479 protein-coding genes, 9 tRNA genes, 1 other RNA gene, 2 pseudogenes, 5 riboswitches and 6 other annotated features (2 of these 502 cut by a window edge) are annotated in these 461,373 nt (G+C 39.4%); of the genes and pseudogenes, 412 read left to right on the top strand and 79 right to left on the bottom strand.

Annotation, left to right across the window (positions count from 1 at the left end; all coding sequences use genetic code 11):
• From JI666_RS07255 to JI666_RS07180, 16 genes are all read left to right on the top strand, one after another.
• Nucleotides 1-1,018: the 3' portion of an AMP-binding protein gene (locus JI666_RS07255; RefSeq protein WP_206890209.1), read on the top strand. Its footprint begins 677 nt before the window's first position; the window shows 1,018 of its 1,695 coding nt (coding positions 678-1,695); its start codon lies off the left edge, out of view; its stop codon occupies nt 1,016-1,018.
• A 232-nt stretch (nt 1,019-1,250) separates the two neighbouring features.
• Nucleotides 1,251-1,844, top strand: coding sequence for a fatty acid metabolism transcriptional regulator FadR (fadR, locus tag JI666_RS07250; protein WP_240688100.1), 594 nt, complete (start codon nt 1,251-1,253; stop codon nt 1,842-1,844).
• A 49-nt stretch (nt 1,845-1,893) separates the two neighbouring features.
• Nucleotides 1,894-2,667 (top strand): enoyl-CoA hydratase, encoded by a 774-nt coding sequence (locus JI666_RS07245; protein ID WP_206890207.1) that lies wholly within the window; start codon nt 1,894-1,896, stop codon nt 2,665-2,667.
• Between the two features lie 29 nt (nt 2,668-2,696).
• Nucleotides 2,697-3,467 (top strand): electron transfer flavoprotein subunit beta/FixA family protein, encoded by a 771-nt coding sequence (locus JI666_RS07240; RefSeq protein WP_206890205.1) that lies wholly within the window; start codon nt 2,697-2,699, stop codon nt 3,465-3,467.
• 12 nt (nt 3,468-3,479) lie between these two features.
• Nucleotides 3,480-4,457 carry an electron transfer flavoprotein subunit alpha/FixB family protein gene (locus JI666_RS07235; protein WP_206890204.1) on the top strand — a complete coding sequence of 326 codons (978 nt, stop codon included), beginning with the start codon at nt 3,480-3,482 and terminating at the stop codon, nt 4,455-4,457.
• Between the two features lie 445 nt (nt 4,458-4,902).
• Nucleotides 4,903-5,214, top strand: a complete 312-nt coding sequence (gene trxA / locus JI666_RS07230; protein WP_136947760.1) for a thioredoxin — start codon at nt 4,903-4,905, stop codon at nt 5,212-5,214.
• A gap of 152 nt (nt 5,215-5,366) precedes the next feature.
• The gene (locus JI666_RS07225) at nt 5,367-6,572 is read left to right on the top strand and encodes a hypothetical protein (RefSeq protein ID WP_206890203.1); all 1,206 of its coding nucleotides are present in this window, start codon (nt 5,367-5,369) and stop codon (nt 6,570-6,572) included.
• A 75-nt stretch (nt 6,573-6,647) separates the two neighbouring features.
• Complete coding sequence (locus JI666_RS07220) at nt 6,648-7,589, top strand: NAD-dependent epimerase/dehydratase family protein (RefSeq protein ID WP_206890202.1); 942 nt, start codon at nt 6,648-6,650, stop codon at nt 7,587-7,589.
• Nucleotides 7,565-8,509, top strand: a complete 945-nt coding sequence (locus JI666_RS07215) for a lysylphosphatidylglycerol synthase transmembrane domain-containing protein (RefSeq protein ID WP_206890200.1) — start codon at nt 7,565-7,567, stop codon at nt 8,507-8,509. The genes JI666_RS07220 and JI666_RS07215 overlap by 25 nt, the downstream gene beginning before the upstream one ends.
• Nucleotides 8,506-9,966, top strand: a complete 1,461-nt coding sequence (locus tag JI666_RS07210; RefSeq protein WP_206890198.1) for an alkaline phosphatase family protein — start codon at nt 8,506-8,508, stop codon at nt 9,964-9,966. Before JI666_RS07215 ends, JI666_RS07210 begins: the two co-directional genes overlap by 4 nt.
• Nucleotides 9,966-10,739, top strand: a complete 774-nt coding sequence (locus tag JI666_RS07205) for a glycosyltransferase family 2 protein (protein WP_206890197.1) — start codon at nt 9,966-9,968, stop codon at nt 10,737-10,739. The genes JI666_RS07210 and JI666_RS07205 overlap by 1 nt, the downstream gene beginning before the upstream one ends.
• A 64-nt stretch (nt 10,740-10,803) precedes the next feature.
• A complete protein-coding gene (locus JI666_RS07200; protein WP_206890195.1) occupies nt 10,804-11,568 on the top strand; it encodes a hypothetical protein in 765 nt (254 codons plus the stop codon).
• Between the two features lie 28 nt (nt 11,569-11,596).
• Entirely contained in the window at nt 11,597-12,535 is a 939-nt protein-coding gene (locus JI666_RS07195) for an FTR1 family iron permease (RefSeq protein WP_206890192.1), read from the top strand.
• Nucleotides 12,536-12,611: 76 nt separating this feature from the next.
• Nucleotides 12,612-14,108, top strand: a complete 1,497-nt coding sequence (locus JI666_RS07190) for a glycosyltransferase family 39 protein (RefSeq protein WP_206890189.1) — start codon at nt 12,612-12,614, stop codon at nt 14,106-14,108.
• Between the two features lie 76 nt (nt 14,109-14,184).
• Nucleotides 14,185-15,966: an excinuclease ABC subunit UvrC gene (gene uvrC / locus JI666_RS07185; RefSeq protein WP_206890187.1), complete on the top strand. Its 1,782-nt coding sequence runs from the start codon at nt 14,185-14,187 to the stop codon at nt 15,964-15,966.
• 79 nt (nt 15,967-16,045) lie between these two features.
• Nucleotides 16,046-16,234: riboswitch (Lysine riboswitch) on the top strand.
• A 244-nt stretch (nt 16,235-16,478) separates the two neighbouring features.
• Complete coding sequence (locus JI666_RS07180) at nt 16,479-17,714, top strand: aspartate kinase (protein WP_206890185.1); 1,236 nt, start codon at nt 16,479-16,481, stop codon at nt 17,712-17,714.
• A gap of 33 nt (nt 17,715-17,747) precedes the next feature.
• Here JI666_RS07180 and JI666_RS07175 read toward each other — a convergent pair whose 3' ends face one another.
• Entirely contained in the window at nt 17,748-18,191 is a 444-nt protein-coding gene (locus JI666_RS07175) for a YslB family protein (RefSeq protein ID WP_206890182.1), read from the bottom strand.
• 303 nt (nt 18,192-18,494) lie between these two features.
• On the opposite strand from JI666_RS07175, the gene JI666_RS07170 reads away from it, so the two are divergent.
• The 24 genes from JI666_RS07170 to JI666_RS07055 all read left to right on the top strand — a co-directional run bounded on the left by JI666_RS07170 (nt 18,495) and on the right by JI666_RS07055 (nt 44,618).
• Nucleotides 18,495-19,103 carry a succinate dehydrogenase cytochrome b558 subunit gene (locus JI666_RS07170; RefSeq protein ID WP_206890180.1) on the top strand — a complete coding sequence of 203 codons (609 nt, stop codon included), beginning with the start codon at nt 18,495-18,497 and terminating at the stop codon, nt 19,101-19,103.
• A 79-nt stretch (nt 19,104-19,182) separates the two neighbouring features.
• Entirely contained in the window at nt 19,183-20,946 is a 1,764-nt protein-coding gene (sdhA, locus tag JI666_RS07165; protein WP_206890178.1) for a succinate dehydrogenase flavoprotein subunit, read from the top strand.
• Nucleotides 20,946-21,704: a succinate dehydrogenase iron-sulfur subunit gene (sdhB, locus tag JI666_RS07160; protein ID WP_206890176.1), complete on the top strand. Its 759-nt coding sequence runs from the start codon at nt 20,946-20,948 to the stop codon at nt 21,702-21,704. Before sdhA ends, sdhB begins: the two co-directional genes overlap by 1 nt.
• A 227-nt stretch (nt 21,705-21,931) precedes the next feature.
• On the top strand, nt 21,932-22,159 hold the full coding sequence (locus JI666_RS07155) for a helix-turn-helix domain-containing protein (protein ID WP_369810531.1): 228 nt from the start codon (nt 21,932-21,934) through the stop codon (nt 22,157-22,159).
• 436 nt (nt 22,160-22,595) lie between these two features.
• Entirely contained in the window at nt 22,596-23,435 is an 840-nt protein-coding gene (glcT, locus tag JI666_RS07150; protein ID WP_206890173.1) for a glucose PTS transporter transcription antiterminator GlcT, read from the top strand.
• A gap of 167 nt (nt 23,436-23,602) precedes the next feature.
• Nucleotides 23,603-25,639: a glucose-specific PTS transporter subunit IIBC gene (ptsG, locus tag JI666_RS07145; RefSeq protein WP_206890171.1), complete on the top strand. Its 2,037-nt coding sequence runs from the start codon at nt 23,603-23,605 to the stop codon at nt 25,637-25,639.
• A 30-nt stretch (nt 25,640-25,669) separates the two neighbouring features.
• On the top strand, nt 25,670-25,936 hold the full coding sequence (locus JI666_RS07140; RefSeq protein WP_136947743.1) for a phosphocarrier protein HPr: 267 nt from the start codon (nt 25,670-25,672) through the stop codon (nt 25,934-25,936).
• A complete protein-coding gene (gene ptsP, locus JI666_RS07135; protein ID WP_206890169.1) occupies nt 25,936-27,663 on the top strand; it encodes a phosphoenolpyruvate--protein phosphotransferase in 1,728 nt (575 codons plus the stop codon). Before JI666_RS07140 ends, ptsP begins: the two co-directional genes overlap by 1 nt.
• Nucleotides 27,664-27,921: 258 nt before the next feature.
• Complete coding sequence (locus JI666_RS07130) at nt 27,922-28,371, top strand: MarR family winged helix-turn-helix transcriptional regulator (protein WP_206890167.1); 450 nt, start codon at nt 27,922-27,924, stop codon at nt 28,369-28,371.
• Nucleotides 28,372-28,401: 30 nt separating this feature from the next.
• Nucleotides 28,402-29,199 carry a glutamate racemase gene (gene racE / locus JI666_RS07125; protein ID WP_206890166.1) on the top strand — a complete coding sequence of 266 codons (798 nt, stop codon included), beginning with the start codon at nt 28,402-28,404 and terminating at the stop codon, nt 29,197-29,199.
• Nucleotides 29,200-29,423: 224 nt separating this feature from the next.
• The gene (locus JI666_RS07120) at nt 29,424-30,512 is read left to right on the top strand and encodes a GerMN domain-containing protein (protein ID WP_206890165.1); all 1,089 of its coding nucleotides are present in this window, start codon (nt 29,424-29,426) and stop codon (nt 30,510-30,512) included.
• A gap of 133 nt (nt 30,513-30,645) precedes the next feature.
• Entirely contained in the window at nt 30,646-31,404 is a 759-nt protein-coding gene (gene rph / locus JI666_RS07115; RefSeq protein WP_206890163.1) for a ribonuclease PH, read from the top strand.
• Nucleotides 31,397-31,990 carry an XTP/dITP diphosphatase gene (locus tag JI666_RS07110; RefSeq protein WP_206890160.1) on the top strand — a complete coding sequence of 198 codons (594 nt, stop codon included), beginning with the start codon at nt 31,397-31,399 and terminating at the stop codon, nt 31,988-31,990. Before rph ends, JI666_RS07110 begins: the two co-directional genes overlap by 8 nt.
• A gap of 19 nt (nt 31,991-32,009) precedes the next feature.
• Nucleotides 32,010-32,525: a metallophosphoesterase gene (locus JI666_RS07105; RefSeq protein ID WP_206890158.1), complete on the top strand. Its 516-nt coding sequence runs from the start codon at nt 32,010-32,012 to the stop codon at nt 32,523-32,525.
• 131 nt (nt 32,526-32,656) lie between these two features.
• A tRNA-Arg gene (locus JI666_RS07100) sits at nt 32,657-32,733 on the top strand.
• A 242-nt stretch (nt 32,734-32,975) separates the two neighbouring features.
• Nucleotides 32,976-34,004 (top strand): tetratricopeptide repeat protein, encoded by a 1,029-nt coding sequence (locus tag JI666_RS07095; protein WP_206890156.1) that lies wholly within the window; start codon nt 32,976-32,978, stop codon nt 34,002-34,004.
• Between the two features lie 259 nt (nt 34,005-34,263).
• Entirely contained in the window at nt 34,264-35,556 is a 1,293-nt protein-coding gene (tig, locus tag JI666_RS07090; protein WP_136947734.1) for a trigger factor, read from the top strand.
• A 326-nt stretch (nt 35,557-35,882) separates the two neighbouring features.
• On the top strand, nt 35,883-37,157 hold the full coding sequence (gene clpX / locus JI666_RS07085) for an ATP-dependent protease ATP-binding subunit ClpX (protein WP_136947733.1): 1,275 nt from the start codon (nt 35,883-35,885) through the stop codon (nt 37,155-37,157).
• 136 nt (nt 37,158-37,293) lie between these two features.
• Nucleotides 37,294-38,955, top strand: coding sequence for an ATP-dependent protease LonB (lonB, locus tag JI666_RS07080; RefSeq protein ID WP_206890155.1), 1,662 nt, complete (start codon nt 37,294-37,296; stop codon nt 38,953-38,955).
• A 171-nt stretch (nt 38,956-39,126) separates the two neighbouring features.
• Entirely contained in the window at nt 39,127-41,448 is a 2,322-nt protein-coding gene (lon, locus tag JI666_RS07075) for an endopeptidase La (RefSeq protein ID WP_206890153.1), read from the top strand.
• A complete protein-coding gene (yihA, locus tag JI666_RS07070) occupies nt 41,445-42,026 on the top strand; it encodes a ribosome biogenesis GTP-binding protein YihA/YsxC (RefSeq protein WP_206890150.1) in 582 nt (193 codons plus the stop codon). Before lon ends, yihA begins: the two co-directional genes overlap by 4 nt.
• Nucleotides 42,027-42,313: 287 nt before the next feature.
• Nucleotides 42,314-43,123 (top strand): transporter substrate-binding domain-containing protein, encoded by an 810-nt coding sequence (locus JI666_RS07065; RefSeq protein ID WP_206890149.1) that lies wholly within the window; start codon nt 42,314-42,316, stop codon nt 43,121-43,123.
• A gap of 73 nt (nt 43,124-43,196) precedes the next feature.
• The gene (locus JI666_RS07060; RefSeq protein WP_136947728.1) at nt 43,197-43,856 is read left to right on the top strand and encodes an amino acid ABC transporter permease; all 660 of its coding nucleotides are present in this window, start codon (nt 43,197-43,199) and stop codon (nt 43,854-43,856) included.
• A 21-nt stretch (nt 43,857-43,877) separates the two neighbouring features.
• Nucleotides 43,878-44,618, top strand: coding sequence for an amino acid ABC transporter ATP-binding protein (locus tag JI666_RS07055; RefSeq protein WP_286170643.1), 741 nt, complete (start codon nt 43,878-43,880; stop codon nt 44,616-44,618).
• A gap of 23 nt (nt 44,619-44,641) precedes the next feature.
• Here the strand turns inward: JI666_RS07055 and JI666_RS07050 are convergent, their stop codons facing one another.
• Complete coding sequence (locus tag JI666_RS07050) at nt 44,642-45,118, bottom strand: LiaI-LiaF-like domain-containing protein (protein ID WP_206890148.1); 477 nt, start codon at nt 45,116-45,118, stop codon at nt 44,642-44,644.
• Between the two features lie 235 nt (nt 45,119-45,353).
• Between JI666_RS07050 and hemA the strand changes: the two genes are divergently transcribed.
• From hemA to JI666_RS07005, 9 genes are all read left to right on the top strand, one after another.
• Nucleotides 45,354-46,727: a glutamyl-tRNA reductase gene (hemA, locus tag JI666_RS07045; RefSeq protein WP_206890147.1), complete on the top strand. Its 1,374-nt coding sequence runs from the start codon at nt 45,354-45,356 to the stop codon at nt 46,725-46,727.
• A 17-nt stretch (nt 46,728-46,744) separates the two neighbouring features.
• Nucleotides 46,745-47,572, top strand: coding sequence for a cytochrome C assembly family protein (locus JI666_RS07040; RefSeq protein ID WP_206890144.1), 828 nt, complete (start codon nt 46,745-46,747; stop codon nt 47,570-47,572).
• A gap of 28 nt (nt 47,573-47,600) precedes the next feature.
• Nucleotides 47,601-48,533 (top strand): hydroxymethylbilane synthase, encoded by a 933-nt coding sequence (hemC, locus tag JI666_RS07035; protein ID WP_206890132.1) that lies wholly within the window; start codon nt 47,601-47,603, stop codon nt 48,531-48,533.
• On the top strand, nt 48,530-49,285 hold the full coding sequence (locus JI666_RS07030) for a uroporphyrinogen-III synthase (RefSeq protein ID WP_206890130.1): 756 nt from the start codon (nt 48,530-48,532) through the stop codon (nt 49,283-49,285). Before hemC ends, JI666_RS07030 begins: the two co-directional genes overlap by 4 nt.
• Before the next feature lie 4 nt (nt 49,286-49,289).
• A complete protein-coding gene (hemB, locus tag JI666_RS07025) occupies nt 49,290-50,267 on the top strand; it encodes a porphobilinogen synthase (RefSeq protein WP_206890127.1) in 978 nt (325 codons plus the stop codon).
• A gap of 24 nt (nt 50,268-50,291) precedes the next feature.
• Entirely contained in the window at nt 50,292-51,578 is a 1,287-nt protein-coding gene (gene hemL / locus JI666_RS07020; RefSeq protein ID WP_206890125.1) for a glutamate-1-semialdehyde 2,1-aminomutase, read from the top strand.
• Nucleotides 51,579-51,734: 156 nt separating this feature from the next.
• A complete protein-coding gene (gene spoVID, locus JI666_RS07015) occupies nt 51,735-52,763 on the top strand; it encodes a stage VI sporulation protein D (RefSeq protein ID WP_206890123.1) in 1,029 nt (342 codons plus the stop codon).
• A 60-nt stretch (nt 52,764-52,823) separates the two neighbouring features.
• Nucleotides 52,824-53,705 carry a hypothetical protein gene (locus JI666_RS07010; RefSeq protein WP_206890121.1) on the top strand — a complete coding sequence of 294 codons (882 nt, stop codon included), beginning with the start codon at nt 52,824-52,826 and terminating at the stop codon, nt 53,703-53,705.
• Nucleotides 53,702-54,667 carry a phosphotransferase gene (locus tag JI666_RS07005; RefSeq protein ID WP_206890120.1) on the top strand — a complete coding sequence of 322 codons (966 nt, stop codon included), beginning with the start codon at nt 53,702-53,704 and terminating at the stop codon, nt 54,665-54,667. Before JI666_RS07010 ends, JI666_RS07005 begins: the two co-directional genes overlap by 4 nt.
• Here JI666_RS07005 and JI666_RS07000 read toward each other — a convergent pair.
• Nucleotides 54,664-54,864, bottom strand: coding sequence for a YszA family small membrane protein (locus JI666_RS07000; RefSeq protein ID WP_206890118.1), 201 nt, complete (start codon nt 54,862-54,864; stop codon nt 54,664-54,666). The genes JI666_RS07005 and JI666_RS07000 overlap by 4 nt on opposite strands.
• 164 nt (nt 54,865-55,028) lie before the next feature.
• Nucleotides 55,029-55,254 (top strand) — a binding site (T-box leader).
• Between the two features lie 109 nt (nt 55,255-55,363).
• Here JI666_RS07000 and JI666_RS06995 point away from each other — a divergent pair.
• The 3 genes from JI666_RS06995 (at nt 55,364) to JI666_RS06985 (ending at nt 61,187) form a co-directional block, all read left to right on the top strand.
• A complete protein-coding gene (locus JI666_RS06995; protein ID WP_206890117.1) occupies nt 55,364-58,006 on the top strand; it encodes a valine--tRNA ligase in 2,643 nt (880 codons plus the stop codon).
• Nucleotides 58,007-58,065: 59 nt separating this feature from the next.
• Complete coding sequence (locus tag JI666_RS06990; RefSeq protein WP_206890104.1) at nt 58,066-59,361, top strand: bifunctional folylpolyglutamate synthase/dihydrofolate synthase; 1,296 nt, start codon at nt 58,066-58,068, stop codon at nt 59,359-59,361.
• A 110-nt stretch (nt 59,362-59,471) separates the two neighbouring features.
• A complete protein-coding gene (locus JI666_RS06985; protein WP_206890101.1) occupies nt 59,472-61,187 on the top strand; it encodes a sensor domain-containing diguanylate cyclase in 1,716 nt (571 codons plus the stop codon).
• 56 nt (nt 61,188-61,243) lie between these two features.
• On the opposite strand, the gene JI666_RS06980 is transcribed toward JI666_RS06985, so the two are convergent.
• Genes JI666_RS06980 through JI666_RS06970 form a run of 3 tightly spaced genes read right to left on the bottom strand, consistent with a single transcriptional unit; the run spans nt 61,244 to nt 63,966 of the window.
• On the bottom strand, nt 61,244-63,061 hold the full coding sequence (locus tag JI666_RS06980; protein WP_206890099.1) for a hypothetical protein: 1,818 nt from the start codon (nt 63,059-63,061) through the stop codon (nt 61,244-61,246).
• Nucleotides 63,051-63,539, bottom strand: a complete 489-nt coding sequence (locus JI666_RS06975) for a PulJ/GspJ family protein (protein WP_206890096.1) — start codon at nt 63,537-63,539, stop codon at nt 63,051-63,053. Before JI666_RS06975 ends, JI666_RS06980 begins: the two co-directional genes overlap by 11 nt.
• Entirely contained in the window at nt 63,520-63,966 is a 447-nt protein-coding gene (locus JI666_RS06970) for a type IV pilus modification PilV family protein (RefSeq protein ID WP_206890094.1), read from the bottom strand. Before JI666_RS06970 ends, JI666_RS06975 begins: the two co-directional genes overlap by 20 nt.
• A 148-nt stretch (nt 63,967-64,114) precedes the next feature.
• Between JI666_RS06970 and JI666_RS06965 the strand changes: the two genes are divergently transcribed.
• The 29 genes from JI666_RS06965 (at nt 64,115) to pheA (ending at nt 89,881) form a co-directional block, all read left to right on the top strand.
• Nucleotides 64,115-65,488, top strand: coding sequence for a hypothetical protein (locus JI666_RS06965; RefSeq protein WP_206890091.1), 1,374 nt, complete (start codon nt 64,115-64,117; stop codon nt 65,486-65,488).
• A 14-nt stretch (nt 65,489-65,502) separates the two neighbouring features.
• On the top strand, nt 65,503-66,312 hold the full coding sequence (locus tag JI666_RS06960) for a PRC-barrel domain-containing protein (protein WP_206890089.1): 810 nt from the start codon (nt 65,503-65,505) through the stop codon (nt 66,310-66,312).
• A 14-nt stretch (nt 66,313-66,326) separates the two neighbouring features.
• Nucleotides 66,327-67,700 carry a VanW family protein gene (locus JI666_RS06955; protein ID WP_206890087.1) on the top strand — a complete coding sequence of 458 codons (1,374 nt, stop codon included), beginning with the start codon at nt 66,327-66,329 and terminating at the stop codon, nt 67,698-67,700.
• The gene (locus JI666_RS06950; protein WP_206890086.1) at nt 67,700-69,364 is read left to right on the top strand and encodes a GspE/PulE family protein; all 1,665 of its coding nucleotides are present in this window, start codon (nt 67,700-67,702) and stop codon (nt 69,362-69,364) included. Before JI666_RS06955 ends, JI666_RS06950 begins: the two co-directional genes overlap by 1 nt.
• Before the next feature lie 8 nt (nt 69,365-69,372).
• Nucleotides 69,373-70,407 carry a type IV pilus twitching motility protein PilT gene (locus JI666_RS06945; RefSeq protein WP_206890085.1) on the top strand — a complete coding sequence of 345 codons (1,035 nt, stop codon included), beginning with the start codon at nt 69,373-69,375 and terminating at the stop codon, nt 70,405-70,407.
• 3 nt (nt 70,408-70,410) lie between these two features.
• The gene (locus tag JI666_RS06940; protein WP_206890084.1) at nt 70,411-71,619 is read left to right on the top strand and encodes a type II secretion system F family protein; all 1,209 of its coding nucleotides are present in this window, start codon (nt 70,411-70,413) and stop codon (nt 71,617-71,619) included.
• Between the two features lie 69 nt (nt 71,620-71,688).
• Nucleotides 71,689-72,105, top strand: coding sequence for a prepilin-type N-terminal cleavage/methylation domain-containing protein (locus JI666_RS06935; RefSeq protein ID WP_206890083.1), 417 nt, complete (start codon nt 71,689-71,691; stop codon nt 72,103-72,105).
• A gap of 92 nt (nt 72,106-72,197) precedes the next feature.
• The gene (locus tag JI666_RS06930; protein WP_206890082.1) at nt 72,198-72,953 is read left to right on the top strand and encodes a prepilin peptidase; all 756 of its coding nucleotides are present in this window, start codon (nt 72,198-72,200) and stop codon (nt 72,951-72,953) included.
• 12 nt (nt 72,954-72,965) lie between these two features.
• On the top strand, nt 72,966-73,970 hold the full coding sequence (gene pilM / locus JI666_RS06925; protein ID WP_206890081.1) for a type IV pilus biogenesis protein PilM: 1,005 nt from the start codon (nt 72,966-72,968) through the stop codon (nt 73,968-73,970).
• A complete protein-coding gene (locus tag JI666_RS06920; RefSeq protein WP_206890080.1) occupies nt 73,960-74,559 on the top strand; it encodes a PilN domain-containing protein in 600 nt (199 codons plus the stop codon). Before pilM ends, JI666_RS06920 begins: the two co-directional genes overlap by 11 nt.
• Nucleotides 74,552-75,346, top strand: coding sequence for a hypothetical protein (locus JI666_RS06915; protein ID WP_206890078.1), 795 nt, complete (start codon nt 74,552-74,554; stop codon nt 75,344-75,346). The genes JI666_RS06920 and JI666_RS06915 overlap by 8 nt, the downstream gene beginning before the upstream one ends.
• Before the next feature lie 157 nt (nt 75,347-75,503).
• Nucleotides 75,504-76,511 carry a hypothetical protein gene (locus JI666_RS06910; protein WP_206890076.1) on the top strand — a complete coding sequence of 336 codons (1,008 nt, stop codon included), beginning with the start codon at nt 75,504-75,506 and terminating at the stop codon, nt 76,509-76,511.
• 263 nt (nt 76,512-76,774) lie between these two features.
• Nucleotides 76,775-77,353 carry a Maf family protein gene (locus tag JI666_RS06905; protein ID WP_206890075.1) on the top strand — a complete coding sequence of 193 codons (579 nt, stop codon included), beginning with the start codon at nt 76,775-76,777 and terminating at the stop codon, nt 77,351-77,353.
• Nucleotides 77,354-77,405: 52 nt separating this feature from the next.
• Nucleotides 77,406-78,077: a RadC family protein gene (gene radC / locus JI666_RS06900; protein ID WP_206890407.1), complete on the top strand. Its 672-nt coding sequence runs from the start codon at nt 77,406-77,408 to the stop codon at nt 78,075-78,077.
• A 102-nt stretch (nt 78,078-78,179) separates the two neighbouring features.
• Nucleotides 78,180-79,217: a rod shape-determining protein gene (locus JI666_RS06895; RefSeq protein ID WP_048312584.1), complete on the top strand. Its 1,038-nt coding sequence runs from the start codon at nt 78,180-78,182 to the stop codon at nt 79,215-79,217.
• A 16-nt stretch (nt 79,218-79,233) separates the two neighbouring features.
• Entirely contained in the window at nt 79,234-80,112 is an 879-nt protein-coding gene (mreC, locus tag JI666_RS06890; RefSeq protein WP_206890074.1) for a rod shape-determining protein MreC, read from the top strand.
• Complete coding sequence (gene mreD / locus JI666_RS06885) at nt 80,109-80,654, top strand: rod shape-determining protein MreD (protein WP_206890073.1); 546 nt, start codon at nt 80,109-80,111, stop codon at nt 80,652-80,654. Before mreC ends, mreD begins: the two co-directional genes overlap by 4 nt.
• A 41-nt stretch (nt 80,655-80,695) precedes the next feature.
• Entirely contained in the window at nt 80,696-81,373 is a 678-nt protein-coding gene (gene minC / locus JI666_RS06880; protein ID WP_206890405.1) for a septum site-determining protein MinC, read from the top strand.
• Nucleotides 81,374-81,392: 19 nt separating this feature from the next.
• Complete coding sequence (gene minD / locus JI666_RS06875; protein WP_206890072.1) at nt 81,393-82,193, top strand: septum site-determining protein MinD; 801 nt, start codon at nt 81,393-81,395, stop codon at nt 82,191-82,193.
• A gap of 140 nt (nt 82,194-82,333) precedes the next feature.
• Nucleotides 82,334-83,077: a M23 family metallopeptidase gene (locus JI666_RS06870; protein WP_206890071.1), complete on the top strand. Its 744-nt coding sequence runs from the start codon at nt 82,334-82,336 to the stop codon at nt 83,075-83,077.
• Nucleotides 83,077-83,901, top strand: a complete 825-nt coding sequence (locus tag JI666_RS06865) for a M50 family metallopeptidase (RefSeq protein ID WP_206890070.1) — start codon at nt 83,077-83,079, stop codon at nt 83,899-83,901. Before JI666_RS06870 ends, JI666_RS06865 begins: the two co-directional genes overlap by 1 nt.
• 32 nt (nt 83,902-83,933) lie before the next feature.
• The gene (locus tag JI666_RS06860; RefSeq protein ID WP_206890069.1) at nt 83,934-85,082 is read left to right on the top strand and encodes a ribonuclease E/G; all 1,149 of its coding nucleotides are present in this window, start codon (nt 83,934-83,936) and stop codon (nt 85,080-85,082) included.
• A gap of 88 nt (nt 85,083-85,170) precedes the next feature.
• Nucleotides 85,171-85,245: a sequence feature (ribosomal protein L21 leader region), on the top strand.
• Nucleotides 85,246-85,258: 13 nt separating this feature from the next.
• Complete coding sequence (rplU, locus tag JI666_RS06855) at nt 85,259-85,567, top strand: 50S ribosomal protein L21 (RefSeq protein WP_206890068.1); 309 nt, start codon at nt 85,259-85,261, stop codon at nt 85,565-85,567.
• An 11-nt stretch (nt 85,568-85,578) separates the two neighbouring features.
• Nucleotides 85,579-85,911, top strand: a complete 333-nt coding sequence (locus JI666_RS06850) for a ribosomal-processing cysteine protease Prp (RefSeq protein WP_098444404.1) — start codon at nt 85,579-85,581, stop codon at nt 85,909-85,911.
• A 13-nt stretch (nt 85,912-85,924) separates the two neighbouring features.
• The gene (gene rpmA, locus JI666_RS06845) at nt 85,925-86,215 is read left to right on the top strand and encodes a 50S ribosomal protein L27 (protein ID WP_048312611.1); all 291 of its coding nucleotides are present in this window, start codon (nt 85,925-85,927) and stop codon (nt 86,213-86,215) included.
• 386 nt (nt 86,216-86,601) lie between these two features.
• Complete coding sequence (locus JI666_RS06840) at nt 86,602-87,135, top strand: Spo0B C-terminal domain-containing protein (RefSeq protein ID WP_206890066.1); 534 nt, start codon at nt 86,602-86,604, stop codon at nt 87,133-87,135.
• A gap of 9 nt (nt 87,136-87,144) precedes the next feature.
• Entirely contained in the window at nt 87,145-88,428 is a 1,284-nt protein-coding gene (obgE, locus tag JI666_RS06835; protein ID WP_136947687.1) for a GTPase ObgE, read from the top strand.
• 121 nt (nt 88,429-88,549) lie between these two features.
• Entirely contained in the window at nt 88,550-88,999 is a 450-nt protein-coding gene (gene thrR / locus JI666_RS06830) for a transcriptional regulator ThrR (RefSeq protein ID WP_206890064.1), read from the top strand.
• A gap of 9 nt (nt 89,000-89,008) precedes the next feature.
• Complete coding sequence (pheA, locus tag JI666_RS06825; protein ID WP_206890062.1) at nt 89,009-89,881, top strand: prephenate dehydratase; 873 nt, start codon at nt 89,009-89,011, stop codon at nt 89,879-89,881.
• A 49-nt stretch (nt 89,882-89,930) separates the two neighbouring features.
• Here the strand turns inward: pheA and JI666_RS06820 are convergent, their stop codons facing one another.
• Nucleotides 89,931-90,476 (bottom strand): transcription repressor NadR, encoded by a 546-nt coding sequence (locus tag JI666_RS06820; RefSeq protein ID WP_206890060.1) that lies wholly within the window; start codon nt 90,474-90,476, stop codon nt 89,931-89,933.
• Nucleotides 90,477-90,516: 40 nt separating this feature from the next.
• A complete protein-coding gene (locus JI666_RS06815) occupies nt 90,517-91,647 on the bottom strand; it encodes an IscS subfamily cysteine desulfurase (RefSeq protein WP_206890058.1) in 1,131 nt (376 codons plus the stop codon).
• 123 nt (nt 91,648-91,770) lie between these two features.
• Here JI666_RS06815 and nadB point away from each other — a divergent pair, with 123 nt between their 5' ends.
• The 14 genes from nadB (at nt 91,771) to yajC (ending at nt 105,093) form a co-directional block, all read left to right on the top strand.
• Nucleotides 91,771-93,309, top strand: a complete 1,539-nt coding sequence (nadB, locus tag JI666_RS06810) for an L-aspartate oxidase (protein ID WP_349769307.1) — start codon at nt 91,771-91,773, stop codon at nt 93,307-93,309.
• Nucleotides 93,263-94,105 carry a carboxylating nicotinate-nucleotide diphosphorylase gene (nadC, locus tag JI666_RS06805; protein WP_206890057.1) on the top strand — a complete coding sequence of 281 codons (843 nt, stop codon included), beginning with the start codon at nt 93,263-93,265 and terminating at the stop codon, nt 94,103-94,105. Before nadB ends, nadC begins: the two co-directional genes overlap by 47 nt.
• Nucleotides 94,102-95,205 carry a quinolinate synthase NadA gene (gene nadA / locus JI666_RS06800; protein ID WP_206890056.1) on the top strand — a complete coding sequence of 368 codons (1,104 nt, stop codon included), beginning with the start codon at nt 94,102-94,104 and terminating at the stop codon, nt 95,203-95,205. The genes nadC and nadA overlap by 4 nt, the downstream gene beginning before the upstream one ends.
• A 193-nt stretch (nt 95,206-95,398) precedes the next feature.
• Entirely contained in the window at nt 95,399-97,201 is a 1,803-nt protein-coding gene (gene safA, locus JI666_RS06795) for a SafA/ExsA family spore coat assembly protein (RefSeq protein WP_206890055.1), read from the top strand.
• Entirely contained in the window at nt 97,185-98,093 is a 909-nt protein-coding gene (locus tag JI666_RS06790; RefSeq protein ID WP_206890054.1) for a phosphotransferase, read from the top strand. The genes safA and JI666_RS06790 overlap by 17 nt, the downstream gene beginning before the upstream one ends.
• Nucleotides 98,094-98,171: 78 nt before the next feature.
• On the top strand, nt 98,172-98,798 hold the full coding sequence (locus JI666_RS06785) for a YhcN/YlaJ family sporulation lipoprotein (RefSeq protein ID WP_206890053.1): 627 nt from the start codon (nt 98,172-98,174) through the stop codon (nt 98,796-98,798).
• 116 nt (nt 98,799-98,914) lie between these two features.
• Entirely contained in the window at nt 98,915-99,664 is a 750-nt protein-coding gene (locus tag JI666_RS06780; protein ID WP_206890052.1) for a YebC/PmpR family DNA-binding transcriptional regulator, read from the top strand.
• Between the two features lie 92 nt (nt 99,665-99,756).
• Entirely contained in the window at nt 99,757-100,302 is a 546-nt protein-coding gene (locus tag JI666_RS06775) for a BofC C-terminal domain-containing protein (RefSeq protein WP_211201447.1), read from the top strand.
• 381 nt (nt 100,303-100,683) lie between these two features.
• Nucleotides 100,684-101,286 carry a Holliday junction branch migration protein RuvA gene (gene ruvA, locus JI666_RS06770; RefSeq protein ID WP_206890050.1) on the top strand — a complete coding sequence of 201 codons (603 nt, stop codon included), beginning with the start codon at nt 100,684-100,686 and terminating at the stop codon, nt 101,284-101,286.
• A 12-nt stretch (nt 101,287-101,298) separates the two neighbouring features.
• The gene (gene ruvB / locus JI666_RS06765) at nt 101,299-102,297 is read left to right on the top strand and encodes a Holliday junction branch migration DNA helicase RuvB (protein ID WP_206890049.1); all 999 of its coding nucleotides are present in this window, start codon (nt 101,299-101,301) and stop codon (nt 102,295-102,297) included.
• Between the two features lie 8 nt (nt 102,298-102,305).
• The gene (locus tag JI666_RS06760) at nt 102,306-102,497 is read left to right on the top strand and encodes a DUF2905 domain-containing protein (protein WP_206890402.1); all 192 of its coding nucleotides are present in this window, start codon (nt 102,306-102,308) and stop codon (nt 102,495-102,497) included.
• Nucleotides 102,498-102,595: 98 nt separating this feature from the next.
• Nucleotides 102,596-103,642, top strand: coding sequence for a tRNA preQ1(34) S-adenosylmethionine ribosyltransferase-isomerase QueA (gene queA / locus JI666_RS06755; protein ID WP_206890401.1), 1,047 nt, complete (start codon nt 102,596-102,598; stop codon nt 103,640-103,642).
• Complete coding sequence (gene tgt / locus JI666_RS06750; protein WP_206890048.1) at nt 103,639-104,781, top strand: tRNA guanosine(34) transglycosylase Tgt; 1,143 nt, start codon at nt 103,639-103,641, stop codon at nt 104,779-104,781. Before queA ends, tgt begins: the two co-directional genes overlap by 4 nt.
• A 39-nt stretch (nt 104,782-104,820) precedes the next feature.
• Nucleotides 104,821-105,093 carry a preprotein translocase subunit YajC gene (yajC, locus tag JI666_RS06745; protein ID WP_048312648.1) on the top strand — a complete coding sequence of 91 codons (273 nt, stop codon included), beginning with the start codon at nt 104,821-104,823 and terminating at the stop codon, nt 105,091-105,093.
• 44 nt (nt 105,094-105,137) lie between these two features.
• On the opposite strand, the gene JI666_RS06740 is transcribed toward yajC, so the two are convergent.
• Nucleotides 105,138-105,527 (bottom strand): TIGR04086 family membrane protein, encoded by a 390-nt coding sequence (locus JI666_RS06740; RefSeq protein ID WP_206890047.1) that lies wholly within the window; start codon nt 105,525-105,527, stop codon nt 105,138-105,140.
• 133 nt (nt 105,528-105,660) lie between these two features.
• Here JI666_RS06740 and JI666_RS06735 point away from each other — a divergent pair, with 133 nt between their 5' ends.
• Nucleotides 105,661-106,944, top strand: coding sequence for an ArsB/NhaD family transporter (locus JI666_RS06735; RefSeq protein ID WP_349769311.1), 1,284 nt, complete (start codon nt 105,661-105,663; stop codon nt 106,942-106,944).
• Between the two features lie 100 nt (nt 106,945-107,044).
• The gene (locus JI666_RS06730) at nt 107,045-107,710 is read left to right on the top strand and encodes a DUF421 domain-containing protein (protein ID WP_206890044.1); all 666 of its coding nucleotides are present in this window, start codon (nt 107,045-107,047) and stop codon (nt 107,708-107,710) included.
• A 282-nt stretch (nt 107,711-107,992) separates the two neighbouring features.
• Here JI666_RS06730 and spoVB read toward each other — a convergent pair whose 3' ends face one another.
• Nucleotides 107,993-109,543 (bottom strand): stage V sporulation protein B, encoded by a 1,551-nt coding sequence (gene spoVB / locus JI666_RS06725; protein WP_206890400.1) that lies wholly within the window; start codon nt 109,541-109,543, stop codon nt 107,993-107,995.
• Between the two features lie 120 nt (nt 109,544-109,663).
• Between spoVB and JI666_RS06720 the strand changes: the two genes are divergently transcribed.
• From JI666_RS06720 to dtd, 9 genes and pseudogenes are all read left to right on the top strand, one after another.
• Nucleotides 109,664-110,149 carry a COG2426 family protein gene (locus JI666_RS06720; RefSeq protein ID WP_206890043.1) on the top strand — a complete coding sequence of 162 codons (486 nt, stop codon included), beginning with the start codon at nt 109,664-109,666 and terminating at the stop codon, nt 110,147-110,149.
• A 17-nt stretch (nt 110,150-110,166) separates the two neighbouring features.
• Nucleotides 110,167-110,430: a post-transcriptional regulator gene (locus tag JI666_RS06715; protein ID WP_286170633.1), complete on the top strand. Its 264-nt coding sequence runs from the start codon at nt 110,167-110,169 to the stop codon at nt 110,428-110,430.
• Between the two features lie 110 nt (nt 110,431-110,540).
• A pseudogene (gene secDF / locus JI666_RS21895) lies at nt 110,541-112,755 on the top strand (protein translocase subunit SecDF).
• Between the two features lie 108 nt (nt 112,756-112,863).
• The gene (locus JI666_RS06705) at nt 112,864-113,763 is read left to right on the top strand and encodes a cation diffusion facilitator family transporter (RefSeq protein ID WP_206890041.1); all 900 of its coding nucleotides are present in this window, start codon (nt 112,864-112,866) and stop codon (nt 113,761-113,763) included.
• Nucleotides 113,764-113,810: 47 nt separating this feature from the next.
• Nucleotides 113,811-114,137, top strand: a complete 327-nt coding sequence (locus JI666_RS06700) for a LapA family protein (protein WP_136947666.1) — start codon at nt 113,811-113,813, stop codon at nt 114,135-114,137.
• A gap of 162 nt (nt 114,138-114,299) precedes the next feature.
• Nucleotides 114,300-116,654, top strand: coding sequence for a single-stranded-DNA-specific exonuclease RecJ (recJ, locus tag JI666_RS06695; RefSeq protein WP_206890038.1), 2,355 nt, complete (start codon nt 114,300-114,302; stop codon nt 116,652-116,654).
• A complete protein-coding gene (locus JI666_RS06690) occupies nt 116,655-117,167 on the top strand; it encodes an adenine phosphoribosyltransferase (protein ID WP_206890036.1) in 513 nt (170 codons plus the stop codon).
• A gap of 187 nt (nt 117,168-117,354) precedes the next feature.
• On the top strand, nt 117,355-119,520 hold the full coding sequence (locus tag JI666_RS06685; RefSeq protein WP_414635131.1) for a RelA/SpoT family protein: 2,166 nt from the start codon (nt 117,355-117,357) through the stop codon (nt 119,518-119,520).
• 18 nt (nt 119,521-119,538) lie between these two features.
• Nucleotides 119,539-119,982, top strand: coding sequence for a D-aminoacyl-tRNA deacylase (dtd, locus tag JI666_RS06680; protein WP_206890032.1), 444 nt, complete (start codon nt 119,539-119,541; stop codon nt 119,980-119,982).
• A 40-nt stretch (nt 119,983-120,022) separates the two neighbouring features.
• Here the strand turns inward: dtd and JI666_RS06675 are convergent, their stop codons facing one another.
• A complete protein-coding gene (locus tag JI666_RS06675; RefSeq protein WP_206890030.1) occupies nt 120,023-121,456 on the bottom strand; it encodes an N-acetylmuramoyl-L-alanine amidase family protein in 1,434 nt (477 codons plus the stop codon).
• Nucleotides 121,457-121,600: 144 nt separating this feature from the next.
• Between JI666_RS06675 and JI666_RS06670 the strand changes: the two genes are divergently transcribed.
• The 4 genes from JI666_RS06670 (at nt 121,601) to ssrS (ending at nt 125,534) form a co-directional block, all read left to right on the top strand.
• Nucleotides 121,601-121,774 (top strand): RNA polymerase subunit sigma-70, encoded by a 174-nt coding sequence (locus JI666_RS06670; RefSeq protein ID WP_240688095.1) that lies wholly within the window; start codon nt 121,601-121,603, stop codon nt 121,772-121,774.
• Between the two features lie 80 nt (nt 121,775-121,854).
• Nucleotides 121,855-122,077: a binding site (T-box leader), on the top strand.
• 106 nt (nt 122,078-122,183) lie between these two features.
• On the top strand, nt 122,184-123,470 hold the full coding sequence (gene hisS / locus JI666_RS06665; RefSeq protein ID WP_206890028.1) for a histidine--tRNA ligase: 1,287 nt from the start codon (nt 122,184-122,186) through the stop codon (nt 123,468-123,470).
• Nucleotides 123,467-125,254 (top strand): aspartate--tRNA ligase, encoded by a 1,788-nt coding sequence (gene aspS / locus JI666_RS06660; RefSeq protein ID WP_206890026.1) that lies wholly within the window; start codon nt 123,467-123,469, stop codon nt 125,252-125,254. The genes hisS and aspS overlap by 4 nt, the downstream gene beginning before the upstream one ends.
• A 96-nt stretch (nt 125,255-125,350) precedes the next feature.
• A non-coding RNA gene (ssrS, locus tag JI666_RS06655) (6S RNA) lies at nt 125,351-125,534 on the top strand.
• Between the two features lie 576 nt (nt 125,535-126,110).
• On the opposite strand, the gene JI666_RS06650 is transcribed toward ssrS, so the two are convergent.
• Nucleotides 126,111-126,779 carry an RsfA family transcriptional regulator gene (locus JI666_RS06650; RefSeq protein WP_206890024.1) on the bottom strand — a complete coding sequence of 223 codons (669 nt, stop codon included), beginning with the start codon at nt 126,777-126,779 and terminating at the stop codon, nt 126,111-126,113.
• 149 nt (nt 126,780-126,928) lie between these two features.
• Nucleotides 126,929-128,272 carry an AAA family ATPase gene (locus JI666_RS06645; protein ID WP_206890022.1) on the bottom strand — a complete coding sequence of 448 codons (1,344 nt, stop codon included), beginning with the start codon at nt 128,270-128,272 and terminating at the stop codon, nt 126,929-126,931.
• A 146-nt stretch (nt 128,273-128,418) separates the two neighbouring features.
• On the opposite strand from JI666_RS06645, the gene JI666_RS06640 reads away from it, so the two are divergent.
• The 18 genes from JI666_RS06640 (at nt 128,419) to JI666_RS06555 (ending at nt 146,559) form a co-directional block, all read left to right on the top strand.
• On the top strand, nt 128,419-129,123 hold the full coding sequence (locus JI666_RS06640; protein WP_206890020.1) for a YczE/YyaS/YitT family protein: 705 nt from the start codon (nt 128,419-128,421) through the stop codon (nt 129,121-129,123).
• Nucleotides 129,056-129,475, top strand: coding sequence for a cysteine metabolism transcriptional regulator CymR (gene cymR / locus JI666_RS06635; RefSeq protein WP_136947656.1), 420 nt, complete (start codon nt 129,056-129,058; stop codon nt 129,473-129,475). The genes JI666_RS06640 and cymR overlap by 68 nt, the downstream gene beginning before the upstream one ends.
• Nucleotides 129,476-129,514: 39 nt before the next feature.
• Nucleotides 129,515-130,657 carry a cysteine desulfurase family protein gene (locus JI666_RS06630; RefSeq protein ID WP_206890018.1) on the top strand — a complete coding sequence of 381 codons (1,143 nt, stop codon included), beginning with the start codon at nt 129,515-129,517 and terminating at the stop codon, nt 130,655-130,657.
• A gap of 43 nt (nt 130,658-130,700) precedes the next feature.
• On the top strand, nt 130,701-131,816 hold the full coding sequence (gene mnmA / locus JI666_RS06625) for a tRNA 2-thiouridine(34) synthase MnmA (RefSeq protein WP_206890016.1): 1,116 nt from the start codon (nt 130,701-130,703) through the stop codon (nt 131,814-131,816).
• A gap of 109 nt (nt 131,817-131,925) precedes the next feature.
• Nucleotides 131,926-132,594, top strand: coding sequence for a tetratricopeptide repeat protein (locus JI666_RS06620; protein ID WP_206890014.1), 669 nt, complete (start codon nt 131,926-131,928; stop codon nt 132,592-132,594).
• Nucleotides 132,595-132,621: 27 nt separating this feature from the next.
• Nucleotides 132,622-134,892 carry an SF1B family DNA helicase RecD2 gene (recD2, locus tag JI666_RS06615; protein WP_206890011.1) on the top strand — a complete coding sequence of 757 codons (2,271 nt, stop codon included), beginning with the start codon at nt 132,622-132,624 and terminating at the stop codon, nt 134,890-134,892.
• Between the two features lie 319 nt (nt 134,893-135,211).
• Complete coding sequence (locus JI666_RS06610) at nt 135,212-135,400, top strand: YrzR-like zinc ribbon domain (protein WP_048312679.1); 189 nt, start codon at nt 135,212-135,214, stop codon at nt 135,398-135,400.
• Between the two features lie 25 nt (nt 135,401-135,425).
• Nucleotides 135,426-136,490 carry an AI-2E family transporter gene (locus JI666_RS06605; protein WP_211201446.1) on the top strand — a complete coding sequence of 355 codons (1,065 nt, stop codon included), beginning with the start codon at nt 135,426-135,428 and terminating at the stop codon, nt 136,488-136,490.
• Between the two features lie 367 nt (nt 136,491-136,857).
• Nucleotides 136,858-139,491, top strand: a complete 2,634-nt coding sequence (gene alaS, locus JI666_RS06600) for an alanine--tRNA ligase (RefSeq protein WP_206890009.1) — start codon at nt 136,858-136,860, stop codon at nt 139,489-139,491.
• A gap of 78 nt (nt 139,492-139,569) precedes the next feature.
• Nucleotides 139,570-139,833, top strand: a complete 264-nt coding sequence (locus tag JI666_RS06595) for an IreB family regulatory phosphoprotein (RefSeq protein ID WP_048312684.1) — start codon at nt 139,570-139,572, stop codon at nt 139,831-139,833.
• Nucleotides 139,834-139,842: 9 nt separating this feature from the next.
• Nucleotides 139,843-140,262 (top strand): Holliday junction resolvase RuvX, encoded by a 420-nt coding sequence (ruvX, locus tag JI666_RS06590; protein WP_206890007.1) that lies wholly within the window; start codon nt 139,843-139,845, stop codon nt 140,260-140,262.
• Nucleotides 140,258-140,566 carry a DUF1292 domain-containing protein gene (locus tag JI666_RS06585; RefSeq protein ID WP_349769310.1) on the top strand — a complete coding sequence of 103 codons (309 nt, stop codon included), beginning with the start codon at nt 140,258-140,260 and terminating at the stop codon, nt 140,564-140,566. Before ruvX ends, JI666_RS06585 begins: the two co-directional genes overlap by 5 nt.
• Nucleotides 140,567-140,873: 307 nt before the next feature.
• Nucleotides 140,874-142,028, top strand: coding sequence for an endolytic transglycosylase MltG (gene mltG / locus JI666_RS06580; RefSeq protein WP_206890003.1), 1,155 nt, complete (start codon nt 140,874-140,876; stop codon nt 142,026-142,028).
• Nucleotides 142,029-142,113: 85 nt separating this feature from the next.
• Entirely contained in the window at nt 142,114-142,758 is a 645-nt protein-coding gene (locus JI666_RS06575; RefSeq protein ID WP_206890001.1) for an O-methyltransferase, read from the top strand.
• Nucleotides 142,759-142,815: 57 nt separating this feature from the next.
• Nucleotides 142,816-143,454, top strand: a complete 639-nt coding sequence (gene udk, locus JI666_RS06570) for a uridine kinase (RefSeq protein ID WP_169525481.1) — start codon at nt 142,816-142,818, stop codon at nt 143,452-143,454.
• 81 nt (nt 143,455-143,535) lie between these two features.
• Nucleotides 143,536-144,012: a transcription elongation factor GreA gene (gene greA, locus JI666_RS06565; protein WP_136947645.1), complete on the top strand. Its 477-nt coding sequence runs from the start codon at nt 143,536-143,538 to the stop codon at nt 144,010-144,012.
• Nucleotides 144,013-144,121: 109 nt separating this feature from the next.
• Nucleotides 144,122-145,834, top strand: coding sequence for a peptidoglycan D,D-transpeptidase FtsI family protein (locus JI666_RS06560; protein WP_206889999.1), 1,713 nt, complete (start codon nt 144,122-144,124; stop codon nt 145,832-145,834).
• A gap of 83 nt (nt 145,835-145,917) precedes the next feature.
• On the top strand, nt 145,918-146,559 hold the full coding sequence (locus tag JI666_RS06555) for a YrrS family protein (RefSeq protein ID WP_206889997.1): 642 nt from the start codon (nt 145,918-145,920) through the stop codon (nt 146,557-146,559).
• A 43-nt stretch (nt 146,560-146,602) separates the two neighbouring features.
• Here JI666_RS06555 and JI666_RS06550 read toward each other — a convergent pair whose 3' ends face one another.
• Nucleotides 146,603-146,809: a YrzA family protein gene (locus JI666_RS06550; protein WP_206889994.1), complete on the bottom strand. Its 207-nt coding sequence runs from the start codon at nt 146,807-146,809 to the stop codon at nt 146,603-146,605.
• A gap of 159 nt (nt 146,810-146,968) precedes the next feature.
• On the opposite strand from JI666_RS06550, the gene JI666_RS06545 reads away from it, so the two are divergent.
• The 6 genes from JI666_RS06545 (at nt 146,969) to JI666_RS06520 (ending at nt 151,215) form a co-directional block, all read left to right on the top strand.
• The gene (locus tag JI666_RS06545) at nt 146,969-147,607 is read left to right on the top strand and encodes a class I SAM-dependent DNA methyltransferase (protein WP_206889993.1); all 639 of its coding nucleotides are present in this window, start codon (nt 146,969-146,971) and stop codon (nt 147,605-147,607) included.
• A gap of 19 nt (nt 147,608-147,626) precedes the next feature.
• On the top strand, nt 147,627-148,331 hold the full coding sequence (gene mtnN, locus JI666_RS06540; protein WP_206889992.1) for a 5'-methylthioadenosine/S-adenosylhomocysteine nucleosidase: 705 nt from the start codon (nt 147,627-147,629) through the stop codon (nt 148,329-148,331).
• Complete coding sequence (locus tag JI666_RS06535; protein ID WP_206889991.1) at nt 148,324-148,791, top strand: S-ribosylhomocysteine lyase; 468 nt, start codon at nt 148,324-148,326, stop codon at nt 148,789-148,791. The genes mtnN and JI666_RS06535 overlap by 8 nt, the downstream gene beginning before the upstream one ends.
• 14 nt (nt 148,792-148,805) lie before the next feature.
• Nucleotides 148,806-149,729, top strand: a complete 924-nt coding sequence (locus tag JI666_RS06530) for a PLP-dependent cysteine synthase family protein (RefSeq protein WP_206889990.1) — start codon at nt 148,806-148,808, stop codon at nt 149,727-149,729.
• A gap of 3 nt (nt 149,730-149,732) precedes the next feature.
• Complete coding sequence (locus tag JI666_RS06525) at nt 149,733-150,866, top strand: bifunctional cystathionine gamma-lyase/homocysteine desulfhydrase (protein ID WP_206889989.1); 1,134 nt, start codon at nt 149,733-149,735, stop codon at nt 150,864-150,866.
• A 118-nt stretch (nt 150,867-150,984) separates the two neighbouring features.
• Nucleotides 150,985-151,215 (top strand): YrhC family protein, encoded by a 231-nt coding sequence (locus JI666_RS06520; protein WP_206889988.1) that lies wholly within the window; start codon nt 150,985-150,987, stop codon nt 151,213-151,215.
• 77 nt (nt 151,216-151,292) lie between these two features.
• Here the strand turns inward: JI666_RS06520 and JI666_RS06515 are convergent, their stop codons facing one another.
• Both JI666_RS06515 and JI666_RS06510 read right to left on the bottom strand, forming a co-directional pair.
• Entirely contained in the window at nt 151,293-151,982 is a 690-nt protein-coding gene (locus JI666_RS06515) for an OmpA/MotB family protein (RefSeq protein WP_206889986.1), read from the bottom strand.
• Complete coding sequence (locus JI666_RS06510) at nt 151,979-153,517, bottom strand: hypothetical protein (protein ID WP_206889984.1); 1,539 nt, start codon at nt 153,515-153,517, stop codon at nt 151,979-151,981. The genes JI666_RS06515 and JI666_RS06510 overlap by 4 nt, the downstream gene beginning before the upstream one ends.
• 519 nt (nt 153,518-154,036) lie before the next feature.
• Between JI666_RS06510 and JI666_RS06505 the strand changes: the two genes are divergently transcribed.
• From JI666_RS06505 to JI666_RS06480, 6 genes are all read left to right on the top strand, one after another.
• Nucleotides 154,037-154,183, top strand: coding sequence for a hypothetical protein (locus tag JI666_RS06505; protein ID WP_206889982.1), 147 nt, complete (start codon nt 154,037-154,039; stop codon nt 154,181-154,183).
• 23 nt (nt 154,184-154,206) lie between these two features.
• Entirely contained in the window at nt 154,207-154,353 is a 147-nt protein-coding gene (locus JI666_RS06500) for a hypothetical protein (protein ID WP_206889980.1), read from the top strand.
• 119 nt (nt 154,354-154,472) lie between these two features.
• Entirely contained in the window at nt 154,473-154,616 is a 144-nt protein-coding gene (locus JI666_RS06495; protein ID WP_206889977.1) for a hypothetical protein, read from the top strand.
• Between the two features lie 144 nt (nt 154,617-154,760).
• Nucleotides 154,761-155,582 carry an NAD(+) synthase gene (gene nadE / locus JI666_RS06490; protein WP_206889976.1) on the top strand — a complete coding sequence of 274 codons (822 nt, stop codon included), beginning with the start codon at nt 154,761-154,763 and terminating at the stop codon, nt 155,580-155,582.
• 92 nt (nt 155,583-155,674) lie between these two features.
• Nucleotides 155,675-156,121, top strand: coding sequence for a hypothetical protein (locus tag JI666_RS06485; RefSeq protein ID WP_206889975.1), 447 nt, complete (start codon nt 155,675-155,677; stop codon nt 156,119-156,121).
• Nucleotides 156,122-156,214: 93 nt separating this feature from the next.
• Nucleotides 156,215-156,661 (top strand): hypothetical protein, encoded by a 447-nt coding sequence (locus JI666_RS06480; protein WP_206889974.1) that lies wholly within the window; start codon nt 156,215-156,217, stop codon nt 156,659-156,661.
• Nucleotides 156,662-156,711: 50 nt separating this feature from the next.
• Here JI666_RS06480 and hmpA read toward each other — a convergent pair whose 3' ends face one another.
• Nucleotides 156,712-157,926 carry an NO-inducible flavohemoprotein gene (gene hmpA / locus JI666_RS06475; RefSeq protein ID WP_206889973.1) on the bottom strand — a complete coding sequence of 405 codons (1,215 nt, stop codon included), beginning with the start codon at nt 157,924-157,926 and terminating at the stop codon, nt 156,712-156,714.
• Between the two features lie 194 nt (nt 157,927-158,120).
• On the opposite strand from hmpA, the gene JI666_RS06470 reads away from it, so the two are divergent.
• The 4 genes from JI666_RS06470 (at nt 158,121) to JI666_RS06455 (ending at nt 159,967) form a co-directional block, all read left to right on the top strand.
• The gene (locus tag JI666_RS06470; RefSeq protein ID WP_206890397.1) at nt 158,121-158,564 is read left to right on the top strand and encodes an Rrf2 family transcriptional regulator; all 444 of its coding nucleotides are present in this window, start codon (nt 158,121-158,123) and stop codon (nt 158,562-158,564) included.
• Nucleotides 158,565-158,612: 48 nt separating this feature from the next.
• Complete coding sequence (locus JI666_RS06465) at nt 158,613-158,768, top strand: hypothetical protein (protein WP_206889972.1); 156 nt, start codon at nt 158,613-158,615, stop codon at nt 158,766-158,768.
• 130 nt (nt 158,769-158,898) lie between these two features.
• The gene (gene sigK, locus JI666_RS06460; protein WP_136947627.1) at nt 158,899-159,612 is read left to right on the top strand and encodes an RNA polymerase sporulation sigma factor SigK; all 714 of its coding nucleotides are present in this window, start codon (nt 158,899-158,901) and stop codon (nt 159,610-159,612) included.
• Between the two features lie 124 nt (nt 159,613-159,736).
• Nucleotides 159,737-159,967 carry a WYL domain-containing protein gene (locus JI666_RS06455; protein ID WP_206889971.1) on the top strand — a complete coding sequence of 77 codons (231 nt, stop codon included), beginning with the start codon at nt 159,737-159,739 and terminating at the stop codon, nt 159,965-159,967.
• A gap of 138 nt (nt 159,968-160,105) precedes the next feature.
• Here the strand turns inward: JI666_RS06455 and JI666_RS06450 are convergent, their stop codons facing one another.
• Nucleotides 160,106-160,852, bottom strand: a complete 747-nt coding sequence (locus JI666_RS06450) for a GDSL-type esterase/lipase family protein (RefSeq protein WP_206889969.1) — start codon at nt 160,850-160,852, stop codon at nt 160,106-160,108.
• Nucleotides 160,853-160,968: 116 nt separating this feature from the next.
• On the bottom strand, nt 160,969-162,090 hold the full coding sequence (yfkAB, locus tag JI666_RS06445) for a radical SAM/CxCxxxxC motif protein YfkAB (RefSeq protein WP_206889967.1): 1,122 nt from the start codon (nt 162,088-162,090) through the stop codon (nt 160,969-160,971).
• 186 nt (nt 162,091-162,276) lie between these two features.
• On the opposite strand from yfkAB, the gene JI666_RS06440 reads away from it, so the two are divergent.
• A complete protein-coding gene (locus JI666_RS06440) occupies nt 162,277-162,453 on the top strand; it encodes a hypothetical protein (protein ID WP_169525442.1) in 177 nt (58 codons plus the stop codon).
• Between the two features lie 111 nt (nt 162,454-162,564).
• Here JI666_RS06440 and mnhG read toward each other — a convergent pair whose 3' ends face one another.
• The 6 genes from mnhG to JI666_RS06410 are packed head-to-tail and all read right to left on the bottom strand — an operon-like array spanning nt 162,565 to nt 167,822.
• On the bottom strand, nt 162,565-162,927 hold the full coding sequence (gene mnhG / locus JI666_RS06435; RefSeq protein ID WP_169525440.1) for a monovalent cation/H(+) antiporter subunit G: 363 nt from the start codon (nt 162,925-162,927) through the stop codon (nt 162,565-162,567).
• Nucleotides 162,899-163,189, bottom strand: coding sequence for a Na(+)/H(+) antiporter subunit F1 (locus JI666_RS06430; protein ID WP_206889965.1), 291 nt, complete (start codon nt 163,187-163,189; stop codon nt 162,899-162,901). The genes mnhG and JI666_RS06430 overlap by 29 nt, the downstream gene beginning before the upstream one ends.
• Nucleotides 163,186-163,662 (bottom strand): Na+/H+ antiporter subunit E, encoded by a 477-nt coding sequence (locus JI666_RS06425; protein WP_206889962.1) that lies wholly within the window; start codon nt 163,660-163,662, stop codon nt 163,186-163,188. The genes JI666_RS06430 and JI666_RS06425 overlap by 4 nt, the downstream gene beginning before the upstream one ends.
• A 5-nt stretch (nt 163,663-163,667) precedes the next feature.
• The gene (locus tag JI666_RS06420; RefSeq protein ID WP_206889960.1) at nt 163,668-165,149 is read right to left on the bottom strand and encodes a Na+/H+ antiporter subunit D; all 1,482 of its coding nucleotides are present in this window, start codon (nt 165,147-165,149) and stop codon (nt 163,668-163,670) included.
• The gene (locus tag JI666_RS06415) at nt 165,142-165,480 is read right to left on the bottom strand and encodes a Na(+)/H(+) antiporter subunit C (protein ID WP_206889958.1); all 339 of its coding nucleotides are present in this window, start codon (nt 165,478-165,480) and stop codon (nt 165,142-165,144) included. Before JI666_RS06415 ends, JI666_RS06420 begins: the two co-directional genes overlap by 8 nt.
• Nucleotides 165,480-167,822 (bottom strand): Na+/H+ antiporter subunit A, encoded by a 2,343-nt coding sequence (locus tag JI666_RS06410; protein ID WP_206889956.1) that lies wholly within the window; start codon nt 167,820-167,822, stop codon nt 165,480-165,482. Before JI666_RS06410 ends, JI666_RS06415 begins: the two co-directional genes overlap by 1 nt.
• Nucleotides 167,823-168,000: 178 nt before the next feature.
• On the opposite strand from JI666_RS06410, the gene JI666_RS06405 reads away from it, so the two are divergent.
• Nucleotides 168,001-168,453 (top strand): hypothetical protein, encoded by a 453-nt coding sequence (locus tag JI666_RS06405; protein WP_206889954.1) that lies wholly within the window; start codon nt 168,001-168,003, stop codon nt 168,451-168,453.
• A 46-nt stretch (nt 168,454-168,499) separates the two neighbouring features.
• Here the strand turns inward: JI666_RS06405 and JI666_RS06400 are convergent, their stop codons facing one another.
• Nucleotides 168,500-168,643 (bottom strand): sporulation histidine kinase inhibitor Sda, encoded by a 144-nt coding sequence (locus JI666_RS06400; RefSeq protein WP_206889951.1) that lies wholly within the window; start codon nt 168,641-168,643, stop codon nt 168,500-168,502.
• 354 nt (nt 168,644-168,997) lie between these two features.
• Here JI666_RS06400 and JI666_RS06395 point away from each other — a divergent pair, with 354 nt between their 5' ends.
• Genes JI666_RS06395 through JI666_RS06360 form a run of 8 tightly spaced genes read left to right on the top strand, consistent with a single transcriptional unit; the run spans nt 168,998 to nt 174,027 of the window.
• Nucleotides 168,998-169,513, top strand: coding sequence for a YqeG family HAD IIIA-type phosphatase (locus JI666_RS06395; protein ID WP_206889949.1), 516 nt, complete (start codon nt 168,998-169,000; stop codon nt 169,511-169,513).
• 2 nt (nt 169,514-169,515) lie between these two features.
• A complete protein-coding gene (gene yqeH / locus JI666_RS06390; RefSeq protein WP_206889946.1) occupies nt 169,516-170,625 on the top strand; it encodes a ribosome biogenesis GTPase YqeH in 1,110 nt (369 codons plus the stop codon).
• Between the two features lie 12 nt (nt 170,626-170,637).
• Entirely contained in the window at nt 170,638-171,480 is an 843-nt protein-coding gene (gene aroE / locus JI666_RS06385; RefSeq protein ID WP_206889945.1) for a shikimate dehydrogenase, read from the top strand.
• A complete protein-coding gene (gene yhbY / locus JI666_RS06380) occupies nt 171,481-171,771 on the top strand; it encodes a ribosome assembly RNA-binding protein YhbY (protein ID WP_136947612.1) in 291 nt (96 codons plus the stop codon).
• A complete protein-coding gene (locus tag JI666_RS06375) occupies nt 171,771-172,361 on the top strand; it encodes a nicotinate-nucleotide adenylyltransferase (protein ID WP_286170619.1) in 591 nt (196 codons plus the stop codon). The genes yhbY and JI666_RS06375 overlap by 1 nt, the downstream gene beginning before the upstream one ends.
• Complete coding sequence (gene yqeK, locus JI666_RS06370; RefSeq protein ID WP_206889943.1) at nt 172,348-172,914, top strand: bis(5'-nucleosyl)-tetraphosphatase (symmetrical) YqeK; 567 nt, start codon at nt 172,348-172,350, stop codon at nt 172,912-172,914. Before JI666_RS06375 ends, yqeK begins: the two co-directional genes overlap by 14 nt.
• A 20-nt stretch (nt 172,915-172,934) precedes the next feature.
• Nucleotides 172,935-173,288 carry a ribosome silencing factor gene (gene rsfS, locus JI666_RS06365; protein ID WP_206889941.1) on the top strand — a complete coding sequence of 118 codons (354 nt, stop codon included), beginning with the start codon at nt 172,935-172,937 and terminating at the stop codon, nt 173,286-173,288.
• A 1-nt stretch (nt 173,289) separates the two neighbouring features.
• Nucleotides 173,290-174,027, top strand: a complete 738-nt coding sequence (locus tag JI666_RS06360) for a class I SAM-dependent DNA methyltransferase (RefSeq protein ID WP_206889939.1) — start codon at nt 173,290-173,292, stop codon at nt 174,025-174,027.
• Nucleotides 174,028-174,103: 76 nt separating this feature from the next.
• Here the strand turns inward: JI666_RS06360 and comER are convergent, their stop codons facing one another.
• Nucleotides 174,104-174,940 (bottom strand): late competence protein ComER, encoded by an 837-nt coding sequence (gene comER, locus JI666_RS06355; protein WP_206889937.1) that lies wholly within the window; start codon nt 174,938-174,940, stop codon nt 174,104-174,106.
• Nucleotides 174,941-175,041: 101 nt separating this feature from the next.
• On the opposite strand from comER, the gene JI666_RS06350 reads away from it, so the two are divergent.
• The 3 genes from JI666_RS06350 (at nt 175,042) to JI666_RS06340 (ending at nt 178,577) form a co-directional block, all read left to right on the top strand.
• A complete protein-coding gene (locus tag JI666_RS06350) occupies nt 175,042-175,668 on the top strand; it encodes a helix-hairpin-helix domain-containing protein (protein WP_206889935.1) in 627 nt (208 codons plus the stop codon).
• 63 nt (nt 175,669-175,731) lie between these two features.
• Nucleotides 175,732-176,298, top strand: a complete 567-nt coding sequence (locus tag JI666_RS06345) for a ComE operon protein 2 (protein ID WP_206889932.1) — start codon at nt 175,732-175,734, stop codon at nt 176,296-176,298.
• Nucleotides 176,298-178,577: a DNA internalization-related competence protein ComEC/Rec2 gene (locus JI666_RS06340; RefSeq protein WP_206889930.1), complete on the top strand. Its 2,280-nt coding sequence runs from the start codon at nt 176,298-176,300 to the stop codon at nt 178,575-178,577. Before JI666_RS06345 ends, JI666_RS06340 begins: the two co-directional genes overlap by 1 nt.
• 27 nt (nt 178,578-178,604) lie before the next feature.
• On the opposite strand, the gene JI666_RS06335 is transcribed toward JI666_RS06340, so the two are convergent.
• Entirely contained in the window at nt 178,605-178,736 is a 132-nt protein-coding gene (locus JI666_RS06335; RefSeq protein ID WP_136947605.1) for a YqzM family protein, read from the bottom strand.
• 400 nt (nt 178,737-179,136) lie between these two features.
• Between JI666_RS06335 and holA the strand changes: the two genes are divergently transcribed.
• On the top strand, nt 179,137-180,159 hold the full coding sequence (gene holA, locus JI666_RS06330) for a DNA polymerase III subunit delta (protein WP_206889928.1): 1,023 nt from the start codon (nt 179,137-179,139) through the stop codon (nt 180,157-180,159).
• Nucleotides 180,160-180,204: 45 nt separating this feature from the next.
• On the opposite strand, the gene rpsT is transcribed toward holA, so the two are convergent.
• Nucleotides 180,205-180,471 (bottom strand): 30S ribosomal protein S20, encoded by a 267-nt coding sequence (gene rpsT / locus JI666_RS06325; RefSeq protein ID WP_206889926.1) that lies wholly within the window; start codon nt 180,469-180,471, stop codon nt 180,205-180,207.
• A 156-nt stretch (nt 180,472-180,627) separates the two neighbouring features.
• Between rpsT and gpr the strand changes: the two genes are divergently transcribed.
• The 12 genes from gpr to deoC all read left to right on the top strand — a co-directional run bounded on the left by gpr (nt 180,628) and on the right by deoC (nt 194,533).
• On the top strand, nt 180,628-181,746 hold the full coding sequence (gene gpr, locus JI666_RS06320) for a GPR endopeptidase (RefSeq protein ID WP_206889924.1): 1,119 nt from the start codon (nt 180,628-180,630) through the stop codon (nt 181,744-181,746).
• A 71-nt stretch (nt 181,747-181,817) separates the two neighbouring features.
• Nucleotides 181,818-182,168, top strand: coding sequence for a DUF3679 domain-containing protein (locus JI666_RS06315; protein ID WP_206889921.1), 351 nt, complete (start codon nt 181,818-181,820; stop codon nt 182,166-182,168).
• Nucleotides 182,169-182,335: 167 nt separating this feature from the next.
• Complete coding sequence (lepA, locus tag JI666_RS06310; RefSeq protein WP_206889919.1) at nt 182,336-184,168, top strand: translation elongation factor 4; 1,833 nt, start codon at nt 182,336-182,338, stop codon at nt 184,166-184,168.
• A gap of 103 nt (nt 184,169-184,271) precedes the next feature.
• Entirely contained in the window at nt 184,272-185,417 is a 1,146-nt protein-coding gene (gene hemW / locus JI666_RS06305) for a radical SAM family heme chaperone HemW (RefSeq protein ID WP_206889917.1), read from the top strand.
• 150 nt (nt 185,418-185,567) lie between these two features.
• Entirely contained in the window at nt 185,568-186,608 is a 1,041-nt protein-coding gene (hrcA, locus tag JI666_RS06300) for a heat-inducible transcriptional repressor HrcA (protein WP_206889915.1), read from the top strand.
• Nucleotides 186,609-186,700: 92 nt separating this feature from the next.
• Nucleotides 186,701-187,273 carry a nucleotide exchange factor GrpE gene (grpE, locus tag JI666_RS06295; protein ID WP_136947598.1) on the top strand — a complete coding sequence of 191 codons (573 nt, stop codon included), beginning with the start codon at nt 186,701-186,703 and terminating at the stop codon, nt 187,271-187,273.
• A gap of 31 nt (nt 187,274-187,304) precedes the next feature.
• Entirely contained in the window at nt 187,305-189,140 is a 1,836-nt protein-coding gene (dnaK, locus tag JI666_RS06290) for a molecular chaperone DnaK (protein ID WP_136947597.1), read from the top strand.
• A gap of 393 nt (nt 189,141-189,533) precedes the next feature.
• A complete protein-coding gene (dnaJ, locus tag JI666_RS06285; RefSeq protein WP_206889913.1) occupies nt 189,534-190,643 on the top strand; it encodes a molecular chaperone DnaJ in 1,110 nt (369 codons plus the stop codon).
• 85 nt (nt 190,644-190,728) lie between these two features.
• Nucleotides 190,729-191,673: a 50S ribosomal protein L11 methyltransferase gene (gene prmA / locus JI666_RS06280; RefSeq protein ID WP_206889911.1), complete on the top strand. Its 945-nt coding sequence runs from the start codon at nt 190,729-190,731 to the stop codon at nt 191,671-191,673.
• Between the two features lie 12 nt (nt 191,674-191,685).
• Nucleotides 191,686-192,438 (top strand): 16S rRNA (uracil(1498)-N(3))-methyltransferase, encoded by a 753-nt coding sequence (locus JI666_RS06275; RefSeq protein WP_206889909.1) that lies wholly within the window; start codon nt 191,686-191,688, stop codon nt 192,436-192,438.
• A gap of 4 nt (nt 192,439-192,442) precedes the next feature.
• On the top strand, nt 192,443-193,798 hold the full coding sequence (gene mtaB / locus JI666_RS06270) for a tRNA (N(6)-L-threonylcarbamoyladenosine(37)-C(2))-methylthiotransferase MtaB (protein ID WP_206889907.1): 1,356 nt from the start codon (nt 192,443-192,445) through the stop codon (nt 193,796-193,798).
• Nucleotides 193,799-193,861: 63 nt separating this feature from the next.
• The gene (deoC, locus tag JI666_RS06265; protein WP_206889906.1) at nt 193,862-194,533 is read left to right on the top strand and encodes a deoxyribose-phosphate aldolase; all 672 of its coding nucleotides are present in this window, start codon (nt 193,862-193,864) and stop codon (nt 194,531-194,533) included.
• 35 nt (nt 194,534-194,568) lie between these two features.
• Here the strand turns inward: deoC and JI666_RS06260 are convergent, their stop codons facing one another.
• Complete coding sequence (locus tag JI666_RS06260) at nt 194,569-195,504, bottom strand: Na/Pi symporter (RefSeq protein ID WP_206889904.1); 936 nt, start codon at nt 195,502-195,504, stop codon at nt 194,569-194,571.
• A gap of 192 nt (nt 195,505-195,696) precedes the next feature.
• On the opposite strand from JI666_RS06260, the gene rpsU reads away from it, so the two are divergent.
• From rpsU to JI666_RS06135, 25 genes are all read left to right on the top strand, one after another.
• The gene (gene rpsU / locus JI666_RS06255; RefSeq protein ID WP_048312787.1) at nt 195,697-195,873 is read left to right on the top strand and encodes a 30S ribosomal protein S21; all 177 of its coding nucleotides are present in this window, start codon (nt 195,697-195,699) and stop codon (nt 195,871-195,873) included.
• A gap of 17 nt (nt 195,874-195,890) precedes the next feature.
• Entirely contained in the window at nt 195,891-196,334 is a 444-nt protein-coding gene (locus JI666_RS06250) for a GatB/YqeY domain-containing protein (protein ID WP_206889903.1), read from the top strand.
• Between the two features lie 529 nt (nt 196,335-196,863).
• Nucleotides 196,864-198,144, top strand: a complete 1,281-nt coding sequence (locus JI666_RS06245) for an NfeD family protein (protein ID WP_206889902.1) — start codon at nt 196,864-196,866, stop codon at nt 198,142-198,144.
• A gap of 20 nt (nt 198,145-198,164) precedes the next feature.
• The gene (gene floA / locus JI666_RS06240; protein WP_206889901.1) at nt 198,165-199,154 is read left to right on the top strand and encodes a flotillin-like protein FloA; all 990 of its coding nucleotides are present in this window, start codon (nt 198,165-198,167) and stop codon (nt 199,152-199,154) included.
• 35 nt (nt 199,155-199,189) lie between these two features.
• Nucleotides 199,190-199,621 (top strand): YqfB family membrane protein, encoded by a 432-nt coding sequence (locus tag JI666_RS06235; protein ID WP_206889900.1) that lies wholly within the window; start codon nt 199,190-199,192, stop codon nt 199,619-199,621.
• Between the two features lie 138 nt (nt 199,622-199,759).
• Entirely contained in the window at nt 199,760-200,050 is a 291-nt protein-coding gene (gene yqfC / locus JI666_RS06230) for a sporulation protein YqfC (RefSeq protein ID WP_048312793.1), read from the top strand.
• A gap of 44 nt (nt 200,051-200,094) precedes the next feature.
• Nucleotides 200,095-201,282 (top strand): sporulation protein YqfD, encoded by a 1,188-nt coding sequence (gene yqfD / locus JI666_RS06225; RefSeq protein WP_206889899.1) that lies wholly within the window; start codon nt 200,095-200,097, stop codon nt 201,280-201,282.
• A gap of 6 nt (nt 201,283-201,288) precedes the next feature.
• Nucleotides 201,289-202,251: a PhoH family protein gene (locus tag JI666_RS06220; protein ID WP_206889897.1), complete on the top strand. Its 963-nt coding sequence runs from the start codon at nt 201,289-201,291 to the stop codon at nt 202,249-202,251.
• A gap of 138 nt (nt 202,252-202,389) precedes the next feature.
• Complete coding sequence (locus JI666_RS06215) at nt 202,390-204,519, top strand: HD family phosphohydrolase (RefSeq protein WP_349769306.1); 2,130 nt, start codon at nt 202,390-202,392, stop codon at nt 204,517-204,519.
• Nucleotides 204,516-204,989: an rRNA maturation RNase YbeY gene (gene ybeY / locus JI666_RS06210; protein ID WP_206889895.1), complete on the top strand. Its 474-nt coding sequence runs from the start codon at nt 204,516-204,518 to the stop codon at nt 204,987-204,989. The genes JI666_RS06215 and ybeY overlap by 4 nt, the downstream gene beginning before the upstream one ends.
• A complete protein-coding gene (locus JI666_RS06205) occupies nt 204,922-205,362 on the top strand; it encodes a diacylglycerol kinase family protein (RefSeq protein WP_349769305.1) in 441 nt (146 codons plus the stop codon). Before ybeY ends, JI666_RS06205 begins: the two co-directional genes overlap by 68 nt.
• Before the next feature lie 11 nt (nt 205,363-205,373).
• Nucleotides 205,374-205,772 carry a cytidine deaminase gene (locus JI666_RS06200; protein WP_206889893.1) on the top strand — a complete coding sequence of 133 codons (399 nt, stop codon included), beginning with the start codon at nt 205,374-205,376 and terminating at the stop codon, nt 205,770-205,772.
• Nucleotides 205,765-206,673 carry a GTPase Era gene (era, locus tag JI666_RS06195; RefSeq protein WP_206889892.1) on the top strand — a complete coding sequence of 303 codons (909 nt, stop codon included), beginning with the start codon at nt 205,765-205,767 and terminating at the stop codon, nt 206,671-206,673. Before JI666_RS06200 ends, era begins: the two co-directional genes overlap by 8 nt.
• 100 nt (nt 206,674-206,773) lie before the next feature.
• On the top strand, nt 206,774-206,911 hold the full coding sequence (locus JI666_RS06190; RefSeq protein WP_136947581.1) for a YqzL family protein: 138 nt from the start codon (nt 206,774-206,776) through the stop codon (nt 206,909-206,911).
• Nucleotides 206,912-206,953: 42 nt separating this feature from the next.
• Nucleotides 206,954-207,703, top strand: a complete 750-nt coding sequence (gene recO, locus JI666_RS06185; protein ID WP_206889891.1) for a DNA repair protein RecO — start codon at nt 206,954-206,956, stop codon at nt 207,701-207,703.
• A 155-nt stretch (nt 207,704-207,858) separates the two neighbouring features.
• Nucleotides 207,859-208,500, top strand: coding sequence for a transcriptional regulator CcpN (ccpN, locus tag JI666_RS06180; RefSeq protein WP_414635129.1), 642 nt, complete (start codon nt 207,859-207,861; stop codon nt 208,498-208,500).
• Between the two features lie 14 nt (nt 208,501-208,514).
• On the top strand, nt 208,515-209,339 hold the full coding sequence (locus JI666_RS06175) for a pyruvate, water dikinase regulatory protein (protein ID WP_206889889.1): 825 nt from the start codon (nt 208,515-208,517) through the stop codon (nt 209,337-209,339).
• 256 nt (nt 209,340-209,595) lie between these two features.
• Nucleotides 209,596-210,087 carry a YaiI/YqxD family protein gene (locus JI666_RS06170; RefSeq protein WP_206889887.1) on the top strand — a complete coding sequence of 164 codons (492 nt, stop codon included), beginning with the start codon at nt 209,596-209,598 and terminating at the stop codon, nt 210,085-210,087.
• Between the two features lie 19 nt (nt 210,088-210,106).
• Nucleotides 210,107-211,924 (top strand): DNA primase, encoded by a 1,818-nt coding sequence (dnaG, locus tag JI666_RS06165; protein WP_206889885.1) that lies wholly within the window; start codon nt 210,107-210,109, stop codon nt 211,922-211,924.
• Nucleotides 211,925-211,971: 47 nt separating this feature from the next.
• Complete coding sequence (rpoD, locus tag JI666_RS06160; protein ID WP_048308854.1) at nt 211,972-213,087, top strand: RNA polymerase sigma factor RpoD; 1,116 nt, start codon at nt 211,972-211,974, stop codon at nt 213,085-213,087.
• Between the two features lie 324 nt (nt 213,088-213,411).
• On the top strand, nt 213,412-214,551 hold the full coding sequence (locus tag JI666_RS06155; RefSeq protein WP_206889883.1) for an acyl-CoA dehydrogenase family protein: 1,140 nt from the start codon (nt 213,412-213,414) through the stop codon (nt 214,549-214,551).
• A gap of 49 nt (nt 214,552-214,600) precedes the next feature.
• A complete protein-coding gene (locus JI666_RS06150) occupies nt 214,601-216,253 on the top strand; it encodes an AMP-binding protein (protein WP_206889882.1) in 1,653 nt (550 codons plus the stop codon).
• Between the two features lie 217 nt (nt 216,254-216,470).
• Nucleotides 216,471-216,842 carry a cytochrome c550 gene (gene cccA / locus JI666_RS06145; protein WP_206889879.1) on the top strand — a complete coding sequence of 124 codons (372 nt, stop codon included), beginning with the start codon at nt 216,471-216,473 and terminating at the stop codon, nt 216,840-216,842.
• Nucleotides 216,843-216,982: 140 nt separating this feature from the next.
• Nucleotides 216,983-217,693, top strand: a complete 711-nt coding sequence (locus tag JI666_RS06140) for a tRNA (adenine(22)-N(1))-methyltransferase (protein ID WP_206889877.1) — start codon at nt 216,983-216,985, stop codon at nt 217,691-217,693.
• Nucleotides 217,690-218,811 carry a Nif3-like dinuclear metal center hexameric protein gene (locus tag JI666_RS06135; RefSeq protein WP_206889875.1) on the top strand — a complete coding sequence of 374 codons (1,122 nt, stop codon included), beginning with the start codon at nt 217,690-217,692 and terminating at the stop codon, nt 218,809-218,811. The genes JI666_RS06140 and JI666_RS06135 overlap by 4 nt, the downstream gene beginning before the upstream one ends.
• Before the next feature lie 42 nt (nt 218,812-218,853).
• On the opposite strand, the gene JI666_RS06130 is transcribed toward JI666_RS06135, so the two are convergent.
• Both JI666_RS06130 and vrrA read right to left on the bottom strand, forming a co-directional pair.
• On the bottom strand, nt 218,854-219,798 hold the full coding sequence (locus JI666_RS06130) for a 4-hydroxy-3-methylbut-2-enyl diphosphate reductase (protein ID WP_206889868.1): 945 nt from the start codon (nt 219,796-219,798) through the stop codon (nt 218,854-218,856).
• 94 nt (nt 219,799-219,892) lie between these two features.
• Nucleotides 219,893-220,507, bottom strand: coding sequence for a VrrA/YqfQ family protein (vrrA, locus tag JI666_RS06125; RefSeq protein WP_206889866.1), 615 nt, complete (start codon nt 220,505-220,507; stop codon nt 219,893-219,895).
• Between the two features lie 193 nt (nt 220,508-220,700).
• Here vrrA and JI666_RS06120 point away from each other — a divergent pair, with 193 nt between their 5' ends.
• Together JI666_RS06120 and JI666_RS06115 are read left to right on the top strand one after the other, a co-directional pair.
• Nucleotides 220,701-221,978, top strand: coding sequence for a DEAD/DEAH box helicase (locus tag JI666_RS06120; protein WP_206889864.1), 1,278 nt, complete (start codon nt 220,701-220,703; stop codon nt 221,976-221,978).
• A 98-nt stretch (nt 221,979-222,076) separates the two neighbouring features.
• On the top strand, nt 222,077-222,970 hold the full coding sequence (locus tag JI666_RS06115; RefSeq protein ID WP_206889862.1) for a deoxyribonuclease IV: 894 nt from the start codon (nt 222,077-222,079) through the stop codon (nt 222,968-222,970).
• A gap of 26 nt (nt 222,971-222,996) precedes the next feature.
• On the opposite strand, the gene JI666_RS06110 is transcribed toward JI666_RS06115, so the two are convergent.
• Nucleotides 222,997-223,257, bottom strand: coding sequence for a DUF2624 family protein (locus tag JI666_RS06110; RefSeq protein WP_206889861.1), 261 nt, complete (start codon nt 223,255-223,257; stop codon nt 222,997-222,999).
• A 147-nt stretch (nt 223,258-223,404) separates the two neighbouring features.
• On the opposite strand from JI666_RS06110, the gene JI666_RS06105 reads away from it, so the two are divergent.
• From JI666_RS06105 to JI666_RS06085, 5 genes are all read left to right on the top strand, one after another.
• On the top strand, nt 223,405-224,271 hold the full coding sequence (locus JI666_RS06105) for a YitT family protein (RefSeq protein WP_206889860.1): 867 nt from the start codon (nt 223,405-223,407) through the stop codon (nt 224,269-224,271).
• Between the two features lie 189 nt (nt 224,272-224,460).
• Complete coding sequence (locus JI666_RS06100) at nt 224,461-225,153, top strand: lytic transglycosylase domain-containing protein (protein WP_286170617.1); 693 nt, start codon at nt 224,461-224,463, stop codon at nt 225,151-225,153.
• A 221-nt stretch (nt 225,154-225,374) separates the two neighbouring features.
• Nucleotides 225,375-226,151: a metal ABC transporter ATP-binding protein gene (locus JI666_RS06095; protein ID WP_206889859.1), complete on the top strand. Its 777-nt coding sequence runs from the start codon at nt 225,375-225,377 to the stop codon at nt 226,149-226,151.
• Nucleotides 226,152-226,991 carry a metal ABC transporter permease gene (locus tag JI666_RS06090; RefSeq protein WP_206889858.1) on the top strand — a complete coding sequence of 280 codons (840 nt, stop codon included), beginning with the start codon at nt 226,152-226,154 and terminating at the stop codon, nt 226,989-226,991. It begins immediately after the preceding gene.
• An 18-nt stretch (nt 226,992-227,009) separates the two neighbouring features.
• On the top strand, nt 227,010-227,426 hold the full coding sequence (locus tag JI666_RS06085; protein WP_206889855.1) for a Fur family transcriptional regulator: 417 nt from the start codon (nt 227,010-227,012) through the stop codon (nt 227,424-227,426).
• Between the two features lie 15 nt (nt 227,427-227,441).
• Here JI666_RS06085 and JI666_RS06080 read toward each other — a convergent pair whose 3' ends face one another.
• Entirely contained in the window at nt 227,442-228,020 is a 579-nt protein-coding gene (locus JI666_RS06080; protein ID WP_206889852.1) for a hypothetical protein, read from the bottom strand.
• 159 nt (nt 228,021-228,179) lie between these two features.
• Here JI666_RS06080 and JI666_RS06075 point away from each other — a divergent pair, with 159 nt between their 5' ends.
• Nucleotides 228,180-228,587 carry a DUF4190 domain-containing protein gene (locus JI666_RS06075; protein ID WP_286170616.1) on the top strand — a complete coding sequence of 136 codons (408 nt, stop codon included), beginning with the start codon at nt 228,180-228,182 and terminating at the stop codon, nt 228,585-228,587.
• A 71-nt stretch (nt 228,588-228,658) separates the two neighbouring features.
• On the opposite strand, the gene ispG is transcribed toward JI666_RS06075, so the two are convergent.
• Nucleotides 228,659-229,777 (bottom strand): flavodoxin-dependent (E)-4-hydroxy-3-methylbut-2-enyl-diphosphate synthase, encoded by a 1,119-nt coding sequence (gene ispG / locus JI666_RS06070; protein ID WP_206889850.1) that lies wholly within the window; start codon nt 229,775-229,777, stop codon nt 228,659-228,661.
• Between the two features lie 158 nt (nt 229,778-229,935).
• The gene (gene yqfZ, locus JI666_RS06065; protein WP_206889848.1) at nt 229,936-230,241 is read right to left on the bottom strand and encodes a protein YqfZ; all 306 of its coding nucleotides are present in this window, start codon (nt 230,239-230,241) and stop codon (nt 229,936-229,938) included.
• A 184-nt stretch (nt 230,242-230,425) separates the two neighbouring features.
• Here yqfZ and JI666_RS06060 point away from each other — a divergent pair, with 184 nt between their 5' ends.
• Nucleotides 230,426-231,301 (top strand): DUF1002 domain-containing protein, encoded by an 876-nt coding sequence (locus JI666_RS06060; RefSeq protein ID WP_206889846.1) that lies wholly within the window; start codon nt 230,426-230,428, stop codon nt 231,299-231,301.
• Between the two features lie 79 nt (nt 231,302-231,380).
• The gene (locus JI666_RS06055; RefSeq protein WP_206889845.1) at nt 231,381-232,037 is read left to right on the top strand and encodes an NfeD family protein; all 657 of its coding nucleotides are present in this window, start codon (nt 231,381-231,383) and stop codon (nt 232,035-232,037) included.
• Nucleotides 232,038-232,139: 102 nt separating this feature from the next.
• Here the strand turns inward: JI666_RS06055 and JI666_RS06050 are convergent, their stop codons facing one another.
• Nucleotides 232,140-232,931 (bottom strand): DUF1189 domain-containing protein, encoded by a 792-nt coding sequence (locus JI666_RS06050; protein WP_206889842.1) that lies wholly within the window; start codon nt 232,929-232,931, stop codon nt 232,140-232,142.
• Between the two features lie 233 nt (nt 232,932-233,164).
• On the opposite strand from JI666_RS06050, the gene JI666_RS06045 reads away from it, so the two are divergent.
• The 10 genes from JI666_RS06045 (at nt 233,165) to JI666_RS06000 (ending at nt 237,436) form a co-directional block, all read left to right on the top strand.
• Entirely contained in the window at nt 233,165-234,793 is a 1,629-nt protein-coding gene (locus tag JI666_RS06045; RefSeq protein ID WP_206890390.1) for a Na/Pi cotransporter family protein, read from the top strand.
• 113 nt (nt 234,794-234,906) lie between these two features.
• Nucleotides 234,907-235,389 carry a DUF456 domain-containing protein gene (locus tag JI666_RS06040; protein WP_206889840.1) on the top strand — a complete coding sequence of 161 codons (483 nt, stop codon included), beginning with the start codon at nt 234,907-234,909 and terminating at the stop codon, nt 235,387-235,389.
• A gap of 139 nt (nt 235,390-235,528) precedes the next feature.
• Nucleotides 235,529-235,603, top strand: a tRNA-Asn gene (locus tag JI666_RS06035).
• A 3-nt stretch (nt 235,604-235,606) separates the two neighbouring features.
• Nucleotides 235,607-235,683: transfer RNA gene (locus tag JI666_RS06030), tRNA-Met, on the top strand.
• A 24-nt stretch (nt 235,684-235,707) separates the two neighbouring features.
• A tRNA-His gene (locus JI666_RS06025) sits at nt 235,708-235,783 on the top strand.
• A 13-nt stretch (nt 235,784-235,796) separates the two neighbouring features.
• Nucleotides 235,797-235,873, top strand: a tRNA-Ile gene (locus JI666_RS06020).
• Nucleotides 235,874-235,883: 10 nt separating this feature from the next.
• Nucleotides 235,884-235,976, top strand: a tRNA-Ser gene (locus JI666_RS06015).
• Nucleotides 235,977-236,161: 185 nt separating this feature from the next.
• Nucleotides 236,162-236,238 (top strand) — tRNA-Met (locus JI666_RS06010).
• Between the two features lie 276 nt (nt 236,239-236,514).
• Nucleotides 236,515-236,590, top strand: a tRNA-Phe gene (locus tag JI666_RS06005).
• A gap of 234 nt (nt 236,591-236,824) precedes the next feature.
• On the top strand, nt 236,825-237,436 hold the full coding sequence (locus JI666_RS06000; protein WP_136947550.1) for a superoxide dismutase: 612 nt from the start codon (nt 236,825-236,827) through the stop codon (nt 237,434-237,436).
• A gap of 44 nt (nt 237,437-237,480) precedes the next feature.
• On the opposite strand, the gene JI666_RS05995 is transcribed toward JI666_RS06000, so the two are convergent.
• Entirely contained in the window at nt 237,481-237,771 is a 291-nt protein-coding gene (locus JI666_RS05995) for a hypothetical protein (protein ID WP_206889837.1), read from the bottom strand.
• Between the two features lie 101 nt (nt 237,772-237,872).
• Between JI666_RS05995 and JI666_RS05990 the strand changes: the two genes are divergently transcribed.
• The 16 genes from JI666_RS05990 to JI666_RS05915 all read left to right on the top strand — a co-directional run bounded on the left by JI666_RS05990 (nt 237,873) and on the right by JI666_RS05915 (nt 254,399).
• A complete protein-coding gene (locus tag JI666_RS05990) occupies nt 237,873-239,123 on the top strand; it encodes an MFS transporter (RefSeq protein ID WP_206889835.1) in 1,251 nt (416 codons plus the stop codon).
• A 110-nt stretch (nt 239,124-239,233) separates the two neighbouring features.
• Nucleotides 239,234-241,276 (top strand): peptidoglycan D,D-transpeptidase FtsI family protein, encoded by a 2,043-nt coding sequence (locus JI666_RS05985; RefSeq protein WP_211201443.1) that lies wholly within the window; start codon nt 239,234-239,236, stop codon nt 241,274-241,276.
• 279 nt (nt 241,277-241,555) lie between these two features.
• Nucleotides 241,556-242,521 carry a PstS family phosphate ABC transporter substrate-binding protein gene (locus JI666_RS05980; protein ID WP_206889832.1) on the top strand — a complete coding sequence of 322 codons (966 nt, stop codon included), beginning with the start codon at nt 241,556-241,558 and terminating at the stop codon, nt 242,519-242,521.
• Between the two features lie 80 nt (nt 242,522-242,601).
• Nucleotides 242,602-243,534 (top strand): phosphate ABC transporter permease subunit PstC, encoded by a 933-nt coding sequence (pstC, locus tag JI666_RS05975; protein WP_206889830.1) that lies wholly within the window; start codon nt 242,602-242,604, stop codon nt 243,532-243,534.
• Nucleotides 243,534-244,412 carry a phosphate ABC transporter permease PstA gene (gene pstA, locus JI666_RS05970; protein WP_206889827.1) on the top strand — a complete coding sequence of 293 codons (879 nt, stop codon included), beginning with the start codon at nt 243,534-243,536 and terminating at the stop codon, nt 244,410-244,412. The genes pstC and pstA overlap by 1 nt, the downstream gene beginning before the upstream one ends.
• A gap of 54 nt (nt 244,413-244,466) precedes the next feature.
• Nucleotides 244,467-245,276, top strand: a complete 810-nt coding sequence (gene pstB, locus JI666_RS05965; RefSeq protein WP_206890388.1) for a phosphate ABC transporter ATP-binding protein PstB — start codon at nt 244,467-244,469, stop codon at nt 245,274-245,276.
• Between the two features lie 22 nt (nt 245,277-245,298).
• A complete protein-coding gene (gene phoU, locus JI666_RS05960; protein ID WP_206889825.1) occupies nt 245,299-245,958 on the top strand; it encodes a phosphate signaling complex protein PhoU in 660 nt (219 codons plus the stop codon).
• A 127-nt stretch (nt 245,959-246,085) separates the two neighbouring features.
• Entirely contained in the window at nt 246,086-248,065 is a 1,980-nt protein-coding gene (locus JI666_RS05955; RefSeq protein ID WP_206889823.1) for a glycoside hydrolase family 15 protein, read from the top strand.
• Between the two features lie 76 nt (nt 248,066-248,141).
• Entirely contained in the window at nt 248,142-248,291 is a 150-nt protein-coding gene (gene rpmG, locus JI666_RS05950) for a 50S ribosomal protein L33 (RefSeq protein WP_136947542.1), read from the top strand.
• 78 nt (nt 248,292-248,369) lie between these two features.
• Nucleotides 248,370-248,936, top strand: coding sequence for a 5-formyltetrahydrofolate cyclo-ligase (locus JI666_RS05945; RefSeq protein ID WP_206889821.1), 567 nt, complete (start codon nt 248,370-248,372; stop codon nt 248,934-248,936).
• Entirely contained in the window at nt 248,933-249,706 is a 774-nt protein-coding gene (locus JI666_RS05940) for a DUF92 domain-containing protein (protein WP_206889819.1), read from the top strand. Before JI666_RS05945 ends, JI666_RS05940 begins: the two co-directional genes overlap by 4 nt.
• Nucleotides 249,703-250,302, top strand: coding sequence for a molybdenum cofactor guanylyltransferase (gene mobA, locus JI666_RS05935; RefSeq protein ID WP_206889817.1), 600 nt, complete (start codon nt 249,703-249,705; stop codon nt 250,300-250,302). Before JI666_RS05940 ends, mobA begins: the two co-directional genes overlap by 4 nt.
• Nucleotides 250,303-251,322, top strand: coding sequence for a ThiF family adenylyltransferase (locus tag JI666_RS05930; RefSeq protein WP_206889816.1), 1,020 nt, complete (start codon nt 250,303-250,305; stop codon nt 251,320-251,322).
• A 376-nt stretch (nt 251,323-251,698) separates the two neighbouring features.
• Nucleotides 251,699-251,893, top strand: a binding site (T-box leader).
• Nucleotides 251,894-251,978: 85 nt separating this feature from the next.
• A complete protein-coding gene (gene nhaC, locus JI666_RS05925; RefSeq protein WP_286170614.1) occupies nt 251,979-253,352 on the top strand; it encodes a Na+/H+ antiporter NhaC in 1,374 nt (457 codons plus the stop codon).
• A gap of 65 nt (nt 253,353-253,417) precedes the next feature.
• Complete coding sequence (yqgO, locus tag JI666_RS05920) at nt 253,418-253,591, top strand: protein YqgO (RefSeq protein WP_206889815.1); 174 nt, start codon at nt 253,418-253,420, stop codon at nt 253,589-253,591.
• Between the two features lie 103 nt (nt 253,592-253,694).
• Nucleotides 253,695-254,399 (top strand): HAD family hydrolase, encoded by a 705-nt coding sequence (locus JI666_RS05915; protein ID WP_206889814.1) that lies wholly within the window; start codon nt 253,695-253,697, stop codon nt 254,397-254,399.
• A gap of 303 nt (nt 254,400-254,702) precedes the next feature.
• Here JI666_RS05915 and JI666_RS05910 read toward each other — a convergent pair whose 3' ends face one another.
• A complete protein-coding gene (locus JI666_RS05910; protein ID WP_206889813.1) occupies nt 254,703-255,593 on the bottom strand; it encodes a hypothetical protein in 891 nt (296 codons plus the stop codon).
• Between the two features lie 110 nt (nt 255,594-255,703).
• Here JI666_RS05910 and JI666_RS05905 point away from each other — a divergent pair, with 110 nt between their 5' ends.
• The 15 genes from JI666_RS05905 (at nt 255,704) to JI666_RS05835 (ending at nt 269,666) form a co-directional block, all read left to right on the top strand.
• Nucleotides 255,704-256,756 carry a M42 family metallopeptidase gene (locus tag JI666_RS05905; protein WP_206889812.1) on the top strand — a complete coding sequence of 351 codons (1,053 nt, stop codon included), beginning with the start codon at nt 255,704-255,706 and terminating at the stop codon, nt 256,754-256,756.
• 106 nt (nt 256,757-256,862) lie between these two features.
• Nucleotides 256,863-258,326 carry a spore germination protein gene (locus JI666_RS05900; RefSeq protein ID WP_206889811.1) on the top strand — a complete coding sequence of 488 codons (1,464 nt, stop codon included), beginning with the start codon at nt 256,863-256,865 and terminating at the stop codon, nt 258,324-258,326.
• 99 nt (nt 258,327-258,425) lie between these two features.
• On the top strand, nt 258,426-258,638 hold the full coding sequence (locus JI666_RS05895; RefSeq protein ID WP_206889809.1) for a YqgQ family protein: 213 nt from the start codon (nt 258,426-258,428) through the stop codon (nt 258,636-258,638).
• Nucleotides 258,622-259,371, top strand: coding sequence for an oxygen-insensitive NADPH nitroreductase (gene nfsA, locus JI666_RS05890; RefSeq protein WP_206889808.1), 750 nt, complete (start codon nt 258,622-258,624; stop codon nt 259,369-259,371). Before JI666_RS05895 ends, nfsA begins: the two co-directional genes overlap by 17 nt.
• A 24-nt stretch (nt 259,372-259,395) precedes the next feature.
• Nucleotides 259,396-260,373 (top strand): ROK family glucokinase, encoded by a 978-nt coding sequence (locus JI666_RS05885; RefSeq protein WP_206889807.1) that lies wholly within the window; start codon nt 259,396-259,398, stop codon nt 260,371-260,373.
• A 294-nt stretch (nt 260,374-260,667) separates the two neighbouring features.
• The gene (locus tag JI666_RS05880; RefSeq protein WP_206889806.1) at nt 260,668-262,539 is read left to right on the top strand and encodes an LTA synthase family protein; all 1,872 of its coding nucleotides are present in this window, start codon (nt 260,668-260,670) and stop codon (nt 262,537-262,539) included.
• Nucleotides 262,540-262,655: 116 nt separating this feature from the next.
• Nucleotides 262,656-263,843 (top strand): M14 family zinc carboxypeptidase, encoded by a 1,188-nt coding sequence (locus JI666_RS05875; RefSeq protein WP_206889805.1) that lies wholly within the window; start codon nt 262,656-262,658, stop codon nt 263,841-263,843.
• A gap of 55 nt (nt 263,844-263,898) precedes the next feature.
• A riboswitch (TPP riboswitch) is annotated at nt 263,899-264,014 on the top strand.
• Between the two features lie 71 nt (nt 264,015-264,085).
• A complete protein-coding gene (gene thiE / locus JI666_RS05870; RefSeq protein ID WP_206889804.1) occupies nt 264,086-264,721 on the top strand; it encodes a thiamine phosphate synthase in 636 nt (211 codons plus the stop codon).
• Nucleotides 264,718-264,915 carry a sulfur carrier protein ThiS gene (gene thiS, locus JI666_RS05865; RefSeq protein ID WP_206889803.1) on the top strand — a complete coding sequence of 66 codons (198 nt, stop codon included), beginning with the start codon at nt 264,718-264,720 and terminating at the stop codon, nt 264,913-264,915. The genes thiE and thiS overlap by 4 nt, the downstream gene beginning before the upstream one ends.
• Nucleotides 264,916-264,920: 5 nt before the next feature.
• On the top strand, nt 264,921-265,682 hold the full coding sequence (locus JI666_RS05860) for a thiazole synthase (protein WP_206889801.1): 762 nt from the start codon (nt 264,921-264,923) through the stop codon (nt 265,680-265,682).
• Between the two features lie 21 nt (nt 265,683-265,703).
• Complete coding sequence (gene thiO, locus JI666_RS05855; protein WP_206889799.1) at nt 265,704-266,798, top strand: glycine oxidase ThiO; 1,095 nt, start codon at nt 265,704-265,706, stop codon at nt 266,796-266,798.
• 10 nt (nt 266,799-266,808) lie between these two features.
• A complete protein-coding gene (gene thiD, locus JI666_RS05850; RefSeq protein WP_206889798.1) occupies nt 266,809-267,627 on the top strand; it encodes a bifunctional hydroxymethylpyrimidine kinase/phosphomethylpyrimidine kinase in 819 nt (272 codons plus the stop codon).
• A 261-nt stretch (nt 267,628-267,888) separates the two neighbouring features.
• The gene (locus tag JI666_RS05845) at nt 267,889-268,584 is read left to right on the top strand and encodes an ABC transporter ATP-binding protein (protein ID WP_206889797.1); all 696 of its coding nucleotides are present in this window, start codon (nt 267,889-267,891) and stop codon (nt 268,582-268,584) included.
• A gap of 3 nt (nt 268,585-268,587) precedes the next feature.
• Nucleotides 268,588-269,361 (top strand): ABC transporter permease, encoded by a 774-nt coding sequence (locus JI666_RS05840; protein ID WP_206889796.1) that lies wholly within the window; start codon nt 268,588-268,590, stop codon nt 269,359-269,361.
• Nucleotides 269,361-269,666: an MTH1187 family thiamine-binding protein gene (locus JI666_RS05835; protein WP_206889795.1), complete on the top strand. Its 306-nt coding sequence runs from the start codon at nt 269,361-269,363 to the stop codon at nt 269,664-269,666. Before JI666_RS05840 ends, JI666_RS05835 begins: the two co-directional genes overlap by 1 nt.
• 25 nt (nt 269,667-269,691) lie before the next feature.
• Here the strand turns inward: JI666_RS05835 and JI666_RS05830 are convergent, their stop codons facing one another.
• The gene (locus JI666_RS05830; protein WP_206889792.1) at nt 269,692-269,877 is read right to left on the bottom strand and encodes a DUF2759 domain-containing protein; all 186 of its coding nucleotides are present in this window, start codon (nt 269,875-269,877) and stop codon (nt 269,692-269,694) included.
• Nucleotides 269,878-270,024: 147 nt separating this feature from the next.
• The gene (locus tag JI666_RS05825) at nt 270,025-270,501 is read right to left on the bottom strand and encodes a hypothetical protein (protein ID WP_206889790.1); all 477 of its coding nucleotides are present in this window, start codon (nt 270,499-270,501) and stop codon (nt 270,025-270,027) included.
• Between the two features lie 76 nt (nt 270,502-270,577).
• On the opposite strand from JI666_RS05825, the gene JI666_RS05820 reads away from it, so the two are divergent.
• Complete coding sequence (locus tag JI666_RS05820; protein WP_206889789.1) at nt 270,578-271,219, top strand: MBL fold metallo-hydrolase; 642 nt, start codon at nt 270,578-270,580, stop codon at nt 271,217-271,219.
• 18 nt (nt 271,220-271,237) lie between these two features.
• The gene (locus tag JI666_RS05815; protein WP_206889788.1) at nt 271,238-272,302 is read left to right on the top strand and encodes an SAM-dependent methyltransferase; all 1,065 of its coding nucleotides are present in this window, start codon (nt 271,238-271,240) and stop codon (nt 272,300-272,302) included.
• A gap of 40 nt (nt 272,303-272,342) precedes the next feature.
• On the opposite strand, the gene JI666_RS05810 is transcribed toward JI666_RS05815, so the two are convergent.
• Entirely contained in the window at nt 272,343-272,588 is a 246-nt protein-coding gene (locus JI666_RS05810; protein WP_098444207.1) for a DUF2626 domain-containing protein, read from the bottom strand.
• A gap of 249 nt (nt 272,589-272,837) precedes the next feature.
• Between JI666_RS05810 and JI666_RS05805 the strand changes: the two genes are divergently transcribed.
• Nucleotides 272,838-273,221 (top strand): Spx/MgsR family RNA polymerase-binding regulatory protein, encoded by a 384-nt coding sequence (locus JI666_RS05805; RefSeq protein WP_206889787.1) that lies wholly within the window; start codon nt 272,838-272,840, stop codon nt 273,219-273,221.
• A gap of 6 nt (nt 273,222-273,227) precedes the next feature.
• On the opposite strand, the gene JI666_RS05800 is transcribed toward JI666_RS05805, so the two are convergent.
• Nucleotides 273,228-273,302: transfer RNA gene (locus JI666_RS05800), tRNA-Gln, on the bottom strand.
• A gap of 338 nt (nt 273,303-273,640) precedes the next feature.
• On the opposite strand from JI666_RS05800, the gene JI666_RS05795 reads away from it, so the two are divergent.
• From JI666_RS05795 to JI666_RS05750, 10 genes are all read left to right on the top strand, one after another.
• On the top strand, nt 273,641-274,498 hold the full coding sequence (locus JI666_RS05795) for an alpha/beta fold hydrolase (protein WP_206889786.1): 858 nt from the start codon (nt 273,641-273,643) through the stop codon (nt 274,496-274,498).
• Between the two features lie 120 nt (nt 274,499-274,618).
• Nucleotides 274,619-275,701 (top strand): competence type IV pilus ATPase ComGA, encoded by a 1,083-nt coding sequence (gene comGA, locus JI666_RS05790; RefSeq protein ID WP_206889785.1) that lies wholly within the window; start codon nt 274,619-274,621, stop codon nt 275,699-275,701.
• On the top strand, nt 275,676-276,704 hold the full coding sequence (gene comGB / locus JI666_RS05785) for a competence type IV pilus assembly protein ComGB (RefSeq protein ID WP_206889784.1): 1,029 nt from the start codon (nt 275,676-275,678) through the stop codon (nt 276,702-276,704). Before comGA ends, comGB begins: the two co-directional genes overlap by 26 nt.
• A 14-nt stretch (nt 276,705-276,718) precedes the next feature.
• Nucleotides 276,719-277,054 carry a competence type IV pilus major pilin ComGC gene (comGC, locus tag JI666_RS05780; RefSeq protein ID WP_414635128.1) on the top strand — a complete coding sequence of 112 codons (336 nt, stop codon included), beginning with the start codon at nt 276,719-276,721 and terminating at the stop codon, nt 277,052-277,054.
• Nucleotides 277,035-277,490, top strand: coding sequence for a competence type IV pilus minor pilin ComGD (gene comGD / locus JI666_RS05775; protein WP_206889780.1), 456 nt, complete (start codon nt 277,035-277,037; stop codon nt 277,488-277,490). The genes comGC and comGD overlap by 20 nt, the downstream gene beginning before the upstream one ends.
• Nucleotides 277,477-277,797, top strand: a complete 321-nt coding sequence (locus tag JI666_RS05770) for a type II secretion system protein (protein ID WP_206889778.1) — start codon at nt 277,477-277,479, stop codon at nt 277,795-277,797. The genes comGD and JI666_RS05770 overlap by 14 nt, the downstream gene beginning before the upstream one ends.
• Nucleotides 277,787-278,212, top strand: coding sequence for a competence type IV pilus minor pilin ComGF (locus tag JI666_RS05765; protein ID WP_206890385.1), 426 nt, complete (start codon nt 277,787-277,789; stop codon nt 278,210-278,212). Before JI666_RS05770 ends, JI666_RS05765 begins: the two co-directional genes overlap by 11 nt.
• On the top strand, nt 278,163-278,588 hold the full coding sequence (comGG, locus tag JI666_RS05760; RefSeq protein ID WP_206889777.1) for a competence type IV pilus minor pilin ComGG: 426 nt from the start codon (nt 278,163-278,165) through the stop codon (nt 278,586-278,588). The genes JI666_RS05765 and comGG overlap by 50 nt, the downstream gene beginning before the upstream one ends.
• Entirely contained in the window at nt 278,585-279,082 is a 498-nt protein-coding gene (locus JI666_RS05755; RefSeq protein WP_206889775.1) for a shikimate kinase, read from the top strand. Before comGG ends, JI666_RS05755 begins: the two co-directional genes overlap by 4 nt.
• A 57-nt stretch (nt 279,083-279,139) precedes the next feature.
• Nucleotides 279,140-279,322 (top strand): YqzE family protein, encoded by a 183-nt coding sequence (locus tag JI666_RS05750; protein ID WP_206889773.1) that lies wholly within the window; start codon nt 279,140-279,142, stop codon nt 279,320-279,322.
• 33 nt (nt 279,323-279,355) lie between these two features.
• Here the strand turns inward: JI666_RS05750 and JI666_RS05745 are convergent, their stop codons facing one another.
• Complete coding sequence (locus JI666_RS05745) at nt 279,356-280,147, bottom strand: YqhG family protein (protein ID WP_206889771.1); 792 nt, start codon at nt 280,145-280,147, stop codon at nt 279,356-279,358.
• Nucleotides 280,125-281,804, bottom strand: coding sequence for a DEAD/DEAH box helicase (locus JI666_RS05740; protein WP_206889769.1), 1,680 nt, complete (start codon nt 281,802-281,804; stop codon nt 280,125-280,127). The genes JI666_RS05745 and JI666_RS05740 overlap by 23 nt, the downstream gene beginning before the upstream one ends.
• A gap of 209 nt (nt 281,805-282,013) precedes the next feature.
• Nucleotides 282,014-282,102: riboswitch (glycine riboswitch) on the top strand.
• Nucleotides 282,103-282,256: 154 nt separating this feature from the next.
• On the opposite strand from JI666_RS05740, the gene gcvT reads away from it, so the two are divergent.
• Genes gcvT through gcvPB form a run of 3 tightly spaced genes read left to right on the top strand, consistent with a single transcriptional unit; the run spans nt 282,257 to nt 286,186 of the window.
• Nucleotides 282,257-283,357, top strand: coding sequence for a glycine cleavage system aminomethyltransferase GcvT (gene gcvT, locus JI666_RS05735; protein WP_206889767.1), 1,101 nt, complete (start codon nt 282,257-282,259; stop codon nt 283,355-283,357).
• A gap of 25 nt (nt 283,358-283,382) precedes the next feature.
• Nucleotides 283,383-284,726 carry an aminomethyl-transferring glycine dehydrogenase subunit GcvPA gene (gene gcvPA, locus JI666_RS05730; RefSeq protein ID WP_206889765.1) on the top strand — a complete coding sequence of 448 codons (1,344 nt, stop codon included), beginning with the start codon at nt 283,383-283,385 and terminating at the stop codon, nt 284,724-284,726.
• On the top strand, nt 284,723-286,186 hold the full coding sequence (gcvPB, locus tag JI666_RS05725) for an aminomethyl-transferring glycine dehydrogenase subunit GcvPB (protein WP_206889763.1): 1,464 nt from the start codon (nt 284,723-284,725) through the stop codon (nt 286,184-286,186). Before gcvPA ends, gcvPB begins: the two co-directional genes overlap by 4 nt.
• A gap of 94 nt (nt 286,187-286,280) precedes the next feature.
• Here gcvPB and JI666_RS05720 read toward each other — a convergent pair whose 3' ends face one another.
• A complete protein-coding gene (locus JI666_RS05720) occupies nt 286,281-286,658 on the bottom strand; it encodes a rhodanese-like domain-containing protein (protein ID WP_206889761.1) in 378 nt (125 codons plus the stop codon).
• A 240-nt stretch (nt 286,659-286,898) separates the two neighbouring features.
• On the opposite strand from JI666_RS05720, the gene lipM reads away from it, so the two are divergent.
• From lipM to JI666_RS05700, 4 genes are all read left to right on the top strand, one after another.
• Entirely contained in the window at nt 286,899-287,729 is an 831-nt protein-coding gene (gene lipM / locus JI666_RS05715) for an octanoyltransferase LipM (protein WP_206889759.1), read from the top strand.
• 414 nt (nt 287,730-288,143) lie between these two features.
• Entirely contained in the window at nt 288,144-290,708 is a 2,565-nt protein-coding gene (locus tag JI666_RS05710) for a vitamin B12-dependent ribonucleotide reductase (protein WP_206889757.1), read from the top strand.
• Between the two features lie 239 nt (nt 290,709-290,947).
• Entirely contained in the window at nt 290,948-291,379 is a 432-nt protein-coding gene (gene mntR, locus JI666_RS05705) for a transcriptional regulator MntR (RefSeq protein WP_206889755.1), read from the top strand.
• Between the two features lie 79 nt (nt 291,380-291,458).
• Nucleotides 291,459-292,361 (top strand): patatin-like phospholipase family protein, encoded by a 903-nt coding sequence (locus JI666_RS05700; protein ID WP_206889754.1) that lies wholly within the window; start codon nt 291,459-291,461, stop codon nt 292,359-292,361.
• Between the two features lie 36 nt (nt 292,362-292,397).
• On the opposite strand, the gene JI666_RS05695 is transcribed toward JI666_RS05700, so the two are convergent.
• Together JI666_RS05695 and JI666_RS05690 are read right to left on the bottom strand one after the other, a co-directional pair.
• A complete protein-coding gene (locus tag JI666_RS05695) occupies nt 292,398-292,787 on the bottom strand; it encodes an SA1362 family protein (RefSeq protein WP_206889753.1) in 390 nt (129 codons plus the stop codon).
• Between the two features lie 22 nt (nt 292,788-292,809).
• A complete protein-coding gene (locus JI666_RS05690; RefSeq protein ID WP_206889752.1) occupies nt 292,810-293,757 on the bottom strand; it encodes a DUF1385 domain-containing protein in 948 nt (315 codons plus the stop codon).
• Between the two features lie 237 nt (nt 293,758-293,994).
• On the opposite strand from JI666_RS05690, the gene JI666_RS05685 reads away from it, so the two are divergent.
• From JI666_RS05685 to spo0A, 30 genes are all read left to right on the top strand, one after another.
• Nucleotides 293,995-294,525, top strand: coding sequence for a YqhR family membrane protein (locus JI666_RS05685; RefSeq protein ID WP_206889749.1), 531 nt, complete (start codon nt 293,995-293,997; stop codon nt 294,523-294,525).
• 103 nt (nt 294,526-294,628) lie between these two features.
• A complete protein-coding gene (gene aroQ / locus JI666_RS05680; RefSeq protein WP_206889747.1) occupies nt 294,629-295,054 on the top strand; it encodes a type II 3-dehydroquinate dehydratase in 426 nt (141 codons plus the stop codon).
• Nucleotides 295,055-295,068: 14 nt separating this feature from the next.
• Nucleotides 295,069-296,136, top strand: coding sequence for a M24 family metallopeptidase (locus JI666_RS05675; protein ID WP_206889746.1), 1,068 nt, complete (start codon nt 295,069-295,071; stop codon nt 296,134-296,136).
• 18 nt (nt 296,137-296,154) lie between these two features.
• Complete coding sequence (gene efp / locus JI666_RS05670; protein ID WP_136947491.1) at nt 296,155-296,712, top strand: elongation factor P; 558 nt, start codon at nt 296,155-296,157, stop codon at nt 296,710-296,712.
• A gap of 132 nt (nt 296,713-296,844) precedes the next feature.
• Nucleotides 296,845-297,567 carry an ABC transporter ATP-binding protein gene (locus JI666_RS05665; protein WP_206889745.1) on the top strand — a complete coding sequence of 241 codons (723 nt, stop codon included), beginning with the start codon at nt 296,845-296,847 and terminating at the stop codon, nt 297,565-297,567.
• Nucleotides 297,564-298,583 carry an ABC transporter permease gene (locus JI666_RS05660; RefSeq protein WP_206889744.1) on the top strand — a complete coding sequence of 340 codons (1,020 nt, stop codon included), beginning with the start codon at nt 297,564-297,566 and terminating at the stop codon, nt 298,581-298,583. Before JI666_RS05665 ends, JI666_RS05660 begins: the two co-directional genes overlap by 4 nt.
• Before the next feature lie 15 nt (nt 298,584-298,598).
• The gene (locus JI666_RS05655; RefSeq protein WP_414635127.1) at nt 298,599-299,252 is read left to right on the top strand and encodes a TetR/AcrR family transcriptional regulator; all 654 of its coding nucleotides are present in this window, start codon (nt 298,599-298,601) and stop codon (nt 299,250-299,252) included.
• A gap of 101 nt (nt 299,253-299,353) precedes the next feature.
• Nucleotides 299,354-299,614 carry a DUF2619 domain-containing protein gene (locus JI666_RS05650; protein ID WP_136947488.1) on the top strand — a complete coding sequence of 87 codons (261 nt, stop codon included), beginning with the start codon at nt 299,354-299,356 and terminating at the stop codon, nt 299,612-299,614.
• Between the two features lie 75 nt (nt 299,615-299,689).
• Complete coding sequence (spoIIIAA, locus tag JI666_RS05645; RefSeq protein ID WP_206889743.1) at nt 299,690-300,625, top strand: stage III sporulation protein AA; 936 nt, start codon at nt 299,690-299,692, stop codon at nt 300,623-300,625.
• 1 nt (nt 300,626) lies between these two features.
• Nucleotides 300,627-301,139, top strand: a complete 513-nt coding sequence (spoIIIAB, locus tag JI666_RS05640; protein ID WP_206889741.1) for a stage III sporulation protein SpoIIIAB — start codon at nt 300,627-300,629, stop codon at nt 301,137-301,139.
• Between the two features lie 19 nt (nt 301,140-301,158).
• On the top strand, nt 301,159-301,365 hold the full coding sequence (gene spoIIIAC, locus JI666_RS05635) for a stage III sporulation protein AC (RefSeq protein ID WP_048308951.1): 207 nt from the start codon (nt 301,159-301,161) through the stop codon (nt 301,363-301,365).
• Nucleotides 301,366-301,377: 12 nt separating this feature from the next.
• Complete coding sequence (spoIIIAD, locus tag JI666_RS05630; RefSeq protein WP_136947800.1) at nt 301,378-301,767, top strand: stage III sporulation protein AD; 390 nt, start codon at nt 301,378-301,380, stop codon at nt 301,765-301,767.
• Between the two features lie 33 nt (nt 301,768-301,800).
• Nucleotides 301,801-302,973, top strand: coding sequence for a stage III sporulation protein AE (gene spoIIIAE / locus JI666_RS05625; protein ID WP_206890383.1), 1,173 nt, complete (start codon nt 301,801-301,803; stop codon nt 302,971-302,973).
• Between the two features lie 10 nt (nt 302,974-302,983).
• Nucleotides 302,984-303,598 (top strand): stage III sporulation protein AF, encoded by a 615-nt coding sequence (spoIIIAF, locus tag JI666_RS05620; RefSeq protein WP_206889739.1) that lies wholly within the window; start codon nt 302,984-302,986, stop codon nt 303,596-303,598.
• Between the two features lie 5 nt (nt 303,599-303,603).
• Nucleotides 303,604-304,242: a stage III sporulation protein AG gene (spoIIIAG, locus tag JI666_RS05615; protein ID WP_206889737.1), complete on the top strand. Its 639-nt coding sequence runs from the start codon at nt 303,604-303,606 to the stop codon at nt 304,240-304,242.
• A 1-nt stretch (nt 304,243) separates the two neighbouring features.
• Nucleotides 304,244-304,798, top strand: coding sequence for a SpoIIIAH-like family protein (locus JI666_RS05610; RefSeq protein WP_206889735.1), 555 nt, complete (start codon nt 304,244-304,246; stop codon nt 304,796-304,798).
• Between the two features lie 391 nt (nt 304,799-305,189).
• Nucleotides 305,190-305,675 carry an acetyl-CoA carboxylase biotin carboxyl carrier protein gene (accB, locus tag JI666_RS05605; RefSeq protein WP_206889733.1) on the top strand — a complete coding sequence of 162 codons (486 nt, stop codon included), beginning with the start codon at nt 305,190-305,192 and terminating at the stop codon, nt 305,673-305,675.
• An 11-nt stretch (nt 305,676-305,686) separates the two neighbouring features.
• On the top strand, nt 305,687-307,054 hold the full coding sequence (gene accC / locus JI666_RS05600) for an acetyl-CoA carboxylase biotin carboxylase subunit (RefSeq protein ID WP_206889731.1): 1,368 nt from the start codon (nt 305,687-305,689) through the stop codon (nt 307,052-307,054).
• A 10-nt stretch (nt 307,055-307,064) separates the two neighbouring features.
• Nucleotides 307,065-307,460: a lipid-modulating alkaline shock protein YqhY gene (yqhY, locus tag JI666_RS05595; RefSeq protein ID WP_206889729.1), complete on the top strand. Its 396-nt coding sequence runs from the start codon at nt 307,065-307,067 to the stop codon at nt 307,458-307,460.
• A gap of 127 nt (nt 307,461-307,587) precedes the next feature.
• Nucleotides 307,588-307,974, top strand: a complete 387-nt coding sequence (gene nusB / locus JI666_RS05590) for a transcription antitermination factor NusB (RefSeq protein ID WP_206889728.1) — start codon at nt 307,588-307,590, stop codon at nt 307,972-307,974.
• 20 nt (nt 307,975-307,994) lie between these two features.
• The gene (gene xseA, locus JI666_RS05585) at nt 307,995-309,353 is read left to right on the top strand and encodes an exodeoxyribonuclease VII large subunit (RefSeq protein WP_206889727.1); all 1,359 of its coding nucleotides are present in this window, start codon (nt 307,995-307,997) and stop codon (nt 309,351-309,353) included.
• Nucleotides 309,340-309,576: an exodeoxyribonuclease VII small subunit gene (locus JI666_RS05580; RefSeq protein WP_206889726.1), complete on the top strand. Its 237-nt coding sequence runs from the start codon at nt 309,340-309,342 to the stop codon at nt 309,574-309,576. Before xseA ends, JI666_RS05580 begins: the two co-directional genes overlap by 14 nt.
• A gap of 20 nt (nt 309,577-309,596) precedes the next feature.
• On the top strand, nt 309,597-310,454 hold the full coding sequence (locus JI666_RS05575; RefSeq protein ID WP_206890380.1) for a polyprenyl synthetase family protein: 858 nt from the start codon (nt 309,597-309,599) through the stop codon (nt 310,452-310,454).
• 768 nt (nt 310,455-311,222) lie between these two features.
• Entirely contained in the window at nt 311,223-311,831 is a 609-nt protein-coding gene (locus JI666_RS05570) for a hypothetical protein (RefSeq protein WP_136947476.1), read from the top strand.
• 19 nt (nt 311,832-311,850) lie between these two features.
• Nucleotides 311,851-313,743, top strand: a complete 1,893-nt coding sequence (gene dxs, locus JI666_RS05565; RefSeq protein ID WP_206889724.1) for a 1-deoxy-D-xylulose-5-phosphate synthase — start codon at nt 311,851-311,853, stop codon at nt 313,741-313,743.
• 6 nt (nt 313,744-313,749) lie between these two features.
• Nucleotides 313,750-314,556, top strand: coding sequence for a TlyA family RNA methyltransferase (locus tag JI666_RS05560; protein ID WP_206889723.1), 807 nt, complete (start codon nt 313,750-313,752; stop codon nt 314,554-314,556).
• Nucleotides 314,557-314,740: 184 nt separating this feature from the next.
• Complete coding sequence (gene ahrC, locus JI666_RS05555) at nt 314,741-315,190, top strand: transcriptional regulator AhrC/ArgR (protein WP_136947473.1); 450 nt, start codon at nt 314,741-314,743, stop codon at nt 315,188-315,190.
• A 32-nt stretch (nt 315,191-315,222) separates the two neighbouring features.
• Nucleotides 315,223-316,917: a DNA repair protein RecN gene (gene recN / locus JI666_RS05550; RefSeq protein WP_206889722.1), complete on the top strand. Its 1,695-nt coding sequence runs from the start codon at nt 315,223-315,225 to the stop codon at nt 316,915-316,917.
• 124 nt (nt 316,918-317,041) lie between these two features.
• Nucleotides 317,042-318,337, top strand: coding sequence for a SpoIVB peptidase (gene spoIVB / locus JI666_RS05545; RefSeq protein WP_206889721.1), 1,296 nt, complete (start codon nt 317,042-317,044; stop codon nt 318,335-318,337).
• 244 nt (nt 318,338-318,581) lie between these two features.
• Nucleotides 318,582-319,385, top strand: a complete 804-nt coding sequence (gene spo0A, locus JI666_RS05540; protein WP_206889720.1) for a sporulation transcription factor Spo0A — start codon at nt 318,582-318,584, stop codon at nt 319,383-319,385.
• A 94-nt stretch (nt 319,386-319,479) separates the two neighbouring features.
• Here the strand turns inward: spo0A and JI666_RS05535 are convergent, their stop codons facing one another.
• Nucleotides 319,480-319,737, bottom strand: coding sequence for a DUF2627 domain-containing protein (locus JI666_RS05535; RefSeq protein ID WP_206889719.1), 258 nt, complete (start codon nt 319,735-319,737; stop codon nt 319,480-319,482).
• Between the two features lie 187 nt (nt 319,738-319,924).
• Here JI666_RS05535 and JI666_RS05530 point away from each other — a divergent pair, with 187 nt between their 5' ends.
• The 14 genes from JI666_RS05530 (at nt 319,925) to JI666_RS05465 (ending at nt 334,743) form a co-directional block, all read left to right on the top strand.
• A complete protein-coding gene (locus JI666_RS05530; protein ID WP_206889717.1) occupies nt 319,925-321,991 on the top strand; it encodes a sigma 54-interacting transcriptional regulator in 2,067 nt (688 codons plus the stop codon).
• A 117-nt stretch (nt 321,992-322,108) separates the two neighbouring features.
• Nucleotides 322,109-323,005 carry a phosphate butyryltransferase gene (gene yqiS, locus JI666_RS05525; RefSeq protein WP_206889715.1) on the top strand — a complete coding sequence of 299 codons (897 nt, stop codon included), beginning with the start codon at nt 322,109-322,111 and terminating at the stop codon, nt 323,003-323,005.
• Between the two features lie 31 nt (nt 323,006-323,036).
• Nucleotides 323,037-324,134 (top strand): branched-chain amino acid dehydrogenase, encoded by a 1,098-nt coding sequence (gene bcd / locus JI666_RS05520; RefSeq protein WP_136947466.1) that lies wholly within the window; start codon nt 323,037-323,039, stop codon nt 324,132-324,134.
• A 14-nt stretch (nt 324,135-324,148) separates the two neighbouring features.
• A complete protein-coding gene (gene buk, locus JI666_RS05515) occupies nt 324,149-325,255 on the top strand; it encodes a butyrate kinase (RefSeq protein WP_206889714.1) in 1,107 nt (368 codons plus the stop codon).
• Between the two features lie 24 nt (nt 325,256-325,279).
• Entirely contained in the window at nt 325,280-326,701 is a 1,422-nt protein-coding gene (gene lpdA / locus JI666_RS05510; RefSeq protein ID WP_206889713.1) for a dihydrolipoyl dehydrogenase, read from the top strand.
• 28 nt (nt 326,702-326,729) lie between these two features.
• Nucleotides 326,730-327,722 (top strand): thiamine pyrophosphate-dependent dehydrogenase E1 component subunit alpha, encoded by a 993-nt coding sequence (locus JI666_RS05505; RefSeq protein WP_206889712.1) that lies wholly within the window; start codon nt 326,730-326,732, stop codon nt 327,720-327,722.
• A gap of 12 nt (nt 327,723-327,734) precedes the next feature.
• The gene (locus JI666_RS05500) at nt 327,735-328,718 is read left to right on the top strand and encodes an alpha-ketoacid dehydrogenase subunit beta (RefSeq protein ID WP_206889711.1); all 984 of its coding nucleotides are present in this window, start codon (nt 327,735-327,737) and stop codon (nt 328,716-328,718) included.
• A 27-nt stretch (nt 328,719-328,745) separates the two neighbouring features.
• On the top strand, nt 328,746-330,059 hold the full coding sequence (locus tag JI666_RS05495; protein WP_206889710.1) for a dihydrolipoamide acetyltransferase family protein: 1,314 nt from the start codon (nt 328,746-328,748) through the stop codon (nt 330,057-330,059).
• A gap of 129 nt (nt 330,060-330,188) precedes the next feature.
• Nucleotides 330,189-330,617, top strand: a complete 429-nt coding sequence (locus tag JI666_RS05490; protein WP_206889708.1) for a BrxA/BrxB family bacilliredoxin — start codon at nt 330,189-330,191, stop codon at nt 330,615-330,617.
• Between the two features lie 228 nt (nt 330,618-330,845).
• Nucleotides 330,846-331,646, top strand: coding sequence for a transporter substrate-binding domain-containing protein (locus tag JI666_RS05485; RefSeq protein ID WP_206890379.1), 801 nt, complete (start codon nt 330,846-330,848; stop codon nt 331,644-331,646).
• Nucleotides 331,647-331,675: 29 nt separating this feature from the next.
• Complete coding sequence (locus JI666_RS05480; RefSeq protein ID WP_206889706.1) at nt 331,676-332,335, top strand: amino acid ABC transporter permease; 660 nt, start codon at nt 331,676-331,678, stop codon at nt 332,333-332,335.
• Complete coding sequence (locus JI666_RS05475) at nt 332,328-333,050, top strand: amino acid ABC transporter ATP-binding protein (RefSeq protein WP_206889704.1); 723 nt, start codon at nt 332,328-332,330, stop codon at nt 333,048-333,050. Before JI666_RS05480 ends, JI666_RS05475 begins: the two co-directional genes overlap by 8 nt.
• Nucleotides 333,051-333,206: 156 nt before the next feature.
• Nucleotides 333,207-334,172 (top strand): aromatic acid exporter family protein, encoded by a 966-nt coding sequence (locus tag JI666_RS05470; RefSeq protein ID WP_206889703.1) that lies wholly within the window; start codon nt 333,207-333,209, stop codon nt 334,170-334,172.
• 55 nt (nt 334,173-334,227) lie between these two features.
• The gene (locus JI666_RS05465) at nt 334,228-334,743 is read left to right on the top strand and encodes a L,D-transpeptidase (RefSeq protein WP_414635130.1); all 516 of its coding nucleotides are present in this window, start codon (nt 334,228-334,230) and stop codon (nt 334,741-334,743) included.
• 80 nt (nt 334,744-334,823) lie between these two features.
• Here the strand turns inward: JI666_RS05465 and prli42 are convergent, their stop codons facing one another.
• Entirely contained in the window at nt 334,824-334,916 is a 93-nt protein-coding gene (prli42, locus tag JI666_RS05460; RefSeq protein WP_136947454.1) for a stressosome-associated protein Prli42, read from the bottom strand.
• A 220-nt stretch (nt 334,917-335,136) separates the two neighbouring features.
• On the opposite strand from prli42, the gene JI666_RS05455 reads away from it, so the two are divergent.
• The 6 genes from JI666_RS05455 (at nt 335,137) to JI666_RS05430 (ending at nt 342,321) form a co-directional block, all read left to right on the top strand.
• Nucleotides 335,137-336,795 carry an acyl-CoA mutase large subunit family protein gene (locus JI666_RS05455; RefSeq protein ID WP_206889699.1) on the top strand — a complete coding sequence of 553 codons (1,659 nt, stop codon included), beginning with the start codon at nt 335,137-335,139 and terminating at the stop codon, nt 336,793-336,795.
• Between the two features lie 21 nt (nt 336,796-336,816).
• Entirely contained in the window at nt 336,817-337,653 is an 837-nt protein-coding gene (gene mce, locus JI666_RS05450; protein WP_206889697.1) for a methylmalonyl-CoA epimerase, read from the top strand.
• Nucleotides 337,653-339,200 (top strand): acyl-CoA carboxylase subunit beta, encoded by a 1,548-nt coding sequence (locus tag JI666_RS05445; RefSeq protein WP_206889695.1) that lies wholly within the window; start codon nt 337,653-337,655, stop codon nt 339,198-339,200. The genes mce and JI666_RS05445 overlap by 1 nt, the downstream gene beginning before the upstream one ends.
• Before the next feature lie 25 nt (nt 339,201-339,225).
• Nucleotides 339,226-340,347: a M20/M25/M40 family metallo-hydrolase gene (locus JI666_RS05440; protein ID WP_206889693.1), complete on the top strand. Its 1,122-nt coding sequence runs from the start codon at nt 339,226-339,228 to the stop codon at nt 340,345-340,347.
• A 131-nt stretch (nt 340,348-340,478) separates the two neighbouring features.
• Nucleotides 340,479-340,967 carry a BlaI/MecI/CopY family transcriptional regulator gene (locus tag JI666_RS05435; protein ID WP_206889691.1) on the top strand — a complete coding sequence of 163 codons (489 nt, stop codon included), beginning with the start codon at nt 340,479-340,481 and terminating at the stop codon, nt 340,965-340,967.
• Nucleotides 340,968-341,040: 73 nt separating this feature from the next.
• The gene (locus JI666_RS05430; RefSeq protein WP_206889689.1) at nt 341,041-342,321 is read left to right on the top strand and encodes a DNA polymerase IV; all 1,281 of its coding nucleotides are present in this window, start codon (nt 341,041-341,043) and stop codon (nt 342,319-342,321) included.
• A gap of 21 nt (nt 342,322-342,342) precedes the next feature.
• Here JI666_RS05430 and JI666_RS21890 read toward each other — a convergent pair whose 3' ends face one another.
• Entirely contained in the window at nt 342,343-342,936 is a 594-nt protein-coding gene (locus JI666_RS21890; RefSeq protein WP_206889687.1) for a CPBP family intramembrane glutamic endopeptidase, read from the bottom strand.
• Nucleotides 342,937-343,027: 91 nt separating this feature from the next.
• Between JI666_RS21890 and rnz the strand changes: the two genes are divergently transcribed.
• Entirely contained in the window at nt 343,028-343,960 is a 933-nt protein-coding gene (gene rnz / locus JI666_RS05420) for a ribonuclease Z (protein WP_206889685.1), read from the top strand.
• A gap of 25 nt (nt 343,961-343,985) precedes the next feature.
• On the opposite strand, the gene namA is transcribed toward rnz, so the two are convergent.
• Both namA and JI666_RS05410 read right to left on the bottom strand, forming a co-directional pair.
• Nucleotides 343,986-345,005 carry an NADPH dehydrogenase NamA gene (gene namA / locus JI666_RS05415; RefSeq protein WP_206889683.1) on the bottom strand — a complete coding sequence of 340 codons (1,020 nt, stop codon included), beginning with the start codon at nt 345,003-345,005 and terminating at the stop codon, nt 343,986-343,988.
• Between the two features lie 76 nt (nt 345,006-345,081).
• Entirely contained in the window at nt 345,082-345,867 is a 786-nt protein-coding gene (locus tag JI666_RS05410; RefSeq protein WP_206889681.1) for a glycerophosphodiester phosphodiesterase, read from the bottom strand.
• Between the two features lie 153 nt (nt 345,868-346,020).
• Between JI666_RS05410 and JI666_RS05405 the strand changes: the two genes are divergently transcribed.
• The 3 genes from JI666_RS05405 (at nt 346,021) to copZ (ending at nt 348,524) form a co-directional block, all read left to right on the top strand.
• Nucleotides 346,021-347,637 carry a M20/M25/M40 family metallo-hydrolase gene (locus JI666_RS05405; protein ID WP_206889679.1) on the top strand — a complete coding sequence of 539 codons (1,617 nt, stop codon included), beginning with the start codon at nt 346,021-346,023 and terminating at the stop codon, nt 347,635-347,637.
• Nucleotides 347,638-347,705: 68 nt separating this feature from the next.
• The gene (locus JI666_RS05400; protein WP_206889677.1) at nt 347,706-348,092 is read left to right on the top strand and encodes a DoxX family protein; all 387 of its coding nucleotides are present in this window, start codon (nt 347,706-347,708) and stop codon (nt 348,090-348,092) included.
• Nucleotides 348,093-348,317: 225 nt separating this feature from the next.
• On the top strand, nt 348,318-348,524 hold the full coding sequence (gene copZ / locus JI666_RS05395; RefSeq protein WP_206889675.1) for a copper chaperone CopZ: 207 nt from the start codon (nt 348,318-348,320) through the stop codon (nt 348,522-348,524).
• Nucleotides 348,525-348,587: 63 nt separating this feature from the next.
• Here the strand turns inward: copZ and JI666_RS05390 are convergent, their stop codons facing one another.
• Both JI666_RS05390 and JI666_RS05385 read right to left on the bottom strand, forming a co-directional pair.
• Nucleotides 348,588-349,223, bottom strand: coding sequence for an FMN-dependent NADH-azoreductase (locus JI666_RS05390; protein WP_206889673.1), 636 nt, complete (start codon nt 349,221-349,223; stop codon nt 348,588-348,590).
• A 199-nt stretch (nt 349,224-349,422) separates the two neighbouring features.
• Nucleotides 349,423-349,566 (bottom strand): hypothetical protein, encoded by a 144-nt coding sequence (locus tag JI666_RS05385; protein ID WP_206889672.1) that lies wholly within the window; start codon nt 349,564-349,566, stop codon nt 349,423-349,425.
• Nucleotides 349,567-349,789: 223 nt separating this feature from the next.
• Between JI666_RS05385 and cls the strand changes: the two genes are divergently transcribed.
• Together cls and JI666_RS05375 are read left to right on the top strand one after the other, a co-directional pair.
• Nucleotides 349,790-351,235 carry a cardiolipin synthase gene (cls, locus tag JI666_RS05380; protein WP_206889671.1) on the top strand — a complete coding sequence of 482 codons (1,446 nt, stop codon included), beginning with the start codon at nt 349,790-349,792 and terminating at the stop codon, nt 351,233-351,235.
• 211 nt (nt 351,236-351,446) lie between these two features.
• Nucleotides 351,447-353,483 (top strand): peptidoglycan D,D-transpeptidase FtsI family protein, encoded by a 2,037-nt coding sequence (locus tag JI666_RS05375; RefSeq protein WP_206889670.1) that lies wholly within the window; start codon nt 351,447-351,449, stop codon nt 353,481-353,483.
• 61 nt (nt 353,484-353,544) lie between these two features.
• Here the strand turns inward: JI666_RS05375 and JI666_RS05370 are convergent, their stop codons facing one another.
• Complete coding sequence (locus JI666_RS05370; RefSeq protein ID WP_206889669.1) at nt 353,545-354,888, bottom strand: sodium-dependent transporter; 1,344 nt, start codon at nt 354,886-354,888, stop codon at nt 353,545-353,547.
• A 73-nt stretch (nt 354,889-354,961) separates the two neighbouring features.
• Nucleotides 354,962-355,166, bottom strand: a binding site (T-box leader).
• A 126-nt stretch (nt 355,167-355,292) separates the two neighbouring features.
• Complete coding sequence (locus tag JI666_RS05365; protein ID WP_206889668.1) at nt 355,293-356,945, bottom strand: BCCT family transporter; 1,653 nt, start codon at nt 356,943-356,945, stop codon at nt 355,293-355,295.
• A gap of 154 nt (nt 356,946-357,099) precedes the next feature.
• Between JI666_RS05365 and JI666_RS05360 the strand changes: the two genes are divergently transcribed.
• Nucleotides 357,100-357,432 carry an MGMT family protein gene (locus JI666_RS05360; RefSeq protein ID WP_206889666.1) on the top strand — a complete coding sequence of 111 codons (333 nt, stop codon included), beginning with the start codon at nt 357,100-357,102 and terminating at the stop codon, nt 357,430-357,432.
• Nucleotides 357,433-357,605: 173 nt separating this feature from the next.
• Here JI666_RS05360 and JI666_RS05355 read toward each other — a convergent pair whose 3' ends face one another.
• Nucleotides 357,606-357,992: a DUF302 domain-containing protein gene (locus JI666_RS05355; RefSeq protein WP_206889664.1), complete on the bottom strand. Its 387-nt coding sequence runs from the start codon at nt 357,990-357,992 to the stop codon at nt 357,606-357,608.
• Nucleotides 357,993-358,093: 101 nt separating this feature from the next.
• Nucleotides 358,094-358,402 carry a MerR family transcriptional regulator gene (locus JI666_RS05350; protein ID WP_206889663.1) on the bottom strand — a complete coding sequence of 103 codons (309 nt, stop codon included), beginning with the start codon at nt 358,400-358,402 and terminating at the stop codon, nt 358,094-358,096.
• Between the two features lie 265 nt (nt 358,403-358,667).
• Between JI666_RS05350 and JI666_RS05345 the strand changes: the two genes are divergently transcribed.
• On the top strand, nt 358,668-358,931 hold the full coding sequence (locus JI666_RS05345) for an HPr family phosphocarrier protein (protein WP_206889662.1): 264 nt from the start codon (nt 358,668-358,670) through the stop codon (nt 358,929-358,931).
• A gap of 86 nt (nt 358,932-359,017) precedes the next feature.
• Here JI666_RS05345 and proC read toward each other — a convergent pair whose 3' ends face one another.
• Nucleotides 359,018-359,854 carry a pyrroline-5-carboxylate reductase gene (gene proC / locus JI666_RS05340; protein WP_349769302.1) on the bottom strand — a complete coding sequence of 279 codons (837 nt, stop codon included), beginning with the start codon at nt 359,852-359,854 and terminating at the stop codon, nt 359,018-359,020.
• 370 nt (nt 359,855-360,224) lie between these two features.
• On the opposite strand from proC, the gene JI666_RS05335 reads away from it, so the two are divergent.
• From JI666_RS05335 to JI666_RS05305, 7 genes are all read left to right on the top strand, one after another.
• Nucleotides 360,225-361,235: an MBL fold metallo-hydrolase gene (locus JI666_RS05335; protein ID WP_206889660.1), complete on the top strand. Its 1,011-nt coding sequence runs from the start codon at nt 360,225-360,227 to the stop codon at nt 361,233-361,235.
• 12 nt (nt 361,236-361,247) lie between these two features.
• On the top strand, nt 361,248-362,042 hold the full coding sequence (locus JI666_RS05330; protein ID WP_206889658.1) for an SDR family NAD(P)-dependent oxidoreductase: 795 nt from the start codon (nt 361,248-361,250) through the stop codon (nt 362,040-362,042).
• Between the two features lie 128 nt (nt 362,043-362,170).
• The gene (locus tag JI666_RS05325; protein ID WP_206889656.1) at nt 362,171-362,620 is read left to right on the top strand and encodes a GNAT family N-acetyltransferase; all 450 of its coding nucleotides are present in this window, start codon (nt 362,171-362,173) and stop codon (nt 362,618-362,620) included.
• A gap of 98 nt (nt 362,621-362,718) precedes the next feature.
• On the top strand, nt 362,719-363,345 hold the full coding sequence (locus JI666_RS05320) for an NUDIX hydrolase (protein WP_206889654.1): 627 nt from the start codon (nt 362,719-362,721) through the stop codon (nt 363,343-363,345).
• Nucleotides 363,346-363,389: 44 nt separating this feature from the next.
• Nucleotides 363,390-363,746, top strand: coding sequence for a VOC family protein (locus JI666_RS05315; protein WP_206889653.1), 357 nt, complete (start codon nt 363,390-363,392; stop codon nt 363,744-363,746).
• A gap of 93 nt (nt 363,747-363,839) precedes the next feature.
• Nucleotides 363,840-364,199: a DUF805 domain-containing protein gene (locus tag JI666_RS05310; protein WP_206889651.1), complete on the top strand. Its 360-nt coding sequence runs from the start codon at nt 363,840-363,842 to the stop codon at nt 364,197-364,199.
• Between the two features lie 128 nt (nt 364,200-364,327).
• Nucleotides 364,328-364,569, top strand: a binding site (T-box leader).
• A gap of 58 nt (nt 364,570-364,627) precedes the next feature.
• Nucleotides 364,628-365,185 (top strand): GNAT family N-acetyltransferase, encoded by a 558-nt coding sequence (locus JI666_RS05305; RefSeq protein WP_206889649.1) that lies wholly within the window; start codon nt 364,628-364,630, stop codon nt 365,183-365,185.
• A 22-nt stretch (nt 365,186-365,207) separates the two neighbouring features.
• Here JI666_RS05305 and JI666_RS05300 read toward each other — a convergent pair whose 3' ends face one another.
• From JI666_RS05300 to JI666_RS05290, 3 genes and pseudogenes are all read right to left on the bottom strand, one after another.
• Nucleotides 365,208-366,050, bottom strand: a complete 843-nt coding sequence (locus tag JI666_RS05300) for an STAS domain-containing protein (protein WP_206889647.1) — start codon at nt 366,048-366,050, stop codon at nt 365,208-365,210.
• Nucleotides 366,051-366,229: 179 nt separating this feature from the next.
• Nucleotides 366,230-367,036: an SDR family NAD(P)-dependent oxidoreductase gene (locus JI666_RS05295; RefSeq protein WP_349769301.1), complete on the bottom strand. Its 807-nt coding sequence runs from the start codon at nt 367,034-367,036 to the stop codon at nt 366,230-366,232.
• 110 nt (nt 367,037-367,146) lie between these two features.
• Nucleotides 367,147-368,792: pseudogene (locus JI666_RS05290) on the bottom strand (M4 family metallopeptidase).
• Nucleotides 368,793-369,159: 367 nt separating this feature from the next.
• On the opposite strand from JI666_RS05290, the gene JI666_RS05280 reads away from it, so the two are divergent.
• The 5 genes from JI666_RS05280 to JI666_RS05260 all read left to right on the top strand — a co-directional run bounded on the left by JI666_RS05280 (nt 369,160) and on the right by JI666_RS05260 (nt 373,521).
• Nucleotides 369,160-370,371, top strand: coding sequence for a Y-family DNA polymerase (locus JI666_RS05280; protein ID WP_206890372.1), 1,212 nt, complete (start codon nt 369,160-369,162; stop codon nt 370,369-370,371).
• A gap of 17 nt (nt 370,372-370,388) precedes the next feature.
• Nucleotides 370,389-370,718 (top strand): YolD-like family protein, encoded by a 330-nt coding sequence (locus JI666_RS05275; protein WP_206889641.1) that lies wholly within the window; start codon nt 370,389-370,391, stop codon nt 370,716-370,718.
• A 157-nt stretch (nt 370,719-370,875) separates the two neighbouring features.
• Complete coding sequence (locus tag JI666_RS05270; RefSeq protein WP_206889640.1) at nt 370,876-371,715, top strand: alpha/beta fold hydrolase; 840 nt, start codon at nt 370,876-370,878, stop codon at nt 371,713-371,715.
• Nucleotides 371,716-371,755: 40 nt separating this feature from the next.
• Complete coding sequence (locus JI666_RS05265) at nt 371,756-371,908, top strand: hypothetical protein (RefSeq protein ID WP_206889639.1); 153 nt, start codon at nt 371,756-371,758, stop codon at nt 371,906-371,908.
• Nucleotides 371,909-372,045: 137 nt separating this feature from the next.
• Nucleotides 372,046-372,149, top strand: a riboswitch (SAM riboswitch).
• A gap of 67 nt (nt 372,150-372,216) precedes the next feature.
• Entirely contained in the window at nt 372,217-373,521 is a 1,305-nt protein-coding gene (locus JI666_RS05260; protein ID WP_206889638.1) for a Na+/H+ antiporter NhaC family protein, read from the top strand.
• Between the two features lie 49 nt (nt 373,522-373,570).
• On the opposite strand, the gene JI666_RS05255 is transcribed toward JI666_RS05260, so the two are convergent.
• Nucleotides 373,571-374,248: a hypothetical protein gene (locus JI666_RS05255; RefSeq protein WP_206889637.1), complete on the bottom strand. Its 678-nt coding sequence runs from the start codon at nt 374,246-374,248 to the stop codon at nt 373,571-373,573.
• A 295-nt stretch (nt 374,249-374,543) separates the two neighbouring features.
• Here JI666_RS05255 and JI666_RS05250 point away from each other — a divergent pair, with 295 nt between their 5' ends.
• From JI666_RS05250 to JI666_RS05240, 3 genes are read left to right on the top strand one after another with little or no spacing between them, the layout of a single operon-like run.
• Nucleotides 374,544-376,166 carry an SLC13 family permease gene (locus tag JI666_RS05250; protein WP_206889636.1) on the top strand — a complete coding sequence of 541 codons (1,623 nt, stop codon included), beginning with the start codon at nt 374,544-374,546 and terminating at the stop codon, nt 376,164-376,166.
• A gap of 31 nt (nt 376,167-376,197) precedes the next feature.
• Complete coding sequence (locus JI666_RS05245) at nt 376,198-377,430, top strand: MFS transporter (RefSeq protein ID WP_206889635.1); 1,233 nt, start codon at nt 376,198-376,200, stop codon at nt 377,428-377,430.
• Complete coding sequence (locus JI666_RS05240; protein WP_206889633.1) at nt 377,427-377,858, top strand: GNAT family N-acetyltransferase; 432 nt, start codon at nt 377,427-377,429, stop codon at nt 377,856-377,858. Before JI666_RS05245 ends, JI666_RS05240 begins: the two co-directional genes overlap by 4 nt.
• Nucleotides 377,859-377,905: 47 nt before the next feature.
• Here the strand turns inward: JI666_RS05240 and JI666_RS05235 are convergent, their stop codons facing one another.
• Both JI666_RS05235 and JI666_RS05230 read right to left on the bottom strand, forming a co-directional pair.
• Nucleotides 377,906-378,367: a hypothetical protein gene (locus JI666_RS05235; RefSeq protein ID WP_206889631.1), complete on the bottom strand. Its 462-nt coding sequence runs from the start codon at nt 378,365-378,367 to the stop codon at nt 377,906-377,908.
• Between the two features lie 91 nt (nt 378,368-378,458).
• The gene (locus JI666_RS05230) at nt 378,459-378,995 is read right to left on the bottom strand and encodes a P-loop NTPase family protein (protein WP_206889629.1); all 537 of its coding nucleotides are present in this window, start codon (nt 378,993-378,995) and stop codon (nt 378,459-378,461) included.
• A 143-nt stretch (nt 378,996-379,138) separates the two neighbouring features.
• Between JI666_RS05230 and JI666_RS05225 the strand changes: the two genes are divergently transcribed.
• From JI666_RS05225 to JI666_RS05195, 7 genes are all read left to right on the top strand, one after another.
• Nucleotides 379,139-379,849, top strand: coding sequence for a nucleotidyltransferase domain-containing protein (locus tag JI666_RS05225; RefSeq protein ID WP_206889627.1), 711 nt, complete (start codon nt 379,139-379,141; stop codon nt 379,847-379,849).
• Nucleotides 379,850-379,974: 125 nt separating this feature from the next.
• Nucleotides 379,975-380,544: a M15 family metallopeptidase gene (locus JI666_RS05220; protein ID WP_286170603.1), complete on the top strand. Its 570-nt coding sequence runs from the start codon at nt 379,975-379,977 to the stop codon at nt 380,542-380,544.
• A 214-nt stretch (nt 380,545-380,758) separates the two neighbouring features.
• Nucleotides 380,759-381,340 (top strand): cell wall hydrolase, encoded by a 582-nt coding sequence (locus tag JI666_RS05215; protein ID WP_206889625.1) that lies wholly within the window; start codon nt 380,759-380,761, stop codon nt 381,338-381,340.
• A gap of 447 nt (nt 381,341-381,787) precedes the next feature.
• A complete protein-coding gene (locus tag JI666_RS05210) occupies nt 381,788-382,741 on the top strand; it encodes a heme-dependent oxidative N-demethylase family protein (protein ID WP_206889623.1) in 954 nt (317 codons plus the stop codon).
• A 465-nt stretch (nt 382,742-383,206) separates the two neighbouring features.
• Nucleotides 383,207-384,148: a PDR/VanB family oxidoreductase gene (locus tag JI666_RS05205; protein WP_206889621.1), complete on the top strand. Its 942-nt coding sequence runs from the start codon at nt 383,207-383,209 to the stop codon at nt 384,146-384,148.
• A gap of 188 nt (nt 384,149-384,336) precedes the next feature.
• Entirely contained in the window at nt 384,337-384,516 is a 180-nt protein-coding gene (locus tag JI666_RS05200) for a hypothetical protein (RefSeq protein ID WP_206889619.1), read from the top strand.
• A gap of 221 nt (nt 384,517-384,737) precedes the next feature.
• Complete coding sequence (locus JI666_RS05195) at nt 384,738-385,085, top strand: DUF4260 domain-containing protein (protein WP_206889617.1); 348 nt, start codon at nt 384,738-384,740, stop codon at nt 385,083-385,085.
• A 456-nt stretch (nt 385,086-385,541) separates the two neighbouring features.
• Here JI666_RS05195 and JI666_RS05190 read toward each other — a convergent pair whose 3' ends face one another.
• Complete coding sequence (locus tag JI666_RS05190) at nt 385,542-385,832, bottom strand: DUF6958 family protein (RefSeq protein ID WP_206889615.1); 291 nt, start codon at nt 385,830-385,832, stop codon at nt 385,542-385,544.
• A gap of 306 nt (nt 385,833-386,138) precedes the next feature.
• Here JI666_RS05190 and JI666_RS05185 point away from each other — a divergent pair, with 306 nt between their 5' ends.
• From JI666_RS05185 to JI666_RS05170, 4 genes are all read left to right on the top strand, one after another.
• Nucleotides 386,139-386,711: a TetR/AcrR family transcriptional regulator gene (locus JI666_RS05185; protein WP_286170602.1), complete on the top strand. Its 573-nt coding sequence runs from the start codon at nt 386,139-386,141 to the stop codon at nt 386,709-386,711.
• 75 nt (nt 386,712-386,786) lie between these two features.
• Entirely contained in the window at nt 386,787-389,954 is a 3,168-nt protein-coding gene (locus JI666_RS05180) for a bifunctional cytochrome P450/NADPH--P450 reductase (protein WP_206889612.1), read from the top strand.
• Nucleotides 389,955-390,500: 546 nt separating this feature from the next.
• Nucleotides 390,501-391,043, top strand: a complete 543-nt coding sequence (locus JI666_RS05175) for a GNAT family N-acetyltransferase (RefSeq protein ID WP_206889610.1) — start codon at nt 390,501-390,503, stop codon at nt 391,041-391,043.
• 43 nt (nt 391,044-391,086) lie between these two features.
• Entirely contained in the window at nt 391,087-392,085 is a 999-nt protein-coding gene (locus JI666_RS05170; RefSeq protein WP_206889607.1) for an LCP family protein, read from the top strand.
• Nucleotides 392,086-392,205: 120 nt separating this feature from the next.
• Here the strand turns inward: JI666_RS05170 and ltaE are convergent, their stop codons facing one another.
• Together ltaE and JI666_RS05160 are read right to left on the bottom strand one after the other, a co-directional pair.
• Nucleotides 392,206-393,231: a low-specificity L-threonine aldolase gene (gene ltaE / locus JI666_RS05165; RefSeq protein WP_206889605.1), complete on the bottom strand. Its 1,026-nt coding sequence runs from the start codon at nt 393,229-393,231 to the stop codon at nt 392,206-392,208.
• 286 nt (nt 393,232-393,517) lie between these two features.
• On the bottom strand, nt 393,518-395,683 hold the full coding sequence (locus JI666_RS05160) for a GDYXXLXY domain-containing protein (RefSeq protein ID WP_206889603.1): 2,166 nt from the start codon (nt 395,681-395,683) through the stop codon (nt 393,518-393,520).
• 242 nt (nt 395,684-395,925) lie between these two features.
• On the opposite strand from JI666_RS05160, the gene JI666_RS05155 reads away from it, so the two are divergent.
• The 5 genes from JI666_RS05155 to JI666_RS05135 all read left to right on the top strand — a co-directional run bounded on the left by JI666_RS05155 (nt 395,926) and on the right by JI666_RS05135 (nt 398,361).
• A complete protein-coding gene (locus JI666_RS05155; protein WP_206889601.1) occupies nt 395,926-396,411 on the top strand; it encodes a GNAT family N-acetyltransferase in 486 nt (161 codons plus the stop codon).
• Between the two features lie 71 nt (nt 396,412-396,482).
• Entirely contained in the window at nt 396,483-396,983 is a 501-nt protein-coding gene (locus tag JI666_RS05150) for a GNAT family N-acetyltransferase (protein WP_206889600.1), read from the top strand.
• Between the two features lie 168 nt (nt 396,984-397,151).
• Nucleotides 397,152-397,328, top strand: a complete 177-nt coding sequence (locus JI666_RS05145) for a hypothetical protein (RefSeq protein ID WP_206889599.1) — start codon at nt 397,152-397,154, stop codon at nt 397,326-397,328.
• A gap of 33 nt (nt 397,329-397,361) precedes the next feature.
• Nucleotides 397,362-397,871 (top strand): GNAT family N-acetyltransferase, encoded by a 510-nt coding sequence (locus tag JI666_RS05140; protein WP_206889598.1) that lies wholly within the window; start codon nt 397,362-397,364, stop codon nt 397,869-397,871.
• Nucleotides 397,872-397,989: 118 nt separating this feature from the next.
• Nucleotides 397,990-398,361, top strand: a complete 372-nt coding sequence (locus tag JI666_RS05135; RefSeq protein ID WP_206889597.1) for a VOC family protein — start codon at nt 397,990-397,992, stop codon at nt 398,359-398,361.
• Nucleotides 398,362-398,474: 113 nt separating this feature from the next.
• On the opposite strand, the gene JI666_RS05130 is transcribed toward JI666_RS05135, so the two are convergent.
• A complete protein-coding gene (locus tag JI666_RS05130) occupies nt 398,475-399,374 on the bottom strand; it encodes an ArsR/SmtB family transcription factor (protein ID WP_206889596.1) in 900 nt (299 codons plus the stop codon).
• Between the two features lie 141 nt (nt 399,375-399,515).
• On the opposite strand from JI666_RS05130, the gene JI666_RS05125 reads away from it, so the two are divergent.
• From JI666_RS05125 to JI666_RS05090, 8 genes are all read left to right on the top strand, one after another.
• Nucleotides 399,516-400,481: an alpha/beta hydrolase gene (locus JI666_RS05125; protein WP_206889595.1), complete on the top strand. Its 966-nt coding sequence runs from the start codon at nt 399,516-399,518 to the stop codon at nt 400,479-400,481.
• Nucleotides 400,482-400,751: 270 nt separating this feature from the next.
• Nucleotides 400,752-400,865: a VOC family protein gene (locus JI666_RS21885; protein ID WP_349769300.1), complete on the top strand. Its 114-nt coding sequence runs from the start codon at nt 400,752-400,754 to the stop codon at nt 400,863-400,865.
• A 159-nt stretch (nt 400,866-401,024) separates the two neighbouring features.
• Nucleotides 401,025-401,582 (top strand): PadR family transcriptional regulator, encoded by a 558-nt coding sequence (locus JI666_RS05115; RefSeq protein ID WP_206889593.1) that lies wholly within the window; start codon nt 401,025-401,027, stop codon nt 401,580-401,582.
• Between the two features lie 2 nt (nt 401,583-401,584).
• Nucleotides 401,585-402,052, top strand: a complete 468-nt coding sequence (locus tag JI666_RS05110) for a DUF4188 domain-containing protein (protein WP_206889591.1) — start codon at nt 401,585-401,587, stop codon at nt 402,050-402,052.
• A 329-nt stretch (nt 402,053-402,381) separates the two neighbouring features.
• Entirely contained in the window at nt 402,382-402,759 is a 378-nt protein-coding gene (locus JI666_RS05105) for a GntR family transcriptional regulator (protein ID WP_206889589.1), read from the top strand.
• Nucleotides 402,752-403,651, top strand: coding sequence for an ABC transporter ATP-binding protein (locus tag JI666_RS05100; RefSeq protein ID WP_206889587.1), 900 nt, complete (start codon nt 402,752-402,754; stop codon nt 403,649-403,651). Before JI666_RS05105 ends, JI666_RS05100 begins: the two co-directional genes overlap by 8 nt.
• Complete coding sequence (locus JI666_RS05095; RefSeq protein WP_206889585.1) at nt 403,626-405,650, top strand: DUF6449 domain-containing protein; 2,025 nt, start codon at nt 403,626-403,628, stop codon at nt 405,648-405,650. Before JI666_RS05100 ends, JI666_RS05095 begins: the two co-directional genes overlap by 26 nt.
• Before the next feature lie 11 nt (nt 405,651-405,661).
• Nucleotides 405,662-406,183: an RNA polymerase sigma factor gene (locus JI666_RS05090; protein WP_206889583.1), complete on the top strand. Its 522-nt coding sequence runs from the start codon at nt 405,662-405,664 to the stop codon at nt 406,181-406,183.
• Between the two features lie 57 nt (nt 406,184-406,240).
• Here the strand turns inward: JI666_RS05090 and JI666_RS05085 are convergent, their stop codons facing one another.
• Complete coding sequence (locus JI666_RS05085) at nt 406,241-408,871, bottom strand: MMPL family transporter (protein WP_206889581.1); 2,631 nt, start codon at nt 408,869-408,871, stop codon at nt 406,241-406,243.
• Entirely contained in the window at nt 408,868-409,320 is a 453-nt protein-coding gene (locus tag JI666_RS05080) for a MarR family winged helix-turn-helix transcriptional regulator (protein WP_206889579.1), read from the bottom strand. The genes JI666_RS05085 and JI666_RS05080 overlap by 4 nt, the downstream gene beginning before the upstream one ends.
• 345 nt (nt 409,321-409,665) lie before the next feature.
• On the opposite strand from JI666_RS05080, the gene JI666_RS05075 reads away from it, so the two are divergent.
• Nucleotides 409,666-409,971, top strand: coding sequence for an AbrB/MazE/SpoVT family DNA-binding domain-containing protein (locus tag JI666_RS05075; protein WP_206889577.1), 306 nt, complete (start codon nt 409,666-409,668; stop codon nt 409,969-409,971).
• Between the two features lie 147 nt (nt 409,972-410,118).
• On the opposite strand, the gene JI666_RS05070 is transcribed toward JI666_RS05075, so the two are convergent.
• Complete coding sequence (locus JI666_RS05070) at nt 410,119-410,877, bottom strand: TrmB family transcriptional regulator (protein WP_206889575.1); 759 nt, start codon at nt 410,875-410,877, stop codon at nt 410,119-410,121.
• A 147-nt stretch (nt 410,878-411,024) separates the two neighbouring features.
• Here JI666_RS05070 and JI666_RS05065 point away from each other — a divergent pair, with 147 nt between their 5' ends.
• From JI666_RS05065 to JI666_RS05055, 3 genes are all read left to right on the top strand, one after another.
• Nucleotides 411,025-412,200, top strand: a complete 1,176-nt coding sequence (locus JI666_RS05065; protein ID WP_206889573.1) for an MFS transporter — start codon at nt 411,025-411,027, stop codon at nt 412,198-412,200.
• 61 nt (nt 412,201-412,261) lie between these two features.
• A complete protein-coding gene (locus JI666_RS05060) occupies nt 412,262-412,906 on the top strand; it encodes an SDR family oxidoreductase (RefSeq protein WP_206889570.1) in 645 nt (214 codons plus the stop codon).
• A gap of 145 nt (nt 412,907-413,051) precedes the next feature.
• Entirely contained in the window at nt 413,052-413,981 is a 930-nt protein-coding gene (locus tag JI666_RS05055; RefSeq protein ID WP_206889568.1) for a manganese-dependent inorganic pyrophosphatase, read from the top strand.
• A 109-nt stretch (nt 413,982-414,090) separates the two neighbouring features.
• Here JI666_RS05055 and fabL read toward each other — a convergent pair whose 3' ends face one another.
• Nucleotides 414,091-414,846: an enoyl-[acyl-carrier-protein] reductase FabL gene (gene fabL / locus JI666_RS05050; RefSeq protein WP_206889566.1), complete on the bottom strand. Its 756-nt coding sequence runs from the start codon at nt 414,844-414,846 to the stop codon at nt 414,091-414,093.
• A gap of 336 nt (nt 414,847-415,182) precedes the next feature.
• Here fabL and JI666_RS05045 point away from each other — a divergent pair, with 336 nt between their 5' ends.
• The 5 genes from JI666_RS05045 (at nt 415,183) to JI666_RS05025 (ending at nt 421,554) form a co-directional block, all read left to right on the top strand.
• A complete protein-coding gene (locus tag JI666_RS05045) occupies nt 415,183-415,755 on the top strand; it encodes an RNA polymerase sigma factor (protein ID WP_206889564.1) in 573 nt (190 codons plus the stop codon).
• A complete protein-coding gene (locus JI666_RS05040; RefSeq protein ID WP_206890370.1) occupies nt 415,739-416,494 on the top strand; it encodes an anti-sigma factor in 756 nt (251 codons plus the stop codon). The genes JI666_RS05045 and JI666_RS05040 overlap by 17 nt, the downstream gene beginning before the upstream one ends.
• A gap of 196 nt (nt 416,495-416,690) precedes the next feature.
• Entirely contained in the window at nt 416,691-418,220 is a 1,530-nt protein-coding gene (locus tag JI666_RS05035; protein ID WP_206889562.1) for a glycine betaine uptake BCCT transporter, read from the top strand.
• A gap of 126 nt (nt 418,221-418,346) precedes the next feature.
• A complete protein-coding gene (locus JI666_RS05030) occupies nt 418,347-420,596 on the top strand; it encodes an FUSC family protein (RefSeq protein WP_206889560.1) in 2,250 nt (749 codons plus the stop codon).
• 181 nt (nt 420,597-420,777) lie between these two features.
• Nucleotides 420,778-421,554, top strand: a complete 777-nt coding sequence (locus JI666_RS05025) for a 3-hydroxybutyrate dehydrogenase (RefSeq protein WP_206889558.1) — start codon at nt 420,778-420,780, stop codon at nt 421,552-421,554.
• 49 nt (nt 421,555-421,603) lie between these two features.
• Here JI666_RS05025 and JI666_RS05020 read toward each other — a convergent pair whose 3' ends face one another.
• A complete protein-coding gene (locus JI666_RS05020) occupies nt 421,604-422,227 on the bottom strand; it encodes a LysE family translocator (RefSeq protein ID WP_206889556.1) in 624 nt (207 codons plus the stop codon).
• Nucleotides 422,228-422,451: 224 nt separating this feature from the next.
• Here JI666_RS05020 and JI666_RS05015 point away from each other — a divergent pair, with 224 nt between their 5' ends.
• The 12 genes from JI666_RS05015 to JI666_RS04960 all read left to right on the top strand — a co-directional run bounded on the left by JI666_RS05015 (nt 422,452) and on the right by JI666_RS04960 (nt 433,801).
• Complete coding sequence (locus tag JI666_RS05015) at nt 422,452-423,015, top strand: GNAT family N-acetyltransferase (protein ID WP_206889554.1); 564 nt, start codon at nt 422,452-422,454, stop codon at nt 423,013-423,015.
• 120 nt (nt 423,016-423,135) lie between these two features.
• Complete coding sequence (locus JI666_RS05010) at nt 423,136-423,567, top strand: GNAT family N-acetyltransferase (RefSeq protein ID WP_048309142.1); 432 nt, start codon at nt 423,136-423,138, stop codon at nt 423,565-423,567.
• A gap of 202 nt (nt 423,568-423,769) precedes the next feature.
• A complete protein-coding gene (locus JI666_RS05005; RefSeq protein ID WP_206889552.1) occupies nt 423,770-424,249 on the top strand; it encodes a GNAT family N-acetyltransferase in 480 nt (159 codons plus the stop codon).
• Between the two features lie 209 nt (nt 424,250-424,458).
• Nucleotides 424,459-425,841, top strand: coding sequence for a copper amine oxidase (locus tag JI666_RS05000; protein WP_286170653.1), 1,383 nt, complete (start codon nt 424,459-424,461; stop codon nt 425,839-425,841).
• Nucleotides 425,842-426,086: 245 nt separating this feature from the next.
• The gene (locus JI666_RS04995) at nt 426,087-427,325 is read left to right on the top strand and encodes an ABC transporter substrate-binding protein (protein ID WP_206889550.1); all 1,239 of its coding nucleotides are present in this window, start codon (nt 426,087-426,089) and stop codon (nt 427,323-427,325) included.
• The gene (locus tag JI666_RS04990) at nt 427,294-428,178 is read left to right on the top strand and encodes an ABC transporter permease subunit (protein WP_211201441.1); all 885 of its coding nucleotides are present in this window, start codon (nt 427,294-427,296) and stop codon (nt 428,176-428,178) included. Before JI666_RS04995 ends, JI666_RS04990 begins: the two co-directional genes overlap by 32 nt.
• Nucleotides 428,178-428,993, top strand: coding sequence for an ABC transporter permease (locus JI666_RS04985; protein WP_286170600.1), 816 nt, complete (start codon nt 428,178-428,180; stop codon nt 428,991-428,993). Before JI666_RS04990 ends, JI666_RS04985 begins: the two co-directional genes overlap by 1 nt.
• A gap of 13 nt (nt 428,994-429,006) precedes the next feature.
• The gene (locus JI666_RS04980) at nt 429,007-429,996 is read left to right on the top strand and encodes an ABC transporter ATP-binding protein (protein ID WP_206889548.1); all 990 of its coding nucleotides are present in this window, start codon (nt 429,007-429,009) and stop codon (nt 429,994-429,996) included.
• Entirely contained in the window at nt 429,993-430,649 is a 657-nt protein-coding gene (locus JI666_RS04975) for a TVP38/TMEM64 family protein (RefSeq protein WP_206889546.1), read from the top strand. Before JI666_RS04980 ends, JI666_RS04975 begins: the two co-directional genes overlap by 4 nt.
• A gap of 17 nt (nt 430,650-430,666) precedes the next feature.
• Complete coding sequence (locus JI666_RS04970) at nt 430,667-431,248, top strand: CDP-alcohol phosphatidyltransferase family protein (RefSeq protein WP_206889544.1); 582 nt, start codon at nt 430,667-430,669, stop codon at nt 431,246-431,248.
• A gap of 15 nt (nt 431,249-431,263) precedes the next feature.
• Complete coding sequence (locus JI666_RS04965; protein WP_206889542.1) at nt 431,264-432,691, top strand: dihydrolipoyl dehydrogenase family protein; 1,428 nt, start codon at nt 431,264-431,266, stop codon at nt 432,689-432,691.
• Nucleotides 432,692-432,709: 18 nt separating this feature from the next.
• Nucleotides 432,710-433,801: an FAD-dependent oxidoreductase gene (locus JI666_RS04960; protein ID WP_206889540.1), complete on the top strand. Its 1,092-nt coding sequence runs from the start codon at nt 432,710-432,712 to the stop codon at nt 433,799-433,801.
• 67 nt (nt 433,802-433,868) lie between these two features.
• Here JI666_RS04960 and JI666_RS04955 read toward each other — a convergent pair whose 3' ends face one another.
• A complete protein-coding gene (locus tag JI666_RS04955; protein WP_206889538.1) occupies nt 433,869-436,958 on the bottom strand; it encodes an efflux RND transporter permease subunit in 3,090 nt (1,029 codons plus the stop codon).
• Between the two features lie 146 nt (nt 436,959-437,104).
• Between JI666_RS04955 and JI666_RS04950 the strand changes: the two genes are divergently transcribed.
• From JI666_RS04950 to JI666_RS04940, 3 genes are read left to right on the top strand one after another with little or no spacing between them, the layout of a single operon-like run.
• On the top strand, nt 437,105-437,665 hold the full coding sequence (locus JI666_RS04950; RefSeq protein ID WP_206889536.1) for a PadR family transcriptional regulator: 561 nt from the start codon (nt 437,105-437,107) through the stop codon (nt 437,663-437,665).
• A 1-nt stretch (nt 437,666) separates the two neighbouring features.
• Complete coding sequence (locus JI666_RS04945; RefSeq protein WP_206889534.1) at nt 437,667-437,981, top strand: iron-sulfur cluster biosynthesis family protein; 315 nt, start codon at nt 437,667-437,669, stop codon at nt 437,979-437,981.
• A 20-nt stretch (nt 437,982-438,001) separates the two neighbouring features.
• Nucleotides 438,002-438,163 carry a hypothetical protein gene (locus JI666_RS04940; RefSeq protein WP_206889532.1) on the top strand — a complete coding sequence of 54 codons (162 nt, stop codon included), beginning with the start codon at nt 438,002-438,004 and terminating at the stop codon, nt 438,161-438,163.
• 57 nt (nt 438,164-438,220) lie between these two features.
• On the opposite strand, the gene JI666_RS04935 is transcribed toward JI666_RS04940, so the two are convergent.
• The gene (locus tag JI666_RS04935; RefSeq protein WP_206889530.1) at nt 438,221-439,138 is read right to left on the bottom strand and encodes a hydroxymethylglutaryl-CoA lyase; all 918 of its coding nucleotides are present in this window, start codon (nt 439,136-439,138) and stop codon (nt 438,221-438,223) included.
• 163 nt (nt 439,139-439,301) lie between these two features.
• Between JI666_RS04935 and JI666_RS04930 the strand changes: the two genes are divergently transcribed.
• The 3 genes from JI666_RS04930 to JI666_RS04920 are packed head-to-tail and all read left to right on the top strand — an operon-like array spanning nt 439,302 to nt 441,877.
• Nucleotides 439,302-440,486 (top strand): acetyl-CoA C-acetyltransferase, encoded by a 1,185-nt coding sequence (locus JI666_RS04930; RefSeq protein WP_206889527.1) that lies wholly within the window; start codon nt 439,302-439,304, stop codon nt 440,484-440,486.
• Between the two features lie 25 nt (nt 440,487-440,511).
• Nucleotides 440,512-441,198: a CoA transferase subunit A gene (locus JI666_RS04925; RefSeq protein ID WP_206889525.1), complete on the top strand. Its 687-nt coding sequence runs from the start codon at nt 440,512-440,514 to the stop codon at nt 441,196-441,198.
• 10 nt (nt 441,199-441,208) lie between these two features.
• Nucleotides 441,209-441,877 (top strand): CoA transferase subunit B, encoded by a 669-nt coding sequence (locus JI666_RS04920; RefSeq protein ID WP_206890366.1) that lies wholly within the window; start codon nt 441,209-441,211, stop codon nt 441,875-441,877.
• Nucleotides 441,878-442,084: 207 nt separating this feature from the next.
• On the opposite strand, the gene JI666_RS04915 is transcribed toward JI666_RS04920, so the two are convergent.
• Nucleotides 442,085-442,996, bottom strand: a complete 912-nt coding sequence (locus JI666_RS04915) for an aldo/keto reductase (protein ID WP_206889523.1) — start codon at nt 442,994-442,996, stop codon at nt 442,085-442,087.
• Nucleotides 442,997-443,142: 146 nt separating this feature from the next.
• On the opposite strand from JI666_RS04915, the gene JI666_RS04910 reads away from it, so the two are divergent.
• Nucleotides 443,143-443,682, top strand: a complete 540-nt coding sequence (locus tag JI666_RS04910; protein WP_206889521.1) for a cysteine hydrolase family protein — start codon at nt 443,143-443,145, stop codon at nt 443,680-443,682.
• Between the two features lie 73 nt (nt 443,683-443,755).
• On the opposite strand, the gene mciZ is transcribed toward JI666_RS04910, so the two are convergent.
• Nucleotides 443,756-443,914: a Z-ring formation inhibitor MciZ gene (gene mciZ / locus JI666_RS04905; RefSeq protein ID WP_206889520.1), complete on the bottom strand. Its 159-nt coding sequence runs from the start codon at nt 443,912-443,914 to the stop codon at nt 443,756-443,758.
• Between the two features lie 118 nt (nt 443,915-444,032).
• On the opposite strand from mciZ, the gene JI666_RS04900 reads away from it, so the two are divergent.
• From JI666_RS04900 to lysA, 21 genes are all read left to right on the top strand, one after another.
• The gene (locus JI666_RS04900) at nt 444,033-444,566 is read left to right on the top strand and encodes an NUDIX hydrolase (RefSeq protein WP_206889519.1); all 534 of its coding nucleotides are present in this window, start codon (nt 444,033-444,035) and stop codon (nt 444,564-444,566) included.
• Between the two features lie 11 nt (nt 444,567-444,577).
• Nucleotides 444,578-445,738 carry an endonuclease Q family protein gene (locus JI666_RS04895; protein ID WP_206889518.1) on the top strand — a complete coding sequence of 387 codons (1,161 nt, stop codon included), beginning with the start codon at nt 444,578-444,580 and terminating at the stop codon, nt 445,736-445,738.
• 82 nt (nt 445,739-445,820) lie between these two features.
• Nucleotides 445,821-446,462, top strand: a complete 642-nt coding sequence (spoIIM, locus tag JI666_RS04890) for a stage II sporulation protein M (RefSeq protein WP_206889517.1) — start codon at nt 445,821-445,823, stop codon at nt 446,460-446,462.
• A 120-nt stretch (nt 446,463-446,582) separates the two neighbouring features.
• On the top strand, nt 446,583-447,062 hold the full coding sequence (fur, locus tag JI666_RS04885; protein ID WP_206889516.1) for a ferric iron uptake transcriptional regulator: 480 nt from the start codon (nt 446,583-446,585) through the stop codon (nt 447,060-447,062).
• Between the two features lie 96 nt (nt 447,063-447,158).
• On the top strand, nt 447,159-447,386 hold the full coding sequence (locus JI666_RS04880; protein WP_286170598.1) for a YqzK family protein: 228 nt from the start codon (nt 447,159-447,161) through the stop codon (nt 447,384-447,386).
• A 12-nt stretch (nt 447,387-447,398) separates the two neighbouring features.
• Nucleotides 447,399-448,289 (top strand): site-specific tyrosine recombinase XerD, encoded by an 891-nt coding sequence (gene xerD / locus JI666_RS04875; protein ID WP_206889514.1) that lies wholly within the window; start codon nt 447,399-447,401, stop codon nt 448,287-448,289.
• Between the two features lie 142 nt (nt 448,290-448,431).
• Nucleotides 448,432-449,610, top strand: a complete 1,179-nt coding sequence (gene deoB, locus JI666_RS04870) for a phosphopentomutase (RefSeq protein WP_206889512.1) — start codon at nt 448,432-448,434, stop codon at nt 449,608-449,610.
• A gap of 19 nt (nt 449,611-449,629) precedes the next feature.
• A complete protein-coding gene (locus tag JI666_RS04865) occupies nt 449,630-450,460 on the top strand; it encodes a purine-nucleoside phosphorylase (protein WP_414635126.1) in 831 nt (276 codons plus the stop codon).
• A gap of 22 nt (nt 450,461-450,482) precedes the next feature.
• The gene (locus JI666_RS04860; RefSeq protein ID WP_206889510.1) at nt 450,483-451,784 is read left to right on the top strand and encodes a pyrimidine-nucleoside phosphorylase; all 1,302 of its coding nucleotides are present in this window, start codon (nt 450,483-450,485) and stop codon (nt 451,782-451,784) included.
• Nucleotides 451,785-451,980: 196 nt separating this feature from the next.
• On the top strand, nt 451,981-453,159 hold the full coding sequence (locus JI666_RS04855) for a D-alanyl-D-alanine carboxypeptidase family protein (RefSeq protein ID WP_206889507.1): 1,179 nt from the start codon (nt 451,981-451,983) through the stop codon (nt 453,157-453,159).
• A gap of 100 nt (nt 453,160-453,259) precedes the next feature.
• Complete coding sequence (gene spoIIAA / locus JI666_RS04850; RefSeq protein WP_136947338.1) at nt 453,260-453,610, top strand: anti-sigma F factor antagonist; 351 nt, start codon at nt 453,260-453,262, stop codon at nt 453,608-453,610.
• Complete coding sequence (gene spoIIAB / locus JI666_RS04845) at nt 453,610-454,050, top strand: anti-sigma F factor (RefSeq protein WP_206889505.1); 441 nt, start codon at nt 453,610-453,612, stop codon at nt 454,048-454,050. The genes spoIIAA and spoIIAB overlap by 1 nt, the downstream gene beginning before the upstream one ends.
• A gap of 12 nt (nt 454,051-454,062) precedes the next feature.
• Nucleotides 454,063-454,818 (top strand): RNA polymerase sporulation sigma factor SigF, encoded by a 756-nt coding sequence (gene sigF, locus JI666_RS04840; protein WP_206889503.1) that lies wholly within the window; start codon nt 454,063-454,065, stop codon nt 454,816-454,818.
• Between the two features lie 162 nt (nt 454,819-454,980).
• Complete coding sequence (locus JI666_RS04835; protein WP_206889501.1) at nt 454,981-455,598, top strand: stage V sporulation protein AA; 618 nt, start codon at nt 454,981-454,983, stop codon at nt 455,596-455,598.
• Entirely contained in the window at nt 455,595-456,026 is a 432-nt protein-coding gene (locus tag JI666_RS04830; protein WP_206889499.1) for a stage V sporulation protein AB, read from the top strand. The genes JI666_RS04835 and JI666_RS04830 overlap by 4 nt, the downstream gene beginning before the upstream one ends.
• Nucleotides 456,026-456,484, top strand: a complete 459-nt coding sequence (gene spoVAC / locus JI666_RS04825) for a stage V sporulation protein AC (RefSeq protein WP_206889497.1) — start codon at nt 456,026-456,028, stop codon at nt 456,482-456,484. Before JI666_RS04830 ends, spoVAC begins: the two co-directional genes overlap by 1 nt.
• Nucleotides 456,485-456,497: 13 nt before the next feature.
• Nucleotides 456,498-457,511: a stage V sporulation protein AD gene (gene spoVAD, locus JI666_RS04820; protein WP_206889495.1), complete on the top strand. Its 1,014-nt coding sequence runs from the start codon at nt 456,498-456,500 to the stop codon at nt 457,509-457,511.
• Nucleotides 457,511-457,861 carry a stage V sporulation protein AE gene (gene spoVAE / locus JI666_RS04815; protein ID WP_206889493.1) on the top strand — a complete coding sequence of 117 codons (351 nt, stop codon included), beginning with the start codon at nt 457,511-457,513 and terminating at the stop codon, nt 457,859-457,861. The genes spoVAD and spoVAE overlap by 1 nt, the downstream gene beginning before the upstream one ends.
• Nucleotides 457,862-457,866: 5 nt before the next feature.
• Entirely contained in the window at nt 457,867-458,448 is a 582-nt protein-coding gene (gene spoVAEA, locus JI666_RS04810; RefSeq protein WP_206889491.1) for a stage V sporulation protein SpoVABEA, read from the top strand.
• The gene (locus tag JI666_RS04805) at nt 458,429-459,922 is read left to right on the top strand and encodes a spore germination protein (RefSeq protein WP_206889489.1); all 1,494 of its coding nucleotides are present in this window, start codon (nt 458,429-458,431) and stop codon (nt 459,920-459,922) included. Before spoVAEA ends, JI666_RS04805 begins: the two co-directional genes overlap by 20 nt.
• Nucleotides 459,923-459,968: 46 nt before the next feature.
• Nucleotides 459,969-460,157: riboswitch (Lysine riboswitch) on the top strand.
• Between the two features lie 101 nt (nt 460,158-460,258).
• On the top strand, nt 460,259-461,373 hold the 5' portion of the coding sequence (lysA, locus tag JI666_RS04800) for a diaminopimelate decarboxylase (protein WP_206889487.1). The gene runs 205 nt beyond the window's last position; 1,115 of the gene's 1,320 nt are visible here — the first part of the coding sequence; its start codon is at nt 460,259-460,261; the stop codon falls past the right edge of the window.

Genomic DNA, 461,373 nt, shown 5'->3' with positions numbered 1-461,373 from the left:
AGGGGTTATGCTCACCCATTTCAATCTTGTAGTTAATACGATGCAATGTAAAAACTGGATTCCTGATGCGAAGTACGGTGAGGAAAGCGTAATGGGTATTCTGCCGTTCTTCCATGTTTACGGTATGACATGTGTGATGAACCTTTCGATTATGTATGCTGCCAAAATGATTATCCTTCCTAAGTTTGAACCAAAAGATACGTTAAAGGCTATCCAGAAGCAGAGACCTACACTATTTCCAGGGGCACCAACCATCTACATTTCATTGTTAAATGAACCTGATTTTGATCAATACGATTTATCATCAATTAAAGCATGTATAAGCGGTTCGGCTCCCCTTCCGATTGAAGTACAACAAAAGTTTCAAGAGAAAATTACGGGGAGACTTGTAGAAGGGTATGGCTTAACAGAATCCTCTCCTGTAACACACTCGAACCCTCTATCTGGAGGGACAGTAGTTGGAAGTATAGGTCTCCCTTGGCCAGACACAGATGCTAAAATTGTGTCACCACTAGGAGAAGAAGCAGATCTTAAAGAAATTGGAGAGCTGATTGTAAAAGGACCTCAAGTTATGAAAGGGTATTGGAATAAACCTGATGAGACAGATGCGGTGTTAAAAGATGGATGGCTTTATACAGGTGACATGGCATACCGTGATGAAAAAGGTTATTTCTATGTGGTCGATCGTAAGAAAGATATGATTATTGCTGGTGGCTATAATATATATCCACGTGAAGTGGAAGAAGTGTTGTATGAACACCCAGCAGTACAAGAAGCTGTTGTTATAGGCATTCCAGATGCTTATAGGGGTGAAACGGTTAAGGCATTTGTCGTTCTGAAGCAGAACGAAAATACAACTGAAGAAGAAATGAATCAACATTGTCGTAAACTCCTTGCTGCCTATAAAGTGCCCCGACTTTATGAATTTCGAGAGGAACTCCCGAAAACAACGGTCGGAAAGATTCTCCGTCGTGTTCTAGTGGATGAAGAAAAAGTGAAAAAGGACCAATCGCTGTAGCGATTGGTTTTCTTTATAAATTCAAAAAATAATAATTAATATTCTGGAAAGATTCGCACATTTCTGCTTATTGTGGTATGATTACTTTGTGAAAAATCTCCTGATTCCAAACGAGCGCTCGCTCAGAAATCTTATGTTGACAGTAGATGGACTGTATCGCTACAATAAGATTATGAATGAATGCTCATTCATTTTAGGTGAGCGACGGATAAAGAATAAAGGAGAAAATACTATGGTTGAAAAGGGGAAGAAAAGGGGACCAAAGTACGATAAAATCATAGATGCAGCGGTAGTTGTCATTGCACAAAATGGTTATCATCAAGCACAGGTTTCTAAGATTGCTAGAGAAGCAGGAGTTGCGGATGGTACAATTTATCTTTACTTTAAGAACAAAGAAGATCTTCTAATCTCACTGTTCCAGAAAAAAATGGGTAGCTTTATCGACAAAACAGAAGAGCAAATCGCTCGCAAAGACAACGCAATGGATAAGCTGTTTACGCTAATTGATATGCATTTTAAACACCTTGGTTCAGATTATGAGCTTGCTATCGTTACGCAACTAGAACTCAGACAAACTAACAAAGCGCTTCGTGCTCAAATCGGCGAGGTACTTAAGAAATACCTCACCCTTGTTGATCATATTCTCGATGAAGGTATTAAATCAGGTTTGTTTATAGAGGAGTTAGACATTCGACTAGCTAGACAAATGATTTTTGGCACGTTGGATGAAACTGTAACGAACTGGGTAATGAAAGATCACAAATTCGAACTAGAGGCACTCGCAAAGCCGCTTCATAATTTATTGATAAACGGCTTGAGTAAATAAAAAGATGTCCCGGCTTAGACCGGGGCCAATATGTGAAAGGAGTGGAGAAGTGGAATTTATTAGACTGACGAATGAAAACAAGGTTGCACATGTAACATTAAATCGCCCGCCAGCTAATGCTGTGGCATCAGATGTATTAAAAGAACTGTCCGAAGTTCTTAGCAATATTGAAGAAGATCCTGAGACAAAAGTTGTCCTTATTTCAGGGGAAGGTAAGTTTTTCTCAGCTGGAGCTGATATTAAGGAATTTACTACAGTTAGTAGTGAAGAGGGATTTGCAGAGTTAGGCGGTTTTGGACAGCAGTTATTTGATAAAATGGAAGCGTTCCCAAAACCGATCGTAGCAGCTATTCATGGCGCTGCGCTTGGAGGAGGTTTGGAGCTTGCGATGGCCTGTCACATTCGACTAGTTACTGAAAAGGCCAAACTTGGACTTCCTGAGCTTCAACTCGGTCTGGTTCCTGGATTTGCAGGAACTCAAAGACTACCAGCACTTGTTGGGAAAGCGAAAGCAACTGAAATGCTTTTAACAAGTGAGCCAATTACAGGCAATGAAGCTGTGGCGCTAGGGCTAGCGAATCAAGTATATAGCGAAGAAGATCTACTTCCAAAAGCTAAGGAACTAGCTGAGAAGATCGCTATGAAGAGTGCTGTAGCAGTTAACTATGCTCTTAAACTTCTAACATATTCTAAATCAGAGCAATTTGATGAAGGTGTTCAAAAGGAAAGAGAGTATTTTGGGAAAGCTTTTGCCTCAGAAGATGGACAGGAAGGTATTCGCGCATTTATTGAGAAACGTAAGCCTCATTTTCAGGATAAATAAAGTGAACTATTTCAGGGAGGGATAAAGATATGAACATTTATGTAATCATGAAAAGAACTTTTGATACTGAGGAAAAAATCGTTATCGAAAACGGGAAAATTAGTGAAGAAGGTGTTGAATTCATTATCAACCCTTATGATGAATATGCCATTGAAGAGGCTATTCAACTTCGTGATGACCACGGGGGTGAAGTAACAGTTGTTAGTATCGGTGATGAAGATGTAGAAAAAGAGCTTAGAACAGCCCTTGCAATGGGAGCTGATAAAGCCGTTCTTATCAATAATGAAGATATTGATGATAGTGATCAATACACAACTACAGCCCTTCTTGCAGCATACTTCGATGATAAGGAATTCGATATTATTCTAGGAGGAAACGTATCCAACGATAACAGCACTGGGCAAGTTGGACCACGTCTTGCTGAGAAACTTGGAATCGCTTACGTAACCACAATTACTAAACTTGATATTGATGGAACAACGGCTACAATGGAGCGAGACGTTGAAGGGGACATGGAGGTTGTAGAAGCACAACTTCCATTACTAGTGACGGCTCAACAGGGACTTAACGAGCCACGCTATCCTTCACTTCCGGGAATTATGAAGGCAAAGAAAAAGCCATTGGAAGAGATCGATTATGATGATCTTGATGTAGAAGATGATGAAATCGAAGCAAAAACAGAAACCATTGAGCGTTATCTTCCGCCGAAAAAGGAAGCAGGTAAGGTTCTCGAAGGTGAGTTAGGTGACCAAGTAGAAGAACTAGTGAAACTACTTCGCCAGGAAGCGAAAGTTATATAGGAGGGGACAATTATGGCTAAAAAAGTACTCGTATTTGCAGAAGCTCGTGATAATGAATTACGTAACGTATCGTTTGAGGCGATTGGTGCAGGGAAAGAAATCGCAGCTGGCGGTGAAGTCATTGCAGTAGTAGTGGGAGAAAATGTAAGTTCTTTAACAGATCCTCTTTTCCATTATGGAGCAGATCGTGTCATTAAAGTAGAAGATGAGAAGCTTAAAAACTATACGAGTGATGGGTATGGACAAGCTTTCTTACAAATCGTTGATTCCGTTGATCCTGATGCTATTTTAATGCCGCACACTTCTATAGGGAAAGACTTAGCTCCTCGACTGGCAAGTAAGCTTGATGCAGGTCTTGTATCAGATGCTACAGGCATTGAACTTGACGGAGAAGAAGTCATCTTTACTCGTCCGATCTATTCAGGTAAAGCTTTCGAAAAGAAAAAAGTTAAAGAAGGCATTATTCTTGCAACGATTCGACCGAACAATATTGCTGCACTTGAAATAGATGAGACTCGTTCAGGTGAGGTTTTTGAAGAAAGTGTAAACATTAAAGACCTACGTACGATTGTGAAAGAAGTTGTTCGCAAATCAACTTCAGGTGTGGATCTTTCTGAAGCAAAAGTTATTGTGGCTGGTGGCCGTGGTGTTAAGAGTGAGGAAGGGTTTGAACCTCTTCAGGAGCTAGCAGATCTTCTAGGGGCAGCAGTAGGAGCTTCTCGTGGTGCATGTGATGCCGATTACTGTGATTATTCCCTTCAGATTGGACAAACAGGTAAAGTTGTAACGCCAGATCTTTACATTGCATGCGGTATTTCCGGTGCAATTCAGCACTTAGCTGGTATGTCTAATTCGAAAGTAATTGTTGCGATCAATAAAGATCCTGAAGCAAGCATCTTCAGTGTTGCTGATTATGGCATTGTAGGCGATCTTTTCGAAGTCGTACCATTGCTTACAGCAGAATTTAAGAAAGTACTTCAAACAAACTAAGATGAAAGCGAGCTATATAGCTCGCTTTTTCTTATGAGTCGTAGAAGTTTCTGAAAGATTGTTTTTTATTGAATAAATATTTTATTAAAGGCTCTTTTCTAAATGATAGTTGTTTTAAAGGATTTTCCTATAGAGAACAACACTGCTTAGTTGATTGGAGCGGAAATCAACTACTACTCTTATCACATAGCAACAAAGTTTACGAAAACAGACATTTTAAAAGAAGATCTTCCAGAAAAGTTTAGATTATTATATCCTGACTCGTTTTATTAGAAGTAAGATGGGGAACAATGAATGTGAGTCAAAAAAATGGAATCATGTAGAGTATTAATGATATACTCATTTTGTGCCAGTTGATAATTGTCAACCTGGCAGAGCACACTGAGGCAACCGGCCTTAACCTGGTATACTCAAGTGATAAATGTTTTAAGGAGGAAGATATAGAATGGCTATTGTACACGCAACAGATCAAAGTTTCACAGAAGAAACAAGTGAAGGTCTTGTACTAGCAGACTTTTGGGCACCATGGTGTGGCCCTTGTAAAATGATTGCACCAGTTCTTGAAGAGCTTGATGCTGAAATGACTGACGTGAAAGTTGTTAAACTTGACGTTGATGAAAATCAGGAAACAGCAAGCAAGTTCGGTGTAATGAGCATCCCAACGCTTCTAGTATTCAAAAATGGTGAGGTAGTTGACCAAGTTGTTGGCTTCCAACCAAAAGAAGCTCTTGCGCAAACTCTTTCTAAACATCAATAATGGAAGAAATGTAAAAAGCCCTGATCTGTTTATACAGATCAGGGTTTTTTTGTTTAGTTATACTCACTAATAGGTAAACGGTATTGACACTGATAATCGTTCTCGATATAATCGTCATGGATAAATGCCCCTACAAAAAGGAGTTATACATAATGAAAAAGTCTATGATGTTATTCGCTTCCATCACACTAGCAGGTACAGTTCTAGTCGCTTGTGGTAATGATACTGAAAACGCTACAAATACAGAGAACAAATCACAACAAGAAGAAGCTACAAATTCTCAATCTTCAGATCAAAATTCAGAAATGTCAATTGACCAATCGGCAACTGCAAAGCAAGTCGATGCATATAAAGCAATTAACGATGAATTAAATAAGATGAAAGAAGATCAAGAAGTTGATTGGGAACTTGTCGAATCGACTTATACTAGTGACTTGAAAAGCGCAGTGAATGAAATCGATAACGAATTCGACCAATTTATTTCAACGGGTATTCAGGCTGGGAAATCAGGAGAGCTTGATGAGAATGTTGCACGACAGATGATAGATAAAGGCACTCAATCTTATTTCTATCAGAAACAAAAGTCATTGCAGCAAGCGGTAATCGATGCAAAAGACGCTGATAAGAGTGATGAAGCAATGCTTCATTTCAATGAAATTAAGTTACTTGCTGAAGACATCTTTGTTCCAACCGCTGAAAAACGTGATTCTTATTATGAGCTTGCAGGAGAGTCTAGTCTCGTTGAGAACATAAACAGCGGATTGGCTGCACAAGAAGAAGCTCTTACTAGCGAAGAAGGTATGGAAGACTTTGCAGTAGCCAAGCAAATAACGGATAAATCGGTTTATAGAAGTTATTATCTTGCTTCAAATTCTTATGCGGAAAAAATTGAAGAAGCTGTAAATTCAGGCGATTCCGAAGAATTGAAAATTATGCAAACTGAAGCATTAGGATTCTATCAGGCAATTAAAGGTTCACTAGCTGGTGGTGATGAAGAAGCTGCTGCTAAGCTAAGCGAATTATTCGATCTAAGTAATGATTCTGCTTCTATTAAAGCAGACGAAGTTTCCAATTTATTTGTAAAAGCTTTTGTAGGCAAAATCAAAGGATATCATGAAGAAGTTGCTGAAATGGCAGAAGAAGGAAGCGTTAGTGAAGCAAAAGAAGATGCTATGGAAGCTAATGTCTTTTTGAAAGCAATCGAAATGGAAGTATTTGATGCAATCGGCCAAGAGAAAGCAGATGCGCTTTACGCAGATGCAAAAAGTTGGTTTGAAGCAATTGCTGACGATAATGCTGAAGAAGCGAACAAACTAAGTGAGCAAATTTTGTCCGAGTTACAAAGTGTAGTAGAATAATGATAGATCGTAACGGCCGCTATTTGCGGCCGTTTCTCTTGTATAAAGGTTATATGAGGTTTAGGGGTGCACTATATGAACATATTGATTACAGGCGGGGCTGGTTTTATTGGAAGTAGCCTGGCAACGTCACTACTAAAAGCAAAGCATGATGTGTCGATTATCGATCGCTTTTCAACATTCTACCATGTTGAAAGGAAAAAGGAGCAGGTGGATCAAATTAAAAAGATCGGCCCTGTTAAAGTACACGAGTTTGATTTATTAGATGAAGAGAAAACAATAGCTCATTTTAAAGATCACATATATGATGCAGTTATTCATCTGGCTGCTCTACCTGGCGTTCAGCCTTCCTTAACGAATCCTCATGATTATATTGATCAAGATATTAAGGTTACCGTGAACGTGTTGAGAGCTGCTGGAATATCAGGGGTGCCACATGTGTTATTTGGTTCTTCTTCTTCTGTATACGGAAATCAAGATGGTCCGTTATCGGAATCCAAAGCCAATGGCAAAGTAAAGTCGCCCTATGCAGCTGCAAAAGCGGGAGCAGAATCATTTTGTCATGCCTATCAGTCACTTTATGGGTTCAAATTAACAATCCTTCGTTTCTTTACAGTGTATGGTCCTTGGGGGAGACCTGATATGGCCATCCCTCTCTTTCTAACTAAACTTCTAAAAGGTGAGCCAATCACTATATACGGCCGTCATCAGTCCAGAGATTTTACATACATAGATGATATTGTAAACGGTATATCTCTAGCACTTAATCAAACAGGTCAGTCTGAGATTTATAATCTTGGTTCTGGAAAACCGGTTCGCCTTGAAGATTTAATTCGTTTATTAATGAACTATTTTCCTGATGCCAATGTGCTGGATGAAACGTTTCGTGCTGGTGATGTGAGACATACGTGGAGTAACATCGAAAAGGCTGAGGGAGATCTTGGGTATGTTCCTGAAATAGGATTTGAGGAAGGGTTGCGGAGAACAGTCGAATGGGCAAAAAAATACCACAACTAGTTAAGTGGACTGTAGGTTTGCTTCTAGTCATTCTGTTTATTATTCTTCTATTCAATAAGTTTAGTTTATCTGTTGTAATATCTTTCAGCCTTAGCTTACTTGATCATCCCTTGTGGCTTCTCATCATGATTGTTGGGTATACAGCCTCTTTCTTGTTGCGTGGCTGGTGCTGGCAACTGCTTGTTGATCACCAGATTAAATTTAGAGTGTACATGTCTGGTATTTTCTACAGCTTGTTTTTTAATCATCTTCTTCCATTTAAAGGTGGCGAAGCAGTTCGGATGGGAGTTCTTGCACAGGAACAACAAGGGAAATGGGGGACTGCCATTCAATCGGTTGTTCTTTTACGCATCGTTGACCTTTTCTGGTTAGGTCTATTTGCCATTGTTGGTGCTGCATTAATTCGAATTAACGTTCATCTACATTTTCTAATTGGATCGGTGTTTGCTTTAGTTGCTTTAGGTCTCCTTGTTATTCTATTTCTTAAAAAAAGTAAGTTTCGATCTTTTACAAGGTCACAGTTGCTCATATTGAGAGACCTCATGACCTCACCATATTTCCCTGTTGTTTTAGTGCTATCGTGTGCTAGTTGGATTGCTGAAGGGGTTGTGGTGTTCGGAGTTGCAAGGCTAACAGAAACCACGTTTACTTATTTAAATGCGATGTGGGTAACGGCATTATCTGTGGGGGCAGGGGTGTTTCAGCTTGCACCAGGAGGATTTGCAACCTATGAGAGTGTGATGAGCTTCTCTCTTAATCAGATCGGTTTTGGATGGGAAGAAGCTCTTTCAATCGCGCTAGTCACACATGCATTTAAGTACCTCTATTCTTTTGCTGCCGGTCTAGTGGCGTATTATCTTTATCCCCTTCAATTTCGTAAGTTGAAGACGTTTCTAAAAAAGAAAGGAGAAACATCATGAAACAAGCATCAGGATTTGAGAAAATAGCAGCGAGGTGCTGGAATCTTCTTAATGAGGGTAAACCATTCACCCCAATCTTTGTAACAGGTACTATTTTGTTATTGTATATAACTCAATGGTCTGAAGTCGAGTTCTGGGGAGCCTTTTTCCTTGGGCTTGGTGCCATTCTTCCCCTTCTTGTTATCTATTACTTATACGATTTTCCACTTTTCTTAAGGAATTATTTATGGATACCGTTAATCGCCTATTTATTACTATTTGATACGTACTCCCTCTCAGCAGCAATGCTTGGAATTGGTTTGTATTTCTTCTTTACCGTTTTCTTCTGGGGTACGTTCTATTATCATCTTCGAATTGGGACAAGCTGGCTTAACTTTACACGATTCTGGAAGTTAGTACTTAAGAATAGTGATTCAACGAGCGGGAATGCTCAAGAACAATTGCCTAAATTCCTATTACTTTTACCAATATGGTCAATGGTCATTAACGCATCAATGGGTACAGGTCCATCATTCGACTGGGCAAATCTTCTATACTTATATGCTGGGATCTGGTTGTTTAGCTTTATTTTGCATCGTAACTTATTTGATTGGAAACCAGAGGTCAAACCCGATTATACGATGGACATACCAGCTACCTTAACAAATGAACGCGTTATGATGATCGTTATTGACGGAATGCGCAAAGAACGTTTTCAAGAGGCGAATACACCTTTCCTCGACTCATTAAAGAAAAATGGGACAGAATACAGTCAGATGGAAACTGTTTATCCAGCACGAACAGTTGTGTGTTTTTCTTCAATGATGACAGGCACATACCCTATTGAACATGGTATTAAATCTAATATGGTCTGGAAGCTTGGAGTAAAGGTAGAGACAATATTTGATTCTCTACGTAAAGTCGGGAAAAGCGGTCGTCTTCTTGGGATTGCTCATCTTGTTGATGCGATGGGTGAAGATGTTGATACAGTAACAGCAGTAATGAACAATGATGTAGCTGATACGAAAATCATGGAAGGTGCACGCCAAATTATGTTGGATAAGAATCCCGATTTCTTCGCAGTACAGTTAATCGGTACCGATCAAACTGGCCACGCTCGAGGTGTGTTGTATGATGATTACATTCAAAAAATTGAAGAAGCAGATAAATTAGTTGAAGAGTATGTAGGATGGCTAGAGCAGCAAGGATTCATGGAGAATACAACATTAATTGTTTGTGCTGACCATGGTCAAGCAGATGGAATTGGTGGACATGGCCACCTTGATGAAGGGGAACGATACGTACCGTTCTTTATGAATGGCCCTTCAATAGCAAAAGGGAAGATTATTGAGGACAAGCATAGCCTTACATCTGTAGCCCCAACTGTTGCTCATCTTTTAGGAGCTCCAATACCATCTCATAGTAGAGGAGCTATTCTTAAAGATGCTTTTCAAGATAGGAAGGAAGAAATGATCTAATGAAACAACATGTAATTGTATTTTTACCTGCCCATAATGAAGAAAATGCGATCGGAGAAGTTATTAAGCAAATTCCTCGTGATTTTCACTCTAGTGTTCATGTGAGTGTACTCGTCATTGATGATGGATCGACTGATCGAACGGTGGAAGTAGCGAAGAATGCTGGCGCAGATTATATTTTTTCTTTTGATACAAACCAAGGGTTAGGTGCAGCTGTTCGTAAAGGTTTATCTTATTCACTAGAACTTGGCGCGGATATTGGTGTCATGCTTGATGCTGATAATGAGTATCCTGCATGGGAACTACCTGAACTGTTAGAGCCATTATTATGTGGCGAAGCTGATTATGTAATGGGTTCACGTTTTAAAGGAACGATTGACGGAATGCGCCTTCATCGTCGATTAGGAAATTATTGTTTTACTTTCTTACAATCTCTTTTATTACAGAAGTGGATCTATGATGGTCAGTCGGGAATGAGGGTGTTCTCGAAACAGGCAATGGAGCATGGTGAAATTATTCATGACTACAACTATGCTCAGGTCCTAACATTAAATCTTGTTAGAAAAGGGTTTAGAGTTAAAGAAGTGCCGATCACGTATCAGGTGCGTTCTACAGGTGAGTCTTATATTAAATTCAAAGCCTATATGACATCGGTTCTACCTGCAATTTTTAAAGAGATAACGCGCCCGGTTAAACAGGTAGAGATCAATGATGAAGCTCATGTCGTAGCCGAAAGATCTATCCCTACATTCGTGGCAGAAAAGTCACAATAATTGCAGATCAGTTATTGACTTAAGTGCTGATAATCATTATCATTATCAATGAGGAGGATTTTCAATGAAAAAACGCATTCTGTCAACGGCATTCATTATCATATTGATCAGTACACTTACAGTGCCTGATCTAGCTCAGGCCTATTCTTATGGTGATCCAACTGAAGAAAAGGTCGCCGAAGCGTATACTGAGATGTCTGCTAAATTAAACGAGTCTCCTCCAAAATACGATGAAGCGAATAAAATATTTGCTTCTGTAAGAGATGAAATACAATTACATATGGGTGAAGATGCTGTTCAAGCCGTTCAAAACGAGCTTGATAACGAGGATAAAGAAGCTATTATAAAAAATATGCAGCAGATTCTTGTTCTCAATATTTCACGTCGACTCGAGGGCGTTGAACAGGATTTTGAAGAGTATGATACAACTAGAAAACTGGTAGGCAAAGCGGATGCAACATACAAAAAGCTTTCACCTGTCGTTAAACAAAAGAATGCAGATCTTGATGAAACAATGAAAGCTGAATTTGAAACACTTCTTAATTCTTTAGGAAACCCTGGTTTATTCGGGGTTGGTGAGAAAGAATCAGATAAAGAACAATATATCAAAAGCAAAGAGATTATCCTTGAAGGATTAAAAGCTCAATTCGATATGACATCTGTTGAAATTGGGCATTTTGGTGAAAGTGCCACAGATGAAGAAGCTGCAAGCAACGGTAAAACTGACTGGACTGACCTTGGTCAATTATCCAATTGGTTACCGATTGTCTTGCTGGTTGTCGTGATTTCGAGCGTAGTAATATATACAAGAAAACGTCGTCGCTCGTAACATTTGTTTGCAGAAAGGGGAAAGCATAATGGAAATTCAGGCATTACTGATTATGTTCAGAGAAGTACTTGAAGCACTTCTCATCATTGGAATCATAACTACGTACATGAAGAGAATGGGACAGTGCCAGTATAATAAATTTGTCTGGCTTGGTGCAGGTCTTGCAGTAGTAGCAAGCGTTGGTGTCGCGATGTTGTTCCAAGTTGTCTTCACAGGGTTCGCTGCAATGGGAAGTGAGATCTACCTGAAGATTTCCATTATGCTAATCTCTGCTGTTCTGCTTACTCAGATGGTTTTCTGGATGGCTTCACATAGTCGAAATCTTAAAGGTAAGACAGAAGGTAAAATGACTCAGTATATTACCACAGGTAATGTGGTTGGAATGGTTATTCATTCATTTCTCGTCGTTCTTCGTGAAGGTGTTGAGACGGTCTTCTTCTTCGCTGCCATTACTGGTGGAGATATTGGCAAAGGATTTCAAGGATGGGGAGCGCTTACAGGAATTGTAATTGCTTCCGCTGTATCCTACTTTTTCTTTAAGGGAACAATGCGTATCCCACTTAAATCTTTCTTTAAAATTACCGGTATCTTCATTGTATTAATTGCAGGTGGATTGTTTGTTCAAGGCATTTCAATGATGCAGGATATTAAAATGATCGGAAGCGTTATGCCTCACGTTTACGATTTAACTTGGTTCATGCCGGAGCATCCGATTGATTATGCTCACTACCTTCGTGATCATGGTGTAGCTCCATTGCTTTCCGGAGATGTAGGCATTTTCTTTAAAGCATTGTTTGGTTATTCTTCTATGCCATCTATTGAAGAAATTGTTGCTTATATCGGATATTTTGCAGTCATTTACCTACTAGTTAATTCGAAAAAAGAACCTGTGAAAGCTAGTGTTAAAGAACCAAAATCATCAGTATTTAAAGCAACAAACAAGATGAATGAATCAGCGGTTAAATAATTGATTAAGTGCAAGGCGAAGCATATCGTCTTGTGCTTTTTCTTTATTATTACGAGTCTGTGAAGGGTGATGAGGGTTGAATCGTTTAAAGAAGCATTTCGTATGGAATAAGTTTTTGATACGTGCACTATGGACTGTTTCCGTAAGCAGTATATTTCTTATCATATGGTGGAGACTCGTCTATGCAATTGATGTGCCGCGTTCATGGGATCAGGTTGACTTCTCTTTAGCATTAAATAGATTTGACCTATTTGCTATGCAGCCACATTTCCCAGGGTATCCTTATTTCATCCTAGGTGGGATGTTTATAAATAAGTGGATTGTAAATCCTGCTCAAGCCCTTTCCATTTGGAATTCTATCTTATTACTTACAACAATTTATCCAGTTTATGCCCTAAGTCGCTCCTATCTCTCAAAGACTAGTAGTGTAGTGGCGGTAGCAATTATTCAATCGATGGTATTTCTAAATGTCATGACAATTCAACCAATGAGTGAAGCATCTGCAGTGGCTATTCTCTGGTGGTATATTTGGGTACTAAATATCGCCTTTCAGCGAACATCAACTGGATTTGTTGTTTTGTCATCTTTATTATTTAGTTTCCTACTAGGCATTCGGCTATCGTACTTGCCGTTTGGCATTGGACTTCTGTTCCTTTTACTATCACGAAGAAAGCAATACAAAATGCGTGAATACCTCTCGTTTTTAGTCATTCAAATTGGTATCGCGTTATTGTTTCAGTTGATTTGGGTGGCTGGCCTTGCTGTATCAGAAGGAGGAGTAGCAGCATTCGTTCAACTAGCACTAGGATTCTCAACTGGTCATTTTCAAGATTGGGGTGGAACTGCGGTATCAGCTTCTTCAACTTTATATGAAAGAGTTCTCGATTTATTCATTCATAATATCATGTGGACTGGTAGTAGCGGTCAGAGCATTTTATTGATAGTTCTATTGGGGTTATTGACACTAGTTGGGGCTAACAACTTATCGAACAAAACAAATATCTCCTACCGATCTCCTTTTGGTTGGGCGTATGTATTGATGTTTATTAGCTATTTACTCTGGGCTTTATTTGCACAAAACATTGATAAACCTAGACATATTCTTCCTCTACCAACGATGATGATGTTTAGTCTTGTTTATCTAGTTTGTATAAATCATAATTTTCTACGTAATAGCGTGATAATTCTTCTGATCGGCATAGTGTTAACACAAACTGTATTGTCATACAACGTTATGAAAGAGGGGACGAAGCCAGCAGCTGTCCATCAACTCATTGACTTTCTAGAAGATATAGAGGAACCGGTTATTGTGTATACATGGGAAGAAACAAGGGTAATGGAATACGTAGATACCGATTTTGAACACGAACAGATCTATACGTACTCTACTTTTCAATCTGATAAAAGTTATTACGAAAACCATCGGATTTTCTTAACAGGGGAAGTTGTAGATGGATTTAAAGAACAAGGCAGTCCCATTGTAAATGCCATTAAGAAAGTGAAAGACTTTCATTCATCCTCCATATATGATCCGGTTTATGACGACATTGTCTTATACGAGTATCGAGAATAAAGAATATGGCGGAAATGTGATACAATGAGAGGCGAACATAGATACGCCTTTAAAGGAAATAGTGAGGTGAGTCAGCATGGAGCAACAACTTAAAAACAAGCTAGCCATCCTTCCTGACCAGCCCGGGTGCTACTTAATGAAAGATCGCCAGGGAACGATTATTTACGTTGGGAAAGCAAAGGTTCTTAAAAATAGAGTGCGTTCTTATTTTAGTGGATCCCATGATGGAAAGACACAGCGTCTAGTGAGTGAAATTCGCGATCTGGAATATATTGTTACATCCACGGATCTTGAAGCACTGATTCTTGAGCTAAATTTAATTAAAAAGCATGACCCTAAATATAATGTCATGTTAAAAGACGATAAAAGCTATCCGTACATTAAAATTACATCTGAAGAGCAACCACGTTTAATTACCACGAGGAAGATAAAGAAAGATAAAGGAAAATATTTTGGTCCATATCCAAATGCATATGCAGCAAGTGCAACAAAGAAGCTGCTGGATCGTCTTTATCCGCTAAGGAAATGTAGAAAAATGCCTGACCGTGTTTGCCTTTATTATCATATTGGTCAGTGTCTTGCACCTTGTGTGAAAGATGTTACCAAAGAACAAAATAAGGAAATGATCGATGGTATTACCCGCTTTTTAAATGGTGGCCATCAAGAGGTCAAGGAGGACATCGAGCGGAAAATGGGTCTTGCCGCTGAAAATATGGATTTCGAGAGAGCAAAAGAGTATCGCGATCTCATGTATCATATTGATAAAGTAATGGAAGTGCAAAAGATTCAATCCAATGATGGAATTGATAGGGATATTTTTGGTTACAGCTACGATAAAGGGTGGATGTGTGTTCAAGTCTTTTTTGTACGTCAGGGAAAGCTTATTGAAAGAGATGTTTCATTGTTTCCATTCTATAATGAGGCGGAAGAGGACTTTTTAACGTACCTTGGACAGTTTTATCTACAAAAAAATCACCCTAAACCAAAAGAATTGCTATTGCCCCAGCAAGTGAATGCAGAGATTGCACAAGAGTTGCTTGATATTCCTGTTCATCAACCGAAGCGTGGCAAGAAAAAAGAACTCGTTGAGCTGACGGTGAAAAATGCTACGATTGCTCTGAATGAGAAATTCTCACTAATTGAGCGTGACGAGAAGAGAACAATTGATGCAGTTGAGAATTTAGGAAATCAACTTGGTATAGATGCCCCGCTCCGAATAGAAGCATTTGATAATTCTAATATACAAGGTACAAATCCTGTATCTGCCATGGTTGTTTTTTTGGATGGCAAACCTAAGAAAAATGAGTATCGGAAATACAAAATTAAAACGGTTGAAGGGCCTAATGACGTCGGATCAATGAAAGAAGTTGTTCGTAGACGATACTCAAGAATGCTCAAAGAGAGTGGACCACTACCAGACTTAATAATTATTGATGGTGGAATTGCTCAGATTCAAGCTGCAAAAGATGTTCTTGAGAATGAACTTGGCCTTGATATACCTGTTTGTTCTTTAACAAAAGATGAGAAACATAAAACGTCTCATTTGCTCATTGGCGATCCTCCTGTTGGTGTCTATTTACCTAGAAACAGTCAAGAATTTTACCTTTTGCAACGAATTCAAGATGAAGTCCATCGTTTTGCGATTACATTCCATCGTCAGCTTCGAGGGAAATCCATGCTTAAGTCAAGTCTTGATGATATACCAGGCATTGGAGAGAAGCGTAAAAAAATGCTTTTAAAACATTTTGGATCAATTAAAAAAATGAAAGAAGCAAGTATAGATGAACTGCAAGAAGCCGGTTTACCTCACAATGTTGCAAAGGAATTACTAGCAAGATTCGAGAATCAAGCGAATTAATTTACTGCAACCTGTTGCGGCTTTGTGCTAAGTCCGTTATAATGAATGAAATTTAATAGTTCCACACTTCGAAAGTTGAAGTGATGGTAGAGGCGCAAAAACCATTAGTAAGCTCACTTAAGAGTGATAAGACTCGTCGACAGGAGCTGAAAGGGGAATTTGCCGAAGTGGAAAGACGCTTATCTGTCTGAAGCTGGATCTGCATTGAATAAATGTAGGGCTGTCATCCAATACCTGCCCTGGAATTGGATGGAGAACTATCTCACAAAGGGACGTTTTCTTGGATTTGTTATGAAAACAACAGTGAGGTTTTTCTCATTGTTGTTTTTTTTATACTTTATTACCTTTTTTATAAAAGAATAAAGTGTAACAAAACAGAGACTTTTGCCAATAAGAATTAGGCGATTATCTCTGTTTATCGAATATCCATATAACTCTTGTTTAGTGAGGCGTGTACTATAAACGCATAAATAGAGTGAGAAACCAGTTACATGAGAGAAAGGATGGAGAGAGTGGGACTACGCGTATTAAAGTTTGGAGGCACATCTGTAGGCGATGTAGAAAAGATTAAAAATGTCTCAAGAAGACTCATTGAGGCAGTGGATGCAGGAGACGAAGTTGTAGCTGTCGTATCTGCTATGGGGAAAACAACCGATGAACTTGTGGGATTAACTAAGGGAATTACAACAAAACCGTCCGCTAGGGAGCTAGACATGCTTCTAACAACTGGTGAGCAAGTGACAACTGCGCTACTTTCAATGGCAATACAAGAAGCAGGATACGATTCGGTATCACTAACTGGCTGGCAGGCTGGAATAAAGACAGAAACGTTTCATGGCAATGCGAGAATACTTGATATCGATGCAAAAAGAATGAACCAGCACCTTGCAGAAGGGAAAATTGTAATCGTTGCAGGATTCCAGGGCCTTACTGATACTAACGATATTGCTACGCTTGGTAGGGGTGGGTCTGACACAACAGCAGTTGCTATTGCTGCAGCTCTTAAGGCAGATCGTTGTGAAATTTATACAGATGTAGATGGTGTTTATACGACCGATCCTCGTTATGTAAAGGCAGCAAGGAAATTGTCTACCATTTCTTATGATGAAATGCTTGAACTAGCCAATCTGGGGGCAGGAGTTCTGCATCCAAGAGCGGTTGAGTTCGCTAAAAATTACAATATATTGCTTGAGGTCCGCTCAAGCTTTACGAATGAACCTGGAACGTTAATTGAGGAGGTAGCATCAATGGAGCAAAATCTAGTCGTCAGGGGTCTGGCATTTGAAAGTAACGTAACAAAAGTAACAATTTCTGGATTACCAAATGAGATTACAACACTACCATCTCTTTTCTCATCACTAGCGTCTAATGGGATTAATGTCGATGTTATTATCCAGAGTACAAGTGAAAAGAATACGACAAGCATTTCATTTTCGATTGAAACTGCCTCTCTTGAGTTAACATTGGATGTCCTACATCGAATTAAAGTTAAACTGCCATATGAGAATATTTTCCATGAGTCTGATTTAGCTAAAGTATCAATTGTAGGATCAGGAATGATCTCAAACCCTGGTGTCGCTGCCCAGATGTTTGAAGTACTGTCTGAACAAGGTATTGAAATTAAGATGGTCAGTACGTCTGAAATTAAAGTCTCGACAATTGTGCCACAAGATAAGATGATTTACGCAATTGAATCACTTCATGATAAATTCCAATTAGACGAAAGAAAGCCAGTTCAACAAGTTTAACGAACAAAAGGGAGACCACATTGGGTCTCCCTTTTATTCTATTTTGTCTTTTGGATCCCATTTAACTGTGAACTGAATCTCATTTTTTTTGTCAGTTTCATAGGCTTCTGTTATACATTTAAGCATGTTTTGATACTGCTCAGATATAAATCCAGCTTCTAGCTGATAACAGGAGATGCGGGTCGTATTCTTTCGTTCAGTAATTAATGGTGATTGGAGCAAGAAGGTGATTTCATTCTTTTTTTCCTGTTGAACTAAGAGCGTGCCCCAACTTGCATTCTTAAAGAAATCCATTATTTCTTCTTTAGAAGAGAGAGGAAATTGTCTTGCCATCTCTTTGCCTGTCCAGTAAAGGACGGCTGGCTGTTCATTCCCTAAAAGCTCAGGAAGAAGAATCTCCCTGAAGAATTCATACCCAAAAGCTGTTGTTTCTACTTCATGACTATAGTCGATCGTGTTTGTACGCTTCTTAAACATAAATTCCTCCTAGCTTGTCTGCTATAATTATAACGTTTAGAAGCGGAATCCTCCATAGCACGATAGATAGAAATTGAAGAAATTAAAGCGCATTCAATTGTGACAAATTGAAGTCTTGTAAAGAGTTTTTGAAAAATCTGAATGTACGCGTTTTCTTGACGGTCCTAAATGATGGGAGTACAATGGTTATGTCACAATTTAATCGACAGAAAGCGATGATTTCTGTGCATGCAAAGACTTCTATTGTAGAAAAATGCACTGACAGATGGTAGCTTAACAACTTAAAAGGGGGACACACAAAACATGGCCGCAAGTCGAGACTTTGTAAGCCGAAAATTGCATTCGCTTCTAGGGGTTATTCCACTCGGACTCTATGTTACGCAACATCTAACTGTAAACTACTTCGCAACAAGAGGGCCAGAGGACTTTAATGCAGCAGCGCATTTCATGGAAAGCCTACCTTATCGTTATCTATTAGAAATTTTCGTTATTTTCTTACCGCTCTTATTCCATGCGATATATGGTGTTTTTATCGCATTTCAATCCAAAAATAACGTAAGTACTTATGGCTATTTACGCAATTGGATGTTTTATTTGCAGCGGATATCTGGTGTGATCGTTCTTATTTTTGTAACATGGCACGTTTGGCAAACTAGAATACAAGCTGCTATGGGAGCCGAAGTTAACTACCAAATGATGGCTGATATTCTATCAAACCCAGGCATGATGATCTTTTACATCGTTGGTGTTGTAGGTACTGTATTCCACTTTGCGAATGGTTTATGGTCATTCTTCGTAAGCTGGGGCTTAACAGTAACACCGAAATCACAACGTGCAATGACATATGTGACAATGATTATTTTCCTTGCACTATCAGTCGTTGGAATTCGCGCATTATTTGCATTCGTATAAGAAACCGAACAGTCTTCACCACCAAGTCTGGATACATAATACTCCAGACAGAGCCAGCATTTAAGGGGGAACCGTTCTTATGAGTAAAGGTAAATTAGTAATCGTTGGAGGCGGTCTTGCCGGGTTAATGGCAACGATCAAAGCGGCAGAAGCCGGAATGAATGTAGACTTGCTTTCCATCGTACCAGTTAAACGATCTCACTCTGTTTGTGCACAGGGGGGAATTAATGGAGCTGTTAATACCAAAGGTGAAGGGGATTCTCCCTGGGAACACTTTGATGATACAGTTTATGGAGGAGACTTTCTTGCTAACCAACCTCCAGTAAAAGCTATGTGTGATGCCGCACCTGGTATCATTCATTTGATGGACCGTATGGGGGTTATGTTCAATAGAACGCCTGAAGGCCTACTAGACTTCCGACGCTTTGGTGGTACACAGCACCACCGTACTGCATTTGCAGGGGCAACAACAGGACAGCAGTTACTTTATGCATTAGATGAACAGGTACGTAGACATGAAGTCGCTGGACTTGTAACGAAATATGAAGGATGGGAATTCCTATCCGCAATTCTTGATGATGATGGCGTATGTCGCGGTGTTGTAGGTGAAAATCTTACGACATCTGAAATTCGTAGCTTTGAAGCAGACGCTGTTATTATGGCAACTGGCGGCCCTGGAATCATCTTTGGTAAAAGCACGAATTCTGTTATTAATACTGGTTCAGCAGCTGGTGCACTGTATAAGCAGGGAGCGATATACTCGAATGGTGAGTTCATTCAAATCCACCCTACTGCTATTCCTGGGGATGATAAGCTACGTCTTATGAGTGAATCTGCGCGTGGGGAAGGCGGACGTGTTTGGACTTACAAAGACGGTAAACCATGGTATTTCCTTGAAGAAAAATATCCTGCATACGGTAACCTCGTTCCACGAGATATTGCAACGAGAGAGATTTTTGATGTTTGTGTACGTCAAAAGCTTGGAATCAATGGCGAAAATATGGTTTACCTTGATCTTTCCCATAAAGACTCTAAAGAGCTTGATGTTAAACTTGGCGGAATCATTGAAATTTATGAGAAATTCATGGGAGATGATCCTCGTAAAGTACCGATGAAAATCTTCCCTGCTGTTCACTATTCTATGGGTGGTCTATGGGTTGACTTCAACCAGCAAACGAATATTCCAGGATTGTTTGCAGCTGGTGAATGTGATTATTCTCAACATGGTGGAAATCGTCTTGGAGCAAACTCGCTACTTTCTTCTATTTATGGAGGAATGGTCGCTGGCCCGAACGCGGTTGAATATATTAACGGTCTTGAAGAAACTGTTGAAGATTTATCATCAACACTATTTGAGAAGCATCAGCAGGAAGAGCAGTCCAAACAAGATGCGATAATGAAAATGGATGGAACAGAAAACGCATACCAGATTCATAAAGAACTTGGTGAGTGGATGACTGCAAATGTTACTGTTGTAAGAGATAACGAGAAGCTTCGAGAAACCGATGAAAAAATTCAAGAGTTAATGGAGCGTTACGAGAATATCAATATTAATGATACGTCTAAATGGAGTAATCAGGGAGCGTCATTTACTCGACAGCTTTCAAACATGCTTCAGCTCGCAAGAGTCATTACAATTGGTGCTCTTAATCGAAATGAAAGCCGTGGAGCTCATTACAAACCTGAATTCCCAGATCGTAATGATGAAGATTGGCTTAAAACGACTATGGCGAAATACGATGCAGTTAACAACAAACCAGAGTTTTACTATGAAGAAGTAGATACATCATTAATTACACCTCGTAAACGCGATTATTCGAAGAAGAAAGCGGGGAAAAAGTAATGAGTGAAGAACGTACAGTAACGCTGAAGATTAAAAGACAGGATGGACCTGAATCTGCCCCATATGAAGAAACATTCACAATTCCATACCGCCAAAATATGAATGTCATTTCTGCACTAATGGAAATACGACGCAATCCTGTAAATGCAAAAGGTGAGAAAACATCACCGGTTGTGTGGGAAATGGGTTGCCTAGAAGAAGTATGCGGTGCTTGTTCAATGGTTATTAACGGCAAGCCTCGTCAATCATGTACAGCGCTTGTCGATCAACTTGAGCAGCCTATTCGCCTAGAGCCAATGACAACATTTCCTGTCGTTCGTGACCTTGCAGTAGATCGAAGCAGAATGTTCGACGCTCTTAAAAAGGTGAAAGCTTGGATCCCAATTGATGGTACTTATGATCTTGGTCCGGGACCAAGAATGCCTGAAAATAAGCGACAGTGGGCATATGAACTTTCAAAATGTATGACTTGCGGTGTTTGTTTGGAAGCATGTCCTAATGTAAATAGCCGATCTGAGTTTATTGGACCTGCAGCTGTATCACAAGTTCGCTTGTTTAACGCACATCCTACAGGTGCAATGAATAAAGAAGAACGACTTGAAGGTTTAATGGATGAGGGAGGACTTGCCAACTGCGGTAACTCACAGAACTGTGTGCAGTCATGTCCAAAAGGAATTCCATTGACTACATCAATTGCTGCTATGAATCGTGCAACATCTCTTCAAACATTTAAGAACTTCTTTGGAAGTGACCGCTAGATAAGAAGATCCCCCATACGGGGGTCTTTTTTTTGTACATAATAGCTAGCATTCTTGGTTATTTCTCAGGAAATGATGAAAGAACACGAAGCCTGTCATCATTGGTTGCTTCAAACGTTTTAAAAGACTTTGCTATATACTGTAACACGTATGCTTAAGAATCATATATTGTATGGACTATATAATTTCAGCTGAAGTTGCTTTGTTGCCCTATCGAGGAGGGTGGAATGTTGAAAGGGAACCACTACCGACCAAAGCCACTATTAACAAAACGAGAAAGAGAAGTTTTCGAATTGCTAGTTCAAGATAAAACAACAAGAGAAATAGCGGAAGAACTGTTTATCAGCGAAAAAACAGTTCGTAACCATATTTCCAATACGATGCAAAAGCTGGGGGTAAAGGGGCGTTCCCAGGCTGTTGTTGAATTGCTTCGTCTGGGAGAGTTAGAAATATAGAAGTGCCGGCTGATTTTAAGCCGGTCTTTTTATTTTATTGGCTCTTTTCTAAAAGATTGTTGTTTTGAAAGGATATTCTTAAAAGAACCTGACTACGCTAATTGGAGCGGAAGAATGCTCGCCCGCCCCGCGGAAAGCGAGCATCCTGTAGCGGAAATTAACCACTACCTTTATAGCTTTACGAAAAGTTTAAATATTTTATAATGAAGAAATCAAAGCATATACCTATCTATATTTCAAAGTTGATAGTAAACTATTTACCATATAATCAACGTCTTAAATGATCGGAATATAACATTGTTGGAAAATAAAAACTTTAAATCTCTTGTTTTCCAAACAGGTGGAACCTTTTCTCATTGACGTTCCATTTTTTATTTACTATTATTAATACGTTCGTAATCATAAATGAAACCGGTTTAATGAGGGGAACTTGTAAATGAATGCTTCATTTAAAATAAAAAAAATTCTAAATAATAACGTCGTTATCGCCTTAACAGAGCAAGATAATGAAGTGGTGCTCACGGGGAAAGGCATAGGCTTCAATCAAAAGCAGGGCGAAACATTGGATGATACTAAGGTAGATAAGTATTTTGTTCTTGTAGACAAGTCTGAACAGGAACAGTACAAGCTTCTAGTGCCTCATGTGTCTGAGTCTTTTATTGGTGTCATGAATGAAGTGATCTATGTAATCAGCGAAAAGTTGGATGCTGATTTTGACGAACATATTCATATTGCTTTAACTGATCATCTATCGTTTGCAATTAAACGTCTTCAACAGGGTCTTGGAGTAAAGAACCCATTCCTTATTGAAACACAGACCATGTATCCGAAAGAATACACCATTGCTGAAGAAGTGATTCAATTATTGAATCATAAACTAGATGTCGAACTTCCCGAGGGGGAGATCGGTTTTGTAGCGTTGCATATCCATAGCGCTGTTACGAATCGAAGCATTACTGAACTGAGTAAATATTCGGCATTAATTAATCGTCTGGTATCTGTTATCGAAGAGTCTTTAAAGGTTAAAGTCAGCCGTACTGGCATTGATTATTTACGTCTTGTTCGGCATTTACGACATGCGATTGAAAGAAGTGAGCTTAACCAACCTGTAGAGGCACATGAAAGGTTAGAAAAAGTCTTGAAAGAAGAATATCCCTTGTGCTATAATCTGTCATGGAAGTTGATTAAAATTATGCAAAAGGAGCTTCAGACGAAGTTTCCAGATGCAGAAGCAGTTTACTTAACAATGCACTTGCAAAGGCTTTCTCCTAATTAATATAATAATTTACGGTAACGTGTTACTGATACGATCAGGCATGAGTGAAACCGGAATGACAATCCTGTGTTGGGGTATAGTATATCCTAATTGTATTGTCATACCGTCCACTCATGCCTTTTTTATATGGAGAATGATTTTGGGGGAAAATAAAAGGAGGAAAAGACATGTTTAAAAACGCTTTTGGGGTTTTACAAAGAGTTGGTAAAGCACTAATGCTTCCAGTAGCAATTTTGCCAGCAGCAGGATTGTTACTAGGTTTTGGTAATGCTTTTCAAAACCCAACTTTACTTGAGAAATTACCATTCATGTCAGCTGAATGGTTCCAGCTTCTTGCTACCGTTATGGAGGAATCTGGAGGAATTGTATTTGCTAACCTTGCTCTATTATTCGCAGTTGGTGTAGCAATTGGCTTGTCAGACGGAGACGGAGTTGCAGGTCTAGCAGCCATTGTAGGATTCTTGGTCATGAATATTACGATGGGTGTGCTTCAAGGAGTATCTGCTGATCAAGTAGCTGAAAGCGCATCATATGCAAATGTACTCGGTATTCCTACGCTTCAAACGGGAGTGTTCGGAGGAATTATAGTCGGTATTCTTGCCTCGTACATGTATAAACGGTATTATAATATTCAACTTCCTCAATACCTAGGTTTCTTTGCTGGTAAGCGCTTTGTACCAATCGCGACAGCGGTTTCAGCTTTAATTCTAGGTGTGATTATGATTTTTGTATGGCCACCTATTCAAGCCGGCTTAAATGCATTCTCACATAATATGCTTGATGCAAACCCAGCACTTGCTGCATTTGTATTTGGTGTTATTGAACGTTCACTAATTCCATTTGGTCTTCACCACATTTTCTATTCACCATTCTGGTTTGAATTTGGTCAATATACAAATGCCGCTGGTGAAATTATTCGAGGAGATCAGAAGATATTCTTTGAACAGTTAAAAGATGGTGCTGAGCTTACTGCAGGTACATTCATGACTGGTAAATTCCCATTCATGATGTTCGGTCTTCCAGCTGCAGCTCTTGCGATTTATCACGAAGCACGTCCTGAGAAAAAAGCTGTTGTAGCAGGTATCATGGGATCGGCTGCACTTACATCATTCTTAACAGGTATTACAGAACCAATTGAGTTTTCGTTCCTATTCGTAGCACCAGTACTTTTCGGTATCCATGCGATCTTTGCAGGTCTTTCATTTATGACAATGGCTTTGCTTGACGTTAAAATTGGTATGACATTCTCTGGTGGGGTAATTGATTTCCTTCTCTTCGGAGTTCTACAAGGAAGAACAGCATGGTGGCTCGTTATTCCAGTAGGATTAGCATTTGCTGTTATTTATTACTTCGGTTTCAGATTTGCGATCCGTAAGTTTAACTTGATGACACCTGGTCGTGAAGAAGACGAAGAAGACGAAATTGCTGATGATGGACAAGAAAACACTGCTTTAGCTTATAACGTTCTTCAAGCACTTGGTGGCGAAAGTAATATCACGAATCTAGATGCATGTATTACTCGTCTTCGTGTTTCAGTTGCTGATAAAGGTGAAGTAGATAAGAAGCGCTTACAACGTCTTGGTGCAGCGGGTGTTATGGAAGTTGGGAATAACATTCAAGCAATTTTCGGTACCCAGTCTGATGGTTTGAAAGGACAAATTGCTGATATCATTAGTGGCAAAACACCAAAACCTCTTCAAGATCAGCAAAAAGAAGAGAAGCCTGATCAATCAGCAGGTACTAAAGGTGAGGACCACCTCATTGCTCCAATCGAAGGTAAAATCATGTCTATTACAGAAGTGCCGGATCAAGTCTTCTCTGGTAAAATGATGGGTGACGGTTTTGCGATTGAGCCAACTGATGGCTTGATTGTCGCACCGGTTGATGGCAAAATAATGAATGTGTTCCCAACTAAGCACGCAATTGGTATTGAGTCTGTCAATGGCCGTGAGATTCTAATACATGTTGGAATCGATACGGTTAACCTCAAAGGTGAAGGCTTCGAGGTGTTCATTAGCGAAGGCGATGAAATTAAGCAAGGACAAAAGCTTATGAAAGTTGATTTAGCCTTTATTAAAGAAAATGCAACATCGACCATTACCCCGATCGTGTTTACGAACCTTGAAGATGGAGAAACAATTGATCTTGCTAAAGAAGGTAACGTTTCTCGGGAAGACAAAGATATTATTACGATATCAAAATAAAAATATAAAATTTGAAAGAGGGAATTAAAAATGGCAGAGAAAAATTTCACAGTAACAAGCGAATCAGGAATTCATGCACGTCCAGCAACAGCTCTAGTAAACAAAGCAGGTCAATATAGCTCTGATGTAACGCTTGATTATAATGGAAAGTCTGTAAACCTTAAATCAATCATGGGTGTTATGAGCCTTGGTATCCAACAAAACTCTGAAATCACAATCAAAGCAGAAGGATCAGATGCTGACGATGCGATTGCAGGACTAACTGAAGTAATGGAAAACGAAGGTCTAGGCAAGTAATGTCTAACCAACTGACTGGAATTGGCGCTTCTGCCGGAATCGCGATCGCTAAAGCATTCGTTCTCGAAAACCCAGCACTTGAAATTGAACAAAAGACAATTACCGATGCTGGTGCAGAAATCGAACGTTTTGAAGCGGCTGTACACACTGCAAAAGAAGAACTTGAAGTTATTAAGAATCACGCCAATGAACAGCTCGGAGAAGATAAAGCAGCGATTTTCGCTGCTCATCTTCTCGTTTTATCTGATCCAGAGTTGTTAAATGCGGTTAAAGACAAAGTGAATAATGAAAAAGTGAATGCTGAGAGCGCAATGAGCGACGTTTCCAATATGTTTATTAGCATGTTTGAAAATATGGATAACGAATACATGAAGGAACGTGCGGCAGATATCCGTGATGTTTCTAAACGTGTTCTAGCTCATTTACTTGGCGTGACATTTACTTCTCCTGGAGCAATTACGGATGAAGTAATCGTGCTTGCTGAAGATTTAACACCTTCTGATACTGCTCAGCTTAACAAGCAGTTTGTTAAAGGATTTGCAACAGACATTGGTGGCAGAACGTCTCACTCTGCAATCATGGCTAGATCTATGGAAATTCCTGCAGTGGTAGGAACAAAGACCATTACTTCTGAAGATGTTGAAGGAAAAATAATTATCATTGATGGTATCGATGGTAACGTCATTGTTGATCCTTCTGAAGAAGAAATCGCTCAATACACTAAGAAAAAAGAACACTTCCAAGCCAAAAAGCAAGAGTGGGCGAAGCTTGTTAATGAGCCAACAACCACTAAAGACGAGAAGCACGTTGAACTTGCTGCAAACATTGGTACTCCTGAAGACGTAAAAGGTGTTCTTGAGAATGGTGGCGAAGGTGTAGGCCTTTACCGTACAGAATTCCTTTATATGGGTAGAAATGAATTGCCTACAGAAGAAGAGCAATTTAATTCATATAAAGAAGTACTACAAAAGATGGACGGTAAACCAGTCGTTATCAGAACTCTTGATATTGGTGGAGATAAAGAACTTCCTTACTTAAACCTTCCAAAAGAAATGAATCCATTCCTTGGATTTAGAGCCATTCGTCTTTGCTTGGAAGAAACTGAAATTTTCCGCACTCAGTTGCGTGCACTGCTTCGTGCAAGTGTGTATGGTAACTTGAAAGTCATGTTCCCTATGATTGCGACTGTTGGAGAATTCCGTCAGGCGAAAGAAATGCTTCTTTCGGTTAAGGAAGAGCTTATTGGGGAAGGTATTGAAGTTTCAGAAGACATTGAAGTAGGAATGATGGTTGAAATTCCAGCTACGGCTGCAATGGCCGATGTTTTTGCTAAAGAAGTTGATTTCTTTAGTGTTGGAACAAATGACCTTATTCAGTACACAATGGCGGCTGATCGTATGAACCAAAAAGTTTCATACTTATATCAACCATATAACCCTGCGATCTTGCGTCTTGTAAAGATGGTTATTGATGCAGCTCATAAAGAAGGCAAATGGGCTGGTATGTGTGGAGAAATGGCTGGGGATCAAATCGCCATTCCAATCCTACTTGGACTAGGTCTTGATGAGTTCAGTATGAGTGCAACTTCTATTCTGCCTGCAAGAAGCCAAATGACAAAGTTATCTAAAGAAGAAATCTCTTCTCACATCGATCATATTCTTTCGTTCGCAACGAACGAAGAAGTGATTGCTTATGTAACAGAGCATTTCGCAACGGAAGAGCTATAGGAAACTATAGCTCTTTTTTTTGATAACTGCGTTAAAGATTTAAGGTTTTTTGTTTAAAACTTACTTCATAGTTGATTGGAGCGGAAATCAACTACTACTTTTATCACAAAATATTTACGAAAACAGACCATGCTCAACATGTTTTATAAGAGGTAACAGGTATCCATATCTGACATCTTTTTAGTGAAGTGTATACTCTTGCATTTCGAGTCACTTACAATCAAAATAGATAGTAAGACATAATAAGGGGGAGACTAGATGCCTGAAGAATTAACAAGAGAACCAGCATCCATCGTTGATATAGAGAAATCACTGCGGATGGTCGCAGGTATTATTAAGCAGAATGGACGTGAACTTCTGAGTGAATTCTCAATTACACCTCCTCAATTTCTTGCACTTCAATGGCTTTCAGAATATGGTGATTTAACCATTGGCGAGCTTTCTAATAAAATGTACTTAGCATGTAGTACAACGACCGATCTTGTTGACAGAATGGAAAAAACAGAATTAGTTAAAAGAGTGAAAGACCCAAACGACAGACGAGTCGTTCGAATTCATATATTAGATAAGGGAAATGAGATCATTAAGAAAGTTATTCACAAAAGACAGGTCTATTTGGATAAGATCACACAGAAATTTTCAGGTGATCAAGTAAAGGCTCTTGAAGAGAGTTTACATTTGCTTTATGAAGAGATGCAAAAGAACTAACTGGACCCGTAATTAGAGAGGCGAAATGTTTTGAAGAAACCAATAGGGGTTATTGATTCAGGTGTTGGTGGATTAACTGTAGCAAGAGAGATCATGAGACAGCTACCAAAAGAAGAAATTGTATACATTGGTGATACAGCGAGATGTCCATATGGACCAAGAACTTCTTCAGAAGTTAGTCAGTATACATGGGAAATGACGAATTACCTCCTTGAACAATACCAAATTAAAATGTTAATTATTGCGTGCAATACGGCTACGGCAGTGGTTTTGAATGAAATTCAAGAACAGCTCGACATTCCCGTCCGTGGTGTTATACATCCTGGTGCAAGGAGTGCTTTAAAAGAAACGACAAATCGATATATAGGTGTCATAGGAACTTCAGGCACAATTAAAAGTGGTGCATATGAGAAATCTCTAAAAGCCATTAATAATGATATTCGAGTAGAAAGTTTAGCCTGTCCACCATTTGTTCCACTTGTTGAAACAGGAAATCTTGACAGCATAGAAACATACGAAACTGTTAAAACAACTCTTGCTCCTTTGGTCAACAAAGGCATTGATACACTAATACTTGGGTGCACTCATTATCCTTTATTAGAACCCGTTATCCAATGCGTTATGGGAGAAAGCACTTCTATTATCTGTTCAGGCGATGAAACCGCATATGAGGTAAGTGGAATCTTAGAATATAGCTCTCTTTTGTATACAGGTGATGAAAAGCCTTCCCATACGTTTTTAACGACCGGATCCATTGATAATTTCACGAGAATTGCAACCCACTGGCTTGATTATCCAGTAGTAAAAGTTGAACAAATAAAGCTCTAGTCCATGGACTAGAGCTTTTTTTGTTAGGCACTATTCAAATAAAATATTGTTTTTGAAAGAGTGTTTGTATAATAAAATCATTTTTAAATTGAGCGAAACCTCTCACTAATCTCTCTAAGACTCACACTTAAGTAATGATAAGCCAAGTTATTCTCATTCCTCTGGTATAAATTCTTATATAACTCGTATAAATGGTAGTACAAACCATCCGGGGAGGGATAGCTATGCGTTTACGTGGAATTGGATTTATCATAATGGTGCTTTCATTCTTATTAACAATATCAGGATGTGGATTTGGATTTGAAAAGACGCTTAAAGAAATTGATCCACCTAAAGTCGATTATGTAGATCAAGGAAAGCAGCTTGATGATAAGGATACTGGGGCAGTGAAAGAAGAGAGCAGTGCAGAAGATGCAGAGGGAGAGGAAGCAACTGATGAGACAACGGGTATGACAACTCGTCAGCTTTATCTTCTTGATGCAAATGGAATGGTCGTTCCACAAACGGTTCAATTACCTGCAGTAGAAGGTGCAGCGAAACAGGCTCTTGAGTACCTGGTTGTTGATGGACCAGTTACCGAAATGCTTCCTAATGGATTCCAAGCTGTTTTGCCAGCTGGAACTGTCGTACAAGGAATTGATCAAATGGATCATACTCTTGTCGTTGACTTCTCCAAAGAGTTTAAAGACTATGCAGCTGAGAATGAAAAGCAAATCTTAGAAGCTGTAACTTGGACGCTTACGCAGTTTGAAGGAGTAGAAAAGGTGAAAATTCAAATAAATGGGTACGATCAAACAGAAATGCCTGTTAACGGTACACCAATTGGCGAAAGCTTCAGCCGAGCGAATGGGATAAACCATGAGATGGGTAATGTCGTTGATGTTTCAAATAGTGAAGATGTAACAGTATATTTCATGGCACAAAGTGATGATTACTCCTATTATGTACCTGTTACGAAGCGAATGGAAGGCGTATCAAATGATGTGAAAGGTGTACTTAAAGGGTTGATGGAAGGTCCTCCTGTTCATTCAGGACTCTTCACACAATTTTCTAAAGATGTGAAGCTGCTTAATGCTAAGGAGGAAGATGGGCTGTTAACGCTAGATTTTAATGATGCGATATTAACTGGAGCAGAAGATAAAGTACTTGAGAAAGAACTTTTAAATACACTTGTTCTTTCACTAACAGAGCAAACAAATGTTGAAGAAGTATCCATCACAGTAGATGGTAATGCTGAAGTAGTAGACGAATCAGGAAAAAGTCTTTCCGAGCCAGTAACTAGACCTGTAGACGTTAACAAAGTAGGTTTTTAAAAAAGAATATGATAGGATGAAGAGGCAGGAGTTCTGCCTCTTTTCTTTGTTTAGAATGGAATGTTTAGTGTTGTTAAAACCCTTCTAACCATGAGTGCAGCCTGTGAACGAAATGGTGAACAGGAGGACAATTATGAGAGTTGACGAACGTAAACCTAATGAGTTACGTGAAATACATATTGAAAAAGATTATATTAAACACCCTGAAGGTTCTGTATTAATATCAGTGGGTGATACGAAAGTGATATGTTCTGCATCTATAGAAGATCGTGTTCCTCCTTTCTTGAGAGGACAGGGGAAAGGATGGATAGCAGCAGAATATGCTATGCTTCCAAGAGCAACGGAACAACGTAATATTCGTGAATCAAGTAAAGGGAAAGTTGCTGGGCGAACAATGGAAATTCAGCGTTTAATTGGAAGAGCGCTTCGCACGGTTGTTGACCTTGAAGCACTAGGCGAACGAACTGTATGGATCGATTGTGATGTAATCCAAGCAGATGGAGGAACGCGCACTGCTTCAATAACTGGCGCATTTGTTGCCTTATCTATTGCTATTGAAAAAGGACTTGCAAGAAAGCAGTTCAAAAAAATGCCGTTGACCGATTTCCTTGCTGCTACTTCTGTGGGTATTAATGGAAATGGAGAGGCTATTCTTGATTTATGCTACAAAGAAGATTCTTCTGCTCAGGTTGATATGAACATTGTTATGACAGGGAGCGGGGAATTTGTTGAACTTCAAGGTACAGGTGAAGAAGCTACGTTCAATATGAACCAACTGAATGAGATGCTCTCTCTTGGCAAAGAAGGTATTGAACAATTAATAGAAAAACAAGCCGATGTGATTGGTGAATTTGCTTCCAAGATTAAGGGGGAACATTCTAATCATGCGTAAACTTCTCATTGCAACAAAGAACGAGGGAAAAGTAAAAGAATTCAAGCGACGTTTTGAATCAGAGGACATAACTGTGATTTCTTTGTTGGATCTTGAAGAGGCACCAGATGTAGCAGAAACAGGAAGTACATTTGCTGAGAATGCCGTTTTAAAAGCTGAGGCGATTATGCGCTTAACTAATCAACCAGTTATCGCAGATGATTCAGGGCTTGTTGTTGATGCTCTCGATGGAGATCCAGGGGTCTATTCAGCTAGGTATGCTGGTTTGGACAAAGATGACGAAGCAAATATTGATAAAGTATTGAAAGAAATGAAGGACATTCCTGAAGGAAAACGTACAGCATCTTTTCAGTGCGTTTTAGCAGTCGCTATACCAGATAAAAAGACAGAAGTATTTTCAGGAGCATGCAATGGAACAATTGCATTTGAGCGTTCTGGAAACTATGGTTTTGGTTATGACCCAATCTTCTATGTCCCTTCATACGGTAAGACTATGGCAGAACTATCTCCAGATGAGAAAAATGCTATCTCACACCGTGGAAAAGCACTTGATCGTCTTGAGGAAAGTTTTGAAGAATTAATCTAGTTGAAAGGAGTGGGGTGAATTGAAAGTACTAGTCGTAAGTGATAATCATAGTTCAGCTGAAGAACTTGATCAATTAGTTGAAAGGCATCAAGGAGATGTCCAATGTATGATTCATTGTGGAGACTCTGAGTTTGATTATGATGCTGAAGAGATGACTCCATTCCAATTAAGAGTGAGAGGGAATTGTGATTTTGATAATCGCTATCCTAATGAAATGGCTGAAACAGTCGGTGGTAAAACGATCTTTACTACACACGGGCATTTATACAATGTAAAGATGACGCTAATGAAGCTCGCATATAAAGCTGAAGAAACAAATGCAGATCTTGTTTGTTTTGGTCATTCACATGAAGCTCTCGCTGTTTATGAAGATGGTACTCTCTTTCTTAATCCAGGAAGTGTTAGACTTCCAAGGCAACCTGCAATTAAAACATATGCCATTGTTGAATGGTCAGATAGCAAAGTTACCGTTACGTTTCATGATGAAGAGGGTACTATTGTAAATGAACTATCTAGAAGTTTCACTTTGACTTAAAGTTTTTACAAAAACACAGCTATGCTGTGTTTTTTTTGGTTGTAAACCTATTGACTTTGCCCGTGCCTTTCGATATATTTATATTTGTCGCTGAATGACAGTAATACATACATAGCCTTAACATTAGTATTGTCCCAGTAGCTCAGCAGGATAGAGCAACAGCCTTCTAAGCTGTGGGTCGGGAGTTCGAATCTCTCCTGGGACACCATAGTATATCAATCCAAAGACATTTATCTTCTTGATAGATGTCTTTTTTAGTTTTTCTTTGTACTTTACGAGATAACGGATTTAATTAAAATTACGGTCCAGGTGATATGATAAATATAAGAGGGGCATGCTTCAGCTTGAGTTTACATGTGGATACTGATAAACTGATAGCTAATCGTAGCTGCGCCTTTCCTGCTGTAAACTCTTTTAATAGAGAATATAAGAGAGTGGAGCGATTACGTCATGGATAAAGAAAAGCATGAGCGGAAAATAGTTTATTTCCCGAACGTGGCAGGCAAGCTTGTCGAAAAAGGAATGGCAGCACTAAAAGCTAAGCAAATAAAAGAGGCACATGAACATTTCAGTCAGCTTCTTGAAATCGAACCGGATCACCCACAGGGGCATTTTGGGATGGTGCTCAGTCTGGTTGAAATGGGAGATTTAATGGAAGCATCTGAACGCTGTGAAACAATGATGCAGCAGGGTATCGGGGACTATTATGACATTTTTCAAGTATACATATCAATATTAGTTCAGCTTGGAAAGTATCAGAAAGTGGTTACGATGATTGAAGCAGTATTACAAGAAAATCAGCTTCCGTCGAACATTGCGGAATCGCTCTACCAGCTGCTGCATTTCAGCAGACAAATGACAAATTATGACCTTGATTCCCATGATGAGTATGACGCTGTTCAAGAGGAAGATACTGACAAGCTGATTGCTTATCTAGAAAGCGATAAGACGGAGAAACAGTGGCTGGCAATTCAAAAGTTAAGCACTGCAGATGAGGAAAAGTCAATCCCCGTTTACCTTACATATTTAAATGAAACAAACAAAGATCCACTTCTGAAAAGCCTTGTATTGCAGGTTCTAAGAGAAAAAGAGTTGGATCAAGAAGTCGTCGTACATAAATTTGGTAGAGAGATCACAGTTAACCCTTCCCACTTAAAAGATATTTTTTTACAAAACTTCTCTTTAAGTGTAAAGTCAAAACTCTCAGACGTAGTAGAACAGAAAAACCCAGCTCTTTTTGAGATGTGCATGCAAATTTGGTGGCATTACCTTTTTGCCATTTCTCCATTTGAAGCTGAACCTTCGAATAGTTCCGTCTGGGCTGCAGCTGTTCATAAAGTGGCTTCCGATATGAATGGTGAAGAGATTACAAACGATGAACTGCGTGAGCATTACGAAGTTAAATCTTCGGAGTTCGAAGTGGCTGCAAATCGCATCATGAACATAGAGAATCAGCCTTTTTACCGTCCCTTTGAGTAGAAATAAATGGAAAGTAAATGTTTTTGCTTGCGATTAAGAGAAATCATCGATAAGCTGTACTATGGCTAAACGGTTTGCAATCATGCCGTATGTGTTGAAAACCGGCTGTTCTATGTTATAATACAATAGTTGCAAACCCATATTTACTAGTAAAAGAGACCGTTTGAAAGAAAGTAGACGCTTTTATACTCCAAAAAGTGTCATCTTATTTAAACGCTCGATTAGTGGAAATATATTTATTGTTGGAGGTAATGTGTAAATGACTGCAAAATGGGAAAAGCTTGAAGGTAACCAGGGCGTCCTTACAGTTGAAGTTGACGCTACTGAGGTAAATACTGCGCTGGATGAAGCGTTCAAAAAAGTTGTTAAACAGGTTAACGTGCCTGGATTCCGTAAAGGTAAAATGCCACGTTCTCTATTCGAAAAACGTTTTGGTGTAGAATCTCTTTATCAAGATGCTCTTGATATCATTCTTCCTAAAGCATATTCTGAAGCTATCGACGAATCTGGAATTGAGCCAGTTGATCGTCCAGAAGTAGACGTTGAGCAAATGGAAAAAGGTCAAAACTTAATCTTCAAAGCAACTGTAACTGTTAAGCCTGAAGTTAAGCTTGGCGAATACAAAGGTCTTGAAGTTGAAGAACAAGATACAAATGTAACAGATGAAGAAGTAGAAGCTGAGCTTAAAGCTCTTCAAGAAAAGCAAGCTGAGCTTGTTGTAGTTGAAGACGGAGAGCTTCAAGAAGGCGATACAGCAGTAATCGACTTTGAAGGCTTCCTTGGTGAAGAACCATTTGAAGGTGGAAAAGGCGAGAACTATTCACTAGAAATCGGTTCAAACACGTTTATTCCTGGATTTGAAGAGCAATTGATTGGTGAGAAAGCTGGCGCTGAGAAGGAAGTAACAGTTACTTTCCCTGAAGAGTACCATGCTGAAAATCTTGCTGGACAAGAAGCGAAGTTCCAAGTGAAAATTCACGACATTAAGCGTAAAGAGCTTCCAGAGCTTGACGATGAGTTTGCTAAAGACGTAAACGAAGAAGTTGAAACACTTGATGAGCTTAAGAAAACAACGAAAGAAAATCTTGCGAAGCAAAAAGCAGAAGATGCTGATGTTCAAAAGAAAGACACGTTGATTGAAAAAGCAGCTGAAAATAGTGAAATCGATCTTCCATCTGCTATGGTAGATGCAGAAGTAGACCGCATGCTTCAAGAATTTGAACAGCGTCTACAACAACAAGGTATGAACCTTGAAATGTACTACCAGTTCTCTGGACAAGATGAGAAAGCACTTCGCGAGCAAATGCAAGAAGACGGTGAAAAGCGCGTGCGCACGAACTTGACTCTTGAAGCGATTGCTGACGCTGAGAATGTGGAAGTTTCTGAAGAAGAAGTAAATGAAGAGCTTTCCAAGATGGCAGCAATGTACAACATGGAAGAAGAACAAATTCGTTCAATGTTAACAATGCAGGGCGGCACTGATGCACTTAAAGGTGACCTTCGCGTTCGTAAAGCAATCGATGTTCTTGTAGATAACAGCAAAAAAGCATAATTAAAGCTATCAATGGCTTATTTGAAACAAGGCGCTTAATTGCGCCTTGTTTTTAAAAAAAGAAGTAGTAATGAAATCATTCAAATTAGCTAAACATAGTAGTAGGACAAATACTCTATACATAGTAAGCTTTCAAAGAGTCGTTTTACTTCGTATCCTTTTGAGTTATGTGATACAATTTCAATACATAAATAGGATAAGAAACCAGTGGTGAATGCCCGTTAGGATTGCTTAATAAGTGATAGTTAGTTCAGTTGAACTAATGGAGTTTCTTTGCAGATAGACCTACTCGGATTTCATCGAGATCAACGGTTAGGGGTGAATTCATGTTTAAATTTAACGACGAAAAAGGACAACTGAAATGTTCTTTCTGTGGCAAAACACAGGATCAAGTACGAAAGCTAGTTGCAGGACCAGGTGTATACATCTGTGATGAATGTATTGAACTTTGTACTGAAATTGTAGAAGAAGAGCTGGGAACTGAAGAAGAGGTGGACTTTAAAGAAGTACCGAAGCCTCATGAAATTTGTCAGATCCTTGATGACTATGTCATCGGCCAAGAAAAAGCGAAAAAGTCTCTATCTGTTGCGGTTTATAATCACTACAAGCGTATTAACGCTTCAGGTAAACCAGATGACGTAGAACTTGCAAAGAGTAACATCGCATTAATTGGTCCAACAGGTAGCGGTAAAACTCTTCTTGCTCAAACCCTTGCTAGAATTTTGAACGTGCCTTTCGCAATAGCGGATGCAACGTCATTAACTGAAGCAGGTTATGTAGGTGAGGATGTTGAGAATATTCTTCTTAAACTCATCCAAGCAGCAGATTACGATGTAGAAAAAGCTGAAAAAGGTATTATTTACATCGATGAAATCGATAAAGTTGCGCGTAAGTCTGAAAACCCTTCTATTACACGTGATGTGTCAGGTGAAGGTGTACAGCAGGCCCTACTTAAAATTCTTGAAGGCACAACCGCAAGCGTTCCTCCACAAGGTGGACGTAAGCATCCTCATCAAGAATTTATCCAAATTGATACGACGAATATCCTCTTTATTTGCGGAGGAGCATTTGATGGTATCGAACAAATCATTAAACGTCGTCTTGGTAAGAAAATCATTGGATTCAGTGGTGAAGCAAAACAGGAAGATCTTAAGCCAGGTGAATATCTAAGCAAAGTACTTCCAGAAGACTTACTTCGTTTCGGACTTATTCCGGAGTTTATCGGTCGTCTTCCAGTTATCGGAAGCCTTGAACCGCTTGATGAAGAAGCACTGGTTGAAATTCTTACAAAGCCTAAAAATGCGCTTGTTAAACAATACCAGAAGCTTCTAGAGCTTGACGATGTAGAGCTTGAATTTGAAGATGATGCTCTTGTTGAAATTGCTAAACAAGCTATCGAAAGAAAGACAGGTGCACGTGGACTTCGTTCAATTATTGAAGGCATTATGCTTGATGTGATGTACGATCTTCCTTCTCGTGATGAGATTAAGAAATGTGTGCTTACAGCTTCAACTGTAAGTGAAAAGTCCACACCTAAATTGATTTTAGAAGATGGCTCTGTTATTGATGAAGATAAGAAATCACCAAAGGAAAGTGCATAAGAAAATTAACCAATCACCCGTGGGTGGTTGGTTTTTTTATATTCCTATTAATGGATTCAAATTATGAATTTCCGGTTTATGGAACCATACCTCAGGAGATACTAGAGCTATTGATAAATCTCCAGGAGGTACGAGTATGAATTGGACAGGCATTGCGTTAGCGATACAATTGTTTTTTGGAATTGTTATAGGATTGTATTTCTGGAACTTGCTTCGCAACCAGCGAACCCAGAAAGTTTCTATAGATAAAGAATCCCGAAAAGAAATGGAGCACTTAAGACGATTAAGGAGTATTTCGTTAAGTGAGCCACTTTCAGAGCGCATTAGACCTACTGGTTTTTCAGAAATTGTGGGCCAAGAAGAGGGAATTCGTACTCTAAGAGCCGCTATTTGCGGGCCGAATCCTCAACATGTCATCATATATGGTCCACCTGGGGTTGGTAAAACGGCTGCAGCTCGACTAGTGCTTGAAGAAGCAAAGCGTAATCGTGGAACGCCTTTTAAACAAACAGCGGTTTTCGTTGAATTGGATGCGACAACAGCAAGATTTGATGAAAGAGGCATTGCAGATCCATTAATTGGTTCTGTTCATGATCCTATTTATCAAGGCGCAGGCGCTATGGGCCAAGCGGGTATTCCTCAACCGAAACAAGGTGCTGTAACGAATGCACATGGAGGAATTCTTTTTATTGATGAAATTGGAGAGCTTCATCCAATCCAAATGAATAAGCTTTTAAAAGTGCTCGAAGATCGTAAGGTTTTTCTAGAAAGTGCTTACTACAATGAAGAGAACACGAATATCCCAACACATATTCATGATATATTTCAGAATGGGTTACCTGCTGATTTCAGGATGATTGGAGCTACTACAAGAACACCTGATGATATTCCTCCTGCCATTCGTTCAAGGTGTATGGAAGTGTACTTCAGGGAACTAAGTCAGGATGAAATTGCTAGGATAGCAACGAGAGCTGCTAAGAAGCTAAACCTGACCTTAGATGAAGAAGGAATTGAGCGTGTTAGCCGGTATGCAAGAAATGGACGGGAAGCTGTCAATTTGATGCAAATTGCAGCAGGACTAGCCATTACGGAGAGTAGAGGAAGCATTACTGCAGCCGATATGGAGTGGGTCATCCATGCAAGCAGACTATCTCCGCGACCTGAAAGGAAAATTCCACTTCATCCAAGTACTGGGCTTGTGAATGGACTTGCTGTTTACGGACCAAATACAGGAGCATTACTTGAAATTGAAGTAACAGCTGTTAAAGCAGAAAAGGAAGGGACTGTTACGATTACAGGTATTGTAGAAGAAGAGAGCATTGGGAATCAATCCAAGTCAATTCGAAGAAAGAGTCTTGCTAAGTCTTCAGTTGAAAATGTGATGACTGTTCTGAAGGCGATGGGAATTCCTGTTGACTCCTACAATCTACATATCAATTTCCCAGGCGGTGTTCCGGTTGATGGACCTTCAGCAGGAGTTGCAATCGCAACAGGTATTTATTCTGCTATTAAAGGAAGCCCTGTGAGCAACAAAATAGCGATGACAGGTGAAGTCAGTATTCATGGATTTGTTAAGCCAGTTGGTGGCGTATTTGCCAAGGTAACGGCTGCTCGTGATGCCGGTGCAGAGCTTGCATTAATTCCAGAGGAGAATAACGAGGAAATGCTTAAAGTAATAAAGGGTATTAAGGTTGTACCTGTTAAGCATTTATCAGAGGTGTTTGATGCAGCATTTCTTCTTGGAAAGCAACAAGAATATCCATCTATAGTGATGGGACAATCCCAGCCCGGTAGTTAAAGGGCGGGATTTTCTTTATGTAGAAGTTTTTTTGCGAGTTTGGACAGGGAAGATTAGACAAGTGCAAGATAGTTAGGATACAATGAAGTACAACTTATTAACTAGATAAGCTCAGGATTTTTACGAGTCAAAATAAGGTTTTTTATAGTTTGTTGTCTGGAGGTGCCATGATTGAAAAATGAACATAAAACATTGCCATTACTACCATTAAGAGGATTGCTGGTATATCCATCCATGGTTCTGCATCTTGATGTTGGACGAGATAAATCTGTTCAAGCACTTGAGAAGGTTATGATGGAAGATCAACAAATCTTCCTCTCTACACAAAAAGAAGTAGAAATTGAGACACCTGAAGTTGAAGATATCTACGAAATTGGTACGCTTGCAACCGTTAAGCAAATGCTTAAGTTACCAAATGGTACTATTCGAGTTCTTGTTGAAGGGCTTCAACGTGGGAAAATCATTGAATTTAAAGATACAGAAGAATTTTATGAAGTCGAAATCGAGCAAATCGATGAGAGCGCTGAGCGGAACGTTGAAGAAGAAGCGCTAATGCGAACTGTTCTAGATTTATTTGAACAATATATTAAAGTTTCTAAGAAAGTAACGGCTGAAACTTTCGCTTCTGTAAGTGATATTGAGCAACCAGGACGGCTGGCAGATATCATCGCATCACATCTTTCATTGAAAATTCGTCAGAAGCAAGAAATTCTTGAAACGTATAATTCCGAGGAGCGGTTAAATAAGCTGATTGAAATTCTTCAAAATGAGAAAGACGTCATTGATCTTGAGAAGAAAATCGGACAAAGAGTTAAGCGTTCGATGGAAAAGACGCAGAAAGAATACTATCTTCGTGAACAAATGAAGGCCATTCAGAAAGAACTCGGTGAAAAAGAAGGTAAAACCGGTGAAATTTCGACTTTGAAAGAAAAGATTGAAGATGCGGGCATGCCTGAGAGTGTCCAAGAAATGGCTTTCAAAGAGCTTGATCGATATGAAAAGATTCCTCAGAGCTCTGCTGAAAGTTCAGTGATACGGAATTATATTGATTGGTTGATTCAAATTCCATGGTCGAAAGAAACTGAGGATAATCTTGATATTAATCATGCTGAAAAAATACTAAATGAAGATCATTATGGTCTTGAGAATGTAAAAGAACGTGTTCTTGAATATCTTGCTGTGCAGCAGCTAACGAAATCTCTTAAGGGCCCAATTCTATGTCTTGTAGGACCACCAGGAGTAGGGAAGACTTCACTTGCACGATCAGTGGCTCGCTCCATTGGACGTGAATTTGTCCGTATATCCCTAGGTGGTGTTCGTGATGAAGCTGAAATCCGTGGTCATAGAAGAACATATGTGGGTGCTATGCCAGGTCGAATTATTCGTGGAATGAAAAAAGCAGGCACGATGAATCCTGTTTTCTTACTTGATGAAATCGATAAAATGTCCAACGATTTCCGAGGTGATCCCTCTTCTGCCTTGCTTGAAGTACTCGATCCACAGCAAAACAACACGTTTAGTGACCATTATATAGAGGAGCCTTATGACCTTTCGAAAGTCATGTTTGTAACAACAGCAAACAGCCTTGCAACGATTCCGGAACCGCTTCTTGATCGAATGGAAGTTATTCGTATTGCAGGTTATACGGAAATCGAGAAAGTGAATATTGCTAAGAACTATTTGATACCAAGACAATTGGAAGAGCATGGCTTGACCAAGGGTAATCTCCAGATGAGAGATGAAAGTCTCTATAAACTTGTGCGTCAGTATACAAGAGAAGCTGGCGTTCGTAATCTGGAACGACAAATCGCAACTGTATGTCGAAAAGCAACTAAATTAATCGTTTCAGGTAAGAAAAAACGTGTTATTGTAACAGAGTCTATGCTTGAAGAACTACTAGGACATCCAAAGTTCCGTTATGGTGAAGCAGAGAAAGAAGATCAAATTGGTACGGCTACAGGCCTTGCTTATACAACTGCCGGAGGAGATACACTTGCAATTGAAGTCTCCTTATCACCAGGGAAAGGGAAGTTGATATTAACAGGTAAGCTTGGAGACGTTATGAAGGAGTCTGCTCAGGCTGCTTTCAGTTACATTCGCTCAAAGTCAGAGGAACTTTCAATCGATCCAACTTTCCATGAAACGAACGATATTCATATTCACGTTCCTGAAGGAGCTACACCAAAAGATGGTCCTTCTGCTGGAATTACCATTGCAACAGCACTTGTATCCGCATTAACTGGCAAAGCTGTTCGAAGAGATGTAGGGATGACAGGTGAGATCACCCTTCGTGGACGAGTCCTTCCAATTGGTGGATTAAAAGAAAAGTCGTTAAGTGCTCACCGTGCTGGATTGACGACAATCATTATGCCAAAAGAAAATGAAAAAGATCTGGATGATATTCCAGAAAGCATACGCAAAGATTTAACCTTCCTTCCAGTTTCACATTTGGATGAAGTGTTAAAAACCGCACTTGTGGGGGAGAATAAATGAAAGTAACAAAATCAGATTTTATTATCAGCGCTGTTAAACCGGAGCAATATCCTATAGATGGATTACCTGAAATCGGACTAGCTGGTAGATCAAATGTAGGTAAATCGTCTTTAATTAATACGCTGATTAATCGCAAGAACCTTGCCAGAACTTCTCAAAGGCCTGGTAAAACACAAACTCTCAATTTCTATATGATTAATGAGATTCTTTACTTTGTCGACGTTCCGGGATATGGATTTGCAAAGGTTTCTAAGAAAGAAAGAGAATCCTGGGGTAAAATGATTGAAACGTATTTAACTGACCGAGATCAGTTAAAGGCTGTTATCCAAATTGTTGACTTACGACATTCACCTTCAAACGACGATGTTGTTATGTATGATTGGTTAAAGCATTATGAGATTCCAGTTATCGTAGTAGCGACAAAGTCTGACAAAATTCCAAAAGGCAAATGGGGCAAGCATTTGAAAGTAGTTAGTCAAACGCTTAAGATTGAACCAACTGATAAGCTCGTAACGTTCTCTTCTCATACAGGACAGGGCAAAGAAGACGTTTGGAGCGCCATTAAATCCTATCTATAAAATGATCAAGACCGGCATAAGTGCTGGTCTTTTTTTTGTGTAATTCGTTTTGATTATTCAGAAAACGTGGTTTGCAAATCATTCTTGAAGGGAATAGAAAGGAAAGCTAGTAAACAGAAGGATAAGCTTTCTGAGCCCACCTTATCCCTGTAAATGCTTAAATAGGAGGTGTAGTAACGCTCATGAAGAATTGATTGAAATGTCAAAATATTGGTATTATAGTAATATCGCAGTTTACATAATCTTAACTGCATAAAAGAAAAGTCGTTCAAGGGGGACAAGTGAAGATGAAAAAGAAATGGAGTTTTCTTACCGCACTAATGTTAACTTTTGTTCTTATTCTTACTGCATGTGGTGGTAACGAAGGCAGTGAATCATCAGGATCTGAAGGGTCTGATGAACTAGAACTAACAAATGATGGTAAATTCAGTTACGTTGTTTCTGGAGAGTTTCCTCCTTTTAGTACGGTTGATGAAAATGGAGACCTTGACGGTTTTGACGTTGCAGTAGGTAAAGCTATTGCAGAAAAGCTAGGACTTGAGCCAGCAGTTGAGAAATTTAAGTTTAGTGGGATGGTGTCAGCTATTCAATCAGGACGCTATGATGCAGCGGTAGCTAGTCATACAATTACAGATGAGCGTAAAGAAGCAGTGAATTTTAGTGAACCATACTATTATTCAGGTCCTGTTCTCTACGTACAACCTGGAAGTGACATTAAGAGTGTAGAAGATCTTTCTGATAAAGATGTAGCAGTATCAAAAGGCTCAACATACGAGAAATCGGCACAGGAGTACACAGACAAAATTTCGAATTACGACAGTGACCAAACTGCTCTTCGTGCCTTAAGCGAAGGAAAGCACGATGCCGTAATTACAGATGACATTACTGGTAAACAAGCAATTGAAGAAGGCTTTAAAATTGAAAAAGTAGAACAGCTAGGTACTAGTGAACAGGCTGTTGCGATTAAGAAGGAGAATTCAAACCTTTTGGAAGCTGTAAACAAAGCGTTACAGGAACTAAAAGAAGATGGAACGCTTAAAGAACTTAGTGAGGAATACATCGGAGTAGACATCACCCAGAATCCTGACAGCGAGTAAGGAAAAGGAATGTGTGCTATTGCACACATTCCTTTTTAAACTATGCTACACAACTCTAAGGAGCTGATTTCACTTGCCAACTTTTGGTCATTTTTTAGAAACATTATTAAATAGCTACCCGGTATTTTTCGAAGGGTTATGGCTCACCATACGAGTAACATTCGTATCGGTTCTAATTGCAGTTTTTATTGGACTCTTCTTTGCATTATTTAAGATTTCACAATCCAAGATTTTAAACTGGATAGCGAACATTTATATTGCAGTTATACGTGGTACTCCACTAATCGTACAAATATTTATTTTCTATTTTGGATTAACAGAATTTAATATTCCTAAGTTCTGGGCGGCATCGATTGGTCTAGCCTTACATAATGGTGCTTATATTGCAGAGATCTTCAGAGGATCGATTCAATCCATCGACAAAGGGCAAATGGAAGCGGGTCGCTCTCTTGGGATGAGTCATACTCTTGCTATGAGACGAATTATTTTACCACAGGCGTTTCGAAGAGCACTTCCACCGCTTGGAAATCAGTTTATTATCGGTTTAAAAGATTCTTCCCTAGCTGCATTCATTGCACTCCCAGAGTTATTTAGCGTTGCGACTACACAGGGAGCAAGAACGTTTGATGAAATGACGTACTTACTGATTGTAGCTGTCTATTATCTTGTTCTTGTTCTAATCTTTACCCTACTTGTTAACCTGCTTGAAAAACGACTATCCGCTAGTGATTAAGAGATAAGAGAGGTGCTGTATATGGGAGAAAAAGCTGAAATGATTCGAGTAGAGAAACTGAATAAATCCTTCGGTGATCTTCACGTTCTCAAAGATATTGACCTTGAGGTAAATGAAAGTGACGTTGTAGTTCTAATTGGAGCTAGTGGGTCAGGGAAAAGTACGCTACTCCGCTGCATGAACTTTCTTGAAATTAAAAACAGCGGGAATGTCATTATCGAAGGTGAAACCATTGATCCTAAGAATAATGATCTGAATAAAGTGAGACAGCGAGTAGGAATGGTGTTTCAACATTTCAATCTATTTCCTCACAAGTCAGTTTTGGATAACGTTATTGAAGCACCGCTTACGGTTAAGAAAATGAAACGAGCAGATGCTGAGAAAGAAGGGAAAGAACTACTTGCGAAAGTAGGTCTTGCGGACAAAGCCAACGTGTTTCCTAATAAACTTTCAGGTGGGCAAAAGCAACGTGTAGCAATCGCTCGGTCGCTAGCTATGAAGCCAGATATCATGTTGTTTGATGAGCCAACTTCAGCACTAGATCCTGAACTTGTTGGCGAAGTTCTCTCGACTATGAAATCGCTAGCTAAAGAGGGAATGACTATGGTAGTCGTCACCCATGAAATGGGATTTGCTCGAGAAGTAGGCGACTGGGTTGTGTATATGCATGATGGTAAAATTGTTGAGAAAGGTCATCCGAATGATATCTTTAATGATCCTAAAGAGCAGCGTACACAGGACTTTTTAAGTTCAATTCTATAGAAAAAGTAAGGAGCTACTGCTCCTTACTTTTTTTTCATTACTAGATATATGCCTACCACTATTAAAGCAAGCGGCCAGAACTTTCCTACAAAGGAAAATGTCGAGGCAAGCCAGGTTTCAAGACCTGTATAGAGAAGTTCGATAATTGATATGGCAAGCAAGATAAGGCCAGGAATAAGCCCATTCTTTTTCGTTTTATAATACGTAACTAGATAGGCTGCACTCAATATTAATGTGTACATTCCCCAACTCTTAGGCCATATAGCTAGTTTATTAACAAAATAAAGGTGAAGGCCAAGTCCAAGTAGGAGAACACCAGGGAATAACATAGGTCCTTCTTTTGAGATGAAACCCTGGATAATCATAGCAGCGCCAATAACGATTAAGATCACTTGCCAGTTCGTTAACTGATCTGAATAAGGTAAGCTAAGTGTTTGAAAAAGATAATAAAGTCCGATTGCGATAAATAATACACCTGGAAAAACTCCTTGACGTTTCAATTCAAATCCTCCTAATGTCAAAAAAACTCATTTTTTGCTATACAATTGATTTTCTGGTACATTAATAGTTGTATGACTACTAATAATATATAAAGAAAATACTTTATTCATCATATCATAATTGCTTTCATAGTCTGTTCACATTTATTGACTCTGTGAGTTTTGCCACATGTTAGAATAAAGGTAGACGATAGTTTAAAAAGATGTATTGCTAACAATTTTTGGGGGTGGAACGATGCACATCCTGGTCGTAGGGTTGAACCACAAAACAGCCCCTGTTGAGATACGAGAGAAACTTTCATTTCAGGAGAACGATTTGCCTGAAGCTTTAGATAAGTTGCGTCACTCTAAAAGTATTTTAGAAGCTGTCATTTTGTCGACATGTAATCGTACAGAGTTATATGTAGTAGCAGATCAGCTTCACACAGGGAGATACTATTCAAAGGCTTTTCTATCTGAGTGGTTTGGAATTGAAAAAGAAGAATTCTCACCATATCTTGTTATTCGTGAAAATGATGCTGCAACAGAACATCTTTACCGTGTAGCCTCAGGACTTGATTCACTTGTTATTGGTGAAACGCAAATTTTAGGACAAGTTCGAGATGCTTTCTTACTTGCTCAAGAGTCGAAAACGACCGGTACGATTTTCAATCAGCTGTTCAAACAAGCGGTTACGCTTGCAAAGCGCTCTCACTCTGAAACCGAAATTGGGGAGAATGCAGTTTCAGTGAGTTATGCAGCTGTTGAACTCGCGAAGAAGATTTTTGGCGGTTTAGAGAATAAGCATGTCGTTATACTAGGCGCTGGTAAAATGGGCGAGCTTACAGCAAAGAATCTACAAAGTAACGGAGTTGATCAAGTAACGGTTGTAAACCGAACTCTTGAGAAAGCAACAGAATTAGCTTCACGTTTTGATGGAAAGGCTCTTTCAATGGATGAGGTGAGTGCTGCTCTTCTCGATGCAGATATTTTGATTAGTTCAACTGGATCCACTAATTACGTTCTCACAGAGGAGAATGTTAAGCCTTTACTTAAGAAACGTAGAGGGCGCCCGTTATTTATGGTTGACATCGCAGTGCCAAGAGATTTAGATCCATCGTTAAATAATATGGATTCGGTTTTCTTGTACGATATTGATGACCTTGAGGGGATTGTTGAAACAAATCTTGCAGAACGGAAGAAGGAAGCAGAGAAGATTGAGCTAATGATTGAAGAAGATCTTGTTCAGTTTAGAGAGTGGCTTAATACACTTGGCGTTGTGCCTATGATTACAGCTCTTCGCTCTAAAGCTCTTTCGATTCAAGCCGAAACCATGAAAAGCATTGAACGTAAACTTCCAGATCTTTCAGATCGGGAACGTAAAGTATTAAGTAAACATACGAAAAGCATAGTGAACCAGCTGCTACGTGATCCTATTGTTCGAGTGAAGGAGATGGCTGCAGAGCCAAATGCTGAAGAGTCGCTTGAAATTTTCACCAAAATCTTTGCGATTGAGAAAGAGATTGAAAGAGAACTTCATAAGCAACGAGTAAAGGAAAACGAAGATAAAAGACAGCATGAATCCGTTAACTACTCCCATTTATTACAGGCATCGCAGTTGCGCTCCTAGGAGAGGAGACTTGAGTTGTGACGAACGAGAGCTGGCTTTATGATATAACAATTTTACTTTATTCACTTAGTGTGTTGGGATATTTTATTGATTTCTTGCAAAACAACCGGAGAGCAAATCAGTTTGCTTTCTGGTTGCTTTCTATTGTCTGGGTGCTTCAGACTGCCTTTCTTGTCATGCAAATTATTGCAATTGGCGGTTTCCCGATCTTAACACCTTTTGAAGGGTTATTTTTTTATGCGTGGGTGATTGTGTCGCTCTCTTTACTTATCAATTGGTTTTTCCGAGTAGACTTTTTTGTTTTCTTTGCAAATGTACTCGGTTTCAGTATTATGGCGATTAACTTGTTTGCAACTAGAGAACAGGCCACTAGTTTACTCACGGAACAGTTGATGTCTGAGCTCTCTATCATTCATATTACGATGGCGTTTCTATCTTATGGGGCTTTCTCGTTATCATTTATCTTCTCCATCATGTATTTGATTCTCTATCAAATGCTGAAGGGAAAGAAGTGGAGCAAGCGTTTGAGAAGATTCGGTGATCTATCTCAGCTCGAAAAGCTATCGTATTTATGCAGTGTTCTAGGAGTTCCTCTTCTGTTATTAAGTTTAATTCTAGGAATTGTCTGGGCTCTGTTAAAAGTTGAGCAATTTAGCTTACTGGATTCGAAAGTTATTATTTCATTTTTTGTGCTTATAGCTTATAGCACGTATTTATATCAAAAAGTAGCCAGAGATTTGGAAGGAAAGTCGCTTGCTATGTGGAACGTTGCCGCGTTTCTCATCGTTTTGGTTAATGTATTCTTCTCAGGTACGTTCTCTGAGTTCCATTTCTGGTACGTATAAGAAACATCCAAAGGTTGGAGGATAAATCATGCGAAAAATCATTGTCGGTTCAAGAAGAAGTAAGCTCGCGATTACCCAGACAAAATGGGTTATCAGCAAACTGAAGGAATTAAATCCTGGGTTTGATTTTGAAATTAAAGAGATTGTTACACGTGGTGACCAGATTCTCGACGTTACTCTTTCTAAGGTAGGCGGGAAAGGTCTGTTTGTTAAAGAAATTGAAGATGCAATGTTAAAAGGTGAGATCGATATGGCAGTGCATAGTATGAAGGATATGCCGTCTGTTCTTCCTGAAGGTCTCACAATTGGCTGTATTCCTGAACGCGAAGATCATCGAGACGTCATTATTTCTGAATCTCGGAAAACGTTCCGTGAACTTCCAGAGGGAGCTGTTATTGGAACAAGTAGTCTCAGGCGTGGGGCCCAACTGAAAGCGATTCGTCCGGATGTTGAGATAAAATGGATTCGTGGAAATATTGACACACGTATCCGTAAGCTTACAGATGAAGATTACGATGCGATAGTTCTAGCTGCTGCAGGTCTCCATCGCATGGGATGGTCGAAAGAGATCGTAACAGAATATCTCGATCCTGATCTTTGTGTACCAGCGGTTGGACAGGGAGCTTTATCAATCGAATGCCGTGAAAGCGACGATGAATTGCTTGAGGTTCTTGAGAAATTTAATGATGATGTCACGAAGAAGACGGTTATAGCAGAGCGATCATTTCTTCATACACTTGAGGGAGGGTGTCAGGTTCCAATTGCAGGACATGCGATCCTTCATGATGATGATTCAATTACTATAACTGGACTTGTTGGCGAGCCGGATGGATCTGTCATTATTAAAGAAATGGAATCTGGGAAAGATCCAATTCAAGTTGGCCATACGCTTGCGCTTAAAATGAAAGAACAGGGTGCTAAAGATATTCTCGATCGTGTGAAAGAAGATTTAGATCAATGAAGTCTCCGCTCTCAGGAAAGCGTGTATTAGTCACGAGAGCTCGGGAGCAGGCAGCGGCTTTCACGAAATTAATTAAAGACCGAGGAGGGTTTTCTGTTGAAATCCCTCTTATTTCATTCGAACCTAGGAATCACATTCTCAAGTCGATTGAAGTAGAAAAGTATCATTGGATTCTTTTCACAAGTGCAAATGGTGTAAAGTTCTTCTTTCAACACGCTGTGTTACCTAAAAATATAAAGGTTGGGGCGGTAGGAACGAAGACAGCCAAGGTACTTGAGAAATATGGTGTTCAAATTGATCTTCTACCAGAGGATTTCATCGCAGAAGGACTAGTTGCTGCCATGTCTCGTTACACTTACACAGGAGAGAAAATCCTGCTTCCAAGGGGGAACCTTGGACGTGACGAACTTCCTGAGCAGTTAAGCGAATTGGGGTATGATGTAACTGACTTACCTATTTATAATACAGTGATTCCCCAGGGTACAGGAGCAGAATTGAAAAAACTAGTTGATGACCATGCTTTGGATGTCATTACGTTCACATCTTCTTCAACAGTTCATCACTTTATGCAGCTTCTTGAGGCGGAGAATTTGAAAGATCAGATTAAAGGGATCACAATAGTAGTAATAGGGCCCATTACAGCTGAAACGCTACGTTCTTATGGCTTTCATCCCCATGTCGTACCAGAAAAATATACAATTGAAGGAATGCTCGAAAGTTTAGAGCAGCACTTTCAACAATTGGGAGGATAACACAATGGAAAAAGGCAATTTTCGTCGTCATCGTCGCTTAAGACGTTCTGAATCAATGAGATCCCTCGTTAGAGAAACGTATTTACATAAAGAAGATTTAATTTATCCAATTTTCGCAGTAGAGGAAGACAATGTGAAGCGTGAGATTGCTTCAATGCCAGGTGTTTATCATTATTCACTTGATCGCCTAAATGAAGAAGTTAGAGAAGTTGTTGACCTTGGAATTCAGTCTATTATGATGTTTGGCGTACCAAATCACAAGGATGAAGTAGGTTCTGAAGCTTATTGTGATACAGGTATTGTTCAGCGCGCTATTAAGCAAATTAAAGAAGAGTTTCCAGACCTAACAGTCATTGCGGATACATGTCTCTGTCAGTACACCGATCATGGTCATTGTGGTGTGATTGAAGATGGCTATGTGCAGAATGACCAATCTCTAGAATTATTAACACAAACGGCTGTTTCTCAAGCGAAAGCTGGAGCTGATATGATCGCACCTTCGAATATGATGGATGGGTTTGTTGCAGCTATACGCCAGGGACTTGATGAAGCAGGCTTTGTAGATGTTCCTATCATGAGCTATGCTGTTAAATTCTCATCAGCATTCTATGGTCCATTCCGTGATGCTGCACACAGTACACCTCAATTTGGTGACCGTAAAACGTATCAGATGGATCCTGCGAATCGTCTTGAAGCAATTAGAGAAGCTGAAAGCGACATTGAAGAAGGGGCAGACTTCTTGATGGTGAAACCTGCGCTCGCGTATCTTGATATTATTCGTGAACTAAAAGACCGTTTCCCACTTCCAATGGTTGCTTATAACGTAAGTGGGGAATATTCAATGATTAAAGCAGCAAGTCAAAACGGGTGGCTTAACGAGGAAGAAGTTGTACTCGAAAAGCTTACGAGTATGAAGCGAGCAGGAGCGGATCTTATTATTACGTATTTTGCAAAAGATGCAGCTCGCATGCTTAATCAATAGAATAATTTGAAAGGGGCTTAACGAATGGGTAACTATAATCGTTCGAAAGAAGCGTTTAAGGAAGCATCTAAAGTAATGCCTGGTGGAGTTAATAGCCCAGTGAGAGCATTTAAATCTGTTGGTATGGATCCTATTTTTATGGAAAAAGGAAAAGGATCCAAAATTTACGATATTGATCAAAACGAATATATCGATTACGTCCTTTCATATGGACCGCTTATTCTCGGTCATGCAGATGATCAAGTAGTAGAGAAACTCAAGAGTGTAACGGAGCTTGGGACAAGCTTTGGCGCACCGAGTATGTATGAAACGAAACTAGCGGAACTAGTTATTGAGCGCGTACCATCAATTGAAATCGTTCGAATGGTGAATTCCGGAACAGAGGCAACGATGAGTGCTCTACGTCTTGCGCGAGGCTACACAGGACGAAATAAAATTTTGAAGTTCGAGGGTTGCTATCACGGGCACGGAGATTCACTTCTAATTAAAGCAGGCTCAGGTGTCGCTACTCTAGGTCTACCTGATAGCCCAGGGGTCCCAGAAGGTGTTGCTCAAAACACGATTACCGTGCCGTACAATGACCTTGAGAGCCTTCGATATGCGTTCAACGAATTTGGAGATGACATTGCAGGCGTCATTATTGAACCAGTTGCAGGAAATATGGGTGTTGTTCCACCACAGCCAGGATATCTAGAGGAAATTCGAAAAATCACAGAAGATAATGGTACATTACTTATTTTTGATGAGGTAATGACTGGATTCCGTGTTGGATATAACTGTGCACAGGGCTATTATAATGTCACCCCTGATTTAACTTGCCTAGGTAAAGTGATTGGTGGAGGCCTTCCTGTAGGTGCCTATGGCGGTAAAAAGGAGATCATGGATCACATTGCTCCAACCGGTCCAATTTATCAGGCAGGTACATTAAGTGGAAATCCTCTTGCTATGACAGCAGGATACGAAACGTTATCTCAACTTACACCTGAAAGTTATGAGGAGTTTGAACGAAAAGCAGAGCGTCTTGGAGAAGGATTATCCAAAGCTGCAGCTAAGTACAACATCCCTCATACAGTTAACCGTGCAGGATCAATGGTTGGTTTCTTCTTTACTGATAAGGATGTTATTAATTTTGAGACAGCATCGTCATCTAATTTGGAACACTTTACAAACTATTTTAAAGAAATGCTTGATCAGGGTATTTCCCTTCCTCCGTCACAATTTGAAGGAATGTTCCTATCAACGGCTCATACTGAACACGACATTGATGAAACGATCGCAGCTGCTGAGGCAGCCTTTTCTAAGCTAGTATAAATCTAATTGCAAGCTGTTAGCCTAACGGGCTAACAGCTTTTTTCTTTGGTGTTTATGGAGAGTTCTTTCCTTACTTTCTGATTTGAATTAGACATATTTCTTCGAATAATTCATACATGTGTAGTGTATGGATAATGTTTGAAAGGAGGAGAAAGCATGCCTGAAGGCTCATATTTGCATTTCTCCGTGGAGGAGCAGGTCTGGTTAAAGAAAGGACAGGAAGTTGAAGAGGTGTTGTCCATCTCCCTTGATCCTGAAATTTCAATTGAAGAGTACGAAGACTATGTCGCTGTTAAAGGCTGTTTATATCTTTCTGGAGAGTACCTTCAACGGGATTACAATGAGGATAGCGAAGAACCTGAAAATGAGGCATCTGCTTATCGCTCCATTCATGAAGTTCATGTTCGAGAAGATGGCACAGCATCAATCGGTCACCGGTTCCCAGTCGACATTACGATTCCTGCAAGTAGAGTTAGAAGCCTTGAAGATATCTATGTAACAGTAGATACGTTTGATTATACGTTGAATGAAGCGAACTGTCTTCAGTTGAAAGCGGATATTTCAATTAGTGGAATTCAAGGTGACGAGAAACGAACTGAGTATGAAATGTACAATGAAGAAAATTATTCAGCTGAAGAGGATGTTGAAACGAATAGTAATGAGACGGAAGAACCCGTGTGGGAAACGGATGTAAAATATGTAGATGATAGTGAAGAGGAATCTTCAGATCTCGCTTATCATTTACGATCACCTCAAGTTGATATGAGGGCAAAGGCAGAGCGCTATTTAGCAAATCTTTTGGATCAAGAAAATTATGAAGAAGGTCAAGAGCCTACTTATGACTTTTTAACAAAGATGGCAAGACAAATAGAAGATTCCAATTTCTATTCTTCTGAACAACCCGCTGTGGAAGAAACAAACGGCTACGATGATGTGGAAGAAGAAGCTGTGGCGAAACCGCATCGCAGCAGTCGAGAAGAAAATGCGCTTTATTTAACGAGTATGCTTACGAAGGAAGAAGAACAATTTTCAAGAATGAAAATGTGCATTATTCAACCTGGTGATTCATTAACCGAAATTGCAGAACGTTATCGTGTGTTACCAAGTCACCTTGCTCGTGTGAATAGACTTGAGGAAGATGAAGTGAAAGAAGGTCAGATCTTATATATTCCTGTAAATCGCTAGCAATCTTAGTTAGTTCAACCCCACCCGATGTTGTTGTAGAAGGGTGGGGGTAAAGGGGTAATGGAGATGGTTGTTGCAGACTTGAAAAAGGAATTTGGGTTCGAGTATGTCAGCTGGTTAGACGAACCGAAAACAGTATTAACGAATGTTGGCAAAAAAAAGTTGTCATATTGGCGGGAGCGGGATTTGCTTGAGTATCATCTCAACTTCCGTGACCGCTTTTTTTCTCAATATGGCCTTCTATGCAACCGTATGATTCGCACGCTAGACGGGGACGGCTTTATTCAGTATGGAGATTTCTACATTACTGTACATGATTTAATTGAAGAGTCTTATACAGAAGACCTCTATCCTGAAATGAAAGGTTATTTGCTATCAGCTTTAGTAGGGACAGCTAAGGGTATTACCTATTCACCTAAATACGCTTATTCCTCTAAATTTCCTTACAGAGAAACTTTAAAGGCGCTCGCTACGATAAAGCCATTGTATCCAAAAAGTTATACACTGCTAGTTAATCTAATTCCAGAAGTTAAGAAAAGACTATTATTAGATAAACCAAGTATACTCCCTCCTGCACCATACGGAGGGTATCGTTTAAAGAGAGTTATGGGACAGCTTTTCTTTGAAGCATCTGATGCGCCACCATTACCAGCTTACAAATGGATTGTTAACGAAATACACTTATGGTTCAAATCGATGACCGTAGAGAGTTTTACGAAAAGCTGGGGAGCACTATTAAATGGTGTTGATGATGAGATGCAAGCCTACATCATTCAAAGTGTTATCGAACCATGGGAGTGGCGATCTTGTATTCTGGCTTTACAACAATCGAGTCATTCTGATCAAAAGATTAAACAGTTTGAAGAAGAGTGGGAAGCAACTAAGAACATCATTTCTACACTACAGCTCTCCATTTCAGACAGGAGGGTTTCCATAAAATGAGTGACCCGGCGCTGTTATTTCAATATGATTTGTACCCAAATCAGGTTGTGAAACATGGAAAAGTAACGAGAATAGAAACTGAAAGAGGTACATTTGCATTAAAGGAAACGAAGCTTAGTAAGGAACAGATGGATTTTATGCTCTATCTTGAAGAGCGGTTTAAACAACTTCAATTCCAGGGGTATGTTCCATTAATTAGAACGAAATACGGGGATTCCTTCGTGTTAATTCAGGACAGGGTAGCTTATTTAACCCCATGGGTTGAAGAGAATACAGGAAATCCTGCTCAGAAAGAAGAACAAATGGTTCATAGTCTAGCTGAATTACATGGATATACTGCGAAGGAACAGGCGTTTTCAGAAGAAGTTATTAAACAATCTTATCAGAAAATGATTTTTCTAAGGGAAAGTCGTCAGTTTGAGATGGAGAAGTATATTAGTCAGATTGAGAAACGGATTTACCTTTCTCCATTCGAATTATCTTTTGTGACTCATTTTCATCAGCTAATGAAGTACTGTGATTTAGCCAAAAAAAGACTAGACGACTGGCATGAACAGGTCATAGAGGCGAAACGCTACCGAAGCGTTCTGTGTCATGGAAAATGCTCCCCTTCTCATTTTGTTACGGTGGGGGGAAGCGGGTACTTTCTTAATTTTGAACGTTCGGTTATGGATACTCCGATTAGAGATCTCGCTTATTTTGTCCGCTCATCCATCAAGCCATTTCAATACAACCCAGCAACAACCACCGCACATCTCGCTCGATATGAAGATCAATTTGCTTTATATGACGAAGAAAAAGAGCTGCTTGCAAGTTATTTATACTTTCCTGAGACAATCTTTAATAGTGTTACATTGTTTAAAGAGAATCGGCAGGAATGGTCTCATATAAAGCACGTCCGACTATTAACGAAAAAAATAGAAGTGATGAATGGCATAAGCAATGTACTTCAATCGCTTTAAATCCACTCGAAGTAAAAGCACACTTCTAATGCTACAAGAATCATGAGGATTAGTACGTCAACTGAAGTTGGAAATAGAATTGTTCGTATGGTCTGAAAGATAATGAACGGTGGTACGAACTGTGCACATATATCTCTAAACTTATAAACAGCAGGAGGCAGCTGATAGCGATTTATTCCGCCAAAACGTTTCTTCATTCAAATTCCCCTTCGTGTTGGACTATTGACTATCGATACTCATAGCGTATGTTCAATATGAAATTGGGTGATTAGGTTATGTGAAGGCTGGCTATGATAAGAAAAAGGGCTTTAAGTATCTTGACGGTATTGAATCAAAAAGGTAAACTTGATATACAAATAGTCGACAGGCAAAGATAGGGAGTAGTAGAATGTGACCCCTTCAGAGAGAGAAATCATCTGCTGAAAGATTTCTCAGGATTAGAGCATTCGAAGTCGCCCTTGAGCTGTTTCTCTGAACATGGAGTAGGAGAGACCGGTAAACCCGTTATTCGAATGAAGCGTACAGCTAAAGGCTTATTTAGCTGTAAATAAAGGTGGTACCGCGAAAAAACTTCTTTCGTCCTTTTCCTAAGGATGGAAGAAGTTTTTTTGTTGTCTTTAGGTGGTTAACCTAACATGGTTGACGGGAATCTGGGTTTAATGTCTGAGACTTATTGAATGGAAAGGGAGATAGGCTATGGCGAATAAAGAATTAACAATGCCGACGAAATACGATCCGAAGGCAACTGAGCAGAAATGGTACCCATATTGGGTAGATGGGAAGTTTTTTGAAGCAACAGGAGATAAGAAAAAGGACCCTTATACAATAGTTATTCCCCCACCTAACGTAACGGGTAAGCTTCACCTTGGTCATGCGTGGGATACAACGCTTCAGGATATTCTCTCACGTGTGAAGCGTATGCAAGGGTACGATGTATTATGGCTTCCAGGAATGGACCACGCTGGCATTGCGACCCAGGCGAAAGTAGAAGGAAAACTTCGCGAGGAAGGTACATCTCGTTATGATCTTGGTCGCGAGAAATTCCTTGAGAAATCGTGGGAGTGGAAAGAAGAGTACGCAGATTTTATTCGTAGCCAGTGGGCGAAGCTTGGTTTGTCCCTAGATTACTCAAGAGAACGCTTTACACTTGATGATGGTCTTTCAAGCGCGGTTCGTGAGGTATTTGTTAAGCTATACGAAAAAGGACTTATTTACCGCGGTGAGTACATTATAAACTGGGATCCTCAAACGAAAACGGCTCTCTCAGATATCGAAGTTATTCACCAGGAAGTAACAGGTCATTTCTATCATATGCGCTATCCTCTTGCAGATGGTTCAGGATCCATTGAGATCGCAACTACTCGTCCTGAAACAATGCTTGGCGATTCAGGAATTGCGGTTCATCCTAAAGATGAGCGATACAAGCATCTGATCGGAAAGAAAGCAATCTTGCCAATTGTAGGTCGCGAAATTGAGATCGTTGCAGATGATTACGTTGATCGAGAATTCGGTTCGGGTGCTGTTAAAATCACACCGGCTCATGACCCAAATGACTTTGAAATTGGTAATCGTCATAACCTTGAGCGTATTCTCGTTATGAATGAAGATGGATCAATGAATGAGAATGCAGATAAGTATCAAGGTATGGACCGCTTTGAATGCCGTAAGCAACTTGTGAAAGATTTGCAAGAAGCGGGAACTCTGTTCAAAATTGAAGAGCATATTCATTCAGTTGGACATTCTGAGCGAAGCGGTGCAGTTGTAGAGCCATATCTCTCAACACAGTGGTTCGTTAAAATGGGGCCGCTAGCAGAACAAGCAATAGAACTTCAAAAGTCCGAAGATAAGGTTAATTTTGTTCCTGATCGTTTCGAGAAAACGTACTTGAATTGGATTGAGAACATTCGTGATTGGTGTATTTCACGACAGCTCTGGTGGGGGCATCGTATTCCAGCTTGGCACCATAAAGAAACTGGTGAAATTTATGTTGGTCTTGAAGAGCCTTCAGATATCGAAAATTGGGAGCAGGATGAAGACGTTCTTGATACGTGGTTCAGTTCAGCTCTATGGCCTTTCTCTACAATGGGATGGCCAGACGAAGAGGCAGCTGATTTCAACCGTTTCTACCCGACTAATGTACTCGTAACAGGTTACGATATTATTTATTTCTGGGTAGCTCGTATGATCTTCCAGGGAATCGAGTTTACAGAACAACGTCCATTCAATGACGTTCTCATTCATGGCCTCGTTCGTGATTCTGAAGGTCGTAAGATGAGTAAATCACTCGGTAACGGTGTTGATCCGATGGATGTTATTGAAAAGTACGGTGCAGACTCACTTCGCTTCTTCCTATCAACAGGTTCATCACCTGGTCAAGATCTTCGTTTCTATTGGGAGAAGGTTGAATCGACTTGGAACTTCGCTAATAAAATTTGGAACGCATCCCGTTTTGCCCTTATGAATATGGACGGAATGACGTACGATGAGCTAGATTTAACTGGTGAGAAATCAACAGCAGATAAGTGGATTCTAACGCGATTGAACAATACGGTCGAGCAAGTGACACGTCTAATTAATAATTATGAATTTGGTGAAGTTGGTCGTTACCTTTATAACTTTATCTGGGATGATTTATGTGATTGGTATATTGAGATGGCAAAGCTACCGCTTTACGGAGAAGATGAAGCTGCGAAGAAAACAACTCGTTCTGTTCTAGCTTATGTACTTGATCAAACGATGCGTCTCCTTCATCCGTTTATGCCATACCTTACAGAAGAAATCTGGCAGCACCTTCCGCATGAGGGTGAATCCATTACAGTTGCAAACTGGCCTGTGAAGCAAGAAGAGCTTGATTTCCCTGAAGCTGCAGCAGACATGGCTCTTCTTACTGAAATCATTCGTTCTGTTCGTAACATTCGAGCTGAAATGAATGTAGCACCAAGTAAGCCAATTGAGCTTCGAATTAAGCCGAAATCAGAGGAAGCTCAGAAGCAATTAGAACAAAACAGTCAATATATTGAACGTTTCTGTAATCCTGAAACATTAACGATTTCTGCTGATCTTCAGGCTCCGGAGAAATCAATGACGGCTGTTGTATCTGGAGCAGAACTATTCTTACCACTTGAAGGTTTAATTAACATCGACGAAGAAATCGAACGCCTCCACGGTGAATTGAAGAAGTTAGATTCTGAAGTTGATCGTGTTCAGAAGAAACTTGCGAATGAAAGGTTTATTAGCAAAGCTCCTGAAAAAGTAGTTGAAGAAGAACGAGCGAAAGAAAAGGATTATCTTGAAAGAAGAAGTAACGTAGAAGCTCGTATAAAAGAATTACAAAAATAAGTAAATGACGAATCTCTATCATAGAGGTTCGTCTTCTTTTAAGAATAGGAGTGGAGAAGATGTTTCATTCATATGATGAGGCTGTCGATTGGATTCATGACTTACTTAATCACGGTATTAAGCCTGGTTTAGAACGAATGGAGTGGATGCTTGATCAACTCGAAAATCCCGAACGTCGTTTAAAAACCGTACATGTTGGAGGGACGAACGGAAAAGGATCAACCGTAACTTATATGCGCACGGTTCTAGAGGAAGCAGGTTATGAGGTTGGTACATTTACTTCGCCTTATATAGAGACATTTACGGAACGAATCGCGATTAATGGAAAGCCCATTAGCGAGAAAGACCTGATTGATCTTTGTAATCGTGTAAAACCGATTGTTGATATAGCTGCAGCATCACCACTTGGCTCACCAACTGAATTTGAAGTCATCACAGTCATTGCTCTATTATATTTCGGTACAGTAGCCTACCCAGATCTTGTTATAATGGAAGTTGGCCTTGGTGGACGATTAGATTCAACGAACGTCATCCACCCGCTCGTTTCTGTTATTACTAATGTGGGATATGATCATACTCATATTCTCGGAAGTGACATTAAACAAATCGCTTATGAAAAAGCAGGCATTATTAAATCGGGTGTTCCTCTCATCACGACTGCAGAAAAAGAAGAAGTGTTAACACTTCTTACTGAAACTACAAAAATGAAGAACACGAAAATCTATCGCTTAACGGATGAATTTGATGTGAAGCATCTAACGAGTGAAGACGAAGGGGAGCATTTTCAGTTTACTTCTCCATTTAGAACATTAGAGGATTTGGTTATTGAGATGAAGGGTGAGCATCAAGTAAAAAATGCAGCGGCTGCACTTATGGCACTTGAGTTTCTACGCGTATTTTACGGACTTCATTTTGATACCGAAATGATTCAACGTGGCCTTAAGAGAGCCAGCTGGCCGGGGAGATTTGAAAAGGTACAAGAGGATCCTTTAATAATAGTAGACGGTGCTCATAATCCAGAAGGTGTTGAAAGTCTTGCCAAAACCCTTCAGAAGCATTATAGCGATAAACAAATTCATGTCGTATTCAGTGCTCTAGGAGATAAAGACATTGAGTCAATGCTTCAACCGCTTTATCCTATTGTCGAATCCCTTACGTTCACAACATTTGATTTTCCACGTGCGGTGAAGGCACAGTCATTATATGATCGGTCGACGTTTGAAGAGAAATCGTACTATGAGAATTGGCATGATGCGATTCAATCAGTTTTTGATCGATCGAAGAAAGACGACCTAATAATCATTACTGGGTCCCTATATTTCGTGTCAGAAATACGGAATTATCTAAAAAATTAGAATAAAAAACAAAAAACTAGGACTTTTACGCTAATTTTTGCTAAAATAAAACTTAACCATAATGGATATGGAAAATTATTCTTCTAAATGGAAGATGGAGGGGGAAGCAATTGACTGCAATAATGAATCGCTATGTCTGGATTATCTGGCTATTGTTCTGGCCACCACTCATTTTTGCAACGTTCTATTTCTTTCCCCCTGATTTAACTGATAATCTTCCTGATGTTCTTGCGCTGTTTGCACTACTTGCAGTTGTTGCAATGATGCCGATTAATGTTAAGGGAACAGATCTTTTCTTTATACAGGGGATTTCTCTTGCAGTATTTCTGAGGTATGGTTTATTTGTCGAAACCATACTGACCCAGTTAGCCATTTTGGTTTTTCTATTAAATCTTCGTGTAACAAAGCACGATAACCATCGATATCCTGTGAATATGCTGATGTTCTTGCTCGTTTCACTTACCTCAGGAGGACTATTCTATCTTATGGGGGGTTCCACCGGCGAATTTTCAGGAAATGCGGTTACGCAACTCTTACCATCGATGGTGTATGTCTTTTCGCTTATATTTGTAAATCAAATCTTACTTCACTTCTTAAGAATTTACATATATAAAGAGAAGAACACGAAGTTCTTCGGTAAGGATATGCTGTGGGAAGCTATCTCAACTGGGGTTACGTTGCCTGTTGGTTTTCTTCTTTATATGTTACATACATACCTTGGAACAATCGCCATCTTCTTTGTTGGCGTTCCCTTTATTCTTGCTTCATTAATGCTTAGACTATATTATTCAAGCCGAAAAGTTAATGACCTGCTGCAAAAAACGAGCGAAATTGGTCAGCAAATCACTCAATCGCTTGATACAGACGAAATTCTCAATTTATTCTTAAACGAAGTAACGGATATGTTTGTTGTTGATGATGCGTATATTATGGATGCTGAACACGTCAAAAAACTAACCGTTATTAAAAGCTTTAAACAGGGGCGCGGCGTGATTGCTTGTCCGAAAGAAAATGACTTTGCTTTCGAAGAGGGCATTAGTTCGAGGGTATGGAGAAGCGGTAGAAGTAGATTATACACTCGGCGCTCTCAGTGGAGAAACCTTACTAAAGGTGTTCTGCCGAAATCTACTAACTCTGTCATCTCGGTGCCAATGAAACGGAACAAGAATGTTGTTGGCATCATTACACTTGCTACGAATAAAGTACGCTCTTATGAAAAACATCACATTCTTGTGCTGCAGATTCTAGCAAACTATCTTGCAGTAGCAATTGAAAATGCAAAGAACTACGAAGAGACGAAAAGGCGAAGTGAACGATGTCCGTTAACAAGTTTATACAACTTTCGTTTCTTCGGTGAATTGTTAGATGAGAAATACAAGCGTTTCGATGAACGTCCAGATCCATTTTCGATTATCCTTCTTGACTTGGATCACTTTAAGAAAGTGAATGACACGTTCGGACACCACAGTGGAAATGAAGTATTGATTGGCCTTGCGAATCGACTGGTTGAAGAGATTGGTGATCGAGGTACAGTTGCCAGGTTTGGTGGAGAAGAATTTATTCTTTTACTTGAAAACCATTCACATGAACAGAGTCTACAAGTAGCAGAAGATTTGCGCTGTGCGATTGCAGATCGCCCATTTGAGATCTTCAATGATCTTGAAAATGGGAATCGACAGGTGATCTACATCACTGCTAGTATTGGAGTAGCGACTGCACCTGATCAAGGTGAAGATACTCAGACGCTGATTCGAAATGCGGACCGTGCGATGTATACCGGAGCAAAGCAGCAGGGGAGAAACCGTGTTGCGAGTTATGTCGGATGACGAAAACCCGCTCTTCACCAAAGGTGAAGAGCGGGTTTTTAATAGTGGAAGAAGATCTACTTTTTCGTACGATTGAGTGGGACTGGGTCTGAGATGACTTTAATAATTGATTCCTGAGGCTTCAATTCTAAGTATGTGTTAACGATATAAGGGTTGTATGTGATCTGTAGGCGAGAAGGCTCGTTTTTTTGATAGATAGGTAGCTGAAAATAGGTAGAATTATATTTTTGATATTGATTGCTGCCAGGATTAGAAGATTTAACTTTCCCTTTAACGGCATTAAGAACGATTTTACGAGCAGATATTCCTCCGTCTATCTTAAAATTAGAATCGACGCCAAACAACTCCAGTTCACCTTTTGAATAAAAATAACCTCGAATGTAACTTGGTGTATCTTCATACAGCGAATTGTTACTAATTTGAATATCCCCTTCTGCAAACACTATTAGAGACCCGGTTTTTCCGTTTTCACTCAGCCCTTTAAGAACAGAATACTCAATAGTCACATCGCCTTTCACATACATTAAAGCGTTGAATTCTACATTCGCTCCTTTTATCGTTAAGTCGTTTCCAACGTAAAAAGGACCGCTAACTTTGAGTTTATCGTAACTGCTCGTGTTATTAGTAGTATTAGAAGGGTTACCGATAATAAGATCATTACCGACGTAAATTCCATTCTTAGAAGACGTGGTGCTGAAAGAGCTTGAATTTCCTGTTAAAGATAAGTTTCCCTCTGTTCCAAAGCGTTTGAATGAATTCGTTTTTTTTAGGAAAGTATTATCGAAATTCAGCACATCTTCATATGTCTTATTTCCTTTAGTATAGCGGTCTAGGTAATAAGGATAAACGTTCTCGTTTGAAAAATTTGCATCAGTTATGATTGTTTCTAGTGGTTTATCATTACTTGCTGAAAGGGATTTTTTAGCAATTGGCTCACCTTTAATCGATGTATCGTTAAGAGTATACTTATATACACTCTCATTATCGCTAATGACAACAGGGTCACCAAGAGAATCTCTTTTCTCAATGATTGGATAATCATTGCCTTCAAAAGCTTGCTCTGGTTTCACATCGTTGTAATGATTGGCAGTAAAATTGAATTGGTCGATATGACTTTTATAAGGGGGCTCATTCGTAAAATTAATTACTCTTCCACCGAGAACGATTCTAGCTTTGGAGGAAGGGTCGGTAATACTTTTAATAGTAGGTAAATACGTGTCTATCCAATAATCGTGATTTCCATAGCGCACATACCCCTGATTTGTTGTAATGAGATCACCATCTACTTTTAAATCCCCTTGTATGGCAACTCCTCCGTGTAAGAAAAGGTTACCTTCTCCTTTAGTATCGCAGCTACCATTGTTTTTCTTTTTTTGACACGTATCGTATGCTCCAACTGCATACTTGAGGACATCAGGAATGACGTTTGGACCAATTTCTAGTTTTTTGTTAATGGTTTTTGACTCGCTATTCACCGTTCCTGTACTTTCTACCTCAATGACTCTTTTTAATTCATTTGTTGACTGATATGAATTGATTACCTTTGCTACCGACACTCCTGTTTGATGGCTAAGGGATGTAATCGATTTATGAGAGTTAATGGTTTGATCAACGAAAGACTTGTAATTATCAATTGTAAGCCCTGATGAACCAATCCCATTGATTAAATCCGTTTGAATCGACTGAACAATTTCATCTACCCCTTTTTCAGCGATGTACGTTGCTTGTACATCATCTTCACGAAGTTCAGTTCGCTTCGTTCCATTTACTGTAGCACTCAAAAGAGAGAGTCCTAGAACAGTAAAAATGAGGGTTACGAGTAATACAAGAACAAGACTTGATCCCTGTTCATTGCGAAATTTATTAAGGTCCATTTGCATCCCCCGTTATGAGCCCTATCTGACTTTTTAGCGTTAACGATTTTGCATAACTAACTTTCGAGTCAGAGATTGCAATTGTAATCTCGAAATTTCCCTTGGACGTTTCAGTGATTTTTGAGCCTGATAGATTATACGATTTGTCATTTAAAATTCGTCCGTTCAGTACTGCTTGCCCATTTTGAAAGCCAATCGTTTCGGTGTTATTAATGGTTAGGAGATAAGTATTTGTAGAAGGCTGAAATGTTCGAGACGTTATTTCTGATTCTTTCACTGGATAAAGCGTATTGATAAAAGACGTCATGATAATATCAGCGTCATCCCGAAAGCCAGTTTCAGCTTGAACTTTTTCATAGGAATGAAGTCCATTAAAGAGAAATGAATAAATGGCGATAGACACAATTGATAGAAGAACGAGTGTAATGAGAACTTCTGGTAGAGTAACACCACGGTTATTACGGCAGTATAGATTCATTTGCGATATACCCCTCAACTGTACTTTTAATAGACTTTCTTGTGTTAGATAAAGATACATCAACTTGAACATCAACTATGTTCAAATCTTTTTCGTTATTATCCTGAGAGAGTGCAACATCTATGAAATATTGATGGTTGTTAATTAAAATCTGAAAGTTCTGACATGATGAACTACCACTACTTTGGCACGACTGAAAAGTATATGGACTTCCTTGGATTCCATTTGTCACATAAAGATCAGGATTTAGTTGAACCCGTTCTAGTGTAGAGCGCGCTAGGTTAACCGCTACAAGCTTTTGGTTATTATAAGAAGATACTGTATTTGATTGTACGAAAAAGTAGGAAGCGGTTAAAACGATTGAAGTTAGTAGTGTAAGTGAAACAAGAATTTCTATAAGTGTGAACCCTCTTTCAGTTCGCAGCACTGCTCTTCACCCCCAATATGCAAAAAAACAAACATTGTTAAAAAATAGTGTTGTTTCCAATTTCTTAATACTATTATACAATAAACTACATAAAATTCTTTTTATTGTGAGATTTTGACAACTTTTTTATTGAGGAGGTGTAAAGCTAGTGCAATATGTATTGGCTTTAATTGGTGGAGGTTTGCTTTTACTTATCCTAACTCTTGTTCCAATGGGGCTATCAATCGTTCAAAAAACGTGGGTGGCGGGAATGGCTTCAACATTAAGTTTATTGCTTTTAGTTTTTAAGGTCATATATCCTCTACCACTTGCTATAATACTAGTTTTGCTTTGTGCATCAATCTTTATGTATGTTATCTGGAAGAAAGCGAATTTCTTGTTTGTTAACGTAGATGATGAGATGGGTTTAGCGATGCATATCGAAAATGAGCCAGTTTCAGAGAAAAAAGAATCGTTTAGAAACAAAGTGATTAAAGAAAGAGAAGAGCATGACGATAATAGTAGTAAAAGAGAAACTGAGGAAATCGAAGACGCTATGCAAGAAGAAGAAAAATTTGTTGATGATGAAATGAATCATGAACTACTACTTAAGCTAGAAGAAATAGAAGATCATGAGGAACTTGAAGCGGCAGATACTAAACCGGTACTTGAAGAAGTGGATATGGCAGAAGAATTTGATTTAGACGAACATTTAAATCTATACACAGCCGACCAAAATGATGATGAGGAATCGTCAAAAGAGCTGATTGAGCTAGAAGAAATTGAGGAAATCGACTTTTCTGCTCGTATGGGAACCGTATATGAAGAAAACGATGAACAAGAAGAAGAAGAGTTAGAAAGCTTTTTTGATGACTTCATTCGTGAAGCAGAGCAAGAGCAACTGCAGCAGAAAAGCGAAACAGAAACCGCTGGCACTGCATCTTCTTTGCTTGAACAAGAAGGGGATTACTCTTCTTCGGAACAGAACGAGAGTCAATTTGAGAATAGGCTTGATGAAATAGAGGATTTGAATGATGCCGTACCAATTCTCTTTGAAGTAGAAAAGAGTGGAGAAGTAAAACAAGATGAAAGAGAAGATACTCTTAAGCCAGAAGAAGATGTGTCTCTTATTCTTGAAGATGAATTAAATGAAATGTTAGGAACTACCAATGAAATTGAGCAAGTAGGAAACGAGACAGAATTTCCTGTTGAAACCAAAACCGAAGAAGTGGCTGTGGATCAGTCTTCTGAAAAGGTTGCCACTCAAATGCTTTCTTTGTTACATGAACAAGCTCGGAATTATAAAGAAATTGGTTACGTATTAGATTATGAAAAAATGGTCGACCAACTTCTCGCAAGCAATCTTGATGATGTGATGTACTTCTCAATTGCTGCCGAATACAGAAGCCATTTAATTGAAACTGGTCAGTGGGCAAAAGTTGAGACGTTACTTTCTGAGATGGAAGATCGATGCAAGTACCCACTAATACTTGAAGAGATTCGTTTCCTTCAGTCAATGTTAAATAACAAAATGATGAAATAGGTGTGTGATGACAGATGAAAAAAAGCAATCAAGTAGTAGGACTTCCGATTATCAGCATTCAAAGCGGTACAGAAATTGGGCATGTGAAATCACTTGTCATTAATTCAGCAGATAAATCAATCGATTTTCTAACCGTAGATCACCCGGATTGGGATGTTAGCGTTAAAGCGGTACCGTTCCGTAAAGTAATTGGTGTAGGTGAGTATGCAGTGATGATTGAAGAAGAGAAAGCCATTTTCGATCTATCAGAAATTCCGATTGCAAATGAACTAGTTAAAAAGAAAATTAGCATTATTGGTACGAAGATCATTGATAGGGGAGGACAGTTTCACGGAGAAGTAAATGAATTCTTCCTAGATGACAATACTGGTCGTATTCTTGGCCTTCAGTTTAAAAATGCTGATGCAGAACACTTCCTATCGATTGAGCACGTTATTACGTTAGGAAAAGATCTTCTGATTGTTTCAATCGATGCATTTGATCATATTGTTTCACAGCCAGAGGCCTTCCTTTCAAATCAAGAGCAACAGCTATCCGAAGCTCCAATGAAGACAGAGCCAGACAAAAACATGGAAGAAGCAAGAGTAATTGAGTCCGAGCAACTTTCAAAATACGCTGAGGCTAGTGAATCAGGTGAGAGCTCTGATTTTAGAGAAAAACAGGTAGAAATTCTAGAAGGTAAAAAGCTACTGAAAGATATTTATGCACCTGACGGCAATCTACTATTTGCAGAAGGTAGTATTCTAAGTCGAAAAGAAATTGAGAAAGCGCAAAATACTGGCGTAGGCGTCGTGGTTGAACTTTCAATGCATGTCTCAGAATAGAGGTGTTCATCAAGATGAGCGAAGTTGCTCGCAGAGGGTTGATTAAAACGGCTGGACTTATCGTGATTTCAACTATTTTCATTTCTAGTTTTTCGATTTTCGGAACTTCATCCTATCAAAAGGTTTTTGGTGAAGATACACTTCCTGAAAATTCAATAGTAGGGAGTGTATCTGTTTCTGGGTTGCAGCCAGCTGAAGCAAAGGAGAAGATTGAAAACGAAATAGCAACATGGAAAACATCTCAACTTTTGTCATTGCAGCATGATTCAGAGAACATCAAGTTACCGGGTGAGTTATGGGATTTTCAAGTAAGTGAAACTATCGACACTATGGCTATTTCAAATACTGAAGAAGTGCCGCTGCTAGTTACGTTGAACACAGAGATGCTCACTGAACTTATTGCGGAGTTGGGAATGAAGCCTGAGTTATTTAGTTTACCACTTCTTTCTGAAGTATTATCGGGCTATGCATCTACTCTTGAGACGGATGAGATACCGATTGATTTAGCAAATTATTACGCGACAAGTGATCGTATCGAGGAGCTAGCAGAGAGTAAGGTGATAGGCACGTCAGATCTTATTCTTGTTCCAAAAGTAGTAGATACGATTAAAAATGTAACAATCGAGCCTGAACAAACGTTTTCGCTTCAAGACTTGTTCAGAGAAGCAAATGTTACGGAAAAGCAGACAGATAGTTTGAACCTGTTCCCATCTGCGATTCTAGAAGTACTTCTTCATACTAATTTTGAATTAAGAGAGAGGCATACAACGCTTGATTTACCAGTCTATGGTGAACCTGGGTTGAACGCTGTCATTAATATGACCAATCAGGATTTCAGTTTCTATAACCCCAATCAGTCATCATACACTATTGAATTTAAATGGGAAAAGGATTCTATCGTAGTGACGTTATTTGGTCCCGCATTTCCGCTAACTTATAAACCAAAGGTGATCAAAGAAATAATTGATCCTGACACAATTATTCAGTATTCAGAAGCGTTAAGTGGAAATGAAAAAGCGGTTATCCAGGAAGGTAAAGAAGGCTACCTTATCACTACATTTCGCGAGACGTTCGATCAGGACAAACGCGTAATCAATAAGGAAAAGCTATTTGAGGATTTTTATTCCCCGCTTCATCGTATTGAAAAGAAAGCATATCCTGAGCCTCCTAGCAAAGGTGTAACGACAGATGAAGATGGTAACCCAGTGATAGAAGCAGACAGCGAAGGAACAGAAGAGAGTCAGACGAATGAAAACGGCAGCACTGATGGTAATTCTCAAAATGATGACGCTACAAGTGGTAGCGAAAATGAAGATAACGAAGAGCAAACTGGAGAGGGGAACGATGAAGTTATTAAGGGCTTAGAGTATCAAAAGGAGGGTGAGTAATGAGACAAACAAAGAAACGACTTGGAGACCTCCTTATTGAATCTCATGCGATAACAAAAGAGCAGCTTGATGATGCTTTGTCTCAGAAACCGAATGATCTTAAGCTTGGTGATGCTTTAATTCAGCAGGGAATCATTACAGAACAACAGCTTATCGAAGTACTCGAATTCCAGCTCGGCATTCCACATGTTAGTTTGTATAATTACCCGGTTGAAAACCATGTGATTGATCTTGTACCGAAGGATATTGTGAATAAATATCATCTCATTCCACTCAAAATTGAGAATGATCGACTTTATGTCGCCATGTCAGACCCAATGGATTTCTTTGCAATTGACGATCTTCGTCTTTCCACGGGTTTTTTGATTGAACGAACAATCGCAACGAAAGACGATATTGCGAGAGCCATTAGTAAGTACTATGAAATTGATGATTCAATGGACGAGTTACTAAGTGATATAAAAAGTGAGCGAAACGATCTTGAAGAAGAGCAAATAACAGATGAAGAGTCGCCAGTTGTTAGGTTAGTAAACCAGATTATTCAGTTTGCAGTTCAAAATCGGGCTAGCGATATTCATTTCGATCCTCAAGAAACTAAACTTCAGGTTCGGTATAGGGTAGATGGTCACTTAAGGACAGAGCGGAGTCTACCAAAGCACATGCAAAAGGTGCTCACAGCTCGAGTGAAAATTATGGCTAATCTTAATATTACGGAAAGCCGTGTTCCTCAAGACGGAAGAATTAAGATGAATCTTAATTTGAAGCCTGTCGATCTTCGAGTATCAACACTGCCAACTGTGTATGGTGAAAAAATGGTTCTTCGTGTACTCGATATGAGTAGTACGCTAAATCAATTGAATAAGCTTGATCTCCATCCCATTAATGATCGTAGATTTCGTAAAATGATTGAGCAGCCGAATGGCATTATTTTAATAACGGGTCCAACAGGATCAGGTAAATCTTCAACGCTTTATGCCACATTAAATCATTTGAATGATGAAGAAACAAATGTGATTACTGTAGAAGATCCGGTCGAGTATCGCTTAGAGGGCATTAACCAGGTGCAGGTGAATAGTAACGTTGGACTTACATTTGCGAAGGGTCTTCGTTCCATCTTAAGACAAGATCCGGATATTGTAATGGTGGGAGAGATACGTGATACAGAAACGGCAGAAATTGCGGTCCGCGCTTCGTTAACTGGTCACCTTGTTCTTAGCACGCTTCATACGAATGATTCAATAGCAACGATTGCGAGATTAATAGACATGGGTGTAGAACCTTTTCTAGTCGCAGCTTCCCTTGCTGGCATCGTGTCACAGCGCCTTGTTCGTCGCGTTTGTCGAGACTGCGGAGAGGTAGAGCAAGCAACTGAACGCGAAAAAGAGATTTTCAAGAAGCGTGGCATTTCTATTGCGGAGGTTAATCGTGGCAAAGGATGCGGTAACTGCAACATGACAGGGTATAAAGGAAGAATTGCCCTTCAGGAAGTGCTCGTGATGGATGACGCTATTCGAAAGAAAATCATGAATAATGAACCGATGACAGCGCTTCGTCAATACGCCATTAAAAAGGGAACGATCTTTCTAATTGATGACGGATTACTTAAAGTAAAACACGGTCAAACAACGACAGAAGAAGTTCTTCGAGTCGCTTTTAATGAGTAGGTGAGAACATGAAAGAGCAAATGGAAAAGCTTTTAAAAGCAGCTTTTCAGCTTGGGGCCTCTGATTTGCACCTGACAGTTGGTGTACCACCAATTGTCAGAGTAAACGGTGATCTTAAGCGTTACGGGAATGAACCATTGACTCCTGAAGTTACAGAGCAAATGGCAAAAATAGTTATACCCAATGAAATGTGGGCCATGTTTGTTGAGAAAGGTGATCTTGACTTTTCCTACAGTTTACCGGGAGTTTCAAGGTTTAGAATGAATGCTTATTATCAGCGCTCATGTATTAGTCTTGCGATTAGAATTGTGCCAACGCACATTCCTTCGATGGAAGACTTGCATATCCCGCCAATTATGAGAAAGCTAGCAATGAAACCGCAGGGGCTAATCCTTGTTACTGGGCCAACTGGATCTGGTAAATCAACAACGCTTGCTTCAACGATTAACTACTTAAATCACACCGTTCAAAAGCATATTATTACGCTTGAAGACCCGATTGAGTATTTGCACAAACATCGTAGCTGTGTCATTGATCAGCGTGAAATTGGAGCAGATGCTAAAAACTTCGGTCATGGTCTGCGTGCAGCACTAAGGCAGGATCCCGACGTTATTCTCGTCGGAGAGCTTCGCGATCTTGAAACAATTCAAACAGCTGTCACTGCTGCAGAAACGGGACATCTTGTACTAGGGACGCTTCATACGAGTAACGCATCGGCGACAATCGATCGAATTATCGACGTATTTCCCCCTAGTCAGCAGTCGCAAATTCGTGTGCAGCTCGCATCCGTTCTTGTTGGGATTTTATCTCAGCGTTTATTCCCAACGCCAGACCGGAAATCAAGAAAGCCTGCGTTTGAAGTATTAGTAAACAATTCTGCAGTAGCGAATTTAATTCGTGACGGGAAAGTGTATCAAATACCTAACGTACTTCAGACGAGCAGAGCACTTGGTATGGTTGCACTTGAAAGCTCTATTAAACAATTACTAAGTGAGAGTGCTATTTTAAAAGAAGCTGCTGAGCCGTATTTACAGGGGGAGTAATAAATGAGTCAGTTCCAGTATGTTGGTAAGACAGCAAAAGGCAGAATGAAAAAGGGTAGCTTGACGGGAGAGTCGAAGCGGGAAGTTATTCTGGAGCTTCGTGAAAAAGGAATTGCTGTAATGGAAATTCAAGAAGTTGACGCTTCCTTATTGGCGAAGGATATTTCAATAGGTAACCCTGTTAAACTACGTGACTTTGTTGTTTATCTTAGACAGTTCGCAACGCTGCTTCGAGCAGGTATATCGATTGTTGACGCAACAGCTATTTTGTCAGAGCAAACAGAAAGCAAAGCGCTTGGACGAGCATTGAAAACGATTGAAGAAGAGCTTCGAACAGGTAATCCGTTATCCGAGGCTGCAGCCAAACATCCAAAAGTGTTTCCACCAATGTTTACGAACATGGTATATGCTGGCGAAGTAAGCGGCGGCATGGATGAAGCTCTCGAACGACTTGGTGAGTATTTTGAGAAGCAGCATAAAACAAAACAGAAAGTAATTTCAGCCATGACTTATCCAGTGATAGTCGGTATCGTTGCAATTGGTGTAGTGATTTTCTTACTAGCTTCTGTCGTACCAACTTTTGCGGACATGCTTGAAGATCTAGGTGGAGATTTACCAGCCATTACGCAGTTTGTAATGGGTGCAAGTAACATTGTGCAAGTCTACTGGTGGTTGATCATACTGGTAATAGTGCTAATTGTAGGATTTATTTCTATTATTAGACAAAAATCTTATAGTAAGTATTATTTTGATTATGCTATACTGAAATTACCGATATTCGGGAAAATTTTACAAAAAGCGACTCTCGCGCGAATGACGAGAACGCTAAGTTCCCTTTTTTCGAGCTCGGTCCCCATTCTACAGTCTCTAGCGATTGTGGAAAAAGTTGTAGGAAACGAGGTGGTGGTTAGAGTTCTGCGTGAATCAAGAACCTCTCTTGAACAGGGGAAGCGTTTAACAGAGCCGATGAAAAAGCACTGGATCTTCCCGCCTTTAGTTACGCAGATGATTTCGATTGGAGAGGAAACGGGTTCATTAGATGCGATGCTCGCCAAAGTAGCCGACTTTTATGAAGATGAAGTCGAAAACGCAACGGATCGATTAAAAGCAATGATCGAACCGCTTATGATCGTGTTTCTAGCAAGCATTGTAGGCGTCATTGTTCTTTCCATCATTGTGCCAATGTTTGAAATCTACAACAACGTGGGGTAGTAAAGAAGTTTCATAGACATCATTGTTAGTCATACTTAGAAGAAAAAAAGAAATCAAGGGGGAAAACACATGTTCAAGCGTTATTTGAAGAATGAGAAAGGTTTAACGTTGATTGAATTGCTTGTTGTTATTGTAATTCTAGGGATTATTGCTGCTATAGCAATTCCGGCTGTAGGAAACTTAATCGATAATACTAGAGATAAAGCTAAAGTCTCTGAGGCTGCAAATATAATCAGTGGTGCTAAACTTGCTCATGCATCAGAAGGTTATCCAAAAAATGGATGGAGTTCTGATACAACAAACGGAAATGATCTAGAAAATTTCATTGAAGATGGAAACCTTAAAGACAATTCCTGGACGGTAACTTGGTCAAAAGCTGATGGTTATGAATTGAAAGGACATAATAGTGCTCCTGTAATTGTATCAACTTATACAGATACTACTGAAGTAAAAGAAAGTGAAATTACAGGGTTTTTAAGCAAGTAAACACATTAGAAAACCCTCCCCGGAGGGTTTTCTTCCTAACTACATACCGATTCACTTAATCTACTAAACTATTTCGAAGAAGGATGAAACATATGGGGGTCATATTACATAGTTATTTATTTCTAGTTGGGCTTGCACTTGGGTCTTTTTATAATGTTGTAGGACTTCGGGTACCGATCAAACGATCGATAGTGACCCCTCGCTCATCCTGCCCAACTTGTAAGCGGGAACTTTCACCGTTAGAACTCATTCCGGTTTTCTCTTATTTGCTCCAGCGTGGGAAATGCAAAGGTTGTTCATCGCGAATATCGCCAATCTATGCAGCTGTTGAGTTTGTGACCGCATGTCTTTTTACGATAACACCGTTTTTGGTAGGATGGTCAAAAGAATTGCTAATCTCATATGGGTTGATTTCCCTTCTTATTATTGTATTTGTATCTGATATTTCATATATGTTGATTCCGGATAAAATTCTATTGTTTTTCACAGCTTACTTTATCGTAGCAAGAATGATTGTTCCAATGAATCCTTGGTACAGCCCCTTAATCGGAGCGGCTGCTGGCTTCTTACTACTTCTCCTCATTGCTGTTATTAGTAAAGGTGGTATGGGGGGCGGGGATATTAAGCTGTTTGCGGTGCTGGGTATTATATTTGGGTTTCAAGAAATACTGCTTGTTTTCTTCTTCTCAACACTTTGCGGATCGATTATTGGTATTACTGCTTTACTCAGTGGAAAAGCGAAACGAAAGCAGCACATTCCGTTTGGTCCATCAATCGCGCTAGGTGCAATTATCACTTATTTTTACGCTGAACCAATCTTAGACTGGTATTTTAGTTTTCTGTCATGATGGAGGGAATGGATGATGGGTTTTTTTCGTTTTAAGCCACAATCAAAACAGATTAGTATGATTTTGCATGATCATGTGATCAGAATGGTCGAGCTCTCTCATTCGACAATGGAAATTCGTTCTTACCGTGAACGGTTTCTTCCTGAAGGGATTATCCGTGATGGCAAAGTAATCGAACGAGATACCCTTTCAGTCATTTTAGAAGAGTGTGTAGAAGAATGGGGAATTAAAGGAAAAAGAGTTGTTTTTCAAGTTCCTGATACCTATCTTGTCCTAAGAAACGAGAAAATCCCTCTTACTGTGGCTGATGATGATATTAAAGGTTACCTTTACCTTGAGATTGGGACGAGCATTATGCTTCCTTTTAAAGACCCTGTGTTCGATTATGAATTAATTGGACAAAAGAGCGAGCATAAAGAAATTCTTCTTTTTGCAGCTCCTGAAGAAATTGTTAACGATCTATCTTCATTACTTGAATCCGTTTCCCTTCATCCTGAAGCTGCTGATGTTACAGCGCTATCGCTCTATAGACTTTATTATCATACTGATCAGATTGACTCACAGAAGCCCACGCTTCTCATTCATTGTGGCATACGGGCCATTAATGTAAGTGTTTTCTATCAGCACAAGCCTGCATTTATTCGCCAGGTAATGATGGATGCACCTCAATCCAACTGGGATGTCGTTCAAACAACTAGATCGTCGAGTACAATGAAGTGGATCGGTGATCGCGAAGAAATGATTGAAATGGTTGATGATAGTGTTACGGAAATTGAGAGAGTAATTAGTTTCTATCACTATTCGATGAATAAAAGCGGGCAAACAATTCAACGTGTTTTCTTATCAGGGGACTTTCCTGAGCTTCCTTTATTAAAGAAACGCCTTGAATCCACTGTGGAAGTAGCTGTTCAACATGCGGAGACGAATGCAATTAAAGATGAGGAAGGGAATTTACTTCCACTTCCTTACTACGGGGCTTATGGTCTTTCATTAAAGGGGTGGAGAAATGTTAATTGATATTAACCTTCTTCCAAATAAGCCGAAGCGATCTTTTTCGTTTATCCTCATTCCTATTTCAGCAGGTGCGGTTATACTAGTGGTTTTTCTCTGGATGTTCTTTAGCTCACACCAATTAAAATCCGAACAAGTGACATTAACAGATCGGCTAGAAAAAACATCCGAGCTCATGAACGCACTCCAGTCAAACGATGTTGAGGCTGCATCTTCCGGCCAAACGTTACAAGAGTATGTTGACTGGCTTGATGGTGTCGAGTTTTCGACTGTTAAACTATTAGATGATCTTGTAGCGCGACTTCCGGAACGTGGTTACTTTATGAACTACGATTTTGATGGAAGCGAGACAGTAACATTAACGGTACAATTTGATCAGATGAAAGAAGTCTCTCAATATTTAAGTGAACTTAATTCCTCAGAAAATGTTCGATCTGCGAGTGTTCTTACTGTAACAGCCGCTGATTTAACGGAAGAAGCAGAAGAAGATGGTCGCATTCTTCCTCGGTATGTAACGGAATATGAAATTGTAATTAATAAAGCAAATTTAAGAATAGATGAGAATGAGGTTGTAGAGGAGGGCTCTGATGGATAATCGTACTAGAAACTTACTAACGGCAGTTGGTCTGCTTCTTCCGATCCTAGGTCTTGTGCTTTTCTATATGTTCTCCGTACTTCCTCAAAAGCAAGAAGTTGAAAGACTAGAGGCTCAGGTTAGTCAGAACGAGGATGTCATTCGAGTACTCGAAGAAAAAGAGAATAATAAGCAGGCTGAATCTTTTGATACGAATGCGCTACAGCGTATGGTCCCAGTAAAGCCACTAGTTGATCAGTTTATCCTTGATCTAAACCAGGCTGAACTCGTATCAAGAAGTAAGATTCAACAGCTCGATTTTGTAGACGAGGTTCTTAATCCTGAGCAGTATGCAGAAGAAAGTACCTCAGAAGAAACAAGCGAGGATGGACAAGAGAATCCCCCTGATGTGGCGACTGAGGAAACTAGCGAAGATGCTCCTGAAGCGCCACCAAACGAAATAGGCGAAGCAGTGGCAGGACTTCCTGAAGGCATCCAATCCGTAAACGTAAGCATGGCGATGGCTTCAGATAACTATCCGTCTCTTAGAACATTTCTAAAGTCCATTGAAGGTTTACCACGAATGGCGATGGTTAGTGGTTTATCTTTTACAGGAAAGCCTGAAGCTGTTTCGTTAGATGAAGGTGAAGAGACAAAAGAATTATTGTACACCGCTGATGTGTCAACCTTCTACATTCCTTCCTTAACCGATCTTGCAGAACAAACACCTAGTATTGACTACCCTGAACCTGCGGATAAAGAGAATCCTCTTTATGAGACGGTAACAGACGAAGAAGCGAAAGAGTAGTTTCTTCTATTAGTGTATGAGAGAAGCTTCTATTAAAGAGGCTTCTTTTTTGTGATTAGCTGTTAGTAGAAGAAAGCCTCAAATCTAGTAGTTTCTGTTCTAGCATTTCCCCCCATTTCATAGACTATAGTACAAGCCGGTATCAAGGAGGATGGTTATGGACAGGGAGAAACGAACAATTTCAATTCGTTTAAATGGGGAGGACGTGAATAAACCTTCCGAAACACATAAAGAAGAAAGTGCTGCGGCAGAAGAAAAAGAATTTGAGTGGATTTTACCCGAACGGCGTGACGCTAAGAAAATAGTAGAGATTCGTAAGCGTCATATTCAAAAGAGACCTCGTCCATTATTTGAACCTACTACGAAACGTTCGAAGCTTCCTGTAGGAAGAAAGAAGAAAAAATCTCCTTCGCTGACTGGCAAACCGGTGATAACGATTCAGAAAAAGGTGGTAGCTTCTGCAGTGTTTGCTATTGTCATTGGTCTTCTATTTGGACTGAGCTTGTTGATGGTTTTCTCAGGAAACAATGCGACATTACCAGCTAACACTGAACAGAAATCAATACCAGCTTCAACGAAAGGTGCTGATTTATCGCTTGATCTTCATGTTGTTCAGTCTGGAGCTTACGAAACAGAAGATGCAGCAAAGGAATTTCAACTGAAGTTTAAAGAGCAAGGCTTTCCTGCTACTATATTTAAAGGTGAAAAGTACTATTTACTGATTGGCGTTTCTTCTACTGTTGAAGGACAGGATGCGCTTGGAAGTTACTTTGAAAGTAAGGGGCAGGATGTTTATAAAAAGGTTTGGACAATTGATGGTAAAGGAGCTCAAGCAGATCCTGAAGTGGCTCAGCATGTTCAGGAAGGAAGAGATCTTCTTGAGGAACTTACCACACTTGATTTAGCTGCACTTTCCGATAAAAAGGTTACAGACAAAGAAATTGAAAAAACAGCCGAAACCATTGAGAGTTGGAACGATAAGGGAACAAAGATGAGTGAGTGGGAGAAAAATGATGGACAAAAATTCGCAGAAGATTTAAACGGAGCCATGAAAGAAATTCAATCATATTCTTCTGAGGAAAAAGTCCCTTCGCTTTGGATTGCGCAGCAGCATCTATTAGATGGTATGTCATCTTATCAGGACCTAGTGGAAAGTATGAAATAGTCAGATATTTGCGGATCGAATCATTTAACGGTAGGATAAGGAAGGAGGGTCTACCCTCCTTAACAATAGTGCTGAAACGAATAGAAATAGGAAATTTCAGATTATCGTTACAAATTTATTCTGTATGCACATACATGAACAAAACATGACGAAAAATGTAAAGGAACGTCAGAAAAATAAATTGTGGAAAGAAAAGGGATTTGATAAGCTGTTATCAAGCCCTTTTCCCACTTGTGAATCATTTACAAAAAAAGGGTGGTATTATGAAGCGCCTCGTGTTAGCCTCTGGATCTCCGCGAAGAAAAGAACTTCTAGAGCAAATGAACCTCCATTTTGACATTATCGTAAGCGGCTTTGAAGAACATCTCTCTTTATCTGTTTCTCCTTCTGAACTTGTGAAACAGCTTGCCTTTGGTAAAGCAAACGATGTACTTTCTGACATATCAGAGGGTGTTGTCATTGGGGCTGATACGGTCGTAACACTTGATCACAATGTACTTGGAAAGCCAGAGAGCCGAGAGCATGCGAGGCAGATGCTTAGAGCGCTTTCTGGTCGTACCCACATTGTTTATTCAGGTGTGTCCATTCTTTCACATGACAAGAAAGTTGAATTTCATGAAGCAACTGAGGTTACCTTCTGGGAGTTAACAGATGAAGAAATTGAGACGTATCTCGATACAGGAGAGTCTTTTGACAAAGCGGGAGGTTATGGCATACAGGGTTTCGGTGCCGCCTTTGTGAAACGTATTCATGGCGATTATTACAGTGTGGTAGGGCTTCCGATTGCAAGAACGCTTAGAGAACTTAAGGCGTTTGGCATAGTTCCGGAGATTCAGCATTAGTCAGGCATGAAGATGAATCCAGGGAGGAAGCGTGTTGCTGAAAACACCTTTAATGATTCGTGATTATCCTGAAGAAGAGCGCCCGAGAGAGCGCTTAATGAAGGACGGTCCTGAAACGTTATCCAATCAAGAGTTATTGGCTATTATCCTCAGGACAGGAACAAAGCAGGAGTCTGTCCTTCAACTTTCTTATCGCATTATCCAGTACTTTGAAGGACTTCGACTTCTAAAAGATGCAAGTATTGAAGAGTTAACCTCTCTAAACGGGGTTGGAACTGCGAAAGCCGTACAGCTAATCGCAGCAATGGAGCTCGGGAGAAGAGTTAGTCGCCTTCAATTAGAAGAGCGCTATACGATCCGTTCACCAGAAGATGGTGCGAACTATGTGATGGAAGACATGCGTTTTCTCTCGCAGGAACACTTTGTTTGCTTATACTTAAATACGAAGAATCAGGTGTTACATCGTCAAACCGTCTTTGTCGGTAGTTTAAATGCGTCGATTGTACACCCACGTGAAGTTTTTCGAGAAGCTTTTAGGCGTTCGGCTGCTTCATTGATTTGTTTTCACAATCATCCAAGTGGTGATCCTACACCAAGTAGAGAAGATATTGAAGTCACAAAACGCTTAGCGGAATGTGGGAAGATGCTTGGTATAGATATGCTTGATCACATTATTATCGGAGATCAAAAGTTTATTAGTTTAAAAGAAAAAGGTTACGTATAAAACGGACACGGGATAGCACGTTTTCCCACTACCGTTTTCAATACTGATGCAGTATAATCATATTTATGAGTTTTGGTTGAATTGAAGGGAGATTTAACATAAATGTTTGGTGGATTTTCAAGAGATATGGGAATAGATTTAGGTACAGCTAATACGCTGGCATATGTAAAAGGTAAAGGCGTCGTTGTGAGGGAGCCTTCAGTTGTTGCGCTTCGTACAGATACAGGTTCAATTGAGGCAGTCGGTAATGACGCTAAGAATATGATTGGTCGTACACCAGGAAATATTGTTGCACTTCGTCCAATGAAAGATGGAGTCATTGCTGATTTTGAAACGACAGCTACAATGCTGAAATATTTCATTCAACAAGCGCAGAAAAACCGTTCAGTCTTTGCGCGAAAGCCAAATGTCATGGTTTGTGTCCCTTCTGGAATTACGGCTGTTGAGAAAAGAGCAGTAGAAGATGCTACGCGTCAGGCAGGCGCGCGTGAACCTTATACGATTGAAGAGCCATTTGCAGCTGCAATTGGTGCTGATTTACCAGTTTGGGAGCCTACTGGTAGTATGGTCGTAGATATTGGTGGAGGTACGACTGAAGTTGCGATTATTTCTCTAGGTGGTATTGTAACGAGCGAATCGATTCGCATTGCTGGTGATGAAATGGACGAGTCCATTATTCAATATGTGAAGAAGACGTATAACTTGATGATCGGTGAACGCACAGCCGAGCAACTTAAGCTTGAAATTGGTTCAGCAGGAACTACAGAAGGTATTGAAGCGATGGACATTCGTGGACGAGACCTAGTAACTGGACTACCGAAGACAATCAGTGTGTCTGCTGATGAAGTATCAGGTGCTCTTCGTGACACAGTGAACAGTATTATTGAAGCTGTTAAAGTAACACTTGAGAAAACACCTCCAGAACTAGCTGCAGATATTATGGATCGTGGGATTGTACTAACTGGAGGCGGGGCTTTACTTCGTAACCTTGATCAGGTGATTAGTGATGAAACGAAAATGCCTGTCATTGTAGCTGAAAATCCGCTTGAGTGCGTTGCGATTGGCACAGGGCGTGCGCTAGAAAATATTCATCTGTTTAAATCTAGAGCTGGTATTACCTCCCGCTCAAAACAGAAGTAGTAAGAAGGTGTAAGGCATGCCACAATTTTTTTCAAATAAACGACTAGTTGTCCTACTTGTTAGTATAATTGTTCTCGTCGCACTCATTGGAACCTCAATGAAAGAGCGTAACGCTCTGACAATGCCTGAGCAATTTTTCAAGGATTCAGTTGGCTGGATTCAGTCAATCTTTTATAAACCCGCTCATTCAGTAGCGGGTTTATTTGAGAGTATTGGTGATATGAAGGACATGTACGAGGAGAATGAGCTCCTAAAGTCCAGACTCAATGAATTTGTCGCCTTATCTGAAGAATTGAAAACCGTTAAAAAAGAAAATGAAGAACTAAAAAGCGAGCTAGACATCGATCCGTCTACAGGCTTGTCTAATTATCAGACGTTCCATGCGAATATGATTGCTCGTTCACCAGATCGGTGGAATGATTTGCTCACCATTGATAAGGGGAAGCAAGACGGGGTACAAGTGAACATGGCAGTTGCTACTCCTAATGGTCTTATTGGGAAAGTGAAAAACGTTCAACCGTTTTCTTCTACTGTACAGCTTGTTAGTGATGTAGACAGAACAAATCGAATCGCTGCAATGACACAGGAAGATAAGAATGTTTTTGGTACAATTGAAGGATATGATACTGAAAAAGAAGTTCTCTTATTCTCAAAAATCCCTGTAGATATTAAGGTGAAAAAAGGTCAGACTGTAATTACTGCAGGAAATGGCGGGATATTCCCACGCGGGATCGTCATTGGTAAAATTGTCGATGTGGAGACAGATAATGTAGGTACAACACAAACGGCTCTTGTTAAACCTGCTGCTGACTTGTATGACATTAATAACGTTATGGTTATTGATCGCGGAGCACAGAACGTAGTACCTGATAATGGAGAAGGTGAAGAGGAATGAAGCGCTTTCTTCTAATTGGTACTCTTTTCGTTCTTTTTTTAATCGAGGGAACTGTTTTTCAAGTGTTTGCACCTGAGCACTATGGATTTGGTTTTCAGCTGATTCCACGTTTTGTCACGGTAATTGTTGTTATGGTTGGCATGATGATGAGTCCAGCATATGGCGTTATTTATGGGATTGGATTTGGACTCTTACATGATTTAATTTATACAGACCTTGTTGGTGTGTATATGTTCGGAATCTCGGTTGCAGCCTACATAATCGGTTATTTATCGAAGGTTTTTCAACTTAATTGGTTTACGGTGCTTGTACTTGGACTTCTCGGTGTCTCGTTGGTTGAATTCTATGTATATGAACTTTTTTCATTAATTAACGTAACGGATGTTTCATTTCATGCCTTTTTCTATGACCGTTATCTTCCTTCGTTAATTCTTAATGGTGTCTTTCTACTTGTTGTTTATTATCCTGTGAAGCAGTTATTGGAAGAATTATCTGAAAGCCGTAGACAAGAAAATCAGGCCAAAAGAAGGAGTTTCCTTTAGCAGCGTTGAATTATTCTATGTTGAGGTGAATGAAATTGTCTATGGCTCAAAAGCAAACACAGCAGTTTGTCACGATTAAAGGGACGAAAGATGGCTTGAATCTGATTTTAGACGATTCCTGCGCTTTTCGTGATGTTATAAATGAATTAGATGAAAAGCTTTCCGCCCGTCATATCCAGCAGACGGAAGGAAATGTGATCACAGTTACGTTAAAACTAGGAAATCGTTATTTAACGAGAGATCAAGAAGAGACCCTTCGAACAATGATACAATCAAAGCAGAACCTTGATGTGGATCGTATTGATTCAAATGTCATTTCACGCGAAGAAGCAGAAGAAGAGCGGAAACGAACGACTGTTACATCTGTAACAAGAACGGTTCGTTCAGGACAGGTTCTTGAAGTGGAAGGTGACCTTCTTTTAATTGGAGATGTGAATCCTGGTGGTACTGTGAAAGCAGCGGGTAATATCTTCATCATGGGATCACTTCGCGGGATTGCACATGCTGGCGCAAATGGAGACATCAACGCTGTCATTACAGCAGCTGTTATGAAACCATCACAGCTCAAGGTTGCTGAACTAATCAGTAGACCGCCTGATCAAGCAGGTACTGCAGTTCATGAAGCAGAATGTGCATTCGTCAGAGAAGGTTATTCAGAAATTAGCGTAGATCGTATTCAAGTACTAACTAAAGTTAGACCGAATTTGACAAGGTTGTAGACAGAAAGGGGAATGTTGTGTGGGAGACGCTATCGTCATTACTTCCGGAAAAGGTGGTGTGGGTAAAACCACAACGACAGCAAACATCGGAACAGCTCTTGCACTGTCGGGGAAGAAAGTATGTCTGGTGGATACGGATATTGGACTACGAAACCTCGATGTTGTCATGGGACTAGAGAATCGCATCATCTATGACCTCGTCGATGTAGCGGAGGAAAGGTGCCGCCTTCATCAGGCTTTAATTAAAGATAAGCGCTTTGAAGCTCTCTATATGCTTCCAGCAGCACAGACGAAAGATAAGTCTGCTGTTCAGCCAGATCAGATGAAGAGAATCATTGATGAATTAAAGCAGGATTATGATTACGTGCTAATTGATTGCCCTGCAGGTATTGAACAAGGATTCAAAAATGCAATTGCGGGTGCAGATAAATCAGTTGTGGTTACGACACCTGAAACATCAGCCGTCCGTGATGCAGACCGGATCATTGGTCTTCTTGAGAAAGAAGAAAATATTGAAGCACCAAAGCTTGTCGTCAATCGTATACGAAATCATATGATGGAAAGCGGAGAAATGTTAGACGTTGATGAGATTGTTTCTATTCTTGCTATTGATTTGCTCGGTATCGTTGGAGATGATGATTCAGTTATTCGAGCATCAAATAAAGGAGAGCCAATTGCACTTGATCCAAGCTCTAAAGCCTCCATTGCTTATCGGAATATAGCACGTAGAATTCTTGGTGAGTCTGTTCCTCTTCTATCTCTTCAAGAAGAACGTGGCATGTTAACGAAAGTCAAAAAGTTTTTTGGAATGCGTTCATAATCCCGGCCAATTGGCCGGGGTTTTTTAATTTCACTTTCTTTATGTTCTACCTCAATGGTCACCTTACTATCTTACAAAAGACATAACTCTTCCGGACAAGTCATAAACTGAATACTACTTATAGGAAGGAAGGGTGAGCAATGGGGAACGATCTGGATGAGATTCGAAAAAGGCTCAATTCTAGGAAAAAACAGCGCCAGCCTGTACGCTCTGTTGTGCGCAATGATCGAATGAATGACAAAGTTTCATCCTCCTCGTTTCAAGATACGGAGGTTAAAATTCATCCGCTATTTAACAAGCAAAGTTTCATGATTCGTTCGATGATAGCTGCGTGTTTATTCCTTAGCGCTGGAATTCTTTTTAAAGCAGACAGTGAGAGAGTTGCACCTATCCAGGGGTACGTATCAAATCTAATGGTGCAAGATTTTCAGTTCGCAACAGTAAAGGAATGGTATGAAGGAAAGTTTGGGAATCCAGTTGCTCTCTTTCCTACTGCTCCAGAATCAACAACTGCGGGAGAAAAGCCTGTATATGCTCTGCCTGCTAGTGGAAAGGTTCTCGAGGACTTTGAGACGACAGGTAAAGGGATTATGGTAGAGACCGTATTAAGCTCAGAGGTAGAAGCCATTAATGCTGGGGTCGTAACTTATGCAGGGAATAAAGATGGGACTGGTCAAACAGTGGTCGTTCAGCATACCGATGGAAGCGAATCGTGGTATGGCATGCTGGATTCGATCGATGTATCGCTTTATGATTTTGTTCAAACGAAGGACAAACTTGGAAGTGTGACGAACTCTGAAGACGGGGAAACAGGTACCTTCTATTTTGCCATAAAGAAGAACGAAGCCTTTATTGACCCTCTTCAGGTCGTACCGATTGAATAATGTTTCGTCTCATAACAATCCATCCATTGTTCTGGATGACAATAGGACTCTCTCTACTAACTGGAAGATTCAGAGAGATGCTGCTGCTGTTCGCAGTTGTGCTTATCCATGAAGTGGGCCATGCATCAGCAGCACGTTATTTCGGGTGGCGAGTTAATGAAATCATTTTGCTACCTTTTGGTGGTGTTGCAGTTGTTGATGAACACGGGAATCGCCCTTTAAAGGAAGAGCTGGTTGTTATTCTAGCAGGACCAGCCCAACATATCTGGATGATGGGAATCGGTACACTTTTTCATTATATGGGGCTTTGGCATGAGATGTATGAACTATTTATGCTCCATAACATGATGGTTCTGCTATTTAATTTATTACCAATATGGCCGCTCGATGGTGGAAAGCTTCTTTTTCTCTTATATACCTCAATTTACCCTTTTAAAGCTGCTCATCGTACAATGATTCGTTCTTCACTGTTTTTTCTTCTACTTCTTATCATATTGACAGCTAGTGCCTTTCCCCTTCATCTAAATTTATGGATGGTTATTTTGTTTCTGTGTGTTGCACATTTTAAAGAGTGGAGACATCATCAGTATATTTATCTCAGATTTTTGCTTGAACGATATTCCAAGAAGTATCGTGGATCGAATCAAGTTCTTTCTGTTATGCCAGAGATGAAATTAAATGATATTCTAGCCACTTTTTCGAGGGGCAAACATTATCAAATCTTTATACAGAATCTGAACGTCGAAACAGATGAACACGAATTGCTTGAAGCGTACTTTAAGAAAAATCAAATCGGATGTGCAGTAGGCTCGTTATTTCGGTAGAATAGAGAAAAACGGGCAAAAGGAGAACGGTTATGCAATTAATTGTCCTTGAAAAGAAAGAGTGGCGTGCAGCCGCAATTGAAATAGATAACGAAATTACGGATATTTGGCTTGAACAAATAAATGATAATAAACCAGTGCAAGGTGATGTAATCCTTGGGAAAGTGTCTGCCGTTTTGGACGGAAAAAGCGCGGCATTCATTTCTCTTGGACGTGGAAAGCCAGGATTACTTAATGGAAATGAACTAGCGCTAGCTCAATATCGGAAGACAGCCGGAGGAGTGCAACCGGCTGTTTCTGAATGTCTTGAGGAAGGACAGGCTATACTTGTTCAGGTGAAGCATCAGGGTGTCAACCGTAAAGGACCAATTGTTACCGAGCTAGTAACGTTTACTGGAGAGACGCTTGTTTACATGCCTTATGCTGGTTATTCAGCGGTTTCAAAACAGCTTCATCTGAAACGGGAAGAGCTACTAGCCTTTGCCAAAACGCATTGTATTGAACAAGAAGGTCTTATTTTTAGGACAAGCGCAGGCTACGTGGATGAAGAGCAATTGTATACTGAGCTTCAACATCATCGAAAAAAATGGCAATGTTTTGTGGAGAAAGCGTCTACCAAACGAGCTCCATTCACAATCAAGAAAGCAAAAGGTTTAAGTGAACAAGTTAGCAAGGTCTTTCCTTTGCAGCGTGTCACAGGTATTGTTTCCAATTCCGCTTCTTCGATTGAAGAATTCCTGCCTTTTCTAAAAAATAATGTGGAAGTATCCGCTTTTCCACACCATCAAAAGAAAGTAAGCAAACTTGAAGAGACAATAGCAAGTATGGAGAAAACCATTAAAATCGGGAAAGGGAAACTTCATATTGAAGAAACAAATGCTATAACGGCTATTGATGTGGATACGGGCGGATCAAAATACGGAACGAAGAGTCAAACGCATTATGAAGTGAACGTCTTAGCTATTGAAGAAATCACAAGGCAGTTAAGACTCCGTAACATTAGTGGCTTGATTGTTGTAGACTTCCTTCGAGTGGATGAACAAGATCAACGGAAGCTAGTTACTTTACTTAAGAGCAAGGAAAAAGAAGATCCTCGTTTAAAAGTAGGGGGCTTTACAAAGCTCGGTCTTTTTGAAATGCAAAGGAAGAAGGCTGGACTACCGCTAAGTTCTATTGTATAGAAACAGAAAAAAGAAGTAGTATATATTACATTGACACGATAATTTTAGCTGTGGTATGATTTAGTGGTTAGTTCGTTTGGAAGCACCCAAAGAGCTACAACCGCTCAAGAACAGGTTTTTAAGCTAGTTTCTAGCACCTGCAATGGCGAGTCTTAGTATTAGAGGAGGTGCACGTAATGTACGCAATTATTGAAACTGGTGGTAAACAAATCAAGGTTACTGAAGGTCAAGAAATCTACATCGAGCTTCTTAACACTGAAGCTGGTGAAACGGTTACTTTTGACCGTGTGCTAATGGTAGGTGGAGATGACATTAAAGTTGGTTCTCCAATGCTAGAAGGCGCTACTGTAACTGGTAAAGTTGACAAGCACGGTAAAGGTAAGAAAATTACGGTTTATAAATATAAGCCTAAGAAAAACTACCGTCGTAAGCAAGGACACCGTCAACCTTACACTAAAGTAGTTATCGACAAAATTAACGCTTAAGGATATCAACGATGATACGTTTCAACTTGAAGCGCGATTCTGACAATCGCATTATTTCATTTTCTCTATCTGGACACGCTGAGTCTGGCCCGTACGGCTATGACTTAGTATGCGCAGGTGTTTCTGCCGTGTCGATTGGGACAGTGAACGCGATTGAATCCCTTTGCGATGTACATCTCATAGTTGACATGGAGGATGAAGGTGGCTATCTCAGCTGTACCGTTCCAGCTCGTCTGGATCAGCGTACGGATGAGAATATCCAGCTTCTCCTTCAAGGAATGGAAGTTTCCATTTCAGCAATTGCCGAAGAATACGGCAAGCATATCCAAATTACTCACACATAGGAGGTGGGACAATATGTTGAAAATGAATCTACAGTTTTTCGCATCGAAAAAGGGTGTAGGTAGTACAAAAAACGGCCGTGATTCAATCTCCAAGCGTCTTGGCGCGAAGAGCGCAGACGGCGAGTTCGTATCCGGCGGTTCAATTCTTTTCCGTCAACGCGGAACTAAGATCTACCCTGGAGCAAACGTTGGCCGCGGTGGAGACGACACTCTATATGCGAAAATCGATGGCGTCGTTAAATTCGAGCGTCTTGGACGTGACCGTAAACAAGTAAGTGTATATCCAGTTGCCAAAGAAGCATAAGCAGCTTAAGAAAAACTCTAACCGAACGGTTAGAGTTTTTTGATATAATGGTTTTTATTGAATGGCTATGTTAGCTCTTATTGTTGATTTCTCGATTTTTGGCTCATTCGAGTGAAATCTTAGTTTCACTCGCCTTTCAGCTCTGCTGAAAGGTCGTCCTTTGGTGACCAATCGTCTGAGCAAATGAATTTGCTCGAAGCGATTGGTCACCGCAGGGCGTAAATGGGCCAAAAATCAACACTGCTCACTAACATAGCCTATTGAATAAACAAATGACGATGCACAAATAATTCGCATAAGATTGTTTTCTTTTAGGGGAAGTAACATACAGACTTTATATATATTGTTATAATGAAGGAAATGGTTAAAGCATTGGGAGTGCAATTATGTCTAAAAAGTGGAATACCTTTGACGTTCTGCGCCATTCTCGTCATGATTGGTTAAATCGTTTGCAGTTGATCAAAGGCAACCTTGCACTGGATCACGTGGACAGGGCAAAGGAAATTATTGAAGAAATTATTATCCAGTCGAGACAGGAAGCAAAATTATCGAATTTAAATGCTCCGAAACTTGCAGAATATATATTAACGTTTAACTGGTGTAGCCATTTATTTCAGTTGGATTTTGAAGTGATCGGGGACGAGTATGATATTTCCGCTTATGAAGCTGATTTAGTTGAGTTGTTAACTCAATGCATAGAAGTGCTTGATTCAATGGTAGAAATACCAACAGATCATCACTTACTATTGACGCTTCAGTTGTACCATGAAGAAATTCATCTTGTTTTTGATTTTCAAGGTGAAGTTTCCGATCAAAACAAGCTCAAGCTGGCGTTCGAAAATCCTGATGTGAAAAGCGCTAAATTGATTGAATTAGAGCAAAATAATCAGGAGCTAGTTAGCACGTTTTTGATTAAATGAGGTGAAAGAATGTTTGTAGATCAGGTCAAAGTATTTGTAAAAGCAGGCGATGGCGGTAATGGTATGGTTGCATTCCGTCGTGAGAAGTATGTACCGGATGGTGGCCCAGCGGGTGGAGACGGAGGAAAAGGCGCAAGCGTCATTTTCGAAGTAGAAGAAGGTCTTCGTACGCTTATGGACTTCCGTTACAATCGTCATTTTAAAGCCAAAACGGGTGAGCATGGTCGCTCGAAGAATCAGCATGGTCGTAATGCAGAGGATATGGTTGTTAAGGTTCCACCTGGTACAATTGTTTCCAATGCAGAAAGTGGAGAAGTGATTGCTGACTTAACTGAGCATGGTCAGAGAGCTACTGTAGCACGCGGTGGCCGCGGTGGTCGAGGAAACTCTCGTTTTGCATCACCATCAAACCCCGCTCCGGAGCTTTCTGAGAATGGAGAGCCAGGAGAAGAGAAAGATGTTACGCTAGAACTTAAAGTTCTTGCTGACGTTGGCTTAGTTGGATTTCCTAGTGTAGGTAAATCAACGCTTCTTTCTGTTGTATCTGCAGCTAAACCCAAGATCGCAGCGTATCACTTTACAACGATTGCACCGAATTTAGGTGTGGTTGATACGAAAGATAATCGTAGCTTCGTGATGGCAGATCTTCCAGGACTAATTGAAGGCGCACACGAGGGTGTGGGGCTTGGACATCAGTTCCTTCGCCATATCGAGCGTACACGTGTTATCGTACACGTTATTGATATGTCTGGAATGGAAGGGCGCGACCCTTACGAGGACTATTTAAAAATTAATGATGAGTTAAAGCAGTATAAAATGCGTCTGATGGAGCGTCCACAGATTATTGTTGCCAATAAAATGGACCTTCCAGATTCTGAGGAGAACCTTGAAATCTTTAGAGAAAAACTCGAAGATGATTTCCCGATCTATCCGATTTCTGCTGTAACACGACAGGGTGTTCAGGAAGTTTTGTTTGAGATTGCAGACAAGCTTGAAACAACGCCTGAATTCCCTCTTGATGAAGATAAAGAAGAAGAAACACGTGTGATGTATCGTCATGAAAAAGGTGCACCAGAATTCTTTGTGACGCGTGACAGTGATGGAACATTTGTTGTCAATGGACCTCGAATTGAAAAGCTATTCAAGATGACAGACTTTAACCGAGAAGACAACGTCAAAAGATTCGCGCAACAAATGCGTAGCTTAGGAATTGATGATGCGCTAAGAGAGCGTGGAGCTGAAGATGGAGATGCGGTTCGAATTCTGGAGTTCGAATTTGAGTTCGTAGACTGATGAACGGAGAAGACTGTCCTTAAGAGAGGGCGGTCTTTTTTGTCATTACATAGAAGTGAAGGACGAAATCCATCTGAAATTAAATGGCCAGTAGCTGGCCACGATAGAGGTGAGGGGAAGAATGAGCAAAGAAGACAAGAATTTCTATCTCGTTCGTGAAGATGTATTATCTGACTCAATGTTGAAAACGCTTGAAGCTAAGCTACTGCTTGAGAGTGGAACGGTTGAGTCAGTCCGAGAAGCGATTGATCAAGTTGGAGTCAGTCGAAGTGCATTTTACAAATACCGTGATACAATCCTGCCGTTCCATACTATGATTATTGAACAGATTGTAACGCTTTCTGTTCATCTGGAAGATCGTTCTGGAGCCCTTTCGAGGGTGCTTAGCACGGTGGCTTCGCTCGGTTGCAACTTACTAACAATCAACCAGACGATTCCCCTCCAGGGCTATGCGACGGTTATTTTAACAATGGAAATTGGCGAATCAAATCTTAAACTAAGCAGTTTACTTGAGAGAATAAAAGAAATTGAAGCAGTGAACAATGCTGAAATCATCGGATCGGGAGCATAGGGGGAAAAGATGGATACTCAAAAAAAGATAGGATTTCTAGGACCTGAAGGAACATTCACAGAAATTGCGACAAAAACGCTTTTTCAAGAGCAGGAGCGAATTCCTTTTCCAACAATTCGCGCTTGCCTGGAAGCTGTAGAAAATGGGGAAGTTGATTATGGTGTAGTTCCACTAGAGAATACCATTGAAGGATCAGTCAACATGACGCTTGATCTTCTTTCTCAACAAGTATCGCTTCCCATCGTTGGAGAGCTTGTTTTGCCAATTCGACAGCACCTTTTAATCCATCCCGAGCAGAGTGACTGGAGACGAGTGAAACGTGTGCTGTCACATCCTCATGCCATTGCACAATGCCATGTATTTCTTCAGAAAGAACTACCAGAAGCAGAACTTAGCAATGCAGCATCGACAAGTGCAGCTGCTGAATATGTTCAAAGTGATAGGAATATAGAGCAAGCTGCGATAGGGAATGAGCTTGCAGCTGAGAAATACGGATTAGCGATTGCAAAGTCCAACATTCATGATACGGAAGATAACGATACGCGATTTCTCGTTCTACATAGAACACCAAAAGCTCTTCCGCGTACACCGCTATTTAGAGAAGACCGAGTTACGTATAAAATCATACTTCCATCAGACTATCCAGGAGCCCTTCATCAAGTATTAGCGGCATTTGCTTGGCGAAACCTTAACTTAACGAAGATTGAGTCAAGGCCGATGAAGACTGGTCTTGGTAATTATTTCTTTATTATTGACGTTGAGCGACCGAACCGTGATGTTCTTCTCAAAGGCGTAATGGAGGAAATACAAGCGCTTGGAATTGGGATATCTGTGCTCGGGGAGTATCCGTGCTTCGTTGTTAATGGACAAGATTCGCACTAAATAAAATAGAAATAAGTAAGAACGGCGGATCATCCGCCGTTCTTTTTTTCTAGTCTTGTTCTAAAAGAAATCCTTGTTCCTTTAATGCGCGACAAACGGCTTTAAGCTGTGATTGAGAGCTCGCTTCAATGGTATGAAGATGGACACCTGATGTGAGCTCGGAGAGGAGTGATGCATTTGTTACAGAAAGCTTCGCGAGAAATTGATCAGCTTCAAGGCGATTACTTACAAAAAGGGAAGCAGTAAGGTCACCGTAAAGGGGATGCTCGACTGTAACATCTTTAACAGCTCCTCCATTATCTACAATTGTATATAGTTCATTTTTAGTGTCATCTGGTGAGTGCTGACAGGCAACAACCTGTTCGATTCGTGATTCTTTTCTCTCTGCATCAAATATGATATACCCCTGTGAGGTAGCAATAATTGGTTCATTTCTTGCTTTTAATAATGAAATATCCTGGACGATAACCTGTCGACTTACGTTTGTACGTTTGGATAAATCACTTCCGGTTAATGGTTTATCGCTCTCTTTTAACCATTGTAATATGAGTAGCCTTCTGTTTTCTCCAAGTATTTTTGTGCCTTCTTGTCCCATTCTATAGAACCCCTTTCCTTAGCAGCAATGTGTATTCCTATTATATCTTTGTTGCTGAACAGCGTGTAAGGATTTCTTGAAAAACGTCAACAGTTTTTTTAAGATCTTCCTCTGTCGTATCTCTTCCAAAACTGATTCTGATTAGCTCACGTGCTTCATCCTCAGTACGACCCATAGAGAGAAGCGTTTTCGATGGGTTTTGTTGCCCAACTGAGCAAGCAGAGCCGGTAGATACCGCGATACCCTTTCGATTGAATTCGAGCATAGCATATTGTCCTTCGAGTCCTTTGATACGAAGACCAACAATGTGAGCCAATCCGGGCTGCTTCTGACCTTCGATTACAATATTCGGATGAACGATTCTATTGAGGAGGTAGGATCGTAAGTTTTGTAGTCTTTTTTGTTCGTACGCCATTCGTCCGAATGTTTCCTCTACCGCAGCTGTGAAAGAGCATATTCCCGGAACATTAACAGTTCCTGGCCTAAACCCTTTCTCATGAACAGTTCCAGGAATCAAGGGATTCCAAGGAACGGAGGGAGTGATGTAACAAGCACCGACTCCTTTTGGACCATGAAGCTTGTGAGAGGAGATTGATAAGGCGGATATGCACATTTTTTGCACATCTAAAGGCATTTTTCCATAAGTTTGAACGGCATCAGTATGAAAAAGGATGTTGCGAATAGATAGTTCTCTACCAATCTCTTCAATAGGCTGAGTTGCTCCGGTTTCACTGTTTCCGCTCGCAATAGAAACGAGAATGGTGTCCTCGCAAATGACTTCTAGCAACCGCTCAAGCTCAATTTTGCCTTCATGATTATAGGTGAGGTAGCTTACTCGATACCCTTCTTGTTCTAGTTTTGCAAAAGTGTGGAGAACAGATGAGTGTTCACCATGTGCAGTAATGAGATGTCCTTTTGGATAACGTTTGATGAGGCTAGTTAGTGCCAGTATATTTGCCTCCGTACCACCAGAAGTGAAGTACACACCTGAAGGATCTCCATTTAAATGTGCAGCAATAGTGGTACGTGCTAACTCAAGTAACTGAGAGGCGTCGGTACCGACATCATGTGAACTCTGTGTGTTGCCAAAGTATTCTTTAGCTGCTTTTGTATACGTCATGATTGCGAGATCTGACATAGGGGTAGAAGCCGCATAGTCTAAATAAATCATTTTGATTTCCTCATTTATTTTCAGTCTTGTTATTTATTTAAATATATGTAAATATAGGTGTCAAGACACATGTTAAGTTAATGGTTGTTTATTTCGATATTGTGAAGTGAGAGAAGGTGTTTCGTGGATACTGAAGTACTTGTGATTGGAAGTGGTTTGGCAGGTCTGATGGCTGCAGATCTTCTTTCGACGGAAAAGAATGTGACTATTATCACAAAATCTGAACTTGGTAGAAGCAATTCGCGCTTAGCTCAAGGAGGAATCGCAGCTGTTACAACAGAGGATGATAGCTGGACAAACCACTTCTTTGATACCATTCGCGCAGGGGTTTTTCACAATAATGAGGAACTAACTGAACTGCTCGTTCGACAGGGACCGAAACAAATTCAACAGCTAGTCCGTATGGGCGTCCAATTTGATAAAAATGCTAATGGTCAATATGAAAGAGGTATGGAAGGAGCTCATAGTGTATCGCGCATTCTTCATTCAGGTGGCGACGCTACTGGTATGGAATTAGTTAACACCTTAATATGTCGTGTGAAAGAGCGTTGCACGATTCTAGAGAATCATCTAGCTATTGATTTACTCAAAATGGATGAGGAATGTTATGGCGCCCATGTCATGAATGAGACAGGGGAAATGATTACGATTACAGCAGCTTATACGATCTTAGCTACTGGTGGAGCGGGGCAGCTCTATTCTGTTACGTCTAATGATACTTCAGTTACCGGTGATGGTATTGCGATCGCTTACCGTGCTGGGGCTGTTTTATCTGATCTTGAATTTATGCAGTTTCATCCAACAATGTTTGCAAGCAATGGATCACATCCTTTTCTTATTTCTGAGGCAGTAAGGGGAGAAGGTGCTATTCTTCTAACAGGTGATGGAAAACGACTAATGGAAGGAATTCACGATCAGCTAGAACTTGCTCCTCGTGACGTTGTGGCGAGAACAATTGCTCAGGAAGAATCTGAAGTTTATCTCGACATCTCAATGATTAAAAGATTCATTGAGCGATTTCCAACAATTTCTAAGCTAGCTGAACAGAGCGGAGTGCTACTACATAATGGGAAGATTCCAGTAAAAGCAGGTGCGCATTTTCTAATGGGTGGCGTCGCGACAGACCGCTATGGTAGAACATCACTTCCTGGATTGTTTGCTCTTGGAGAAGTGGCAAATACAGGTGTACATGGTGCAAACAGACTGGCCAGTAACTCGCTTTTAGAAGGAGTTGTGTTTGCAAATGAATCTGCAAATTGGATTCTGCAATCTAATCGAAAGTTTAGAATGTCCTTCAAAATAGACATGAGGATAAATGTGTCTAAGAACATGCTGTCAATCAATCATTTACGAGAAGTAATGGATCGTCAAGTCGGCATTTGTCGATCGAGCGAGGGGCTTACCAAAGCTATTCGGCAGCTTGATTGGCGTGGGAGGTTCGTGGAAGCGTGTACGAAAGAAGAAATTGTGCACTATAACATGTTACAAACGAGCTGGCTTATGGCGACTTCTGCATTGATGCGTACAGAAAGTAGAGGGGGTCATTTTCGAGAAGATTACCCTTATCAAAAACAAAGTTTTAAGCAAAAACGGTTAATCAGGAGGATTTCACAGGATGATTGGGTTGAAGCTCAAGAACGATCTGGAGCAATTTTTCATTGAGGATATTGGCAGTGCTGATTTGTCTAGTGAGTTATTATTTGATGCAAATGAATATGGAGAAGCTGTTTTTATTGTGAAGGAAGATGGCGTTTTCTGTGGTAAGGAAGTCATTGAAATAGGTTTCAATCTAATCGACAAAGATCTCCTTGTAGACGTCTATATTAAGGATGGAGATTACGTTCATCAAGGAGATGTCATTTCTACAGTAAAAGGGCGCGTACGAGCTATTTTAACTGGGGAACGAGTCATTTTAAATATGATACAGCGAATGAGTGGCATTTCAACAATGACTGCACATGCTGTTGAAATCCTGAACAGCTCTCATACTAGAATTTGTGATACGAGGAAAACGACGCCTGGTCTTCGTATGTATGAGAAGTATGCTGTGCGGTGCGGTGGAGGATATAATCACCGAATCACTCTTGATGGTGGGGTCATGTTAAAAGACAATCATATTGCTCAATTCGGGAGTATTGAACGAGCGGTTGGACACGTCAGAAAGCGTATAGGACATATGACAAAAGTAGAAGTGGAAACAAGTTCAGAAACTGAAGTCAGGGATGCGGTAAGAGCTTCCGCAGATATTATTATGTTTGATAATTGCACACCCTCTGAAGCAGCTAGCTATTGTAAATTAGTACCTGATCGCATCATAACCGAAGCATCTGGTGGCATTACACTTCAAAATCTAGCTTCTTTTGCTGAATCAGGAGTAGATTACATTTCGCTTGGTTGTTTAACCCATTCTGTTAAAAGTCTCGATATAAGTGTAAGGATGAAGGGAGTAGAAGAATGAATATTTTAGATGCACTCACTGTGCCAAATGGTATACCCGCTCACTATAAAAATTTAAAAGAAGAGGAAATAGTTAAACGAATTACTGTAATTAAAAACGAAATGGGAGACAGGTTGTATCTTCCTGCACACCACTATCAAAAAGATGAAGTTGTTCAATTTGCTGATGATACGGGCGATTCTCTTCAGCTCGCACAGTTAGCAGCGCTAAATAAACAAGCAGAAGCGATTGTGTTTTGTGGTGTACACTTCATGGCAGAAACAGCGGATATTCTGACGGAAGATGATCAGATTGTTATCTTACCAGATATGCGAGCTGGCTGTTCCATGGCGGATATGGCTACTATTCACCAAACAGAGCGTGCTTGGAATGAACTCATTACCCTATTTGGCGATACCATCCTTCCACTTACCTACGTAAATTCTACAGCAGCTATTAAGGCATTTGTGGGCAAGTACGGAGGGGCGACGGTCACCTCCTCGAATGCAATGGCGATGGTAGAATGGGCATTTACAAATAAACAGCGCGTTCTCTTTTTACCCGATCAACACTTGGGACGAAATACAGCTTACGAATTAGGCGTTCCCCTTGAAGCGATGGCGATTTGGGACCCTATCACTGATACCCTTGAATACGAAGGAAGTTATGATGACGTCAAAGTGATTCTATGGAAGGGACATTGCTCTGTACACGAAAAATTCACTTTGCAAAATATTGCGGATGTACGAGATAAGTATAATGATGTTAACATCATTGTTCATCCTGAATGTAGTTTTGAAGTGGTAGAAGCCTCTGATTATTCAGGATCAACGAAAATGATTATTGAAACGATTGAACAAGCCAAGAGTGGATCGAAATGGGCAATAGGAACGGAAATGAATTTAGTGAATCGTATTATTCAGCAGCATTCTGATAAAACGATCGTGTCGTTAAATCCTAATATGTGCCCATGTCTTACAATGAATCGAATTGATCTTCCTCATTTATTATGGGCGCTTGAAGAGGTTTATCATGGAAAACAAACAAATCGTATAAAGGTGGATCCTGAAACATCTTTATTTGCATCCAGAGCATTGGAGAGAATGCTACATAGGTTCTAACGAATGAAGAATCAGACAACTTGTCTGATTCTTTTTTCTTTTTTTATAACAAGGAAGGCATACATAGGTCGTGAATTCCCCGCATATTAATGTGATGATATTTGCCTTTAAAAAAGGTAGCAATCTGCCCAGTCACGCATACACTGTACTGAATTTCATTGTACTGATATTGTACAGGAGGGAGTTTTTTAGCTTGAAAATACATGTCGTTCAAAAAGGCGATACTTTATGGAAAATCGCTAAAAAATATGGTGTGGATTTTGAACAATTGAAAGCTGTTAATACGCAGCTCAAAAACCCAGATATGATTATGCCAGGAATGAAAGTGAAAATTCCTTCAGGCGGAGTGCCTGTTAAAAAGAAAGAAATGCAGATGAAAGAAATGAAGAAGGAAATGCCAAAGAAAAAAGAAGCGCCAATGATGAAGCCGAAAGAAAAGCCATCAATTAATATGCCTATTAATAATGAATTAAATATGGGTTTAAACATGAACATGAACATGATGCCTACAGAAGAAAAACCTAAAAAGGTTAAACCCAAATCAACAAAGCCTGTAGAAAAGAAAGCTGAAGCGAAAAAGCCTGCACAAAAGAAACCTGTAGAAAAAGCAAAAGGCAAAGCAGAGAACTTATTTTATCCAATGAAAGATGAGGATGTACTAAGCGAATTTGAATCCTCTTCAATGGAAATGCCTCCTCCACCTGCTATGCCGATGAATGAAGGTAAAGGAGCTGTCGGTGGCGTTCAGGGGTATGCCAATAAAGGGAACAACCATGGCTACCCTGGTTATCCGAATTCAGTTGGAGGCGCTCATATGGGTAACCCAAATAATCAGAACGTAGCAGGTGCTTACGGGGATTTTGGAAACAAAGGTCAATACCCTGGCTACCCAGGATCCGTAGCGGGTGCACAAGATTATGGTAATGGTTATCCGAATCAAAATGTAGCGGGCGCCTATCAGGGCTATGGGAACAAGGGCAATAATGGTTATCCAGGATCTGTAGCGGGAGCAGAGATGAACAATTACGGTCAAAAAGGGGAAGAAAGCTCAGATGTAGCGGGAGCAAGTTCTGGAAATCAGGGTTATGGTGGAATGCCAGGTTATCCAGGATCTGTAGCAGGTGCACAAGATTATGGAATGGGTTATCCGAATCAGAATGTAGCCGGAGCTCATCAAGGGTATGCGAACAAAGGAAATAATGGGTATCCAGGATCTGTAGCGGGAGCAAGTTACGGTAATCAAGGGTACGGCGGAATGCCAGGCTATCCAGGAAATGTAGCTGGTGCCCAGGATTATGGTAATGGTTATCCGAATCAGAATGTAGCAGGCGCCTATCAGGGCTATGGAAACAAGGGGAATAATGGTTACCCTGGCTCTGTAGCAGGAGCAGAGATGAATCAGTATGGTCAAAAAGGGGAAGAAAGCTCCGATGTAGCAGGAGCAAGTTATGGTAATCAAGGGTACGGCGGAATGCCAGGCTATCCAGGAAATGTAGCTGGTGCCCAGGATTATGGCAATGGTTATCCAAACCAAAACGTAGCAGGAGCTTACGAAGGCTATGGAAATAAAGGCAATTACGGCTATCCAGGAAATGTAGCAGGAGCTTCAGGTGGGTATCCTCAGCAGATGAATATGGGTTATCCAGGACATGTAGCAGGTGCATCTATGAATGGTCATGGTAATCCAGGCTATCCAGGAAATGTAGCAGGAATGCAATCACCTTATGCTCATAAAGGGAATGAAGAATACCCTGAAGCTATAATGGGTGCATACGGGGGGAATCCGAATCAAAATGTTGGGGGTATGATGGCGCCATACCCTAACCAACCTATGCTTTCACCGTATCACCAGCAGGACTGCGGCTGTGGTGGAAACCAGGTATCCCCTTATCACCAAATGTCTCAATACGCTAACCCAGGATATGTACAGGGAGCAAATAAAGGCCCTATGATGGATTACATGGGTATGGAAAGCAGCTATGCAGAATCACGTTAGAAAAGAACTGGACGGTATCCTGAACGGGATCCGTCCTTTTTTCCATCAAATAAATTTTATCAAACCTTTAGTATGGGAAGGGACATACTCCAATGGGTGTAAAGTCATTATAAAAGGCGCGCTTAAACGCGATGTTCTCAGCAAACAGATCTATCTATCAACTTGTTGTCCAGCTTCATTCGTATCATTTATATCGTTTGTGGACGGAGAATGGGTTAAGGAAAGTAATGGTGTTTACTGGGCTTGTATGGAATTTATCCCTGGAAGAAGTCTGCTTTATTCAGTGAAAGAAGAACGTCAGCTGGCAATTGAAAAAGTGGCTCAATTCCATCAAGAAGCAACTGGTCATAAATTCCAAAACATACCTAGAATTTCACTTAAGCAAAAATGGACGACCCGTTTTTTTCGTTTTACTCGTTCTGTGCAACCAGAGTTATTTTCTGCAGAACAAAATTCACTTATTCAGCGGTATATCAAAATTGGTCAATACGTTCTTTCGGAAATGAGCATTGATGACCTTGAAATCGATGCTTTTAACAATGGATACATTGTTCATGGTGATCCTGCACATCATAATTTTATCTTCAATCGCCATAACCTGTTATTAATCGATGGTGATTTAGCTGTTTATGCACCTAAGGAATACGATTACTTACAACTCATTAACAGGATGCTTCCTTACTGTGACTGGTCGCTTGATGAATTGACGAACTATACAATTCCAGCATTAAATAATTGCCTGACGAATCCTTCTTTACGTAGGTTAATTGCCTACCCTGCTGATTTTTATCGTGAATGGTTGATGGAACCTAATGGAAGAAAACAACTGTTAATTAAAACGGCGCAACAGGATGATGTTAGGTCGGCCTTAATGAGCTTAGTTCTTAAATAGGTACCAGCGTTACCTAGATATAACAGATTAAAACAGACGACCTCCTGACATTCTAATGATGAAAGGAGGTTTTCTAATATGAAAAAATCAGTCTTGACGCTTTCAACGATGATGCTTGCAGGTGGTTTAATCGGTTGTACTGCGGACAATGAAGCAATGGATACTCGTTACAATGATTCCAGTCGTCCAATCGGCTATTACACGAGCGAAGATAATAATGGTGACTACCGAGAAGGTGCAGTTACCGATATGATTGATCGTGACTATAATAATGGGGTAAAAGCTCCAGATAAGAAGCAGATGGATCGACGAAATGGAATGAATGGTCCTGGGTATATGAGAACAGATGACAACTATTCTGGCTATGATAATGAGCTGTCAGATCGACTTTCAAAGCGTATTGAAAAGCTGAAGAACGTTGAAGATGCGCGTGTGATTGTATACGGTGATCAAATTATGATTGCTGTTGATACGAATGATCGAAACGATGCTGACGTTAAAGACAGCGTTCGTAGTGAAGTTGCAAAAGTGACGAAGCAGAAAAACATTTCCATTTCTACTGATGAAGATGTTTTCGGACGTATGGGCGATGTGAACAATCGTCTTGAAGATGGAGATGCTTTTAAAGAAGTTCAGTCTGATGTTAATGCGATTCTAGATGACATTGGAAATGCTGCAAAGCGCCCATTTGAAAACAACAAATAACTTCTCACAAAAGAGCAGGCGAATGCCTGCTTTTCTACATATGCATGATGCTTTTCTGTCTCTCATTCCCTATGCTATAGTTGGAAAATGAGATAAGTGGAAAGGAGACATTTGAGATGGCAGGACATTCAAAGTGGAAAAATATTCAGCGTAGGAAAAACGCACAGGATGCGAAGCGCGGTAAAGTATTTATGAAGTTAGCGAAGGAAATTTTTGTTGCTGCGAAAAGTGGGGGAGGCGATCCGGAAACAAATCCTTCATTAAGATTAGCTGTGGACAAGGCTAAATCTGCCAATATGCCAAATGAGAATATTGACCGAGCCATTAAGAAGGCGACTGGTGATCTTGATGGCGTTCAATATGAAAACGTCACTTATGAAGGGTATGGTCCCGGTGGAGCGGCTGTTATGGTGAATCTTCTAACAGATAACAAAAATCGTGCGGCCGCAGATGTTCGCCATGCGTTTAATAAAAACAAAGGCAACATGGGCGAAAATGGCTGTGTGTCATTTCTTTTTAATCGAAGAGGATCGCTCGTGATTGATCGATCAGAAATAAACTTAAACGAAGATGAACTAATGCTTCAAGTAATTGAAGCTGGAGCTGAAGAGATGGAAACACATGAAGAATCATTTGAGATTTATACAGACCCACAGGAATTCCAAAATGTAAAAGATCAATTAGAGGAAAGCGATATTCATTTTGCTTCGGCTGAAGTTACAATGATTCCAGAAACGTATACGCATTTAGAAGAGCAAGATGGCCTCAACATGCTCAAGCTTCTAGATATGCTTGAAGATAACGATGATGTTCAAGATGTTTACCACAATGCAGATGTTGATGATGACGTATATAACCAGATGTAACCTTATTATCGTTTGTATGCATAGTTTGCTTTAGTATGGGGACGCTAACGAAATGAACTTCTTTATAATGGAAGAAAGGTGATTGAAACGATATGAAAAACCTTTATCCGATTATTTGGTTAGCGCTTCTCATGACCATCGGTGGAGCTTCGGCATTAGCTAATGAAGGCAACGACACTGGTCTAGAGAACAGAAAAGTTCCTGTACAGCAAGAAGTGAATGAACCACTTGAAGTTGAAGTCATTCTTAGGACGAATTATGCGGATGGGGTTTCAACTAAGCAAACTGTGAATGAAACAATATGGGCGATGGAAGATTTTTGGAATCAGTATGCGGACTGGCAGCTTGTTGACCAAGAAGAGGGACGCATGATTTTTGAGCGGAACATTGAAGATATTTCTCCTACGAGTAAAGAAAGTGGCCATTTTGGCTTAACAGAAGATGGTATACTTTCGATTTTTGATGGTAGTCCAGAAGATGAAAAAGTTATCCAAACGTTTTTCCAAATCGATGTAGGCAAACTTGAAAGCTCTAGACGTGAGCAATTGATGGATGGAATACCAGTGGAATCATGGTATCATTTTGAAAGTATGCTACAAACATTCTGTAAGGTTAAAACAGCGAAGCCTGTCCAATGAGGACAGGCTTTTGTGTGTTACGAACGTGTTCATTTCGAAAGGATTTTTTCGGACCTAAACGGTCGCTTCCGCTTTTCTGATCTAGCTGCAGCGACCAGACCCTCGGTCACTTCACCATTCAACCCGAACACAAAAGGCGTGTTCGTTTTGGATTGTTCCAGTGCCTGCCGGGTCTAAACGGTTGCTTCCGCTTTTTTGATCTAGCTGCAGCGACCAGGTCCTCGAACGCTTCACCTTTCGCCCTGAACACAAAGAACGTGTTCATTTCGAAAGGCTCCAGCGTTTTTTGGACCTAAACGGTCGCTTCCGCTTTTCTTTCATACTGTGGTAGAATGGAGAGATAGAAATACACGTTCGTATGTATGTAGGGGAGAGAGAGCTTTGATTGAATATATTAAAGGCACGGTTGAATATATTGATACGGAGTATATTGTAGTAGAGTCGAATGCTATTGGTTATAAAATCTATTGTGGTAATCCTTTTGAGTTTCAAAAGTATCGAAATCAGTCGATTCAAATTTTTACTCATCACTATGTAAGAGAAGATCTAATCGCACTCTACGGGTTTCCTACTCGTGAAGAGAGACTATTATTTGAAAAGCTGTTGAATGTTTCAGGGATAGGTCCAAAAGGGGCTGTCGCTATTCTAGCTACTGGAGAGCCTAATAAAGTTGTGAATGCTATTGAGTTGGAAGACGAGAAGTTTCTTACAAAGTTTCCTGGAGTCGGTAAGAAAACAGCAAGACAAATCATTCTTGATTTAAAAGGAAAGTTAAAAGGATTCGGCGAACCAACAGAAGGACTCTTCGCTGTCGAAGAAAGTCCTGAAGAAGGTTCTCATGAACTCGATGAAGCGATTGAAGCACTTAAAGCGCTTGGATATGCCGAACGCGAGATTAAGAAAATTAAGCCAAAGCTAGATGGTGAAGTTCTAACTACAGATCAATACATTAAAAAGGCACTTCAGCTTATGCTGAAGCAATAAGGAGGGAGTAGAGTGGAAGATCGAATTCTATCAGGAGAGCAGGTCGGTGATGACTCATCCGTAGAATATAGCCTCCGTCCTCAGCGTTTAAGTCAGTATATCGGACAAGAAAAGGTTAAGCGTAACCTAGAAGTGTTTATTGAAGCGGCAAGAATGCGAAATGAGCCATTAGATCATGTGCTTCTCTATGGACCACCAGGTCTCGGGAAAACAACGCTTTCTGCTATTATTGCAAATGAGATGGAAGTAAACTTAAGAACAACATCAGGACCAGCTATTGAACGCCCAGGCGATCTTGCGGCTATTCTTACTGCGCTTGAGCCTGGAGATGTTCTATTTATTGATGAAATCCATCGTTTACCTAGAAGTGTTGAAGAAGTGCTGTATCCGGCGATGGAAGATTATTGTCTCGATATTGTAATCGGTAAAGGTGAGACAGCACGCTCGGTGCGTCTTGACCTCCCTCCATTTACCCTTGTAGGGGCAACCACTAGAGCAGGTCTTTTAACAGCACCTTTAAGAGATCGGTTTGGCGTATTAAGTCGCCTGGAATATTACCTTGAGGATGAGCTTCAAACAATCGTCATGCGAACAGCAGACATTTTTGAAGTTGAGATGGAAGATTCAGCTGCAGTTGAACTTGCACGTAGATCACGCGGAACGCCACGTATCGCCAACCGCTTGCTTAAACGAGTGCGAGATTTTGCTCAGGTTAAGGGTGACGGCGTTATTTCTCATTCGCTTGCTTCACAGGCTCTTGAAATGATGCAGGTGGATCCCCTTGGACTTGACCATATTGATCATAAGCTTTTACTAGCGATTATTGAAAAGTTTCGCGGTGGTCCTGTAGGGCTTGATACCATAGCAGCTACAATTGGTGAAGAAAGTCATACGATTGAAGATGTGTATGAGCCGTACCTTCTTCAGATAGGGTTCTTGCAGCGAACGCCTCGAGGCAGAATGGTAACGCATCAGGTTTATCACCATTTTGATATGGAGGTGCCTGAATAAGCATGGGCATGTCTAAATTATTTATTGTATTAGGGATTATCTTTCTAGTGATCGGATTACTTTGGTCGTTTATTGGTAAGCTACCGGGAGACATCGTAATCTGGAAGGGGAACACAACTTTCTTCTTCCCAATCGTAACCTCAATTGTTGTTAGTATTGTTCTAACATTGGTTTTCTTTATCATCGGTAAGTTTCGATAAAAGTTGTTATGCACGCGATTGTCGTTAGGGTGGGATAACAGAAGTAGCTGTGGTAAAATCATTTAAGTTGAACTATTAGAAGGACAGTGGTGAAGAAAATGAAAGTTAATGATTTTGATTTTGAACTTCCAGAACGTTTGATTGCTCAAGTGCCGTTAAAGGAACGGACGAAATCCCGTTTAATGGTACTAGATCCTGCTGAACAAAAACTAGAGCATCGAGAGTTTTCAAATCTGGAAGATTACATAAAGCCTGGCGATTGTCTCGTTCTCAATGATACAAGAGTAATGCCAGCAAGACTTTATGGTACAAAAGAAGAAACTGGAGCTAAAATTGAGGTGCTTCTTCTTAAGCAGTTAGAAAATGATAGCTGGGAAACGCTTGTGAAACCCGCAAAACGTGTGAAGCCTGGAACTGAAATTTCTTTTGGTGACGGAAGGCTTACTGCTGTATGCACGGAATCGTTGGAGCACGGTGGTCGTGTCCTTGAATTTAAGTATGATGGGGTTTTCTATGAGATTCTCGATCAGCTTGGCGAAATGCCATTGCCTCCATATATTACAGAAACGCTTGATGACCAGGAACGGTACCAAACTGTTTTCGCAAAGAATAGAGGTTCTGCTGCTGCACCAACAGCTGGGCTTCACTTTACTGAAGAGATGCTCGAACGTCTCGAGAATAAAGGAGTGCATGTCGCATTTATTACGCTCCACGTTGGACTCGGAACATTTCGTCCTGTTTCCGTAGACAATATTCTTGAACACGAAATGCATGGTGAGTTCTACCAACTTACAAAAGGGACGGCTGAACTTTTAAATCGTGTAAAAGATGAAGGTGGTCGGATTATTTCCGTTGGTACAACCTCCACAAGAACCCTTGAAACAGTAGCATCGTCTCATGATGGACGATTTGAAGAATCATCTGGTTGGACAGATATTTTCATTTATCCTGGTTATACATTTAAAGCAATCGATGGACTGATTACGAACTTCCACCTGCCTCAGTCGACATTGATCATGCTCGTAAGTGCACTCGCGGGAAGAGAGTTTATTATTTCCGCTTATCGTACTGCCGTAGAAGAGGAGTATCGCTTCTTTAGCTTTGGTGATGCGATGTTGATTTTGGAAGGGAGTACGAAAGAATGACAGAACCAATTCGGTATGAATTAATTAAAACGTGTAAGCAAAGCGGAGCGCGTCTCGGTAAGCTTCACACACCACATGGAACGTTTGAGACGCCTATGTTTATGCCAGTAGGAACACTCGCGACTGTAAAGACGATGAGTCCTGAAGAGTTAAAGGAAATGGGAGCGGGTGTTATTCTAAGTAATACGTATCACCTCTGGCTTCGCCCTGGACACGATATTGTGAAAGAGGCAGGCGGGCTTCATAAATTTATGAACTGGGACCAGCCTATTTTAACTGATTCAGGTGGTTTTCAGGTGTTTAGCCTGAGCGATCTTAGACAGATTGAGGAGAAGGGTGTACACTTCCGCAATCATCTTAGCGGAGAAAAGCTATTCCTATCCCCTGAAGGCGCAATGGACATTCAAAATGCGCTTGGTTCTGATATTATGATGGCATTTGATGAGTGCCCACCATATCCAGCAGAATACGACTATATGAAGAGCTCTGTTGAAAGAACAAGCCGATGGGCTGAACGGTGTCTTACTGCTCATGCGCGTAAAGATGTACAGGGCTTATTTGGGATTGTTCAAGGTGGGGAGTACGAAGAGTTAAGAAAACAAAGTGCACAGGATCTAGTATCACTTGATTTCCCAGGGTACGCTATCGGCGGACTTTCAGTTGGGGAACCGAAAGATGTGATGAATCGTGTTCTTGATTTCACAACGCCACACTTGCCAGGCGATAAACCTCGTTACTTAATGGGAGTTGGTTCACCGGACTCTCTTATCGATGGCGCCATTAGAGGGATTGACATGTTCGATTGCGTCTTGCCAACACGCATTGCACGTAATGGAACACTAATGACAAGTAATGGACGTCTTGTTGTTAGAAATGCGAAGTATGCTCGTGACTTCGGACCACTTGATGAGAATTGCGATTGTCATGTTTGTCGTAACTATTCAAGGGCCTACATCCGTCATCTCGTAAAAGCCAATGAAACATTTGGTTTTAGATTGACAACTTACCATAATCTCTATTTTCTGTTAAACTTGATGAAGCAAGTTAGGCAGGCGATCATGGATGACCGTCTTCTTGACTTCAAGGAAGAGTTTTTTGAGCAATATGGTTTCAATAAACCGAATGCGAAAAACTTTTAATCTATAGATGTGTCACTTTTAGAAAGGGGGGAAAAGAGTATGGGTTCAACGTTAATGAATTTAATTCCGCTACTACTTATGTTTGCGATTTTCTATTTCCTTTTGATACGTCCTCAACAGAAGCGCCAAAAGAAAACAAGAGAAATGCAGGCAAGCCTTGAAAAAGGAAATAAAGTTGTTACTATTGGTGGTATGCATGGCATTATTGATGCAATGGATGAAGGTACAATTACAATCCGCACAACTGATGGTACAAAGATGGTGTTTGACCGAGCGGCAATCCGTGAATCAATCACTGAGAATACTAAGTAATACATGCAAAAGAGCGTCCTCACGAGAGGGCGCTCTTTTCATGTTTAAGCTTCTCGTTGACTTCCTCCTTTTAAATTGACGCCGATAATGCCACCTAGAATGCAAACAAGCCCATATCCCCCATGATAGAGGAGCTGTTCACCATTCATACTGACTCGGTATCCAAGGTACTGGATAAGGAAAAGAAGTATCATATACATACACGCAGTTCCTCCACCGAGCAACCACCCGCGTTCTCCACCTTTTCCACCTGCAATCAATCCACCTATAAAAAAGGCGATTACAGAACTGACAATTATTATAGGACTGATACCCTGTTGTGATACGGATGTGAATCGGAGAATGAGTGATAATAACACGCTTGTTGCTAATACAATCAAGACAATCGTTAGTAATCCTGATCCCATACTTGAGAATGCATGTTTAGACCTCATCGAACTCCCCCTTTATATGAATGGTTTGTACATTCTATTCATCGCGTTGTGAAATAGAAGTCCAATCATGAATTCGGACAGCTCGTCATACGATGTTATAAAAGGGACAGGGAAGGGGCAGCAGGGATTGGAAATGATCATCGCACTTACCATATTTGTTCTTGCGTACGTTGGCATCATTACTGAAAAAATAAATCGAGCCCTTGTTGTCTGCGGGTGCGGGTTGCTCATGCTACTTACTGGGATTACAACCACTGATTCAGCATTTATGAAGCATGTCGATTGGAATACCATTGCTCTTCTTTTTTCAATGATGATTCTTGTGTCCATCACAAGTCAGAATGGACTATTTGAATACATTGCAATTAAACTTGCTCAGCAAGTAAAGGGCAAACCATTACCATTATTAGCTGTTATTGGGACGCTTACGGCAGTTGGATCAGCCCTTCTTGATAATGTAACGACAGTTCTTCTTCTTGTGCCAATTACTTTAACTCTTACCAGGATATTAAAAGTCACTAGTCTTCCTTTTCTTATCGTCGTTATATTATCCTCAAATATCGGTGGGACAGCTACACTGATTGGTGACCCTCCAAATATTATGATTGGTCAGGCTGTTGATCACCTCGATTTTAATGATTTTCTTTATAACCTTGCTCCAATCGTAGTCGTCATCTATGCGGTAATCATTGCTTTGTTATTGTTTTTCTATCGAAAACGTCTTAAAGTAGACGATCAATACCGCCAGTCATTACTCAGATTAAATGCAGAAGACTATTTGAAAAGAGGGCCATTATTATATAAATCATCCATTGTCTTGTTGATGACAATATCGGGGTTTCTCCTACATCCTTTTCTTCATACAGAACTTACGAATATTGCGATGGCGGGTGCCGTCCTCCTCTTACTATTAACGCAGAATGAACACAAAATTGAAGAAGTGTTTGAATCAATCGAATGGGTGACATTATTTTTCTTTATCGGTCTTTTTATACTCATAGGCGGGTTAGAAGAAGTAGGTATTATTGATGAAGTTGCAAGGGCGATCTTGCTTTATACAGATGGGGATATGCCCAAAACATCTTTAGTCATTCTCTGGGGAGCGGGTATTCTATCAGCCTTTCTTGATAATATTCCATTTGTTGCTGCTATGATTCCTGTCATAACCGAATTCTCAGGATACGGTATGACAAATCTTGATCCGCTCTGGTGGTCACTTGCATTGGGATCCTGTCTAGGTGGAAATGGCACATTAATCGGAGCATCTGCAAACGTTGTAGTAGCAGGTCTCGCTTTGAAAGAAAAACAGGAAGTTCGCTTCATCGAATTTCTCAAAATTGGTATCCCTGTTGTGTTTATCTCATTAATAATCAGTACCATATATATTTATTTTCGTTATTTGCTTCCCTATTACTAGAGGGGAGCTTTTTTGTTTTAGTCTTTTTCCAATACCTTCCTTTATGCTGAATCAAACACATGGTCACACTAAACAAAAGAAGATGAAAGGAGGGCTCGGAATGGAGTATATGACGATTATTTTGAGGACGCTTGTTCTTTACTTCTTAATCATTGTCGTGTTTCGAATAATGGGGAAACGAGAAATTGGTCAGCTCAGTATCCTCGATTTTGTTGTTTCGATAATGATTGCGGAGCTTGCGGTGACGTCAATCGAAGATCCCGGCACACCAATGGTTCGGACAATTGTGCCAATGGGAATTCTTGTGATCATTCAAATCTTAATGGCATATATCTCTCTCAAAAGTGAGAAGGTGAGAGAAATTGTCGATGGTAAACCTTCAGTATTAATAGATCGAGGCAAAATTGATGAGACAGCTATGAAGAAACAGCGCTATAACTTTGATGATCTTCTTATACAACTGAGAGAGAACAACATTGCATCGGTTTCAGATGTTGAGTTCGCTATTCTCGAGCCTTCCGGAAAGCTGTCTGTTATCAAAAAGGAAAATGATACTAAACAGAAAGATGCTGGCTCCTTATTACCGTTACCACTTATCCTTGATGGCAAAGTTCAAGAAGAACATCTCGAACGAATTGGTAAGACGTCACTATGGCTTCGTCAGGAGTTAAGAAAAGTAGGTCAAAAAGATATTAAATGTATTTCCTACTGCTCACTTCATAAGAATGGAAGTTTTTTTATAGATATAAAAAACGAGAAAAAGTAACCAATATTGGTTACTTTTTTTAGGTTCTTATGAAAAGGCTCTTTTCGTAGACATGGTTGTTATAATGTAGTGGTTGACTTACACTCCAGGTTGCTCGCTTTGCGCGGGGCGGGCGGTGAGCCTCCTCGTCGCTTACACTCCTGTGGGGTCTCACCTGTCCCGCTAGTCCCGCAGGAGTCGAGCATCCTTCCGTTCCAATCAACTAAGTGTGGTTCTTTAGACAAAAAGAGCTTTTAGAAAAAAGACTTTAAAAATTCACCTATATAAAATTCCAGGTCTTCCTCAGTGTACGAACTTCCCGATAAATGGAAGTCTTCTTAAATCATTTCGATTAACTAGACCAAGGAGTAGTAAAAGTAAAGTATAAACGATGGATGTTGCGCCAATGGCTATAACCGTTCCGAAGATATCTGATGATGTAGCAAGAATTTGGTAGAAGAAATGCCCTGCGAAGGCAGCAAGAATAATTGCTGCAACACCTTTAAGTAAATCACTAACTACGATGGAAAAGCCAATAGCTTTCACTAAAGTGGCGAAGTGAAGTAGTGTAACGAGTAATATACCTATAACAATTGCGAGTGCTGCTCCCATTATCCCGAGTTCTGGTCTAGTGGCTAAGAAGAAAATAGCTGCTAATTTAACTGCAGCTCCAATAAAGCTGTTAATCATCGCTGCTTTTGCAAGATCGAGCGCTTGAAGTGCTGCTCCAAGAGGTCCTTGAAAGTAATAGAAGAAAAAGAATGGTGCCATCACTTGGACATAGATCGCTACTTGAGGTGCATCGTACATAATATCCATCAAAGGTACGGCGAAAATATAGGTGACAACGACAGAGAGACCTCCTGCAACCATGGAAAGACGAATAGCCTGACTTAATCGGTGTTGAATTTGTTTATATTGTTTCTGTGCATGTGCTTCGCTTATTGCAGGTACGAGTGACACCTGCAAAGAGTATGTGATAAAAGTCGGAAGAAAGAGGAGTGGAATGGCAAGCCCTGATAAATGGCCATACTGTTTTGTAGCAAGGCTAGTAGCAACTCCTGCAATTGCAAGACTATTTGCAACCATAATAGGTTCAAAGAAATAAGAAATGGATCCGATTAATTGACTTCCTGTTGTAGGAAGAGAAATTCTCATTAAATCATTAAATGTTTTTCTGCCGCCTTTTAAATAATTGAAAAAGCCTTTTCTAATCTTCACTCGCTTTTTCATTTTGAACATTGAGAACATAAAGAGAAGGGAAGCAAGTTCACCTAGCACGACGGAAACCATTGCACCTGCAGCGGCATATTCAACACCATAAGGAAGAAAGGCGCCTGTTAAGATTGCGACGAGACAAATTCGCACAATTTGTTCAATAACTTGAGAATAAGCAGAAGGTCGCATATTTTGAAGTCCTTGAAAATAACCACGAAGGACAGAAGAAAGGGCAACGATTGATACGACAGGAGCTATAGCGATAAGGGGATAGAAAGTACGCTCGTCTGTGAAAACAGTCTTTGATAAGAGTGGTGCGGCTAGTACCATAACGGTCGTGAAAATAACGCTAAGTACGGTTGTAATGGAGAGTGAGACAATTAGGATTCGTTTGATTTTCTGGCGATCACCTTCTGCATCAGCTTCAGCAACCATCTTAGAGATGGCCACAGGTAGTCCCATACGTGTTAACGTAATGGTTAGAATTAGTGTCGGAACAGCCATCATGTAGAGACCGACACCTTCTTCTCCCATAACTCGAACCATCACAATACGGTTAATAAATCCGAGCACCTTTGTAATCAATCCAGCAAGAATTAGAAAAAGAGTCCCTCGTAAAAAGGTTTGCTTTGACATATTCACCCAACTTTCCATCCAGAATACCCCTGCAAAATTGTAGAAAAGTCTAGATATTTTTTATCACTATGTATATGCTTATTAGGGGACAAAGCATGACAGGCATATAGGAGTGTTTTAATGAAAGAAGCAATTAAACAATTCGTTGTAGAGAACTTAGGTTTTCTTCCACAGGAAGTGATTGTAGTGATTATATCTGCCCTTCCAATATTAGAGTTACGAGGTGGGTTGCCTCTGGCATATGCCTTTGATTTCTCGTTTCTAAAAGCCTTATTTCTAAGTTTGCTTGGAAACACACTGCCGATTATTCCATTACTACTGCTCTTTCAGCCGCTTAGTAATTGGTTAATGAGATTTGAATGGTATAAGCGTTTCTATGATTGGCTTTATCACCGCACACTGAGCAAAAGTAAGAATGTCGAGAAATATGGAGCGATAGGATTAATTCTATTCACCGCTGTTCCGCTTCCAACTACAGGAGCATACAGTGCATGTGTAGCAGCAGCGCTTTTTGCGATACGATTTAAATACGCCTTTCTATCCATTCTTACAGGAGTTGTTCTTGCGGGTTTAGGCGTTGGTGCCGCCATTTACTCGATTTTCTAAAAATGAGAGGAGACAGAATGATGGAAGAGTGGAAGAAAGAAGTATACCCAGCCCTAGAAAGTAAGCTGGATGAATTTCATTTGTTAGGATACAACGGGGCCACCACAGATGAAATCTGGGAATGTCTCCTTGCACGTCTGAAGCGAAATAAAGATTTAGATGACATTCAAATGCATCGTCTTGTAAACGAAATAATGCGTCTTTCTACAAATGAATACATGAATTGGCTTACGATTCATGCTTATAAAGGAACAGATATGTTCAGAAAGCAAGAAGCTTAGTTATACTGAAATTGACAGAAAAATTCATATATCTGTATAATAACTAGTATTGTGGTATTTTGACCTACATAAGAAATCATGCTGGGTGTTTAGAGAGGAGTTTTTGTTCCATGGTAAAAAAAGGCCGGATCGTAGCGTTCTTTTTGATCGTCCTTCTGCTTGGTGGATTGATCGGGACAACGGTTATGGGTGTAACGAAAGAAATTAAGTTAGGCCTTGATTTGCAGGGTGGGTTTGAGGTTCTGTATGAAGTAACGCCTGCTCAAGAAGGTCAGGAACTTAGTCAAGACCTTTTAAATAGTACTGTAAGTGCTTTGTACAAGCGTATTAATGTTCTCGGGGTTTCAGAACCTCGTATCACTATAGAAGGCGAAGACCGTATTCGCGTTCAGCTTGCTGGTGTCACAGATCAGAACCAAGCACGTGAGCTACTCTCAACACAGGCGGAGCTAACGTTCCGTACAACTGATGATGAAGAGCAAATGAGCGGTGCTGATTTGAAGGAAGGCGCTGCGAAAGTAGTGTTTGATAACAACCAGCCTGTTGTTCAAGTAACACTTAAAAATCCTGAGAAATTTGCTAATATTACTCGAAAAATCAGTCAATTACCACAACCGGATAATCGCCTTGTGATTTGGCTTGACTATGAAGAAGGCGACTCATATCAAGAAGAAGTTACTAAGCCTGCAGATGAGCAAAAGTTCATTTCAGATCCTGCTGTTAGATCGGTTCTCTCACAGAATACAGTAGTGATTACAGGACCGCCATTCCAGCTTGAAGAAGCTGAGAATTTGAAGGAATTACTGAATGCAGGATCTCTTCCAGTCCAACTTGAGGAAATCTATTCAACTTCTGTTGGTGCTCAATTTGGGGAACAGTCGCTTAATAAAACTGTCTTAGCAGGCTTTATCGGTATAGGCTTGATTTTCTTATTCATGCTATTTTATTACCGTCTACCTGGAGCGATTGCTGTTATTACACTAAGTGTGTATATCTACCTTATTCTTGTTGTATTTAATTGGATGAATGCAGTATTAACACTTCCTGGTATTGCTGCCCTTATTCTCGGGGTCGGGATGGCTGTTGATGCCAATATCATCACATACGAAAGAATTAAAGAAGAGATTCGTTCAGGAAAGTCGATTATGTCAGCTTTTAAAGCAGGTGGAAGACGCTCCTTTACAACGATCTTTGACGCAAACATTACAACGCTTATAGCTGCTGGTGTGTTATTCGCCTATGGAACAAGTTCTGTTAAAGGATTTGCTGTCATGCTCATTACAAGTATCGTTGTCAGCTTTTTAACTGCTGTTTGGGGCTCACGAATACTTCTTGGCCTATGGGTTAAGAGTAGGGCATTAAGTAAGAAGCCCGGACTTTTCGGCGTAAAGGAGAGTGAAATCGATGAGCTCTAAAGTAAGAGATATTAAATTTGATTTTGTTAAACATCGTAATAAATTCTTTGCGATTTCACTTGTACTTATCGTTCTTGGTGGGTTGGCAATTGCTATATTTGGTCTAAACCTGGGCATTGACTTCTCTAGTGGCTCACGCGTTGATATACAGTCGGATAGCACGTTGACTACTGAAGAAGTAACCAAAGAACTTGAAGGACTTGGGCTTGAGCCAGAGTCCGTCACCCTTGCAGGTGGTGGAGAAATGGCAGTTGCTGCCTTCAAAGATGAGTTAAATAAAGATGAAGTGGCTGAAATTAAAAACCAATTTACGGATTTATATGAAATAGAGCCAAGTGTAAGTACGGTATCACCTGATGTAGCCGTTGACCTCGCGAAAAATGCGTTCATCGCAGTTGCAATTGCATCAGTTGGAATTATCTTATATGTTGCCCTTCGATTTGAATGGCTACAGGGATTTGCTGCAATAGTTGCACTTTTTCACGATGCATTCTTTATTATTGCAGTGTTCAGCATCTTGCAGATTGAAGTAAATATTACTTTCATAGCTGCTGTTCTAACAATCGTTGGTTATTCTATTAACGATACGATCGTTACATTCGATCGTATCCGAGAGAACATGAAATTTGAGAAGAAAATGAAAACATTTGATGATGTAGCTCGTGTTGTTAATAAAAGTCTTGTTCAAACATTGGCAAGATCAATTAATACAGTGTTAACAGTTGTGTTTGCAGCTCTTGCGTTAACGATTTTTGGTGGTGAAGCCATTCGACCGTTTGCTGTTGCATTGTTAATTGGTCTAATAGCAGGCACGTACTCTTCGATCTTTATTGCCTCTCAATTATGGGCGGTTTGGAAAGGTAAACAACTTAAGAAGAAAAAATTCGCTCCAGCTGAAAGCGAAATATAGAATGAAAGTAGAGCCATGGCTATGCCATGGCTCTTACATGTCGCTATCAACAAGATTTAGAATCTGGTGTTAAGGGAAACGCTATAAGGAATTGTTAGAGGTGAGGAAATGAAGAAAGAAGAACGTTTTCGGAAAGCAGAGATTGCAGCTATTGTTGGGATTTTAGGGAATATTGTCCTTGCTGTATTAAAAGGAGTTATTGGTTATATAGCAAATAGTCGGGCTCTTATTGCTGATGCAGCCCATTCTGCTTCAGACGTTGCCGGTTCGTTTGCCGTTTTTGTTGGTTTGCGTGCTGCAAAGCTTCCCCCTGATAAAGACCACCCTTATGGTCATGGGAAAGCAGAGTCCATTGCTGCAATTATCGTTGCTGTATTGCTTCTATTCGTAGGTGTTGAAATTGGGATTAGTTCAGGTAAGGCTATTTTTCAGCCAATAGAAGCACCTGGCACACTCGCTTTATACGCTGCCCTTGTTTCCATTATTGTTAAAGAAGCAATGTTTCGTTATAAGTATCGTTTGGGTACAAAAATTAAAAGTGATGCCTTGATCGTCAATGCATATGAGCATCGTTCTGATGTGTATTCCTCAATCGCAGTTCTCATCGGGATCGCTGGTGCTATTTTAGGAAGTAGATTCGATTTATCATGGCTTATTTATGCAGACCCCATTGCAGGGATTTTTGTTTCTATTCTGATTGGGAAGATGGCAATCAAGCTTGGTTTCGAATCAATTCATACGACACTCGATCATGTTTTGCATGAAGAAGATACGGTTCAATATAAGAAAGTAATTGAAGAGATGGATGGCATTGTGAATCTCGATGAATTTTATGCTAGAGAGCACGGTCACTATGTTATTATTGATGTGAAGCTCGGTGTCGACCCAGACATTTCAGTGAGAGAGGGGCACGATATCGGTAAGGCTGTGAAAGAACGTTTGCTGCAAGAAGATGAAGTACATGATGTGCTTGTCCACATTAATCCTTATGAACCAAAGGAAAAATAGATCTAGTAATGGAATAGGTATAGAAGTAGAAGGGGAGGTAGATGTGGATGAAAGGACAATGGGGTTTGGTTATTGCCCTTGTTTTCGCTCTAATTATTGCAGTATTTTCAGTTGTGAACGTTGATCCGGTTCAAGTGAATTATGTTTTTGGTACGTCAGACTGGCCACTTGTACTTGTTATTTTAGGATCAGTATTAATGGGAGCCATTCTCGTTTTAGGTTTTGGGATGGTGAAGTATTATAGATTGAAAAAAGAGCTTAAGAAGCTGCAAAAGGAAAACGCGCAGCTTCGAGCTGATGCTGAACAAAAACCTGTTGACGTTCCCTTAGATGGTCCTACCGAGGATGAAGGAATGGATTCAGACGGAGAATAATTGATTTGCCCCCCATTCTCATGGGGGTTTATTTTTTTGTTTTGATTATAGTACGAAGCCGGAATCATATAGCCCATCATTTGTAAGAATAAGATTCCTCCTCTCAAACTATGGTCAAATGTGTCCAAACTATATATAATGAACTGGTTAAGAGGTGATTCGATGTTAAGATCTAAAACACGCTGGAAACTAGCTGAAACAGATGAAACAAACATTGATCGGCTCCAGAGTGAACTAGGTATCTCTCGATTAGCTACCTCCTTACTTGTTAACAGAGGTTTCGAGGGAGAGGAAGAAGCAAGACGGTTTTTATATAAAGAAAATTTATCCTATCATAATCCATATTTGATGGATGGTATGAAAGAATCTGTTGATCGTATTCAACATGCTATAGCGAAGAATGAAAGAATCTTAATTTATGGAGATTACGATGCTGATGGTGTAAGTAGTACGAGCGTTCTCGTCTATACACTCCGAGAGCTTGGCGCTACTTTTGATTATTACATTCCAAATCGTTTTACAGAAGGATATGGACCAAATGAAGCAGCGTTTCGTCAGGCAAAAGAAGATGGCTACAGTTTAATTGTTACAGTGGATACCGGGATTTCAGGAGTTCATGAAGCAGAAGTGGCAAAGGAAATAGGGATTGATTTGATTATTACAGATCACCATGAGCCACCTCCTGTACTGCCTGATGCATTTGCAACAATTAACCCTAAGAAACCTGGCTGTGGATATCCATTTAAAGGATTGGCTGGGGTTGGGGTGGCATTTAAACTTGCTCAGGCCCTTCTAGATCGAATTCCTGGTCATTTGCTAGAAATTGCAGCTATGGGTACGATTGCTGACCTTGTTCCATTGCAGGATGAGAATCGTTTAATTGCAAGTGAAGGCATTCGTGCACTGCAAAACTCGAGCAAACCGGGTATTAAAGCTCTCCTTGATGTTTGCGGACTAAAAGGACAGGAATTAAACGAGGAACATCTAGGATTTGGCATAGGACCACGTCTAAACGCAGTAGGACGGCTTGAAAGTGCAGATCCTGCTGTTGAGCTGTTAACAACGGATGATTTTGAACTTGCTGAACAGCTTGCTATGGAGATAGATGCATTAAATAAAACACGTCAAGAACTTGTTAATACAATGACACAAGAAGCGATTGAAGAAGTAGAGAAGAATGATCTTCTTAACGAGAACAATCGTGTTCTTATAATTGCAAGAGAAGGATGGAACGCAGGAGTAATCGGAATCGTTGCTTCAAGACTCGTCGAAAAATATTATCGACCAACCATAGTCATGAGTATTGATCGTGAAAAGGGGGTTGCGAAAGGATCTGCACGAAGCATTGAAGCATTTGATATGTTTATGAACCTCTCAGAATGTCGAGATATTCTTCCACATTTTGGCGGACACCCTATGGCAGCTGGAATGACAATTGACCTTCAGTATCTTGAAAGTCTTCGTAAGAGATTGAACGACCAAGCATTAGAAAAATTAACTAATGAAGACTTAACACCACTTACGAAGGTTGATCTGCATTGTAGAGTAGAAGACATTACGCTTGAAACGATTGAAGAGATGAACTTGTTAGCTCCTTTTGGAGTGAGTAACCCCAAACCAGTTGTGATGTTGCAGGATGTGAATTTATCACAGATTAGAAGAATCGGTAGCAAAGATAATCATTTGAAAGTAGCCCTTGAGGAAAATGGTGCAACTCTTGATGGCGTAGGTTTCCACTTTGGTTATGTCTTTGAAGAGATTGCTTCTAGAGCTGCAGTGAGTGTAATTGGGCAACTTTCTGTTAATGAATGGAATGGGTTAAGAAAGCCACAAATCTTTGTTAAAGATATGGCAGTGAACGAGTGGCAATTATTCGATTACAGAGGTATTCGAGATCTTAAGAAGCGTCTTGAGTCCATGCCACTCGATAAGTTAATCATGATTTCGTTTCAGGATGGCACTGTTAATAAGCTTGGCATTCAGCAATGGAAAGAATTCGTCAAAACATCTCCACTTGAAGAGAACCTTACTTTTGAGAACAAGTATGTTATGCTTCTTGATCTACCAGACTTAGAAGAAGAACTAGTTGAATTGTTCAAGAAGGGCGGCGTACCAGAGCGAACATATGCTGTTTTTGAGCATGAAGAAGATCATTTCTTTTCAACACTGCCTTCGCGTGAAGATTTTAAATGGTACTATGCATTCTTAATGAAAAAGGGAAGCTTTCACTTAAGAGATGCAGAAAAGCTTGCTAAACATAAAGGCTGGTCAAAAGAAACCGTTCACTTCATGTCACAGGTGTTTTTTGAGTTGGATTTTGTTACAATGGATGATGGACTGATTTCTCTTAAACCACAATCTGTTAAAAGTGAATTAACTTCTTCCAAAACGTATAGGAGTAAGCTTGAAAAGGCAAAACTTGAAAATGACTTTTGCTATTCCTCCTATCATGCTTTGAAAAGTTGGTTCGATCAATCAGTTAATTGTTTCAATAGCACTGAGGAGGCCATAAAGTAAATGAATTATAAAGATTATATTGCAGTTGTTGAGGACTATCCGAAAGAAGGTATTCGTTTTAAGGACATTACCCCACTTATGCAAAATGGAGAAGCTTACAGCGCTGTAGTTAACGACATTGCAGACTTTGCAAAAGATAAAGATATCGATGTCATTGTAGGACCAGAAGCAAGAGGGTTTATTGTAGGTTGCCCGGTTGCTTATATTCTAGGTATTGGTTTTGTGCCTGTACGTAAAGAAGGTAAACTTCCACGTGAAGTAGCGAAAGTGGACTACGGACTTGAGTACGGTAAAGATGTTCTTACCATTCATAAGGACGCAATCAAGCCAGGTCAAAGAGTTTTAATCACTGACGATTTGTTGGCAACTGGTGGAACAATCAATGCAACGATTGAATTGGTTGAACAACTAGGTGGAATAGTCGTCGGCCTTGCGTTTATGATTGAACTTTCTTATCTAGAAGGACGTAAAAACCTTGACCGACATGATATATTTACATTGATGACATACTAAAGTGTAGAGTGTCCGAATCGCCGGACGCTCTTTCTCTTTATGATGTATTGTTAAGCCTACCCAGTGCTTACCAGTTAGGAATAACGACATTTTTCTCTTAATCTCTTTACATGGTGACGTTTTTTAACGATAATAGAACCAATATACCAACAGTAATCAAGGTGATTTGATGACGATAGAAGAAGTAATGGAAAGAGCGGAGCAGTATTTGTCTGAAGACGATCTCTCCTATCTTAATAGAGCTTATGAATACGCGCGCAATGCACATGAAGGCCAGTACCGCAAATCGGGTGAACCATATATTATTCATCCTATTGAGGTTGCTGGCATTCTTGTTAATCTTGAAGTAGACCCTGTCACAGTTGCTGGGGGCTTTCTTCATGACGTCGTCGAAGACACCGACGTGACGCTTGAACAAATTTCTGATGAGTTCAGTCCCGAGCTTGCCATGCTAGTTGATGGCGTAACGAAACTGAAGAAAATCAAATACAAGTCCAAGCGTGAACAGCAAGCTGAGAATCACCGTAAGATGATGATTGCTATGGCGCAGGATATCAGGTGCATTCTTATTAAGTTGGCTGACCGCCTTCATAACATGCGTACGCTTAAACATATGCCTAAAGAAAAGCAGATGCAGAAGGCGAATGAAACGCTTGAAATATTCGCACCTCTCGCTCATCGTCTCGGTATTTCGACGATTAAATGGGAGCTCGAGGATACAGCACTTCGTTATTTAAATCCGCAGCAATATTATCGGATTGTCAATTTGATGCAAAAGAAACGAGCAGAACGTGAAGGGTTTGTTCATGAAGTAGTGGACGAGATCCAAGAGCGGGTGAAGGAAGTATCCATTGACGCTGAAATCTCTGGTCGTCCTAAACACATCTACAGCATTTATCGAAAGATGGCTAAACAGCATAAGCAATTTAATGAAATCTATGACTTGCTAGCGGTTCGCATTGTCGTCAATAGTATTAAGGATTGCTATGCCGTTCTTGGTATCATTCATACGTGCTGGAAGCCTATGCCTGGTCGTTTTAAAGATTATATCGCAATGCCTAAAGCAAATATGTACCAGTCTCTTCATACCACAGTTATTGGACCGAAGGGTGACCCGCTCGAGGTTCAAATTAGAACGTCTGATATGCACAAAGTAGCTGAGTACGGAATAGCAGCCCACTGGGCATACAAGGAAGGCGACGAGAATCAAGTAAATAGCTCTTTTGAGAAGAAGCTTTCTTGGTTCAGACAAATCCTTGAATGGCAAAATGACGTTTCAAATGCAGAAGAGTTTATGGAGTCTCTTAAGATTGACTTATTTAGCGACATGGTATTCGTTTTTACACCTAAGGGCGACGTGTTTGAGCTGCCGACAGGTTCTGTACCGCTAGATTTCGCATATCGAATTCATACCGAAATTGGTAACCACTGTATCGGTGCAAAAGTGAATGGCAAAATGGTACCTCTCGATCATCGCTTGAAAACAGGTGATATCGTTGAAGTTCTAACTTCAAAGCATTCTTATGGACCGAGTAAAGACTGGTTGAAAATCAGTCAAAGTTCTCATGCCAAGAACAAGATCAAGCAATGGTTCAAGAAAGAAAAGCGTGAAGAAAATGTTGAAAAAGGCAGAGAACTCGTTGAAAAAGAAATTAAAAGCCATGGTTTTGAATTAAAAGCCGTTCTTACAGCAGATAACATTGCAAATGTATCGAAAAAGTTTAATTTCACTAGTGAAGAAGATATGTATGCTGCTGTTGGATACGGTGGGATTACTGCAGCGCAAATCGCGACAAGGTTAACGGATAAAGCTCGTAAAGAGAGAACGAAAGAACAGGAAGAAGAGCTTGCAAAATCGATTATTGAAGGTAAAACCACTCATACTCCTGCTCGTCCGCCAAGAAGAGCGGAATCTGGTGTACGCGTAAAAGGCATTGATAATCTGTTGATTCGTTTATCGAGATGTTGTAACCCTGTACCTGGTGATGACATCGTTGGATACATTACAAAGGGGAGAGGTGTCTCTATTCACAGGAAGGACTGCCCGAACGTGAATGAAGACAATGCTCAGGAGCGACTTCTTGAGGTTGAGTGGGAAAGTGACTCACCGAAAAATTACAATGTTGATATTGAAATCAGTGGTTTCGATCGCAGAGGATTGCTGAATGAAGTCCTACAGGCTGTGGCAGAAACCAAAACGGATATGACGTCGGTATCTGGCCGCTCAGATAATAACAAAATGGCGACCATTAGCATGACGGTGTCGATTCGAAATACGGCTCACCTCCAAAAAGTGGTTGAGCGTGTGAAACGAATACCAGACATCTATGCTGTTCGCAGAATTATGCAGTAGTTTAGAAAGGATGTCTTTATGAAAGCCGTTGTGCAGCGTTCAAAACAGGCGTCAGTTACTGTTGATGGAAATGTGACTGGCAGTATTGATTATGGTCTTGTCGTCCTACTAGGGGTTACACACGACGATACAGAGACGGATGCCGCTTACCTTGCGGGTAAAATTGCTAACTTGCGTATTTTTGAGGATGAGAATGATAAAATGAATCTTTCCGTAAAAGATGCAAAAGGGGCAATTCTCTCGGTTTCTCAATTCACACTTTATGGCGATTGTCGTAAAGGAAGGCGTCCAAACTTTATGAAAGCAGCAAAGCCTGATGAAGCAAACGTATTGTATGAAAAGTTTAATGCTTTTTTACGAGACGAGGATCTTAATGTGCAAACAGGCATTTTTGGCGCTATGATGGATGTCCAGCTAAAAAATGATGGACCTGTTACCCTAATCATAGATAGCAAAGAATAGAAAAAGCGGCGGAGTAGTTTATGCTCCGTCGCTTTTTACGTTATTGCAAAAAGGAAAGAATCCCGTTTGCAACTTCGCTTGTGATTTCTGCCTGGTAGTCTATTCTGTTTACTAGCTGTTCCTCCCAAGGATTTGATAAGAACCCAAGCTCTAGTAGAACCGACGGCTGCTTATTGTTACGAAGCACATAGTAATTTCCAAAGCGGACTCCTCGATCTCTTAGAGATGTATCATCACCAATTTCATTATGAATGGCAGATGCCAAAGACATGTCACTTTGATCGTAATAATAAGTTGTCGTGCCATTTGCTGTTGGATCGACAGTGCTGTCAAAGTGAATACTTACAAATGCATCTGCATTATGTCGTTCAGATATAGTGGCTCTCTCACTCAGAGAAATGTAAGTGTCCGTGTCTCTCGTAAGTATTACTCTTACACCAGCGCTTTTTAGCTTTTCAGCAATCGTTGAAGTTGTTCTTAGAGTAAGGATTTTCTCAAGAGTTGTAATTCCTTCAGCACCACTGTCATTTCCACCATGACCTGCATCGAGAACAACTGTTTTTCTAGCATTTAGATTTTGTTTGTTGGAAAGTTGAGCCGCGGTTGAAACAACCCATTCTGCAACATAAGCAGACGTACCATCAGGTAAGGCAATTTTATACCACTGCCCTTCTTTTGATAATATCTGATATTTCTCATGGAGTCGTGCTTGTGAAATCACCCTGTTTTCTAATCCAGGTCCATCTCTTAAATTCGTTGCTTGATATAGAATAGTTGCATAGCCAGGACCACCACTTTTTGTTGTTTCTTTTAGGAAAGAGCTGTCTACCCAACCTGTTTGTCCATTATCATAACGGATGAAACTCCAGTCATTTTCTTTTTTTACTTCCTCTACAACTGACCCTTCAGGTAGTTGGGAAATAATACGGCTTTCCAGCCCTTGCGACTCACGTACATTCAAAATGTTAGCCTGAACTTCTTTAGTTGATGAAGAAGATAAAGCTTGTTCAGATTCGGTCGTTGAATTGACCAACCACGATGCAACCCAGCCTTCTTGCCCATAGTAGTCAATTGCAATCCAATCCTTCTCTGTTTTAATTACGCGCCATTTTGTATTTAAATCGATGCTCGCCAAAACAGTGAATTGTTTCCCTGGACCAGCACGAACCTGAAGGTCAGATACGGTTGGTTTAACAGTTTTGGCGGAATCATTATCTGTGGTAATTGTGACAAGTCTGCGGGCAACCCATCCGAATTCTTCAGTTTCTAATTCAATCTTTATCCATTCACCATCCACTTCTAAAATCGGACGTAAGTCGTCTTGATGAACTTGAGTGATGACAGAAGAAGAAAGGGTTGGAGCGGATCGAACATTGACTGTTTCTTTAAATTCTGCCTTTTTTTCAGCTGATGCTACTGAGGGAAGTGTGAATAGAATAATAAATAGCGATATAAGTACCGGATAACTTTTCAAAAGAAGACTCCTTTCAGTTTGTCTTGATGATTGTATACAGCATAATTTCTTTATCGGTTAAAAAGATTCCTTCGTTTAGTTGTAAATCCTCTGTTTTTTGGTGAAACTAATAGAACAATTCACACAAAAAGAGGATGAGATCTGTTGAGATCAACAAATAAAGAAATGATGAGTTATAATGTATCCCAACCAGAGTTTGGTGTAGACTTTCATGATTTTCTTCAAAAAGAACAGTGCTTATCAAATATGGAACTTGCTGAAGAGTTTGGACTGTCATTAAAAAGCATAAAAATTATGAAACAAAAAATGAAGCGATAATGTTTGTAAAAGCAAGTGAAATGGACTTGACAAAAAAAACGCTGACTCGTATGATAGAAAACAATTCAGTAAATCGATACGAAGCTCCGATGAGGAAGAAAAGTAAAAAAATACCGGATTGATCAGAGAGGAAATGCCTTTGGCTGTGAGCATTTCTCAATACCGCTTTTTTGAAAGACACTTCCAAGGATCATCTCCGAACAATTTGCTCAGTAGGGGATGACGTAAACAGGCGTTAACTGTTTAAGCGGAAGGACTCGTCCTTCCATTAGGGTGGCACCGCGGGTAACTCTCGTCCCTGAATTTCGATTCAGGGATGGGAGTTTTTTTGTATTCAAAAAAGAATGTCTCAATAAGTGCCCTAACGTAACTGTAGGCTTCTCGGTAGTGATTAAAGGAGGACAAAGACATGAGTTTTCAAATCCCTAGAGGTACTCAGGATATTGTGCCTGGTACATCTGAGTTATGGCAATATATTGAAGGTAAGGCAAGAGATATTTGTCGTCGATATAATTATCACGAATTACGCACGCCGATCTTCGAACATACAGAATTGTTTCAGCGTGGTGTAGGAGATACAACTGATATCGTTCAAAAAGAAATGTATACATTTCAGGATCGCGGCGATAGAAGCCTAACCCTTCGTCCAGAAGGAACAGCATCAGCAGTTCGTGCATATGTGAACAACAAAATGTACGGATTGCCAGAGCAACCTGTAAAGCTTTATTACATTGGGCCAATGTTCCGATATGAACGCCCACAGTCAGGTAGAATGAGACAATTCGTTCAATTTGGGATTGAAGCACTTGGAAGCAATGATCCATCAATAGATGCTGAAGTTATAGCGCTAGCAATGGGACTATATCAAGAATTAGGACTTAAGAAGCTTAAACTATACTTAAATAGTCTTGGTGATAAGGAAAGTCGTGAAGCACATCGTAAAGCACTTATTCATCACTTCGAGCCTCGCATTGGCGAATTCTGCAGTGATTGTCAAAATCGCTTAGAGAAAAACCCGCTTCGAATTCTTGATTGCAAAAAAGATAGAGATCATGAATTGATGGCAACTGCTCCTTCAATTATTGATTATTTAAATGAAGAGTCAGCGCAGTATTTCAGTAAAGTGAAAGAAGCGTTAGACCATATGGATATTGAATACGTTCTAGATGATCGCCTTGTTCGCGGATTAGATTATTACAATCATACTGCATTCGAGATTATGAGTGATGCTGATGGTTTTGGCGCTATTACGACGCTTAGCGGAGGTGGGCGCTACAATGGTCTTGTTGAAGAAATGGGTGGTCCATCAACACCTGGTATCGGTTTTGCAATGAGTATTGAACGGTTGTTAATGGCTTTAGAAGCGGAAGGCATTGAATTGCCTATAGAGAAAACCATTGATTGCTATGTTGTTACAATGGGTGAGGAAGCTCAAGCTGTTTCAAATGGTCTTGTTCAAAAGCTTAGAAAAGCAGGTATTTCTACAGAAAGAGACTATCTTGATAAGAAAATGAAAGGCCAATTCAAAGCAGCTAATCGTCTTCAAGCGAAGTATGTAGCTATTCTAGGTGATGAAGAAATCGAGCGAAACGAAATTAATGTAAAGGATATGATAACTGGCGAACAAGAAGCCGTGAGTCTAACTGAAGTGTCATCATATCTCAAAGAGAAATTAAAGGAGGAAGATGGAGAATGATCGGAAGAAGCCATTCATGTGGGAAAATTCGTGAGAGCGAAATTGGAGAAACAGTAGAATTAAAAGGATGGGTGCAGAAACGACGCGATCTTGGTGGACTAATTTTCATTGACTTTAGAGACCGTTCTGGTATTGTTCAGGTTGTTTTTAACCCTGATGTTTCTAAGGAAGCACTAGAACTTGCCGAGAAAGTAAGAAGTGAATATGTTCTAGGTATTAAAGGGAAGGTAGTTGAACGTGGAGAAGGCACGGTCAACCCTAATCTTCCTACAGGTTCTATTGAAGTTCACGCTGAATCACTTGAAATACTTAATGCTGCTAAAAACCCACCAATCAGTATTTCAAACGATGTTGAAGTTGGGGAAGATATTCGCCTTAAGTATCGCTATCTTGATCTTAGACGTCCTGTTATGCAGGATACATTTAAACTTCGTCACCGTACGACGAAAGTAATCCGTGACTACCTTGATCACAATGAATTTCTAGAAATCGAAACTCCTATGCTAACAAAAAGCACACCAGAAGGAGCGCGTGATTACCTTGTACCAAGTCGAGTACATGAAGGAGAGTTCTACGCTCTTCCTCAGTCACCACAATTGTTTAAACAACTCCTGATGGTATCAGGCTTTGAACGATATTACCAAATCGTACGTTGTTTCCGAGATGAAGACCTTCGCGCGGATCGCCAACCTGAATTTACGCAGGTGGACATTGAAACATCATTTCTTCCTAAAGAAGATCTCATATCCATGATGGAAGAAATGATGACAGCTGTTTTAAAAGAAACAAAAGGACTAGAAATTGAAAAGCCTTTCCCTCGTATGTCTCATGCTGAAGCAATGAACCGCTATGGATCAGATAAGCCAGACACACGTTTTGGAATGGAATTCGTTGATGTATCTGAGCTTGTTAAAGACTCTGACTTTAAAGTGTTCTCTGGTGCTGTGTCTTCTGGAGGAGCGGTTAAGGGTATTAATGCGAAGGGTGCAGCAAGTAAATATTCACGTAAAGACATCGATGCACTAACAGAGTATGTGAAGACATATAAGGCAAAAGGACTTGCATGGCTTAAAGTTGAAGAAGATGGTTTAAAAGGACCAATTTCTAAATTCTTTGATGAAACACTCGCAGCACAGTTACAGGAAGCGTTCGATGCAGAAGCAGGAGACCTTCTTCTCTTTGTAGCTGACAGCAAATCTGTTGTAGCTGACAGCCTTGGATCTCTTCGTTCAAAACTTGGGAAGGAACTTGATCTGATTGACCAATCCAAGTTTAACTTCCTATGGGTGATGGACTTCCCGCTTATGAGTTACGATGAAGAAGCGGATCGTTATTTTGCAGAGCACCATCCGTTTACTATGCCATTAAAAGAAGATCTTCATCTTCTTGAAGATGAGCCAGGTCAAGTTCGTGCTGATGCGTATGACCTTGTTCTTAATGGATATGAGCTTGGCGGAGGATCTCAGCGTATCTTCCAGCGCGATATCCAAGAAAAAATGTTTAAAGCACTAGGATTTACGAAAGAAGAAGCTGAAGAAGAATTTGGTTTCCTACTTGATGCTTTCGAATATGGCACTCCACCACATGGAGGAATTGCATTTGGTCTTGACCGTCTTGTGATGCTGCTTGCTGGAAGAACAAACTTACGTGACACAATTGCATTCCCGAAGACAGCTAGTGCAAGCTGTTTGTTAACAGAAGCACCGTCTCCAGTTAGTGAAGAGCAGCTGAAAGAATTGAATCTTGAACTAGCCAAAAAGCCTGTCGCAGCTGAAAAAGAATAAAGTACTCACGCATAAGAAAAAATAATAAAAAGGACCTAAAACACGATCGTTGAAATCATTTTGAAGGTCTGCTATAATTCAATTACAAGTTAACGAAGAGTCCTGAAGTGTACGTTTACTTCCATAATAATTTGAGCCAACACTTTTACAACGGGAGCCTGATTCTTTCCGTCCAGAGTACATGCCTCGGTAGCTGAGGACGTACGAAGGATGGAATAAGGCACCCACCTGCCAATGCAGGTTCAACGATTATGGAAAGGACGGCACAGTTGGGGCTCTTCTTTTTTTATGACAAATAACAAAGCATCAGTTCAATGAACTGATGCTTTTTCTGTATGAGAAATTGTTTCTAAACGGAGGCTTCCGCTTTTCGTGTCTAGCTGCAGTGGCCAGCCTCTCGGTCGCTTCACCTTACAAAATGAACACAAAGAGCGTGTTCTTTTTGTAAGGCTCCAGCGCTTGTCGAGGCTAAACGGCCACTTCCGCCTTTCGTGAGATCCAGCTACGACTCGCAGAAACTCCGATATTTCACTCTTTCATCGGAACACAAAAAGCGTGTTCCAATTCAAGAGTTCCAATATCTTCGTTTCTAAACGCTCGTCTCCGCTTTTCGTGAGATCCAGCTGCAGCCTCCAGACTCTCGGTCACTTCACCTTTCAACTCGAACACAAAGAACGTGTTCGAGTTGAAAGGCTCCAGTGCCTGCCGAGTCTAAACGGAGGCTTCCGCTTCTCATGTCTAGCTGCAGTGGGCAGACACTCGGTCACTTCACCCTATAACTCGAACACAAAGAACGTGTTCAATTTATAGGGCTCCAGTGCCTGCCGTGTCTAAACGCCCACTTTCGCTTTTCGTATTACCTAGCAAGTTTTTCTAGATTCCCGTTTTTATCCATTTTGAACCCGGGTACGTTGTGTTCTTCGTTGTCGTTTAGGACTACCATTCTTCTTGCTCGGTCCATGATTTGGATGAGAGATTGGTAATCCTCTTTCATGACTTGCTGTTCGTTTTCTAGTGTTTTGATTCTTTGGTGGAGAAGTGTGTTTTCTTCTGTTAGATGTTGATTCTCCAATTCTAGTTTCTCGAGATTTGTCCTCAGTCTGCTTGTTCCGGATGCGGATTGCTCGAGATTGGATAAGTAAGAAATAACATCTCTCATCGTCATTTGCTTTTGAGTTACAACCTGCTCAGTTTGTTTGATAGGTGTTTCATTCATTGTCTGAGAGATTGGTTGTTCACTTTTCATCATAGAAGGACGTCTTTCTTTTTCTGTATATGTTGGCTGCCTGAGTTCTGCACGTTTCATTTCTTTTCTTTGCTTTTTAGCTAGCTTCAAAGCTTGTTCATAGCGTTCACGTACAATCGCATTCCAGCGGAATCCTACTGCTGCTGACGTGCGGCTTAGTCGATCACCAACTTCATCAAAAGCCTTTAATTGTGTACTACCTTCTCTAACATGCCGCAGCACTGTTTCGGCAAGCATTAAATCATCTTCATGAGACCACGCGTCTTGTCTAACTTTCATTTACATTCAGCTCCTTTATATTGTTCACTTCATAGCGTTTTGAAAGTAATCATAGCTTTGCCAGTATGAAAGAATTTATACAGAAGTCTTGTGAAAATGAGATAGATTGTAAGAATGCAAAGAAAAACAGCAGTGCTTATGCACTGCTGTTAAGCTTTCTTATTATCTGATTTAATCCGTTCTGCGAAGTAATCCAGTCTTTTTTGAACGGTACGTTCATGACCCCGGTCAGTAGGTTTGTAGAACGTTTTACGAGTCATGTGGTCAGGAAGATATTGTTGTGGCACATAACCTCCAGGGAAACTATGAGGATATTTGTAGTCTATTCCATGTCCTAGTTCGGATGCTCCTTTGTAGTGAGAATCTCTTAAATGAACTGGAACTGTGCCGCTTTTCTCTTTTTTCACTGCTTCAAGGGCTGAGTCAATTCCTTTAATGACAGCATTGCTTTTTGGAGCAGTGGCTAGATATAGTGCTGCTTCTGCAAGTGGAATTCTAGCTTCTGGCATGCCAATGAACTCAACAGCGTAGCTTGCTGCATGTGCTACGAGAAGTGCATTTGGATCGGCTAGCCCAATATCCTCAGCAGCGTGAACGTATAATCTTCTTGCGATAAAACGCGGATCCTCACCTGCATAAATCATTTTGGCGAGCCAGTATAATGTAGCGTCTGCATCAGATCCTCGTATACTTTTAATAAAAGCTGAGACAGTATCATAGTGATTGTCACTATCTTTGTCATATTGTAATACGCGCTGTTGAATTGACTCTTCTGCAATAGCAAGCGTGATAACGAGCTTCCCGTTTTCATCTGGGGTAGTTGTTAATACGGCAAGTTCAAGTGCGTTTAGCGCGGTTCGAGCGTCTCCATTAGATACATCAATGAGGTGTTCGATCGCTGAATCTAGAATCTCAATATCATATCTACCAAACCCACGGTCTTGATCATGAATGGCTTGATGCAAAATATCTTTTATTGTCGTTTCATTAAGATATTCGAATCGAAATAATCTTGAACGAGATAGAAGAGCGGGATTAATTTCGAACATCGGGCTCTCAGTTGTAGCACCAATTAGAACGATTGTTCCATCTTCGACAAATGGCAGGAGGGCATCCTGTTGTGATTTATTAAAGCGGTGAATCTCATCAATGAAAAGCACCGTTCTTCTATCATCCATTTTCAATCTATCTTTGGCTTCTGATGTTAGTCTTCTAATATCAGCTACACCTGAAGTGACAGCATTTAATTGCTCGAAATGAGCAGATGTCGTGTTTGCGATGATGCGAGCGAGTGTTGTTTTGCCTGTCCCAGGAGGACCGAAAAAAATCATCGGTGTTAGCTGATCTGCTTGAATCGCTCTTCGTAATAACTTTCCGTCACCGATTATATGATCTTGCCCGATAAATTCTTCTATGGACCTGGGGCGCATTCTGCTTGCAAGCGGTCCAGAAGAAGTGTTGTTCTTGTCAGGAGAATAATCAAATAAATCCATCAAAAACCCGTCCTTTCATAGATAGTTGAAACATACTATACGTCTTTTGGAAATGCAAGAAAAACCGGTTCATGCTATAATAGCGAAGGTTTACTAACAGAATCAATGGCGAATAAATGAGTTAAGATTGAGTAAAGAGGGATAAAATGAAACCAGGAAACAAAGCGTCGTGGTTCTGGATGAGCTGGGCTGTTTTTACAGTTGGTCTTCTTGTAATGGCATTTGGGATCGCACTCATGATTCGTGCAGAAGTCGGAAGTGCACCATGGGATGTTTTTCACATTGGTCTTTACCAACAATTTGGATTAACGATTGGAACATGGTCGATTATCATTGGTTTTGTCATCATTGGATCGACGTCTTTACTAGAGCGGTCCTGGCCGAAACCCGGTGCTTTTCTTAACATGTTACTGGTTGGTTTATTCATTGATTTATATCTATGGCTTCCAATTCTTAAGACACCAGATCAACTAATTGGAAAACTGATCATGCTGATCAGTGGTATTCTCATTATGGGGTATGGAATTGGATTGTATATTGCAGCAGATAGAGGAGCCGGTCCACGAGATAGCCTTATGCTCGTTTTAACTGAGAGGATAGGTTGGAAAGTACAGCATATCAGGCTTTCAATGGAAATGGTTGTGCTAACTCTTGGCTGGCTCTTGAAGGGTCCTGTGAATATTGGAACACTCTTATTTTGTGTAACGATTGGACCGATTGTTGGCTATTCATTGCCTCACTGCAAGATGCTTGTGGCTCGATTGATAGAAAGAGGTGGAAGAAATGAAGATATCGACAAAAGGAAGATACGGATTAACCATTATGATGGAGTTAGCAAAAAAGCACGGTGAAGGTCCTATTTCGCTTAAATCCATTGCAAGAAGTAAAGATTTATCTGAGCATTATCTTGAGCAACTTGTTGCACCACTTCGAAACGCAGGTCTTGTAAAGAGCGTGCGCGGTGCTTATGGTGGCTATATTCTTGCGCAGGATGCAAGCACAATTACGGCTGGAGATATTATTCGTGTTCTAGAAGGCCCGATTAGTCCAGTTGAAGTAATGGATGATGAAGAACCTGCGAAACGTGATCTCTGGTTGAAAATTAGAGATGCGGTTAAAGATGTGCTGGACTCGACTACCCTTGAAGACCTTGCAACATATGAAGGTGAAGGGGAGCAAGACAGCTACATGTTCTATATTTAGCATAACCAGTGAGTTGCTGGTATTAAGAGGTGAAGAGTAATGAAGGCAATATATATGGATCATGCTGCAACCTCGCCCGTTCATCCTCAAGTGATTGAATCGATGGTGGCTTCGTTACAGAATGATTTTGGCAATCCTTCAAGTATTCATCAATTTGGACGTAAAACACGACATGCACTTGATGAAGCTAGAAGCAGCATAGCAAAAAGTATAAGAGCTGTTCCGAATGAAATTATTTTCACAAGTGGAGGAACAGAAGCGGATAATCTTGCTATTATGGGTGCTGCTAAAGCGAATGTTGGAAAAGGAAAGCATATTATTACAACTGCAGTTGAGCATCACGCAGCACTTAACGCTTGTAAGAGTCTTGAAGCAGAAGGCTTTGATGTTACCTATTTACCTGTGAATGAGAGTGGAAGAATTTCTGTTGAGGATCTTAAAGGAGCAATCCGCCAAGAAACTACGTTAATTACGATTATGTATGGTAACAACGAAGTAGGGACGATTCAGCCGATTAAGGAAATTGCACAGGTTACTAACGAACATGACATTCTTTTTCACACAGATGCCGTTCAAGCTTATGGATTAATCGATTTGGATGTAAGCGAACTCTGTGTCGATTTACTTTCTGTTTCCGCACATAAAATCAACGGACCTAAAGGCGTTGGCTTTTTGTATGTGAAAGACGGAACAAAGCTTGTTCCCTATTCACAAGGTGGTGAGCAGGAGCGTAAGCGTCGGGCTGGAACTGAAAATGTTGCAGGTATTGTTGGCATGGAGACAGCTGTTAAGCTTATGCATTCGAATCGAGAAGAGAAAGCTAGACTTTATTTTGAAATGAAAGAAACAATGACTGAGATTTTTAAGAGAGAATCCATTCAATATCATCTAAATGGTGATCAAAATAATGTCTTACCTCATGTTCTAAATGTAAGCTTTCCTGATGCGAAAGTGGAACCTATGTTGATGAACTTAGACCTTGCAGGTATTGCTGTATCTAGTGGATCAGCGTGTACTGCTGGATCTCATGAGCCGTCACATGTATTAAAAGCGATGTATGGGGATAACGAGCGTACCCAAACAGCCATTCGATTTAGCTTTGGATATGGGAATACAGTAGAAGATGCAATACAGGCGGCAGAGGAAGTCGTTAAGATTGTCAATCGGTTAAAGAAGTTATAAAATAGTCAGGACACAATTTGTGTTAAGAAAAGGAGGTGCAACCATGACGGAGCGAAAGAATGAAGAAACAAGAGTCGTGGTTGGAATGTCCGGAGGCGTTGACTCATCAGTTGCAGCTCTTATGTTAAAAGAACAGGGCTATGATGTGATCGGCATTTTCATGAAAAACTGGGACGACACCGACGAAAACGGAGTATGCACAGCAACAGAAGACTACAATGATGTTATTCGTGTATGCAACCAGATCGGCATTCCGTACTACGCAGTCAACTTTGAGAAACAATACTGGGATAAAGTGTTTACTTATTTCCTTGATGAATATAAAGGTGGACGTACACCAAATCCAGATGTTATGTGTAACAAAGAAATCAAATTTAAAGCATTTCTAGAGCATGCACTAACGCTTGGAGCAGATTACCTTGCAACTGGGCACTATGCTCAGGTTGTTGAACGTGATGGAGAAGTGAAAATGCTTCGCGGCGTTGATGACAATAAAGATCAAACGTACTTTTTGAATCAACTGACTCAGGAACAGCTTTCAAAAGTCATGTTTCCACTTGGTGGTATTGAGAAGAAAAAGGTTCGACAAATGGCTGAAGAAGCAGGTCTTGCAACGGCTAAGAAAAAAGACAGCACAGGAATTTGTTTTATTGGCGAACGTAACTTTAAAGAATTTCTTGGGCAATATCTTCCCGCTCAACCTGGTAAGATGATGACACTTGCTGGCGAAGAAAAAGGTCTTCATGATGGATTAATGTATTATACAATCGGTCAGCGTCATGGTCTTGGTATTGGGGGCGATGGTGAGCCATGGTTCGTTGTTGGAAAAAACCTTGAAAGCAATGTACTATACGTTGATCAGGGCTTTCATAACGAGTTGCTCTATTCTGATTCACTAATTGCAGTTAACTCAAGTTGGGTTTCAGATCTTCCGATTCAGGGTCAATTTGCGTGTACTGCGAAATTCCGCTATCGTCAAAAAGATTCAGGTGTTACCGTTCAAAAGCTCGATGATGATCGCTTGAAAGTGACGTTTGATGAACCAGTTCGTGCCATTACTCCAGGACAGGCTGTTGTTTTCTATAATGGAGATGAATGTCTCGGTGGTGCAACTATTGATCAAGTATTCAAAAACTCAAGTGAACTCACATATGTTTAACACTAAGCCTCATTTCAAATTGAAATGAGGCTGTTTTTTGGGGTGGGGAAACTGTCGCCAAGTTATGCTAAACTAGAGATTAAGCTAAAGATATAAGGAGTTTTTTATAATGAGTAATAAGAATGAATTAGCAATAGAAGCAATGAATAATGGAGAGCTTGAAAAAGCAGTAACGCTTCTTTATGAAGCAATTGAAGAGAATCCAAATGATCCGATTGCTTATACGAATATTGGAAATCTACTTGCACAGGCTGGAGAAATTAAACAGGCAGTTGCTTATTTCGAGAAAGCGATTGATCTTGATGAAACTCAAGGGACGGCTTATTATGGTGCCGGAAATGCTTTCTTTGAGCTTGAACAATACAAAGATGCTGCGGATATGTATCAGAATGCTATACAACAGGGACTTGATCAAAGTGATGTTCACTTTATGATTGGACAGTGCTTTGTTATGCAGGATGCGATGCGTCTAGCCCTTCCGTTTTTCCAACGTGCAGTTGAATTAAATGAGGCTGATACAGAAGCTAGATTCCAGTATGCGCTTTGCCTTGCTCAAGAAGGAGCAGTCGAAGTAGCATTGCCACAATTTGAGAGAGTTGTGGTGGAAGACCCAGAGCATGCTGATGCATGGTTTAATCTTGGTGTAAGCTACGCTTATCAGGAAGATTTAACAAAAGCGATAAGTTGCTTTGACAAAGCACTTGCTATTCAACCAGATCACCTCCTAGCAGGTAACGGCAAGAAGCAAATGGAACAAGCGATGAACAATAACAATTAAATTCTAAGTTATTGGGGAGAAGATCTTATGGTTGAGCCGCAAAAAGGATACATCAAAGGAAGACCGATTCAAATGATCTTTTTTAATGAGGAGAGTTTGTATGGGGTGGCAAGACTTCGTATTGCCGAAACAAATGAGGCCTATGATGAACGTGAAGTAGTCGTAAATGGTATGATTCCAAGATTACTTGAGGATGAAACGTATATATTCTATGGTCGATTCACAGATCATCCTCGATATGGGAAACAATATTCTGTCGAGTCATTTGAAAGGCAGCTTCCTGAATCAAAGCCTGGACTAGTTCAATATTTATCAAGTGATCTATTTCATGGTATCGGTGAGAAGACAGCTGAAGCGATTGTCGATACGTTAGGGGAACGCGCAATTGCTAAAATCATGAGGGAGCCTTCTATTTTAAGCAAAGTTCCGAAGCTGACTGAAGAAAAGGCTAAGAGTCTCTATGATTCTCTTATGGAACATCAGGGGCTTGATCAGATTATGATTCGGCTGACAGAACTTGGATTTGGTCCAAAGCTATCCATGAAAGTTTTTAAGGCATATAAACAAGAAACACTAGAAGTTGTTGAAACAAATCCGTACCAATTGATTCAAGACGTAGAGGGTATTGGTTTCAGACGTGCAGATGAACTTGGCAGAGCAATTGGTATTGAAGGAAAGCATCCTGACAGAATAAGAGCTGCCTGTCTTCACACATTGAATGAACAGACCCTTCAGGAAGGGCATGTGTATCTTGAGTACGATGCGCTTGTGAAATCAGTCGATGAGTTGCTAGGGGACAAGCTTGATGAAGCTGATATTTCAAGAGAACTTATATCACTTTATGAAGCTGATAAGCTGATTCTTGATCGAGAGAGAATCTACTTGCATTCTCTTTATTATGCTGAAAAAGGTCTTGTAACGGGATTAAATAAAGTGATGTCTCAAACGGAGTATGCAGATTCTTTTCCTGAGTCAGAATTCTATCGAGCTCTAGGTGAACTTGAAGAGCGACTAGGTATTCAATATGCTCCGTCGCAACGAGATGCTGTGCAAAAAGCGATTGCTTCACCGTTCATGATTCTTACCGGAGGACCAGGTACCGGAAAAACGACGGTGATTAAGGGAATTGTTGAACTGTATGCTGAATTGAATGGTCTTTCACTTGAGCCGAAAGATTATTCAAAAGATAACCCTTTTCCAGTGCTGCTTGTTGCACCTACAGGAAGGGCAGCAAAGCGTATGAGTGAAGCGACCGGTCTTCCCGCTTTTACAATACATAGATTGCTTGGTTGGAAGGGAGAAGCTGGTTTTGAGCATGATGAGAATAATCCAATTGAAGGGCGATTACTCATTGTAGACGAAGTTTCAATGGTTGATGTGTGGTTAGCCAATCAACTTTTTAAATCTCTTCCTCCTCAAATTCAAGTGATTGTAGTTGGTGATGAAGACCAGCTTCCTTCCGTTGGCCCTGGTCAGGTGCTAAAAGATATGATTGATTCGAATGCTGTTCCTGTAAGCAAGTTAACGGATATATATCGTCAGGCGGAGGGTTCTTCTATTATTGATCTTGCCCACTCAATAAAGGAAGGCCAACTGCCGAAAGAATTTCATCAGCCTACACCTGACAGAAGATTTTTCCCTTGTTCTCAAGCGCAAATTATTGAAGTGGTGTCTCAAGTTTGCGGAAATGCGCTTCGGAAAGGGTACTCTCCGAGAGACATTCAGGTACTTGCACCAATGTATAGAGGTTCAGCGGGAGTTGATCGGCTAAACCAAGAGCTCCAGAAGCTATTTAATCCTCCTTCTGAACAGCGAAGGGAACTTCCACATGGTGATCTTGTTTACAGAGTTGGAGATAAAGTACTTCAACTCGTCAATAATCCTGAAGAAAATGTTTATAACGGTGATATGGGTGAAATTGTTTCTATTTTCTTTGCTAAGGAGAATGTTGAAAAGCAGGACCAACTGGTCGTTTCGTTTGATGGGCAAGAAGTTGTTTATGATCGTCCAGACTTCAATCAATTAACACACGCTTACTGCTGTTCCATTCATAAGTCACAGGGGAGTGAATTCCCGATTGTTGTTCTTCCGATAGTGAGAGGTTATTATCGTATGCTACGTAAAAACCTTCTTTATACCGCGGTTACAAGAAGTAAAGATTATTTGATTCTTTGCGGTGAAGAAGATGCCATTAAACTTGCTATTCAAACGGAAGATGATCAGGATAGAAATACGAGGTTAACTGAGAAGTTGCAAGAAATGATTGGTGAACAAACTACAATTGAAGAATCGATCTAAAAGTCAGAGGTACATCCTCTGTCTTTTTTTTTGGTTGTTTTCCAAAAGCTCTTTTCTAAAAATTGTTTCTTAAAACGGGTTTGTAGTAAAACTCACACTTCAATGTTGATTGGAGAGGGAGATACTCGACTCCCGCGGAAAGCGAGCATTCTGGAGCGGACATCAACAACTACTCTTATAGCAAAAGCAACATTATTTAAGAAATTTCCTTTTTATTAGAGTGAAGAGGCGTTTGAATCAGCTATCAGTATAGAATCATATTCAAATGGGCAAGATTGTGTATATCTTTTTAAAATGCTGGAATAGGAGGCATATGGAAATGGTATGTCCAAATTGCAAAAGTAAAAATATCGGAAAAATTGGTGCGAATCAATTCTATTGTTGGAGCTGTTTCGTAGAGATGTCGATTGTAAAAGGCGTTCTTTCTCTTCATCAGGTTGAAGAGGATGGGTCCCTTACCTCACTTGACGATCTGTTTGAAGACTATGACATGCGTATTGAATTGTAGATTACCATTGCGGGAGGAATAGTCATTGAAACGAGAATGGAACCTTAACTGGCTCATTTATTTAACAACCCTTCTGCTCGTTTTTCTATGTGTCTATTTGCTTCTTAAACTTTCGCCTATCTGGAAGCCTGCAATACAAGTGTTGACAGTTTTACTTGTTCCTTTTCTTATCGCTTCACTCATCACGTACCTACTTCATCCCATTGTTGAAAGAATCCATAAAGAAGGACTTCCGAGAGGCATCGCTGTTCTCTTAATCTATGTTCTATTTTTTGGTGGAACAGGTTATGCGATATTTAAAGGTGTGCCTCATATTGTTAAGCAGTCTCAAGAGTTAATGGACAATGTCCCGGTGTTTATGGATACGTATCGTGATACGGTTCATCATATGTATGATTATACGGCTAATTTACCACCAGCTCTTCAAGGTAAAATAGATCAGGCATTTCAAGATGTCGAGAATACAGTAAATCACACACTTACGCTTGCGATAGAGCTTGCTAAAAAACTGTTAAGCTCATTTTTCGTGATTATGATCATCCCTTTTATTGTTTTCTATTTACTAAAAGATTTCGAAACGCTTAAGAAAACGGCGTGGCGAATAACTCCTCCAAAGTGGAGGAAGCCAGGTAAAGAGTTGCTGGTTCGTATTGACGAGTCACTAGGAAATTACATTCGAGGTCAGTTTTTTGTTATTACAGTACTCGGTGTACTGGCAGCGCTAGGCTTCTGGCTGATTAAATTGCCGTATGCAATTCTCTTAGGTGTTATTGTTGGTGTAACAGATATTATTCCATACTTTGGACCTTTCCTTGGTGCTGCACCTGCACTTTTGATTGCATCAACTGTTTCAATGAAAATGGTGATCATAACGGTAGTGGTGATTATCATCTTACAATTTATTGAAAGCAACATCCTTTCTCCGTATATTGTTGGGAAAAGTCTTCACATTCACCCTGTTATTATTATCTTTGGACTTCTTGCAGGCGGGGAAATAGCTGGCGTCATTGGTCTCATTTTGGCTGTACCAGTACTTGCTGTATTAAAAGCGCTCATACTTTATCGTAATAAGCATGACGTAAGCGATTGACAAACGATTGCTGCTCTGACTATAATAATCGCAGAGATTAACAAAAGAACACATTGACGGATCGAGTATGTTGAACACTATTCCTGAATACGAACGTATTCACTAGAGAGAAGCTCCATGGCTGGAAGAGCTTTAGGAATTAGATCAGCAGAACGCTAATCCTGAGTGCGGATTAATCCCCGCCGTCTCGACCTCGTTACGGTCGCTTGAGGTGATAGGCGCAAGTTTGCTTATAACCAGGGTGGTACCGCGTGAGCTTATGAAACTCTCGTCCCTGATTTATTCAGGGGTGGGAGTTTTTTTGTATGGAAAAAGCTCACACCTCTCGGATGAATTTTCGTTTATACCAATTTAAGGAGGATGTTTTATGAAAGAGCTAACTTCAGCTGATGTAAGACAAATGTTTCTTGATTTCTTTAAAGAAAAAAGCCATTCGGTTGAACCGAGTGCTTCCCTTGTACCACACGAAGATCCTACGCTTCTTTGGATCAATAGTGGTGTCGCTACGCTCAAAAAATATTTCGATGGACGTGTAACGCCAGATAATCCGAGAATCGTTAACGCGCAGAAGTCAATTCGTACAAACGATATTGAAAACGTTGGGAAGACTGCAAGACACCACACATTCTTCGAAATGCTTGGAAACTTTTCAATTGGAGATTACTTCAAAGAGGAAGCAATCGAATGGGGATGGGAGTTTCTCACTAGCAAGGACTGGATCGGTTTTGATGCTGACAAATTATCCGTAACAATTCATCCCGAGGATGATGAAGCTTATACCATCTGGAGTGAAAAAATCGGTCTACCTGAAGAAAGAATTATTCGTCTTGAAGGGAATTTCTGGGATATTGGTGAAGGGCCAAGTGGTCCGAATACGGAAATCTTCTATGATCGAGGCGAAGAATCCGGAGCAGAAGATCCTGAAGAAGAGCTTTATCCTGGTGGAGAAAATGAACGTTATTTAGAGATATGGAACCTTGTTTTCTCTCAATTTAACCATAATCCTGATGGAACGTATACACCACTACCTAAGAAGAACATTGATACCGGTATGGGTCTAGAGCGAATGGTTTCGGTCATCCAGGATGCAAAGACCAACTATGATACAGATCTTTTTATGCCAACGATTCGTGAAACAGAACGAATGGCTGAGGTGAAATACGGTGATTCTAGAGAAGGAGATACAGCCTTCAAAGTAGTCGCGGACCATATCCGTACAGTAACTTTCGCTATTGGTGATGGTGCTCTTCCATCAAATGAGGGAAGAGGATATGTATTAAGAAGACTTCTCCGACGTGCTGTTCGATTTGCGAAACAGATTGGTATTAATCGTCCATTTATGTATGAGCTTGTGCCAGTAGTTGGCGACATCATGAAAGAATTCTATCCAGAAGTGAATGAAAAGAAAGAATTCATTCAGAAAGTAATTAAGAATGAAGAAGATCGTTTCTATGAGACACTAAATGAAGGTCTTGCGATTCTTTCTGACATTATTAAAAAAGAAAAAGAAGCTGGAAACAAAATGATTTCTGGTAGCGACGTATTCCGTCTCTACGATACGTATGGCTTCCCTGTTGAATTAACTGAGGAATATGCAGAAGAAGAAGGTTTGGAAATCGATCGTACTGGTTTCGAAGAAGAAATGGGTATGCAGAGAAAGCGTGCAAGAGATGCACGACAAGACACAGGCTCTATGCAAGTTCAGGGCGGTGCACTAGGCGACATTTCAATAGCAAGTGATTTTGTTGGTTATGAAGAGCGTTCGATTGAAACAGAGATTGCTGCAATTGTGAAGCACAAAGAGCTTACTGAGGAAGCAACCGAGGGCGATGAAGTTCAAGTGATATTACAGCAAACACCTTTTTACGCAGAGAGTGGCGGACAGGTTGCAGATCCTGGTGTCATTCGCGGAGAGGACGTGCAGCTTCGCGTTACAGATGTACAGAAAGCGCCAAATGGTCAACATGTGCATACAGCAATTATTGAATCTGGTTCAATTCAAACAGGTGCAAAAGTTATTGCGGAAATTAATCGAACGAATCGTTCTGCAATAGTTAAGAATCATACTGCAACTCACTTACTTCATCAGGCATTAAAGGATGTTTTAGGTGATCATGTGAATCAAGCTGGGTCACTCGTTGGATCAGAACGTCTACGCTTTGATTTCTCTCACTTCGGTCAGATTTCGTCTAGTGAACTTGAAGAGATTGAAAAACGTGTTAATGATCAGATCTGGGCTAATATCCCTGTGAACACAATGGTTAAACCAATTGAAGAGGCAAAAGCGATGGGAGCAATGGCTCTATTTGGTGAGAAATATGGAGATACTGTAAGAGTTGTTCGCGTTGGAGATTATAGCCTTGAATTGTGTGGCGGTACTCATGTGCAGAATACAGCTGAAATTGGTCTTTTCAAGGTTGTTTCTGAATCAGGAATTGGTGCAGGTACACGGAGAATTGAAGCTGTAACAAGTGAGGGAGCATACCAGGTCCTTAATCAGCAAGTGTCGATTTTGAAAAACACGGCTGACTTGTTAAAATCTAATGTAAAGGACGTTCCATCGCGTACAGAAGCATTACTAGGTCAAATTCGAGATCTACAGCGACAAAATGATTCTCTAACTTCCAAGCTAGCGAACGTTGAAGCGAAACAAATGGCAAGTGATGTTCAAGAAGTGGCTGGCGTGAAGGTTGTTGCCAAACGAATTGAGACAGACATGAACAATTTGCGTAGTATTGTAGATGACTTGAAATCTCAACTTGGAAGCGTCATTGTGGTACTAGGAAGCGGAGCAGACGGAAAAGTTCAGCTCGCAGCAGGAATCACAGACGACTTAGTAAAAGAAGGTTATCATGCAGGGAAGCTAATTAAGGAACTTGCTACTCGCTGTGGTGGCGGTGGCGGTGGACGCCCGGATATGGCACAAGCTGGCGGTAAAAATCCTGAAAAGTTGGATGAAGCCCTTGCATACACAGCGGATTGGGTGAAATCCATTTCCTAATTTGGTTTCATTAGTGTACAATAAGGTTAGTTGACTAGTTACGATTCTAGATGGGGATCGGAGAAAGAGGTGTAAGGAATGAGTTCGATGGACAAAACAATGAAATTTAATTTTCCAGACGACGCTTATAATCACGATGTCCAGGAAGTGTTGCTCACCGTCTATAGCGCTCTTCAAGAAAAGGGCTACAATCCGATTAACCAGATCGTGGGTTACCTCCTTTCTGGGGATCCGGCTTACATTCCGAGACACAATGATGCGAGAAGCTTAATTCGCAAGCTTGAACGAGACGAATTGATTGAAGAGCTTGTTAAATCGTATCTTACTCATCATCAAGGATAAGGAGACAGCATGAAAACACTTGGTTTGGATGTTGGTACGAAAACAATTGGCGTTGCGCTTAGCGATGCAATGGGCTGGACCGCTCAAGGATTAGAAACGGTGAAACGTGATCCAGAGGCACAGGATGTTATTCCTGATCGTTTAATCGAAATCATTAAAGGGAATGATGTCAGCAAGATCGTTGTTGGACTCCCAAAGAATATGAATGGTTCGATTGGTCCAAGTGGTGAAGCATGCATGGCATTCGCTGATCTGATTAGCGAACATACTAATTTACCTATTCAAATGTGGGATGAACGTCTAACGACTGTCGCTGCTGAGCGGATGTTAATTAGTGCTGATGTGAGCCGCAAAAAACGCAAAAAAGTAATCGACAAAATGGCTGCTGTTATGATTCTGCAAGGATATTTAGACAGCAAGCAAAATTAATGAGGTGAAAAACATGGAGGAAAAAGAACGTATTATCATACCAGACGAAAACGGTGATGAGCATCTATTTGAAGTTCTCTTTACTTTCGATGTAGAAGAGAATGGACATTCTTATATGACTGTTGTCCCTGCTGATCAAGCAGAAAGTGAAGACGAAGTAGAAGTCTACGCTTTTCGTTACGAAGAAGAAGACAATGAAGAACGTGACTACAAGCTATTCCCTATCGAGTCAGATAAGGAATGGGAAATCGTTGAAGAAATGCTTAACACTTTCTCTGAAGAGGAAGAAGAAGCAGACGAATAAAAGAATGACGAAGCTACCGGTGAGATCATCGGTAGCTTTTTTCTTTAGGTTAGGCTCTTTTTTTTAAAAGGCTCAGCGCCCGCCCTGCGGAAAGCGCGCATCCTGGAGCGAAAATCTACTCTTATAGCAACCATGTTTACGAAAAGAGCCTTTGGTTAAAACGTTACCGATTTAAGGAAATGACTACAAACCTTAAAGGGAAACTTGTATAATACATAATGGAGAAAAATTGACGAACGTTGGCACTGTCGCTGACAATATGTCGACTTATAGTATAATAGGAAAAGAGTGAAAGGGGGCCACGGCGTTGTCTGATAATAAAGACTTGTATAAAGAGAAGCTATTGAAGCGCCAGAATGAGAATCAAACCGTACGAAAAATCGTATTTATTATTTTATTGCTTTTGACCATAACGGTGGCTGCCGTTATTACAGGTGGTTACTTCTACATAAAAAATATTCTTGAGCCTGTTGATCCAGATAGCAATAAGGATACGACTGTCACAATTCCGATTGGTTCATCAACCTCGTCAATTGGAAAGACACTAGAAGAAAAGGGCATTATCAAGGATGGTACAGCGTTCCGGTATTATGTTAAATACAAAAATGAAAGTGGCTTTCAAGCTGGCGACTATGAGCTTTCTCCTTCGATGACAATGGATGAAATTATTTCAATCATGAAGAGTGGAAAAGTAATGAAGGACGCCGTGGCAAAAATATCTGTACCTGAAGGAATTTGGCTTGAAGACATCGCCGCTCGAATAGCGAAGGAATTAGATTTAAAACAAGAAGATGTAATAAAGAAACTTGATGAAAAAGAATATGTAAAAGCGTTAATCAATGAATACTGGTTCTTAACAGACGATGTCTTACAAGACGATATTCGTCATCCTCTTGAAGGCTATCTTTTCCCAGCAACATATGATTTTGAAGAAGAACCTTCAGTAGAAAAAGTAGTTAAGGAAATGTTGGATAAAACCGATCGAGTTCTTACAGAATATCGATCTGAAATTGAAGATCGTGATTACTCTATTCATGAAATGATGACGCTAGCTTCTATCATTGAAGAAGAGGCATCTGCAAAAGCAGATCGAACCAAAATATCAAAAGTGTTCTACAATAGACTTGAAGAGGACATGATTTTACAGACTGACCCCACGGTAGTTTATGCTAGAGGTAAGCAATCAGGTGAGATCACTCAGAAAGATCTTGATAAAAAGTCACCTTATAATACGTATACTGTTAAAGGTCTTCCTGTTGGTCCTATTGCAAATCCAGGTGAATCTTCTATTGTAGCTGCAATTGAACCTGCCAAAACAGATGCCCTTTATTTCTACGCTCGACCGAGCGGGGAAACTCTTTTCTCAAAAACCAATGATGAGCATAATAAAAAAGTGGCTAAATATAAGAATGAGTGGGAAGAGTATTATAAAAAGAAAGAAGAAAAGAAGAAAGAAGAATAAAAATTTACGGGGAATGGGGAGATAGGCTACCATTCCCCTTTCGATTATGATAAAATTATTCGGGTTACATGAAGGAGGAGCAATCATGATATCCGATCATGTGGAACAATATCTAGAATCTTTGCGGCCAAAACGCGAAGGTTTAATAGAAGAGATGGAACTGTACGCTAGAGAAAATCATGTTCCTATTATGGAGCAGACAAGTCTCGATGTGATGCTACAGCTTTTGTCATTTTTAAAACCTAATCGAATTTTGGAAATTGGAGCAGCCATTGGCTACTCAGCCATACGAATGGCTGATCTACTGCCTGAAACTGCTATTATTACCGTCGAACGTGATGAAACTCGTTATAAAGAGGCGGTAGCAAATATTGAAAAAGCAGGTTACTCAGATCGCATAACAATTTTATTTGGAGATGCATTCGAACTCGCCGATGAGCTTAAGCAATATGGGCCATATCAAGCGCTATTTATTGATGCAGCCAAAGGACAGTACCAGCGGTTTTTTGATGAATTCTTTGGCGTTGTTAAAGAACACGGAATTGTACTGTCTGATAATATTTTGTTTCGAGGTATGGTAGCTGAAGAAGAGATACAAGAGAAACGCTTTCGATCTATGGTTAAAAAGCTTCGTCATTATAATGAATTTCTTATGTCTCATCCTGATTTGGACACAACCATCTATCCTATTGGAGATGGACTTGCAGTCAGTCAGCGAATAAACTCATGATGATGGAAAACCGACGTGCAATCGTACGAGCGGTTTTTCTATAATAGAAGGGGAAGGATTATGGTTAATAGACCTGTTGTAATTGGTGTTGCCGGAGGTTCTGGTTCGGGGAAAACCACGGTAACGAGAGAGATATTTAAACAATTTGCTGATCAATCAGTACTTGTCATTGAACAAGATTCTTATTATAAAGATCAGAGTGAGAAATCAATGCCAGAGCGTTTAGGGACAAATTATGATCACCCCCTCGCCTTTGACAATGACTTACTAATTGAACATGTGAAAGAGTTGATGTTATACAACTCGATTCAAAAACCCGTCTATGACTATACAGTTCACACAAGATCTGATAAAATTATTCCTGTCGAACCAAAAGATGTCATTATTTTGGAAGGTATCCTAATTCTTGAAGATGAGCGTCTTCGTGATTTAATGGATATTAAACTTTTCGTGGATACTGATGCAGATTTACGAATATTAAGAAGAATGGTGAGAGACATACGTGACAGGGGAAGAACGCTTGATTCTGTCGTAGAGCAATATACATCAGTTGTCCGTCCAATGCACCTTCAGTTTATTGAACCGACTAAGCGTTACGCTGATATTATTGTTCCAGAAGGTGGCCAGAACAGAGTGGCAATCGATTTGATGGTTACAAAGATTCACACAATACTCGAAGAAAAAGCAATGCTATAAGGATAAAACGAGGTATAAATACCTCTTTTTTTCATACAGTTTATTACGATTGAGCCCTTAATTGATGAAGGAGTGAAAGAAATGGCAGAGGATAAAAAATATTATATGACCCAGGATGGGAAAGAGAAACTTGAGAAGGAGCTTGACCTTCTTAAAACTGAGAAAAGAAAAGAAGTTGTAGAACGTATTAAGATTGCTCGTAGCTTCGGAGATCTTTCTGAGAACTCGGAGTATGACGCTGCAAAAGATGAACAGGCGTTTGTTGAAGCGCGCATTACAACTGTTGAAAATATGATTCGTAACGCAGAAATTATTGAAGAAGACAACAGTTCTTCTAGTGTTGTTTCAATTGGAAAACGCGTTAAATTTGTAGAAATTCCTGATGGCGATGAAGAAGAATATATTATTGTAGGTAGTGCTGAAGCAGATCCATTTGAAGGGAAAATTTCGAATGATTCTCCAATGGCAAGAAGCCTGCTTGGTCGTCAAATTGGTGAGAAAGTTAATGTACAAACTCCAGGTGGAGAAATTCGTGTAGAAATTCTAGAAGTTAAATAATAGGACTCAGGTGAAAGGATAGCCAATAGGCTGTCCTTTTTTTGTGAGTTTGAAAAGCGGGAGATCGGTCGAAACTCATATAGAGGTGAAATACATGAGAAGGAAAAGGATGAAGGGAATTGGAGTGCTTTTTCTATTTGGGTTTCTAATTCTGATCGGTCGTCTTGTTCAACTTCAATTAATTGAAACAGAATCCTATTCCAAACAAGATATAAACCTTATTGAGGCGAGCATTAATCAGCGTACGCAATCATATGTGCTCGATGAAGGTAGGGGGACACTTCTTGATAAAAATGGGACACCAATGAGTGATTCTACCCCTTCTCTTGTTCTCTTTCCTTTTTTGGAGGACAGAGAATGGCCAATCGAAGTAGTCGCTTCAATCGTTAATGAATCCCCTAAGAAACTAGAGCGAGCTTTTGAAGGTAAAAAACAACCCTTCACATATAAGAAAGGTCTATCAGTACAAGAAATGGAGAAAATCAATCAGTTAAGTATTCCTGGCGTTTATGCCGTATATAAACCTGATGTCGAAGGGCAGTTAGCAGGTCATGTTATTGGTAGTGTAAGGCCGAATCCTAAACTTGTTAAATCAAAATACCCTGAAAAGTGGGAGGAGGGGTTAATTGATAAGAATACAAAATTAGGCATTTCGGGTTTGCAATTAGCATTTGACCCATTTCTAATTTCTGAAGGGGATACGACTCTTCTTTATCATGCTGATCGTCAGGGTAACCCTTTACTTGGACTCGATGTCAAAATGTTTTCAACATCGGATTCGTTCTATCCCCTTCAAATTAAAACAACGCTTGATTTAGACATACAGAGTGCATTAGAAAAAGCAGTTGATGAGGCAGGTATTATAAATGGTGGGGCAGTTCTAATCGATATTGAAACAAATAACCTTCGTGGGATGGTTAGCCGTCCTTTATTCAATACGGAAGATCCTTTGGGAGCGGGCGCTGTTAATCAGATGGTAAAAGGATATTTTCCGGGTTCAGTTTTCAAAACAGTTGTTCTAGCAGCTGCATATGAACACGGGATTTCAAACAGTCGAACGTTTAATTGTGATCGGAATTTATACCGTGATGGACCCGGGAATCGTAAACTTGGCACATTAGACCTGAAAAACAGTTTTGCAGTTAGTTGTAATGCGGCATTTACAGAGCTTGCTGAAGAATTAATTAAGAAAGACCCAAAGTTCATTGAGAATACAGCAGAGAAACTCGGAATCGCTTCTACGGTTGGGTGGGAAGACTTGCTATATCATTACGAAGACTTTAAACAATTACCAGATGAGTCGAATCCCGTTTTCTTTAAGAATGAGAAAGATAAATCAGTCAAGAAAGCCATTGATCAAACGGCAATAGGGCAGTTAAATGTGAAGTTAAGTCCACTTGCCATTGCAAATATGATGTCTACAATCGGTAGGGGAGGAGAACCAAAACAAGTAAGAGTTGTTAGTGACATTCTTTATAGAAATCATTCAACTTTTCTAAGTTTTAAAGAGAATCGCGCTGGTAAAGGTCAACTATCAAAGGAAGTAGTAAAATCTCTTCAGCAATCACTTAGAGAAGTAGTTGTAAGTGGAACAGGGCGCTCTTATTTAAATGATCTGCCTTTTGCTGTTGCTGGAAAATCCGGAACAGCAGAGCTTGGTGAAAACGTTCCGTATGACCACCAGTGGTTTGCGGGGTATTTCCCATACGATTCTCCTCGATATGCACTGGTTGTCGTAGACTATGAACGAAAAGAAAAGGAATATCGAGCATATAAAGCATTTGCACAAATCGTTACAAAATTGTACGAAAGTGAGAGATAATCACGAAATAAAAGTCAAGCCTTCTACGAATCCTTTAGAGATGATAGAATAAGAACAACAGTTAAATAGAGGAGTGGATGGGCGTGAGATCGCGATATGGTGACCGTCATTCAAAGAGAAAACAAAATATTATACTAAACAGTTTAATTGGACTTGTGCTTGCAGTGATTCTAGTCCTCGTTGCGAACATCTTCTTTTTCGGAGATGCTCCTGAGCAAACGGCAGGTCAAGAACAGCAAACAGCGCAATCTGATACAAATGAAGAAACGAATAGTAGTGAAGATGCCGTTACCTCTGATGAAGCGGACTCAAAAGATTCAGCGTCAAATGACTCAGAAGCGGCTGATAAAGATAGTGCGAATGAAGAAAGTACTGACGAAGATAAGAAAGAAGATCAAGACAAAGAGAAAGCTGAACAAGAGCCAGGCGAACCGAACCTTGATGGTCCCTGGGATCCGGTAGGTACTTCGCAGCCTAAAAGTGAAAAGCATGTGTCAAGTTACGATAAAGGCAGTGTAGATTGGAATGAAAAGCTACGAGCAGTGGAGTCAGTAACAGGTTTTCCACCTGAAGAAATGGTAGTTCATTGGCTTGGTGGAAATGGTGGCCCACAGAAATCAAAAGCAACTGTAAGTCAAAAAGGGGCTAATGATACAAAATATTATGTAGAGCTTGAATGGGTAGACGAAGAAGGTTGGAAAGCAGTTAGTGCAACAAAGCAATAATAATAGAAGAAGGAGTATCCCATTATGGGATACTCCTTCTTCTTTATTTCGCCTTAAAATGAACAACTGCTGAATAGTAAGGTCGACCTGTTTTCTCGTGTATGACAGCATGGTGTTGAACATTCTGGACCTGTAATAGTAATGCACGATTGTTATCAATTTGTATTTGAATTTTCTTCTCTATTTCTTCAAGAGAGAAGCCTTCAAAAAATTCTACTTTATCATCAATTCGCTCAAGTGAAAAACTCATTTTGTTACTCCTTTCTCTTCTATCCACGTAACAGTTTACACATATTTGTTTGAACACACAAATTGATAATAGAATAAGAATGTGATAAGTTAGAACTATAATGCATATTATTCATACCTTAATAGTATGAATTAAACTTAAGAAAGCGATGTGAAAGTAATGGGAAGAGAGTTTATTGATTTATTTGAGCGCTGGGCTGATTCATATGATACGACAGTATCAGGTCAGGATGAAGAATACCGTGATGTTTTTAAAGGCTATGATGGGATTCTATCAGCAGTTGCTCAAACTTCCTCAGGTCATGTTCTCGAATTTGGAGTTGGAACAGGAAATCTGACTTCGATTTTACTTAAAAGAGGGCTGACAGTAACAGGTGTGGAACCATCAAAAGCGATGAGAGAAAAAGCGAGTGAACGTTTACCTTCTCTAACAATACATGATGGTGATTTTATGAACTTTCCTAAGCTTACATCACCTGTTCAAACAATCGTTAGTACGTATGCATTTCACCACCTTACAGATCAAGAGAAAGATAAGGCTATTCACAATTATAGCCAACTACTGGCTCAAAATGATAAAATTGTATTTGCGGACACAGTTTTCCAAGATGAGAATGCTAAATTACAAATGCAACAACAAGTGAAGGCAAAAGGCTATTTGAATTTACTTCAAGATTTACAAACAGAGTATTATACAACGATACCGGTGCTAGAAGAATTATTTGATAAGCATGGGTTTCAAGTAACTTTCACTCAGCTAAATGACTTTGTTTGGCTAATGGAAGCAGTCAAAATTTGAACAGGTAAAGGAGTACGTTATGAAGATCGGTATTATTGGAGCTATGGAAGAAGAAGTTAGAATTTTGCGAGATCGCCTGGACCATCGTGAGGAACAAGTGATTGCAGGGTCAGAATTCACCACAGGGAGCATCGATGGTCAGGAGATTGTTCTCTTGAAATCAGGGATTGGGAAAGTGAACGCTGCCATCGGAACAACACTAATGAATCAACTCTTTAAACCAGATTATATTCTTAATACGGGATCTGCAGGTGGATTTAATCCTAATCTAAAAGTGGGCGATATCGTTATTTCTAGTGAAGTTCGTTACCATGATGTAGATGCTACTATTTTTGGTTACGAATATGGCCAGGTTCCACAAATGCCGGCTCTTTACGAACCAAACAGTATGCTTGTTGAAGCTGCAGAACGAAGTGCGGAAAAAGTAACAGAACATCAAGTGATTAAAGGAATGATCGCGACTGGCGATTCATTTATGAATGACTCAGAACGAGTGGAATACGTTAGGTCAAAGCTTACGAATCTTGATGCTGCTGAAATGGAAGCTGGAGCGATTGCTCAGGTATGCTATCAATTTGGTACGCCTTTTGTCATTATACGCTCTTTGTCTGACATAGCTGGTAAAGAATCTAACATTTCATTTGAAGAGTTTCTGGATACGGCTTCCATTAATTCAGCGAATCTTATTTTAAATCTAGTTGAGGAGTTGAGAAAGAATGGCTAAAAAAATGAACGTAGAAAGTTTTAATCTAGATCATACAAAGGTTACTGCTCCTTATGTACGTCTCGTAGGTGTAACAAAAGGTCCTAATGGAGATGAAATTTACAAGTATGATATTCGCTTTAAACAACCGAACAAAGCACATATGGAAATGGCTGGGCTCCACTCTATTGAACATTTAATGGCAGAAAATATTCGTAATCATATGGAAAACGTAGTGGACATAGGACCAATGGGTTGTCAGACTGGTTTTTACTTAGCGGTGTTAAATCATTCGAACTACGATGAAATTCTAGAAGTTCTTGAGAAGACTCTTCAAGATGTTCTCAATGCAGATGAAGTTCCTGCTTGCAACGAGGTACAGTGCGGTTGGGCAGCGAATCATAGTTTAGAAGGAGCAAAAGAAATTGCAGACGAAATGCTTTCATATCGTGATGAATGGCATATCGTCTTCGCTGAATAGGAAGGTCTTACTCAATGGAAATCTTTAATAATGTTCACGAGCTCGTCGGCCATACTCCGGTCATCGAGCTCAATCATTTTGATTTACCTGAGGGTGTTCGTCTTTTCGCAAAGCTTGAGTTCTATAACCCAGGCGGTAGTATTAAAGACCGGTTAGGTCAAGAATTATTACAGGATGCGATTGATTATCAACGAATTGCTCCAGGTGGTACTTTTATTGAACCGACTGCTGGAAATACTGGAATTGGTTTAGCTCTTGCAGCTGTAAATCGGGGTTACACAGTGATGTTCGTTGTTCCAGAAAAGTTCAGTATGGAGAAGCAGGATTTAATGAGAGCTCTTGGTGCAAAAATCGTTAATACGCCAACTGAGCTTGGGATGAAAGGTGCAATTGCGAAGGCTAAAGAGCTTCATCAAGAAATAGCGAATTCATATATGCCACAGCAATTTGGCAACCCAGCTAACCCTCTTACTTATTACAAAACCCTTGGTCCAGAGCTTTTCAAGCAATTGGACGGTGAAGTGAATGTTTTTGTAGCAGGCGCAGGTACAGGTGGCACTTTCATGGGTACAGCCCGGTATTTGAAAGAACAAAATGCTGAAATAAAAACTGTTATTGTTGAACCAGAAGGCTCGATCCTTAATGGGGGTGAATCTGGTCCCCATAAAACGGAAGGTATTGGGATGGAGTTTCTGCCTGAATATATGGACGAAGCTTTTTTTGATGGAATTCATACAGTGACAGATGAGGTGGCTTTTAGAAGGGTGAAGGAACTTGCAGAGAAGGAAGGTCTTCTAGTTGGAAGCTCTTCAGGAGCGGCACTTGAAGCTTCATTACTTGAGGCCAAGCAAGCTAAGCCAGGCACAAATATAGTTACTATTTTTCCAGATAGTAGTGAAAGATACTTAAGTAAGAAGATTTATCAGGGAGGCATTTAAGCAATGAAGCCAAAAACAAAGCTTATTCATGGGGGCATTACCGGAGACCCTCAAACAGGTGCGGTATCAGTTCCAATTTATCAAGTGAGCACATATAAACAAGAAGCAGTTGGTAAGTTCAACGGTTATGAGTATTCACGAACTGGTAATCCTACACGCCATGCTCTTGAGGAGCTGATTAAAGATCTTGAGAATGGTGTTGCAGGATTTGCGTTTGGTTCAGGAATGGCAGCTATCTCTTCTGTTATGATGCTATTTAATACAGGGGATCATGTTGTGATGACAGATGATGTTTATGGTGGAACGTATCGTGTCATGACGAAGGTGTTAAATCGTCTTGGAATTGAATCAACATTTGTAGATACAACAGATCTTAATGTTGTAAAAGAAGCGATTCAAAAGAATACAAAAGCGATTTATGTTGAAACACCAACTAATCCTTTGCTGAAGGTAACAGATATCCAAGCGATTTCTAACCTTGCTAAAGAGAACAATCTCTTATCAATTGTTGATAATACTTTTAACACGCCATACTGGCAAAATCCTATTGATCATGGTGCTGACATCGTACTTCACTCAGCGACCAAATATCTAGGTGGGCATAGTGATGTTGTTGCAGGTCTTGTTGTTGTCAATTCAAAAGAGCTTGCAGAAGAAGTTCATTTTGTTCAAAACTCTGCTGGCGCGATTCTAGGGCCACAAGACTCATGGTTACTCATTCGAGGCTTGAAAACGCTTGGTGTACGCATGGAAGAGCATGAAAAGAACACTGCAAAAATCGTGAAGTTCTTAAGTACCCATCCTTCTGTCGAAAAAATTTATTACCCTGGTTTGTCTACTCATCCAGGTAATGACATTTCTGTGAATCAGTCTCGAGGCTTTGGTGGGATGGTATCATTCGATATCGGCAGTGCCGAAAAAGCTGATGAACTGTTAAGCAAAGTGAAGTATTTCACTCTTGCTGAGAGTTTAGGAGCGGTTGAAAGCTTGATTTCAGTTCCTGCTAGAATGACACACGCTTCTATACCAAAGGATCGCCGAGACGAGCTTGGTATTACAGAGGGGCTTGTCCGCATATCTGTTGGCCTTGAAGATGCAGATGATCTTATTGAGGATCTTTCAAACGCATTAGGATGATAGTTAGTCCCTTATCCGAACCTTGGATGAGGGACTTTTTTCGTAGACTGGTAAGAGTTACATCTCTCATATTCCCTTTTCATATGGTAGAATAAGAGACAAGAGAGGTGAGCGCGTTATGAAGCAACTTCAAGATAAAATGACAGATTACAAACGTTTCGCGTTTGTTTTGCTTAGTTTAAGTGTTTTCTTATACATTGGTTCTTTCCTTCCAGTTGAAGGTAAGTCAGATGGTGGAACGCTTATTTTAACTGGTGGAGGCTTTCTTCTAGTTGGTATTGCGTTATTCTTCTACTCACGTGCGATAGCCATTCAAAAAAAATTAAATGAACATGAAGATATAAGTTAATAAGTTACTAATAAAGAGCCACTTCCTTTAGGAAGTGGCTCTTAGGGTATTTATAGGTGCAAATAGGACGCAAGTGATTAATAGGTCATAATTTCTTTTAGACGTCCCTGCCATTTTTCATCGTCGAGGATAATTTGAAAAGAGATTCGACGATTTTTTTTATATGCTTCATTTGTGTTCTCAGCAATAACAGGTTTATATTCCGAATAACCAGTTGCTGCAAGATATTTAGCATAGTCAGGGGTTGCGAGTCGTGGATTAGCTTTCATTAATTCTTTTACTACCGCAACAGAACGGTCAGCTGAAAGTTTCCAATTATCATAAGGGACTTTGTCTGTATGACCTTCAATTAGAATGATATAAAGATATTGGCTAATGTCTTTTTCATCTATTAAATTGGCAAATACATCTGCTAAATCGTTTAGTACTTTTTTGCCTTCTGGACTAATTTCCGCACTCCCAGTATCGAATAAGATATCTCCCTCGACAGATATCGTATTATTGGGACCACGCACAACTTGATCTTTCCCTACATTTTCCTCAAGCTGGTTTTCTATTAAATCACTTATGTGTTTTTTAACATCAGCTACTTTTGCAAGCTCTTGCTTCATAACCGTTTGATCATACGCATCGTAGATCATTTGAACAAAAGCAATGATGGCGATAAAAAGCATTACAAGAACGATCATCGCCATCATATCGGCAAAACTTGGCCAATAATGCTCCTCATCGCTTTGAATCTGAAATCTTCGCTTCCTATTCTTCATCGGTTATCACCGATTATTCGAGATTGCATTGGCTGGGTTGGTGAATGTCTTCTTAGTTGTTCTTCATAGAGTCGAAGTTGAAGCTGGTAGGATTCTGAAAGTTGATGCTGAATGTCTTTTAATTCACGAGCAAGGCCTTGATACAAGGAGTCTAGACTGTTCGACAGCGACCTCATTTCGTGCTGAAGAGGCTGATCTCGCTGATCACGTTCCATTTTGTGAATAATAGGTTCAAGAGCTTCACGTTTAATCTTATCAAGTGATGTATACCATGCTTTCTCCATCTGTGAAACAGATTCAGCGAAATCCTGCGAAGCTCTTCCGTATTGATTCTGCTTATCTTGATACCGATAATACCATTCATCTTGCATCTGATGAACACGACGTTCAAGTTCCTCTTGAGAACCCTGATATCGCTGCATTTGCTCATCGAGCCCTCTTAAATAATGTTGACCTGTTTCCTCCGCCTTTTTCTGTGTTTCTTTTATGAGTTGATCAGAACGTTGCACAAGCTGTTCAAATTTGCGTTGCCCAGTCTCATGGTGTCTTGATAAGGCTTGAAGCTGGTTCTCTAACGTTTTCAATCGGTTTCCTAACTCAAGAATACCATTGGTGGCTTTTTCTTGGACGCCGTCTAGTTGAGTAAATGATTCTTGAAGCTTGATACTGAATGATTCTAGTGTAGAGGTGCTATTAGAGAATTGTTCAGTAAAGGTTCGTTGAGAAGTTAATATTGCTTGGACGTCTTTCATCGCTTGCTCTAGACCACAAGTGAATTGAATCATACTGGAAGAGAAATCACCGAGTGTTTCTTGAAAACTATCCTGAATTCGCCCTGCTAACCTGTCTAAAATTCGCTCCATTTCGTCATGAGGTTTTTCTTGAGAGAGACTTGCATTCAGATTGTGATCAAGGAGAGATTCACAATCTGAGATGATTTTTTCTAAATAATAGGCAGTTGTACGTCCTCCGGTTAATACCCCATTTTGGATTAGTGTTAGAAATAGCGCGTTCCCAATACCCGCGATACTTGTAATGAATGCTACACTCATACCTTGAAATGGACTTGAGATGGCTTCGATGACGGAAGCGAGATTTAAATTTGCATCATCTGGTTTTTGGGACAAAAACATGAGCGTTTCTTGCATAGAGGAAATTGCCATCGTTAAGCCAATAAACGTGCCGAGTATACCAATAATAATGGACGTAGGGGGAAGTTGTTGCATAAATCGCATGATCCCACCAGCTGGAACACGAGCAATGCCAAAAAGTGCAACGGATTCTTTGAAAAAGTGTTTTTCAATAAGTGCCTGTGTATTTACTTGAGATACGCCAGCAAGGTGATAGGTTTTGTAATCCTTCATGACATTCTGAATCCATGGAGCAGTATAAGAATTTGATTCACTCTGTAGTTCAGCATTTTCAATATCTCTGAGCCATTTTTTCATTTGTAAGCTAATCTGAATGGTTGCTGTAACACCCAAAATAGCTAGAAAACCAATAATGAAAAGCACGATTGTCGTAACACTTAGCATGTTTTCACCTCCGCTTTGTATATGTGTATGTCCTACTTTAAAGAACTTTCTTCCTTTCTTAATGGTAGGTTGAAGTTAGCTGTGAATAGTGCGGAAAATTGTCGAAAAAGATAGTTTTTATGAAATATTTAGGTAATTTGGTAAAAAAGGTTTACAAAGGAAAAGGTGATGGATATACTTACCTATGAAAACAATATGAAAAAAGGAGGTCGAACAGAATGATGAAAATTTCAATGGTAACGACTACTGCATCTGCAACTGTAACTGAATATGTACACTCTGTTCGACTCGGTCCTCAATAAGAGGGAATCCTTTTTTACTAACGGATTGAAAAGCCGCAGGTCGACGCCTGCGGTATTTCTATGTTTATTTTGCCGCAGGAACATGTCCTGCGGCTTTTTGTATCCAAATTTTGTGAGGAGGAATGAAAATGGCATATGGAAAAACAAGAATGGAAAAGCAATATCAAAGGAGAAAATGGGTCCCCTGAAATAACAAAAAAGAAGGGAGGTCGTTAACATGTTACCATTCCATTTAGTGATCATAACAAGAGTGAAGAGCCTCTTCCGACGAAGCCTATCTTCCGAACTGCATCAGCGCTCAATTCATCATCGTTTGACTGAAGATGAAAGCAAGCGATATCGTGCTTCGATGTGGCTATCCTAATTTAACAATAAGGAGAGATGATCATGTTAACGATTCATTTACTATTTGTAACAATTGGCATTCGTGTTCATGAGAGAACAATGCAAGAAGAAAAGCATTATTTACAAGTGAAAAGGCAAATGGAGAGCAAAACAGAGCGAATCAGCGAACATCAGCCCTGGTTATTCTAAAATAAAAAAGCGAAAGGAAGATTAAGATGAAAGCACAAAATCAATTGGCGATACAAGAATGGATGACCGTAGAGAAAGGCTTGACCTGAAGAGAATTTAAAAGAAAGGAGTGGAGTGGAATGACTTTAAACCTATTGTTTGCTACAATTACTGTCTCAATCAAGCGTAATCGGAAATCGCTTGATCAGGAGTTGGATGTTGTTAGAAAAAGAGGCTTGATTGAATCAAACCAATATAAACAAAGTTTCTATATCCATCATTAATCCAGAAGGCAGGGTTCTCCCTGTCTTTCTACATATTAGTTAGATGCTCAATAGACTGTTTTTTGAAATAAGTGAATGGGTATTGATAAGTAGAGCAGAATGTATAAAAATAAGAGATGCGTTAGAGAAAAGGAGTGACGAGGAATGAGAACATTACAAAAAGAAATTGTGGAAGAGCTTGGTGTACAGCCCTCAATTGATGTTAAAGAGGAAGTAAGTAAGAGAATTGGTTTTTTAAAAGCCTACCTTAAAAAAAGTGGAACAACTGGTTTTGTTCTAGGAATTTCTGGTGGACAGGATTCTTCTCTAGCTGGTCGATTAGCACAGCTTGCGGTTGAAGAACTTCGTGAAGAAGGAACGAATGCTTCGTTTATTGCAGTTCGACTTCCATATGGGGAACAAAAAGATGAAGATGATGCACAAGCTGCATTACGATTTATTCAACCGGATCAAACGGTTACCATTAATATTAAACCAGCAGTAGATGCTTCTGTATCTACATATCTTGAGGCAACAGGAAATGAACTTACTGACTTTACTAAAGGAAACAATAAAGCACGTGAGCGTATGATTGCACAATATAATATCGCTGGCGATGAAAAGAAGCTTGTTATTGGAACCGATCATGCAGCAGAAGCCGTAACCGGTTTTTATACAAAACATGGTGATGGAGCTTGCGACATCACTCCTTTATTTGGATTAAATAAACGTCAGGGAAGGATCATGCTAGAACACTTTGGCATGCCTGAGCATCTAGTTGATAAGGTACCGACTGCAGACCTTGAAGATGATCGCCCTGCCCTTCCAGACGAAGAAGCACTTGGAGTAAGCTATGACCAAATAGATGATTACCTCGAAGGAAGAGAAGTCGAAGAGAATGCTGCAAGAATAATTGAAGGCCACTTTGTTAAGACGAGGCATAAGCGTAATATGGCAGCTACCATTTTTGATAACTGGTGGAAATAACGATTGTAAGAGACCTGAATAAGGTCTCTTTTTTTTGAATATAAATAGATGTAGAGTTCCGCCATTTTAAGACTATGAAGGGGAAATCGAATGTGAAGAAGAGAAAACATCACTTTCAACAAATCATTCGTAAGTTACAAGAACTCTCAGGATTAGATGTGGACATTCTATTAGAAAATGATTTTCCTGGAAGACGGATGATTGGAGGAAAGTATTCACTAGAAACGAATGTGGTTACAATCTATCTTGAAGAAGTGAGAAAACAATGTTTTCGTCTTTTCGGGTCTGAAGAGAAATTAGTCGATTATTTCTCAGTAATCCTTGCCCATGAACTTGGTCACGCAGCCGATCGTAATCTGATGGAATTAGCGATGGTACGAGCAGATCATACAGATCATCAAAAAAGAATGCAACTTTCTATTAAAATTGAAGAAAATGCGTGGAACTATGCGAAAAGACTTGTTCCAGATCTCCATAACATACTAAATGTTGTGAGGGAGCACTCGTTAGCTATGTATAAAATAGAAAGAGTTAAATAAAAGAATTTTCAAAAAATATATACAAAATTTGATTACCTTGATAAGATTAATAAAATCTGATTCACAGCCATTTTACGTAAAGGTGTGAAGGTAATGAAGGTAATCAAAACGTATTACCCGAAAGTGAAGGCAATCGAACTGTTCATGTCTCTCGTGTATGGTATTGTTGTTAGCTTTGGTACCCTGTTACTATGGTTGAAAGGTGATTTATCGTTTGAACGATGGCGGTCATTCATGTTGATTGGACTGATTTATGTTTTGTTTTGTGCGCTGTTAAGCTTCTGTATACGAACTCAGCGAATTGAACTAACAGAATATGGAATAGAACACAAGTTATTGGGCATACGTCGAAGAAGTGTGGCTTTTACTTCTATGAAGACAGTAACGTTTGGGAAAGTAAACGGATCCCCTGTTGTAGCTATAGAAAATAAATATAACAAGAAAACAATTTTTGTCCCATATATACCTTTTGAGCAAGACTGGGGTGAAATTAATACTCAAATTAAGAAACGTAATGGAACAGTTATTATTACCATTTGAAGAAGCGCCGGTTAGGCGCTTCTTTTTCAACTTTATATAAGCTCTAAGTATTATTCCATTGACGCTTCAAGAGCTACTGCAGGTCCGAAGAACTCATAATGAATCTGAGTTTCTGATACACCAAGCTTTTCTAAAGCTTCTTTCACCGCTTTCATAAACGGTAGCGGTCCACAGAAATAATAATGTGTTTTTGGATCCAGTGAGAGGATTTCACTTAGCCATTCATAATCAACAAATCCTTCTTTATGATAAGTTCTATTATTAAGGTCTTCTTGTGTAGGAGATTCATAACATACAAAATAGTTGAGCGAAGGGTGTTTGAGGTTCGTCACTTCCTCATGAAACGCATGGACACTTCCATTGAGCGATGCATGGATAAATGTCGTTTTACGATCTTGAATTGCACTGCTTTTCAGCATACTAAGCATTGGAGTAATTCCCACACCACCACTCAATAATACGATTGGAGTGGATTCTTCATTCAAATAAAAATCTCCAGCAGGTGCTGTAATGCTCAATTTGTCATTTTCATTTACATGATCATGTATGTAATTAGAAACAATCCCATCAGGCTTTGACGCGCTTTCTTCCTTTTTTACAGAAATACGATAGTAAGGTTTCTCTGGAACGTCAGAGAGGCTATACTGACGAATATGTGTAAACTCGTCACCCGGAATTTCAACTTTAATACTTATGTATTGTCCTGATTTAAATGAGGCGATTGGCTTACCATCAACAGGTTTTAAGTAGAAAGAGGTGATAACGTCACTTTCATGTTCTTTACGATCAACAACAAAGACTCGTTCCTTATCCCATCCTCCAGGCTGTTTTGCTACTTCTTTATACATCTCATTCTCTACTTCAATAAACACGTTTGCAATGACTCCATATGCTTCTTCCCATGCCCGCAAAATCTCTTCAGAAGCATCATCTCCAAGCACTTCTTTAATCGCCATTATGAGATGCTCCCCAACAATAGGATAATGTTCTGGTTTAACACCAAGACTTCTGTGTTTATGGGCTACTTGTTTAACAACAGGTAGGATAGCTTCTAATTGATCAATGTGTTTGGCAGCGGCATAAACTGCGTTTGCGAGTGCTTCCTGTTGCCTTCCCTGCTTTTGATTAGCATGGTTGAAGATGTTTAATAGTTCTGGATGGTTCGTGAAAAGCATTTCATAAAAGCGTTTCGTAATTTCAAGTCCATGAACTTCTAGAACTGGAACGGTTGATTTTATTGTTGCCATAGTTTTGGGTGATAGCATGAAAATGGCCTCCGATTTAAAGATGTATTTATAATGCATCTTAATGTTACCTGCTTCGTATGCCAAAAGCAATATATTGAATACATCTTTAACGAGTTGTTCACAATTGAATGAAAGCACTATACAAGGTCATGTTATTATTGGTGTGATAAAATAGACCTATGAACAATGGAGTGAAATGAGGCTGAATGATATTGCGTTTAACAAATTATACAGACTACTCTTTAAGAATGCTGATTTATCTTGGAAGTATGAAAGGAGATAAATTAGCCAGCATACAAGAAATCGCCGATGCCTATCAAATTTCTAAAAATCATCTAATGAAAGTAGCGCATGAGCTTGGAAGGAAAGGATATATAGAGACAATTCGAGGCAGAAATGGTGGATTGCGACTCGCTCACCTTCCTGAAGATATTAATGTTGGAACAGTCGTAAGAAGTACAGAAGAAGATTTTAATCTAGTGGAGTGTTTTGATAAGGAGAACAATACTTGTGTCATAAGTCCAGCATGTCGATTAAAGCATGTACTGCATAACGCTTTATCAGCGTATTTTGAGGTGCTTGATGGTTATCAACTTGCTGACTTAATCGTAAATGAAAAGACAATTATCAAATTGTTCGCCACTAACACAGAGTAGCAATATGATCCTATCTGAATACACTGCCATTAGAGGAGTGTGGCAGGTATGGAATGGTTTGAAGTAATCGGGCTTGGCGGAATCATTACGACATTTGCGATCATCCGATTAAAATACGGCCGTAATTCTACTCATCATCGTTATTTGAGAGAAGAAGTTATGTTGGAGAAATGGCCGAGAGAAAAGAAAATAGATCGTGAGTAATTAAGAAAGCGCAACGGGTTAACCGGAGCGTTTTTCTTTTTTGAATGGGAATTGATGAGGACAGACACAACCGAGTAGGCACATACATAAACTTAAATTAAGTAACAGCCCATAATTGGGAGGTGAGTATGTGTCGTTACTGGCAGCGCTTGCTTACGTGTGTAAGGAAGTTCTTTTCTTTGTCTCATTTGTTAAGAACAATGCCTTTCCTCAGCCTCTTTCAAGAAAAGATGAAAGAAAATATTTAGAATTGATGGCAGAAGGAGATGAAGATGCAAGAAATCGCCTTATCGAACATAACCTTAGGCTTGTTGCTCATATCGTCAAAAAGTTTGAGAATACAGGAGAAGATCCTGAAGATTTAATTTCAATTGGTACAATCGGATTGATTAAAGCAATCGAAAGTTATTCAACAGACAAAGGTACAAAGTTAGCGACCTATGCGGCCAGGTGTATTGAGAATGAAATCCTTATGCACCTACGCGCACTTAAGAAAACAAAAAAGGACGTTTCCTTACATGATCCAATCGGTCAGGACAAAGAAGGAAATGAAATCTCCCTCATTGATGTTCTAAAGGCTGAAACGGAAGACATTGTAGAACTCATTCAACTTAACATGGAAAAGAAAAAAATCTATGAATACATTCATATCCTTGATGACAGGGAGAAGGAAGTTATTGTTGGACGTTTCGGATTAACACTTGAAAAAGAACTCACTCAGCGTGAAATAGCAAGGCAACTTGGAATTTCAAGAAGCTATGTCTCACGTATTGAAAAGCGTGCTTTGATGAAACTGTTCCATGAGTTTTATCGAAATCGGAAAGAAAAAGAGAGTGGTGCATAACCCTGCTTAGCAGGGTTTTTTGCTTCTGAATTATTTCCATATATTACTTAGTTAGAAATAGTGGTAAGGAACCTTCGTTCGTCATATAATGGGAACAAATGATCGTGTGAGGGAGAGGACTATTATGCAAAGTTTCATACGGAAAGCTCTACTTAAGCAGGAGCCGGTTGAGATCATCTACTTATCTCAAGATAATGTGACAACTCAAAGGTTGGTAACATTTTATAGTATGAATGATCTTGAAGCGACAGGGTATTGTCATCTAAGGAGTAGCGTGAGAACCTTTAAATTGGAGCGCATCTTAGCCGTTTATCCTTATCGATTTAGGTCAAGAGCGAAACAATTATATGCCTGAACCATCGGATTGCAATACAAAAAAAGCTATGAAGGTCTCCCTTCATAGCTTTTATTAAGGTTGGTCACTTTTAGTTTAACACACGAAAGCGAAAAAGCAATAAAGTCGTGAACTTTAAAATTGAAATTGTGGGTTTTATTACGATTTCTCTTTTTCATTTGTGTTATAGGTCGATAGGATTTTACGTGTCCATATCTTATACCCTTCTCCATTTAAGTGAAGACCATCGAAGGTATAGTTTTTGTTGAGCTGACCAAATTCGACTAACTCTTTGTGTATGTCTATATACTGATAATTATAGAGTGAAGCGAGATCCTTAAGACGCTCATTCAATTCTTTAATGACTGTATTGTTTAGTGGATGTCCTGTTAATGCTGTATTAACCGGTAAAAGGCTTTGTACATATACTTCCGTGTTAGGTGAGTTTGTTTTGAGCGTATCAAGAATTTGCTTGTAATTCATCTCTATTTTATTAACTGACTGGCCTGCAATCATATCATTTATGCCAACTAATAAGTACACACGATCAGGCTTTGCATCTATAACTTCATCAATACGATTTAAGACTCCTGTCGTCGTATCCCCAGCGATACCTCTATTTAAAACTTTATAATCACTGAGTGCTTCACCCCACTCATAATAATCTGTCAGGCTATCACCAAGAAAAATCGTTTCACTATCTTGATGGGTATAAGAGTCGTAAATACTCTTCTTGGTCTGATAATACTTAGTATAATACGTAATATTTTTCTTCTTGGATTCTGAATCATTCTCTGGCATCTCGTTTGCATTCGTTCTTAGAAAATCTGATTGATTCTCTGCCAGTGCAAGTAAGATAGCAAGTGAACCAACCATCAGAACCAGAATCCATCTTTTTCTCTTCACAACAATCACACTCCTATTGATTACGATAGGTATTATACCCTATCTTCACTCAAGTGAAAGGTCAAAGTGCAATTATAAATGAAAAATGAGTAAAAAAACCCCCTGAATTAGGAGGTTTAGAGGGAAATATTTGTTGTCTGTTTAAGAAAATCAATGTCTTGATAGTAAGCATCTTTGACGAGAAGGTTTGGGCCAAGACACTTGACTGCCGGGCAGTGACAGCTAATACTTTTAGCGACTTTACTATCTATCCACTTAGAATAAGCATCGTTTAAGTTCGTGTCTTTAATATTGCCAAGTGGTGGTGTGTCACCGAAATCCGTTACAATAATATCTCCATCAAAAATATTCATATTTAAGCGGGATCGACCGTCAGGATCATTTCGTACTGTAACATTTTTTTCACTATACAATCGTTCTAGAAGTTTCAAATCTTCTGGATTTGAACTACACGGATAGAAGGGGAGTGTACCAAATAAAAGCCAAACATTAGGATCACGGTGATCTAAAAGTCGATGTATTCCTTCTCTCATTTCTTCTAAAGATGCAATATCTAAATCTGATGCAAAATCAGAGGGATACATAGGGTGTACTTCATGTCTTTGGCAACCCATATCTGCAATTTGCTGATGTATACTTTCGATATTTGGCAGCGTTCTTCGATTAATCATCGTTTCTGCTGAAACGATGACACCCTGTGATGTTAAACTTTGTGCATTTTCTACCATGCGATGGAAATAAGCTTCTCGTTGTTCCATAGTTGGTTTTCGATCCATTACAGCGAAGCCGATATCTGTAAAATCTGCTATGCTTCCATAATTATGAGAGATGTGAAGCACATCAAGGTAAGGTAATATGAGATCGTATCGCTTCCGATCAAGCGTTAAATTAGAATTAATCTGCGTTCTTGCTCCTCTTTCATGAGCGTATTTCAAGAGAGGTACTACGTATTGCTTCACTGATTTCATTGAAAGCATTGGTTCTCCACCTGTAATACTCAACGCACGTAGGTCTCTAACCTCATCAAGTCGATCCGTTAGAAGCTCAAGAGGAAGTGGATCAGGATCCTTTGATTGAAGGGTGTATCCAACTGCACAATGTTCGCATCTCATATTGCATAATGTAGTAGTTGTAAGTTCTATATTGGAAAGGACCATTCTCCCATGTTCTTCAACATCCATATAAGCTTCCCACGGGTCATAGGTGGGAGTAATTGTTCTCATAGGTTTTGCTACCATATCATCGACCCCTTTATGTAATTAACAGACGTTAAGTCTTCTCCAATTGTAGAGCATCCGAACAAGGTTGAACAGTCATTAGGATGAATTTAGAAAACTCCGCCAATCCCCAGACAAAACTGTCCATCCTATCATAGACTATACTATCTACCAGAATGATGTCTGCGGGAGAGAAGGAGGGGGAATATGAAAGGTTATGGCTACGGTTACCCTGGTTGTGGTTATCCCTATCCGCCATACCCATATCCATATCCAGGCTATGGTGGCGGGTATTATGCATTGATCGTTGTCCTACTTGTTTTATTGCTCGTGATAGGCGGCGGCTACTATTATTATACAAATCATTATGGGAATTACAGATAATAAACTTAGGATATAGTAACTAACGGGAAATGGAATTAGAATGTCTATACGTTTTTAACCAAACTTCTGACAAGATTAATTCCCTATTGAAAAAAAGCAAGCACGATAGGACTATCCCTTCGTGCTTGCTTTTTTGTGTTCTTTCTTTTCTAGATCATTTCTCGTTGTCTTTTCCCAGAGAGGAACGCCCTTCTGATAGGCAGCCCTTGAAATCATATGTCCAGAAACTGGTGCAGTCATCAAAATAAAGATGATACCAAGAATCAGTTTTCCGCTGACCATCTGTTGTTCAAAAATGAAGTAAAGAAAGGCAGCAATTAAAATTCCAGCAACTCCGAGCGTTGCACTCTTTGAAGCTGCGTGAAGTCGAGTATAAACATCAGGCAGGCGAAAAATACCTAGTGCTCCCGAGAAAAGAAAAAATGTTCCGATAAGCAATATGATGCTAATCACGACTTCTTTCAATGATAACACCCTTTTCCAAGAATTTTGCAATAGCGACTGTTCCAATGAAAGCAAGAATACCAATCAATAGAATAATGTCGTTAAAATATTGTGTTTCTAACTTTATTGCTAGAATACCTGCTATTGCCATCAGGTTAATTCCGATAGTATCAAGTGCAACGGCGCGATCAGGATTAGACGGTCCCTTGATTGCGCGATAGAGAAGAAAAAGGGTAGAGATGGCGATGACAACAATACAAATAGTCGAAACAGTTGATAGGAGTGAAGTCATCTTGTCACCTCCATAATAGCTTTTTCGAATGTACCCTTGATTTCCTTAATAACTTCGTCTGCATCCGGAGCATCCATAGCATGAATGTAGATATGCATATTATCTGGAGCTACAGAAACGGTTAGTGTTCCAGGGGTTAATGTAATTAAATTAGCCAACATTGTGATTTCCCAATTTGTGCGAACCTCAATTGGAACAGCTATGATTCCTGGTTCCATGTTGAGTTTTGGAGAATAGACAAGCTTAACCACCTGTATATTTGCCATAATCAATTCTTTAATAAACAAGAACAGTAATTTAATAATGGACCAGAGACGATAGAAATAAAATCGATCTGGAATAAATCGCTCCATTAATAGCAGCAATCCTATTCCGAATAAGTAACCGACAAAGAATGTGCTAAAAGAGTAACTTTCAAAAAGAAACATCCAGAGCACGGCAATAATTAGATTAATAATAATTTGAATTGGCATGCCATCTACTCCTTCATTACGGAATCAATATAATTTGCTGGATCAATCATTTGATCAGCTATCATTTGCACAGTTGGAAAAATGAACTCAGCACCTAATCCAAGCGTAATGGTAAACACAAGAAGAAAGGCAGCAGGTACAATTTTTCCTTTAGTAGGGTTAACGTCTGGTACTTTAACTTGCTTAGGTTCGCCCCAAAAACCGTTAATAAAGATTCGGATAACGGATAAGAGAATTAACAGACTTGTAATTAATCCAATGACAGCTAGGACATAATGTCCTTCTTCAAACGCGCCACGAAGAATTAGAAGTTTCCCTATAAATCCGCTGAATGGCGGGAGTCCTGCTAACGCAAGTGCGGCTATGAAAAATAGCCAGCCGAGCAGGGGTTGATTCTTAATTATTCCTCCCATTTTTCTAAGATCCGATGTGCCAGCATAGGCTGCCATAGCACCTACTAAGAAGAACAGAGCTGCTTTAATAATCATGTCATGAAGCAAGTAATAAATTGTTCCCGCTAGTGCAGTTGTTGAAAAGACCCCAATTCCAAGAATCATATAGCCAACTGCAGGAATGATATTGTACGCAATAATAAGTTGAACATTATTCGTTGAAAGTGCTCCTATTACTCCAAATACTAGGGTGAAACCTGCCAAAATGAGTAGAATTTGATGAGTGACAGTAAGGTTGTAAACAAAAATTAACGTAAATACCCTTAGTATTGAATATACCCCAACTTTAGTTAGTAAAGCTCCAAATAAAGCTGAAATCACTGTAGGAGGAACAGTGTATGATTTCGGTAGCCAGAAATAAAGTGGAAACAGAGCTCCTTTTGTAGCAAATACAATCAGTAATAGAATCGCAATGGTTGTTAATATTCCATCTTGCTTTATTTCACCTACTCGCTCTGCGAGCTGTGCCATGTTTACAGTACCTACTACTGCATAAAGGAATGACACCGTCGTAACAAAAAGAATAGATGAAAATAAGTTAATGATAATGTACTTAAATGATTCCCTAAATTGCTCTTTTGTTCCACCGAGTACAATTAAACCATAGGAGGCAATTAAAAGTACTTCGAAGAATACGAAGAGGTTAAAGAGATCTCCAGTGAGAAACGCCCCACTTACTCCTGCAATTAGAAGCTGAAAGAGAGGATAGAAGTAGTATCTTTCTCTTTGTTCATCAAGTGAGTTAAACGCGTAAAAAGCACAAGCAACAGCTATAAGGTTTGCTGTTACAACAAGTACAATAGCAAGCGGATCGGCGACAAGGACGATACCGTAAGGAACTGCCCAATCTCCTGCTTTTAGAACAATTGTGCCATTTTGAAGTATGTTATATGCGATCCCCGAAACAACCACAAGATTAACGATGACCATAATGCGAGTGATCATCCTTACAAGTGGCAACCTTTTATTAAGAAAGACTAGTATGATCCCCGTTAGAAGCGGTAGTAGTATCGGCAGTATAGCTAAATTACTCATTTTCGTTTCCCCTCAACTTCTCCATATTATCGGTACCATTTGTCTGATATGCCCGATACGCCAACACAAGAAGAAATGAAGTCACACCGAAGCTAATGACGATGGAAGTCAGGATAAGTGCCTGTGGAAGCGGATCAACATAATTCGTTACGTCTTCCGAGAGAATAGGTGGTTTTCCACGATTCAGTTTACCCATTGTAATAATGAAAAGGTGGGCTCCGTGAGACAGAAGTGCTGTACCGATTACAATTTTAAGAATTTGCTTTTGTAGCATCATATAGACTCCTGCAGTGAATAGCATACCTGCAAGCACTGACATGATGATTTCCATTAATCATTCCCCTCCTTCTTGCCAGGACGTAGTTTAATCATGGTGAAGATTCCGAGTGCAGCAAGGCCGAGTACTAGGATTTCGAGCATTGTATCTAGACCACGGAAGTCTACAAGGATGACGTTAACAACGTTGTCTCCTCCACCCATTTTGTAGGAGTTTTTAAGAAAGTAATCTGAAATTGGTTCAAAGAACTTTGTACTGTGTGAGGCAATACCTATCATCGTAACAAGCACCCCAACTGAAATGGAAATAATCCAATTCACAGCGTTTGTTCGCTTTGATTCTTTTTCTTTTCCGAAATTCGGAAGATGGTAGAAACAAAGTAGAAATAGCGCAACAGTAACGGTTTCAACAATAAGCTGAGTTAACGCAAGGTCAGGAGCTCGGAAGAATACAAAGAGAAGAGATAATCCGTATCCTACTATACCAAGCACAAGAATAGCAGCTATTCTGTTGTTCATAAAGATGGTTCCAAATGCTGCAATGGCCATTACGATTGCAATGAGTATTTCAGGTGCAGCAAGAGGTGCTAAATCATCAAATGCGATCCGAAACCCGCCTGTAATGCTCATCGTAAATCCTACTAGTCCAACAAAAAAGACAAGAATATAAATCATGTAATGCCTAAGTGAACCTGTCATGTAGCCATTTGTTAGCTTTTTCGATCCACTGATTAACCCATTAATAATTCCGTCATACGCTTTAGCTGCAGATAACTTACCAGGTATCATGTTATATACGCGTTCCCATTTTGTGCGAGTTAAATATAAGGCGGTACCGAGCAAAAGCACAGCGAGACTCATATAGAGTGGCGGTCCAAAGCCATGCCAGAATTTAATATGCGTTTCACCGACGCTACCAGTAATCGAATCAACCATAGGTGAAAGTAGGGAATGTTCAAATATTTTTGGAACAAGTGCAATAATAATAACGAGCAGAACGAGCGCAATTGGTGACAATAACATTCCAAATGGAGCTTCATGTGGTTTCTGAGGTAATTCATCTCTTTGTTTACCTGTAAACGTTCGGAAGAATAGCATGACAGAATAAACAAATGTGAAAATACTACCGCCCACTGCCAAATAAGGAAAGAATGGTGACACAGCTTCTACAATCGTTGAAGCTTCTTCAAAATGAAGAGACGATTCAAAAAACATTTCTTTACTAAGGAACCCATTTAAGAATGGAAGAGGGAACCCTGCCATCGAAAATGTTCCAAAGAAGGCTAATGTAGCTGTAATCGGCATGAATGTGAATAATCCACCAAGACGCCTAATATCACGCGTACCTGTTTCATGGTCAATGATACCTGCGACCATAAACAGACTTCCTTTAAATGTTGCATGGTTTAAAATATGGAACACTGCTGCAAGTACTGCAAGCTCGGTTCCAAATCCAAGCATAGCCATAATCATACCTAGCTGACTAATTGTAGAGTAGGCAAGAATGGCTTTCAAATCAGTTTGTTTCACAGCCATGTAAGATCCCCAACAAAGAGTCAGTAACCCAAAGCCGCTTACGATTAAGAAGAACAGATCTGTGCTAGCAAAGATTAGACTTAACCTTGCAACTAGATAAATTCCAGCTTTCACCATTGTTGCTGAATGTAGAAATGCACTAACTGGCGTTGGTGCCTCCATTGCATCAGGTAACCAGGTATGAAAAGGGAACTGTGCAGACTTGGTGAACGCACCTAGTAGAATCATGATTAGTATGAATGGGAAGAGAGGTGACTGAACAATCATATCTCCATTCTCGATGATTTTCCTGATGCTAGTTGTTCCAGTTATGTCTGCCATCATTAAGAATCCTCCAAGCATGGCAAGACCACCAAAAACGGTAATCATCATTGATTTAAGAGCACCAGAAGTAGATTTCTCCCTTTGATACCAATATCCAATTAGAAGAAACGATGAAATGCTCGTCAGTTCCCAAAATGTATATAGGACAAAAAGATTATCAGATAAAACAACTCCGAGCATTGCGCCCATAAATAACAGAAGATAAACATAAAAATGGCCAAGTTTCTCGGCTTTACTCAAATAATAGATGGAATACAGAACAACAAGTGATCCGATTCCCGTAATCAATAGCGCGAAAAACAGGCCTAGACCATCAATGAAAAATGTAACGTTAACGCCGAGAGACGGAATCCACTCAAACGTTTTTAGTGTATGTACCCCTTTTAAGACATCTTCTATGAAAGTAAGAAAATACCCAAATAAAACAATCGGAACTAATAGAACAAACCATCCTAAATGGACCTGTTTGACGCCCCGATAAATAAACGGGATGAAAAACGCTGCCAGAAAAGGTAGCAAGACAGCTGCATGAAGCATTCTACAAAACCCTCCCCAATAATCCTCAATATGATAAAAGTTCACATGAACTCATATTGCAATAACTCAATTGTAATCAAAAACAGTCTCATTTATCAACTTTTCTAATTTGTAAAAGCAACTTACCCGTATAAGTTTTCCAAACAACGCCGATTCTATTTGCGAAAGGAGTATGCACATGATAAAATCCATTTCTATACTTTTGACGGGTATGGTTCTTCTTACTGCTTGCCAATCGATTTATAAAAGTGAGGATAAATCCCCATATGCCCCTAGAGAATACTTCAGAGCAATTGATGTTGAACCAATTGGAACAGCCATCATGAAAGAAGACAATTCATTACCTATACTTAACGCTATTAAAAATAAAATGCAAAATGAAGATGCTATTAAGGATGTTATTGTTTTAACACACAATAACCAGGCAGTTGTTGTATTAAAACCTTTTGCTTATGACAGAAGAAAAGTGGATGAAATACTTTCTGAGTATCGAAAAAGATTAGATGAAGAAAAGATAGCTGCCGTTCTTCTAACAGAACCAGTTGATTATCGCAAAGCGAAAAAAATGAAGAACATGGAAGACATTACTGGAGAAGAGTGGGATATTCAGTGGGGGAGCTATTTTAATTAAAGATTGAAACAAAAAACCAACCTTTAAAAGATCAAGGTTGGTAAAATTAAATCCCGATGAGAGGAACTTGCTTATCAAGGCTTCGTCTTTCAATTTCTCTTTGGATTAATCCAATAAAGTCATTGCTTAGCTTAAGTTCCTTTGCTTTATAAAAGGATTCAATCAATAAGTCATCTGATAACTTCTCCATGATTAAGCACCTCCTTAGTATGGTTCTAGATTCCGTCTATTCCGCATATTGTGTATGTGGATCTTTTATTTGCAGTTAGCGTACCACGGATATACAGCAGGAACAACCGTTCCGTTATCCACAGTTAAAGGTGGATAATTTGTGGGTAAAGTGTTTATATCTAAGTTGTTAGTAATGAATTTATAGTCTACAAATGTGTATAATGTTATCCACAATTTGGTGCAACATCAGAATTTGTCGAAAAATTTTGATATTATTTAGGTTCTTTCTTATGAAACGTACTTAAGTTAATTGTTGTACGTGTGAAAAATATTGATACAATAGGTATGTCACAAATAGTAGGAGTGTTGATAGTTGTTAAATACTTTTTTACCTAATGAACATGTTCAAGACATTTTTCAAATCAGTCCTAAATTGCTCAAAGATCGCGGAGTAAAGGGGATTATTACTGACCTTGATAATACACTTGTTGAGTGGGATAGAGCTGATGCAACGCCAGAACTTACCAAGTGGTTTAAACAAATGCGTGATGAGGGCATTCTTGTTACAATTGTTTCGAATAATAATAGGACGAGAGTAGAAAAGTTTGCTTCTCCTGTAGAAGTGCCATATATATATGAAGCTCGAAAGCCAATGACCAAAGCTTTTCGAAAAGCATTAAAGGATATGAAGATAGAAGCTAACGACGCTGTTGTTATCGGAGACCAAATCTTTACAGATGTTGTTGGGGGAAATCGTATGGGACTTCACACAATTCTTGTTGTACCTGTCGCAAGTACGGATGGGTTCTTTACGAAGTTTAATCGCAGAATGGAAAGTGTTTTCTTAGCATGGATGAAACGTAAAGGGAAGATAAATTGGGAGGAATAGGTTTGGACAACGAACAAATTATTTGCGCCGGATGTGGCGTGCATATTCAAACAGATGACAAAAACGCACTTGGTTATGCTCCACCATCTGCTCTTAAAAGAGATGTGATCATTTGCCAGCGCTGTTTTCGTTTAAAGCATTATAATGAAATACAGGATGTATCACTAACAGATGATGATTTCTTGAAAATTCTAAATGAAATTAGCCAGACAGACGCTCTTGTTGTTAAAATCGTAGATATCTTTGATTTTAATGGAAGTTGGCTACCTGGCATCCAGCGGTTTGCAGGTAATAACCCTGTCTTGCTCGTGGGGAATAAAGTGGATCTCCTTCCTAAGTCTGTTAATCAGTCTAAGTTAATTAAATGGATGCAATCAAGTTCTAAAGAGAATGGTTTAAAACCTGCTGATGTTATGTTAATGAGTGCATCTAAAGGCGATGGTGTTATGGACGTTGCTGCAGAAATTGATCGCATGAGAGATGGCAGAGATGTATATATTATCGGATGCACTAACGTCGGTAAGTCTACATTCGTCAATCGTCTAATTCAGGAGTTTGGCGGAGACGAAGAACAAATGATTACAACTAGCCAGTTTCCAGGGACAACGCTTGACTTAATTGATATCCCACTTGATGATGGCCACACCCTCTATGATACCCCTGGTATTATTAATCACCATCAGATGGCTCATTTCGTAGATGCTGAAGAGTTGAAGATTATTAGCCCTAAAAAAGAAATTAAGCCAAAAGTATTCCAGTTGAATGAAGGGCAGTCGCTGTTCTTTGGAGGACTTTCTCGCCTTGATTTTGTAGAAGGCGGACGTCAGTCCTTTATTTGTCATGTTTCTAATGATCTCTATATTCACCGGACAAAGATGGATAAGGCAGATGACCTTTATGCTGAGCACCTAGGTGAACTTCTTTATCCACCTGGAGAACAAACTAAGAAGGAGCTTCCAAAGCTTGTTAGCCATGAACTCAGAATCAAAGAAGAGAAGATGGATATCGTATTTTCTGGTTTAGGCTGGGTAACTGTATCAGGTAAAGGGACTACTGTAAAAGCGTATGCACCGGAGGGTGTTGGAGTATCGATACGAAAATCGCTAATCTAGGAGGTAGTCGTAATGGGGAAACTATACGGACTGATTGGTCATCCTGTAGGTCATTCAATGTCTCCGGTTATGCATAACTGTGAATTCAGGGAACTTGGGTTCTCACATCATTATCAGGCTTTCGATCTTTCACCAGAACAGCTTGAGGATGGTGTTGAAGCAATGAAAATGCTTGACGTTCAGGGATTTAATGTTACCATTCCACATAAAGTTGCCATTATGCCCTTACTAGATGAAGTTGAACAAGAGGCTCTTGAGATTGGTGCTGTTAATACTGTCTACAAAAGCGGTGGTAAACTTATAGGAACGAATACTGACGGAAGAGGTTATTTAATGTCGCTTCTTTCAGTAACTGGTGAGAAAAGCCTCCAAGGAAAGAGAATTCTAGTGATTGGTGCTGGTGGTGCTGCGAGAGCAGTAGCGGTTTCGATCTGTCGTTCAGGTGTTGCATCATTAACAATCGCGAATCGAACGATAGAAAAAGCAGAAGAATTAAGTAGCGTGTGTAATAATTACGCTAAAACGGTTGCGACATCTCTATCTGAAGCAGAAACAACACTAAGTAACTTCGATATTGTTATTAATACGACATCCATTGGAATGAGTCCCTATTTAAATCATATTCCTCTAAAGTTGGACCAATTGAAAGCAGGTACCGTGCTTAGTGACCTTATTTATAATCCACTTGAGACACAGTGGATGAAAGAGGGCAAAGAAAGAGGAGCCGTTGTAGATAATGGAGTTTCAATGTTTGTGGAGCAAGGGGCACTTGCCTTTGAAAAGTGGACCGATGTCGCACCGAATCGACAACGAATGAGAAGAACGGTTTTAAAAGAGTTAGGAGGATATAAATAAATGTTAACAGGTAAACAAAAACGTTTTTTACGGGCAAAAGCTAATCGTCTTAACCCTATTTTCCAAGTAGGTAAGGGTGGCGTTAATGAGAATATGACAAAGCAAATTGAGGAAGCACTTGAAGCGAGAGAGCTTATTAAAGTGAGCATTCTTCAAAACTGTGATGAAGACCGTAACACAGTTGGTAAACAGTTATCGAGTGAAACAGGTGCAGAGCTTGTTCAAATTATCGGTAATATGATTGTTCTTTACAAAGAATCAGAAGAGAATAAAGAAATTATACTTCCATAATGACTGCTCAACAAAGAATGAAGGTCGGTCTACTTGGTGGAACATTTGATCCGCCCCACCTGGGGCACTTGGCACTTGCTCAAGGAGTGTTAGAGACGTGTGAGCTTGATGAAGTGTGGTTTATACCTAGCCACCGTCCCCCACACAAGAATGGTAGTGATATTACAGAGAATCATCACCGAGTGGAGATGGTTCAGCGAGCGATAGAAGGTAACCCTAATTTTAAGATTTCCTTAATTGAATTCGAACGAAATGGACGGTCCTTCACAATCGATACGATTGAAATATTAAAAGCTAATTATCCGCATATCGATTTTCACTTTATTATAGGTGGAGATATGATTGAGGATCTTCCAAATTGGCATCGAATAGATGAATTATCCAAGATGATATCATTTATTGGTGTCAATCGTCCTGGTTATAACCCAGACAAAGAACAATACGAGGTCTCATTGATTGATGTTCCTCAAATCGATTTGTCTTCTAGCGAAATCCGGAAAGATTTAATTATTGGTAAAAGTGGTCGATATCTACTTCCAGAATCTGTCCGAATCTTTATTGAAGAGAAGGGATTATATGAATCGAGCTAAGGCGTTTGGACTAGTAAAACCTCACTTAACTGAGCACCGCTATGTTCATACAATCGGTGTTACAGACACTGCAGTTGGATTGGCTGAGAAATATGGTGCAAATATTGAAAAAACAGAGCTAGCTGCGATTTTTCATGATTATGCGAAGTTTCGTCCTAAAGATGAAATGCGAAGGATTATTGTTGAACAATCTATGCCTGAAGAATTACTTGAGTACTCTTCCGAACTCTGGCACGCTCCAGTCGGGGCTTATCTTGTAAAATGCGAAATCGGAATAACAGATGAAGAAATCCTTGGTGCAATTAAATACCATACCTCTGGTCGTCCTAATATGACCTTAATGGAGAAGTGTGTATTTATTGCTGACTATATAGAGCCTGGACGAGCATTCCCGGGTGTTGAAGAAGTTAGAGAAATGGTTCAACAAGATCTCGATAAAGCGATTGCGTTGTCTCTCAGGAATACTGTGCAGTTTCTAATGAAAAAGAATCAGCCTGTTTATCCGGCGACGTTCTATACCTATAACAGCATTGTAAAGGCACATAACTCCTGAGAAGAAATGGAGGAAACAACATGAATGAAAAACAAATGATTACACTTGCTGCAAAGGCAGCTGATGATAAACGTGCAGAAGATATCGTTGCATTAAACATGAATGGTATCTCATTAATTTCCGACTACTTTTTAATTTGTCACGGTAACTCTGAGAAACAGGTTCAAGCGATTGCCAAAGAAGTGAAAGATCAGGCACTCGAGCATGGAATGGATGTAAAGCGTCTTGAAGGATTCGATCAAGCGAGATGGGTTCTTGTTGATCTGGGATCTGTCATTGTGCATATTTTCCATAAGGATGAGAGGAATTATTATAACCTTGAAAAACTATGGGGCGATGCACCACATTTATCGTTGAATGAGATTCTGGCTTAACATGCACTCATATGAACGTTTTTCTTATGTTTACGACCGCCTAATGGAACACGCGCCTTATGATGATTGGGCCAAGCTAGTTAAGAATGAAATGCCATCTGGGAATGTTCTTGATCTAGGTTCAGGCACAGGAGAATGTTCGCTTCGACTTGCTGAGTCTGGTTTTAACGTCACGGCAGTCGACCTTTCTGAACATATGCTTTCTGTAGCGCAAGATAAAGCAATGCAAAACAAGTTGACTCTTCAATTTCTTCATCAAGATATGCGTGAACTTAAAACAGGCGAATTGTATGACGTGATTACAATCTTTTGTGATTCATTAAACTATATAACCGATATAGACGATGTTAAAGAGGTTCTTCGTCGGGTTTATGATCATTTGAAACCACAAGGCATTCTCTTATTTGATGTTCATTCTCTTCATAAAATCAAAGAGTTTATTGGACAAACTTTTGCTAGCAATGAAGAAGAGATTTCATATATATGGAATAGTTTCACAGGAGAAGAACAAGGATCTGTAGAGCATGATCTAAGTTTCTTTTTAGAAAATGAAGAAGGATTATATGAACGCTTTGATGAACTGCATCTCCAACGAACCTTTCAAATCGCTGATTATAAAATGTGGTTGACTGAAGTCGGATTCGAGATAACGTCCATTACAGCGGATTTCACAGAACAACCTCCAACCGAAAATTCGGAGAGAATATTTTTTAGAGCGGTTAAACCCCAAAAAGGTTGATTTCATATGAAATCAACCTTTTTACTATTTCGTTAAAGGATATTTCTATTACCTGACGAAATTATTTAATTAGCTCCTAGTTCTGCTTCGACTCCTCTTTAAATTGCAACTTAATTCCTCTTCTATCTTCTTCAAATTTCTTATGAGTCCTCTGTATCAAATGGTGAAACATTTCTCCGGTTTCTTGTTCTAGTACTTTCAAACCTTCTCCTGTTACCCCACCTTTTACAGTTACTTTCTTTTGTAGTGTCTCTAGAGAAAAATAATCCTTTTCCAGAAGTTTGCCCATACCAATAAGCATTTCCGTAGCAAGAATAGACGCTTGTTCAGCAGAAAGTTCTGTTTCCGCTACCGCCCCTTCTATGAATTGTTGAATGAGGTAGCTCAGAAATGCCGGTCCGCAGCTTGCGATATCGGATGAGACTCTGGTTATTTCTTCATCTGTTTGAATTGGAGTTGAAATTTGGGACATTAAATAGAGTAATCGTTCTTTATTTGCCTCTGAACATTGACTGCTGAAAGTCACTAAAGAAGGTCCACTCAACGCTCGATTAGTAATGCTTGGTATAGCTCTTGCGACATCACATGGAACAAATGTTTCAAGTTCACTCACTTTTATTGGGCTTGTGATTGAAACAATCAATTGTTTTTGTTTCAATCCGGGACGTATCTTTTTAAGAAGTGGGAAATATTCATGAGGTTTTACACAAATGAAAATTATATCAGATCGACTTACAACTTCTTCTGCATTTCTAGCAACATAGAGAGCTGGGTATTGATTCTTTAAATTCGTCGCCTTTTCAATTGTTCGATTTACAATACTGAGATGGGAAGGTTTAACGGCCCATGAGTCAATAAAGGAAGAAATAAGAATCGTCCCCATATTGCCGGTACCAATCACACCGATTTTCAATCGTCTTCCCCTCCTTCCATACTCATTTCTCCTAAAACATATGTAACAAAGTCACATTATATGTTTATCTCCAAGTAACATTCGAAAGGAATGACTAAAGAATGAAGTACATCAAAAGTTTTACCGTTCGAGAGAAATTTCTATTAGCCTTAGTTGTGGTAGGGCTTGGTGCTTGTTTATTCTACTATTTCGAATCGACTAAAGCAGCGAAGGAAGAGACACTATTCAGCGTGCAAGATTTCAGCCATAATACGGAAGATAGTGATGATCTTGCTAAAGATGAAGAGACACCTACGGAACCTGAGTTAATTATGGTAGATGTAAAAGGAGCAGTGGTCAATCCTGGTGTGTATGAAATGGAATCTTTAAGTCGTGTAAAGGATGTTATCACGCGAGCAGGAGGATTTGTAAAGGATGCCGATCAAAATCAGCTAAATCTAGCAGGGAAAGTTGTGGACGAAATGGTAATTTATGTTCCAGTTGTTGGTGAAGTAAGTACGATGCCCTCAATGGGAAATTTGTCAGGAGATACAAAACTCATATCAATTAATACAGCAGATCTTAACGAACTACAGGAACTTCCAGGGATTGGACCATCAAAGGCTGACTCGATTATTCAATATCGTGAGGAGAATGGAGCTTTTAAAGCAATTGAAGAATTACAAAACATAAGCGGAATTGGTGAGAAAACCTTTGAGAAATTAAAGGATTTAATTAGTGTTCAGTGAGAGATTGACGTGGAGACACGTTTCAATCAAACTAAAAGAAGATAAGACATAGGGGGGAAATCAATGGACAGAATTTCATGGGATCAATACTTTATGGCCCAAAGCCATTTACTCGCACTTAGAAGTACATGTACACGTTTAACTGTAGGAGCAACAATTGTCAGAGATAAGCGAATGATTGCCGGAGGATATAACGGTTCTGTTTCCGGAGGTGTGCATTGCATCGACGAAGGATGTTATGTGATTGATAATCATTGTGTCCGTACCATTCATGCAGAAATGAATGCTATTATACAGTGTGCTAAATTTGGCGTGCAAACAACAGGTGCAGAAATTTATGTAACCCATTTTCCCTGTCTGAACTGTTGTAAAGCCATTATACAAGCGGGTATTAAGACAGTTATTTATGCCGCTGATTACAAAAATCACCCATATGCAATAGAGCTTTTTGAAGATGCAGGCGTTATTGTTCGTCAGGTGGAACTAGAAGAAATGATACTGGACACTAACAGTCAAGAAAAGCTGGATTTAACGGCACATTTATTAGAAAAACTTGCTGATTCAGGTTTGGATGCAGCAGAGGTAAAGCCGTTATATGAAAAAGCTTCAAAACTGTATAGCAAGATGTAATGAAAGGGCGGCTCTGGATTTTAGCTGTTTCTGCATTAATTGGCGTGGCGAGTGTAGAGTCTTTCCACGCTATTTTTCTTGAGATTTTGCTCATTGCTTGGTTCTTAAAGAAAGATCAACGACTTTCTGCCCTAGCTTTTGCTGCTTTTTTACTGTTTTTCACTTATATGTTTTTCGTAGATCAAGACAACAAGACAGTATTAGTTGAAGGGAATACTCAACTAATGGGTGTAATTTCAACGATACCAGTGGTTAATGGAAATCAATTGTCATTTGAAATGAAAACGAATGAAGAGAAACTACAGATTAACTATTACATCGCTTCCGAAGACGAAAAACTCGAAATGCAGCAGTTACAGGTTGGCTTAACATGCCGGCTTTCGGGTATACTTGAACCCCCCTCACCGCTTCGAGTACCCTCTCTTTTTGATTATAAACAGTTCCTATACTACAAGAAAATTCACTGGATTTATACACTTGAGGAGAAGCCAATATGTCAGCAGTTTCGTACATCGATCGTGATGTCGATCCAACAGTTTCGACAACAAATGCTTTCTTCTATTAAAAGCGATTATCCTATTGAGCTACAAGGTCTAGCAGCGTCACTTCTTATAGGAGACAGAAGCCTTTTACCTAATGATCTTGAGAGCGCGTACCAAGATCTTGGGTTAAGTCATGTACTTGCTGTTTCGGGTTTACATGTAGGAGTTACTGGAGGACTTTTGTTCTGGTTGCTCATTCGTATTGGTATAACGAGAGAACGAGTTTACGTTATTCTTCTGTTTTTCTATCCGATTTACATGGGAATCACCGGCTTTGCGCCTTCAGTGATAAGAGCATCCTTAATGGCCATGGGTGTTGTTCTCGGCCTGCGATTACGAATGAAGATTAATCCGCTCGACGGTATTGCTTCAGCCTGTATTGTAATTCTGGTTGTTAATCCCTTTTATGCGTTTCATATCGGTTTTCAACTTTCTTTTCTTATTGCATTTGCGCTAATCGTATCATCAAGCCAGATCCTAAAGCAGTACAAAACCCCAATTACGCAGTTAACGGCACTCTCAATCCTTGCTCAAATTGTGTCTTTTCCAGTTGTTATTTATCATTTTCATCAAATTTCTCTGCTAAGTCTTCCTCTAAATCTTATTTATGTCCCAGTCGTTTCGGTTATTATCCTTCCTATGTTTATTTTCCTCACTTTCATTCGAACTTTGCATTTCATGTTTCTTTTTGATTTGTTATCTATTGTTTTATCACGATTTGTTGAATTTTTTCACGATGTTTTTATATGGGTAACAGACCTTCACTACACACTGATATTCGGAAAACTCTCGGAAGTGGAGTTGTTGGTTGCTGCTTTTATTTGTCTTTTCGTTCTTCTCAAATGGGAAATTAGGAATGTGGGGAATGGAATCGTGATTTGGTTGCTATTCTGTGTAACGCTATATGTAATACCGTATATTAATCCATTTGGGGAAGTGACATTTCTTGATGTAGGGCAAGGAGACTGTACTTTGATAACGTTACCATATCAAAAGCAAGTCATACTAATTGATACAGGAGGCAAGCCCACATACGGGGAAAAGGAAGAGTGGCAACAGAGAAGTTCATCATTTGATGTTGGTGAGGATATCGTTGTGCCTTATTTAAAATCAAGAGGTATTCGTGCAATTGATCTACTAATTCTAACTCACGGGGATTATGATCATGCAGGAGGTGGAGCGGCTGTTCTAGAGCATCTCAACGTTAAACGAATGATTATGGATCGTAGTCCTGTTCAAACAGACATCGAAACCACTCTTATTGAAACAGCACTTAGAAAAGGGACAAAGGTTTCACAAGCTCTTAAGGGACAGTCATGGACGAAAGGGAAGGCTTCTTTCTCAATTCTGCAGGCTCTTAAAGAAGGGGAAGAAAACAATGGGAGTATTGTGTTGTTTGCAGTGTTAGGAGGTTATAAATGGCTATTTACAGGTGATCTTGAAGAGCCTGGAGAGCGGTTGCTTCTAACAGGTCAAAATCTACCTGAAATTGATATCTTAAAGGTGGGACATCATGGAAGTTCAACGTCCAGTTCAGAAGATTTTCTAAAGAAATTGAATCCATCAATCGCCATTATTTCGGCTGGTGTTGACAATCGGTATGGCCATCCAAATCATGATGTAATTGAACGATTAAATATGCTCGGCGTCGGAACGGTGAGAACCGATCAAAGTGGAACAATAACTTATAGGTATTTAACAAATCGTAAAGGTAAATGGGTTACAATGCTTAAATAGAAAATAGACTGCCTGAAGGCAGTCTATTTAGCCGAGTGCTTTAATGATTACAGCTGTGAAGAAAATAATGGAAAAGAATAGAAATGGAACAACGAAACCAACAGCTGATTGAACAGCATCATTTGACTTCATCTGAACATCTTTTTCAAACTCGTTCATTTGGCTTTCCCTCCTGCTTCCCCGTTAGTATTCACTTTTAACTACTTGAGTAGTCTTTATGTAGGGGATTTCCTATAAAGGTGCATTTCAAACCATATTGTAACATGTTTTGGTAACGGTGTCTTTATTTCCATGAACTGATTAAGTTTGAATATAGAATTTATTCACTGAATCGACTCCCTTTCCTGTAAAGAGTTGTCACCCATACTTTATCTTTGCATAGGATATCCTATCTACTACACACCGAACATCGTTGCTGGGCGGGAGTCCTAGGACCCATTCAGCAGCGTTTACTATAAATGGGAGGCTGATTATAACAGTCGGCTTCCCTTTTCTACTTGCCAATAAAGCGTTCTGCCATTAGCATAGGAATGGACGAAAAAAATCGAGGTGTACATAGATGTCCATTTCAGACTTAAAAAAGAAAATTAACCAGGACAAGCTTGATCCCCTTTATCTTATGACTGGAACGGAAGCTTTCCTTATTGATGAACTTCAAAAATTGATCATTGAAAAAGCACTTCCTCAAGATGAGAGGGAATTTGGTCTTGCTTATTATGATTTAAATGAGACACCTGTTCAATCAGCTGTTGAAGATGCTGAGACCATGCCATTTCTTGGTGAGAAGAGAGTTATCATCCTAAAAAACCCGCTTTTTTTAACAGCCGCTAAGGATAAAAGCAAAGTTGAGCATGACCTTGATTCGCTTCAACGTTATGCAGAGAACCCATCTCCTTTTACCATTCTCATTATTGAAGCGCCTTATGAAAAATTGGATGAACGTAAAAAATTAGTGAAGACGATTAAAAAAGCAGGAGCGTTCGTAAAAGCGGAAGCACTTCAAGAAAGTCACTTAGGCGACTGGCTAAGAAAGCGCGCTGACGAACTTCATGTAACCCTTGAAAAAGAAGGGGAAGAGCGTCTCGTCCAATTAACGGGAAGTCATTTGCTACTTCTACAGCAAGAAATTGATAAGATGGCACTTTATGTTGGTGAGGGTGGTGTCGTTAACGAAGAGGTCGTTGATCTTCTAGTAGCGAGAACGCTTGAGAACGATATTTTTGCTCTTATTGATCGCGTTGTAAAAAAAGACCTTGATAAAGCCTTTCGAATTCTTTACGATCTTCTTAAAATTAACGAAGAGCCCATAAAAATATTATCGTTAATCGGTAGACAATTTAGGATTATTTATCAAGTTAGTGAGCTTTCTAAACGGGGATACGGTCAAAAACAAATGGCATCAACTCTTAAGCTTCACCCTTATGCCGTCAAAATTGCACAGCAGCAAAGTAAAAGTTTCGATGAAGATAAGCTTACGTTTATTTTAGACCAAATTGCAGAATCTGATTATGAAATGAAAACTGGTAAAATGGATAAAAAGCTTATTCTTGAATTGTTGCTAACAAAAATTAAAAACAAATAAAAAAGCTGTTGGGTTACCCCAACAGCTTTTAACGTTTTTAAGAAATTACGCAGAAATCTCGTTGTACATTTTAGTTAGACGAGATTTTTTACGTGCTACTGTGTTTTTATGAATGATTCCTTTGTCAGCAGCTTTGTCGATGCGCTTAGAAGCTTGGTTAAGAGCTGTTTTTGCAGCTTCAACGTCTTTAGCTTCTACTTTCGCTTCAAAAGTCTTAATTGCAGAACGCATTTCAGATTTGAAAGCGATGTTGTTAGCGCGACGATCTGATGAAGTTCTAACGCGTTTAACCGCAGATTTAATATTTGGCATACCTTTCACCTCCTTGCAAGGCTTAACAATTCCATGTCATATCCGTGCATAGAACAAGAAACATTCTATCAAATAACACAAGGGAATGCAATAGAGAATGAAATCCTCTTTTCGAGGTTACCCTAACAGGTAACAGATAGAATACGAGGTGATCTTATGGGACACATTGATTTAGAAAAGTATCAGGTGAGAACAGACCTGGCGGTGGAAGCACAGGAAATGGTGAAGGAAAAGAAAGCGAAGAGTATGAAGGAAGAGAAACCTGATTCGCTTAAAGGTGTCATCGTTAAAGAGAGAGATGAGCAAGGTGTAAAGATTACAACTGTTGAAGTGACTGAGCAAGGGGCAGAAGAGATTGGAAAGAAAGCAGGGAACTACTTAACATTCGAAGTACAAGGAATCCGTAGAAAGGATTCAGCATTACAGCAAACTGTTCAAGATGTTTTCGCCCATGAATTTGCGGCGTTCCTTGATCAGCAAGGCATTACGAAAGATGCAAGTTGCTTAATAGTAGGGCTTGGGAATTGGAATGTAACGCCAGATTCATTAGGACCATTAGTCGTTTCTAATTTGCTTATTACAAATCACTTGTTTGAACTGCAACCCGAGACGGTTTCAGAAGGTTTTCGACCGGTTAGTGCTATTACTCCAGGTGTAATGGGAATTACAGGTATTGAAACAAGCGATATTATTCATGGAGTTATCGAGAAAGCTAAACCAGACTTCGTTGTTGCGATTGATGCTCTTGCTTCAAGATCGATTGAGCGAGTAAACACAACTATCCAAATTTCTGATACAGGGATTCATCCTGGGTCAGGTGTCGGTAATAAGCGAAAGGAACTAAGCTTTGACACGCTTGGAATTCCAGTTATAGCAATCGGTATTCCTACTGTTGTGGACGCTGTTTCCATTACAAGCGATACAATTGATTTTATTTTAAAACATTTTGGTAGAGAGTTAAAAGAAAAGGACAAACCGTCAAAATCACTTTCTCCTGCCGGGATGACTTTCGGTGAGCGGAAAACGTATACGGAAGAAGATTTGCCAAATGAGGAAAAACGTCAGACATTTTTAGGTATGGTAGGAACGCTTGAAGATGCTGAGAAGCGCAATCTAATTCGAGAAGTGCTTGCTCCGATGGGCCATAATTTAATGGTAACGCCTAAGGAAGTCGATGTATTTATTGAAGATATGGCGAATGTTTTGTCAGGTGGTCTAAATAGTGCTCTTCATGGCGATGTTGATCAGCAAAACAGTGGAATGTATACACATTAAGTCATAAGTAAAGTTGGAGCACATAGTTATAGTAGTAGGACAAGCTCAGGTTTAGGAAGGGGTAGGGGGTAATGGCATCGTTTTTTCTGAAATGCTTTCTCCTCGTTTCATTGTTATTATTTGGCGTGCTTCTAGGTATGGAACAGGCTTCTAAAAATATGAATCACATGCAGGCTAGCGAGAATACAGGTGCATTTCAGGTGAAAAATGCTTCTACCGGCGTTGAAGCTGAAATTCTTGGAACGTCCATTAAGCAAGATGATCTTAAAAAGAAGCAAGAAACGCTTAATCATGCGAACGAATTTAATGTGCTTGGCGAATTGGGTGGTGCGCTGAGTAGGTGGATATCATCAATGATACAAGCATTTTTGTCGTTCGTGTTTACATTAATAACAACATTCTTGTCTTTTTTTCAATCCTAAAAGGTCGCTTACGCGGCCTTTTCTTGTGGTTTTTTTCATCATACTTTTACAGATTAAATCATTATTCTTTTAAGTGACTGAATAGATAGGCGGATTGCGGATTGAATCTCGACAGCGGTATTGCTATAATCTATACTAGCGTAGTTTCGCCTTAGGAGTGATTGTAGATGAACCGTGAAGAAATGTTAAAAAGACAGTCGAAGATTCGAAATTTTTCCATCATTGCTCATATTGATCATGGAAAATCGACTCTTGCGGACCGTATTTTAGAACGGACAGGCGCGTTGACTGACCGTGAAATGAAGGACCAAACGCTTGATGCGATGGATCTTGAACGTGAAAGAGGAATTACGATTAAACTGAATTCTGTTCAGCTTACTTATAAAGCGAAAGATGGCGAAGAGTACATCTTTCATTTAATCGATACACCTGGACACGTCGATTTTTCTTATGAAGTATCAAGAAGTCTTGCTGCCTGTGAAGGGGCTTTGCTTATTGTTGATGCTGCACAAGGAATTGAAGCACAGACATTAGCGAACGTGTATCTTGCTCTTGATAATGATTTGGAAATCTTGCCTGTTATAAATAAAATTGATTTGCCAAGTGCCGAACCAGAACGCGTTCGTCAGGAAGTAGAAGATGTTATTGGACTAGATGCATCTGAGGCTGTATTGGCTTCTGCAAAGTCTGGAATTGGAATTGAAGATATTCTTGAACAAATCGTAGAAAAAGTACCTGCTCCACAAGGAGATCCAGAAGGGCCGTTACAGGCGCTGATCTTCGACTCTTTGTATGATCCATATAGAGGCGTTGTAGCTTACATCCGAATTACTGAGGGAACTGTAAAAGTCGGTGATAAAATTCGAATGATGGCTACTGGGAAAGAATTTGAAGTGAATGAAATTGGAGTATTCAATCCTAAGCCAGTCTCTAAGAAATACCTTTCAGTAGGTGATGTTGGATTCCTGACTGCTGCAATTAAAAACGTAGGAGATTCGCGAGTGGGGGATACGATTACATCCGTTAAGAATCCTGCGGCAAAACCGCTTCCTGGTTATCGTCGGATGAATCCGATGGTTTATTGTGGTCTATATCCAGTCGATTCGGCTCAGTATAATGACCTTCGCGAGGCACTTGAGCGTCTTGAGTTAAATGATTCATCGCTTCAATATGAAGCAGAGACATCGCAAGCGCTCGGATTCGGATTCCGGTGTGGCTTCCTTGGTTTACTTCATATGGAAATTGTTCAAGAGAGAATCGAACGTGAATTTAATATCGATTTAATTACAACCGCTCCAAGTGTTATTTATCAAGTAAAGCTAACAGACGGAGAAGAAGTAATCATCGATAACCCTGCAATGATGCCAGATGCTCAATCAATTACAGAAGTTCAAGAACCTTATGTTAAAGCGACTATTATGGCGCCGAACGATTATGTTGGAGCTATTATGGAACTTTGCCAGGGGAAACGTGGCGATTTTATTGATATGCAATATATGGATGAAAGTCGTGTGAATATTGTTTATCACCTTCCCCTTTCTGAAATTGTCTATGACTTCTTTGATCAGTTGAAGTCGAGCACGAAAGGTTATGCATCATTTGATTACGAGTTGATCGGCTATCGTGCATCGAATCTAGTGAAGATGGATATCTTACTAAACGCTGAGAAAATCGATGCGCTCTCCATTATCGTGCACAGAGATTTTGCTTACGATCGTGGTAAAGATATTACTGAAACGCTTAAGGATTTAATTCCAAGGCAGCAGTTCGAAGTGCCAATTCAAGCATCAATTGGGCAAAAGATTGTTGCTCGTTCAACAATTAAAGCGATGCGTAAAAACGTACTTGCTAAGTGTTATGGTGGAGACATCTCTCGTAAAAGAAAACTTCTTGAAAAGCAAAAAGAAGGTAAAAAGCGTATGAAGACGGTTGGGAAAGTTGAAGTTCCTCAAGAAGCCTTCATGGCTGTGCTCCGTCAGGATAATACAAAGAATAATTAAGACGCTTTGGTTGAAGAAGCAATTTGATTTATATACGATGTAGGTTAGAAGACCGCAGAGCGTTTCTGCGGTCTTTACATTATGTTAGAAAGCAGTGATCGAAATGGTAAACGCTGTTTATTTGCACATCCCATTCTGTGACTATATTTGTCACTATTGTGATTTTAATAAAATTTTTATGCAGGGGCAGCCTGTAAATGATTATCTAGAACATATGGACGTAGAAATGAAGAACACGCTAGACCGTTTCCCAACAAACAAAATTGACACGATTTTTGTTGGGGGTGGAACACCGACAGCATTGAATGAAGAGCAACTTGAGAAGTTCTTGAAAGATGTTCAGGCTCGGTTTGGTCCTTATGTAACGGATGAACTTGAATTTACAATGGAAGCAAATCCTGGGAGTGTTACTCCGGAGAAGTTACGAATTATGAAATATTACGGTGTGAACAGACTTAGTATTGGTGCCCAGGCATTTCAAGATTCTTTATTAAATCGTTTAGGAAGAGGTCATTCAGTAGAAGAAATTGGTGAGATCGTTAGAATGGCACAGCAGGAAGGGTTTACAAACCTTTCGCTTGATTTAATGTTCGGACTACCTGATCAAACGATTAATCAATTTTCGGAATCTATTTCAAAAGCACTCAAGCTTGGGATTACTCATGTGTCGTCCTATTCGCTTCAGGTTGAAAAGAAAACAGTCTTCTATAATCAGTGGCGAAAAGGTGAACTTCCCCTTCCTACTGAAGAAGCAGAAGCTGATATGTATGCTCTGTTGATTAGCCGTCTTGAGGAAGCGGGACTTTCTCAATATGAAATTAGTAATTTCGCGAAAGGTGGTTATGAGAGTAAGCATAATATTACGTATTGGAAAAACGATGAATACTATGGAATTGGTGCAGGTGCTCATAGTTATATTGAAGGTGTAAGAAGAGCAAATGCAGGTCCTTTGAAGCAATATATGAATCGAATTGACGAAAATGGTTTTCCTTATATGGATGACAATGTTTTAACGAAAGCAGAACGAATGGAAGAAGAAATGTTTATGGGACTCCGTATGAGAGAAGGCGTCTCTAAAGAAAGATTTGAAATTAAATTTGGTCAGCCAATGATGAGCGTTTTTGGTAAGCAAATTGAAAACTTAACAAGTAAAAACCTCTTACAAGATACTAGAACGCACATTTCGCTAACAGAAAAGGGCTTCTTTCTTGGAAATGAAGTCTTTCAGGAATTTCTTGCAATTGGTTAATAAACTACCCAAATAAATCATTCTTGAAGAATCTAAAGAACAAGTTCAAAGAACTATACCGTAAAGATTGACAACCAAAATAAGTTTCTGTTACCTTATTATTAGATTTAGCACTCAATCACTTAGAGTGCTAACAGAGGTGATGAGGGGATGTTAACAGAACGTCAACTATTCATTTTGCAATTGTTGATTAACGACTACATTCAAACTGCTGAGCCAGTTGGTTCACGAACGATTTCGAAGCGTGAAGATGTTACCTTTAGCTCTGCAACGATTCGTAATGAACTTGCGGATCTTGAAGAGATGGGTTATATCGAGAAAACACATAGTTCGTCAGGTCGAGTTCCATCAGAAAAAGGCTATCGTTTCTATGTAGATAACCTTCTATCACCACCTGTACTCTCCAAAAATGAAGTGAACAATATCCAATCACTTTTTGCAGAGAGAATGGTTGAGGTAGAGAAGGTCATTCAGCAGTCTGCAGGAATTCTTTCTGAACTTACACAATATACGTCGATTATTCTTGGTCCTGAAGTATTTGAAACAAAGCTTCGCCAAATTCAAATCATCCCTCTTTCGAAGGATACGGCTGTCGTTATTCTGGTAGCTGACAGTGGTCATGTTGAGAATCGTACAATGAAAATTCCTCCTTCAGTTAGCATGTCTGATATTGAAAAAGTTGTTAATATCATGAATGAGCGCTTGAAGGATGTTCCATTAATCTCTTTAAAGTCGACAATGATGAAAGAAATGGCGACTGTACTGAAAAAACATATTGAGAATTACAATGAAGTTAATACAATGCTTGAAAATCTTTTTCTCTATACCAATGCAGAAAAAGTCTATTATGGCGGTAAGACCAACATTTTGACCCAACCTGAATTCAAAGACATTGATAAAGTCAGGCTGTTGCTAAACACTTTTGAACAGGATGAAGTCATGTACAATGTCCTTCGACCTGAAAAGAATGGTATTGAGGTTAAAATTGGACAAGAGAACGATCTTGAAGCAATGCAGAATTGTAGTATTGTTACCGCAGACTATTTCATCGAAGGCAAGCGAATGGGGTCAATTGCATTGCTGGGGCCAACTAGAATGGAATATCAACGATCAATGGGTATTCTCGGTTTTCTAGCAAATGACCTAACCAGGACGCTTACTGATCGATACCAAAGTTTCAAACACTGGTAAATTGGTAATAGTGAAGAAGGTGGGAGAAACAATTCTTCCATCCTTTTCTATGAGAGAACGATTTGGTATATTTCGATAGGGAGGTGAAATTCGTGGAAAAGCAAAACAGTCATCAAGAGGAAGAAGAACTTCTAACGGAAGAGAACGATAATCTTGAGCAGGATGCTGAAGAGAATGAAGAACCTGAAGTTATTGAAGTATCTGAAACCAATGAAAATGAAGAGCTTGAGAACTTGCAGAAGCAAGTAGAAGAGCTTGAGAATAGATATATGCGTACACAGGCAGAATACGACAACTTCCGCCGTAGAACGCGCGAAGAACGTAGTGCAGACGCTAAATACCGTTCACAGAAGCTTGCTGAAGAGCTGCTTCCTGCTATTGATAATTTTGAACGAGCACTTGCTGTTCAAAGTGATAATGAGCAGGTCACGTCATTGCTTACTGGCATGGAAATGGTGTACCGCCAATTGAAAGATGCACTTGCAAATGAAGGTATTGAAGAAATTGGAACTGTAGGAGAAGCTTTCAATCCACATCTCCATCAAGCTGTTATGCAAGTTGAGTCAGATGAACATGATTCAGATGTGGTTGTTGAAGTCTTGCAAAAAGGCTATCAACTTAATGATCGTGTCCTTCGTCCTGCAATGGTGAAGGTAAGTTCGTAATTACATATTAAGAAATAGGAGGTAGAAAAGAATGAGTAAAATTATCGGTATTGACCTTGGTACAACAAACTCTTGTATTGCAGTAATGGAAGGCGGAGAAGCGACGGTTATTCCTAACCCGGAAGGTAGTCGTACAACTCCATCAGTCGTTGCTTTTAAAGATGAAGAACGTCTAGTAGGTGAGGTTGCGAAGCGTCAAGCAATCACGAACCCAAACACGATTCAATCAATTAAGCGTCATATGGGGACAGACCATAAAGAAGACGTGAATGGTAAAACATTCTCACCTCAAGAAATTTCAGCAATTATTCTTCAGAAATTGAAGTCATATGCAGAAGATTATCTAGGTGAAGGCGTAGAGAAAGCAGTGATTACAGTACCTGCTTACTTTAACGATGCTGAGCGTCAGGCTACAAAAGACGCTGGTAAAATCGCTGGTCTTGAAGTAGAGCGTATTGTAAACGAACCAACAGCTGCAGCACTTGCTTACGGTCTTGATAAAGAAGATGAAGACCAAACAATCTTAGTATTTGACCTTGGTGGCGGTACATTTGACGTATCGATCCTTGAACTTGGCGGAGGCGTATTTGAAGTTAAGTCTACTGCTGGTGACAACCGTCTTGGTGGTGACGACTTTGACCAGGTTATTATCGATCACTTAGTAGCCGAATTTAAGAAAGATACTGGTGTAGATCTTGGTCAAGATAAAATGGCGTTACAACGTTTGAAAGACGCAGCTGAAAAAGCGAAGAAAGATCTTTCAGGCGTAGCACAAACGCAAATTTCTCTTCCATTTATCACAGCAGATGCTTCAGGACCTAAACACCTTGAGCTTAACTTGACTCGTGCTAAGTTCGAAGAGCTTTCTGCAAATCTTGTAGAACGTACAATGGCACCTACTCGCCAGGCTCTTAAAGATGCTGGAATGTCACCATCTGAACTTGATAAAGTTATTCTTGTTGGTGGTTCTACCCGTATTCCTGCAGTACAAGAAGCGATTAAAAAAGAAACTGGACAGGATCCACATAAAGGCGTTAACCCTGATGAAGTTGTTGCTCTTGGTGCAGCAATTCAAGCTGGTGTAATTGCTGGTGATGTGAAGGACGTTGTTCTTCTTGATGTAACTCCACTTTCTCTAGGTATTGAAACAATGGGTGGCGTATTTACAAAGCTTATTGAGCGTAATACAACAATCCCAACTAGTAAGTCACAGACATTCTCAACTGCTGCTGATAACCAGCCATCAGTGGATATTCATGTACTTCAAGGTGAGCGTGAAATGGCTCAGTATAACAAGACTCTTGGTCGCTTCCAGTTAACTGACATTCCTCCAGCTCCAAGAGGAACTCCTCAAATCGAAGTATCATTTGATATCGACAAAAACGGTATCGTGAACGTTCGTGCGAAGGATCTTGGTACAAATAAAGAACAGTCTATTACAATCAAATCTTCAAGCGGTCTTTCAGATGACGAAATTGAAAACATGGTGAAAGACGCTGAAGCGAACGCTGAAGAAGATAAGAAGCGTCGTGAAGAAGTTGAAACACGTAACGAAGCTGATCAGCTCGTATTCACTACTGAAAAAACTCTAAAAGATCTTGAAGGTCAAGTAGAGGAAGAAGAAGTGAATAAAGCTAACGAAGCTAAAGATAAAGTAAAAGCAGCGCTAGAGAATGATGACATTGAAGAAATTCGTACAGCTAAAGACGAACTTCAAGAAGTTGTTCAAGCTCTAACTACTAAAATGTATGAGCAGGCTGCTCAAGCTCAACAGGCTCAAGCTGGCGAAGAAGGCGGCGCTGAGCAAGCTGACGACAACGTTGTCGATGCTGAATACGAAGAAGTAAACGAAGACGACAAAAAGTAAGAATATGATACGAAAAAAGTCAAAGTCAGGCGTATCTTGGCTTTGACTTTTTTCATAGTTAAGGAAATGTTTGCCTAACTATGAAAAATCTACATTGAATTACAACATTTTGAGGAACTAACCTTTTACAAAAATAATCACATTCTGTCATGTCTAGCTTCAGCACCTTACTAGTTAAGCTTATATTGAGCCTAATTGGAGGAAGTAAGGCGCTTAAGCTTTTCTTATGCTTTACAAAGGAAAACGGAAGCTTACACCAAAAGAATGGTGATAAGGCACGTTTTACTACTGTTTGCTGTTCAACGTTCACTGGTGCTAACGATATAGTATTGCAGAGCGTATAAACTCAATGATATGATAAACGTTATGTGAAGAGAATCGGGAGTGGATACGATGAGTAAACGAGATTATTATGAAGTGTTAGGCGTCAGTCGAGATGCTTCTGAAGCTGAGATGAAAAAAGCTTATCGAAAGCTTGCTAAGCAGTACCATCCGGATATCAACCAGGAGCCGGGTGCAGACGAGAAATTTAAAGAAGTAACTGAAGCATATGAAGTCCTAAGTGATTCGCAGAAGAAAGCACAGTATGATCAGTTTGGACACGCAGATCCAAATCAAGGATTTGGTGGTGGCGGTGCTGACTTTGGAGGCTTTGGCGATATCTTTGATATGTTCTTTGGTGGAGGCGGTCGCAGAAACCCGAATGCACCGAGACAGGGTGCTGATCTGCAATATTCAATGGAACTAACATTTGAAGAAGCTGCTTTCGGAAAAGAAACCGATATTTTCATTCCTAAAGAAGAGGAATGTTCAACCTGTGATGGCTCTGGTGCAAAGCCAGGAACCTCACCTGAAACATGCTCCCACTGTGGTGGCGCTGGTCAGCTTAATGTTGAACAGAATACACCATTTGGTCGAGTAGTTAACCGTCGCGTTTGTCACCATTGCGAAGGAACAGGTAAACTTATTAAAGATAAATGTAAAACGTGCCGCGGTAAAGGCAAGGTTGAAGTGAAGAAGAAGATTCACGTTAAGATCCCAGCTGGTATTGATGAAGGTCAACAAATCCGTATTACTGGTAAAGGTGAAGCGGGAGTGAATGGTGGCCCTCCAGGAGATCTATTCGTAGTTGTTTATGTGAAATCACATGATTTCTACGAGCGTAGTGGTGACGATGTATTATGTCAGATGCCAATTACATTCTCTCAAGCAGGTCTTGGTGATGAGATCGAAGTTCCGACCCTACACGGGAAAGTTAAACTTAAAGTTCCAGCTGGAACGCAAAGTGGCACGAATTTCCGACTTAAAGGAAAAGGAATTCAGAACGTTAGAGGATATGGCCAGGGAGATCAGCATGTGAAGATACAGGTTATAACACCGAAACACTTGACTGATCGTCAAAAAGATTTGCTACGTGAATTTAGTGAAATCTCCGGACAGGTGCCTGACGAACAGCACGAGAATTTCTTCTCTAAAGTGAAGAAAGCCTTTAAAGGTGATTAAAACTGAAAGCTGGTAACAGAATGCAGGCCGACATGGCCTGCCTGTTTCCTTTCCGAAAAAAGGATCCAAAGAGGAGTGGGCAATAATGAAATGGTCTGAAATAAGCATTCATACAACGAATGAAGCGATTGAAGCAGTATCAAATATCCTGCATGAAGCCGGTGCCAGTGGGGTTGTCATTGAAGACCCTATGGATCTAGTGAAAGCCTGGGATACTACTTTCGGAGAGGTTTATCAGCTTAATCCAGATGATTACCCTGAAGAAGGGGTTATATTGAAAGCGTATATGCCAGTAAATAGTTTTCTTGGTGAAACGGTTGAACAAATCAAAGAAGCGATTAATGGACTACTCGTTTATGACATCGATTTAGGACATAACACTGTTCAAATAAGTGAAGTAAATGAAGAAGAATGGGCTACAGCATGGAAGAAGTACTATAAACCGGTCAAAATTTCAGAACGAATTACTATTACGCCAACTTGGGAAGAGTACATGCCTGTAAACACCGATGAAATCATTATTGAGCTTGATCCAGGAATGGCATTCGGAACTGGAACACATCCTACTACTGTTTTATGTGTTCAAGCACTCGAGAAAATCATTCAACCAGGTCAACGCGTCATTGATGTAGGTACAGGTTCTGGTGTACTAAGTATTGCCGCTGCAAGTCTTGGAGCGGATTCCGTAGATGCGCTTGACTTAGATGAAGTAGCAGTTAAGAGTGCTAGGTTAAATACTAAATTGAATAAAGTGCATAGTAAAATCCAAGTAAGCCAGAACAACTTACTCGATAATATCCAAGAACAATACGATGTTATTGTGGCTAATCTTCTTTCTGAAATTATTATTCGTTTCACAAATGATGTGGCTAAAGTACTAAAGCCAGGCGGTGCGTTTATTACTTCAGGGATTATTACTGCGAAAAAGGATGAAGTAAAGCAATCAATTATCGAGCAAGGTCTTGAAATTGAAGAAACGCTTCAAATGGAAGATTGGGTTGCATTTATCGCAAGAAAGCCTCACGAGTAAAGGGAGAGTCTTATGCAACGATACTTTATTCCTGAATCGAACATGACCGAGAATCAAGTTACAATTGAAGGTGAAGATGTTAAGCACATCTCAAGGGTAATGCGAATGACAACAGGTGACCATGTTATTTGTTGTTCGGAAGAAGGAAGATCAGCTCTTTGCCGAATTATAGAGATTGAATCTGATCTGGTATCAGCTGTTCCGGAACAATGGCTTGATGAGAAGAAGAAACTGCCTGTTCATGTTACAATCGCACAGGGTATGCCAAAGGGTGACAAACTCGAAACGGTTATACAGAAGGGTACGGAGCTCGGCGCCGATGCGTTCTTACCTTTAAAAGCAGAGCGGTCTGTTGTAAAATGGGATCAGCAAAAAAGCAGTAAAAAGCTTCAAAGGCTGAGGAAAATTGCGAAAGAAGCAGCTGAGCAATCACATAGAACAACGATTCCTTCCATTGAGGAGCCTCATTCAATTACATCACTTATTGAATTTAGCAAGTCCTATGAACATAAATTGATCGCTTATGAAGAAGAAGCAAAAGCAGGTGAGTCTGCTGCGCTAGTTCAAGCGCTCCACGAGGCAAACGTGAATGACCGTTTCATGATTGTATTCGGACCAGAGGGTGGACTATCTGACAAAGAAGTAGATCGGCTAAAGGATGCCGGTTTTACTTCCTGTGGTCTCGGCCCAAGAATTTTGCGAACAGAGACGGCTGCCATGTATGTACTGGCAGCAATCTCTTATCATTTTGAATTAATGAGGTGATTATATGCCTTCAGTTGCTTTCCATACATTAGGTTGTAAAGTAAATCATTACGAAACGGAAGCGATCTGGCAGTTGTTTAAAGACCATGATTACGAACGAGTAGAGTTTGATCATGCGTCAGATGTCTATGTAATCAATACGTGCACGGTTACTAATACTGGTGATAAGAAAAGTAGGCAGGTTATTCGTCGTGCGATACGAAAAAATCCGGATGCTGTGATCTGTGTGACAGGTTGTTATGCTCAAACTTCACCTGCTGAAATCATGGCGATTCCAGGTGTGGATGTTGTAGTCGGAACCCAGGATCGTGTGAAAATGCTCGATTATATCGAACAATACAAACGTGAGAGAGAACCAGTTAACGGCGTTGGTAATATCATGAAAGCACGCGTCTATGAAGAGCTTGAAGTACCAGCGTTTACTGATCGTACGCGAGCATCACTTAAGATACAAGAAGGGTGCAATAACTTCTGTACATTCTGTATCATTCCATGGGCTAGAGGTCTTCTTAGATCTCGTGAACCAGAAGCTGTTATCACACAAGCTCAACAGCTTGTAGATGCGGGTTATAAAGAGATCGTATTAACTGGTATTCACACAGCTGGATATGGAGAAGATTTAAAGGACTATAACTTTGCTCAACTTCTTCGTGATTTAGATGCTAAAGTACAAGGTCTTAAACGCATTCGCATTTCCTCTATTGAAGCAAGTCAGGTTACAGATGAAGTAATTGAAGTATTAAATGCATCAAAGAAAGTGGTGCCTCATCTTCATATCCCACTACAATCTGGTTCCAACACAGTTCTTCAGCGTATGAGAAGAAAGTATACGATGGAAATGTTTGGGGAGCGTCTTGATCGACTTAAAGAAGCACTTCCGGGTCTTGCAATCACATCAGATGTTATTGTAGGTTTTCCTGGTGAGACTGATGAAGAGTTCCAAGAAACGTATGATTTTATTGCGAATCATAAATTTTCGGAACTTCACGTTTTTCCATTTTCTAAGCGTACTGGTACACCAGCAGCTCGCATGGAAGATCAGGTAGACGATGATGTGAAGAATAAACGTGTCCATCGTCTTATTGAGCTTTCCAATCAGCTTGCAAAAGAGTATGCTTCTCATTATGAAGGGGAAGTACTTGAGGTGATTCCAGAAGAAAAATTCAAAGATGAGCCTGATTCTAACTTATATGTAGGTTATACTGCAAACTATATGAAAGTTATCTTTGAAGCAACAGAAGAAATGGTTGGTAGTATTGTTAAAGTGAAAATCACTAAAGCTGGTTACCCTTATAACGAAGGACAATTTGTTCGCGTCATGAGTGAGGATGAACCAACTACAGCAGTTGCGTCATTTTAACTATAGAAATTCGGATTCTTAAGATCCGAATTACATAAAACAGTCTTGAAGGGATGAAATATAATGAATAAAGAATTAGCGAGAATGATAGACCACACAGCTCTTAAACCAGATACAAGCCGTGAGCAAATTGAGAAGCTTTGTGAAGAAGCGAGAGAGTTTAACTTTGCTTCTGTATGTGTAAATCCTACATGGGTATCACTAGCAGCGGAAAGATTACAGGGTGCTGAAGCTAAAGTATGTACAGTAATTGGTTTTCCTCTTGGAGCCGTAACAACTGAAACGAAAGCATTTGAAACAAAGGATGCGATTGAGAAAGGCGCTACTGAAGTTGATATGGTTATTAACATTGGTGCACTTAAAGACGGCGATAATAACCTTGTTGAACAGGATATTAAAGCTGTTGTTGAAGCGGCAAAAGGAAAAGCACTTGTGAAAGTGATAATCGAAACGTGCCTCCTTACAGATGAGGAGAAAAAACGCGCTTGTGAACTATCTGTAAAAGCTGGTGCAGATTTTGTTAAAACTTCTACAGGTTTTTCAACTGGTGGTGCAACAGTTGAAGATATTAAATTGATGAGAGAAACTGTCGGTCCTGATCTTGGAGTAAAAGCTTCAGGTGGTGTGCGTGATCTTGAAGGATCACAAGCTATGATTGATGCAGGAGCAACTCGAATTGGTGCAAGTGCTGGAGTGAAAATCGTTCAGGGTGAGACAGCTGACACTGACTACTAAGAAAATTAAACAACCGTCCTAGGGCGGTTGTTTTTTTATGCTAAACGATTCCCTTTATGAATCTTTTCAATAGCAGATGCCAAAACTCCAGCTAATGGAAGAAATAATAGTGAAGAAAGCACATTAAAAATTAGAGATACATGTGCAAGTTGTACGTCAGGTAAGGTAGTGACATAAGCTACTATTTCCCCGAACTTAGTAATTAAAGGGAAGAATAGTGTTACACCAATAATATTAATCCAGACATGTGCATATGCGGCAAGTTTTGCTTCCCTGGCACTCCCGATGCTTGCGATAATAGCTGTAATACACGTTCCTATATTAGCACCGTATACGATTGCGATTGCGGAAGGTAAAGTAAGAAGATCCTGGTTAATAAAACTCATAGTGATTCCGGTTGTCGCTGTACTGGATTGGATTAGTGCGGTTAATAACGTTCCAACACCTATTCCATAAAATAAACTTGAATTGGATTCGCTAATGATATGATCAAAGAATGTGAGAGTTGATAGAGGAACTGCCATTGCCTCAAGTCCATGCATCGCTACAAAAATACTTCCAAGTCCAAAAAGAACAGTCCCTATACTAAAGAGTAACTGATTCCTTATTTGCAGTAAGAGAAAGCCGACTAATAGAAGTGGAATTGTAAATTGATCCGGATTCAATGTCATAAGTTCCGCTGTAACGGTTGTACCGATATTTGCGCCAAGTATGATTCCTATGGATTGTCTAAATGTGAGAACTCTTGCTGTAATTAAACCTATCGTAATAACCATAACAGCTGAACTACTTTGTAGAATGGATGTAACGATCATTCCTGTCATTAATCCACGCAAAGGTGTTGAAGATGCTTGATGTAGAATTTTTTGCATCCTACTATTTGAAAGGGACTTTAAACCGATACGAAGAGTGGCCATCCCAAATAGAAAGATACTAATAAAGACGATAAAGGATGCAACGTATGGACTCATTAACTTGTACATCTCCTTTCCATTGAAAGTTTATGGGGAGGAAGATGGACACATGCTTGTTTTTTATTATGATTTAAAATAAGTGAAAGAAATGTTGATAAAATGGACGTGATGTATTATAATTGCAGGTGACATGTCTTTGTTAGAAAGTCATGTGTTATGATTGTGTATGTTTTGGAGGGAGGGATAGAGATGGCGGAAACTCGCGTGCGTAAGAACGAGTCGATCGATGATGCTCTGCGTCGCTTCAAGAGAACGGTTTCTAAAGAAGGCACTATGGCTGAAGTTAAGAAGCGCAAGCACTATGAAAAGCCAAGTGTTAAGCGTAAAAAGAAATCTGAGGCAGCAAGGAAAAAGCGTAAGTTCTAAGAGAGGGTGTTAGGTCAGTGAGTCTAAATGACCGTTTAACAGCAGATATGAAAGTAGCGATGAAGAACAAAGAGAAAAACAAACTATCTGTTATTCGGATGGTGAAATCTTCTATCCAGAATGAATCCATTAAGGTGGGTCATGATTTAACTGAGGAAGAAGAACTTACCGTTCTCACTCGCGAAGTCAAGCAACGCAAAGACTCCCTCCTTGAATTTGAAAAAGCTGGTCGAAGTGATCTTGTGCAGAATCTTGATGAAGAGCTGTCGATATTATCTGTCTATCTGCCGAAACAACTCTCTGAAGAAGAAGTGGAGCAAATTGTTCAGGAAGTTATTTCTGAAACAGGCGCTTCTTCGAAGAAAGAAATGGGCAAGGTGATGGGTGCGCTAATGCCTCGCGTAAAAGGTAAAGCGGACGGCGGACTTGTAAATCGTATTGTACAAAAGAACTTATCATAAAGTGAAACTTACATCATTGTGAGAAGTATCTTCTCCAATGCAGTAAGTTGAACCAATCAGACCTTTAGTGCAGCTGATTTTGGCTCGTAACGTCTATGTTTTGAGCTGCAAATCTTACTGTTCTAATTGTGGGATAAATATGATCAAGCGTAAGCACGTCCTGTTTTGGCAGGACGTGCTTTTTTCTATATTTATGGCTTCTTTTGAAAGAATTGTTGCGATATAGCCGTTGATTTACACTTCTGCCCGCTTTTCGCAGGGGGAGAGCACTTTCCACTCCAATCAAATTTGATGTGGTGATTATTATACAAATACCCCTTCAAAAACAACAATCTTTCTGAAAAGAGCTGCTGGTTTTAAAGTGAATGCCATTTCAAACTAGTATTTTGGTAAACATTTTGGCATACTTAAACTACATCATTTACATAAACTTGAAACCTTATTGTTGTCTCATACGTAAAGAAGGAAGCAGGAAGGAGGGAGCGATATCACAAAGATAAAATGGAGGCTACTCGTATCAATTTGTTTGATGTTAGCTGTTCTCCCGTTTCTTGGACAGTATGCTTCAGGTGAAGGTGAAGGCAAGTTAGTTTCCTTTATTCCTGTCGAGCAGGAAGTAGAGCGAGGTTTGGAAGCGTTCCTTAAAAGATCCATTCAGGAAGCTGAGGATGAAGGTGCTGATCATATTGTATTGGAAATCGATACACCAGGTGGTGCTGTAAATGCTGCGGATAATATTGCAACCATAATTAAAAGTACAGAGGTACCAATTACAGCCTATGTTGCAGATCGTGCTCTTTCAGCAGGGGCATATATTTCACTAAATGCCGATCAGATTATTATGGAGCCGGGTGCATTGATGGGGTCTGCAGCGATCATCGATCAGTCTGGAAACACAGCAGGTAAAAAAGCAGAGTCATTTTGGCATGCTGCTATGAAATCTGCTGCAGAATTGAATGATCGTGATCCTAAATATGCACTTGCAATGGCGGATCCTGATGTGAACCTTCCTGACTATAATGCTCCTAAAGGCGAACTTTTAACGTTGAATGCAGAAGAAGCGGTTAAGGTTGGTTACGCTGAAGGCATTGCAGAGGACCGCACAGAAGTTTTAAGTTTACTTAACCTTGAAGATGCAGAAGTTAGTGATGCAGAAGTCAGTATTGCAGAAAGAATAGCGCGATTTGTTACAAACCCCATTATTATTCCCATTTTATTATCGATTGGAAGTCTTGGACTTGTTCTAGAATTGTACTCTCCTGGATTTGGAGTACCTGGATTTATGGGAGCTGGAGCATTATTGCTATTTTTCTTCGGCCATATGATTGCTGGATTCGCTGGTTGGGAATCATTATTGCTCTTGTTAGTTGGGGTCATTCTCATTGTAGTGGAAATATTTATACCGGGTTTTGGTATATTTGGAGTGCTAGGTGCGGTTGGAATTGTTGCAAGTATCGTTCTTGCATCAGGGCAATCCATGCAATATGTACTTCTTGCTGTGCTAATTGCAGTAGCGGTTACAGTTGGAGGATCTTATCTTTTCATAAAGATTTTCGGTTATAAAGGTTTCTTTAAGAAAATCATCCTATCTGACTCGACTAAATCTGATCAGGGTTATGTTTCAAACACTACTAGAAATGAATTAGTTGGGCTTGAGGGAATTGCAGTAACGCCACTTCGTCCTTCTGGAATTGCTGATTTTGGTGATGAACGGCTTGACGTGGTCACTGAGGGAGGATTTCTATCCGAGGGGACTGAAGTGAAAATAATAAAGACGAACGGCTCTAGAGTAATCGTAAGAGCACTTTAATTTAATAAGGGAGGAAAATTATGGATACTGGAACACTTGGTTTATTGGTTATTGTTGGTTTAGTTATTATTGGTCTTGCGATTTTATTCACATTTGTACCTGTTATGCTTTGGATATCTGCACTTGCAGCGGGAGTACGAGTAAGCATATTTAATCTAGTTGGGATGAGATTACGTCGTGTTATTCCTTCACGCGTCATCAACCCATTAATTAAAGCGGTGAAAGCAGGTCTTGATCTTAATACAAACCAACTCGAGAGTCACTATCTTGCGGGTGGTAACGTTGACCGCGCTGTTAATGCGCTAATTGCGGCTCATCGTGCAAACATTGAACTTAGCTTTGAGCGCTGCGCAGCGATTGATCTTGCTGGACGTGACGTACTTGATGCCGTTCAGATGAGTGTTAATCCAAAAGTAATTGAAACACCTTTCATAGCAGGTGTTGCGATGGATGGGATTGAAGTAAAAGCAAAAGCAAGAATTACTGTTCGAGCTAATATTGACCGTCTCGTTGGTGGTGCTGGTGAGGAGACCGTTATTGCACGTGTAGGTGAAGGGATTGTTAGTACAATCGGTTCTTCAACAAATCACAAAAAAGTTCTGGAAAATCCAGATATGATATCTCAAACCGTTCTTTCAAAAGGTCTAGATGCAGGTACAGCATTTGAAATTCTGTCCATTGATATCGCAGACATCGACATCGGTAAAAACATTGGTGCCGTTCTTCAAACCGATCAAGCTGAAGCAGATAAGAACATTGCTCAGGCAAAAGCGGAGGAAAGACGTGCAATGGCAGTAGCTCAAGAGCAAGAAATGAGAGCTCGAGTAGAAGAGATGCGTGCGAAAGTAGTTGAAGCGGAAGCTGAAGTACCAATGGCTATGGCTGAAGCACTTCGCTCAGGAAACATTGGTGTCATGGATTATATGAACCTTAAGAATATTGAAGCTGATACGGATATGCGTGATATGATTGGTAAACCTGATCAGGAAGAAGATGAGGATGATCGCTAAGATCTTAACTATCTTCGGCTTTGGAGGTGACAATATTGGATAATATTATTGAGTTAATTCTTAACAATATTGTTTTCGTCATTATCGCGATTGGAGGAATTTTAAGTTTCTTTAAACGCATGGGAAACGAAGACCAAAATCAGAACCAGCGGCAAAATGAACGTCCAAGAAGACAAGCGAGCGGACCGGGTAGTCGTCCTCCTCAGCAAAAGAAAGAAGCCAGTGATGAAATTCAATCTGAGAATGTGAGTGCGTATCAAGAGGCGCTTGAGAGAATCTCAGAACGAGAAAATGCACAGAACGAAATAAAAGTTCAAAAGCCGAAAAGAAGTTCAGCTAAGAAAAAAGGAATATCTATTAACAAAAGAAATGTTCGTAACGGAATCGTCTGGGCTGAAATCCTTGGGCCTCCTCGCTCGAAGAAACCTCATCCTTCGATGACATCGATGAAGCAAATGAAAAGATAATGAAGTGTAAAGCGCCCTCGGGCGCTTTTTTTGTTTGGAATGGAAAGAAGTCAAAAGTAAACCTCGGCATTCAATAGCACGAAAAAGTGATAGTTTTTGTTTCTCACTCATAAAGATGAGATGAGAGGGGGAGTATCCATGGCAAAGTGGAAGCACAATCTAAAAACCTGGCTTACTCGAAGATTAGAGCTTCCCGCGGATGCGGTCATGGATTTACCGCGCATTACGATGGTTGGACAGCTTCATATTTACATAGAGAACCATCAAGGGGTCTTGAAGTTCTCGAATGAGGAAGTGCGTCTCCTTCTTAAACAGGGGCAGCTTTTGATAAAAGGTAAAGACTTTATGCTGAAAACGATTCTGCCAGAGGAAATACTGCTTGAGGGTAAAATTGAACATGTTTCCTATCTTGAGAGACCTGAAAACTGATTAAAGGCCTTTCTAATCCCAGGCTAACTATACAGGGGGCTATTATGAAGGAATATTTTCGAGAGCTTTTTTCAGGATACGTACGGATAAAAGTGATTGGTTCTTATACAGAATTATTTATAAACCGTTGTATCGAGTATAAAATTCCGATTTGGGATATTGCTAGGCTTGATCATGAAACAATAATTCTATCGCTGTATATTTCGGACATACGACGAATAAGGCCACACTTAAAGCGGACAAGGTGCAAAGTTAGAATACATGAGAGGAAAGGATTCCCATTTATTCTGAAACGAGTCATCTACTCAAGAGGGTTTCTTACAGGTGCCATAAGCTGTCTTTTATTATTATTTATTCTATCGAATATGGTGTGGTCTATTACTGTTAATGGTGCTACACCCGAAGTGGAGCACAAGCTTAAACAAGCAGCGGTTGAGATAGGTGTTACGAGAGGGAAGTTTATCTTCCAACTTCCCTCAAATCAGGAACTTCAACGACAGATTACAGAAAAGATGGAGGAAATTACTTGGGTAGGCGTAAAGCGGAGTGGAACAACATATCATTTCGAGGTTGTTCAAAAGCAACTCCCAGAAAAACAGCCTGCGCTTAGTCCTAGACATATTGTGGCAAAAAAGAAAGCGATCGTTACAAAGATGTATGTAGAAGAAGGACAGGCTCAAGTAGAAGAGAATGCCTATGTGAAACCAGGACAACTCCTCATATCGGGGTTTATTGGTAAAGAGGATAAGAGTGAACTTGTCCCTGCAAAAGGAGAAGTTTTTGGGAGAACATGGTATGTATCGAACGTATCCGTTCCACTTACATCAACGTTTTTAACGAATACTGGAGAAAGAAAAACAAGCTACGCAATCGGTTTGAGTCATTTTCACATTCCGATTTGGGGATTTCTAAAGCCTGAATTTAGTAAATTTGAAACGGTAAAGCATGAAACAAATTTACGATTCTTGAAATGGGATCTTCCTCTTTCCTTTCAATCTAAAACGATGCTTGGTACTGAAGAAGTAACGAGAACCTATTCCGAAAGTGAAGCCCTTGAAGCAGCACGTTCTGTTGCTAGAAAAGATATTGAGGACAAAACATCAGATGAGGCAGAAATTAAAAAGGAAAAGATTTTGCACCATGAGGAAGAGAATGGTAAAGTAAACGTAAAGATACACTTTGAAGTGATTGAGCAGATTGGGAAAGACATACCAATTATTCAAGGAGATTGAGGTCTATTGGCAGAACGATACGTTGATCTTACATTACAGTTAGAGAATTCGAATGAAGCTCAAACTCTATTTGGTCCTGGAGATGAGCATTTAAAGATAATTGAGGAAGCCCTTGATGTGTCGTTAGTTACTCGCGGTGAAGGCATATCAGTAAAAGGCAACGAAGAAAAAATGGCGATGGTTAAAGAAGTCTTTATGACTCTTCATTCCCTCATTAAACGAGGCGCAAGTATATCCGGTAGAGATGTCGTATATGCCTGTCAGCTCGTGCAGCAGGGAATGCTTGATCAACTTCTTGAACTCTATCAAGAAGAGATTACAACCAACGCAAAAGGAAAGCCAATCAAAGTGAAAACGCTCGGACAGCGTCATTATGTATCCGCCATGAAAAAGACCGATTTAGTATTTGGAATTGGTCCAGCGGGAACGGGTAAGACTTATCTTGCTGTCGTGATGGCTGTAGCTGCATTAAAATACAATAGGGTTAAAAAGATCGTTCTAACACGCCCGGCTGTAGAAGCAGGAGAGAGCCTAGGCTTTCTTCCAGGGGATCTAAAGGAAAAAGTTGATCCGTATTTACGCCCATTGTATGATGCCCTTCATGACGTTCTTGGAGTTGAGCAGACTACCCGTCTGCTTGAACGAGGAACGATCGAGATTGCTCCACTTGCTTATATGAGAGGGAGAACGCTTGATGACAGCTATGTCATTTTAGATGAAGCTCAAAATACGACTTCACAACAAATGAAAATGTTTTTAACCAGACTTGGTTTTGGTTCGAAAATGGTCATTACTGGAGATATCACTCAAATTGACCTGCCAAAAGGAAAAGAGTCAGGACTAGCAGCAGCTGAAAAAATTCTTAAACGAGTTAAAGATGTTTCGTTTATTTATCTTCAACAGACAGATGTTGTACGTCATCCATTAGTTCAAAAAATCATTGATGCATACGAGCATGATACGAAATAAGCTTGAAGGCCCGTTACGTAACGGGTCTTCTTTTGCTCTTGTGAAGAACTTATTAAGGGAATCTCGTCCTTTTAATAGGAAATTCTGATAAAATATGAAGTAGAGTAATAGAAGGCTTGAACTTGTGAGGTGAAGCAATTGGTTGCGAAGATTAAACGTATTATGCAGGATAATCTCCGTAATATAGAACGCATTAAAATGATTAAGTGGTCCCTTTACGGACTGATTGCCGTCATTATGTATTTGACAATGCTTACGAATGTTATTCCTGAATCTCTTGATGTGTCTCTTTATTCTCGTGCCGATCATGATATTGCTTCACCTATTACGATTGAGAACAAAACTGCAACAGAAGACGAAAGGTCAAAAGCTGCTCAGGTTGATGCGAAATATGTATACCGTGATCAAGTATCTCAATCTCAATTAGATAAGCTCAATGACTTATTCTCAGGTATTGAGAAGGTTAAAAAGAGCGACGCTGACAATGATTCTTCTATACAAGAAAAATTAAAGGACTTGAAAGATCTGTTATCCGTTTCAATGGCTGATGAAATGAAAGACGAAACACTTGTTCCTTTATTGCAAGCAGAAATGTCGCAAGTCACCTTAATTAAAGAACTTACGCTATCTGAAGTGATGGAAGTTATGACAGATAGGGTATCAATCGATAATTTAGAGAAGTCTAAGGATGATGTTGAGGACCGTTTATCACTTACCTCTCTACCGAATGACCAAAAGAAGGCAATGATTACTGTAGCACAACAAAGCATTATTCCCAACTACTTCCTTGATCCAGAACAAACTGAACAAAGCAGACAAGAAGCTATTGAAGCCGTACAGCCTGTCATGATCAGAGAAGGACAAATCATTGTTGAAGAGGGTGCAATGATTAATCGTGAGGTCATGGAGCAGCTTCGATTGGCAGGATTGCTCGATGATGGTTTTGATGCAATTCCTTATGTTGGACTTGCGCTTCTCGTTCTATTGCTTACCGGCTATTTGTACTATTTCTTCCAGGACGTTAGATCTCGTGTCCGCACATCCAATACCAATTTATTTATTATTGTATTGATTTACTTTAGTACACTCTTAGTTCTTAAATTAACTAGTTTGTTGCAGGGGATTGAACTGCCAGGCATTGCTTATATCGTTCCTGCTGCAGTAGGAACCATGCTTATTAAAATGCTGTTTAATGAGCAACTGGCAATAGCTTCAGGTCTACTTTTTGCCGTCTGTGCTGGAGTGTTTTTTAACGGAGAAATTACTGGCCCGATGAATGCTTCGCTAGCTTTCTATGTACTAATGAGTTCCTTATCTGGAGTGTTCTTCCTCGGAAAACGTAATCATCGTGCAAACATCTTGAAAGCAGGATTACTGGTCTCATTGATAAACATTGTTTCTGTGGCTATATTATTAATGTTGAAAAATGGTCAGTACAGCGGTATGGAGCTAACTTATCATATGGTATTTGCTTTTCTGTCGGGATTTCTATCATCTATGTTAACGCTAGGGTTAATGCCGTTTTTTGAAGCTGGATTCAGAATTATTTCAACAACACGGCTTATTGAACTTTCCAACCCAAATCATCCACTATTGAGGAAAATCCTTGTTGAAACGCCAGGAACTTATCATCATAGTGTGATGGTTGCTAATTTGTCTGAGGCGGCATGTGAATCGATTGGGGCAAATGGGCTTCTCGCGAGAGTGGGAGCGTATTATCATGATATTGGTAAAACAAAGCGACCTCATTTCTTCATTGAAAACCAGATGAATATGGAAAACCCGCATGATAAAATATCGCCACATTTAAGTAAAACCATTATAATTTCCCATGCTACTGATGGTGCTGAAATGCTAAGAAAACATCGTTTACCAAAAGAAATTGTCGACATAGCAGAACAGCATCACGGGACAACACTGTTGAAGTACTTTTATTACAAAGCTAATGAACAAGCGGATCAGTCTATATCTGAATTGGATTTTCGATACCCTGGTCCAAGGGCACAAACAAAAGAAGCTGCCGTTGTTGGAATTGCAGATTGTATAGAGGCGGCAGTTAGATCCATGAATAAGCCTAATCCTACGGCTATTGAATCGCTCGTAAGGAAAATCATTACAGAACGTCTAGAAGATGGGCAGTTTGATGAATGTGATTTATCATTAAGAGAATTGGATATGGTAGCAACAACTATATTAGAAACGTTAAATGGAATTTTCCATAGTCGCATTGAGTATCCAACAGAAATTAAAAAGAAGGTGACTTTATGAACCTGACAATTGACTTTAATGACGAAACAAACTCCATTACAGAGGCACAATTTAAAATGCTTGAAGAGCTTGTTAACCATGCTGCTAATGAAGAAGGCGTTGAATCTGGAAGTGAAGTGTCTATTATGTTTGTAGACAATGACAAGATTACTGAAATAAATCGTGATTACCGCGGAAAGGATCAGCCGACAGATGTTATATCATTTGCACTTGATGACGAAGAGGAGGGGGATGAACCAATTATTTTTGGTGAGCATCTACCTCATCTATTAGGTGAAATTGTGATATCAGTGGATAAAATAGCAGAACAAGCGAATGATTATGGACATAGTTTTGATCGAGAGCTAGGATTCTTAACTGTTCACGGCTTTCTTCATTTACTCGGTTATGATCATATGACAGATGAAGATGAAAAAGAAATGTTTGAAAAACAAAAGGTATTTCTTGAGCAATATGGCCTCACGAGGTAATGGATCCCGGCTGTCCCGATTTTTGCACAGTTTCAACTACGCGTCACAGGGTTTTCGCTATTTAATCCGTAATGAACAGAATTTCTTATTTCACCTTATTGCAGGTGGCTTGGTTATGCTAGCTGCGGTATTACTTGGTCTTTCTATTATCAAAATAACAATATTACTTACTGTAATCGGTGTCATGTTGAGTCTAGAGGCAATCAATACCGGAATTGAGCGATCGATTGATTTAATAACAGAAGAAGAGCATCCTATTGCCAAAACAGCGAAGGATGTATCGGCAGCAGCCGTCTTTCTTTTTGCGATCGTATCAGTTATAATCGGTATCCTTCTCTTCTTTGAACCGATTACTCATTTGATGCAGTCATAAGGAGGATATTTATGGATAAGCAAATGTTGATTGAAGAAGCTAAAAAGGCAAGGGAAATGGCGTATGTTCCGTATTCTAAGTTTAAAGTCGGCGCAGCTCTACTTTCTGAAGATGGAACGGTATTTGGTGGTTGTAACATTGAGAATGCGGCCTACAGCATGTGCAACTGTGCTGAACGTACAGCGTTATTTAAAGCATACTCAGAAGGACATAAGTCATATAAAGCTATCGCTGTTGTAGCAGACACTAAACGTCCTGTCCCGCCATGTGGTGCATGTAGACAAGTGATTTCTGAACTATGTGACCCTAATATGCAAGTGATTTTAACGAATTTAGATGGAAAAATACATGAATTAACCGTCAGTGAACTATTACCTGGCGCATTTTCACCGGAGGATTTGAATGAGTAAAGATGTTTTTAAATCGGGGTTTGTCTCAATTGTTGGAAGACCCAATGTTGGTAAATCAACCCTATTAAATGAAGTGATTGGACAAAAGATCGCAATTATGAGTGACAAAGCTCAAACAACCCGTAACAAAGTACAAGGCGTTTATACGACAAATGATGCACAAGTTGTTTTCATTGACACACCAGGAATTCATAAGCCAAAACACAAGCTAGGCGATTTTATGATTAAAATGGCCCAGAGCTCCTTAAATGAAGTAGATCTGATTTTGTTTGTTATCAATGCAGAAGAAGGCTACGGCGCAGGCGATCAATATATTATTGAGCGACTTCAAAATGTTGAAAGTCCTGTTTTCCTTGTCATCAATAAAATTGACCAAGTTCATCCTGAACAACTCTTTCCTATGATTAATTTCTATAAAGATAAATACCCATTCGCAGAAATTGTACCTATCTCTGCATTACAAGGAAACAATGTTAATACATTGCTTGAACAGGTAGTTGACTATCTAGAAGAAGGCCCTCAATATTATCCAAGCGATCATGTAACAGATCACCCTGAACGCTTTATTGTAGCGGAACTTGTACGAGAAAAAGTTCTTCATCTAACAAGAGAAGAGATCCCTCATTCTGTAACTGTAGTAACAGAACAAATGGTGAAGCGAGAAGGTTCAGATGTCATTGATATCCATGTGACAGTTGTGGTAGAACGATCTTCTCAGAAAGGCATCATCATAGGAAAGCAGGGTAAGATGCTGAAGGAAGTTGGCAAGCGTGCAAGGCAGGACATTGAAGCACTTCTTGGTTCACGCGTGTTTATGGAGATTTGGGTGAAGGTTGTAAAAGACTGGCGCAATAAACCTTCTTCTTTACGGGATTACGGTTACCGAGAAGATGACTATTAAGATAAATTTTGTTAAATATTCCATCACATAAACGATCAACTGTAAGGTCAAGCTAGAGGTAAGAGGAAAGCTTTTTACAAAATGAAAGGTGGGATCTTAAGTGTTAGAGTTTACCTGGAAAATATTTTGTGAAACGGGAAACATCGATACTTATCTTCTTTTAAAAGAAATGCAAACACCGAACGATGAAGAATGTGATTCTCTCGCCGATGTGGAAGAAGCAACTCGCCTCACTTGACCTTTTGATGGAATATTGACAAGAAACGGTTGGTGAAAGTTCTTGTTAAAAAAGGTTGAAGGAATTGTGATTCGAACCGTGGACTATGGTGAAACAAATAAAATAATCACGCTTTATACTAGAGAGACGGGTAAGGTTGGCGTCATGGCAAGAGGCGCAAAAAAACCAAAAAGCCGTCTTTCTGCTATTTCTCAGCTTTTTGTATACGGCCAGTATCTATTCCAGCATACTTCAGGTCTTGGGGGACTTAATCAGGGAGAAATTATTGATTCTTTCCGTTCCATCCGCAATGACTTATTTCTTACGTCGTATGCAGCGTATGCAGCAGAGCTTGTTGATAAATTAACAGAGGAAAGAAAGCCGAATCCGTACTTGTTTGAAATGCTATACCAGGTTCTTCATGCCTTAGATGAAGAAAAGGATCCAGAGGTTGTACTATTTATCTTTGAATTGAAAATGCTTCGTGTAGCTGGAATTACTCCTCAATTAGATCGCTGTGCTAATTGTGGTTTGAATGAAGGCAAATTCCATTTTTCAATCAATGAGGGTGGTTTGCTTTGTCATCGGTGTCTATCGGTTGATCCATATCACATACCTATGACGAAACGTACATCAGAACTTCTTCATCTTTTTGCTCATATTGATCTGGGTAGGTTGGGAAATATCTCATTGAAGACAGAAACAAAAAAAGAAATTAGGCTTATTCTTAATTTGTATTTTGAAGCATATTCTGGTTTATATTTAAAATCAAAACGATTTTTAGACCAGCTCGACCGGTTTAATCTTGAATGAAGAGCCCAAGAACTATTTTCTGGGCTCTTTATTCGTATTTCAACGAATTTCAAAACGAAGAATACGAGCGTTTTCTAAAATTAGGCTGAGTACTTTCGTCAAGATGGTATAATCGTATATAATAATGAAAATAAAGTATAACATTATAAGAAAAGGTGGTGAGTCATATCCAACTTAATAATCGACAGGAAACAATTCTTCAAATCGTCAAAAATGAAGGCCCAATTACAGGTGAGCATATTGCTGAGAAGCTTAGCTTAACAAGAGCAACTCTAAGACCTGACCTTGCTATTCTAACAATGGCTGGCTACCTTGACGCGAGACCAAGAGTAGGATATTTTTATACTGGAAAAACCGGGTCGCAGCTTCTAACTGAAAAAATAAGGAAAATTAAAGTAGATGATTATAAGTCTATCCCAGTAGTGGTGCAGGAGAATGCAAGCGTTTATGATGCGATTTGTTCTATGTTTCTAGAGGATGTAGGGACATTATTTGTGGTGAATGAACGAGCGCACCTAGTAGGAGTATTATCAAGGAAAGACCTTCTAAGGGCTGCGCTAGGTAAGCAAAATTTAGAAAGTATTCCTGTTACAATTATCATGACAAGAATGCCTAATATTACGGTTTGTTCCAAAGATGACCTTTTAATTGAAGTAGCAAACCAATTGATTGAAAAACAAATTGATGCTTTGCCAATTGTAAAAGAAGTAGAGGATGGAATAGAGGTCATCGGTCGAATTACCAAGACGAATATAACCAGGTCTCTTGTGGAACTTGCAAAGGATGAAATCATTTAGCATAGGAGGTTTTTATGACAAATACAGCTAATCGAGCAATCGTGTATGTGATATCGGATTCGGTTGGTGAAACAGCAGAGCTTGTAGTAAAAGCAGCTACGAGCCAGTTTGATCCCACCGATTTTGATGTGCGTAGAGTACCATATGTAGAGGATACAGCTACAATTCATGAAGTTATGACGCTTGCGAAAGAGACAAAGGCAATTGTCGCTTTCACTCTGGTTGTTCCAGAACTGCGTGAATTTCTTCTTGAGGTGGCAGGTAGAGAGAATATTCAGGCAGTTGATATTATCGGTCCAATGATTGATCATATGGAAACTGTTATAGGTAAAGCCCCTCGTAATGAGCCTGGACTCGTACATAAGCTCGATGAGGATTATTTTCGAAGAGTAGAAGCAATTGAATTCGCTGTGAAATATGATGATGGAAGAGACCCAAGAGGAATTGCTCTCGCTGATATTGTATTAGTTGGTGTTTCTCGAACATCTAAAACGCCATTATCCCAATATTTAGCGCACAAACGATTAAAGGTTGCTAATGTCCCTATAGTACCGGAAGTTGATCCTCCAGAAGAATTATTTAATGTAGCAGAAGGGAAATGCTATGCTTTAAAAATTAGTCCTGAGAAATTAAATAATATTCGCAAAGAACGCTTAATAGCACTTGGACTTAATGCAGAAGCTAGCTATGCTAATATGACGCGTATAAACGACGAATTGGAGTATTTTAATACGATTATTAATAAGATGAACTGTCAGGTGATTGATGTATCAAATCGTGCTGTAGAGGAAACAGCCAATTTAATTTTGAGTCTTTATAAAGGCAAACATTCTTCCTAATAAAATAATTATAAAAAAAAACCATCATCGACATGAAAAAAATGATACGATGATGGTGTTTTTTTATGCTTTTTATCTGTTCAATTTAATAAATTTAGTATATAATCAAATATTGTCAATAAAAATTGTCTATAATCATAAAGTAAGGCTTTTAGATGAATAGTCAGATTTATTAAATAGTCTGAACTAAAATTCTGAAAGTTAAAACATAAATTTCAAAAGAAGGATAACTCAGGGAGATGTAGAATAGAGAATTATGACGAAAAAGAAACTGACGCTTTTTGTCGATGCAGATGCCTGTCCTGTTCCAGTTAAAGAAGAAATCATGTCTTTTAACCAAGCTCTATCAGATGTTGAAATTATTTTTGTTGCTTCTTATGCTCATATGAGCACAACATTCAGAGAAGCGAAGTGGGTTATGGTAGACTCTGAGAAGGAAGAAGCAGATCTCTACATTCATCGCCATTCGAGCAAAGGAGACATTGCAGTAACTCAAGATTATGGGTTAGCAAGCCTGCTGCTGCCTAAGGGTGTATTTGTTCTTTCTCCGCGAGGAAAAAGTTATACCGAAGAGAACATTTCAACTCTTCTACATACTCGTTACCTTGCTTCTAAAAGTAGAAGGGCAGGAAAGCACACAAAAGGACCTCGTAAATTCACTGGTGATGATCGAGTTCAATTTCGAAAAAAATTAATTGAAATATTGTCGAATTATGAAGGAGATTATTTTTATTTGTCGAAATTATAAAACCTGTTGGTGATAATGAATGAGTGGCAGAATCCCAGAAGATAAAATTGAAGCGATTCGCCGTTCCACAGACATTGTCGATGTGATTAGCGATTATGTCAAGCTGAAAAAACAAGGAAGAAACTTCTTTGGCCTTTGTCCTTTTCATGGCGAAAGTACTCCCTCTTTTTCAGTAGCACCTGATAAACAAATCTATCACTGCTTTGGGTGCGGCACAGGCGGTAACGCTTTTTCGTTTTTAATGGAAATTGAAGGGTATAACTTTATAGAGGCTGTTCAAGCACTTGGACAGAAATCAGGAATTGAATTGCCTGAAGTTCAAGATCGAGACAGCAGTGGGTCAAAAGCTTCGGAAAACGATGTGGTATACAAAGCGCATGACTTTCTTGCTAAGTTATACAATCACTGTATGGTGAAAACTCCTGAAGGCAAAGGAGCTCGTGAATACTTAAATAATCGAGGCTTTACAGATGAAATGATAGAAGAATTTCAACTAGGCTTTGCACCTGATTCTTGGGATTACGCAACGAACTATTTACAGAAAAGAAATTATCCTCTTCCTAAAGTAGCGGATGCAGGTCTTTTAGCGAAAAGAGAGTTTGATGGCAAGTATTTCGATCGTTTTCGAAATCGTATTATGTTTCCAATTTGGGATCCCAAAGGTAGACCTGTTGCTTTTGGTGGAAGAATTATCGGAGACGGCGAACCGAAGTATTTAAATAGTCCAGAGACTGCTCTCTTTCAAAAAGGAAAGTTTCTTTACGGCTTTCACCTAACTCGTTCAGCAATTCGCATGAAAGATCAAGCAATTCTTCTTGAAGGATATGTTGATGTGATTACTGCTTATGGGAATGGGGTACAAAATGTTGTAGCAAGTCTTGGAACAGCCTTAACGAAAGATCAAGCTAAACTTATTAGAAGACAAACAGAAACCGCAGTTATTTGTTATGACTCTGATAAAGCTGGTACTCAGGCTGCGATAAGAGCTGCAGATGAATTAATTGAGGCTGGTTGCTATGTCAGAATTGCTAAAATGCCTGATGGACTTGATCCCGATGACTATATCCAAACATACGGAGCAGAACGTTTTGAGAAGGATGTAATAGGGGCAGCGCCAACGGTCATGGCTTTTAAAATGGAGGTTCTCAGAGCAGGAAAAAACCTATCAGATGAAGGAGAACGAATCCGCTATATCGAAGAAGTACTTAAAGAAATTAGTGGCCTCACGAAAGCTGTTGAAAGAGATCATTATCTTAGACAGTTATCAGAGGAGTTCTCGCTTTCACTTGATGCATTAAAGCAGCAGGTATTCCAATTTCATAAGGAGGGGAAGAATAAGAAGGATAATGCTCCTCCAAAAAGGGATAATAATGCTAGGAAAAATTTCTATGTGAAGAAAAAACTCCTGCCTGCCTATCATAATGCAGAACGAATTCTGCTTGCATACATGATGCGTGACTTAAATGTAGCAGAAAAAGTGCAGGAAGAGGTTGGCGGTTCGTTTAATATTGATGAGCATAGTGCGATCGCTGCTTACTTGTATAGCTTTTACGCTAATGGACATGATGCGGATGTTAGCCAATTCATGGAGCAGCTTACTGATCCTAACCTTGTCAAAATTGCTTCTGAATTGGCCATGATGGATTTAAATGAAGACGTGTCGGATAAAGAACTCCAAGATTACGTTCGACAGGTGTTAAATTATCCAGAATGGATAAAGATAGAAGAGAGAGAAAAAGAGAAAAAAGAAGCGGAAATGAAGCAAGACTTTGTCCAGGCAGCTAAGATCGCCATGGAAATTCTCGAAATGAAGAAGAATCTTAAAAAAACATTTTGAGAAAATGACTATCTGTATTGTTGAGATGTATGGAAGGAGGGGATCGAATGGCTGAAAAACCAACGCGCCAGCCGGCGGAAGGTGAATTAACCATCGATCAAGTGAAAGAGCAGTTAGTAGAGCTTGGAAAGAAAACAAGCTTAATTACTTACTCTACGATCGTAGAACGGTTGTCCCCGTTTGAACAGGATTCCGATCAAATGGATGAATTCTTTGAATATTTAGAGGAACAAGGTGTTGAAGTCATCGAAGATAATTCTGATAACCCTTCGCCTCAAGAAGTTAATAAAGAAGAAGAATTTGATTTGAACGACTTAAGTGTTCCTCCGGGTGTCAAAATAAATGATCCGGTTCGTATGTACCTTAAAGAGATTGGTCGTGTAGACCTTCTTTCTGCAAAGGAAGAGATTAGTCTAGCACAACGTATTGAAGAGGGTGACGAAGAGGCTAAGCGTCGTCTCGCTGAAGCAAACCTTCGACTTGTTGTTAGTATCGCGAAAAGATACGTTGGACGAGGAATGCTCTTCTTAGATTTAATTCAAGAAGGTAATATGGGACTTATTAAAGCAGTTGAAAAATTCGATTATCGCAAAGGGTACAAATTTAGTACGTATGCAACATGGTGGATTCGTCAGGCAATTACTCGAGCAATTGCAGACCAAGCTAGGACCATACGTATTCCCGTTCATATGGTCGAAACAATTAATAAATTAATTCGAGTTCAGCGTCAACTTCTTCAAGATCTTGGCCGCGAACCATCTCCTGAAGAAATTGGTAAAGAAATGGACCTTTCCCCAGAAAAAGTGCGTGAAATTCTTAAGATCGCTCAAGAACCTGTCTCACTTGAAACACCTATTGGGGAAGAAGATGACTCTCACCTTGGTGATTTTATTGAAGACCAGGATGCTCTTGCGCCTTCAGACGCAGCAGCATATGAGCTTCTTAAGGAACAGTTGGAGGACGTACTCGATACATTAACAGATCGAGAAGAAAATGTTCTCAGACTGCGCTTCGGGCTCGATGATGGACGTACTAGAACTCTAGAAGAAGTAGGACGTGTATTTGGTGTTACACGTGAACGTATTCGCCAGATTGAAGCGAAAGCACTTCGCAAGCTTCGTCATCCAAGTCGTAGCAAGCGACTTAAAGATTTTCTAGAATAGGTTAAATATCCTCTCCGCCTGCACATGCAGGCGGAGAGTTTTTTTGCGGAATTTTAATCGTGATAAACTTTAGCGAGTTCATTCGTAAGCGAATACATTTCTTGTCATTTATTTTACTGATTTTTCATTCGTTTTGCAAATCCGCCTTTTTCCTTGAAAAGCGCACATGCTTATAAATAAAGGGTTTATAGATGAGTTAATAAAAAAATAATATATTTAATTATTTTTATTTTCTAAAATGTTGAAAAAGTAATTACTTAAAGAGATAATGAAATGTAAGCGCATTCACATTATGGAGTAGTAATTAACAGGAGGTTATTGTACATGAACTTTGACTTGACGAAAGAACAAAAGATGATTCAAAAGATGATTAGAGAATTTGCTGATGAGAAGGTTGCACCTGGAGCTGAACAAAGAGATAAGGAAAAGCGATTTCCTAAAGAGATCTTTCAGCAACTAGGCGATCTTGGAATTATGGGTCTTCCGTTCCCTGAAGAGTATGGTGGTGGCGGTGCCGATACAATCAGCTTCGCAATAGTTGTAGAAGAGTTAAGTCGAGCATGTGGATCAACAGGAATTACATATTCAGCACATGTTTCCCTTGGTGGAGCGCCACTTAATTTATTTGGCACTGAAGAACAAAAACAAAAATATCTTGCTCCAATTTGTTCTGGTGAATCTCTTGGGGCGTTTGGATTAACTGAGCCTAACGCTGGATCTGATGCAGGTGGAACGGAAACAGAAGCTGTAATGGATAACGGAGAGTGGATTATCAACGGTAGTAAATGCTACATTACAAATGCTTCATATGCTGACCACCTCGCTTTAACTGCTATTACAGATCGCAAAGATGGTAATAAAGAGATAAGTGCTATTATTGCACCTACATCAGCCCCAGGCTTTAGGGTAGTCGATAACTATGAAAAGCTAGGACTTCATTCTTCCAATACAACCGAACTAGTTATGGAAGATGTAAGAGTGCCAGAAGAGAATTTACTCGGTAAGCGAGGGGACGGTTTCAGACAGTTCCTTATTACACTTGACGGAGGACGTATAGGAATAGGTGCAATGGGAGTTGGAATTGCACAAGCAGCTTATGAGAAGGCGTTACAATACGCAAATGAACGGAAACAATTCGGCCGTGCAATTTCAAGGTTTCAAGCGATCCAGTTTAAGCTCGCAGATATGGCGATGAAGATTGAACTAGCACGTACAATGGTATACAAAGCTGCTTGGTTAAAAGATCAGGGCAAAAAATTCACGAAGGAAGCATCGATTTGCAAACTGTATGCATCAGAGATCTGTATGGAGGTTTGTGATCAGGCGGTACAAATACATGGCGGTAACGGTTATATGCGTGACTACCATGTAGAGAGATATTTCAGAGATGCGAAGCTTCTTGAAATTGGGGAAGGTACTTCTGAGATTCAACGAATGGTAATTGCTCGTGAAATTGGCTGTTAAACTGAACGAGCGCTCGGTTAGTTAAGATTATAGATAGGGGTGGGTGTCTATGTCAGAACTGCTACAAGAGACGATAGGCTCGATGCTTGAAAGGCAAGTAAAGCAATTTGGATCAAGAGAAGCTGTTGTTTATTCAAAAGAGGGTGTTCGTTATACATTTAACGAATTTAATGAAGAAGTTAATCGGACAGCAAAAGCGCTGTTACAGTTAGGTGTCGCAAAAGGAGAACATATTGCAGTATGGGCAACGAATGTGCCAGAGTGGCTCCTGCTTCAATTTGCAACAGCTAAAATTGGGGCTGTTTTAGTTACCGTGAATACGAACTATCAGACAACAGAGCTTGAATATGTGCTGAAGCAGTCTGAAGCAACTCGGTTGTTTTTAATTAGTGGATTCAAGGGAACCTCTTATACTGAAGCATTTCTAAAGCTTCAAAAAAATGGCGATGACGTAGTGAATGGAAAATGTGCCATTGAAATGCTTCCACATTTAAAGGATGCAATTTTCATTGGCAATGATTCACATCCTTCTTTTTTAGGGTGGGATAGGTTCATGGATGAAAGTCGATCAATTGGTGATGACGAGTTAGCTAATCGAAAAAAGGAGTTACAACCAGAAGATGTAATCAACATGCAGTACACATCTGGGACTACTGGATTTCCGAAAGGCGTTATGCTCACTCACTCGAATATTTTAAATAATGGACTTCAAATTGGACAATGTATGGAGCTCACTGAAAAAGATCGTCTGTGTATACCAGTTCCGTTTTTTCACTGTTTCGGATGTGTACTTGGTACACTTGCTGCATTTTCTGCTGGAGCATCCATATTTCCAATCGTTGAATTTGAACCTGAGCTCGTGCTTAAAACAGTAGAAAAAGAACAGTGTACAGCATTACATGGTGTACCAACCATGTTTATTTCTGAGCTTAGCTTACCAGCCTTTGATTCATATGATTTAAGCTCCCTTCGGACTGGAATAATGGCAGGAAGTCCTTGTCCAATCGAAGTAATGAAAAAGGTAATGAATCGTATGAATATGTCAGAAATTACAATTGCATATGGTCAAACGGAGTCTTCACCTGTTATCACCCAAACAAGAACAAATGATCCGATTGATTATAGAGTGAATACAGTGGGTAGAGCACTGCCAGGCGTTGAAGTGAAAATTATTGATCCTGTGACAGGTAAGAAAGCAGAACCCGGATTTACTGGCGAATTATGTACCAGGGGATACCATGTCATGAAGGGCTATTATAATATGCCTGATGCGACAAGCGAAGCAATTGATGTAGACGGATGGCTTCATACAGGTGATCTTGCAAAAATGGATGAGGAGGGCTATGTACAGATAACAGGACGTTTGAAGGACATGGTCATACGTGGAGGAGAGAATATTTATCCACGTGAAATTGAAGAATTTCTGTACACCCATCCTGCTGTACTTGATGTCCAAGTCATTGGATTACCTGATGAAAAATACGGTGAGAAAGTAGTAGCTTGTATTCAACTAAAAGAGAATGAGTTAGCTTCTGAAGCGGATATTCGTTCGTATTGTGAAGGGAAAATTGCTCGATATAAGGTTCCTACTCATGTGTTTTTTGTGGATGAATACCCTATGACTGCATCGGGTAAAATTCAAAAGTACCGTCTCCGAGAATCTGCAGTTGATTGGGCAAAGAGTAAGACAAAAACCATGTGATAATAAACAGAAGGCATCAGTGAATGTGCTGATGCCATTTTGTTTTATCATTAGAATTTGCTATGATAGAAGCAGAGTGAAAACTATGACAAATATGTGATTTGCCACGGTCCCCCTTTTCATTTATAGCGTTTTCAAGTAAAATAAGTTATGATTTGTTTACTCTTACATAATTGGGGAAAACGACATCAGCGAATCGGTACAAGGAGGAAAAGAAATGAAAAAAAATCCGCTTATCCCATTTGCGTGGACAGCAGTTATTGGATTAATTCTCATTATTGGTGTTTCTTTCTGGGCATTGCAACAGGGTGGGGAGGAAAGCGCTGAAGGCCATGGAGGTAATGGTGAAAAGCAGGAGCAAGCTGAAGCAGCAGCACCTAAAGAAATTTATGCTCAGAACTGTGCTTCCTGTCACGGTGGCGACCTAGGAGGCCAAGTAGGGCCAGCTCTAACTGCAGTTGGGGGAAAGTATTCTAAAGATGAAATTCTCGGGATTATTAAGAATGGTAAAGGTGGCGGAATGCCTGCTGGAGTTATTCAAGGCGAACAGGCTGAGGCAGTAGCTAAGTGGCTTTCTGAGAAAAAATAAGAAAAGAAAGAAGCTTTCTGTGAGAACAGAAGGCTTTTCTATTTGTATTTCATACTAAATCTCTCTGTATACTTCTATGTTAAGTCCGGTACTGAGAGGGTAAACTAAACTAAAGAAACTAGATAAGTAGTGGTGAAAAGATGAACGATAAATTATTATCTGAAAGACTTAAACTAGTGGCAAGCTTTGTTCCTGAAGGAAGTAGAGTTGCAGATATCGGTTCAGATCATGCATACTTGCCGTGTTATTTAATGAATCATAAGCGAATCGCTGGTGCAGTTGCTGGTGAAGTCAATGAAGGACCTTACCAATCAGCAGTAAGTCAGGTGAAACGAAGCGGATTTGCCAATCAAATCGCTGTTCGGAAGGGGGATGGACTCGAAGTTCTTTCTCCTGGTGAGGTCGATGTGATAACAATTGCAGGAATGGGAGGGCAATTAATTCGCGATATAATCCTCGGTGGTTTGGAGAAACTGGAAGGTGTTCAACGTTTAATTCTTCAGCCAAACGTTGCCGCTCACCTTCTACGTGAACGACTTGCTGACTTGAATTGGGAGCTTGTAGAAGAAACCATAATAGAGGAAGATCATAAAATTTATGAAATTCTAGTATTTGATGCAGGTGATGGAAGAAACCCTTACCAAGGATTGGAAGGAAAGGAACTTCAGAAACAGTTACTTGCGGGACCTATTCTGTTGAAAGAGAAAAACGAAGCGTTTATAAAGAAGTGGCAGAATGAGTTAATAAAGCGTGAACGTATTCTCCTCTCATTAGAACATGCAGAGGGGATCTCAGAAAAAGAAGCACAGGTGAAAAATGAACGTGACTTGATCAAGGAGGTACTTTCATGACGAAACTAGCTTCAGGCCAGGCAATTATTCAGGAATTTGAGTCGTGGTCAAAAAAGAAATATGCGGAAGACGGAGATCCAATTGGATTGCAGGTTGGAAGTTTAAATAAAAAAATAAATAAAGTAATGACTGCTCTTGATGTCTTGCCAAATGTGGTAGAAGAGGCTATTAGAGAGGGTGTGGATTTGATTATAGCTCATCATCCAATTCTTTACCGCCCACTCAAGAAAATAAATTTAGATACAGAACAGGGAAAAATGATTGAAGCATTAATCAAAAATAATATCACAGTTTATGCTGCGCATACGAATTTGGATGTTGCGCCTGGTGGAGTTAATGATATGCTAGCTGACGCACTTTCATTAAAAAATACGAAAGTACTTGTAGAAACTTACAAAAACCAGTATAAAAAAATAGCGGTCTTTGTACCAGCTACTCATGAGGAAGAAGTAAGAGAAGCATTATCAAACGCTGGAGCTGGCTATATTGGTGCATATAGTGACTGTACATTTAGTTCGCAAGGGACTGGGAGGTTTAAGCCGACAGAGGGGACAACCCCATATCTCGGAGAAACTGGTAAATTGGAAGCGGTAGAAGAAGTAAAGATAGAAAGTATTTTCCCTGCTGACTTGCAGAGTAAAGTACTACGAGCGATAACGAGTGCACATCCATATGAAGAAGTGGCTTATGACATTTATCCATTGGAGAATGAACCAGAGAAGCTTGGACTTGGTAGGATTGGGCATTTAGAAAGCGATATGACGCTAGAGGAATTTGCTAGCTTCGTTAAAGAGAAGCTAGGTGCTAGCGGAGTACGAATTGTAGGTGATCTTCAATCAACGGTTAAAAAGGTAGCAGTGCTCGGTGGAGATGGAAATAAATTTATCCATGCTGCGCGGTTTAGTGGTGCAGATGTTTTCGTGTCAGGGGATATTTATTACCATGTAGCACATGATGCTATGATCGAGGGGCTTCAAATTATTGACGCTGGTCATAATATTGAAAAGATTATGATCAAAGGTGTTCAGAAGAAATTACAATCGTTTGTAGAAGATAAGCGTTTTGATACAGAAATTATTGCATCTAAAGAAATAACGGATCCTTTTCAATTTAGATAATTAAGACTAAGAAGCCCGCCTCATATGAGGCGGGCTTCTTAGTTATTTTTTGACCTTTACTTTAGGAAGTATTTTGGAAGCTGGAACATTTCGCTCGCGAGTCCACGTATTGGTATCTTCAGGATCATATTGATCGAGGAATCGAATGACCTCTTTGGTAATAGGTGTAGGCGTTGAAGCACCAGCAGTTACACCAACTGTTTCTACTCCTTTTAACCACTCAAGCTCGATTTCTGAAACATCAGCAATTCGATAGGCAGGTGTTCCGGCAACTTCAATTGAAACTTGTGCAAGTCGGTTTGAGTTGTTGCTTTTTGGATCACCAACCACAAGTACAAGGTCTGTATCTCCGGCTTGCTCTGCAACAGCTTCTTGACGAACTTGAGTTGCATTACAAATTTCATTATGGATAACAGCGTGAGGATAGCGTTCCATTGCTCTTTCCATAATTTCTTGAACGTCCCACTGACTCATTGTCGTCTGGTTCGTAATAATAATTCGTTCAGAATCAATCGAAAGCTCATCAACTTCTTCTGGTTTCTCTACTAGATGAACAATGTCAGGGGCAATTCCCATAGCACCTTCTGGTTCAGGATGGCCCTTTTTGCCAACATAAATGACATGATAGCCTTCTTTTTGCTTCTCGCGAATTAAATCATGAGTCACTGTAACGTCAGGACAAGTCGCGTCAAGAACTGTTAAGCCTTTTTCCTCTGCAAGCTCTCGTACTTGAGGTGAAACACCATGTGCTGTGAAAATGACTGTGCCAGATTCAACATTTTTCAAAATTTCCATACGGTTTGGTCCATCAAGTGTGATAATGCCATCATCTTCGAAGGCATCTGTAACGTGTTTATTATGAACAATCATCCCCAAAATAAAAATAGGGCGTGGTAGTGTTTTATCAAGAGCAGCATTTCTTGCTATTACCATAGCGTCTACGACACCATAGCAGTAACCTCTAGGTGAAATTTTTGTAACTTTCATCGAGTACCTCCTCAACCCATATAAGGATTGTTGTATAACTAATCTACATCAATTATAAAGGAGATGACCTGATAACTCAATGAATGGGAATTGTTTAAACGTATAGTCTTGGCTTTGACTTTCTGACGTTTTCTTCAGAAATCGATTCTTTTTTCTTTTTAGTAGCAGCTATAGGCGGTTTTTTAGATGGCTTACTCTTGTTTGTCTTTTTCTTCGCTTTAACAGGTTCATCATCTGAGTCATCATTTTCACCATCGTCATTAGAGCCAGAAGACTTCTGATATTCTTTGAAAAGTGCAATCATTTCAGGAAGCTGCTTAACCATAGGTCCATATTGCTGAACCATTGGTTTAATGGTGTCCGCTGCCTGCATAACTTTTTGTACGTTTTGAATCATTCCCATCATATCCATACCGCCCTGGCCAGCTCCAGGAAGAAGTCTTGATAGCATTCCGCCGGCTTGCTGAGGAACGCCCGGCATAACGCCGCGCTGAAGAGCAGGAAACGACCCAGGAGGCATAGGAAGTGATTGCGGTGATGCTCCACTTCCGCCTAGAATTCTAGAAAGGAGCCCTCCTGTTCCGGTTTGAGGTTGTTGTGGAACTCCTGGGCCACCTGGAAATCCACCTCCAGAAAATCCGCCTCCTGAGAATGGGAAACCCATTCCAGGTCCCGGACCACCTTGAGGGGATGGAGGAAATTGGTTCATGTGATACCCTCCTTTTCATAACTTGACCAATTTATAATGTTGTTACTAATAAGGTATGCCGAATAAAATCGAAGGTGTGAGAACAACAAATATTGGGCATGACAGTTATAGATTGGTGTTTTTTGACGTATGGCGCTTTTGCGCAAATTGGTCTATAATACAAGGTGGATTAATGGATGGAGGAGCAATAATAATGAAACATTTTGATAGATTAGGATTAAAGCATTTTTTAATTGAGGCACTTGAAGCACAGAAATTTACAAGACCAACTGAAATACAGGAACGATTGGTACCTGCTATTCGAAATGGCGAAAGTGCCATTGGTCAATCCCAGACTGGATCAGGTAAAACGCTAGCTTTCTTACTACCACTGATTCATCGAGTTGATCACGAGAAGAATGAATGTCAGGCTGTCATTACAGCTCCTACTCGTGAGTTAGCGGACCAAATTTACAATGAAGCACTAAAGTTAGTTACAACTTTACCTGAAGAAGAAGCGATATCGATTAAGAAGGCTGTAGGCGGTACGGATCGCAAACGTATGATTAGTCGAATGAAAAATACACCTCATATTGTTATCGGAACACCAGGTCGGATCAAGGACCTTGTAGAAGAGCAAGCATTGAGTGTTTTCCCTGCTACAATGCTAGTTGTTGATGAAGCGGATCAAATGTTAGATATGGGCTTTATCGAGGATGTAGATTATATAGCTTCAAGAATGGCAAAAGATTTACAGATGTTAGTCTTTTCTGCTACCATCCCAAAAAGTTTACAACCATTTTTGAAAAAGTATATGGACAATCCGAAGTTTGTTGAAGTGAACGCTGAACAGGTGACGGCTGACAAGGTCGAAAATATTTTTATTCCTGCACGATACCGTGAGAAGAAAGAGCTACTTCTAAACGTTACTAAAGCAATTAATCCTTATCTAGCTCTTGTGTTTACAAACACAAAACAAACAGCTGATGAAGTAGCTGACTTTCTAATTGAAAATGGCCATAACGTTGAACGTTTGCATGGTGGTGTACAAGCACGACAGCGCAAACAAATTATGAAAAAAATACAAGATGCAGAGTGCCAGTACGTTGTGGCAACTGATCTAGCCTCAAGAGGTATTGATATCAAAGGTGTTTCTCATGTTATTAACTTCGAGCTCCCGAAGGACCTTGATTTCTATATCCACCGAGTAGGGCGTACAGCCCGCGCGGGTCAGGATGGAATTGCTTATACTTTAGCAGAGCCATCAGACCAGCAAGCTGTTCAGAAGTTATCTGCAAAAGGGATTCAGATTGAATACAAAGAAGTGAAGAACGGTGAATGGGTGGAAGCGAAACCTGTAACACCTAGAAAGAAACCTACTTCATCTAAACCTGAAGTATTCGTTCCAAAGCCAAAGAAAGTAAAACCAGGATATAAGAAAAAAATGCAGCAAGAACGAGACCGCATCCAACAGAAGCGCGGAAGAAAATAACTCAAAAAACCCTCTTTTACAGGAGGGTTTTTGTTTGCTTTACCTTGTAAAAGGCTCTGTGCTATGATATTGAATGATTAAAGGAAGGAATGAATGTAATGTTGAAAATAGGCTCGCACGTTTCTATGAGTGGAGATAAAATGCTACTAGGTGCAAGTGAAGAAGCTGTTTCATACGGTGCAACTACTTTCATGATTTATACAGGTGCGCCTCAAAACACAAGACGAAAAGCGATTGAAAAGCTTAATATAGAAAAGGGGACAGCTCACATGAAAGAGCACGGGATAAGCAATATTGTCGTGCATGCCCCATATATCATTAATATCGGAAATACAACGAAACCAGAGACATTTCAACTCGGGGTAGACTTTCTTCGGTCAGAAATTGAACGGACTCACGCATTAGGAGCAAGACAAATCGTATTACATCCAGGTGCTCACGTAGGAGCAGGTGCTGAGCAGGGCATTAAGAAAATTATTGAAGGGCTTAATGAAGTTCTAACTGCTGATCAAGAAGTTCAAATTGCGCTTGAAACGATGGCTGGAAAAGGCTCTGAATGTGGGAGAAGCTTTGAAGAACTTGCACAAATTATCGATGGTGTTACTCATAACGAGAAATTATCCATTTGTTTTGACACTTGCCATACCCACGATGCTGGTTATGATATCGTTAATGACTTCGACGGTGTTCTAAATGAATTCGACCGAATTGTTGGGATTGATCGTCTGAAAGTACTTCATGTAAATGATAGCAAGAATGAACGAGGCGCATCGAAAGACCGTCATGAGAACATTGGTTTTGGCTATATCGGTTTTGAAGCGCTAAATAAGGTGATCCATCACGAACAATTGAAGGATATACCTAAAATTTTGGAGACGCCATATGTAGGCGAAGATAAGAAAAACAAAAAGGCACCTTACAAACTCGAGATTGAAATGCTTCGCAACCAGAAATTTGATGAAGAGCTTAAAAATAAGCTAACAACTCCTTAACAAAAAACCGCTTAAGCGGTTTTTTGTTATTCATTGAGAAATGAAAGGATTAACCTGTTAACTTGGGATGCAACAGCTGGACTAACTTCACGACTAATTTTCATCAAGATACGTTTACGTTGTGTTTGGTTGGCGATGTCAATGTTCTCCTGTTTTAGTATTTGAACAATTTTTTTTGCATCTTTTTCAGAAAGTGTGATGCTGTATTGTTTAGAAAGTTGAAGGAGTTCATCAGTAGTTATACGATTCAATTTAAAGTTAACAAGTTGGAGTTGAATAGGATTCATCACGTTGCCCCCTTTGCCTACCTCATACTATGCAGGTCGCTCAATGAAGTGTTCGAAATTACTTTTAATGAACTTCATTGCTTTAAGAAGCTCGTTATTTCTTATATAATATATAAAAAGTATACATAGATTGCCTAGGAGGGCGTAATGCAAAAAAAACAACACAGGAAAGAAAGTAAAACGCACCTGATCTATCGTCTTTTAATGATTATGGTCGGAGCATTTCTTGCTGCCGCAGCTATTGAATTATTTCTTGTTCCAAATCAGTTGATTGACGGTGGTATTATAGGTGTCTCCCTTATTCTAGATCACTTAACCCCCTTCAACTTTGCTATTCTCGTTATTGTTTTAAACCTTCCGTTTATGTACTATGGCTACAAGCAAATTGGTAAAACATTTGCATTCTCAACTTTATTTGGAATCATTGGGCTTGCAGTTTATGAGACGTTACTTCATCATACAGAGCCATTTACAACAGAGCCTATTCTAGGAACCGTTTTTGGTGGGCTTACCCTTGGCCTTGGAGTTGGGCTTGTCATAAGGCATGGAGGTTCAATGGATGGAACTGAAATACTTGGCATCTTGCTAACGAAGAAAATCCCATTCTCCATTGGGGAGTTTGTGATGTTTACAAATATCTTTATTTTCACATGGGCCGGGTTTGTTTTTAGCTGGGAAAATGCGATGTATTCTGTTATGGCTTACTATATTGCATTTAAAACGATCGATACGGTTATTCAGGGTCTCGATGAAACGAAGGCTGTTCTTATTGTGTCTGATCATTATGAGGAAATTTCGAATGCTATTCTGGATCGACTTGGGAGAGGTACGACAAAGCTTATTGGTAAAGGTGGCTACACAGATGAAGAGAAAGAAGTCATTTATGTCGTGATAACGCGCCTTGAAGTAACCAAACTCAAAGGTGTTATTTATGATATTGATACTCAGGCTTTCATTACAATAATGAACACCCAGGAAACAAGAGGTGCAAAATTTAAATCTCCAATCCACTAAGACTCCCTAATAAAGGGGGTCTTTTTTCTTAAGGAAATGGTTTATAAACCGAGCAAAATAGTAGAAAGGTTTGAGACTTAAATGATAGGGTATATACTTAACTGGTGCTCTCCAGCTTTATTAATACCAGTTGAAAAGGAGTGCAAGACTATCAATTTTATTAAAAATCATTTCAAAAAATCTCTGTCAATGATCACTGCTATTGTTCTAACTCTCGTCCTAGCACTAGTTCTCGTTCAATCTCATCTATTCAATGAGCAAGTGGCCGATGCGAAAACAAAAGTCGGGGAATTGGATCAAAAAACATCCAAGAACGATCAGATGAAAACTCAGACAGCTCTAACTAAATTAGAAAATGAAACAGGTTATTCACTTGACCCAGGTTCTGTCAGTGTAGAAGAGTGGAAGAAAGCGAAAGCTTACTCGGAACAATTCTACGATGACAGTGAAGGGAGGTTCAGCAAGAAATGGGGTCTTTTTCTGGCGTATCAATCTATGAAAGTAGATATTGATCCTGCGATTGCATATGAACTTCTAAAAGTGGAAACTGGAAACACATTTGATCCTGAACTAACAGGACCTGAAACGAAATACGGACAAGCCTATGGCATGGCTCAATTTATGACAAACACTGCTCCTTGGATTGCCGACATGGCAGGTATAAACTATTCTGAGGAAAAGTTATTTGATCCTTATTTCTCAATGACTCTCTCAGTCACATACCTTGATTATCTCTATGATAAATATGGCAACTGGGATGAAGCCCTGACTGCATATAATCGCGGCATTGGCGGATTAAAGGCTTATGTATCTGAAAAAGGTACACCTAAAAGCGGCTATTCAGAAGAAATTCAAGAAATGGCAAGCCTTCATGAGTTGTAATCGCACACCTAATAGCACCTTCGTTTCTCTTAGAGAAGCGTAAAGAAATCCCTCATACCTATATAGGTATGGGGGATTTTATCTACAGTTAAATTTATTTACATGCAATTTCATGTGAAAACTCTTTTATCCCTGTAAATCAAAATTTACAAATTGTCATCATATACGGTATACTACATAATGTAAATCGTAATCATTCTTATAAATGGCAGGTTTTGTTTATGACAAATTCTAACACGATCATTGATCTCCAAAACATCTCGTTTCACTATGGAGACGATTATGTTCTTGATGACATTACTTTTTCAATTCCTGAGGGAGCTTTTGTTGGGCTCGTAGGACCAAACGGATCAGGCAAATCAACCTTAATTAAAATCATATTCGGTCTGCTTAAACCTCAAAAAGGATATGTAAACATATTTGGGCAGAAAATTAATAAATTCCATGATTGGAGTAAAATTGGTTACGTTTCTCAAAAAGCCAATAGTTTTAATTCTGGATTTCCTGCTTCCGTATTTGAAGTTGTATCAATGGGACTAACAAGTAAGTTGGGGTTATTTAAGTTTATGAAGTCTAGTCATCGAGATGCAGTACTCGATGCGCTGCAACTTGTTGGAATGAAAGAGTATAGTTCCAGTAATATAGGTGACCTTTCAGGTGGTCAACAACAAAGAGTCTTTATAGCAAGAGCACTGGTGAGTAACCCTGATATTCTTATTCTAGACGAACCAACTGTGGGTGTAGATGCAAACTCCACAAGTGATTTCTATCAGCTACTCGGTAAGTTAAATAAGGATAATGGAATTACGCTACTTCTTGTTACACACGATATAGGAACCATTACAGATAAGGTTACTCATGTAGCATGCTTAAACAAATCGCTTCATTTCCATGGCGAAACGGAGGAATTTGAACAGTTTAATGATCGTGAGCTCTCAGGGTTTTATGGACACCATGTCCACGTTTTAAATCACGATCATGGTCATGGAGGAGTATAAATGATTCAGGCTTTATGGAAATTTGAGTTCTTACAAAATGCGTTTTTGGCAGGAGTTTTAATTGGGATTATTGCACCATTACTTGGTGTGTTTATTGTTGTTAGAAGGCAGGCATTGATTGCAGATGCTCTTTCTCATATTACACTTGCTGGGATTGCAGCAAGCCTTCTTATAGGAAAGTATTCTGCATTTTGGCAAGGGATTAACCCAGTCTACATGGGTATGGCGTTTTCTGCAGCCGGTTCGTTATTTATTGAACAGCTTAGGAAAGTATACAAACATTTTGAAGAATTAGCGATTCCAATTACTTTATCTGGTGGTATAGGACTTGGGGTTGTTTTCTTATCCCTTGCGGATGGATTTAATTCAGATTTGTTCAATTACTTATTTGGAAGCGTAATTGCCATTAGTCGTAATGATTTAATTGCAGTTGCAGTCATTACGGTAGTGGTACTGCTTGTCGTAACATTTCTATATAAGGAATTATTCTTTCTTTCATTCGACGAAGAGCATGCGGTTGTTTCGGGTATAAGAGGGAAATCAATTCAATTTATTTTCATATTACTCGTCGCTTTTGTCATTGCTGTTTCAATGCAAATAGTTGGCGTACTCCTTGTTTCAGCTCTAATGACGCTACCTGTTGCAGCAAGTATTAGAATCGCTAAAGGGTTTAAACAAACGATTGGCTTTTCCATTTTGTTTGGAGAAATGGCAGTACTTGGTGGGCTTGTTCTGGCATATTATCTCGATATCGCCCCTGGAGGCACTATTGTACTATTATCTGCGCTAATTCTTGTAGGCGTTCTTTTATTTAAGCGATTAAAACAAAGGAAATCTTAACATATTTGAGGTGGAAGTATGAATGTATCTACTGCATTGCGGATTCTAAAAGATGAGGGATTTAAATATACAGAAAAACGCGAAGATCTCGTTACACTATTTGCAAAAGAAAAAAGGTATTTATCTGCAAGGGATGTACTCATCCATATGCAAAAAAGCTATCCTGGAATGAGTGTAGATACGATCTACCGAAATCTAACGCTATTTAAAGACCTTGAGATACTAGAAGAGACAGAGTGGAACGGCGAGAAGCGCTATCGACTTAGCTGTTCGACTAATCATCATCATCACCATTTGATCTGTCTGCAATGTGGAAGAACGCGGCAAATTGAATCATGTCCAATGGAAGATATACCTGTAGGCGATTCTGAGTTCAAAGTAACAGGTCATAAATTCGAAGTATATGGAAAGTGCGGAGAGTGTCAGGTACAGTAACGAGGACGGAAGAGCTTATGCTCTTCCGTTTTTGTGATATTGTTGAAGCCAAATCCTTGCTTCTGGCCAAGTATCTAATCGTTTAACACCTAATGGAACCGCGCCCTGATTGTAAGGGGTATTAAAAAGGATAACGGGAATATCGCATTCTTCAGCTATGTCACAAGCATTATCATGTTTATCTTCAAAGAAAACATCGACTTTGTGCTTCTTAATGGAATTTATTTTGTCATGTTTACCTATTAAATCAATGTGATGATACGGCACGCTATTTGTAGTAAACCAATTTCTAGTTGTATCCAGTAAATGATCACCCCTGGCACTTATATAAAACAGTTCGTAATTCCCTTTCCAATCTTCTAATATGGGATGTGCATCTTCAGCTATGATGGCATTTGAATAGATGGTTTCTTCATTGCTTTTCAACCACTCATAGAATTCTTCCTGTGGAATGTCAAGAAGGTTTGCAAGGTTATATTGAGTAATATCTGAAAGAGATAGCTGTTTGTTGAACGAAGAATTTAAGTAAGGAAGAAAAGTTTTTGGACTTGTAACAGTCCCATCAATATCAAGGCCAAGTCGTTTAATTGTCATAAAAGAACTCCTTTATGTTTGTTCTTTCTTCATCATATCATACATTCGAAGCTCATTAAGTTGAAAATTGGCAGTATCTTACTGATGTAAAAAACATATTCTCCCTAGCTCTTACGAATACTAATCATGCTCCACAACATGCTAAAGTGAGGGATGTATATGACAGAAGACAGACATGATGAGGATCTGGATTTCATCGAGGAACGGGAGTTGCACAGCAAGTCTGAAGAGGAATACCTCGAAGAAGCTGCAGCCGAAGTAGCACCAGGTGTATTAGACCGTCCTTATTTGCAGTCGCCTGAAAATGAACGTCCAACTTCTGAGGAGCGTCAAGAACACTTTGAAGCTAAGAGAAAGGAACAGGAAACGACAGGTGTAGGAGTTGGCGTAGCCGCACTAGCTTTATCGATCCTTTCGCTGTTTATTCTACCCGTTATACTTGGAGCAGCGGGTATTGTCGTAGGATTTGTTGCGAGAAGAAAAGGACTCACAACGCTGGGTTCTTGGGCAATTGGTGTCGGTGCCGCTTCAATGATCATCAGTTTATTCTTCGCCCCATTCTTTTAGTCGAAATGCGTTCTAGAAAAAGCCTGACATCCACTGGATGTCAGGCTTTCCTATATAAAGGAAATGGATAATCAAGAATTAGCTTCAGCTTTAGCCTTTTCTTCTTCCATTTTCTTGTAATGTTCTTCAGCTATTTTATCGACTTCTTTTTTAAGCTCTTCGACCATTGTTTCTTCTGGCACTTTACGGATAATTTCACCGTGGCGGAATAATAGTCCTTCACCACGAGCTCCTGCAATACCGATATCTGCTTCGCGAGCTTCACCTGGACCGTTAACAGCACAGCCGAGCACTGCAACTTTGATCGGTGCTTTAATAGTTGAAATGTATTCTTCAACTTCATTTGCAATTGAAATGAGGTCGATTTCAATACGACCACAAGTTGGGCAAGAGATTAAGGTTGCAGCATTGGCTGCAAGACCAAATGATTTAAGAAGTTCTCTTGCTACCTTAACTTCCTCAACTGGATCTGCACTTAGTGAAATACGAGCAGTATTACCAATTCCTTTTGAAAGGATAACGCCAAGACCAGCTGCACTTTTTACCGTACCAGCAAATAGTGTCCCAGATTCAGTAATACCAAGGTGCAGTGGGTAGTCGAATGAACGTGCTGCAAGCTCATATGCCTCAGTAGCAAGGTTCACATCAGAAGCTTTCATTGAAACGATGATATCGTAGAAATCAAGGTCTTCAAGAATTTTGATATGATGCAGTGCACTTTCTAGCATACCCTCAGCAGTTGGGTACCCGTATTTCTCAAGAATTTTTCTTTCAAGAGAACCAGCATTAACACCAATTCGAATGGGGATGCCCTTCTCCTTAGCTGCTTTTACAACTGCCTCGACTTTCTCACGACGACCGATATTACCAGGATTAATTCTGATTTTATCAGCGCCACCTTCAATTGCTTTGAGAGCTAGCTTGTAATTAAAGTGGATATCAACAACGAGAGGAATGTTGATTCGCTTTTTAATTTCTGGAATCGCATCTGCTGCTCGATCATCTGGACAAGCTACGCGGACAACCTGACATCCAGCTTCTTCTAGACGATTAATTTCTGCAACTGTTGCCTCAACGTCATGCGTTTTGGTTGTTGTCATACTCTGAATAATAACTTCATTGTTACCGCCTATTGTTAAAGGACCTACTTTAACAGGTCTAGTTTTACTACGGTGGGTAATTTCATTCATGCGAAAATCGCTCCTTTTACATGTAGGATTGCTTACCTCATGATTTAGATCGCTTTGTATATACTCCCCAATAGGGAATAAGACTCATCTTTATTACTACACCATTGTAGCAACTTTAGAGAGCTATTGACAAGAAATAATGATTGACCGAATCGACTTCAGTATGTTGGGATTCTATATTTCTTTCCGATTTGTATACGGGTGGGTGGGATTTCGTTTAATGTTTCGAAATCGTGAACAATTGTATCAATCGAAACAGGAATCGTCCCGTTTGCTTTTTCAACTAATGAAAGGACTGTATCACCAGCGTTAACTTGATAAACAATGAATGGCTCGTTTTCCTTTTCAATGGGGTTGTCTACTACTGAGACAACAGGGTGAGAGGCTAGAGTACCAGTCGTTAAATCATAATATGTGGTATGAAGGACAAGCAGAAAAAGCGATATAGACAGAAGTTTACGCATAACTTTCACCGCTCTCCTTGAAAGAGTATTTTAGTTCTACTCTATGCTTGTCCATCCATAATATGTCACCTTTCTAGTGGATTTATCTTTTCTTTCATCAAAGGGTCGAGTAAAATAACAGGGAGATGAAGAGTAAAAGCACTCTTTATCAACGGAAGCCTAACGCTAAAAAGGAGATCAAAACATGCTAAAAAAAGTAATTCCATTTATCCTATCTATGTTGTTGATCATGTCTATTATGCCTGTTGTTGCTCTAGCAGATGCTAGTGTTGGAGATGTTATTGTCACTCTTGGAGAAGATTTATCAGAAGATCAAAAGCAGAACTTGTTAGAGGAAATGAAAGCGCCTAAAGATGCAATGACAGTTAGTGTATCGAATGAAGAGGAGCACAAATACCTCGGGGATTATATAAGTAAAGCACTAATTGGAACACGCGCACTATCTTCTTCTTCCATAACAATAGGAGAAAAGGATGCCGGCTTAAGTGTTGAAACGAATAATATTAACTGGGTAACAGATGAAATGTACGCGAATGCACTAATAACCGCGGGTGTGAAAGATGCAGACATCTATGTTACAGCACCAACTGAAGTGTCTGGAACTGCAGCGCTTACAGGGCTTATTAAGGCATATGAACTTAGTTCTGACAAAGTCATTCCTGAAGAACAAAAGCAGGTAGCTAACCAAGAACTTGTTACAACAGCTAAGCTAAGCGATAGTGTTGGTGCAGATAAAGCTACTGAATTAATGACGAAGATCAAAGATGAGATTGCGACAAATCCGCCAGAAACAGAAGAAGAACTTAGAACACTTATCAAGCAAATTGCTAGTGATTCAGGGATTGAACTGACGCAGGATGAACTTGATGGTTTGGTCGCACTATTTAATCGAATGAAGAATCTTGATATCGATTGGGATCAAATGAAGAGTCAATTAGAGAATGCAAGAGAAAATCTTGATGAATTCCTAAATAAAGAAGAAACGCAATCCTTTATTAGAAAGATCCTTGACTTTTTTATTGCACTTATTGATGGTCTAAAAGGAATATTCCAATCTTAACTTAGTAACAAACTGAAACTTTTTGCACTTCTAAACGTAATAGAAGAGAGAAGTGAGAAGTGAGAAGGAGGGAGCGAGGATGGGAATTTTATCGTTACCGATTGTTGGTTTTCTTGTCATTCTAGTTAGTGTGCTCTTCTTATTTGGCGAATTACTCGTCCGTGTAAAAGGGATTTTTGGATTGATTGGAATTCTAATGCTTACATTTTACTTTAGTTTTCATCTTACGTCACTATCATCAATGCTCTGGATGGGGCTTGTCTTTGCAGTAGGCCTTGGTCTGGTTATCCTTGATGGGAAGCTATTAAACGATGGAACGTTTGGATTAATTGGACTCTTGATGATGGTTACTGCTGTTGCTATACCTTCCCCTACTTTCGTTTACGGGCTACTTGTATCAAGTGGGTTCTTGATCGGTACAGCAGGGTCATTTCTTTTTCTACGGGTTTTCAAAGCGCGTTCAATGTGGACTAAAATGACACTAAAGGATCGACTAAGTAGCGAAATGGGCTATAATTCCATGAATGAAGAGTATAAGGGGTTAATAGGAGAAACGGCTATAACGATTACTGCGTTCAGACCAAGTGGTACGATTCGATTAAATGACAAGAAATACAGTGCCATTTCAGCAGGAAACTGGATCAACAAAGATGTTGAAGTCATTATTACGTCTGTTGATGGAACGCGAATCGTTATCGAGGAGCAAAAGGAACAAAGTAAGCGACATCCTATATAAAATGTGTAAGTCCGGATATGAACATTAAGAAGGAGCATTCCAACTTTGCGAATGCTCCTTCTTTGTTGTTAATAAATAAGTTGATCTATCTCTTTCTCTCTTTTAATCAATCGTTCGCTCATTTTTTACACGCTTTTTCGGGAGCGGTATTTCTTTAATCGTTAAGTAAAGAAGCGCAATTGCTACAAACCAGTATAGTAAGAATCCTAATGGTACTGTAGTTTTTAAAGTTGCCATGATAGCAAAAAATAGAGTTGGGATTGTAACTGCATAAACAGAGAGCACCCATAGTTGTTTATAGGATACTTTACGTTTGGATATACTTCTCAATAGTAAACCGATTGTGGCAAGAACCGTAATGCCAATAAACTTAAGGCCAGTTTGAAATAAATAGACAACAAAGATAAGTAATGGAATAAAGATTGGCAGCAGACTATCAAGGTTTTGAGAAAGTTCACTCACATCCTGTTTGGTAAGTGTCATCGTGCTGAAATTACTATAATCAAACTCCTGTTTTGTACCAGCATCATTTACTATAATTCGATCTTCTAAAAAGGCGATGGCTGAATTAAATTCTAAAACGTCATCAGGTTTAGTTTCTCCAGTCGCATCGAATATAAAAGTTTGCCCATCTTTATTTCGTACGAGCGGTTCTGATTGTTCAGAGGTTAGCTTACCATCTTCCAATGTAAATTCAGGCACATCTGACATGTGCGTTTTAAGCTCATCATAGGCATTTGTAAATGAAACAGCCGTGATGATCCCGACTGGTACAGAAGTAATTAGCATAAGCAGAAATACATAAAAAATAGGCTTTCCAAGCTTCTGGAACCGAAAGCGAGCCATCATCTTTGGTGAAAATAAACTGTAATAGAGTTGTTTAAAAACGTTCAAATCATAATCTCCTCTCCATCTGGGGGGTCTTCCCTCCAAAACCAGTTTAGCTTAAATTGGCGGATGGGAACAATAAGGTTGTTGAAACTTTTCTGAAACAATTTTGATATATCAATAATATATTTACAAATCTATATTAACTCTTTACAAAGGGGGTATCGATGTAGATAATAGACAAGGGACTTTGTTGAGTATTGTCGAAAAAATAAATCTAGGTGCAAGGGGTTGAAATGATGGAACTCAACGTTCAGGAGATGATCTTTCAGTTTGTGGGAGGTCTAGGTATATTCCTGTTTGGACTTAAGTATATGGGAGATGGCCTTCAACGATCAGCTGGCGATCGCTTAAGAGACATTCTTGATCGGTTTACAACAAATCCGTTTATGGGTGTTCTCGCTGGTGTAATTGTAACGATTCTGATTCAAAGTAGTTCAGGAACAACAGTTTTAACCGTTGGACTTGTTAACGCAGGGTTCATGACGTTAAAACAAGCGATTGGTGTTGTAATGGGAGCTAATATCGGAACAACCGTTACCGCTTTTATAATTGGTTTTCCTATTAAAGATTACGCACTACCGATTATCGCTGTAGGTTCTTTATTAATTTTCTTCTTTAAGAATAAGAAAGTTAATTACGCTGGCCAAATCGTATTTGGTTTCGGTGCATTATTCTTTGGACTTGAACTCATGAGTTCGGGTATGAAACCATTACGTAGCTTGGAAGCTTTCCAGGAGCTTACTGTTAATATGAGCTCAAACCCATTATTAGGGGTTGTTATTGGTACTGTATTTACTGTGATTGTACAAAGTTCAAGCGCAACAATTGGTGTGCTCCAAGGACTCTATTCTCAAAACGCTCTCGACCTTCAAGCTGCATTGCCAGTCTTGTTCGGTGACAATATTGGGACAACGATTACTGCAGTACTAGCTTCTATTGGTGCATCTGTAGCAGCCAGACGTACAGCTCTTACTCACGTAATCTTTAACTTAATTGGTACAGCGATTTTCTTGATATTCTTATTCGCGTACACGCCGTTTATCGAGTACCTTAGGGATTCGTTAAACTTAACTCCTGAGATGACGATTGCTTTTGGACACGGAATCTTTAATATCACAAATACAGTAATTCAGTTTCCATTTATAGCTGGACTTGCAATTCTTGTGACAAAGATTATTCCTGGTGAAGATTCAACCATTGAATACAAACCAAAGCACCTTGATCCAGTATTTATTGAGCGTTCTCCTTCTGTTGCACTTGGACAGGCTAAAGAGGAAGTTATTCGTATGAGTGAATTTGCTTATAAAGGCGTTAAAGAAGCGTCAAACTATTTAACTTCTAGAAGCCAGAAAAGTGCTGAGAAAACAGTTCAATATGAAGAAGCAATCAATAACCTGGATAATAAAATAACAGACTACCTCATTCAGTTGTCTGCAACATCTCTTTCTGGTGAAGAATCAACTAGACATGGCATGTTAATGGACTCTGTTCGTGATATTGAGCGAATTGGTGATCACATGGAAAACATTGTAGAACTCGTTGATTATCAAATTAGTAACAAAGTCAAAATGACTGAATTAGCAATGAATGACTTAGATACCATGTTTAATCTTACACTTTCAGCTCTTCAAGAAGCATTTGATGCACTTGATAAGTGGGATGTCGATAAGGCACAGGAAGTCGTTAAACTCGAAGATAAAATTGACAAAATGGAAAGAACACTTCGCAAACAACATATCCTTCGCTTAAATGAAGGCGAATGTACTGGAAGCGCAGGAATCGTATTTGTCGACATTATCAGTAACTTAGAACGTATTGGTGACCACGCCGTTAATATTGCGGAAGCTGTAATTGGCGAAGAATAAAGATTTTTAGATGGAAGTAGGGAATTCCCTGCTTCCATTTTTTAATGGGGTTTTTATTTTTATAGAAGGAAAAAAACTGTGAGTATATAATAGAAGGAAGAGGTGGTGAAAAAATGGAAATTTTATTCTGGTCATTAATTAGTGTTGCTTTTATAGTGGCTTTCGTGGGATTAATTTATCCCATTATACCTGCTGTGCTATTCGTATATATAGGGTTTGTTTTGTACGGTGTGTTTTTTGAATTTGCCCCTATGACGATTTATTTCTGGATTATTCAGATCCTGCTTACTGTTTTATTGTTCGTAGCAGATTATGCAAGTAACTTATTCGGCGTAAAGAAATACGGAGGTTCAAAAGCAGCAATATGGGGAAGTACAATTGGGTTGTTAATTGGACCCTTTATCATTCCGTTTGTTGGAATCCTACTTGGGCCATTTATAGGAGCTGTAGGAGCAGAATTAGTTATTCACCGTAAATCGTTTAAAGAATCTGTACAAGTTGGAGTAGGGTCACTTCTTGGATTTCTAGGAGGAGCATTAATGAAAGGTGTTCTTCAAGCAATCATGGTGATTGTCTTCTTGATATATGTAATATAACTTGGAGTTCTTGATGAGTAAAAGAAAGAATGGTATAGTGTTTTCAGAATTAATTTTGGATGAGCGAAATAAATTTTAAATAAGTTATTGACGCTTCAATTCCTGATATGGTATATTAGTTCTTGTCGTTAAGAAATATTCCACAGTAGCTCAGTGGTAGAGCTATCGGCTGTTAACCGATCGGTCGTAGGTTCGAATCCTACCTGTGGAGCCATATGGCGGTGTAGCTCAGCTGGCTAGAGCGTACGGTTCATACCCGTGAGGTCGGGGGTTCGATCCCCTCCGCCGCTACCATGTATTTTCATACGACACACAGTGGCGGTTGTGGCGAAGTGGTTAACGCACCGGATTGTGATTCCGGCATTCGTGGGTTCAATTCCCATCAGCCGCCCCACTTTATTACATAAGGACCCTTAGCTCAGCTGGTTAGAGCTGACGGCTCATAACCGTCCGGTCGCAGGTTCGAGTCCTGCAGGGTCCACCAAATGAATATCGGAGGAATACCCAAGTCTGGCTGAAGGGATCGGTCTTGAAAACCGACAGGGGCTTAATCGCCCGCGGGGGTTCGAATCCCTCTTCCTCCTCCATTTTTAACTTTCAAAGTTAAAAACAGTACACTTATTCTTATCGTCGCGGGGTGAAGCAACGAGCGTTACATCATTGAAACAGCAACGAGTTGTTTCGACGGATACGCATCGGAGCATAATCTTGTAGAGGAAGAAACAGTGCGCTGCATAATGAAGCAGGCACAGCATATATTTATTCATATCGTCGCGGGGTGGAGCAGTTCGGTAGCTCGTTGGGCTCATAACCCAAAGGTCGCAGGTTCAAATCCTGCCCCCGCAACCAATTATAAATTCTGACTACGTCGAATACACTTCAGCGTTAGAATTTAATGGTAGTGCCACATGGTGCAACCAATTATAAATTCTAACTACGTCGAATAAGTTTCTACGTAAAATTTTTAATTCGGAGTCCCTTTAGGCACAATCTAAACTCATATCTATGTGCTATTTCTCACAAACGTAAATGTACAATATATAAATACTGATTCCATTGTGAAGAGATTAACATATTGGTTTTGAAGTATAAGTACATACAGCAATTACACGTTATACATTCCTCGGCTCTGTAGCTCAGTCGGTAGAGCAGTGGACTGAAAATCCACGTGTCGGCGGTTCGATTCCGTCCGGAGCCACCACTTAATAAAGATCCCACTCGCCAATATGGCGAGTTTTTTTGTAGCATTTTATGCTTAGATGTTTAATTTTAAATTTAGCGGGGAAAATCTATATGTGTTGCGGGAATTCAAATGTTTATTATTTGAAAACCCATGACAAATCTGCTACTGTAAACTTGTGACGTTATCATGTCCATGTGACGGGATTCCCGTCGTGACAGCAAGTTACATATTATTTTAAGGAGGAGATTCACAATGGCTAAATTTGAACTACCAGAACTACCTTACGATTACAACGCACTAGAACCACATATTGACGAAGAAACAATGAAGATCCACCACGACAAGCATCATAACGCATATGTAACAAAATTGAATGGTGCACTAGAAGGTCACGAAGACCACGCATCTAAGAGCCTTGAAGATCTTCTTGGTAATCTTGATGCTCTACCTGAAGGCATCCGTACTGCTGTTCGAAACAATGGCGGTGGCCATGCTAACCACTCACTTTTCTGGCAACTTCTAAGCCCAAATGGCGGCGGAGAGCCATCTGGTGACCTAAGTGAAGCAATCAAAAAGAAATTCGGTAGCTTTGAAAGCTTCAAAGAAGATTTCGCTAACGCTGCTGCAGGACGTTTCGGCTCAGGCTGGGCATGGCTTGTAGTTAAAGGCGGAGAACTTGAAGTAACAAGCACACCTAACCAGGATACGCCTGTAATGGAAGGTGTAACTCCTATTCTAGGTCTTGATGTTTGGGAGCATGCTTATTATCTTAAGTATCAAAACAAGCGTCCTGATTACATCAGCGCATTCTGGAATGTTGTAAACTGGGATGAAGTTGCTAAGCGTTACGAAGCAGCTAAATAATAAAAGCTTATTGGTTAACCCCGACAACTCTGTTGTCGGGGTTTTTAGTATTCAATATGAACAGAGATCGAACCAAAAGTATCCATTGCCTTTTCAATGACCAAATCTGTAATAGTTGAACCGTCTTCAAAGTCGTAATTACTTAATATAAGGATTTGTCTTTCCGACATGGTAATAGTAAGTTCATCCATTCCTTTATTGATGATTGTTGTATGAAGATTGTTATGAAGTTCATAAGGGCTGTTCAGTTGAATAAGTACTTCTTCCAACCTTTTAAGAAAATGATTTCGAACTTCAGGAATGATTGATTTGTGTTGGTGTATAAAGCAGAACATGTCATATCCCCTTTCAAAAACAGTTTATCCTTTTTGAAACATCCGCATAACGAGCAGGAATTAATACAAAATAAGGGTGGATGAAAAAAGGGGAGTTTGTTATGAAAGTCATTAAACACATGATTGGTGATATAGAAGTAACAAAAGACTTATTGTTATTACTTACAATCGGTGGTTTATATGCATTGAGCATCGCGCTCTCAAACACGTTTGTAAATGTATACCTGTGGAAACAGTCCGGTGAATTTACCGATATAGGTATTTATAATCTTGCAGTTGTTATTAGTCAGCCGTTGACCTTTATTCTGGCTGGTAGGTGGGCAAAAAAAATGGACAGGGTAATTGTATTAAGGATAGGCGTAATATTTCTTGCGCTTTTCTATATTACGGTCCTAGCTCTAGGTCAGAATGCAAGTCACTTACTCATCTTACTAGGTGCATTACTTGGCATTGGTTTTGGCTTTTATTGGCTCGCTTTTAATGTGTTAACATTTGAGATTACCGAGCCAGAGACAAGAGATTTTTTTAACGGGTTTCTAGGACTACTTACATCCTTTGCAGGGATGATTGGACCGATTTTCGCAGGATTTGTTATTTCAAGTCTTGAAGCATTTACGGGTTATAAAGTGATTTTTGGGGTTTCACTTGCTTTGTTTTTTGCAGCAGTAATCTTAAGTTTCTTCTTGGAAAGACGTTCTGCAAAAGGCACACTTTCATTCAGACGGGTCTTTCAAGAAAGAAAAGCGAATTCAGATTGGTTAAACATATTGCATGCTCACTTCTTCCAAGGAATTAGAGAGGGAACTTTTATTTTCATTATTGTCGTGCTTGTCTTTATCACAACTGAAAGTGAACTCGCTATCGGAACGTTCGGACTTGTAAATTCTGCAGTGGCCTTTCTTGCGTATTACTTGGCAACACGACTGATTAAACCACGCTTTAGAAAACAAGCTATATTATATGGTGGGATCATCCTTTATGCCTCAGTTTTTCTTCTTATATCTGATTTAACTTTTGGGAAACTGCTTGTGTATGGAATATGTATTTCTCTTGCTTATCCATTACTCCTTGTACCATATATTTCGTTAACGTATGATGTCATCGGGAAGGCTTGGAATGCAGCTGAAATGCGAATTGAATATATTGTCGTTCGAGAGGTATACCTCAACTTGGGAAGAATTGTTTCTATCATCCTTTTTCTAATCGCTGTTTCTTTATTTAACGATGAGAAAAGTATACCAATTTTATTGTTAATTGTAGGTGCGGGTCACTCGTTCATTTACGTGTTTATTAGAAGACTCAAAAGCAAACCAGTTACCAAAACAGAATCACCTCCTGAAGTGTTACAATAGCTCCTTAGTCCCTTTACTTTTGGAACACCAGTAAGTATAGTTAGGAGAAGAGATTACAGAGGGACACCTGTCTGGAACAGGTGTCTATATGTGTTGGAGGGGAGTTTATCTTGAAACATAATAAAAAGAAAAGCCATGTTCCGTTCCGGCTTAATATATTGTTTCTATCCGTTTTTCTATTGTTCTCAACGTTGATCCTGCGATTAGGAGTTATTCAAATCGTGAATGGTGAAGAATATCAGCGTGTGTCTGAACAAACAGAAAATGTTACTGCAGAATCGACTGCACCACGAGGTAAAATGTATGATCGATATGGGCGGGTACTTGTTGATAATAATCCAGAATTCGCGCTTACATATATTCGTACGCAAAATACGAAACAAGCTGAGCGGCTAGAGTTAGCAAAGAAATTAGCTGGTTATATTGAAAAAAATACTGACGATGTGATTGATCGAGACTTGAAAGATTATTGGATCATTGCCAATCCTGAAGAAGCAAAAGCAAAATTAACAGAAAAAGAATGGGAAGAGATGGAGTCTAGTGATGCCTATCAGCTTCAAATCGAGCGCATTACAGATAAAGATCTAAACACCATTAAAGACAATCCTGCTGAATTGGAAGTAGCAGCGATTAAAAGAGCGATGGATAGTGGATATGCACTTTCTTCCCAAACCATCAAAGTTGGTTTAACAGAAGATGAAATCGCAAAGATTAGTGAAAATCTTGGAGAGCTTCCAGGCGTGGAAATTCAAGCTGATGCGACACGAGAGTATCCGTATGGAGACACCCTTCAAACAATCTTTGGTAATGTTGGACCTATTCCACGGGATGAACTGAGTTACTATGGATTAAGAAACTATGAACGAAACGATCAAGTTGGGATTAGCTATCTTGAGAAAGAATATGAAGAATATTTAAAAGGACAAAAAGAAAAGCTTACTTACGTTACTGATAAATCTGGAGAGCCAATCGGTGAGCCAGAAGTGATTGAAGGTAAGAGAGGAAATGACCTTGTTCTGTCGCTGAATATTGAATTGCAACAGGAAGTAGAGAAGATTCTTGATGAAGAGTTGCGTGATGCCAGACAGTATGGAGCTACTCGTGGTTATGTAGTCATGATGAATCCAAAAACTGGCGAAATCCTTTCCCTTGCAGGTAAGGAATATAGCAACGGTAGATTAAAGGACCGCACTTTTGGAGTCATTGGTGACGCATATGCAATGGGGTCGACTGTTAAGGGTGCTACCGTATTAACGGGTTATCAGTATGATGTAATTAACCCAGGGAGGATGCTTGTTGATGAACCATTGTATTTCCCAGGAGGATTAAGGAAGGCGTCCTATACTCCTAAGCCAATGGGATCTATCTCAGATCTTGTGGCTTTACAAAGATCTTCAAACGTTTATATGTTTAGAATTGCAATGATGATGGCTGATTATGATTACGTTCCAAGACAAAGAAATTCATACAATGTCTCAGCTTATGGTCAGATGAAAGAGTCATTTTCTCAGTTTGGACTTGGTGTTAAAACAGGAATTGACTTGCCAGGTGAAGGAACGGGCTTAGGTGGAAATGTGCAAGAGGTAGGTAATATTCTTGACTTTGCGATTGGCCAGTTCGATACGTACACACCAATGCAAATGGCTCAATACATTTCTACAATTGCAAACGGAGGATACAGAGTGGAACCGCACCTCCTAAATGAAGTTCATGAACCATCAGCAGATGAAGGATTGTCGAACACTATTCTTTACCAAAAAACGCCAAAAATTATGAACAAAATCAAAATGAGTGATAGTGAAGTGGCTCATGTTCAAAAAGGCATGTGGATGGTCATGAATACACGCGATGGAACAGCAGGAACGAAATACCCTTATTTCCAAAGCAATAAATACGTTGCAGCTGGTAAAACGGGTACTGCGCAAATTGGAAAAGATGAAGGATACAACCTTACCCTTGTAGGTTATGCCCCTTATGGTGATAACCCTGAAGTAGCTTTCTCAGTCGTCGTTCCAGATGTAAACGACTCAGATTCTGGTAAAGTAAACAAAAAAATCGGAGGACGTATTCTTGACGCATACTTCGATTTAAAAGATGAAGCCAAAAAGCCAAAAACTTCTGAAGAAGAAGGTACAGAAGAAGATACGAATTAAGAAAACCGCTGAAGAGCGGTTTTTTTATTTGTTAAGGGATACATTAAAGAAAGATGCATCTCTAAATATTAAGCGATTTATAAGTGCTGAATGTGTACAAAATAACCTATATCCCCAAAAAAAGACAATTTAAAACGTTTTCCTTCAAGCCTTTACAATTTCTTTACATTCGGTTTATATGTCATTAATATCTGGGCTGTATTCTAAGACTTGTGATCGAGAGATGGGTAACGGCATCTCGCGAAACACAGTACAAACATCCATTTAGGGGGAAATTACATGAAGTTCAAAGGCATTATGCTCATGCTAGTTATGTCGATGGTATTAGTTTTCGCAGCAGCTTGCGGAAATAATAGCGGAGGCAATGGTAATTCTAACAACAGCGAAGGATCTTCTGATCAAGTATCTGGAGATGTGTTAATGGACGGATCTTCTACAGTATTTCCAATCATGGAAGCTGTTGCTGAAGAATACGCCTCTGCACAGCCTGATGTAAAAGTTAGTGTTGGAGTATCTGGTTCTGGCGGTGGATTTGAGAAATTCGCAGCTGGTGAAACAGACATGAGTAACGCTTCACGTCCTATTAAAGAAGAAGAAGTGAAAGCACTTGAAGAAGCTGGTATTGAATTTACTGAATTTGAAATCGCTAAAGATGGTCTTTCTATAGTTGTAAACTCCGAGAACGATTGGGTAGATCAATTGACAATTGAAGAGCTTCAAAAGATTTGGACAGGCGAAGCGACAATGTGGAGCGATATTAACTCTGAATGGCCGAAAGAAAAGATTGAATTGTTTAGCCCTGGTACTGACTCAGGTACGTATGACTACTTTAATGAAGTTGTACTAGATGAGCAGCAAATGAATAAAGAAGCAACACTTTCTGAAGATGATAACGTACTTGTAAATGGTGTAACTGGTTCTAAGAATGGTATGGCATTCTTTGGTTATGCTTACTACCTTGAAAATAAAGATAGCCTTAACGTAGTTCCAATCGTAAATGGTGACGGTGAAGCAGTTGAGCCTAACGCTGAAACAATCCAAGATGGAACATACGAGCCGCTTTCACGTCCATTGTTCACTTATGTGAAACACTCTTCTGTTAAAGATAATCCTGCAGTAAATGACTTCGCTAAGTATGCACTTGAAAATGCTGGTGACATGGCTGAAGCTGTTGGTTATGTAGCACTTCCTGAAGAGAAGTACACTGAATCATTGGACAAGTTAAACGAAATCGCTGGTAAGTAATATTAAACGGAAACAGATTAGTGAGGAGTTAAATCTCCTCACTTTATCCTGTTTTGCTCTTTTGTGAGGGGGAGTAATATATGCAAGGGTCAGTACGTCAGATGATAAAAGATAAAAAAGAGAAACAACAGTCTCGTTCAAAAATCGTAGAAAAACTCGTGCCAGGGTTTTTACTTCTTTGTGCGATCATTTCTGTTTTAACGACACTTGGAATTGTATTTACACTGATTGTTGAAACGATCACGTTCTTTAGCCAAGTATCTGTTATTGAATACTTTACAAGTAAAGACTGGTATCCATTCTTTGAAAGTGATCCGGACTATGGAATTTGGCCATTGATTTCTGGAACTCTTTTAATTACAGGTATCGCTATGTTAGTAGCAGTTCCATTTGGACTTGGAGCAGCCATTTATTTGAGTGAGTATGCAACTGATAGAGTAAGACGAATCATTAAACCGATTCTAGAAGTTTTAGCGGGTATTCCTACAATTGTGTATGGTTTCTTTGCTTTAACCTTTGTCACTCCTGTTTTGCAGAATTTTATTCCAAGCCTTCCGGTGTTTAATGCACTGAGTCCAGGTATCGTAATTGGTATCATGATCATCCCTATGATTGCTTCTCTTTCAGAGGATGCGATGAGTTCAGTACCAAATGCGATTCGTGAAGGAGCGCTTGGTTTAGGTGCTACTCGTTTTGAAGTTGCTGTTAAGGTTGTTCTTCCAGCAGCACTATCAGGAATTATCGCTTCAGTTGTACTTGCCATTTCTCGTGCAATTGGTGAGACGATGATTGTAACAGTAGCAGGTGGAGCAACACCGAAACTTACGTTTGATGTAACAGAGTCTATCCAAACAATGACTTCTTACATTGTACAAGTAAGTCTTGGGGATGCAGGGTTTGGAACAACGATTTACTACAGTATTTACGCTGTTGGTATGACATTGTTCTTATTCACACTCATCATGAACCTTGTTGCTCAATATATTTCTCGTAGATTCAGGGAGGAATACTAATGCAATTAGTTGATCAGGCAAAAGTTAAAAGTAGAATGCAAACTAGGCTCAAACAAAATAAAGTTCTTAAAGGTATTTTCTTTGGAACAACTATTTTTGCACTTGTGGTTCTTGTTATATTGCTATATCGGATATTGACTCAAGGAATTGGTTATCTAGACTTACAGTTCTTCCAAAACTTCGCTTCCAGGTTCCCAGAAAAAGCTGGGATTAAAGCAGCCTTTTTCGGATCTTTATGGCTAATGGCCGTAATTGCTCCAGTGTCATTGATACTTGGGGTAGGAACAGCGATTTACCTAGAGGAATACGCAAAGAAGAACCGATTTACGACATTTATTCAAATTAATATATCGAACCTCGCAGGGGTTCCATCTATTGTATTTGGTTTATTAGGACTAACTGTATTTGTAAGAATGCTTGAGATGGGTAGAAGTGTTCTTGCAGGTGGGTTAACGATGAGTTTGCTAATCTTACCAATCATTGTAGTAGCTGCTCAAGAAGCAGTTCGCTCTGTACCGAAAGAATTACGTGAAGCATCTTATGCAATGGGTGCAACAAAGTGGCAAACGATTAGAAGGGTTGTCTTGCCGGCTTCTATTCCAGGGATTTTGACTGGTGGAATCCTAGCATTATCAAGAGCGATAGGTGAAACAGCTCCACTTCTTATGATTGGTGCACTTACGTTTGTTGCGTATCTACCAGAGAATTTATTATCTGGATTTACGGTTATGCCAATTCAAATATTTAACTGGACAAGTCGTCCGCAAACCGAATTCCATGATGTTGCTGCAGCTGGTATAATTGTTTTATTAGCAATGCTTCTTATCATGAACTCAATTGCGGTCCTAATTCGAAATAAATTTTCAAAACGATTATAAGAGAATAGATGCTCTCATCATCAAGTAAAGGGGATTTTGATCATGAAGACAATTATGGATGAAAAGAAGGTTGTAAAAGCTCCTCGTCCGGAAGAAACAAAAAAAGAAGGCAATACAGTCTATAGTATCGAGAATTTTAACCTGTGGTACGGGAAGGATCAGGCGCTTAAGGATATTAAATTTAACATTCCTGAGAAGCAAGTTACAGCGATCATCGGTCCTTCAGGTTGCGGTAAGTCTACGTTTATTAAAGCACTTAACCGTATGGTTGAAATGGTGCCTATTGTAAAAATGTCTGGTGACATTAACTATCGCGGGAAAAACATTTTTGATAATAAGTACAAAGTAGAAGACCTTCGTACAAAGGTTGGAATGGTTTTCCAGAAACCAAACCCATTCCCGAAATCAATTTACGAAAATGTTGTTTACGGTCCAAAGATTCATGGCATTAAAAACAAGAAGGTCCTTGATGAAATTGTAGAGAAAAGCCTAAAAGGTGCTGCACTTTGGGAAGAAGTTAAAGATCGTTTAAACGAGAATGCATATGGACTTTCTGGTGGTCAACAACAACGCCTATGTATCGCACGCTGTCTTGCGATTGAACCAGATGTTATTCTTATGGACGAACCAACTTCTGCGCTTGACCCAATTTCAACACTAAAAGTAGAAGAGCTTGTACAGGAACTGAAAAAGGAATTTAGTATTATCATTGTGACGCACAACATGCAGCAGGCTGCTCGTATCTCTGATAAGACTGCATTTTTCCTAAATGGAGAGGTTGTGGAGTTCTCTGACACAAATCAGTTGTTCTCAAACCCAACTGACAAGCGTACAGAAGACTATATTACAGGTCGTTTCGGTTAATATTACTCGGGGGTGAGCATACATGGCAGTTAGAGAGAATTTTCAGGAACAACTAGATGAAATTAAATCACAGCTACTAGAACTAGGTTCTTTAGCGCAAATTGCTGTTGATGAAGCAATTACAGCACTTAAAGATCAAAATGTTGATAAGGCACTAGAGATCATTGATAACGACTACAAAATCAATCGACTTGAAGAAGAAATCAACGAAAGAGCGATCTGGCTTATTGCTAAAGAGCAGCCTCTTGCCACAGACCTTAGACGATTAATTTCAGCATTGAAAATTACGACTGATGTCGAGCGCGTTGGAGATCTTGCAGTTAATATTGCGAAGTCGATTATCCGTATTGGTGATAAACCTTTTGTTAAACCAATTGAAGAAATTCCAGCCCTCGCTCAAAAAGCGAATAATATGCTTAGAGAAGTACTTGCTTCATTCTACGATGAAGATGTAAACCAGGCGATGGCTGTTGCAGACGCAGACGATGAGATTGATAACATGTATGGTCGCCTTGTTAAAGAATTGCTTGAACTGATGACAAAGCATCCTGAAAGTGTTAGCCAAATTCAGCAGCTTTCCTTTATTTGTCGCTATATCGAGCGGATTGGGGATCACTGTACGAACATTTCAGAAAGTGTCATTTATGTTGTTAAGGGCAAACGTTATGACCTTAATGCTTAATAAAGAAGTTAGCCACATTCCATCTGGGATGTGGTTTTCTATTGGTTAACTTAATTTGAAACCGACAGTAATGACCTGTCCTTTTCTGCAATACACTAATGTAGGAGATGGACAAGGGGGCGTTTAGATGCCAAGACATTTAGTAATAGGGAACGGTCAACTGCTTATTAATATGGATCAGTTTTTACAAATTCGTGATATTTATTATCCATATGTAGGACAGCAGAATCACGTACAGGGGCACGCAAACCGAATCGGCGTTTGGGTAGATGGTAAATTCTCATGGCTTCACTCATCTGAATGGGAAATTAATCCTGACTATGATCAGGATACGCTCGTGACGTTTAGCACGGCTTATCATCCTCACCTTGGAATTAAACTTGTCTTTGAAGAGGGCGTACACCAGAGAGAAATGTTAATGATTCGTAAAATAACGATTCATAATTTGGAGGATCGGAGCCGTGACGTAAGACTTTTTTTCCACCAGGACTTGAATATCTATGAAACTGAAGTTGGAGATACAGCGTATTACTGTCCTGATACGAAATCCGTTATCCATTATAAGCGATATCGATATTTTCTATTTAATGGGGAACTCGACGGAACGGGAATCAAGCAATATACAACTGGTGTGAAACGATTTCAGGCAGCGGAAGGAACATGGCGTGATGCTGAGGATGGACATTTACACGTAAATCCAATTGCGCAGGGGTCAGTTGATAGTACATTTTCTCTTGAAACAAAATTAGAAGCTAATAATAAGAAAACAGCGTATTACTGGATGACTGTAGGGAGAACAAAAGAGGAAGTTACCAACATTCATGAATACGTAAGTGAGATAGGAACACTTTTAACTGTTGAAAAGATCAGAATGTACTGGAATCGTTGGGTAAACAAATCTGTTCTACCGGATTCAGATTTGGAACCTGAGCTCCTTTCGTTATATAAGCGCAGTTTGTTAATAGTGCGTACACAAACGAATCAGAACGGGACAATTATAGCAGCCAATGACTCAGATATCTTACATTATAATCGGGATCATTATAGCTATATGTGGCCAAGAGATGGCGCCCTAATTGCTTCAGCCATGTCAAAGGCAGGTTACCACGGTATGGTTTCCAATTTCTATCGTTGTTGTGCAGAACTTCTCTCGAAGGAGGGGTATTTGCATCATAAATACAATCCTGATGGATCTGTAGGATCAAGTTGGCATCCTTATATTGATCGTTCCCAACATTCACAGCTTCCCATCCAAGAAGATGAAACAGGTCTTGTGTTATGGGCATTCTGGGAGCATTACAAATCTACAGGGGATATCGAATTTGCCCAATCTCTATATAAATTTCTTGTAAGACCAGCAGCGAAGTTTTTACTTGAGTTTATGGATGAGAATCTGAATTTACCCCTACCTTCCTATGATCTCTGGGAAGAACGCTTTGGAATCTTTAGTTTCACGTCTGCAGCTTGTTATGGTGGATTAATGGCAGCACATTCTTTTGCCAGGCTGTTTGGAGAAGACGATCGAGCAGATAGTTATTATGAGGGCGCGGAGCGTATCAAGACTGGGATTGAAACGCATCTTTACGATAGTGATTGTGCTTGCTTTATTAGAGGACTTTATACAAATAACGAAACAGGAGAAGTTACGAAGGATTATACAATAGAGAGCAGTGTTTTTGGACTGTTTGCTTTTGGGGTTCTCCCTGCTGATGATCCTCGAATTGTTCGAACAATGAAAGAGGTTGAAAAGCGATTGTCAGTCAAAACGAGTATAGGGGGAGTTGCTCGGTATGTAAGCGATTATTATTTTCAGCAATCCCAAAATGTTGACGAAGTTCCAGGGAATCCGTGGGTGATTTGCACGCTCTGGATTGCTAAATGGAAAATTGCTCGGGCACAAACGATTGAACAGTTGTGTGAAGCAAAAACGCATATCAATTGGGTATTTAAACAGGCGCTCTCAAGTGGTATACTACCAGAGCAAGTTCATCCATATACAGGTAAGCCGCTTTCTGTAGCACCACTTACCTGGTCGCATGCAACCTATGTTGATGTGGTTAAGGATTATCTTGAGAAATATGAAGAGTTATCAACAAAAACAACTTGATTGAATAAGATTTGTTTGTTATCATAATGAAGTATGTTGTTAAATGAACAGTTTGATAGGATTTGGAGGGATATTCATGCGCGTACAAATTACATTGGCTTGCACTGAAACAGGCGATCGTAACTACATCACGACGAAGAACAAACGTACTAACCCTGATCGTCTTGAACTTAAAAAATACAGCCCAAGACTTAAAAAGCATACGTTACACCGCGAAACAAAGTAAGCAGTAGGATATCCTACTGCTTTTTTATTTGCTCAAGATCCCTTAAACTAGAAGTAAAGATAAGTAGGAGGAATGATTGTGCAATCAAAACATGAGTGGCGTACGAATATGAAAGCGCGATTAAATGAAATCACAGCGCATGATAAAGAAACTCTAGATAAAGAAATAGTGGAACGACTGTTTACATATGAACCTTACCTTAAGGCAGAGACAATTGGACTAACAATTGCAATGAAGAGCGAAGTCGATACTAAGAAAATTATTGAAGCTGCTTGGGCTGATGGGAAGAAGGTAGCTGTACCAAAGTGTAATCCGAAATCTAAGCAAATGACGTTTTATTACTTAACGGGTTGGGATCAACTTGAAACGGTATATTTCGGCTTAAAGGAACCTAAGCCTGAAGAGACAGTCATTTGTCATAGTCATGAGATAGATCTCCTAGTTGTCCCTGGCCTTATTTTTGATCATAAAGGATATAGAATTGGATTTGGCGGAGGGTTTTATGACCGATTCTTGCAGAAGTATCCAAACGAAACAGTCTCTCTTGCTTATGAATTTCAATTAGTGGATTCGGTTCCAGTCGAATCTTTTGATTTACCTGTACAATCTATTATTACTAATGAACAACTTTTAGACGTCGAATGATACTCCTATACTTCTTATTAAGTGGGATAACAGGTTTTATAGGATTTAAAGTTACTGCACTTACAAAAGGTGGAGCGATCGCTGCTACAATAGTTGGGACTGCGATCGCTTATGGTTTTGAATGGAGAGGACTTCTTCTTCTGGGAATTTTCTTTCTATCTTCGACTATATGGAGTAAATACAAAGCCAGGAAGAAAGAAGCGATAGGAGATATTGTAGAAAAAGGATCTGCAAGAGATCAATACCAGGTGATAGCGAATGGGGGTGCTGCCGCATTTGCGGGTATTATGATGGCGTTCTTTCCATCTAATTGGTGGCTGGTCTTTTTTCTATCGGTCCTTGCAGCTTCTAATTCCGATACTTGGGCTTCTGAGCTTGGCGTTCTTTCTAAACGACCACCATTTCACATTAAGAAAAGACAGTTTGTGCCTCCTGGAACATCTGGAGCAGTTAGCTTGTTTGGCTTAATCGCATCTTTTCTTGGAGCACTGTTGATTGGTAGTGTAGGTTCTCTAGTGTTTGATGTTTCGTTGGCAATTTTGTTATGCGTAACTCTGGGTGGGTTCATTGGGTGTCTGTTTGATACGCTAATTGGTGCGTCGTTACAAGAAGAGTTCCGTTGCCAAATATGCGGGATAAAGACTGAACGTCATGAACATTGTCAAGCCGCTACACTCAGAATAAAAGGATTCTCAGGTTTAAATAACGATGTTGTTAATTTCATTTCATCCATTATCGGTGGACTTTCGGGAGGTGTCTGGTTTCTATGAAGATTAATGGTCTATTGCTTGCTGGTGGAGAATCGAGAAGATTTGGTTCACCTAAAGCTTTCGCAGCACTTAACGGGTTACCCTTTTATCGTATTGTTTTGAATAAACTTCTTCCGATTGTAAGTGAAACTGCTATCGTTTCAAAGATAGATTTTATTAATAGATTTAATATTGATGAGGACGACCGTGTGACTTTACTATCAGATAATGATTCATTTGTAGGTATGGGTCCTCTAGCAGGCATTTATTCTGCTATGGAAAAAACAGATGGCGATTATTATGTCACAGTAGCATGTGATATGCCATTTCTAACAGAACGTCTTTTATCCATGCTAATTGATGAACTGATACTTCATCCGGATGCAATGGCTGTTGTTCCTGTGGAGAATGGGAAAGTTCAGCCACTTTGCGCAATCTACAATGCCTCTTGTGAGAATGTAATTAAAAATCATTTGCAAGCTGGAAAAAAGAGAATGATTGATTTGCTTAATGAAATTAAGGTGCATTATGTTCCTGTTAGTGCATTTAATCAACCTCATTTTATGAATGTGAATACATCTGAAGAATATGAAATGATCCAGAAGGAGATAGACTAGATGGGAGACTTTAAACGATACTCACGCCAGATGCTTTTCTCACCTATTGAAGAAGAAGGACAGTACCAATTTAGTCAATCAAGCGCTTTAATTGTTGGGATGGGAGCACTTGGAACGGCAATTGCTAATCATCTTGTCCGAGCAGGGTTTGGTTTTGTCAGAATTGTTGATCGTGATTACGTTGAGCAAAGCAATTTGCAAAGGCAAATGCTCTTTGATGAAGAAGATGTAGCAGCTTCGTTACCGAAAACCGTTGCAGCAAAGAAAAAGCTTGAAAAGATGAATTCATCCATTACGATTGATGCGATAACAGCAGACGTAAACGCAAGCAACATCATTGAACTCCTCGATGGAATTGATTTTGTTATGGACGGGACCGATAATTTCTCGACCCGCTTTCTTCTAAATGACGCTTGTTTTAAGGAAAAAATCCCATTTGTATACGGTGGTGCTGTAAGTTCAAGGGGTATGACAGCGCTGTTTGTCCCTGAAGAAACACCTTGTCTTCGTTGTTTTATACAGAGTGGAGAAGGGACATCAGGTGAAACGTGTGACACGATTGGTGTAATTTCACCTATTGTTGATATTATTGCATCTTATCAGGTAACGGAAATGATGAAATATGTTTCTGGTGCTCATGATAAACTTCATCGCAGCTTACTAACGATGGATATTTGGAATAATCATCGTTATGCTATGAAGTTCTCAACTCCAAAAGAAGATTGCCCAACCTGCCAAAAGCATGAATTCCCAGCATTAAAGACGGGAAATAGACAAGAAATAACATCATTGTGTGGCAGAGAAACGATCCAAATTCATCTTGAATCTCAGTTTGATTTACAGGAATGGGCTACAAAGCTCGAGAAAACAACAACTATTAAGAAAACCCCTTTTCTCCTTAGGGCTGAGTTAGAAGAAGGAGAGAGACTTGTGCTATTTCCGGATGGTCGGGTTCTCATTCAGGGGACAGAGGAAAGTGGAAGAGCAAAAGCCTTGTACGCAAGGTATATAGGAATGTAGAAATGAGGCTGGGACATAAGTAAATAACCATGAGAAAGACCCGAACAATTCATTTGAATCAGATCGGGTCTTTCGTAATTTACAGATAGGAAACAACCGCTTCGCCAACATACTTCGCTTTCCGCGGGCACGGCCTCAGTCTCCTCAGAAAGCAAAAAACGCTTTCCTGCGGGGTCTTCGGACTCGTGCTGTTCCCGTAGGAGTCTACGTATGTTGGCTACGCTAAGGTCTTACTCTTAACATTCAAAATTCGCGATTTCCTTCATGTATTTTAGTTTTGTCCCAGCCTCATTTTCTGTAAATGAATAGATCTTGACATAGATACAGTTCGGTTATAAAATAACAATGTTACTTAAACGCGCAAAAGCATAAAAGTACAAAAGTGATGATTTAGAGGAGTAACTTCTAATAGAGGGCAGTAGCAGAGACCTGATGGATGGTGTAAATCAGGGCATCTAGAAGTGAATTTACATCTATTGAACTTTGTCGGGTGCCTTACGTTATAGAGGATTTAAGGTGGACAGTAAATACTGTCAAAAAGGGTGGTACCGCGAATTCGTTCGTCCCTTCAATTAATGAAGGGCTTTTTTTAATGGAGAAGTAAAGAGAAAGAAACACTATAGATAGGACAACATAGATTGAGGGAGAGAAAGCAATTGAAGAAATTATCATTTTCTATGGCGCTAACAGTGATCGCGCTTCTGATGAGCTGGATGTTATTCAGTATAATCATATTAAAAGTGGAGCCACATATGCCATTGCTTGCTGGTATTGTAGGAATGGGCTTACTCGGCTTACTACTTGGAATGAAGTGGGAAAGAATTGAAAAAGGACTTCTTGAAAGTATAACGACTGGGCTAAAGCCAATATTAATACTGTTTATTGTAGGTATGATGATTTCAGTCTGGATGCAAAGCGGAACTGTTCCAACATTATTATATGGCGGTCTTCAGTTTATTCAACCAGAGTGGTTTTTAATTAGTGCACTTATTGTTACGATTATCGTATCTAGTTTTACAGGCAGTTCCTTCACGACAATAGGTACGATCGGAATAGCTATGATGGGAATTGGGTCAGCGATGGGAGTTAATCCTGCACTTGCAGCAGGAGCTGTCATATCTGGAGCATGTTTTGGTGACAAAATGTCCCCTCTTTCAGATACCACGAATTTTGCTCCAGCGGTAGCAAAAGTAGATCTGTTCACCCATATTCGTCATATGATGAGAACAACGATTCCAGCTATTATAGTGACGGTTATCTTCTTCTTCATGATGAGCAAGAACTTGTCAACTTCGGTTAATCCGGAGGACATGCAGAATGCGATTAAGGTTTTAAGGAGTGAGTTTAACTTATCGATCTGGACGTTAATTCCTCCTTTAATTGTACTTGTACTTGCTGTGCGTCGGGTACCTGTACTGCTTACCTTATTTGCTGGACTCTTAGCTGGAATTGTTGTGGCCGTATTAACTCAAAGTGTGTACTCTGCCACAAGTATTCTTTCTACCATGCAAAATGGTTTTGTAAGTGAGACATCCAGTGACCTTGTTAATGGCATTATTAACAGAGGCGGGCTTCAATCTATGATGTGGAGCGTTTCCCTTATTGTTCTAGCTCTTGCATTAGGTGGCGTTCTTCAAGTTATGGGGATCATTCAATCGCTAATGAGTGGACTAACTAAACTTCTTAGTAGAAGAGGACATTTAATTTCTGCAACAGCCGGCTCTTCCATTGGTGTCAACCTGTTAACTGGGGAGCAGTATTTATCTATTCTTCTTCCAGGTCAAACGTTTGGACCTTTTTATGATAAAGCAGGTGTAGATCGTAAGTACTTATCTCGTACGCTTGAAGATGCTGGAACATTAGTGAATCCACTGATACCATGGGGAGTTTCAGGAGCGTTTTTTGCTGAAACTCTAGGAGTATCAGTACTGAGCTATCTTCCTTTTGCAATATTTCTATGGTTGTCCCCTCTATTTACAATCATTCTAGGATATTGGAATGATTTCAAGATGCGTAAAGCCTCACTATAAAAAATGGATAAAAAAGAACCCTCCTGTAAACAGTAGAACTAAAGTACTTTTTCAGGAGGTTTCTTATGAGAATATCGAAACTCATTGTGATATTATCTTTGCTCGTAGTGATCTACGAATACCGTTATCGCATTCTTAATGGGGTGCTGGGTATAGCCGTTATAAGACGCTTTGTTGTTGGGAACACGTTAAAGGTACCTGGCGTAAGAAAAAAGCTTTTCACATCCTTTTTATCTTGAACCTCTCTATCGTGGAGAGGTTTTTTCTTTTATAAACCAGATGTAAGGGTTAGAATAATATGGTAAACAAAAGGTCGATTGGTTTATGGAGGTGGGACGATACATGAAGTGGACGCATATTTATTTTGATTTAGATAATACGCTTTATGATCACGAACTTGCATTTCAAAGAACCATTAAGCATTGTGCGAAGCAAATGCTTAATAGAAAAGATTCTGACATTACACCAACTCAGTGGTTTAAAGTATTTAAAACGTATTGTGATCAATTCTGGGAGAATTACGAGAAAGGAAAGTGGTCAAGGAATACCTATCAAATTCAACGGTATTGTAAAGCGAACGAAGCATTTGATTTACCATGTTCAGAAGAGGAAGCTCTCGCATTCCAGAAAGAATATCAATCGAAGGTGGCGTCTTTCGCAGAACTTTATTCTGATACTTCTCTTCTGTTATCTCGTCTTCAGCTTAGAAACATTCATTTAGGTATCATTACAAATGGTCGAAAGCAAACTCAAATGGCAAAAATAAAAACGCTCCGCATGTTACAGTGGTTCCCAAGAGAAAATATATTTATCTCAGAGGAAGTCGGCCTAGCTAAGCCTGAACTTGATTTCTTTAACTATGTGATGAAAGAGAAGGGGCGTTATCTATATATTGGTGACACATGGGAGCATGACATAGAGCCAGCCATAGAAGCTGGCTTCGATGCCATTTATTTTAATTCACGAAATGAACAAATTGAACAGTCCATTAAACACGTTCCTGAAGTTTCTACATACCAACAATTGTTGCATCTTTTAAGTGTTTAAAGTGTCTTCTTTCTTTTAGGATCTTCTCTATAGGTTTTGTTAGCTTCCTTTGTTGATTTCTCGATTTTTGACTTATTCGATTGAAACCTTAGTTTCACTCGCCTGAGCAAATGAATTTGCTCTAAGCGATTGGTCATCACAGGGCGTAAATTAGCTAAAAATCAACACCACTCATTAACATAGCCTTTCTATAAGAATGTTGTTCTTGATAGAGCTGGATCTCATTGAAACGACATCAGTGCCGAGGAAATCAATAACTACTCTTATAGCCATTAGTTACGAAAGGAGCCTTCTTTTATAATCCTATCTATCTAATATAGGCTCATTGAGATATTGAATGAGTTCGATATTTTTTCCGGTCTTACTTTGGAATAAAACCAGGAGGTATGGAGATTGTTTATGAAGTAAGATAATAGGAATTGTGCTGCCTATAGGTGATTCAGTTCGTCCTCCTGTTGTCTCAACCCCTAAAAAATAATTTTTGTATAGCCCTTCCCAGATTCCTCCGATTACGTCTGTTGTCTGATTCAAAGATAAGCCAGGTAGAGGTTTATCTTGATAGAGGTAAAGCGACGTTAAAGGAATGATGTAGTAGTCCTCAGGATGAATTTTATATTCTGTTATCATGGCTTTGAAAACCAATTGGGATTGTTGAAGCATCGCATGGTCAAGAATGTATTCCCATTCTTTTTCTTCTTCATTCGTTGCTTTTTTAAATGATTCAAGTGGTGTCATTGGTGAGTCGATAACATAGAGTTGATCATAACTCATTTCCTGTGCACTTCTAATGATGTCGTTAGGGTAATGAATTTCACCATAATGATAGCTTATTGCTTCATAATGTCCGCTATCTTCGCTAGTGAATTTCTCTTTTTGTTGAATTGTTGCCGTGTTTTCTTTCCAGATTGACATCGTATCAATTAAGCGACCTTCCTCATATAGAAACGATAAATCCTGGCGAAGGTAGGCTACTTCACTAAGAGTGGATTCTGACTTCCAATTCAAGGTGTATTCATCTTCATCTTCCTGCGTTAGAATAGATAGAGAAGTACTTGCTGATACAAATGAGACGTCTGGATCGGGAGGGAAATACGTGAATGACTCTCGAACAGGATTGTTATTTGTGTTAACAAGGATGAGAGCAAAAACTCCAATCATTCCTAACATTATCGTGTATTGTACTTTTTTGATCATCCCTAACCTCCAAATCAATAAGCTTGTCATCATATTTATGATGGTTTAAGCCGATTTATGAAGAAGGATTATTAAAGAACGAGATTATGGCTAAAGAGAGGATGAATGCAATGAATGACTATTTTTATGCAGAAGAGCTTCTAAACACAACTAGGGATTTAGTTCGTATTCCAAGTCCTTCTGGCTTTACTGATGAAGTAATTAGTTGGGTAGAAGGTAGAATGCAGGAACTTAACGTCCCAACCTATCGAAATAATAAGGGGGGACTTATTGCTACGATTGAAGGTGCTGATTCTTCTAAGCATCGCATGTTAACTGCGCATGTGGATACTCTCGGTGCTATGGTTAAAGAAATTAAAAGTGACGGTCGTCTACGCCTTTCTCTAATAGGAGGGTTTCGCTTTAACGCTATTGAAGGAGAGTACTGTGAAATCATTACATCGACTGGGAAACGTTATACAGGAACAATTCTTTTGCATCAGACGTCTGTTCACGTGTACAAAAATAATGGCGATGTAAAACGCGATGAGAAGAATATGGAAGTTCGCCTAGATGAACGTGTATTCTCGGTAAAAGATGTTGAAGATCTTGGTATTCGCGTTGGTGATTTCACTGCATTTGACCCACGAGTACAACTAACAGAGAGCGGATTTATTAAATCCCGACACCTAGATGACAAAGCAAGTGTTGCACTATTGCTTGCGAATATTAAAAAGCTAAAAGAAGAGAATATCACTCTTCCATATACAACCCATTTTTTAATCTCAAACAATGAAGAAATCGGTTACGGCGGAAATTCTAATATTCCGGATGAGACAGTTGAATACATAGCGGTTGATATGGGAGCACTTGGTGACGGTCAATCTTCAGACGAGTATACAGTGTCCATTTGTGCAAAGGATTCAAGCGGTCCATATCACTACCGTTTGCGTAAGCATCTTGTTAGTCTCGCTGAGGAGTTTAATATCGCATATAAGTTGGATATTTATCCTTACTATGGTTCAGATGCTTCTGCTGCGATTCGAGCTGGCGCAGATGTGCGTCATGCTCTCATTGGGCCAGGAATTGATGCATCACACGCATACGAACGCACACATCAAGATTCAATGTTGCATACAGCTAACTTAATTTATAAATATCTTCAATCATCAATGATTGATTGAATTTGGAAGCCAGTCTCATCTGTGAGGCTGGCTTTTTTGTGCCCAATTATTCAGCAGGTATGCAATGGTAAAGAATGGTGAATGATGGATATGAGGAGGGGGACCTATGTCTGATAAAAAAATAATTCATCCAGTTAGTCAGTCTTTTGAGAAAAATATAGATTTCCTACATAAAGAGCTCGGGGTAGAAAAAAGCTTTGATGTTATTCAGCTTGATCTTGAGTATGCAGGAAGAAAAATGGCCATGTTTTTAATAGATGGATTTGTTAAAGATGACATTCTCCATTATTTGATGAAGCTTCTATCTAGACTTGAACCGGATCAACTTGAACCAGATCCTCTTGAGAAATTAATGAAAGTTCATATCCCATATGTGGAAATTGACAGACAGAAGGACCTTGATGTTGTCATGGACTTAGTGCTTGCAGGACCTACAGCACTAGTGGTAGAGGGTATGAGCGAAATTATTATGATTGACGCAAGAACGTATCCTGTTCGTGGTCCACAAGAACCAGATTTGGAACGAGTGACGAGAGGGGCACGGGATGGCTTTGTTGAAACGATTATATTTAATACATCACTTACGAGAAGAAGAGTAAGAGATAAGACACTACGTATGGAGTACATGCAGGTTGGCAGAAGATCAAAGACGGATATTTGTATCAGTTATATTGAAGATATAGCTGATCCGGAAATTGTTAAGAAAATTAAAGATTCCGTTAGTAAGATTGATACGGATGGGTTACCAATGGGTGAAAAAACGATAGAGGAGTTTATTTGTGGACGGCCACTAAATCCTTATCCACTCGTTAGGTACACAGAGCGACCAGATACTGCAGCTATTCATCTTTATGAAGGACACGTTTTAATATATGTAGACGGTTCACCGAGTGTATTAATAACGCCTACAACCTTCTGGCATCACCTTCAGCACGCTGAGGAATATAGACAAAAACCTTTGGTGGGAGCGTATATGAGACTAGTAAGGTTTATTGCAGTGTGGATTGGTATCTTCATACTGCCTCTCTGGTACTTATTTGCTACAAATCCAAGGTTACTTGGTTCGAACATGCAGTTTATAGGGGTCGATGAGAGTGGTACTCTCCCACTATTTGTGCAGTTTCTTTTGATTGAATTAGGACTTGATATTTTGCGGATGGCTACGATACATACACCATCCGCCTTAGCTACAGCACTTGGTCTTGTTTCAGCTATTCTAATTGGCCAAGTTGCTGTAGAAGTTGGATTGTTCATAAATGAGGTTATCTTGTATCTTGCACTTGCTGCAATGGGTACATTTGCAACTCCTTCTTATGAGTTAAGTCTTGCGAATCGACTATTTCGACTTGCATTATTACTCTTAACGGCAGTATTTGGAGTATCTGGCTTTGTTGTTGGATTTACACTATGGATGTTCCTTTTGATTAGAACAAAGTCGTTTCATATACCATATTTATGGCCGTTTATTCCATTCTCTTATCGAGCATTTAGAGACGTTATTTTCCGCTCACCAATGCCGATTAAAAACAGAAGACCAACAGTTCTTCATCCGAAAGATCCAGACCGTTAAATACAGAATGCATTCTCCTAATAGAGGAGAATGCATTCTATTTGTGCTTAATCATTTTTTTTACAGTAAGGGATTGCTATAATAAGTGTGGTGAGGAAAATGAAAACATTATTTGATGTGCAACAGCTTTTAAAACGATTTGGCATGATTGTCTATACTGGGAATAGGTTAGGCGATCTTGAATTAATGGAAGAAGAGCTACAAGAGATTTATGAAATGAAAATGGTTGAACAAGATGATTATCTTGTCGCTAAAATGATTCTTCGAAATGAAATCAGCAGGGAGAGAGACAAACATGAATCAAACAATTGAAACAATGCTCGCCCATCGCTCAATTAGGGCTTTTAAAGATGAGCAGTTGACTGATGAACAAATCTTTACGCTTGTAAAAGCAGCTCAATCTGCATCAACGTCGAGCTACATTCAAGCGTATTCAATTATAGGAGTTAAAAATCAAGAAAAAAAGAAGAAGCTAGCAAAACTAGCAGGTGAACAAAGTTACGTTGAGAAAAATGGTCATTTCTTTATTTTCTGTGCAGATTATTATCGTCATCATGCAGCAGCAGAAATGCATGGGACATCTGTTACAGAAACAACTCAAACAACAGAGAAGTTTATGGTTGGATTAATTGATGCTTCACTAGCAGCTCAAAATGCAAGCGTTGCGGCCGAATCGATGGGTCTTGGAATCTGTTATATTGGAGGAATTCGGAATGCACTTGAAGAGGTTAGTGAACTTTTAAACCTACCGAATTATGTAGTCCCGTTATTTGGACTATGTGTTGGCTATCCAGATCAAGAGCCAGATGTAAAACCGCGTTTACCGCTTGATAACATCTATCATGTTGATGAATATGAGCAGGATAACGAAGCATTTAAAGATAGTTTAAGAGAATACGATCGAACCATTTCAGCTTACTACGAAGCGAGAACCGGTGGACAACGAAAAGCGGGATGGTCTTCACTTATGGCCAATAAATTAAGCACTCCGGTTCGAACTTATATGAAGAAGTTTCTCGAGAACAAAGGTTTTCCATTGAAGTAGTGTTAATTCTGTTAAAAAGGGTGGATGAAGATGAAAGATGAGAAGTGGTTGATTGGTGTTGATTTAGGTGGGACGACAATTAAACTTGCCTTCCTGAATTATTATGGTGAAATTCAGCACAAATGGGAAATACCTACAGATAAATCGGAAGAAGGTCGTCATATTACAATGCATATTGCACGCGCCATTGACGATAAAGTAGAAGAAATTGGTGCAAAGAAAGAGCACTTTGCTGGAATTGGAATGGGAGCACCAGGGTTTATTGAAATGGAAACAGGTTTTATTTACCATGCAGTTAATATTGGGTGGAGGAATTTTCCATTAAAAGACAAGTTGGAGCTAGAAACTGGACTTCCTGTGATCATTGATAACGATGCCAATATAGCTGCACTCGGTGAAATGTGGCGCGGTGCAGGTGATGGGGCAAGGGATTTACTCTGTGTTACGCTAGGTACTGGCGTTGGTGGGGGAATTATTACCAATGGTACAATCATTCATGGTACAAATGGGATGGCTGGAGAAATTGGTCACATCACATCGATTGCTGACGGAGGAGCACCGTGTAACTGTGGTAAAACGGGTTGTCTTGAAACAATAGCTTCTGCAACAGGTATTGTTCGCATTGCAATGGAGGATCTTGAGTCCCATCAAGAAAGTAAGCTTTATGATACATACCAGGAAAATCATGAATTAACTTCTCGCGACATTTTTGAAGCTTCAGAATTACAAGATCATTATGCGATCACTGTGGTGCAAAATGTGACATTCCACCTCGGTCTTGCAATAGCAAACTTAGCCAATTCGTTGAATCCATCAAAAATTGTAATTGGTGGAGGCGTATCTAAAGCAGGGGAATCTTTGCTAACTCCATTAAGTAAGCAATTTGAGAAATACGCACTCCCACGTGTGAAAGAAGGTTCCGATTTTGCGATTGCTACTCTTGGCAATGATGCTGGCGTAATTGGGGGCGCATGGCTTGTGAAAACAAAATTAATCAATTAGTCCCGATACACCTGTTTGAGCCTATAACAGCAAGGCTGAAGAAGCGGTCAATCGATTTTGACTGCTTTTTTTGTGTGAATAAAAGAAACAAACGAAACTTTTTACAGGGCTCATTCGTTATTAATAATGGACAAGGAATACAGAATCAGAATCTAGATGGAAAGAAATAATAAAAATAAGGACTAAAGTTAGTTGATTAAATTTCTAAAACATACTATCATTGCGATTATGTATGGTCGAAGAAACACATGGTAGCTTTTCCTTATATCCAACTAAGGAGGTACTTTAAAAAATATGAAAAAGCTACAAAACAAGTATTCATTCTTTTTCATCGTAGCCTTTATGCTATGGTTAAAAACGTATCTAGTGTATGAATTCGCATTTAACATTGAACCTGAAAATAAAATGGAAGGGTTTATCCTATTCCTCAATCCGATTAGTTCTGTTTTGTTATTCCTCGGTTTTGCACTATTTGCCTCACCAAAATATCGCAACAGAGTCTTACTAGTTATCAATTTTATTGGTTCGTTTATCCTTTTTGCTAACGTCGTATATTATCGAGAATTTACAGATTTCATTACAATACCACTGTTGTTCCAAACAAATAACATGGGTGAACTTGGTAACAGTATTGCAGAGCTTGTAAGCGGTTTTGACTTCTTATTGTTCCTTGACGTGGTGATTCTATCTGTATACTTATTCGTACGTAAAACAAAAGTATACGCAGTGAAAAAGAAAGAAATTGCAATTGTGTTTGCCAGTGCAATCGCCCTTTTTGCAATTAACGTTGGACTTGCTGAAACAGAACGTCCACAACTTCTAACGCGTACATTTGATCGTGAAATGTTAATTAAGTACATTGGCACATATAATTACCATGTTTACGATGCTGTCCTTCAGTCCAAAGCGAAAGCACAGCGAGCATTTGCTGATGGAAGTGAAATAGTTGATATTGAGAACTATGTGAAAGCAAACCACGTTGAGCCAAATCCTAAAATGTTTGGCAAAGCGGAAGGAAAGAACATCATTCTCGTTTCATTAGAATCTACACAAAGTTTTGTGGTGAATGAAGAAATAGATGGGAAAGAAATCACACCTTTCCTAAATGATTTAATTGATGAAAGTTATTATTTCCCTAACTTTTATCATCAAACAGCACAAGGCAAAACATCTGATTCAGAGTTTATTCTTGAGAACTCTCTTTATGGACTTCCAAGTGGAGCCGTATTCTTTACACATTCCGGGAATGAATACAATGCTTCTCCAGAGATCTACAGTGAACACGGATATTACAACGCTGTATTCCATGCAAACAATAAAAGCTTTTGGAATCGTGATGTGATGTATGATTCACTTAAGTACGATAAGTTTTATGATATTAATGATTTTACGGTAACACCTGATAATTCAATTGGTTGGGGATTAAAAGATGAGTATTTCTTTGAGCAATCAATTAAATACCTTGAAACGTTACCTGAACCATATTATGCAAAGTACATTACGCTAACAAATCATTTTCCTTTCTCACTTGAAGCAGAGGATGAATATATTCCTGAATGGACATCTGAAGATGGTACTGTCAATCGCTTCTTTACAACGGTTAGATATCAGGATGAAGCAGTGAAGAAATTCTTTGAGCGCATGAAAGAAGAAGGTCTTTACGAGGATTCTATCTTTGTTTTGTATGGAGACCATTATGGTATTTCTCAGAACCATAATAAAGCAATGGGAGAATTTCTAGGAAAAGAAATTACACCGTTTGAAACGACTGAGCTTCAGAAAGTACCGTTGGTTATTCATATACCTGGCCAAGAAGGGAAAGTAATGGAGCAAGTTTCAGGACAAATTGATCTAAAACCAACAATCATGCATCTTCTTGGGATTGATACAAAAGATATGATTAAATTCGGTAATGATCTATTTGCGGAGGAACAGGATAATTTTACAATCCTTCGAGATGGAAGTTTTATTACCAAAGACAATTTGTATACAAATAACGTCTGCTATGACAAAGAAACAGGAGAGGAAACGGATAAAGCTGCCTGTGAACCATACATGGAAAAAGCGAAAACCGATTTAGCCTATTCTGACAAAATTGTTTATGGCGATTTACTCCGCTTCTTAGGGAAACATGATGATCAATCACCTAAGACAGAAGATAACTAAACTATCTAGATTAACCATACCTTTCTAAGGTATGGTTTTTCTTTTGTATCAACGCATACACTCCCATACAGGTCTCATATCATAGTATGAAGGCAATAAATGCGGGGGGATATGGAATGCAAATAAGAGTGAAAAGTGGGGACAATCTATGGAAATACAGCCGTGTATTTCAAATACCACTACGTCTTATATTAGATAGTAATAACCTCGATAATCCGAATCAGCTCATGATTGGAGAAATGATTCAGATACCTGGATATGTGACGAAAGGCTATACAATTAAGAAGGGCGATACCTTATGGAAGATTGCTGGTTGGTATCAGGCGCCGCTTGATGGTGTGCTTTTGATTAATGATTCCAATCCGTTTGCTTTAATGCCGGGTGAAAAAGTAAATATCCCTATTCGTGTTTCATGGTCTCTCGTAAATCCAATCCAAAATTATGACTATAATACACTAGTTAGAGATATACGTAAGCTACTTGCCGTATACCCTTTTATGAAACAAGGATTAATAGGTGAATCGGTTATGGGAAAACCCTTACCTGAATTAGTGTTAGGAAAGGGAAAGAAGAAAGTACACATGAATGCTTCCTTTCATGCCAATGAATGGCTTACTTCAGCACTGCTGATGAAATTTATAAATGATTATGCTCGCGAACTAACAAACAGTCAAATGTTAAGTGGCGTCTCCCTTCCAGCACTTTATGAGTCCACATCATTGTCTCTTGTACCAATGGTCAATCCAGATGGAGTTAACATTGTAATTAATGGATTACCAGAAGAAGAACCTTATCGTTCATTGGTAGACGATATCAATAAAGGAAGTGATCAATTTAATCGTTGGAAAGCAAACGTTCGAGGGGTAGATTTGAATAATCAATATCCTGCTAAATGGGAAGTAGAGGCAGAGCGTAAGCCTACTAAGCCATCTCCAAGAAATTACCCGGGAAAAGCTCCATTAACTGAACCAGAAGCAATCGCTATCGCAGATTTGTCTAAACGGAAGAAGTTTGATCGCGCTCTCGCTTTTCATTCACAGGGGGAAGTAATTTATTGGGGATATGAGGGATTAGAACCTCCTGAGTCAGAAAGACTTGTTACGGAATATTCGCGTCTAAGTGGATACACCGGAGTACGCTATGTAGATAGTTATGCGGGTTATAAAGATTGGTTTATTAAAGAATTTAGAAAGCCCGGTTTTACGGTAGAAATTGGGAAAGGTGAAAGTCCTCTTCCCCTTTCACAATTTAACAAAATATATCAGGATACGATTGGGATTTTTCTTTCTTCTTTATACATGTAAGAGCATGGCTTGTATTTTAGGCTATTTTTTGTAATAATAAAATTAATTTCATAATGTTTAAGACTAGGGGTGCCTTCATATTGGGGAGGCTGAGAAAAGGAAACCGTTATTTCCTTTACCCTTGAACCTGATCTGGTTTATACCAGCGTAGGGAAGTCGGTAGCGTATACTACCCCCATTCCACACGTGGAATGGGGTTTTTTTAGTTTTAAACTTATTATTATCTCCTGAGGAGGGTACGTATGAAAGATTTTCAATTATATGTTATTACAGGTGAAGAATTTCATCCAACACGGGATGTAGTAGAGGTGATGGAAGAAGCAATTCAGGGTGGAGCAGATATTATTCAGTTACGTGATAAGAAGAATTCAAAGCGAATTGTACTAGACAAAGCAAGAAGACTCAGAGAATTAACAAGAGAATATGATATTTCTTTTATTGTGAATGATCATATTGATATTGCGCTTGCAGTTGATGCAGATGGCATACATCTTGGTCAGGATGACATGCCGCTAAATATTGCAAGAGAAATTGTAGGTAAGGATAAAATTATTGGCATTTCTACTCATCGTATTGAAGAAGCTCGAGACGCTGAACGAGGTGGCGCTGATTATATAGGGGCTGGGCCAATATTCTCTACTAAAAGTAAGAGCGATGTGGTCGATCCCGTTACAACATCTTATCTTAAAGAAGTTGTTTCAGAAATCAGCATTCCATTTGTTGCAATAGGTGGAATTAAACTGCATAACGTAGATGAAGTGGTGAATGCTGGAGCGAATCGCATCTGTGTTATTAGTGAAGTAGTCGGCAGTGCTGACGTAAAAGGAACGTGTGAATCGTTTACTCATAAAATTAGAAAAAGGGTGAAGCGGTCATGAAGCTATTAATAAATGGGGAAACGTATCATCTTGATGTGTTGACATTAAAAGATGTTGTAATGTATTTCGGACTGCAAGAAGGGTTAGTTGTGACGGAAATAGATGGGACGATCATAGATCGATCTAAATGGATGGATATAAAAGTCGAGGATGGTATGAAAATTGAGCTAGTTCATTTTGTTGGAGGAGGGTGAATTACATGGGTGATAAGCTAACGATTGCTGGTATACAGTTATCATCACGTCTTTTTCTAGGAACAGGAAGGTATCCAAACCCATATGTTCAGAATAAGGCAATAGAAGCGTCTGAAGCAGAAGTTCTTACATTTGCAATTAGAAGAGTGAATTTAAATGAACCTGGTGAAGATGCTATTCTTCAGCATATTGAGGGGAAATCATTTCGTTATTTACCTAATACCTCTGGTGCAACAACGGCGGAGGAAGCGATTCGGATTGCACGCTTAGCAAAAGCATCTGGATTAAGTGATTGGATTAAAATCGAGATTAGTGATAATGAGAAAACGCTCATGCCAGATCCCATTGAAACATTAAAGGCAACAGAGGTTCTTGCTGAGGAAGGATTTATCGTTCTTCCGTATACGTCAGATGATCCAGGACTTTGCTATAGACTACAGGAGGCCGGAGCGGCGGCAGTGATGCCAGGAGGATCACCAATTGGGACAGGACTCGGAATCTTAAATCCCTATAACATTGAGGTGATTACAGAGCAGCTTAAGGTTCCTGTCATAGTAGATGCAGGACTAGGTAGTGCTTCAGATGTGACGAAAGCGATGGAGCTCGGGGCAGAAGGTGTACTTCTTAATACCGCAATTGCAAAAGCAAGAAATCCAGCAAAGATGGCTGAAGCTGTTAAGCATGCTATTCATGCGGGAAGATTATCTTATTTAGCTGGCAGGATACCAAAGAAAAAATATGCAACCGCAAGCAGTCCAATTCTTTAGAATTGCAAGAGGGAGGCTTATATGGCGAGGATAACGATCGTAGGTGGAGGGGTTATTGGACTATCAATTGCATACGAGTGCCAGAAAAGAGGGCATGACATGACCGTTGTTGAAGCTGGGCAATGTGGTGGACAGGCTTCAGGAGCCGCTGCTGGTTTGCTCGCTCCCTATTCTGAGATTGAAGAAGATCCCGATGACTTTTTTCGAATGTGTCAACGAAGTCTACAGTTATTTCCTGCATGGCAGAGTGAAATTAAACTAGCTGCACAGATGGACTTTGAATATAACGAAAGTGGAAGTCTTTATTGTATTTTTCATGAAGCTGATCGACTATCTCTTGAAACAAAGAAAGCATGGCAGGGGAAATTTGGAGTAGAGTCATATATTCTGAGTGGTGACGATGTTAGACAAAAAGAACCGGAGTTATCTAAAGAAATTCTAGCTGGTCTATGGTGTCCAGAGGAATCACATATCTATGCACCTGATTACGTATCAGCTCTATTACAAGCTTGTCGAAATAAAGGTGTACGAGTAATTGAACATGCGGGAGCAGCAATGCTTAGAAAGAATAACCTGGTCGTGACAGATCAGCATGAGATAGAAGCTGACTTTACAGTTATCGCAACGGGAGCCTGGGCAATGGACTGGGAGGAGACTCTTGGTTGTTCCTTGCCGGTATACCCGATTAGAGGGCAAATTTGTGCTTATGAGGGTCCTTCGCTTCAGCACATTATTTTTACAAGCCAGGGGTATTTCGTTTCAAAAGAAAACGGGTCATTAGTGGCAGGCGCTTCTGAAGATATTGCGGGATTTAATACAGATGTAACAGCACATGGAATTGGGCGTCTTGAGAAATGGAGTAAGAAAGTAGTTCCAAAACTGATTACAGAATCACCATTTCATACATGGGCCGGATTGAGACCTGCGACACAGGATGGGTTCCCGCTGATAGGGAAATTGCAATGTCATCCAGAGATTATTCTCGCGACAGGACACTACCGAAATGGTGTTTTGCTTAGTCCTGTTACAGCAAAGATTGTTGCGGATGAAATTGAAGAAAAGGCGCAGGAATTAGCAATAGATGATTTTCGACCAGAACGTTTTCAGCTTACATAATAGGGAGAGGATGGAAATGAGAAAAACCTTGACGATAGCAGGTTCAGATAGTGGTGGAGGCGCTGGAATTCAGGCTGACTTAAAAACATTTCAAGAGCGAGATGTGTTTGGTACAAGCGTTATTACAGCTATAACAGCACAAAATACGCTTGGCGTCCACAATGTATATCCTCAAACAGTAGAGGCAGTTCGTTCACAACTTAATGCAGTGCTTTCAGATATGGGGACAGATTCAGTGAAAACAGGAATGCTTTTCTCAAGTGAACTGATTCATACTGTGGCAGAGAAAATAAGAGAGTATCAAGTGCCTAATTTGGTAATTGATCCTGTTATGATTGCAAAAGGAGGTGCGTCTCTTCTTCGAAAAGAAGCCATTATTGCTCTAAAGGAAGAGCTACTCCCACTAGGGAAAGTGATTACCCCTAACCTTCCTGAGGCGTCTGAGCTATTAAATGGTCAGCAAATTAAGTCAGTTGACGATATGGAACAAGCAGCTAAAGCGTTACATCGAAGTGGAGCGGAAGCTGTTTTAATAAAAGGCGGTCATATGGAAGGTTCTACTTCTATTGATGTGTTGTATATCCATGATCAATTTTATCATTACGAATCTAATCGAATTAATACGAACCATACACATGGTACTGGCTGTACGTATTCAGCATGTATCGCAGCAGAACTTGCAAAAGGTAAAACAGTGCCAGAAGCTGTTTCAATTGCAAAGGATTTCATCACACTGGCAATTAAACACTCTCTGCCGATTGGCAAAGGAATAGGACCTACAAACCACGCTGCCTATCGCCATTTTGCGGCTACAACAATTGAACCATAACCCTGCAATCATCATTGCAGGGTTTTTATATGTCTGTTTCTAAATGGCTCTTTTCTAAAAGATTGTTGCTTTTGAAACAATTATTGTAAAACGAAACTCATCTGATTGGAGCGGAGATCAACCACTACTCTTATAACAGAAGCAACAATGTCCACGAAAAGAGCCTTTTAAATAGAATTCTTAAAACCCTTTAGAATGGTGTATAGAATCGTAATATGATATAAACGATAAGAGAAACCTATATTATAGAAAGGTTGTCCGATGAAAACAATAATTGAAGCAAGAAATGTAAAAAATGAACGAGTGGATGATGTTGATTTCGAATTGATGGAGTCAACGCTAACCACGATCATTGGTCCATCAGGTTCTGGTAAGAGCAGTTTATTAATGTTGCTAAACAGACTGGAAGACCCTGATCAGGGAGACATTTATATCAAGAATAAGAAAATCGACCAATACCCAATTAGTGAGTTAAGGCGCGATATCGGTATGGTGTTTCAACAAGCCCATTTATTTGAAGGAACTGTAGAAGATAATTTGAAATTTGGTCCTCGCCTTAAAAAGCAATGGAGTGACAAACTTGGATCTGAACTACTTGAGAAAGTGCAGCTACCTGTCGATATTTTAACGAAAGATGTTAGTCACTTGTCGGGTGGAGAACAACAAAGAGTGGCATTTGCTAGAACACTCGCGAATGATCCTGAAGTGCTATTGCTTGATGAAGTGACAAGCGCTTTGGATATGCGGACAGTCGAGTGGATGGAAAAGTTGTTACATAGGCTCGTTGATGAAGAGGGGAAGACCATTCTTATGATTACACATGACTTGAAACAGGCGGAACGGTTGGGGAACTATACCTTGTTTATGAATGAAGGACGTTTGGAAGAACAGGGTGAAACCAGTGAATTATTTCGTCATCCAAAATCCAATGCTCTAAAGAAATTTCTTGAGGCTTAGCTCATGACAAATATTTCGAACCTTTCGCTGTTAACGATGATACTTTTTGTTATGATACCCGTATCCCTTTCTTATCTTTATTCACTTGGGATTGGTAAATCCGCCATTTGGTCGTCGCTGCGTGGTGTAGTACAACTGTTCTTTATTGGCTATATTCTGACATTCTTGTTTTCTATACCTGATTGGCAGGGAATAGGATTATGGGTAGCTGTTATGTTAGTAATTGCTTCACTTCAGGCTAGTAGGAGAGGAAAAGGCATTCCATATGCATTTCTTTTATCATTAAGCTCATTAATTTTAATCGAAGTTTTTGTTCTTTCGCTATGGCTAGTATTTGATATTATTCCATTTCGTTCTGAACAGGTCATTCCGATGAGTGGGATGATTATAGGAAATAGCATGGTAGCAGCAGGACTAGCTTTTGAACGGATGAAAAATGAGTTTCAAAGCAATCAAGGCAGGGTTCTGGCTGCGCTGTCTCTTGGAGCTAATGCTTCTCAAGCGTCACAAATGATTATAAGAAAGACGATTCGTGCAGCAATGATTCCAAATGTAGATAGACTGAAGACGATAGGACTTGTTCAACTCCCTGGCATGATGACTGGTTTAATCCTTGGAGGAGCTTCGCCAATTCAAGCAATCCGATATCAAATTGTCATATCAATTAGTGTCTTTTCAACAGTATCTATATGTGCGATGATTATTTCACTTGTAACTTATCGCTTTTTCTTTAATCAGAATATGCAGTTACAAACGATTGAAGGAGGTAATGATTAATGGCTATTGTAGACGTTACAGTAATTCCGATTGGCACTGAAAGCCCGAGTGTTAGTAAGTATGTAGCAGATGTGCAGAAAATACTTGATTCTTACACTGATCGAATTTCGTATCGATTAACACCAATGAGTACTCTCATTGAAGGAGATTTACAAGATCTTCTAGAGGTAGTACAAGCTATCCACGAAGCACCTTTTCAAGCTGGAATTGAGCGTGTTGCAACGAACATCCGAATTGACGATCGACGTGATAAGAAAGTCAAGATGGATGATAAACTTGATTCTGTAAAAAAGCATTTAACATAAAAAAACAGCCATAATGGCTGTTTTTTTAGTGGCCTCCGCCGCCACCAGATCCAAAAAGAATATCGATCATTGTAGCAACAGTAAAAGCGCCAAAGACTAGAACCGTTAGTCCTGCAAAGGCAAGGCCCATAAAGTTTTTTTCACGGAAAGAGCGGAATACGCCCCACACGCAAAAAATCGTAACGATTGCAAAAATAATGGCTAAACCCATTCGGAATACCTCCCTATCCATGCACTCTTAATCAGTATACCCGGAAATATGCTATGGCATGGTTAAATCTGAAATTTTTCTAACTTGAAGGGTATGTACTATAAGTCCTTTCTTATTTTAACCGTTTTCTTTTCGTTTGTCGAGGTGTTATTCAACCACAAATGTAAGTTCAAGTCCGTATGCTCTCGCAATTCCCTCAACTAATTCAATGTAACTTTGATCAATATAGAAAATTCCATGATCTTGTGCGATTAAATGTTCTTCAAACTGAAGCTTAGCCATTTTTATTTCCTCTTCTTCTCCGTGCTTTATGATAAAACCAGATATCAAATGATTGTAGAGGTAATAGTGATTATTCTGAGATACGAAACCATAATCTGTGAAAATGTCAGTAGGTTTTGCAACTTTGGAAAGTTGCAGAAGTGTAAAAAAATCTTCATACACGTCTTTGGAGATATAGTAATCTTTAAGAGCATGTGCTTCTTGCTTATTAGATATAATAGCAAGTTGTTTATCGCGATCAATCACTGTTGCAAGTTCAGTTGTTTTTTTAACAAGTTGAGCTGTAAATCCAGGTAACTTCCCTTTAGGTGGTTTCATTTCAACTCCGTAAACGGTGTTCATTGTGAACATCTCCTTTTGTACAGCCTTTTGTATAGTGTAGAATAAGAAGCATAATCTTTCAATGGAGGCGATGTTAATGGAATGGAAGCAAATGCCTGTCGGTCCTGTTCAAGCGAATGCAGGATTGCTGTGGAATGAGAAGAACGAAGCATTACTAATTGATCCTGGTGCAGAAGGGGGGAGGATCAAACGAAAAATCGAAAAGTTAGAGTTAAAACCTATAGCTATTCTCTTAACGCATGCTCATTTTGATCATATTGGCGCTGTTGATTTAATGCGAGAGACATACGAAATTCCAGTTTATGTCCACCAATATGAAGAGAAGTGGCTCTCAAATGCATCGTTAAACGGTTCAAAGCTATTTCCTATTGTTGAAGATATCGAAGGTAAACCCGCAGATCATCTAATTGATCGTGAAGGCGAAATGACTATCGGTTCATTTACGTTTCAAGTCCTAGAGACCCCTGGCCATTCTCCTGGTAGTGTGTCATTCTATTTCAAAGAATCAAATATTGTATTCTCAGGAGATGCGTTATTTGCAGGTAGTATTGGTCGAACTGATCTTCCAGGTGGAAATCAAAAACAGCTACTAGAGAGTATACATAATCGGCTTCTTGAACTACCGGAGCAAACGATTGTCGCTTCTGGACATGGACCTGTTACTACAATTGAACAGGAAATGGTGGGAAACCCGTTCCTAAATGGCTTCTCTTTATAAGTGATGGACCTTCTACAAATGATAATGAGCGAGATTAGGCAAAGCGACGATAATGCAATTACTTACGAAAGATACATGTCATTAGCTTTATATCACGAACGATATGGGTACTATCGTTTAGATAAAGAAAAGGTAGGACGAAACGGTGACTTTTACACGTCTACAACAGTTCATGACATATTTGCCCGTGTTATGGCAAACGTAATTAGTAAGGATCTTTCAAACATGCTAATGGAGCCCATTATTGTCGATGTAGGATCAGGAGACGGAAGATTTATACAAAGTTTTCTTAAAGAAGTAAAAAATATTGATCCCCTGTTATACAATAAGCTCACTTATTACGTGATTGAATCAAGCCCATACCATCAGAAATTAATTAGGGAACGAGTCAATTCAGCTAATATACGAATTTTTTCTTCTCTTACAATCCTTCAAGAGGAAATGCCCAGGTTAAACGGTCTTCTTTTCTCAAACGAATTGTTAGATGCTTTTCCAGTTCGAGTTCTAGAGAAATACGATGGCGAATTATTGGAAGTATGCGTCGGTCTTGATGATGAGGATAAGCTTATAGAGGTGTACAAACCATGTACAGACTTAGGGATAGGAACATGGATGAAGCAGTATGGATATCCAATCTCTCATAATCAACGTTTTGAAGTACCTTTAAAAATGACGGAATGGTTGCATCGTACTTGTGAGTGGTTATCGAGCGGAAAAATTTATACCATTGATTACGGCTACACAGATGAAGAATGGAAAGAACCTGCAAGAAGAAGAGGGAGTTTGCGAGGCTATCACAATCATCAGCTTATCACCGATTCACTTCTGAACCCTGGTCAAATGGACTTAACAACGCACATTCCTATCGACACAGTTCGAAAAGTTGGAGAACAATATGGGATCAACTGGCTTTCCTGTGAACCACAGGGAACATTTCTTTTAAAACATGGTCTTTGGAATTATCTTAAGAAGTCCAACCCTGACGACCCATTTTCACTTGAACAGAAACAGAATCGAGCTGTAAGGTGGCTTTCAGAATCCAACCAATTTCATGTTATGGTGCAAGAGAAAAATACACATTAAAAAGACGATGCCGCTAAGCATCGTCTTTCTAATGTTCTAATTAATGTCCACCTGAGCCAGGTGTCATCATGAACACAGACCAGTATGAAAAACCGACCATAAATAATGTTAAGTATACACCAAAAATATACAAATAAGTACGTTCTGTTAAGTTTAAATAACTTAACGCTAAAAACATGCCGGCCTGGCCAAGGAACAGCAATCCTAATACTGGCATCTCACCGACAAAGCCCATTAGTGAGAAAATGCCGGTCCAGAAAGCTAAAACTCGGTACATTCTAGGCATAAAAAGTTCCTCCCTTGCTCGTTCATTCCCCATACATATCGTATTATATATGAGTTCTTGTCAAAAAGTAAATGCTAGTCTTATGGCAAAATCGTGTCTTTCGTTAAGTAACCTTGAAAAGGGTTCCAATTTATTATCCCAAATCGTTCACAAAAATACAAACTTTTTTCTTGTACAATATTTGTTTAACTATTGTATAATGTGGGTAAAGATAAGCATCAACGGAAAACGAAACCGGGAGGAATTAAAATGGAAGATAAATTATTGTTTTATACGTACCCAAGTTGCACATCATGTCGTAAGACAAAAGCGTGGTTGAAAGAAAATGGTGTAGATTTTGAAGAACGTCATTTATTTAAAGACACTCCAACAATCGAAGAATTGAAAGAAATTATTACTTTGTCTACTGAAGGAATTGAAGAAATCCTTGCCAGAAGAAGCAGTTCGTTTAAAGGGCTTGATATTGAAATTGAAGATCTAACTTTATCTGAAATGTTAGAACTAATGCACAATGAACCGAAATTACTTAGAAGACCTATTGTAACAAATGGTAAAAAGCTAATCGTTGGATACAATAAATCAGGTTTACAGAACTTGAAGCAACGCAAAAAGAAACTTGCAGTTGTTTCGTAAATGAAATGGCTGGGCTAGCTGGATTCGAACCAGCGCATGACGGAATCAAAATCCGTTGCCTTACCGCTTGGCCATAGCCCAAGAGTTAACTTCCCTGTTAGTATGAACTTTGAAAAAAGATCTTATACAAAAGGTGGAATCTTTTTGAAATCAGTTTATTCTAGACTGTTTCAGCATACAGAAGTGGGATGTTTATTTGACTAGCAAATTCAATTACCAAATATAGTGGTTTAAAGGAATGTCCTATAGAGTTAGTGAATAAGATAAAAACATAATCCATGTCACAGCGATATGTGGAAAATATTCCGCGTGTCGCTTTTTTGTGTGCAATGAAAAATAAATCATAAAAAGTTCGAGAGTATCAATCTGAAATAAGTTATTCTAGAAGTATTAGCTGTAAGAAATGGAGAGATGAGCAAATGACATGGGATCAGAACTTCATCGAAACAGATCGAGGTACTTTTGAAGTCTTCTCAAAAGGGGATGGACCACCTCTTTGTGTGACGCATTTATATTCAGAGTTTAACGAGAGCGGTGATTACTTTGCAGATGCTTTCACCGAGAACCATACAGTGTATTTAGTTAATTTAAGAGAAGCTGGAGGGTCAGATGGTGCAAGGGCGCCACACGAATTATTTATGATTGAATCGATCTTTGATCTAGAAAGTATTCGAAGAGCACTGCGAATAACTCAATGGGTATTTGCAGGTCATTCTACAGGGGGAATGCTTGCTTGCATATATGGTATCCATGCTTCCTCGTCGCTTAGAGCAATGATTGCAGTCGGATCGGCTGCAAGAGAATATGGATCATCTTCTTCGGCTTGCATATATCACCAGAAACACCCTGACTATCATTTAATGCAGCATTACATTGAAGAATTGAAAGATCCAAATCTTGATGAGGGAAAACGGCAGTTCATCTCAAGAGAGCGAACTAAACTCTCCCTGTATAAACCTGAACAATATGAGAACTATTTCACTAAAGCTATACAAAAGAAGATGGCAACAGCCCGAATGAACTTTTTTGCTAGAGAAATTCTTCAATTTGATTTAACCAAACAACTTCACAATGTGAATACACCAACCTTAGTGATCTGTGGTGAGTATGATGTCCAGTGTCCTCTTGAATTCTCAGAAGAAATGGCAGCAGAAGTACCTGGAGCACAACTGGCTGTTTTCAAACATAGCAATCACTATCCATTTCTTGAAGAAGAACAGGCATTTAAGAAAGTGGTCCATCAGTTTATTGAAGAAGTTAATGAGGTCTCTTCCTAACAAATTATAATTTTTTTCGGATGAGAAGGAATTGTCAAATAGGTGGCGAATCCTTCTTCTTACGGTTTTAAAAATCTTGACTGATTTTGCCGTCAATCGAACTGGAAGGAAGGTGTGTAATTGCTGAACATTGAAGAAAAAGGTCAGGAGATCATTAAACAAGCGATGGAGGTTGGAGCGTCAGATGTTCATTTCCATCCGAAAGAAAAGGGAGCGCTCATTCAGTTTCGCGTCGATCATCGTCTTTATGATGCAATGTGGCTTCCACTAACAGTATGTGAAAAGCTATTGTCCCATTTTAAATTCTTAAGTGGAATGGACATTGGTGAAAAGCGTCGCCCTCAGAATGGGGCAATGGACATGATTCTTTATCCTCGAAAGCTTCATCTTCGTCTATCTACCATCCCCACTCCGTATCATGAAAGTCTCGTTGTTCGAATTCTTCCACAGGATGAAACCCATACCTTTAAAGAGCTATTTCTTTACCCCTCAACAGCTAATCGACTCCTCCAAATTGTTAGTTGCAACAGTGGCCTATTCATGATTACTGGTCCAACTGGATCAGGTAAAACCACCACTATGTATTCACTTCTGCAAACGTTAAGTATTAAGCGCCATAGACGCGTCCTCACAATCGAAGATCCCATTGAGAAAAGAAATCCTGATTTTATTCAAATGGAAGTAAACGAGAAAGCTGGTCTTTCCTATTACGAAGGCTTTAAAGCAGGTCTTCGGCACGATCCGGATATATTAGTAGTCGGTGAAATACGAGATGAGCAAACAGCGCAACTCGCCATAAGAGCGAGTATGACCGGGCATTTAGTCGTTTCCACCCTCCATACAGGTAGCACGCTTGAATGTATTCCGAGACTTCTTGAATTTGGAATTCCTCTCCATTACATCGCCCAAACCTTAAAGGGTGTTGCTACCCAAAGACTTGTGCCTCTAAAATGCCCTTATTGTAAGGTTTGTTCTTTAGAATGTTTAAAGCGACGCAGTCGAAGAAAGCTTGCTGTCGTTGAAATTCTTGCAGGTTTGCACCTACAAAAAGCCCTTAATGAGCCTGAGACCTTATCCATACCAGGTCAATCTACAATTAAAGATTTAATTCTTCGAGCCTATGCACTTGGTTATATTCAAAAAGAAACGGTTGAAAAAGAACTGGGGTTATGGAACCGTGAAACGATACAATTGGAAGCTTAATCGAAAAGCGGATTTTCTCTCACGCATAGGAAAAATGCTGGAAGAGGGATATCCTCTTTCGAAGGCACTTGAAGTATATGCGTTATATCAAAATGATCAAACTCGTTCCAACGTAGAAAAAATCATGAACAGGCTGAAAGAAGGAGATTCATTTCACGATGTGCTTTCTGATTTCCAATTCCCACCTGATATTCTTTCCTACTTATATATGTCCGAGCAAAGAGACTTTGCTACTGGAATATCAGCCTCAGGACAATTAATGAAAACGAGAAGTGAATGGCAAAAGCGACTTCGAAGCACGCTAGCTTACCCAATCTTTCTCTTCTGGATGACTGCCATTATGTTATTCGTGGTAGGAAAGTACTTATTGCCTCAGTTCAATACACTGTATGAATCCCTCGACGTTCCTTTACCGCTTGTATCAAGAATTTTCATGAAGCTTGTTCACTTTATGCCTGCGATTGTAGGAGTTATCTTTCTTCTTTGTGTCGCATATTACCTATCATCATTGATGAAGAATAAGCGAACTTCAGCTGTTAACAAAATGCTTTTCTATAGCAAACTCCCTTTTGCCCATCTTTTCATTCCCCTTTATCTCACACACCATACATCTCTCCATCTTGGACTTCTTCTTCAAAGTGGTCTCTCAATTTCTGAAGCGTATGTCTTACTTAAGAAACAATCTCATTTTATATTCTTTCAGGAGGAAGCTGAGCGCGTCTCAAGGTCGTTAATGAGAGGGGAGCGGCTTGAAGTCTTATTTGAAAACACTCGATTATATGTTCCGGAGTTTAAAGAGATTCTCATGCATGGCCAGGCAAGTGGGAATCTCGGAAGTGAATTAATTCTATATGGGGAGGTGGTAGGTGAAAGATTTCAAGAATTAGTAAAGAAAGGATTTGTCATTCTTCAACCCGTTAGCTTTGTTGGTGTAGGTCTCGTTGTCATGCTGATGTTTATGTCTATTTTGTTACCTATGTTTTATTACTTACAATCCATTTAGGGAGGAAAATGAACGTGAGAAAATTAATTCATTTAGTGAACCAGGAAAAGGGATTTACGTTAATTGAAATGATGATAGTTATTATGATCATTTCTGTTTTATTGCTCATTGCGGTACCAAGTTTAACCAAAAACAATGAGGTGGTTGAAGGTAAAAGTTGTGAAGCCACTGTTAAAGTAGCTCAAACACAGGTGGCTGCATATAAAGCTGATAAGAAGGCATTTCCTGCTTCAATCGACGATTTAGTTAGCGAAAAGTATCTAGATATGGAAGAAGCGACATGCCCTGGTGGACAACCATTAACAATAACCAATGGAAAAGTGGCTGCTGGTGCTAAACCGACATCTTAATGATCTCACTTCAAAAGGTTACACGCTTATTGAAATGCTCATCGTTCTCTCCGCATTCTCTATTCTCCTTTCACTTGTCTTTCTTCAAATTTCACCAACTCAAACGGCCTCTTCAACTCGTCATTTTATCGAAGAAATGCAAGCAGATCTTCGCCTTACTCAGGAACTTTCTTATGCAGATGGAAAATCGCACCGATTTTCCATCTCACCTGATACCCATTCGTATAGTATCCAAAGTACCGCTTCAAACGTTATTAAAACACGTGATATTCCGAAACAAATTACAATTGAAAAGGGTACCCTTGGGTATCAAATTGTATTTGGTGCAAATGGTAATGTTCAAAAAGCAGGAACTCTTTTTATTAAAACTGAAGAGGAGGAGTATAAGCTTGTTGTCCAGGTTGGCGCCGGTCGTTTTTACCTTGAAAAACTCTAGGGGATATACATTACTTGATGCGTTAACGGCTTTATCGATTTTAAGCATTTTATCTGCAAGTGTACTTCCGCTATATACCCACATATATGAAGAGCGCTCAATCATTAGAGAAAGAAAAGAGGCTACAATCCTGCTTGGACAATTTTGGAATGAACTTGTATTAGAAGAAATGACACCACCCCTCGAGCGAGTAACAGGTGATGTCCCATACACATTCGAGATTTCCTCAAATCAGCTTTGTGTATCCTTTCAAGGTACTCCAAGAAGGAATACAGTCATTTGTAGGAGTTTGCCACATGAAGAATAGTCAAAGGGGTATGACATTGATTGAATTAATGCTCACAGTGACGATTCTTGTGGCAATAGTGAGTGTACTGCCTATTCTCATGAATGCAGCAGTTAAAAGCACAGGTGATGATCTTCAGCAACAGGAAGCGCAATTGTTTTTTCGTCTTTTCTGTAAAGAAGTTAGGGAAGCTTCTCGGATAACAATCGTCGGTGATAACGTAGAACTATTGAAAACGGATGGAACACTTGCACTATATGAACGGTATGGATCGTCAATTAGAAGGAGGGTGAATGGAACTGGGCATGAGGTTGTACTACAGCATATTAGGAAGTTGAAAGTTGGACGAATAGGAAAGAAAGTGACAATTGAGGTGGAGCTTCAAAATGGAAAAAGTCAGAAACGTGTTGTTTTCCAGATTGCAGATGAGGCTTAATGAGCTAGGGTATATGACAGCTATGGTGATGCTCATTAGCACGCTAACCATTGGATTTATCTTACATTTATGCACAATCACAGAAAACGAAAGAGAGTTTCTTAATCGAGAAGAAGAGCAAGATCGAAAGGAATCCTTGCTAGTCCTAGGGATGAGAGATACAATTTCATATATAACTAAGAGTGGCAGTACAGCTACTGAACAAACGTATTCTTATGAAGAAGGTACAATCACGTCAGTTATTTATTTGCAATCGACTGATGAACTGAAAATAAAGATCAATGGAGCTACGCAAACAGGTACCCGTATAGCAGCTACATTTTATTATAATGTAGTAAAGGGAAAAGTCACAAAGTGGGGAGAAGAATTAGGATGAAGGCAATATACTTAACAGGATTTATGGGTTCGGGCAAAACAACTATTGCTGAAAAGTTATCATTCGAGTTAGCCGTACCTGCTATTGATACGGATGACCACGTTGAAGAAGTAACGGGGAAAGCAATTCAAGACATTTTTTCATCAGAAGGAGAAGAGGCTTTTCGTAAGTATGAATCTCAGTCGCTTGAGACCCTACCAAATAAGAATGTCATTATTAGTACAGGTGGAGGTATTATTCTCAAGGAACAAAATCGAGAATATATGAGGAAACATGGGACCGTTATTTACTTGCATTGTGAGCCTGAAGAGATTTTAAAGCGTCTTGAAGGTGATTCTTCGAGACCATTGCTTGCTGGAGACAACAAACAAGTTAAGGTTCAATCGATTTTCTCTGAACGTCTTCCATTATATCGTGAAGCACATTTTGAAATTGATACGACTAATCGTTCTGTTAGTGAGATCGCTAACGAAATACAAGGCATTATTGGTTAAATTGGTCAAAAGATGGGCATCCTAAGTGTAGAATATACTTATAAAAGGATGAGTACAATGTCATCAAATGATCTAGTGAAATTTATGACGCAGCAAGTGGTCTCATATATTGATCAGCCAAAAGAAAAAAGACAGAATCAGCGTGCTGAACGTAAAGCAGCGAAACAGCCCTTTTTGTTCCGTTGGTTCGGCATCATTCCTATGGCTATCTCCATGTTTGTGAAGAAGGGAAATCGTTAAGCTCGGACAAGTGTCCGAGCTTTTTTCATGGAGTTATGCTTGTGATTCAACGCCTGGTCCAAGATAGAATATGCCACCATTAATGATATCTACTGTGATGACAGGCTCGTATTGTTTCCTAAGCGCTTCTTTCTCAACATGGTAGCTTTCCACATCGGTGCTTCCATCATAGAACTGATCAAGAAGAAGTTGGTCTGCCGCCCATCGTTTCTTCGCCTCGTCTGCCCAACTATGTTCTTCTTGTGAGACAAGCATGTCAATAACACCCTCAAGGCGAGTTAAGCCACTTGAAGGTTTGATAATTGGACTGATCGTGAAGGTGTAATCTGGGATTTTCGGTGTAAGTGATTTTTTGAGAAGTAAATCATGAAAATCACTTACGACTGCACCACTTACAAGGTGCAAACCGAGTGATAACAAGCGATGCTTTTTTCGATCGCATTGATAAGATACCTTTATATTGAGTCCAAGCCATGGATGGAGTGGAAGCTGTTGATGCGGTGAGGTTGGAATCTCTTCATACAGTCGGATATAGGACGCAAGCTTTTTGGTTGAAGAAAAAATCTGATGAAGCCTTGGTGCTCCGAAATGAATAAACTCACCTTTTTCCTCGATGTGCTGGTTTGTAATGAGTGAAAGTGACATGGGACGAGGAGTTCCACCGATTTTCTCTAAATAATGCCAGTAGAATGGACGGTTCATCAATTCTTTATCGAGTTGAACTGTTAGTTGAACAGAAAGAGCACCAGGCCTTTCATTTAGAATGGTACAGTCATTGGCAACGAAATACGAGCGCAGGTAGTTATGAATATTTTCTTGTCGCATCCGTATCCTCCTTCTGATTCTGCTGGTAGTTGATTAACTCCTTTATATTCTCCATCTTAATGCGAATCTCACCTTCACTTTCAGAGTGAAGTAAAATATCTGAAATATGCTTTTCGATATCACGCATACCAAGTCGTGTTAGAATTTCATCGAGCTGCCCAATGACGCTTTCAAAGAGTTGGATTTTTTCATAAAGCAGGGTTAGGATGTGCTCTTCGACTGTATGTTTTGTAGCAAAATTATAAATATGAACATCGCTTTCCTGTCCAAGTCTATGAATACGTCCAATTCTCTGTTCGATTCTCATTGGGTTCCATGGAAGATCATAATTGATTACATGCTGACAGAATTGGAGGTTGATTCCTTCACCACCAGCTTCTGTAGCAATGAGCACTTTTGCATGATTTTTAAACAGTTCTTTCATCCAATCCTTTTTGCCGCGCTTAAATCCCCCTCTGAATGGAACAGAAGTGATCCCGTGTTCTTTAAGGAACCATTGTAGATAGATCTGTGTTGCTCGATATTCAGTGAAAATAATCACTTTACCTTCAATAGTTTGGATAAGTTCAAGAGCTTTTTGAGCTTTGGAGTTAGTTGGTACGCCTTCAATCTTCTTAATTAGCTCATTCATTAATGCACGAGCTTGATCAGTGACGTTTTCTTTCTCTAGCATTTTCTTAAGCGTCATATAAGCTGCTTCTCGACTAGAGCATATTTCTCTTAGCAACGTAATAATTGAAAATTGACTACGTGTAGCGACAGGTTCTTTCTTTAACGCCTCAACGGATCGATATAGGTCCTCTTCCTCTGGGCTTAACGTAATTGGAACAGTTTCCACAATTCGTTCAGGCCAGTCCATACCAGTATCCTCACGACGGTTTCGCACCATTACCTTCTGAATTAGCGCTTTCAGTCTTTCTTCATCCTCAACACTTTTTTCTTTTCCTTTATAATCTTTCTCAAAGTTCTCGTAGCTTCCTAGATGACCTGGTTTAAGAAGAGAGACAAGATTAAATACTTCATCCAGACGATTCTGAACGGGTGTTGCTGTTAAGAGAAGGCAGAATTTTTTAGGAAGATGCTGAACAAATTCATAGTTTTTTGTTCGGCTGTTTTTAAGTCTGTGTGCTTCATCAATAATAACCATATCGTATTGCTGGTCATATACAATAGAGCGGTGTGGCTCACGTTTTGCTGTATCAATTGATGACACAATCACATCACACTGGTCCCATACATAGCTTTTTCGTTGAACAACTGCAGGGATATAGAACTTTTGATTTAATTCAATAGCCCACTGGGAAACGAGTGATGCTGGAACAAGGATCAAAACCTTTTTGACTAGTCCTCTGATCATGTATTCCTTAATAATAAGGCCAGCTTCAATAGTTTTCCCAAGTCCTACTTCATCGGCTAAGATTGCTTTTCCATTCATTTCCTCTACAACTCGTCGTGCAGCTTCAAGCTGGTACGGGTGAGGAGTTAGGTGTGGTAGGTGCGCAGGTGCCTGCAAACCTGTAAAAGATGGAATTGCTGTATGCTTTTCTGCTTCGATTGCAAGTTTAAACAGCTCCCAATTTGCCCATGGCCCATCCTCTTCTATTTGCTTAATAAAGTTATTTGTCCAATCTTGATCGAAATGCAGTTCTGTCCTCATTATGAAAACCCTTTCTAGCAAGATGTTAATTACGAATGATATTTTTTTAATATGTATTAATGTTCGCCTTTTGTAAATTAGTACAAATACTTTCAATCTTAAAAAGATTGTTGCCAACCTTACTCTGGTAGTGGTAGGATTGAAATCGAAAGCATTACTAGTATGAATCAAACGATGAAATCCAATACCTTAAAACTGAAAATAGGCGAATGAAAGCAAGAGGAGAGACTGCCGTGTGCAGCGCCGAAGGAGCAAGCAAATTTGTGAATCTCTCAGGCAAAAAGACTCTTGCTAGACGCACCTCTGGAGAGAGCTATTATAGCCGCCAAAGATGTAATTCTCGCTATTGTGAGAAGAAACTTTCAGGTCAACGGGACAGAGAAACTGCGCTTTATACAGCGGGTTTCTCTGTCCTTTTTTTGTACTGATAAACGACTCAGGGAGGTAATAAGATGAATTCCTTATTAAAAACACCATTATATGAAACTTATCAAGAAATGGGAGCAAAAACGATTGACTTTGGAGGTTGGGCACTTCCTGTTCAATTTTCGAGTATTAAAGAAGAACACGAAGCGGTTCGAACTCGCGCTGGTCTTTTCGATGTTTCTCATATGGGAGAAGTTGAAGTAAGAGGCGAGGAGGCACTTGCTTACCTTCAAAAGATGATGACGAATGATGTGAGTAAGCTTAAGGTAAATGGTGCTCAATATACGGCCATGTGCTACGAAGACGGCGGAACAGTTGACGATTTGCTTATTTATAAACATGCAGAGGATCATTATTTACTTGTTGTCAATGCAGCGAATACAAAGAAAGATTATGAATGGTTGGAGAAACACCTTGAGTCTGGCGTTTCCATTAAGAATATTTCAAGTGAGATGGCACAACTTGCTATTCAGGGACCTAAAGCTGAAACGATTCTACAACGTCTCACAAGTACAGATTTAAGTTCAATTGGCTTCTTTAAGTTCCAAAACGACGTAAAGATTGATGATATTAATACACTCGTCTCAAGGACTGGATATACAGGAGAAGACGGATTTGAACTTTATACTGCATGGGAAGATGCACCCGCTTTATGGAACATCATTCTAGCTACTGGAGAGCCTGAACACATTCTACCTTGTGGCCTCGGTTCACGAGACACATTACGTTTTGAAGCTAAGCTCGCACTTTATGGTCAAGAATTAACAAAAGATATTTCGCCTCTTGAAGCTGGAATTGGTTTTGCAGTTAAGACGGGTAAAGAAGCAGATTTTATTGGAAAGAGTGCGCTTGTAGCACAACGGGAAAACGGACTGGAACGGAAGCTAGTCGGAATTGAAATGATTGATCGTGGTATTCCAAGGACCCATTATTCGGTATATAAAGGCGAAGAGCTTATTGGTGAAGTAACGACAGGAACACAGTCACCTACACTAAAGAAAAATGTGGGCCTTGCTTTACTTAAGAAAGAGTATACAGAGCTTGGGACTGAACTGGATGTGGAAATTAGAAAGAAACGTGTACGGGCAAAAGTCATTCCATCACCATTCTATAAGCGAGAGAAATAAAGGGATACCGAGGAGGAGAAGAGACATGAAACATCGTTATTTGCCAACAACTGATCAAGATCGCAAAGAAATGCTTGAAACCATTGGAGTAGAATCTGTACAGGAACTTTTTGCTGATATTCCAGAAGCTATTCGCTTTAAAGGTGAACTTAATGTAGAGAAACAGCTTTTTGAACCGGAACTCATTCGCTATATGTCTAAGCTTGCTTCAAAGAATGCGAATACACAAGAGAACGTTTCGTTTTTGGGTGCTGGTGTTTATGACCATGCCATTCCATCTGTCGTTGACCATGTCATTCGCCGCTCTGAATTCTACACAGCTTATACACCTTACCAGCCGGAAATCTCACAGGGAGAATTACAGGCTATTTTTGAGTTCCAAACTATGATTAGCGAACTTACAGGAATGGAAGTTGCTAATTCATCTATGTACGATGGACCAACTGCCCTAGCAGAAGCTGGTTTATTAAGTGCAGGTCAGACAAAGAAGAAGAAAATTATCGTTTCAAAGGCTGTGCATCCTGAAGCTCGTGCGGTTATTGATACGTATGCAAGAGGACAGCATCTTTCTGTTACGGAAGTAGATTCAGTTGATGGTGTGACTGACCTTGATAAACTGAAGAGTGAAATTGATGAAGACACAGCGTGTGTGATGGTTCAATATCCAAACTTTTTTGGTCAATTAGAGCCGTTACCAGAGATTGAAAAGCTTGTTCATGAGCAAAAAGCAATGTTTGTTGTATCAAGCAATCCCCTTGCGCTAGGTCGTTTAACACCTCCAGGAGAAATGGGAGCTGATATCGTAGTGGGAGACTGTCAACCATTTGGTATCCCAGCACAGTTCGGAGGACCTCATTGTGGATATTTTGCCGTAACGAAAAAGCTAATGCGTAAGGTGCCAGGACGATTAATTGGGCAAACCACTGATGATAAAGGGCAGCGTGGTTTTGTTCTTACCCTTCAAGCGCGTGAGCAACATATTCGTCGTGATAAAGCCACATCCAACATTTGTTCCAATCAGGCATTAAATGCACTCGCTTCATCAGTTGCGATGAGTGCGCTTGGTAAGGAAGGTGTTCGAAACATGGCTGAGCAGAACATCAAAAAGGCTCATTACGCAAAGGTGCAATTGGAAAAATCTGGTGCGGAAACAGTGTTTGATGGAGTTTATTTCAATGAATTCGTCGTTAAATTGAATGGTTCCGTTAAAGAACTAAATCGTAAGCTTATGAAAAAGGGCTTTATTGGTGGGTATGACCTTGGCCGTGATTATCCAGAGCTTGCAAACCACATGTTGATTGCTGTAACAGAGAATCGTACAAAAGATGAAATTGATGCATTTGCAGAAGAAGTGGGGGGAGCACAATGAACACAACTAAAGACCAGGCTTTGATTTTTGAACTGAGCGAGCGAGGACGAATTTCGTATAGTCTTCCAGAACTTGATGTGCCTGATGTCGATCTTGACCAATGGCTACCTGAGGAATTTAACCGCAAAAACGAACCAGAGCTTCCCGAAGTTTCAGAACTTCAACTCATGCGTCATTATACTGCTCTTTCAAAGCGTAACCATGGTGTAGACTCAGGTTTCTATCCACTTGGATCTTGTACGATGAAGTACAATCCAAAAATTAATGAGGACGTAGCAAGATATCCGGGATTTGCATTTATTCATCCATTACAGGAAGAAGAAACGGTGCAGGGAGCACTTGAAATGATGTATAACCTTCAACAGAACCTTGTGTCTATTACAGGTATGGATGAAGTTACGCTGCAGCCTGCTGCCGGTGCCCATGGAGAATGGACTGGACTGATGATGATTCGCGCTTATCATGAGGCAAACGGAGATTATAACCGTACAAAAGTCATTGTTCCTGACTCGGCGCATGGAACAAATCCAGCTTCGGCAACAGTTGCGGGATTTGAAGCTGTAACAGTAAAGTCAAATGAAAGAGGCATTGTTGATCTTGAAGACTTGAAGAGAGTAGTAGACGGAGATACGGCCGCACTCATGCTCACTAACCCGAACACACTAGGTTTATTTGAAGAACAAATTACAGAGATGGCTGAAATTATTCATAATGCTGGCGGAAAGCTTTATTATGATGGTGCGAACATGAATGCAATCATGGGAGCAGCTCGCCCTGGAGACATGGGCTTTGATGTCGTGCATTTGAATCTTCATAAAACATTCACGGGCCCTCACGGAGGAGGCGGTCCTGGGTCTGGACCAGTTGGTGTAAAAGCTGATTTGATCCCGTATCTTCCGAAACCTGTGCTAGTAAAAGAAGATGGAGCGTATCGTTTTGAATATGACCGACCTCAATCGATTGGTCGTGTTAAACCTTACTACGGTAACTTCGGCATTAATGTGCGCGCGTATACTTACATCCGCACGATGGGTCCTGAAGGATTGAAGCAAGTTTCAGAGAATGCTGTATTGAACGCAAATTATATGATGAGACGTTTACAGGATGCATTTGTTCTTCCATACACACAGCATTGTAAGCACGAGTTTGTTATCTCTGGTAAGAATCAAAAGAAACTTGGTGTTCGTACGCTGGATATGGCAAAGAGACTGCTTGACTTTGGATATCATCCTCCGACCATTTACTTCCCTATTAATGTAGAGGAATGTATGATGATTGAACCAACGGAAACAGAATCTAAAGAAACGTTAGATGAGTTTTGTGATCGTCTGCTTCAAATTGCAAAGGAAGCAGAAGACAATCCGGAAATTGTACAGGAAGCACCGCACACGACAGTAATTGGTCGCCTAGACGAAACAACAGCAGCTAGAAAACCTATTTTACGTTATCAAAAGGCGTAATCATAAACAACAAAGAATTAGTTACTTAACCTTCTTATTAATCGTAAAGAAAACCTTTAACAAAAAAAGCAGCTGCGCAAATGCAGCTGCTTTTCTACTTCTTTTTAACTTTGCCGCCCCATTTTTTGAAGCCGCCTTTCAGTTGATACAGATCTTTAATACCGTGTTTTCTTAGAATGCTTGCAGCACGAGCTACAATAATGCCGTTGTAATCGTACATATAGACTGGCTGGTCTTTACGGATTTCTTTAATGCGCATTTTTAACTGACTGACAGGGATATTTCTAGCGCCAAGAATATGGCCATTGTCAAACTCATTTGGTTCGCGAACATCAATAAGTTGAGCTTTGCGATACCCTGCGCGAAATTCTTCTTCCGTTAATGTCTTCACATTCTTTTTTTGCATGAATCGCGAAATGACAATATAGACAATAAACGCGACGAGTATTGCGATTGCGATAATCCATTCCATAAAATGTGTTACACCCTTTCAAGTAAAATCGACAACTTTAAGTTTACACGTCTTTTCAGCTTTCCGCAAAAGAAAATAACGATGAGAGAAAAAAAGAGTGATTGAGATGAAGAGAAGTAGGTGTAAATCATTTAAGCTAGTTTATTAGGAATAAATAAGTAAGTTCAATGGTCATCTTTTTTATCGTCTGCTAGAATAAAATAGGTGTTAGAATATTGACGTGGTAAAGGAGTTCCTGTAATGAAGCAATGGGCATTTATTAATTCTGGAGAACGTTCTCCAGAATATAATATGGCGCTTGATGAAGCGTTACTTAAATGGCACAGCGAAGGGTTAATTCCCCCAGTTATACGTTTCTATGGTTGGAATCCCGCAACCTTATCAATCGGGTATTTTCAACAAGTCTCTCGTGATATTAATTTAGAAGCTGTTAAAGCGTATGACCTTGGTTTTGTAAGAAGGCCGACTGGTGGACGAGCAGTTCTACACGATAAAGAAGTAACTTACAGTGTGATCGTTACGGAAGACTATCCGGATATGCCTTCTACTGTGACAGAGGCTTATCGCGTGATTTCTGAAGGTCTTTTAATAGGTTTTCAAAAGTTAGGTCTTGATGCATACTTTGCTGTTCCTAAGACGGAAGAAGAAAAAGCAGAGCTTCGTGCACCTCGATCAGGCGTTTGTTTCGATTCACCTTCCTATTATGAGCTTGTTGTAGAAGGTAGAAAAGTAGCTGGAAGTGCACAAACGAGACAGAAAGGCGTCATTCTTCAACACGGTTCCATTTTACTTGATATCGATGAGGACAAGCTTTTTGATTGTTTTAAATTTAAAAATGATCGGATAAGGGAACGAATGCAGCGAGGCTTTCGTAAAAAAGCCGTAGCAATTAACGCCCTTCGTCCAACCCCAGTATCTATGGAAGAAGCGGTAGAGGCTTTTTACGCTGGATTTGAAAAAGGACTTAACATTGACCTTGTACCATACCGATTATCTGATGAACAAGAGAACTTTGTGAACCAATTAGCAAAAGAGAAATATTTAAGTAATGAATGGAATTACAGCAAATAAGCACCTAACCAGGGTGCTTTTTCCTATTGACTTAACAAGAACAAATGTTCTAATGTTATAGATGGTACATAAGGTGAAGAAACAAAAGAATTGGAATAGTAGAAGAATCCAATTTACAGAGATACACGCGATGTGCAATAGACAAAATTCCTCTTTTTTCATTGTTCTTCATAGTGTATCTCTGATATCCGAGTTAAACCTTTTATTTTCACTGTATTTGAAAGTTGACAAATTCACTTCATTCATCATTTTTCACTATATGTAGTATTGTCTGAATATTAATCGGTACTATATATGGTGGAAAATGATTGTCTGTGTGATGGACATGTGCTACTATTAATCAATAAGAATGATTGCTTTTATACACATCTAGATAAACCTATATATGTATAAATGTCGAAATGGAGGGGTTATATGACTATTCAAACTGACGAAAGAAGAAGGTCAATTAACATTGAGCAGTTAAATAAAGACATTGAAATGTTTAAGCAGGTCCATCCAATCACTGAGGATATGCATCTATCACACAAAGGTGTTAGTCGTCTGGTTATGCTTGATCGCTATGCGTTTAAAGATACAGAAAAACGCACGTTACAAAAAGGTGACTTCGTCGTTCTAACGATTAAAGAAGATCCGAAGTTTCCGGCACGTGGACTTGGGTTTGTTGAAGAACTCCATTATGAATTAAATAAAGCAACTGTAGCTGTACATGAAGATTATGTTGGTGTCTTAGATACCGAAGAAGAACGTGAATCGGGTATGATTGTTCGGTCGCTTGATGTGATTGAGAAACCTCTTGAAGTTTTCTACGAGCAGATAGCGCGACGTAATGCACGTGGTCTCGCGGACGTAGAGAAAACAGATGGGGAAAAGAAGTACTGGGAAGACCGGTTCTATAATGAACTTTCTTCTCTCAACTTTGTTCCAGCGGGTCGTGTTCTCTACGGTGCAGGAGCTGATACAGAAGTAACCTATTTCAATTGTTATGTTATGCCTTTTCCACAGGATTCAAGGGAAGGTATTTCTGAACACCGCAAACAGGTTATGGAAATAATGAGCCGAGGCGGCGGAGTCGGAACCAACGGCTCAACGCTGAGACCTCGTAATACGCTTGCAAGAGGAGTTAACGGGAAATCTTCAGGTTCAGTATCCTGGCTTGATGACATTGCGAAGTTAACACATCTGGTGGAACAAGGTGGGTCCAGACGCGGTGCTCAGATGATTATGCTAGCTGACTGGCATCCAGATATTATTGAATTCATTATTTCTAAGATGCAAAACCCACGTATCCTTCGATTCCTAATGGAGAATACGAAAGATGAGCAAATTAAAAAGCTTGCCGAAGATAAATTGAAATTCACACCTTTATCTGAATCAGAAAGATCGATGTACCAAAGCATCCTAAACTATCGAAGCATTCCTGGTACTGGTGGATTTGAAGAAAAAGTGATGCAAGATGCGCAGGAAAAGCTTCTTACTGGAGGCACTTATTCTGTTCATAATCCTGACTTTTTGACAGGAGCAAATATCTCAGTATGTCTTACAAAAGATTTCATGGATGCTGTTGAGAATGATGAAGAGTACGATCTTCGATTCCCAGATGTCGAGAACTACTCTAAAGAACAAATGGCTCTCTATAATGAGAATTGGCATGAATCCGGCGATGTACGTGATTGGGAGAAGCAGGGTTTCCCTGTTAGAACGTACCGTAAAGTAAAAGCAAAAGAGCTTTGGGACTTAATTAACATTTGTGCAACTTATTCTGCTGAACCTGGTATTTTCTTTATTGATAATGCGAATGAAAAGACTAATGCTACATCTTATGGACAAAAGGTAGTTGCAACAAATCCTTGCGGAGAGCAGCCACTCGCTCCATATTCGGTATGTAACTTGGCAGCAGTAAACCTTGCAGAAATGGCAAACAAAGAAACAAAAACAGTTGATTTTGATAAGTTAAAGGAAACTGTCGAAGTTGGCGTACGTATGCAGGACAATGTTATAAACGCAACTCCGTATTTCCTTGACGAAAATGAAAAACAGGCTCTTGGTGAACGCCGTGTAGGTCTTGGTGTTATGGGCCTTCATGACCTTCTAATCTATTGCGAAACAGTATACGGATCTGAAGAAGGAAATAAGTTAACTGATCAAATCTTCGAAACGATTGCAACAACGGCTTATCGTGCATCAGTTGATCTAGCAAAAGAGAAAGGCAGTTTCCCATTCCTTGAAGGGTCAACACTGGAAGAAACAAATCGCCTTCGTGAAGCGTTTGTTAACACTGGTTACATGCAACAAATGCCAAATGATATTCGCGAAAGTATTCTAGATTATGGAATCCGAAACTCTCACCTTCTGACAGTTGCACCGACTGGAAGTACCGGTACGATGGTAGGTGTATCAACTGGACTTGAACCTTACTTCTCTTTCTCTTACTACAGAAGTGGGAGACTCGGTAAATTCATTGAAGTGAAAGCTGATATTCTTGCAGAGTACTTTGAAAGAAATCCAGAAGCAGATACAGAGAAACTACCTGAATGGTTTGTTTCAGCAATGGAGCTTGCTCCTGAAGATCATGCTGATACACAATGTGTTATTCAGCGTTGGGTAGATAGTTCTATTTCTAAAACTGTTAATGCACCTAAAGGCTATACAGTTAAGCAAGTAGAAGCTGTATATGAGCGCCTATACAACGGTGGTGCAAAAGGTGGAACTGTTTATGTAGATGGCAGTCGGGATTCTCAAGTTCTAACTCTTAAAGCGGAAGAAAATTCGTTTGAACAACTTGAATTCGAAGATGGAATGCAAGAGAAGAAGCAGGTTGTTCTTGTAGATACCATTACCGACCTCCGTTCTACAGACGTTACAATTGGCTCTGAAGTAGGTAATACTTGTCCCGTTTGTAGGAAAGGACAGGTTAAGGAAATCGGTGGATGTAACACTTGTGACAACTGTAGTGCACAGTTAAAGTGCGGACTTTAAAATAATAAAGATTGAAGGATAGACGCAATCGTCTATCCTTCAATCTTTTTGTGTTGTCTCAAACCCTTGGTAATAAGGGATAGAACTACTTATTTCCATGCTAGATTTCCTAGACACAGCTTTTCTTATTTGTTTAAGTTAGTCATAAAAGCGATTGGAACCTTTCCTTGTATCAGCCCATACTATGGTGTATGCTTTTATTGTCTGGCTTAAATGGAATAAAAGATGGAGGGAATCCAATGGCCACTACTCCAAGTATGGAAGATTATATCGAACGTATTTATGCACTAATAGACGGAAAAGGTTATGCCCGCGTATCCGACATCGCGGAAGCATTAGAGGTACATCCCTCCTCGGTAACCAAAATGATTCAAAAATTAGATAAAGGTAAATATGTCGTTTACGAAAAATATCGCGGCTTTATGCTTACTCCTAAAGGAAAAAAGCTTGGCAAGCGTCTCGTTGATCGCCATGCTTTGCTTGAACAATTTCTAAGTGTTATCGGGGTCAATGAGGAGAATATATACGAAGATGTTGAAGGCATCGAACATCATCTTAGTTGGGATGCAATCGATCGAATTGGCGATCTTGTTCAATATTTTGAAGAAACAGGTAAACGAGTAGAAGACCTGCGTGAAGTGCAGCGGAAAAACGAAGAGCAATCCGAATAATTATTCGGATTGCTCTTTTTATGTACTAAAAGTCATGCAGTAAGCTTACGCTGTAATAAGGTGGAAAGGGGGCGCGCGCGTGTTTATTGACGGCGTATTTTCCGGTGGTGGCGTAAAGGGAATTGCACTCGTAGGAGCACTTCAAGCCGTCGAAAAACGAGGTCTCACATTTAAGCGAACGGCAGGAACAAGCGCTGGGGCCTTGATGGCAGCTCTTATTATAGCTGGTTACAAGGGCAATGAACTTGAGAAAATATTACTTGATACTGATTTAACAACATTACTAGAACGAAATCCTGGCTTCACTTTTCCTCTTATGAGATGGCTGATGCTTTATTGGAATTTAGGGCTTTATTCGGGAAAAGACTTAGAATGTTGGGTTGGGGAACTTTTGAGGGAAAAAGGGATTGAAACGTTTGGTGACTTACCTGAAGGGTCTCTGAAAATCATTGTGTCTGACATCACAAAAGGCCGCCTAGTCGTGATACCTGATGATCTTGATCAGTATGGATTTGTACCAGAGCAGTTCTCTGTTGCAAAGGCAGTGCGGTTGAGTGCGAGTTTACCATTCTTTTTTAAACCACAACCACTCTATACCATTGATGGCAGAAAACATTACATCGTAGATGGCGGTATTTTAAGTAATTTTCCATTGTGGGTTTTTCAACCTGAAGATAAACAGAAGGCTGTGAGACCTGTATTGGGATTTCAATTAAGTGCAAATTTCGAACACGCATCAGAACATAAAATATCGAATGCAGTAGATATGTATCATGCACTGTTTGAAACAATGAAACAAGCACATGATGCAAGGTATATTGATGAGCAAAAAGCTCAGAATATCGTCTTTATACCTGTAAATCAAGATGTGACGACTGAATTTAAGTTAGAAAGACAGGGACAGAAGAAGTTAATTCAGCTTGGAAAAGATCGCACATCGCAGTTCTTAAATACGTGGAGGAAACTACCTGATTTCACATAAAAAAAGCTAGCTGACAGGACTCAGCTAGCTTTTCCTCTAAAACAGTGCTCTATTTTTCTTTTTCCCTTTGCGGCCTTCAATGACTGTAAAGGGATTTTGCTTTTTATCATCTTGTAAAGATCGTTTTTTAGGCATGAGTCGTTTAGATGGTATAACGCGCAGGTGAGGCGCATTTCTACGTGGTGCACTTTTCTTTTTCTGCATTTTGGATGATTGCTTTGCGGCTTTTTGATAGGAAGTTGATTGTTTCCCCATCTTCTTTGTCATCAGTTTCCTGACAAGGAAAATAACAAGAGCAGCAATCGCGGCGGTAATCAGAAGCTGTGTGACAAGACCTAATGGGTCAGTGAACAGTTTCCAAATGAAGCCGAGAGCAGCAAGACCAATAATCATATAAATCAGAGGTTGAACAACACGGCGCGACAAATGATTCACCTCCTGTTCGTCTTTAAACAACTTTAGTGCTTGAATCATCTTCCTCTCGTAATTTATCGCGAGAAAGTAATTCGTTAAATGAATGAATTGCCACATCAACTTGCTTGTCATCTGGGTTCTTTGTTGTGAGTAACTGAACCCAAAGACCAGGATAGCCAAGTACTTTAAGAACTGGTACATCTCTCAATTTGTTCGTTAACTGCAGCACTTCGAAGGATACTCCAAGTACTACAGGAATAAGAACAACACGGTAGACTAACCTTACCCATAAAGGATCAGTAGGAACTAACAGGTAGATGAATACCCCAATCACAACTGTAAATAAGATGAAGCTACTTCCACATCTGTAGTGCAAGCGAGATTGTTTCTGGACATTTTCAATCGTAATTGGAAGTCCAGCTTCATAAGCGTTAATCACTTTATGCTCAGCTCCATGGTATTGGAACACCCGCTTAACAATTGGCGTAAGCGATATGAAGTAAATATAGCCAAGGAGAAGGATAAGCTTGATAAATCCTTCAATGAGGTTCTGCACGACATGCCCAGGGAAAATAAATTCCAGTGAAGCAGCAGCTAGTGCGGGTAAAAGTGTAAATATTGTTTTCACAAATGCAAAGGATATAACACCAATTGCAGCTGCACCTAATAACAAAGTTAGCTTAGAAGGTTCTTCTTTCCCTAATACCTCTTCATCTTCTGAAGGGTCGACATCGTAACGCTCACTTGAAAAATTCAGATGCTTAGTCCCATTTCCGCTTGCATCAATAATAGCCACTACACCACGGATAAAAGGAATTTTCTTAAGCTTCGTTCGAATTGGCTTCGGATGCTTTGGGACTTCTAGATAATTAATTGAATCGTCCTTCCGCCGAATAGCAGTTACTGATGTATGTTTGCCTTGAAACATAACACCTTCAACAACTGCTTGCCCGCCATATGCAGGCTTGTTTGTATCTGACAATATCTCTCACCAACCTATTATGTTAAGTAGAATGTTTAATGATATTCTAGCAATTGCTAATGTACTTAACTTACATTCTACAAGATATAGGCAAAAACCTCTAGGTAAGAAACCTCTAGGTAAGAGATTCTAATAATCATTTTCCCCAACATAATGTATTTTAATCTTTTCAACATGTCATTTTATAATAAATAATTCATTAATAAATTGGAGAAGCTAAGCCGTGAGGTGAATGATATGGAAAAAGAGACACAACAAGATCAAAACGATCAGGAGCAACTGGACCAAGATAAGAAAGAACAACCTCTTTCTTTCACGTCAAAAATTGTAACAATAGGTATCGTCGGAGGGGTGTTCTGGGGTCTAATAGGATACTTAACATATCTCTTTAAGTTCACTAAGGTACCCCCATCTCTTATCTTATCTCCATGGGCTCTTGGGGAGTGGAAGAATGAACAACTTGGCCAGTGGATTGGTATAATGGCAATTGGTCTCGTTTCAATTCTTGTAGCATTTCTTTACAAGGTAACGCTAGTGAAAATTAATAACATGCTTGCTGGACTTGGATATGGTCTTGTTCTGTGGGTAATAGTATTCTATTTATTAAACCCGATGTTTCCAGAACTTCCTTCGATTATGAAACTCGATAAAAATACAATGGTCACAACCATCTGTCTATATCTATTGTATGGTGTATTTATTGGTTATTCGATTTCGTTCGAATATCATGAAAACCAGCAAGCGAGCACCTCCTATTCAAACAAATGAAGCTATGGTAGAATGTTCATGGAACATTCTCTTTTTTTTTAATGCTTTTAGGACAATCACCAATGTTCTCAGTGGAAAACAAGTCATGGTAAAGGGGACAGGGATGAGAACTTTCTATGTGCTTAACGGACCGAATTTAAATAGGCTTGGTAAACGCGAACCAGGGATATATGGAAGTGAAACCCTCGAAACGGTTGAAAGTCGATTAGCTGAAGTTGCTAATGAAAATGGAATTTCGATTATTTTTCGACAATCAAATCATGAAGGTGATTTAATCGATTGGATTCATGAAGCAGAGGATGCAGCGGGTATCATTATTAACCCCGGTGCTTTTACTCATTATAGTTATGCTATTCGTGATGCAATTGCTAGTGTTTCTGTCCAAGTAGTCGAAGTGCATATTAGTAATGTACATAACCGTGAAACATTCCGACATACTTCTGTCATTTCACCAGTCACTAGAGGGCAAATTGTAGGATTTGGAACGAATGGATATGAACTAGCACTAAGATCATTTTTATTATCCTGAAGGAGGACGATTAAGTGGAACGTATTGAGAAGCTACGTCAGTCATTTAAAGAATATGATATTGATGCAATGTTAATTACTTCAACAAGCAACCGTAGGTACATTTCTCACTTTACTGGTAGCTCTGGTGTTGTCCTTATAACAGAAAAGGAAGCAAAGTTTGTTACAGACTTTCGTTATATCGATCAAGCAGAGGAGCAAGCGAAAGACTTTGACATCGTTCAGCACAAGGGGCCAATAGTTGATGAAGTAGCAAAAGTAGCAAATCAACTAGGCGTTAAGAAACTTGGATTTGAAGAAACGCAGCTTACATATCAGGTTTTTAAAGCGTATGAGAACAAAGTTGAGGGAACACTTATTCCAATCAGTGGATTGCTCGAGAAGCAACGCATGATTAAAGATTCTAGCGAATTAAAGGTTTTAAAAGAAGCAACTGAAATTGCGGATGCAGCTTTCCAACACATCACAAACTATATCAGAACTGGTTTAACAGAGCTTGATGTTTCTAATGAACTAGAGTTTTTCATGAGAAAAAATGGCGCTACATCATCTTCTTTTGATATTATAGTTGCATCGGGTGTTCGCTCCGCTCTCCCACACGGTGTTGCGAGTGATAAGGTTATTGCAAATAATGAGCTTATAACCCTTGATTTTGGTGCTTATTACAAAGGATATTGCTCTGACATTACACGAACAGTAGCTGTCGGAGATCCAGGAGAAGAACTGAAGGGTGTATATCATACTGTTCTTGAAGCTCAGCTAAAAGCGATGGAACAAATTAAGCCAGGGATGAGCGGGAAAGAAGCAGACGCCATTTCTCGTGATCATATTGCAGCTAATGGATTTGGAGATTACTTTGGCCACTCACTTGGCCATGGTATTGGACTAGAAGTCCATGAGGGCCCTGGTCTTTCTGCCAAATCTGATACGGTACTTGAACCGGGAATGGTTGTAACCGTTGAACCAGGTATTTACTTGTCTGGTAAAGGCGGCGTTAGAATTGAAGATGATACTGTAATCACCGAGTCAGGAAACGAAAAGCTATCTCATTCCACAAAGGAATTGCTGATCCTCGGCGAATAATAAAGAGGGGGACTACCTATGATTTCTGTTAACGATTTAAAGACAGGACTAACAATTGAAGTAGACAACGGCATCTGGACGGTTATGGACTTCCAGCATGTTAAGCCTGGTAAAGGAGCTGCTTTTGTAAGAACGAAGCTACGTAATCTTCGAACTGGCGGCATTCAAGAAAAAACATTCCGTGCAGGAGAAAAAGTTGCAAAAGCACATATCGAAAATCGCAAGATGCAATACCTTTATGCAAGTGGAGATATGCATACTTTCATGGACACAAGCTCATATGAGCAAGTTGAACTCCCTGCAGAGCAAATTAATTACGAATTAAAGTTTCTGAAAGAAAACATGGAAATTTCGATTCGTACGTATGGTGAGGAAACGATTGGCGTTGAACTACCTAATACGGTTGAACTTCTTGTAACTGAAACAGAGCCGGGAATTAAAGGCGATACTGCTTCAGGTGGAACGAAGCCAGCAACTGTCGAAACTGGTTTGACTGTTCAAGTACCATTTTTCGTCAACCAAGGTGACGTTCTAATTATTGATACTTCAAAAGGGGAATACGTTTCCCGCGGATAGTTATAACGAACCAAAACCGCTCTTTTTGAGCGGTTTTTTTATCGCAAAGAAATGAGTGATTACTCACTTTACGAAATGCGAGTGATCAATTAATATAATAGTGAGTAATCACTTATTTAAAGGAGGTAGCTTATGGATACGTATCCGGTTCAGGCGAGTGTAACAAAGCGCTATGGAAAAACGACAATACTTGACGCTATTGAACTAACCTTTCAAAGGGGAGAGATTTTTGGACTCCTTGGACCATCAGGTTCCGGTAAGACAACGTTGGTTAAACTTCTGTGCGGTATTGAGGAAGCGACAGAAGGAACTGTTCAAGTCTTTAATCAACAAATGCCAGATCTTAACGTAATGAACCGAATGGGGTATATGGCGCAAGCAGATGCTCTATATGTTGAGTTAACAGCTAAAGAAAATTTAGAATTCTTTGCAAGCCTTAGTGGAGTTAAGCGTACGGAACGAAAAGAACGAATTCAAGAAGTAATGAAGCTAGTAGACCTTGAACAGCATCTCGATAAGAAGGTAGAGACCTATTCAGGAGGTATGAAAAGACGACTGTCTCTTGCGATAGCGTTATTGCATAAGCCGGATATTCTTTTACTTGATGAGCCCACAGTAGGTATCGATCCTTCTCTCCGTCAAAGGATTTGGGATACGTTTGAAGCGTTGCGAATGAAAGGGGTTCTTATACTGGTAACAACTCATGTGATGGATGAGGCTGAACGCTGTTCAAGATTGGGTTTAATAAGAGAAGGCAAGTTAATCGCAGTCGGAACACCAGATGAAATTAAGACAAACACCAAATCAACAACTATTGAGCAAGCTTTTCTTACTTATGGGGGGGTGAAGAGATGAGGGTTTATGCGGTAGTAATCCGTATTTTACGTCAGTTTATTCATGATAAACGAACAATGGCGCTTATGATTGTCGCTCCAATATTGGTATTAACGATGTTATCATTTGTTTTTAATGGAGAGGACCTTAAGCTGAAAATCGGGGTAGTTAATGTGCCGAATGCAGTCATTGAAAAAATAGAAGGAAACGATGTAACGGTTACTAAGATAGAAGCTACCGAGGATATAAAAGGGGTAATAAAAGAAAAAGACTACGATGCCATCATGGATTTTAATAATGAAGAAAGAAAACTTTACTTGGAGGGAAGCGATCCTTCCATAAATAAAGCTGTTGTTGAACGAATTAAAGGAAGTATAGGCTCGGAGAGTGCTGAAACCAAAATGGTTATCCTTTACACATATGGATCAAGTGATATGACAACATTTGATTATTTTGGTCCTGTTCTAGTAGGCTTCTTTATCTTCTTCTTCGTTTTTCTCATAGCAGGGGTATCTTTTTTAAGAGAACGAACCCAGGGAACACTTGAACGTCTTCTTGCAAGTCCAATTAAAAGATGGGAACTTGTCACAGGGTACGTAATTGGTTTTGGACTATTTACAATGCTTCAATCAGCTATTATCGCTCTCTATAGTATTTATATCATCGATCTAAAAATGGAAGGTTCCTTCTTTTATGTCCTTCTCGTAACACTTATGCTTGCTCTGAGTGCATTAACGCTCGGGATTTTGCTATCAGCTTTTGCAAAGAATGAACTGCAAATGATCCAATTCATACCATTAGTTGTTGTTCCGCAGCTGTTTTTCTCTGGTTTGTTTAACCTCGATACCGTATCTGATTATTTGAGTTGGATCGGTCCGATAACACCTCTCTATTATGGAGCAGATGCTCTTCGTGATGTTATGATCAGAGGACAAGGAATATCAGAAATATGGGCCGATTTGCTTGTTTTAATTGGCTTCTCATTTGTGTTTATTATCTTGAATGTGTTTGCGCTCAAAAAACATCGACGAATATAGTGGCAGGAGGAACAGATGAAAATGAATAATAGTAAGACCGATTCGCTCCTTAATGGAGGAGAAACTGGCGAGTTGACTGATAAGCAAAAGCGTATCGTTGAAGCAGCAATTGAAATGTTCTCTGAAAAAGGATTTGCAGCTTCATCAACAAGTGAAATCGCCCGTCGTGCTGGTGTTGCAGAAGGAACGATTTTTAGACATTACAAAACGAAAAAAGAATTGTTACTAGCTATTGTAACACCAGTTATGGGAAACCTTGTGGCACCTTTCATTGTGAAAGATCTAAACAAAGTGTTAGAAAAGAACTATGAATTTTACGAAGAATTTCTTGAAGCTATGGTACGTAATAGGCGAACCTTTATTCAAAAGCATTTACCAATTGTAAGAATTCTAGTGCAAGAGATCCCCTTTCATGAAGAACTTCGTGCCCAATTTATTGAACATGTAGCAAGAGATATTTATACGCGGTTTGAAAATATCGTTCGTCACTTTCAAGAAAAGGGAGAACTAGTTCAAATGCCTCCATCTTCCGTGGTGAGGCTTACAATTTCCTCGATTATGGGCTTTTTCTTGGCTCGCTACATTTTCTTACCTGACCATGAGTGGAATGAAGAAGAAGAAATAGAAATGACGATCCAATTTATCATGAATGGAGTTAAAGCAAGATGAACATCTGGCATAAAGTAGCCAGGTGTTTTTTTGTGGTAAAGCATCATTCTTAAATGTGCAATTTCTTCATAAGTTGTACAAACAGGCAGGGGAGGCTTAGGATGCTTCATTCAGTTCTAGTTATGGGAATTCTGCGAATCGTTTCTGGACTTATCGAACTTACAGCTGCCATTCTTATCCTTCTTTTCAATGATCTTAGAAGCGCGATGTTGATCAATGCCATTCTTGCGATAGTTGGCCCAATTATTCTGATCGTTACAATGTCGGCAGGGTTAATCGGTCTTGCAGGTGATTTATCAATTGGCAAAATTCTTCTCATAGTTATTGGAGTCGCCTTCATCCTTGCAGGAACGCTCTCTTAAATAAGTTGAGACATAATCAGATTGTGTCAGGAATACTAGTGTAGGGAGAAACAAGCATAGAAAGGGGGGACATATGTGGAGGAAGTTCTTCGTCTCCTGCCAGAAGGTGTGAAAAGAATTATTCAAAATTTTTCTCAAAATGATAAAGAATCGATGGAAGAAATTCGAATCCGCATTAATAGGCCACTTGAAATTATGATGACCGGTAAGCCTGTTTTTCCTTTATTAAACGGTAGTGAGTATTATGTCTCTAAAGATGATGCGGCCCAGATGCTTAATAAACTGAGTCAATATTCGCTATATGCCTTAGAGGAAGAATTAAAGAAAGGGTTTGTCACAATTCAAGGGGGTCATCGAGTCGGTCTCGCAGGTAAAGTTATTACCACGAATGGACACGTGAAAGCAATTAGAGACATTGCTTCATTCAATGTAAGGATTGCGAGGCAGAAGCTTGGCATAGCAACACCGCTTGTTTCATATCTTTATGCAGGAGGTTGGATGAACACGATTATCCTTGGTCCACCTCAATCAGGTAAAACAACGATGCTACGTGATTTAACTCGTATTATGGGCGAAGGAGATGAGATGAGAAGGATACAGTCATCAAAAATAGGGATTGTAGATGAGCGATCTGAGATTGCTGGATGTGTAAAAGGAATTCCGCAGCATAGACTTGGTCATCGTGTAGATGTTCTAGATGCCTGCCCTAAAGCAGAAGGAATGATGATGATGATTCGCTCTATGAGTCCAGATATTATTGTAGTTGATGAAATTGGTCGACGTGAGGATAGTGAAGCAATTATTGAAGCAATTAATGCAGGGATACAACTTGTTGTAACAATACATGGTCACGTCATGGAAGATTTGTACAGAAGGCCAAGTATTCAAGAGTTAATTCGTTCTGGAGTTTTTGACCGAATTGTTGAGCTTTCTCGTTCCGACGGACCTGGAACAGTTAAAGCAATTAAAGATAAAACAGGTAAAGAAATCAGACGTAAAAAGGTGATGTAGCATGAAGCTACTTGGAGCAGTTCTCATAATTTTAGCTAGTACCTGGGCGGGGATTGAATGGTCTAGAACTGTAAGTGAGCGCTCACGACAACTCAGACAATTAAAAGCGGCACTTCAGTCATTAGAAGCAGAAATTGTTTATGGAATTACGCCACTTAGTATGGCGTGTGGTCATATATGTAGACAGGTAGGACATCCTGTATCGTGGTTTTTTGATTCATTCAGAAAAAAGCTTGATGCAGGGCATTCAACTGCTTATGAAGCCTGGATTGAAAGTATGGATGAGGTCTGGAAGTATACTGCTTTTAAACAAGAGGAGAAAGAAATAATGAAGCAGCTTGGCGCAACAATTGGTCAGCAAGATCGTGAGCATGAGCAGAAACAGCTTAAGCTTGCACTGATTCATCTCGAACGTGAAGAAAATGAAGCAAGAAATAATCAAACAAAGTATGAACGGATGTTTAAGAGTCTAGGGGTTCTCGGAGGAATTCTACTTGTCATACTTTTGATTTAGTCACTGGGAGGAAATGCAGATGAATCATGATGTAAATACAATTTTTCAAATTGCTGGTATCGGAATTATTGTGGCCATGCTTCATACCATTCTTAAACAAATGGGGAAGGAAGAATATGCCCACTGGGTAACATTGATTGGATTTATCGTTGTACTTTATATGGTGATTACGATAATTGATGACCTTTTTCAGAAAATACGGGGAGTCTTTCTTTTCCAGGGGTAGGGGGTGTCTGCGATTGATATTATTCAAATTGTTGGCCTGGGTTTAATCGCAACCTTCCTTGTCATTGTCGTTAAAGAGCAAAAGCCTGTGTTTGCATTTACCATTACGGTGTTCACAGGTGCTTTAATCTTTCTCTATTTAATAGGAGAAATTCAACATATTATTCAGATGTTAGAGAGTTTAGCAGCAAAGGCAAACGTAGATCTTGTATATGTAGAAACAGTCTTGAAAATTATTGGCATCGCATATATCGCTGAATTCGGGGCTCAAATTGTAAGAGATGCCGGCCAGGGCGCGATTGCTTCCAAAATCGAACTTGCAGGAAAGCTGTTGATCTTGACGATGGCGATTCCAATTTTGACATTAATCATTGAGACTGTTCTCAGATTATTGCCAGCATAAGGGAGGGGGAGAGACGTGCACAAACAAAAAATCATGTTGACGCTGCTGTTCCTCTTTTTTTCCCTTTTTACTTATACAAGTCAAGTTACTGCACAGACCGGCGAAGACAAACCAATGCCTGATCAATTTGTAGACAAGCAGTTACAATCACTTGGTTTACAAGAAATTCAAACTTATTGGAATGAAGTCATTGAAGAGTATGGTGGTTTTTTGCCAGAAAGCCAAAAAGGTTCTTTTATGGAATTTGTTAAAGGTGAAAAGAAACTATCACTTAAAGCCTATTTATTAGGATTAGTGAAATTTTTGTTTCATGAACTCCTTGTACATGGAAAGCTTCTCGGTAGTCTCATTTTGTTAGCGATCTTCAGTATACTTCTACAGAATATGCAAAATGCCTTTGAACACAAAGCTGTTAGTACAGTCGCATATGGTATTATCTACATGGTTTTAATAATCCTAGCTTTGAACAGCTTCCATGTTGCTATCCAATATACAGAGAATGCAATTGCAAATATGATGGGATTTCTTCTAGCATTAATACCTTTATTGTTAGCTCTTATGGCTTCTGTAGGTGGTGTTGCCTCGGTTGCATTCTTTCATCCAATCGTTCTTTTCCTTGTCAATACCGGCGGCTTACTTATTCAAAAATTTGTTCTACCTATGCTGTTTTTATCAGCAGTACTGGCGATTGTTAGTACTATAAGTGAACATTATAAAGTGACGCAACTTTCGAATCTTATCCGAAATATAGCCATTGGGACTCTTGGTGTATTTTTTGCAATCTTTCTTGGAGTAATATCTGTTCAAGGGGCAACAACTGCTGTGGCTGATGGAATCACAATTCGAACGGCAAAGTTCGTAACTGGAAATTTCATTCCTGTCGTTGGAAGAATGTTTACTGATGCAACAGATACAGTTTTAAGTGCATCCGTCTTATTAAAGAATACAGTTGGACTAGCTGGTGTAGTCATTCTTTTAATGATTTGTGCTTTTCCAGCATTAAAGGTGCTTTCGCTCGTGTTGATATACAATATCGCGGCAGCGGTCATTCAACCATTAGGCGGTGGACCAATTATTCAATCCTTGAACGTTATTTCAAAAAGTATTTTGTTTATCTTTGCAGCACTAGCTATCGTATCACTTATGTTTTTCCTTGCTGTAACAATCATTATCGCATCAGGAAATATAACGTTAATGGTGAGATAGGAGGGGCTAAATGAGTATTCTTACAGGCTGGGTAACAAATATCATTGTACTCATCCTGCTTGCGACGGTTCTCGAACTCTTGCTTCCGAACTCCAGTATGCAGCGATATGTCAAAATGGTTATTGGGTTAATGTTAATGGCAGTCATACTTTCTCCAGTACTTACGATCTTTTCAAAAGATTTCAATTCAATGCTAAGATCTGCCACGATAAACGATTTTACTGGAAGTGCAAAACTAGAAAATACAATTGAATCAAAGAAAAGTGAAATACAAGCATCGAATGCTGCATATATTGAAGAACAAATGGCTGTCCAATTGAAAAGTCAGGTCGAAAAGGAGTTGAGAGAGCGGTTTAATCTTGAAATTAGTAGTATAGCACTTCATCTAACTGAAGAAGAAGGCGAGAAGAATATTGATCAAATTGCAGTGATGGTGAAAGAAGCGGCTACTGATCAATCAGTTAACGATATTGAAGCCGTATCTGTTTCGTTGGAGTTTGAAGAGAATGATTTAGAAGATTTCGATTCTACTGATAGTGCTTCTAAAAAAGTAGCTTATTTTCTAGCAGATGAATGGAAGCTGTATCCTAAGCAGGTCGGAGTTCAGGTGAAAGGAGGAGAATAGGGTACATGGATGAAAAACCAACTAGCTGGCTCGATCAATTAAAGCAACCCAAGAAGAAAAAAGGAATGCCATCGATCTATTTAATTATAGCGGCAGCACTTGGAATCATCTTTATGTTTGCCGGAAATTTCTTTTCTGCACCTGATTCCGGCCAGGAAGTGTTTTCTGAACAGGCAGACTCGTCTGATAGTGAACCTGCTTTCGGTCAGAATAAGTCTAATCCGTCGACAATGTCAGAATATGAGAATTTATACGAAACTCAACTGAAGGAAGCGCTCGATGAAGTAGCTGGCGTATCCGATGCAACTGTAATCGTTAATTTAGATTCTACTGAAGAAAAAGTTGTTGAGAAAAACAGCACTTCTACTGATAAATATACTTATGAATCTCCTAAAGAAGGTGGATCACGAAAGATTGAAGAGCAATCCAGTGAAGAGCAGGTTGTGGTGGTACAAAGTGATAAAGGGCAGGAACCAATTATAGTTAGTACGAAAAAGCCAGTTGTTAGAGGGGTTGTTGTGGTGGCGGTTGGTGCAGAGAACATGGAAGTGAAGAAAATGATAGTCGATGCAGTGACGAGGCTTCTTGATGTAAAAAGTCATCGCGTCATGGTCTTACCGAAGAAACTAAAGGGGGAATCATGAGATGGTCTTAAAAAAGCAAACGGTTTGGTTACTAACAATGCTAAGTTTAATTATTGTTCTATCGGCCTATTATATTATGACACCTGGCACTGATAATGTAGCGTTTGTAGGAGATCAAGAGCAGAGTCAAGATGATGCAAAAAGCAATGAAGCAAAAGAAACAAATGCTGATGGGGATGTTGTTTCATCAAGCCTCTCAAGCGATGAAGCTTTTGCGGCATTGAGGCTTGAAATTCAAGAGCAAAGAGATGCAGCGATTGAAGATTATACGGCCGTTATAGCAAGTGAAGCTTCTGCTGATCTTCGGAACGAAGCACATGAACAGCGTCAAGAATTAATGGCATTATCTCAACAAGAATCCGTACTTGAGAATGTTATTAAGTCTGAAGGTTATAGTGATGCCGTTGTTTATACACTTGATAATGATAAAGTAAGGGTCATTGTGAAAGCGGATCAGTTGTCTAATGAAGAGGCAAACAATATTATGATGCTTGCTCAGGAGCAACTTGGAGAAGGGCACCAAATCGCAGTGGAGTTCCAACCTGTAGCGAAATAAGATGGAGATTTTCTCCATCTTATTTTTTTGTCTATGTTATTTTGTCTTGAATTGTTTAACAGTCTAATCGTTTTTTTTGAAGAAGTAACAATGATATACTATTATAGAAATGAAAACGTTCTCTATTTTTGTTACGCTTATTGAGAAAACGCTTGATATATGCATTCTACCTTCTAAACAGAAGATATGATATGATGAATATGCTTAGGACCAGCTTGTATACAATGGTCATAATTTAGGGTTTTGATTCTTTGTGCTTTTCAATGGAGATACTAATGTCAGTAAGAATTATGCTATAATTGATATAATTTGGAGCGTGTCTTCTGCACAGAATAACCCTCCTTACTAATTACTTATGCAAGCGCAAAAAATGAGACAGGGAGTGGAAATCTTGTTAAAAGTTCAAGAAATTCGCGAGTTGATCAAACTAATTGATCAATCAAGCATTGATGAATTTGAATACGAAAATGACGGTTCGAAAATTGTTATGAAGAAAAATGAAGTTCAGTACGCACAGGCACCGGTGGAACAACCAACCCAACAGCCTGTTGCAAAAGAAGTACCTGAGCCAGCTAAATCTCCAGTTGCTACTCCTGAACAACCCAAAGAAGAAGCAACAAATACGCAAGCGGATGAATCTTTACATAAAATTGAATCGCCAATGGTTGGTACTTTTTACGCTCGCCCTAATCCTGACACAGATGTTTATGTGAAAACAGGAGAAAAGGTTTCAGAAAATAGCGTTGTCTGCATCATTGAAGCGATGAAGCTTTTCAATGAAATAGAGGCAGAGGTAAATGGAGAAATCGTAGAGATGCTAGTTGAAGATGGACAACTAGTTGAATACGGACAGCCTCTGTTTTTAGTGAAAGCATAGGTGATCGTATTATGGAAATTAAGAAATTACTCGTAGCTAATCGAGGAGAGATCGCGGTTAGAATCATTCGGGCTTGTGAAGAACTTGGAATAGAGACAGTAGCGGTATACTCTCAGGCTGATAAGGAAGCATTACATGTGCGACTTGCAGACGAAGCTTATTGTATTGGACCAACTGCAGCGAAAGATAGCTATTTAAACTTCACAAATATTATGAGCATTGCTACTGTTACAGGTGTCGACGCTATTCACCCTGGTTATGGGTTCCTTGCTGAAAACGCCGACTTTGCAGAGCTTTGCAGAGAATGCAATGTAACATTTGTTGGCCCTAGCCCAGAAGCAATTAATCGTATGGGAACAAAAGATGTTGCTAGAACAACGATGAAAGAAGCTGGAGTCCCAATTGTTCCCGGTTCTGAAGGAATTATTAAGGACGTAGAAGAAGGTGTAGCCCTTGCAAACGAAATGGGTTATCCGGTTATCATTAAAGCTACTGCTGGTGGTGGTGGTAAGGGTATACGAATCGCTAAGGACGAGCAAGAACTAGTCAAAGGGATTAATATTACCCAACAGGAAGCATCCCAAGCCTTTGGGAACCCTGGAGTTTACATTGAGAAATTCATTGAAGATTTCCGTCATGTAGAAATCCAGGTTCTTGCAGATAACCATGGGAACGCGATTCATCTTGGTGAACGTGACTGTTCAATCCAGAGGCGGTTACAGAAGCTTGTAGAAGAAACGCCTTCTCCAGCTCTTGACGCAAAAATCAGACAAAAAATGGGTGACGCTGCAGTGCGGGCTGCTAAAGCCGTAAATTATTCAGGCGCAGGTACTGTAGAGTTTATTTTTGAGCCATCAGGGAATTTTTACTTCATGGAAATGAATACTCGAATTCAGGTTGAGCACCCTGTGACTGAGATGGTAACAGGAATTGACTTGATTAAAGAACAGATACGGGCTGCTTCTGATGAAACGCTTCGCTTTAAACAAGAAGATGTTACATTCAAAGGTTGGGCGATTGAGTGCCGAATCAATGCAGAAGACCCTGACAAAAAGTTCATGCCATCTCCAGGTAAAGTAGAAATGTATCTTCCTCCAGGTGGTTTCGGTGTTCGAGTTGATTCAGCCGTTTACCCTGGATATGACATTTTGCCTTTCTACGATTCCATGGTTGCAAAGTTGATTACTTACGCGGATACACGTGAAGAAGCGATTGCAAGAATGAGGCGTGCACTTGGCGAATTTGTGGTTGAAGGCGTTAAAACAACAATACCGTTCCATATGCGTTTAATGAACCATGAGAAATTTGTTAGTGGAGATTTCAATACAAAATTCCTTGAGAAATATGATTTAACAGAACAATCAACGAATTCTAAGTGAGGTGTTCAAAATGAATGAACTTCAATCATTTGAAATGGAAGAGCACGATACTGGACTTGGAAAAGTCGAAATTTCTCCAGAAGTTATCGAAGTCATTGGTAGCATCGCAGCGTCTGAAGTTGACGGAGTAGCTGAAATGAGAGGTAATTTCGCTTCGGGTGTCGTCGAGCGCTTTGGTCGTAAAGATCATCGAAAAGGCGTCAAAGTTGAGCTAGGTGAAGATGGTATCATAATTGATGCTTATGTGGTAGTAAGCTACGGATTATCAATCCCAGAAGTATGTGAAAAAGTGCAAGAGAACATTCGACAGGCACTGCTAACAATGACTGCTCTCGAAATTAGTGCAGTTAACGTCAGCGTGGTTGGCATTACATTTGATAAAAAAGAGCAGGAAAACGAAGAATAAGCAGGGGGGTATTCCCCCTGCTTTTTAATTTGGAGAATGGAATTGAACAGTGGAAAACCTGTATTTGTCTGCTACAATATGCTATTATCAATTGGTATAGCAATATAAGCGTAAAAGGAGTATAGCAATGAAAAGAAGACATGCAAGAGAAAAAGCCATCCAGGTATTGTTTCAAATAGATGTAACAGACACCGATCCACGTGAGGCGCTAGAGCACGTATTGAATGAGGGAGAAGGTGACGAGTTTCTATCTGAGCTTGTCTTCGGAACGCTTGAAAACCTCGAGAAAATTGATGAAGTCATTAAAGAAAATCTTGTTAACTGGAGTTTTAGTAGAATTGGGAATGTCGATCGCTCAGTTCTTCGTATGGCTTCATATGAAATGGTCGTAAGAGACGATATACCAGTTAACGTTAGTTTAAATGAAGCTGTTGAATTAGCAAAGCTGTTCGGAGGAGAAGAATCCGGGCGTTTTGTTAATGGTGTTCTCTCTAAGATCATGCAAAAAAGCTAAGACAGGCAGGAGGGATTGTTGTGAAAGCAGATCGCTACATATCGGTCACCGCGTTAACGAGACATGTTAAGCGAATGATTGATAATGAACCTGCACTTCAAGATGTATGGCTCCGTGGTGAATTATCTAATGTAAAACTTCATAATAGAGGTCATCTGTATTTTACAGTGAAAGATGATAAATCTCGTGTTCAGGCGGTAATGTTTGCAGGAAACAACCGCCACATGAAGTTTAAGCCAGAGAATGGTATGAAAGTTTTAATTCGAGGAGAAATTTCGGTTTTTGAGCCATACGGACAATATCAGCTTTATGCAAAGGAAATGCAACCTGATGGTATTGGAAACTTGTACCTCGCTTATGAAGAACTGAAGCGCAAACTCGAGTTTGAAGGATTGTTTTCTGAAGACCTCAAACAACCAATTCCACGCTATCCTACAGAAATTGGTGTTATTACTTCCCCTACTGGTGCAGCAATTCGGGACATATTCACAACAATAAAGAGACGTTATCCTGCAGCAAGAATAACTGTATTCCCTGTTCTTGTGCAGGGTAATAGCGCCAAAAGTTCAATTGTACAGGCAATTGAAATGGCGAACGCAATGAATATGATTGATATTTTAATCGTTGGGCGCGGTGGAGGATCTATTGAAGAACTTTGGGCATTCAATGAAGAGGATGTAGCAAGAAGCATTGCTAGCTCTCGTGTACCAATTATTTCAGCTGTTGGTCATGAAACAGACTTTACCATTGCTGATTTTGTCGCTGACTTAAGAGCTCCAACACCTACAGGTGCTGCAGAACTAGCGGTTCCTAGCATTGTTGAACTGAAAGAACGATTGGATCAGAGAGTACATAGACTTTTGAGAGCTATGAAAGAGAAGCAACTTTCTGAGCGAGAACGATTAACTAATCTTCAGAAATCTTATGCTTTTCGCTATCCTGATCAACTTTTGAGGCAAAAAGAGCAAGAGCTTGATCTACAGGTTGAACGTCTTCAGAAGACAATGAAAAGGTTGCTCGTTTATACTGGGGAGCGCGTCGACAGAAACCATAAACAACTAGTTAAACAGCATCCAAATCGTTTGTTGAAGGAATCAACTCAAGAACTTCATGATTTAAAAGGATCTTTACAGAAAGAAATGCAACGAGTATTGCATGGGAAACAGCGTGATTTTTCACTTTTTGCCGGCAAGTTAAATGCTCTTAGCCCTCTGAAGGTGATGGAGCGTGGTTACAGCCTTGCATATAAAGAAGAAGAACTCATTAAATCTGTTAAGCAGGTTCAACCTGGCGATGTTCTAAAGGTTGAGATGACAGATGGAAAAATAGATTGCCATGTTTGGGGATTAGAGGAGAGTGACTCGAATGGAGAAAAATGAGAATGTAACATTTGAAGAAGCGATGCAAAAACTTGAGCAAATCGTAGGTGCGCTAGAAGAAGGAAATGTTCCGCTTGAAAAAGCGATCTCTTTATTCCAGGAAGGAATGAACTTATCTAATATTTGTCACGAGAAGCTCCAATCAGTTGAAGGAAAGATGGATCAGATTGTGGAAGAGAACGGTGAAATTAAACGCTTCTCTGTTCAGGAGGATGAAGTGTGATCTCTGACCTAACCTCTTATATGAACACTTGCAAGAAACTGATAGACAAAGAGCTTCCGCTATTTATCGAAAAAGTTGAAATGCCTGATACGCTTAAAGAAGCCATGATCTACTCCATTCAAGCAGGTGGAAAGAGAATTCGACCGATTCTTATGCTTGCTACTGTAGAAGCGTTTGGTCAGCCGATCGAGAAAGCTATTCCTACAGCGTGTGCAGTTGAAATGATTCATACATATTCTCTTATTCATGATGATCTACCAGCTATGGATGACGATGACTTAAGACGAGGTAAGCCTACAAACCATAAAGTGTTTGGTGAGGCAGCAGCGATTCTTTCAGGAGATGCCTTGTTAACCCAGAGCTTCGAAATTATTGCTGACGCATCCCTTACAAGTGATCAGAAAGTGGAAATCGTTAAGCTTCTTGCAAATTCTGCTGGACCTGGTGGTATGGTTGGGGGGCAGATGGCTGATTTAGATGGAGAAAAGCAGGAGTTAACGCTTGAGAAACTTGAATATATCCACCATCATAAAACTGGTAAACTCCTCGTGTTTTCCGTACTTGCAGGTGCTATTATCGCAAATGCTGATGACTCACAACGTTCTCATCTAAAAAAGTTTGGAGAGCATATGGGTCTTTCTTTCCAGATTAGTGACGATATTCTTGATGTAGAAGGCGATCAGGACAAAATCGGTAAACTCCCAGGAAGCGATGAGAATAATGACAAGAGCACATATCCAAAGCTCCTTACGTTAGAAGGTGCAAAGGAAAAGCTTACGTTCCATTTCAAAGAAGCCTTAAAGCATTTATCTGCTTCGGGGATTAATCATGATAGACTTCGATCAATCGCGAAATTTATTGTCGAACGTGACCATTAACACTTAATTGAGGATTACTATATCATATGGTATAATAAGTTAAGCTAGAGTGGTGCAGTATTCTAGTCAGTTCGCCATTTCTGAAGGCGGGCCTAAAAATCCGCCATAGGGCACATCGATGAAGTTCCTGGTGTTGGCTTGAGTCGCCCAGACTTGGGTCGATGCTGGGAGTTAAGGTCGCAGGGCGATCCACAAAGGCATGTGGGCGTTGACCCTGCTTCCGCGGAGGCCCATTCTTGTAGCAGAGCGGTTAACGCTGCCTGCTATGAATTGGGGTATGAACCTGTTTCAGCTGCATGGGAACGCAGTTGAACAGCGTAGCCTGCCTTGAGTGGAGCTAGAGGGGATTATGGATTATTGGGAATTTTCAGCTCGGCCGGCAGTTTATTTCCTACCACCCATATGAAATCTGCTCTGCAAAAGAGGCTAGGAAATGTGTGGAACTGTTGAGGAAAACTCCTAGACTGTTCCGAGTGACACTTAAAGGGGATTATAGTGCGGACTAAGTGGTAATCCAGTCTAGCGCATGGTGACTACGCTAAGATTGATGTAAAGGGAAACCGCCTGAATGGCGACGTTCAGGTATCGATCTGGGAAAACCTACTGGACCTAAGCCGCAGTCTTTACTCTTTAAGTGACCACTCTTCACTACATACGACAACAGGGTTGTTCGACTGACAGGGAACAGGGGGCATTTGACTGACCCTTGGATTACCCGGTAGTTGAACACCTATTTTTATGTGATTATATAATGGACAAGGAGTAGATATGAAAGCTTCCGTATCAAAATCCATAAATTGGAGTTTAGCTATTGCCGTTATCACACTTGTGTTAGCGGCTATTTTTTCAATTATTTCAACAGCAGTATTGAGTGGGGTATCGTGGGCACTTGGAATGTTTGTTGTACTAATGATCGTTCTTATTGGTATATTCTTTGATACAATAGGAGTAGCATCAACAGCAGCAAATGAAGTACCTTTCCATGCAATGGCTGCTGAACGATTGACCGGAGCAAAGCATGCCATCTTTGTCACTCGAAACGCAGATCGCGTAGCTAGTTTTTGTAATGATGTGATTGGAGACATTTCGGGTATTATAAGTGGTACAGCTTCTGCAACTGTTGTAGTGCAATTGACGCTTCAACTTGGACATAGCGATGGATCAATGTTTCAATATATAATATCAGTAGTATTTACAAGTGTAATTGCGGCCTTAACTGTAGGCGGGAAAGCGCTCGGTAAAACGTTTGCCATCCACTTTTCTACAGGAATTATTTTTCAAGTAGGTCGGTTCCTTTATTATGTAGAAAAAACATTTAAAATTAAAATGGTAGGCAATCAATCCAAAAAGAAAAAAGGCAACCGTAAATCGAAATAAAGAAGGGGAGGAAATTCCCATGGATTTAGAAAAAATCGATAGTCCAAAATTCCTGAAAAATTATGACACTAATGATATGACAGAACTAGCCGAAGAAATTAGATGTTTTCTGATTAACAAATTATCCGAAACTGGAGGTCATCTAGGTCCTAACCTGGGTGTCGTTGAGCTTACAATTGTGCTACACAAGATTTTTGATAGCCCAAAGGATAAGTTTATATGGGATGTTGGCCACCAAGCCTATGTTCACAAAATTCTAACGGGTAGAGCTTCAAGATTTGATACGCTGCGTAAGTACAAAGGGCTTTGTGGATTTCCGAAAAGGAATGAAAGCGTGCATGATGTTTGGGAAACTGGACATAGCTCGACTTCATTATCTGCAGCAATGGGCATGGCAGCAGCACGTGATATGAAGGGGACTGATGAAAGCGTCGTAGCAATCATCGGTGACGGCGCTCTAACTGGTGGTATGGCATTAGAAGCTCTAAACCATATTGGTCATGAGCAGAAGGATATGCTTGTCATTCTAAACGACAATGAAATGTCAATAGCCCCTAATGTTGGTGCTCTTCATAATGTATTAGGGAAACTTCGCACTGCTGGAAAATATCATAAAGCGAAAGAAGAACTTGAATACTTACTGAAGAAGATCCCTGCATTTGGTGGTGCTTTAGCATCTACTGCTGAGAGAGTGAAGGATGCACTAAAGTATTTACTAGTATCGGGTATTTTCTTTGAAGAACTCGGTTTTACGTACCTTGGACCTGTTGATGGACACGATGTTGAGGCATTAATGGAAAACATTAAATATGCTAAGAAAACAAAAGGGCCTGTCTTAATCCATGTTCTGACTAAAAAAGGTAAAGGTTATCATCCTGCAGAAAACGATGAGATTGGCGTATGGCATGGTGTAAGTCCATATAAAATCGAAGCGGGAGAGCAGATTAAACCAAAAGTTGCAGCACCAGGCTACAGCAAGGTTGTTAGTGAAACTGTACGAAAGCTAGCAGAAGATGATGATCGTATATCGGTCATTACACCTGCTATGACCGTTGGGTCAAAGTGGGAAGGATTTGAGAAGCAATTCCCTGAGAGGCTTTTTGATGTTGGGATTGCTGAGCAACATGCTACTACTATGGCAGCTGGTCTAGCTACCCAAGAACTCAAACCTGTTTTATCTATTTATTCTACGTTTTTACAAAGAGCATATGATCAGTTAGTTCATGATGTTTGTCGACAGAATCTAAACGTATTCCTTGCGATTGACCGATCAGGTTTAGTCGGTGCAGACGGTGAAACACATCAAGGAGTATTCGATGTCTCTTTCCTTCGCCATATGCCGAATATGGTCTTGATGATGGCGAAAGATGAGAATGAGCTTCAGCATATGGTATATACAAGTCTACAATATAATCAGGGGCCAATTGCCGTTCGCTATCCAAGAGGGAATGGTTTAGGTATACAAATGGACAAAGAGCTTCAAGAGATCCCTATAGGCACATGGGAAATTATTCGTGAAGGTAAAGATGTAGCGCTACTTTCATTTGGTCCAACTCTTCAGGACTTATTAAAGGCAGCTGATATTCTTGAAAAGGAAGGCGTTTCAGCACGGGTAATCAATGCTCGATTTATTAAACCTCTTGATGAGTTCATGATGGCTGAATTGATGGACGAAGGTATCCCAATGCTTACTGTTGAAGAAGCGATTCTTCAAGGAGGCTTTGGTAGTGCTGTGTTAGAATATGTGAACGATAGTGGCTATCAACATGGCACTATTCAAAGAATGGGTATTCCGGATACGTATATTGAGCATGGTAGTGTAAATGAGCTACTGAAGGAAATTGGATTAACACCAACCGATATTGCTGCTAAAGCAAAGAAAATGATACCAGCAAAGCAAAAGAGGGCATAAAAGAGCATGGCGAAAAAAGAAAGACTTGATGTAATTCTTGTGAATCGTGGGCTAATTGATACAAGAGAAAAAGCAAAAAGAGCCATTATGGCTGGTTTAGTGTTCTCTGAAACAGAGAGAATGGACAAGCCTGGCATGAAAGTAAATGAAGATATAGCGCTACAGATAAAAGGCGACACATTACGTTATGTTGGACGTGGTGGATTGAAGCTTGAAAAAGCGATTGAGGTTTTCTCACTAGATCCAGAAAACAAAGTTGTACTCGATATAGGTTCCTCTACAGGCGGATTCACAGATTGTGCACTACAAAATGGTGCAACACTTGTTTATGCTTTAGACGTTGGATACAACCAGTTAGCGTGGAAACTTCGCGTTGATGATCGAGTAGTTGTGAAAGAGAGAACCAATTTTCGTTACTCTGTAAAAGCGGATTTTGATAAAGGTTTACCAGATCTCGCAACAATTGACGTGTCCTTTATTTCATTGAAGTTAATCTTACCTGTTCTTAAAGAAATACTTAAAGAAAATGGTGAGGTAGTTGCACTTGTTAAACCTCAATTTGAAGCTGGTAGAGGTGAAGTTGGTAAAAAAGGTATTGTTCGTGATAAGAAAATTCATCTACGTGTTTTGAAAGAAATGATGCATTTTGCGACTCAGGAAGGCTATCAGATCAATGGACTTTCTTATTCTCCGATCACCGGTGGTGAAGGTAATATTGAATTTCTTCTCCATCTTGGGTGGAAACAAGAGATTAAGACTGAAAATGTTCCGGACCCAGAAGAAGTTGTAGAGCGAGCGCATCAAGAGTTTTAAAAGGATACACCATGTGTGTCCTTTTTTTCTACTTAAGAAAACACAAAGCACTTATTACTATCTTGTCCGGCAAGTTTTTTGGACTTATAGAAGTGAATATTTATGAATGCCTATACAAAAGTAGGATAGGGCTATATAATAAGGCTGTCACAATTTACTTACCGGAATTTCTGGAGGTTTTACTATGAATAAAGGACAACGTCACATTAAAATTCGTGAACTAATTGCAAATCAAGATGTTGAAACACAAGATGAGCTCGTATATAGTCTCAAAAGTGCAGGATTCAACGTAACTCAAGCCACGGTATCAAGAGATATAAAAGAGCTGCATCTTGTTAAAGTACCAACAATAGACGGAAGATATAAATACAGTCTTCCAGCTGATCAGCGTTTTAATCCATTACAGAAGCTTAAAAGAACGTTGACCGATGCATTTATAAGTATTGATCATGCGGATCACCTTATTGTTATGAAAACGCTTCCAGGTAATGCTAATGCAATCGGTGCGTTAATTGACAATCTTGACTGGGAAGAGATTATGGGGAACATAAGTGGGGACGACACCATTCTAATTATCTGTAAGAGTGCAGAAGCCGCTCCTATGCTATCCCAACGCTTTATTGATATGCTTTAAGACAGAACGATGATCTTTGAAGGTGGGAGAATATGTTAGCCGAACTATCCATTCGTAATTTTGCGATTATAGAAGCGATTACCGTTTCATTTGAACGCGGTTTAACGGTTCTTACTGGCGAAACGGGTGCGGGGAAATCAATTATTATTGATGCAATAGGACTGCTAGTAGGTGGCAGGGGTTCAGCGGAATTTGTTCGATATGGCACGAAGAAGGCTGAAATTGAAGGATTATTTCATATAGACCCAGAACATCCTACAGTTCAAAAGTTAGAGGATGTAGGGATTGAGTTTACCGATGATATGGTCGTATTACGACGTGATATTTCGAGTGCAGGCAAAAGTATTTGCAGGGTAAATGGCAAATTAGTAACGCTCGGAATTCTAAGAGAAATCGGCCAAACACTTATTGATATTCATGGACAACATGAACACCAGGACCTCATGCAGTCAGACAAACATTTGTCTCTCCTTGACCAATTTGGAGATGGATCGATAGGACCCGCATTAACTGAATATAGGGAAGTATATCACCGTTATAAAAAGATCCAACAACAGATGAGGAACCTCACTGAGAATGAACAGCAAATGGCTCACAGGCTCGATTTAATTCAGTATCAGCTTGAAGAGATTACGAAAGCAGAACTCTCTCCTAATGAAGATGAAGAACTTATGGAAGAGAAAATGCGTTTAGGTAATTTCGAGAAGCTTTTTTCGGCTCTTCAGGATGTTTATCATTCTTTACATGGTGATAACAAAGGGCTTGATTGGGTTGGCCTTGCGATGTCGCAGCTTGAATCTGTCTCAGATCTTGATGAAGAACTGAAAAGTTACCATGAGGAAGTTGCGAATCAATATTATTTACTTGAAGAAACAGCAGGTAAATTAAATACATACCGTGATCAACTTGAGTTTGATCCAGCACGATTAGATTTTGTAGAAGAACGATTGAATGAAATTCAGGTTCTAAAGAGGAAATATGGTGAATCTGTAGAAGAGATTCTTGAATATGCTGCTTCAATTGAAGATGAAGTAGATGAGCTCGTGAACCGAGAAGATCGTGTAGAGGAGCTTGAATCTAATTTAAAGGGCATTAAAGCCGACTTATCAGTTGAGGCCGACAATTTAACTGGTCTTCGTAAAACAGTTGCCAGAGTCCTTGTAGACGCGATTCATCATGAACTTAGAGATTTATATATGGAAAAAACAGAATTTGCGATTCATTTTAACGAATTGGATAACAAGAAAGAAGCATTTCATAAATCCGGCAAAGATGATATCGATTTTATGATTTCAACTAATCCTGGTGAACCACTTAAGCAATTATCTAAAACAGCCTCTGGTGGAGAGCTATCTCGAATCATGCTTGCCTTAAAATCAATCTTTTCAAAGCATCAAGGCATTACGTCAATTATCTTCGATGAAGTAGATACTGGTGTAAGTGGGAGAGTTGCTCAAGCAATGGCTGAGAAAATCCAGCGTCTTTCTTCTGGCTCTCAAGTTCTTGTGATTACTCACCTTCCTCAGGTAGCTGCTATGGCTGATCATCATTTGTATATCTCGAAAGAGGAAACTGGTGAAGGTCGGACGAAGACAAGTGTTGGAAATTTAAGTGATGAAGAGCAAATTGAAGAACTTGGAAGAATGATTTCAGGCGCTGAAATGACTGAACTTACGAAGAAACACGCTAGAGAATTATTACTTCAAGCTAACCAAATAAAATCATGATATGAAATGCTATCCAACTAAGGGTAGCATTTTCATTTTTACAGGTTATAATAACGAGCAGTCAAGGCAAAATTATAGATACAGCCATGTTGGAGGTGTGGGCAAGAGCGAGGAGAGTGAAGAATTGAAGACAGAAATGATTCGTAAATTGTTAGGCGTAGTTCTCCTTGGTTTTCTAATTGCACTTGGTTTCACGAAACCAGTACAATTATTTATATCGATTCCAGATGAGATTGTCATGTTTGAAGGAGATCAAGCAACTATCCCATCTGTTATACCAGCCGCGAGCACAATCGGAGGTTCGGAAGTAGTAAGTATTGATAAACAACAAAAAGATCTGACGATTAGTGGTAAGAATAGCGGTTCGGATATACTTGACTTAACGGTTGGTGAATTTCCCGTTAAGAAGGTTGATGTTAAAGTTCTTCCTGAATTCAAAGTGATTCCAGGAGGTCAGTCAATTGGTGTGAAGCTTAATACGCGCGGTGTCCTTGTTGTAGGCCATCATCTCATTCACACAAATCAGGGTGATCGATCCCCAGGAGAGTTAGCTGATATACAAGTGGGAGATATTATTACCAAAATTAATGGGCAGTCTGTAAAGAAAATGAGTGATATTGGTTCAATTGTAAAGAAAGCTGCAAATGAAGGCCATGCGCTTCAAGTAACGATAGTTCGAGAAAATAAAGAACTAAGTAAGAAGCTTGTTCCGGTAAAAGACAAACAAAACGAATCCTATCGAATTGGGTTATACATTCGAGATTCAGCCGCAGGTGTCGGAACTCTGACTTTTTATCATCCTAATACTAAAAAGTATGGAGCATTAGGTCATGTTATATCCGATATGGATACCAAAAAGCCAATAGTTGTTCATCATGGAGAAATTTATCCCTCTTCTGTTACTTCCATAGAGAAGGGAAGCAATGGTCATCCAGGAGAAAAATTGGCAAGGTTCTCTAATACCGATCAGAAACTTGGTACAATTACGCGAAACAGTCCTTTCGGAATTTTTGGCGAAATGAATATTGAAGTGAAAAAGGGTATGTATGATAAACCAATGCCAATCGCTTTATCACATCAGGTGAAAGAAGGACCTGCTAAGATATTAACAGTTGTAAAAGGCAGTGAAGTAAAAGCCTATGATGTAGAAGTGGTTAGCTCTATTCCTCAGAAATTTCCTGCAACCAAAGGAATGGTTATAAAAGTAACGGACCCAGAATTGTTAAAGGAAACTGGTGGCATTGTCCAGGGGATGAGTGGAAGTCCCATTATACAAGATGGAAAAGTAATAGGTGCAGTAACTCACGTATTTGTTAACGACTCGACTTCAGGTTATGGTGTCCACATTGAGTGGATGTTAGAAGAAGCTGGTATTAACATCTATCAGCAAGGTCATAACGATAAGCGGGCAGCGAGCTAAAAAAGCTCACTGTTCGCTTTCTTTCGTTTTCTGGGCGTGATATACTTGTTATGAAGAAAATTCGACAAAATTGAAAGAGTATTCAGAATTTGTTGTTATATAAAGGATATGTAAGAATGTAAGAGATATTTGTTGAAAAAATATTGTTTTTAAATGTTTTTAGAAATTTTAGAGGAAATTTACCAATCCCGTTGAATGTTTATACTACTACGGTAACCAAACTTGTGGAAGGAGAGACGGAGCCGTGCAAAAAATAAAAGTATGTTTAGCCGACGACAACCGCGAATTAGTCAATTTGATTGAGGAATATATGTCTAGACAGGAGGATATGGAGGTAGTCGGGACCGCTTCCAATGGTCAAGAATGTTTGGAAGTACTCGAAGACGAAGAACCTGATGTACTAGTTCTCGATATCATCATGCCACATCTTGATGGCCTTGCTGTACTTGAACGTTTAAGAGAAATGAATTACACGTGCAGTGTGATCATGCTAACTGCGTTTGGGCAAGAAGATGTAACAAAAAAGGCTGTTGATCTTGGCGCATCGTACTTTATTCTAAAGCCATTTGACATGGATAACCTGGCAAGTCACGTAAGGCAGGTAAGTGGCAAGAAAACCACCTTCACAAACAGCAGCTCTAGTTCATACAAGCGTCAGCCGCGAGATAACCGTCCAAGGAACCTGGATGCAAGTATTACGAGTATTATTCATGAAATTGGTGTACCAGCACATATTAAAGGTTACATGTACTTAAGAGAAGCGATTACAATGGTATATAACGACATTGAATTACTTGGTTCAATCACTAAAGTTCTTTATCCTGATATTGCAAAGAAATTCAATACAACTTCATCACGTGTGGAACGAGCAATTCGACATGCAATCGAGGTTGCGTGGAGTAGAGGGAATGTTGAGTCAATCTCTAATTTATTTGGTTATACCGTAAGCATGTCAAAAGCTAAACCAACAAATTCAGAATTTATCGCAATGGTCGCAGACAAGCTTCGAATTGAGCATAACATGGATAACTACTCACATACGAGATAATCAGCATTTTTATACTTTTATATAACAAAAAACAAAGCCTGTGTTAATGGCTTTGTTTTTTGTTTGGCTTAAAATGTTATCAAGTTATTTGCTATCAACGATTAGAGTCATTTTTAGCGCTTCTAGAAGAAAATCTATCCTGTACTTTGTTTCGTTTACGATCTCGATAGAATATGAAACCTCCAACGAATGATAATCCTAAAATAAGAAAAACCAATCCGAGTATGAATTGAAGTATGAGAGATGTAAATGGTGGGTTTAACACGCCGAAAAGTACATCTCTCATTAATTTAATGCCTATAACACCGAATATACCTGGAATTAAAACGATAAGTAGAGCTATTAAACGCATTGGTCGTGCACCCTTTCTACACATCACTATTGCTATTGTAGCGGAGACGCCTTGAAGTGTCTATGGGTGTCATTTGCTGTCTTTAACAATTTTAAATTAAAAACCATGCATGATTTGTCAAAATGTCGAAAGAGATGTATGATTAGTATGAAATATATTGCATGTAGAGAATGCAGGTGATGAATATTTGCGAACATGTATGATTGTTGGTGCTGGCAAAGGTGGTCAAGCGCTTCTCAATATACTCAGAGAAACGAAGATGATGGATGTTATTGTGATCGTGGATTGTAATTTGGATGCCCCTGGTATACAAACAGCACGTGAAGCAAATATCGCGATTTACTCTGATTGGAAAGAGGCTTTAACTCGTTTTGAAATCGATGTCATTATCGAGGCTACGGGTAAAGAAACGGTTTTTGAAGAAATTAGAGATAGGCGAGAGAAACATACTGTGTTAATTCCTGGATCTGTCGCTAACATTGTTCTAAATTTAATTGAAGAAAAAGAGATACTTATTGATACATTGCAACATCAGTCGAAACAACAGGAAATTATTCTTGACTCTACGCATGATGGAATGATTGCCATCAACGTTGATGAAGAAGTAACCTTGTTTAATCGAAGCGCTGAGAAAATTACTGGGATTAGTAAAGCTCAGGCTGGTGGTAAATTAATCGGGTCACTTATGGCTTCGAGTATGTTGCCGAGGGTATTGTCTTCAGGACAACCTGAAATTAATCAAGAGCAGCTACTTCCAAATGGAAGAAAAATAATCACCACACGCATCCCCATGTTTGATGAAGAAGGTAAACGGATTGGTGCACTTGCAGTTTTCAAAGACATGACAGCAATCGAAGAAATGGCGCAAGAAGTAACAAATTTGAAAAGTATCCAGTCAATGCTTGAGGCTATTATTCAATCCTCTGATGAAGCAATATCTGTAGTAGATGAGCACGGTAAAGGACTGATGATTAACCCTGCTTACTCAAGGTTAACTGGTCTCGAGCGGGATGAAGTGATTGGAAAACCTGCCACTACCGATATTTCTGAGGGAGAAAGCATGCATATGCGTGTTCTAAGGACGAGGAAACCTGTTCGTGGTGTTCAAATGAAAGTAGGACCGAGCAAGAGGGAAGTCGTAGTAAACGTTTCCCCTGTGATTGTAGATGGTCGATTGAAGGGGAGCGTTGGAGTTATTCACGATATTTCAGAGCTTCATTCCTTAAATAATCAACTGCAGCGAGCGCGACAAATTATTCGCACACTAGAAGCAAAGTATTCTTTTGAAGACATTATCGGTAATTCTGAAGAAATGACTTTCTCGATCCAACAAGCAAAACTAGCCGCCTCTACACCTGCAACAGTTTTGCTTCGAGGAGAGTCAGGAACAGGGAAAGAACTATTTGCACATGCTATACATAATGCAAGCGATCGTAAGTACAACAAGTTTGTAAGAGTAAACTGTGCAGCTATTTCTGAGTCTCTGTTCGAAAGTGAACTTTTTGGATATGAGGACGGAGCCTTCTCTGGAGCTAAGCAGGGAGGAAAAAGGGGTCTGTTTGAAGAGGCGAACGGAGGCAGCATTTTCCTTGATGAAATAGGTGAAATTTCTCTTACTACTCAAGTGAAGTTACTTCGCGTGCTACAAGAGCGTGAGATTGTCCGTGTAGGGGGATCGAAACCGATCTCAATTAACGTTCGAGTCATTGCTGCAACCAATGCTAAGTTAGAAAAGAGAATAATGGATGGTTCATTTAGGGAAGATTTATACTACCGATTAAATCGTCTCCCAATCCAAATTGCTCCTCTAAGACAGCGCAAAGAAGATATTGCAGCACTTGCAGATCATTTAATAACCAAAATAAATCAAGATTATGGAAGAAATGTCGAGGGGATTACTCCTGCAGCCGCTGAGTACTTTAAAGAGTACGATTGGCCGGGAAATGTAAGGGAGTTTGAGAATGTACTCGGGAGAATTGTAATTCATATGGATACTTCAGAGTCGATGATTGATTTAGACCATATTCCATCTTTATTGAGTGAACAAAAGGATGCTGAACTGCTTTCAGTAGAGCGCACACCCGAAAAGACGTTATCTCAACTTGTGGATGAATTTGAGAAGAAGACTATAAGTCAGACCCTTGACCATTACGATGGGAATAAGACAGCCACTGCAAGAGCGCTAGGAGTGTCACTTCGGAACCTATATTATAAAGTGGAAAAACATGAAATTGAAAAATCCAGCATGCAATAATTATCACACTTTGAAAAATATTGCATGGTTCTTGCTTTAGAATCCTTTATGTATCAACGGTTCGAAGTTGGCACAGAACTTGCATAATAGAAGAAGGGCGTAAAAGGAGGGACACCAATGAATCTAGATCAACTTTTGACTCATGCTTCTAATCAATCCAATAAAACTGTTGCATTAGCTGCGGCTGCGGATATGGAAGTCATTGAAGCAGTTAAATTAGCAGTAGAGCAGAACCTTGCTTCGTTCATTCTATATGGTGATGAAGACAAGATCATCAAGATGGTAAACGAGTTTAACTTGTCTACTTCTGAAGACATCAAGGTTGTTCATGAATTATCTGACAGAGATGCATGCAAGTCTGCTGTAACCGCTGTCAGTAATGGAGAAGCGGATGTATTGATGAAAGGCATGGTTTCCACATCCGTTATCTTAAAGGAAGTTTTAAATAAGGAATACGGGCTTCGAAAAGGGAAAGTCCTTTCACATGTAGCTGCATTTGATGTGCATGGTTATGATCGCTTAATTTTCGTCACGGACTCTGGTATGAACATCGAGCCAGATCTAACACAGAAAGTAGAGATTGTTAAAAATGCTGTGAGCATTGCTAGAGGAATAGGGATAGAGACACCAAAAGTTGCTTCACTTGCTGCAGTTGAGGTTGTTAATCCATCCATGCAGGCTACGCTTGATGCCGCTGCACTAACACAAATGAATATGAGGGAACAAATAACTAACTGCATCATTGATGGGCCACTGGCGCTTGATAATGCGATTTCGATAGAAGCAGCAGCCCACAAAGGAATTAAAAGTGAAGTGGCGGGTTGTGCAGATATACTACTTGTACCTTCAATAGAAGTCGGTAACGCCTTATATAAATCACTCGTATATTTTTCTAATGCAAAAGTTGGCGGGGTTATAGCCGGTGCTAAAGCGCCAATCGTTCTAACATCACGAGCAGATAGTGCCAAGAGTAAAGTATATAGCATTGCACTTGCTGTAAGTTCAACAAACTAATTTAAGAGGAAAATCAGGGAGGAAGATTACAATGGAACTTTTTACTTATATGGAGAAATATGATTATGAGCAAGTCGTAGTTTGTCAGGACAAAGCATCTGGATTAAAAGCAATTATTGCCATTCACGATACAACACTTGGGCCTGCTTTAGGAGGAACAAGAATGTGGACATATGCTTCAGAAGAAGCAGCATTTGAAGACGCACTTCGTCTTGCGAAAGGCATGACTTACAAGAACGCTGCTGCCGGTCTTAACCTCGGTGGGGGGAAAACGGTAATCATTGGAGATCCTCGTAAAGATAAGAACGAAGCAATGTTCCGTGCGTTTGGTCGTTACATTCAAGGGCTTAATGGGCGTTACATTACAGCGGAGGATGTAGGTACTACAGTTCAAGACATGGATACAATTCATGAAGAAACAGAATTCGTAACAGGTATTTCTCCAGCGTTTGGTTCATCTGGTAACCCTTCTCCTGTAACAGCTTATGGTGTTTATGTTGGAATGAAGGCGGCTGCGAAAGAAGCATTTGGTACAGATTCCCTTGAAGGAAAGACCGTAGCAGTTCAAGGTGTTGGAAACGTTGCTTATAACCTGTGTAAGCATCTACATGAAGAAGGAGCATCGCTCGTTGTAACGGATATTAACAAAGAATCCGTAGACCGCGCAGTGGCTGATTTTGGTGCAAAGGCAGTTGATCCTGATGATATCTATGAAGTGGATTGCGATATTTTTGCTCCATGTGCTCTAGGTGCTATCATCAATGACGATACAATTGGGAAAATTAAAGCTAAAGTAATTGCAGGAGCAGCAAACAACCAGCTTCGTGAAACCACTCATGGTGATCAAATTCACGAGATGGGTATCGTTTATGCACCTGACTATGTAATCAATGCAGGTGGGGTAATCAATGTAGCTGATGAGCTATATGGCTATAATCGTGATCGCGCTATGAAGCGTGTGGACGGCATTTACGATACGATTACTAAAGTAATTGAAATCTCTAAACGTGATGGTATCCCTACTTATGCTGCTGCAGACCGTCTTGCTGAAGAAAGAATTGCGCAAATGAAGCATTCAAGAAGCCAATTCCTAATGAACTCTCAGCATATTTTAGGGCATCGCAAATAATCGGAGGGTTTCAAGTGATAGATAAAGAATTTCGACTTCTAGTTATTAATCCAGGATCAACTTCAACGAAGATTGGCGTTTTTGATAATGAACGTGCCGTATTTGAGAAATCATTGCGGCACGATACAAATGAAATAAACCAGTTCGAAACAATTATTGACCAATATGAGTTTAGAAAGAAAACCATTCTTGAAGCATTAGATGAGGAAGATATTAATATATCAAAGCTTGATGCTGTAGTTGGACGAGGCGGATTGCTAAGACCAATTGAGGGTGGTACTTACTCAGTAAACGATCAAATGCTTGAAGATCTCAGAAACGGTTACTCTGGAGAGCACGCTTCTAATCTAGGTGGAATTATCGCTTTTGAAATAGCAGAACAGCTAAATATTCCATCATTTATTGTTGATCCGGTTGTTGTAGATGAGCTTCAGGATGTCGCTCGACTTTCAGGTGTTCCACAAATTGAGCGAAAAAGTATTTTTCATGCGTTAAATCAAAAGGCTGTCGCAAGAAGAGTAGCGGCCCAGATGAACAGCAAATATGAAGAATTGAATTTGGTTGTAACCCACATGGGCGGTGGGATTACAGTAGGAGCGCACAAAAAAGGAAAAGTAATCGATGTAAACAATGGATTACACGGAGAAGGTCCTTTCTCTCCTGAACGTGCAGGAACTGTACCTGTTGGTGATCTTGTATCCATGTGCTTCTCTGGTGAATATTATGCGGAAGAAATCATGAAAAAGCTTGTAGGACAAGCTGGCTTTGTTGGATATCTCGGTACAAATGATGCGGTGAAAGTAGAGAAGCGTATTAGTGAAGGTGATGAGAAAGCAAAGCTTGTATTCGATGCGATGGCGTATCAAGTAGCCAAGGAAATTGGAGCGGCCAGTGCAGTTCTTGCAGGTGAAGTCGATGCGATCGTTTTAACCGGAGGGCTTGCATATGGTAAAGAATTTGTTTCTCAGATTACCGAGAATATTAAATGGATTGCAGACGTTATCGTACATCCCGGGGAGAATGAACTACAAGCACTTGCAGAAGGTGGATTGCGCGTGCTGAGAAATGAAGAAGCAGCTAAGATCTATCCGGTTTCCTCTGTAGAGTCTTGTGTTTTATAATACGTTCTGTAAAGGAGAATTTGAATGGCTGAAGAATATGATCTCGTCATAATGGGCGGAGGTACTGGTGGATACGTAGCCGCAATACGTGCTTCACAGCTTGGTCTTAAAACAGCAATTGTAGAGAAACGTGAGCTTGGTGGAACATGTTTGCACAGGGGTTGTATCCCTAGTAAGGCGTTACTTAGGAGTGCTGAAGTATTTGCTACTGCTAAGCATGGCGAGAAATTCGGAGTAATGGCTAAAGAAGTAGCACTTGACTTCAAGAAGGTACAGGAAAGAAAGCAAAGCATTGTAGATCAACTTCATAATGGTGTGAAGCACTTAATGAAGCAAGGGAAGATTGATGTATTCGAAGGATTTGGTAGAATTCTTGGGCCTTCTATTTTCTCACCTATGCCTGGTACTGTTTCTGTTGAGATGAACAATGGGGAAGAAAACGAAATGTTAATCCCTAAAAACGTTATTGTGGCAACAGGCTCTAAACCGAGAACTCTTCCTGGCCTTGATATAGATGGGGAATTTGTTATGACATCGGATGAAGCACTTCGAATGGAATCTCTCCCTTCATCAATCATTATCGTAGGTGGTGGTGTTATTGGTATTGAGTGGGCGTCTATGCTCGTTGATTTTGGTGTAGATGTTACTGTTCTCGAATATGCAGATCGGATAGTCCCTACTGAGGACCACGATATTTCTAAAGAAGCTCACAAGTTAATGAAGAAAAAAGGCATCAAGCTTTTCACAGGTGCGAAAGTAATGGGCGACTCTCTAGAAAAAGGGGATGGGGTCTCAATTCAGGCTGAGCATAAAGGAGAAACAAAAACTTTTACAGCTGATAAAATGCTCGTATCTGTTGGCCGTGAGGCCAATGTGAAAAATATTGGCCTAGAAAACACGACAATTGAAGTCGAAAAAGGTGTTATTCAAACAAATGAATATTACCAAACGAAAGAATCACATATATACGCAATTGGTGATGTTATTGGCGGGATGCAACTCGCACATGTTGCTTCTCACGAAGGAATTACGGCTGTTGAGCATTTAGCTGATCAAAATCCTGAACCAATCGATTACACAATGGTTCCTAGCTGTATTTACAGTAGTCCAGAAATGGCAAGCGTTGGTTTAACAGAAGAGGATGCAAAAGCTCAAGGTCTTAATGTTAAAATTGGTAAGTTCCCTTTTAAAGCAATTGGAAAAGCGCTTGTATTCGGTGAATCAGATGGTTTTGTAAAGATTGTCGCTGATGCCGACAATGAGGATTTGCTTGGTGTACATATGATTGGTCCTCATGTAACAGATATGATCTCTGAAGCCGGACTCGCTAAGGTTCTAGACGCAGCTGCTTGGGAAGTTGCCCACACGATTCACCCCCACCCGACACTATCAGAAGTGATTGGTGAAGCTGCACTTGCAGTAGATGGAAAAGCAATTCACTCTTAATTTGGGTTAAATAAAGGAGGTAAATACGATGGCTGAAAAACGTCATGAAGCACTTGGTCTTTCTGATGAACGTGTGCTTGAGATGTTCGAAACAATGTTGATGGCTCGTAAAATAGATGAACGTATGTGGCTTTTAAACCGTGCTGGTAAAATTCCATTCGTTATTTCCTGTCAGGGACAGGAAGCAGCTCAGGTAGGTTCTGCATTCGCAATGGATCCTGCAAAGGATTTTGTAGCACCGTATTATCGTGACATGGGCGTTGTGCTTGCTTTTGGAATGACAGCTAAAGATCTTATGCTATCAGGATTTGCAAAGGCAGAAGATCCAAACTCAGCTGGACGCCAAATGCCAGGTCATTTTGGACAAAAGAAAAATAATATCATTACAGGCTCATCTCCAGTTACAACCCAGGTTCCACATGCAGTTGGTTTTGCATTAGCAGGCCGAATGGAAGGAAAAGATCTTGTAACGTTCTGTTCATTTGGAGAAGGTTCTTCTAACCAGGGTGATTTTCATGAAGCAGCTAACTTTGCTGGTGTTCATAAGCTCCCAGTTCTTTTCGTATGTGAAAACAATAAGTATGCGATTTCTGTTCCTGTTTCAAAACAGTTAGCTTGTGAAAAAGTATCAGATCGTGCGATTGGCTATGGTATGCCTGGCGTAACGGTGGACGGTAATGACCCACTTGCTGTATATGAAGCGGCAAAAGAAGCTGTTGAAAGAGGTCGCCGTGGGGAAGGTCCTACACTTATTGAGACGGTTTCTTATCGTTTAACACCACACTCAAGTGACGATGATGATCGTGCTTATCGTACGCGTGAAGAAGTTGAGGAAGCGAAGAAAAAGGATGCCCTTATTACATTTGCAGAGTACTTAAAAGAAGTTGGCGTCCTCACTGATGAGAATGAAAAGGAAATTCATGATCGTGTTCAAAAAGAAGTAGATGAAGCAACAGAATACGCCGAAAATGCTGAATATGCACCTGCTGAAGATGCATTGAAGCATGTATACGGAGAGTAAGGGGGAACCATTATGCCAGTTATTTCATATATTCAAGCGATAACTCAAGCCCTCAGGGAAGAAATGCAGCGTGACGATAAAGTCTTCGTTCTAGGTGAAGATGTAGGCGTACGCGGAGGCGTTTTTAGAGCAACTGATGGTCTTTATGATGAATTTGGAGAACAGCGTGTTATCGATACACCACTTGCGGAATCTGCTATTGCCGGAGTTGGAATTGGTGCTGCTATGTACGGCATGAGGCCTGTAGCTGAAATGCAGTTTGCTGACTTTATTATGCCTGCTGTTAATCAGATCGTTTCTGAAGCTGCAAAAATTCGCTATCGGTCAAATAACGATTGGAATTGTCCAATTACAATCCGTGCGCCATACGGCGGTGGAGTACATGGAGCTCTTTATCACTCACAATCAGTTGAAGCTCTCTTCGCTAATGTACCTGGACTAAAGATTGTTATGCCTTCCACTCCTTATGATGCAAAAGGACTTCTAAAAGCAGCGATCCGTGATAACGACCCTGTGCTGTTCTTTGAACATAAGCGAGCTTACCGTTTAATCAAAGGTCAGGTACCTGAAGAAGAGTATACGCTCCCTATTGGAAAAGCTGATGTGAAACGTGAAGGAGAAGATATTACGGTCATTACATATGGTCTAAGTGTTCATTTCGCCCTTCAGGCTGCAGAGAAGCTCGAAAAGGATGGTATATCAGCTCATATTCTTGATCTTCGCACTGTTTATCCGCTTGATCGTGAAGCAATTGTAGAAGCAGCTAAGAAGACTGGAAAAGTCTTGCTAATAACTGAGGACAACAAAGAAGGAAGTATTATGAGCGAAGTGTCCGCTATTATTGCAGAAGAATGTCTGTTTGACCTTGATTCACCTATTCAGCGTCTTGCAGGACCAGATGTTCCATCTATGCCGTATTCACCTCCAATGGAGAAATACTTTATGCTTAATCCTGACAAAGTTGAGAAAGCGATGCGTGAGCTAGCAGAATTTTAAAGAATTGCAAGAAGAGGAGGGTTTCATGTGGCAGTTGAAAAAATACTGATGCCTCAGCTTGGGGAGAGTGTCACCGAAGGAACAATTGAGAAATGGCTTGTAGAAGTCGGAGATACTGTCAATAAGTACGATCCAATTGCAGAGGTTAACACTGATAAAGTAAATGCGGAAGTTCCTTCTTCCTATTCAGGCGTTATTAAAGAGCTTGTTGCAGATGAAGGCGATACAATTGAAGTTGGAGAGCTTGTTTGCTATATCGATGTTGAAGGTGGCTCTTCTGAAGAAAAACAACAGGAAGAGCTTACGGAACAACAAGCAGTCGAGAATGTCTCAGAAGACAAAAAAGAACAGCCTCAGGATGAAGATCAACCAATGAAACGCCGTTACTCACCAGCTGTTCTTAGACTTGCTCAAGAAAATGATATTGACCTTGAACAGGTTAACGGTTCCGGTAAAGGTGGCCGTATTACTCGTAAAGATATTCAAAAGGTTATTGACTCTGGTGAGATCCCTGCACCTAAGCAAGAAGAGAAAGCGAAAGAACCAGAATCAAAACAAGAACGTAAGGAAGCACCTAAAGCTCCTGCTTCAAAACCAGCACCTGAAGCATCTAAAGGATCCGATGTACCTGTTTCTGAAGGAGACATTGAAATTCCTGTAACGGGTGTGCGAAGAGCTATTGCGAACAATATGCTTCGTAGTAAGCATGAAGCACCACATGCGTGGACAATGGTTGAAGTTGATGTTACAAATCTTGTTGAATACAGAAACGGCATTAAAGACGACTTCAAGAAGAAAGAAGGCTATGGTTTAACGTTCTTTGCCTTCTTCGTCAAAGCTGTAGTAGAAGCTCTTAAAGAATTCCCGCAAATGAACTCCATGTGGGCAGGTGATAAGATTGTTCAGAAGAAAGATATCAACATTTCTATTGCAGTTGGAACAGATGAATCTCTCTTCGTACCAGTGATTAAGAATGCAGATGAGAAGTCTATTAAAGGCATTGCTCGCGAAGTGAAAGAGCTTGCTCAAAAAGCTAAATCAGGCAAACTTAAAGGTGAAGAAATGCAGGGCGGTACGTTTACAGTGAACAATACGGGATCTTTTGGATCGGTTCAGTCTATGGGGATTATCAATTATCCTCAAGCTGCTATCCTTCAAGTTGAAAGTATTGTGAAACGTCCTGTTGTAATGAATAATGGAATGATTGCAGTGCGAGATATGGTTAATCTTTGTCTTTCACTAGATCACCGTGTTCTTGATGGAATGATTTGTGGTAAATTCCTTGCACGGGTTAAAGAAAACCTTGAGACAATTTCAAAAGAGAACACTTCTGTCTATTAAGTTACATGGCTGTCCCGTTTAACGGGATAGCCACTTTCTTTGCATAGAATGAAAGCCTTTCTTGGAAATTATCGGGGATTCGCGATACAATGTAAGATAAGGTGTCACGAAATAAGGGAGGAATATAGAATGTCCATGGACTTTAATTTATTCATGAATGACGTAGTAGCAACTGCGCGCGAAGAAATCAAAGCAGCAGGTTACCAAGAGCTTACAACGCCAGAGGCAGTTGAAGAGGCTATCACGAGCGAAGGAACAACGCTTGTTATGGTTAACTCCGTATGTGGTTGTGCAGGAGGCGTTGCTCGTCCTGCAGCTAGAATGGCAATTGCCAATGAGAAAACACCAGACAAACTTGTAACTGTATTTGCTGGTCAAGATAAAGAAGCGACTGCGAAAGCTCGTTCTTATTTCACAGGATTTGCTCCATCTTCCCCTTCATTTGCTATTCTAAAGGATGGACAAATTATCAATATGGTAGAAAGACATGAAATTGAAGGTAGCGATCCAGAAGAAGTTTCTGGTATGTTGCAATATCTATTTAATAAGTATTGCTAAATCGTATATGTTATTCGAAGCACCAGGCCTTAGGTCTGGTGCTTTTTTGTATGTTTTTCTTATATTTAGTTAATGGTGAAGACTTAATTGATAGAAAAATAAGAAAATATAAACATTAATTTATATTAAATTTTATGTATAAAAATGTAGATTATCGTTCTAACGTCTGATATAGTGTTTATTATTCAAGTTGATGAATTATTATACACATATACAGGGGGATTTATGATGAATAAAAATTGGTTGGTTGTACTAGTTGGATTGATGTTATCAGTAGCGCTTGTGGCTTGCGGCTCTGCAAATGAGGACGGAGAGTCTAATGCGGGCACAAAAGAATCGAAAGAAAAACTTGTGATGGGAACGTCAGCAGATTATCCGCCGTTTGAATATATAGATTCTGCAAAAGGTGACGACATCATTGGTTTCGATGTAGACATTGCAAACTACATTGCTGATGAGCTTGGTTATGAAGTTGAAATTAAAGATATGGACTTTAGTGGACTAATTACAGCACTAAGCAGTGAACGAGTTGATTTTGTTCTTGCAGGGATGACTCCAACAGAAGAACGAAAAGAAAACGTAGACTTCTCAGAAATTTATTACACTGCAAATCACATGATTGTTTCTTCAGCAGATAACAAGATTACATCTCCTGAAGAACTAGAAGGTAAAAAAGTTGGTGTGCAGCTTGGGTCTATACAAGAAGATAAAGCAAATGAGATTAAAGATAGCGGAATAGGCATGGAGATTATTACACTTAACCGCATTCCAGAACTCATTCAGGAGCTTAAGTCCGGTCGCTACGACGCAATTATAATTGAGGATACGGTCGCTAACGGCTATCTAAAGAGCAACGATGATATAACAGGAGAAAACCTTCCGAATACAGAAGAGGCGGGATCGGCCGTAGCATTTCCTAAAGACAGTAAACTTACTGAAGAGTTTAACAACGTAATTAAAGAAATGAAGAAAAATGGCAAAATGGACGAGCTTATCGAGAAATGGTTTGGACAAGACACCGTAGAATAACATTATAAGAAGAGAAAGGTTGAACAGGCATGAATTTGGACTTCACCCAATTCGTGCCTAATATTCCCTACATTCTACAAGGAATATTGGTCACGTTAAAATTTGTAAGTGTATCGGCAATACTCGGGTTCGTTCTTGGAACGATACTCGCGCTATTTAAAATCGGTAGAGTTAAGATCCTGAGGTGGATTGCGGATGGTTATACATCTATCTTTCGTGGAACACCACTCATCTTACAACTCTTATTATTCTATCATGCGACTCCGCAGTTAACGGGCTATGATATTAGTGCGTTTGAAGCAGGAGTGCTATCATTTGGGTTGAATTCCGCAGCATATATATCAGAAATTATACGAGCTGGAATTAGAGCTGTTGATAATGGTCAGAATGAAGCGGCAGCCGCACTCGGAATTCCTTATCGTCCGATGATGAAAGACATCATTTTACCGCAAGCAATGAAAAATATTCTACCTGCATTGATGAATGAATTTATTACACTAACAAAAGAATCAGCGATCGTTTCTGTTATTGGTGTTTTTGATATTATGAGACGTAGCCAAATAGTTGCTGCTGAGAAATTTAAATACTTCGAGCCTTTACTTATCGCTGGAGTTATTTACTACTTACTCGTTATGGTTCTAACACTCATTGGCAAGATGGTAGAAAGGAGAATGAGCCGAAGTGATTAAGGTAGAAAATCTTCAGAAGAAATTCGGTAAGAATGAAGTTTTGAGTGGTATATCCACTGAAATCAATAAAGGTGAAGTTGTAGCAATAGTTGGGCCGTCTGGTTCAGGTAAATCCACGCTGCTTCGCTGTATGAATCAGTTAGAAGAGGTGACATCTGGAACGATTTGGATAGACGATCATAAATTAAACGATTCTGGTACGAATGTGATGGAACTACGGCAGAGGATTGGAATGGTTTTTCAACACTTTCATCTCTTCCCACACAAAACAGTGTTAGAGAATTTAATATACGCTCCAATGAAAGTGAAGGGGATAAGTAGGAAAGAGGCTGAACTGAAGGCTCATGAGCTTTTAAATCAGGTTGGTCTTTCAATGAAAGCAAAGGAATATCCTAAGCGATTGTCTGGTGGGCAGAAACAACGTGTTGCTATCGCTAGAGCACTTGCAATGGAGCCTGAATACATGCTCTTTGATGAGCCAACATCCGCACTTGATCCTGAGATGGTTAAAGAAGTACTCGATGTGATGAAGCTACTTGGTGAAACAGGGATGACAATGGTTATTGTTACTCATGAAATGGCGTTTGCAAGAGAGGCGGCTGATCGGGTTGTTTTCCTAGATGAAGGAAAGCTTGTTGAAGAAAACTCACCTTCTGAATTTTTTAGTCAGCCAAAAACGGAACGAGCCAAAGCCTTTCTTGAAAAAGTATTATAAAAGCGAACCTCAACGGTCGCTTTTTTTTTATGGGACTATTTTCCCTTGAAAACGTTTTTTATTAAAAAGATGCTGTTCAACTTGTGGAAAATGGTTTAGACTCTGTAAGTTGAAGGATATTAATGGAGTAACTACATGTGGAAGGAAGTATTGTAATTGAAAGTGAAAATTGGTTATCGAACGCTAAAAACAGCAGTAGGAACGGGAGTAGCGATTACGATTGCACAATTGCTTTCGCTAGATAATTATGTATCTGCAGGGATCTTAACCATCCTCTGCATTAAGCCGACTACCAAACGTTCATTTCGTAGTTCTTGGGAAAGGTTTCTAGCTTGTCTATTAGGTATAGTATTTAGTGCAGTATTCTTTGAAGGGATTGGCTATACGCCATTTAGCATCTCGTTATTGTTACTCTTATTTATACCGGCAGTCGTAGCAATTAAAGCGACAGAAGGCGTTATCACAAGTTCTGTTATCATTTTGCACATTTATAATTTCAATACAGTGAGCTGGGAAATTGTTTGGAATGAAGTGGCTATTATCGTCATTGGGATAGGTGTAGCCCTTATATTTAATCTTTATATGCCAAGTCTAGAGAAGGATTTGCTGCACATTAGGAAGCAAATAGAAGAGAAATTTTCTATTATACTAGAGGAATACGCTGTGTATCTTAGAGAAGGGGAAAGTCACTGGGATGGGAAAGAAATCATTGATGTTGGAGACTTACTTCAAAATGCAAAGAATCTTGCTTTGAAAGATATTGAAAATCATATGCTTCGTGATGATGATAAGTACTACGTCTATTTTAAAATGAGGGAGAAACAATTTGCTATTCTTGAACGAGTTCTTCCAATCATTTCTTCTCTCGATCAAACGTATATTCACGGTAAGAAAATGGCTGAGTTTATGGAAAAGCTAAGCCATTCAGTGAAGCCTCAAAATACAGCGAATGTGTTTCTTCACGAATTAGAAGAAATGCGTGAAGAATTTAGAAATTCACCGCTCCCTGTTGATCGTGATGAATTCGAAACACGTTCTGCACTGCTTTATTTTCTAAATGAAATTGAACAATATTTATTACTCAAGCGATATTTTAAACCAGGTGCCTTTTCTAAAAGCTGAATGAATGATGAGAATGAACGCATGCTAGTTAGTAAAAGGGGTTCAAACAAGTATGATTCAACTATTCTTGTCTTTATGCTTATCGGCATCCATTTTGTTTCCTTTTGGAGATCAACCGCAGCCTGGCGATCCTTTTATTATTGTGAATAAACAATCGAATGAACTCGCCTTTATAAATGAAGATGAAATTAAAAAGGTTCGAACCGTTGCAACTGGCCGTAGTATGGAACTAACTCCTGAAGGTACATTTATGATCATAGTAAAAGCTGAAAACCCTTATTACAGGAAGAAAAACATCGCTGGGGGTACGAAAGAAAATCCGCTTGGTACGCGGTGGATTGGTTTTGATGCGAAAAACACAGATGGGCGTATTTATGGATTACATGGTACAAATCGACCTGATTCAATTGGACAGTATACAACTGCCGGATGTGTGAGACTTCAAAATAATGAAATTGAAGATTTATTTAACGAGGTACCAATTGGAACACGTATTTTAATTACATCAAGTTCAGATTCCATGGAGCATATTGGTGTGAAAGCCGGAGCACTGTCGCAAAAAAATAACTAAGCTATACAAAAGAGGAGGCTGTCAACTGACAGCCTCCTCTTTTGTATAGTGAAAAACGAATAAGGTAATTGGTCATAAGCCTAAAACAACATGGCGGTTGCTCCGGCAAACAAGCTAAGTAGCATTGAAATAATCATAATATATACAACAATCTTTGTCGTTTTACGAGGCATGTGAGTCCCTCCCCAATCTGAACATTCTAACGTTATTCTACATGTATTTGTAAACAGGGACAAGATGATCTTGTTAATATTCTTTAACCTCAGCGACTTCTTTGCTACAATTTGTTCAAATCAGCAGGAAAACGCTTTCTTAAAACAGAATAGTATATAAGTTAGACATCTGATATTCGAAAGTATTCTACTATAGCAAGACAACCAGGGAGGAATGGAGATGGCGACAGATCAGAAAGATTTTCAAAAGCAATTTGAAGAATGGAAAGCCTTAACAGAAAAACTAATTAAAAAATTCCCAGAGAAAAAGGATGTATTTAAGACAAGCTCTGGAATTGATATAGACCGTCTTGGACACCCCGAAACACTAGATCAAAAGTACATGGATAAGCTAGGGCTACCGGGCCAATATCCTTATACACGTGGCATACAACCGACTATGTATCGTGGAAGAACATGGACTATGAGACAATATGCTGGTTTTGGATCCGCTGAAGAGACGAATAGGCGCTTCCGATATTTACTGGATCAAGGACAAACTGGGCTATCCGTTGCGTTCGATCTTCCAACTCAAATTGGATATGATTCTGACGATATGATGGCAAAGGGTGAAGTAGGAAAGGTTGGAGTAGCAATTGATTCTCTCGATGATATGGAAGCGCTTTTACGAGATATCCCACTGGATAAAGTGAGTACTTCTATGACAATTAATGCGCCAGCTTCTGTTCTCCTTGCCATGTATATTGTTGTCGCAGAGAAGCAGGGTGTATCACAAAAAGAAATTTCTGGAACCATTCAAAATGATATTTTGAAAGAATATATCGCTAGAGGAACATACATCTTTCCGCCAAAGCCTTCGATGAGGTTAATTACTGATATTTTTGCTTATTGTGCCGAGAGTGTTCCACGGTGGAATACGATTAGTATCTCAGGCTATCACATACGAGAAGCCGGATCCACTGCAGCTCAAGAGTTAGCATTTACAATTGCTAATGGCATTGCTTATGTGGATGCTGCGATTGCGACTGGATTAAAAGTAGACGACTTTGCACCTCGACTCGCATTTTTCTTTAACGGTCATAATCAGTTTCTTGAGGAAGTAGCCAAATTCAGGGCTGCGAGAAGAATCTGGTCGAAAATAATGAAGGAACGATATGGAGCTAAAAAGCCAAAAAGCTTACAACTTCGCTTCCATACACAAGTGGCAGGATCCACATTAACAGCACAACAACCTGATAACAATATCATTCGAGTAACGCTTCAGGCGCTTGCGGCTGTATTTGGAGGAACGCAGAGCTTGCATACAAATGCAAAAGATGAGGCGTTAGCACTTCCAACTGAAGATTCGGCTCGCATTGCCCTTCGTACGCAACAAATTATTGCGAATGAGAGCGGCGTAACGGACACTGTGGATCCACTAGGCGGCTCTTATTACATTGAACAGCTTACTGATCAGCTAGAAGCTTATGTGTTTGATTATATTCAAAAAATCGATGATATGGGCGGAGCAGTTTCAGCGGTAGAACAAGGCTATATGCAGCGAGAAATTCATCAGGCTGCTTACGAGACTCAAAAGAAAATTGAAAGTGGCGAAGAAGTTGTAGTTGGGATGAATAAATACACGCTTGACGATGAACCAAAACCTGAATTACACCGGATTGATCCTGAGCTACAGCGCAAACAAATTGAGAAATTAGAGGCGCTTCGATCAACGAGAGATCAAAACCGAGTGAGCGCTCGGTTGGAAGAATTGCGAAATGGAGCAAATGGAGATCAGAATCTGATGCCACTTATTATTGAATGTGTGAGAGATTATTGCACGGTCGGTGAAATATGCGGTGTTCTTAGGGACGAGTTTGGTGAATATACAGGAATCTAACGAAACAGGGAGTGAAAAGACATGAAGAAAATTCGTGTATTGATTGCAAAGCCAGGACTTGATGGGCATGACAGAGGAGCTCTCGTAGTGGCTCAGGCTTTACGTGATTATGGCATGGAAGTGATTTATACAGGATTAAGACAAACACCACAACAAATCGTAGCAGCAGCTATACAGGAAGATGTTGATGCTATTGGTCTTTCTTGTTTGTCGGGTGCGCACAATGAATTATTCCCTGAAATCGTTTCATTGTTAGAAGAGAGGCAAGCAGGGGATATTATTGTAGTCGGAGGTGGCGTTATACCATGGGAAGACATTCCTTTTCTTGAATCGAAAGGAATTCAGAAGGTGTTCACGCCAGGTACACCTACAAAGGATACTGCAATTTTTATCGAAAAAGCTGTTTTTGAACGCGACGGCATACAAAAGACGGAGAAAGAACCTCCCAAAAAAATCGATCATATCGGCATAGCAGTTTCATCACTTGAAGAAGCCCTGCCATTCTATGTTAATCAACTGCATCTTAAACTTGAAGCAATTGAAGAGGTAGCAACTGAGGGAGTAAAAGTGGCATTTATCAAAATCGGCGATTCGCGAATTGAACTTTTAGAACCGATGAGTGAAGATAGTCCGATTGCATCTTTTATTCAAAAAAGAGGAGAAGGAATTCACCATATAGCTCTTGCAGATGATCGTATTGACGAGAGGTTGCGAGAACTATCGGCAAATGGAGTGAGGCTGATCAATAATACACCTGTAAAAGGGGCAGGCGGAGCTAATATTGCTTTTTTGCATCCTAAGTCAGCAGGAGGAGTACTTTACGAGCTTTGTGAAAAGGATACGAAGGAGGAAGAGTAATGGACATGTACGATAAAATAAATGAATTGTATGATCGACGTCGCGAGGTAGAGCTTGGTGGTGGGGATGACCGAATTAATAAACAGCACGAGAAAGGGAAATTAACAGCAAGAGAGCGCATCGATTTACTTGTAGATCCAGGCTCATTCGTTGAATTAAAATCCTTTATTGAGCACCGCTCACAGGATTTTGGAATGGAAGATAAAAGTGCTCCAGGTGAAGGGGTTGTGACTGGGTACGGGAAGGTAAATGGAAGACCAATTTATCTATTTGCGCAAGACTTCACGGTTTTTGGTGGCGCACTTGGAGAAATGCATGCTAAGAAGATCGCAAATGTAATGGACCTTGCTGCACGGAATGGGGCACCGATCATTGGTTTGAACGACTCAGGAGGTGCTAGAATTCAAGAAGGTGTGTTATCATTGGACGGGTATGGTCACATCTTCTATCGTAATTCGATCTATTCTGGAGTCATCCCACAAATTTCTGTCATTATGGGACCTTGTGCTGGTGGCGCCGTTTATTCACCTGCCATTACTGATTTCGTTTTTATGGTAGAGGACACAAGCCAGATGTTTATTACCGGACCAAAAGTAATTGAAACTGTAACACGGGAGAAAATTTCTGCAGAAGATCTTGGCGGAGCGAAAGTACACCGATCGAAGAGTGGAAATGCCCACTTTACAGGCAAAACGGAAGAAGAAGTACTCGCAAGTGTTCGTGATCTTGTGAACTATCTACCTCTTAATAACGAAGAGAAAAGCCCAATTAAAGAAACATCTGAGCGCGATGATTTCTGTCCAGATCTAGCTGATATTGTTCCATTTGACTCTACAAGACCGTATGACGTTAGGAATGTAATTGAATCCGTCGTTGATAGCGATTCATTTCTTGAAGTACAAGAGCATTTCGCGAAGAATATTGTCATTGGTTTTGCCAGAATTAAAGGAGAAACAGTTGGCATGATCTGCAACCAGCCAAAAGTGATGGCGGGTGGACTTGACATTGACTCATCCGACAAGCTTTCTCGATTTATTCGCTTCTGTGATTCATTTAATATTCCTCTCATTACATTTGAGGACGTTACAGGTTTCTTCCCAGGTATTAAGCAGGAGCACGGAGGAATTATCCGTCATGGAGCGAAAATTCTATATTCCTATTCAGAAGCAACAGTTCCAAAGATAACGGTTATACTAAGGAAAGCTTATGGTGGGGCTTACGTTGCATTAAACTCCAAATCAATTGGAGCGGATCTTGTTTATGCATGGCCAAATGCTGAAATAGCCGTTATGGGTCCTGAAGGAGCAGCAAACGTTATTTTTGCTAGAGAAATTAACGAAAGTGATAATCCTGAACAAACGCGTGCCGACAAAATTGAGGAGTATCGTGAGAAATTCGCTAACCCTTACATAGCAGCTTCACGTGGCATGGTTGATGATGTCATCGATCCTCGTGAAACGAGAATTAAATTGATTGAAGCTCTCGAATTAATGAGAAACAAAAAGGAAGAGCGCCCGAAAAAGAAGCACGGCAATATACCACTTTAAACAGAATTCTAGGAGGCAAAGCGCCATGATTAATGAACAAAGACTTGTTGATGAGTTTTTGGAACTCGTCCAAATTGATTCTGAAACAAAACATGAAAAGAAAATAGCAGGAATTCTAAAAGAGAAATTCACAGCACTTGGTGTTGAAGTAGAAGAAGACGATGCGGCTAGTAGAACAGAACACGAAGCTGGTAATTTAATTTGTACACTAAAAGGCACTGTTGAACATGCGGATCCGATTTACTTCACGTCTCATATGGATACAGTAGTGCCAGGTAATGGTGTAAAACCATCTATTAAAGATGGATATGTTGTAACGGATGGCACAACGATTCTTGGTGCAGATGATAAAACTGGGCTTGCAGCAATGTTTGAAGCAATTCGTGTTTTAAAAGAACAGAACATTGAGCATGGTACGATTCAGTTTATTATCACGGTCGGTGAAGAATCAGGATTGCAAGGCGCGAAGGTGCTTAACCCAGAGAAGCTTATTGCTAAGTTCGGTTATGCCCTTGATAGTGATGGCGAAGTGGGCAAAATCATTACAGCTGCTCCAACTCAAGCCAAAATTAAAGCAACCATTTATGGTAAAACTGCTCATGCAGGTGTTGCACCTGAAAAAGGCGTTTCTGCCATTACAATGGCTGCTAAATCGATTGCCAAGATGCCGCTTGGTCGCCTAGATGGCGAAACAACTGCTAATATTGGACGTTTTGAAGGTGGTTCTCAAACCAACATCGTATGTGATTACGTTGAAGTTCTTGCTGAAGCACGCTCACTTGTACCAGAGAAAATGGAAGCTCAAGTAGAGAAAATGAAGAAAGCTTTTGAAACAACAGCTACAGAGATGGGTGGATCCGTCGATCTGGATATTCAAGTGATGTACCCGGGCTTTAAATTCAGTGACGGAGACTATGTCGTTGAAGTAGCGAAGAAAGCCATGGAGAAAATCGGACGTCCTCCTGAACTTCTTACAAGTGGAGGAGGCAGCGATGCAAACGTCATCGCTGGGCACGGTATTCCTACCGTCAATCTTGCTGTTGGGTATGAAGAAATTCACACGAAGAATGAGCGGATGCCAGTGAAAGAGTTAGTTAAAGTATCTGAAGCCGTTGTATCCATCATTAAAGAAGTTGCAAATTCATAAACAAACCTGGGAACATTGTCGCATTTTGGGCAATGTTCCTTTTTGTTACTATGCTGTCTGTGGCGACTTTCCTATATTATGTTAAAATAGATTGGTATATTTACAATTATTGAAGTGGAAGCGGTGTTGACATGGACTCTATTCAAACTCATAAACTTATGAATTATATGAGAGGGACATATAAGGTATTAGAAAATGAATGGCAAAAAAATGCAAGGGAAATTGGACTAACGCAGGCAGAGCAGCATGTGATGTGGATTGTCTATCTAGAAAAGGAAATAACAATTACAAGAATTTCCGAAATTGGCTTATGGGATGTATCAACAGTCATGCAAGTGCTGAAGCGTCTTAAAAACAAAGCGTTTGTTAAGCTTGAAAAGAAAGCCAATGACCGCCGCGTTTCATATGTAAGCCTTACTGATGTAGGTTTAGAAAAAGTGGATGCTAGCACACAATATTCGTATTCTGTAATGAATTATTTGGACGAATATCGAGAAAAGTCAGAAGAACATGCAGAGTTTCTGAAAGAGATGTACCAATTTCAAATGGACTTTAATAAGCATTTTCACGGTAGTGAATTTGTCAATTGGGTGGAAAAGCAAAAGCTCCCCATACGGTGACAGGCACCACCCGATTTAGCTCAGTTTAACTCAAATTGTGTCGATAGATTTATTGGTTAAGGAGGTGGTCGTAATGGATAAGCGAGGGCAGGGACGGGGACGAATTATCTTTCACGTTGATATGAACAGTTTTTACGCTTCCGTTGAAGCAGCACATAACCCAGAACTACGAGAGAAACCACTTGCAATTGCTGGGAATGTTGAAGAAAGGCGTGGCATTGTCGTAACAAGCAGTTATGAAGCAAGAAAAAAAGGTGTGAAGACGACGATGCCTGTATGGCAAGCGAAAAAGCACTGTCCAGAGCTCCTCATTATGCCACCTAACTTTCCTCTTTATCGACAAACTTCTCTCCAAATATTCGAACTGTTAGAATCGTATACCCCTCTCGTTCAACCAGTCTCAATAGATGAAGGATACCTGGATATGACCGATGACTGTGGTGACAGAAGCCCTGTTGTTATTGCTGAAGAAATACAGAAGCGGATTTATGATGAAATTGGCATTCCCTGTAGCATTGGGATTGCTCCTAATAAGTTTCTTGCCAAAATGGCTTCTGATATGAAGAAGCCTCTTGGCATAACAATTTTGCGAAAACGTGAGATTGACAAGTTGCTCTGGCCACTTGATGTAGGCGAAATGCACGGGGTAGGAAAGAAAACAAAAGAGAAACTACAAGAACTTAAGATCACAACAATACATGATCTCGCCCATGCCAATCCTCTTCAATTAGAAATGAAGCTTGGTATCAATGGAAAGAGACTCCATGATCGAGCCAATGGACACGATGATCGACCAGTGGACCCTGACGCTATCGATGAATTTAAAAGCGTGGGGAATTCAACCACCTTTCCTGAAGATCTTATTGACCATCATCGAATTAATACTGCATTAACGAATCTAGCTGATTCAGTTGCAAAGCGAATGGCCAAGAAAAACGTGCTAAGCTTTAATATCCAGTTGACGATTCGATACAGTGATCGTACTACCGTCACTAGAAGCAGGAAGTTACAAAATCCTATTTCACAGTCAGGAGATATTCTAAAGGCAGCGCAACACCTATTTGAGAAGAACTGGTCTGGACAGCCGATTCGTTTGCTTGGCGTCACAGGCCAAAGCCTCGTTGATCGGAATGAAGCAACAGTACAGTTAGATTTATTTTCGTTTGAAGCTGATACCAAACGTGCTGACTTGCAGAATACAATTGGATTAATACGAACTAAATACGGAGAAAGCTCCCTTTTAAAAGGCAACCAGCTTGGTAAAGATGGTAGTCATAAATTGAGAGATGAGAAGCGACGCGGAACGAGTCTTGACCGTGATTTTCTTTGGAATTACAAAAAGAAGAAAGAGTAAGGCAAAAAATCCTACCACAAATTAAAGAAGCGGGAAGAAAACCAGCAGGAGTAAATCAAAAACGAGATGGGAAATTATAGGTATTGTCATATTCGAGGTCTTCTTATAGAGATACCCCCAGACCGTACCTGCTAGCACAGCAGCTACAAGCAATAGGAAAGCTCCTGCATAGATGTGTGCGCTCATGTATAGAAGTGCTGCTAGAATAACCGGATAGCGTAGAGTCGCTTTTTCTACATGATCTTGTACAACTCCTCTCCAGAACAGTTCCTCTCCAGGAATAATCACAAAGATAAGGCTCACATAATGCCAGCCTTGTATTGGAGCAACGAGACGATACAATTCTTCAAGTTGTGTTATCGACTCAGGGAAAAGGTACAGCATAACTGATTTGCCTATATAAAAGATAAGGTATAAAAGAATGCCACTTCCGAGTCCATAGAACATATTTAGAGGAGACGGTGTTTTCCATCTGGCGTTTCGGATTGAAAAGATACCGAGCAAAAGTAGTGAAGTTGTGAAGAGCGGCCAGAATAAGTCTTTGAAAAGGAAGAATGATAGAAAGAGTAGAACGTGAGCGAGTACGATTGTTCCTAATAATTTGCGGATAGACACGAGTTTCAGCTCCTAAAAAAGAATTCATACATACAGTTTAGCTGATGTGCTTTAGGTTTGCGACTAACTGATTTCAAAAGGTGGAATGGTAATGGAAATCACATTTCTTGGAACTGGTGCAGGTATTCCCTCTACAAAACGCAATGTAAGTTCTTCAGCCTTACGACTGGATTCGGGCGACATATGGTTATTTGATTGTGGAGAAGCAACCCAACATCAAATTCTCTCTGCATCCATTACACTTAGCAAAATAACGAGAATTTTCATTTCGCACTTACATGGCGATCATATTTTTGGATTACCTGGTATTCTTGGAAGTCGTTCTTTTCAAGGTGGAGAATCAGAGCTTGTCCTTTATGGCCCTAAGGGAATTAAGTCATTCATAGAATGCGCATTACGTGTGAGCAACACTCACCTCAGGTATCCATTGCGAATGGAAGAAATAGAAGATGGAATGGAACTAAAAGAAAAAGGATTTACGATTGAAACAGGCCTTCTTGAGCACGGAATTGATAGCTATGGCTATCGTGTAGAAGAAGATGATAAACCAGGTCCATTAAATGCTAATAAACTGATGGAGCTAGGGGTGAAACCGGGGCCAATTTATAAGAAGCTCAAGTGTGGCGAGTCGATTGAACTTGAGAACGGTCAAATTATACGCCCGGATGATGTCATCGGTCCAGTGATTAAAGGTCGGTGTATTGTAATTTGTGGTGACACTCGATATTCGATTAAAGCTGTTAATTTAGCGAAAGGTGCAGATTTACTCGTGCATGAAGCAACATTTTCTGAAGATAAACAAATGCTAGCACGAGATTATTTTCACTCTACTACTGCAGAAGCAGCGGGTGTTGCATATAAAGCAGAAGTTTCGAAGTTACTAATAAATCATATTAGTTCTCGTTATCAGGAGCACGATGTGCATCGTTTACTGAATGAGGCTAGGGCAGTTTTTCAAAATACAGACATTGCACATGATCAAATGACAATCCAAATCCCATTAAGAAAAGCTGGCTCGTCTTGAGCCAGCTTTTCTTGTGAGAAGTTATTTAATTCCAGCCTCGTTCATATTGCTTTGGTGCTTGGAGCTCAGCGCCAAGTTCTGATGCCGCTGTACGAGCCCAGTATGGGTCTCTAAGAAGTTCTCTTGCTAGTAAGACCAAATCAGCTCGATCATTCTGAATGATTTCTTCCGCTTGAAGCGGATGGGTAATTAATCCAACAGCACCAGTAGGAATATTAGCTTCTTTCCTAATCCGTTCAGCGTGTGTAACTTGATAGCCAGGATATGCGTTAATTTGTGCTGGAATTACACCACCTGTACTGCAGTCGACAAGATCTACACCCTGTTCTTTCATTTCCTTCGCGAAATAAATGAAGTCGTCAATTGTGTTTCCTTCTTCATCATATTCATCGGCAGAAATTCTCACAAACAATGGTCCGCTCCAGACTTCTTTCACTTCAGAAATAACTTCTCTTAGGAAACGGTAGCGGTTTTCTTTTGAACCACCATATCCATCAGTGCGCTTGTTTGTTAGGGGTGAAAGAAATTCATTCATTAAGTAACCGTGAGCACCGTGCAATTCGATCACATCGAACCCAGCTTCATTTGCTCTTCTGGCGCCTTCTTTGAATGCGTGGATGGTTTCTTTTATTTGATCAATCGTCATCTCTTCTGGCGTTTTCCGATCTTCACTGAAAGGAATAGGTGAAGGGGCAATAATTGGTCCATCTAGCACTGCTTTTCGACCAGCATGTGCAAGTTGAATGCCGACTTTCGCTCCTTGCTCCTGAGAAAGTTGAACAATCTTTTTTAACCCCTCTATATGTTCATCACTCCAAATACCGAGATCTTGTGGAGAAATTCGTCCTTGTTGGGTGACGGCTGCAGCTTCGGTAATAATAAGCCCTGTTCGCCCCACAGCCCTTGAAGTGTAGTGTGTATAATGAAAGTTTGTCGCTTTGCCATCTTCTGCTTCACATGAGTACATACACATTGGACTCATAACAATTCTGTTAGAAAAAGTGACGTTTTTAATCGTATATGGTGTAAATAATGCTGATGACATCGTATCTCTCCTTAGTTACTTCTTTCGTGACCCTAAAAGTATAGCATGCGCAAGAATGGATGTCGCAAATCATGCTTTACCGTGATACAAAGCTCCACAAACTTTTCCACCATGGTTGTCTTTGCTGTGAAATTTGCTTGTTGTGCATGATATTAAGAGCGAGATCAGGAACATCTGTCATGAGACCATCTACTTCCCAATCAAGAAATTGTCTGATCCATCTTTCCTCATTCACCGTATATGGACGAATTTTAATCCCATGTGAGTGGATTGTTTTAATCTGCGACTCAGTTACAAGTTTATACTGTGGGTGAAGGGCTTTCGCTTTTAGTTTTTTTGCATACTTACATGGTTCGTTTAAATTTCCTTTATAGAGCGGCGCGGTTTCTATTTTTGACCATAATTTATGAACATCAAGAAGACGCTGATGTTCAAAACTTGATATAACTGTATTCTTCTCCGAACGAAACTTTTTAATAAGTGGGATCGTCGTTCTCGCAAGCTGATCATCGTATTCATTGTAATATTTCAATTCAACATTTAGCCATAAATCTGGGTATTGGTTTGCCCATATGAGTACTTCTTCGAGGGAAGGAATACGTTCATTCTTGAAGTTTGAAGAAAACCAACTCCCAGCATCAAGCTTTTTTAAATCCTCAAAACTCGTTTGAGTAACAGTACCTCTTCCAGATGTAGTTCGCTTTAATGTACGATCATGTATAACGACAGGAGCGCTGTCTTTTGAGAGTTGAACATCGATTTCAATTCCTTCTGCACCAATTTCTACAGCGCGTTTATAGGCGCTCATTGTGTTTTCAGGACATTGTCTACTCGCACCTCTATGAGCAAAAATGATTGTCATGATTTCCCCCATTTCTTCTGGTCTTTTCGGGATTTGTATGTATAAAATATGATAAACGGATCAAGAGTTCATAAAAGTCCGTCTATTCCCATTAAACCTACCAAAAACAGGTGGTATTTGCAAAAAGTAGAGACATAAGAGGGGGCTTAGGATATGGGGAAATGGCAAACAAAAGAAACATTAATGTATTTGCTATCGAGGTTGGTTGAACATCACAGTGTGACTGGTACTTATCCTGAAGTTGCTCTTGCGGAGTATATACATCTGCAACTTCAGGATTTGTCTTATTTTAAAGAGAATCCAGACCAACTCGCACTGCACCCTACTAGTGACGGACGATCTTTTGTTACAGGTCTTGTTAAGAGTGGCGATTCCAAAAAAACGGTCATATTAATTAGTCATTTTGATGTTGTTGATGTTGAAGACTTCGGCCAGCTGAAAAATTTAGCCTTTAATCCATATGATCTGACAGAAGAAATATATAAAAATCTTGATAAAATGCCCGAAGATGTTCAAGAAGATCTTAAAGCAGGCGAGTGGTTGTTTGGTCGAGGAGTTATGGACATGAAAGCTGGGCTAGCACTACAGATGAGTATGCTTGAAAAAGCGAGTATGGGTGCTTTCGAAGGAAACGTCCTTCTCCTAACCGTACCTGACGAGGAAGTTAACTCTCTTGGCATGATTGAAGCTGTCCCCATACTTGTAGAGCTTGCGAAAGAATACGGACTCGAATATACAGCATGTTTAAATTCAGAACCTGTTTTCACCAATTATCCGGGTGATCAGAATTTATATGTTTACACAGGTTCGATTGGAAAGCTTCTTCCAGGATTTTTCTGTTACGGACAAGAGACGCACGTTGGAGAGCCCTTCTCAGGATTAAATGCGAATTATATGGCAGCAGAAGTGACGAGAGAGCTTGAACTTAATTCTGATTTCTGCGAAGTGATAGATGGGGAAGTAACGCCTCCACCGACAAATTTAATGCAAAAAGATTTAAAAGAAGAATATTCCGTTCAAATCCCACATGTTGGCGTCACTCTTTTTAATGTGCTTGGTATGGAAAGTAGTATTCAAGACATTACTGATAAATTGCTTAAAGCTGTTCGGATAGCAGCAAAGCGGATAGAAGCTCACTATTTAGCAAGGGCTACTGAATTTTCAAAGCTTCAAAATTACGTGCCAAAACCATTTCATGTTAAGGTTCTAACTTATGAACAGCTCCATGAACGAGCGGTGGAATTGTTCGGAGAGGCAGAAATTAAACGTCGTCAGGATTATATCACAGCTAACTTTAAAGACCTTGGCGATCGCGATCTTTCTACACGAATGGTATTTGATCTTGCGGCTCTTTGTAAAGAAGATGGACCGATGATCATCCTTTTTTATAACCCTCCATTCTATCCTGCTGTCTCATCACGTCATGATCCGTTTATTAAAGAAACGATTAAGGAGGTTGTTTCTTATAGTAAAGCAAAACATCAAGTAACACTTAAGCCTCAGCATTATTTCCCTGGCCTTTCTGATTTAAGCTTTGTTGGACTTGAAAGAACGAAAGAAACTATTCAGCCGCTAATGGATAACATGCCATTGTACGGTCAATCGTATGAACTACCACTTGATGCCTTAGAACAACTCAAGGTTCCTGTTATGAATCTTGGCCCTAAAGGAAAGGATGCTCACAAGTGGACGGAACGTTTAGAGGTAACTTATTCATTTGAAACGCTTCATGATATGCTGCCATTCACGATAAGTAAACTCCTCCGATAAGCTTTTTGTTTTATAAGAGAAGGAAATATTTGATATGATAAATAGGGCAAAGAGAAAAGGAGCCCTTTATGATTAAAACAATACGTATGATAGCACTCGTGTTATTTGCTTTCTTTTTTGTACTCGCAGGTATTGCCCATTTTGCTCAAGGAGAGGGGTTTGCGGCTATGTTACCTGAGTGGGTTCCTTTTCGACTGGGACTCATTTATGTAACGGGCTTGCTTGAAATCTTTCTTGCGATTCTCCTTGTATGGCCAAGTACACGAAAGCAGGCAAGGTTCTGGACAGTTGTTTATTTAATTGTTATTTTCCCAGCTAATATTTATGCAGCCATAGCGGGGATTCCGGCACCTGGCCAACAGGAAGCGAACCAAACCCTTCTGTATGTCAGACTACTATTTCAGCCATTATTAATCTGGTGGGTCTACTGGGCTGCGAAACCAAAGACGGCATGACGAAATGTCATGCTGTTTTCATTTGGCTGTTTTCGTAGATATTGTGCTATAAGAGTAGTGGTTGATTTCCGCTCCAATCAACTTTCCTATGTTGATTTTTTTACAATTACCTTTCAAAGACATCAATCTTTTAGAAAACAGTCTCTTATTTATTTAGAACGTTGTTAACAACTGAAACTTTTAGGGAATAGTAGAAATAGATGATAAGAGGAAGGAGTAGTTGGAATGGAACAAGCAACGATTCATATTAAAGGAATGACCTGTGATCATTGTAAGTCAGCTGTTCGTACCGCTTTATTAGAACTTGATGGAGTATCAGCAGTAGAGGTGCATCTAGAAGACGGTCATGCAGATGTAACGTTTGATTCTAATCAAGTCCCTACTTCAAAGTTGAAAGAAGCCGTGGAAGAGCAAGGATACGATGTTGTATAACAACACAAAAACCAGCTGAACATTCAGCTGGTTTTTGTGTTGTTCTTTCTATTAAAAGGTCACTTAGAATGTGTGGGCCGCGTCTTTCGCGCGTGCAATGGCATCCTGCTTAATTTGTTCTGCTTTTTCTGGCATTGCATTATGCCCTTCTACAAACAAACCATCAAATTCAGGTACACCATAGAATTGCATCATGACAGAGAAGTAGCGGTGTCCCATTTCCATTTCGGCAGCTGGCCCTTCAGAATAAACGCCACCACGTGCTTGAATGTGAATCGCCTTTTTATCGGTGAGAAGTCCAACTGGACCGTTTTCTGTATATTTAAAGGCTTTCCCTGCTACAGAAACAGAATCAAGATACGCTTTCATAACTGGTGGAAATGAGAAATTCCATAGTGGTGTTACAAATACGTATTTATCTGCAGCAATGAATTCATCGCTTAACTCGTTAAGGCGCTGAACTTTCTCTTTTTCACTTGCAGACAATTCATCAAATTCTTGCCCGGACTGGAGTTTCCCCCATCCGCTGAACACATCAGCATCGATTTGTGGAATGTGTTCACGATATAGATCAAGGTGAACCACTTCATCATTTGGGTTAACTTCTTTGTAAGTATCAATAAATGATTTACCTACTGCCATACTGTAAGATTGAGTATCATCGTGTGGATGTGCTGTAATATATAAAACTTTTGCCATTTCGAAATACATTCCTTTCAAGTAGGGTTAGATTATCTCGAATTAAGATATTCTTAATTCAAGACAAATGATATAGCAGATTAATAATTGAATCAAGTAATTTGCTTCACACTGTTAAATGGCATTATTTTTAACGATCATATTACTCCCAAAAGATTAATATATAAGAAAAAGACTTGCCATATAGGCAAATCTTTTTCTACTGTTTCCCTGAGGATTGATAGGGATTACAGCTAATACACTTTCTGATTTCATCAGTCATTTTAAATGGCTTCTTTTGTAACTCACTTGAAGGGGCAGAATAAATTTTGCTTCCATCGTAATGAAGAGGCTTTTTTATCATTAATTGTCCTCCTTCCTATATTATCTATATTTTACCTCCATATAGTCTCTAAAGAAATTGTTTTCTGGGAAAATCTGATAAATGATTTACTTTTTATAGAAGGTCTTTCATTCGTCAACGAAATATACTTAATATCATGAAAGAAATAAGGTAAACTGAAGTGAGTTGGAATAAGAGGGGCAGCTATTCAATCGTCCAATGTTGGTTAAAGGAGCTTTCATTTATGGAAATCCCATCAATTTTGCTAGGTATTCTATTTGTATTAAATCTTGTGTTTGCAGTCATAGTTATTTTTCTTGAACGGAAAGATGCCGGTGCTACTTGGGCGTGGCTTATGGTTTTGTTCTTTATCCCGTTTCTTGGCTTTATCATGTATTTATTCTTTGGACAAAATCTGAGTAGAAGAAGACTCTTTGATTGGGATAATATTAAAAAAGTGGGTATTGAAGATCTGATTGAAGAGCAAGTCAGTGAAATCAAAAGTGGCATTTATCCATTTAGACATGAAGAAATTGCGAGGCATAAAGACCTGATCTACATGCATCTCGTTAACGATGATGCTGTATTGACGCAGGATAATTCCATTCGCGTTTTTACAGACGGAGAAGAGAAATTTGATTCACTGCTTGACGATCTCAGTCAAGCGAAGGATCACATTCACTTCCAATATTACATTTTCCAAAAAGATAACCTTGGAAGAAAAATTGTTCAGAAACTCGCACAAAAAGCAAGAGATGGTGTGAAAGTACGTGTTTTATATGATGAAATGGGTTCTCGGAAAACAAGAAAGCGTTTCTTTCGAGAACTAATTGAAGCCGGAGGAGAAGTGGAAGTATTCTTTCCTTCGCGGATTCCATATGTTAACACTCGCTTAAATTATCGTAATCATCGGAAGCTCGTAATCATTGATGGTACTCTTGGGTATGTCGGCGGGTTTAATGTTGGGGATGAATATTTAGGTTTAAAAGAAAAGTTTGGCTATTGGCGAGATACGCACCTGAGAATGGAAGGCAGTGCAACGCTTGCTATGCAAACCAGATTCCTGCTTGACTGGAATCATGCTGCACGTTATAAGGTAGGGTACGAATCCTGTTATTTTCCAATCGTTCATCCTAGAGGAAAAGCCGGAGTGCAAATTGTTAGCAGTGGTCCGGACTCTGAATGGGAACAAATTAAAAATGGTTATATTAAGCTGATTTCATCAGCCAAACAGACAGTCTTTATCCAGACACCGTATTTTATTCCAGATGCCAGCTTATTGGACGCTCTGCGTATTGCGGCTCTTAGTGGGGTAGATGTGAGGTTAATGATTCCGAATAAGCCAGACCATCCTTTTGTCTACTGGGCAACGTATTCTTATGTAGGTGAGCTCTTAAAAGCAGGGGCAAGAATGTATATTTACCAAAATGGATTTATCCATGCCAAAACTATTGCAGTTGATGGTGAGATTTCATCAGTTGGGACAGCAAATATAGATGTACGTAGTTTCCGACTTAACTTTGAGGTTAATGCTTTTATGTATGATGAAGATATTTCGAGGCAACTTGAAGAAATTTTTATCAAGGACATGGAGAAAAGTAAAGAACTGACATTAGAAGGATACCAGGAACGCTCGATGTGGATTCGATTTAAAGAATCTATTTCAAGGTTACTTTCACCGATTTTATAATACGCAAATGAGGGTGTAGTTTATCTACACTCTCTTTTTTGTGCTTGCTTGGAAACGAATGAGCCCTGTTAATCGTCTATATGGGAGCAAGGTTTTGTGGAAGTACCTAGGAGGTGGAAAGTAGAACTTATTCACTTTTAAGGAAAAAAGTCCTAACAAACCTGTGTTATGATAGATGGGAAGATAAGGAAATTGTGTTGGGGGGCACTCCATGATAAAAGAAAAAATGAAAAAAACACACGTACCATTTCGGTTAAATATTTTATTTCTTTTTGTATTCCTGCTATTCTCAGTCTTAATTCTAAGATTGGGTGTTATACAGATTGTCCAAGGAGAAGATTTTGAAAGAATCTCAGAGCAAACGGAGAATGTAACAGCGAAATCATCAGCGCCGCGTGGAAAGATGTACGATCGGCACGGAAGGGTTCTCGTTGATAATGAGCCGACTTTTACGCTAACTTACATTCGGAATCAAAATACAAAACAGCAAGAGCGCCTAGAAGTAGCACGTCAATTAGCTCAATATATTGAGATGGATACAGATAAGGTGACTGAGCGAGATTTAAAGGATTTCTGGATTATTACGAGGCCAGATAAAGCGAAAGCCAAATTGACAGAAGAAGAGTGGACAGACCTTTCTTCGAAGAAAGCTTATCAACTTCAAATTGATCGAATTAAAGAAGAAGACCTTGAGGAAATTACAAATAATAAAGATGAATTGAAAGTAGCAGCGATTAAACGAGAGATGGATACAGGTTATGCTCTCTCTTCTCAATCTATTAAAAAAGGACTGACTCGTAAAGAAATCGCTAAGGTAAGTGAGAATCTTGGAAACCTCCCGGGTGTTGATATTGCACCTGATGCTGATCGTGTTTATCCTTATGACGAGACAATGGAGACAATGTTCGGGAATCTAGGTCAAATCCCTAAGGAATCGTTGAAATCTTATACGATAAAAGGGTATGAGCAGAACGATGTAGTTGGAATTAGTTATCTTGAGAAACAATATGAAGAGCTCTTAAGAGGTCAAAAGGCTATGAAGAAATATGTGACTGACAAATCAGGTAAACCGATTGGGGAACCAGAAGATATACCGGGAAAAAGAGGCAATGACCTTGTTCTGACAGTCGACATTGACTTGCAGCAAGAGCTTGAAACGATTCTTGAAGAAGAATTAAGTAAAGCTAGGTCTCGAGGAAATCCATATGCTGATCGCGCTTATGCTATTGGATTGGATCCTGATACGGGCGAAATATTAGCATTTGGAGGTACTAAATATAGTTCAAAAGAGAATGACTATATCGAGTACTCCTATGGAACGTTATCTGAAGCATATGAGATGGGATCAGTTGTTAAGGGTGCTTCGGTACTAACAGGATACCAAACAGGTGTGATCGGTCACGGTAGCACATTGTATGACACACCAATAGTAATTCCAAATACACCTAAAAAAGCATCTTACAGTAATTTAGGCATGGTGAGTGATATAACGGCTTTAGAACGCTCTTCAAACGTTTATATGTTTAGGCTTGCCATGATGATTGCAGGATACGACTATCAACCAAATACTAGAGGAATCCCGTGGAATAGTGAGGCATTTAGTGAGGTTCGTTATCACTTTAATCAATTCGGACTCGGCACAAAGACAGGAATTGATATGCCAATTGAAACGACAGGAATCGATGGCGGTGTAGCTGAGCTCGGAAAGCTGATGGACTTAATGATTGGTCAATTTGATACGTATACGCCACTTCAAATGGCACAATATATCTCTACCATTGCCAACGGAGGTCAACGTATTCAGCCGCATTTCTTAAAAGAAGTTCACGAAGCGTCACAGGTAAATGGTCTTTCTAACATTATTGTTGATCAATTTGAAACGAATGTTTTAAATCACATTCAAATGTCAGAAAGCGATATTAGTCGAGTGCAGAATGGCTTTTGGAGAGTAACAAATGGGAGTAACGGTACTGCAACGAAATATTTTAAAGGGACAGACTTCACCCATGCCGGTAAAACAGGAACAGCTGAAGTGGATAAAGGATTTAACCTAACATTTGTAGGCTATGCACCTTATGAAGATCCTGAAATAGCTATAGCTGTTGTCGTTCCTAATTTAAGTAGTGACCGAAACGAATCTGTTAATAAAGACATTGCTCGAAGATTACTTAAAGCCTATTTTGATTTAAAAGATGAACCAAAAAGTACTGCACCAACTGCTGAAGAAGCGGAAGTGGAAGCTTCTTAAGCTTTAATTTTAGAATATGAAAAACCTCACCTGGATCCAGGTGAGGTTATAGCTTGTGCACTTACCAAATTCCAAGGACATCTAACATAACGAAGATTATGAGTAGCGGTGCTACGAAACGGATAAGGAAATACCACGTTTCAAATAATCCTTTCTTTAAACTGCTTCCTCGCTTTAATTCTTCATAAAGGGCGGATTTTTTCATTTTACGTGGGACAAACAGAGCAATAAGAAGTGCTCCAATTGGAAGGAGAACATTACTAACTGCATAATCGGCAAGATCAAAGATCGTTTTATCAAATAAAGTGACGTCGCTTAGCAAGCCGTACGATAGAGCTGATGGAATACCTGCAATGAAAATCGCAAGACCGATTATCCATGCCCACTTTTTGCGCAAATCAAGGTTTCCTTTGGAAATAACGGAAACAATGATTTCAAGCATTGAGAAAGCCGACGTGAGGGCTGCGAACAAGAAAAGCACTAAGAATGCAATGAAAAATAGCATTCCGAATGGCAATTGACTGAAGACTGTTGGTAGAACGTTAAAGAGAAGGACCGGTCCAGCACCAACCTCAAGATCAAAAGCAAACACTGCCGGGAAAATCGCAAGTCCTGCTAACAAAACAATGAAGATGTTCATTGCTACGATGGAGAAAGCAGAACGAGGTAAACTTTGTGATTTCGGCAAGTATGAACTATACGTAACCATGACAGATACACCAACACTTAATGTAAAGAACGACTGTCCCATTGCTTCAAGAATGGTTTGTGAGGTTACTTTTGAGAAGTCAGGTTGTAATAAGAAAGTTATTCCTTCTACAGCGCCATCGAGCGTCACAGCTCGAATAACAAGAATGATAAAAAGAATAAATAGAGCAGGCATCATAATTTTACTAGCTTGTTCAATCCCTTTTTCAACACCTCTTGCAACAACGAGAATGGTTATGATGATAAATAAGAATTGTGCAAATACGCTAATAAACGTATTCGATATCGTTGAACCAAAAACTTGTGCGTATTCATCGGAAGAAAGTCCCGTCAATTCACCAGTTACGGCTTTATACAGGTAGGATATAATCCATCCCCCGACAACACTATAGAATGATAGCAAAATAAATGAAGTAATCATTCCCATAATTCCTACGCGATACCATTTCGATTCAGGTGCAATTGTTTTGTAAGAATCAACCGCATTGCTTTGTGCGGTTCGGCCAATTGAGAATTCAGCAAGTAGTAAAGGTAGTCCAAGAATTAGGGTGAAAAGAATAAAAATAAGGAAAAAAGCGCCACCTCCGTTTTGCCCGGCGGTGTAAGGGAATTTCCAGATCGCCCCTAGTCCGATTGCAGACCCAGCAGCTGCTAATATAAAGCCTAGTCTTGAGGACCATTGTTCGTTTTCATTCATGCTCATTCTCCTCTCGTTTTAATAATGAATGCTAATTACGTTATTGCCACAAAAAAATCGCCCCTACGTTATCCGTAGGGACGATTGTTATCGCGGTACCACCCTGGTTGTGAGTTACACTCACCACTTGTTTGTTTAACGATCTTCACCGTCTTTTGCAATGCAAAAGAAGCTCCAGAAATGAAATTCACGTGCCTTTATGTACCGATTCACACCAACCATCGGCTCTCTTTAAACAGGGAAAGGGGTAGCTACTTAATTTCCTTCAAAGCAGTTCAATTATTGTAAGGTTATTCAATTTTTATCATGATCAAGTGGCGGTGTCAATAAGATTTTAGACTTGGAAATTTTATCAATTCCTCAAGGAGGAAATAATGGTCTATCAAGAAACCTTTTCTCAATTGCTATTCGTCTTTTTTATTCTCTTCAAAATGAGCATCCACTGGTCCTTGCTGTTGCTCTTCTTTTTTCTTTCTGCGTCGAAGGGTTTGTAGAATTTTCTTATAGTTTAATGAGAAAGTTTTGGGCTCGTAATGTTCTGATGCACGTATATCTTCTGTGGAAGCCCGCATAAATGACCAGCCGAGCATGATCATGATAAAGAGGAGCGGGAATCCTCCAACGATACTTGCGGTTTGCAGTGTACTGAGACCTCCAACGAACATAAGCACGAGTGGCATTAAGCATAGTGCGAAAGCCCAGAATAGTCGATTCCAACGCAGAGGTTCATCTTCAACTTCATGTTGTACGACTGATGCAAGAATATAGGAGCTTGAATCAAAGGTAGTCGCAAGAAAAATGATCGCTAGAATGACAAAGATAAAGATCATAAGCCATGAAAGAGGAAGTTGCCCGATGATTTCAATAATGGCTCTCGGAGCACCTCGATCATTTAGAACGCTAACAACGTCAAACTTGCCCGTTAGCTGCATATGAAGACCATAGTTGCCTAGAATTCCAAAAAACAGGATGCTTCCAAACGTTCCGTAGCCGATTGTGCCGAGGATCATTTGCTTAATTGAACGTCCTCGAGAGATCTTAGCAACGAATAATCCAACGAAAGGCGCATAAACAAGCCACCATGCCCAATAGAAAACGGTCCAGCTTTCAGGGAAGTTCGTTTTCTCATAAGGACCAAGCGTATTAAATGGTTCTGTCCATGTGCTCATATGAAAGAAATTATCTAGCAGAAAACCGACGCTGTTCGTTGTTGTTTCCACAAGAAAACGAGTTGGTCCGAAAATCAAGACAAAAAGAAGAAGGACTATAGAAAGAATTAAGTTAACATCGGATAAAACTTTAATTCCTTTTCTTAAACCGGAATAAGCACTAATCGCAAATATGGCAGTCACAAGTATAAGAATCATTGTTTTAAGTACCATTGTAACGGGGATGCCGGTTAACGCATTGATTCCTTCAGCAATCATTGGGGTACCAAGTGCGAGTGTTGTACCTGCTCCACCGAGTAGTCCGAACATGAATAGGACATCAATAAGGGTTCCAAGCGGCCCATCTGCATACTTTCCAATTAACGGTCTTGTAGCTTCACTTATTTTAAGGACCGGTTTTTTGCGTACGTAATAGAAATACGCCATCGGCAATGCTGGCAGTGTATAAATTGCCCAAGCAATAGGGCCCCAATGGAAAATACCATACGTACTTGCCCAGAGAATCGCCTCTTTTGTTCCAGGTTCTACTCCGAATGGAGGGCCTTGATAATAGTAAGCCCACTCAATTGTTCCCCAGTATAAAATACTCGACCCAATCCCAGCACAGAAAAGCATTCCTGCCCATGAGAAGTTGTTAAACTCAGGACGCTCATCTTCTTCACCAAGCTTTACGCGCCCATTGTCGCTAAATGCAACATAGATTAGAAAGAAAAAGATACCTAGTCCGACAATTAGGTAAAGAACTCCAAATTGAGTTGTAATAAATTCATTTGCTTTATCCACAAACTCTTTTCCGCTTTTAGGAAAAAGAACGAGTGGAACCGTAACAAGAAGCAGCAAGCTTAATGCACCCAAAAAGGTAGGCCAATCGATCAACCGTTTATTCATCACTAACAAACTCCTTTGCAATAGCATACTGATCCTAGTTTCTAGCAAAAAAGGGTTTTTATACTGCAAAGAATGACGTAGTGTATATTTCAATAAATAACGACAGTTTTGTTATAGTAGAAGCAGTGATTTATTAAAAAAGAGGATGAGAATAATGGAAAGATTCACAGAGCGAGTAATCTATATCATTCAACGTATTCCATCAGGAAAAGTGATGGCGTATGGTCAGATTGCAAAATGTGCAGGTAGTCCACGAGGAGCAAGACAAGTAGTTCGCATCCTGCATTCGATGAGTGCAAACTATCAACTTCCCTGGCATAGGGTCATCAATTCGAAAGGTGAAATTGGAATCAAAAGTGAAGAAGGGTTTATAAATCAGAAAATAATGCTAGAGGAAGAAGGGGTAAGGTTCACTTCATCAAATAGGATTGATTTAGACGAATACCGTTTTAACCCAGATGATAATGAGATAACAGAACAAGAGTAATTAAAAGCCTCTTTTCTAAAGGCTGTGTTAGCGTCCATTGTTGATTGCTCGATTTTTGACTCAATAGAGTAAAACCTTAGATTCCCCCGCCTTTCAGCTTTGCTGAAAGGTCGCCGAGGGGGTTCTTAAGCCAAGAAAGTCCATACCCTGTTTGGAGGATATGGACTTTCTAACTACTTGCTATTATCTATACAAGAAACTAATCGTTTTTCAATATCGGTTCCGATTTCATTCAACTGATCATCGCCTGTTAATCCTAATAACGTTGTTGGTTTAGGCATTCCGATTTTCGTTTGCCCTTCGTCATCAAAAACGACGATTTTGCATGGAAGAAAGTAGCCTACCAGTTTGTCTTCACTCAGTACGCGATCTGCTTCTTTAGGGTTGCATACTTCAAGAACACGATAAGGTGTGTTGAAATCCATACCCTTTTCTTGCAATTTAGCAGTTAGGTCGAAATCCCATAGTACACCGAATTTTTCTTCTTGTAATGATCCACTTAAATCTGCAACGGCTTCATCAACTGTTTTTGATGTTTCAACTGTGTAGTGAAAACTCATGTTCAACATCTCCTTCATATACAAATTCATTTCTTTCCATTCTTTGTATACCCTAGAGAGTATGTTTTAAACGGGTTTTCACAAAAAGAGTTAAGACAATACTACTTCGTCATTTTAAACGCAGCATTTAGTTGACCACGAATCATTTCATCTCGAATTTTATCTTTGTCTTTTTGTTTTTCTTTCTTATATATCTTCTTAATTTCATATGTTTGCATGCCATCTTCAATCTGGTTAGCGATATCCATTAATTTCTCTACATCGGTAAACGAGAATTTACGAGTACCTCCCCCTGACCGATCAGGTAGAATGAGACCTCTTTCTTCATAGTAGCGGATTTTTCTAAGAGATAGTCCGGTTAACTCACTGACAGATCCGATTGGTAAAACTTTTTTTTCTTTATAAGACATCTGCAGTCACTCCCTGTGAACATATTCATAATGCAGCTATCGCTACATATACTATTGAAGTCATCTTATGAAACTGGCAATCTTGTATCATTATAGCATAACAAGTTAAGGTTGATGACTATGATGTTAGGTTATCTGACGTATGATATGTTAAGTGTGTTAAAGGTGTGTAAGAAAAGGTGCCAGTAATGTTGCGGATTTCTAAATAGGGTGTAAGAATGGAAGAGTGCAAACGGTTGTATAAGATGATAAGGAGGATGTTGCCATGACTTATAAAGAAACCGTTTTGATTACAGGAAAAGTAACGATGTCTTTTATTATGGACTTTGTAAAGAGTGCGAACCTTTTCAGTAGCTATATTATCGTTGAAGTTGATGGGAAGAAACTTAATGCAAAAAGTCTATTGAGTATGGGGAGATTAACTGGACATTTTGGGCCGATGACGATTATTTCAACGGGATTGGACAGTGAAGAGGCACTAGCGCATCTTAAGAAGCATTGTATAGTTGTACAGAGTAAAAGCGTTTAATAGAGAGAGGAGGTCTTTTTTATGTCGTTTTGCAAGCGTTCTATAAGCAGTTAAACCCGCCATCGGGAATGGCGGGTTTAACTGCTTTAGAAGTGATTTTGTTGTTCTAAGATTTTTCCTAATTCCTCAGATCGTTTCCTGGCTTCCGTAATACAGGCAGTTATAGCTTCTTCATACTTGTATTTCTCCAACATAGTTAAACCAGCCTGAGTTGTGCCCCCTGGACTTGTTACTCTTTCTCTAAGATGAGTTGCTTGCAAGTTCGTCTCACTAAGCATTTTAGCTGCTCCTGTAATCGTTTGAATGATTAAATGACGCGCGGTTTCCTGATCAATGCCGTTCAATATTGCTGCCTTTTCCATACATTCAACCATGTAATAGAAATAAGCTGGGCCACTACCTGATAAACCTGTAATGGCATTTAATTTCTCTTCTTTAACCTGAACAACTGTTCCAATCGTTTCGAACAACTGCTGAGTATATAATAGGTGCTCATGATTTGCGTATGTCCCTCTAGCGATTGCTGTGGCTGAATAGCCAATTGTTGCAGATGTGTTGGGCATCGCGCGAACGATAGGAGTCTTCGTTTGAAATGATTCCTCAATATAGGAAGTGGTAATCCCTGCCAGAACGGATATAATTACATGCCGATTAGTTAAATAAGGTGCAATGGTTTCTAAGGCTTGCGCGGCATCAATTGGTTTCATTGCTAGAACGAGAACATTGGAACGTCTGAGTAGCTTTTCTGCATTCTGTATAGTTCGAACACCATATTTCTCTTCAAGTTCAGCAAGTCTGTGGGAATTAGATCGGTTCATGATGACGAGTTGATCAGGATTTATGAATTGCCTTGTAATCATTCCTTCTATCATGGCTTCCGTCATAGATCCAGCACCAAGAAATCCGATGTTTTTCATTTCCACTTTTTCCATCCTTTCTATATAAAACGCCCACTCATCCTTATTAAAAGGACGAATGGGCGTAATCCGTGGTACCACCTTTTTTCGATATCATTAGATATCCTTGAACTCCCTATAACGTGGGAAGCGGCTATGTTTCCACAGCAGGCTAACGGGGCAGGTTCAAAGCTTAACAATGTTAAGGAATTTTTCAGCCGGTGAATTCCTCTCTCTGACACATGCCAATGCTTTTACTAATCTCGCTCAAAGCCAAGACGATCATTCTAATTTTACATAGTATGCAACGGAACTTAATAAATGTCAATCAAAATTATTAGAAAATTTCGAAGTAAACTATCTTACTATAATGACAAATAGAGGGAAGAGCGATAGAATGAAAGATAAAGAACGTAAAGCAGAGGTGGCGGAGGAATTGAATCTTATAAAAACGAATGAAGTTCTCTCAATTACGGTGCCAACACCGTTTGCGGTTGGTCCTGTCAATTGTTTTGTGATTAAAGGAGAAGCTATTACGCTTGTTGATACTGGTCCTCGGACCCCTGAGGCGAAGGCGGCTCTTGTTACACAACTTCAAAACAACGGATTAACATTAGAAGATATTGATCAGGTTGTCTTAACTCATCATCATCCAGACCATATCGGCTTTGTTGGAATGTTAATGGAACAAGGGAAGAGAGTGTTAGGTCATTGGAAAAATGATCGATGGCTACAAATGAGTGATTCATTTTTGAAGGAACATGAAACGTTCATGAATGGCATATACCGTGACGCTGGCGTCAGTGAACACTATTATAATCATGTTCAAGATACTAGAGGTTATCTAGCTTTTGCTGATCGTGCAAAATGTGATGTGCATCTTTCTGAAGGAGATGAGATTCCAGGATGTTCTGGATGGTCAGTTATGGAAACGCCTGGTCATGCTCAAAGCCATATTTCTTTACTGCATGAACAAAGTCATACGCTAATAGCTGGGGATCATTTAATTAAGAAGATTTCATCTAATCCGCTACTTGAGCCACCATATGTAAAAGGAACGGAGCGTCCTAAGCCGCTTCTTCAGCAGCGACATTCATATCAAAAAACGTTAGATGCTCACCTGTCTTACGTTTATACGGGGCATGGCGATCCTATTCTAAATCCGGATGAATTGATAAGAGAACGTTTCCTTAAGCAGGAAGAGCGGTCTGATAAAGTAGCATCATTTCTAAAGAATGAGCAGTTAACAGCTTTTCAGGCTTGTCAAAAGCTATTCCCTGGGGTTTATAAAAAGCAAATTGGCCTGACACTATCAGAAACAATTGGTCATTTAGACTATCTTGAATCTGAAAACATGATTAACAAAATGAAAAGTGAGGAAAAGACGTATTATACGTATAGAACATAAGGGGAGAAACAGATGAACAAGAATTTAAAAGACAAAGTAGTTCTTATTACAGGCGCTTCAAGTGGGATTGGGCGACAGTTAGCGATTGATTTAGCTAAACGGGGTGCAAAGCTGATACTAGTTGCTCGTTCTGAAGAGAAGCTAATGGAAGTGAAAAAGCAAATTGAATCAAGTGGTAGCTATTCACCAGCTGTCTGGACGATGGATGTAGGTGATGGGGAGCGAGTCGATCAACTTCTCCCAAAACTACTTGGTGAGATGCCTGCAATTGACATCCTAATTAATAATGCTGGTTTTGGGAAATTCGATGCTTTTATTGATGCGGATATGAAAGAGATTGAAGCGATGTTTGATGTGAATGTGATCGGATTAATGCGGTTTACATCCCACGTCCTGCCAGGAATGATCAAGGCGGGTAAAGGACATATTGTTAACATTGCTTCACAAGCAGGAAAGCTTGCTACACCGAAATCTTCTGGCTATTCTGCCTCTAAGCATGCTGTTCTGGGCTTCTCAAACAGCCTGCGAATGGAAATGAAGGAACACGGTATTTTCGTAACAACCGTCAATCCTGGACCTATCAAAACAAATTTCTTTGATATTGCGGATTCAAGTGGAACTTATACAAAAAATGTAGAAAAAATGATGCTTTCACCAGAAAAGGTCTCAGACGAAATTGTCTTGGCGATTCAGAAGGGTAAACGAGAAGTGAATTTACCTGGTTGGATGAATGCGGGAGCGAAGCTTTATCAAACAGCGCCAGGTCTTGTGGAAAAAGCAGCTGGAAAGTTTTTTAATCAAAAGTAAGTTGAAAGGGCATCGAGTGATGCTCTTTTTTATTTTTAGAGGATACGTAAGGTATGTTATGGAAGTGAAGTTCTACTATATAATTGTCTTGTAAGAAATAATCAACTTAACAATAGGAGTGACTTCCCATGCATTTTCGTAAAGCCACTGAAGAAGATTTGAATGCAATTGTTCGACTACTTAGCGATGATGAACTAGGTTCAGCGCGTGAACATTATAGAGAGCCTTTACCTGTAGAATATGTTGAAGCTTTCACGGCAATAGAAACGCAGGTCGGAAATCAAATAATCGTAGCAAGCGAAGGTCAAGAAGTCATTGGATGCCTTCAGTTAACAATCATTCCTGGTTTAGCAAGAAGAGGGATGAAGCGTGCGCAAATTGAAGCTGTACGTGTTCAAAAGAATTATCGTGGAAAAGGGATAGGAGAAGATCTTTTTAAAGAAGCCATTTCAATCGCAAAGTCAGAGCGGTGTGGTCTTGTGCAATTAACAACAGATAAGATGCGAAGCGATGCTCATCGGTTTTACGAACGGTTGGGTTTTACAGCTAGCCATGAAGGTATGAAGCTCATCTTTTGAGTTAGTTTTTCTTTATACTTTCCTCTCAATCTATGAACTTGAAATAGTAAACTGGTATATAGACTCTAGAAACTTTATAAGCGTGGAGGTTCAGAAATATGGAAGATGAACAGATAAGGATCTACGACCGTAACAGAAAATCAATAGGTGTTGCAACGCGTGAGGAAGTGCATTCAGTAGGGTATTGGCATGAGGTTTTTCAGTGCTGGTTTGTTAGTAGCGAAGACGGCATCGATTATCTTTATTTCCAACTTCGCAGTGATGTGAAGAGAGATTATCCAGGGCTATTAGATATTACAGCTGCTGGTCATTTATCAGCTCATGAAACAGTGGAAGATGGAGTAAGAGAAATTGAAGAAGAATTAGGAATCAAGGTATTATACAATGAGTTATTACCGCTAACCGTGACCCTGGCCAGTATCAAGAGGGAGAACATGATCGACAATGAAATAGCCAATGTCTTCTTGTATAAAAACGATCATTCGTTTGATGATTTCGATCTTCAAAAAGAAGAAGTAGCTGGACTTGTTCGAGCTGACTTAAACGATGTTTATAATCTATGGAAAGGAACGAGAGAAGCGGTTAATGTTAAAGGTTTTAAAATAAATAACAATGAAGAAAAAGTGTTTGTTGATGAGAAGGTAGACAAAAATCACTTTGTCCCACATCAAGATTCTTACTATAAAATGATTCTCAAGGAGATTAAACAACAGCTTTCACGCTAATCGTTCTTAGAAAAAATTTAAAAACGTCCTGGGAGTGTACTGATATGAGTTTATTTGAAAAAATAGATACGATCTGTCTGCAAGTTTATGATGTTGAACAATCAAGTGAATGGTATCAGGATGTAGTAGGTCTTAAAGAAGTTTACAAAGATAGAACATATCGGATTTTAAGTGTAGAAAATGGTGGAACACCGATAACGATTGAAGAAAATAAAGAGTTGATTGATTCTAGACATCATACTGTTTATCCTATTTTTTTCACAAAGGACATAACGAAAGCATTTACTCACCTTAAAGAGAATGGTGTTACGGTTGGTTCACTTAAACGCGATGGCACGAATTATTTTTTTGATTTTTTTGACCTTGATCATAATAAGTTACAAGTCTGCTATTGGAAGTAAACTAGGGAGATCAACCTTAGTCCGATCGTTGTAGTATGATAAACTATCAGTAGGGTTATTAGACTTAAACTTATTCGTAAAAGGAGAAGTAGTATGAATTGGTATATCAAAGGACTGAAGGATTACGTTAATTTCAATGGAAGAGCGCGACGGAAAGAGTACTGGTTGTTTACTCTTTTTAATATCATTATTTCCGTTGTCCTTTCATTAGTAGAATCAGTAGTAGGTTTGGCACTATTTCTAACCACCATCTATTCATTGTTTATTCTCTTGCCTTCGCTTGCTGTAACGGTTCGTAGATTGCACGACACTGGTAGAAGCGGATGGTGGATCTTAATTTGTTTGATTCCGCTTATCGGTGGTATTGTTCTCTTAGTATTTGCATGTTTAGATAGTGAATTGAAAGAAAATCGTTTCGGACCAAATCCTAAGTGGGATGAGAATTTTAATTAATTTCAAGCAAATACATAGTAGTAAACCGCCTATTAAGCTAAATGGCGGTTTTTTTATGTTCGGTTAATTTGGAGCGTGTACTTGACGAAATTTGAATCTAATGGTTAAATTATCTTAATTTTATAAAAACATTAGCTATGAAAAGAAGAGTAGGTATGCGTTGTTCGAAACAGAGACCTCCAGTTGCTGAGAAGGAGGGGACGTGCTTATCGAAAAAAGACTTGGAGCTTCGTTATAATCCTGTACAAGGGGAAAGGCGACGGGTTCTCCCGTTATAGAGGTAAGGTATACGGTTCGTGTACCTGTTGAGATTGATAGGGTGACGTATCAATAAACTGAGGTGGTACCGCGACTAACTTTCGCCCTCAAGAAGATAATTCTTGAGGGCGAAAGTTTTTTGTTGCTTATTTTAGAAGGGGGAAATTAGATTGGATCCACTATTTATGGAAATTGATTCAGAATTAGAGACAGAACGGTTGATTTTACGAATGCCAAAGCCAGGCGATGGGAAGGTAGTAAATAAAGCGATTAAATCTTCTATCGTCGAATTGAAGCCATGGCTCGGATTTGTACAGGAACTACCAACTGTTGAAGAAACGGAACTGAACACGAGAGAGGCGTATATTAAATTTCTAAGGCGCGAGAGCTTACGCTACCTTATCTTCTTGAAAGAAACAAATGAATTTGTAGGCTCAACAGGTTTTCACAATATTAACTGGAGCATCCCTAAGCTAGAGATCGGTTACTGGATTAATACGTCATATAGTGGATATGGTTATATGACGGAAGCGGTTGGTAAATTAACTGATTTCGCTTTAGATCACTTAGGTTGTAGAAGAATCGAGATCAGATGTGATCGTGAAAATGATCGAAGTCGTGCTGTTCCGGAAAGATTAGGCTTTTCATTAGAAGGAATCTTACGAAACGAGGATTTATCAATTGATGGCTCGAAAGTAACCGATACATGTGTTTATGCGAAAGTCTAATCTTTACTTATTTAGAACAGCGTTATTTTGCTATAGTTTGGCGAATACCTCTTTGAAGTAGAGCCTGTTTTAAAGTACTGAATATCTTTAATTCGTTTAGATTGATGCCCTTTGTAACCAATGAAAGAGCTGTTGATGGTTGAATTCCGCAAATACACATGGTGATACCGCTATACGTAAGTACCTTTTTCAATCGAATTAGACTGTTCACTGACGGTAGATCTAAGTGTGATACACCTGATAGGTCAATTAAAATATCGCTTAGCTGTTTGTCATTACATTGATTTAATGTTTCTTTCACAATTAAGTCGGCATGTTTGGCGTAAATTGAGCCTGTTATTGGCAGGAGAGCGAGGGTATCGGTAATTGGGATAATGGTGATGTGAAGTTGATCATTAGTTATTAGATCTGTTACTTGATGTTGACTGCGGTATCCTATGCAAATGTCGTTATACGTATACGTTACTTCTTCGATAATTGAATCAATTCGTTTACTAACATTCATAGAAAAGGCGGTGTGAGATCCCAATTGAATTTCTCTCATTGCTGCTTCAAAACTCACGTGACGAAAAAGCGTAAGCACTCTAAAGGATTCTTCAAGGGGGATCCCGTTTGAAATAGCAAGGTGGCCGGTTGCCTTTGCCCAGTTTCTAATATCGTTCTTTATTTCTTCATCGTTTTGATAGATGGCTTTGCCAATGTATTCGAGGAGCTCTGCTCGCCAATCAAGGATTTGATCTTCTTTCACTCTTGAAAGTTTTAACTTTTTGCCGTAGCTTTCATCCTGAAGTGAAAAGATCGATTTTCCTAACTTATATCGGTCAGTAACAATTTTATTTCCTATTTCAAAAAGAGTACTTTCCATTCGGTCATCCACCTTCTTCCTTTGAAATGATGCTTGAGACGAGGGTGCCGCTACTTATGTACAAATGTACCGTCTTTATTTCATTCGACTAAAAATGACGGTCTCCTTTAATTTGCTTCATCTTTCTCTTTAATCCTCTTTTTTCCAAAAAAAGAAAAGGTGGAATCCCCACCTTTTCCTTATCGCATGACACTTCCACCTGAAATTTTTAATGACTCTCCAACGATGTTACCTGACGCATTTGAAAGAAGATAAATGATGCTGTTGGCTACTTCCTCGGGTTGTGTAATTCGTCCTGACGGCATCGCTTCTTCAACAGCTTTCAATTCTTCTTCAAAGCTTTTGTTTTCTCTTCTTCCTTTCGATTCAATACTGTTTCTCCCCATCTCTGTATCAACAAATCCAGGGCAGACCGCGTTCACACGAATGCCGGCTCGGATCGCCTCATGTGCAAATGACTGTGTAAAGCCTGTTATCGCAAATTTCGATGCACTATAGGCTGTGTTACCGAAAGTTCCTCGAAGTCCTGAAAGGGAGGAAAGATTAACAATTGCTCCTTTTTGATGATTGTCACGCATATGTTGATAAACAAGTTGAGTGAGAAGAACGGTAGATGTGTAGTTAAGGTCCATCACCTTACGAAGATCTTCTTCTGTTAGTTTATCGAGCGTATCGCCACCACCAATTCCTGCTGAGTTCACCAAGCCAGTGATGCTTCCATTTTGTTTAATAGCGTTTTCTACAAGAGATGATCGATCTTGTTCACTTGTTAGATCAGCAGGAACACTTGCAACCTTCGCATCTGAAGAAAGCTGTTCGCACGCTTCTTTAAGTCTCTGAAGTTTCTCTTCATTTCTTCCTGTTATCGTAATAGTAGCTCCAGCTTGGACGGCTGCTTTTGCGGTTTCGTAACCAATGCCGCCGGTTGCTCCTGTAATCAGGATGTGATCGTGACTAAGTGCATCTTCTTTGAAAATCCCCATCATTTATCCTCCTTTAATCATCTAGCATTTTCTTTCCCGAACAGAGCTAGATAAAACCTGTTACAGCATACAAAAGACAAGCAGTCGCCGACTGCTTGTCTTCTAGATAACGATTATTGAACTCCTACTGCATCAAAAGCTTTCTTGACAGATTGTACTTCAGAGCTACTTGTTCCGTATAGGTCTGTTGCGGCTTGAACTGCAGCCGATCGCATTTGGCTGAAGTTCGAAGATGCTGTTAGGTACTGGGTAAGAGTACGATAGTAGATTGCACCAAGCTTATCTTTACCAATTCCTGAAACTGTAACACCATAGAATGTGCCACCTTCACTTAAAAGATAAGCAGCTTTGTTCATGATTCCGCTGTTGATATGAACACCGCCATTATCCTGAGTGCCTGTATAGCGTTCAGAATAGTGGGCTGGGTCACCAAACTGAGTCGGATCAGACATGGAACGTAGTGCATCTCCTGATGTTCCTGGAGTGTAAATGTCTTCTCCAATGAGCCAGTCTGGGTTGTTGTTGTCATGGAACTCAACTAGCGTTCCGAACACATCTGACATTGATTCATTCAATGCACCCGACTCATTTTGGTAAATGAGGTCTGCCGTTGTATCAGTTACAGCGTGCGTTAATTCATGCGCTACTACATCTTCTCCTCCAGATAGAGAGACAAATGTTGAGCCATCTCCGTCTCCATAAACCATCTGGCTACCATTCCAGAACGCATTATTGTAGTTGCGTCCATAATGAACTGTTGATTTTAGAGGAGCGCCGTTACCATCATAGCTGTTACGATTAAAAACATCTTTGTAATAGTCATACGTAGCACTAGCGTAATAGTGAGCATCAACTGCTGCCGCATCATAGCTTGCGTTAAATTTGTTATCTGCATCTGCCCAAAGTGAGCCTGGAAGCTTTGTACGGTTGGCTGCATCGTAAGTGAAGACGCCTCCACCTCTTGTTGTATCTTGTAAATAATAAGTAGAAGAAGAGAGGAGGGTATTGAATGATTTCTGGTCGCCAAGAACACCAGTACCAGTTCCTGTGGTAGTCGTTCCGGTTAACGTACCACCGCCGCCAGGCTTACCTACGCCTTCTTTTTTCGCTTCATGAAGCGCATTAAAACTTGTGAGAACTTCACCGCTCGTCGCATCAATTATGTATTGCCAGTTTCCTGGTTCAGGTGACAGGAAGTTAAGGGTCACATGGTATGCGTAAGTTGCAGAATCCCCTTCGTTATAGACGACAAGGTTAGATTCAGGTTTTTGCTCATAATCTGGTGAGAAGCCAAGATCTGTGTATGGATCCACTCAAACGGTCCACGTTGACCAAGATGGTGTCTTAACAGCTCTATCGGGTACAGTTATTCCAAATCTCGAATCAAAGAAAGAACTTAAGAAGGCAACAAAGTTCAAAAAGCAGGATGCTATTAAAAAAGCAGAGGTGTCCCTTCGTATAATTGCTGTAAACGAAACACAGTAAATCCAAGTTCATCTTTTTCTGTTGAAACAATTTTGAAAGAGTCCTGAGCTGATGAACTGAATTTATATAGACTCTTTTGCTCATTAAGGTAATCAAATAGGATTTCTGTTGGTGTTTTGGAGGAGGCTTTTGTGAGCTTTCCTGAAACAAAAGAAGGTGTGTCAGTTTCTTTATTCATGTTCGTGTCGTTTGCGGCAAATGAAGAGGTAGGAGCTAGCATGCTACTTACCAAACCGACGGATAAACCAATTGATAACAAGTTCTTCTTATTCATGTTATTTCCCCTTTGTAGTTAAGATGAGATCACTTTATCACAAAAGGTTAAATATTCAAACTATTTTAATAGTTTTGATAAATCAGACCTATACAAGTGTATACACAACCAGTTCATTTCACCTATAAATTAAATAGCCAACTGGTTCAAAAGTCTCGGTTGGTAATGTAGTCATAAACAAGATCGTGAACAAGTTGGTCAAGTTGTCGTCCTGCTGGAAGAAAGTACTTATTGATAAGAGAACGTATATTCGGGTAAAATACGGGTATATATAAAAGAGAACAAATGTTCCGATATGATTTTCATGGAAGGGGTGATGTAGGTGGATTATTCTAAGTTTCCAAAGAAAACAATTCTATGTATCGATATGAAGAGTTTCTATGCAAGTTGCTCAGCGGTAGAGATGGGACTCGATCCGCTCACATGTTATCTGGCTGTTGTAGGTGATACAGAGCGCCAGGGGAGTGTTGTATTAGCGGCTTCGCCCGCATTAAAGAAAGAGTTTGGTATTCGAACAGGTAGCAGATTATTTGAAATCCCGAACGATAAGAGGATCCATGTTGTTAATGCAAGGATGTCTTCCTATTTAAAACAGTCGATGGAAATCACGAGGCTTTTTCATCGCTATGTCCCGTCAGAATGTATTCATACGTACAGTGTGGATGAATCATTTCTACAGATCGACGGAACTGAGCGCCTCTTTGGCGACCGATTTGAGGTAGCGCAGATGATAAAAGATGAAATTAGTGAAACGTTCGGATTGCCATGTGCAATTGGAATTGGACCGAACCTTTTAATGGCTAAGCTTTGCCTCGATCTTGAAGCAAAGAAGGAAGGAATTGCGGAATGGACTTACGATGATATTCCTAAGAAGTTATGGCCACTTTCCCCGCTTAGTCAAATGTGGGGAATTGGTTCGCGCGTTGAGCGAACGTTAAATCGTATGGGCATTATGAACGTTAAACAGCTTGCGCATTACCCGTTACATCTTCTTGAGGAGAAATTTGGGGTTATGGGAAACCAACTTTATCACCATGCCTGGGGAATTGACCTTTCTGAAATGGGTGCTCCAATTATGCAGGGTCAGATAAGCTTCGGAAAGAGTCAAATATTGTTGCGAGATTACCATGATCAGAAAGAAATTAAACACGTCATTCTCGAAATGAGTGAAGAAGTTGCAAGGCGTGCAAGAAGAGCTGGAAAAGCGGGGCGTACGATTAGCCTTGGAATTGGATACAGTAAGGAAGAAGGCGGGGGAGGATTTCACCGTTCAAGGAGCATCGATAGTGCGACTTCGATCACGCTTGAAGTGTATGAGGTGTGTCTTCAATTATTTGAAGCCTTTTATGAAAAGAAAACAGTTCGCAAAATCTCGATTACCCTTTCTAACATTTGTGATGACGAAGAAGTGCAGCTTGATTTATTCAACACAAAGCGCCCGAAACAGCGAGATCTCGGCTATGTAATGGATTCGATCAGAGATAAGTACGGATCGTCTGCACTACTTCGCGCTGTTTCATATACCAAAGCGGGGACGGCGTTGCATAGAAGCAAGCTTGTTGGTGGTCACAAAGCATAGAAAGGAGATGATGACATATGATTCGTGATCGTGGCAATATTAAATGGACATCAATGATGTTACCTGAACACGTGAAAGAATTGCGCGACTGGAAGGCAGAAGAACGTCGAAAGAGTAAACCGGTGCTAGATGAACAGAAGATGGAAGAAATGAATGAAATCATTTGTGAAGCAATGGAATTTCACTATCCTCTCTATTTCCACTATTTCGAGAATGGCGAAACCAAAATTCTTTATGGGTATGTCCATTATCTGGACCAATTAAGCAGAGAGCTACGCATTCTTGATCAAGATGAGAGAAAGAGAAAGGTTTCCTTATCTAATCTCATTCATATAGAAACAGAATGAAGAAATCGAAACACTTCTCTAGAAGGGCAAAAGTTTTTCATTTAAAGATTGGGGTAAAATACGTATAAAGTGAAACTCTAGTAATGGGCTTATGCCCTTGAGCGTTCATGAAACCAATCGTCCCCTTAAAGGTGGAGAAACCGGAGTGAGATGAAAGATGTTATTGGCTCAAAATCTTAAACAGAACATAGAAAACATCAAAGGAATCGACATTCATTATGAATATTACAAGAACAATGATGCGGTTGATCGACCGGTATTGACGCTTCTCCATGGCTTTCTATCATCGAGTTTCAGCTATCGAAGACTGATTCCACTACTTACGAAGGCTTATACAGTGGTGGCAATTGATCTTCCGCCATTTGGAAAAAGTGAAAAGTCCAATCGTTTTGTGCATTCTTATCAGAATTATGCTGAAGTGGTTGTTGAACTGCTCGAAAGACTCTCGATTGAGCAGACCGTTATGATTGGTCATTCCATGGGAGGTCAGGTTGCGATGAGAGCATCAGCAATTAAAGAGGATTTGGTAAGTAAGAATATTTTACTGTGCAGCTCAGGATATCTTGAGAAAGCAAAGCAGAGTCTCGTGTACACGTCTTATCTACCCTTTTTCTCTGTCTACTTGAAGAGATGGCTTTATCGAAAAGGAGTGAAAGGGAATTTAATGAATTGCGTCTATGACCCAACACTCATTGATGAAGAAATGATGGAAGGCTATATTCAACCGTTCTTCAACGAAGGCATTTTTCGTTCTCTTGTAAGAATGATCCGTGATCGAGAAGGAGATCTTTCATCGGACGAATTGAAACAAATTCATACTCATAGCCTACTCATTTGGGGGGCGGACGATCGAGTCGTTCCGCTAAAGGTTGGCAAGCGTCTTAGTAATGATTTGCCGAACGCTGAATTAATCGTCTACGAAAAAACAGGTCACCTTTTGCCTGAAGAGCGTCCGAGTTTAATCATGAGGGATATAGAACGCTTCATTCAGGTATAATTAAGACTGGCAGATAAGCTTCAAGAAAGGGAGAAGGTTAGTGAACATCATTCAACAAAATAAAGACGCTGAATACATGCGTTATGCTTTATGGTGGCTAGTGTCAATCGTAACGTTGAAGAAGATACCTAAGATTGAGATGAAGAAAATGGAAGTGAAAGAAAGCTTGAAATCAAATAGGCACATCATGTAAACTCCTTTTATAATAAGGGAGTTTATTTTATTCCGTTATTCGTAGTTGACTCATCAGAATAATGCGTGATAAAGTGAAGCTTCAATAAAAAGGAGGTTTACTCCTCTATTAGAGAGTAGATCTGCGTAACTGCATATTTCTTATTAAGAGAAGTGGAGGGATCTGGCCCAAAGAAGCTTCAGCAACCTCTGTTCATCAGAAAGGTGCTGCTTCCAGCAAGAGTAATCTTGAGAGATAAGAGCGAACGTCCTCTTCTCTTGAAGTGGGCTTTTTTCGTTTGACTAGAATAGAAGAAGGAGATCACAATTATGGAAAACCAAATAAAAGGGAATGGCATGGCGCTACTTCCTCTCGCCGTATTTATTATACTTTTTATTGGAACAGCAATCGTAACAAATGATTTCTATAGTATGCCAGTTATTCTAGCGTCATTAATTTCGGCAGGTGTAGCACTCTCAATGAACAGAAAAGAAAGCTTCATGAAGAAGGTTGAGATCTTCTGTAAAGGGGCAGGGAATTCCAATATTATCTTAATGATACTTGTCTTTTTGTTAGCCGGAGCCTTTGCTGCTACAGCTGAGAAAATTGGTGCGGTTGACTCAATTGTTAATCTAGGGATTTCCATTCTCCCACCCAACCTCTTAATCGTAGGCTTATTTCTGATTGGTTGTTTTATTTCAATTTCAATGGGTACATCGATGGGAACAATCGTCGCGCTTGCCCCAATTGGGATCGGGATTGCAGATCAAACAGGTGTCGCTCCCGCCCTTGCGTTATCAGCGGTAATTGGTGGTGCAATGTTTGGTGATAACCTTTCGATGATTTCAGATACAACCATTGCAGCGGTACGAACGCAAAACACACAAATGAAGGATAAGTTTAAAGTTAACTTCTTTATCGTGTTACCCGCAGCTATTGTTACTGCAGTCATTTATGGTATTTGGACAATGGGTGAGCAAGCTGTGGTTAGTGGAGAACATGCTTTTGAATTCATTACAATTCTTCCTTATCTAGGTGTTCTAGTAGCTGCAATTGCTGGTGTTAACGTACTCGTTGTCCTCGTCAGTGGTGTCTTTTTTGCAGGAATAGTAGGGCTTTATAATGGTGCTTTTGGAATGAGTGGGCTTGTTTCCACGGTAACAGAAGGCATTAAAGGAATGGAAGACCTTGCTATGATTGCGCTTGTTATTGGTGGCATGATTGAAGTGATCAAGCATAATGGAGGAATTCAGTTTGTACTCGACCGAATTCTAAGTCGAGTAAAATCTCGTAGAGGTGCCGAGTTCGGCATTGCAGGACTCGCAAGTGTTCTCGATTTATCAACCGCAAATAACACAATTTCCATTATCATGGGAGGGCCCCTTGCAAAAAACATTTCCGAAGAGTACGGCGTTGATCCTCGGAAATCAGCGAGTATTCTAGATATCTTTGCAGGTAGTGTTCAGGGAATGCTCCCATACGGTGCTCAGGTGCTTGCCGCCGCAGGTTTAGCATCCATATCGCCGCTTGCGCTACTTCCATATTCGATCTATCCTATATTAATTGCTGTTGCTGGAATTGTAGCCATTATGATTAATTATCCATCATTTGAAAGAAAAGAAGCAAAGGACTAAATTAGCATAGAAAAGACAGGCAGCTCACTTCAAGCCGCCTGTCTTTTTTTTATCCCTCAATTTGTTTTTGAAGATGAACAATACGTTGAGGAAGAATGTATAAGTATTCGATTAATGAATCTAGTAGATCAATAATAAGATTTGCTGTTTCTTCACTAGTTGCTTTCTCAAGACAAAGCAAGTTATTTAAGTTGCTGCCTTTCCCGAGGAGGTGTCCTAGCTTCACGATGGGTTCTTCTAAATCAATTTGCTTTGCAAGTGTCTCAAGTTGTTTAGAAAGAGGTTGTCCTAGTTCATTATCTGATAGAAAACTTCCGGTGATGCTCTCAAGAACTCGATTTGCCATGACGGCTGTAGCGGTCCAATCCTTCATATTATGTACATTTACAGCGGAACGGTAAACCCGTTCAAGATCATCAGGAAGTCGTGCAGTACTAGCTAGTCTCCCTAGTGGTTCGCGTGTAAATGATGTTTGATGAACGAATAGCTCTACTTCTTCTCCCCGGTCGTTATGTGAGGTTTTAATTAAGATGAAAAGGACTGCTTCTTTACAAACGGAGCAGCGGGAAAGAGTTGAGAACACGGCCTGATTAATTTGATAATCAAATTTCAGTTGAAAAGAGGCGTCGTTCCCACATTCAGGACATTCGGTGTTAGCGGATTTTGGAAGCTTTGTTTGCCCGTATTTAACAACTGAATTGATTGTTGTCTGTTGTATCTTTCTCATCAAATACCCCCTGGAATGATTTTGAGCTACCTGGTGTGAAACATGGTGAAATCAGCGAAGTTCATAGATGGATTTATTAGTTAGAATTATTGGAAAATTACGTTATCAACTTATAATATTCGTCCCCTTTGGGAATATAAGGGGGTTTAATAGTGTCTTAAGATCACCCCTTCTATGAAATGAAACGAAAGTCCTTAACACCTCTCGAGAAAATAGTACCAAAATTATGAATAAATTGACAGGTTGGGGGTGCGAATTCTAAACTAAAGATTAATGGATCTAAGGAGGTAAAGTTATGCAAGGACTTTGGAATCAGTTATGGAATGAGCACCATCGAGCAAAGGAGCTGTTAACATTCGCTTCTTCAAACACGAGTGGAATCCCTTCTCAAACATCACAAAAAAATACTGGAATAAAGCAATCCGAACCCGATCCGGTTTATGATAGGCGGAAATTGACAGGTCTACTTCTGGGTCCTGCACTGTTCTTGTGTTTAATGATCTTTTTTCACCCGTCAGGACTCTCTGCTGCTGGATTAGCTATTCTAGCAAGTACTGTATGGATTGCAACGTGGTGGATTACAGAAGCTATTCCGATTCCCGCTACATCCCTACTACCACTGATTTTATTTCCCTTAACTGGTGGGCTTGAGGGTGATTTAACAGCTTCTGCTTATGGGGATAATACGATCTTTCTTTTTATGGGTGGTTTTCTGATTGCGCTTTCAATGCAGAAGTGGGATCTCCATAAACGGATTGCACTTGTAATTATATCAGCTATCGGAACAAGTACAGAGAGAATTGTGCTTGGTTTTATGGTTGCAACGGGATTTCTCTCTATGTGGATTTCAAATACAGCTACATCAATGATGATGGTACCGATTGGACTTGCTGTCATTTATCAAGTTTCTGAACAGCTTGATATGGATACAGATGAGGGAGCACCACGTTTTAATTTTGGAAAAGCAATTATGCTTGGAATTGCATATAGTGCTTCAATTGGCGGGCTTGCGACGCTCATTGGTACACCGCCGAACACGATCTTTGCAGCTGTTGTGAACGAGCTATATGGAATTGAAATATCATTCGCACGATGGATGATGTTTGGTGTTCCATTAATGTTGATCCTTCTGTTCGGATGCTGGTATTATCTTGTGAAAATGGCTTTTCCTATGAAAATAAAAGAACTCCCTGGAGGCAAAGAAGTCATTACGAAGGAAAGAAGGAATCTCGGATCCATGTCAGCTGAAGAAAAAGTAATTCTTGCTGTCTTCTCGCTTACAGCGCTTGCATGGATTAGCCGTTCATTCGTACTAAGTGAGCTTAATCCAAACATCAATGATACCGTGATTGCAATGACGGCAGCTCTTATTCTATTTCTAGTACCAGCACCTTCAAAGAAGGGCGCTTTTCTACTAGATTGGCAGACTGCCAAAGGACTTCCGTGGGGCATTCTGCTTCTATTCGGAGCTGGTCTTGCGATTGCGTCAGGATTTCAGGAATCAGGACTTGCCCAATGGATTGGAGATCAATTAACGATTCTTTCAGGTATTCACCTTTTCGTTATCTTGCTCCTTGTCACAACGCTCGTTATTTTCTTAACAGAAATCACATCAAACACAGCAACAGCAACGATGATGTTTCCGATTATGGCATCTCTTTCATCAGCCATCTCGGTTCACCCTTATGCCTTAATGATTGGTGCTGGAGTAGCGGCAAGCTGTGCCTTTATGCTTCCGGTTGCAACGCCTCCAAACGCCGTAGTCTTTGGATCAGGTTATTTGAAAATTCCTGATATGGCAAAAGCAGGATTCTGGCTAAATATAACCTCGATCGTTATTATTACTATTGCTATCTATTTCTACATGCCAATTGTGTGGGGAATTGATCTGACTCAATTTCCTGATGCTTTAAAATAAACAGTAAGTAGACAAAAAGGTGCTGATACTTATGACCGATCTACCGGTTAACAACAATCAATACACATCGAAAGATTCCGGTTTCTGGCGAGCAGCGGTTAGCCTTGGCTGTGGTGCCTTGCTAATTTTCTCAGCACTATATGCTTTTCAACCATTGTTGCCTGTTTTTGCAGCTGAATTCAAGCTCACTGCGACCACGTCTAGCTTGCTCATGTCAACACCAGTAATAACGATGATTCCAGGTCTTCTTGTACTTGGATTTATCTCAGACCGGTACGGAAGAACAGCCGTTATGAAGATCTCACTCTTATTAGTCGTCGCAACCTTACTTGCGATGCCGTTTGCAGAATCTTTTCTATTGTTGATTGTAATTCGATGTATCGAAGGTTTTTTTCTTGCTGGCATTCCTGCAGCAGCCATGGGTTATCTTGCAGATGAGGTAGATCCATCAAGTGTCGGACTTGCGACAAGTATCTACATTGCGAGTAACGCAATGGGAGGGCTAAGTGGACGAGTTGCAACAGGGTATCTGACGGACCTGTACAGCTGGAAGATAAGTTTTCTTGTGCTAGCAGCCTTTGCGGTGGGTGCTACACTTTGCTTTTTCTGGCTTCTTCCCGCTTCTCGCTTTTTTAAAGGAGGAAGTGGAGGTGTTATGAAAGATATGAAAGGAATGCTCGTCCACTTGACGGACCGAAGATTGCTTTCGCTATTTACCCTGGGGTTCCTCATTCAGGTCATCTTCACAGGGATATGGACATACCTGCCTTTCTACTTAGAACAGGAGCCGTTTTCTCTTTCATTGAAATGGATTTCACTCACTTATTTTGCGTATATACTTGGTGTGATTTCACCGCCTGTAGCTGGAAGGCTTTCATCTGATGTTGGTCTTCGGCGCACGATGATGGCTGGATTATTTATTCTTGCTGGAGGTGCGGCACTAACGCTCTATCATGGTTTTACAATTGTCATTGTAGGGCTATGTACGGTTTGCGCTGGCTTTTTCATCGCACATTCTATGGCGTCTGCGTCTGTTGCAAGTACAGCAGAGCACCATAAGAGCGGTGCTTCAAGCTTCTATCTTATTAGCTATTATGCAGGCGTAGCAGCTGGTAGCTCAGGGGTAGGTGTTCTATGGGATTGGTTAGGCTGGGGTGGCGTCATTAGCTTACTCATTCTCATTGTGCCGCTGCTGATGCTATTTACGAACAAACGAGTATCGAAACGATATAGCCATCATGCCTTAGAGGAGGGTATAAAATGAAGATACGACAAGCTGTAGCAGGTGATGAAGAGGGGGTGGGTTTGCTTTTATCAGATATGGGCTATCCGGCACCAGCTTCACAGCTTAAAGAAAGATTAAAGCCTATTATGAATAACAGCTCTTATGTCACGCTTGTTACTGAAGAAAACGGAACGCTCATTAGTATGCTAGGCATGCATTTTGAACATTCATATGTGTCGGACATAGTGGTTGCGAGAATCATTACAATGGTAACAGCATCGGACTACAGACAAAAAGGAATCGGAAGAACGCTACTTAATGAAGCGGAAAAAAGAGCGATTGAAGCAGGGGCTACACTTGTCGTTCTAAATAGTGGGAATCGTGACGAGCGCAAGGCTGCTCACAAGTTCTACGAAAGCTGCGGTTTCAAGGCGAAGTCAACAGGCTTTTACAAACCAATTGGTTGAACAATAAAAAGCCTCACAACCCTATTTCACGGATTGTGAGGCTTTTCTTATTGTCGCGTAAATCCTTCTTCATCGAGGTATTGAACAGCTTCATTTTTGGATGGGAATGTGCCGTCAAGTATATCTCCAGCGTATACATTCCAGAGCTCTAGCTCAGGCTCATACATCAGTTCAAGCGTTTGATCTTCATCATTCATCCAGAATTCTGATTCAATATCTGATCCTGGAAGTACTGAAAGAGAGTGAATGGACTCACCAATAATTTTACGAAGCTCATTGCTTGAGAAATCACGGATATTGACCATGCCTCTCTCATCCAATGGATACCCTTCAATCAGATCACCAAACACATAGCCGTTGCCATTTGGGTGAAGGTGATACACAACGTTTTTCTTATCTATAACTGCTTCTTCGTAATGGAAGTTAACACGACCAAGCGAAACATCTTTTCGAGTAAGTTCAGGGAACGATGATTCAATGATTTCTAATTTTTCTTCAAAAGTTAGCATAATGCCTCCATGTGCTTAAATAGTCTTTCTGTACAGTTTAAACAGGTACACCCCTATTCAAACGTGCCGCACCTTATCTTATCACGGGTTCTTACAAAATTGTATGCTTTCTCTGCAGTTCATGAAGAAAATCATGAATTTGCGCTTTGTTTTTTAGTTTGATTACTGTTTTGTTTTGTCCCATCTGTTTAAATTGCTCGAATCTCTTATACATTTTTTCTTTTCGTGGGTAGTAAGTTGTCCAGATGAATTTAAGAAAGGATAATTCCATTTTTTCTTTGCATCCTTCACCCATGTCAGGTCTTGTTTGACCAAGATGAGTTACCCAACGTTTGAGAACGCGATAAAGACAAACAAGTCGTGGCACCTCTAAATAAATAATCGTGTCAGCATGCGTAGCACGTATATCATATGTATTGCTATAATTCCCTTCAATAATCCAGCTTGGAGAAGTAACGATTTCCTCCTGAGAAGAACGAAACTCCTCTATAGTTGCTTCCTTCCATCCAGGTTTCCAGAAAAGCGCATCAAGATGATGCACGTCAATTTGAAGGAGATCCCCAAGCTTCCTCGCAAAAGTGGATTTGCCTGCGCCAGCCGAAATACCCATTACTATAATACGTTTCATAAGAACCCCCTCTTAACTAGTATCCTTCAAAAGTTTACCAGAAAGATTAGGTAGTGTGTTCCATCAAAATTGGAATAGATGCAACTTTCTTATTAAGGTAGAATAAAGAGAAGTTAATTTGAATTAAAAGGTAGGTTAGAGAGATGGATTTACAAGAAGTTGTTCAGACAGCTAAAAAGCTTGTATTGTCCACATTTCCTAGTTGCGAAGCAGCATTTCTTGCAGGAAGCGTTGTAAGGGCTGAGGCAACCAAAACGTCAGATCTTGATATTGTTGTGTTTGATTTATCTGTTTCAGCTTCGTACCGTGAGAGCTTCTTCCATAAAGGGTGGCCGGTGGAGTGGTATGTACATAATCTACAAAGCTACCAATTTTTTTACGAAGAGGACTGCAAACGAGCGAGGCCATCATTGCCTAGGATGGTTTCAGAAGGTATCATTCTTCAGGACAATGAGAGCGCCATTCGGTTACAAGAGGAAGCAACGTCTCTTCTGCAAAAAGGCCCAGAAAAGTGGGGAGAAGAAACGATCGTAATGAAGCGTTATTTTCTTACAGACGTTCTGGATGATTTCATCGGTGCTACAAATAGGGGAGAGGAATTATTTTGTGCAGCTACACTAGCTGAGCAGCTTCATGAGTTTTTCCTCAGAACAAACAATCAGTGGATTGGATCGTCTAAATGGATTGTCCGTGCACTTAAACAGTATGACTCCAATTTTGCAGAGGAGTTCGTTAAAGCTTTTGACCACTATTATATTATGAGAGAAAAGGAAGCTGTGATCTTGCTTGTTGATCAAGTGCTCGCTCCTTTTGGTGGCCGCCTATTCGATGGATTTTCACTTGGAAAGAAGTAAGTTAGAGTAAGAAAATAAAATCAATAGTTCAATAGTTTCACGTACAAGCTGTCATGCTATTTGATATTTCATTGGTATGTTATCCTCAGTTTAATATCAGAATTAGTGCCGAGGGAGGGAGCGTGTTGAGAATCATAAAGAGTATGCTAACCATCCTTCTACTAATAGGCAGTGGTGTCGTTGTACTAACGATAGCAAACGACTACATTCCATCATCAGGTTTGTTCGAGAGAGAAGAGGTTCCACCACCAAGCAGTCTCCATTCAACAGTCAGAGAATCAAAAGATACGTTGATTACTAGATCTGCTCAGAAAGGAATTGAAGTTGTCATAACCGATGGCCATCGGACCGAACAGGAGCAAAATGAACTCTATGAACGTGGACGTTCAAAAGAAGGTCAGGTAGTGACAAACGTAGCAGGTGGAGAATCTTATCATAACTATGGGTTAGCTATTGATTTTGCGCTGAAATTAGATGATGGCGATGTCGTCTGGGACATGAAACGTGATGATAATGCTAATGGAAAAGCTGATTGGATGGAAGTGGTATCAATTGCGAAAGAATTGGGATTTCAATGGGGCGGAGATTGGACAAGCTTTAAAGATTATCCTCATCTCCAAATGAATTTTGGTTTATCCATACGAGAATTGAAGTACGGGGAAAGACCTGAAACAGGCGAGTACGCTGCAAAATAAAAATATAAAAATAATAGAAAAAGAGGTTTATCTATTTATTTACGGGGGTAAATTTAAACTAACATAATTTTCCCCCTTTTAACCGTCCGATTAATCGGGCGGTCTTTTTTTATGAATCAAAAGTTATGGTAATACTGGAAAGAATTAATAGTGAAAGCTATTTACCTCCTATGTTACTTTGAAATAGGACAAATTTTAAGGAGGTAGATGATTAGTGTTTAAGAAAATTTCGATGTTAGGCATCGCAGCTTTTTGCGTTCTATCATTTTCACTACCAACACAAAGCTCTGCCGAGGATCAAACGCATACCGTTCAAAAGGACGAATCAATATATAAAATTGCAATGAAATATGGTGTACCGGCAAAGCAAGTACAAGCTATGAATAATAAAAACAATGCTGAAATTACCCCTGGCGAAGAATTACAGCTTCCCGTTGTGCCGAGTGAATATGAGAAAGACCTTCTTAGTCGACTCGTTGAAGCTGAAGCAAAAGGAGAAAGCTATGCAGGTAAAGTTGCTGTAGCGACTGTTGTTCTAAACCGAGTAGAAAGCGACCGTTTCCCTGATTCTTTACATGGTGTTATTCATGATGGAATTCAATTCTCACCGGTTCTAAATGGGACGATTAAACAACCAGCTAGCTCAGAATCTGTGAAAGCAGTTCAAGAAGCACTTGCCTATCAAGGCTATGACAGAGAATCACTTTATTTCTATAATCCAGATAAGGCACAAAGCAGCTATCTTAGCAATAAAGAAGTAACAACTGAAATTGGAAATCATGTGTTCTTAAGATAAATGTCAAAGGCAAACACTCTGTACAGGGTGTTTGCCTTTTTGAATTATTAAAAAAAGGGTACGTCGTTGCAATATTGTGAGAAATTTGAAATAATTTCTAATATAAATGCTGGTTTGTGAATAGATTTGGATGGACCATCTAAGAAAATGAAACGCTAGGAAAAATCTTAGCTCATGGTGGGTACTGTGCTGTTTTTCGCTCGTTCCCAATTCGATACGTCGCCTCTAATAATTCTATTATTTATAGGAGTAATATTGATTATTTAGATTTTAATGAGAATAAGATTCATCACGATATCGGACTAGAGTTAGTAAATATTCTTTTTGATAGAGAAGTTAAGTTCCTACTATTCCCTCCATCAACGATAACCAAGGAAGGGATAAAGACGAATGAAATGTTGAGGTTAGAATGAGAATGAATTAAATCAACCATGGCAGGTGATTTAAATGTCAGTTAAAGTAGAGCAATTCCCATTTCCATTTACAGAAGAACGTTATGTCTATTCGAATAATTCTTCGCTTATAGAACCGACTCGCTCCGTCACGATGACAGATCGTTATGTAGAAGAAATTCAATTAAAGAGAGAGCTTTTACAAGCAAACCATAAAAGGTGCTTTCGCTCGTTACCAATTTCCCTAGAATCACAGTGGGAAGCTATGAGGCTCATTTTTACCGAATTAGCGAAGAATGAACCTGAACATTTTTCTCTGGAACAGCGTGGAAAGGAATATAGTTTCCAAAACCATTTACTAGGGGAAGAAGAAAGGTTCGTATATCGTGATTCTTCTTCTATAGAACTCCTACCTCTAGATATCATAGGACGTCATGTTCAAGAGGATCTTATCATCATGGGTGACCGGCATGATGGACTATTTCTAGAAGCGGGTCAATTATGCTTCCCTTCTAATTGGTCGTTGACGTTTGTATTAGGTATGGAATTTAAATCCATTCACACCCCTGTCCCAGGTATTAATCAAAACGACTTTATTGGTAAAGTAGAGAGATTTATTTCAAGAATACGTCTGAACGAAGCTTGGGAAAGAATGAATTGGTCGATGACCATTTCAAATAAGCTTGATACGCCGCTTGAAACGTATGCAAATTGGGGAAAGTTCCGACTCGAAGTTACGGATGAGAATGTTGGAGAGTTGGTGCATTTACGAGTCGAAGTTCAGCGATTAGTAAGGTTGCCGATGACGAACGATATCCTTTTTTCAATTCATACCTACTTATTATCGCTTAATGACTTGATTCAGAATGACCTTTGGCTGAAAAGGTTCTACACTACTATGCAATTCCTTCCTGACGATATAGCGGAGTACAAAGGGATAGCGCTATATAGAAACGAACTCATGCATTTTCTAGAGAAAACTTTGATTGAAAAAGGTCTTTCTTTATGACCGAATTTAAAATTAACCGACGGGTAGTCATCTTGACGAATCAACGATATCTCTTTCAAGCGAATGATAAAGTTCGTAAATTAACGGAGGAAGGATATAAATGTGAAGTTGTTATTATGCCAACCACTCTAAATAAAGCTGAGCAACTACTGGCTCGACAACCGTTAGGAAGTGTTATTGGCATATATCTCGAAGAAGACAGGGCACAGGCTATCGAATATCTAGCACTTTCCGTGGGCTTCTCCAAGAATGATATTTGGATAAACAAAAGCTGTGAAGGTAATACACGAGTATTTTGTTCCCAATGCCACCTCATCAATGTACTCAGTAGTTGTGAGATTTTCGAATGTGAAAACTGTAATATAATGGTAAAACCATCTACTCATTACTCAACCTACCATAAGGCTTATCTTGCATATCCCATAGTCTACCGAGAAAATAAACATCTTTAAAGGATGAGATATAATGAATCGCTTTTATGAAGTAAAAGTTCAAAAAGTAGATAAGCTAACATCTGATATAAAAAGGTTTACATTTATATCGGAAAGAACTGGACTTCCTTCTTTTGGAGCAGGATCGCATATCAGCCTCCACCTTCCTATGGGTACTCGGCAATACTCCCTGATCAATAATCCTTTAGATATGAAGAATGAATATGTGATTGCAGTTAAGAAGAGCGGTCAACAAGAAGGCGCCTCTTCTTACCTGCATGAGAATATCCAAGAAGGAGATCTAGTAAAGGTATCACCTCCACATAACTATTTTCCGTTAAGACTAGAGGCAAAACACCACGTCTTCTTTGCAGCGGGAATAGGCATTACGCCTTTTTGGTCAATGATGGCATACTTAACAAGTTTAGGAGAGTCCTTTGAACTTCACTACGTTGCATCAAGCGAGGACGATTGCCCATTTTATAACGAGATGAATGACATGTATCCGAATCAAATCATCTATTATTTCATGTCGAGGGATAGCAAAAATAAGAAGTTAAAAGGAGCTCTAAAATCCTTGAAAGTAGGAACTCATATTTATATATGTGGACCTCCATCTTTTATGAATTTCATAGTAGATCATTGCATAGAACTCGGTTATCCCAAAAAATATATTCATGAAGAACGATTTAAACCAGCAACGGCCAAAGAAAAACCTCAGCCATTCATGGTGACAGTTAACACTAAGCAATCCATCCAAGTTGATAAAGATCAAAGCTTATTAGACGCTCTTCACAAAGCTGATATACCATTATCATTTGCTTGTCGTATAGGGATTTGCGGTTCCTGCGAAGTAAAGGTATGTAATGGAGTAGTACTACATAACGACACTTGTTTAACAGATAATGAAAAACAGGATAAAATGCTTGCATGCGTTTCAAGAGGAATAAATCATATTTCTATAGCGGTGGAGTGAGGCGGTTTAATAGGTGCTTTTGGAGTAATTATTTCCATACTGGAAGAATCGGAAATGTGGGTTTCAACTGCATGTGAATCTTTACTTTTAAAATGGCCCTTGTAGAAGAAGGGTTTGCAGCTTCGGTATTGGCAAATTTATCATTGTATAGATGTTTCAATTATATTTATTATCAGGGGGATGAAAAGTTGGGATTATTTTTTTATCTTACGATCGTGATTGGTTTCTCGCTCATCTATTATGGCTATGTAAAGAAAACAGAAAGAGATATAAAAATGAAAGAGCTAGATCTTGAAGCGAAAAAGGTTGAGTTGGAAATGAAGAAGTTGGAGTATCGTCAGTACAGCAGTGAAATAGAAGAAAAGTAAACGCTTTATTTTGGAGTACAAAGGAACGGTCGTACTCCAAATTTGAGGTGAGGTTAAGGCTCGGTATAGTAGCCACCCCATTGATAGTAATCCATCTGCACTTCTTTCATTATTGGGTAGCTTAGCATAAAACTTAGAGTAACTTAAAGAAATTGGAAATTAGTGAAACCTAATCTGTTACACTACGTAAATTTAGTAGAAAAAGGAATAGGGGGATTTTAATGAGTAAATCAATATTACATATTGAAGGACTAATTGTATTACTTGTTTCTGTGTATTTTTATGCTCACCTAGACGCGAGTTGGTGGCTATTCTTCCTTTGTTTACTTGTTCCAGATATTTCTATGTTGGGTTACATATTTAACAACGCAACAGGTTCAATTATTTATAATATTGGGCATACGTATATCATCCCATTATTACTCGTCATTCTTAGTCTTATTTTAAAGCAAGATTTGATGATGATATTAAGCCTCATATGGATTGCACACATTGGAATGGATAGGACAATTGGTTACGGTTTGAAGTATCCAAATAATTTTAAAGATACCCACTTGCAAAAAGCCTAGACTCGATACCCATTCTAAGATGTATTTGTGAGTTGTCAAATAAGATATTTAGGAAAACTGGTATAGAACTGCTCTTATTCTTCGTAATTCGTCCCTACTAGGTTGATTATAAGGATTCCAAAAAAACGAACAACTTAATGAATACTAGCATTCATTAAAGCCGGAGCAGCGATCGCATGATAAATGTAGGATCTTCATTTACGGGAGCTATAATTGTAACAAATAGTTGGATTTGTGTATGCAGTATTAGTATCTAAAAGTACACAAGTCTTAGAAAAGATTGTTGCTATTGAAAGAATTTCTTATATAAAAAGCCACACTTCGCTAATTGGAGCGGAAGGATGCTCGACTCCTGCGGGACTAGCGGGAAAGGTGAGACTCCACTGAAGCGGAAATTAACCCACGCTTATAGCAACAATATCTAAGAAAAGAGCCTTTACTTATGACGCAAACACTTCATTCCTCACTCTTAACTAACTGAATTTTTTGAGGGCTAGTTTTAGCTAATCGTTCTATGATACCTCGTGCTTCAAGATCGAGTTTGACACTAGTTACATACCAGCTAGGGGACCCATCTAGTATTCCATTTAAACGATGAGAACTTTCTTTAGAAAGGTTTTTAAAGGTAATAATGTTGTTTTCTTTAATTATATCTAGTATTGTTTTTTTCACTAAATTATACTTTTCTTTATTTATAGAAGGCATTTCCTTTTCATTTGGATGCAATAACTGTATTCGATCTTCCATTGGATATATCTCCTTTGTTATTTGGTGATGTTTACCAACTTTATAATACTATATTTAACCTTATATTGCTTTACTACACTGTTAGTTTTGATAGTATCTCTTAGCTATGCTCAGAGGTAATATTAGAGTAATCCACTATATATTTAAAGATTTTTATAAAAAAGACAGTTAATAAATGGATTCTTAAGTTTACAATTTCTTCACTGTTTCTAGGACTTCTGCTTCATTGTTAATCATTTCCATGGTGGTTACAATGAAAAGGAATGAATATTCATTCCGAAATACATGAATGAAAGGAGGATGTGTTTGAGGACCTCGAACAAGAAAGATAATGTTATGAACAGTGCTCTTGCTTTATTTGCTGAGCGTGGATTTGATGCAACGACTGTTCCAATGATAGCTACTGCAGCGAATGTAGGTGCTGGCACGATATATCGATATTTTGAGAATAAAGAGGTTCTCGTTAACACCCTCTTTCAGAATTGTATAAGTACATTTACAAAAACGATTGAGGATGAATTTCCTTTTAACCAATCCATCCGTAAACAGTTTCACCATATTTTTAAAAGCATGATCTTGTTTACGAACAAGAATGAACATGCGATGTATTTTATTAAAAAGCATAGTGCTGGCCACTTTCTTAATGATCAAAGCCAGGCTGATTTTACTCAGCTCCTAAATCTTTTCAAAACCTTTTTTGATACTGGAAAACAGCAATTTGTTATTCGAAACCTGCCCTCTGAAGCTTTAATAGCTATTGTCTATGGCGCATTTCTAGAAATTCAGGATCTTGTAAGAGCAGGAGGGCTTAATCCAGACCAGGAGATTCTATTAGGTATAGAAGAAAGCTTATGGGACTCCGTGAGACGTCATTCGTGAAGAGCAAGTGCACTCCCTAGTGCGAAATGAATGAATGTTCATTCCGTGCCAATTTATAGATGAGGTGATTGATATATGACAACTAAGAAATCGATTCCACAGCCGAAGACATACGGCCCATTAGGAAGCCTTCCTCTTATTGATAAAGAAAAACCAATTCAATCTTTTATGGAACTAGCTAAAGAATTTGGACCAATTTATCAGTTTCAATTTCCCGGTCGAACCAGCACGTTCGTTTCAAGTGCAGCCCTTGTTGCGGAAATTACTGATGAAAAACGCTTCGATAAAAAAGTAGGTCCAGTACTTCAGAAAGTCCGCGCTTTTGGTGGAGATGGCTTATTTACGAGTGAAACCGAAGAGCCGAACTGGAAAAAAGCTCACAATATTCTATTGCCAAGTTTTAGTCAGCAAGCAATGAAAGGTTATCATTCTAAGATGGTTGACATTGCTACACAGCTTATTCAAAAATGGGCTCGACTCAATTCTGATGAAGAAATTGATGTACCCGAAGATATGACGCGTTTAACTCTTGATACGATTGGCCTTTGTGGATTTGATTTTCGCTTTAATAGTTTTTACAGGGAGAACAACCACGAATTTGTCGACGCAATGGTCCGCGCTCTAGATGAAGCCATGAATCAATCACAGCGTCTAGGGGTTCAAGACAAGCTGATGGTGCGCTCCAAGAAACAATTTAGAGAAGATATTGACTATATGTTTTCACTTGTTGATAGCTTAATTCTCGACCGTAAGCAAAAAGGTGATCAGGGTGAAGATGACCTTTTAGCTCATATGTTAAAAGGAAAAGATCCTGAAACCGGTGAGCCCCTGGATGATGAAAATATTCGTTTCCAAATTATCACATTCCTTATTGCCGGGCATGAAACTACAAGCGGATTGCTTTCATTTGCACTTTACTTTTTAATGAATAACCCTAATAAACTCAGCAAAGCACAGGAAGAAGTCGATCGTGTTGTAGGAGATGCGATTCCTGATTATAAACAAGTAAAACAGCTGAAATATGTACGGATGATCCTAAATGAAACCCTTCGTTTATGGCCAACGGCTCCAGCATTTTCTCTATATGCGAAAGAAGATACAACATTGAATGGAGAGTATGAAGTAGAAAAAGGCGATGAGTTCACGCTCTTACTTCCTGAACTGCATCGTGATACCTCTATTTGGGGTGAAGATGTGGAGCGTTTCGTGCCTGAACGCTTTGAAGACCCTTCTTCTATTCCAGTCCATGCTTATAAGCCATTCGGAAATGGTCAGCGTGCATGCATTGGACAACAATTTTCTCTTCATGAAGCGACTCTTGTGCTAGGAATGATTATCCAGCACTTCGATCTTATCGATCATGCGAATTATCAACTAGATGTTAAAGAAACATTAACGCTGAAACCTGAAGGTCTTAAAATGAAAGTGAAGCAAAGAAAAGAATCCATTTCTTTAGCGGTTGGAACTTCTGAATCTGTGGATAAAGATAAGAAAGCAACCCCTGTAGCTGTAGAAAATGCCCATGGTACGCCTCTTCTTGTCTTATATGGTTCAAATCTAGGAACTGCAGAAGGAATTGCACGAGACCTTGCTGAGACAGGCCGCCGAAAGGGCTTCAGTACAGAAGTTGCCCCATTGAATGATTATGTGGATGCTCTTCCACAAAGTGGAGCTGTCTTAGTCGTATCAGCGTCTTACAATGGGAATGCACCAGATAACGCAGATAAATTTGTGGAATGGCTTACTCAGGTTGAAGAAGGAGCCGTGAACGGTGTGCAATATGCAGTATTTGGTTGTGGTGACCGGAATTGGGCGAATACTTATCAGCGCATTCCTACTATAATTGATGAACAGCTGATGAAGAATGGCGCAAAGCGAATTGCACATACCGGATTTGGGGATGCAAGTGATGATTTTGAAGGCGATTATGAGACATGGGAAGCAACTTTATGGGAGTCACTAGCAGATGCAATGAATATCGAATTAAGTGGAAACAACGAAGAAAACAGCCTGATCTCAATGAGTTTCGTTAGTGGTGTGAGTGATACGCCTTTAGCAAGATCTCATCATGCATTCACAGCGATTATTAATCGAAACATGGAACTACAGCATACAGAAAGCGGAAGAAGTACTCGTCACATCGAGCTCATGCTTCCTGATGGCGTTTCGTATAAGGAAGGTGATCATGTCGGTATCCTTCCGCAAAATAGTGATGAGATGGTGAATCGAGTCCTAGAACGCTTTTCTTTAAATGGACAGGACCACGTACTATTGACTGGAGAATCTGGTAAAGCCGCTCATCTTCCAACAGACAAACCCGTGAAGCTACAGGAATTGCTTTCTTCTTATGTAGAGCTTCAAGAACCAGCTACCCGTTCACAAATTCGTATGCTCGCTGCATATACCGTATGCCCACCGCATGTCACTGAGCTCGAACAATTGCTTGAAGACAATACGTATAAAAGTGAAGTTCTTGAAAAAAGGGTAACGATGCTTGAGCTAGTTGAACAGTACATGGCGTGTGAGATACCATTTGAACGATTCATCGCTCTGCTTCCACCGTTGAAAGCTCGTTACTATTCTATTTCAAGCTCTCCGTTGTATAGAGAACGTGAAGCAAGCATAACCGTGAGTGTTGTGCGTGACAAAGCCTGGAACGGTAATGGCGAGTACAAAGGCGTCGCATCAAACTATCTGGCAAATTGTGAATTTGGAGACAAAATAGCGTGCTTTATCAATACACCTCAGTCGAACTTCCAGCTACCAAAGAATACGGAAACACCGATTGTTTTAATCGGTCCAGGCACAGGCGTGGCACCATTTAGAGGCTTCATTCAGAACCGTCGTGAATTAAAGAAACAGGGCAATTCCCTAGGTGAAGCTCATCTCTACTTCGGCTGTCGGAATCCTGAACATGACTTTTTGTATCAAAAAGAATTAGAGCAGGCAGAAAAAGACGGCCTTGTCACGCTTCATACTGCTTTTTCTCGTTGTTCAGATCAACCAAAAACGTATGTTCAGGATCGACTATCTGAAAATGCTACTGAGATCCTACCGCTCTTAAAAGAAAGTGGACACTTATACATTTGTGGTGACGGAAGTAAAATGGCACCAGAAGTTGAGCAAACGCTTATCTCGAGTTTCGCTTCATTCTTTAACACAACTGAAAAAGAAGCAATTCAATGGTTAGAAGAATTAGAACGTGAAGGCCGATATGCGAAGGATGTGTGGGCTGGAGTATAATAAGGAACGACAGCGAACCCAATTGGGTTCGCTGTTTTTTCATACAAAGACGTCTAATAATCAATATAATTACGGAAAAGAAAATAATTTCAATTGTTGTAGTTTGGTATAGTTAAAAAAGTGTTAAATTGGATGGAAGCTTACCTTTATTAAATAGGTTCATTGTGAAAATAAAAGATTGAGTTAATCCCTTGTTTTTGAAATAATTGGTATTGGTATTGAAGAGGTGTGACATAGAGCTGAAGAGAGTGTTTTAATCGTAGTTTGCGAACTGAATTTCTTCAACTAGCTTTGATAAACATTAAGATCGATATAATTCCGTTGATAAACAATTGAATGGGGAGATGAGGTGGTATGGGTCATGTCTCAAAATAAACAGAGTTTGTTGAACTTGAAAGAGATTTCAGTTAAAGGGAAGTGCAGTTCTAGGAGAAATCTATAAGTAAATGGATGAAGTAAATGATAACGTTATTATTTTTCACATGCCTACAAAATAAATAGTGATAACGAATATCATTATTAATGATGATGAGGTGTCATAAAAGAATGCTAATTAAAATTTTTCCTGAGATGTGGAATACTAAGAGGCTCGTTATAAATGATCTTAAAGATAACGAAATTCATATTGTCCAGAAGTTATATGAACAGGGTAGTTATATTCAACAATGGGACGGAAGCGATTTTGATAACAAGTATATTCAACGTTGTATTACTTCAGGTGACTTACCTCCCAATGGGATAGTAGAACAATTTAGGATTCAAGTAATACGGATAAAAGATACTGAACCGATTGTTGGTATACTTAACACCTACCACGGACACCCGAATCCTGAAACATTTTACATTAATTATCTATACATTGACAAAAAGTATCAATCACAGGGGCTTGGAACAGAGCTTGTTAATGGGTTGTTAGGTATTTTGATTCAGACCAAATATGATGCAGTTCGTGCGAATGTATCAGTGAAAAACTGGCCAGCTATTCGATTTTGGACACAACTAGGTCTAACTACGATAAAGGGTTTTTTTGGGGACAGAGTACACTCTGATTCTACTTTCGCTGACATCGAGCTATGTAAACAATTGTAATAGTTTAGGCTATATAGACAACGAATGATAAAAGGAGAAAGTTATGAGTAATCGATTCAAAAACAGACGAAGAAGAAAGCTAAAAAGGAAAGTACGCATCGGTCTATCTGTGTTTCTATTAATGATAATTAGTGTTGCTGGCTATTTATTCTTCCAGATATATGACACAGCGAAGCAATCTTTTAATGAACTCGACCGAGAGAATGAGATGTCAGATTTGCGAGATGCAAGAGTCGACATAGGAAAGGATCCAATTTCGATTTTACTTCTAGGAATCGAGAATTATTCTTCAGATGGGAAAGGTGGAAGAGCAGATACTCAAATCGTACTAACCCTTGATCCTAAATCAAAAAATGTCACTATGACCAGTATACCAAGAGATACGAAAGTGGAGATATCTGAAGATAAAGTTAGCGCTGAATATGCTGGCAGTCATAAAATTAATTCAGCTTATACGTACGGATATCTTAGTCAGTACGGAGCCAATAAATTAGCTGTAGAAACAGTGGAAGATCTATTAAATATTCCGATTGATAGATATGTTGCAGTTGATTTTGATGGATTCCACGATATTGTAGACGCAGTAGGCGGAGTTACAGTTGATGTGAAGTATCCATTTTGGGAGAAGAATTACTACTCGAATGATCGAATTTATTTCGATGAAGGAGTAACTGAAATGAATGGAGATGAGGCACTCGCGTTTGTACGAATGAGGAAGCGTGATGTGAATACGGTCTATTCAAGAGAAGAACGTCAGAAACAGTTTATTAAAGCGACTGTCGATGAAGTCAAATCAGGAGATACGATTTTTGAGATTAATAAGATTTCAGATGTGTTGAAAAACAATGTCGAGACAAATTTTAAACCAGGGGAAATACTAGCCCTTCAGAGGAAATTCAAATCAATGGGTTCAACGTCCATTGAAACGAAGGAAATAAGTGGAACTACACCTGAAGGAGGCGGTCCTTCTTACTTTATACCAGATCTCGATCAGTTAGAAATTTTGAAGAGAGAATTAAAAGACTCTCTTAATCTATCATGAAGTTTCATAAGACTTTTAGAATCGGCTTATCTTGAGTTCGGTTTTTGTTCAAAGAAAAGGAGCGCTTACTGAACATAGTGTAAGTGCTCCTTTTAATATTAGGTTTAGTTGTCATATTGGTTAATGGTTTACTATCTTTTGAATGGCTAATAAAACATGGTCGATATCCTTCCTCGTAATACTATTGTTCGTAACAAATCGAATAATGTTCGGACCGAATTGACCTGCTAATATATCATATTCTTTTAAATGTTTTATAAAATGCTCAGTTGTTACATTAGATTTAGTAATGTCTAATAAAATAATATTTGTTTCTACAGTATTTTCAATTACTATACCCTCAATATTTTGAAGTCCTTCAGTAAGTTGCTTTGCATTTTCATGATCTTGCTTAAGAAGCATTACATTTTCTTCGAGGGCTATAATACCAGGTGCAGCTAGCACTCCAACTTGTCTTAGTCCACCACCTAATCGTTTGCGCCACTTCCTAGCTTGTGAAATAAATTCAGAAGAACCTGCAATAATTGAACCAACAGGTGCCCCCAACCCTTTAGATAGGCAAAATTGTACTGAATCGGCATACTTTGCAAATTCTTTTACTGGTATTTGAGAAGCAACAGAAGCATTGAATAGTCTTGCTCCATCTAAGTGAACTGGAATGCCATGATTGTTTGATAGTTGATAGATTTGCTCCATGTTATCAAGAGGAATAATCGCTCCACCTGCTTTATTGTGCGTGTTTTCTATGCATATAAGACCAGTTTCAGGCTGGTGAATATCGTCGCCTCGGATAGCTGCTTCAACATCACCTGGTTTCATAGCTCCATTCTCGCCATCTAAGGTCTTGATTTGTACTCCAGCGAATGCAGACAACGCTGCAGCTTCGTAAAGAAAGATGTGCGCTTGTGCTTCCATGATTACTTCTTGTCCAGGCTGACAGTGTACTAGTCCGGCAATTTGATTTCCTTGCGTACCACTTGTTACAAATAAGGCATCTTCTTTTCCAAGGATATTCGCAGCTATTTCTTCTAGCTTGTTTACCGTTGGATCTTCTCCGTAAACATCATCCCCTACTTCAGCCTCGTACATCGCTTTCCTCATCTTTTCACTTGGTTTTGTTACGGTATCACTGCGTAAGTCTATCACGATTCGTCCTCCCCATTTCGTTTACAATAAAAAATGGACAATTTAATGCATAGAAAGTATAAAGTTATTTTGTTTGTGAATCAAGTTAGGACATAAGAAAAGTCAACATCGGAGCGTGTTATTACTTGCAAGTATGTTTAGGAAGTGGAGCATGTTAAAAAAGTCTAATAATTATATATTTAATTTGGTGACAATCCCAGTTTAGGAGGTAGATATTATGAAGAACGATAAATTTAGTGTCTATTAATGAAAAAAGTTACCTCACAACAAGGTAACTTTTTTCTCGTTATTCTAACTCAACTAATAATGCATTTCCTTTTTCGCTTACTTTAATAATTGCTATCGTTTTATCCTCGAATACCTGACCTGTTCTTTCTTCAATGAAGAAACTCTCTATTCCATATTGAACATCGTCTTCGCCGTACGTTACACCATTAATTAGGATATCGTCATCCGAAGGTTCGTATGGTTTATTCCAATTGCCTTCGATCTTATAATATCCCCCGTAATGATAGGTCCCTTGACGAGTGGGGGATAGTACAACTTTTATCTTTTTATTAGCCGGCAGTTCTGTTGCTTCAGGCAACGTTGAGATATCGTAACGGAGGGTCACATAGTCACCTTGTAACATAGAGCGAGGATCAATAGGTACAAGTGCAAGACGAATTTCTTTTCCGTTTTGAATCGTAGTCTCGTTTTTCATGCCATTATAAGTAACGAACGCAACCATTACTACGACTACTAACCATATAGATTTCCACTTCTTTGCGACGAAAGTGGGCTTTCCAACAGTAGTTGATGCGTACTTTCTTGATACTACTCGCGTAATTAATAATACGACAATACCAGCCACCAACAGTGTAATTGATTTATGAACCAGTGACCATGCAATGTCGTAGTACTTATAGAACAGGAACGCATACCACAAGATGAGTCCTACCCAGTAACGAAACGCATTTGTCTGCCAGGGTTTGTAAAAGACAAGGGAAGTGGATAGAAGGAGAAACACACTATTGAGAAGCCAGTATAACCATTGTCCTTCAAAGAAGAACGTTAAGATGAATAGAGGCACTACACTATAGGCCAGTGCATTTCGATTGAACCATCCGTCATTTACTAGGATATGGATCAGTCCGTTACAGATGACGAGAACGATCAGCAGCAAAGGTTCATAGTGATCAATTGAAATGAATGACTCTTCAAGTTTAAATAGGAATAAGAACAATACTCCATTTGCGAGTAGATACGCATATGAACCAATCCATACGTTCTTTATGAATTTAAGTACGACATTTATCATACAAAAAGAGATGGCCATACCAACCATTGTTTCTAGTTTAAACCAATTAGAGAAAACGTCTATCAGGTTTGCTGATAGTAGGATTGACAACCCGGACAGGAGTAAGATATTTGATAAAAACGGAATTTTATCTTTTAGTGCGATACCTGGTAGTAACAGCAAAAATATAGAAGAGAACATAAGAGCAAGGACATTGTCCCAATTGAAGATTAGAAACATGATACCGGAAAACGAAGAGATTAACATCACGGTACTAACTACAGTTACGATAAAAAGTACGGATGATTTAAATACGCGTTTCCAAGTTTCTGAACCCTTTTCACTTAGTTCCAATCTAGAAATATACTTAATTGTGAGGAATACAATTAAGCCTACAACAGCTAATAAGAAAAATGGCAGAAGGTCACCTAATACATCGGCTAATCCTCCCAATAGTTTACCGAATAGGAATAATCCAAGTGCTATACCTGTTAAGATAAAAAGTTCCTTTTGTTCGCGACGCTTCCAAAGAAACACACTTATCAAGCTGTATCCAAAATAGAGCCAAGCGATGAACGTACTGTACTCCCAGTAGCCAAAACTTGAGGCGAGAAATACGATATGAATGAACACAAAGCTCCCAAACGTAATCCATTTTGACTGCAGCAGGGGGGAGCGAGAGAGAAAAAACCACGCATGGGTGAATAGTAGATAGATAATTACTAGAGACAATGCAGTTACTGGTTTCCAATCAGGAAAATAGGAGGTTGGAAAGACATAGAAATTAAAAGCGAGCTGACTTAATAAAAAGCCTAGTACATAGAATGGTTTGTATCTCGTTAGTACGCCAAAAACCATTGCTGGTATCAACCAGAAGACATATAGAAGATACGAATCCGCATGTGAATTATAAGTTTGACCGATGATTGCCACACTAATACCAAACGCAATCGTTCCTATCATCCAGAGCCATTTTTCTAGAAATTTGTGTGAATGCTGGAAGCGGCTGAGAATAGTAGATAATATGAAGAACAACAACATGAGCCCAACAGCTAGCCCAATCTTTTCAATGCGTTCAATTCCTTGCCAATTAGATGCGAAGAAATAGATTACACTACTGATCATTAAAGATAAACCTAGTAAGTATCCTGTATGAATCCGCTTTAAATTCATTAACTCCCTCCTCTAATTAAAGTCGTTTAACAAATGTCGCGTTACATGGAGTATATGTCATCTGGACTGTTAATACCTCAAGTATACCAAACCCCTAAACGGACTTTACCCACATAATTCTAATAGGTCTCCTACTTATGAAATAAAAGATTGAGATATTCCTAACATTTTGAAATAATTGGAATTGAAGAGTTGAGCCGTTAACCGAACTACAAGTATAACGTTTTAAGGGAGATGAATTGATGGAGTACAAAATACGGAAAATGGAAAAAGCGGATATTAAGGAAGTTCAGCAAGTCGCTAAAATAAGCTGGAACACGACATATGAGAAGATTCTCCCTCTTGAAATTCAGGGTAATTTTTTAAGGACAGCTTATAGTGATGAAATGATGTTAAAGCGTATGGATGTATCGTTCTTATATGTGGCTGAGAAAGACAGGGGAATTGTTGGTTTTGCTAATTTCTCTACAGTTAAAGAACAAGGAGAAGTCGAACTAGGGGCTATATACTTATATCCAGAATATCAAGCCAAGGGTATTGGGACTGCCTTGCTCCAAGAAGGCATCAAGAACCTAAAGGGTGCTAATTCACTTTTTATTAATGTTGAAAAAGAGAATAATGTAGGAACAAATTTTTATTATGCAAAAGGGTTTAAAATCGTTTCACAATTTGATGATAATCTTGAAGGTCATATAACTAAGATGTTGAGAATGGTTAAAAGTATTTAAAGTGTTTGAAGTTAGGTAGACTTGTAACAATAATAGGAGCAGAGACAAAATTATTGAAGGAGGTGCTGAAATTGAATGCTAATTTTAGTATAGAGGAATATTCAGAGGCATACGAAGAACAGGTTTCTGAACTCATAATACATATACAGCAAGATGAATATAATATTCAAATTACTAAAGAAGACCAACCAGATTTGCTCAAAATCACTTCGTTTTATCAGGTTGGTAAGGGGAATTTTTGGATAGCAATATTCGAAGATAAAGTAATTGGAACGATTAGCTTACTAGACATAGGCAACAACCAAGTTGCTTTAAGGAAGATGTTTGTAGACAAAAGCTTTCGAGGGACTGAATTCAAAGTCGCAAAGATGTTATTAAGCAAAGCTATCGAATGGGCTAATGATCATTCATTACAAGCAATTTATCTAGGTACTACTCCACAGTTCAAAGCTGCGCATAGATTTTATCAAAAAAATGGATTTATAGAATTAGAAAGAGAGAATTTACCCAGTGATTTTCCAATAATGAACGTAGATAAGAAATTTTATGAATTTACACTAAATAATGCTTAAGGATAAAGCGGTTGCTAAGTCATTCATGTTGAGGAATAGCGTTAGAGTGGTTGAATTATCAAAGTTAAAGTAATTAAATGGAGGATCTGTTATGAAAACATGCCTTTTTTTACTTGGTGGCTTGATAATCGGCATAACACTTTCTTACTTTCTCTTAGAGTATAATGGTTGAATAATTCAGTAGAGCGCGAGAAATTGATTCTGACAAACCAGGATACATCACCAGAGAATATCATCTTTTCAAAGAAAGGTACTAAGATCATAGACCCTTTTCCACTTCTTTATACAGGAACTTCTTTAGCAGCTATAGATCAGTTGGTGGAACATAAATCTAAGGAAACATAATTCTAAGTATTTTGACGATTATAGGTGGTTACTATGGATATTACAATTGAAGAATTACAACTTGCAGATGCTAGAAATCTATTTGAGTTTGAAATCGTGAATAGAGAATATTTTGAAGCTATGGTACCAAGTCGTGGTGATGGGTTCTATAATTATGAATGTTTTATAGAGAAGTTAGGTTCTTTACTACAAGAACAAACTCAAGGACTATCTAGCTTTTTCTTAATTAAAAATAGCGATGGATTGATTCTTGGTAGAATCAATATAGTGGATATTGATCAATTCCAAAGTCTAGGTTCCATCGGTTATAGAGTAGGAAAAGACCAGGCAGGAAAAGGAATCGCTCAAAAAGCATTAAAGCTACTTATAGAAGAAATGAGAAATCAAGGGATTAAGCAAATCCTTGCCAAGACGACATCTAATAACATAGCATCACAAAGAATATTAGAAAAAAATGGATTTAAAAAAACAGCAACAAGTGAAGAAGAAATGATGATGAACGGACAAAGTTTAAAGTTTGTACATTATAAGCGACTAATTTAGATTAATCAATTAATAGTCTTACCTATAAGTATGGAAATAAGGGTGTCATTTACAATGCTATGTTGTACAATTAACCCAGGATAAATTTTCAGAATATTTAATTTAAGAAGGAGGACATATGAAACTAGGTGCATTTTCTGTAAGTTTAAGCGTAAAGGACATTGTAAAATCAAAATCATTTTATGAGACCTTAGGATTTGAAGCTTTTGGTGGAGATCTTAATCAAAATTGGCTTATTATGAAAAATGATAGTTGTGTAATTGGGCTTTTTCAGGGGATGTTTGATAATAACATTCTCACATTTAATCCAGGTTGGAGCCAAAACGCTGAAAATCTAGATTCATTTACGGATATTCGGGATCTTCAACACCAGCTTAAAGAACAAGGAATTGAAATAATATCTGAAGCTGATGAAACTAATACAGGTCCAGCAAGTTTTACAATTAAGGATCCTGATGGAAATGCAATTCTAGTCGATCAACATAGATAAGAGCGATATAGGATTTTAAAGTAAAGAATACTGGATTCTAACTGAATCATTGATTAAAAAGAAAGAGATTGGAGGCTTGTGCCATCCAATCTCTTTTTAGTGTTTCTTACTAGTTAACTAAGAAGCAATTCTATCTGCTTCTTCAAGTCAGAGGTAAAGCTTTTATTCGTACTATAATAAAACGTATTTGGCTCATCTAAGATGTGTATGTTTAAGAGCCCAACTCCTCTAAGGATGGACAAATGATGATGAATATTACCTTTTGCCATTCCGATTTCCGAAACAATGTCAGTAAATGTAAATGCACCTTTAGATAAGAGGTGTAAGATCTTTAACCGTTTTTCATCGCCTAATGCTTTAGTCATTTTGAGTACTCCATCAAATTGAATTTGATTGTTATTAACTGGGTATGTGATGTACAACTTATCTTTAAACTGGTCGACTAATGACATCGGCTGAAAGTGAAAAGCAGGGATGAGACAAACACTTGTTACCTTCTCGGTTTCGATGATGAATCGACTTGTTTGTTGAACCATCGCTTTTGCCGAATATTTTTCTATAGAATTTGCTTTTTCTTCAGCATCCTGCTTTAGAAATTCGAGGAATTGAAGGTCTGTATGTTGAAAGTATTGTTCATTCCAAGCTTTTAATAATGTAATAGATCTATTTCTTTGTAAGGATAGATCTGTTGGTAGGGTTATCTTATTATCTAGCAATGGAGCAACACGTTCATAAATCTCACCTGCTGACATGGCTGCTAACCAGTCGAAGAAAGACGTAATATCATGTTGTGCAGGTGACTGTTCAATCAACAGTACCATTAAATCTTCGAAGAAAAGGTTTTCTTTTAACTTTATTGCTTCTTTTAGCTCAGGAGTAATGGTTGTCTCTACTTCCTCTGGCCATTTAGAACCTAATTCTAAATACTTCATAAAGGTTTGCCTTTTATATAAAGAAAAGCTTAAAAGCAATTCATAAACAGGAGAGTACAATATTTCTAATTTATAAGACATTAGCCTTCCTCCTCATTTTTTTTACTATTCTACCATAAATAGTTTCAATTAAAAATAATTGAATTATTTGTTTTGTTTATATTGAATATATAATTAAGTTCAATTAATATTGAACTATAACCTGAAGGGGAGGATTCTATTATGAAATTTGTTGATCTACAAAAACACGTTATTGAGCTTGTTCAGGAGGATAGAAGTACTGAGGCTTTAATGGTAATGGAAGAAGCTAAGAAAAATTACCCTAATAAGATTGATCGATTGGGTCATTGGAAAGCTAATTTATATTCAATTGAGGGCAAAAGCGAAGAAGCGCTTGCTGAATTGAATCAAGTTCTCGCAAGTGGTTTTTGGTGGAATCCAGAAATACTGACTACAGATCCTGAGTTAGGTATTTTAAAAAATTCATCTGAATTCAAGAATATCGTAAGTAAGTGTCAGCTTATGTTTGAAGAAGGGAAAGAAGCTGCTCACGCAGAATTGAAGGTCTTGGGTAACTCTCTCGCGGATACTGTCATTTTTCCATTACATTGGAAGGGTTCAAATATAGAAGACTTTTCTAAGCAATGGTCGGAAGAAGTACTAATATCTAATTACTTATTAGGAATACCTCAATCTTCTCAGCTATTTAGCTACGCTTGCTATTCTTGGGATGATATAGACATTGCTTCAAGAGATGTCAGAACTACGTTTAATGAATTTGAAAAGAGCTATAACTTGAATGGTAAGGATATTATTATTGCAGGAGCTTCCCAAGGGGCGAATATCGCAGCTCAGTTAAGCTTGAAGAGTGATGTAGAAGAGTTTGATGAATTTATTGCGATTGTTCCTGCATTTGAGATTAGTGAACTAGAAAATATCTTAACGACAAATCTCAATGGAAAAGCGAGAGGGTGCATCATAACTGGTGATAAGGATCCATATTATGAAAATGTACTGAAAGCGGTTACGCTCTTTGAAGCTTATAATATACCATGCAAATTAATAGTAATTAAAGATATGGGACATACATTACCAAATGATTTCCAAGAGGTGTTGGAGGAAGCTGTTAACTTTGTAACAAACATAGAGACTGAGGAAAGTATGGCTAATAGTAGAGCATCAAACTAAAAAAAACAAAAGGAAATCATTAATTGGTTGTGAAGAAAATGATTAAAGGAGTGAGGTAAAATGAACGTCAAAGAATCGTTGCAAATATTGAAACAAACGATATTTCAAAAGCAACATTCTTCTACAAAGACATTTTGGTACTTGATTAACTAATGAATTATAAAGGAAAAATCAACTATACAAATTAGCATTGCGACACAGGGAGGTTTCGATACACCAATTCCTGATTTATCAATTGAGGTAGATGACCTTGAAGAAGCCTTGATCCGAGTGAGAAAAGCTGGTATTCCTATAGAGTATGGGCCAACAGAAGAGCCGTGGGATGTTAAACGTTTCTATGTAAAAGATCCATTTGGAAAACTTATTAATATTCTGAGTCACTAACCGGTGGTCTACAACGATCGATACTATGTTAATTAATTTAAAGTATTAAAAGACAGTTATCTGCAAAAAAGATAATTGTCTTTTTTCTATCTTTTGTCTAAAAATTGTGTTATCTTATATCTGAAGGATATATATCAAAAAGATATAGGTGATGAAGAGTTGAATAAGGAAAATAATACAAAATATGCAATTTTAGGATTGCTAACAACTGATTGCACGACAGGTTACTCGATTAAACAAATGATTGATAGAAGTCTAAATCATTTCTGGAAAATTAGTTATGGTCAAATCTACCCGATTCTTAAAAATTTGGTTGAAGAAGGATATGCTTCGGTTCGAGTTGCTAAACAAGAAGATAAACCTGACAAAAAAGAATACAGCATAACAGCTGAAGGTGAGCACGAACTCCAATCTTGGCTACAAAAGCCATTGCAGGAAATCCCAATAGAAAAAAACGAGTTACTACTTAAGCTTTTTTTCAGTCGCCATCAGGATGTCGAACACTCTATTGAACTTTTAAATCAACAGCAAAACAAGCTTCTAGAAAGGTACAATACGTATTTGGGAATTAAAGATATGATCACTAACGAATTAAATGATGAATTGGATTCGGTCTTTTGGATTTTAACTTTAGACTATGGGTTAGTAACGACAAGTGCAGCAATCGATTGGTGTGAGGATTCAAAGAGTAAATTAAGAAATCAAAAGGAGGAATAACGGTGACTAAAATTTTTCCAGGAAGGTTTACAGTCGAGAGTGAGGATAAGTTCACAGTTTTTATAATAGGAATGCGAATTAATAAATGGTGGGCCATCCACAAATGGCTACCGGTTTTGTTAGCAATGCCTCCTATGATAAAGGAACTTTATGTGAATAAGGATCTTGGCTGTTTATCTTTGGAGAATTTTTTTAGTTTACGTACTACCCTTATGATTCAATATTGGCGTTCTGAAGATGACTTGCTTTCTTATGCGAGAAGTGCAAAACATTTAAAAGCTTGGGGTGATTTCAATAAAAGAGTCGGAAACAACTCATCTGTTGGAATATATCATGAAACGTATACCATTTCAGGTCACAATTTTGAGACCCTCTATGGTAATATGCCTAAATTTGGTTTAGCGAAAGCAATAAATCATACTGCGGTTATTCCAGTAACAAGTACTGCAAAGCAACGACTGAGCAAATAACAAGTATGAATTTCAGAAAAAATAAGTGAATATAAGAAGACCGTATCATGCGTAGAGATAATTCGTGGTACGGCTTTTTTTAATGGCTCATTTCGTAGACATTGTGGCTATTAGATTAGTGGTTAATTTCCGCTCCAATTTGCAAAGTGTTGTTTTTAAAACTGTTTCAAAAACAACAATCTTTTAGAAAAGAGTCTTTTTTTGTAAACGTCTCACCCATTTTTCAAAAAACTCTTCTCAAACTATACTATATTGGATATACTAATACTGTACTATATATATTAATACAGTTAATACAGATGAATGACGTGATATATGGAGGTGAAGTAATGTTTGAATTGGATTTTAGAAGTCGAAAGGCCATCTACGTACAATTAGTAGATAAAGTGAAACAACTCATTATTAAAGATGTCCTTAAAGATGATCAAAAACTTCCTTCTGTCCGAGAACTTGCCCATCAGCTAACGATTAACCCCAATACAATACAAAAAGCATATAGAGAGCTAGAGTCTCAAGGATATATCTATTCTGTGAAAGGAAAAGGAAGCTTCGTTCATCCATCGAAAAAATTGGAGAATGTAGAGGAGTTGAAGAAAGTGCGAGAGCAATTGAAGAAGTTACTAGCAGAGGCTATTTATCTTGGTATGACAGCTGAAGAAATTGAGTTGCTTATTAATGAAATAGATGGAGGGAGACAGGATGATTAACGTAAGAGGAATACATAAAATCTTTGATAAAAATAAGATTCTAAACGATGTGAGCTTTACTGTTGCTCAAGGTTCAATTTATGGATTGCTAGGATCGAATGGAGCTGGGAAAACAACGTTGATGCGCATCATAGCTGGTATTCTTAAACCAGATGATGGTCAACTTCATGTACTAGAAGAAAGCGTCTTCGAAAATGTTTCAATTAAAAAAAGAATAGTTTTTGTTCCAGATGCTCCTTATTACTTACCACAATATACAGTAAGGCAGATGGCGAATTACTATCGGGATTTATATGAGGGCTGGGATGAGGATCATTATGTAAAGCTGCAGGAATCGTTTAATTTGGATGAAAATAAAAAAATAAGTCAGTTTTCAAAAGGAATGCAAAGACAAGTCGCCTTCTGGTTGTCCTTGTCTATTAAGCCAGATGTTCTGATTCTTGATGAACCTTTTGATGGATTAGATGCAGTAATGAGAAAGAAAGTGAGAAGCTTAATCATTCAGGATGTAGCTGATCGTGAAATGACTGTGTTGATCTCATCTCATAACTTGCGTGAAGTAGAGGATATTTGTGACCATGTTGGGATTTTACATGATGGTAGAATTCTACTTGAACGCGATCTGGATGAATTAAAAGCTGACGTGCATAAAGTTCAAGTAGCGTTTAAAGAAGAGGATGAGAAACTCTTAGAAAGTAATTTAACTATTTTACATCAGGAGAAAAGAGGTAGTGTCCTTCTAATGATTGTGAAAGGGGAGGAACAGAAAGTGATTACCGAAATTCAAAAGTATTCTCCAATCGTTTTTGATCGTTTGCAACTAACGTTAGAAGAGATATTTATTTACGAAATGGGAGGTGTAGGGTATGCCATCGATAACGTCCTCGTTTAGAAAGGAATTATTCAAACAGAACTTTAGAAATGTAGGGTGGATCAGTATTTTATATTTGGTTGGCCTTTTATTCACGTTGCCTTTACAACTAGCGATGGCGTTAAGTAACGATTATGGTATAAGTTCAAACGTTGCAGGCCTTTTCGATCATACTTTCATCTTTGAGTTTCAAGCTCTTTTCTTGTTTATCACACCCGTTCTGATGGCGGTCTTCTTGCTTCGGTATATGCATGTGAATGCTTCATCTGACTTTATGCATAGCTTACCAATACGTCGCGAAGCTCTTTACCGACACCAAGTAGGTTCTGGAATATTCTTATTAGTTATTCCGATAGTAATTATAAGTATTATCATGTTTATGTTCTACATATTTGTCGATGTATCAAACTTCTATACACTTGGAGATTTAGGATACTGGATGCTATTGATGGTGGTTGTTACTTTGCTTACGTTCATAACAGGCGTTTTCGTTGGAACACTAACTGGATTATCGGCTGTTCAGGGAGTGCTGACTTATATACTCCTACTTTTTCCAGCAGGTATATATGCTCTAATTACGTTCCATGTTAGCTTTTTTATATCTGGTTATGCAGAATTGAATCATTTGAATCAAACATTTGAGTATTTTTCTCCTATTACTGATGTATTAGAAACGAATCAATTCCCAGGTCAAGAAGAAATCCTAAGAGTTAACTACCTATCGTTAGCTATTTATTTTGTTATTTCGATTCTACTTTATTTTATTGCAAGGTTAATTTATCAGAAACGACCACTTGAATCAGCTACGCAGGCGATAGCATTACATTCGCTAAAACCCGTTTTGAAGTTCAGTATGACACTTTGCTTCGCATTGTTTGTGGGGATGTATTTTGGTGAGACACAATCATCGATAACGTGGATTGTAGTGGGCTATTTACTTGGTATTATTATTGGCTACTTGTTAGCGTCTATGCTGATTGCAAAAACCTGGCGTGTTTTCACATTCGAACATGCAAAGGGGATTCTAGTTTATGGGGTCGCTGCTAGTTTAATAGCTTCAATTATTCCGGTATTCTGGCAAAAATATGAAAGCTATGTTCCTGCATTAAACGAAGTTGAACATGTTTATATAGGAGATACTTATTACGAATATGAAGATGCAATGTTAAATAATAAAACAGTCTCTTTCATTCGATCGGAAGACACAATTAATGCGATACGCACATTGCATAAAGAATTTATTCGACAAGGAGATCCATTGAATAGAAGTGGAAGGCAATATTTTATTTCATACAAAATGAAGAATGGAGAAGAGGTTCAGCGGACATACCAAATTAATCCTAAAGATGTAAACTCAGAACTTAAAGAAGTATGGGAAACAGAAGAATTTAAAAAAATAGCTTACCCTACTATGAATCTTGATCGATTAAGAGTTGAGAAAGTAAGCATTCGTCCACAGGGGCCAGATGATACAGAAGCGGTCATTGTTGATCCTAAGAAGATCAATGAATTCTTCACTCATATGGAATCGGATATTAATGCTCTTTCATTCGAAGAGATGATGAGTCCCGTAGGCTTACAATCGTACGTTTTAGTAACATTAGATAATGAAACAGAAAGTGAAGAATACACTTATCATCGCAATATGATGATTCCGACTTCTTATAAGAACACTACTAAATGGTTAAAAGAAGTAAATCTATATGATAAAGCGTTCCTAAATATTGATGAAATCGATCATCTGAATGTCTATTCTATGGAAATTGGTCAAAGTCAGTATCCGGAAGATGTGTATCATCAAATGATGAATGGAGATTTATCGGCTGTAACGGAAAGACATTTGACAATAACCGATGATAAACAAATTGAGGAAGCGTTGAAGGGTGAGCGGAATGCAAGCGATGGTAGGTACGTAATTGGTATTCATTATGATGAAGGGAAGGATTTCTTTGATGTATTATCATTTAACAAAGAGGACGCGCCTGATTTTATTAAAGACTACTTCCAAGATGTAAAGTGAGGTTATAGCTTATGGAAATAACGTTTCATGATTTATATAACCAACACTATAAGCGTGTTTACTTCAGTGCAATTAAGGTAACAAAAGATCATGGTCTTGCAGAAGATGTGCTTCAAGAAACGTTTATCACCGCTTTTGATAAACTAATGGAGATCGAAAACGAAGCAAAAGTTGGTTCATGGTTGTCGACTGTAGCTACTCGTAAAGCAATTGATTTACTAAGAAAACAGAAAAAAGTTGTTTTAGTATCTATAGACATTTACCCACAGTTAACAGATCTACCGCTAGACTCTACTGTAGAGAAGGAATGTGAAAACGCTCAATTAGAGGAAGGGATAGGTGATTTAATAAGCACGTTATCACCAAAACTTCGATCAGTCTTTCGGTTGTACTATCACCATCAACTGAAAGAAAAAGAGATTGCGTGTAAACTTAAATTATCACCTGGAGCAGTTAAATCGCGTATACACAGAGCGCGGATCGTGATGAAAAGCAAGATAGTTGATGAATTTCAACATCATGATACAGCATGAAAAAAGGTGTTCCAATTGGAACACCTTTTCATATTACCTCTAGCAATTTTTCTGCTACTAAGATTTATTTGACTGATTTTGTTTAAATGGCCACCAAATTCCTTTGCCAAATGAAACGGTAATCGCTGGAATGAGGAGCGGAAGGACAATTAGTCCATATAGAAGTAGGCCTGTAATAACAATGGTAGCAATTTGCATTAAGCTGAGTACTCCAGAAGGCATCATAGCGCCAAACGTTCCTGCAAGAATAATTGCTGCAGTGATAACAACGGTACCCATTTTTGCCATCGAGTGATGCATTGCTTCGTTAATCCCAATGGAGGCTTCTTCTTTAAAACGGTCCAATAAGAAAATTGAGTAATCCACTCCTAGCGCAATGAGCATGACGAAACCAAAGAATGGTACTGCCCATATGATTCCATCGTATCCCATTAGATTGATAAAGATCAGCTCTGAAATAGCCATAGAAGTATAATACGTTAACAGAAGTGATCCAATCATAACAATCGGCATTATCATGGAGCGGAAAAGTATCGTTAAGATAATAAATAATCCGACAAGCATGATGATTACCGTTCGTGTAAAGTCACTTGTTGATATATCAGATAAGTCGTTATTAATACTTGATACACCACCATAAGCAACAGTAGCATCTTCAAGCGGTGTTCCATTAATTGTACTTGATACAGTATCTTTTATTTCTTGAACTGAATTTATTGCTTCAGCTGAATAGGGGTCATCTTTTAAAACGACTTCTAACATAACAGCTTTCCGGTCGTCAAAAGCATATCTCTCAATAGCAGGTTCAAAGTCTTTATTCTCAAGTGTGCCATTAGGAATGAATACACTTGTGTCACGCAGGGATTGAGACTCACCCATTTCACTAACGAGATCTGCCGCGTCTTTCAGTCCTTTATTTATTTCTTTCAACCCATCAATTGAAGATCCAACACCTTCTGATAGCTGAGAAATTCCACCACTTAGTTCCGAAGCCTGTCCTGCTTCAGAAAGCCCTTGTTGAATTTGCTTTAACTGTTCTTGGACTTGGCCAAGTTGTTGAGAAGCCCTATTAATATTTTGTGTTTGCTGAAGACTTTGTGAAATGGAGCCGAGCTGGTTATTGATTTGACCAAGTCCATTTACTGTCTCCTCAAGTCCACTTGTATTTTCATCTGATGGAATCTGTCCATTAATATCTTGAAGTCCTTTTTGTACCTCTGTTAATCCATCTTGAACATCATTAATCCCATTAGTTGCCTCATTTAATCCATTTCCAACTTGAGAAAGCTGAGAGTCAACATAAAGATCATCAATGATCTCACCAGCTGGTCTCGTAATGGATCTCACTGAGTCAACGTTGTTGTTCTTCCCAATTTCTTTGCTAATTGTTTCAATATAAGGGAGGTATTCCTTCGTCACAATCTCTTTATCCTTCTGAATAATAACTTTAATAGGAAGAGAATCCCCCTTGCCAAATCCTTCTTCTATCGCATCAAGTCCTTTAACAGATTCATAGTCCTGACCAATTTCATTAACGGTATTAAATGAGAGTTGATCATCGTAAGTGAAAAGTAGTGGAACCATAATGACTGTAACAAGGATCATTGACCAAATTGGCTTGTTAATGGAAAACCGGCCAAAAGCAGTCCAAACTTTACTATCTTTGTGTGAGATTGATGTTTTGGATGGCCAGAATAGCTTGTCATTTAACAATGCCATGAAAAATGGTACGAGAGTAAATAAGACAATGATTAGTATAGCGATACCTACTGCTACTGCAACAGCAGATTTAAAGATGGGGAATTCTGCAAACCCAATTGCTGTAAAGCCGATAAACACCGCTAATCCACTAATTAACAATGTACGACCTGCTGTCTTGTATGTGTTAACGATTGCGTCTTCAACTTTATAACCCTGCATCAATTCTTCCTTATATCTGCTTAAAAGGAGGATACAATAGTCTGTTCCTATCCCAAATAATACAGCAACGAGAAAGATTTGAGTGTAATTGGAAACGGGGAAGCCGAACCAATCAATTAGATAGGCAACAATTGATTGACTAAGTAAATAAGTAATCCCTACGGCAATGAGAGGGATAAATGGTGTTGTAATTGATCGGAATACAACAAGCAGAAGGACGAATATTAGAACAACGGTAATAAGTTCAGTTTTCTCAAGTCCGTTCTGTGCACTTTCATTCACATCATGATTAATAATTGCTTCTCCAGTCAAATATGCTGTTGTATCGTCTGGAATAATATCCTCGCGTATATGCTTTGCTAGTTCATTAACTTCATCGTTAGTCCCATCAACTGTGATTGGTAAAAGAACAGTCTGTTTGTCTTCAGACACGAGCTGATCCGCCGTTTCGTCACTCTCAAAAGGATCAATAACATTCGTAATGCTTGAATCTTCCTGTTCAATTTCTTTTGCAATAGATGAAATATCTTTTTGGGTTTGTTCATCAACGGAATCCTCATATGTAAAGACCACCGAAATCGTTTCATCACCAGCCCCAGCCTCTTCAAGGATGTCAGCTGCAAGTTTTGAATCGGAACTTTCTGGGAGCTGAAATGTACCTGCATCTTCTGCTTGCTGTGAGAGGTTTGGTGAAAGAAAAAATAGCACAGTTGTGGTGGCAATTAAAACAATTACGATCGGCCATTTAAATTTTAATAGTTGTCTCATTTTTTGTCTCCTTCTGTTTTAAGAATAGTGCTCAGTTTTCTAAAGATACGTAGAAAATCATCTATTTCTGATTCTTGAAAGTCGTCTAACACAATTTTCTCTACGTGCTCATAGATTACTTCATTAAACAACGTAACGACTTCATGACCTTTATCAGTCAGAGCAATTGATTTTCCTCTTAGATCGTCCTCTGAGTCAACTGTCGTAACAAGGCCTTTTGTTTCTAACTTTTTAAAACGATTTGAAATCGCACTTTTGTGGACACCTTGAAGTGAAGCTAATTTTCCAGGAGAAATATGCACAGACTTGGAAATGATTTGAAGCATCTGAAGTTGTTCAGATGAATATTCTTCAAATATTTGATGCTCAAATGACCGAATAACACGTTCGGTTCCATACATAATCACTTCTTCAAATAACGCAACGGCTTCACATAATTTCTGATTCATCCATTCAACCTCCTTTAGTTTACCCTCTAAACAATATTGGTTTATCCCCTAAACTTTGTGAGATTAAACTATAAATTACTAGTTTTAACGAATTTTAATAATTTGATTTATCTACTTGATTAAGTGAATAAAAAGCAGGATCTATTATAAGAATTAATTTTGTTACCTTTTCATTCTCGAATTCTAGTAGGCAGGGATGAGTTATTTCAAATTGAAAAAGGTTCTAAATAGATATTAAATGTAAATTTACAGAATTTTGGAACTTTTCCATTGCTAAATAGAAGCATTGGTATTATGATTAAATAAACCGATACTCGTTCTTTAAAACGAAAGGGAGGAATGAGCATGAAGAGCACTGGTGTAGTTAGGAAAATCGATGAGCTAGGCCGAATTGTCATTCCAAAAGAACTTAGACGTACACTTGATATTCAGGTGAAAGATCCAATTGAAATATTTACGAGCGAAAATAAAATCATTTTGCAAAAATATCAGGCAGATATGGCCTGTATGATTACCGGAGAAGTTTTCAATGAAAACATGGTGTTTGGAAATGGAAACATTATTCTAAGTCCAGAGGGTATGGCAATTATGAAGCAAGAGCTTGAGATGAAATTGGGAGTTAATTCGAAAGAGATGCAAAAGGCAGAATAGTAGTTAATGCACATCCGTCCAGGAAATCTGGAGCGGGTGTTTTTTTGATTTAAGAAACATAGGGGAGTATAGAAGCTTTATAAGAGAGTAGTAAGATGATGTTCGTTATATGGAAGGGTTTGGGGGTTTCTAATAAAGGCTAATTTGTTAATAACGTAATTTGAGCAATACATTTCTGATCTCAGAATCATTCATCATCATGCTACCGAATTTTTGTGTGATTTCAGTTAAAGCAACATCATGATAGAAGAATTCCGTAAAAAATGTTACAAGTGGACGGGACTTCGTATGGATAGCTTGCCAGCTTGTTTCTTCTATTCCCGCAAATAGAACTTCTTCCTTATCTATGATCACAATACGACTCCGTTCTAGGCTCTGGTGTTCTAAATCAGGTATGAGTGTTGTTACGTTTTTAATCTTTGTGTTCAGTTCACCTATGGTGTGAATTTCAACTGAGACGCCATTGGTTTCTTTGCTCTCAAGTAATGCATTATGTTGTTCAATATCATCTGCCCAACCTGAGAAAACAATTGAGGAGCTTGCTTGATTTAGTATCGCGGATACGAGGGAGTGAATGGATTGGTCATCTTTAAGCGTCCAAACACGGTCATCCGCCGGCTTGTTACGAGCTTGAATGGATTTCAACTGAGTAATATTATCATTAAAATCACGACGTAATTTCGAAATTGCTAATTCAAGTGGAAGTGGGGTATAAAGCCGTTTTTTCTCAACTGTTGATTCAAGAACCATCCCTTTTTCGCTCAATTGACGAAGAACATCATAAACTTTAGAACGCGGCACACTAGAACGCTTTACGATAGCTGTGGCGTCAAGTGCTTCATCAATTGTAATAAGAGCTTCATACACCTGACTTTCATACTGAGTAAATCCAAATTGCTGTAGCATATTTCCATTCTCCTTGCCTGATTTCATCTTTACTTTATCATAGCACATCACTTTGTTAGTCGTAAGAGCTCAATCTTTTCCTGTTGCCTTCTTAATAAAAAAGAGTTACCCTTTTAGTGGTAACATAATAGAAAAGAGGCGAAAAGATTGAACAAACGCGTTTACTTACTGACAATTGTATCGTTTGTAGTTGGAATGGTGGAATTAATAATAGGTGGCATTCTGGATTTAGTCGCAGAAGACCTTGAAATAAGTCTTGGAAGAACCGGTTTATTAATTAGTGTATTTTCAATTGTATTCGCATTGATGGGGCCAGTATTGCTTTCGCTAACTGCTAAAATTGAGCGCAAAAAGTTGACCCTTCTTTCGCTGGTTGTCTTTTTATTTGGAAATATAGTTGCTGTATTGAGTACTTCATTTAGTACCTTAATGTTAGCAAGGATTATTTCTGCAGCAAGTGGTTCATTACTTGTTGTGTTATGCGTGACGATCGCATCAAATATTGTAAAAACTGAATACAGAGCGAGAGCTATTGGTGTTGTTTTTATGGGGATTAGTGCATCCCTTGTTCTTGGAGTACCGATCGGATTAATGTTAGGAAATACTTTCGGTTGGAGAGCGCCATTCGTCCTTATTATCGTTTTAACTTTATTATCAATGGCAGGCGTTTATTTCTTTATGGAAAGAATTCAACCTAAACCTGCGATACCAATTAAAAAACAACTTCAAACGTTAAAAGATAATCGTATATTTACTGCACAATTAACTTCGTTTCTATTTTTGACTGGTCATTTAGCACTGTATGGCTACCTTACTCCTTTTTTAAAATCGACGCTTGGATTAGATGGAAATTGGGTAAGTATTGTTTATCTGATCTTTGGCTTTGCAGCAGTAGCTGGTGGGGGTCTTGGTGGTATAGCTTCAGACCGTTTTGGAACTAGGCCAACCATTATAATCTCAATTATGCTTTTCGGTGTGTCAATGTTTGTTATTCCTTATACAACATTTTCATTTCCGTTATTTATCATCGTTATGGTGATTTGGAGCATGATAAGCTGGGGGATAACTCCAGCACAGCAGAGTTATTTAATCGAACTTGCACCTGAGACTTCTGATATTCAGCAAAGCTTAAATAACTCAGCACTGCATCTTGGGATTGCACTTGGTTCTTCAGTTGGCGCTTTCGTAATTGATAAAGGCACAGTTGAAATGAATGCAACAGTTGGAGGCATGTTCATTATACTTGCTCTAGCAACAGCTGTATTTTCCATGACCAGAGACAAGAAACAAATTGCTTCATCGATAAAGCACCGAGCAGGCTAGTTGCGATGAAAATATGTGTTTGAAATAATAAGGTTAGATAATACGGAGGGAGAGCTTACTAATGAACGTACTAGTTATTGGAGCGAACGGACAAGTTGGTCATCAAATCGTAAATCTACTTCAGGATAGCAAAGAGCATTCTGTTAAGGCGCTTGTTCGGAAAGAAGAACAAGCTACTGAATTAACCGATAAAGGAATTAAATCAGTTGTAGCAAGTCTGGAAGATTCTGTAGATACACTTTCATCTGCTATGGAAGGAAGCGATGCAATCGTCTTTGCAGCAGGATCCGGCGGAAGTACTGGTTCTGATAAAACGCTTCTTGTTGATTTAGATGGTGCGATTAAAACAATAGAAGCAGCAGAGAAACTTGGCATTAAACGCTATATAATGGTCAGTGCACATCAAGCTCATAATCGGGAGAACTGGAGCGAGGCTTTAATGCCGTACTATGCAGCGAAACATTATGCAGACAAAATGCTTAAACAGAGTTCTCTTGATTACACAATCGTTCGACCAGGTGGGTTGCTGAATGAAGAAGGAACTGGGCAAGTATCAATCGCAGAAAATCTTAAGCGTGGTTCAGTTTCTCGTGAAGATGTAGCCAAAGTAATTGTTGCTTCGTTAACAAACGAAAAAACAATTGGACGCTCATTTGATTTGATTTCAGGAGAACATTCAATTGAAAGTGCGATAGCATCTCTATAAATTTTAAACCGATTTTCTTTTTGAAGAGAATCGGTTTCCTTACTTTTCTTGTTAAGAGTTTGGCAATTGATGTTGAGTTTAACGCAAGACAACTTTACAATATGTAATGAGTACATAAATTTTTGGATATTAAAGGAGTCGACCAATGGAAAAAGTATTGATATTTGGACATAAAAACCCCGACACAGATACGATCACTTCTGCTCTTGTGTATGCAGATCTAAAGAGAAAACTTGGCATGAACGTTGAACCAGTTCGTTTAGGCGCTGTAAATGGCGAAACACAATATGCTCTAGATCAATTTAATGTTGAAGCACCAAGAATGGTTCAAACAGTATCAAATGAAGCGAGCAGTGTGATCTTAGTCGATCATAATGAACGTCAACAGAGTGCAGAAGATATCGAAAATGTTCGCATTCTTGAAGTTATTGATCACCATCGAATTGCAAACTTTGAAACTGCTGATCCTGTTTATTACAGAGCTGAGCCGGTTGGTTGCACAGCTACGATTCTGAATAAATTGTATAAAGAACAGAATATCCAAATTGACAAAAGTATTGCAGGACTAATGCTTTCTGCCATTATTTCAGATTCTCTTCTTTTCAAATCACCTACTTGCACAGAGGAAGATGTGGCTGCTGCTCGTGAACTTGCAGAAATCGCAGGAGTAGACGCAGAAACATACGGTCTTGAAATGTTAAAAGCTGGTGCAGATATGAGTAGTAAAACCCCAGCCGAACTAATTTCACTTGATGCGAAAGAATTTGGTATGGGAGATGCTAAAGTAGAAGTTGCCCAAGTAAATGTAGTGGATACACTTGATGTCCTTGCACGTAAAGCTGCGGTAGAAGATGAAATGAGACAAGCAATCGAAGCGAAGGAACTTGACTTATTCCTTTTAGTTGTAACAGATATTCTGACTAATAATTCAACTGCACTCGCTCTTGGAAAACATGCAAATCATGTTGAGAAAGCATTTGATGTTGAACTTATTGAGAATCTTGCTGTCTTAGAAGGGGTAGTTTCTCGTAAGAAACAAATCGTACCGGTTTTAACAGAAACTTTCACATCCTAAAAAATTAATGCCCTGAGAGATTTACTCAAAGAATCTCTCAGGGCATTTTTTTGATCTATGAAATTGTACTAATAATAATGTCTCATCTTAGACATCTATCATGAATTCATTATTCACCAAGTAATGACAATCCACCATCTACAATAATCGTTTGTCCTCTAATCATTCTAGCTGCAGGTGTTGTTAAGAAGTAAGTAGTATCTGCCATATCATTAGGTTCAACTAGACGACCAGCTGGGTTTCGCTTTTTAGCAGATTCAAGTAATTCTTCCCTGTTTGGGAAGTGTTTCAGAGCGTCAGTGTCTACTGCTCCCCCTGATACAGCATTAACAACAATTCCTTTCGGAGAGAGTTCAACAGCAAGGTACCTCGTTATAGCTTCTACAGAAGCTTTTGATACACCTACTGCAACATAGTTAGGAAGAGCTCTTATTGAACCAAGACTGGATAGTGCAACAATGGAGCCGCCACCATTCTTCTCCATAATTCGAGCAGCTTCCTGTGCGGCAAATAAATAAGCTTTTGCATTAATGTTCTGAGTCCAATCCCAATGGCTTTCCTCAATTTCCATTAGTGGTCTTAGAACGCCTGATGCTGCATTATTGATAAAGACATCAAGTCTTCCGAACGTTTCTTCTGTTTCTTGAAAAAGGGAGGTGATTTGCTTAACTTCACCTACGTTTGCTTTCACAATATGTACGGTAATTCCGAAGGCCTCTTCAAGTTCCTGTTTCGTTTGTTCTGCATCCTTCTTTTTTCTCATGAAATTTAGTACAAGGTTATATCCTTCAGACGCAAATTTATAAGCAATTGCTTTACCGATTCCCCGAGTACCACCTGTAATTAAAGCTACTTTATTAGTCATAGTTACTCACCTCTTCTAATTCTAATCATTCTTATCATACAGGAACGAAAGACTCATGAAAAGTTTGTCAGAACAAACGTATTTAAACCAAAACCAATTTACAGAGTAAAAACCAGTGTCTATTCATTATGAAATATCATAATTATGCTATACTATAGCTTATATATAGACAAGAACTTAAAAGTAGCGTAAGTCCTTCCTATTGGATGGGCTTTTTTCAAGCAGAAGAAACTAATTTACATGAAAACACATCCAAATCAGACTGTCTAACGTTAGCTATACATAAGCTTTCTGCCTCTTCAACCTGGCGCCAGTTATGATGAAAAGGAGAATGGTATGAGAGAACTTAACGATGCCGACCTGTATAGAAAGGTCCAGGCAAAGGATAAAGAAGCTCTCTCACTCCTTTACGATCGATATGAGAAGCTGTTATATTCGTTCTCGTATCGTATTGTGAAGGATGGGGGACTTGCTGAAGAAGTGATGCAAGAAGTGTTCATTAAGCTCTGGAAAGGAAAGGCGCTGTATAGTGACGATAAAGGAAAATTCTCTTCCTGGCTTCTAACAATGACACGTCATACAGCAATTGATGTTCTAAGGAAGCAACCAACAGAGCCTAATTTTGAATTAGACGAGCGAGATTCTCTTCGTAGTGACGAAAATTCTGTAGAAGATCAAGTAGTTTGGAAAGAGAGAGGCCAGGTCCTTCGTACGGCTGTTTCCAAGTTAAAAGAAGAACAGCAAAAAATTATTGAAATGTTTTACTTTAAAGGGATGACACATAAAAAAATCTCTGAAGAGTTCGACCTCCCACTGGGTACTGTAAAAGGCCGAATTCGGCTTGCGTTAAAGCATTTAAAAACCAGTCTCGGTGAGAAAGGAGGGGTCTCAGATGAAAGCAAATTGTGAACAGCTACTTGACTACTTCAACGGAACTCTAGCAGAAGCTGAAAAAGTGCAGTTCGAAGCTCACCTCGAATCATGTGAAGAGTGCAGAGAGGAGTTAAAGGAGCTGGAAGAATTGACAGGTGACCTTCCTTATCTTTCTATACCGGAAGAACCGGCTACTGGGATGAAGGACCGTATATTATCAAGCGTGTTTGAACATGATAGTGATGATACCAAATTGGATCTTACTGAAGATCATGATTCTGCAAAACAGAATAATGTTACTGACCTTAAGTCTGAAAGAAAAACTGGACAAAGAAAATGGGTTGCACCAGCCCTTGCAGCGGCGCTTTTTCTTTCCTTAGCTGGAAATGTATATAATTATATGAATGAAAGTAACCCTGAGCAGACCGCGGAGATTGCTTCCCTTATAAAAGCCGTCCAGCTTCAGCCTTCTGAGACAGAAGCATCTAGAGGTTCAGCAGCACTTATGAATGAAGATGGACAAATGAATCTCATTGTTCAAGTAAATGATGTTGCTGATGTAGATGGAGATCAGGTTTATCAAGTCTGGTTGCTAGAAGGCGACACACCTTATCGAGCTGGATCCTTTAAACCAAATCAGCAGGGTAGTGGTGAAGTTACCTATCAGGTTGATTATGACGGTGAGCACAAGTGGGATGCAGTTGCCATCACGCTAGAACCTGATGATACGAGTCAAACACCAAAAGGAAAAGTTGTATTAAGTTCAGGTTTATAAGAGAGAGCAGAGGCATTAGTGTCTCTGCTTTTTATTTATTGATGTTACGGTTTGTAGTAAACGAGTACGGGGTATATTATACTAAATTCTTCTAAAAATTTGATAATATGGCGTAGTTTGATTATGATTAATAACTATGTGGTTGTTATTTTGAAATATTTTTATCGACCACATAATAGAAATGGGAGTGAATAGAATGGGGAAAGTTACAAAAGTATATTGGATAGGCATCGCAATTGCGATTGTCTTCGTAGGTTGGGGAGTAATCATGCCTGGCAATCTCGACCAGGTTATGACGGTGTCTCAGAATTTCTTTCTTAATAAGTTCGGTTGGTTCTATCAACTAGCAGCAACGTTCTTTCTAGTCTTTGCTATCTATTTAATTTTCAGCAGATTTGGAAATATTAAGCTCGGTAAAGATACCGATAAGCCTGAGTACAGCAGACTCACCTGGTTCGCAATGTTGTTTAGCGCCGGGATGGGAATAGGGCTATTGTTCTTTGGTGTATCAGAACCAATGTCCCACTTTTCTACCCCGCCTTATGGTGAAGCAGGTACTGTAGGTGCAGCTCACCTTGCCCTTCGTTATACATACTTACACTGGGGATTCCATGCATGGGCTATTTACGCAACCATCGCTTTAGCACTTGCTTATTATAAGTTTAGAAAAGGTGCGCCAGGCCTTATGAGTGCAACACTGTATCCGTTACTTGGTGATCGTGTTAAAGGCCCAATCGGGATTACAGTAGACGTTATTGCAGTATTTGCAACGATTTTTGGAGTTGCAGCTTCACTAGGTCTAGGAGCACAACAAATTAATGGTGGATTAAGTTATTTAACGAACATCCCGAATAACTTTACTGTCCAATTGATTATAATTGCAATTATCACAGTTCTTTTTACAATTTCAGCTGGAACGGGTATCAAAAAAGGCATTAAATATTTAAGTAATACGAATATGGTACTTGCCGTTCTATTGCTCATTGTGTTCCTCATTGTAGGGCCAACCAAGTTTGTACTAGATTTATTTGTAACAACTTTTGGTGAGTATGTGCAAAATATTTTCGCAATGGGAATGCGGCTTGCACCAATGAATCAGGATAATGAGACATGGATTCAAAACTGGACAATCTTTTACTGGGCTTGGTGGATTGCATGGTCACCATTTGTAGGAACGTTCATTGCTAGGGTTTCAAAAGGCAGAACGATTAGAGAATTTATGGTAGCTGTTACAGTTGTGCCTACTATTGTTTGTGCATTTTGGTTTGGTGTTTTTGGTGGATCTGGGATTTTCTTTGATTTCACACAAGGAACAGATATTGCTGGCCAAAGCCTTGAAGCTGGATTGTTCTATCTTTATCAACAGCTTCCATTCGGCATTGTACTAACAGTTATTACTCTGTTGTTAATCGCAACTTTCTTCATTACATCTGCTGATTCTGCAACATTTGTCCTTGGTATGCAGACGACAAATGGTAGCTTGAATCCTCCTAATTTTGTTAAATTTAGCTGGGGCTTCATTCTTTCAGCATCTGCCGTTGTATTAATGATTACAGGTGGACTAGAAAGCATGCAGACAGCAATCATTGTCAGTGCATTTCCGTTAACCATTATCCTCTTATTTACTTGCTGGGGTATGATTAAATCATTCAATGAAGAAGTGCCAAGAAAGCAGAAAAGTACTGATAAGAATCCAAAAGCGAAGAAAGAAATAAAAACTGTCTAATTCACTAACCTTTGAAGTGTTCACACTTCAAAGGTTTCTTTAATTACATCTCCGTTCATTACTGATTGATAAGTGATGTTTGATCGATTGAATTCACAAAGTAGAGAGCTAAGGTTGGCAGAATAGATGAAAATTGGCTATGATAAGGGTATGTGGACTAAAAAAGAAAATAGAATCATACAAAGCTGGGTGGCTCGTTTGGCTGCTGCGGATCCCGGCAGGACCAGGTTACGTCAAGCAGTTAGAATTACAGTTAGTGTACTATCTTCAGTTATGACAATGCTGTGGTTAACTTCAATGATGGGAGTATCATTTACACCGGCAATTCTAGCGGGTGTAGTCAGTCTTGTATCACTCTTACTTGTAAATGACGACACAGAGAAAAAGAAAAAAATAACCTCAGGATTGTTGGTTATATCAAGCATTGTTGCTCTTTCAATAAGCACGTTGCTCGGTTCTATTTCCTATGTTGTAGATGGGTTGTTTTTATTAGTCATTTTCTGTGCTTATTATACTCAGCACTATGGTTTTCGTTATTTTGCAATTTTTATGGTCGCGTTCTTATCCATTTACTTTTCAACCTTATTAAAGCTTCAACCTTCAGATTTGCCTGGTTTTATAGTGGGTATTCTTGTTGGAGGAACGTATTCATATTTGTATCATTTTATTGTTCTCCGCAATCAACCTAATAAACAGCTTCGTCATAGTATGCGCTCATTCCATATTCAAACGAATCTTACATTAGACCTTGTTCTTGACGTAATTGGAGATCCTATTCCGAATAACTACAGAACACTTCTACTGAAAAGAGATGTAAAAAGGCTAAATGATTATGCCCAGGTGATTTCAAGTCAATTAACCACAACTAATCCTAGTAACGTGTGGCCAGGTATTGACTCTGAGCAATTACGGTTGTATGTATTTGATGCAGAAATGTTGATAGAAACACTCTATCCTGCTGTGAAGAGGCTTAAAGAACTTCATGCTTTAGAACATAATGAAGTAAGGAAATTATTATATAAAGTTGTCCAGTCAATAAGAGATGCGGAAGTGCTAAGAAGTCATGATATTATTGGTAATCTCAAACAGACAGAAAAAGTAATTGATGAACTAAAGGATCAACTCATACAGCTTAGGTTGACTAATCATCATAATAAAGACTGGCTTTGGCTAATTAGAAGAATTGAATCAATAGCAAACCATCTTGTTGATAGTTCTAATGAGCTTGGTGCAAGGCGAATGGCTAATATTGAGGAAGAAGAGCGGTTAGAAGATGCAGATAAAATAAAAAAGGAGAACATCAATGAAGAGGAAGAAAAAAATCCTTTCCCTCGACTTGCTACGAAGAAGGCTCTTCAAGCTTTAGCAGCTGGAGCAGTTGCGATTTTGTTTGGTGATTTATTATCACCAGCACATCAATACTGGGTTCTTCTGTCTGCTTTTGTGGTTCTACTTGGCACAGATACAGTTGGAATGACTCTCCAGAAAGCTTTTCAAAGGTCGCTTGGAACGATTTTTGGAGCCATAGCTGGCTTTGGTCTTGCTCAACTATTAGTAGGCCATGTCATTCTTGAACTTATTGCGTTATTTTGCTGTATTTTCTTGGCCTTCTACTTTCTATCAATTTCATATGCCATGATGATGTTTTGGATGACAATGTTGATTGCGATTATGTATGATTTCATTCTTGGTGGAATAACTGAACAAATTCTGCTTGCAAGAGTTTTTGATACGCTAGCAGGGGCGTTTATTGGGTTTCTTGCTGCTGCTCTCATTTATCCAAGGAAGACCCAAGAGAAAGTTTCTGATACTGCAGAAGATTTTCTTACTAAACTCAGTACATATGTATCTAATTATCTTGAGTCGTTTGAAGATCCTGAAAAAACCGCTGACTTTACTAACCAGGCATTTGGAATAGACGAAGAAATGAGGAGAATTACGGAGGATGCAAGGCCATTAAGAAATCGACCAACGATTTTTGCTAGATCTGGAATCGAACGCTGGTTAACAGTTCTGACTGCTATTAATTATTTTGCTAAACACTTGCTTGCTTCAACAAACAGAAATAACCACATTCGAATCATTGGTGGTACAGAAGACACCTTGAAACACGTTAATCGAGTGATTAAGCATAATATTGAAACATTGTTAAGCCTCTTAAAAGGTGAGCCGGGTCTTATTATGTATCATTTAAATAAAGAACGTGAACAGATTGAAGGGTTATCTGAAGATCTAACAGATGAAGATCTTGAAGTGAAAACTTTTGTGAACGATCTTTATTATGTATGGCGCATTAATCAATCTCTTCTTATTCTAGGGAAAGAGCTTGGCTCTTTGAAGAATAGAGAAGCTTCTAAAGATGAAATGGTTGATTAGTTAAACCGGAGCGAAATTAAGCTCCGGTTTTTAAATACCAAAAATAAAGAGGCAATAACTCCAAAAGTGCCTTTTATAAGTACTGAATCACAAAGGATTTTCAGGTTTACAAGAGATAAAGTAGGGAAAATAATCTTAGTAACTAGCCGAATTAAGATGTACATTCTTAGGAGGATTTCTGATGGTAAACAACAAGACTGTATTTATTACAGGTGCAGCAAGAGGAATCGGATTTGAAATAGGCGAGACATTTGCTTCAAACGGAGCGAAAGTAGTATTGTCAGATATTAATGAAGAAGGTACTGAGGAAGCGGCAAGTAACCTTAGAGACAAAGGTTATGATGTTATTGGGATCAAAGCAGATGTAACAAATGAAGAAGAAATTAAGTCTGCCATTAATAGAACTGTAGAGAAATATGGACGTCTGGATGTATTGATCAATAATGCTGGTCTTCAACATGTTTCGGCGATCGAGAATTTCCCTACAGAAAAGTTTCGCATGATGCAAGATATCATGTTGACAGCACCATTCATTGCAACAAAACATGTATTTCCAATCATGAAGAAACAAGGATTTGGGAGAATTATTAATATGGCATCAATAAATGGCGTAATCGGATTTGCTGGTAAAGCAGCATATAATAGTGCGAAACATGGTCTTATTGGATTAACCAAAGTATCAGCACTTGAAGGTGCAGAGCACGGAATTACAGTTAACGCTATGGCCCCTGGTTATGTGGATACACCATTAGTTCGAGGGCAAATGGAAGATTTAGCAAAAGAACGAGGTGTTGAATTAGAAAAGGTGCTGGAAGAAGTCATTTATCCACTCGTACCACAAAAACGACTTCTTGAGGTAAAGGAGATTGCTGACTATTCGATGTTTATTGCTAGTAATGCAGCTAAAAGCATCACTGGACAAGCACTTCTAATTGATGGAGGATATACGGCACAGTAGTTGGTAAATATTAACGAAACAGCGTCCGCATTGTATGCGGACGCTGTTTTCATTTTTCACTAAAAGCTATTTGAATCCCAATGATAGCTAGGAGTGTTCCTTTTAGGAGATTGATTCTTCTTGAAGCCTTTCCGTTTTGTGTTACAAGGGTTGAGATTACACCCGCAAATACACTAATTCCACTGAAAATAATCAATGCTTGAAGGATGAAAATGCCTCCGAGCAATACCATCTGAAGAGCAGGGTATCCTGCATGCTGATCGATGAATTGTGGAAGTAGGGCAAGAAAAAACAGAGACACCTTAGGATTCAGGATATTCATCACAATTCCTTTACGATACAAGGAAGAATATGAACGCGACTGCTGATTTTGGAGTGTTGACGTAGACGCTTTTTCGCGAAAAGCTTGATAGGCCATGAAAAGTAAATAAGCGGCGCCAAGATACTTAACGATCGAGAATGCTAGTGTTGACTGATACAAAATAGCTGATATACCTACTGCAGCAGCAGTAATATGTACAAGAAGCCCTGAACAAAGACCAAGTGATGTAGCAATACCTGCTTTTTTATTCTGAGAAATGCTTTGTGCAAGGACAAATAAATTGTCTGGTCCTGGCATCAAAGTGAGAAGTACAGCAGCGCCAAGGAATGATAATAGCAAAGAAACGTCCATAATATATGCTCCTTTCTTCGTGGTATTATCTAGTATATAAGAGGTTATTCGGTTAGAACAGGTCAAAATGGTTAATGAAACGACATTGGTTCAATTTGTGCATTCGGTATAGTTAGATAAAAATTAAGAGTGAACAGTATATTGGTAGTAGTAGGGACACTTGACAGATATCGCATTAATGGTATAATTCTGACATCTTTTGGAGTTGTTGGAGGAAGTGTCATATGAAACCGATTCTTATTGATTTCCCATTTGAATTTGAAACAGATCGCTTACATATTCGGTATCCAATGCCTGGTGACGGTAAGGCAGTTCACCAGTCTATTCAGGCCTCTATTGAAGAGTTGAAACCATGGATGCCATTTGCTCGTTCAGAGCAGACGCTAGACGATGTTGAAGCAAATATACGAGAATCGCATGCTGACTTTTTAAAAAGAACAGATTTAAGACTTCTTCTTTTTCATAAAGCTTCTGGTGAATTTATAGGTTCTTCAGGGCTTCATCGCATCGATTGGAATGTTCGTAAATTTGAAATTGGTTACTGGATGGATACCAGATATTCCGGGTATGGATTTATGACTGAAGCAGTACAAGGCATTTCAGATTTTGCATTTGATCAACTTAATGCAAAGAGAGTTGAGATACGTTGTAACACGAATAATCTCCGAAGTCGTAAAGTAGCAGAGCGAGTAAATTTTGATCTCGAAGCTATCCTTCGAAAGGATGGCATGTCTATTGATGGAAAAGAATTAATTGATACATGTGTATATGCAAAAATTAATAAATAATGCTTTACTATACTGCAAGAAATTGGTGGATTTATCCATTATTCATAATAAGAAGGAAAGACCATCAATCATCAAGAAGTAACGGATAATGAAATATAAAGTTGATGGAGGGGACAATGCGTGATTGAGCGAGCAAATATAGAGGAAAGGGATTATATTCTATCCAATTCCATTCAGTCAGTTAATGAAGGAACGACGAATCCTGGCATTGTAAAGGAAGAGAAAGCACTTCAAATTGTCTCATCTATTCTTGATCGCGGTGGATATCATCTTATTTACCGAGATGGGGATGAAATTGCAGGCTGGGTGTTGTTAGGTGAAAACACAGATTATTTCACAGAAAATAAGCATGGTTTTATTTATGATGTGTTTGTGTTTCCCAAATTTAGAGGTAAAGGATTTTCAAAAAAGCTTGTTGAGGCAAGCATAGCGAATTTTAAGGAACAAGGATATGATGAAATTCGCTTAAATGTTTATTCATCAAATTTCGCTAAGTATATTTATAAAGATATTGGCTTCAAAGAACTACAAACGATAATGGTATATAAATAGTTGTTTACTATTCTTTTCATTTATTAAAACAATGTGAAAAACAACTCATAATTAGCCTAAATGAACATGGTTCTTGGTACACTATTTTCACAGGAACTTCCCCGGTTCCTGTCCCCCTTAAAATATAAATTGTGAGCCCCATGCTTATCCCGGCATGGGGCTTTTCAAGTTTACTAAATCGTAATTGGAAAGAGGGAGTTTAATGAACTATCATTTTAATATCATGAATCAAGAAGAAGTGGAGCAAGTGATTGCGTGGGAATATGATGGAATTTATGCATTCTATGATATGCAAGCAGATATGGAAGATTTGAGAGAATTCCGGGACGTTGCAGCTGGAAATGAAAATTATTGGAGCGTCTATCAGAATGGTGGGCTCATAGGATTTTTTTGCTTTAATGAACATGAAGTAAATCAAGTTGAAATTGGCCTTGGTATGAATCCTCAAATGGTAGGTCAAGGAAATGGATTGGATTTCTTGACGGCAGGTATTCAAAAAGCAATTGATTTATATCAACCAAGTTCACTTACCATGGCTGTTGCTGAATTCAATAAGAGAGCAATTAAAGTTTATCAAAAAGCTGGATTTATTCGTACGAAAACATTTATCCAGCATACAAACGGTGGAACGTACCCCTTTATTAGCATGGAAAAAGAACTCGATTTACATAACTCTTTTTAACCCTAGGAAAAATCAACAATGTAAGCTAACATAGCCTAAACAAAAAAAGAAAAAACATAACCTGCAAGATCCTACTACATCAAGGGTATTGCAGGTTTTTCGTTAATTGTTGTATAAAAATCAAAAAGAATTTTTATTAAAAATGATCCAAAATGATCTTCCTTTCGTTAGCTAAGTGTAAAAACAAAACAAGGGGAGTGGATTTGAAGATGAGAACCGAAAAGAATATGAAGAAGAAAGTTATAGACTGGAAAAAAGGACTTCTAATAGTGCCAATTAGTTTTTCACTATTAATCCCAACATCAGGTGCTTTTGCAGATGGTCATGGTGATCATATGGACAAGCCAACAGTTGAAACGCCTGCTGCTGATCTTCGTGCAGATCTTGGTCATCTACTGAGTGAACATGCATATCTTGCAGTAGAAACAATGAGAAAGGGTGCTGAAGGAGCTGCGGATTTCGAAGCTTCTGCTGGAGCCCTAAATGAAAATACAGAAGATCTTTCTGCAGCAATTACTTCTGTTTATGGAGAAGAAGCGGGAGCTCAATTTAACGAAATTTGGAGTAATCACATTGGCTTTTTCGTAGACTATGTTAAAGCTACAGGCAACAATGATGAAGATGCGAAGCAAAAAGCGCTTGATAACTTAGAAGGCTACAAAGAAGATTTTTCTAAGTTCATTGAGAACGCAACTGGCAAGCGCCTTGAAGCGGAAACGCTAGCAAAAGGTTTACAAGGACATATTAATCAATTAATCGGATCATTTGATAGCTATGTTGCCGGAGATTATGAAATGGCATATGAGAAAGAACGTGAAGCTATTGGTCATATGCACATGGTAGCAAAAGGTTTCTCAAGCGCTATTACGGATCAATTCCCTGATAAATTCAATAACACTAAAGCAGTAACTCCAGCTTCTGACCTTCGTGCAGGGCTAGGGCATCTTCTATCTGAACATGCTGGTCTTGCTATGATGACAATGCAAAATGGTATTGATGGAACTGAAGATTTCGATGCTTCTGCAGCTGCACTAAGTGAAAACACTGATGATCTAGCAGCAGCAATTGCTTCTGTTTATGGTGAAGAAGCAGGAAATCAATTTAAAGAAATGTGGTCTGGACACATTGGTAACTTCGTAGAATATGTTCAAGCTACAGGTTCTGAAGACGAAGCAGCTAAAGAAAAAGCGCTTGAAGCTCTTGAAGCTTACCGAGCTGATTTCTCAAGCTTCCTTGAAACAGCAACAGAAGGACGATTGGAAGCGGGGGCATTATCTGAAGGATTGCAAATGCACGTAAATCAATTGATTACTGCATTTGATAGCTACACAACAGAAGATTATGATGCTGCATATAATTCCGTACGTGAAGCATATGCTCATATGTATAAACCTGCAAAAGGACTATCTGGTGCTTTTGTAAATCAATTCCCAGACAAATTTGCGATGGAAGCAATGCCAACTGATATGCCGAAAACAGGTATGGGTGGTACAGCAGATCAACAGATGCCAATTGAGTGGATTCTTGCAGCTGTACTTGCAACGATGGCAGCTACAGGCGTGGTAGTACGTAGAAAAGTGCAAAAGAACTAAGAGTGATAAACAGCTATAGTGGTATAATATAATGCCCACTTTTTGATAAAGCAATAGCCATAGTGGCTATTGCTTTTTGTATGATTTATGAAGATTTACTTGTAAGTTGCATTACAGCATAGTCATAGTAAAAAAGGTATACTTAGAATGAGATGCGTATACATAAGTAAATGAGTAAACAAAGCACAATAAAGTTCGTAACTTAGATGGTTGATTGCTACGATAAAGGAAAAGGGGGATACGAAATGAAGTGGAAATCATTACTACTAATGGGGATACTTCTTCTTATTGTTGGTTGTGGAAACGATAACGGGAGCAAGGTAGAGAATGAAGATATTCTCTCAAAAAAATGGGATGAAATTGAATCATCTGCTGAAGGAACAGAAGTCAATCTTTTTATGTGGGGAGGCGATGAGGGGATTAACCAATATATCGATGAGTGGGCAACACCTAGATTAGAAGAAGAATATAACATTACATTAAATCGTCGCCCCATGAATACCGAAGAATTTATGCAAAAGTTATTAACAGAGAAGAAGGCTGGTAAGAATAAAGGAACGATTGATGTTATTTGGATCAATGGAGCAAACTTCAAAAATGCAAAAAATAGTGATATGTTATTCGGTTCCTTTACGAATAAACTTCCGAATTTCAATGAGTACATCGGTTCAAGTGATCCGAATGCAAAATTTGACCAGGGGACGAAAATTGATGGGTTAGAAGCACCATGGGGAAATGTTCAATTTGTTTTTAATTATGATTCAAGCAAAGTAGATTCACCTCCAAACAATCTTGAAGAATTAAAGCAATGGATTAACGATCATCCAGGCAAATTTACTTATCCAAACGTTTCGGATTTCACAGGGAATACTTTTGTCAAGCATCTTCTAGTAGAAGGCGCTTCAGAAAATACTGATATCCTTGCTAAAGAGGTAAATGAAGAAGTCCTGAAAAACGCTGAAGACTACGTTTGGAATTATCTCACAGACATCAAATCTTCCCTCTGGAAGAGCGGGGAAACTTATCCCGAGTCATTAACAAAACTCGATACTTTATATAGTCAGGGTGAGGTTTGGATGACAATGGGATTCAATAGTGCAAGAGCGGAAAGTTTAATCGCTAATGGAACATTCCCTGATAGCACAAAATCTTTTATTCTTGAAAAACCCGGTTCCATCTCAAATACGCACTATCTTAGTATTCCATTTAACAGTCCTAATCCAGAAGGTGCGATGACGGTTATCAATTTTCTTGAATCACCTGAAGCGCAGATTGCGAAAATGGATCCGGAAATGTGGGGAGAAGGAACGGTGTTAAATTTCGATAAATTAAGTGAAGAAAACCAAAACAAGATAAAAAGTCTTGATCGAGGTGACAGTGTGCTTTCAACAGAAATCTTAAATCAGTACAAGCTTCCAGATTTAGATACAGGATATACGGAGTGGATAAACAATGAATGGGCAAATCAGGTTATTGAAAAATAAATGGAGGGCAGGGATTTATCTGCTACCTGCGGTGATGGCCATTCTCTTACTTGTAGGTTATGGGATGTGGTCTGCTGTTGCCCAGAGTTTCCAGGCAATTGATGGCAGTTGGACAGCTGATTCATACGTAAACTTGTTTCATAATCAACTTTTCTTCGACTCTATCTTGTTAACAATACGTGTTACAACGATCGCTACGTTTCTTGCTTTAGCGATTGGCTTAGTAATGACAAGACTGCTGTATCAGTTTTTTAAGGACTCATCTGCAAAGATACTAGTCTGGATTCCAATCCTAATTCCACATTTTGTAGCAGGTTATTTAGTTTTTTTGTTTTTCTCTCAAAGTGGATTACTTTCTTCACTACTTTTTTACTTTGGAATAATAGAGGATAGAATCGAATTTCCTATAGTTGTACAAGAACAATTTGGGATAGGAATTATTCTAACTTATGTATGGAAAGAAGTACCATTTGTTATTTTAATGCTCTTGCCAGTTTATTACGAAATAGATCATCGCTTTTCGGAAGTAGTCAGAACGCTAGGCGGTTCTAAATGGGATGCTTTTAAAACCGTTGAATGGCCATGGCTACTACCAATTATTATTGAAACAGCTGTTATTTTATTTGCCTTCGTTGCGTCGGCTTTTGAAGTCCCCTATTTACTGGGCGTTACAAGACCGGAAATGTTGCCAGTTCGGGCATATGAATGGTTTTATGATGGAGATTGGAGTAAACGTCCACTAGCTTTTTCCGCCATGATTGTTCCTGGTATAGTGGCTCTTCTTTTAGCGATTTCGTCAATTGGAGCTATACAGAAACATCGATTGAGAATGTTAAAGGGGAGAGTACGCTGATGTTTCACTCGTTAAATATAGGGAAGAAAAAGATGACAACCATTATGATTGTGTTATTATTTATTATTTTATTTATTTTGCCATTCCTAACGATTATAGTGAAAAGCTTTTCAGTTGGGTGGCGTTGGCCGGATTTACTCCCAAATGGTTTTGGTTTAGAGGGGTGGAAGATTATTTTTCGCGACCCTTCACTAATTGAAGCCATTTTTACGACAATAAAATTAGCGCTGATGGTAGTGGGATTGAATTTATTATTAGCCATTCCTGCTGCTAGAGCATTATCTACATATTCGTTTAAAGGGAAATCACTAATTGAAGCTTTTTTGCTATCTCCTATCCTAATACCAGGTATCCTACTTGCGATGGGACTTCAATTTACTTTAATTCAATATGGGTTGGCTGATCAATTGTCGGGTGTTGTATTGGTGCACTTAATTCCCACATTACCTTATGCCATTCGAATAATGAGAGCAGGCTATGAACGCTTGGGGAATGGTCTCCTAGAACAAGCCATTGTCCTCGGTGCGGGACCATTTATACGTTTTCTAACTATATCACTGCCTCTTCTTTTGCCAAGCATAAGAAGTTTAATGCTACTTACATTTGTGATATCACTTGGTCAGTATGCACTTACAGCTATCATTGGAGGAGGAGCAGTTACAACCTTACCATTATTATATTATCCTTACTTTTCAGGCTCGAATGAAGCGGTAATCGCTGGTTTTTCAATTATTTTTGCTTTATTGCCACTTCTATTTATAGGATCAGCAGAAATGTTATTAAGGCTGGTAATTCGGGCAGTTAATCGCGTTTGAAAGGAAGATGGTTTTGAACCAGCTATTGCAATGTAACACACTTAAGAAAAATTATTCGCAAACTTCTATCCTTAAAGATGTCACATTTTCTTTGGGAAAAGGAGAGCATTTTACTGTTGTCGGACCCTCGGGTTGCGGCAAAACTACACTTCTTAGATGCCTGGCTGGTTTAGAGGCAATCGATGGTGGTGATGTCATACTAAATGGAAAATCACTTGCTAAAGTAAAACCAGAAGACCGATCGATTGTTCTCATGTTTCAGGATGCCTTGCTATTTCCACATCTAACAGTAATTGAAAATGTGACATATGGATTGAAAAGAAAAAAAACATCAAAAAAAGATCGTATCAGTCAGGCCGAAGAAATGCTTGAAAAAGTGAAGTTAACTAGGTGGAAGAATGTTTATCCGCATGAACTTTCTGGTGGTCAAAAACAACGGGTATCTCTAGCCAGAGCACTGGTACTTAAACCTGATCTGCTTCTTCTTGATGAACCATTTAGTTCCCTAGATGCAACCTTGCGGGAATCCCTTAGAGGAGAAGTGAGGGAGTTGTTAAGACAGGAGAATATTTCATCGTTATTCATCACCCATGATCGAGATGAAGCGATCGAGATGGCTGATCGACTTGCTGTGATGGACAAAGGTTCGTTCATCCAAATTGGTCTTCCGTATGAAGTCGTTACAAAGCCCTCAAGCATCGAAAGTGCAATGATTATTGGGGAGGGCTTAGCTTTGGAGGAAGGTTTTATACCTCTTAACGAATTGAGTGCGGTTAATGAGAATGACCTGATAGAACCTAACGTTATTTCAATTCCTGGTAAAGTTACTGCTGTTACGATTAAGAATAATATACCATGCTATCGAGTTTCCTGGGACAAAGGTACGGTTCTTGTGCCTTCTAGAACTAAATTCCATCAAGGAGAAAGCGTCTATTTAATAGCTGATAGAGGGACTATAAGAAAGTATGTCTATAACGAAGAGCATCGGAGACAAATTCAATGACAATCAGAACTTTTTTAAAAGGATTATCCTTAACAGCCGTTCTTTTTATTATTTATTTTTTAAATCAGTATGTTTTTGACTTTCGTCCTTCCGCCATTCGTGGATGGATTTCATCGTTTGGGTTCTATGCGCCTCTTGTTTTCCTTCTGATCTGTATAGTTAGACCCTTCGTACTTTTCCCTACTTCAATTCTCTCTATTGCAGGTGGATTGGTTTTTGGTCCTTATTTAGGTACGTTACTGGTCGTAATTGGAGGATCAACGGGCGCACTCTTATTCTTTTCATTAGCTAGAAAATTAGGACTCCAAATTCTTCCAAAATCATGGCGTAGGCGCGGTGAATCACTCGAACAACGACTTTCAGAGAATGGGTTCGTTTATGTACTTCTTTTGAGATTAGTCCCATTTCTCCACTTTGACCTTGTGAGCTACGTGTGTGGGGTTTCTTCCGTAAATCGTCGGAAATACTATATGGCAACGTTACTTGGCATGCTTCCGGGGGCTCTTGCTTTAAATTTCTTAGGTGCTACTTTTCTATCAAATAATTTAGTAACCATTATGATTGCAGCAGCTGTCTTATTGTTGTTATTGCTAGCCAGTTTATATATCCGTAAGAAAGTTTTTGGATCAATGATTGAAGAAGAATTTAAATAGGAAAGGATGGTGCTTTCTTGCTCGATACACATGCTAGAAAATATGTTCAGCCCATAATGGATCGTACAGCGGACGTGTTGTTACGGGTTGGACTTAGTGCAAACCAGGTCACAATTATTTCATTCATTATAGGCGTTTCTTCTGGTTTGTTCATTTATATAGATCAATTTGTGCTGGCGATTGTTGTGCTGTGGCTTTCAGGTTTTCTTGATGCTGTTGACGGGACAATGGCCAGAAAGACCAAGCCTTCTTCCTTTGGGACTATACTAGATGTAAGCTTTGATCGAGTAGTGGAAGTTAGCGTTATCCTGGGTCTAGCTTTTCGTTTTCCAAGCTCGATGTGGGCACTACTGCTATTAAGCACTTCTATCATTTTTGCAATGACCATATTTTTGACTGTTGGAGCGGTGTCTGACAAGAAAGGAATTAAATCCTTCTATTACCAAGCAGGAGTGGCGGAGCGTACAGAAGGATTTATATTGTTTACGGCAATGATTATCTTTCATGATGTTCTAACAATACTAACGCTAATTTTTTTAGTAATTGAACTTTTTACAGCTTTCCAGCGGCTAGCTGAAGCAAAACGGATATTAGAATAGAGGAGATGACAAAGTATGCAAGAATATGACTTGATCGTTATTGGTGGAGGTTCGGGCGGATTAACTGCAGCATCTGGTGCAGCAAGTATGGGTGCAAAGGTAGCATTAATTGATGACCAGCCTGGACTCGGAGGGGATTGTTTGCATTTCGGATGTGTGCCTTCTAAGGCCTTTATTACTTCTGCTAAGGAAGTACATGCTGTCTATAAAGGCGCCGCTGAGTTCGGCCTAACTGTTAGTGGAGATGTTCTGTTTGAGCGGGCGATCGAGCGTGTAAAGGAAGCTATTGATGAAATTCAAGAAATTGATAGTGATGAACGGTTTGAAAAGCTAGGTGTCGATATTTATAGGGGTAAAGGCGCATTTAAAGATGAACATACGGTTACGGTTAATGATGAAAATCCTATTACAGGGAAGCGCATAGTGCTTTCAACTGGCTCTAGCCCTAATGTTCCTCCAATAGATGGAGTAGAAAACGTATCCTTCATTACGAATGAAACGATCTTTAATCTCGATCATCTTCCAAAAAGTGTTGTTTTCATAGGAGGAGGACCAGTTGGTCTTGAACTTGCTCAATCACTATCAAGGTTTGGATCAGATGTGACTATACTAGAAACGTCTGAATCGATTTTCAAAAAAGAAGATCATGAGATCATTCCAATTGTAACAAGAGCACTTGAGAAAGAGCTTACCTTCGTTTTCGAAGCTGATGTAATAAGGATCTCTGAGCAAAATGGCCTTAAAGTAGTGACCTATAAAGTGAACGGAGAAGAAAAAACGATTGAATCAGATGCTATTATGATGTCGACAGGAAGAAAACCAAATACAGATAAGCTTAATCTAGATGCGGCAGGTGTCGATGAAAGCGAAGGATATATTACTGTTAATGAATCTCTTCAGACAAGTCGATCTCATATCTATGCTATAGGAGATGTAAACGGTGCTTTCCCATTCACTCACGGAGCTGGAATGGAAGGGAAATTGATCGTCCAAAACGCAGTCTTTGGTTTGAAAAGAAAAGTTAATTATGATAACGTTCCTTGGGTTACTTATACGGAACCTGAAGTTTTTCATCTTGGTTTAACAGAACAAGAAGCTAAGGAAAAGCATGGAGAAGATATACGCGTATTTAAAGTTGGAACGGATGACGTAGATCGTTTCATTGCTGAGCGTAAAAAGGATGGTCTTGTTAAAGTCATTACTGATAAGAAAGGTCATATTCTTGGCGCTCATGCTGTTGGGGAAGACTCTGGTAGCTGGATGCAAGAAATTGTATTTGCAAAAGAACATGGACATAAGATTGGTGATATATCGACCGTAATTCATCCCTATCCAACCAAGGGTGCCATTCTAAATCAAGCAGCAGATATGTATTGGAGAGAAAAACTATTTGATGGGTGGTTACCTAAGGTATCTGAGAAATATATTAAATGGGTTAGGTAATTGAAAAGAGGAATTTGAATGAAGAAGCTATTGTTAATTGGAGCAGGACATGCCCATCTTCATATTATGAAGAAATTCCAGGAAGAACAACTTGATATCGAAGTAACGATTGTTTCTCCTTCAGACTATCAATATTATTCCGGGATGTTCTCAGGTTATATGGAAGGTGTATACAGTGAAGAAGACATGCGTGTTCATCTGCCTTCACTCGCCGATCTCGCAAGAATAACCTTTATAAATGGTGCTGCATTATCGATTGATGCAAAAGGTAAGGTAGTACTAACCGAAAAAGGGGATGTACTTTCTTATGATCTTCTTTCTGTGGATATAGGTTCATATACAGCAGGGATTGATGTACCAGGCGCTAGGAGTCATGCGCTACGTATTAAGCCAAATTATCGCATTGAAGAAGTGGCCAAAAAGATGTGGGAAGCTAAAAACCCCGTAGTTGTAGGAGGGGGAGCAGCAGGTATTGAAATTGCCCTTTCACTAACTGCTAGGAGGAAAAAGGAAGGTAAGAAAGCTGTTACATTAGTTTCGCACTCTACTCTCCTACAGTCATCTTCTTTAAAAGCACAATCGAAAATAGAACAAATTGCAAGAAGCCAAGAGATGCAATTATATTTGAAAGAAAAAGTAGCGAATGTAACTACAAATAGTGTCATAACTTCTATTGGCAATGAAATATCTTATGATCAATTACTATGGTTAACTGGACCAAAAGCACCTGAGTTGTTCAGAGCTTCTAAATTGCCAATTGATGAAGCTGGTTACTTACTTGTTGAAGATACATTACAGGTGAAAGAGTATCCTGCAATATTTGCAGCGGGAGATTGTGCAACGATACGTGATTATCCTGATCTTCCAAAAGCAGGTGTTGTAGCAGTTAAGCAATCAGAAGTACTCTGGGAGAATATTAAAGCTTTCTTACAAGAAAAAGATGGTGTTCGGTTTCAACCTAAGAGAGCTTATTTATCAATACTTTCAACAGGTGAAAAGAAAGGCTTGCTTTTATATGGGAAAGTCACACTCCATCATCGTCTATCGTGGAAATTGAAGAATAAAATTGATAGGCGTTTTATGGAGAAGTATAAAACAACCGAATTGTAGCTTTATTAAGTATAGAAAAGAAAGAAGCGGTTTCCGAATGTTTATGGAAACCGCTTCTTTCTACATTTTATGAATTTTTTTGTTCTTTTCTAGCTGTTTTAAAGAAAAATAATTCATAGATAACCGGTACGATTATCAATGTAAGCAATGTGGATGTAATTAATCCCCCAATGACGACAATCGCAAGGCCTTTTGAAATTAATGTACCTGATGAAGTTGTAAGAGCGAGCGGAATTAGCGCTGCAATGGTAGCAAAAGCTGTCATCAATATAGGACGGAGACGTGTTTTACCGGCTTCTACGAGCGCGTCACGGATGCTCATGCTTTTTTCATCTCGATTTTGACCAATACGATCAACTAGAACGATAGCATTGGTTGTTACAATCCCAATTAACATAAGCATCCCAATCATTGCACTTACAGAGAGGGGCTCATTAATTGCAAACAAACCAATTAATGCACCGAAAGGTACAAAGATAAGTGATGAAAGAATGATAAATGGAATCCTTGCTTTCCCAAAAGTAATTAACATGGTTAGGTATACGAGACCAATGGCAACGACCATCGCAAGGCCAAGTTGTTGGAAGGTTTGTATCGTATCATCACTACCACCACCTCCAACGACTTCAACAGATGAAGGAAGCTCTAAGTCATTGTTAACGCCATTTATTACTTCTGTTGATACCGTGCGTATATCATCACTTTCGATTTGACCGGATACACGTGCAAAAACTTTTCCATCAAGTTTTTGTATGGAAGTGACATTATCTACTTCTTTAACATCTGCTAACTCGGATAAATCTATCGGTCCTTGAGAGGTGAAAATTTGGGTTTGTTTCAGTTCGTCGATAGATTGAAGTTTCTCATCATAAGTTAATTCGATTGAACGTTCTTCCTGATCTAGATTTAGCTTTCCTACGGAAACTGGTTTTGTTTGATCAGATACTGCTCCGAGAATTTGGTAACCGGATACACCGTATTCTGCTGCTTTCTGAGGATCAATGTCTACGATCCACTGTGTTTGCTTTTCTGATAAATTATTTGATACATATTTAAGTTCGTCCTGGGTGTTTAGAAAATCCTCTACAGTATTAGAAGCTTCCTGAAGCTCATCTAAATTGCTAGAGTATAGATCAATATTAACGTTATTGTTCGAAGGTGGCCCACCTGTTTGCTGCTCCTGTATCCCTAGAGTGGCCTCAGGTGCAAGCTCTTTAGAGATGTCTTCCATTTCTTTTTGAAGGTCCTCAATCACAGCTGAGACGTTAGCTTCATCTTGTAAATTAATAAAGTAGCTTGCTTGATTTTCTCGTTTAAGACCTGTAGTAAAGTCACGACTTCCAACGCCAGCAGTCACTTCTTTAATATCATTTTTATCACTGAACATCTTTTCGAGTTCTAGGGATACTTGATTTGTTTTTTCTAGTGTTGTAGAAGACGGCAACTCAATGCTTGCAACGAGCGTTTTCTGTTCTTCGTTTGGTAGAAATGTAAAGCCTAGCTGAGGAACAATGGCAAACGATCCTCCAAGAAGAAGGAAGGAAAGGATAATAACAATGGCTTTGTGATTTAAAGATTTATGGATTAGTGTGGCATACCATCGCTGAAGTGCACCTTCTTTAGCTTCCTTAGGCACTCTTCTAAATGAATACTTAGCTAATATAGGTACAATCGTTATCGCCACAATCAGTGATGCTAATAAAGCGAAAATAATGGTTAAGGCAAATGGCAAAAAGAATTCCCCTGTAATCCCACCAACAAATCCAAGTGGGAGAAACACTACTACAGTCGTAATAGTAGAAGAGGTAATGGCTTTAAGTATTTCTTTTGTTGAGTCCAGAATAATTTCGTCGCTCATGCCTTCAGGAGATTTTCGTACTCGTCTAAATATGTTTTCAATAACAACTATACTATCATCTACTACACGTCCTACTGCTACTGCCATGCCCCCAAGTGTCATGATATTTAGTGTGATACCGAGTTGATTCATAAAGATGACAGACACAAGTAGTGATAATGGAATAGAGATAATGGCAATGAAAGTTGCTCGGAAATTACGCAGAAAAAGTAGTACCGCAATCGATGCAAAAAGAGCTCCGAGGAGTCCTTCTTTGACAAGCGTTTCAACAGACTTTTCTATCCCAGCTGCAGAATCAAAGCCGATTGCATAATCAAGTTGATCACTATATGTTTCTAGAACTTTAATAGTTTGATCAGCTACTTCAACCGTGTTGGCATCCTGTTTCTTTGTTACTGCCATAGAAAGAGAATCTTTAAGGTTGTACCTTGTTATTTCTGGACGATCAGTAATGGCATTAATTTCGGCAATATCTTTCAAAGCAATCTGAGGGCTTTGTTCAATTGAAGCCCCTTCTGAAGTAGAGAAAGGTGCACTATCACCTTGAGCTGAATTGCTGTAACTTTGCGCCTTAATCGGAAGATTTTTAAGTGAGGCTAGCGATTCAAGGTCTTCTTCAACTCTCACAGGGATTTGAACACTATCATCGGTAATGTTTCCTGCTGGGAAAGACAAGAATTTGTCATTGATTTGTTGTTTAATCGACTCAAGAGTTAACCCATTAGCGAGTGCCTTTTCACGGTCAATTGTGATTTCAACAACTTCTTCTTGCAAACCGCCAACTGATACGCTGTTAATACCTTGAATCTTATTTAGCTCAGGCATAATATCTTCTTCAACTAGATTCTGAATATCTTCTCCTTTCTCTTTAGGAAAAAGAGAAATGTTATAGATTGGAAAAGAACCGAAAGAGAAACGATTCACCTCTGGTGTTACGTTCTCAGGAAGATCAGTTTCCTTAATAAATGAATTGACCTGTTGTTCAACGTCATCCATATTAGTGTCAAAAGGAAACTCCATGTTGATAATTGAAATGCTTTCGTAAGAAGTACTTTGAACTTTTTTAACACCTTCAACAGCGCTAAATTTATCTTCTAATTTAGCTGTTACTTGCTCGTTCACATCCTGAGGGGAAGCTCCAGGGTAGACAACTTCAACCGAAAGTTGAGGGAATTCAATATTAGGAAGGAGTTCTACTTTTAAATTAGTGAATGAATAAACTCCTCCTAAAATGAGTAGAAAGGATAGAATAAAAACGGCAACAGGGTTCTTTAAACTAAACCGTGTCAAAAAGTTCATTGAACATTTCCTCCTTGGTTGATATGTGCTTATTCACATATCAAGCTTACTCATAGAAAAGTCGTATTGCAACTCCAAATGTGCAAAGATCTTGTAAAGACGTTTATAATAGAAATGAAGCAAATTGCTGAAAAGGAAATGATGATATGGCTTTACGATATGCTCTTCTAGGATTACTTACTAAAAAACCATCAACTGGATATGAGTTAACTCAACAGTTTAAAGAAACAATGATCCATTTCTGGTCAGCACATCATACTCAAATTTATCGAGAGCTAGGTAAAATGGAAAAAGAACAATTGGTAAGCTATAAAATTGTTCCACAGGAAGATTTGCCAGATAAGAAGATTTATTCGATTGAAGAGCTAGGTTATAATCAACTCATTGAATGGTTGGCACATCATACCGTTGATCCCCCAAAAATGAAAAATGAACAACTGATGCGCGTCTCATTATTTCACTTAATACCAAAAGACGAAGCGATTCAATTTCTCCAAAAAAGTAAAGAACACCATCAAATGGTACTTCATCATATGGATAGGTGGAAAGAAGATCATGGTGTTGATAAGCATATCCAAAAAGATCGATTGGGCGAATACTTAACACTTGAATACGGTAGAAGACAAATGAGAACATGGATTGAGTGGTGTGACTGGGCTATTGAGTTTATAGACGTTATTATAGAAGAGCAAGGAGAGGAGAATTAATATGAAAGTAACATTTACAGATAAAGCAATTGAGAAATTGGAACATGAACCAAAAGGTTTTCTGAAATTACACTATGACATTGAAGATTGTGGTTGTGTCGTAAATGGCGTGACTCAGCTGATACGTGAAAATGAACAAGGTAATTTTAATATGGAATTAGAATCGAATTTCAGACCAGTGCGAATTCAAGAACAATATGCTGTCTTTTTTGATGATGAATTGAAAATAGACTATCTTCCTAAACATCAGTGCTTTATGCTTAAAAGTGATAATGAAATTCTAAATCCAAGAATGAGATATATTAGTAAAGGATAAATATAGGAGGACAATAATACGTGACGTTTGCAATGTATTTTCTTATATTCTTCGTTGTATTTATGATAGTCAAAGGTATTTTGAATTTATTTAAAGGTCAAAAGATGGACCGTATTACATTAGTTGGTGGTGTGGTTCTAGCACTTATTTACAGTACGATTTTAACGATCGTAAAGGGATGAAAAAAGCACACAACATTGTGTGCTTTTTTCGATAAGTTTACCATAATATTATTACGGTTAATTGGATGGGACTTCTTTCTCTTTCAAATATAGCAATCGGAAGGGAGTTGTAATGCTTCTTGAAAGATGAGGTTCTATGAAATCAACTGCTTTCATCACTTCATCAAGGTTAATTCCAGTTGAAATGCCCATACATTCAAGCATATACACAACACTTTCTGTTGCAACGTTACCAGTAGCACCTTTTGCAAAAGGGCAACCACCTAATCCACCAGCTGATGTATCAAATCGAGAAATACCTGCTTGAAGGCAAGCATAAATGTTAGCAAGGGCCATTCCCCTTGTATCATGGAAATGAGCTGTTAATAAGGTGGATTTAAATTCATCTCTAAGACGACTAAAAAGAAAGTTCGCCTCTTCTGGAGTTGCCATCCCAATTGTATCCGCTACGCTAAGTTCATCTACGCCTGCTTCTACAAATTTCTTACAAACTTCAACCGTCTCTTCGATTTGCATTTTTCCCTCATATGGACAATAAAAGGCAGTTGAAATACAAGCTCTTATGAAGTAATTATCGCTCTTTAATTCTTTGACAAGTGGAAGAAGTTCGCTAAGAAGTTCTTCAGTATTTTTGTTGCTATTTTTTTGATTAAATGAGTTACTCACACCAGCGAAAACAGCAATAGCAGATACCTCTGTTGAGCGTACTCTTTCAACCCCCTTACGATTTGGAGCAAGAACGAAATTCCTAGTCTCATCAAGGCATGAACTTGTTATTTCCATCGCATCCTTCATCTGAGGTACCCATTTAGGTGAAACGAAAGAAGTGAGCTCCATTTCATTAAAGCCAGCACCTTTTAATAACTGAATGAAATTTATTTTAGCTTCAGTTGGTACCTGATTACCCTCATTTTGGAGACCGTCCCTTGGACCAACTTCAATAATCGTTACGTGTTCAGGAAGCAAGACTATCATCACCTTTCATTTGTAAGCGCTATCTTATTAATTAAAACAAACCATTAATAAGGATGCAAGTTAATCGTTTGAATAATGGAAATTCTTATTTTTAGAAGGATTTTTCTGAATTAAGTAAGAATATTGTAGAAGAGCGTCATAGTTACATAAGGAGGAAATCGAAATGAGTCGAGAAGTCGCGATTGTAAGCGCTGTCAGAACAGCGGTAGGTTCTTTCAATGGTTCACTTAAATCAATATCTGCACCCGAGCTAGGAGCTATGGTTATTAAAGAAGCTGTGAATAGGGCCGGGCTGACGATAGATCAGGTAGAGGAAGTAATTATGGGAAATGTCCTTCAGGCAGGACTTGGGCAGAATCCCGCTCGACAAGCAGCCATAAAAGCTGGAATACCAGTTTCAACACCTGCGATGACTATTAATAAAGTATGTGGCTCAGGACTTAAAACCGTTCATTTGGCTGCTCAATCAATTATGCTTGGTGATCAAGATATTGTTGTAGCTGGTGGTATGGAGAACATGAGTCAGGCACCATATCTTCTTCAAGGAGCTCGAGATGGGCTTCGCATGGGAGATCAGAAGATGATTGATAGTATGGTACACGATGGATTGTTGTGTGCATTTAATGATTATCACATGGGAGTAACGGCGGAGAACCTATGTGACCATTATAACCTTTCACGAGAAGAGATGGATGAGTTTGCTGCTTGGAGTCAGCAAAAAGCACAGACAGCAATTGATGAAGGTCGTTTTAGAGATGAGATCATGCCTGTTTCCATCCCTCAAAGAAAAGGGGACCCGATCATTTTTGATACAGACGAATATGTTAAACCCGGTACGACAGCAGAGAAACTTGCGAAACTTCGCCCAGCTTTTAAGAAAGATGGCGGAGTAACCGCTGGAAATGCTTCAGGTATTAATGACGGAGCTGCAGCGGTAGTTCTCATGAGTCGTGAAAAAGCAGATGAATTAGGAATAGATCCACTTGCCATTATTCGAGCAAATGCTAGTGCTGGCGTAGATCCAAGCGTGATGGGACTTGGTCCGGTACCTGCAACTAAGAAAGCACTTGAGCGTGCTGGTCTTTCCATGACTGATATGAACCTAGTTGAAGCAAATGAAGCATTTGCTGCTCAGTCACTTGCAGTAGGGCGAGACCTAGATGTAAACAAAGACATTCTCAATGTAAGTGGCGGTGCAATCGCACTAGGTCACCCAATTGGTGCGAGTGGTACTCGAATTTTAGTGACATTATTGCATGAGATGAAACGACGAAATAACCGTTATGGTCTCGCCACACTATGTATTGGTGGCGGTCAAGGAGTGGCAACGATCGTCGAAAGACCATAAATGATTTAAGGGGAGGCTTTTATTAATGAAACCAATACTGAACTCATTTGATGAAGCAGTTCGAGATATTCATGATGGCGCTACGATTTTAGTAGGTGGATTTGGACTTGTTGGCATACCTGAGAATCTAATTATCGCGATTAGAGACAAAGGAATTAAGGATTTAACTGTTATTTCAAACAACTGTGGAGTAGATGAATGGGGACTTGGCTTGTTACTTAGAAACAAGCAAATTAAGAAGATGGTCGGCTCTTATGTCGGAGAAAACAAAGAGTTTGAACGTCAGGTTCTTTCTGGAGAACTTGAGGTAGAATTAATTCCACAAGGAACTTTAGCAGAACGTATTCGAGCCGGTGGCGCAGGTATCCCTGCATTCTACACTCCTGCTGGTGTTGGAACGCCTATTGCAGACGGGAAAGAAGTGAGAAGCTTCGATGGTAAAGACTATTTATTAGAACATGCGATCCAGGCAGACTTCTCTCTAATACGTGCTCTAAAAGGTGATGTGATGGGAAATCTGGTTTATAACAAGACGGCAAGGAATTTCAATCCGATGATTGCTGCTGCTGGTACTGTTACGATTGCTGAAGTTGAGGAACTTGTAGAGGTAGGAGAACTTGATCCAGATCATATTCATACTCCAAGTATTTATGTTCAAAAAGTAATCGTAGGAGAGCAGCAGAAGAAAATTGAGCGGCTAACAACGCGATAGGAGGATTATGATGGTTAAAGTAGATAAAGCAGCAGTTCGTGAAAAAATCGCAAGACGTGCTGAAAAAGAAATTCATGATGGTTTTTATGTGAATTTAGGAATCGGCATGCCAACGATGGTTGCAAACTATATACCAGATGGAAAAAAGGTAGTCTTGCAATCTGAAAACGGTCTTTTAGGAATTGGACCATATCCTTCTGAAGGTGAAGTAGATCCTGATTTAATTAACGCTGGAAAAGAAACAGTTACTTCTATGCAAGGTGCTTCATATTTTGATAGCGCTGAATCTTTTGCAATGATCCGAGGTGGCCATATTGATGTAGCGATCCTTGGAGGAATGGAAGTATCCGAAGATGGAGACCTTGCAAACTGGATGATACCGGGTAAGATGATTAAAGGAATGGGCGGAGCTATGGATCTCGTTCACGGCGCAAAACGAATTGTGGTTATCATGGACCATGTTAATAAGAATGGTGAACCGAAAATATTATCAGCCTGTACACTTCCATTAACTGGTAAAAGTGTTGTCGATCGCATTATTACAGATCGAGCCGTTTTTGATGTGACAGCAAAAGGTCTTGTGCTTATAGAAGTTGCAACTGGGTTTAGTATTGATGATATTAAAGAATCCACAGAACCTGACATCATTATTGGCGATGTCCAACTGAATGCTTTCTAAAAGTTAGCATTAAAATTTTGGTGGTTTGTTTTTAATTGGCTCTTTACTAAAAGATTGTTGCTTTTCAATTAATCATTGAGTAAAAAACCACACGTAGCTGATGTAGCTGATTGGAGCGGAAATTTACCAGCTATAGCAACAATGTCTACGAAAAAAGCCTTTTAATAAGAGTTAGAGCGCAGTCATGACTGCGCTCTTTTTTATAAGTTAACGGTGCTTATCATATTTATTCGCATTTGAAATTTCGCGTATTTTTCTTACTTCATCAAGTGATAGCTCCGGTGCATTCTGGGTTGTTAAATTAGCAAGAAGCTGTTCACTCTTACTTGCCCCAGGTATAGCGGTCGCTACTGCGGGGTGAGCAAGCGCGTATCGAAGGGCTGTTTGTGTCATATTGCGATGATCACCTTTTAACTCGGCTAGTTGTTTAGCAATGTTCAAGACGTCATATTTTGAATAATCTAGGAATCCATCTTCTTTAATTTTTTCTTCGTAACGATCAGTTAACATCCCTTTTGAAAGTGGTCCACGTGCAATGACGCTAATTTCGTTTTCATTTAACAGATCAAGTATTTCATCCTCTGGTCTTCGATCCAGAACACTATATTGCATCATAACAGAAGCGATGGATGAACGTTTAACAAATTCGCGTATAACATTTGGCCGAATGCTTGAAATCCCATACTCTCGTATAAGCCCGTCTTGTTTTAATTCATCAAAAGCTTCAATCGTTTCATCCATAGGATCTTCAATTGTGCCACCGTGTAATTGATACAGGTCAATATAGTCTGTTTTTAAACGACGTAGGCTATCTTTCAAGGCTTCTTTAATATGTTTTTTGGATGGATCCCAGAACCAGCCGTCTTTACCTTCCTCCCAGTGGTTACCACCTTTAGTAGCTAAGATGACGGAATCTCTTCTTCCTTCGAGGGCGTGACCTACAATTTCTTCATTTAAACCGAAATCATACAGATCGGCTGTGTCAATGAAATTAACTCCGTTATCGAGTGCTTCATGGATTAACGCAATTCCTTTATCACGATCTGTTCCGAGTGACATTGTTCCTAATCCGATTTCGCTCACATAAAGTTCTGATTTCCCAAGTTGATTTTTCCTCATTGATATCAATACCTCCCATAATATACCTGTATTAAGTGTACCGTGATAGGAGTATTGATGCCAATAATTTGAATATCTATATCATTTTAGTTGTCTTGTCATCTGTGTGATCTCTTGCTATAGTAATGGCATTAGGAGGCGGTGTGATGGGGAATGAAGCGCTATTAATTATCGATATGAGTAATGATTTTATTCATGATAATGGTGGACTGACAGTAGGGGGAAAAGGGCAGTCAGTGGTTTCGAATATTGTTTCACTTGCTAATTCCTTTCTTAGTGAAGGAAAAGAAGTTGTGGTTTGTATGGATTCACACGAAAAAGAAGATTCTCACTTCGAACTATGGCCAGTACACAATGTTAAAGGGACGTGGGGGCAGGAATTATATGGAGATTTGTATCACTGGTATGAAGAAAATAAAACTCATGAACTCGTCTCATATGTTCCAAAACCAGAATATGATGCATTTTTTCAAACGAACTTAGAGGAATTATTAAAAGTAAGAAATGTTGAAACGGTACACCTTTCTGGAGTTTGTACGGACATTTGTGATTTCTTAACTGCATATGGTGCTTATGCAAGAGGATTCAAAACGGTTGCTCATAGGTCTTGTATGGCAACTTTTACAGCTCATCATGATGTTTTTCTTGAGCAAATGCAAACAATCTTCAAAACTGAAGTCCGATAATTAAGAAAAGCTGCCTTTCGTAGGCAGCTTTTCTTAGTTACTAGAACTATTCTTAGTGAAATACGTTAAGGGTTTATTGTATTAAGCGTAAATGTGATTTTGTTCGAATGGATGGTGCTTTAACCCATTCTTCAATGGTATCGTAATAATTCATATAATGTTTAAGCATTAATTGAATTTGCTTTGGTTTCCCTACCATCGTTACACCATTTGGTTGAATGTAAACTTTCATATCAAAACCTCCTAATAGATCGATACATAATGGAATGCCTTACTTTCCCTATTATCTGTCTCTTGTGATAGACTTTATGTATCGTACCGAATTTTTAGAACGAGGAGATGAGTTATCAATGGACCATCTATATGAAAAGACCCTACATTCAGAAACAATTTATGAAGGTCGAATTATTAATGTAAGAGTAGAAGACGTCGAATTACCAAATGGAAAACAAAGCAAGCGTGAATTAATTGATCATCCTGGAGCAGTGGCTGTTATTGCGATTACATCGGATAATAAGGTATTAGCTGTAAGGCAGTATCGGAAAGCTTTAGGTAAAGCCATAGTTGAAATTCCTGCTGGTAAACTTGAACCTGGAGAAAAGCCTGAAGTAACGGCTGTTCGAGAGCTTGAAGAAGAAACAGGATACACATGTGAATCCTTAGATAAGATTATTTCTTTCTATACTTCGCCTGGATTTGCGAATGAACTAGTCCATTTATACGTAGCAAAGGGCTTAGAGAAAAAAGGTGAGCAAGCTGCTGATGAAGATGAATTTCTTGATGTACTCCATTTATCTTTAGATGAAATGGAAGAAATGCTTGAAACAGAAGAGATTCATGATGCAAAAACAGCGTATGCGTTAATGTATTTGAAAATGAAGTAAAGGTGATATCCATGCAAAACATTTATGCTGATTTTCATATCCATATTGGAAGGACGGTTTCTGGAAAGGCTGTTAAAATAACTGGTTCCAACTCCCTCACTCTCTCAAGCATACTCACTGAATCGTCTAAGCGAAAAGGATTAGATATGATTGGAATCATTGATTGTCACGTTCCTGAAGTGATTCAGGAGCTTGAGAATAGAATCTCTGATGGTCAGGGGTATGAGCTAGAAAACGGAGGAATTAGAATTGATTCGCTTACACTTGTTCTAGGATCTGAAATCGAAATCTATGACCATAAATGCAATGGCCCGATCCATGTATTAGTGTATTTGCCAAATATGGCACAAATGAAACATTTTTCAGAGTGGTTAAGAACTAGGATGAAGAATATTAGCTTAAGTTCACAGAGGATATATGAAGAAGCCATTGTCGTTCAGGAGAAAACAAAGGAGCTAGGTGGTCTGTTTATTCCAGCTCATATTTTTACGCCATTTAAAAGCGTTTATGGTAAAGGGGTTGCCCAATCTATTTCTGAAGTATTTGATCCTACACGAATTGATGCTGTTGAACTAGGATTGTCTTCAAATACAATGATGGCTGATCAAATTGAAGAGCTTCATGCTTACACCTTTCTAACGAATTCCGATGCGCATTCTACACCAAAAATTGCTAGAGAGTACCAGCATATGCTCCTCCAATCTCCAACCTTCACTGATTGGAAGAAGGCAATTATGGGAGTTGAAGGTTGTGAAATCATAGCAAATTATGGACTAAACCCCGAACTAGGGAAGTATCATGAAACAATTTGTTCTGATTGCAACAGCATTGTGAGTGGAAATCAATGTAGGAAATGTGGAAGCAAACATGTTATTAAAGGAGTATCCAATCGAATCAAAGAATTAAGTTCTAGTTCTAGTTCTAGCTCACCAGCTCGTCCTCCTTATATTCATCACGTTCCACTTGAATTCATCCCTGGAATCGGTCCAAAAACGTTGGATCGACTGCTCGATTATTTTGGAACAGAAATGAACATTCTTCACCGAGCTGAGAAGGATGAACTTGCAAGCATTGTTGGGGATAAGCTTGCTCACTTAATCGTACTTTCAAGGCAAGGGGATCTCAACTTTAAACAAGGTGGCGGGGGTACATACGGCAAAGTAATTGGCTAGAAGAGTCAATCTAGCAATACTGTCATACCTTTTTATCCCGATTCATAGACTTAACCAAAGGTAGTGCGAAGGGGGACGTCTTATGAATCGGAGTAGGCAGTTAAAGCAGATTATTTCTGCCCATCTATCAGATCATTTATCACTATACACATTCATTGCTGTGTTGTTTCTAATGGGGATTGTATTCGGAGCTATTATTGTAAATAGTTTAAGTCTTACTCAAAAAGAAGATCTTGCCATTTATTTAAGTAGATTCTTTGGACAAGTCTCTGACGGACAATTTGCTACAGCCTCTGAAATGTTTCAACAAAGCTTTACTCACTATGTTAAATACATTGGTTTGATGTGGATTCTAGGTCTAACTATTATTGGACTTCCAATCGTACTAATTATGTTATTTCTTAAAGGTATTGTTGTTGGTTTTACCGTAGGATTTCTTGTTAATCAGATGAGTTGGAAAGGGTTTATGCTTGCATTTGTTTCGGTTTTCCCTCAAAACATCCTTGCTGTCCCAGCTATGATTGTTGTAGGCACTGCTTCCTTAACTTTTTCTTTAAGGCTAATGAGACAACTGTTTATGAAAAGAAGAACGGAATTAATACTACCTCCTTTCATGAGATTTTCAGCTCTTGTTATTTGTGCACTCGGCGTTCTTTGTATTGCAGCATGGTTTGAAGCTTATTTATCACCAGGGTTAATTAAAGCAGTAGTTGACTTCAATTGAGGTGTAGTTATTATCAATTAATAATCATTACAAAAATCGAATGATAATGATTTTAATTTGACACCCTTTTTCCTACTGCTTATAATGAAAATGGCATCGATCGAGGGAGGGAAATGGGATATGGAAAGCAGAATCGATCGAATTAAGAAACACCTTCATTCTCAAAGCTATAAGCTAACTCCTCAACGAGAAGCAACCGTTAGAGTTCTTCTTGAGAATGAAGAGGATCACTTGAGTGCAGAGGATGTATATCTTCTCGTAAAAGAAAAATCTCCTGAAATTGGTCTTGCAACTGTATATAGAACGCTAGAGCTTCTTGCTGAATTAAAAATTGTTGATAAAATCAACTTTGGAGACGGTGTTTCAAGATTTGATCTCAGGCAAGAAGGTGCTGCCCATTTTCATCATCACTTGGTTTGTATTGAATGCGGAGCAGTGGATGAGATACAGGATGATTTACTTGGCGATGTAGAAAAAGTTGTTGAGAACGACTGGAATTTCAAGATCAAGGATCATAGATTAACGTTCCATGGAATCTGTTATCGTTGTCAAAAGCAAGAGAATTCAGAACAACAGGAACAAGCAGCTAACCATTCATAATTGTTAATACTACTATTTAGACCCTAATAATACCTAACGATGTATAAAAATCTCCATCGCTGGCATATCTTTTACTAGAGATGGAGGTGCGTTAGATTGAGAAGGGGTCTATTACTTGTTTTAGATACTATGAAAGTTTTCTTGCTGTTTACAGGATGCACATTACTGTTTTACTTCGGAATTCTATGGGTAAATCAAGAATACCAGAATTATCACCGGTATGATGTGCCACAGGGGAAAGCAGTGAAAGTTGTTCAAATGGAAACCAATACGCAGCATACATTCCTTGAAAGGCTCGGTTTGTTTTACCAGACAGGTGAATAAGGAGCGTTTACAATGGAAGATCAGGTACAGGATTTTTTACACTATTTAATTGTTGAGCGAAGCTTGTCCAAAAATACTCTCGATGCATATAGACGGGATTTAGCTCAATACGTGGTTCATCTAAAAGAAAAAGAAGCGGTTGTTTCACTTGATGAAGTTCGTCGTGTTCATATTGTGAACTACTTATATGAACTGAAAGACCAGGGGAAAGCTTCGACAACCATTGCCCGAAACATTGCTTCCATACGTTCTTTTCATCAATTTTTGTTAAGGGAAAAGGCAGTGGATCAGGATCCGTCAGTACATATTGAAACACCAAAGACGGAGAGGAAGCTTCCCAAGATTCTTTCAACCTCTGAAGTGGAAGAGCTTTTAGAAGCGCCTGATTATTCGACCCCATATGGTAAAAGGGATCGTGCGATGTTAGAGGTACTATACGCAACTGGTTTACGTGTATCAGAGCTTGTAGATTTACGGATGGAAGATGTCCATCTTACTATGGGGTTCATTCGGACAATTGGTAAAGGAAATAAAGAAAGAATTGTCCCTTTGGGTAAAATGGCCAGAGATGCTTTGACAACTTATCTTGATGAAGGAAGATCACAGCTGATGAAGCAGAAGAAAACAGATACGTTATTCCTAAATCATCGTGGTGAAAGGTTATCAAGGCAAGGCTTCTGGAAAATGCTTAAAAAGCTTGCAATTAAAGCGAATATTGTAAAGCCACTTACTCCACATACATTAAGACATTCTTTTGCAACACATTTATTAGAAAATGGTGCCGACTTAAGAGCAGTTCAAGAACTTCTTGGACATGCTGACATTTCAACAACGCAGATTTATACACATGTGACGAAAGCAAGGTTGAAGGATATCTATTCAACCTATCATCCAAGAGCCTGAGGACAGGCTTTTATCCAGAAAGCGCATCTGGTCTATGACCAGATTTTTTCTTTTTTCTAGTTTCGGAAACGCATTCACGCGCGTGTTTTTTGTTTTCTAAAGGGAATAGTAATTGAAGTAGATTCAGAAGAGGAGGATTAAGATGACTAAACGTTTTAAAAGAGTATTTCTAGTTGTGATGGATTCAGTAGGAATTGGTGAAGCGCCGGATGCTGAACAGTTTAATGATAAAGGTGCCGATACTCTCGGACACATTGCAGAACATATGAACGGTCTTAAGATGCCTAATATGGAGAAGCTAGGGCTAGGTAACATCCGTGAGTTAAACGGTGTACCAAAAGCTAAGAAACCAATGGCTCATTACACTAAAATGATGGAAGCATCTAATGGGAAAGATACGATGACGGGCCACTGGGAGATTATGGGGCTTCATATTGAGCAACCATTCAGAACATTTCCAGATGGATTTCCAGACAACCTAATTTCTGAACTTGAAAGAAGAACTGGACGCAAGGTTATCGGAAACAAACCAGCCTCAGGTACTGAAATTCTTGTTGAGCTTGGTGAGGAGCACATGAAGACAGGAGCAATTATTGTTTATACTTCAGCAGATTCAGTTCTTCAAATTGCTGCCCATGAAGATGTCGTTCCATTGGATGAGTTGTACCACATTTGTGAGATTGCAAGAGAGATGACAAAAGCTGAAGAATACATGGTTGGCCGCATTATTGCCAGACCATTTTTAGGTGAAGCAGGCGATTTTAAACGTACATCCAATCGTCACGATTACGCTCTAAAACCTTTCGGGCATACCGTCATGAACGAATTGAAAGACAATGACAAAGATGTCATTGCCATTGGGAAGATTTCAGACATCTATGATGAAGAGGGAGTAACCAAATCTCTTCGAACAAAATCGAATATGGATGGCATGGATAAATTAATTGAGACGCAACAAATGCAATTTGAAGGGCTCAGCTTCTTAAATCTTGTGGATTTCGATGCGCTCTACGGACATAGACGTGACCCTCAAGGCTATGGTGAAGCGTTAGAAGAGTATGATGTGAGACTTGCTGAAGTGTTAGAACGAATGGAAGATGATGATTTACTTTTAATTACAGCTGATCATGGGAACGATCCAATACATCATGGAACAGACCATACAAGAGAGTATGTTCCATTGCTTGCTTATCATAAAGGAATCGAAGAAGGTAAGGACATTGGTATCCGCAAAACGTTCGCTGATATTGGCGCGACTGTTGCTGAAAATTTTGAAGTGAGCTTGCCGGAACATGGTACAAGCTTTCTTGACAAGTTGTAGGAATTAAGAGGAGGAACAAATGATGACTGTAGTTAAACAAGAAATTCAAGACGCTTCGTCTTATATCGCGGAGCAGGTAGGAGAGTTACACCCTGAAATTGGACTTATTTTAGGTTCAGGTCTTGGTGTCCTTGCTGAGGAAATTGAAAATTCTGTGCAAATTCCATATAGTGATATTCCTAATTTTCCTGTGTCAACGGTTGAAGGACATGCTGGACAGTTTGTATTTGGCACATTGAATGGAAAAACTGTCGCAGCCATGCAAGGGAGATTTCACTTCTATGAAGGCTATCCAATGGATAAAGTAACGTTCCCAGTTCGAGTAATGAAAGAGCTAGGAATTGATAAAGTTATCGTTACAAACGCTGCAGGCGGTATTAATGAAGAGTTTCAACCTGGTGATTTAATGGTTATTGCTGATCATATTAATAACTTTGGTACAAATCCTTTAATAGGACCTAACAGTAACGAATTTGGACCACGATTTCCTGATATGTCAACAGCCTATTCTGTAAACTTGCAGCAACTTGCTCAAGAAACAGCTAAAGACCTCGGTTTGAAACTCCAGTCTGGCGTGTACGTTGGAAATACTGGACCGACATATGAAACGCCAGCCGAAGTACGTATGTTAAGAACGCTTGGTGGAGACGCAGTTGGTATGTCAACTGTTCCTGAAGTCATTATTGCAAGACATGCTGGTATGGAAGTCCTTGGAATCTCTTGCATTTCTAATATGGCAGCTGGTATTCTCGATCAACCACTCCATCATGATGAAGTGATTGAAACGACTGAATTAGTTAAATCGAACTTTTTATTACTTGTTAAAACAATAGTTAGTAAAATGGTATAGAGCTGAAGGGAGAGCTATTCTGGTGAGAATGGTAGATGTGATTCAAAAAAAGCGTAACGGTAAGGAACTTACAAAGGAAGAAATAAACTTCTTTATTGAAGGGTATACAAAAGGTGATATTCCTGATTATCAGGCTTCAGCCCTAATGATGGCAATTTATTTTAATGGTATGGAGTCTAATGAGACTGCTTTATTAACACAGGCAATGGTGGAATCAGGTGAGACAATCGACCTATCTGCTATTGAAGGTCATAAAGTGGATAAGCACTCAACAGGTGGTGTTGGTGATAAAACAACGTTCATTGTTGGACCATTGGTTGCATCAGTAGGTGTTCCAGTTGCAAAAATGTCAGGTCGCGGGCTTGGGCATACAGGTGGAACGCTTGATAAACTCGAATCAATTAATGGCTTTCATATTGAAATGACGAAAGAAGAATTCGTTAATAATGTGAATACGCACAAACTTTCTGTTGCAGGTCAAACCGGAAACCTTGCCCCTGCTGATAAAAAGTTATACGCTCTTCGTGATGTAACAGCTACTGTGGATTCGATTCCTTTAATTGCAGGCTCAATCATGAGTAAAAAGCTTGCTTCTGGAGCAGATGGTATCGTATTAGATGTTAAGACAGGTTCGGGTGCATTCATGAAGAAGCTAGAGGATTCTGAAGCACTTGCGAGAGAAATGGTGAACATCGGAAATAACCTTGGTCGTAATACAGTTGCTGTTATCAGTGACATGAATCAACCGCTTGGATTTGAAGTTGGTAATGCAAATGAAGTCCGTGAAGCTTGTCAGGTCCTGCAAGGTGAAAATATCGAAGACCTTCGTCTTCTTTCACTTGAATTGGCTTCGCATATGACTGTCCTTGCTGGTGCATTCGATGATTTTGACTCAGCTTATAAAACTCTTGAGCAAAACCTTCAGAATGGAAAAGCTTTTGAGTCATTTAGAACCCTTGTTAAAGCACAGGGTGGTGATGTCAGTGTCATTGATGACTTATCGAAACTTCCTCAGGCGAAGTATCATATTGAAGTTACTGCACAGCAAGATGGGTATGTAGCTGAAATTGATGCTGAATCGATTGGCGTAGCAGCCATGTACCTTGGTGCAGGTCGAGCAACGAAAGATGATGATATTAATCATGGCGTCGGGATAACGCTGAAGAAAAAAGTAGGCGATCAAGTAACTAAAGGTGAAGCGCTCGTTGTGCTTCATAGTGATGATGAAGAACCGACAAATTCAATCGACAAAATCAACGAAGCTTATACGCTCTCAAAAGAAGCGCGCGATAAGCATCAATTAATTTATAAAGTCATTAACTAAATAGCATTCGAAAAGCCTCCATGAATGGAGGCTTTTTTGTATTCTCTAGTTACATTCTGTGATAAATGTTCTTCTATGTTCAAATTATACCTTTTACTTTCTGGTATTGTATTTTTATCCAAATACTGAATGGACATTCGTATATTTTTCCAGTAGGATGGAAAACCTTGTAATACTAAGAATGGAGGGATCACCTATGAAAGTTGTTGCAACGTTGCTCGCCATCCTGCTAGGAGGAAGTTTGCTGGTTCCAACTTTTGCAAATGCAGAAGAAGCTAAGACAAAAATCGCAGAGAATTCTTCATCTGCTATTCTAATTGAGCGAGATACAGGTGCAGTATTATTCGAAAAAGAGAGTGATAAGAAGCTTCCTCCTGCAAGTATGACGAAAATCATGACAATGATTTTAATAATGGAAGCGATTGAGAGTGGAAAAATAAATCTCGACCAGAAAATTAGAGCAAGTGAATATGCTGCATCAATGGGTGGATCTCAGATTTTTCTTGAGGCCGGTGAAGAGATGTCGGTTAACGATATGCTGAAAGGAATTGCTATAGCTTCTGGTAATGACGCATCTGTTGCTATGGCAGAAGCAATTTCAGGTTCAGAAGAAGAGTTCGTTAACAAGATGAATGAAAAAGCAAGAGAAATGGGACTTAAAAATACACACTTTGTTAATCCTACAGGTTTACCCGCTAAGAACCATTATTCTACGGCTAATGATATGGCATTAATGGCCAAAGAGTTATTGAAATATGAATTAATAACAAAGTACACAGGATTATATGAAGATTATTTACGACAAGATTCAGATAAGAAATTCTGGCTTGTTAATACGAATAAATTAGTGAAATTCTATCCCGGAGTTGATGGTTTGAAAACTGGCTTTACTAGGGAAGCGAAGTATTGTTTGACTGCAACAGCTAAAAGAGATGATATGCGAGTTGTAGCAGTGGTTATGGGTGCTCCAAACCCTAAAGCTCGCAATGCAGAAATTTCAAAGCTTTTTGACTATGCTTTTTCTCAATATAAAACTCAAAAGCTTTTCGATCGTCATCATACAGTTAAAAAAGTTGAAGTGAATAAAGGTAATCAATCGCTAATGAATGTTATCACTTCTGAACGAGTATCTGTTTTATTAAAGAAAGGGCAAGAAAATGGTGATATTACAACCTCTATTAAAATGAATGATCACATTGAGACCCCAATTAAGAAGGGTGATGAAGTTGGGGTGTTGTCAGTGAAAATAGATGGAAATGTAACTGCCACTTCTCCTGTTCTTTCTTCTGAAAATATTCATTCCGCTTCATGGTGGCAGTTAATGAAACGGACAGCTGCACAGTTCGCCAAAACACCTTCTCATCATGTCAGGTGATTAAAAGTTTAATCGAACGGGCACTAGTTTTGTCACGAAGAAGGAATTGACCCTGTAAAGAGAGAAAAAACTCACAAGCAAACATGAGGAGGAATGTTACGTGAGTCTTTCGATCAATCTTGAAGTTAGACATCCCGTTCTTTTGATTCGACTTGATGGGGAGCTGGATCATCATACAGCTGAAGAGCTAAGAGACAGGGTAGACCTGATTATTGAAGAACGCAAAATTGAACATATTGTGCTCAGTCTTGAGGGACTATCGTTTATGGATAGTTCTGGTCTTGGTGTCATTCTTGGACGGTACAATAAGGTGAAAAGTTTTGGCGGTGAGATGGTAGTCTGTTCCATTTCGGGACCAGTAAAGAGATTATTCGAAATGTCAGGATTATTCAAAATCGTGAGGCTTGAGGCGGACGAGCAGCATGCCCTCGCAACTCTGGGGGTGGCGTAATGAGAAATCGCATGGACATTGAATTCTCAGCTCTCAGTCAAAACGAGTCATTTGCGCGTGTAACTGTTGCTGCTTTTATTGCACAGCTTGATCCAACTGTTGACGAACTTACAGAAATTAAAACGGTAGTATCAGAGGCTGTTACAAATGCCATTATTCACGGATATGAAGAAAATTCAGAAGAAAAAGTATTTATTTCGGTTGAGTTAAACGATGATACTGTCAATCTAACAATTCGTGATAATGGAATTGGGATTCAAGATCTAGATGAGGCAAGACAGCCGCTTTTTACGACAAAGCCGGAGCTTGAGCGTTCTGGTATGGGATTCACAATTATGGAGAATTTCATGGATGAAGTGAAAGTGGAATCTGCGAGCGGTCAAGGTACGACAATTCACTTAATGAAGTACCTATCAAAAAATAAAGCGCTATGTAATTAAGGGGACCTGCATATGGACGTGGAGGTTAGAAAAGGAAAACAGTCGCAACTAAAGCCTGATGAAGTGAAGGAATTGATTAAACAAAGTCAGGACGGGGACCAGGACGCACGAGATCTTATTATACAAAAAAATATGAGGCTTGTCTGGTCCGTTGTTCAACGATTTCTAAATCGAGGGTATGAAGCGGATGATTTATTTCAAATCGGATGTATAGGTTTGTTAAAATCCGTTGATAAGTTCGATCTCAGTTACGATGTTAAATTCTCCACCTATGCAGTTCCTATGATCATTGGCGAAATTCAGCGCTTTATTCGAGATGATGGAACCGTTAAGGTAAGCCGATCACTCAAGGAAACGGGAAATAAAGTTCGAAAAGCGAAGGATGAATTATCGAAATCGCTTGGAAGAACTCCTACAATTAATGAAATAGCAGAAAAAATAGAGGTAACGCCTGAAGAAGTAGTTATGGCACAGGAAGCTGTACGAGCACCTTCCTCAATCCATGAAACCGTTTATGAGAATGATGGTGATCCAATTACATTGTTGGATCAAATTGCTGATAATACGGATACAGCGTGGTTTGATAAGCTTGCTCTAAAGGAAGCACTTCAGTATCTTGATACAAGAGAAAGGTTAATTGTGTATTTAAGATATTATAAGGATCAAACTCAATCGGAAGTAGCAGAACGTCTCGGAATCTCCCAGGTACAGGTGTCAAGACTAGAAAAGAAAATATTAAAGCAAATTAAGGAACAGATGAGCAAATAGCTCGTCTGTTTTTTTGTGGATCTGTTTGCCAAATGTACTGACTTTCGTAACGGGTATTCATTCCGAGGGAATTAATGGAACATCAGTGCCTTTAGAATGAGAGTTAATTGGCAGAAACATACTATAAGCAATATGCCCCTCGAATAAGGAGGCGGAGGATATATGCAAAATGCATTGATCTACCTTCGACTTAGACAGAAAAACAAAGTGACCCCAAATGCTCGATTGGTTATTGGTGATATTGCCCAACTCATTGGCGATGATGAGTTTTGCTCCAAAGTAGAGAAAATGCCAATTTATCAAATCACCAAGGAAGATAAAAACCTGATTGTTATTGATATTATGAAAGTGATAACGGTCATTCAAAGAGGTATACCAGAACTTGAGATTCAAGTGGTTGGGCCAGCGCAAACCATTATAGAGGTGCAGTTTCCGAAAAAGAAGTTAGCGCCGGTATATTTTGTGCTCATCTGGTGTCTTTTATTTATAGGTGCTGCACTTGCCATAATGAACTTTCATGAAGATGTAAGCATGAGGGAAGTTCACCAGCAGATCTATAAAATTGTGACAGGAATAGATAACCCTAAGCCTCTTCTACTGCAAGTCCCTTACTCTCTAGGGTTAGGAATTGGGATGATTCTATTTTTCAATCACTTATTTAAAAAGCGCTTTAATGAGGAACCAAGTCCTTTAGAGGTAGAAATGTTTAACTATCAGCAGGATCTCGACCAATATGTCATTGTTCATGAAAATGAAGAGAATGAGAAAAGAAGACCATGAATGTACAATTCATCTTTGTTATGTTAATTGGTTTTGCAGAAGGAATTGCAGTTGGAGCAGGTTTTGTAGCATTTCTATCCGTTCTGGGAATTATTCCAAGACTAACTCAGCTATCCAAGACAGTACACCTTATTCGTTATTATGAATGGGGTATCATTATTGGCGCTGTTGTCTCAAGTTGGCTCTCACTTCGTAACCCAACACTAGGGTTACCTAAAGTTGCGGTGATTCCAATAGGGCTCGGCTCAGGTATTTTTATTGGCATGTTAGCAGCTGCGTTGACAGAGGTTCTTAATGTACTACCTATTCTCACAAAACGAATTGGATTTATTGATAAAATTCTAATCCTATTAATGGCGATTGTACTCGGGAAAGTTTTCGGTTCCCTATTTCATTGGACAATCTTTGTAGATGGAGGATCAAATTAATGTCTATATCACTTAATAATCAGGAGCAATACAAGAAAAACATCAAATCTTATCAACCTAAACCGCCATATGTTCTCAACGCCTTAAAGGCTTTTGTAGTTGGTGGACTAATTTGCATGTTAGGTCAAGCGATTCAAAATTTCTATATGAATGTTTTTGATTTCTCAAAAGAAACAGCAGGTAATCCTACAGTTGCCACTTTGATTCTTTTTGCGGCTCTTTTGACGGCCTTCGGGTGGTATGACAAACTTGGTCAATTTGCTGGTGCCGGTTCAGCTGTTCCAGTTACAGGTTTTGCAAATTCCATTACAAGTGCTGCATTGGAACATAAAAGCGAGGGAATTGTGCTTGGGATTGCAACAAACATGTTTAAGCTTGCTGGTTCTGTTATCGTATTTGGAGTAGTTGCAGCTTATATTGTAGGAATGATTAGAATGGTTTATAAAGCCCTGCTATAAGGAGAGAACATAGATGAAGTTAGGAAAGCAATCGTGGAAATTCCAAAATGTTTATGTCCAATCTGTCGGGACAGCTGTTGGTCCTAAAGAGGCAGAAGGTCCTTTCGGAGATCAGTTTGATGTTACGTATCAAAACCTTCATTGTGACCAGGATAATTGGGAACTTGCTGAACGGAAATTACTTGAAGATGCTGTAAACGCCTGCTTGAAAAAGAAAGAAATGGTGCAGGAAGATATTGATGTATTTGTAGCTGGTGACTTATTAAATCAAATTGTCAGCGCCACTTATACAGCTAGAACAAACCAAATTCCGTTTTTAGGAGTCTTCGGTGCTTGTTCAACATCTATGGAGTCTCTCGCGATTGCTTCCACACTTGTAGATGGGCAATTTGTTAACTACGCAATAGCTGGTGTAAGCAGTCATAACGCAACAGCCGAGCGTCAGTTTCGCTATCCAACTGAATACGGTGGGCAAAAGCCAGGAACCGCAACTTCTACAGTAACTGGAGCTGGAGCTGCCCTAATCGGAAGGGAGCGCTCTGATATTCGAATTTCTGCAGCTACAATTGGAAAGGTTGTCGATTGGGGAATAAAGAATCCATTCGATATGGGTTCCGCAATGGCACCTGCTGCAGCAGATACACTGGCCGCTCATTTTAATGACTTTGATGTATTACCAACAGATTATGATCTGATTGTTACGGGTGATCTTTCTTCTATTGGTTCTCCTATCCTAAGAGATTTACTGCTTGAAAAGGGGTTTGATATTACAAATAACCACAATGATTGTGGGTTAATGGTTTATCGACCAGATCAGAAAGAAGTGTTTGCAGGTGGAAGTGGTTGTGCCTGTTCTGCGGTAGTCACATACGGTCATTTAATGGAGCTTCTAAGAAAAGGGATGTATAACAAAATTCTTGTGGCGGCAACTGGATGTTTGCATAGCCCCGTGATGATACAACAAAAAGAAAGCATGCCTGCTATAGCTCATGCCGTTGTATTTGAGCGTGTTGGAGGTGTTAGCTAATGGAATATTTCATCGCTTTTGCAGTTGGTGGAGCCATTTGTGTTGTTGGACAACTCCTTCTGGATATATTCAAATTAACACCGGCACATGTTATGTCTTTATTTGTTGTTATCGGTGCTGTGCTTGATGGATTTGGAATTTATGATCGGTTAATTGAGTTTGCTGGTGCAGGAGCGACTGTGCCGATCACAAGCTTTGGACATTCATTACTTCATGGAGCTATGCAACAAGGTGAGGAACACGGATTTATAGGAATTGCAATGGGGATTTTTCAACTAACCTCAGCAGGGATTTCTTCAGCAATCGTTTTTGGTTTTATCGTAGCAATAATATTTAAACCAAAGGGGTGAGATCAATGGACAAAAAGCGACGGGTCGTTTTCGTAACCGACGGGGATCTATACGCACAAAAAGCAATCGAAAAGGTAGCTTCAGATATTGGAGGAAGGTGTATAAGTCAGTCAGCAGGTAATCCTAGCCCGCTCGCTGGTTATGAAATTGTCTCGCTCATTCATCAAACACCTCATGATCCAGTTTTCGTTATGTTTGATGATAGTGGTTTTCCTGGTGAAGGGTATGGAGAACTTGCAATGCAGGCGGTAGCAGAAGATGAGAACATAGAAGTTCTCGGAGCAATTGCAGTCGCGTCAAGAACACACTTCTCTGAGTGGACAAGAGTGGATGTGTCAATTGATCGGGCTGGCGAACTGACTCATTATGGAGTAGATAAAAATGGCTTCGCTGATATGGAGGCAGGAAGAATAGATGGTGATACGGTATCTATTCTAGATAAGTTAAATATCCCCATTATTGTCGGTGTTGGAGATATAGGTAAAATGTCTGGTATTGATGATCCGTCGGTCGGTTCTCCCATTACGTTAAAAGCTGTTGAAATTCTGCTCGAAAGGAGCGGTTTTAATGACATCCAAGATAAATAACAAACAGAAAATATTTAAGAAAATAAAAGAAAATGAAGAATTCCTAAAAAAGTCAATAGGAATTGGCAAGAGCTTTGACGTTGGAGTGCGTAAATTAAAAATATTAAATAAAGAAATTCAATTCTACTATTGTACAGGTCTCTGTGATACATCCATTATCGTTGAAATCATGCGTGAACTAATGGATCTTGATGAACATCATCGGTTAACCGTAAAATTTGAACAAGTTATTCATAATCATTTACCTCATCAACAAGTTACAGTTGTTGAAACGTTTGATGAGGTTGTGGATCAAGTTCTTTCAGGGTTAATTGCCGTATTCATGGAAGGCGAAGAACAAGCTTATATTATTGATGTTCGGAAATATCCTGGAAGAACACCACAAGAACCTGATACGGAGAAAGTAATTAGAGGTTCTCGAGATGGCTTTACGGAAAACATTATTGAAAACACTGCTCTAACGAGAAGGCGTATTAGGGACGGCCGATTACGAAATGAAATTCTTCAGATCGGCGAACGATCAAAGACGGACGTATGTATTACTTATATTGAAGATGTAGCGAATGTTAACCTAATCAAGATTATTAAAAAGAAATTAAGTGAAATTAACATAGATGGAATACCGATGTCTGATAAAACCATAGAAGAATTTCTAGTTCACCAAGCAGGCAATCCTTTTCCTCTTGTTAGGTATACAGAGCGACCAGATGTTGCCGCTGCTCATTTATTAGAGGGTCATGTATTAATTATTGTTGATACTTCTCCTAGTGTAATTATTACTCCGACGACATTTTTTCACCATGTTCAACATGCTGAGGAATATCGTGAAGCGCCACTACCAGGTGCCTTTCTAAGATGGGTGCGTTTTGGAGGTATGCTTGCAGCGCTTTTGTTGTTGCCGCTCTGGCTTCTATCCGTTTATGAACCTCAACTGTTGCCTAAGTCGATTGATTTCATTGGACCAAATGATGAAACCAATGTCCCAATCTTTATACAAATCCTTCTCGCGGAAATAGGAATTGAAATGCTCAGGATGGCAGCCATTCATACTCCTACCCCTTTGTCGACCGCAATGGGGCTCATTGCTGCGGTGCTTATTGGTCAAATAGCCATTGATGTAGGATTGTTTGTACCTGAGGTTATTCTTTATGTATCGATTGCTGCTATTGGATCTTATGCTACGCCAAGTTATGAACTATCTATTGCGAATAAGATCGTTCGGCTTCTCCTTCTTGTATTGGTCTTCTTCTTCAGAGTGCCGGGGTACATTATTGGAGTGACAGCAGTCATACTTTTTCTAGTTGCTCTAAAGCCGTTAAATACTCCTTATCTTTGGCCGTTTATTCCGTTCAATCCGAAAGCTTTTTTGCAAATCCTTATTCGCGTATCAGTCCCGCTCACTAAGCTCCGACCAAGTATTACGGAGCCACAAAATAAGACGAAGCAACCGGACAAACCACTTGCTGAATCGTAAAATGTGTGGTAATTTATTTCTTAATAGAATAGACCTCATTTAAAGTAATGGGGATAGAGGCGCAATAAGAATGAGTAAGGTATCTGAGCATATAATGGATTGCGAAGAAGGTATCTGAAAGGTCAATTTGCCGAAGTGGGATAAAGGACCAACCTTTTCTTGCTGGGCTGCTGCTGAATAAGCTGCAGACTGTCACTGATAGATGAATTTCTTTCAGTGGTGAGCTAATCCAACTCGTGAGGATACGGAGAAAACAGCCAATGTATCTATAGTTGGCTGTTTTTCTTATTGTATGGAGGGTGCTCGCATAATTCATTAGCGAGAGGGGAGAAAGATGTGAACCTATATGGTACATCAGCGATTTCAGAGGAAGGACATTTAACAATTGGAGGGGTAGATACCGTTCAATTGGGGAAGAAGTTTGGGACTGCCTTGTATGTATATGATGTCTCAATGATTCGAGAGAAAGCGAGAGCGTTTCGAAACGCCTTTGAACGTGAAGAAATTAAATACCAGGTAGCATATGCAAGCAAGGCATTCTCCTGTGTGGCAATGATTCAGCTGGCAGAAGAAGAAGGCTTAAGTCTTGACGTGGTATCTGGCGGAGAGCTATATACAGCTCTTCAGGCAGGATTTCCTGTCGAACGTATTCATTTCCATGGTAATAACAAAAGTGAAGCAGAAATACGTATGGCACTGGATGCTGAAATTGGCTGTTTTGTTGTTGATAATTTCTATGAATTGTCTTTACTTGAACAACTTTCAGAAGAAAAAGGGGTGCGAGCAAATGTATTGTTACGAATTACCCCTGGAATAGAAGCGCACACACACGATTATATTTTAACAGGTCAAGAGGATTCGAAATTTGGATTTGACTTGCAAAGTGGTCAGGTGGAGGAAGCGATTGAATCTGCACGTGAAATGAAGCAAATTCATCTTTTGGGTCTTCATTGCCATATTGGATCACAAATTTTTGAAACGACTGGGTTTGTGATGGCCATTGAGAAAATATATAGTTACCTTTCAAAATGGTATGAATCTTTTGGGTTTGAACCGGAAGTTCTTAACCTTGGTGGTGGATTCGGAATTCGCTATACATCTGATGATGAGCCTTTACCGGTAGAAAATTATATTGAAGCAATGATTAAGACTGTTAAAAGCCAACTGGAGATAGAAATGACTATGCCGGAAATTTGGATTGAACCAGGTCGGTCGCTTGTAGGGGAAGCAGGAATTACACTCTATACTGTTGGTTCACATAAACAAGTTCCTGAGCTGAGAAATTACCTAGCTGTTGATGGAGGCATGAGTGATAACCTCCGACCTGCTCTTTATCAAGCGAAATATGAAGCAACGATTGCCAATCGAATGTTTGAACCAAGTGATCATCTTTATTCAGTTGCAGGGAAGTGCTGTGAGTCAGGTGATATGCTCATTTGGGATTGCGAGTT

Source organism: Bacillus sp. NTK071, from assembly GCF_017303315.1.
Taxonomy (GTDB): domain Bacteria; phylum Bacillota; class Bacilli; order Bacillales; family Guptibacillaceae; genus Guptibacillus.
The sequence above is the reverse complement of the archived record's forward strand: the minus strand, read 5'-3'. Positions and strand labels throughout refer to the sequence as shown.

Coding starts and splice junctions, on each gene's coding strand:
- fadR (WP_240688100.1), top strand. CDS start 1,251: ATGGTTGAAAAGGGGAAGAAAAGGGGACCAAAGTACGATAAAATCATA.
- JI666_RS07240 (WP_206890205.1), top strand. CDS start 2,697: ATGAACATTTATGTAATCATGAAAAGAACTTTTGATACTGAGGAAAAA.
- JI666_RS07235 (WP_206890204.1), top strand. CDS start 3,480: ATGGCTAAAAAAGTACTCGTATTTGCAGAAGCTCGTGATAATGAATTA.
- trxA (WP_136947760.1), top strand. CDS start 4,903: ATGGCTATTGTACACGCAACAGATCAAAGTTTCACAGAAGAAACAAGT.
- JI666_RS07225 (WP_206890203.1), top strand. CDS start 5,367: ATGAAAAAGTCTATGATGTTATTCGCTTCCATCACACTAGCAGGTACA.
- JI666_RS07220 (WP_206890202.1), top strand. CDS start 6,648: ATGAACATATTGATTACAGGCGGGGCTGGTTTTATTGGAAGTAGCCTG.
- JI666_RS07215 (WP_206890200.1), top strand. CDS start 7,565: ATGGGCAAAAAAATACCACAACTAGTTAAGTGGACTGTAGGTTTGCTT.
- JI666_RS07210 (WP_206890198.1), top strand. CDS start 8,506: ATGAAACAAGCATCAGGATTTGAGAAAATAGCAGCGAGGTGCTGGAAT.
- JI666_RS07205 (WP_206890197.1), top strand. CDS start 9,966: ATGAAACAACATGTAATTGTATTTTTACCTGCCCATAATGAAGAAAAT.
- JI666_RS07200 (WP_206890195.1), top strand. CDS start 10,804: ATGAAAAAACGCATTCTGTCAACGGCATTCATTATCATATTGATCAGT.
- JI666_RS07195 (WP_206890192.1), top strand. CDS start 11,597: ATGGAAATTCAGGCATTACTGATTATGTTCAGAGAAGTACTTGAAGCA.
- uvrC (WP_206890187.1), top strand. CDS start 14,185: ATGGAGCAACAACTTAAAAACAAGCTAGCCATCCTTCCTGACCAGCCC.
- JI666_RS07175 (WP_206890182.1), bottom strand. CDS start 18,191: ATGTTTAAGAAGCGTACAAACACGATCGACTATAGTCATGAAGTAGAA.
- JI666_RS07170 (WP_206890180.1), top strand. CDS start 18,495: ATGGCCGCAAGTCGAGACTTTGTAAGCCGAAAATTGCATTCGCTTCTA.
- sdhA (WP_206890178.1), top strand. CDS start 19,183: ATGAGTAAAGGTAAATTAGTAATCGTTGGAGGCGGTCTTGCCGGGTTA.
- sdhB (WP_206890176.1), top strand. CDS start 20,946: ATGAGTGAAGAACGTACAGTAACGCTGAAGATTAAAAGACAGGATGGA.
- JI666_RS07155 (WP_369810531.1), top strand. CDS start 21,932: ATGTTGAAAGGGAACCACTACCGACCAAAGCCACTATTAACAAAACGA.
- glcT (WP_206890173.1), top strand. CDS start 22,596: ATGAATGCTTCATTTAAAATAAAAAAAATTCTAAATAATAACGTCGTT.
- ptsG (WP_206890171.1), top strand. CDS start 23,603: ATGTTTAAAAACGCTTTTGGGGTTTTACAAAGAGTTGGTAAAGCACTA.
- JI666_RS07140 (WP_136947743.1), top strand. CDS start 25,670: ATGGCAGAGAAAAATTTCACAGTAACAAGCGAATCAGGAATTCATGCA.
- ptsP (WP_206890169.1), top strand. CDS start 25,936: ATGTCTAACCAACTGACTGGAATTGGCGCTTCTGCCGGAATCGCGATC.
- JI666_RS07130 (WP_206890167.1), top strand. CDS start 27,922: ATGCCTGAAGAATTAACAAGAGAACCAGCATCCATCGTTGATATAGAG.
- JI666_RS07120 (WP_206890165.1), top strand. CDS start 29,424: ATGCGTTTACGTGGAATTGGATTTATCATAATGGTGCTTTCATTCTTA.
- rph (WP_206890163.1), top strand. CDS start 30,646: ATGAGAGTTGACGAACGTAAACCTAATGAGTTACGTGAAATACATATT.
- JI666_RS07110 (WP_206890160.1), top strand. CDS start 31,397: ATGCGTAAACTTCTCATTGCAACAAAGAACGAGGGAAAAGTAAAAGAA.
- JI666_RS07095 (WP_206890156.1), top strand. CDS start 32,976: ATGGATAAAGAAAAGCATGAGCGGAAAATAGTTTATTTCCCGAACGTG.
- tig (WP_136947734.1), top strand. CDS start 34,264: ATGACTGCAAAATGGGAAAAGCTTGAAGGTAACCAGGGCGTCCTTACA.
- clpX (WP_136947733.1), top strand. CDS start 35,883: ATGTTTAAATTTAACGACGAAAAAGGACAACTGAAATGTTCTTTCTGT.
- lonB (WP_206890155.1), top strand. CDS start 37,294: ATGAATTGGACAGGCATTGCGTTAGCGATACAATTGTTTTTTGGAATT.
- yihA (WP_206890150.1), top strand. CDS start 41,445: ATGAAAGTAACAAAATCAGATTTTATTATCAGCGCTGTTAAACCGGAG.
- JI666_RS07065 (WP_206890149.1), top strand. CDS start 42,314: ATGAAAAAGAAATGGAGTTTTCTTACCGCACTAATGTTAACTTTTGTT.
- JI666_RS07055 (WP_286170643.1), top strand. CDS start 43,878: ATGGGAGAAAAAGCTGAAATGATTCGAGTAGAGAAACTGAATAAATCC.
- hemA (WP_206890147.1), top strand. CDS start 45,354: ATGCACATCCTGGTCGTAGGGTTGAACCACAAAACAGCCCCTGTTGAG.
- hemC (WP_206890132.1), top strand. CDS start 47,601: ATGCGAAAAATCATTGTCGGTTCAAGAAGAAGTAAGCTCGCGATTACC.
- JI666_RS07030 (WP_206890130.1), top strand. CDS start 48,530: ATGAAGTCTCCGCTCTCAGGAAAGCGTGTATTAGTCACGAGAGCTCGG.
- hemB (WP_206890127.1), top strand. CDS start 49,290: ATGGAAAAAGGCAATTTTCGTCGTCATCGTCGCTTAAGACGTTCTGAA.
- hemL (WP_206890125.1), top strand. CDS start 50,292: ATGGGTAACTATAATCGTTCGAAAGAAGCGTTTAAGGAAGCATCTAAA.
- spoVID (WP_206890123.1), top strand. CDS start 51,735: ATGCCTGAAGGCTCATATTTGCATTTCTCCGTGGAGGAGCAGGTCTGG.
- JI666_RS07010 (WP_206890121.1), top strand. CDS start 52,824: ATGGAGATGGTTGTTGCAGACTTGAAAAAGGAATTTGGGTTCGAGTAT.
- JI666_RS07005 (WP_206890120.1), top strand. CDS start 53,702: ATGAGTGACCCGGCGCTGTTATTTCAATATGATTTGTACCCAAATCAG.
- JI666_RS07000 (WP_206890118.1), bottom strand. CDS start 54,864: ATGAAGAAACGTTTTGGCGGAATAAATCGCTATCAGCTGCCTCCTGCT.
- JI666_RS06995 (WP_206890117.1), top strand. CDS start 55,364: ATGGCGAATAAAGAATTAACAATGCCGACGAAATACGATCCGAAGGCA.
- JI666_RS06990 (WP_206890104.1), top strand. CDS start 58,066: ATGTTTCATTCATATGATGAGGCTGTCGATTGGATTCATGACTTACTT.
- JI666_RS06980 (WP_206890099.1), bottom strand. CDS start 63,061: ATGGACCTTAATAAATTTCGCAATGAACAGGGATCAAGTCTTGTTCTT.
- JI666_RS06975 (WP_206890096.1), bottom strand. CDS start 63,539: ATGAATCTATACTGCCGTAATAACCGTGGTGTTACTCTACCAGAAGTT.
- JI666_RS06960 (WP_206890089.1), top strand. CDS start 65,503: ATGAAAAAAAGCAATCAAGTAGTAGGACTTCCGATTATCAGCATTCAA.
- JI666_RS06955 (WP_206890087.1), top strand. CDS start 66,327: ATGAGCGAAGTTGCTCGCAGAGGGTTGATTAAAACGGCTGGACTTATC.
- JI666_RS06950 (WP_206890086.1), top strand. CDS start 67,700: ATGAGACAAACAAAGAAACGACTTGGAGACCTCCTTATTGAATCTCAT.
- JI666_RS06945 (WP_206890085.1), top strand. CDS start 69,373: ATGAAAGAGCAAATGGAAAAGCTTTTAAAAGCAGCTTTTCAGCTTGGG.
- JI666_RS06940 (WP_206890084.1), top strand. CDS start 70,411: ATGAGTCAGTTCCAGTATGTTGGTAAGACAGCAAAAGGCAGAATGAAA.
- JI666_RS06935 (WP_206890083.1), top strand. CDS start 71,689: ATGTTCAAGCGTTATTTGAAGAATGAGAAAGGTTTAACGTTGATTGAA.
- JI666_RS06930 (WP_206890082.1), top strand. CDS start 72,198: ATGGGGGTCATATTACATAGTTATTTATTTCTAGTTGGGCTTGCACTT.
- pilM (WP_206890081.1), top strand. CDS start 72,966: ATGATGGGTTTTTTTCGTTTTAAGCCACAATCAAAACAGATTAGTATG.
- JI666_RS06920 (WP_206890080.1), top strand. CDS start 73,960: ATGTTAATTGATATTAACCTTCTTCCAAATAAGCCGAAGCGATCTTTT.
- JI666_RS06915 (WP_206890078.1), top strand. CDS start 74,552: ATGGATAATCGTACTAGAAACTTACTAACGGCAGTTGGTCTGCTTCTT.
- JI666_RS06910 (WP_206890076.1), top strand. CDS start 75,504: ATGGACAGGGAGAAACGAACAATTTCAATTCGTTTAAATGGGGAGGAC.
- JI666_RS06905 (WP_206890075.1), top strand. CDS start 76,775: ATGAAGCGCCTCGTGTTAGCCTCTGGATCTCCGCGAAGAAAAGAACTT.
- radC (WP_206890407.1), top strand. CDS start 77,406: ATGATTCGTGATTATCCTGAAGAAGAGCGCCCGAGAGAGCGCTTAATG.
- JI666_RS06895 (WP_048312584.1), top strand. CDS start 78,180: ATGTTTGGTGGATTTTCAAGAGATATGGGAATAGATTTAGGTACAGCT.
- mreC (WP_206890074.1), top strand. CDS start 79,234: ATGCCACAATTTTTTTCAAATAAACGACTAGTTGTCCTACTTGTTAGT.
- mreD (WP_206890073.1), top strand. CDS start 80,109: ATGAAGCGCTTTCTTCTAATTGGTACTCTTTTCGTTCTTTTTTTAATC.
- minC (WP_206890405.1), top strand. CDS start 80,696: ATGGCTCAAAAGCAAACACAGCAGTTTGTCACGATTAAAGGGACGAAA.
- JI666_RS06870 (WP_206890071.1), top strand. CDS start 82,334: ATGGGGAACGATCTGGATGAGATTCGAAAAAGGCTCAATTCTAGGAAA.
- JI666_RS06865 (WP_206890070.1), top strand. CDS start 83,077: ATGTTTCGTCTCATAACAATCCATCCATTGTTCTGGATGACAATAGGA.
- JI666_RS06860 (WP_206890069.1), top strand. CDS start 83,934: ATGCAATTAATTGTCCTTGAAAAGAAAGAGTGGCGTGCAGCCGCAATT.
- rplU (WP_206890068.1), top strand. CDS start 85,259: ATGTACGCAATTATTGAAACTGGTGGTAAACAAATCAAGGTTACTGAA.
- JI666_RS06850 (WP_098444404.1), top strand. CDS start 85,579: ATGATACGTTTCAACTTGAAGCGCGATTCTGACAATCGCATTATTTCA.
- rpmA (WP_048312611.1), top strand. CDS start 85,925: ATGTTGAAAATGAATCTACAGTTTTTCGCATCGAAAAAGGGTGTAGGT.
- JI666_RS06840 (WP_206890066.1), top strand. CDS start 86,602: ATGTCTAAAAAGTGGAATACCTTTGACGTTCTGCGCCATTCTCGTCAT.
- obgE (WP_136947687.1), top strand. CDS start 87,145: ATGTTTGTAGATCAGGTCAAAGTATTTGTAAAAGCAGGCGATGGCGGT.
- thrR (WP_206890064.1), top strand. CDS start 88,550: ATGAGCAAAGAAGACAAGAATTTCTATCTCGTTCGTGAAGATGTATTA.
- pheA (WP_206890062.1), top strand. CDS start 89,009: ATGGATACTCAAAAAAAGATAGGATTTCTAGGACCTGAAGGAACATTC.
- JI666_RS06820 (WP_206890060.1), bottom strand. CDS start 90,476: ATGGGACAAGAAGGCACAAAAATACTTGGAGAAAACAGAAGGCTACTC.
- JI666_RS06815 (WP_206890058.1), bottom strand. CDS start 91,647: ATGATTTATTTAGACTATGCGGCTTCTACCCCTATGTCAGATCTCGCA.
- nadC (WP_206890057.1), top strand. CDS start 93,263: ATGATTGGGTTGAAGCTCAAGAACGATCTGGAGCAATTTTTCATTGAG.
- nadA (WP_206890056.1), top strand. CDS start 94,102: ATGAATATTTTAGATGCACTCACTGTGCCAAATGGTATACCCGCTCAC.
- JI666_RS06790 (WP_206890054.1), top strand. CDS start 97,185: ATGCAGAATCACGTTAGAAAAGAACTGGACGGTATCCTGAACGGGATC.
- JI666_RS06785 (WP_206890053.1), top strand. CDS start 98,172: ATGAAAAAATCAGTCTTGACGCTTTCAACGATGATGCTTGCAGGTGGT.
- JI666_RS06780 (WP_206890052.1), top strand. CDS start 98,915: ATGGCAGGACATTCAAAGTGGAAAAATATTCAGCGTAGGAAAAACGCA.
- JI666_RS06775 (WP_211201447.1), top strand. CDS start 99,757: ATGAAAAACCTTTATCCGATTATTTGGTTAGCGCTTCTCATGACCATC.
- JI666_RS06760 (WP_206890402.1), top strand. CDS start 102,306: ATGTCTAAATTATTTATTGTATTAGGGATTATCTTTCTAGTGATCGGA.
- queA (WP_206890401.1), top strand. CDS start 102,596: ATGAAAGTTAATGATTTTGATTTTGAACTTCCAGAACGTTTGATTGCT.
- tgt (WP_206890048.1), top strand. CDS start 103,639: ATGACAGAACCAATTCGGTATGAATTAATTAAAACGTGTAAGCAAAGC.
- yajC (WP_048312648.1), top strand. CDS start 104,821: ATGGGTTCAACGTTAATGAATTTAATTCCGCTACTACTTATGTTTGCG.
- JI666_RS06740 (WP_206890047.1), bottom strand. CDS start 105,527: ATGAGGTCTAAACATGCATTCTCAAGTATGGGATCAGGATTACTAACG.
- JI666_RS06735 (WP_349769311.1), top strand. CDS start 105,661: ATGATCATCGCACTTACCATATTTGTTCTTGCGTACGTTGGCATCATT.
- JI666_RS06730 (WP_206890044.1), top strand. CDS start 107,045: ATGGAGTATATGACGATTATTTTGAGGACGCTTGTTCTTTACTTCTTA.
- spoVB (WP_206890400.1), bottom strand. CDS start 109,543: ATGTCAAAGCAAACCTTTTTACGAGGGACTCTTTTTCTAATTCTTGCT.
- JI666_RS06720 (WP_206890043.1), top strand. CDS start 109,664: ATGAAAGAAGCAATTAAACAATTCGTTGTAGAGAACTTAGGTTTTCTT.
- JI666_RS06715 (WP_286170633.1), top strand. CDS start 110,167: ATGATGGAAGAGTGGAAGAAAGAAGTATACCCAGCCCTAGAAAGTAAG.
- JI666_RS06705 (WP_206890041.1), top strand. CDS start 112,864: ATGAAGAAAGAAGAACGTTTTCGGAAAGCAGAGATTGCAGCTATTGTT.
- JI666_RS06700 (WP_136947666.1), top strand. CDS start 113,811: ATGAAAGGACAATGGGGTTTGGTTATTGCCCTTGTTTTCGCTCTAATT.
- recJ (WP_206890038.1), top strand. CDS start 114,300: ATGTTAAGATCTAAAACACGCTGGAAACTAGCTGAAACAGATGAAACA.
- JI666_RS06690 (WP_206890036.1), top strand. CDS start 116,655: ATGAATTATAAAGATTATATTGCAGTTGTTGAGGACTATCCGAAAGAA.
- JI666_RS06685 (WP_414635131.1), top strand. CDS start 117,355: ATGGAAAGAGCGGAGCAGTATTTGTCTGAAGACGATCTCTCCTATCTT.
- dtd (WP_206890032.1), top strand. CDS start 119,539: ATGAAAGCCGTTGTGCAGCGTTCAAAACAGGCGTCAGTTACTGTTGAT.
- hisS (WP_206890028.1), top strand. CDS start 122,184: ATGAGTTTTCAAATCCCTAGAGGTACTCAGGATATTGTGCCTGGTACA.
- aspS (WP_206890026.1), top strand. CDS start 123,467: ATGATCGGAAGAAGCCATTCATGTGGGAAAATTCGTGAGAGCGAAATT.
- JI666_RS06650 (WP_206890024.1), bottom strand. CDS start 126,779: ATGAAAGTTAGACAAGACGCGTGGTCTCATGAAGATGATTTAATGCTT.
- JI666_RS06645 (WP_206890022.1), bottom strand. CDS start 128,272: ATGGATTTATTTGATTATTCTCCTGACAAGAACAACACTTCTTCTGGA.
- JI666_RS06640 (WP_206890020.1), top strand. CDS start 128,419: ATGAAACCAGGAAACAAAGCGTCGTGGTTCTGGATGAGCTGGGCTGTT.
- cymR (WP_136947656.1), top strand. CDS start 129,056: ATGAAGATATCGACAAAAGGAAGATACGGATTAACCATTATGATGGAG.
- JI666_RS06630 (WP_206890018.1), top strand. CDS start 129,515: ATGAAGGCAATATATATGGATCATGCTGCAACCTCGCCCGTTCATCCT.
- mnmA (WP_206890016.1), top strand. CDS start 130,701: ATGACGGAGCGAAAGAATGAAGAAACAAGAGTCGTGGTTGGAATGTCC.
- JI666_RS06620 (WP_206890014.1), top strand. CDS start 131,926: ATGAGTAATAAGAATGAATTAGCAATAGAAGCAATGAATAATGGAGAG.
- recD2 (WP_206890011.1), top strand. CDS start 132,622: ATGGTTGAGCCGCAAAAAGGATACATCAAAGGAAGACCGATTCAAATG.
- JI666_RS06610 (WP_048312679.1), top strand. CDS start 135,212: ATGGTATGTCCAAATTGCAAAAGTAAAAATATCGGAAAAATTGGTGCG.
- alaS (WP_206890009.1), top strand. CDS start 136,858: ATGAAAGAGCTAACTTCAGCTGATGTAAGACAAATGTTTCTTGATTTC.
- JI666_RS06595 (WP_048312684.1), top strand. CDS start 139,570: ATGAGTTCGATGGACAAAACAATGAAATTTAATTTTCCAGACGACGCT.
- ruvX (WP_206890007.1), top strand. CDS start 139,843: ATGAAAACACTTGGTTTGGATGTTGGTACGAAAACAATTGGCGTTGCG.
- JI666_RS06575 (WP_206890001.1), top strand. CDS start 142,114: ATGATATCCGATCATGTGGAACAATATCTAGAATCTTTGCGGCCAAAA.
- greA (WP_136947645.1), top strand. CDS start 143,536: ATGGCAGAGGATAAAAAATATTATATGACCCAGGATGGGAAAGAGAAA.
- JI666_RS06560 (WP_206889999.1), top strand. CDS start 144,122: ATGAAGGGAATTGGAGTGCTTTTTCTATTTGGGTTTCTAATTCTGATC.
- JI666_RS06550 (WP_206889994.1), bottom strand. CDS start 146,809: ATGAGTTTTTCACTTGAGCGAATTGATGATAAAGTAGAATTTTTTGAA.
- JI666_RS06545 (WP_206889993.1), top strand. CDS start 146,969: ATGGGAAGAGAGTTTATTGATTTATTTGAGCGCTGGGCTGATTCATAT.
- mtnN (WP_206889992.1), top strand. CDS start 147,627: ATGAAGATCGGTATTATTGGAGCTATGGAAGAAGAAGTTAGAATTTTG.
- JI666_RS06535 (WP_206889991.1), top strand. CDS start 148,324: ATGGCTAAAAAAATGAACGTAGAAAGTTTTAATCTAGATCATACAAAG.
- JI666_RS06530 (WP_206889990.1), top strand. CDS start 148,806: ATGGAAATCTTTAATAATGTTCACGAGCTCGTCGGCCATACTCCGGTC.
- JI666_RS06525 (WP_206889989.1), top strand. CDS start 149,733: ATGAAGCCAAAAACAAAGCTTATTCATGGGGGCATTACCGGAGACCCT.
- JI666_RS06520 (WP_206889988.1), top strand. CDS start 150,985: ATGAAGCAACTTCAAGATAAAATGACAGATTACAAACGTTTCGCGTTT.
- JI666_RS06515 (WP_206889986.1), bottom strand. CDS start 151,982: ATGAAGAATAGGAAGCGAAGATTTCAGATTCAAAGCGATGAGGAGCAT.
- JI666_RS06510 (WP_206889984.1), bottom strand. CDS start 153,517: ATGCTAAGTGTTACGACAATCGTGCTTTTCATTATTGGTTTTCTAGCT.
- JI666_RS06505 (WP_206889982.1), top strand. CDS start 154,037: ATGTTACCATTCCATTTAGTGATCATAACAAGAGTGAAGAGCCTCTTC.
- JI666_RS06500 (WP_206889980.1), top strand. CDS start 154,207: ATGTTAACGATTCATTTACTATTTGTAACAATTGGCATTCGTGTTCAT.
- JI666_RS06495 (WP_206889977.1), top strand. CDS start 154,473: ATGACTTTAAACCTATTGTTTGCTACAATTACTGTCTCAATCAAGCGT.
- nadE (WP_206889976.1), top strand. CDS start 154,761: ATGAGAACATTACAAAAAGAAATTGTGGAAGAGCTTGGTGTACAGCCC.
- JI666_RS06480 (WP_206889974.1), top strand. CDS start 156,215: ATGAAGGTAATCAAAACGTATTACCCGAAAGTGAAGGCAATCGAACTG.
- hmpA (WP_206889973.1), bottom strand. CDS start 157,926: ATGCTATCACCCAAAACTATGGCAACAATAAAATCAACCGTTCCAGTT.
- JI666_RS06465 (WP_206889972.1), top strand. CDS start 158,613: ATGGAATGGTTTGAAGTAATCGGGCTTGGCGGAATCATTACGACATTT.
- JI666_RS06455 (WP_206889971.1), top strand. CDS start 159,737: ATGCAAAGTTTCATACGGAAAGCTCTACTTAAGCAGGAGCCGGTTGAG.
- yfkAB (WP_206889967.1), bottom strand. CDS start 162,090: ATGGTAGCAAAACCTATGAGAACAATTACTCCCACCTATGACCCGTGG.
- JI666_RS06440 (WP_169525442.1), top strand. CDS start 162,277: ATGAAAGGTTATGGCTACGGTTACCCTGGTTGTGGTTATCCCTATCCG.
- JI666_RS06430 (WP_206889965.1), bottom strand. CDS start 163,189: ATGACTTCACTCCTATCAACTGTTTCGACTATTTGTATTGTTGTCATC.
- JI666_RS06425 (WP_206889962.1), bottom strand. CDS start 163,662: ATGCCAATTCAAATTATTATTAATCTAATTATTGCCGTGCTCTGGATG.
- JI666_RS06420 (WP_206889960.1), bottom strand. CDS start 165,149: ATGAGTAATTTAGCTATACTGCCGATACTACTACCGCTTCTAACGGGG.
- JI666_RS06415 (WP_206889958.1), bottom strand. CDS start 165,480: ATGGAAATCATCATGTCAGTGCTTGCAGGTATGCTATTCACTGCAGGA.
- JI666_RS06410 (WP_206889956.1), bottom strand. CDS start 167,822: ATGCTTCATGCAGCTGTCTTGCTACCTTTTCTGGCAGCGTTTTTCATC.
- JI666_RS06405 (WP_206889954.1), top strand. CDS start 168,001: ATGATAAAATCCATTTCTATACTTTTGACGGGTATGGTTCTTCTTACT.
- JI666_RS06400 (WP_206889951.1), bottom strand. CDS start 168,643: ATGGAGAAGTTATCAGATGACTTATTGATTGAATCCTTTTATAAAGCA.
- aroE (WP_206889945.1), top strand. CDS start 170,638: ATGGGGAAACTATACGGACTGATTGGTCATCCTGTAGGTCATTCAATG.
- yhbY (WP_136947612.1), top strand. CDS start 171,481: ATGTTAACAGGTAAACAAAAACGTTTTTTACGGGCAAAAGCTAATCGT.
- JI666_RS06375 (WP_286170619.1), top strand. CDS start 171,771: ATGACTGCTCAACAAAGAATGAAGGTCGGTCTACTTGGTGGAACATTT.
- yqeK (WP_206889943.1), top strand. CDS start 172,348: ATGAATCGAGCTAAGGCGTTTGGACTAGTAAAACCTCACTTAACTGAG.
- rsfS (WP_206889941.1), top strand. CDS start 172,935: ATGAATGAAAAACAAATGATTACACTTGCTGCAAAGGCAGCTGATGAT.
- JI666_RS06360 (WP_206889939.1), top strand. CDS start 173,290: ATGCACTCATATGAACGTTTTTCTTATGTTTACGACCGCCTAATGGAA.
- JI666_RS06350 (WP_206889935.1), top strand. CDS start 175,042: ATGAAGTACATCAAAAGTTTTACCGTTCGAGAGAAATTTCTATTAGCC.
- JI666_RS06345 (WP_206889932.1), top strand. CDS start 175,732: ATGGACAGAATTTCATGGGATCAATACTTTATGGCCCAAAGCCATTTA.
- JI666_RS06340 (WP_206889930.1), top strand. CDS start 176,298: ATGAAAGGGCGGCTCTGGATTTTAGCTGTTTCTGCATTAATTGGCGTG.
- JI666_RS06335 (WP_136947605.1), bottom strand. CDS start 178,736: ATGAACGAGTTTGAAAAAGATGTTCAGATGAAGTCAAATGATGCTGTT.
- holA (WP_206889928.1), top strand. CDS start 179,137: ATGTCCATTTCAGACTTAAAAAAGAAAATTAACCAGGACAAGCTTGAT.
- rpsT (WP_206889926.1), bottom strand. CDS start 180,471: ATGCCAAATATTAAATCTGCGGTTAAACGCGTTAGAACTTCATCAGAT.
- gpr (WP_206889924.1), top strand. CDS start 180,628: ATGGGACACATTGATTTAGAAAAGTATCAGGTGAGAACAGACCTGGCG.
- JI666_RS06315 (WP_206889921.1), top strand. CDS start 181,818: ATGGCATCGTTTTTTCTGAAATGCTTTCTCCTCGTTTCATTGTTATTA.
- lepA (WP_206889919.1), top strand. CDS start 182,336: ATGAACCGTGAAGAAATGTTAAAAAGACAGTCGAAGATTCGAAATTTT.
- hemW (WP_206889917.1), top strand. CDS start 184,272: ATGGTAAACGCTGTTTATTTGCACATCCCATTCTGTGACTATATTTGT.
- hrcA (WP_206889915.1), top strand. CDS start 185,568: ATGTTAACAGAACGTCAACTATTCATTTTGCAATTGTTGATTAACGAC.
- dnaK (WP_136947597.1), top strand. CDS start 187,305: ATGAGTAAAATTATCGGTATTGACCTTGGTACAACAAACTCTTGTATT.
- dnaJ (WP_206889913.1), top strand. CDS start 189,534: ATGAGTAAACGAGATTATTATGAAGTGTTAGGCGTCAGTCGAGATGCT.
- prmA (WP_206889911.1), top strand. CDS start 190,729: ATGAAATGGTCTGAAATAAGCATTCATACAACGAATGAAGCGATTGAA.
- JI666_RS06275 (WP_206889909.1), top strand. CDS start 191,686: ATGCAACGATACTTTATTCCTGAATCGAACATGACCGAGAATCAAGTT.
- mtaB (WP_206889907.1), top strand. CDS start 192,443: ATGCCTTCAGTTGCTTTCCATACATTAGGTTGTAAAGTAAATCATTAC.
- deoC (WP_206889906.1), top strand. CDS start 193,862: ATGAATAAAGAATTAGCGAGAATGATAGACCACACAGCTCTTAAACCA.
- JI666_RS06260 (WP_206889904.1), bottom strand. CDS start 195,504: ATGAGTCCATACGTTGCATCCTTTATCGTCTTTATTAGTATCTTTCTA.
- rpsU (WP_048312787.1), top strand. CDS start 195,697: ATGGCGGAAACTCGCGTGCGTAAGAACGAGTCGATCGATGATGCTCTG.
- JI666_RS06245 (WP_206889902.1), top strand. CDS start 196,864: ATGTTAGCTGTTCTCCCGTTTCTTGGACAGTATGCTTCAGGTGAAGGT.
- floA (WP_206889901.1), top strand. CDS start 198,165: ATGGATACTGGAACACTTGGTTTATTGGTTATTGTTGGTTTAGTTATT.
- yqfC (WP_048312793.1), top strand. CDS start 199,760: ATGGCAAAGTGGAAGCACAATCTAAAAACCTGGCTTACTCGAAGATTA.
- yqfD (WP_206889899.1), top strand. CDS start 200,095: ATGAAGGAATATTTTCGAGAGCTTTTTTCAGGATACGTACGGATAAAA.
- ybeY (WP_206889895.1), top strand. CDS start 204,516: ATGAACCTGACAATTGACTTTAATGACGAAACAAACTCCATTACAGAG.
- JI666_RS06205 (WP_349769305.1), top strand. CDS start 204,922: ATGAAGATGAAAAAGAAATGTTTGAAAAACAAAAGGTATTTCTTGAGC.
- JI666_RS06200 (WP_206889893.1), top strand. CDS start 205,374: ATGGATAAGCAAATGTTGATTGAAGAAGCTAAAAAGGCAAGGGAAATG.
- era (WP_206889892.1), top strand. CDS start 205,765: ATGAGTAAAGATGTTTTTAAATCGGGGTTTGTCTCAATTGTTGGAAGA.
- JI666_RS06175 (WP_206889889.1), top strand. CDS start 208,515: ATGACAAATACAGCTAATCGAGCAATCGTGTATGTGATATCGGATTCG.
- JI666_RS06170 (WP_206889887.1), top strand. CDS start 209,596: ATGACGAAAAAGAAACTGACGCTTTTTGTCGATGCAGATGCCTGTCCT.
- dnaG (WP_206889885.1), top strand. CDS start 210,107: ATGAGTGGCAGAATCCCAGAAGATAAAATTGAAGCGATTCGCCGTTCC.
- rpoD (WP_048308854.1), top strand. CDS start 211,972: ATGGCTGAAAAACCAACGCGCCAGCCGGCGGAAGGTGAATTAACCATC.
- JI666_RS06155 (WP_206889883.1), top strand. CDS start 213,412: ATGAACTTTGACTTGACGAAAGAACAAAAGATGATTCAAAAGATGATT.
- JI666_RS06150 (WP_206889882.1), top strand. CDS start 214,601: ATGTCAGAACTGCTACAAGAGACGATAGGCTCGATGCTTGAAAGGCAA.
- cccA (WP_206889879.1), top strand. CDS start 216,471: ATGAAAAAAAATCCGCTTATCCCATTTGCGTGGACAGCAGTTATTGGA.
- JI666_RS06140 (WP_206889877.1), top strand. CDS start 216,983: ATGAACGATAAATTATTATCTGAAAGACTTAAACTAGTGGCAAGCTTT.
- JI666_RS06135 (WP_206889875.1), top strand. CDS start 217,690: ATGACGAAACTAGCTTCAGGCCAGGCAATTATTCAGGAATTTGAGTCG.
- JI666_RS06130 (WP_206889868.1), bottom strand. CDS start 219,798: ATGAAAGTTACAAAAATTTCACCTAGAGGTTACTGCTATGGTGTCGTA.
- vrrA (WP_206889866.1), bottom strand. CDS start 220,507: ATGAACCAATTTCCTCCATCCCCTCAAGGTGGTCCGGGACCTGGAATG.
- JI666_RS06120 (WP_206889864.1), top strand. CDS start 220,701: ATGAAACATTTTGATAGATTAGGATTAAAGCATTTTTTAATTGAGGCA.
- JI666_RS06115 (WP_206889862.1), top strand. CDS start 222,077: ATGTTGAAAATAGGCTCGCACGTTTCTATGAGTGGAGATAAAATGCTA.
- JI666_RS06110 (WP_206889861.1), bottom strand. CDS start 223,257: ATGAATCCTATTCAACTCCAACTTGTTAACTTTAAATTGAATCGTATA.
- JI666_RS06105 (WP_206889860.1), top strand. CDS start 223,405: ATGCAAAAAAAACAACACAGGAAAGAAAGTAAAACGCACCTGATCTAT.
- JI666_RS06100 (WP_286170617.1), top strand. CDS start 224,461: ATGATCACTGCTATTGTTCTAACTCTCGTCCTAGCACTAGTTCTCGTT.
- JI666_RS06095 (WP_206889859.1), top strand. CDS start 225,375: ATGACAAATTCTAACACGATCATTGATCTCCAAAACATCTCGTTTCAC.
- JI666_RS06090 (WP_206889858.1), top strand. CDS start 226,152: ATGATTCAGGCTTTATGGAAATTTGAGTTCTTACAAAATGCGTTTTTG.
- JI666_RS06085 (WP_206889855.1), top strand. CDS start 227,010: ATGAATGTATCTACTGCATTGCGGATTCTAAAAGATGAGGGATTTAAA.
- JI666_RS06080 (WP_206889852.1), bottom strand. CDS start 228,020: ATGACAATTAAACGACTTGGCCTTGATATTGATGGGACTGTTACAAGT.
- JI666_RS06075 (WP_286170616.1), top strand. CDS start 228,180: ATGACAGAAGACAGACATGATGAGGATCTGGATTTCATCGAGGAACGG.
- ispG (WP_206889850.1), bottom strand. CDS start 229,777: ATGAATGAAATTACCCACCGTAGTAAAACTAGACCTGTTAAAGTAGGT.
- yqfZ (WP_206889848.1), bottom strand. CDS start 230,241: ATGCGTAAACTTCTGTCTATATCGCTTTTTCTGCTTGTCCTTCATACC.
- JI666_RS06060 (WP_206889846.1), top strand. CDS start 230,426: ATGCTAAAAAAAGTAATTCCATTTATCCTATCTATGTTGTTGATCATG.
- JI666_RS06055 (WP_206889845.1), top strand. CDS start 231,381: ATGGGAATTTTATCGTTACCGATTGTTGGTTTTCTTGTCATTCTAGTT.
- JI666_RS06045 (WP_206890390.1), top strand. CDS start 233,165: ATGGAACTCAACGTTCAGGAGATGATCTTTCAGTTTGTGGGAGGTCTA.
- JI666_RS06040 (WP_206889840.1), top strand. CDS start 234,907: ATGGAAATTTTATTCTGGTCATTAATTAGTGTTGCTTTTATAGTGGCT.
- JI666_RS06000 (WP_136947550.1), top strand. CDS start 236,825: ATGGCTAAATTTGAACTACCAGAACTACCTTACGATTACAACGCACTA.
- JI666_RS05995 (WP_206889837.1), bottom strand. CDS start 237,771: ATGTTCTGCTTTATACACCAACACAAATCAATCATTCCTGAAGTTCGA.
- JI666_RS05990 (WP_206889835.1), top strand. CDS start 237,873: ATGAAAGTCATTAAACACATGATTGGTGATATAGAAGTAACAAAAGAC.
- JI666_RS05980 (WP_206889832.1), top strand. CDS start 241,556: ATGAAGTTCAAAGGCATTATGCTCATGCTAGTTATGTCGATGGTATTA.
- pstC (WP_206889830.1), top strand. CDS start 242,602: ATGCAAGGGTCAGTACGTCAGATGATAAAAGATAAAAAAGAGAAACAA.
- pstA (WP_206889827.1), top strand. CDS start 243,534: ATGCAATTAGTTGATCAGGCAAAAGTTAAAAGTAGAATGCAAACTAGG.
- pstB (WP_206890388.1), top strand. CDS start 244,467: ATGGATGAAAAGAAGGTTGTAAAAGCTCCTCGTCCGGAAGAAACAAAA.
- phoU (WP_206889825.1), top strand. CDS start 245,299: ATGGCAGTTAGAGAGAATTTTCAGGAACAACTAGATGAAATTAAATCA.
- JI666_RS05955 (WP_206889823.1), top strand. CDS start 246,086: ATGCCAAGACATTTAGTAATAGGGAACGGTCAACTGCTTATTAATATG.
- rpmG (WP_136947542.1), top strand. CDS start 248,142: ATGCGCGTACAAATTACATTGGCTTGCACTGAAACAGGCGATCGTAAC.
- JI666_RS05940 (WP_206889819.1), top strand. CDS start 248,933: ATGATACTCCTATACTTCTTATTAAGTGGGATAACAGGTTTTATAGGA.
- mobA (WP_206889817.1), top strand. CDS start 249,703: ATGAAGATTAATGGTCTATTGCTTGCTGGTGGAGAATCGAGAAGATTT.
- JI666_RS05930 (WP_206889816.1), top strand. CDS start 250,303: ATGGGAGACTTTAAACGATACTCACGCCAGATGCTTTTCTCACCTATT.
- yqgO (WP_206889815.1), top strand. CDS start 253,418: ATGAGAATATCGAAACTCATTGTGATATTATCTTTGCTCGTAGTGATC.
- JI666_RS05915 (WP_206889814.1), top strand. CDS start 253,695: ATGAAGTGGACGCATATTTATTTTGATTTAGATAATACGCTTTATGAT.
- JI666_RS05910 (WP_206889813.1), bottom strand. CDS start 255,593: ATGATCAAAAAAGTACAATACACGATAATGTTAGGAATGATTGGAGTT.
- JI666_RS05905 (WP_206889812.1), top strand. CDS start 255,704: ATGAATGACTATTTTTATGCAGAAGAGCTTCTAAACACAACTAGGGAT.
- JI666_RS05900 (WP_206889811.1), top strand. CDS start 256,863: ATGTCTGATAAAAAAATAATTCATCCAGTTAGTCAGTCTTTTGAGAAA.
- JI666_RS05895 (WP_206889809.1), top strand. CDS start 258,426: ATGAAAACATTATTTGATGTGCAACAGCTTTTAAAACGATTTGGCATG.
- nfsA (WP_206889808.1), top strand. CDS start 258,622: ATGAATCAAACAATTGAAACAATGCTCGCCCATCGCTCAATTAGGGCT.
- JI666_RS05885 (WP_206889807.1), top strand. CDS start 259,396: ATGAAGATGAAAGATGAGAAGTGGTTGATTGGTGTTGATTTAGGTGGG.
- JI666_RS05880 (WP_206889806.1), top strand. CDS start 260,668: ATGAAAAAGCTACAAAACAAGTATTCATTCTTTTTCATCGTAGCCTTT.
- JI666_RS05875 (WP_206889805.1), top strand. CDS start 262,656: ATGCAAATAAGAGTGAAAAGTGGGGACAATCTATGGAAATACAGCCGT.
- thiE (WP_206889804.1), top strand. CDS start 264,086: ATGAAAGATTTTCAATTATATGTTATTACAGGTGAAGAATTTCATCCA.
- thiS (WP_206889803.1), top strand. CDS start 264,718: ATGAAGCTATTAATAAATGGGGAAACGTATCATCTTGATGTGTTGACA.
- JI666_RS05860 (WP_206889801.1), top strand. CDS start 264,921: ATGGGTGATAAGCTAACGATTGCTGGTATACAGTTATCATCACGTCTT.
- thiO (WP_206889799.1), top strand. CDS start 265,704: ATGGCGAGGATAACGATCGTAGGTGGAGGGGTTATTGGACTATCAATT.
- thiD (WP_206889798.1), top strand. CDS start 266,809: ATGGAAATGAGAAAAACCTTGACGATAGCAGGTTCAGATAGTGGTGGA.
- JI666_RS05845 (WP_206889797.1), top strand. CDS start 267,889: ATGAAAACAATAATTGAAGCAAGAAATGTAAAAAATGAACGAGTGGAT.
- JI666_RS05840 (WP_206889796.1), top strand. CDS start 268,588: ATGACAAATATTTCGAACCTTTCGCTGTTAACGATGATACTTTTTGTT.
- JI666_RS05835 (WP_206889795.1), top strand. CDS start 269,361: ATGGCTATTGTAGACGTTACAGTAATTCCGATTGGCACTGAAAGCCCG.
- JI666_RS05830 (WP_206889792.1), bottom strand. CDS start 269,877: ATGGGTTTAGCCATTATTTTTGCAATCGTTACGATTTTTTGCGTGTGG.
- JI666_RS05825 (WP_206889790.1), bottom strand. CDS start 270,501: ATGAACACCGTTTACGGAGTTGAAATGAAACCACCTAAAGGGAAGTTA.
- JI666_RS05820 (WP_206889789.1), top strand. CDS start 270,578: ATGGAATGGAAGCAAATGCCTGTCGGTCCTGTTCAAGCGAATGCAGGA.
- JI666_RS05815 (WP_206889788.1), top strand. CDS start 271,238: ATGATAATGAGCGAGATTAGGCAAAGCGACGATAATGCAATTACTTAC.
- JI666_RS05810 (WP_098444207.1), bottom strand. CDS start 272,588: ATGCCTAGAATGTACCGAGTTTTAGCTTTCTGGACCGGCATTTTCTCA.
- JI666_RS05805 (WP_206889787.1), top strand. CDS start 272,838: ATGGAAGATAAATTATTGTTTTATACGTACCCAAGTTGCACATCATGT.
- JI666_RS05795 (WP_206889786.1), top strand. CDS start 273,641: ATGACATGGGATCAGAACTTCATCGAAACAGATCGAGGTACTTTTGAA.
- JI666_RS05765 (WP_206890385.1), top strand. CDS start 277,787: ATGAAGAATAGTCAAAGGGGTATGACATTGATTGAATTAATGCTCACA.
- comGG (WP_206889777.1), top strand. CDS start 278,163: ATGGAAAAAGTCAGAAACGTGTTGTTTTCCAGATTGCAGATGAGGCTT.
- JI666_RS05755 (WP_206889775.1), top strand. CDS start 278,585: ATGAAGGCAATATACTTAACAGGATTTATGGGTTCGGGCAAAACAACT.
- JI666_RS05750 (WP_206889773.1), top strand. CDS start 279,140: ATGTCATCAAATGATCTAGTGAAATTTATGACGCAGCAAGTGGTCTCA.
- JI666_RS05745 (WP_206889771.1), bottom strand. CDS start 280,147: ATGCGACAAGAAAATATTCATAACTACCTGCGCTCGTATTTCGTTGCC.
- JI666_RS05740 (WP_206889769.1), bottom strand. CDS start 281,804: ATGAGGACAGAACTGCATTTCGATCAAGATTGGACAAATAACTTTATT.
- gcvT (WP_206889767.1), top strand. CDS start 282,257: ATGAATTCCTTATTAAAAACACCATTATATGAAACTTATCAAGAAATG.
- gcvPA (WP_206889765.1), top strand. CDS start 283,383: ATGAAACATCGTTATTTGCCAACAACTGATCAAGATCGCAAAGAAATG.
- gcvPB (WP_206889763.1), top strand. CDS start 284,723: ATGAACACAACTAAAGACCAGGCTTTGATTTTTGAACTGAGCGAGCGA.
- JI666_RS05720 (WP_206889761.1), bottom strand. CDS start 286,658: ATGGAATGGATTATCGCAATCGCAATACTCGTCGCGTTTATTGTCTAT.
- lipM (WP_206889759.1), top strand. CDS start 286,899: ATGAAGCAATGGGCATTTATTAATTCTGGAGAACGTTCTCCAGAATAT.
- JI666_RS05710 (WP_206889757.1), top strand. CDS start 288,144: ATGACTATTCAAACTGACGAAAGAAGAAGGTCAATTAACATTGAGCAG.
- mntR (WP_206889755.1), top strand. CDS start 290,948: ATGGCCACTACTCCAAGTATGGAAGATTATATCGAACGTATTTATGCA.
- JI666_RS05685 (WP_206889749.1), top strand. CDS start 293,995: ATGGAAAAAGAGACACAACAAGATCAAAACGATCAGGAGCAACTGGAC.
- aroQ (WP_206889747.1), top strand. CDS start 294,629: ATGAGAACTTTCTATGTGCTTAACGGACCGAATTTAAATAGGCTTGGT.
- efp (WP_136947491.1), top strand. CDS start 296,155: ATGATTTCTGTTAACGATTTAAAGACAGGACTAACAATTGAAGTAGAC.
- JI666_RS05665 (WP_206889745.1), top strand. CDS start 296,845: ATGGATACGTATCCGGTTCAGGCGAGTGTAACAAAGCGCTATGGAAAA.
- JI666_RS05660 (WP_206889744.1), top strand. CDS start 297,564: ATGAGGGTTTATGCGGTAGTAATCCGTATTTTACGTCAGTTTATTCAT.
- JI666_RS05655 (WP_414635127.1), top strand. CDS start 298,599: ATGAAAATGAATAATAGTAAGACCGATTCGCTCCTTAATGGAGGAGAA.
- JI666_RS05650 (WP_136947488.1), top strand. CDS start 299,354: ATGCTTCATTCAGTTCTAGTTATGGGAATTCTGCGAATCGTTTCTGGA.
- spoIIIAB (WP_206889741.1), top strand. CDS start 300,627: ATGAAGCTACTTGGAGCAGTTCTCATAATTTTAGCTAGTACCTGGGCG.
- spoIIIAC (WP_048308951.1), top strand. CDS start 301,159: ATGAATCATGATGTAAATACAATTTTTCAAATTGCTGGTATCGGAATT.
- spoIIIAE (WP_206890383.1), top strand. CDS start 301,801: ATGTTGACGCTGCTGTTCCTCTTTTTTTCCCTTTTTACTTATACAAGT.
- spoIIIAF (WP_206889739.1), top strand. CDS start 302,984: ATGAGTATTCTTACAGGCTGGGTAACAAATATCATTGTACTCATCCTG.
- spoIIIAG (WP_206889737.1), top strand. CDS start 303,604: ATGGATGAAAAACCAACTAGCTGGCTCGATCAATTAAAGCAACCCAAG.
- JI666_RS05610 (WP_206889735.1), top strand. CDS start 304,244: ATGGTCTTAAAAAAGCAAACGGTTTGGTTACTAACAATGCTAAGTTTA.
- accC (WP_206889731.1), top strand. CDS start 305,687: ATGGAAATTAAGAAATTACTCGTAGCTAATCGAGGAGAGATCGCGGTT.
- yqhY (WP_206889729.1), top strand. CDS start 307,065: ATGAATGAACTTCAATCATTTGAAATGGAAGAGCACGATACTGGACTT.
- nusB (WP_206889728.1), top strand. CDS start 307,588: ATGAAAAGAAGACATGCAAGAGAAAAAGCCATCCAGGTATTGTTTCAA.
- JI666_RS05580 (WP_206889726.1), top strand. CDS start 309,340: ATGGAGAAAAATGAGAATGTAACATTTGAAGAAGCGATGCAAAAACTT.
- JI666_RS05575 (WP_206890380.1), top strand. CDS start 309,597: ATGAACACTTGCAAGAAACTGATAGACAAAGAGCTTCCGCTATTTATC.
- JI666_RS05570 (WP_136947476.1), top strand. CDS start 311,223: ATGAAAGCTTCCGTATCAAAATCCATAAATTGGAGTTTAGCTATTGCC.
- dxs (WP_206889724.1), top strand. CDS start 311,851: ATGGATTTAGAAAAAATCGATAGTCCAAAATTCCTGAAAAATTATGAC.
- JI666_RS05560 (WP_206889723.1), top strand. CDS start 313,750: ATGGCGAAAAAAGAAAGACTTGATGTAATTCTTGTGAATCGTGGGCTA.
- ahrC (WP_136947473.1), top strand. CDS start 314,741: ATGAATAAAGGACAACGTCACATTAAAATTCGTGAACTAATTGCAAAT.
- recN (WP_206889722.1), top strand. CDS start 315,223: ATGTTAGCCGAACTATCCATTCGTAATTTTGCGATTATAGAAGCGATT.
- JI666_RS05535 (WP_206889719.1), bottom strand. CDS start 319,737: ATGCGTTTAATAGCTCTACTTATCGTTTTAATTCCAGGTATATTCGGT.
- yqiS (WP_206889715.1), top strand. CDS start 322,109: ATGAATCTAGATCAACTTTTGACTCATGCTTCTAATCAATCCAATAAA.
- bcd (WP_136947466.1), top strand. CDS start 323,037: ATGGAACTTTTTACTTATATGGAGAAATATGATTATGAGCAAGTCGTA.
- lpdA (WP_206889713.1), top strand. CDS start 325,280: ATGGCTGAAGAATATGATCTCGTCATAATGGGCGGAGGTACTGGTGGA.
- JI666_RS05505 (WP_206889712.1), top strand. CDS start 326,730: ATGGCTGAAAAACGTCATGAAGCACTTGGTCTTTCTGATGAACGTGTG.
- JI666_RS05500 (WP_206889711.1), top strand. CDS start 327,735: ATGCCAGTTATTTCATATATTCAAGCGATAACTCAAGCCCTCAGGGAA.
- JI666_RS05490 (WP_206889708.1), top strand. CDS start 330,189: ATGTCCATGGACTTTAATTTATTCATGAATGACGTAGTAGCAACTGCG.
- JI666_RS05485 (WP_206890379.1), top strand. CDS start 330,846: ATGAATAAAAATTGGTTGGTTGTACTAGTTGGATTGATGTTATCAGTA.
- JI666_RS05480 (WP_206889706.1), top strand. CDS start 331,676: ATGAATTTGGACTTCACCCAATTCGTGCCTAATATTCCCTACATTCTA.
- prli42 (WP_136947454.1), bottom strand. CDS start 334,916: ATGCCTCGTAAAACGACAAAGATTGTTGTATATATTATGATTATTTCA.
- JI666_RS05455 (WP_206889699.1), top strand. CDS start 335,137: ATGGCGACAGATCAGAAAGATTTTCAAAAGCAATTTGAAGAATGGAAA.
- mce (WP_206889697.1), top strand. CDS start 336,817: ATGAAGAAAATTCGTGTATTGATTGCAAAGCCAGGACTTGATGGGCAT.
- JI666_RS05445 (WP_206889695.1), top strand. CDS start 337,653: ATGGACATGTACGATAAAATAAATGAATTGTATGATCGACGTCGCGAG.
- JI666_RS05440 (WP_206889693.1), top strand. CDS start 339,226: ATGATTAATGAACAAAGACTTGTTGATGAGTTTTTGGAACTCGTCCAA.
- JI666_RS05435 (WP_206889691.1), top strand. CDS start 340,479: ATGGACTCTATTCAAACTCATAAACTTATGAATTATATGAGAGGGACA.
- JI666_RS05430 (WP_206889689.1), top strand. CDS start 341,041: ATGGATAAGCGAGGGCAGGGACGGGGACGAATTATCTTTCACGTTGAT.
- rnz (WP_206889685.1), top strand. CDS start 343,028: ATGGAAATCACATTTCTTGGAACTGGTGCAGGTATTCCCTCTACAAAA.
- namA (WP_206889683.1), bottom strand. CDS start 345,005: ATGTCATCAGCATTATTTACACCATATACGATTAAAAACGTCACTTTT.
- JI666_RS05410 (WP_206889681.1), bottom strand. CDS start 345,867: ATGACAATCATTTTTGCTCATAGAGGTGCGAGTAGACAATGTCCTGAA.
- JI666_RS05405 (WP_206889679.1), top strand. CDS start 346,021: ATGGGGAAATGGCAAACAAAAGAAACATTAATGTATTTGCTATCGAGG.
- JI666_RS05400 (WP_206889677.1), top strand. CDS start 347,706: ATGATTAAAACAATACGTATGATAGCACTCGTGTTATTTGCTTTCTTT.
- copZ (WP_206889675.1), top strand. CDS start 348,318: ATGGAACAAGCAACGATTCATATTAAAGGAATGACCTGTGATCATTGT.
- JI666_RS05390 (WP_206889673.1), bottom strand. CDS start 349,223: ATGGCAAAAGTTTTATATATTACAGCACATCCACACGATGATACTCAA.
- JI666_RS05385 (WP_206889672.1), bottom strand. CDS start 349,566: ATGATAAAAAAGCCTCTTCATTACGATGGAAGCAAAATTTATTCTGCC.
- cls (WP_206889671.1), top strand. CDS start 349,790: ATGGAAATCCCATCAATTTTGCTAGGTATTCTATTTGTATTAAATCTT.
- JI666_RS05375 (WP_206889670.1), top strand. CDS start 351,447: ATGATAAAAGAAAAAATGAAAAAAACACACGTACCATTTCGGTTAAAT.
- JI666_RS05370 (WP_206889669.1), bottom strand. CDS start 354,888: ATGAATGAAAACGAACAATGGTCCTCAAGACTAGGCTTTATATTAGCA.
- JI666_RS05365 (WP_206889668.1), bottom strand. CDS start 356,945: ATGAATAAACGGTTGATCGATTGGCCTACCTTTTTGGGTGCATTAAGC.
- JI666_RS05360 (WP_206889666.1), top strand. CDS start 357,100: ATGGAAAGATTCACAGAGCGAGTAATCTATATCATTCAACGTATTCCA.
- JI666_RS05355 (WP_206889664.1), bottom strand. CDS start 357,992: ATGAGTTTTCACTACACAGTTGAAACATCAAAAACAGTTGATGAAGCC.
- JI666_RS05350 (WP_206889663.1), bottom strand. CDS start 358,402: ATGTCTTATAAAGAAAAAAAAGTTTTACCAATCGGATCTGTCAGTGAG.
- JI666_RS05345 (WP_206889662.1), top strand. CDS start 358,668: ATGACTTATAAAGAAACCGTTTTGATTACAGGAAAAGTAACGATGTCT.
- JI666_RS05335 (WP_206889660.1), top strand. CDS start 360,225: ATGAAAGATAAAGAACGTAAAGCAGAGGTGGCGGAGGAATTGAATCTT.
- JI666_RS05330 (WP_206889658.1), top strand. CDS start 361,248: ATGAACAAGAATTTAAAAGACAAAGTAGTTCTTATTACAGGCGCTTCA.
- JI666_RS05325 (WP_206889656.1), top strand. CDS start 362,171: ATGCATTTTCGTAAAGCCACTGAAGAAGATTTGAATGCAATTGTTCGA.
- JI666_RS05320 (WP_206889654.1), top strand. CDS start 362,719: ATGGAAGATGAACAGATAAGGATCTACGACCGTAACAGAAAATCAATA.
- JI666_RS05315 (WP_206889653.1), top strand. CDS start 363,390: ATGAGTTTATTTGAAAAAATAGATACGATCTGTCTGCAAGTTTATGAT.
- JI666_RS05310 (WP_206889651.1), top strand. CDS start 363,840: ATGAATTGGTATATCAAAGGACTGAAGGATTACGTTAATTTCAATGGA.
- JI666_RS05300 (WP_206889647.1), bottom strand. CDS start 366,050: ATGGAAAGTACTCTTTTTGAAATAGGAAATAAAATTGTTACTGACCGA.
- JI666_RS05295 (WP_349769301.1), bottom strand. CDS start 367,036: ATGATGGGGATTTTCAAAGAAGATGCACTTAGTCACGATCACATCCTG.
- JI666_RS05280 (WP_206890372.1), top strand. CDS start 369,160: ATGAAGAGTTTCTATGCAAGTTGCTCAGCGGTAGAGATGGGACTCGAT.
- JI666_RS05275 (WP_206889641.1), top strand. CDS start 370,389: ATGATTCGTGATCGTGGCAATATTAAATGGACATCAATGATGTTACCT.
- JI666_RS05270 (WP_206889640.1), top strand. CDS start 370,876: ATGTTATTGGCTCAAAATCTTAAACAGAACATAGAAAACATCAAAGGA.
- JI666_RS05260 (WP_206889638.1), top strand. CDS start 372,217: ATGGAAAACCAAATAAAAGGGAATGGCATGGCGCTACTTCCTCTCGCC.
- JI666_RS05255 (WP_206889637.1), bottom strand. CDS start 374,248: ATGAGAAAGATACAACAGACAACAATCAATTCAGTTGTTAAATACGGG.
- JI666_RS05250 (WP_206889636.1), top strand. CDS start 374,544: ATGCAAGGACTTTGGAATCAGTTATGGAATGAGCACCATCGAGCAAAG.
- JI666_RS05245 (WP_206889635.1), top strand. CDS start 376,198: ATGACCGATCTACCGGTTAACAACAATCAATACACATCGAAAGATTCC.
- JI666_RS05240 (WP_206889633.1), top strand. CDS start 377,427: ATGAAGATACGACAAGCTGTAGCAGGTGATGAAGAGGGGGTGGGTTTG.
- JI666_RS05235 (WP_206889631.1), bottom strand. CDS start 378,367: ATGCTAACTTTTGAAGAAAAATTAGAAATCATTGAATCATCGTTCCCT.
- JI666_RS05230 (WP_206889629.1), bottom strand. CDS start 378,995: ATGAAACGTATTATAGTAATGGGTATTTCGGCTGGCGCAGGCAAATCC.
- JI666_RS05225 (WP_206889627.1), top strand. CDS start 379,139: ATGGATTTACAAGAAGTTGTTCAGACAGCTAAAAAGCTTGTATTGTCC.
- JI666_RS05210 (WP_206889623.1), top strand. CDS start 381,788: ATGTCAGTTAAAGTAGAGCAATTCCCATTTCCATTTACAGAAGAACGT.
- JI666_RS05205 (WP_206889621.1), top strand. CDS start 383,207: ATGAATCGCTTTTATGAAGTAAAAGTTCAAAAAGTAGATAAGCTAACA.
- JI666_RS05195 (WP_206889617.1), top strand. CDS start 384,738: ATGAGTAAATCAATATTACATATTGAAGGACTAATTGTATTACTTGTT.
- JI666_RS05190 (WP_206889615.1), bottom strand. CDS start 385,832: ATGGAAGATCGAATACAGTTATTGCATCCAAATGAAAAGGAAATGCCT.
- JI666_RS05180 (WP_206889612.1), top strand. CDS start 386,787: ATGACAACTAAGAAATCGATTCCACAGCCGAAGACATACGGCCCATTA.
- JI666_RS05175 (WP_206889610.1), top strand. CDS start 390,501: ATGCTAATTAAAATTTTTCCTGAGATGTGGAATACTAAGAGGCTCGTT.
- JI666_RS05170 (WP_206889607.1), top strand. CDS start 391,087: ATGAGTAATCGATTCAAAAACAGACGAAGAAGAAAGCTAAAAAGGAAA.
- JI666_RS05160 (WP_206889603.1), bottom strand. CDS start 395,683: ATGAATTTAAAGCGGATTCATACAGGATACTTACTAGGTTTATCTTTA.
- JI666_RS05155 (WP_206889601.1), top strand. CDS start 395,926: ATGGAGTACAAAATACGGAAAATGGAAAAAGCGGATATTAAGGAAGTT.
- JI666_RS05140 (WP_206889598.1), top strand. CDS start 397,362: ATGGATATTACAATTGAAGAATTACAACTTGCAGATGCTAGAAATCTA.
- JI666_RS05135 (WP_206889597.1), top strand. CDS start 397,990: ATGAAACTAGGTGCATTTTCTGTAAGTTTAAGCGTAAAGGACATTGTA.
- JI666_RS05130 (WP_206889596.1), bottom strand. CDS start 399,374: ATGTCTTATAAATTAGAAATATTGTACTCTCCTGTTTATGAATTGCTT.
- JI666_RS05125 (WP_206889595.1), top strand. CDS start 399,516: ATGAAATTTGTTGATCTACAAAAACACGTTATTGAGCTTGTTCAGGAG.
- JI666_RS05105 (WP_206889589.1), top strand. CDS start 402,382: ATGTTTGAATTGGATTTTAGAAGTCGAAAGGCCATCTACGTACAATTA.
- JI666_RS05100 (WP_206889587.1), top strand. CDS start 402,752: ATGATTAACGTAAGAGGAATACATAAAATCTTTGATAAAAATAAGATT.
- JI666_RS05095 (WP_206889585.1), top strand. CDS start 403,626: ATGCCATCGATAACGTCCTCGTTTAGAAAGGAATTATTCAAACAGAAC.
- JI666_RS05090 (WP_206889583.1), top strand. CDS start 405,662: ATGGAAATAACGTTTCATGATTTATATAACCAACACTATAAGCGTGTT.
- JI666_RS05085 (WP_206889581.1), bottom strand. CDS start 408,871: ATGAGACAACTATTAAAATTTAAATGGCCGATCGTAATTGTTTTAATT.
- JI666_RS05080 (WP_206889579.1), bottom strand. CDS start 409,320: ATGAATCAGAAATTATGTGAAGCCGTTGCGTTATTTGAAGAAGTGATT.
- JI666_RS05075 (WP_206889577.1), top strand. CDS start 409,666: ATGAAGAGCACTGGTGTAGTTAGGAAAATCGATGAGCTAGGCCGAATT.
- JI666_RS05070 (WP_206889575.1), bottom strand. CDS start 410,877: ATGCTACAGCAATTTGGATTTACTCAGTATGAAAGTCAGGTGTATGAA.
- JI666_RS05060 (WP_206889570.1), top strand. CDS start 412,262: ATGAACGTACTAGTTATTGGAGCGAACGGACAAGTTGGTCATCAAATC.
- JI666_RS05055 (WP_206889568.1), top strand. CDS start 413,052: ATGGAAAAAGTATTGATATTTGGACATAAAAACCCCGACACAGATACG.
- fabL (WP_206889566.1), bottom strand. CDS start 414,846: ATGACTAATAAAGTAGCTTTAATTACAGGTGGTACTCGGGGAATCGGT.
- JI666_RS05045 (WP_206889564.1), top strand. CDS start 415,183: ATGAGAGAACTTAACGATGCCGACCTGTATAGAAAGGTCCAGGCAAAG.
- JI666_RS05040 (WP_206890370.1), top strand. CDS start 415,739: ATGAAAGCAAATTGTGAACAGCTACTTGACTACTTCAACGGAACTCTA.
- JI666_RS05035 (WP_206889562.1), top strand. CDS start 416,691: ATGGGGAAAGTTACAAAAGTATATTGGATAGGCATCGCAATTGCGATT.
- JI666_RS05030 (WP_206889560.1), top strand. CDS start 418,347: ATGAAAATTGGCTATGATAAGGGTATGTGGACTAAAAAAGAAAATAGA.
- JI666_RS05025 (WP_206889558.1), top strand. CDS start 420,778: ATGGTAAACAACAAGACTGTATTTATTACAGGTGCAGCAAGAGGAATC.
- JI666_RS05020 (WP_206889556.1), bottom strand. CDS start 422,227: ATGGACGTTTCTTTGCTATTATCATTCCTTGGCGCTGCTGTACTTCTC.
- JI666_RS05015 (WP_206889554.1), top strand. CDS start 422,452: ATGAAACCGATTCTTATTGATTTCCCATTTGAATTTGAAACAGATCGC.
- JI666_RS05005 (WP_206889552.1), top strand. CDS start 423,770: ATGAACTATCATTTTAATATCATGAATCAAGAAGAAGTGGAGCAAGTG.
- JI666_RS05000 (WP_286170653.1), top strand. CDS start 424,459: ATGAGAACCGAAAAGAATATGAAGAAGAAAGTTATAGACTGGAAAAAA.
- JI666_RS04995 (WP_206889550.1), top strand. CDS start 426,087: ATGAAGTGGAAATCATTACTACTAATGGGGATACTTCTTCTTATTGTT.
- JI666_RS04990 (WP_211201441.1), top strand. CDS start 427,294: ATGAATGGGCAAATCAGGTTATTGAAAAATAAATGGAGGGCAGGGATT.
- JI666_RS04985 (WP_286170600.1), top strand. CDS start 428,178: ATGTTTCACTCGTTAAATATAGGGAAGAAAAAGATGACAACCATTATG.
- JI666_RS04975 (WP_206889546.1), top strand. CDS start 429,993: ATGACAATCAGAACTTTTTTAAAAGGATTATCCTTAACAGCCGTTCTT.
- JI666_RS04965 (WP_206889542.1), top strand. CDS start 431,264: ATGCAAGAATATGACTTGATCGTTATTGGTGGAGGTTCGGGCGGATTA.
- JI666_RS04960 (WP_206889540.1), top strand. CDS start 432,710: ATGAAGAAGCTATTGTTAATTGGAGCAGGACATGCCCATCTTCATATT.
- JI666_RS04955 (WP_206889538.1), bottom strand. CDS start 436,958: ATGAACTTTTTGACACGGTTTAGTTTAAAGAACCCTGTTGCCGTTTTT.
- JI666_RS04950 (WP_206889536.1), top strand. CDS start 437,105: ATGGCTTTACGATATGCTCTTCTAGGATTACTTACTAAAAAACCATCA.
- JI666_RS04945 (WP_206889534.1), top strand. CDS start 437,667: ATGAAAGTAACATTTACAGATAAAGCAATTGAGAAATTGGAACATGAA.
- JI666_RS04935 (WP_206889530.1), bottom strand. CDS start 439,138: ATGATAGTCTTGCTTCCTGAACACGTAACGATTATTGAAGTTGGTCCA.
- JI666_RS04930 (WP_206889527.1), top strand. CDS start 439,302: ATGAGTCGAGAAGTCGCGATTGTAAGCGCTGTCAGAACAGCGGTAGGT.
- JI666_RS04925 (WP_206889525.1), top strand. CDS start 440,512: ATGAAACCAATACTGAACTCATTTGATGAAGCAGTTCGAGATATTCAT.
- JI666_RS04920 (WP_206890366.1), top strand. CDS start 441,209: ATGGTTAAAGTAGATAAAGCAGCAGTTCGTGAAAAAATCGCAAGACGT.
- JI666_RS04915 (WP_206889523.1), bottom strand. CDS start 442,996: ATGAGGAAAAATCAACTTGGGAAATCAGAACTTTATGTGAGCGAAATC.
- JI666_RS04910 (WP_206889521.1), top strand. CDS start 443,143: ATGGGGAATGAAGCGCTATTAATTATCGATATGAGTAATGATTTTATT.
- mciZ (WP_206889520.1), bottom strand. CDS start 443,914: ATGAAAGTTTACATTCAACCAAATGGTGTAACGATGGTAGGGAAACCA.
- JI666_RS04900 (WP_206889519.1), top strand. CDS start 444,033: ATGGACCATCTATATGAAAAGACCCTACATTCAGAAACAATTTATGAA.
- JI666_RS04895 (WP_206889518.1), top strand. CDS start 444,578: ATGCAAAACATTTATGCTGATTTTCATATCCATATTGGAAGGACGGTT.
- spoIIM (WP_206889517.1), top strand. CDS start 445,821: ATGAATCGGAGTAGGCAGTTAAAGCAGATTATTTCTGCCCATCTATCA.
- fur (WP_206889516.1), top strand. CDS start 446,583: ATGGAAAGCAGAATCGATCGAATTAAGAAACACCTTCATTCTCAAAGC.
- xerD (WP_206889514.1), top strand. CDS start 447,399: ATGGAAGATCAGGTACAGGATTTTTTACACTATTTAATTGTTGAGCGA.
- deoB (WP_206889512.1), top strand. CDS start 448,432: ATGACTAAACGTTTTAAAAGAGTATTTCTAGTTGTGATGGATTCAGTA.
- JI666_RS04865 (WP_414635126.1), top strand. CDS start 449,630: ATGATGACTGTAGTTAAACAAGAAATTCAAGACGCTTCGTCTTATATC.
- JI666_RS04855 (WP_206889507.1), top strand. CDS start 451,981: ATGAAAGTTGTTGCAACGTTGCTCGCCATCCTGCTAGGAGGAAGTTTG.
- spoIIAB (WP_206889505.1), top strand. CDS start 453,610: ATGAGAAATCGCATGGACATTGAATTCTCAGCTCTCAGTCAAAACGAG.
- sigF (WP_206889503.1), top strand. CDS start 454,063: ATGGACGTGGAGGTTAGAAAAGGAAAACAGTCGCAACTAAAGCCTGAT.
- JI666_RS04835 (WP_206889501.1), top strand. CDS start 454,981: ATGCAAAATGCATTGATCTACCTTCGACTTAGACAGAAAAACAAAGTG.
- JI666_RS04830 (WP_206889499.1), top strand. CDS start 455,595: ATGAATGTACAATTCATCTTTGTTATGTTAATTGGTTTTGCAGAAGGA.
- spoVAC (WP_206889497.1), top strand. CDS start 456,026: ATGTCTATATCACTTAATAATCAGGAGCAATACAAGAAAAACATCAAA.
- spoVAD (WP_206889495.1), top strand. CDS start 456,498: ATGAAGTTAGGAAAGCAATCGTGGAAATTCCAAAATGTTTATGTCCAA.
- spoVAE (WP_206889493.1), top strand. CDS start 457,511: ATGGAATATTTCATCGCTTTTGCAGTTGGTGGAGCCATTTGTGTTGTT.
- spoVAEA (WP_206889491.1), top strand. CDS start 457,867: ATGGACAAAAAGCGACGGGTCGTTTTCGTAACCGACGGGGATCTATAC.
- JI666_RS04805 (WP_206889489.1), top strand. CDS start 458,429: ATGACATCCAAGATAAATAACAAACAGAAAATATTTAAGAAAATAAAA.